At 71.1% G+C, this 461,373-nt stretch carries 391 protein-coding genes and 14 pseudogenes (2 of these 405 only partly in view); 202 read left to right on the top strand and 203 right to left on the bottom strand.

Annotated features, from left to right (window positions below):
- On the top strand, positions 1 to 1,430 hold the 3' portion of the coding sequence (locus OG245_RS32120; RefSeq protein WP_371626842.1) for a CocE/NonD family hydrolase. 166 nt of this gene lie to the left of the window's left edge; only the last 1,430 of its 1,596 coding nucleotides appear in the window; its start codon lies off the left edge, out of view; the stop codon is at positions 1,428 to 1,430.
- A gap of 32 nt (positions 1,431 to 1,462) precedes the next feature.
- Here the strand turns inward: OG245_RS32120 and OG245_RS32115 are convergent, their stop codons facing one another.
- The 5 genes from OG245_RS32115 to OG245_RS32095 all read right to left on the bottom strand — a co-directional run bounded on the left by OG245_RS32115 (position 1,463) and on the right by OG245_RS32095 (position 5,282).
- A complete protein-coding gene (locus OG245_RS32115; RefSeq protein WP_371626841.1) occupies positions 1,463 to 2,350 on the bottom strand; it encodes an amino acid ABC transporter permease in 888 nt (295 codons plus the stop codon).
- Positions 2,347 to 2,991 (bottom strand): amino acid ABC transporter permease, encoded by a 645-nt coding sequence (locus OG245_RS32110; protein ID WP_007454866.1) that lies wholly within the window; start codon positions 2,989 to 2,991, stop codon positions 2,347 to 2,349. The genes OG245_RS32115 and OG245_RS32110 overlap by 4 nt, the downstream gene beginning before the upstream one ends.
- Positions 2,992 to 3,007: 16 nt before the next feature.
- Positions 3,008 to 3,937 (bottom strand): glutamate ABC transporter substrate-binding protein, encoded by a 930-nt coding sequence (locus tag OG245_RS32105; protein WP_371626840.1) that lies wholly within the window; start codon positions 3,935 to 3,937, stop codon positions 3,008 to 3,010.
- A gap of 13 nt (positions 3,938 to 3,950) precedes the next feature.
- Positions 3,951 to 4,694 carry an amino acid ABC transporter ATP-binding protein gene (locus tag OG245_RS32100; protein WP_371626839.1) on the bottom strand — a complete coding sequence of 248 codons (744 nt, stop codon included), beginning with the start codon at positions 4,692 to 4,694 and terminating at the stop codon, positions 3,951 to 3,953.
- A gap of 147 nt (positions 4,695 to 4,841) precedes the next feature.
- Complete coding sequence (locus OG245_RS32095; RefSeq protein ID WP_371626838.1) at positions 4,842 to 5,282, bottom strand: DUF6278 family protein; 441 nt, start codon at positions 5,280 to 5,282, stop codon at positions 4,842 to 4,844.
- Between the two features lie 109 nt (positions 5,283 to 5,391).
- Between OG245_RS32095 and OG245_RS32090 the strand changes: the two genes are divergently transcribed.
- Positions 5,392 to 6,171 (top strand): SDR family NAD(P)-dependent oxidoreductase, encoded by a 780-nt coding sequence (locus tag OG245_RS32090; RefSeq protein ID WP_371626837.1) that lies wholly within the window; start codon positions 5,392 to 5,394, stop codon positions 6,169 to 6,171.
- Between the two features lie 86 nt (positions 6,172 to 6,257).
- Here OG245_RS32090 and OG245_RS32085 read toward each other — a convergent pair whose 3' ends face one another.
- From OG245_RS32085 to OG245_RS32035, 11 genes are all read right to left on the bottom strand, one after another.
- Entirely contained in the window at positions 6,258 to 6,995 is a 738-nt protein-coding gene (locus OG245_RS32085; RefSeq protein ID WP_371626836.1) for a Clp protease N-terminal domain-containing protein, read from the bottom strand.
- A gap of 83 nt (positions 6,996 to 7,078) precedes the next feature.
- Positions 7,079 to 7,858 (bottom strand): exodeoxyribonuclease III, encoded by a 780-nt coding sequence (locus OG245_RS32080; RefSeq protein WP_371626835.1) that lies wholly within the window; start codon positions 7,856 to 7,858, stop codon positions 7,079 to 7,081.
- A gap of 42 nt (positions 7,859 to 7,900) precedes the next feature.
- Positions 7,901 to 8,554 carry an MBL fold metallo-hydrolase gene (locus OG245_RS32075; protein ID WP_371626834.1) on the bottom strand — a complete coding sequence of 218 codons (654 nt, stop codon included), beginning with the start codon at positions 8,552 to 8,554 and terminating at the stop codon, positions 7,901 to 7,903.
- A gap of 12 nt (positions 8,555 to 8,566) precedes the next feature.
- A complete protein-coding gene (locus OG245_RS32070) occupies positions 8,567 to 9,856 on the bottom strand; it encodes an alpha/beta fold hydrolase (RefSeq protein WP_371626833.1) in 1,290 nt (429 codons plus the stop codon).
- A 140-nt stretch (positions 9,857 to 9,996) separates the two neighbouring features.
- Positions 9,997 to 10,536: an SRPBCC domain-containing protein gene (locus OG245_RS32065; protein WP_371626832.1), complete on the bottom strand. Its 540-nt coding sequence runs from the start codon at positions 10,534 to 10,536 to the stop codon at positions 9,997 to 9,999.
- A gap of 211 nt (positions 10,537 to 10,747) precedes the next feature.
- Positions 10,748 to 11,344, bottom strand: a complete 597-nt coding sequence (locus tag OG245_RS32060; protein WP_371626831.1) for a hypothetical protein — start codon at positions 11,342 to 11,344, stop codon at positions 10,748 to 10,750.
- A gap of 71 nt (positions 11,345 to 11,415) precedes the next feature.
- Positions 11,416 to 12,582: an ROK family glucokinase gene (locus OG245_RS32055; protein WP_003965308.1), complete on the bottom strand. Its 1,167-nt coding sequence runs from the start codon at positions 12,580 to 12,582 to the stop codon at positions 11,416 to 11,418.
- A 133-nt stretch (positions 12,583 to 12,715) separates the two neighbouring features.
- The gene (locus OG245_RS32050; protein WP_371626830.1) at positions 12,716 to 13,585 is read right to left on the bottom strand and encodes an ATP-binding cassette domain-containing protein; all 870 of its coding nucleotides are present in this window, start codon (positions 13,583 to 13,585) and stop codon (positions 12,716 to 12,718) included.
- Positions 13,582 to 14,637, bottom strand: coding sequence for an ABC transporter permease (locus tag OG245_RS32045; RefSeq protein ID WP_371626829.1), 1,056 nt, complete (start codon positions 14,635 to 14,637; stop codon positions 13,582 to 13,584). Before OG245_RS32045 ends, OG245_RS32050 begins: the two co-directional genes overlap by 4 nt.
- Positions 14,634 to 15,614: a sugar ABC transporter substrate-binding protein gene (locus OG245_RS32040; protein WP_371626828.1), complete on the bottom strand. Its 981-nt coding sequence runs from the start codon at positions 15,612 to 15,614 to the stop codon at positions 14,634 to 14,636. The genes OG245_RS32045 and OG245_RS32040 overlap by 4 nt, the downstream gene beginning before the upstream one ends.
- Positions 15,615 to 15,852: 238 nt before the next feature.
- A complete protein-coding gene (locus OG245_RS32035) occupies positions 15,853 to 16,611 on the bottom strand; it encodes a GntR family transcriptional regulator (protein ID WP_371626827.1) in 759 nt (252 codons plus the stop codon).
- A 131-nt stretch (positions 16,612 to 16,742) separates the two neighbouring features.
- On the opposite strand from OG245_RS32035, the gene OG245_RS32030 reads away from it, so the two are divergent.
- Positions 16,743 to 17,762, top strand: a complete 1,020-nt coding sequence (locus tag OG245_RS32030) for a Gfo/Idh/MocA family oxidoreductase (RefSeq protein ID WP_371626826.1) — start codon at positions 16,743 to 16,745, stop codon at positions 17,760 to 17,762.
- 23 nt (positions 17,763 to 17,785) lie between these two features.
- On the opposite strand, the gene OG245_RS32025 is transcribed toward OG245_RS32030, so the two are convergent.
- The 4 genes from OG245_RS32025 to OG245_RS32010 form a co-directional block, all read right to left on the bottom strand.
- Complete coding sequence (locus tag OG245_RS32025) at positions 17,786 to 18,982, bottom strand: cytochrome P450 (RefSeq protein WP_371626825.1); 1,197 nt, start codon at positions 18,980 to 18,982, stop codon at positions 17,786 to 17,788.
- Positions 18,983 to 19,114: 132 nt separating this feature from the next.
- A complete protein-coding gene (locus tag OG245_RS32020) occupies positions 19,115 to 20,287 on the bottom strand; it encodes a cytochrome P450 (protein WP_371626824.1) in 1,173 nt (390 codons plus the stop codon).
- A 46-nt stretch (positions 20,288 to 20,333) separates the two neighbouring features.
- Positions 20,334 to 21,074 carry a response regulator gene (locus tag OG245_RS32015; RefSeq protein ID WP_371626823.1) on the bottom strand — a complete coding sequence of 247 codons (741 nt, stop codon included), beginning with the start codon at positions 21,072 to 21,074 and terminating at the stop codon, positions 20,334 to 20,336.
- Positions 21,075 to 21,204: 130 nt separating this feature from the next.
- Positions 21,205 to 22,425 carry a sensor histidine kinase gene (locus OG245_RS32010; protein ID WP_371626822.1) on the bottom strand — a complete coding sequence of 407 codons (1,221 nt, stop codon included), beginning with the start codon at positions 22,423 to 22,425 and terminating at the stop codon, positions 21,205 to 21,207.
- A 145-nt stretch (positions 22,426 to 22,570) separates the two neighbouring features.
- On the opposite strand from OG245_RS32010, the gene OG245_RS32005 reads away from it, so the two are divergent.
- Positions 22,571 to 22,774: a hypothetical protein gene (locus OG245_RS32005; protein ID WP_018961410.1), complete on the top strand. Its 204-nt coding sequence runs from the start codon at positions 22,571 to 22,573 to the stop codon at positions 22,772 to 22,774.
- A gap of 104 nt (positions 22,775 to 22,878) precedes the next feature.
- Here the strand turns inward: OG245_RS32005 and OG245_RS32000 are convergent, their stop codons facing one another.
- Entirely contained in the window at positions 22,879 to 23,796 is a 918-nt protein-coding gene (locus tag OG245_RS32000; RefSeq protein WP_371628041.1) for a DMT family transporter, read from the bottom strand.
- 241 nt (positions 23,797 to 24,037) lie between these two features.
- Between OG245_RS32000 and OG245_RS31995 the strand changes: the two genes are divergently transcribed.
- From OG245_RS31995 to OG245_RS31985, 3 genes are all read left to right on the top strand, one after another.
- A complete protein-coding gene (locus tag OG245_RS31995) occupies positions 24,038 to 24,679 on the top strand; it encodes a TetR/AcrR family transcriptional regulator (RefSeq protein WP_371626821.1) in 642 nt (213 codons plus the stop codon).
- Positions 24,680 to 24,803: 124 nt separating this feature from the next.
- A complete protein-coding gene (locus OG245_RS31990) occupies positions 24,804 to 25,583 on the top strand; it encodes an SDR family NAD(P)-dependent oxidoreductase (protein WP_371626820.1) in 780 nt (259 codons plus the stop codon).
- A 144-nt stretch (positions 25,584 to 25,727) separates the two neighbouring features.
- The gene (locus tag OG245_RS31985; RefSeq protein ID WP_371626819.1) at positions 25,728 to 26,558 is read left to right on the top strand and encodes an aldo/keto reductase; all 831 of its coding nucleotides are present in this window, start codon (positions 25,728 to 25,730) and stop codon (positions 26,556 to 26,558) included.
- Between the two features lie 241 nt (positions 26,559 to 26,799).
- Here the strand turns inward: OG245_RS31985 and OG245_RS31980 are convergent, their stop codons facing one another.
- The 3 genes from OG245_RS31980 to allB form a co-directional block, all read right to left on the bottom strand.
- Positions 26,800 to 27,123, bottom strand: coding sequence for a putative quinol monooxygenase (locus tag OG245_RS31980; RefSeq protein ID WP_371626818.1), 324 nt, complete (start codon positions 27,121 to 27,123; stop codon positions 26,800 to 26,802).
- Positions 27,124 to 27,285: 162 nt separating this feature from the next.
- Complete coding sequence (gene alc / locus OG245_RS31975; RefSeq protein ID WP_371626817.1) at positions 27,286 to 28,407, bottom strand: allantoicase; 1,122 nt, start codon at positions 28,405 to 28,407, stop codon at positions 27,286 to 27,288.
- A gap of 112 nt (positions 28,408 to 28,519) precedes the next feature.
- The gene (allB, locus tag OG245_RS31970; RefSeq protein WP_371626816.1) at positions 28,520 to 29,863 is read right to left on the bottom strand and encodes an allantoinase AllB; all 1,344 of its coding nucleotides are present in this window, start codon (positions 29,861 to 29,863) and stop codon (positions 28,520 to 28,522) included.
- Between the two features lie 352 nt (positions 29,864 to 30,215).
- Between allB and OG245_RS31965 the strand changes: the two genes are divergently transcribed.
- Positions 30,216 to 31,019 carry an IclR family transcriptional regulator gene (locus tag OG245_RS31965; protein WP_371626815.1) on the top strand — a complete coding sequence of 268 codons (804 nt, stop codon included), beginning with the start codon at positions 30,216 to 30,218 and terminating at the stop codon, positions 31,017 to 31,019.
- A 96-nt stretch (positions 31,020 to 31,115) separates the two neighbouring features.
- Here OG245_RS31965 and OG245_RS31960 read toward each other — a convergent pair whose 3' ends face one another.
- Together OG245_RS31960 and OG245_RS31955 are read right to left on the bottom strand one after the other, a co-directional pair.
- Positions 31,116 to 31,796 (bottom strand): ABC transporter ATP-binding protein, encoded by a 681-nt coding sequence (locus OG245_RS31960; RefSeq protein WP_371626814.1) that lies wholly within the window; start codon positions 31,794 to 31,796, stop codon positions 31,116 to 31,118.
- Entirely contained in the window at positions 31,793 to 32,875 is a 1,083-nt protein-coding gene (locus OG245_RS31955; RefSeq protein ID WP_371626813.1) for an ABC transporter permease, read from the bottom strand. Before OG245_RS31955 ends, OG245_RS31960 begins: the two co-directional genes overlap by 4 nt.
- A gap of 110 nt (positions 32,876 to 32,985) precedes the next feature.
- Between OG245_RS31955 and OG245_RS31950 the strand changes: the two genes are divergently transcribed.
- Both OG245_RS31950 and OG245_RS31945 read left to right on the top strand, forming a co-directional pair.
- Positions 32,986 to 34,185, top strand: coding sequence for a sensor histidine kinase (locus OG245_RS31950; protein ID WP_371626812.1), 1,200 nt, complete (start codon positions 32,986 to 32,988; stop codon positions 34,183 to 34,185).
- Positions 34,182 to 34,865, top strand: a complete 684-nt coding sequence (locus tag OG245_RS31945; protein WP_371626811.1) for a response regulator — start codon at positions 34,182 to 34,184, stop codon at positions 34,863 to 34,865. The genes OG245_RS31950 and OG245_RS31945 overlap by 4 nt, the downstream gene beginning before the upstream one ends.
- A gap of 75 nt (positions 34,866 to 34,940) precedes the next feature.
- Here OG245_RS31945 and OG245_RS31940 read toward each other — a convergent pair whose 3' ends face one another.
- Positions 34,941 to 35,243, bottom strand: a complete 303-nt coding sequence (locus OG245_RS31940) for a DUF5955 family protein (protein WP_371626810.1) — start codon at positions 35,241 to 35,243, stop codon at positions 34,941 to 34,943.
- Between the two features lie 249 nt (positions 35,244 to 35,492).
- On the opposite strand from OG245_RS31940, the gene OG245_RS31935 reads away from it, so the two are divergent.
- On the top strand, positions 35,493 to 36,098 hold the full coding sequence (locus OG245_RS31935; RefSeq protein ID WP_371626809.1) for an NTP transferase domain-containing protein: 606 nt from the start codon (positions 35,493 to 35,495) through the stop codon (positions 36,096 to 36,098).
- Between the two features lie 261 nt (positions 36,099 to 36,359).
- Positions 36,360 to 37,979, top strand: a complete 1,620-nt coding sequence (gene aceB / locus OG245_RS31930; protein ID WP_371626808.1) for a malate synthase A — start codon at positions 36,360 to 36,362, stop codon at positions 37,977 to 37,979.
- A 124-nt stretch (positions 37,980 to 38,103) separates the two neighbouring features.
- On the opposite strand, the gene OG245_RS31925 is transcribed toward aceB, so the two are convergent.
- The 3 genes from OG245_RS31925 to OG245_RS31915 all read right to left on the bottom strand — a co-directional run bounded on the left by OG245_RS31925 (position 38,104) and on the right by OG245_RS31915 (position 42,155).
- Positions 38,104 to 39,636, bottom strand: coding sequence for a YfcC family protein (locus tag OG245_RS31925; RefSeq protein ID WP_371626807.1), 1,533 nt, complete (start codon positions 39,634 to 39,636; stop codon positions 38,104 to 38,106).
- Positions 39,633 to 41,066, bottom strand: coding sequence for a M20/M25/M40 family metallo-hydrolase (locus OG245_RS31920; protein WP_371626806.1), 1,434 nt, complete (start codon positions 41,064 to 41,066; stop codon positions 39,633 to 39,635). Before OG245_RS31920 ends, OG245_RS31925 begins: the two co-directional genes overlap by 4 nt.
- Before the next feature lie 96 nt (positions 41,067 to 41,162).
- A complete protein-coding gene (locus OG245_RS31915; RefSeq protein ID WP_371626805.1) occupies positions 41,163 to 42,155 on the bottom strand; it encodes a fibronectin type III domain-containing protein in 993 nt (330 codons plus the stop codon).
- A 206-nt stretch (positions 42,156 to 42,361) separates the two neighbouring features.
- Between OG245_RS31915 and OG245_RS31910 the strand changes: the two genes are divergently transcribed.
- Together OG245_RS31910 and OG245_RS31905 are read left to right on the top strand one after the other, a co-directional pair.
- On the top strand, positions 42,362 to 43,030 hold the full coding sequence (locus tag OG245_RS31910; protein WP_371626804.1) for a TIGR03086 family metal-binding protein: 669 nt from the start codon (positions 42,362 to 42,364) through the stop codon (positions 43,028 to 43,030).
- 163 nt (positions 43,031 to 43,193) lie between these two features.
- A complete protein-coding gene (locus tag OG245_RS31905; protein WP_371626803.1) occupies positions 43,194 to 43,571 on the top strand; it encodes a VOC family protein in 378 nt (125 codons plus the stop codon).
- An 83-nt stretch (positions 43,572 to 43,654) separates the two neighbouring features.
- On the opposite strand, the gene OG245_RS31900 is transcribed toward OG245_RS31905, so the two are convergent.
- The 10 genes from OG245_RS31900 to OG245_RS31855 all read right to left on the bottom strand — a co-directional run bounded on the left by OG245_RS31900 (position 43,655) and on the right by OG245_RS31855 (position 53,186).
- On the bottom strand, positions 43,655 to 44,338 hold the full coding sequence (locus OG245_RS31900; RefSeq protein WP_371626802.1) for an alpha/beta fold hydrolase: 684 nt from the start codon (positions 44,336 to 44,338) through the stop codon (positions 43,655 to 43,657).
- Positions 44,339 to 44,428: 90 nt separating this feature from the next.
- The gene (locus OG245_RS31895) at positions 44,429 to 45,889 is read right to left on the bottom strand and encodes a nucleobase:cation symporter-2 family protein (RefSeq protein WP_371626801.1); all 1,461 of its coding nucleotides are present in this window, start codon (positions 45,887 to 45,889) and stop codon (positions 44,429 to 44,431) included.
- A 338-nt stretch (positions 45,890 to 46,227) separates the two neighbouring features.
- Entirely contained in the window at positions 46,228 to 47,616 is a 1,389-nt protein-coding gene (locus OG245_RS31890) for an 8-oxoguanine deaminase (RefSeq protein WP_371626800.1), read from the bottom strand.
- A gap of 45 nt (positions 47,617 to 47,661) precedes the next feature.
- Positions 47,662 to 49,065, bottom strand: coding sequence for a nucleobase:cation symporter-2 family protein (locus OG245_RS31885; protein ID WP_371626799.1), 1,404 nt, complete (start codon positions 49,063 to 49,065; stop codon positions 47,662 to 47,664).
- Between the two features lie 68 nt (positions 49,066 to 49,133).
- Entirely contained in the window at positions 49,134 to 50,066 is a 933-nt protein-coding gene (gene pucL / locus OG245_RS31880; protein ID WP_371626798.1) for a factor-independent urate hydroxylase, read from the bottom strand.
- Between the two features lie 7 nt (positions 50,067 to 50,073).
- Complete coding sequence (uraH, locus tag OG245_RS31875) at positions 50,074 to 50,463, bottom strand: hydroxyisourate hydrolase (RefSeq protein WP_018961384.1); 390 nt, start codon at positions 50,461 to 50,463, stop codon at positions 50,074 to 50,076.
- Positions 50,464 to 50,483: 20 nt separating this feature from the next.
- Complete coding sequence (uraD, locus tag OG245_RS31870) at positions 50,484 to 51,020, bottom strand: 2-oxo-4-hydroxy-4-carboxy-5-ureidoimidazoline decarboxylase (RefSeq protein ID WP_371626797.1); 537 nt, start codon at positions 51,018 to 51,020, stop codon at positions 50,484 to 50,486.
- 164 nt (positions 51,021 to 51,184) lie between these two features.
- Positions 51,185 to 51,622, bottom strand: a complete 438-nt coding sequence (locus tag OG245_RS31865) for a helix-turn-helix domain-containing protein (protein WP_371626796.1) — start codon at positions 51,620 to 51,622, stop codon at positions 51,185 to 51,187.
- Positions 51,619 to 51,870 carry a hypothetical protein gene (locus OG245_RS31860; RefSeq protein WP_371626795.1) on the bottom strand — a complete coding sequence of 84 codons (252 nt, stop codon included), beginning with the start codon at positions 51,868 to 51,870 and terminating at the stop codon, positions 51,619 to 51,621. Before OG245_RS31860 ends, OG245_RS31865 begins: the two co-directional genes overlap by 4 nt.
- Before the next feature lie 110 nt (positions 51,871 to 51,980).
- The gene (locus OG245_RS31855; RefSeq protein ID WP_371626794.1) at positions 51,981 to 53,186 is read right to left on the bottom strand and encodes a lactonase family protein; all 1,206 of its coding nucleotides are present in this window, start codon (positions 53,184 to 53,186) and stop codon (positions 51,981 to 51,983) included.
- Between the two features lie 260 nt (positions 53,187 to 53,446).
- On the opposite strand from OG245_RS31855, the gene OG245_RS31850 reads away from it, so the two are divergent.
- The 3 genes from OG245_RS31850 (at position 53,447) to OG245_RS31840 (ending at position 56,942) form a co-directional block, all read left to right on the top strand.
- The gene (locus OG245_RS31850; RefSeq protein ID WP_371626793.1) at positions 53,447 to 54,286 is read left to right on the top strand and encodes a TIM barrel protein; all 840 of its coding nucleotides are present in this window, start codon (positions 53,447 to 53,449) and stop codon (positions 54,284 to 54,286) included.
- Between the two features lie 78 nt (positions 54,287 to 54,364).
- A complete protein-coding gene (locus OG245_RS31845) occupies positions 54,365 to 55,258 on the top strand; it encodes a 2-hydroxy-3-oxopropionate reductase (RefSeq protein ID WP_371626792.1) in 894 nt (297 codons plus the stop codon).
- Between the two features lie 226 nt (positions 55,259 to 55,484).
- On the top strand, positions 55,485 to 56,942 hold the full coding sequence (locus OG245_RS31840) for a catalase (RefSeq protein WP_371626791.1): 1,458 nt from the start codon (positions 55,485 to 55,487) through the stop codon (positions 56,940 to 56,942).
- A gap of 296 nt (positions 56,943 to 57,238) precedes the next feature.
- Here the strand turns inward: OG245_RS31840 and OG245_RS31835 are convergent, their stop codons facing one another.
- Positions 57,239 to 58,096, bottom strand: coding sequence for a choice-of-anchor K domain-containing protein (locus OG245_RS31835; RefSeq protein ID WP_371626790.1), 858 nt, complete (start codon positions 58,094 to 58,096; stop codon positions 57,239 to 57,241).
- Positions 58,097 to 58,623: 527 nt separating this feature from the next.
- On the bottom strand, positions 58,624 to 60,408 hold the full coding sequence (gcl, locus tag OG245_RS31830; protein WP_371626789.1) for a glyoxylate carboligase: 1,785 nt from the start codon (positions 60,406 to 60,408) through the stop codon (positions 58,624 to 58,626).
- A gap of 260 nt (positions 60,409 to 60,668) precedes the next feature.
- Between gcl and OG245_RS31825 the strand changes: the two genes are divergently transcribed.
- The 3 genes from OG245_RS31825 (at position 60,669) to OG245_RS31815 (ending at position 62,421) form a co-directional block, all read left to right on the top strand.
- Complete coding sequence (locus OG245_RS31825; protein WP_371626788.1) at positions 60,669 to 61,379, top strand: hypothetical protein; 711 nt, start codon at positions 60,669 to 60,671, stop codon at positions 61,377 to 61,379.
- 205 nt (positions 61,380 to 61,584) lie between these two features.
- Positions 61,585 to 62,214 carry a GNAT family N-acetyltransferase gene (locus tag OG245_RS31820; RefSeq protein ID WP_371626787.1) on the top strand — a complete coding sequence of 210 codons (630 nt, stop codon included), beginning with the start codon at positions 61,585 to 61,587 and terminating at the stop codon, positions 62,212 to 62,214.
- A gap of 9 nt (positions 62,215 to 62,223) precedes the next feature.
- Positions 62,224 to 62,421 carry a hypothetical protein gene (locus OG245_RS31815; RefSeq protein ID WP_371626786.1) on the top strand — a complete coding sequence of 66 codons (198 nt, stop codon included), beginning with the start codon at positions 62,224 to 62,226 and terminating at the stop codon, positions 62,419 to 62,421.
- A gap of 59 nt (positions 62,422 to 62,480) precedes the next feature.
- Here OG245_RS31815 and OG245_RS31810 read toward each other — a convergent pair whose 3' ends face one another.
- Positions 62,481 to 64,088 carry an AMP-binding protein gene (locus OG245_RS31810; protein WP_371626785.1) on the bottom strand — a complete coding sequence of 536 codons (1,608 nt, stop codon included), beginning with the start codon at positions 64,086 to 64,088 and terminating at the stop codon, positions 62,481 to 62,483.
- On the bottom strand, positions 64,085 to 65,761 hold the full coding sequence (locus tag OG245_RS31805; RefSeq protein WP_371626784.1) for an AMP-binding protein: 1,677 nt from the start codon (positions 65,759 to 65,761) through the stop codon (positions 64,085 to 64,087). The genes OG245_RS31810 and OG245_RS31805 overlap by 4 nt, the downstream gene beginning before the upstream one ends.
- A 132-nt stretch (positions 65,762 to 65,893) precedes the next feature.
- Here OG245_RS31805 and OG245_RS31800 point away from each other — a divergent pair, with 132 nt between their 5' ends.
- Positions 65,894 to 66,736 carry a response regulator transcription factor gene (locus OG245_RS31800; RefSeq protein WP_371626783.1) on the top strand — a complete coding sequence of 281 codons (843 nt, stop codon included), beginning with the start codon at positions 65,894 to 65,896 and terminating at the stop codon, positions 66,734 to 66,736.
- A 27-nt stretch (positions 66,737 to 66,763) separates the two neighbouring features.
- Here the strand turns inward: OG245_RS31800 and OG245_RS31795 are convergent, their stop codons facing one another.
- On the bottom strand, positions 66,764 to 67,915 hold the full coding sequence (locus OG245_RS31795) for a winged helix DNA-binding domain-containing protein (RefSeq protein ID WP_371626782.1): 1,152 nt from the start codon (positions 67,913 to 67,915) through the stop codon (positions 66,764 to 66,766).
- Positions 67,916 to 68,034: 119 nt separating this feature from the next.
- Here OG245_RS31795 and OG245_RS31790 point away from each other — a divergent pair.
- Positions 68,035 to 68,933, top strand: a pseudogene (locus tag OG245_RS31790) (DMT family transporter).
- A 9-nt stretch (positions 68,934 to 68,942) separates the two neighbouring features.
- Here OG245_RS31790 and OG245_RS31785 read toward each other — a convergent pair.
- Entirely contained in the window at positions 68,943 to 69,995 is a 1,053-nt protein-coding gene (locus tag OG245_RS31785) for a glutathione S-transferase family protein (RefSeq protein WP_371626781.1), read from the bottom strand.
- Complete coding sequence (locus OG245_RS31780; protein WP_371626780.1) at positions 69,992 to 71,491, bottom strand: MFS transporter; 1,500 nt, start codon at positions 71,489 to 71,491, stop codon at positions 69,992 to 69,994. Before OG245_RS31780 ends, OG245_RS31785 begins: the two co-directional genes overlap by 4 nt.
- Positions 71,492 to 71,619: 128 nt before the next feature.
- On the opposite strand from OG245_RS31780, the gene OG245_RS31775 reads away from it, so the two are divergent.
- Together OG245_RS31775 and OG245_RS31770 are read left to right on the top strand one after the other, a co-directional pair.
- Positions 71,620 to 72,015, top strand: a complete 396-nt coding sequence (locus OG245_RS31775) for a VOC family protein (protein ID WP_371626779.1) — start codon at positions 71,620 to 71,622, stop codon at positions 72,013 to 72,015.
- Between the two features lie 203 nt (positions 72,016 to 72,218).
- The gene (locus tag OG245_RS31770) at positions 72,219 to 73,316 is read left to right on the top strand and encodes a glycoside hydrolase family 5 protein (protein ID WP_371626778.1); all 1,098 of its coding nucleotides are present in this window, start codon (positions 72,219 to 72,221) and stop codon (positions 73,314 to 73,316) included.
- Between the two features lie 22 nt (positions 73,317 to 73,338).
- Here the strand turns inward: OG245_RS31770 and OG245_RS31765 are convergent, their stop codons facing one another.
- The 7 genes from OG245_RS31765 to OG245_RS31735 form a co-directional block, all read right to left on the bottom strand.
- Positions 73,339 to 73,470, bottom strand: a complete 132-nt coding sequence (locus tag OG245_RS31765) for a hypothetical protein (RefSeq protein ID WP_371626777.1) — start codon at positions 73,468 to 73,470, stop codon at positions 73,339 to 73,341.
- A 43-nt stretch (positions 73,471 to 73,513) separates the two neighbouring features.
- Entirely contained in the window at positions 73,514 to 74,890 is a 1,377-nt protein-coding gene (locus tag OG245_RS31760) for an LLM class flavin-dependent oxidoreductase (RefSeq protein WP_371626776.1), read from the bottom strand.
- Between the two features lie 114 nt (positions 74,891 to 75,004).
- Positions 75,005 to 75,760, bottom strand: a complete 756-nt coding sequence (locus OG245_RS31755; RefSeq protein ID WP_371626775.1) for an ABC transporter ATP-binding protein — start codon at positions 75,758 to 75,760, stop codon at positions 75,005 to 75,007.
- Positions 75,736 to 76,620 carry an ABC transporter permease gene (locus OG245_RS31750; RefSeq protein ID WP_371626774.1) on the bottom strand — a complete coding sequence of 295 codons (885 nt, stop codon included), beginning with the start codon at positions 76,618 to 76,620 and terminating at the stop codon, positions 75,736 to 75,738. The genes OG245_RS31755 and OG245_RS31750 overlap by 25 nt, the downstream gene beginning before the upstream one ends.
- Before the next feature lie 112 nt (positions 76,621 to 76,732).
- Complete coding sequence (locus OG245_RS31745; protein ID WP_371626773.1) at positions 76,733 to 77,815, bottom strand: ABC transporter substrate-binding protein; 1,083 nt, start codon at positions 77,813 to 77,815, stop codon at positions 76,733 to 76,735.
- Positions 77,816 to 77,833: 18 nt separating this feature from the next.
- Positions 77,834 to 78,337: a flavin reductase family protein gene (locus tag OG245_RS31740; RefSeq protein ID WP_371626772.1), complete on the bottom strand. Its 504-nt coding sequence runs from the start codon at positions 78,335 to 78,337 to the stop codon at positions 77,834 to 77,836.
- Between the two features lie 417 nt (positions 78,338 to 78,754).
- A complete protein-coding gene (locus tag OG245_RS31735; RefSeq protein ID WP_371626771.1) occupies positions 78,755 to 80,059 on the bottom strand; it encodes an ROK family protein in 1,305 nt (434 codons plus the stop codon).
- A gap of 541 nt (positions 80,060 to 80,600) precedes the next feature.
- Here OG245_RS31735 and OG245_RS31730 point away from each other — a divergent pair.
- Complete coding sequence (locus OG245_RS31730; protein WP_371626770.1) at positions 80,601 to 83,009, top strand: endonuclease/exonuclease/phosphatase family protein; 2,409 nt, start codon at positions 80,601 to 80,603, stop codon at positions 83,007 to 83,009.
- Between the two features lie 80 nt (positions 83,010 to 83,089).
- Here the strand turns inward: OG245_RS31730 and OG245_RS31725 are convergent, their stop codons facing one another.
- From OG245_RS31725 to OG245_RS31715, 3 genes are read right to left on the bottom strand one after another with little or no spacing between them, the layout of a single operon-like run.
- Positions 83,090 to 83,998 carry an alpha/beta fold hydrolase gene (locus tag OG245_RS31725; RefSeq protein WP_371626769.1) on the bottom strand — a complete coding sequence of 303 codons (909 nt, stop codon included), beginning with the start codon at positions 83,996 to 83,998 and terminating at the stop codon, positions 83,090 to 83,092.
- A gap of 22 nt (positions 83,999 to 84,020) precedes the next feature.
- Positions 84,021 to 85,286: a beta-ketoacyl synthase gene (locus OG245_RS31720; RefSeq protein ID WP_371626768.1), complete on the bottom strand. Its 1,266-nt coding sequence runs from the start codon at positions 85,284 to 85,286 to the stop codon at positions 84,021 to 84,023.
- On the bottom strand, positions 85,283 to 85,516 hold the full coding sequence (locus OG245_RS31715; RefSeq protein ID WP_003965385.1) for an acyl carrier protein: 234 nt from the start codon (positions 85,514 to 85,516) through the stop codon (positions 85,283 to 85,285). Before OG245_RS31715 ends, OG245_RS31720 begins: the two co-directional genes overlap by 4 nt.
- Positions 85,517 to 85,762: 246 nt before the next feature.
- Between OG245_RS31715 and OG245_RS31710 the strand changes: the two genes are divergently transcribed.
- The 3 genes from OG245_RS31710 (at position 85,763) to OG245_RS31700 (ending at position 89,193) form a co-directional block, all read left to right on the top strand.
- Positions 85,763 to 86,209: a nitroreductase family deazaflavin-dependent oxidoreductase gene (locus tag OG245_RS31710; protein ID WP_371626767.1), complete on the top strand. Its 447-nt coding sequence runs from the start codon at positions 85,763 to 85,765 to the stop codon at positions 86,207 to 86,209.
- Between the two features lie 458 nt (positions 86,210 to 86,667).
- Positions 86,668 to 87,399 (top strand): nitroreductase family protein, encoded by a 732-nt coding sequence (locus OG245_RS31705; protein ID WP_371626766.1) that lies wholly within the window; start codon positions 86,668 to 86,670, stop codon positions 87,397 to 87,399.
- 240 nt (positions 87,400 to 87,639) lie between these two features.
- Positions 87,640 to 89,193, top strand: a complete 1,554-nt coding sequence (locus tag OG245_RS31700; RefSeq protein WP_371626765.1) for an N-acetylmuramoyl-L-alanine amidase — start codon at positions 87,640 to 87,642, stop codon at positions 89,191 to 89,193.
- Positions 89,194 to 89,264: 71 nt separating this feature from the next.
- Here the strand turns inward: OG245_RS31700 and OG245_RS31695 are convergent, their stop codons facing one another.
- Positions 89,265 to 89,936: a hypothetical protein gene (locus OG245_RS31695; RefSeq protein ID WP_371626764.1), complete on the bottom strand. Its 672-nt coding sequence runs from the start codon at positions 89,934 to 89,936 to the stop codon at positions 89,265 to 89,267.
- Positions 89,937 to 90,009: 73 nt separating this feature from the next.
- Here OG245_RS31695 and OG245_RS31690 point away from each other — a divergent pair, with 73 nt between their 5' ends.
- The gene (locus OG245_RS31690; RefSeq protein WP_371626763.1) at positions 90,010 to 90,321 is read left to right on the top strand and encodes a hypothetical protein; all 312 of its coding nucleotides are present in this window, start codon (positions 90,010 to 90,012) and stop codon (positions 90,319 to 90,321) included.
- A gap of 50 nt (positions 90,322 to 90,371) precedes the next feature.
- On the opposite strand, the gene OG245_RS31685 is transcribed toward OG245_RS31690, so the two are convergent.
- From OG245_RS31685 to OG245_RS31660, 6 genes are all read right to left on the bottom strand, one after another.
- Positions 90,372 to 94,031: a S8 family serine peptidase gene (locus tag OG245_RS31685; RefSeq protein ID WP_371628040.1), complete on the bottom strand. Its 3,660-nt coding sequence runs from the start codon at positions 94,029 to 94,031 to the stop codon at positions 90,372 to 90,374.
- Between the two features lie 204 nt (positions 94,032 to 94,235).
- Complete coding sequence (locus tag OG245_RS31680; protein ID WP_371626762.1) at positions 94,236 to 95,378, bottom strand: XdhC family protein; 1,143 nt, start codon at positions 95,376 to 95,378, stop codon at positions 94,236 to 94,238.
- Between the two features lie 35 nt (positions 95,379 to 95,413).
- Positions 95,414 to 96,871 carry an NCS2 family permease gene (locus OG245_RS31675; protein WP_371626761.1) on the bottom strand — a complete coding sequence of 486 codons (1,458 nt, stop codon included), beginning with the start codon at positions 96,869 to 96,871 and terminating at the stop codon, positions 95,414 to 95,416.
- 371 nt (positions 96,872 to 97,242) lie between these two features.
- On the bottom strand, positions 97,243 to 99,657 hold the full coding sequence (locus tag OG245_RS31670) for a xanthine dehydrogenase family protein molybdopterin-binding subunit (protein WP_371626760.1): 2,415 nt from the start codon (positions 99,655 to 99,657) through the stop codon (positions 97,243 to 97,245).
- A complete protein-coding gene (locus OG245_RS31665; protein WP_371626759.1) occupies positions 99,654 to 100,253 on the bottom strand; it encodes a (2Fe-2S)-binding protein in 600 nt (199 codons plus the stop codon). Before OG245_RS31665 ends, OG245_RS31670 begins: the two co-directional genes overlap by 4 nt.
- Before the next feature lie 2 nt (positions 100,254 to 100,255).
- The gene (locus OG245_RS31660; RefSeq protein WP_371626758.1) at positions 100,256 to 101,146 is read right to left on the bottom strand and encodes a xanthine dehydrogenase family protein subunit M; all 891 of its coding nucleotides are present in this window, start codon (positions 101,144 to 101,146) and stop codon (positions 100,256 to 100,258) included.
- 336 nt (positions 101,147 to 101,482) lie between these two features.
- On the opposite strand from OG245_RS31660, the gene OG245_RS31655 reads away from it, so the two are divergent.
- Positions 101,483 to 103,234 (top strand): PucR family transcriptional regulator, encoded by a 1,752-nt coding sequence (locus OG245_RS31655; RefSeq protein ID WP_371628039.1) that lies wholly within the window; start codon positions 101,483 to 101,485, stop codon positions 103,232 to 103,234.
- Positions 103,235 to 103,407: 173 nt separating this feature from the next.
- The gene (locus OG245_RS31650; protein WP_371626757.1) at positions 103,408 to 104,190 is read left to right on the top strand and encodes a hypothetical protein; all 783 of its coding nucleotides are present in this window, start codon (positions 103,408 to 103,410) and stop codon (positions 104,188 to 104,190) included.
- 45 nt (positions 104,191 to 104,235) lie between these two features.
- On the opposite strand, the gene OG245_RS31645 is transcribed toward OG245_RS31650, so the two are convergent.
- Positions 104,236 to 105,009: a GntR family transcriptional regulator gene (locus tag OG245_RS31645; protein ID WP_371626756.1), complete on the bottom strand. Its 774-nt coding sequence runs from the start codon at positions 105,007 to 105,009 to the stop codon at positions 104,236 to 104,238.
- Between the two features lie 146 nt (positions 105,010 to 105,155).
- Here OG245_RS31645 and OG245_RS31640 point away from each other — a divergent pair, with 146 nt between their 5' ends.
- Both OG245_RS31640 and OG245_RS31635 read left to right on the top strand, forming a co-directional pair.
- On the top strand, positions 105,156 to 106,004 hold the full coding sequence (locus OG245_RS31640) for a (2Fe-2S)-binding protein (RefSeq protein ID WP_371626755.1): 849 nt from the start codon (positions 105,156 to 105,158) through the stop codon (positions 106,002 to 106,004).
- Between the two features lie 192 nt (positions 106,005 to 106,196).
- Positions 106,197 to 107,297 carry a DUF2637 domain-containing protein gene (locus tag OG245_RS31635; RefSeq protein WP_371626754.1) on the top strand — a complete coding sequence of 367 codons (1,101 nt, stop codon included), beginning with the start codon at positions 106,197 to 106,199 and terminating at the stop codon, positions 107,295 to 107,297.
- A gap of 23 nt (positions 107,298 to 107,320) precedes the next feature.
- Here the strand turns inward: OG245_RS31635 and OG245_RS31630 are convergent, their stop codons facing one another.
- Positions 107,321 to 107,686 carry an ATP-binding protein gene (locus tag OG245_RS31630; protein WP_047181084.1) on the bottom strand — a complete coding sequence of 122 codons (366 nt, stop codon included), beginning with the start codon at positions 107,684 to 107,686 and terminating at the stop codon, positions 107,321 to 107,323.
- A gap of 356 nt (positions 107,687 to 108,042) precedes the next feature.
- Between OG245_RS31630 and OG245_RS31625 the strand changes: the two genes are divergently transcribed.
- Complete coding sequence (locus tag OG245_RS31625) at positions 108,043 to 108,477, top strand: ribonuclease domain-containing protein (RefSeq protein ID WP_371626753.1); 435 nt, start codon at positions 108,043 to 108,045, stop codon at positions 108,475 to 108,477.
- Between the two features lie 40 nt (positions 108,478 to 108,517).
- Here OG245_RS31625 and OG245_RS31620 read toward each other — a convergent pair whose 3' ends face one another.
- The 6 genes from OG245_RS31620 to OG245_RS31595 form a co-directional block, all read right to left on the bottom strand.
- On the bottom strand, positions 108,518 to 108,808 hold the full coding sequence (locus tag OG245_RS31620) for a hypothetical protein (RefSeq protein WP_371626752.1): 291 nt from the start codon (positions 108,806 to 108,808) through the stop codon (positions 108,518 to 108,520).
- A 293-nt stretch (positions 108,809 to 109,101) separates the two neighbouring features.
- Positions 109,102 to 109,233, bottom strand: coding sequence for a hypothetical protein (locus tag OG245_RS31615; RefSeq protein WP_371626751.1), 132 nt, complete (start codon positions 109,231 to 109,233; stop codon positions 109,102 to 109,104).
- A 125-nt stretch (positions 109,234 to 109,358) separates the two neighbouring features.
- Positions 109,359 to 109,691 carry an SCO4225 family membrane protein gene (locus OG245_RS31610; protein WP_371626750.1) on the bottom strand — a complete coding sequence of 111 codons (333 nt, stop codon included), beginning with the start codon at positions 109,689 to 109,691 and terminating at the stop codon, positions 109,359 to 109,361.
- A 222-nt stretch (positions 109,692 to 109,913) separates the two neighbouring features.
- A complete protein-coding gene (locus OG245_RS31605) occupies positions 109,914 to 111,656 on the bottom strand; it encodes a pyruvate dehydrogenase (protein WP_371626749.1) in 1,743 nt (580 codons plus the stop codon).
- 112 nt (positions 111,657 to 111,768) lie between these two features.
- Positions 111,769 to 113,517: a protein phosphatase 2C domain-containing protein gene (locus tag OG245_RS31600; protein WP_371626748.1), complete on the bottom strand. Its 1,749-nt coding sequence runs from the start codon at positions 113,515 to 113,517 to the stop codon at positions 111,769 to 111,771.
- 199 nt (positions 113,518 to 113,716) lie between these two features.
- Positions 113,717 to 117,487, bottom strand: a complete 3,771-nt coding sequence (locus tag OG245_RS31595; protein WP_371626747.1) for a S8 family serine peptidase — start codon at positions 117,485 to 117,487, stop codon at positions 113,717 to 113,719.
- 209 nt (positions 117,488 to 117,696) lie between these two features.
- Here OG245_RS31595 and OG245_RS31590 point away from each other — a divergent pair, with 209 nt between their 5' ends.
- Together OG245_RS31590 and OG245_RS31585 are read left to right on the top strand one after the other, a co-directional pair.
- A complete protein-coding gene (locus OG245_RS31590; protein WP_371626746.1) occupies positions 117,697 to 118,686 on the top strand; it encodes a helix-turn-helix domain-containing protein in 990 nt (329 codons plus the stop codon).
- Between the two features lie 81 nt (positions 118,687 to 118,767).
- The gene (locus OG245_RS31585; protein WP_371626745.1) at positions 118,768 to 119,250 is read left to right on the top strand and encodes a DUF456 domain-containing protein; all 483 of its coding nucleotides are present in this window, start codon (positions 118,768 to 118,770) and stop codon (positions 119,248 to 119,250) included.
- Positions 119,251 to 119,271: 21 nt separating this feature from the next.
- On the opposite strand, the gene OG245_RS31580 is transcribed toward OG245_RS31585, so the two are convergent.
- Both OG245_RS31580 and rsgA read right to left on the bottom strand, forming a co-directional pair.
- Positions 119,272 to 120,636, bottom strand: coding sequence for a DNA-3-methyladenine glycosylase 2 family protein (locus tag OG245_RS31580; protein WP_371626744.1), 1,365 nt, complete (start codon positions 120,634 to 120,636; stop codon positions 119,272 to 119,274).
- 72 nt (positions 120,637 to 120,708) lie between these two features.
- Complete coding sequence (rsgA, locus tag OG245_RS31575; RefSeq protein ID WP_371626743.1) at positions 120,709 to 121,860, bottom strand: ribosome small subunit-dependent GTPase A; 1,152 nt, start codon at positions 121,858 to 121,860, stop codon at positions 120,709 to 120,711.
- A gap of 362 nt (positions 121,861 to 122,222) precedes the next feature.
- Between rsgA and OG245_RS31570 the strand changes: the two genes are divergently transcribed.
- Positions 122,223 to 122,723, top strand: a complete 501-nt coding sequence (locus tag OG245_RS31570) for a DUF5949 family protein (protein WP_371626742.1) — start codon at positions 122,223 to 122,225, stop codon at positions 122,721 to 122,723.
- Between the two features lie 183 nt (positions 122,724 to 122,906).
- Here OG245_RS31570 and OG245_RS31565 read toward each other — a convergent pair whose 3' ends face one another.
- The 6 genes from OG245_RS31565 to OG245_RS31540 all read right to left on the bottom strand — a co-directional run bounded on the left by OG245_RS31565 (position 122,907) and on the right by OG245_RS31540 (position 125,807).
- Positions 122,907 to 123,314, bottom strand: a complete 408-nt coding sequence (locus tag OG245_RS31565; RefSeq protein WP_069755954.1) for a rodlin — start codon at positions 123,312 to 123,314, stop codon at positions 122,907 to 122,909.
- Positions 123,315 to 123,432: 118 nt separating this feature from the next.
- Positions 123,433 to 123,666: a hypothetical protein gene (locus OG245_RS31560; RefSeq protein ID WP_371626741.1), complete on the bottom strand. Its 234-nt coding sequence runs from the start codon at positions 123,664 to 123,666 to the stop codon at positions 123,433 to 123,435.
- Positions 123,667 to 123,853: 187 nt separating this feature from the next.
- Positions 123,854 to 124,264 carry a rodlin gene (locus OG245_RS31555; RefSeq protein ID WP_073743244.1) on the bottom strand — a complete coding sequence of 137 codons (411 nt, stop codon included), beginning with the start codon at positions 124,262 to 124,264 and terminating at the stop codon, positions 123,854 to 123,856.
- Positions 124,265 to 124,332: 68 nt separating this feature from the next.
- Positions 124,333 to 124,623 carry a hypothetical protein gene (locus OG245_RS31550; RefSeq protein ID WP_371626740.1) on the bottom strand — a complete coding sequence of 97 codons (291 nt, stop codon included), beginning with the start codon at positions 124,621 to 124,623 and terminating at the stop codon, positions 124,333 to 124,335.
- A gap of 265 nt (positions 124,624 to 124,888) precedes the next feature.
- The gene (locus OG245_RS31545; RefSeq protein WP_371626739.1) at positions 124,889 to 125,122 is read right to left on the bottom strand and encodes a chaplin; all 234 of its coding nucleotides are present in this window, start codon (positions 125,120 to 125,122) and stop codon (positions 124,889 to 124,891) included.
- Positions 125,123 to 125,405: 283 nt separating this feature from the next.
- Entirely contained in the window at positions 125,406 to 125,807 is a 402-nt protein-coding gene (locus OG245_RS31540; protein WP_371626738.1) for a rodlin, read from the bottom strand.
- A gap of 542 nt (positions 125,808 to 126,349) precedes the next feature.
- Between OG245_RS31540 and OG245_RS31535 the strand changes: the two genes are divergently transcribed.
- Together OG245_RS31535 and OG245_RS31530 are read left to right on the top strand one after the other, a co-directional pair.
- Entirely contained in the window at positions 126,350 to 127,030 is a 681-nt protein-coding gene (locus OG245_RS31535) for a chaplin family protein (protein WP_371626737.1), read from the top strand.
- Positions 127,031 to 127,554: 524 nt separating this feature from the next.
- Positions 127,555 to 129,216, top strand: coding sequence for a SpoIIE family protein phosphatase (locus OG245_RS31530; protein ID WP_371626736.1), 1,662 nt, complete (start codon positions 127,555 to 127,557; stop codon positions 129,214 to 129,216).
- 27 nt (positions 129,217 to 129,243) lie between these two features.
- On the opposite strand, the gene OG245_RS31525 is transcribed toward OG245_RS31530, so the two are convergent.
- Together OG245_RS31525 and OG245_RS31520 are read right to left on the bottom strand one after the other, a co-directional pair.
- Complete coding sequence (locus tag OG245_RS31525) at positions 129,244 to 130,458, bottom strand: acetyl-CoA C-acetyltransferase (protein WP_371626735.1); 1,215 nt, start codon at positions 130,456 to 130,458, stop codon at positions 129,244 to 129,246.
- Between the two features lie 150 nt (positions 130,459 to 130,608).
- Positions 130,609 to 131,541, bottom strand: a complete 933-nt coding sequence (locus OG245_RS31520) for a LysR family transcriptional regulator (protein WP_371626734.1) — start codon at positions 131,539 to 131,541, stop codon at positions 130,609 to 130,611.
- 110 nt (positions 131,542 to 131,651) lie between these two features.
- Between OG245_RS31520 and OG245_RS31515 the strand changes: the two genes are divergently transcribed.
- The 4 genes from OG245_RS31515 (at position 131,652) to OG245_RS31500 (ending at position 135,993) form a co-directional block, all read left to right on the top strand.
- Positions 131,652 to 132,605 (top strand): CoA transferase subunit A, encoded by a 954-nt coding sequence (locus OG245_RS31515; protein WP_371626733.1) that lies wholly within the window; start codon positions 131,652 to 131,654, stop codon positions 132,603 to 132,605.
- Complete coding sequence (locus OG245_RS31510) at positions 132,602 to 133,387, top strand: CoA-transferase subunit beta (RefSeq protein WP_371626732.1); 786 nt, start codon at positions 132,602 to 132,604, stop codon at positions 133,385 to 133,387. The genes OG245_RS31515 and OG245_RS31510 overlap by 4 nt, the downstream gene beginning before the upstream one ends.
- Positions 133,388 to 133,505: 118 nt before the next feature.
- Positions 133,506 to 135,056 (top strand): 3-hydroxyacyl-CoA dehydrogenase NAD-binding domain-containing protein, encoded by a 1,551-nt coding sequence (locus OG245_RS31505; protein WP_371626731.1) that lies wholly within the window; start codon positions 133,506 to 133,508, stop codon positions 135,054 to 135,056.
- A 532-nt stretch (positions 135,057 to 135,588) separates the two neighbouring features.
- Entirely contained in the window at positions 135,589 to 135,993 is a 405-nt protein-coding gene (locus OG245_RS31500; protein WP_371626730.1) for a VOC family protein, read from the top strand.
- On the opposite strand, the gene OG245_RS31495 is transcribed toward OG245_RS31500, so the two are convergent.
- Positions 135,921 to 136,691 (bottom strand): DUF6597 domain-containing transcriptional factor, encoded by a 771-nt coding sequence (locus OG245_RS31495; protein ID WP_371626729.1) that lies wholly within the window; start codon positions 136,689 to 136,691, stop codon positions 135,921 to 135,923. The genes OG245_RS31500 and OG245_RS31495 overlap by 73 nt on opposite strands.
- 18 nt (positions 136,692 to 136,709) lie before the next feature.
- Positions 136,710 to 137,954: a YihY/virulence factor BrkB family protein gene (locus OG245_RS31490; protein WP_371626728.1), complete on the bottom strand. Its 1,245-nt coding sequence runs from the start codon at positions 137,952 to 137,954 to the stop codon at positions 136,710 to 136,712.
- Positions 137,955 to 137,971: 17 nt separating this feature from the next.
- On the opposite strand from OG245_RS31490, the gene OG245_RS31485 reads away from it, so the two are divergent.
- From OG245_RS31485 to OG245_RS31410, 16 genes are all read left to right on the top strand, one after another.
- The gene (locus OG245_RS31485; protein ID WP_371626727.1) at positions 137,972 to 139,609 is read left to right on the top strand and encodes an acyl-CoA dehydrogenase family protein; all 1,638 of its coding nucleotides are present in this window, start codon (positions 137,972 to 137,974) and stop codon (positions 139,607 to 139,609) included.
- Between the two features lie 239 nt (positions 139,610 to 139,848).
- A complete protein-coding gene (locus OG245_RS31480; protein ID WP_371626726.1) occupies positions 139,849 to 141,144 on the top strand; it encodes a GAF domain-containing protein in 1,296 nt (431 codons plus the stop codon).
- Between the two features lie 147 nt (positions 141,145 to 141,291).
- Positions 141,292 to 141,888, top strand: a complete 597-nt coding sequence (locus OG245_RS31475; protein WP_371626725.1) for a GNAT family N-acetyltransferase — start codon at positions 141,292 to 141,294, stop codon at positions 141,886 to 141,888.
- Between the two features lie 200 nt (positions 141,889 to 142,088).
- The gene (locus OG245_RS31470; protein ID WP_316944184.1) at positions 142,089 to 142,172 is read left to right on the top strand and encodes a putative leader peptide; all 84 of its coding nucleotides are present in this window, start codon (positions 142,089 to 142,091) and stop codon (positions 142,170 to 142,172) included.
- A 114-nt stretch (positions 142,173 to 142,286) separates the two neighbouring features.
- Positions 142,287 to 143,984, top strand: coding sequence for a nitrite/sulfite reductase (locus OG245_RS31465; protein ID WP_371626724.1), 1,698 nt, complete (start codon positions 142,287 to 142,289; stop codon positions 143,982 to 143,984).
- A complete protein-coding gene (locus OG245_RS31460) occupies positions 143,981 to 144,160 on the top strand; it encodes a hypothetical protein (RefSeq protein ID WP_018514610.1) in 180 nt (59 codons plus the stop codon). The genes OG245_RS31465 and OG245_RS31460 overlap by 4 nt, the downstream gene beginning before the upstream one ends.
- On the top strand, positions 144,157 to 144,873 hold the full coding sequence (locus tag OG245_RS31455; RefSeq protein ID WP_371626723.1) for a phosphoadenylyl-sulfate reductase: 717 nt from the start codon (positions 144,157 to 144,159) through the stop codon (positions 144,871 to 144,873). The genes OG245_RS31460 and OG245_RS31455 overlap by 4 nt, the downstream gene beginning before the upstream one ends.
- 23 nt (positions 144,874 to 144,896) lie before the next feature.
- The gene (cysC, locus tag OG245_RS31450; protein WP_018956815.1) at positions 144,897 to 145,442 is read left to right on the top strand and encodes an adenylyl-sulfate kinase; all 546 of its coding nucleotides are present in this window, start codon (positions 144,897 to 144,899) and stop codon (positions 145,440 to 145,442) included.
- Positions 145,439 to 146,374 carry a sulfate adenylyltransferase subunit CysD gene (gene cysD / locus OG245_RS31445; RefSeq protein ID WP_371626722.1) on the top strand — a complete coding sequence of 312 codons (936 nt, stop codon included), beginning with the start codon at positions 145,439 to 145,441 and terminating at the stop codon, positions 146,372 to 146,374. Before cysC ends, cysD begins: the two co-directional genes overlap by 4 nt.
- Position 146,375: 1 nt before the next feature.
- Positions 146,376 to 147,719 carry a sulfate adenylyltransferase subunit 1 gene (locus tag OG245_RS31440; protein WP_371626721.1) on the top strand — a complete coding sequence of 448 codons (1,344 nt, stop codon included), beginning with the start codon at positions 146,376 to 146,378 and terminating at the stop codon, positions 147,717 to 147,719.
- Positions 147,720 to 147,950: 231 nt separating this feature from the next.
- On the top strand, positions 147,951 to 149,066 hold the full coding sequence (locus tag OG245_RS31435) for an aliphatic sulfonate ABC transporter substrate-binding protein (RefSeq protein ID WP_371626720.1): 1,116 nt from the start codon (positions 147,951 to 147,953) through the stop codon (positions 149,064 to 149,066).
- 48 nt (positions 149,067 to 149,114) lie between these two features.
- On the top strand, positions 149,115 to 149,906 hold the full coding sequence (locus tag OG245_RS31430) for an ABC transporter ATP-binding protein (RefSeq protein ID WP_069756437.1): 792 nt from the start codon (positions 149,115 to 149,117) through the stop codon (positions 149,904 to 149,906).
- A complete protein-coding gene (locus tag OG245_RS31425) occupies positions 149,893 to 150,819 on the top strand; it encodes an ABC transporter permease (protein ID WP_371626719.1) in 927 nt (308 codons plus the stop codon). Before OG245_RS31430 ends, OG245_RS31425 begins: the two co-directional genes overlap by 14 nt.
- 8 nt (positions 150,820 to 150,827) lie before the next feature.
- Positions 150,828 to 151,592, top strand: coding sequence for a sirohydrochlorin chelatase (locus tag OG245_RS31420; protein WP_371626718.1), 765 nt, complete (start codon positions 150,828 to 150,830; stop codon positions 151,590 to 151,592).
- 110 nt (positions 151,593 to 151,702) lie between these two features.
- A complete protein-coding gene (locus tag OG245_RS31415) occupies positions 151,703 to 152,557 on the top strand; it encodes a class I SAM-dependent methyltransferase (RefSeq protein ID WP_371626717.1) in 855 nt (284 codons plus the stop codon).
- A 185-nt stretch (positions 152,558 to 152,742) separates the two neighbouring features.
- Positions 152,743 to 153,222 (top strand): hypothetical protein, encoded by a 480-nt coding sequence (locus OG245_RS31410; RefSeq protein WP_371626716.1) that lies wholly within the window; start codon positions 152,743 to 152,745, stop codon positions 153,220 to 153,222.
- Between the two features lie 48 nt (positions 153,223 to 153,270).
- Here the strand turns inward: OG245_RS31410 and OG245_RS31405 are convergent, their stop codons facing one another.
- From OG245_RS31405 to OG245_RS31380, 6 genes are all read right to left on the bottom strand, one after another.
- Positions 153,271 to 154,110, bottom strand: a complete 840-nt coding sequence (locus OG245_RS31405; protein ID WP_371626715.1) for an ABC transporter ATP-binding protein — start codon at positions 154,108 to 154,110, stop codon at positions 153,271 to 153,273.
- Between the two features lie 3 nt (positions 154,111 to 154,113).
- Entirely contained in the window at positions 154,114 to 155,292 is a 1,179-nt protein-coding gene (locus tag OG245_RS31400) for a FecCD family ABC transporter permease (RefSeq protein ID WP_371628038.1), read from the bottom strand.
- 2 nt (positions 155,293 to 155,294) lie between these two features.
- Positions 155,295 to 156,320, bottom strand: coding sequence for a FecCD family ABC transporter permease (locus OG245_RS31395; protein ID WP_371626714.1), 1,026 nt, complete (start codon positions 156,318 to 156,320; stop codon positions 155,295 to 155,297).
- Positions 156,321 to 156,416: 96 nt separating this feature from the next.
- Entirely contained in the window at positions 156,417 to 157,475 is a 1,059-nt protein-coding gene (locus OG245_RS31390) for an iron-siderophore ABC transporter substrate-binding protein (protein WP_371626713.1), read from the bottom strand.
- Positions 157,476 to 157,534: 59 nt separating this feature from the next.
- A complete protein-coding gene (locus tag OG245_RS31385; protein WP_371626712.1) occupies positions 157,535 to 159,310 on the bottom strand; it encodes an ABC transporter ATP-binding protein in 1,776 nt (591 codons plus the stop codon).
- Positions 159,307 to 160,998 carry an ABC transporter ATP-binding protein gene (locus OG245_RS31380; protein ID WP_371626711.1) on the bottom strand — a complete coding sequence of 564 codons (1,692 nt, stop codon included), beginning with the start codon at positions 160,996 to 160,998 and terminating at the stop codon, positions 159,307 to 159,309. Before OG245_RS31380 ends, OG245_RS31385 begins: the two co-directional genes overlap by 4 nt.
- Before the next feature lie 254 nt (positions 160,999 to 161,252).
- On the opposite strand from OG245_RS31380, the gene OG245_RS31375 reads away from it, so the two are divergent.
- Positions 161,253 to 161,702 (top strand): hypothetical protein, encoded by a 450-nt coding sequence (locus tag OG245_RS31375; protein WP_371626710.1) that lies wholly within the window; start codon positions 161,253 to 161,255, stop codon positions 161,700 to 161,702.
- Positions 161,699 to 163,906 carry a tetratricopeptide repeat protein gene (locus tag OG245_RS31370; protein ID WP_371626709.1) on the top strand — a complete coding sequence of 736 codons (2,208 nt, stop codon included), beginning with the start codon at positions 161,699 to 161,701 and terminating at the stop codon, positions 163,904 to 163,906. The genes OG245_RS31375 and OG245_RS31370 overlap by 4 nt, the downstream gene beginning before the upstream one ends.
- Positions 163,907 to 163,956: 50 nt before the next feature.
- On the opposite strand, the gene OG245_RS31365 is transcribed toward OG245_RS31370, so the two are convergent.
- The 7 genes and pseudogenes from OG245_RS31365 to OG245_RS31335 all read right to left on the bottom strand — a co-directional run bounded on the left by OG245_RS31365 (position 163,957) and on the right by OG245_RS31335 (position 171,313).
- Entirely contained in the window at positions 163,957 to 164,364 is a 408-nt protein-coding gene (locus tag OG245_RS31365) for a DUF4440 domain-containing protein (RefSeq protein WP_371626708.1), read from the bottom strand.
- Complete coding sequence (locus tag OG245_RS31360; protein WP_371626707.1) at positions 164,357 to 164,905, bottom strand: DUF1697 domain-containing protein; 549 nt, start codon at positions 164,903 to 164,905, stop codon at positions 164,357 to 164,359. The genes OG245_RS31365 and OG245_RS31360 overlap by 8 nt, the downstream gene beginning before the upstream one ends.
- A 181-nt stretch (positions 164,906 to 165,086) precedes the next feature.
- On the bottom strand, positions 165,087 to 166,289 hold the full coding sequence (locus OG245_RS31355) for a S8 family peptidase (RefSeq protein ID WP_371626706.1): 1,203 nt from the start codon (positions 166,287 to 166,289) through the stop codon (positions 165,087 to 165,089).
- Between the two features lie 566 nt (positions 166,290 to 166,855).
- A pseudogene (gene mgt, locus OG245_RS31350) lies at positions 166,856 to 168,122 on the bottom strand (macrolide-inactivating glycosyltransferase).
- Positions 168,112 to 169,410 (bottom strand): ABC transporter substrate-binding protein, encoded by a 1,299-nt coding sequence (locus tag OG245_RS31345; protein ID WP_371626705.1) that lies wholly within the window; start codon positions 169,408 to 169,410, stop codon positions 168,112 to 168,114. The pseudogene mgt and the gene OG245_RS31345 overlap by 11 nt, the downstream one beginning before the upstream one ends.
- Positions 169,410 to 170,294: a carbohydrate ABC transporter permease gene (locus OG245_RS31340; RefSeq protein ID WP_371626704.1), complete on the bottom strand. Its 885-nt coding sequence runs from the start codon at positions 170,292 to 170,294 to the stop codon at positions 169,410 to 169,412. The genes OG245_RS31345 and OG245_RS31340 overlap by 1 nt, the downstream gene beginning before the upstream one ends.
- A complete protein-coding gene (locus OG245_RS31335) occupies positions 170,291 to 171,313 on the bottom strand; it encodes a carbohydrate ABC transporter permease (RefSeq protein ID WP_371626703.1) in 1,023 nt (340 codons plus the stop codon). The genes OG245_RS31340 and OG245_RS31335 overlap by 4 nt, the downstream gene beginning before the upstream one ends.
- A gap of 142 nt (positions 171,314 to 171,455) precedes the next feature.
- Between OG245_RS31335 and OG245_RS31330 the strand changes: the two genes are divergently transcribed.
- Entirely contained in the window at positions 171,456 to 172,322 is an 867-nt protein-coding gene (locus OG245_RS31330; RefSeq protein WP_371626702.1) for a phosphotransferase enzyme family protein, read from the top strand.
- Positions 172,323 to 172,346: 24 nt separating this feature from the next.
- A complete protein-coding gene (locus tag OG245_RS31325) occupies positions 172,347 to 172,859 on the top strand; it encodes a hypothetical protein (protein WP_371626701.1) in 513 nt (170 codons plus the stop codon).
- A gap of 205 nt (positions 172,860 to 173,064) precedes the next feature.
- On the opposite strand, the gene OG245_RS31320 is transcribed toward OG245_RS31325, so the two are convergent.
- Complete coding sequence (locus tag OG245_RS31320) at positions 173,065 to 173,775, bottom strand: 3'-5' exonuclease (RefSeq protein ID WP_371626700.1); 711 nt, start codon at positions 173,773 to 173,775, stop codon at positions 173,065 to 173,067.
- Positions 173,776 to 173,973: 198 nt separating this feature from the next.
- Complete coding sequence (locus OG245_RS31315) at positions 173,974 to 175,209, bottom strand: SAV2148 family HEPN domain-containing protein (RefSeq protein ID WP_032790987.1); 1,236 nt, start codon at positions 175,207 to 175,209, stop codon at positions 173,974 to 173,976.
- 406 nt (positions 175,210 to 175,615) lie between these two features.
- On the opposite strand from OG245_RS31315, the gene glgX reads away from it, so the two are divergent.
- Positions 175,616 to 177,745, top strand: a complete 2,130-nt coding sequence (glgX, locus tag OG245_RS31310) for a glycogen debranching protein GlgX (RefSeq protein WP_371626699.1) — start codon at positions 175,616 to 175,618, stop codon at positions 177,743 to 177,745.
- 79 nt (positions 177,746 to 177,824) lie between these two features.
- Entirely contained in the window at positions 177,825 to 180,197 is a 2,373-nt protein-coding gene (gene treY, locus OG245_RS31305; protein WP_371626698.1) for a malto-oligosyltrehalose synthase, read from the top strand.
- Between the two features lie 19 nt (positions 180,198 to 180,216).
- On the opposite strand, the gene OG245_RS31300 is transcribed toward treY, so the two are convergent.
- Together OG245_RS31300 and OG245_RS31295 are read right to left on the bottom strand one after the other, a co-directional pair.
- Positions 180,217 to 181,239, bottom strand: a complete 1,023-nt coding sequence (locus OG245_RS31300; RefSeq protein WP_371626697.1) for a cytochrome P450 — start codon at positions 181,237 to 181,239, stop codon at positions 180,217 to 180,219.
- 46 nt (positions 181,240 to 181,285) lie between these two features.
- A pseudogene (locus OG245_RS31295) lies at positions 181,286 to 181,600 on the bottom strand (LysR family transcriptional regulator); the annotation flags it as partial.
- On the opposite strand from OG245_RS31295, the pseudogene OG245_RS31290 reads away from it, so the two are divergent.
- Positions 181,576 to 181,875 (top strand): annotated as a pseudogene (locus OG245_RS31290) (dihydrolipoyl dehydrogenase); the annotation flags it as partial. The pseudogenes OG245_RS31295 and OG245_RS31290 overlap by 25 nt on opposite strands.
- A 7-nt stretch (positions 181,876 to 181,882) precedes the next feature.
- Here OG245_RS31290 and OG245_RS31285 read toward each other — a convergent pair.
- Positions 181,883 to 182,545: a DUF1707 and FHA domain-containing protein gene (locus OG245_RS31285; protein WP_371626696.1), complete on the bottom strand. Its 663-nt coding sequence runs from the start codon at positions 182,543 to 182,545 to the stop codon at positions 181,883 to 181,885.
- A gap of 130 nt (positions 182,546 to 182,675) precedes the next feature.
- On the opposite strand from OG245_RS31285, the gene OG245_RS31280 reads away from it, so the two are divergent.
- Together OG245_RS31280 and OG245_RS31275 are read left to right on the top strand one after the other, a co-directional pair.
- Entirely contained in the window at positions 182,676 to 183,638 is a 963-nt protein-coding gene (locus OG245_RS31280) for a GNAT family N-acetyltransferase (protein ID WP_371626695.1), read from the top strand.
- A 264-nt stretch (positions 183,639 to 183,902) separates the two neighbouring features.
- The gene (locus OG245_RS31275) at positions 183,903 to 184,814 is read left to right on the top strand and encodes a GNAT family N-acetyltransferase (RefSeq protein ID WP_371626694.1); all 912 of its coding nucleotides are present in this window, start codon (positions 183,903 to 183,905) and stop codon (positions 184,812 to 184,814) included.
- On the opposite strand, the gene OG245_RS31270 is transcribed toward OG245_RS31275, so the two are convergent.
- A complete protein-coding gene (locus tag OG245_RS31270; RefSeq protein WP_371626693.1) occupies positions 184,786 to 185,916 on the bottom strand; it encodes an alpha-L-fucosidase in 1,131 nt (376 codons plus the stop codon). The genes OG245_RS31275 and OG245_RS31270 overlap by 29 nt on opposite strands.
- Positions 185,917 to 186,285: 369 nt before the next feature.
- Here OG245_RS31270 and treZ point away from each other — a divergent pair, with 369 nt between their 5' ends.
- Both treZ and OG245_RS31260 read left to right on the top strand, forming a co-directional pair.
- Positions 186,286 to 188,046 carry a malto-oligosyltrehalose trehalohydrolase gene (gene treZ, locus OG245_RS31265; protein ID WP_371626692.1) on the top strand — a complete coding sequence of 587 codons (1,761 nt, stop codon included), beginning with the start codon at positions 186,286 to 186,288 and terminating at the stop codon, positions 188,044 to 188,046.
- A 91-nt stretch (positions 188,047 to 188,137) separates the two neighbouring features.
- Positions 188,138 to 189,157 (top strand): aldo/keto reductase, encoded by a 1,020-nt coding sequence (locus OG245_RS31260; protein WP_371626691.1) that lies wholly within the window; start codon positions 188,138 to 188,140, stop codon positions 189,155 to 189,157.
- Positions 189,158 to 189,176: 19 nt separating this feature from the next.
- Here the strand turns inward: OG245_RS31260 and OG245_RS31255 are convergent, their stop codons facing one another.
- Both OG245_RS31255 and OG245_RS31250 read right to left on the bottom strand, forming a co-directional pair.
- Positions 189,177 to 190,322 (bottom strand): M24 family metallopeptidase, encoded by a 1,146-nt coding sequence (locus OG245_RS31255; RefSeq protein WP_371626690.1) that lies wholly within the window; start codon positions 190,320 to 190,322, stop codon positions 189,177 to 189,179.
- 265 nt (positions 190,323 to 190,587) lie between these two features.
- Positions 190,588 to 191,229, bottom strand: a complete 642-nt coding sequence (locus OG245_RS31250) for a nucleoside/nucleotide kinase family protein (protein WP_371626689.1) — start codon at positions 191,227 to 191,229, stop codon at positions 190,588 to 190,590.
- Between the two features lie 75 nt (positions 191,230 to 191,304).
- Here OG245_RS31250 and OG245_RS31245 point away from each other — a divergent pair, with 75 nt between their 5' ends.
- A complete protein-coding gene (locus tag OG245_RS31245; protein ID WP_371626688.1) occupies positions 191,305 to 191,697 on the top strand; it encodes a VOC family protein in 393 nt (130 codons plus the stop codon).
- A gap of 37 nt (positions 191,698 to 191,734) precedes the next feature.
- Here OG245_RS31245 and OG245_RS31240 read toward each other — a convergent pair whose 3' ends face one another.
- Positions 191,735 to 192,400, bottom strand: coding sequence for a LuxR C-terminal-related transcriptional regulator (locus tag OG245_RS31240; protein WP_371626687.1), 666 nt, complete (start codon positions 192,398 to 192,400; stop codon positions 191,735 to 191,737).
- Entirely contained in the window at positions 192,388 to 193,620 is a 1,233-nt protein-coding gene (locus tag OG245_RS31235) for a histidine kinase (protein WP_371626686.1), read from the bottom strand. Before OG245_RS31235 ends, OG245_RS31240 begins: the two co-directional genes overlap by 13 nt.
- A gap of 179 nt (positions 193,621 to 193,799) precedes the next feature.
- Between OG245_RS31235 and OG245_RS31230 the strand changes: the two genes are divergently transcribed.
- Positions 193,800 to 194,498 carry an ABC transporter ATP-binding protein gene (locus OG245_RS31230; protein ID WP_371628037.1) on the top strand — a complete coding sequence of 233 codons (699 nt, stop codon included), beginning with the start codon at positions 193,800 to 193,802 and terminating at the stop codon, positions 194,496 to 194,498.
- A gap of 2 nt (positions 194,499 to 194,500) precedes the next feature.
- Positions 194,501 to 197,221 carry an FtsX-like permease family protein gene (locus OG245_RS31225; RefSeq protein WP_371628036.1) on the top strand — a complete coding sequence of 907 codons (2,721 nt, stop codon included), beginning with the start codon at positions 194,501 to 194,503 and terminating at the stop codon, positions 197,219 to 197,221.
- Positions 197,222 to 197,292: 71 nt separating this feature from the next.
- Here the strand turns inward: OG245_RS31225 and OG245_RS31220 are convergent, their stop codons facing one another.
- From OG245_RS31220 to OG245_RS31190, 7 genes are all read right to left on the bottom strand, one after another.
- Entirely contained in the window at positions 197,293 to 198,216 is a 924-nt protein-coding gene (locus OG245_RS31220; protein ID WP_371626685.1) for a LysR family transcriptional regulator, read from the bottom strand.
- Positions 198,217 to 198,262: 46 nt separating this feature from the next.
- Positions 198,263 to 199,462, bottom strand: coding sequence for a glycine C-acetyltransferase (locus OG245_RS31215; protein ID WP_073803874.1), 1,200 nt, complete (start codon positions 199,460 to 199,462; stop codon positions 198,263 to 198,265).
- Positions 199,463 to 199,536: 74 nt separating this feature from the next.
- Positions 199,537 to 200,565, bottom strand: a complete 1,029-nt coding sequence (gene tdh, locus OG245_RS31210; RefSeq protein WP_371626684.1) for an L-threonine 3-dehydrogenase — start codon at positions 200,563 to 200,565, stop codon at positions 199,537 to 199,539.
- A 367-nt stretch (positions 200,566 to 200,932) separates the two neighbouring features.
- Positions 200,933 to 203,173: an ABC transporter substrate-binding protein gene (locus OG245_RS31205; protein WP_371626683.1), complete on the bottom strand. Its 2,241-nt coding sequence runs from the start codon at positions 203,171 to 203,173 to the stop codon at positions 200,933 to 200,935.
- A gap of 1 nt (position 203,174) precedes the next feature.
- Positions 203,175 to 205,355, bottom strand: coding sequence for a bifunctional serine/threonine-protein kinase/ABC transporter substrate-binding protein (locus tag OG245_RS31200; RefSeq protein WP_371626682.1), 2,181 nt, complete (start codon positions 205,353 to 205,355; stop codon positions 203,175 to 203,177).
- Between the two features lie 9 nt (positions 205,356 to 205,364).
- A complete protein-coding gene (locus OG245_RS31195) occupies positions 205,365 to 206,183 on the bottom strand; it encodes a hypothetical protein (protein WP_371626681.1) in 819 nt (272 codons plus the stop codon).
- Between the two features lie 169 nt (positions 206,184 to 206,352).
- The gene (locus OG245_RS31190) at positions 206,353 to 207,192 is read right to left on the bottom strand and encodes an alpha/beta fold hydrolase (RefSeq protein WP_371626680.1); all 840 of its coding nucleotides are present in this window, start codon (positions 207,190 to 207,192) and stop codon (positions 206,353 to 206,355) included.
- 343 nt (positions 207,193 to 207,535) lie between these two features.
- On the opposite strand from OG245_RS31190, the gene OG245_RS31185 reads away from it, so the two are divergent.
- Complete coding sequence (locus tag OG245_RS31185) at positions 207,536 to 210,025, top strand: GTPase-associated protein 1-related protein (protein WP_371626679.1); 2,490 nt, start codon at positions 207,536 to 207,538, stop codon at positions 210,023 to 210,025.
- A gap of 88 nt (positions 210,026 to 210,113) precedes the next feature.
- Here OG245_RS31185 and OG245_RS31180 read toward each other — a convergent pair whose 3' ends face one another.
- Positions 210,114 to 212,246, bottom strand: coding sequence for a tetratricopeptide repeat protein (locus OG245_RS31180; RefSeq protein ID WP_371626678.1), 2,133 nt, complete (start codon positions 212,244 to 212,246; stop codon positions 210,114 to 210,116).
- 177 nt (positions 212,247 to 212,423) lie between these two features.
- Here OG245_RS31180 and OG245_RS31175 point away from each other — a divergent pair, with 177 nt between their 5' ends.
- Positions 212,424 to 212,645 carry a hypothetical protein gene (locus tag OG245_RS31175; RefSeq protein ID WP_371626677.1) on the top strand — a complete coding sequence of 74 codons (222 nt, stop codon included), beginning with the start codon at positions 212,424 to 212,426 and terminating at the stop codon, positions 212,643 to 212,645.
- A gap of 13 nt (positions 212,646 to 212,658) precedes the next feature.
- Here OG245_RS31175 and OG245_RS31170 read toward each other — a convergent pair whose 3' ends face one another.
- A complete protein-coding gene (locus OG245_RS31170) occupies positions 212,659 to 213,120 on the bottom strand; it encodes an ATP-binding protein (protein WP_371626676.1) in 462 nt (153 codons plus the stop codon).
- Positions 213,121 to 213,273: 153 nt separating this feature from the next.
- Here OG245_RS31170 and OG245_RS31165 point away from each other — a divergent pair, with 153 nt between their 5' ends.
- Positions 213,274 to 214,158 carry a Scr1 family TA system antitoxin-like transcriptional regulator gene (locus tag OG245_RS31165; protein ID WP_371626675.1) on the top strand — a complete coding sequence of 295 codons (885 nt, stop codon included), beginning with the start codon at positions 213,274 to 213,276 and terminating at the stop codon, positions 214,156 to 214,158.
- Positions 214,155 to 214,400 (top strand): DUF397 domain-containing protein, encoded by a 246-nt coding sequence (locus OG245_RS31160; protein WP_371626674.1) that lies wholly within the window; start codon positions 214,155 to 214,157, stop codon positions 214,398 to 214,400. Before OG245_RS31165 ends, OG245_RS31160 begins: the two co-directional genes overlap by 4 nt.
- 65 nt (positions 214,401 to 214,465) lie before the next feature.
- On the opposite strand, the gene OG245_RS31155 is transcribed toward OG245_RS31160, so the two are convergent.
- Positions 214,466 to 215,068, bottom strand: a complete 603-nt coding sequence (locus OG245_RS31155) for a polysaccharide deacetylase family protein (RefSeq protein ID WP_371626673.1) — start codon at positions 215,066 to 215,068, stop codon at positions 214,466 to 214,468.
- A gap of 590 nt (positions 215,069 to 215,658) precedes the next feature.
- Between OG245_RS31155 and OG245_RS31150 the strand changes: the two are divergent.
- The 3 genes and pseudogenes from OG245_RS31150 to OG245_RS31140 all read left to right on the top strand — a co-directional run.
- A pseudogene (locus OG245_RS31150) lies at positions 215,659 to 215,976 on the top strand (Scr1 family TA system antitoxin-like transcriptional regulator); the annotation flags it as partial.
- Positions 215,973 to 216,218, top strand: coding sequence for a DUF397 domain-containing protein (locus OG245_RS31145; protein ID WP_371626672.1), 246 nt, complete (start codon positions 215,973 to 215,975; stop codon positions 216,216 to 216,218). The pseudogene OG245_RS31150 and the gene OG245_RS31145, both read left to right, overlap by 4 nt.
- Before the next feature lie 60 nt (positions 216,219 to 216,278).
- Positions 216,279 to 216,710 (top strand): hypothetical protein, encoded by a 432-nt coding sequence (locus OG245_RS31140; RefSeq protein WP_371626671.1) that lies wholly within the window; start codon positions 216,279 to 216,281, stop codon positions 216,708 to 216,710.
- Here the strand turns inward: OG245_RS31140 and OG245_RS31135 are convergent.
- From OG245_RS31135 to OG245_RS31120, 4 genes and pseudogenes are all read right to left on the bottom strand, one after another.
- A pseudogene (locus OG245_RS31135) lies at positions 216,707 to 217,071 on the bottom strand (integrase core domain-containing protein); the annotation flags it as partial. The gene OG245_RS31140 and the pseudogene OG245_RS31135 overlap by 4 nt on opposite strands.
- A 56-nt stretch (positions 217,072 to 217,127) precedes the next feature.
- Complete coding sequence (locus tag OG245_RS31130; protein ID WP_371626670.1) at positions 217,128 to 218,369, bottom strand: MFS transporter; 1,242 nt, start codon at positions 218,367 to 218,369, stop codon at positions 217,128 to 217,130.
- A 93-nt stretch (positions 218,370 to 218,462) separates the two neighbouring features.
- Positions 218,463 to 219,065, bottom strand: a complete 603-nt coding sequence (locus OG245_RS31125) for a TetR/AcrR family transcriptional regulator (RefSeq protein WP_371626669.1) — start codon at positions 219,063 to 219,065, stop codon at positions 218,463 to 218,465.
- A gap of 104 nt (positions 219,066 to 219,169) precedes the next feature.
- Positions 219,170 to 221,008 (bottom strand): alkyl/aryl-sulfatase, encoded by a 1,839-nt coding sequence (locus OG245_RS31120; RefSeq protein WP_371626668.1) that lies wholly within the window; start codon positions 221,006 to 221,008, stop codon positions 219,170 to 219,172.
- Between the two features lie 175 nt (positions 221,009 to 221,183).
- On the opposite strand from OG245_RS31120, the gene OG245_RS31115 reads away from it, so the two are divergent.
- The gene (locus OG245_RS31115; protein ID WP_371626667.1) at positions 221,184 to 221,657 is read left to right on the top strand and encodes a hypothetical protein; all 474 of its coding nucleotides are present in this window, start codon (positions 221,184 to 221,186) and stop codon (positions 221,655 to 221,657) included.
- Positions 221,658 to 221,712: 55 nt separating this feature from the next.
- Positions 221,713 to 222,360, top strand: a complete 648-nt coding sequence (locus tag OG245_RS31110; RefSeq protein ID WP_371628035.1) for an SIMPL domain-containing protein — start codon at positions 221,713 to 221,715, stop codon at positions 222,358 to 222,360.
- Between the two features lie 84 nt (positions 222,361 to 222,444).
- Here OG245_RS31110 and msrB read toward each other — a convergent pair whose 3' ends face one another.
- The 4 genes from msrB to OG245_RS31090 form a co-directional block, all read right to left on the bottom strand.
- Entirely contained in the window at positions 222,445 to 222,852 is a 408-nt protein-coding gene (gene msrB / locus OG245_RS31105) for a peptide-methionine (R)-S-oxide reductase MsrB (protein WP_371626666.1), read from the bottom strand.
- Positions 222,853 to 222,902: 50 nt separating this feature from the next.
- Positions 222,903 to 224,303 (bottom strand): UDP-N-acetylmuramate--L-alanine ligase, encoded by a 1,401-nt coding sequence (gene murC / locus OG245_RS31100; RefSeq protein ID WP_371626665.1) that lies wholly within the window; start codon positions 224,301 to 224,303, stop codon positions 222,903 to 222,905.
- 67 nt (positions 224,304 to 224,370) lie between these two features.
- Complete coding sequence (locus tag OG245_RS31095) at positions 224,371 to 224,823, bottom strand: indole-3-glycerol phosphate synthase (protein ID WP_371626664.1); 453 nt, start codon at positions 224,821 to 224,823, stop codon at positions 224,371 to 224,373.
- 163 nt (positions 224,824 to 224,986) lie between these two features.
- Positions 224,987 to 225,805: a pyrimidine reductase family protein gene (locus tag OG245_RS31090; protein WP_371626663.1), complete on the bottom strand. Its 819-nt coding sequence runs from the start codon at positions 225,803 to 225,805 to the stop codon at positions 224,987 to 224,989.
- A gap of 37 nt (positions 225,806 to 225,842) precedes the next feature.
- On the opposite strand from OG245_RS31090, the gene zapE reads away from it, so the two are divergent.
- The 6 genes from zapE (at position 225,843) to OG245_RS31060 (ending at position 232,942) form a co-directional block, all read left to right on the top strand.
- Entirely contained in the window at positions 225,843 to 226,937 is a 1,095-nt protein-coding gene (gene zapE / locus OG245_RS31085; protein WP_371626662.1) for a cell division protein ZapE, read from the top strand.
- Between the two features lie 92 nt (positions 226,938 to 227,029).
- Positions 227,030 to 227,455 carry an OsmC family protein gene (locus OG245_RS31080; RefSeq protein ID WP_018956892.1) on the top strand — a complete coding sequence of 142 codons (426 nt, stop codon included), beginning with the start codon at positions 227,030 to 227,032 and terminating at the stop codon, positions 227,453 to 227,455.
- Positions 227,456 to 227,594: 139 nt separating this feature from the next.
- Positions 227,595 to 228,968, top strand: coding sequence for an alkaline phosphatase PhoX (locus tag OG245_RS31075; protein WP_371626661.1), 1,374 nt, complete (start codon positions 227,595 to 227,597; stop codon positions 228,966 to 228,968).
- Between the two features lie 85 nt (positions 228,969 to 229,053).
- Complete coding sequence (locus OG245_RS31070; protein WP_371628034.1) at positions 229,054 to 229,929, top strand: polysaccharide deacetylase family protein; 876 nt, start codon at positions 229,054 to 229,056, stop codon at positions 229,927 to 229,929.
- A 152-nt stretch (positions 229,930 to 230,081) separates the two neighbouring features.
- Positions 230,082 to 231,143, top strand: coding sequence for an ATP-binding protein (locus tag OG245_RS31065; RefSeq protein WP_371626660.1), 1,062 nt, complete (start codon positions 230,082 to 230,084; stop codon positions 231,141 to 231,143).
- Positions 231,140 to 232,942, top strand: a complete 1,803-nt coding sequence (locus OG245_RS31060) for a VWA-like domain-containing protein (protein WP_371626659.1) — start codon at positions 231,140 to 231,142, stop codon at positions 232,940 to 232,942. The genes OG245_RS31065 and OG245_RS31060 overlap by 4 nt, the downstream gene beginning before the upstream one ends.
- A 221-nt stretch (positions 232,943 to 233,163) precedes the next feature.
- Here the strand turns inward: OG245_RS31060 and OG245_RS31055 are convergent, their stop codons facing one another.
- Genes OG245_RS31055 through OG245_RS31040 form a run of 4 tightly spaced genes read right to left on the bottom strand, consistent with a single transcriptional unit; the run spans position 233,164 to position 235,728 of the window.
- A complete protein-coding gene (locus OG245_RS31055) occupies positions 233,164 to 233,367 on the bottom strand; it encodes a hypothetical protein (protein WP_371626658.1) in 204 nt (67 codons plus the stop codon).
- A gap of 8 nt (positions 233,368 to 233,375) precedes the next feature.
- On the bottom strand, positions 233,376 to 234,041 hold the full coding sequence (locus tag OG245_RS31050) for an ABC transporter (RefSeq protein ID WP_371626657.1): 666 nt from the start codon (positions 234,039 to 234,041) through the stop codon (positions 233,376 to 233,378).
- Positions 234,038 to 235,051, bottom strand: coding sequence for an ATP-binding cassette domain-containing protein (locus OG245_RS31045; protein WP_371626656.1), 1,014 nt, complete (start codon positions 235,049 to 235,051; stop codon positions 234,038 to 234,040). The genes OG245_RS31050 and OG245_RS31045 overlap by 4 nt, the downstream gene beginning before the upstream one ends.
- A gap of 2 nt (positions 235,052 to 235,053) precedes the next feature.
- Positions 235,054 to 235,728: an AIM24 family protein gene (locus OG245_RS31040; RefSeq protein ID WP_371626655.1), complete on the bottom strand. Its 675-nt coding sequence runs from the start codon at positions 235,726 to 235,728 to the stop codon at positions 235,054 to 235,056.
- A 71-nt stretch (positions 235,729 to 235,799) separates the two neighbouring features.
- On the opposite strand from OG245_RS31040, the gene OG245_RS31035 reads away from it, so the two are divergent.
- Complete coding sequence (locus OG245_RS31035; RefSeq protein ID WP_371626654.1) at positions 235,800 to 236,549, top strand: peptidyl-tRNA hydrolase; 750 nt, start codon at positions 235,800 to 235,802, stop codon at positions 236,547 to 236,549.
- A gap of 242 nt (positions 236,550 to 236,791) precedes the next feature.
- On the opposite strand, the gene OG245_RS31030 is transcribed toward OG245_RS31035, so the two are convergent.
- The 7 genes from OG245_RS31030 to OG245_RS31000 form a co-directional block, all read right to left on the bottom strand.
- Positions 236,792 to 236,917, bottom strand: a complete 126-nt coding sequence (locus OG245_RS31030) for a hypothetical protein (RefSeq protein ID WP_371626653.1) — start codon at positions 236,915 to 236,917, stop codon at positions 236,792 to 236,794.
- Between the two features lie 163 nt (positions 236,918 to 237,080).
- Positions 237,081 to 238,055: a carbohydrate kinase family protein gene (locus OG245_RS31025; RefSeq protein ID WP_371626652.1), complete on the bottom strand. Its 975-nt coding sequence runs from the start codon at positions 238,053 to 238,055 to the stop codon at positions 237,081 to 237,083.
- A 139-nt stretch (positions 238,056 to 238,194) separates the two neighbouring features.
- The gene (gene metK / locus OG245_RS31020; protein ID WP_371626651.1) at positions 238,195 to 239,421 is read right to left on the bottom strand and encodes a methionine adenosyltransferase; all 1,227 of its coding nucleotides are present in this window, start codon (positions 239,419 to 239,421) and stop codon (positions 238,195 to 238,197) included.
- A 47-nt stretch (positions 239,422 to 239,468) separates the two neighbouring features.
- Entirely contained in the window at positions 239,469 to 240,116 is a 648-nt protein-coding gene (locus tag OG245_RS31015; RefSeq protein WP_371626650.1) for a class I SAM-dependent methyltransferase, read from the bottom strand.
- A 32-nt stretch (positions 240,117 to 240,148) separates the two neighbouring features.
- Positions 240,149 to 241,177, bottom strand: coding sequence for a DMT family transporter (locus OG245_RS31010; protein ID WP_371626649.1), 1,029 nt, complete (start codon positions 241,175 to 241,177; stop codon positions 240,149 to 240,151).
- Positions 241,177 to 242,175: a PLP-dependent cysteine synthase family protein gene (locus OG245_RS31005; RefSeq protein WP_371626648.1), complete on the bottom strand. Its 999-nt coding sequence runs from the start codon at positions 242,173 to 242,175 to the stop codon at positions 241,177 to 241,179. The genes OG245_RS31010 and OG245_RS31005 overlap by 1 nt, the downstream gene beginning before the upstream one ends.
- Before the next feature lie 57 nt (positions 242,176 to 242,232).
- Complete coding sequence (locus OG245_RS31000) at positions 242,233 to 243,219, bottom strand: class I SAM-dependent methyltransferase (RefSeq protein WP_371626647.1); 987 nt, start codon at positions 243,217 to 243,219, stop codon at positions 242,233 to 242,235.
- A gap of 556 nt (positions 243,220 to 243,775) precedes the next feature.
- Here OG245_RS31000 and OG245_RS30995 point away from each other — a divergent pair.
- From OG245_RS30995 to OG245_RS30985, 3 genes are all read left to right on the top strand, one after another.
- Positions 243,776 to 244,390: a class II aldolase/adducin family protein gene (locus OG245_RS30995; RefSeq protein WP_371626646.1), complete on the top strand. Its 615-nt coding sequence runs from the start codon at positions 243,776 to 243,778 to the stop codon at positions 244,388 to 244,390.
- Positions 244,387 to 244,965 (top strand): cupin, encoded by a 579-nt coding sequence (locus OG245_RS30990; protein WP_371626645.1) that lies wholly within the window; start codon positions 244,387 to 244,389, stop codon positions 244,963 to 244,965. The genes OG245_RS30995 and OG245_RS30990 overlap by 4 nt, the downstream gene beginning before the upstream one ends.
- A 97-nt stretch (positions 244,966 to 245,062) precedes the next feature.
- A complete protein-coding gene (locus OG245_RS30985) occupies positions 245,063 to 246,427 on the top strand; it encodes a helix-turn-helix domain-containing protein (RefSeq protein WP_371626644.1) in 1,365 nt (454 codons plus the stop codon).
- Positions 246,428 to 246,453: 26 nt separating this feature from the next.
- Here the strand turns inward: OG245_RS30985 and OG245_RS30980 are convergent, their stop codons facing one another.
- Positions 246,454 to 247,071 carry a TetR/AcrR family transcriptional regulator gene (locus tag OG245_RS30980; RefSeq protein WP_371626643.1) on the bottom strand — a complete coding sequence of 206 codons (618 nt, stop codon included), beginning with the start codon at positions 247,069 to 247,071 and terminating at the stop codon, positions 246,454 to 246,456.
- A gap of 244 nt (positions 247,072 to 247,315) precedes the next feature.
- On the opposite strand from OG245_RS30980, the gene OG245_RS30975 reads away from it, so the two are divergent.
- From OG245_RS30975 to OG245_RS30960, 4 genes are all read left to right on the top strand, one after another.
- Positions 247,316 to 248,011, top strand: a complete 696-nt coding sequence (locus OG245_RS30975; protein WP_371626642.1) for a haloacid dehalogenase type II — start codon at positions 247,316 to 247,318, stop codon at positions 248,009 to 248,011.
- 187 nt (positions 248,012 to 248,198) lie between these two features.
- Positions 248,199 to 249,503, top strand: coding sequence for a DUF692 domain-containing protein (locus OG245_RS30970; protein WP_371626641.1), 1,305 nt, complete (start codon positions 248,199 to 248,201; stop codon positions 249,501 to 249,503).
- A 5-nt stretch (positions 249,504 to 249,508) separates the two neighbouring features.
- Positions 249,509 to 250,549 carry a TIGR04222 domain-containing membrane protein gene (locus tag OG245_RS30965; RefSeq protein ID WP_371626640.1) on the top strand — a complete coding sequence of 347 codons (1,041 nt, stop codon included), beginning with the start codon at positions 249,509 to 249,511 and terminating at the stop codon, positions 250,547 to 250,549.
- 129 nt (positions 250,550 to 250,678) lie between these two features.
- Complete coding sequence (locus OG245_RS30960; protein ID WP_371626639.1) at positions 250,679 to 252,241, top strand: alpha/beta hydrolase; 1,563 nt, start codon at positions 250,679 to 250,681, stop codon at positions 252,239 to 252,241.
- 156 nt (positions 252,242 to 252,397) lie between these two features.
- On the opposite strand, the gene hemQ is transcribed toward OG245_RS30960, so the two are convergent.
- Positions 252,398 to 253,126: a hydrogen peroxide-dependent heme synthase gene (gene hemQ / locus OG245_RS30955; RefSeq protein ID WP_371626638.1), complete on the bottom strand. Its 729-nt coding sequence runs from the start codon at positions 253,124 to 253,126 to the stop codon at positions 252,398 to 252,400.
- Between the two features lie 4 nt (positions 253,127 to 253,130).
- The gene (gene hemG, locus OG245_RS30950; protein WP_371626637.1) at positions 253,131 to 254,642 is read right to left on the bottom strand and encodes a protoporphyrinogen oxidase; all 1,512 of its coding nucleotides are present in this window, start codon (positions 254,640 to 254,642) and stop codon (positions 253,131 to 253,133) included.
- Positions 254,643 to 254,768: 126 nt separating this feature from the next.
- On the opposite strand from hemG, the gene OG245_RS30945 reads away from it, so the two are divergent.
- On the top strand, positions 254,769 to 255,749 hold the full coding sequence (locus OG245_RS30945) for a DUF4349 domain-containing protein (protein WP_371626636.1): 981 nt from the start codon (positions 254,769 to 254,771) through the stop codon (positions 255,747 to 255,749).
- A gap of 67 nt (positions 255,750 to 255,816) precedes the next feature.
- The gene (locus OG245_RS30940; protein WP_371626635.1) at positions 255,817 to 257,205 is read left to right on the top strand and encodes an FAD-dependent oxidoreductase; all 1,389 of its coding nucleotides are present in this window, start codon (positions 255,817 to 255,819) and stop codon (positions 257,203 to 257,205) included.
- 49 nt (positions 257,206 to 257,254) lie between these two features.
- Here the strand turns inward: OG245_RS30940 and hemE are convergent, their stop codons facing one another.
- Positions 257,255 to 258,352, bottom strand: a complete 1,098-nt coding sequence (gene hemE / locus OG245_RS30935; protein ID WP_371626634.1) for a uroporphyrinogen decarboxylase — start codon at positions 258,350 to 258,352, stop codon at positions 257,255 to 257,257.
- Between the two features lie 92 nt (positions 258,353 to 258,444).
- On the opposite strand from hemE, the gene OG245_RS30930 reads away from it, so the two are divergent.
- The 9 genes from OG245_RS30930 (at position 258,445) to OG245_RS30890 (ending at position 272,177) form a co-directional block, all read left to right on the top strand.
- Positions 258,445 to 259,101, top strand: a complete 657-nt coding sequence (locus OG245_RS30930) for a DUF3000 domain-containing protein (protein ID WP_371626633.1) — start codon at positions 258,445 to 258,447, stop codon at positions 259,099 to 259,101.
- A 214-nt stretch (positions 259,102 to 259,315) separates the two neighbouring features.
- Positions 259,316 to 259,978: a response regulator transcription factor gene (locus OG245_RS30925; RefSeq protein ID WP_003965521.1), complete on the top strand. Its 663-nt coding sequence runs from the start codon at positions 259,316 to 259,318 to the stop codon at positions 259,976 to 259,978.
- A gap of 114 nt (positions 259,979 to 260,092) precedes the next feature.
- Complete coding sequence (locus tag OG245_RS30920; protein ID WP_371626632.1) at positions 260,093 to 261,364, top strand: HRDC domain-containing protein; 1,272 nt, start codon at positions 260,093 to 260,095, stop codon at positions 261,362 to 261,364.
- Between the two features lie 299 nt (positions 261,365 to 261,663).
- A complete protein-coding gene (locus OG245_RS30915) occupies positions 261,664 to 262,890 on the top strand; it encodes an acetyl-CoA C-acyltransferase (protein ID WP_371626631.1) in 1,227 nt (408 codons plus the stop codon).
- Entirely contained in the window at positions 262,887 to 265,016 is a 2,130-nt protein-coding gene (locus OG245_RS30910; protein WP_371626630.1) for a 3-hydroxyacyl-CoA dehydrogenase NAD-binding domain-containing protein, read from the top strand. Before OG245_RS30915 ends, OG245_RS30910 begins: the two co-directional genes overlap by 4 nt.
- Before the next feature lie 173 nt (positions 265,017 to 265,189).
- Entirely contained in the window at positions 265,190 to 266,233 is a 1,044-nt protein-coding gene (locus tag OG245_RS30905) for a signaling protein (protein WP_371626629.1), read from the top strand.
- 299 nt (positions 266,234 to 266,532) lie between these two features.
- Entirely contained in the window at positions 266,533 to 268,548 is a 2,016-nt protein-coding gene (locus tag OG245_RS30900) for a hypothetical protein (protein WP_371626628.1), read from the top strand.
- Between the two features lie 91 nt (positions 268,549 to 268,639).
- Positions 268,640 to 270,136: an SDR family NAD(P)-dependent oxidoreductase gene (locus OG245_RS30895; protein ID WP_371626627.1), complete on the top strand. Its 1,497-nt coding sequence runs from the start codon at positions 268,640 to 268,642 to the stop codon at positions 270,134 to 270,136.
- Between the two features lie 34 nt (positions 270,137 to 270,170).
- Positions 270,171 to 272,177 carry a glycosyltransferase gene (locus OG245_RS30890; protein WP_371626626.1) on the top strand — a complete coding sequence of 669 codons (2,007 nt, stop codon included), beginning with the start codon at positions 270,171 to 270,173 and terminating at the stop codon, positions 272,175 to 272,177.
- Positions 272,178 to 272,259: 82 nt separating this feature from the next.
- Here OG245_RS30890 and OG245_RS30885 read toward each other — a convergent pair whose 3' ends face one another.
- Positions 272,260 to 273,399: a hypothetical protein gene (locus OG245_RS30885; protein WP_371626625.1), complete on the bottom strand. Its 1,140-nt coding sequence runs from the start codon at positions 273,397 to 273,399 to the stop codon at positions 272,260 to 272,262.
- 338 nt (positions 273,400 to 273,737) lie between these two features.
- On the opposite strand from OG245_RS30885, the gene OG245_RS30880 reads away from it, so the two are divergent.
- From OG245_RS30880 to OG245_RS30840, 9 genes are all read left to right on the top strand, one after another.
- Positions 273,738 to 274,817, top strand: a complete 1,080-nt coding sequence (locus OG245_RS30880; protein ID WP_371626624.1) for an LCP family protein — start codon at positions 273,738 to 273,740, stop codon at positions 274,815 to 274,817.
- A gap of 38 nt (positions 274,818 to 274,855) precedes the next feature.
- The gene (locus OG245_RS30875) at positions 274,856 to 275,251 is read left to right on the top strand and encodes an NTP pyrophosphohydrolase (protein ID WP_371626623.1); all 396 of its coding nucleotides are present in this window, start codon (positions 274,856 to 274,858) and stop codon (positions 275,249 to 275,251) included.
- A 629-nt stretch (positions 275,252 to 275,880) separates the two neighbouring features.
- On the top strand, positions 275,881 to 276,003 hold the full coding sequence (locus tag OG245_RS30870; RefSeq protein ID WP_257132553.1) for a hypothetical protein: 123 nt from the start codon (positions 275,881 to 275,883) through the stop codon (positions 276,001 to 276,003).
- 373 nt (positions 276,004 to 276,376) lie between these two features.
- Positions 276,377 to 277,573 carry a glycosyltransferase gene (locus OG245_RS30865; protein WP_371626622.1) on the top strand — a complete coding sequence of 399 codons (1,197 nt, stop codon included), beginning with the start codon at positions 276,377 to 276,379 and terminating at the stop codon, positions 277,571 to 277,573.
- Positions 277,548 to 278,540 carry a hypothetical protein gene (locus tag OG245_RS30860; RefSeq protein ID WP_371626621.1) on the top strand — a complete coding sequence of 331 codons (993 nt, stop codon included), beginning with the start codon at positions 277,548 to 277,550 and terminating at the stop codon, positions 278,538 to 278,540. Before OG245_RS30865 ends, OG245_RS30860 begins: the two co-directional genes overlap by 26 nt.
- Complete coding sequence (locus tag OG245_RS30855; protein WP_371626620.1) at positions 278,537 to 279,733, top strand: radical SAM protein; 1,197 nt, start codon at positions 278,537 to 278,539, stop codon at positions 279,731 to 279,733. Before OG245_RS30860 ends, OG245_RS30855 begins: the two co-directional genes overlap by 4 nt.
- Positions 279,730 to 280,725 carry a hypothetical protein gene (locus OG245_RS30850; protein WP_371626619.1) on the top strand — a complete coding sequence of 332 codons (996 nt, stop codon included), beginning with the start codon at positions 279,730 to 279,732 and terminating at the stop codon, positions 280,723 to 280,725. Before OG245_RS30855 ends, OG245_RS30850 begins: the two co-directional genes overlap by 4 nt.
- Positions 280,710 to 282,134 (top strand): MFS transporter, encoded by a 1,425-nt coding sequence (locus OG245_RS30845; RefSeq protein ID WP_371626618.1) that lies wholly within the window; start codon positions 280,710 to 280,712, stop codon positions 282,132 to 282,134. The genes OG245_RS30850 and OG245_RS30845 overlap by 16 nt, the downstream gene beginning before the upstream one ends.
- Positions 282,131 to 284,269, top strand: a complete 2,139-nt coding sequence (locus OG245_RS30840; protein WP_371626617.1) for a prolyl oligopeptidase family protein — start codon at positions 282,131 to 282,133, stop codon at positions 284,267 to 284,269. Before OG245_RS30845 ends, OG245_RS30840 begins: the two co-directional genes overlap by 4 nt.
- Positions 284,270 to 284,290: 21 nt before the next feature.
- Here the strand turns inward: OG245_RS30840 and OG245_RS30835 are convergent, their stop codons facing one another.
- From OG245_RS30835 to ngcE, 9 genes are all read right to left on the bottom strand, one after another.
- Positions 284,291 to 285,757 (bottom strand): amino acid permease, encoded by a 1,467-nt coding sequence (locus OG245_RS30835; protein WP_371626616.1) that lies wholly within the window; start codon positions 285,755 to 285,757, stop codon positions 284,291 to 284,293.
- 405 nt (positions 285,758 to 286,162) lie between these two features.
- Positions 286,163 to 288,076: a 1-deoxy-D-xylulose-5-phosphate synthase gene (gene dxs / locus OG245_RS30830; protein WP_371626615.1), complete on the bottom strand. Its 1,914-nt coding sequence runs from the start codon at positions 288,074 to 288,076 to the stop codon at positions 286,163 to 286,165.
- Positions 288,077 to 288,239: 163 nt separating this feature from the next.
- The gene (locus OG245_RS30825; protein WP_371626614.1) at positions 288,240 to 289,541 is read right to left on the bottom strand and encodes a sugar ABC transporter permease; all 1,302 of its coding nucleotides are present in this window, start codon (positions 289,539 to 289,541) and stop codon (positions 288,240 to 288,242) included.
- Entirely contained in the window at positions 289,538 to 290,326 is a 789-nt protein-coding gene (locus tag OG245_RS30820) for an ATP-binding cassette domain-containing protein (protein ID WP_371628033.1), read from the bottom strand. The genes OG245_RS30825 and OG245_RS30820 overlap by 4 nt, the downstream gene beginning before the upstream one ends.
- Positions 290,327 to 290,607: 281 nt before the next feature.
- Positions 290,608 to 291,720: a sugar ABC transporter substrate-binding protein gene (locus tag OG245_RS30815; protein ID WP_371626613.1), complete on the bottom strand. Its 1,113-nt coding sequence runs from the start codon at positions 291,718 to 291,720 to the stop codon at positions 290,608 to 290,610.
- 120 nt (positions 291,721 to 291,840) lie between these two features.
- A complete protein-coding gene (locus OG245_RS30810; protein WP_371626612.1) occupies positions 291,841 to 293,040 on the bottom strand; it encodes an ROK family protein in 1,200 nt (399 codons plus the stop codon).
- Between the two features lie 213 nt (positions 293,041 to 293,253).
- A complete protein-coding gene (locus OG245_RS30805; RefSeq protein WP_371626611.1) occupies positions 293,254 to 294,192 on the bottom strand; it encodes a carbohydrate ABC transporter permease in 939 nt (312 codons plus the stop codon).
- Positions 294,192 to 295,112 (bottom strand): carbohydrate ABC transporter permease, encoded by a 921-nt coding sequence (locus OG245_RS30800; protein ID WP_371626610.1) that lies wholly within the window; start codon positions 295,110 to 295,112, stop codon positions 294,192 to 294,194. The genes OG245_RS30805 and OG245_RS30800 overlap by 1 nt, the downstream gene beginning before the upstream one ends.
- Positions 295,113 to 295,161: 49 nt before the next feature.
- Positions 295,162 to 296,607 (bottom strand): N-acetylglucosamine/diacetylchitobiose ABC transporter substrate-binding protein, encoded by a 1,446-nt coding sequence (gene ngcE / locus OG245_RS30795; protein WP_371626609.1) that lies wholly within the window; start codon positions 296,605 to 296,607, stop codon positions 295,162 to 295,164.
- A gap of 503 nt (positions 296,608 to 297,110) precedes the next feature.
- Here ngcE and OG245_RS30790 point away from each other — a divergent pair.
- Positions 297,111 to 300,995: a GH92 family glycosyl hydrolase gene (locus OG245_RS30790; RefSeq protein WP_371628032.1), complete on the top strand. Its 3,885-nt coding sequence runs from the start codon at positions 297,111 to 297,113 to the stop codon at positions 300,993 to 300,995.
- Positions 300,996 to 301,055: 60 nt separating this feature from the next.
- Here OG245_RS30790 and OG245_RS30785 read toward each other — a convergent pair whose 3' ends face one another.
- A complete protein-coding gene (locus tag OG245_RS30785; RefSeq protein ID WP_371626608.1) occupies positions 301,056 to 301,673 on the bottom strand; it encodes a histidine phosphatase family protein in 618 nt (205 codons plus the stop codon).
- A gap of 97 nt (positions 301,674 to 301,770) precedes the next feature.
- On the opposite strand from OG245_RS30785, the gene OG245_RS30780 reads away from it, so the two are divergent.
- Entirely contained in the window at positions 301,771 to 302,382 is a 612-nt protein-coding gene (locus OG245_RS30780) for an FxLYD domain-containing protein (protein ID WP_371626607.1), read from the top strand.
- Between the two features lie 85 nt (positions 302,383 to 302,467).
- Here OG245_RS30780 and acnA read toward each other — a convergent pair whose 3' ends face one another.
- The 3 genes from acnA to OG245_RS30765 all read right to left on the bottom strand — a co-directional run bounded on the left by acnA (position 302,468) and on the right by OG245_RS30765 (position 306,884).
- A complete protein-coding gene (gene acnA, locus OG245_RS30775) occupies positions 302,468 to 305,182 on the bottom strand; it encodes an aconitate hydratase AcnA (RefSeq protein ID WP_371626606.1) in 2,715 nt (904 codons plus the stop codon).
- 290 nt (positions 305,183 to 305,472) lie between these two features.
- Entirely contained in the window at positions 305,473 to 306,375 is a 903-nt protein-coding gene (locus OG245_RS30770; RefSeq protein WP_371626605.1) for an aminoglycoside phosphotransferase family protein, read from the bottom strand.
- A 74-nt stretch (positions 306,376 to 306,449) separates the two neighbouring features.
- Entirely contained in the window at positions 306,450 to 306,884 is a 435-nt protein-coding gene (locus OG245_RS30765) for a VOC family protein (protein ID WP_371626604.1), read from the bottom strand.
- A 319-nt stretch (positions 306,885 to 307,203) separates the two neighbouring features.
- Here OG245_RS30765 and OG245_RS30760 point away from each other — a divergent pair, with 319 nt between their 5' ends.
- The 3 genes from OG245_RS30760 to OG245_RS30750 all read left to right on the top strand — a co-directional run bounded on the left by OG245_RS30760 (position 307,204) and on the right by OG245_RS30750 (position 311,056).
- Positions 307,204 to 307,659: a RidA family protein gene (locus tag OG245_RS30760; protein ID WP_371626603.1), complete on the top strand. Its 456-nt coding sequence runs from the start codon at positions 307,204 to 307,206 to the stop codon at positions 307,657 to 307,659.
- Between the two features lie 218 nt (positions 307,660 to 307,877).
- The gene (locus OG245_RS30755; protein ID WP_018956948.1) at positions 307,878 to 309,407 is read left to right on the top strand and encodes a UDP-N-acetylglucosamine 1-carboxyvinyltransferase; all 1,530 of its coding nucleotides are present in this window, start codon (positions 307,878 to 307,880) and stop codon (positions 309,405 to 309,407) included.
- A gap of 947 nt (positions 309,408 to 310,354) precedes the next feature.
- Entirely contained in the window at positions 310,355 to 311,056 is a 702-nt protein-coding gene (locus tag OG245_RS30750; RefSeq protein WP_205083766.1) for a 2'-5' RNA ligase family protein, read from the top strand.
- 446 nt (positions 311,057 to 311,502) lie between these two features.
- Here the strand turns inward: OG245_RS30750 and pglX (OG245_RS30745) are convergent, their stop codons facing one another.
- On the bottom strand, positions 311,503 to 315,069 hold the full coding sequence (gene pglX / locus OG245_RS30745; protein ID WP_371626602.1) for a BREX-2 system adenine-specific DNA-methyltransferase PglX: 3,567 nt from the start codon (positions 315,067 to 315,069) through the stop codon (positions 311,503 to 311,505).
- A gap of 296 nt (positions 315,070 to 315,365) precedes the next feature.
- On the opposite strand from pglX (OG245_RS30745), the gene OG245_RS30740 reads away from it, so the two are divergent.
- Both OG245_RS30740 and OG245_RS30735 read left to right on the top strand, forming a co-directional pair.
- Entirely contained in the window at positions 315,366 to 316,781 is a 1,416-nt protein-coding gene (locus tag OG245_RS30740; protein WP_093798495.1) for an AAA family ATPase, read from the top strand.
- Positions 316,778 to 317,416 carry a hypothetical protein gene (locus tag OG245_RS30735; protein WP_093798496.1) on the top strand — a complete coding sequence of 213 codons (639 nt, stop codon included), beginning with the start codon at positions 316,778 to 316,780 and terminating at the stop codon, positions 317,414 to 317,416. Before OG245_RS30740 ends, OG245_RS30735 begins: the two co-directional genes overlap by 4 nt.
- Before the next feature lie 10 nt (positions 317,417 to 317,426).
- On the opposite strand, the gene OG245_RS30730 is transcribed toward OG245_RS30735, so the two are convergent.
- The 4 genes from OG245_RS30730 to OG245_RS30715 all read right to left on the bottom strand — a co-directional run bounded on the left by OG245_RS30730 (position 317,427) and on the right by OG245_RS30715 (position 320,937).
- On the bottom strand, positions 317,427 to 317,909 hold the full coding sequence (locus tag OG245_RS30730; RefSeq protein ID WP_371628031.1) for a hypothetical protein: 483 nt from the start codon (positions 317,907 to 317,909) through the stop codon (positions 317,427 to 317,429).
- A 1,373-nt stretch (positions 317,910 to 319,282) separates the two neighbouring features.
- Positions 319,283 to 319,642, bottom strand: a complete 360-nt coding sequence (locus OG245_RS30725; protein WP_307847895.1) for a tyrosine-type recombinase/integrase — start codon at positions 319,640 to 319,642, stop codon at positions 319,283 to 319,285.
- A 34-nt stretch (positions 319,643 to 319,676) separates the two neighbouring features.
- Entirely contained in the window at positions 319,677 to 320,531 is an 855-nt protein-coding gene (gene xerC, locus OG245_RS30720) for a tyrosine recombinase XerC (RefSeq protein WP_371626601.1), read from the bottom strand.
- A 127-nt stretch (positions 320,532 to 320,658) separates the two neighbouring features.
- Entirely contained in the window at positions 320,659 to 320,937 is a 279-nt protein-coding gene (locus OG245_RS30715) for a helix-turn-helix domain-containing protein (protein WP_205083769.1), read from the bottom strand.
- A 362-nt stretch (positions 320,938 to 321,299) separates the two neighbouring features.
- Between OG245_RS30715 and OG245_RS30710 the strand changes: the two genes are divergently transcribed.
- Both OG245_RS30710 and OG245_RS30705 read left to right on the top strand, forming a co-directional pair.
- Complete coding sequence (locus OG245_RS30710; protein WP_371626600.1) at positions 321,300 to 323,345, top strand: hypothetical protein; 2,046 nt, start codon at positions 321,300 to 321,302, stop codon at positions 323,343 to 323,345.
- A gap of 11 nt (positions 323,346 to 323,356) precedes the next feature.
- The gene (locus OG245_RS30705; RefSeq protein WP_371628106.1) at positions 323,357 to 323,704 is read left to right on the top strand and encodes a hypothetical protein; all 348 of its coding nucleotides are present in this window, start codon (positions 323,357 to 323,359) and stop codon (positions 323,702 to 323,704) included.
- A 56-nt stretch (positions 323,705 to 323,760) separates the two neighbouring features.
- Here the strand turns inward: OG245_RS30705 and OG245_RS30700 are convergent, their stop codons facing one another.
- Positions 323,761 to 323,955, bottom strand: a complete 195-nt coding sequence (locus tag OG245_RS30700; protein WP_205083772.1) for a hypothetical protein — start codon at positions 323,953 to 323,955, stop codon at positions 323,761 to 323,763.
- 198 nt (positions 323,956 to 324,153) lie between these two features.
- Between OG245_RS30700 and OG245_RS30695 the strand changes: the two genes are divergently transcribed.
- The 4 genes from OG245_RS30695 (at position 324,154) to OG245_RS30680 (ending at position 329,998) form a co-directional block, all read left to right on the top strand.
- On the top strand, positions 324,154 to 327,891 hold the full coding sequence (locus OG245_RS30695; RefSeq protein ID WP_371626599.1) for a hypothetical protein: 3,738 nt from the start codon (positions 324,154 to 324,156) through the stop codon (positions 327,889 to 327,891).
- A 216-nt stretch (positions 327,892 to 328,107) separates the two neighbouring features.
- Positions 328,108 to 328,719 carry a hypothetical protein gene (locus OG245_RS30690; RefSeq protein ID WP_371626598.1) on the top strand — a complete coding sequence of 204 codons (612 nt, stop codon included), beginning with the start codon at positions 328,108 to 328,110 and terminating at the stop codon, positions 328,717 to 328,719.
- Between the two features lie 344 nt (positions 328,720 to 329,063).
- Complete coding sequence (locus tag OG245_RS30685; RefSeq protein ID WP_371626597.1) at positions 329,064 to 329,282, top strand: hypothetical protein; 219 nt, start codon at positions 329,064 to 329,066, stop codon at positions 329,280 to 329,282.
- Positions 329,255 to 329,998 (top strand): hypothetical protein, encoded by a 744-nt coding sequence (locus tag OG245_RS30680; protein ID WP_371626596.1) that lies wholly within the window; start codon positions 329,255 to 329,257, stop codon positions 329,996 to 329,998. The genes OG245_RS30685 and OG245_RS30680 overlap by 28 nt, the downstream gene beginning before the upstream one ends.
- A 95-nt stretch (positions 329,999 to 330,093) precedes the next feature.
- Here the strand turns inward: OG245_RS30680 and OG245_RS30675 are convergent, their stop codons facing one another.
- Entirely contained in the window at positions 330,094 to 330,840 is a 747-nt protein-coding gene (locus tag OG245_RS30675; RefSeq protein ID WP_371626595.1) for a site-specific DNA-methyltransferase, read from the bottom strand.
- Positions 330,841 to 331,419: 579 nt separating this feature from the next.
- On the opposite strand from OG245_RS30675, the gene OG245_RS30670 reads away from it, so the two are divergent.
- The 13 genes from OG245_RS30670 to OG245_RS30610 all read left to right on the top strand — a co-directional run bounded on the left by OG245_RS30670 (position 331,420) and on the right by OG245_RS30610 (position 344,136).
- Complete coding sequence (locus OG245_RS30670; RefSeq protein WP_371626594.1) at positions 331,420 to 332,565, top strand: C40 family peptidase; 1,146 nt, start codon at positions 331,420 to 331,422, stop codon at positions 332,563 to 332,565.
- Positions 332,566 to 332,653: 88 nt separating this feature from the next.
- On the top strand, positions 332,654 to 332,962 hold the full coding sequence (locus OG245_RS30665) for a DUF6112 family protein (protein WP_030581509.1): 309 nt from the start codon (positions 332,654 to 332,656) through the stop codon (positions 332,960 to 332,962).
- Positions 332,962 to 333,648: a hypothetical protein gene (locus OG245_RS30660; RefSeq protein ID WP_371626593.1), complete on the top strand. Its 687-nt coding sequence runs from the start codon at positions 332,962 to 332,964 to the stop codon at positions 333,646 to 333,648. The genes OG245_RS30665 and OG245_RS30660 overlap by 1 nt, the downstream gene beginning before the upstream one ends.
- Positions 333,649 to 333,675: 27 nt before the next feature.
- Positions 333,676 to 335,094 (top strand): ATP-binding protein, encoded by a 1,419-nt coding sequence (locus OG245_RS30655; protein WP_371626592.1) that lies wholly within the window; start codon positions 333,676 to 333,678, stop codon positions 335,092 to 335,094.
- 129 nt (positions 335,095 to 335,223) lie between these two features.
- Positions 335,224 to 336,690, top strand: a complete 1,467-nt coding sequence (locus OG245_RS30650; RefSeq protein ID WP_371626591.1) for an SCO6880 family protein — start codon at positions 335,224 to 335,226, stop codon at positions 336,688 to 336,690.
- Positions 336,691 to 336,715: 25 nt separating this feature from the next.
- Positions 336,716 to 337,168: a DUF6238 family protein gene (locus OG245_RS30645; protein WP_371626590.1), complete on the top strand. Its 453-nt coding sequence runs from the start codon at positions 336,716 to 336,718 to the stop codon at positions 337,166 to 337,168.
- A gap of 27 nt (positions 337,169 to 337,195) precedes the next feature.
- Positions 337,196 to 338,821, top strand: a complete 1,626-nt coding sequence (locus tag OG245_RS30640) for an ATP-binding protein (protein ID WP_371626589.1) — start codon at positions 337,196 to 337,198, stop codon at positions 338,819 to 338,821.
- A 40-nt stretch (positions 338,822 to 338,861) separates the two neighbouring features.
- A complete protein-coding gene (locus OG245_RS30635) occupies positions 338,862 to 339,569 on the top strand; it encodes a hypothetical protein (RefSeq protein WP_371626588.1) in 708 nt (235 codons plus the stop codon).
- Positions 339,570 to 339,962: 393 nt separating this feature from the next.
- Positions 339,963 to 340,478 (top strand): hypothetical protein, encoded by a 516-nt coding sequence (locus OG245_RS30630; RefSeq protein ID WP_371626587.1) that lies wholly within the window; start codon positions 339,963 to 339,965, stop codon positions 340,476 to 340,478.
- Positions 340,479 to 340,575: 97 nt separating this feature from the next.
- Complete coding sequence (locus OG245_RS30625) at positions 340,576 to 340,728, top strand: hypothetical protein (RefSeq protein WP_371626586.1); 153 nt, start codon at positions 340,576 to 340,578, stop codon at positions 340,726 to 340,728.
- Between the two features lie 84 nt (positions 340,729 to 340,812).
- The gene (locus OG245_RS30620) at positions 340,813 to 341,343 is read left to right on the top strand and encodes a hypothetical protein (RefSeq protein WP_371626585.1); all 531 of its coding nucleotides are present in this window, start codon (positions 340,813 to 340,815) and stop codon (positions 341,341 to 341,343) included.
- 26 nt (positions 341,344 to 341,369) lie between these two features.
- A complete protein-coding gene (locus OG245_RS30615; RefSeq protein ID WP_371626584.1) occupies positions 341,370 to 341,867 on the top strand; it encodes a hypothetical protein in 498 nt (165 codons plus the stop codon).
- Positions 341,868 to 342,303: 436 nt separating this feature from the next.
- Positions 342,304 to 344,136 carry a DNA cytosine methyltransferase gene (locus OG245_RS30610; RefSeq protein ID WP_371626583.1) on the top strand — a complete coding sequence of 611 codons (1,833 nt, stop codon included), beginning with the start codon at positions 342,304 to 342,306 and terminating at the stop codon, positions 344,134 to 344,136.
- Between the two features lie 8 nt (positions 344,137 to 344,144).
- On the opposite strand, the gene OG245_RS30605 is transcribed toward OG245_RS30610, so the two are convergent.
- From OG245_RS30605 to OG245_RS30580, 6 genes are all read right to left on the bottom strand, one after another.
- Positions 344,145 to 344,774 (bottom strand): hypothetical protein, encoded by a 630-nt coding sequence (locus OG245_RS30605; protein ID WP_371626582.1) that lies wholly within the window; start codon positions 344,772 to 344,774, stop codon positions 344,145 to 344,147.
- A 107-nt stretch (positions 344,775 to 344,881) separates the two neighbouring features.
- Positions 344,882 to 345,349 carry a very short patch repair endonuclease gene (locus OG245_RS30600; RefSeq protein WP_365909981.1) on the bottom strand — a complete coding sequence of 156 codons (468 nt, stop codon included), beginning with the start codon at positions 345,347 to 345,349 and terminating at the stop codon, positions 344,882 to 344,884.
- Between the two features lie 292 nt (positions 345,350 to 345,641).
- Positions 345,642 to 347,651, bottom strand: a complete 2,010-nt coding sequence (locus OG245_RS30595) for an AIPR family protein (RefSeq protein WP_371626581.1) — start codon at positions 347,649 to 347,651, stop codon at positions 345,642 to 345,644.
- A complete protein-coding gene (locus OG245_RS30590) occupies positions 347,644 to 348,663 on the bottom strand; it encodes a PD-(D/E)XK motif protein (protein WP_371626580.1) in 1,020 nt (339 codons plus the stop codon). Before OG245_RS30590 ends, OG245_RS30595 begins: the two co-directional genes overlap by 8 nt.
- Entirely contained in the window at positions 348,660 to 351,428 is a 2,769-nt protein-coding gene (locus tag OG245_RS30585) for a Z1 domain-containing protein (protein WP_371626579.1), read from the bottom strand. Before OG245_RS30585 ends, OG245_RS30590 begins: the two co-directional genes overlap by 4 nt.
- Positions 351,429 to 351,490: 62 nt before the next feature.
- Positions 351,491 to 352,969 carry an ATP-binding protein gene (locus OG245_RS30580; protein WP_371626578.1) on the bottom strand — a complete coding sequence of 493 codons (1,479 nt, stop codon included), beginning with the start codon at positions 352,967 to 352,969 and terminating at the stop codon, positions 351,491 to 351,493.
- A 669-nt stretch (positions 352,970 to 353,638) separates the two neighbouring features.
- On the opposite strand from OG245_RS30580, the pseudogene OG245_RS30575 reads away from it, so the two are divergent.
- The 13 genes and pseudogenes from OG245_RS30575 (at position 353,639) to OG245_RS30515 (ending at position 364,533) form a co-directional block, all read left to right on the top strand.
- Positions 353,639 to 355,427, top strand: a pseudogene (locus OG245_RS30575) (type IV secretory system conjugative DNA transfer family protein).
- Positions 355,424 to 355,654 carry a hypothetical protein gene (locus tag OG245_RS30570; RefSeq protein ID WP_371626577.1) on the top strand — a complete coding sequence of 77 codons (231 nt, stop codon included), beginning with the start codon at positions 355,424 to 355,426 and terminating at the stop codon, positions 355,652 to 355,654. The pseudogene OG245_RS30575 and the gene OG245_RS30570 overlap by 4 nt, the downstream one beginning before the upstream one ends.
- The gene (locus OG245_RS30565; RefSeq protein WP_371626576.1) at positions 355,651 to 356,820 is read left to right on the top strand and encodes a DnaB-like helicase N-terminal domain-containing protein; all 1,170 of its coding nucleotides are present in this window, start codon (positions 355,651 to 355,653) and stop codon (positions 356,818 to 356,820) included. Before OG245_RS30570 ends, OG245_RS30565 begins: the two co-directional genes overlap by 4 nt.
- 614 nt (positions 356,821 to 357,434) lie before the next feature.
- Positions 357,435 to 357,617, top strand: a pseudogene (locus OG245_RS30560) (DNA cytosine methyltransferase); the annotation flags it as partial.
- A gap of 115 nt (positions 357,618 to 357,732) precedes the next feature.
- Positions 357,733 to 358,626 (top strand): DNA cytosine methyltransferase, encoded by an 894-nt coding sequence (locus OG245_RS30555; protein ID WP_371628030.1) that lies wholly within the window; start codon positions 357,733 to 357,735, stop codon positions 358,624 to 358,626.
- Between the two features lie 93 nt (positions 358,627 to 358,719).
- The gene (locus tag OG245_RS30550) at positions 358,720 to 359,328 is read left to right on the top strand and encodes a DUF4913 domain-containing protein (protein WP_371626575.1); all 609 of its coding nucleotides are present in this window, start codon (positions 358,720 to 358,722) and stop codon (positions 359,326 to 359,328) included.
- Complete coding sequence (locus OG245_RS30545) at positions 359,325 to 360,098, top strand: glycosyl hydrolase (RefSeq protein WP_371626574.1); 774 nt, start codon at positions 359,325 to 359,327, stop codon at positions 360,096 to 360,098. The genes OG245_RS30550 and OG245_RS30545 overlap by 4 nt, the downstream gene beginning before the upstream one ends.
- Entirely contained in the window at positions 360,095 to 360,571 is a 477-nt protein-coding gene (locus OG245_RS30540; protein WP_371626573.1) for a hypothetical protein, read from the top strand. Before OG245_RS30545 ends, OG245_RS30540 begins: the two co-directional genes overlap by 4 nt.
- Positions 360,568 to 361,236 (top strand): hypothetical protein, encoded by a 669-nt coding sequence (locus tag OG245_RS30535; protein WP_371626572.1) that lies wholly within the window; start codon positions 360,568 to 360,570, stop codon positions 361,234 to 361,236. Before OG245_RS30540 ends, OG245_RS30535 begins: the two co-directional genes overlap by 4 nt.
- Positions 361,237 to 361,382: 146 nt before the next feature.
- Positions 361,383 to 362,054, top strand: a complete 672-nt coding sequence (locus OG245_RS30530) for a large ATP-binding protein (protein WP_371626571.1) — start codon at positions 361,383 to 361,385, stop codon at positions 362,052 to 362,054.
- 23 nt (positions 362,055 to 362,077) lie between these two features.
- On the top strand, positions 362,078 to 362,914 hold the full coding sequence (locus OG245_RS30525) for a winged helix-turn-helix transcriptional regulator (RefSeq protein WP_319307116.1): 837 nt from the start codon (positions 362,078 to 362,080) through the stop codon (positions 362,912 to 362,914).
- A gap of 118 nt (positions 362,915 to 363,032) precedes the next feature.
- Positions 363,033 to 363,974, top strand: a complete 942-nt coding sequence (locus tag OG245_RS30520) for a DUF317 domain-containing protein (protein ID WP_371626570.1) — start codon at positions 363,033 to 363,035, stop codon at positions 363,972 to 363,974.
- A 70-nt stretch (positions 363,975 to 364,044) separates the two neighbouring features.
- On the top strand, positions 364,045 to 364,533 hold the full coding sequence (locus tag OG245_RS30515) for a hypothetical protein (RefSeq protein WP_161122982.1): 489 nt from the start codon (positions 364,045 to 364,047) through the stop codon (positions 364,531 to 364,533).
- Positions 364,534 to 364,537: 4 nt separating this feature from the next.
- Here OG245_RS30515 and OG245_RS30510 read toward each other — a convergent pair whose 3' ends face one another.
- The gene (locus OG245_RS30510) at positions 364,538 to 364,804 is read right to left on the bottom strand and encodes a hypothetical protein (protein WP_319307114.1); all 267 of its coding nucleotides are present in this window, start codon (positions 364,802 to 364,804) and stop codon (positions 364,538 to 364,540) included.
- Between the two features lie 219 nt (positions 364,805 to 365,023).
- On the opposite strand from OG245_RS30510, the gene OG245_RS30505 reads away from it, so the two are divergent.
- From OG245_RS30505 to OG245_RS30480, 6 genes are all read left to right on the top strand, one after another.
- On the top strand, positions 365,024 to 365,371 hold the full coding sequence (locus tag OG245_RS30505) for a DUF317 domain-containing protein (RefSeq protein ID WP_371626569.1): 348 nt from the start codon (positions 365,024 to 365,026) through the stop codon (positions 365,369 to 365,371).
- Between the two features lie 86 nt (positions 365,372 to 365,457).
- Positions 365,458 to 365,718: a hypothetical protein gene (locus OG245_RS30500; protein ID WP_371626568.1), complete on the top strand. Its 261-nt coding sequence runs from the start codon at positions 365,458 to 365,460 to the stop codon at positions 365,716 to 365,718.
- Between the two features lie 51 nt (positions 365,719 to 365,769).
- A complete protein-coding gene (locus OG245_RS30495) occupies positions 365,770 to 365,982 on the top strand; it encodes a hypothetical protein (RefSeq protein WP_329307099.1) in 213 nt (70 codons plus the stop codon).
- Positions 365,983 to 366,071: 89 nt separating this feature from the next.
- Positions 366,072 to 366,401, top strand: coding sequence for an esterase (locus OG245_RS30490; protein ID WP_329307098.1), 330 nt, complete (start codon positions 366,072 to 366,074; stop codon positions 366,399 to 366,401).
- A 105-nt stretch (positions 366,402 to 366,506) separates the two neighbouring features.
- Entirely contained in the window at positions 366,507 to 366,734 is a 228-nt protein-coding gene (locus tag OG245_RS30485; RefSeq protein ID WP_329307097.1) for a MarR family transcriptional regulator, read from the top strand.
- 36 nt (positions 366,735 to 366,770) lie between these two features.
- Entirely contained in the window at positions 366,771 to 367,004 is a 234-nt protein-coding gene (locus OG245_RS30480) for a hypothetical protein (protein WP_371626567.1), read from the top strand.
- 70 nt (positions 367,005 to 367,074) lie between these two features.
- Here the strand turns inward: OG245_RS30480 and OG245_RS30475 are convergent, their stop codons facing one another.
- The 9 genes from OG245_RS30475 to OG245_RS30435 form a co-directional block, all read right to left on the bottom strand.
- Complete coding sequence (locus tag OG245_RS30475; RefSeq protein ID WP_371626566.1) at positions 367,075 to 367,479, bottom strand: hypothetical protein; 405 nt, start codon at positions 367,477 to 367,479, stop codon at positions 367,075 to 367,077.
- 106 nt (positions 367,480 to 367,585) lie between these two features.
- Positions 367,586 to 369,355 (bottom strand): relaxase/mobilization nuclease domain-containing protein, encoded by a 1,770-nt coding sequence (locus OG245_RS30470; RefSeq protein ID WP_371626565.1) that lies wholly within the window; start codon positions 369,353 to 369,355, stop codon positions 367,586 to 367,588.
- On the bottom strand, positions 369,355 to 370,020 hold the full coding sequence (gene mobC, locus OG245_RS30465) for a plasmid mobilization relaxosome protein MobC (RefSeq protein WP_371626564.1): 666 nt from the start codon (positions 370,018 to 370,020) through the stop codon (positions 369,355 to 369,357). Before mobC ends, OG245_RS30470 begins: the two co-directional genes overlap by 1 nt.
- Entirely contained in the window at positions 370,017 to 370,241 is a 225-nt protein-coding gene (locus OG245_RS30460) for a hypothetical protein (RefSeq protein ID WP_371626563.1), read from the bottom strand. The genes mobC and OG245_RS30460 overlap by 4 nt, the downstream gene beginning before the upstream one ends.
- A 102-nt stretch (positions 370,242 to 370,343) precedes the next feature.
- Positions 370,344 to 371,405, bottom strand: a complete 1,062-nt coding sequence (locus OG245_RS30455; protein ID WP_371626562.1) for a DUF2637 domain-containing protein — start codon at positions 371,403 to 371,405, stop codon at positions 370,344 to 370,346.
- Positions 371,402 to 371,968, bottom strand: a complete 567-nt coding sequence (locus tag OG245_RS30450) for a WhiB family transcriptional regulator (RefSeq protein WP_371626561.1) — start codon at positions 371,966 to 371,968, stop codon at positions 371,402 to 371,404. The genes OG245_RS30455 and OG245_RS30450 overlap by 4 nt, the downstream gene beginning before the upstream one ends.
- A gap of 119 nt (positions 371,969 to 372,087) precedes the next feature.
- Positions 372,088 to 372,792, bottom strand: a complete 705-nt coding sequence (locus OG245_RS30445) for an ATP-binding protein (protein WP_371626560.1) — start codon at positions 372,790 to 372,792, stop codon at positions 372,088 to 372,090.
- On the bottom strand, positions 372,792 to 373,811 hold the full coding sequence (locus OG245_RS30440; protein WP_371626559.1) for a hypothetical protein: 1,020 nt from the start codon (positions 373,809 to 373,811) through the stop codon (positions 372,792 to 372,794). Before OG245_RS30440 ends, OG245_RS30445 begins: the two co-directional genes overlap by 1 nt.
- Before the next feature lies 1 nt (position 373,812).
- On the bottom strand, positions 373,813 to 374,139 hold the full coding sequence (locus OG245_RS30435; RefSeq protein ID WP_371626558.1) for a transcriptional regulator: 327 nt from the start codon (positions 374,137 to 374,139) through the stop codon (positions 373,813 to 373,815).
- A 440-nt stretch (positions 374,140 to 374,579) separates the two neighbouring features.
- Here OG245_RS30435 and OG245_RS30430 point away from each other — a divergent pair, with 440 nt between their 5' ends.
- Entirely contained in the window at positions 374,580 to 375,026 is a 447-nt protein-coding gene (locus OG245_RS30430) for a Secondary metabolite protein (RefSeq protein ID WP_103514949.1), read from the top strand.
- Positions 375,027 to 375,068: 42 nt separating this feature from the next.
- On the opposite strand, the gene OG245_RS30425 is transcribed toward OG245_RS30430, so the two are convergent.
- Complete coding sequence (locus OG245_RS30425) at positions 375,069 to 375,911, bottom strand: helix-turn-helix domain-containing protein (protein WP_371626557.1); 843 nt, start codon at positions 375,909 to 375,911, stop codon at positions 375,069 to 375,071.
- Between the two features lie 440 nt (positions 375,912 to 376,351).
- On the opposite strand from OG245_RS30425, the gene OG245_RS30420 reads away from it, so the two are divergent.
- The 4 genes from OG245_RS30420 (at position 376,352) to OG245_RS30405 (ending at position 379,724) form a co-directional block, all read left to right on the top strand.
- Entirely contained in the window at positions 376,352 to 376,798 is a 447-nt protein-coding gene (locus OG245_RS30420) for a regulator component (RefSeq protein WP_371626556.1), read from the top strand.
- Positions 376,795 to 377,955 (top strand): MAB_1171c family putative transporter, encoded by a 1,161-nt coding sequence (locus OG245_RS30415; protein ID WP_371626555.1) that lies wholly within the window; start codon positions 376,795 to 376,797, stop codon positions 377,953 to 377,955. Before OG245_RS30420 ends, OG245_RS30415 begins: the two co-directional genes overlap by 4 nt.
- 19 nt (positions 377,956 to 377,974) lie before the next feature.
- On the top strand, positions 377,975 to 379,153 hold the full coding sequence (locus OG245_RS30410; protein WP_371626554.1) for a cytochrome P450: 1,179 nt from the start codon (positions 377,975 to 377,977) through the stop codon (positions 379,151 to 379,153).
- Positions 379,154 to 379,220: 67 nt separating this feature from the next.
- Positions 379,221 to 379,724 carry a hypothetical protein gene (locus OG245_RS30405; RefSeq protein ID WP_371626553.1) on the top strand — a complete coding sequence of 168 codons (504 nt, stop codon included), beginning with the start codon at positions 379,221 to 379,223 and terminating at the stop codon, positions 379,722 to 379,724.
- A gap of 83 nt (positions 379,725 to 379,807) precedes the next feature.
- Here OG245_RS30405 and OG245_RS30400 read toward each other — a convergent pair whose 3' ends face one another.
- The 9 genes from OG245_RS30400 to OG245_RS30360 all read right to left on the bottom strand — a co-directional run bounded on the left by OG245_RS30400 (position 379,808) and on the right by OG245_RS30360 (position 390,632).
- Entirely contained in the window at positions 379,808 to 380,317 is a 510-nt protein-coding gene (locus tag OG245_RS30400) for a topology modulation protein (RefSeq protein WP_371626552.1), read from the bottom strand.
- 197 nt (positions 380,318 to 380,514) lie between these two features.
- Positions 380,515 to 381,645, bottom strand: coding sequence for a hypothetical protein (locus OG245_RS30395; RefSeq protein ID WP_371626551.1), 1,131 nt, complete (start codon positions 381,643 to 381,645; stop codon positions 380,515 to 380,517).
- A gap of 90 nt (positions 381,646 to 381,735) precedes the next feature.
- Entirely contained in the window at positions 381,736 to 383,805 is a 2,070-nt protein-coding gene (gene fxlM, locus OG245_RS30390; RefSeq protein ID WP_371626550.1) for a methyltransferase, FxLD system, read from the bottom strand.
- A gap of 21 nt (positions 383,806 to 383,826) precedes the next feature.
- Entirely contained in the window at positions 383,827 to 385,092 is a 1,266-nt protein-coding gene (locus OG245_RS30385) for a lanthionine synthetase C family protein (protein ID WP_371626549.1), read from the bottom strand.
- The gene (locus tag OG245_RS30380; RefSeq protein WP_371626548.1) at positions 385,089 to 388,184 is read right to left on the bottom strand and encodes a lantibiotic dehydratase; all 3,096 of its coding nucleotides are present in this window, start codon (positions 388,182 to 388,184) and stop codon (positions 385,089 to 385,091) included. Before OG245_RS30380 ends, OG245_RS30385 begins: the two co-directional genes overlap by 4 nt.
- Positions 388,185 to 388,294: 110 nt before the next feature.
- Positions 388,295 to 388,474, bottom strand: coding sequence for an FxLD family lanthipeptide (locus tag OG245_RS30375; RefSeq protein ID WP_028444064.1), 180 nt, complete (start codon positions 388,472 to 388,474; stop codon positions 388,295 to 388,297).
- Positions 388,475 to 388,662: 188 nt separating this feature from the next.
- Positions 388,663 to 389,316, bottom strand: a complete 654-nt coding sequence (locus OG245_RS30370; protein WP_097930521.1) for a hypothetical protein — start codon at positions 389,314 to 389,316, stop codon at positions 388,663 to 388,665.
- The gene (locus OG245_RS30365; protein ID WP_037830893.1) at positions 389,313 to 389,516 is read right to left on the bottom strand and encodes a DUF5999 family protein; all 204 of its coding nucleotides are present in this window, start codon (positions 389,514 to 389,516) and stop codon (positions 389,313 to 389,315) included. The genes OG245_RS30370 and OG245_RS30365 overlap by 4 nt, the downstream gene beginning before the upstream one ends.
- A gap of 507 nt (positions 389,517 to 390,023) precedes the next feature.
- Positions 390,024 to 390,632 (bottom strand): hypothetical protein, encoded by a 609-nt coding sequence (locus OG245_RS30360; RefSeq protein WP_371626547.1) that lies wholly within the window; start codon positions 390,630 to 390,632, stop codon positions 390,024 to 390,026.
- A 290-nt stretch (positions 390,633 to 390,922) separates the two neighbouring features.
- On the opposite strand from OG245_RS30360, the gene OG245_RS30355 reads away from it, so the two are divergent.
- From OG245_RS30355 to OG245_RS30345, 3 genes and pseudogenes are all read left to right on the top strand, one after another.
- Complete coding sequence (locus OG245_RS30355; protein ID WP_371626546.1) at positions 390,923 to 392,350, top strand: helix-turn-helix domain-containing protein; 1,428 nt, start codon at positions 390,923 to 390,925, stop codon at positions 392,348 to 392,350.
- A gap of 29 nt (positions 392,351 to 392,379) precedes the next feature.
- Positions 392,380 to 393,566 (top strand): annotated as a pseudogene (locus OG245_RS30350) (dihydrofolate reductase family protein).
- Positions 393,567 to 393,593: 27 nt separating this feature from the next.
- A pseudogene (locus tag OG245_RS30345) lies at positions 393,594 to 393,842 on the top strand (transposase family protein); the annotation flags it as partial.
- 103 nt (positions 393,843 to 393,945) lie between these two features.
- On the opposite strand, the gene OG245_RS30340 reads toward OG245_RS30345, so the two are convergent.
- From OG245_RS30340 to OG245_RS30320, 5 genes are all read right to left on the bottom strand, one after another.
- Entirely contained in the window at positions 393,946 to 394,131 is a 186-nt protein-coding gene (locus OG245_RS30340; RefSeq protein WP_371628105.1) for a hypothetical protein, read from the bottom strand.
- A gap of 249 nt (positions 394,132 to 394,380) precedes the next feature.
- A complete protein-coding gene (locus OG245_RS30335) occupies positions 394,381 to 395,751 on the bottom strand; it encodes a helix-turn-helix domain-containing protein (protein WP_371626545.1) in 1,371 nt (456 codons plus the stop codon).
- 34 nt (positions 395,752 to 395,785) lie between these two features.
- Entirely contained in the window at positions 395,786 to 396,613 is an 828-nt protein-coding gene (locus OG245_RS30330; protein ID WP_371626544.1) for a hypothetical protein, read from the bottom strand.
- Positions 396,614 to 397,651: 1,038 nt separating this feature from the next.
- Positions 397,652 to 398,422: a transposase gene (locus OG245_RS30325; protein ID WP_371626543.1), complete on the bottom strand. Its 771-nt coding sequence runs from the start codon at positions 398,420 to 398,422 to the stop codon at positions 397,652 to 397,654.
- Positions 398,423 to 398,618: 196 nt separating this feature from the next.
- Positions 398,619 to 398,789 (bottom strand): helix-turn-helix domain-containing protein, encoded by a 171-nt coding sequence (locus OG245_RS30320; RefSeq protein ID WP_329923862.1) that lies wholly within the window; start codon positions 398,787 to 398,789, stop codon positions 398,619 to 398,621.
- A gap of 385 nt (positions 398,790 to 399,174) precedes the next feature.
- On the opposite strand from OG245_RS30320, the gene OG245_RS30315 reads away from it, so the two are divergent.
- The 5 genes and pseudogenes from OG245_RS30315 to OG245_RS30295 all read left to right on the top strand — a co-directional run.
- A complete protein-coding gene (locus OG245_RS30315; RefSeq protein WP_371626542.1) occupies positions 399,175 to 400,545 on the top strand; it encodes a tyrosine-type recombinase/integrase in 1,371 nt (456 codons plus the stop codon).
- A gap of 101 nt (positions 400,546 to 400,646) precedes the next feature.
- Entirely contained in the window at positions 400,647 to 400,892 is a 246-nt protein-coding gene (locus tag OG245_RS30310; protein WP_371626541.1) for a hypothetical protein, read from the top strand.
- A 154-nt stretch (positions 400,893 to 401,046) separates the two neighbouring features.
- Positions 401,047 to 402,165 carry a DUF6615 family protein gene (locus OG245_RS30305; RefSeq protein WP_371628029.1) on the top strand — a complete coding sequence of 373 codons (1,119 nt, stop codon included), beginning with the start codon at positions 401,047 to 401,049 and terminating at the stop codon, positions 402,163 to 402,165.
- Positions 402,166 to 402,598: 433 nt separating this feature from the next.
- Positions 402,599 to 403,297 (top strand): IS21-like element helper ATPase IstB, encoded by a 699-nt coding sequence (gene istB, locus OG245_RS30300; protein ID WP_371628028.1) that lies wholly within the window; start codon positions 402,599 to 402,601, stop codon positions 403,295 to 403,297.
- A 277-nt stretch (positions 403,298 to 403,574) separates the two neighbouring features.
- A pseudogene (locus OG245_RS30295) lies at positions 403,575 to 403,699 on the top strand (IS5/IS1182 family transposase); the annotation flags it as partial.
- A 3-nt stretch (positions 403,700 to 403,702) separates the two neighbouring features.
- Here OG245_RS30295 and OG245_RS30290 read toward each other — a convergent pair.
- On the bottom strand, positions 403,703 to 405,292 hold the full coding sequence (locus tag OG245_RS30290) for a pentapeptide repeat-containing protein (protein ID WP_371626540.1): 1,590 nt from the start codon (positions 405,290 to 405,292) through the stop codon (positions 403,703 to 403,705).
- Between the two features lie 426 nt (positions 405,293 to 405,718).
- Positions 405,719 to 405,937, bottom strand: coding sequence for a helix-turn-helix domain-containing protein (locus OG245_RS30285; RefSeq protein ID WP_371626539.1), 219 nt, complete (start codon positions 405,935 to 405,937; stop codon positions 405,719 to 405,721).
- Positions 405,938 to 406,290: 353 nt separating this feature from the next.
- Between OG245_RS30285 and OG245_RS30280 the strand changes: the two genes are divergently transcribed.
- The gene (locus OG245_RS30280) at positions 406,291 to 406,635 is read left to right on the top strand and encodes a hypothetical protein (protein ID WP_371626538.1); all 345 of its coding nucleotides are present in this window, start codon (positions 406,291 to 406,293) and stop codon (positions 406,633 to 406,635) included.
- A 42-nt stretch (positions 406,636 to 406,677) separates the two neighbouring features.
- Complete coding sequence (locus OG245_RS30275) at positions 406,678 to 407,376, top strand: tyrosine-type recombinase/integrase (protein WP_371626537.1); 699 nt, start codon at positions 406,678 to 406,680, stop codon at positions 407,374 to 407,376.
- 244 nt (positions 407,377 to 407,620) lie between these two features.
- On the opposite strand, the gene OG245_RS30270 is transcribed toward OG245_RS30275, so the two are convergent.
- The 3 genes from OG245_RS30270 to OG245_RS30260 all read right to left on the bottom strand — a co-directional run bounded on the left by OG245_RS30270 (position 407,621) and on the right by OG245_RS30260 (position 410,046).
- Positions 407,621 to 408,790 (bottom strand): tyrosine-type recombinase/integrase, encoded by a 1,170-nt coding sequence (locus OG245_RS30270; protein ID WP_371626536.1) that lies wholly within the window; start codon positions 408,788 to 408,790, stop codon positions 407,621 to 407,623.
- A 131-nt stretch (positions 408,791 to 408,921) separates the two neighbouring features.
- On the bottom strand, positions 408,922 to 409,224 hold the full coding sequence (locus tag OG245_RS30265; RefSeq protein ID WP_371626535.1) for a helix-turn-helix transcriptional regulator: 303 nt from the start codon (positions 409,222 to 409,224) through the stop codon (positions 408,922 to 408,924).
- A gap of 123 nt (positions 409,225 to 409,347) precedes the next feature.
- On the bottom strand, positions 409,348 to 410,046 hold the full coding sequence (locus OG245_RS30260; RefSeq protein ID WP_371626534.1) for a hypothetical protein: 699 nt from the start codon (positions 410,044 to 410,046) through the stop codon (positions 409,348 to 409,350).
- Positions 410,047 to 411,315: 1,269 nt separating this feature from the next.
- On the opposite strand from OG245_RS30260, the gene pglW reads away from it, so the two are divergent.
- The 5 genes from pglW (at position 411,316) to pglX (OG245_RS30235) (ending at position 423,193) form a co-directional block, all read left to right on the top strand.
- Entirely contained in the window at positions 411,316 to 415,761 is a 4,446-nt protein-coding gene (pglW, locus tag OG245_RS30255) for a BREX system serine/threonine kinase PglW (RefSeq protein ID WP_371626533.1), read from the top strand.
- Between the two features lie 125 nt (positions 415,762 to 415,886).
- The gene (locus tag OG245_RS30250) at positions 415,887 to 416,384 is read left to right on the top strand and encodes a hypothetical protein (RefSeq protein WP_371626532.1); all 498 of its coding nucleotides are present in this window, start codon (positions 415,887 to 415,889) and stop codon (positions 416,382 to 416,384) included.
- Positions 416,381 to 417,796, top strand: a complete 1,416-nt coding sequence (locus OG245_RS30245) for a KGGVGR-motif variant AAA ATPase (RefSeq protein ID WP_371626531.1) — start codon at positions 416,381 to 416,383, stop codon at positions 417,794 to 417,796. The genes OG245_RS30250 and OG245_RS30245 overlap by 4 nt, the downstream gene beginning before the upstream one ends.
- Positions 417,793 to 419,283 (top strand): hypothetical protein, encoded by a 1,491-nt coding sequence (locus OG245_RS30240; RefSeq protein WP_371626530.1) that lies wholly within the window; start codon positions 417,793 to 417,795, stop codon positions 419,281 to 419,283. Before OG245_RS30245 ends, OG245_RS30240 begins: the two co-directional genes overlap by 4 nt.
- Positions 419,284 to 419,386: 103 nt before the next feature.
- Positions 419,387 to 423,193 carry a BREX-2 system adenine-specific DNA-methyltransferase PglX gene (gene pglX, locus OG245_RS30235; protein WP_371626529.1) on the top strand — a complete coding sequence of 1,269 codons (3,807 nt, stop codon included), beginning with the start codon at positions 419,387 to 419,389 and terminating at the stop codon, positions 423,191 to 423,193.
- A gap of 28 nt (positions 423,194 to 423,221) precedes the next feature.
- On the opposite strand, the gene OG245_RS30230 is transcribed toward pglX (OG245_RS30235), so the two are convergent.
- A complete protein-coding gene (locus tag OG245_RS30230; protein WP_371626528.1) occupies positions 423,222 to 423,419 on the bottom strand; it encodes a DUF397 domain-containing protein in 198 nt (65 codons plus the stop codon).
- Between OG245_RS30230 and OG245_RS30225 the strand changes: the two genes are divergently transcribed.
- Genes OG245_RS30225 through OG245_RS30210 form a run of 4 tightly spaced genes read left to right on the top strand, consistent with a single transcriptional unit; the run spans position 423,412 to position 434,277 of the window.
- Positions 423,412 to 427,878, top strand: a complete 4,467-nt coding sequence (locus OG245_RS30225; protein ID WP_371626527.1) for an ATP-binding protein — start codon at positions 423,412 to 423,414, stop codon at positions 427,876 to 427,878. The genes OG245_RS30230 and OG245_RS30225 overlap by 8 nt on opposite strands.
- On the top strand, positions 427,875 to 430,751 hold the full coding sequence (pglZ, locus tag OG245_RS30220; protein WP_371626526.1) for a BREX-2 system phosphatase PglZ: 2,877 nt from the start codon (positions 427,875 to 427,877) through the stop codon (positions 430,749 to 430,751). The genes OG245_RS30225 and pglZ overlap by 4 nt, the downstream gene beginning before the upstream one ends.
- Positions 430,748 to 432,124, top strand: a complete 1,377-nt coding sequence (brxD, locus tag OG245_RS30215; protein WP_371626525.1) for a BREX system ATP-binding protein BrxD — start codon at positions 430,748 to 430,750, stop codon at positions 432,122 to 432,124. Before pglZ ends, brxD begins: the two co-directional genes overlap by 4 nt.
- Positions 432,121 to 434,277, top strand: a complete 2,157-nt coding sequence (locus tag OG245_RS30210; protein ID WP_371626524.1) for a DEAD/DEAH box helicase — start codon at positions 432,121 to 432,123, stop codon at positions 434,275 to 434,277. The genes brxD and OG245_RS30210 overlap by 4 nt, the downstream gene beginning before the upstream one ends.
- 549 nt (positions 434,278 to 434,826) lie before the next feature.
- On the opposite strand, the gene OG245_RS30205 is transcribed toward OG245_RS30210, so the two are convergent.
- The gene (locus OG245_RS30205; protein WP_371626523.1) at positions 434,827 to 435,969 is read right to left on the bottom strand and encodes a hypothetical protein; all 1,143 of its coding nucleotides are present in this window, start codon (positions 435,967 to 435,969) and stop codon (positions 434,827 to 434,829) included.
- Between the two features lie 978 nt (positions 435,970 to 436,947).
- On the opposite strand from OG245_RS30205, the pseudogene OG245_RS30200 reads away from it, so the two are divergent.
- A pseudogene (locus OG245_RS30200) lies at positions 436,948 to 437,708 on the top strand (PP2C family protein-serine/threonine phosphatase); the annotation flags it as partial.
- A 193-nt stretch (positions 437,709 to 437,901) separates the two neighbouring features.
- Here OG245_RS30200 and OG245_RS30195 read toward each other — a convergent pair.
- The gene (locus OG245_RS30195) at positions 437,902 to 439,188 is read right to left on the bottom strand and encodes a hypothetical protein (protein ID WP_371626522.1); all 1,287 of its coding nucleotides are present in this window, start codon (positions 439,186 to 439,188) and stop codon (positions 437,902 to 437,904) included.
- Between the two features lie 279 nt (positions 439,189 to 439,467).
- Between OG245_RS30195 and OG245_RS30190 the strand changes: the two genes are divergently transcribed.
- The 4 genes from OG245_RS30190 (at position 439,468) to OG245_RS30175 (ending at position 445,206) form a co-directional block, all read left to right on the top strand.
- Complete coding sequence (locus OG245_RS30190; protein WP_371626521.1) at positions 439,468 to 442,374, top strand: N-6 DNA methylase; 2,907 nt, start codon at positions 439,468 to 439,470, stop codon at positions 442,372 to 442,374.
- Positions 442,375 to 442,496: 122 nt separating this feature from the next.
- Positions 442,497 to 443,638, top strand: a protein-coding gene (locus OG245_RS30185) for an IS3 family transposase (protein ID WP_371626520.1) whose coding sequence is annotated in 2 segments (ribosomal slippage) — positions 442,497 to 442,742 and positions 442,745 to 443,638 — 1,140 coding nt in all. Because the reading frame shifts where the segments join, the coding sequence is not laid out codon by codon here.
- 135 nt (positions 443,639 to 443,773) lie between these two features.
- On the top strand, positions 443,774 to 444,280 hold the full coding sequence (locus OG245_RS30180) for a hypothetical protein (RefSeq protein WP_371626519.1): 507 nt from the start codon (positions 443,774 to 443,776) through the stop codon (positions 444,278 to 444,280).
- Positions 444,281 to 444,504: 224 nt separating this feature from the next.
- Positions 444,505 to 445,206 (top strand): hypothetical protein, encoded by a 702-nt coding sequence (locus OG245_RS30175; RefSeq protein WP_371626518.1) that lies wholly within the window; start codon positions 444,505 to 444,507, stop codon positions 445,204 to 445,206.
- A gap of 42 nt (positions 445,207 to 445,248) precedes the next feature.
- On the opposite strand, the gene OG245_RS30170 is transcribed toward OG245_RS30175, so the two are convergent.
- Positions 445,249 to 446,187 carry a hypothetical protein gene (locus tag OG245_RS30170; protein WP_371626517.1) on the bottom strand — a complete coding sequence of 313 codons (939 nt, stop codon included), beginning with the start codon at positions 446,185 to 446,187 and terminating at the stop codon, positions 445,249 to 445,251.
- Positions 446,188 to 446,315: 128 nt separating this feature from the next.
- Between OG245_RS30170 and OG245_RS30165 the strand changes: the two are divergent.
- The 4 genes and pseudogenes from OG245_RS30165 to OG245_RS30150 form a co-directional block, all read left to right on the top strand.
- Positions 446,316 to 446,561 (top strand): annotated as a pseudogene (locus OG245_RS30165) (transposase family protein); the annotation flags it as partial.
- Between the two features lie 287 nt (positions 446,562 to 446,848).
- Positions 446,849 to 447,916, top strand: a complete 1,068-nt coding sequence (locus tag OG245_RS30160) for an IS110 family transposase (RefSeq protein ID WP_371626516.1) — start codon at positions 446,849 to 446,851, stop codon at positions 447,914 to 447,916.
- 16 nt (positions 447,917 to 447,932) lie between these two features.
- A pseudogene (locus OG245_RS30155) lies at positions 447,933 to 448,161 on the top strand (transposase family protein); the annotation flags it as partial.
- Between the two features lie 238 nt (positions 448,162 to 448,399).
- Complete coding sequence (locus OG245_RS30150; protein WP_371626515.1) at positions 448,400 to 449,383, top strand: hypothetical protein; 984 nt, start codon at positions 448,400 to 448,402, stop codon at positions 449,381 to 449,383.
- Positions 449,384 to 449,737: 354 nt separating this feature from the next.
- Here the strand turns inward: OG245_RS30150 and OG245_RS30145 are convergent, their stop codons facing one another.
- Together OG245_RS30145 and OG245_RS30140 are read right to left on the bottom strand one after the other, a co-directional pair.
- On the bottom strand, positions 449,738 to 450,103 hold the full coding sequence (locus OG245_RS30145; protein ID WP_371626514.1) for a hypothetical protein: 366 nt from the start codon (positions 450,101 to 450,103) through the stop codon (positions 449,738 to 449,740).
- Between the two features lie 365 nt (positions 450,104 to 450,468).
- Complete coding sequence (locus OG245_RS30140; protein WP_371626513.1) at positions 450,469 to 451,185, bottom strand: DUF4839 domain-containing protein; 717 nt, start codon at positions 451,183 to 451,185, stop codon at positions 450,469 to 450,471.
- A 1,014-nt stretch (positions 451,186 to 452,199) separates the two neighbouring features.
- On the opposite strand from OG245_RS30140, the gene OG245_RS30135 reads away from it, so the two are divergent.
- The 8 genes from OG245_RS30135 to OG245_RS30100 all read left to right on the top strand — a co-directional run.
- Positions 452,200 to 452,727: a hypothetical protein gene (locus tag OG245_RS30135; RefSeq protein WP_371626512.1), complete on the top strand. Its 528-nt coding sequence runs from the start codon at positions 452,200 to 452,202 to the stop codon at positions 452,725 to 452,727.
- Between the two features lie 486 nt (positions 452,728 to 453,213).
- The gene (locus OG245_RS30130) at positions 453,214 to 455,361 is read left to right on the top strand and encodes a hypothetical protein (RefSeq protein ID WP_371626511.1); all 2,148 of its coding nucleotides are present in this window, start codon (positions 453,214 to 453,216) and stop codon (positions 455,359 to 455,361) included.
- Between the two features lie 100 nt (positions 455,362 to 455,461).
- A complete protein-coding gene (pelF, locus tag OG245_RS30125; RefSeq protein ID WP_371626510.1) occupies positions 455,462 to 456,985 on the top strand; it encodes a GT4 family glycosyltransferase PelF in 1,524 nt (507 codons plus the stop codon).
- Positions 456,982 to 458,388: a hypothetical protein gene (locus tag OG245_RS30120; protein WP_371626509.1), complete on the top strand. Its 1,407-nt coding sequence runs from the start codon at positions 456,982 to 456,984 to the stop codon at positions 458,386 to 458,388. Before pelF ends, OG245_RS30120 begins: the two co-directional genes overlap by 4 nt.
- A 99-nt stretch (positions 458,389 to 458,487) precedes the next feature.
- Positions 458,488 to 459,489: an SDR family NAD(P)-dependent oxidoreductase gene (locus OG245_RS30115; RefSeq protein ID WP_371626508.1), complete on the top strand. Its 1,002-nt coding sequence runs from the start codon at positions 458,488 to 458,490 to the stop codon at positions 459,487 to 459,489.
- A 32-nt stretch (positions 459,490 to 459,521) separates the two neighbouring features.
- Complete coding sequence (locus tag OG245_RS30110) at positions 459,522 to 460,235, top strand: NDP-sugar synthase (protein ID WP_371626507.1); 714 nt, start codon at positions 459,522 to 459,524, stop codon at positions 460,233 to 460,235.
- A gap of 7 nt (positions 460,236 to 460,242) precedes the next feature.
- Positions 460,243 to 461,169, top strand: coding sequence for an NAD-dependent epimerase/dehydratase family protein (locus OG245_RS30105; protein WP_371626506.1), 927 nt, complete (start codon positions 460,243 to 460,245; stop codon positions 461,167 to 461,169).
- Positions 461,166 to 461,373: the beginning of a spherulation-specific family 4 protein gene (locus OG245_RS30100; protein ID WP_371626505.1), read on the top strand. 455 nt of this gene lie beyond the right edge of the window; the window shows 208 of its 663 coding nt (coding positions 1-208); it begins with the start codon at positions 461,166 to 461,168; the stop codon falls past the right edge of the window. The genes OG245_RS30105 and OG245_RS30100 overlap by 4 nt, the downstream gene beginning before the upstream one ends.

The following is a 461,373-nucleotide window of genomic DNA, read 5'->3' as shown; positions in this document are numbered from 1 at the left end:
CCGGGGGCATCACCCTCAAGGGCAACGTCTTCACGCCCGCCGGGGCGGCGGCGGGGACGAGGCATCCGCTGATCGTCTTCCCGACGAGCTGGGCCATGCCGCAGATCGAGTATCTGGCCCAGGCCCAGAAGCTCGCCGACTCCGGTTATGTCGTGGTGAGTTACACCTCGCGCGGCTTCTGGCTCTCGGGCGGGAAGATCGAGGTGGCGGGCCCGCCGGACATCTCGGACGCCTCGGCCGTCATCGACTGGGCGCTGGAGCACACCTCCGCCGATCCGGACCGCGTCGGCATGGGCGGCGTCTCCTACGGGGCGGGCATCAGCCTGCTGGCGGCCGGGCACGATCCGCGGATCAAGGCGGTCGCCGCGCTGAGCGGCTGGGCCGATCTGATCGACTCGATCTACAGCGGGCGCACCCAGCACCTCCAGGCCGCCGCCCTGCTCGGCGGCGCGGGCCTGGTCACCGGCCGCCCCGGCGACGAACTGACGCAAACGCTCAAGGACTTCCTCGGCTCCAACCTGGAGAAGGAACCCGAGATGATCGCCTGGGGGAAGAAGCGCTCCCCCGCGACGTATCTGGACCGGATCAACGCCAACGGCGCGGCGATCATGATGGGCAACGCCTGGGGCGACACCATCTTCCCGCCCAACCAGTACGCCTCGTTCTACGACAAGCTCACCGGCCCCAAGCGGCTGGAGTTCCGCCCGGGCGACCACGCGACCGCCGAGGCCACCGGCCTCCTAGGACTGCCGAACGACACCTGGACGAGCACCCGCCGCTGGTTCGACCGCTATCTCCGGGGCGAACGCAACGGCATCGACACCGAGCTGCCGGTCCAGCTCAGGTCCCGTCCGGAGAAGGGGTACGAGGGCTACCCGGACTGGAAGTCGGTGGGCGCGGTGAAGAACCGGATCCCGCTGGACGGCACCAAGAAGGTGTGGGGAGGCGTCGACTCGGGCGCCAACGGCGGCATCGCGATCCTGTCCAACGCGCTGGACCAGTTCCTGAAGCTGCCGCCGACGGTCTCCGTACCCCTGCTGCCGCGCACCTTCGCGAGCGTGTGGCAGTCGGAGCGGTACGCCACCGAGCAGCGGATCCGGGGCACGTCCGCGCTGCACACCACGGTCACAGCCACGAAGCCGAGCGGCACCCTCGTCGCGTATCTCTACGACGTGGGGCCGCTCGGCATCGGCAGACTGGTCAGCAATGCTCCGTACACCTTCCACGGGCAGACGCCGGGCCGGCCGTTCCCCGTCGACCTGGAGCTGTACTCCACGGCCTACGACGTCCCGGCCGGTCACCGGCTCGCCCTGGTGATCGACACCGTCGATCCGTTGTACATCGAGCACAACCCGACCGGCGCGCAGCTGACCTTCTCCTCGCCCGACACGGACCCGAGTCATCTCTCGGTCCCGCTGCGCGAGAAGTGATCACCGACTGCTGCCGGGCGGGCAGGGCCCGGCTACTGCCCTCCCGGCAGCAGCGTCCCCGGTTCGGCCGGGGCCACCCCCACCGCCCTCGTCCTCGGATTGCGCCGCTGACGACGGGCCACCCACGTGGCGAACCACGAGAGCAGCATGCACATCCCGATGTAGATCGGAGAGATCACCATCACGACGGGGATGAAGGGAAGATCGTAGTCGAGATTCGACGCGATCAGCTTTCCGGCGTGGAGGAATTCCTCGTAGGTGATCAGATAGCCCAGTGAGGTGTCCTTGAGCGCGACCACCAGCTGACTGATGATGGTCGGCAGCATCGCGCGTACGGCCTGGGGAGCCAGGACGAACGTGGTGACCTGTGTCTTGCGCATCCCGAGCGCGTACGCCGCCTCGCGCTGGCCCCGGTCCACGGAGTTGATCCCGGTGCGGAACACCTCCGCGAGGACGGAGCCGTTGTAGAGCGTCAGCCCGGCGACCAGGGCGGGCAGCGGCTGGACCTTCAGCGCCACGAAGATGAAGAAGATCATCACCAGCACCGGCATGGCCCGGAAGAACTCGACGAGCAGTGTGGAGATCCAGCGCAGCACCCGGTGTTCGGAGAGCCGCCCCACCGCGAGGATCGCGCCCAGGACGAGCGAGAGGACCGCGGCGTACGCGAACGCCTTGAGGGTGTTGCCGAGGCCGCGCAGCAGCAGTTCCTGGATGCCCTTGTACGCGAAGGGCGTCCACTTCTCCGCGGTGAACTGGTCGGTGTCGAAGAGCAGGTAGACGATCCAGCCGAACAGCGCCAGGATCACCACCGTCGAGGCGACCCCGTACATCAGGTGCCGCCTGCGGGTCACCGGGCCCGGGATGTCGTAGAGCGCGGTGGCCGCGGGCATGGTGGGCCTGCGGGTGAGGGTCTTGGTCATCGTGCCACTCCCCAGCGCTTCTCCATCACGTTGAACACCGCGCTGATGGTCAGGGTGATGATCAGGTAGCCGACGGCGATCCAGATGAAGGACCAGATGATGCTGTAGCCCAGCTCGTTGAGCGTCTTGTAGGTGCCGAGGAGTTCGGTGACGCTGAACGCCCCGGCGATCGCGGAGTTCTTCGCCAGCGCGATCAGTGTCGAGCCGACAGGCGGGATCACCGACCGGAACGCCTGCGGCAGCACCACGGTGCTCAGGGTCTGGCCGAAGTTCATGCCGAGGCTGCGCGCGGCCTCGCCCTGGCCCTTGGGCACGGTGTTGATGCCGGAGCGCAGCACCTCGCAGATGAAGGCCGAGGTGTAGCAGCCGAGCGCCAGCACGGCGAAGACCTGGAACGGCAGGACGAGCCCGAAGCGGGGCAGGCCGAGCAGGACCGCGAAGAACAGCAGCGTCAGCGGGGTGTTGCGGAGCACGGTGACCCAGACCGTGCCCAGCACCCGGAAGGAGCCGACGGGCGCGACCCGGAAGGACGCCATCAGGAAGCCGAGGACGAGCGCCAGCGCGGAGGCGTAGACGGTCAGCTCGACGGTGCCGAGGAAGCCCTTGCCGTAGAGGGAGAAGTTCTCTGTCAGTACGTCCATGGGTGGGGCCGTCCCCTCAGTTCGCCGGGTAGCGGTCGATGGGAGGCGGGTTCGGCGCGGGCGCTCCGGAGAGGCCCAGCGTCGCTTCGTACGCCTTCTTCCAGTTGCCGTCCTTCTCGTTGGCCTCCAGCGCGTCGTTGAGCGCGTTGCGCAGCGCGTTGTCGTTGCGCGGCACGCCGATGCCGTACGGCTCCTGGGAGAAGGGCTTGCCGACGACCTTCATCTCGTCGGGCGCCTTGGCCGCGAAGCCCAGCAGGATCGCGTCGTCGGTGGTGACGGCGTCGACCTGGAAGGTGAGGAGGTTGTCGACGCAGATCGAGTACGTGTCGTACGCGACGAGCGTCGCCTTGGGGTAGTCGGCGGCGATGCGCTGGTAGGGCGTGGAGCCGGCCGCCGAGCAGACGGTCCTGCCCGCCAGGTCCTGCGGCCCGTCGATGTCGTTCTCGTCGGTGCGCACCAGCAGGCCCTGGCCCGCCATGTAGTACGGGCCGGCGAAGCCCACCAGCTTCTTGCGCATGTCGTTGATGGTGTAGGTGCCGACGTAGTAGTCGATCTGGCCGTTCTGCAGGGCCGTCTCGCGGTTGGCGGAGGCGATCGTGCGGAAGCGGATCGTCTTCGGTTCGAAGCCGAGCGAGGCCGCCATCATCCGGGCGATCTCGATGTCGAACCCGGAGTAGACCCCGCTCGCCGGGTCCTTCTCCCCCAGGTACGGCTGGTCCTCCTTGGCGCCGACCACCAGATAGCCGCGCTTCTTCGCCTTGGTCCAGGTGCGGGAGTCGGGCAGCTCGAAGCCGGTGTCGACCTGGTACACCGGCAGCGCCTCGGCCTTCGGCCCCTTGACCGGCGGGCTTCCCTCCTTGCCGCAGCCCGCGGCGAGTGCGGCGAGCAGGAGACCGGCCGCGAGGGCGACCGCCCTGCCCGTACGCGTGTTCCTCGTACGCAACATGGAATGCCTCCCCTCAGTGCTTGAGGATCTTGGACAGGAAGTCCTTGGCGCGGTCGCTCGAAGGGTTCGTGAAGAAGTCCTCCGGGGTGCGGTCCTCGACGACGCAGCCGTCGGACATGAACACGACGCGGTTGGCCGCGGAGCGGGCGAAACCCATCTCGTGGGTGACCACGACCATGGTCATGCCGTCCCGGGCCAGCTGCTGCATGACCTCCAGGACCTCGTTGATCATCTCCGGGTCGAGCGCCGAGGTGGGCTCGTCAAAGAGGAGCGCCTTGGGGTCCATGGCCAGGGCGCGGGCGATGGCCACGCGCTGCTGCTGGCCGCCGGAGAGCTGGGCGGGGAACTTGTCGGCGTGGGCGACCAGGCCGACGCGCTCCAGGAGTTCGCGGGAGCGCCGGTCCGCCTCGTCCTTCTTGCGCTTGCGGACCTTGAGCTGGGCCAGCGAGACGTTGTCCAGCACGGTCTTGTGGGCGAAGAGGTTGAACGACTGGAAGACCATGCCGACTTCGGCACGGAGCCGGGCCAGGCCCTTGCCCTCCTCGGGGAGGGGTCTGCCGTCGATCGTGATGCTGCCGGACTCGATCGTCTCCAGCCGGTTGATCGCCCGGCACAGGGTGGATTTCCCTGAGCCGGAGGGGCCGATGACCACCACCACCTCCCCGCGGCCGACGGTGAGATTGATGTCCTGAAGTACGTGCAACTCTCCGAAGTGTTTGTTGACGTCCCTCAGTTCGATCAACGGATCGACGGCCATGCGCTGCCCTACCCACTTGTCGCTGTGTCGAGGTCAGCGCAAACTATCCATCGCGAAAAGGGACTTCGCACCCGACACGCGTAAATAGCGCAAAAGGCTTTTTAACTGGATTAGGCGAGGCGAGCGGACTCCCGGCCGGCTCGCGGCTCAGTTCTCGGCGGACTCCGCGTACACCTGGGAGAGCTCGGGGCTGCCCGCCATCGCCCAGTCGAGTCCGGCCGCGACGACGTCGATCTCCCGCCCGGACTCCAGCCGCACCACGGGCTGACCGCTCGGCCAGACGTCCCAGGCGGCGCCCGGGACGGTCCGCACGATCACGGTGCCGAGGTAGAGACCGGCGTCGTTGCCGAGCCAGGGAAGCTCCTCGGGGTCGTCGCGCCAGCGGGGCGGCAGCTGGTCGAGCGCGGCCAACGAGGAGGGTGTGTCGTCGAGTTCGAGTCCGTGCTGCCCCGCCCTGACGCGCAGCAGTTCGCATTCGGCGAGCAGTTCGGCCACGCCGTCGGGGTCGGCCTCGACGGCGGCGGCGAGTGCGCCTGAACGCGTACCACCCTGACGCTTACGCCAGTTGTCCAAGAAAGGGATGTTCATACCACTAGGGTCCCATCCCGGCCGGGTTCCGCACCACAGGGCGCGCGGCGTTCACCGATCCCCCACCCCGCCCCGGCCGGGGATCCGAGCAGATATCTAAAGTACGCACATGAGTGCACACGCTTACGTTTCGGAACTGTTCTCGCTGGAAGGCCGGGTGGCGGTGGTCACCGGCGGCAGTTCCGGCATCGGCCGGGCGATCACCGGCGCCCTGGCCCGGGCCGGCGCGGGCGTCGTCGTGGTGGCCCGCCGGGAGACCGAGCTGAGCGCGACCGTGGACGAGCTGACCGCCGAGGGCTGCCGGGCCGCCTGGGTGAGCGCGGACCTCAGCACCACCGAGGGGGTGCGCGCGGGTGCCGACGAGGCCGCGGCGGCGTTCGGGGAGCCGGACATCCTGGTGAACTGCGCCGGGATCAATCTGCGCCCGCCGATGACCGAGCTGGGCGAGGACGTCTGGGACACCACGATGGCGGTGAACCTGAAGGCGCCGTTCCTGCTGGGACAGCGGTTCGGGCCCGGCATGGCCGGGCGCGGCTACGGGCGGATCATCCACGTCACCTCGCAGCAGGCGCACCGGGCCTTCGTGGACAGCGGCGCGTACGGGGTGTCCAAGGGCGGCCTGGAGTCCCTGGCCCGCTCCCAGGCCGAGGCGTGGTCCCCGCACGGCGTCACCGTGAACACCCTGGTGCCCGGGTTCGTGCTGACGCCGCTGAACGCGCGTCTCCGGTCGGACCCGGAGAAGGTGGCGTCGCTGGCCGCCCGGACCCTGGTCGGCCGCAACGGCCTCGCGGAGGACTTCGCGGGGGCCGCGGTGTTCCTGGCGGGGCGCTCCTCGGCGTACATCACCGGGCAGTCGGTGTTCGTGGACGGCGGGTTCTCGGTGCACTGAGGGCCGGTGCGCCGGGCGGCGGGTACCCGGTGGCCGGCGCACCGGTGCACCGGGCCCGCCGCCCGACGCGAGGGGCCTCGGGGCTTCTACGGCCGGGGGGCCTGGGCCGCCTCGCCCACCGCCCGCTCCACCGCGGCGGACACGGCCTCCTTGTCCAGGCCGAGGCCGGTCAGCACGCCGGAGCCGTCCTCGAACTCCAGAAGGGCCAGCAGGATGTGCTCGGTGCCCACGTAGTTGTGGCCGAGCCGGAGCGCCTCGCGGAAGGTCAGCTCCAGGACCTTCTTGGAGTCCGCGTCGTACGGGATCAGCTCGGGCGCCTCGTCCACGGCGGCGGGCAGCACGGCGGCCGCGGCCGCGCGCACCGTGTCCGCCGTCACGCCCCGACCCGTGAGGACGCGGGCGGCGACGGCCTCGGGCTCGGTGAGCAGGCCGAGGATCAGGTGGGCCGGGACGATCTCGGCGTGCCGGGCGGCCTGGGCCTCGTTGTGCGAGGCGACCACCACGTTGCGGGCGCGCGGGGTGAAGCGGTTGAAGCCCTCGTTCGGGTCCGGGTCCGAGGAGCCACCGCCCTTCTTGGGCACGAACCGCTTCTGGGCGGCCTGGCGGGTGACCCCCATGCTCCGGCCGATGTCGGTCCAGGAGGCGCCGGAGCGTCGGGCCTGGTCCACGAAGTGGCCGATGAGGTGGTCGGCCACGTCTCCGAGGTGGTCGGCGGCGAGCACCGCGCCGGAGAGCTGCTCCAGGGCGTCGTCGTTGGTCTTCTTGATGGCCTCGATCAGATCGTCGAGGCGCACGGAAGGGGTGACAGGAAGAGGCTGCGTCATGTGACAACCTTAGGTTGACACTCGATTCAGTGTCAACCTTGAGTTGTCAGTGCGACGTGGCCTCCCCTGCCGTGGATCCCGGCTCAGAGGTCGAGGTCGACGACCACCGGGGCGTGGTCCGACGCGCCCTTGCCCTTGCGCTCCTCGCGGTCGACGTAACTGTCCTTGACGGCAGCGGTGAACGGGGCGTTGCCGAAGGTGAGGTCGATCCGCATGCCCTTGTTCTTGGGGAACCTCAGCTCGCGGTAGTCCCAGAAGGTGTAGGCGCGGTCGTACTTGAGGGGGCGGGGCAGGACCTCGCTCAGGCCCTCCGCCTCCAGGGCCGCGAGGGCGGCGCGCTCGGCGGGCGTCACATGCGTGGCGCCGACGAACAGCGCCGGGTCCCAGACGTCCTCGTCGGTCGGGGCCACGTTGAAGTCGCCGAGGACCGCGAACGGCAGGGCCTTCGCGGCGTCCGCCGCCACCGCCTTGCGCAGGGCCTCCAGCCAGCGCAGCTTGTACGCGTAGTGCTCGTGCTCGACCTCGCGGCCGTTGGGCACGTACACCGACCAGAGGCGCAGCGGGCCGCACGTCGCCGAGATCGCGCGCGGCTCCTGCACCCCGTCGTAGTCCGGGCCGTCGGGCAGCCCGGTGACGACGTCGGAGAGGCCGACGCGGGAGAGCAGCGCCACCCCGTTCCACCGGCCGGTGGCGTTGACCGCGGATTCGTACCCCGCCTCGCGCAGGGCTTCGGCGGGGAACTGCTCCGCCGTGCACTTGGTCTCCTGGATGCACAGCACATCGGTGCCGCTGCTCTCCAGCCAGGCCAGAAGCCTCGGCAGCCGGGCGGTGATCGAATTGACGTTATAGGTGGCGATGCGCATGGCAGCCAACCTAGCGGCTCCCACTGACAGCCGCCGGAGGGCTCACAGCTCGGTGGTGCCGCCCGGGGCCAGCCGACCGTGGTCCGCGCCGCCCAGGGCCCCGATCTGGTTGTCGTAGATCGGCCGCGCCAGATCGGTCAGCAGGGCGTCGTGGACGTCGATGGCGCGTCGCGGCTTGACCTCGCGCACGTAGTCGATGACCTCGGAGATCTTGTTCCAGGGGGCCATGACCGGCAGCAGGAGGGTGTCGACGGGGCGGTCGGGAACGGTGAGCGCGTCGCCGGGGTGGAAGACCGAGCCGTCGACGAGGAAGCCGACGTTGGTGACCCGCGGGAGGTCCGGGTGGATCACCGCGTGCAGCTCGCCGTGCACCGTGACGTCGAACCCGGCGGCGGCGAACGCGTCCCCGTCGCCGACGGTGTGCACCCGCCCGGGGAACGCGGCCGACAGCTGCCCGGCCACGCTGCGCAGCGTCCAGATCTCGGCCGCCGGATTCGCCTCCAGGCCCGCACGCAGCCGCGCCTCGTTGAAGTGGTCCGGGTGCTCGTGCGTCACCAGGACGACATCGGCGCCGAGCGCCGCGTCGTCCTCGGAGAAGCCGCCGGGATCGATGACGAGGACCCGTCCGTCCTTCTCGATGCGGACGCAGGAGTGGGTCTTCTTGGTGAGGGTGAGAGCCCCGCGCGATGCGTTCATGGCCCCATCCTGCTACGCGGGCGGGGTGGTTTCCTCCTGGATCACCTTCTGCGCGACGGCGAAGGCGGCTCCGGCGGCCGGAAGTCCGCAGTAGACGGCGGTCTGGAGCAGGACTTCCTTGATCTCGGCGGGCGTCAGGCCGTTGCGCAGAGCGGCGCGGGTGTGCGCGGCCAGGCCCTCCAGGTGGCCGGAGGCGACGAGCGCGGTGAGCGTGATGCAGCTGCGGGTGCGGCGGTCGAGGCCGTCCCGGCTCCAGACCTCGCCCCAGGCGTACCGGGTGACCAGCTCCTGGAAGTCCTCGGTGAAGCCGTCGGCCGAGGCGTTCACCGCGTCGACATGGGCGTCCCCCAGCACCTCCCGGCGCACCTTCATGCCCTGCTCGTGCCGGTCGTCCGGGGTCGGAGCGGAGGTCTCGGGCGGCGGGGCGGCCGGGGCGATCTCGGCCACCGGGGCGAACGGGACGGCGGGCTTCGCGGGCCCGGGGACCGTCGGCAGCACGGGGATCGCGGCCGAGGTGTCCTGCTGCCAGGCGGTGGAGAAGTGCATCAGCAGCAGGTCGCTGACGGCGGCGGGCTGCTCGACCGGCGCGAGGTGCGAGGCCCCGGGGACGAGCGCCAGGCGCGCGTCCGGTATTCCGGCGACCAGGGTGCGGGCCTCGGCGGGCCCGGTGACCTGGTCCTCCGCCCCGACCAGCACCAGGGTGGGTACCCCGATCCGGCCCAGTGCGCCGCGGATGTCGAACGCGGCGAGCGCCTCGCAGGCGGCGATGTAGCAGCCGGGATCGGTGGTGCGGACCATCTGTACGGCCCACTCGACGATGGCGGGCTGCGCGGCGGCGAAGCCGGGGGTGAACCAGCGCTCCGGCGCGGTGCGGGCGATCGGCTCCAGGCCGTTGGTGCGGACGATCACGCCGCGCTGGCGGAACTCGTCGGCCGTGCCGAACCGGGGCGAGGAGGCGACGAGCGCCAGCGAGGCCACCCGGTGCGGATGTCTCAGTGCCAGGTCCGCGCCGATCGCCCCGCCGATCGAGCAGCCCGCGTAGCCGAAGCGCTGGACGCCGAGCCCGTCCAGCGTCGCGAGCAGCCGGTCGGCCAGTTCGGCGACGGAGGCGGCGGCGTGGGCGGGCGCGCCGCCGTGGCCGGGCAGGTCGTAGCGGAAGACCCGCCAGTGCTGGGACAGCTCGGGTATCTGGCGGTCCCACATGTGCCAGGTCGTGCCCAGCGAGGGACCTATGACCAGGACCGGAGCGTCCTCCGGCCCGTCGACGCAGTATTTGAGGGTGTTCCGTGGTGTCTCGCTCACCCTCTCGACCCTCTCATCCCGCGACCGTCTCCCCCAACTCAGGGCGTCGACGCGTCGGGCTTCACGCCGTCCCGGCGACGGCGTGAAGCCCGACGAGCGCGCGTCGTGGAGATGGTCGCGGGTCCCGGGAGCGAGGGCGGCTACCGTGCGGTGGAGTCGGTGCCGAGCGGTGTCCCGGTCCGGGGCAGGCCGACGTGGCGGTCGGGGTTCACCACCGTGGACAGGCCGTTGAGCCGCAGGCGGGTGCCGCCGCGGAGATGGGCGATGTCCTGGGTGCCGTCTCCGGTGGGCACGAGCCAGGTGTACTGCTCGGTCCAGGTCAGGCGGGAGCCGGCGGGCTCGTCGTCCAGTTCGACGGTGACGAGGGAGATCCAGCGGACGCTGCCGTCGACCTCTGCTTCGTAGACGTGGACGATCCGGGCGTCCGGCACGATGTCCAGGAACCGGGAGCGGTAGGCGAGCCGCTCCTCGGTGTCGCCGGAGACGAAGACGTTGCGGGCGCTCTCGGCGCCGCCGACCCGGAAGTCCAGCTCGTGCTCGGCGGTGGCGGACCCGCCGGGCAGACGGGACCAGCGACGTTTCAAGGAGGGGTCGGCGAAGCCGCGGAAGACCTCTGCCCGGGCCACCGTGAAGCTCATGTCGAGCGAGAACGAGCCGTGCAGCACGGGGAGTTGGTCCATTCGAGCAACCTAGCACGGGGCGGAATACCGGCAGGGCGCTCGCGCGCCGGGGGCAGAGCCGGCCGTCCAGAGACTTCGGGAAGCCGTCGAGGTCGTCGCGGTGGACGCAGTGGCCGGTGTCCGGCACGTGCACCACCTCGAAGCCACCGCCCGCGGAGCCGTTCGGCCGAAGCGTCCGTCCCTGCCCGTCACGCTACCGCCCGGGCAGGGCTCAGGGGGTCGCCGCCGAGACGACGTACACGACCGGGCTGGCCGGGTCGGTCATGTTGACCGTGATGTTCTGGGTGGGGCGCGGCTTCTTGTTCTTGTGCGTGATGCCGGCCCACTCCTCGCCCGGGCCGAAGGACCAGCCGGTGATCTTGACGTCCCGGGGGCTGATGTCGATCGTGTCCGGCTCCAGCGCGGCGCGTCCGGTACCGACCCCGGTCAGGAAGCGGTCGAGGCCGGCGGAGGTCGTCCGGAACTTCGCGTACATCCGGCTGGCTTTCCAGTTGTTCGTCTCGTAGTACTGGACGCCCTGTCCGTTGCCGGGGATCGGGATCTCGAAGATCCGGCGCTGCATCTTGGAGGGCCAGCCCTCCCGGAGGCCCACGGCGGCCGCCTCGGCCTCCTTGTCCTGGCCCGAGCGGCGGCTCTGGCCGGCCGAGATCAGCAGGTAGCCGGCCGGGATGCCGATCAGCAGCACGATGATCGTCGCGGTGATGAAGCGCCGCTTGAACACGTGCCGCGGGTCCTCGGGCGGCTTGCCCCCGCCGTCGCCCGGAGACTCCGACTGGTGCGGCACCACGGGGTGCCCGGCTGCGATCATGATCAGGTGGTCCTCAAGGTGCTGCGGTGACGGCGTACTGAAGGAGGGACGCCGGAACGGGCGGCTGCGGTTCAGTCAGCGGTACGGGTGGAGCGCGTGTTGCGGATGGTGCTCGCCGCCTGGTCGTAGATCTGGGCGTACCGCTCGTACCGCTCGACGCGCCGCCGGTTGGCCCGGCGGAATCGGCGGGCGACCAGCCGGGCCAGGTCCGCGGCGCCGACCATACCCGCCTCGGGGCCGAGCTGCGCCTTCGCGATCCGGGCCTCGGGGCGGTAGCCGCGGCCCGTGAGGTGACGCTTGAAGGCGTCCCTGGCGGGGTTGATCAGCAGGTCGTCGGCGGCGCTGACGCCGCCTCCGATGACGAAGCAGGACGGGTCGAGCGCCGCGGCCAGATTGGCGATGCCGATGCCGAGCCACTGGCCGATGTCCTGGAGCAGCTCGATGCACATCGCGTCGCCCTCGCGGGCCAGTTCGGTGATGAGGGGCCCGGTGATGTCGGCGACGTTCCCCTTCACCCGGTCCAGCAGGTAGTGCGCCACCGGGGAGTCGGCGGCGGCCAGCTCCCTGGCCTCGCGGACCAGGGCGTTGCCGGAGCTGTACTGCTCCCAGCAGCCCCGGTTGCCGCAGGGGCAGCGGTGGCCCGAGGGCACGACCTGCATGTGGCCGAACTCACCGGCCACGCCGTACTTGCCGCGCTTGACCTGGCCGTCCTCCAGGATCGCGCCGCCGATGCCCGTACCGAGGGTGATCATGACGAGGTGGTCCTCGCCGCGGCCCGCTCCGAAGCGCCATTCCGCCCAGGCGGCGGTGTTGGCGTCGTTGTCGACCATGACGGGGACGACCAGGCGGGACGCGATCGCGTCGCGCAGGGGCTCGTCGCGCCAGGCGAGGTGCGGGGCGAACAGCACCTTGGAGCGGTCGGCGTCCACCCAGCCCGCCGCGCCGATGCCCACGGCGTGGACGTCGTGGCGGTCGGAGAGGTCCAGGACCAGCTCGACGATGGTGTCCTCGACGACCTTGGGGCTCTTGGACTTGTCGGGCGTCTCGGTGCGGAGCTGTTCCAGGATGTTGCCGTCGGCGTCGACGACGCCCGCCATCACCTTGGTGCCGCCGATGTCGATCCCGACCGTGGGGACCCGGGGGGCGGTGAGGTGCGAGCGGCGTTCCTTGGTGCCGACGGTCTTGAGGACGGTGGCGCGGGCGGAGCCGCGGTGTGCGAAGTCGCGGTACGTGCTCATCGTCCCTGCGAGGTCTGGGGGGCCGGGCCGCTGTCGCGGCCGGCGGCGGACGGCGCCCGCCGGCCTCGATTCTGCCACTGCCCGGCCCCGGGAAGCCGGTGGGCGGGGTGGGCCGCGCCGGGGCGGTCGCCGCTCAGGGAGTCCCGTCCTTCGTGCCGTGGGCGCCCGGGAGGGTGGGGGTCGGGGTGCGTTCCAGCTCGTGGCTGAGCTCCTCCAGCTCGCTGCCGCCCGCCATCTGCCGGGTGAGCTCGTCCAGCGTGACGTCGTCCTTGGTGTGGCTGCCGGACATCGCGCCGCGCTTGAGGAGGATGAAGCGGTCTCCGACGAGGTGGGCGTGGTGCGGGTTGTGCGTGATGAGGACCACGCCGAGGCCGGCGTCGCGGGCGGCCGCCACGTACTTGAGGACCACGCCGGACTGCTTGACGCCGAGGGCGGCGGTCGGCTCGTCCAGGACGAGGACCTTCGCGCCGAAGTAGACGGCGCGGGCGATGGCCACGCACTGGCGCTCGCCGCCGGACAGGGTGCCGATGGGCTGGTCGACGTCGCGCAGGTCGATGCCCATGCGGAGCAGTTCGGTACGGGTCGTCTCGCGCATCTTCCGGACGTCGAGGCGCTTGAAGGGACCGAAGCCGACGGTGGGCTCGGAGCCGAGGAAGAAGTTCCGCCAGACCGGCATCAGCGGGACGACGGCGAGGTCCTGGTAGACGGTGGCGATGCCCCGGTCCAGGGCGTCGCGCGGGTTGGCGAGGGCGGTCTCCTCGCCGTCGATCAGGAAGCGTCCGGCGTCGTGCCGGTGCAGCCCCGCGATGATCTTGATGAGGGTGGACTTGCCGGCGCCGTTGTCCCCGAGGACGCAGGTGATCTCGCCCGCGTGGACCTCCAGCGAGACGTGCTCCAGGGCCTTGATGTTGCCGTAGAACTTGGACACGTCGTCCAGCTCGACCAGGGCACCGGCGGTCGCTCCCCCGGTCGCTCCCGAGGCATCTTCAGGGGTGGCCGTCATGCCGTCGCCTCCGCGCGCTTGCGCACCCACGCGTTGAGCAGGGTGGCCAGGAGCAGCATCGCTCCCAGGAAGAATTTGAACCAGTCCGGGTTCCACTCGGCGTACACGATGCCCTTGCTGGTCATGCCGAAGATGAAGGCGCCGACGGCCGAGCCGATCGCGGAGCCGTAGCCGCCGGTGATCAGGCAGCCGCCGATGACGGCGGCGATGATGTACGTCAGCTCGTTGCCGACGCCCTCGCCGGACTGGACGACGTCGTAGCTGAACAGCAGGTGCTGGCCGGAGACCCAGGCGGCGAAGGCGACGCCGAGGTAGAGCCCGATCTTGGTGCGGATGACGGGGACGCCGACCGCGCGGGCCGCGTCGGCCTCGCCGCCGACGGCGAAGATCCAGTTGCCGAAGCGGGTACGCAGGAGGATCCAGGTGGCCACGCCGACGAGCGCCGCCCACCACAGGATCGTCACCTTGAACTCGACGCCGCCGAGGGTCAGCGTCGAGGCGAACAGCGCGCGGGCCGAGTCGAAGCCCTCCATGTCGCCGATGGCCTTGGTGGAGACGGTGCCGCTGATGAGCTTGGTGAAGCCGAGGTTCAGACCGGTCAGCATCAGGAACGTGCCGAGCGTGATGATGAAACTCGGCAGTTTGGTGCGGGTCAGCATGAAGCCGTTGAACGCGCCGATGGCGAGCGTGACCAGCAGCGACACGAGGACGCCGACCCAGACGTTGGCCGTCATCTGGTAGCTGAACATCGAGGAGATCAGCGCGGAGCTGGTCACCATGACCCCGGCGGAGAGGTCGAACTCGCCGCCGATCATCAGCAGCGCGACCGGGGCCGCCATGATGCCGAGGACGGAGGCCGCGTACAGCACGGTGCCGAGGCTGGAGGCCTGGAGGAAGCTGTCGGCGACGATCGCGAAGAACAGGAAGACGGCCGCCGCGCCGACGACCGAGCCGAGCTCGGGGCGGCCGAGCAGCTTGCGCAGCGGCGAGGTGCGCACCAGCCGCTCGTCCACCTCCGTCGGCGTCCGGGGCGCGGCGGTGGAGCCGCTCATCGGGTTCCCCGCTTGGTGTAGTCGGCCAGGGCGTCGGCGTCGTCCTTGGTGATGATCTGCGGGCCGGTGAGGACGGGCAGGCCGCCGCCGAGGACGTTGCGGTTGTAGCGGTAGAGCCAGAGCAGGTCGACGGCCTCGTAGCCCTGGAGGTAGGGCTGCTGGTCGACGGCGAAGCCGAGCTTGTCGCTCTGGAGGCCGGTGGCGACCTTGGCGTTGAGGTCGAAGGTGTCGATCTCGGCCTTGCTGCCCGCCGTCTGCTTGGCCTGGACGGCCGCGTCGGCGAAGGGGGCGCCGAGGGTGACGACCGCGTCGATGCTCTTGTCGGACTGGAGCTTGGCCTCGATGGACGCGGTGACGTCGGGCATGTTGGTGCCGTCGACGTACAGGTTCTGCATCGTGCCGTCGAAGGTCTTCTTCGCCCCGGCGCAGCGCTGCTCGTGGCCCACGTTGCCCTGCTCGTGGAGGACGCAGAGGGCCTTCTTGCGGTCCCGGCTGTTCAGCTCGTCGCCGACGGCCTCACCGGCGATCGACTCGTCCTGGCCGATGTGGGTCAGGGCGCCGAACTCCTTCGACTCCGCGGAGCCCGAGTTCACGGTGACGACCGGGATGCCCGCCTTGACGGCCTTGGCGACCACGGCCTTCATCGCGTCCGGCTTGGCCAGCGAGACGATCAGTCCGTCGACCTTCTTGTCGATCGCGGTCTGGACGAGCTGGGCCTGCTGGTTGGCCTCGTCGTTGTGCGAGTAGAGGAAGTTGATGTTGTCCTTGAGGGCCGCCTGCTCGGCTCCCTTCTGGACGATGTCCCAGAAGGTGTCGCCGTCGCCCGAGTGGGTGACCATGGCGAAGGTCCAGCGCGGTGTGTTCACCGCGGCCCTTCCCTCGGCCGCGGCGGCCGCGCGCTCCTCGGCGCGCTTGCCGCCGGTGCTGCTGCATCCCGCGAGGGAGGCGCCCAGCACCACTGCCAGCACGGCGCCCATCGCGCGTACCCCTGTCCGAACCCTTGCCACGACGCCGTGCCCTTCTACTGCTGCTCGCTGTGCTGCTTCGACGGAGCCGGGGAGTGTACGGTCCCGGCCCGGCCGCCCAAGTATCCCCGAGCGCCCGACGGACACGGAGCCTGGGGCACGGGGGCTGTCGAGCGCAACCCGTGTGCCCGTACCGTCTCGGCCCGTCCTGGAGCGCCGGACGGGCCGGATCAGCGGGTCCGGGCACCGCTCAGGCGCGCACCAGGAGCTGGAACTCGAAGGCGTACCGCTCCGCCCGGTAGACGTGCGAGCCGAACTCGACCACCCGGCCGGTGTCGTCGTACGTCGTGCGTTCCATCGTCAGCAGCGGCGCACCCACGGGCTCCGACAGCACCCGCGCCTGCCGGTCGTCCGCGGCGCGGGCGCCGACGGTCTGGCGGGCGCTGTGCAGGGTGACGCCGGAGGCCCGCATCAGCCGGTAGAGGCCGGTGGCCTCCAGTTCCTCGGTGAGCAGGGGCAGCAGGCCCGGGGGCAGGTGGTTGCGCAGGAGGGCCATCGGTTCGCCGTGGGCGCTGCGGAGCCGCTCCACGAGGTGGACCTCGCTGCCCTCGGCGACGCCGAGCGCGGTGGCGACCTCGGCGGTGGCCGGTTCCGTGGTGTTGCGCAGGACGCCGGTGGCGGGGCGCTGGCCGGCCGCCTCCAGGTCGTCGTAGAGCGAGCTGAGCTCCAGCGGGCGGCGGACCTTGCTGTGGACGACCTGGGTGCCGACTCCCCGGCGGCGGACCATGAGGCCCTTGTCGACGAGCGACTGGATGGCCTGGCGGACGGTCGGCCGGGACAGGCCGAGGCGGGCGGCGAGGTCGATCTCGTTCCCGAGGAGGGCGCCGGGGGCCAGCCGGCCCTGCTCCACGGCGGCCTCCAGCTGCTGTGCCAGCTGGAAGTAGAGCGGCACCGGGCTGGTGCGGTCCACGCTCAGCGGCAGCGGCCGGTCGGATCCATGTGCGGTCACGGGGCGAGCGTAGTTCGCTTGTCCGGACAAAGCCATGGCGTACCGGGGCGGGGAGCGGCCGGTCGATGCGGCGGCCATTTGTCAGGACAAACGCTTGACATGACGACCGGGCGAACGTCACCTTGGGGATCATGCGCATCGGACTGATCGGAACGGGACGGATCGGCACATTCCATGCGGAGGCGCTGAGCCGTCACCCCGCCGTGGACGCCCTGCTGCTGGCGGACGCGGACCTGGAGCGGGCGGCCGGAGCCGCGGCGCGGACCGGGGCGGCGGCCGTCCCGGTGGATGGCCTGTTCACCGGGGAGGGCGCGGCCGGGGGCCCGCCCGACGCCGTGGTGATCTGTTCCGCGACCTCGGCCCACGCCGGCCTCATCGCACGGGCCGCCCGCGCCGGGCTGCCCGTCTTCTGCGAGAAGCCGATCGCCCTGGACCTGCCGGGCACGCTCGCCGCGCTCGCGGAGGTCGAGGCGGCGGGCAGCGTCCTCCAGCTCGGCTTCATGCGGCGCTTCGACACCGGGTACGGCGAGGCCAGGGCCGCCGTGCGGGAGGGCAGGCTCGGCCGGCTGCACACCGTGCGCGCGGTCACCTCCGACCCGGCCCCGCCGCCCGCCGCCTACCTCCCGCTCTCCGGCGGGCTGTACCGCGACTGCCTGGTCCACGACTTCGACATCCTGCGCTGGGTGACGGGCCGCGAGGTGAGCGAGGTGTACGCCACCGGCTCGGACGCCGGACCCGCGATGTTCCGGGAGGCCGGGGACGTGGACACGGCCGCCGCTCTGCTCACCCTCGACGACGGGACGCTCGCCACCGCCACCGCGACCCGGTGCAACGGCTCCGGGTACGACGTACGGATGGAGCTGGCCGGCGAACGGGACCAGATCGCCGTCGGCCTGGACGACCGTACGCCGCTGACCTCGGCCGAGCCCGGTGGCCCCGGCGCTCCGGCGAAGCCCTGGCCGGGGTTCCTGGAACGGTTCGCCCCCGCGTACGAGGCGGAACTGGACGCGTTCCTGCGCGTGGCCCGCGGTGAGCTGGCCAATCCGTGCGACGGGCGGGAGGCCCTGCACGCCCTGCGGATCGCCGAGGCGTGCGAGGTCTCCCGCCGTGAACGCCGGCCGGTGGCGATGACGGAGATCCCCGGCGGCTGAACCTGGCCCGGGCCTCTCGGCCGCTACCAGGCGACCGGGAGGCTCAGCGGCCCCCGCATCAGCATCCCGGTGCGCCAGGCGAGCGTCGCCGGGTCCGCGGTCAGCCGCAGGTCCGGGCAGCGCTCCAGCAGCGACCTGATGGCGATCCTGGCCTCGATGCGGGCCAGCGGCGCGCCCAGGCAGTAGTGGATGCCGTGGCCGAAGGCGATGTGGCCCCGGGCGTCGCGGGTGATGTCGAAGCGGGACCCGTCGGGGTAGCGGGCGGGGTCCCGGTTGGCGTCCGACATCGCGACGAGAACCAGCTCGCCGCCGCCGGGGATCACCGTTCCGCCGACCTCGATCGGATCGGTCGTGAAGCGGTAGGTGGGGGTCTCCACCGGCCCCTCGAAGCGCAGGATCTCCTCGACCGCGTTGTCGATCAGCGTGAAGTCGGCGCGCAGGGCGGCCAGCTGATCGGGGTGGGCGAGGAGGTTGTGCACGCCGTTGGTGATGAGGTTGACGGTGGTCTCGTGTCCGGCGACCAGCAGCAGCCAGGCCATACCGATGAGTTCGTCGCCGGACAGCCGGTCGCCGTCCTCGTCGGAGGTGTGGATCAGCGCGCTCAGCAGGTCCTCGCCCGGTTCCTCGCGCTTGTCGGCGAGCAGGCCCGCGATGTACGCGGTCATCGCCCGCGTGGAGGAGGCGCGCAGGGACGGGTCGACGGAGGAGACCGCCTGGCCGGACCAGGTGCGGAAGGCCTCGCGGTCCAGGGACGGGACGCCGAGCAGCTCGCAGATCACCGACATGGGCAGCGGGAAGGACAGCGCCTCGACCAGGTCCGCCGCACGGTCCGGGGCCGCGAGCATCGCGTCCAGCAGCTCGTCGGTCATCTCCTGCACACGCGGGGCCAGTTGCTCCATGCGGCGCGGGGTGAACTCGCGGGCGACCAGCTTGCGCATCCGGGTGTGGTCGGGGGCGTCGGAACCGAGCATCGAGGAACCGGCGGACACCTTGCTGACGCCGAGCGACGGCGAGGCCCGGCTCCAGTGCTTGGAGAGCCGCTGGTCGGCGAGGAGGGCGCGGCCCGCCTCGTATCCGACGACGAGCCAGGCGTCCGCGCCCTCGGGAATCCGCACCCGGTGGACCGGGCCCTTCGCGCGCAGGGCGGCGTAGGCGGGATAGGGGTCACGGGTGAACTGATCGCCGAGTGCGGCGAGATCGACCAGAGGTTCGGTGGTCAACTCGGTTCCCTTCGTGGACGGGTCACTGTGCGGGAGGCGGGGGCGGGGGGGCTGACGAGGGTGCGGACGGGAGAGGTCGGGGCGGACGGGAGGTCGGGGGCGGACGGGAAGGGGGGCGGTCCGGGCCGGGCCTCACCAGCGCACCGGCAGCCCCCGCGCGCCGCGCATCAGCAGACCGGGCAGCCAGTCCAGCTCGCCGCCGGACGGATCGCGGGCGAGGCCGGGACAGCGTTCCAGCAGGGCGGCTATCGCGATGCGGGCCTCCATCCGGGCGAGCGGAGCGCCCAGGCAGAAGTGCGCGCCGTGGCCGAAGCCCAGGTGCCCCTGGGGCTCGCGGCGGATGTCGAAGGTGTCCGGTTCGGGGAAGCGGCCGGGGTCGCGGTCGGCGGAGGCCAGGGCGACGAGGACCGCCTCGTCGGCCGGGATCACGGTGTCGCCGATCGTCACCGGCTCGCGGGTGAAGCGGAAGGTCGCGGTCTCCACCGGCCCGTCGTAGCGCAGCATCTCCTCGACCGCGTTGTCGAGCAGCCCCGGATCGGCGCGCAGCAGGGCGAGCTGGTCGGGGTGGTCGAGCAGGGCCCGGACCCCGTTGGCGATCAGGTTGACGGTGGTCTCATGGCCGGCGACCAGCAACAGGAAGGCCATGCCGACCAGTTCGGCGGAGGAGAGCGAGTCGCCGCCCTCGTCCCGGGTGCGGATCAGCGCGCTCAGCAGGTCGTCGCCGGGCGAACGCCTCTTGTCCTCGATCAGTTGGACGAGGTAGGCGCTCATCGCACCGACCGGGTCGGCTTCCCGTTGCTCCGGGGTGGGCGCGACGATGCCGCTGGAGAGCGTCCGGAAGGTGTCCCGGTCGATGTCCGGGACACCGAGGAGTTCGCAGATCACGGTCATCGGCAGCGGGAAGGCCAGCGCGTCCACCAGGTCCGCGGAGCCCCGGGGCACCATGGCGTCGAGGAGGTCGTGGGTGATCTCGGTGACACGGGGGCGCAGCGCCTCGATGCGGCGGGCGGTGAACTCACGGATGACCAGCCGGCGCAGCCGGGTGTGGTGCGGGGCGTCCAGCTCCAGCATGTTGGCGCTCAGCATCGCTTCGGACGCCTCCCAGCGTCCGGTGGTCCGCCAGTCCTTGCCGAGCCGCTGGTCGGCGAGAGCGGCGCGGGCCTCCTCGTAACCGACGACCAGCCAGATCCGCTCCATCTCCTCGGTGCGCACGGCGTGCACCGGTCCCTCGGCCCGCAGCTTCGCGTAGTACGGATAGGGATCCGCGGTGAAGTCCGGCAGGTCGCGCAGATCGAGCACAGCCATGATGGTCAGCCCCTCTTCCGTTCCGGCCCGTTCCGGTCCGCTCCGGTCAGCGTAGGCCGCCCCCGTCCTCCCCGTCCGTGTCGAGGAGTCCCGCGTCATGGACCAACAGCGCGATCTGGACGCGGTTGTTGAGTTCGAGTTTGGCGAGAATCCGTGAGACGTGCGTCTTGACGGTCGCGACGCTGAGGTAGAGCGAACCCGCGATCTCGGCATTGGAGCCGCCGCGCCCGACGGCGACGGCGACTTCCCGCTCCCGTTCGGCGAGTTGGTCGAAACGCCTGCGTGCGCGGTCGGCCCGGCCGGCCCGGTCGTCGCCCGGGCCGCCGGCGGCCCGGGCCATCAACTGGCGGGTGACGGCAGGTGAGAGCACCGGGTCCCCCGCGGCGACCCGGCGGACCGAATCGACGATGCGGGCGGGCGGGGTGTCTTTCAGGACGAATCCGGCTGCCCCGGCCCGGATGGCCCGGAGCACCTGTTCGTCCGCGTGGAACGTGGTGAGGACGACGACTTCGGGAGCCCCGGGCCGGCGGCGCAGCCGCTCGGTCGCGGTGAGCCCGTCCATGACCGGCATCCGGATGTCCATCAGGACGACGTCGGGGCGCAGCCGTTCGACCAGTTCCTCGACCTCGTCGCCGTCCGCGCCCTCCCCCACGATGTCGATGCCCTCGTCGCCGCCGAGCATCAGGGTCAGCCCGGCCCGGACCAGCGGGTCGTCGTCGACGATCAGCAGCCGGACGGGCGGGGGCGTGGGTGAGGCCGGAGGTGTCGGGGGCGCCGGGGTGTTCATGACGGCCACCGTAGCCAGCCGGTGAGCGGGCCCCGCACGGCGGGCGTCGCGGCCACGGTCCTCGGGGCGGGCGTCGTCCCGGCCCCGGTCACGGCCCCGGTCCTCGGGCGGGGCTTCCCGCCCCCGGGCGTCACGCGGCGGGCCACGGCAGCCGGGCCCGGACCACGAAGCCGCCGTCCTTCGTCGGACCGTGCTCCAGCCCGCCGCCGGCGAGCGTGGCGCGTTCGGTGAGGCCGATGAGCCCCTGGCCCGAGCCGGGGACGCGCTCGAAGGGTTCGGTGGGGGCGGGGTTCGCCACCTCGATGGTGAGCCCGTCGCCGGGGCCGCCCGCCACGGTGAGGGTGACCTCGGTGCCGGGTGCGTGTTTGCGGGCGTTGGTCAGGCACTCCTGGGCGATCCGGTAGACCGTGCGGCCGGTGGCGGCGGGGGCGTCCTGGGGGTCGGTGACCCGGTCGTCGACGACGACCTTCATGCCCGCGAGCCGGGACTCGGCGATGAGGGCGTCCAGGGTCGCGAGGGTGGGCTGCGGCCGGTGGCCCTCGTCGGTGTCGCCGGGCCCGCGCAGGACGCCGATGATCTCGCGGAGGTCCTGGAGGGCCTCGTGGGCGCTGTCCCGGATGACGCCCGCGGCCCGGCCGACCTCGGCTGCGGGGGCGTCCGGCCGGAATTCGAGGGCCCCTGCGTGCACGCTGAGCAGGGTCAGCCGGTGGGCCAGGACGTCGTGCATCTCGCGCGCGATGGCCTCCCGGGCCAGCCGCTGGGCCTGTTCGGCGCGCAGCTCCGCCTCGGCCTCGGCCCGGCGGGCCCGTTCGCGGAGGCTGAGGACGAGCTGCCGCCGCGAACGTACGACCATGCCCCAGCTGAGCACGAGCAGGACGAGCAGGACCCCGAAGATGACCGAGGCGAGGAAGGTCGTCGCGGGGTCGGGGCGCAGGAGGGGTTGCAGGGGGGCCACGATCAGCGCGCCCGCGCCGACGATCGCCACCGGTTTGAAGGGGCGGTGCACGGCCAGGCTGAACAGGGCCACCATCAGCGCCCCGGCGGCCACGGGTTCGACGATGCAGACGACGGTCAGCACGGCGGCGAGCCCCACCGGCCAGCGCCGCCGGAGCCAGAGCGCGCAGCACGCCGCCGCGCCGATCACCGAGTCGACGAGGACGAAGACGTCCGGTGTGGTGTCGTCGGCGTCGATCGCGGCGAGCGACAGCAGGCCGATGCCCGCGGCGCAGAGGAAGGCCGTGATGTCGACGGCCCAGTCCCGCACGGTGCGGCTCGTCCGGGCCCGGTCGCCGGGCAGCTCGTGGTCGGCCATCGCCGAGGGGAGCAGCCAGCGGTACTCGGTGCGCGTCATATCGACAAAGTTACGCAGCCGGGCGGCCCGGAGAGGCCCCGCGCGGCGAGGGAGCGACCAAAGTCGCGGGACCGGCTACTTTCGGCGCGGCGGACGGGACCGGTGGCCGACGCGGCGGGCGCGGGGCGGGCGGAAGGCTCGGCCCATGAAGAAAATCGTCGAGACGATCGGGTTCCTCGTCTTCGCCCAGGGCGCCGGCGGGCTGCTGTACGAGTGGACGGGCTGGTTCAGGCTGTGGACGGTGGTGCGGCGGATCGACTTCCTCAGCGACCGCGGACTGTTCGTCAACATCGTGCTGATCGTGGCGGGGGCGGCCGTGATGATCGCCGCGGACTCGATCAAGTCCTGACAGCGACGATCACCCCCTGACCGCGGTGATCAAGTCCTGAACACGGTGAACAAGCCCCGGCCGAACACTTCCTGACGGCCCTGAACATGTCCTGGCGGCGGCGATCAGGCCCGGTCCGCGCCGCGTCGGCCCCACGCGGTGCCCGCCAGGACGAGGACCGCACCCGCCGCGCCGAGCAGCCCGAGCCGTTCCCCGCCGAGGCTGATGCCGACGGCGGCGGCCCACAGCGGTTCCGTGCCGAGCAGCAGGCTGACCCGGGACGGTGAGGTGCGGCGTACGGACCACATCTGCACGAAGAACGCGAACAGCGTGCAGAACACCGAGAGGAAGACCAGGCCCGCCCACTCCCGGGCGCCGAAGTCCGCCGCCGCGCTCCACGGCGAGGCGCCGGTGCCGGGGACGGCGGCGAGCACGGCGAAGACGGCGACCGCGGCCCCGAGCTGGACGGTCGTCAGCGAGAGCGGGTCGGCGTCCTGGACCGCCTTGATCCTGGCCATCGCCAGGACGTGGACGGTGCGGGCGAGCGCGGCGAGGAGCATCAGAAGGTCACCGCCCGAGGGGCTGGTGAGCCCGCCGCCCTGGGTCAGCAGGACCACTCCGGCGACGGAGAGCCCGGCCGCCGCGACGAATCCGGCCGACGGGCGCACGCGGGTCACGGCGGCCTCGGCCAGCGGCGTGAAGATCATGGTGAGGCTGATGATCAGCCCCGCGTTGGTGGCGGAGGTGTGCACCACCCCGTACGTCTCCAGCAGGAAGATCCCGCTCAGCACCAGGCCCAGCAGCCCCGCGCCCCGCCACTGCGCGCCGGTCAGCGCCCGCAGCCTGCGCCATCCGGTCGCGACGAGTACCGGCAGCACGATCGCGAAGCGCAGGACGAGGACGGCGATGACGGTGTGGGCGGTGGTGATGCCCTTGGCCGCGAGGTAGCTGGCGCCCCAGACGGCGGCGACCGCCAGCACGGGAAGATCGGTGGCCCAGGCCCGGCGCGGGGGCGCGAGGGCGGGCACGGCGGCAACGGACAACGGGGTCTCCTGGATCTCCACGGAATGCGTTGTGGAGACCTCACCGGCTCGCACGCGGAGCGATCACGCTATCCGCCGGGCCCCTGAAAAAGGAACACCTGTCTCAGCGCTCGGATCGTTTCGGGGCATCGCCCGTGGTCAGCGGCGGTCGGGCCGTTCTGCCGGACGGCCGGGGGTCCGTCGGCCGCGCCGCCGCTCCCTAGACTGACGCCTCGATAACTCTGAGGCACGGAGTGGTCACATGACGTCGTTGAGAGCGGACGGGCGGGTCGAGCGGGGGAACCAGACCCGGCAGTTGATCCTGGGGCGGGCGGTGCAGATCGCCTCGGTCGAAGGGCTGGAGGGCCTGTCGCTGGGGCGGCTGGCCACCGAGCTCGGGCTGAGCAAGAGCGGGGTGTTCGCCCTGTTCGGCTCGAAGGAGGGGCTCCAGCTGGCCACCGTGCGGGGGGCGGTGGCCATATACGTCGACCACGTGCTGCGCCCCACCCGGTCGGTGCCGCCGGGGCTCGGGCGGGTGTGGCGGCTCTGCGAGGCCTGGATCGCGTACTCCCGCGAGCGCGTGTTCCGGGGCGGTTGCTTCTTCTACGCCGCCACCGCCGAGTTCGACGCGCGCGGCGGCAGGGTGCATGACGCCCTGGCGTCCGCGCAGACGGGCTGGGTCACTTTCGTGGAGCAGACGATCGAGGAGGCCAGGTCCTCCGGGGAGCTGGCCGGGGACACCGATGTGTGCCAACTGGCGTTCGAAGTGATCGCCCTGCTGGAGCTGGCCAACGCCGAGTCGGTGCTCCAGAACAACAACCTCGGCTACGACAAGGCGGCCCGCGCCATCCTGGTCCGGCTGCGGGCCGCGGCGACGGATTCCGCGCTGCTGCCTTCGCGGTAGACGGGCGACCGCGCCCGTGGCCCGGCGGCCGTGGGCGTCCGATACCCGCCGGTGCGAGGGCCCCGGCGGGCGTTTGCTGGGGGATGTCGTCGAGCGACGGCGTCCTCCAGCAAAGGAACCGGCCATGTCCAGCACCCTGTCCACGCCTGCCCCCACCACCCTTCCCACCGGCCTCCCGGCCAGGACCGCCCTGGTCACCGGGGGCAGCCGGGGCATCGGCGCCGCGATCGCGCTGCGGCTCGCCCAGGAGGGCGCGGACGTGGCCGTCACCTATGTCCAGGACGAGGCGGCGGCCCGTGCGGTCGTCGCGAGGATCGAGGGCTTCGGCCGCCGTGGCGTCGCCCTGCGCTGCGACGCGGCGGACGCCGACGCGGCCGCCGACGCCGTGCACCGGGCCGCGGACGCGCTCGGCCGGCTCGACGTCCTGGTCAACAACGCGGGCATCGGTGTGCTCGGGCCGATCTCCGGGCTCGCCGGGCCGGAGGTGGACCGGACGCTGGCGGTGAACGTGCGGGCGGTCTTCCTCGCCTGCCGGGCGGCGGCGGAACGGCTGGCCGACGGTGGCCGCGTCATCTCCGTGGGCTCCGCCCTGAGCCGGTACGCGGGCGGGCCCGGCTCCACCCTCTACGGGCTCAGCAAGTCCGCGCTGACCGGGCTGACCAAGCCGCTCGCCAGGGAGTTGGGGCCGCGCGGCATCACGGTGAACGTGATCCAGCCGGGGGCCGTGGACACCGATCTCAACCCGGCCGACGGGCCGTTCGCCGAGGGCCAGCGCGCGGCGAACGCGCTGGGCCGCTTCGGCACGACGGAGGAGATCGCCTCGCTCGTCGCGTACCTCGTGAGCGAGGAGGCAGCCTTCATCACGGGCACGGAGATCGTCGTGGACGGCGGCCACGCGGCCTGAGCGCCCCCGGGCCGTTCTCCCGGGCCGCTCCCCGGGCCGCCATCCGGAGCGCTCCCCCGTCGGCCCCGTCCGGCTGCCCCCTCCCCGGCCGCGCCCCTACGCTGGCCGGGACGGGGGCAGCGACGGGAAGGACGGGACCAGCACATGTCCGGCACACCGGTTCAGACGCTCAACGACGGCACGCGGCTCCCCGCGGTGGGGCTCGGCACCTACCCGCTGGACGACGCGGCGGCCGAGGAGGCCGTCGCCGGGGCCCTGGAGCTCGGCTACCGGCTGGTCGACACGGCCCTCGACTACGGCAACGAGACCGGCACCGGCCGGGGCATCGCCCGCAGCGGCGTCCCCCGCGAGGAGGTCCGCCTCACCACCAAGGTGCCCGGGCGGCACCACGGGTACGAGGAGACGCTCGCCTCGTTCGAGGAGTCGCGGGCCCGCCTGGGCGTCGAGTACGTCGACCTCTATCTGATCCACTGGCCGCTCCCCCGCGTCGACAAGTACGTCGACACCTGGAAGGCGATGATCCGGCTCCGCGAGGACGGCCTCGTCCGCTCGATCGGCGTCTCCAACTTCACCGCCGCGCATCTGGAGCGGCTGGAGCGGGAGACGGGCGTACTGCCCTCGGTGAACCAGATCGAGATGCACCCGCTGCTGCCTCAGGAGGAACTGCGGTCGGTGCACGCGGCGAAGGGCATCGTCACGGAGAGCTGGAGTCCGCTGGCCCGGGGGCGGGAGGTGCTGGAGGACCCCTCGACCGTGGCGATCGCCGAGGACCACGGGGTGAGCCCCGGGCAGGTGGTGCTGCGCTGGCACACCCAGCTGGGCGCGGTACCGATCCCGAAGTCGGCGGACCCGGGCCGGCAGGCCGAGAACCTCGATCTGTTCGGGTTCGAGCTGACGGCGCAGGAGCTGACGACGATCGCGTCCGGGCGGCAGCGGCGGTTCGGCGGCGACCCGGAGTCACACGAGGAGTTCTAGGTCCTGTCGTCAAACTGCCGTCGTCGCCCGAAAGGGCGGCCCTGCGGGGTCAGGTGCGTGCTCCCGGTGTGCCGGGTGCGGGTCCTCGTACGGGACGTACTCGGGCCTGTGCCCGGTGCGGCGAGAGCGCGTGCATGGCACCGCGGGGCAGGCGGCAGTTTGACGACAGGACCTAGCGGGACGTGCCCGTCAACGGTTCGGCGGAGCGGCACGTGCCGGCGGGTCCGGCGGGAGGTGCCGGTCAGCGGTTGCGCGGGGTGACCTCCGCCATCCGGGACCAGCCGGCGCCCTCCACCTCGACGTTGATGATCTCGGGGACCTCGGCCACCAGCTCCGCCATCGTCGCGATCGCCGCCTTGAAGTGGTCGGAGTTCACGTGCGCCTCGCCCGCCGCCGCGTCGGCGAAGGCCTCCAGCAGGACGAACTGGTCGGGGTTCTCCACACTGCGCGACCAGTCGAAGAAGAGGTTGCCGGGCTCGCGGCGGGTGGCGACGGTGAAGTCGTCCAGCCGGGTGAGCCATTCCTCGGGGTCGAGGGCGGTGAACCTGACGGCGATGAAGATCATGGGGGCTCCTGGTCGAGGCTCGGAACGTGCGGCTCGCCCGGCCTTCAGGGCCTGCTCACCGCAGCTCGACCAGGGTGACACACCCTCACGTAACGGGACCGGCCGGGCGCACCGCGATCCCCCTGCGACCGCGGTGCGCCGGGTTTCGGGCGCGTTCGGGAATCAGCCGCCGAGCTCCCGGTGACGGGCCGCCAGGGCGGCGGCGCCCTCGTCGGTGAGCGATCCGTACAGCCGCAGCCGGGAGATGCCGCCGTCCGGGTAGATGTCGACGCGTACGTGCGTGGCCCGGACGGTCCCGTCCAGGACGAAGCGGTGGTTGGTGTCGGGCTGGAGCCGGGTCCGGGGAAGGGCCTCCGTCCAGTCGCCGTCCTCGCCGTCGCGTACCGAGAGGCTCGCCCAGCCCGCGGAGTTGCCCTTGAGGTAGGCGGTGTCGATCTCGACGGCCCGGATGCCGGACTGCGCGGCGAGCCGGTAGCTGATCCAGTCGTTGCCCTGGTCGCGCCGGCGGCGGGTCTCCCAGCCGTCGTCCATCTTCCGCGAGCGGCCCGGCTGGATGGTGTTGGTGGCCGGGGAGTAGAAGCGGTCGGAGGCGTCCTCGACCTGCCCGCCGTTCTCCAGCGCGGCGAGGTCGAACGTACCGAGCGCGCCGAGCCAGGCGGGGTCGGGGGCGACCTCTCCGTACACGCGGAGCCGGGCGATCCCGCCGTCCGGGTGCTGGTTGACCCGCAGGTGGGTGAAGCGCTGCTCGGCGTCGACGGCGAACCCGTTGGCCGCGTGGCCGCCGACCGCCGTACGGGGGACGAGCACCGTCCACTTCACGTCGGGGGCGAGGAGCTCCTCGGGGGACGGGGAGCCGGGCAGGGCGACCGCCTCGACGGAGACCGCCTGCGGGTAGTTGCCGCGGAAGTGGGCGGTGTCCAGGACGATGCCCCGGATGACGCCGGGCGCGCCGAGGCGGACGAGGGCCCAGTCGTGGTCGTCGGCGGTGGGGTGCGGTTCGGCCGCGCTGACACCGCGTCGGCGGCGGGTCTCCCAGCCGTCCATGATCTTGCCCTTGTGCCCGAAGTGCTCCGGGTCGAAGACGGCGGGCCCGGGCTTGAGGAGGTTCTCGCGCTCGGCGAAGAACTCGTCGTTGGCGGCGATGACACCCGCCCCGAGACGGCGGTCGGCCAGGTCGACGAGGTGGGTGAAGGGGAGGTCGGCGGTGCGGTGGTCGGCGTACGGGTCGCCGCCCGCGTAGGGGCTTGCGTCGCCGGTGAAGCGCGGTATCGCGGCGTCCGTCATGGTCAGGGGGTCCTTTCGGTCACGGTTTTCGGTCACAATCAGGGGTCGCGTTCGAGGAGCGGACCGGTCGGCTCGGTCAGCGGTCGCGTTCGGAGGGCGGCCGGCGAGCTCGTCAGCGGTCGCGTTCGAGGAGGCGGCCCGCGGCCTCGGCGAGGACGCCGTCGGAGGCGATGCGGACGCCGCGCAGCCAGCTGGAGCGGACCACGCCGTGCAGGGTCTTCCCGGCGTAGGCGGTGACCTGGTTGCGGTGGAACAGCTCGGCGGGGTCGACGGTGAAGGTCGCGTCGGGGGCGAGGACCGCGAAGTCGGCGTCGCGTCCGGCCTCGATGGCTCCCTTGCGGGTCAGCCCGGCCAGCGCCGCGGGGGCGGCGGACATCCAGCGGGCGACGTCGTCGAGGGAGTGGCCGCGCCTGCGGGCCTCGGTCCAGATGGCGGGCAGGCCGAGCTGGAGGGAGGAGATGCCGCCCCAGGCGGAGGCGAAGTCGGGGGTCTTCAGGTCGGTGGTGCACGGCGAGTGGTCGCTGACGATGCAGTCGATGGTGCCGTCGGCGAGTCCGGCCCAGAGCGCGTCCTGGTTGGCGGCCTCGCGGATCGGCGGGCAGCACTTGAACTCCGTGGCCCCGTCCGGCACCTCCTCGGCGGTGAGGGTGAGGAAGTGCGGACAGGACTCGACGGTGACGCGGACGCCCTCGCGCTTGGCGGCGGCGATCAGCGGCAGGGCGTCGCTGGAGGAGAGGTGCAGGACGTGGACGCGGGCGTTCAGCCGCTTGGCGTGGGCGATGAGCCCCTCGATCGCGGTGTTCTCGGCGTCGCGCGGGCGGGAGGCGAGGAAGTCGGCGTAGGCGGGCCCGGAGCGCTGCGGGGCCTCGGCCAGGTGGTGCGGGTCCTCGGCGTGCACGATGAGCAGCCCGCCGAATCCGGCGATCTCCGCCATGGAGCGGGCCAGCTGCTCCTGGTCCAGCTCCGGGAACTCCTCGACGCCGGAGGGCGACAGGAAGCACTTGAAGCCGAAGACCCCGGCCTCGTACAGCGGGCGCAGGTCCCTGACGTTGGACGGGATCGCCCCGCCCCAGAAGCCGGTGTCGACGTGCGCCTTGGGGGCCGCCACCTGCTGCTTGACCCGCAGGTGTTCGACGGTGGTGGTCGGCGGGAGCGAGTTGAGGGGCATGTCCAGGAGCGTGGTGATCCCGCCCGCGGCGGCCGCGCGGGTGGCGGTGTAGAAGCCTTCCCACTCGGTGCGGCCGGGGTCGTTCACATGGACGTGGGTGTCGACCAGACCGGGCAGCAGGACGTCGTCGCCGAAGTCCTCCAGCCGGGCGCCGGCGGGCGTCTCGGTGTCGTACGGCAGGACCGCGTCGATCGTCCCGCCCGCGACGGCGACCGCCGCCGGGCGGGTGCCCTCGGGGGTGACGACGCGCGTCGAGCGCAGTATCAGGTTCACGTCCGGACCGGACACCTGTGCTCCTTCACTCCAGCAATGATCACAACAGGAATTCAACGAACTGTTGAAGCTTTCGATGGAGTCTTCACTCGGGAATCGCCCTCGTCAAGACCCCACCTTCCGCCACGGGGACCCGCCCGGCCACCCCCACCGCCCGACTGGAGGTTTCCACAAAGTAAAAGTCATATTTCGAACTGCGGAACGTAGCATGGGCCAGGAGGGGCGGCGCCGAGCCGCCCGCACCGACCGTCGGCACCCGGACAAAACAGCCCCTGACCGGCACGGACGCCGACCGGGGAGCAGTGGGCCGATCGGGAACCGCCCGGTAGGCTGCTGCCTTGCCTTCCGCTTCGAAAGGACCGTTGACGTGCCGCCGTCCCACGCCAGCACAGCCGACTCCAAGCCCTCCGGTTCCAGCGGTGGGGTGCAGTCCCTTGAGCGCGCCTTCGATCTGCTGGAGCGGATGGCCGACGCCGGGGGCGAGGTCGGACTGAGCGAGCTGTCCGCGAGCAGCGGTCTGCCCCTGCCGACCATCCACCGGCTGATGCGCACCCTGGTCGTCTGCGGATACGTGCGCCAGCAGCCCAACCGCCGCTACGCGCTGGGCCCCCGGCTGATCCGCCTCGGCGAGTCCGCCTCCCGGCTGCTGGGCACCTGGGCCCGCCCCTACCTCAGCCGACTGGTGGAGGAGACCGGCGAGACGGCGAACATGGCGCTGCTGGACGGGGACGAGATCGTGTACGTCGCCCAGGTGCCGTCCAAGCACTCCATGCGGATGTTCACCGAGGTCGGCCGACGGGTCCTGCCGCACTCCACCGGTGTGGGCAAGGCGCTCCTCGCGCACACCCCCGCCGACGAGGTCCGCGCGCTCCTGGCCCGTACCGGCATGCCCGCCGCCACCGAGAAGACGATCACCACCCCTGAGGGCTTCCTGGACGCCCTGGAGCTGGTGCGCCGCGCCGGGTACGCGGTGGACGACAACGAGCAGGAGATCGGCGTGCGGTGCCTCGCGGTCCCCGTGCCGAACTCCCCCACCTCGGCCGCGATCTCCATCTCGGGCCCGGCAGGGCGGGTGACGGAGGCGGCGACGGAGCGGATCGTGCCGATCCTCCAGCAGGTCGCGGGAGAGCTGTCCGACGCGCTGGCGAGCAACGGCACGAACGGCGGCTGAGCCCGCACGATCCGGCCACCCACCGTCCCGGCCGGCCCGGGGCCGGGCCGGCCGGCGCCGTGGAAGAGCCTCCGGCCCCGGCTCCGGCCCCGGGGCTCAGACCCCGGCCGGTACGGTCAGCCGCCCGTCGTCCATCGTCACCGTGCGGTCCATCCGCTCCAGGTGCGCGAGGTCGTGCGTGACCAGCACCGTGGCGGTGGCGCGCTCCCGGGTCAGGGTGACCAGCAGGTCGAGCACGGCCGCGCCGCGCTCGTGGTCGAGCGCGCTGGTCGGCTCGTCGACGAGCAGGACCTCCGGCTCGTTCATCAGGGCCCGCGCGATGTTGATCCGCTGGCGCTGCCCGCCGGAGAGCTGGTGCGGCCGCCGGCCGGCGCGGTCGGCCAGACCGACCGCGTCCAGCAGCTCCAGGGCCCGGCGGCGGGCGGCCCGGGCGGAACCCCCGGACAGGTGGCGCATCACCTGGAGCTGTTCGGCCGCGGTCAGCGAGGGCAGCAGGTTGGGCTGCTGGAAGACGATGCCGATGTGCTCCCGGCGCAGGGCCGCCCGTCCGGCACCGCCGAGGCCGCCCGTCGGCGTCCCGGCCACCACCACCTCGCCGGAGTCCGGGGTGACCAGGGTGGCGGCGGCCGCGAGGAGGCTCGACTTGCCCGAGCCGGACGGCCCGACGACGGCGGTGAGCGTGCCCGGGGGGACGTCCAGCGAGACCCGGTCCAGAGCGGTGAGCCGCCCCTCGCCGTCCGGGTAGGTGAGGGTGACGTCGGTCAGGGTGAGCGTCATCGGGCACTCCCGAGTGCGGTGAGCGGGTCGACGGCGGTGATCCGCCGGATGGACAGGGCGGCCCCGAGCGCGCCGAGGGCGATCATCACGGCGGCCGGGACGAGGACGGTGGCCGCGTCCAGGACGAACGGCACGGCTCCTCGGCCGATCAGGGCTCCGGCCCCGGCGGCCAGGGCGGTGCCCAGTCCCGTACCGAGGGCGAGCATCACCACGGCCTGCCCCAGCGCGTCGCGCAGGAGGTACGGGGTCGACGCGCCGAGCGCCTTCAGCACGGCGACGTCGCCGCTGCGCTGGATCGTCCAGACGGTGAAGAACGCACCGATGACGAGCGCGGAGATGGCGAAGAGGAAGCCGCGCATCAGTTGCAGCGAACCGTTCTCCGACTGGTAGGAGCCGATGGCCGTGAGGGAGTCGTCGAGCGTGAGCGTGCTGGTGCCCGCCGCCTCGTCCCCCGCCGCGAGGTCGACGCCTCCGGTGGTGGTCAGGGCGATCACGGTCGCCTGTTCGGCGGGCCCGGCGCCGTCGTGGCCGATCTGCTGCCAGTCGTCGAGCGAGGTCCAGACGACGGGTGCGTGGCTGTACGAGGCGTCCGTGGCGACGGCGGCGACCGCGCGCTCGGTCCGGCCGAGCGCGATCCTGTCACCCGCCGAGGCGTCGAGCTCCTCTGCCGCCTTCTCGGAGAGCACGACCTGACCCGGGCCGATCCCCTCCGGCCCGAGGGTGCCGTCCGGTTCGACGCCGAAGGCCGAGACGGCGGCGCTCCGCCCACCCGCGGCGGTGGCGTTCAGCGTCCGGATGCCGACCGGCTGCGCGGCCTCGACCCCGGGCCGCGCGACCCAGGTCCGCCAGTCGTCCTCCCGGACGGTCGAGTTGGTGAACGACTCCGCCTGCCCGTCGGGTGGCGCGGCGAAGGCCAGGTGGTCGGCGTCCAGACCGGTGACGGCCGAGATGTTCTCCCGGGCCAGGCCGGCGGTCAGGCCCGACAGCAGGCCCACGAGCAGCGTGATCAGCACCACGACCGAGCCCATGAGCGCGAACCGGCCCTTGGCGAAGCGGAGGTCTCTCCATGCGACGAACATGGCTCCAGCGTCGTGCGGCGCGGGCGGGAAAACATCGCGCGGCGGACGGGCCAGGGATCAACCTTTCGATTGACCGGGTCCGGGAAGGCCGCGGCTACGCTGGACGGACCATGGATTCGCGTTCGCACACCCACGTCACGGCAGCTCTGCGGCTCTGTCTGCACGCCCTGCTGGTCGGGCTACTGGCCCTGGTGGCGGTCCGCGCGGTGAGCGAGGACGCGTCGCGGGCACCGGCGGTCGTGGTGGTGGCGGTGCTGCTGGCGGCCCTGTACGCGGCGGGTCCGCTCGCCCCCTCCGTACAGCCGGGAAACCGGGCGGGGGCCGTGTGGCTGGCGGGTCTCGGCGCCCTGTGGGCCGGGCTGCTGGTCCTGTCGCCGGACGCCCTGTGGGTGGCCTTCCCGCTCTACTTCCTCCAGCTCCACATCCTGCCGATGCGGTGGGCGCTGCCCGCCGTCGTGGTCACCGCCGGCGCCGCGATCACCGGCTTCGTCGTGCACCGGCAGGAGATCGAGCCCGGCGCCTTCATCGGGCCGCTGATCGGCGCGGCGGTCGCCGTCGCCACCGTCCTCGGGTACGACGCGCTCTTCCGGGAGAGCGAGCGGCGGCGCGAGCTGATCGTGGAGCTGGTCGCCACCCGCGCGGAGCTGGCCGAGGCCGAACGCACGGCCGGGACCCTCGCCGAGCGCGAGCGCCTCGCCCGGGAGATCCACGACACGCTGGCCCAGGGCCTGTCCAGCATCCAGCTGCTGCTGCGCGCCGCCGAGCGCTCACTGCCCGGGGACGCGCCGGCCGCCGGGCATGTGCGGGCCGCCCGCGAGGCCGCGCAGGCCAATCTCGCCGAGGCCCGGTCCTTCGTCCGCGCGCTGACGCCGCCGGACCTGGAGCACGGTTCGCTGGCCGCCGCGCTGGAGCGGCTCTGCGCCCGGACGACCGCACCCGACCTGACCGTACGGTTCGCGGTGAGCGGGACCCCGGTGGAGCTGCCGACGCCGTACGAGGTGGCGCTGCTGCGGACCGCGCAGTCGGCGCTGGCCAACACGGTGCGCCATGCGCGGGCCGGGCGCGCGGAGATCACCCTGAGCTTCATGGACACCTCGGTGGCGCTGGACGTCGTGGACGACGGGCAGGGCTTCGACCCGTCGGGGGCGCCGGTCCACGAGCGCGGCGACGGCGGCTTCGGGCTGCCGGCGATGCGGGCGCGCGCCGGGTCGCTCGGCGGCGCGCTGAGCGTGGAGTCGGCGCCGGGACAGGGCACGGCGGTGGCGGTCACCCTGCCGCTGCCCGTCGCGGAAGCGGAGCGTGCGGCATGAGCGGGATCGGCGGCGGGAGCGGTGACGGGAGTGGGGCCGGTGGCGGGAGCGGTGACACGATCCGGCTGCTGCTGGCGGACGACCATCCGGTCGTCCGGGCGGGGCTGCGCGCGGTCCTGGACACCGAGCGGGACTTCCGGGTCGTCGGTGAGGCCGCCACCGCCGAGGAGGCCGTCGCCCTGGCCGCGGCGGGCCGCTTCGACGTGGTCCTGATGGACCTCCAGTTCGGCGCGGGCATGCACGGCTCGGAGGCGACGGCGACGATCACCGCCGCACCGGAGGGCCCCCGGGTCCTGATCCTGACCACCTACGACTCCGACGCGGACATCCTGGCGGCGGTCGAGGCGGGGGCGAGCGGCTATCTGCTCAAGGACGCGCCGCCGCAGGAGCTGGCGGCGGCGGTGCGCACGGCGGCGGCGGGCCGCTCCGCGCTCGCGCCGTCGGTGGCGCACCGGCTGATGGACCGGATGCGGACGCCGGCCGAGGCGCTGACCCGGCGGGAGCTGGAGGTGCTCCAGCTGGTCGGGGAGGGCCTGTCGAACCTGCAGATCAGCAAGCGGCTGTTCCTGAGCCAGGCGACGGTCAAGTCCCACCTGGTGCACATCTACGCCAAGCTGGGCGTCGACTCCCGTACGTCGGCGGTCGCGGCGGCCACGGCCCGCAGGCTCATCCGCCGCTGAGGCCGGGCTCGCCCGCCCCGCCGAAGCCGGGCCCGGGCCCCGCCGGTCAGCCGCGCGGGGGCTCCGCGCCGCGCTTCACCCGCGTGGGGGCTCCCCGAAGAGGTCGACCGCGTTGCGCACCTCGCGCAGGGCTGCCGCCACCGCGCTCACCGAGCCGATCGCCCCCGCGATCAGCAGCAGGGAGCGGCGCATACGGGGGATCTCCGGCACGCCGCCGACGGCCATCGCGTCCAGGGCCGCCAGCTCGTCCTCGGCGATCGGCCGGTCCGGGAATTCGGCCCGGAGCCCGGCCAGTTCGCGGCGGAGCCGGGAGACGGCCATCCGCAGCTCGGCCACCCTCGGGTCCTCGTCGCTGCCGGTCAGGCGCTTCTGCCCCACGCTTCGCAACACAGCACTCCCCCTCGCACGTCCGTGTGCCGGTGTGACCCCCGGGCCCGGGCTGTGGCCAAGTCACCGGGTGTGCCCGCAAGTTAACGCCATGACAGGCAGTACGCGCCAGCCCACGGAAAGAAATCGGGGTGACCCCTGAGGGTGACATGCGTGTCGCGTGTGCGAAGCGCTCAGTGGTATCCAGACCTCATGGCCACGGACACGACGACAGGCACGGCTACGGAGAGGACCGCGGACATGGCTTCCACCGCGAAGAACCCCGAGGTCGCGGGGGTGCTGCTGGCCGCCGGCGGAGGCCGCCGGCTCGGCGGCCGGCCGAAGGCGCTCCTGGAGCACCGGGGCCGCCCGCTGATCGAGCACGCGGTGCGCTCCCTGCGCGACGGCGGCTGCGGCCCGCTGCACGTGGTGCTGGGCGCGGCGGCGGACGAGGTGCGGGCCCGCGCGGATCTCGCGGGCTGCGCGGTGACGGTGAACCCGGACTGGGAGGAGGGCATGGGCTCCTCCCTCCGGTCGGGCCTGGCCGCCCTGGGCGCGACGGACGCGGACGCGGCGCTCGTCCTTCTGGTCGATCAGCCCGGGATCGGGGCGGAGGCGGTGGCGCGGGTGCGTCTCGCGTACCGCTCGCGGACCAGTCTGGCGGCCGCCTCGTACGGCGGGGAACGGGGCCACCCGGTGCTGTTCGGGGTGGACCGGTGGGCGGACATCGCGGCGGGCGCGGTGGGCGACCGGGGTGCGCGGGCCTATCTGCGGGAGCACCGCGATGCGATCACGCTCGTGGAGTGTTCGGATGTGGCCGAGGCATACGACATCGACACCTCGCAGGATCTGAAGCACCTGGAGTGACCGTGCCGACCCGCACCCGTCCACCGTGCGTGGCCGCGCTGGCACGCTGCGCCGCCATCGGGCCGTTTCTGTCGACCCGGAGAATCTCGACATCAACAAACCATTGAACTTCCACCATGAGGAAACTACTATCCACTGGTCAGAAGCCCTCTGAACCTCAGACGGCGCCCACGGCCGTATCTCGGAGCCATGGCACGCCGTGCCGTCTCAGGCGACCCGGCGGCCATGAGACGCCGCCGCCCGCTGAAGGAGTGACAGCTCATGTCCGCACCAGCGCCGTCCACGCTGGCCATCGTCGATGCCGAGCCCCTGCCCCGGCAGGAAGAGGTCCTGACCGACGCGGCCCTCGTGTTCGTGGCCGAACTGCACCGGCGGTTCACCCCGCGCCGCAATGAGCTGCTCGCCCTGCGCGGTGAGCGCCGCGCCGAGATCGCCCGCACCTCCACGCTGGACTTCCTGCCCGAGACGGCAGCGGTCCGCGCGGACGACTCCTGGAAGGTCGCACCGGCTCCGGCCGCTCTGAACGACCGCCGGGTGGAGATCACCGGTCCGACCGACCGCAAGATGACCATCAACGCCCTGAACTCGGGCGCCAAGGTCTGGCTCGCCGACTTCGAGGACGCGTCCGCCCCCACGTGGGAGAACGTCGTCCTCGGCCAGCTCAACCTCACCGACGCCTACGAGCGCCGCATCGACTTCACCGACCCGAGGTCGGGCAAGTCGTACGCGCTGAAGTCCGCCGACGAACTCGCCACCGTCGTCATGCGCCCGCGCGGCTGGCACCTGGAGGAGCGCCACCTCCAGCTGGACGGCGTCTCCGTGCCCGGCGCGCTGGTCGACTTCGGCCTCTACTTCTTCCACAACGCGCAGCGCCTGATCGACCTCGGCAAGGGCCCGTACTTCTACCTGCCGAAGACGGAGTCGCACCTGGAGGCCCGCCTCTGGAACGACATCTTCGTCTTCGCCCAGGACTACGTCGGCATCCCGCAGGGCACGGTCCGCGCCACCGTCCTGATCGAGACGATCACCGCCGCGTACGAGATGGAGGAGATCCTCTACGAGCTGCGCGACCACGCCTCCGGGCTGAACGCCGGCCGCTGGGACTACCTCTTCTCCATCGTCAAGAACTTCCGCGACGGCGGGGCCAAGTTCGTCCTCCCGGACCGCAACGCGGTGACGATGACCGCCCCGTTCATGCGGGCGTACACCGAACTCCTGGTCCGCACCTGCCACAAGCGCGGCGCGCACGCGATCGGCGGCATGGCCGCCTTCATCCCCTCGCGCCGCGACGCCGAGGTCAACAAGGTCGCCTTCGAGAAGGTCAAGGCCGACAAGGACCGCGAGGCGCACGACGGCTTCGACGGCTCCTGGGTCGCCCACCCCGACCTGGTCCCGATCGCCCTGGCCTCCTTCGACGCGGTCCTCGGCGAGAAGCCCAACCAGAAGGACCGCCTCCGCGAGGACGTCTCGGTGGCCCCGGGCGACCTGATCGCCATCGACACCCTCGACGCCGGCCCGACCTACGACGGCCTGCGCAACGCCGTCGCGGTCGGCATCCGCTACATCGAGGCCTGGCTGCGCGGACTGGGCGCGGTCGCCATCTTCAACCTGATGGAGGACGCCGCCACCGCGGAGATCTCCCGCTCGCAGATCTGGCAGTGGATCAACGCCGACGTGGTCTTCGAGAACGGCGAACACGCCACCGCGGACCTGGCCCGCAAGGTCGCCGCCGAGGAACTGACCGCGATCCGCGAGGAGATCGGCGAGGAGACCTTCTCCGCGGGCAAGTGGCAGCAGGCCCACGACCTCCTGCTCCAGGTCTCCCTGGACCAGGACTACGCGGACTTCCTGACCCTGCCGGCGTACGAGCAGCTGCGCTGACCTCACGACACCAGCACCACCACCCGCACCACCACCGCCCCCGGCACCGCAGAGCGCCGGGGGCGGTGGTGTTCCCGGCGGGGTCACCCGTTGTCGCGCCCCGGGGCGCCCGCCCCCCGGCCCCTCATGTCCACACCGCCCCCAACGCCACGAACCCGCAGATGAGCGCGAACAGGATCGCCAGCAGCGGCCAGACGAACCGCAGGTACTTGTCGTAGCCGATCTTCGCCAGGGCCACCCCGCCGATGGTGACCGCCGTCGTCGGGACCCAGAGGTTCATCCAGCCGCTCGCCGCCTGCCACGCCGTGACGACCACGGCGCGGGAGACACCGGCGAAGTCGGCGAGGGGGGCCAGGATCGGCATCGCCAGGGTGGCGTGACCCGAGGTGGAGGGGATGAGGAAGGCGAGCGGCAGGTTGACGATGAAGACGAAGACCGCGAACAGCGCCGACGAGGTGCCCGAGACCACGCCCTCGATGGAGTGCAGCACCGTGTCGGTGATCTGCGAGTTGTTCATGATGACCGTGACGCCGCGCGCGAGGACGATGACCAGGGCCGGGGAGATGAAGTCCGCCGCGCCCTGGATGATCGTCGCGCTGAGCTTCTGCTCGCCGAACCGGGCGACGACGCCGACCAGGACCGCCGCGACCAGGAACAGGGCGGCCAGCTGGGGGAAGGACCAGCCGAGTTCGAAGCCGTACGGGGTGGCGTCGGCGTCGCCCGTGATCGCGCTGGACCACGGGACGACCGAGAAGATCATGAAGCTGAAGACCAGGGCGACCAGCACGAGAACGGTCCGGTGGAGCCCGGTCAGCTCCGGGGGCTCCCCCGCGTCCGCCGCGTCGTGCTCGCGGTCGCCGGGCAGGAAGCCGGAGAGCGAGCGGTCCGGGTTCCTGCGGACCCGGACCGCGTACCGGATGACGTAGCCGATCGTCACCGCCGTCAGGACCACCCACATGATCGCGCGCAGCACGATGCCGTCGCCGAGCGAGATGTCGGCGGCGGAGGACGCGACTCCGGTGGCGAAGGGGTTCACGGTGGAGCAGAGCACCCCGATGCCCGCGCCGAGGATGATCGTGCCGGTGGCCACCATGCGGTCGTAGCCGAGGGCCAGCATCAGCGGGATGATCAGGCCGTAGAAGCCGAGCGTCTCCTCCGCGAACCCCTCGACGGTGCCGAGGAGGGAGAAGACCAGCATCACTCCGGCGATGAGCAGCGCTCCCCGGTCGCGCAGCCGGTGCGCGAGGCGGCCGATGCCCCGGTCCAGGGCGCCGGTCGCGAACACCACCGTGATGAACGCGCCGATGGCGAGCACGAAGAGGAACACGCCCGCGCTGCCGTACAGCTCGCCGGCCAGGTCCGGGCCGACCTCGCCCGTCTTGGCGTCCTGGACGCCGTAGAGGCCGTTGACCGGGGAGAGGAAGAGGTCGTTCAGGCGGTCCACGAAGCTCTGGTCGGAGTCGACCCGGTGGTACGTGCCCTGGACCGGGGCCCCCTCCTCGTCGCGGTCGTAGGCCCCGGGCGGGATCAGGAAGGCCAGCGCCCAGACGGCCAGCGTGACGACCGCGAGGATCGTGAGGGCGCTGGGGAAGGTGAACTTCTTCTTGGCCGGGGGCTCTTCCTCCGGAGCCGGTTTCGTGTCGGCCGCACTGCTCATGCCGTGCTCCCGCCGGTCGCGGTCCCTCCGGTCGTGCTACCACCGGTCGCGGTCCCGACCGTCGCGGTCCCGTCCGTAGTGCTCCCGTACGTCTTCGCGTACTCGCGCAGGAACGCGGCCTCCGCGATCACCGCCGACCGCAGCTCCGAGAAGAGGACGCGCTCGTTCGGGGCGTGCAGGTTGCACATGCCGTCCTGGGCGCCGAAGAGGAGGACCTCGGCGCCCGGGACCGCCTTGGCCAGGCCGTTGACCAGGGGGATCGATCCACCGCTCGCGACGAGGGCCGGTTCGCTCCCCCAGCCCTCCCGGAGCGCGGTACGGGCGGCGCGGTACGCCGGACCGTCGGTCGCGGGTTCGAATCCGGGGCCTGTGTCACCCGCCGTGACGGTGAGCGGGATACCGAACGGACGCAGGGACTCCAGATGGGTGACGAGGAGGCCCTGGGCCTCCCTCGGGTCCTGCTCGGGGTGGAAGCGCAGATTCAGTTTGGCGCGGGCGTACGGGACGACGGCGGAGGCCGCGTGGTCGACGCCCGGAGCGTCGATGCCGATGACGGTGATCGCCGGGCCGCTCCAGAGGCGCTCGCCGAGACCCCCGGAGCCGATCAGGGGCATGCCCTCCTGGACACCGGCGAGGGAACGGAACTCGTCCTCCGTATAGGTGGCGCCGGTCCATTCCTCGCGGCGCAGGCCCTCCACCGCCACGTCGCCGTGGACGTCGTGGAGGGTGGCGAGGGCCTTGAGGAGGGCGAGCAGGGCGTCCGGGGCCGCGCCGCCGAACTCGCCGCTGTGCCGGGGTTCGGCGAGGGTGCGGACCTCCACGAAGACCTCCGCCGCGCCGCGCAGCCCCGTGGTGAGCGTGGGGCTGCCGGGGCGGAGGTTGCCCATGTCCGCGATGACCATCGCGTCGCAGGCGAACCGGTCCGGGTCGGTGGGCGGGTAGTCGTCGAAGGCGCTTCCGTACTCCTCCTGGCCCTCCAGGACGATCTTCAGCCCGACCGGGGGACGGCCTGCGCAGGCCCGGAGAACGCCCAGGTGGACGATGATGTTGGACTTGTCGTCGGCGATGCCCCGGGCCCGCAGCCCGCCCTCGACGCGGGTGGGCTCGAAGGGCGGCGAGAGCCAGAGAGCCTCGTCGCCGGGCGGCTGGACGTCGTAGTGGCCGTAGAGCAGGACGGTCGGCGCGCCCGGGGCGGGCGGCGGGACCTCCGCGACGATGACCGGCGCGGTGTCGGGAAGGTCCAGCCTCTCCACCCGTTCCACGCCCGCGCCGCGCAACAGGTCCACGAGGAGGTCGTGGGCCTCGCGCACGGGCTCGGGCGGGAAGCCGGGGAAGGCGATGGACGGGATGGCCGTCAGCCGTTCCAGGTCGGCGACGAGACCGTCCATCAGCGCGTCGACCCGCGTGCTCAGGTCGTCTCCCAGGTCCATGGTTCAGCCCCTTCGGTCCACCGGCCTGCCTTCTGGGACCAATGGACCATGGAGGGCTGCGCGCCGCACGCCTGGAGAGCGCCGGCCGCGTGGGCCTCAGTCCGTCAGGAGGACCGTCCGCTGGGCCGAGAAGTCACCCCACTTGCCGTCCGGAAGCTTGGCCCTGAGCTTCACCGAATAGCGGGTGCCCGCCGGGTCGGACATGTCCAGCCGGTAGGTGGCGCGACCCTTGGGAGGCGTACCGCCCCAGACGATCGTGGTGGTCAGCTTGCCGTCCAGATAGAGCTCGTAGGCGGGGATGGCTCCGCCCGTCTCGGGCTGGTCCCAGGACAGGTCGAGGACGAAGTCGCCGCCCTCCTTGCCGACCTCGGTGCGCAGACCGGTGGGGGCGGTGCTCGCGGGGGCGCCGGGGGCGGACTCGGTGGTGAGGTCGAGCGCGTTGCTGTCGGCCGAGGACTTGTCGGAGGCGTCCCGGGCGCGCACGGTGAAGGTGTAGACGGTCCCCGGGCGCAGCCCCGTGAGCTTCGCCGTGGTCTCGGAGGCCGGAACGCTGTGGATCCGGGAGTCCTCCTGGTAGATGTCGTACGAGGTGACGCCGACGTCGTCCTTGGCCGCGCCCCAGGTGAGGGTGGCGGCACGCTTTCCGTCGGCCCTGCCCGTCAGCTTCGCCGGGACGGTGGGGGGTGTGTCGTCCTTGGGCGGGGTGGCCTGGGTGGTGACGGGGACGGCCTTGCTGGGCGCGGAGAGGTTCCCCGCCGTGTCCTTGGTCCGGACGCTGAAGGTGTAGTCCGTCGAGGCCGTCAGCCCGTCGACGTCGATCATGGTCTTCGTCGCCGGGACGCTCTTGACCTTGGCCTTTCCGCGGTAGATCTCGTATCCGGCGACCTTCTTGTTGTCGGAGGCGCCTTCCCACATGACGTGCACCGAGGTGGAGCTGCTGGCCTGGGCGGTCACGCCCTTGGGGGTGCCGGGAGGCTGCGTGTCGGCTTCGGCGGTGCCACCGCAGGCGGAGAGGAGGGGTGCGAGAAGCAGGGCGGAACAGGTCAACGCGGCAGAGATGTGGGGGCGTTGCACGGTGGTGCCTTCCATCCGGACAGCAATGGTCCAGACCTGTATGCCATGGCGCGGGGGTCGCCGACAAGAGGACGGCGAGGAACCATCCGCTATGTGACGGTGTGCGCCGCCCGACCGCGGTCCCGGCAGGCCATGGGGCAGGGTCTCGGCCCCCGGGTCGCGCGTCACGGCTCGCGCTTCGCCGGTCGATGAGTTTTCGGCGGTCGAAGGGTCTTACCTGTATGGACACACAGGAGAACCGCGTGTCGGATGCCGCCGCTCTTCCCGACCTCGAGCCGGCCGCCCGGCGGATCACCGCGCTGCTCGGTCCGGTCGGCGACAGCCGGCTGGCCGGCCCCACCCCCTGCCCCGACTACGCCGTGCGGGAACTGCTCGGCCACCTCACCGGGCTCGCCACCGCCTTCCGCGACGCCGCCCGCAAGGATCTCGGGGCGAGCACCGCCGTCTCCCCGGACGCCGCCCTTCCCGTACTCGACGACGACTGGCGTGAGGTGCTGCCCCGACGGCTGGACGAGCTGGCGACGGCCTGGCGCTCGCCCGACGCCTGGACGGGCATGACCCGGGCGGGCGGGGTGGAGCTGCCCGGCGAGGTGGCCGGGGCCGTCGCGCTCAACGAACTCGTCGTCCACGGCTGGGACCTGGCCCGGTCGACCGGGCAGCCGTACGCGGCGGGCGAGGCCGAACTGCGGTCCTGCGAGGCCCTGCTGGCCCCGGCGGAGGAGGAGGGCCCGGACGGTGCTGCCGCCGCTGAATCCGCTGATACCGCTGACGGCTCCGACGGCTCCGACGGCCTCTTCGGGGTGCCGGTTCCGGTGCCGGACGACGCCCCGCTGCTGGACCGGGTGATCGCTCTCAGCGGCCGCCGTCCGGACTGGCGGCCGGGCGGCTGAAAGGGGGCGGGCTCCACCGGCTCGCGGGCCCGGACGCACCGCCCACGCGGTTTCCTCGAGGTTCCTCACTCACCGGAAAGTGCGCTCTTCCGGTCCGCCACCGGGCTCGCCTACGGTTCTCCGCAGACCGGACGAGCCGGGACGGCTGGGAGCGAGCACCCTCATGACCCTTCTCAAGACGTACGCACGCCTGTGGACCGACGACCTCGACCAGGCGCTGCCCCTGCTGGAGGAGCTGACCGGCGAACAGCCACACCTGCGCCTGGCCTTCCAGGAGATCGCCCTGGCCGCCATCGGTGATTTCCTGGTCGTCGCGGGCCCGGCCGAGGAACGCGCCCGGTACAGCCATGCCTCGGCGACCGTCGTGGTGGACGACCTGGAGGCCCTGCTGGCCACTCTCGAATCCGCCGGGGCCACGATCACCACTCCCGTGACCGGCGGTCCGACGGGGCGGTTCCTCTACGCCCGCCACGCAGGCGGAGCGGAGATCGAGTACGTCGAGTGGACACCGGATCTGGTCCGCAGGATCATTCGCCCCTGATCGTTCGTTCCTGATCGTTCGACGCTGATCGTTCACCCCTGGTCGTTCGGCCCCGCTGAGCAACCTCCCTGCCGACAGCCCGGTCAGCTGGTGAAGAACTCCGTGATGTGCGCGGCCACCTGGTCCGCCCGGGTCTCGTGCATCCGGTGGCCGCCCGGGACCGTGATCAGCCGGCAGTCCGGGATCAGGGAGGCCACGTCGGCCTGACGGTGCTGTTCCATCGTGCTCTCCGGGCCGCCGGTGATGATCAGCGTCGGGGAGACGATGTCGCCGAGGGCCTCGTCGGCGTCCGGGCCGGGGTCGGCGAGCTGGTCGCGTACGGCGGGCACCGCGTTCTCGTCGTAGTCCACCGGCCCCTCGGGCCGGCCCGCCGGGCCCGGGTCGCCGGGGAACGGGGCCGGGGTCTCCACCAGCACGAGGCGCTCCACCCGGTCGGAGTGCTCCTGCGCCACCAGCCGGGCGACGACCCCGCCCATGCCGTGACCGACGAGGCCGACCCGGTCCAGCTCCAGTTCGTCGAGGAAGCCCACGACGTCCTCGGCCATCAGGTCCAGGTCGTAGTCGTCGGGCCAGTCGCTCTCGCCGTGGCCGCGCAGGTCCAGGGCGAAGACCCGCCACTCCTGGCCCAGCAGGGGGCCGGCCGCCTCCCAGTTCGCGGCCGAACCGCCGAGGCCGTGCAGCAGCACGACGGGCGAGCCGAACGCGTCGCCCCAGGTCCGGTACGCGAGGCGCACATCGCCGACATCCACAACAGACTGATCTTCCATGCCCCTGACGCTACAGCCGACGGGCGCCGGACGGCCGCCGGGGCCCCGCGTCGCGCGGGGCCCCGGATGCTCCGGTCGGAATCCGCCGGGTCAGTGGACGCCGACCCCGGCCGCGGCCGGCACCACGTGCTCGCCCGGTGCCTGCTCCTCGTCGTCCGCCGTGTCGGGCTTGCGGCCCAGGTGGTTGAAGGCGAGGTTCAGCACGATCGCCACCACACAGCCGGTGGAGATGCCCGAGTCGAGGACGACCAGCAGGCTCTCCGGGAAGGCGTGGTAGAACTGCGGCGCCGCGATCGGGATCAGGCCGATGCCGAGGGCCGCCGCCACGATCAGCGCGTTCTCGCCCTTCTCCATGGCGGCGGTGGCCAGGGTCTGGATGCCGCTGGCCGCGACGGTGCCGAACAGGACGATCCCCGCGCCACCGAGCACCGGCAGCGGTACGAGGGCGATGACGGAGGCGGCGACGGGGACCAGGCCGAGCACGATGAGGATGCCGCCGCCCGCCGCGACGACGTAGCGGCTGCGGATCTTCGTCATGGCGACCAGGCCCACGTTCTGGGCGAAGGCGCTGCACATGAACCCGTTGAAGAGCGGGCTGATGGCGCTGCCGAGGGTGTCGGCGCGCAGGCCGCCCTCGATGATCTTCTCGTCGGCGGGGCGGCCGACGATCTTGCCGAGGGCCAGCATGTCCGCGGTGGACTCGGTCATGCAGACCAGCATCACGATGCACATCGAGATGATGGCGGCGATCTCGAACTGCGGGGCGCCGAAGGCGAACGGCGTCGGGAAGCCGACCACTTCGGCGTTCTTGATGGCGCCGAAGTCGGTGATGCCGGCCGGGATGGCGATCAGGGTGCCGATGACCAGGCCGAGCAGGATCGCGATCTGCTGGAGGAAGCCGCGCAGGAGTTTGCGCAGGGCCAGCACGATGACCAGGGTCACGGCGGCCATGGTGATGTTGGTCATCGAACCGTAGTCGTCGGCCGTGGCGTTGCCGCCCTGGGACCAGTTGAAGGCCACCGGGAGGAGGGAGACACCGATCAGGGTGATCACGGTGCCGGTGACGACGGGTGGGAAGAAGCGGACCAGTTTGCAGAAGTACGGGGCGAGGACGAAGCCGAGGATGCTCGCGACGATGATCGCCCCGAATATGACGGCTATCCCGTCGTGTCCCCGGTCCTTGCCTATCGCGATCATCGGGGCGACGCCGGCGAACGAGACGCCGTTGACGAAGGGCAGCCGGGCGCCGACCTTCCAGAAGCCGATGGTCTGGAGCAGGGTGGCGATCCCCGCGGTGAACAGGCTCGCCCCCATCAGGAAGGCGGTCTCCTTGGCGGTGAGGCCGACGGCCGGCCCCACGATGAGCGGCGGGGCCACCACGCCCGCGTACATGGCGGCCACGTGCTGGAGGCCGCTGGTGAACATCTTCAGTGGGGGGAGAGTCTCGTCGACCGGGTGTTTCCGGTCGTCTCCCGTTTCCGCGGCGTTGTCGGCCGTGGTGTCGGGGGCGGCTGCATCTGCGTCTTTGCGAAACCTGGGCTTGGCGGCCACGGCGGTTCCTCCGGTCGGTTACACGTCGTCGGCGACGTGGGATTCAGGGAGGTGGTGCGTAATGGTGCGGCGGTGCGGCTCTCTCAGGTGGTGCAGGTCGTGCAGGTGGGGGGTTCGGTTGGGCGCGCACGGGGGTGTGTGCGGGCAGCGTTCATCACCGGTCCGGCGGGCGCGCACCATGCGCGCGTCCGCCGGACCGGCTGCCGTGGACCCCGCTCGGGTCCACGGCGGCCGGTCTCGGGCCGTCCCCCTCGACCGGCCGGTCGGGGATACCGCGCGGAGTCGTGCTCCGCGGGGTTGCCGCCCGGAGTCGGACTCCGGCGGGGTACCGCTCGGAATCAGGCTCCGGCGGCGATCTGCGCGAGGCGGCGGGCCTCGTCGCGGGTGACGCGGGCGATGGCGTCCTCGTCCACCGTGGTGAGGTGGCTGCCCTCGACGACGGGCTTGCCGTCGACGAGGGACAGGGTCACCGGGGCGGCCGCGCCGAAGATGAGCGCGGTCACCGGGTCGGCGATCGAGGAGTGGGCCAGGGTGTCCAGCTTCCACAGGACGAGGTCGGCGAGCTTGCCGGCCTCCAGGGAGCCGATCTGGTCGGCGCGGCCCAGCACCTGGGCTCCGCCGAAGGTCCCGAGGCGCAGGGCCTGACGGGCGTTCAGGGCGGCCTCGCGGTGGGCGCCGAGGCGGTTGATGAGGAGCGCGTTGCGCAGCTCGGTGTGGAGTTCGCCGGACTCGTTGGAGGCGGTGCCGTCCACGCCGAGGCCGACGGGGACGCCGGCGGCGAGCATGTCGGGGACCCGGGCGATGCCGGCGGCCAGGCGCGCGTTGGAGGACGGGCAGTGGGCGACGCCGGTTCCCGTACGGGCGAAGGCGGCGATGTCGGAGTCGTTCATGTGGACGCAGTGGGCCATCCACACGTCGTCGCCGAGCCAGCCGGTCGACTCGAAGTAGTCGGTCGGGCCCATCCCGAACAGCTCCTTGCAGAACTGCTCCTCCTCGACGGTCTCCGAGCCGTGGGTGTGCAGCCGTACGCCCTTGCGGCGGGCCAACTCGGCGCCCTGGCGCATCAGTTCGGTGGAGACCGAGAACGGCGAGCAGGGTGCGACGGCCACCTGGGTCATGGCGTCGAAGGAGGCGTCGTGGTGAGCGTCGACGGTGGCCTCGGTGGCGGCGAGCGCGCCTTCGAGGGTCTCGACGGCGAAGTCCGGGGGCAGGCCGCCGTCCTTCTCGCTGCGGTCCATGGAACCCCGGGCGAGGGTGAACCGTACGCCCATGTCGCGGGCGGCGCCGATGATCGCGCCGGAGAGGTCGCCGGAGCCCTTCGGGAAGACGTAGTGGTGGTCCATGGCGGTGGTGACGCCGCCGCGGGCCATCATGGCGAGCGAGCCCTGCGCGGCGGCGCGGGCCATCGGCTCGTCGATGCGCGCCCAGGTCGGGTAGAGGGCGACCAGCCAGTTGAAGAGGTTGTGGTCGGTGGCCAGGCCCCGGGTGATCCACTGGTAGAAGTGGTGGTGGGTGTTGACCAGGCCGGGTGTCGCGAGGTGCCCGGTGCCGTCGATCCGCCGGACGACTCCGCTCAGGCCCTCCGGAGCCTTGCCGGCGCCGATGGACTCGATGCGGTTGCCCGCCACGACGATGTAGCCGGACGCGTACTCCGTGTCGTGGGCGTCGACGGTGGCGATCGAACAGTTTTCGATGACGATGCGCTGAGGGTCTGCCGAAGCTGCCATGGCGCTTCCTTCTTCTCTCTGTGGCGATGTGGGCACGGCAGGACCCTAGGAGGATTTGAGTGCCACAGCGGTGCGGCTGTGGGTGCCGAGATGATGGAAGAACAGGTTGAGCACGACCGCGACCAGCGCTCCCGCGCTGATCCCGGAGCCGAGGACGGTCTGCGCCCAGGCCGGGAAGCCGGCGTAGAAGGTGGGCGCGGCGAGCGGGATGATGCCCGCGCCGAGCGCGACGGCGACCAGGATGATGTTGGAGCTGTCGTCGAGGCCCGCCTCGGAGAGCGTACGGATGCCGCTGACCGCGATGGAGCCGAAGAGGACGATGCCGGCGCCGCCGAGGACGGGCATCGGGACGAGCGAGACGACCGCGCCGAGGACCGGGAAGGCGCCGAGGACCAGGAGGGCTCCGCCGGCGGCCGCGACGACGTACCGGCTGCGTACGCGGGTCAGGGAGACGACGCCGACGTTCTGGGCGAAGGCGCTGGTGGGAAAGCCGCCGAAGACCGGACCGAGGAGGGTGGCGATGCCGTCCGTGCGCAGGCCCCGGGTGATCGTGCGGCCGTCGGTGCGGCGGTCGCAGATCTCGCCGAGGGCGAGCATCCCGGCGGAGGACTCCGTCATCAGGACGAGCATGACGATGCAGAGCGACAGGATCGCGGCGGGCTGGAACTCCGGCGCGCCGAAGGCGAAGGGGGTCGGCAGGGCGGCGAGCGGTGCGGACTTCAGCGCGGAGAAGTCGGCGAGTCCGAACGGGATCGCTGCCAGCGTGCCGACGAACATGCCCATGAGCAGGGCCACTTGCTTGAGGAAGCCGCGGCCGAAGCGCTGGATGAGCAGGATGACGACGAGGGTGAAGGCGGCCAGCGCCAGGTACTTCATGGCGCCGAAGTCGGCGGCGGTGGCGTCTCCGCCCTGCGCCCAGGCGACGGGCACGGGCATGAGGGTGACGCCGATGAGGGTGATGACCACGCCGGTGACGAGCGGCGGGAAGAAGCGCAGCAGTCGGCCGAAGAAGGGGCCGACGGCCAGGCAGAAGACTCCGGCGACGAGCACCGCCCCGTAGATCGCGGGGAGTTGGTGGCCCGGTGCGCTGGTCTCGGCGATGGCGAGCATCGGCGCGATCCCGGCGGAGGACGCGGCGTTGACGAAGGGGAGCCGGTTGCCGGCGAAGGGGCCGAGACCGATCGTCTGGAGGATGGTGGCGAGTCCGGCGATCAGGAGGCTCGCCGCGATGAGCCGGGTCATGCCGGCGGTGTCCAGGCCGACGGCCTGGCCGATGATCAGCGGAGGGGTGACGACGCCCGCGTACATGGCGGCGATGTGCTGGAGCGCGGCGGGAACGAGCCGCGCGGGAGGAAGCTTCTCGTCGACCGGGTGAACCGCCGTGTCGACGAGGGTTTTCGAGGGGTCGTTGCCTGGGCCTTCGGCCGGCCCCGTTGCAGGCTGTGCCATGGGATTTCCCTCCGGGATGACCGGCCGCCGTCCGGCTGTGGACGGACGGCGGCCGGTTCAGTGCCGCGTCAGAGGTTGGTCATGTCGACCGGGATCTTCGGCTCGACGCCGTCCCGGAGCACGGTGGCCTCGATCAGACCGTAGGGGCGGTCCGCCGCGAAGTAGACAGCACCATCGGCGGTATCGTTCTTCAGTCCGAACGGTTCGAGATCCACCAGGAAGTGGTGGTTGTTCGGCAGCGAGAACCGGATCTCGTCGATCTCGCTGCGGCTGTTGATGATGCGCGAACCCATCTGGTAAAGGGTCTGCTGGAGCGAGAGGGAGTACGTCTCGGCGAAGGCGTGCAGCATGTGCTTGCGCGCCTGCTCGTAGGACTTCTCCCAGTTCGGCATCCGCTGCTCGTCGCTGGTCCAGTTGTAGCGCCAGCGCGCGGAGACGTCCGTCGCCAGGATGCGGTCGTACGCCTCCTTGAGCGTCGTGTACTTGTCCTTGACGTAGCCCCAGAACTCGGAGTTGGTCGAGTTCATCACGGTCAGGTCCTTGAGGCCCGAGATGACCTCCCAGTTCTCACCGTCGTAGGTGATCTGGGAGACGCGGGTCTCCATGCCCTTGCGGGCGAAGGAGTGCCTGACCTCGTCGGCGCCGATGAACCTGGAGTTGCCGTCGGAGGTCGCGATGCGCTCCCAGCTGTACTCCTCGATCCGGATCCGGGCGCGGTGGATCGGCTCCTGGGAGGAGACGAAGTGCCGCGCGAGGTGGATGCCGAACTGCTCGGCGGACTCGATCCCGTGCTCCTTGGCGAACGCGAACACCGTGTTCTTGGTGGTGTCGGTCGGCAGGACGTTGGCGTTGGAGCCGGAGTAGTGGACGTCGTCCATGTCGCCGGAGAGGGCGACCGAGACGTTCAGGTCCTTGATGTGGTGGGTGTCGCCGTCCCGCGTGATCTTTACGACGCGGTTCTCTGCTTTGCCGTACTGGTTCTGGCCGAGAATCGTGGGCATGTCGGTGCTAGCTCCCTCGGTAAACGGAGTAGCCGAACGGGTTGAGCAGCAGCGGTACGTGATAGTGCTCGCCCGGGGCGACCGCGAACGCGATGGTCACCTCCGGGAAGAACGCGCCGCTGTCCCTTACGCGGGGGGCGTCCTGCTGCGCCTCGGCTTGCTTCTTGGAAAAGTACGTCTCGGTGTCGAAGTCGAGACGCACATGGGTCGTCCCCTCCGGCAGTGCCGGGAGGTCCTTGCAGCGCCCGTCCGCATCGGTCGCGGACGCTCCGAGCGTCACGTACGGCGCGTCGCTTCCGCTGCGGGCGGCGAGCGAGACGGCGACGGACGCGGCGGGGCGGCCGATGCTGGTGTCCAGGATGTGGGTGGACACCGATGCGGTCGTGTCGGTACTCAAGACCGTCACTCTCCTAGATCTCAAGAGTCCTGTGCGGGGGTGCCCTCTGCGAGGGTCTCCGTCACGAGACGGGTCAGCCGGATGCGGTTGATCTTGCCCAGTTCGGTGCGCACGATCTCCTGCTCCTGCTCGGGCGAGTTCCCGATCCGGGACTTCACCGCGTCGCGCATCTGCTCACCGGTGGCGCCGGTGGCGCAGATCAGGAAGACATGTCCGAACCGCTCCTGGTAGGCCAGGTTCAGTTCGAGCATCTCGGTCTTGAGCTCCTCGGAGGCGCCGGCCATCCCCCGCTGCTCGCGGGAGGAGGTCGGGTCGCCGGGCTTCGGGCGGCCGATCGGCGGGTGGCCCGCCATCGCTTCGGCCAGGTCCTCCGCGGTGAGCGTCGCCATGGCGGCGTCGCTCGCGGAGAGCAGGGCTTCTTCGGTGGCGTACGGGCGCCCGGCGAGGATGGTGTTTCCCCAGGTCGCACTGGCGCACACCTCGTGCAGTGCGGGAGTGGCCTCGCCGTCCGCCAGGGTGTTGAACCGGGTGAGGCCCGGTGTGGAGCTCGAAGTCACGGGAGCCTCCGTGGCTGTTTTTCGCTGTGCGTTGTTCGGGCTGCGGATAGCTAACGCCCTCCGCAACACGACGTCAACACTTTGTTGAAATCTCGCGAACGAAGAAAGCCGCCGTCCCGACATGCGGACGGCGGCTTTCCTGTGCGTTCGGCGGGTTCGGCCAACTACTCACCCTTGGCCGTATGTTCCCGGTTCAGATAGTTGTACACGGTGAACCTGGAGACGCCCAGGGCGCCGGCCACCGTCTCCACCCCGTGCCGTACGGAGAAGGCACCGCGTGCCTCCAGCGTTCGGACGACGCTCTGCTTGGCCTTGCGGTCCAGGTCGGCGAGCGGCATCCCGTGCCGTCGCTCCAGCGCGGCGAGGATGTGGTCGAGCGAGTCGGAGAGCTGCGGAAGGCGTACGGCTATGACGTCCTGCCCCTCCCAGGCGAGCACGACGTCGTCCGGCTGGGCCTGATCGGGGCCCAGCAGCTCCGCGCCCATAGCGTCGACGAGCGGCTTGACCGCGGAGACCAGCGGATGGTCGAGCGTTGCCGAAGAGTTGTCGGACGCGGCGGAGACGTGGGCAGCGGCCGGGGGGTGATCGACGGATTCGGTCATGACGCGTCCCCCTCGATCACGTTGACCTGGAGCGAGACCCGGGTGGCGCCCGAGGCCAGGGTCCGCCGCAGCAGGGAGTCCACGGCGGTGAGCACCTCGTCGGCGCCCCCTTCCGCGGTGTTGCCGAAGGGGCCGACGTCCACGGCGTCCAGCCCGGCGCCCTGGATCACCTCGCGGGCCACCACCGCGTGGGTGGGCGCCTCGTCGAGATCGAACGGCTCGGTGGTGAATTCCACCCTCAAGCGCACTGTGCCTCCATGGTGTCCTCGCCCCGGGTGCGGGCTCCCGCGGCTCGGCCACGACTGTAACCGCTGGACGGGGCCCCGCTCGGGTGCGCGCGGGGACCCGGACGCGGTGGTCACGGAAGCGGCAGGACGCAGACCGCGACCGGCGCCGGGAACGGGGTGCCCGCACCGGTCAGGGAACCGTCGGGGCCGACGGCGAACGCGGTGACGGTGGAGGAGCGCTGGTTCGCGGCGAAGAGCAGGGAACCGTCCGGCGACAGGGCGAGCTGGCGGGGCCAGTCACCGCCGACGGGCACGGTGTCCAGCAGCCGCAGGGCCGCGCCCCCGCCCTCCACGGCGTAACGGGTGAGGCTGTTGTGGCCCCGGTTGGCGAGGTAGACGTACGCCCCGTCCCCGGTGACCACCGGCTGGGCGGGGTAGCTGGTGCCGGACCCCGTGCCGGTGGACTGCCCGGGCCCCGGGGTGAGGGCGCCGGTGGTCGGGTCGTACGCGCAGACGACCATGGTGTCGTCCAGCTCGCAGGCCAGGTAGGCGAAGCGCCCGCCGGGATGGAAGGCCAGGTGGCGGGGGCCGGAGCCGGGCGCCAGAGCGGCCCGGGAGACCTCGGTGAGCGCCCCGGCCGACGTGTCGAGCCGGTAGGTGTACACGGTGTCGGTGCCCAGGTCGACGGCGAGGACGTGACCGCCGTCGGGCGAGGTGACGACCTGGTGGGCGTGCGGTCCCCCCTGCCCGGGCCCGGGCGGCGGCGAACTGTGGACGACCAGGTCGGTGCGCTCCCCCAGCGAGCCGTCCCCCGCGATCGGGTGCACGGCGATGCTGCCGGAGGTGTAGTTGGCGCTCAGCAGCCAGCGTCCGGACGGGTGGACGGAGAGGTGGGTCGGGCCGGAGCCGCCGGTGGCGCGGCTGCCGAGCACCTCGTACGTCCCGTCCGGCCCGATCGCGACGGCGGTGACCGCGCCCGCCGCCTGCTCGGCGACCGCGTAGACGGTGGCCCCGGAGGGGTGCGCGGCGAGGTAGGAGGGGTTCTCGACACCGGTGATCACCGGTCCGGGGGTGATCGCGCCGGTGCCGGTGTCGTACGCGGCGGTGCCGATGCCCGTGCCGCCTCCGCCTTCGGAGGTGTACGTGCCGAGCAGCAGCGGGCGGGTGGCGCGCGGACCGGCGGGGGCGGCGGGCGAGGGGGACGGGCCGGCCTCCGCGCGGGCGGGAGCGGCGAGGGCGGGGACGGCGGCCAGGGCGGCTCCCGCCAGCAGGCCGCCGAGGAGACCTCGGCGGCCGGGGAGGCCGGAAGCGGGGCGCGGGTGGGGGGCTGCGTTCATGCGAGGCACCTCGTGTGGGGGGAGTCGGCTGCTTCGGATGCGTTCGCCACCCTGGCCCGCCGACGACCGTTCGACAAGAGGTGCAACCGGAGTTGCACCCTGCGCAACGCGATGACGGGTCGCCGAACGACCGCACGCCCGGACGCCCGCCGGCCGGGGCGAATTTTCCGGCACCCCCTTGACAGCCTCACCACCCTCCGGGCAATCTTCCGTTAAGCAGAAACTATCTTCCGCAATACGGAAGGAGCGCCGACATCCTCATGGGATACACGGACCAGCGCTTCGATGTGAACCTTTCGATCCTCTTCACGGAACTCCCGCTCCTGGAGCGCCCCGCGGCAGCCGCCGCGGCGGGCTTCACGGCGGTCGAGCTGTGGTGGCCCTGGATCGAGACCCCCACCCCTCCGCAGGCGGAGCTCGACGCCCTCAAGAAGGCGCTCGACGACGCCGGCACCCAGCTGGTGGGGCTGAACTTCTACGCCGGACAGCTGCCCGGCCCCGACCGCGGCGCGCTCTCCGTGCCCGGCACGGAGTCGGACCGCTTCCGGGCCAACATCGAGGTGGCGGCCGACTTCGCCGCCTCGGTCGGCTGCACGGCGCTCAACGCGCTGTACGGCAACCGCGTCGAGGGCACGGACCCGGCGGCGCAGGACGCGCTCGCCCTGGAGAACCTGGTGCTGGCCGCCCGTGCGGCGGACCGGGTCGGGGCGATCCTCCTCGTCGAGACCCTCAACAAGCCGGAGTCGCCGCTCTATCCGCTGGTCGGCGCACCGGCCGCGATCGAGGTCGTCGACAAGGTCAACGCGGCGACGGGCCTCGGGAACGCCAAGTTCCTGCTGGACCTCTACCACCTCTCGATGAACGGCGAGGACCTGAGCCAGGTCATCAAGGCGTACGCCGCGAAGACCGGCCACGTCCAGATCGCCGACAACCCGGGCCGCGGCGCGCCGGGCACCGGCTCGCTCCCGCTGGAGCAGCTCCTCGACGAGCTGAAGGACGCCGGCTACGCGGGCTGGGTCGGCCTGGAGTACAAGCCGGGCGACCGTCCGAGCGCGGAGTCCTTCGACTGGCTCCCGGCGTCGGCCCGAGCGGCCCGCTGACCGGCTGCGGACGGGCCGGGCCGACCCCCGGTCGAGCCCAACCCCCCTACGTACACACGTTTTCAGGAAGGCACCCTCATGAGCAACAACCTCCCCAAGGTTGCGTGGATCGGCCTCGGCATCATGGGCTCCCCCATGTCCGAGAACCTGATCAAGGCCGGTTACGACGTCACCGGATACACCCTGGAGCAGGACAAGGTCGACCGGCTGGTCGCGGCCGGCGGCACCGGCGCCTCCTCGATCGCGGACGCGGTCGAGGACGCGGATGTCGTCATCACGATGGTGCCCGCCTCCCCGCAGGTCGAGGCCATCTCCTACGGCCCCGACGGCATCCTGGAGAACGCCAAGCGCGGCGCGCTGCTGGTGGACATGTCCTCCATCACCCCGCAGACCTCCGTGGACCTCGCCAAGAACGCCTCCGAGAAGGGCATCCGGGTCCTGGACGCACCGGTCTCCGGCGGCGAGGCCGGCGCCATCGAGGCGGTCCTGTCCATCATGGTCGGCGGCGAGCAGGCGGACTTCGACGCCGCGAAGCCGCTGCTGGAGGCGCTGGGCAAGACCATCGTGCTCTGCGGCCCGCACGGCTCCGGCCAGACGGTGAAGGCGGCCAACCAGCTGATCGTCGCGGTCAACATCCAGGCCTGCGCCGAGGCCGTGGTCTTCCTGGAGAAGTCCGGCGTCGACCTCGCCGCAGCGCTGGACGTCCTGGGCGGCGGCCTCGCCGGCTCGACCGTACTGACCCGCAAGAAGGACAACTTCCTGAAGCGGGACTTCGCCCCCGGCTTCCGGATCGACCTGCACCACAAGGACATGGGCATCGTCACGGACGCCGCCCGCAACGTCGGCGCGGCCCTGCCCGTCGGCGGAGTGGTCGCCCAGCTGGTCGCCTCGCTGCGCGCCCAGGGCGACGGCGGCCTGGACCACTCGGCACTGCTGCGCTCGGTCGAGCGGCTGTCCGGCTCCCAGGTCTGACCCCTCGCTCCGCAAGGAGCCCCCGGCCTCGTACGGGGCCACGGCCCGCACGAACGGGCCCCCTGATCTCCGGGCCGCGGTGGCGCTGACACCTGTCCTGTCGCGCCCAGGCGCTGCCGCGGCCCGGAACCACACACTTCGTTTTCAACAAACTGTTGACGTTGTCTCGCGGCGATTCTACGCTCCTCAAGCCGTCAGCAGCTCGTACGAAAGGTCATCCCGCCACATGGCTAAGCGTGTGCTCACGACCGAGTCAGGCGCCCCGGTCGCCGACAACCAGAACTCCGCCACCGCCGGTGTCGGCGGGCCGATCCTCCTCCAGGACCAGCACCTCCTGGAGAAGCTCGCCCGCTTCAACCGTGAGCGCATCCCGGAGCGCGTGGTGCACGCCCGCGGTTCCGGCGCGTACGGCTACTTCGAGGTCACCGACGACGTCACGGGCTTCACCCGCGCCGACTTCCTCTCCGAGGTGGGCAAGCGCACCGAGACGTTCATCCGCTTCTCGACCGTCGCCGACTCGCTCGGCGGCGCGGACGCGGTGCGCGACCCGCGCGGCTTCGCCCTCAAGTTCTACACGGACGAGGGCAATTACGACCTGGTCGGGAACAACACCCCGGTGTTCTTCATCAAGGACCCGATCAAGTTCCCCGACTTCATCCACTCGCAGAAGCGCGACCCGTTCACGGGCAAGCAGGAGCCGGACAACGTCTGGGATTTCTGGGCGCACGCCCCCGAGGCGACGCACCAGGTCACCTGGCTGATGGGCGACCGCGGCATCCCCGCCTCGTACCGTCACATGAACGGCTACGGCTCGCACACCTACCAGTGGACGAACGCCGCGGGCGAGGCCTTCTTCGTCAAGTACCACTTCAAGACGAACCAGGGCGTGCGGTCCCTCTCCGCCGACCAGGCCGCCGAGCTCGTCGGCAAGGACGCCAACTCGCACCAGACGGACCTGCTCCAGGCCATCGAGCGCGGCGTCAACCCCTCCTGGACGCTGCACGTCCAGGTGATGCCGGCCGCCGACGCCGCCGACTACCGGTTCAACCCGTTCGACCTCACCAAGGTGTGGCCGCACAGCGACTACCCGCTCCAGCGGGTCGGCCGCCTGGTGCTGGACCGCAACCCGGACAACGTCTTCGCCGAGGTCGAGCAGGCCGCGTTCTCGCCGAACAACTTCGTGCCCGGCATCGGTCCGTCCCCGGACAAGATGCTCCAGGGCCGGCTGTTCGCCTACGCGGACGCGCACCGCTACCGCCTGGGCGTCAACCACACCCACCTGCCGGTGAACGCCCCGCGGACCGCCGTCGTCGACAACTACGGCCGCGACGGCGTCCACGCGACCCGCAACGGCTCGCGCCACGACAAGAACTACGAGCCCAACTCGTACGCCGGTCCGGCGCAGACCGACGCGGCGCTCGCCGCGCCGCTGGCGATCCACGGCTGGACGGGCACCCACGAGGCGCCCGCCCACACCAAGGACGACGACTTCTTCCAGGCGGGCGAACTCTTCCGGCTCATGTCGGAGGACGAGAAGGGCCGCCTGGTCGCGAACATCACCGGAGGCCTCTCGCAGGTCACCCGCGACGACGTGATCGAGAAGAACCTCGCCCACTTCCACGCCGCCGACGCCGACTACGGCAAGCGCGTCGAGAAGGCCGTCCGCGCCCTGCGCGAGGACTGACCTTCCCCCTGGACCCTGCCCGTACCGCGCACCCGGATGAGGGGTGCCGCGCGGCACGGGCAGGACGACGAGGCCGCGGCGGTCGAGCGATGCCAGTGCGGTGGTGAAGGACCCGGGGACCGTCTCCTGACCTGAAGGAGACGCCCTCCCCCGGGCCGATCGCCGCCGCCGCGGTCCCTGTCACCCGGCGACACCTCTGTCGCTCCCCAACGAGGGCGCGGAGTACGGATACGGTCCCGTACTCCGCGCCCTTCCGCGTGCGCGGCCCCGGGCCCTGGGCCGGGGAGGACCCGAGGTCAGGGGGTCCCGGCGCCGTAGCTGTAGTCGGAGACGACGGTGTCGTCGGTGTCGCGCAGGCGGGCGGTGTCGCCCTTGTCGTTCCAGAGGGGGCGTCCACTGCCGTAGACGTGGCCGCCCCACTCGGGGTGGACCTCGTTGGTGTAGATACGGATCCGTTGGCCGGGCTGGAGCACGGTGTTCGGCGGGAAGGTGAAGTTCTGGCCGGGGTCGTCGGCGAAGAGGGTCCAGCCGGAGATGTCCCCGGGGGCCGTGCCCCGGTTGACGATCTCGACGTACTCGTCGGCCTGGGTGCGCTTGACCGCGCCCTTGTAGCGGATATCGGCGATGACCACGTCCGGAGCGCCCACGCGGGAGAGCGCGGCGACGATGTGGGCGCTGTTGGCGCCGTTCTCCGGGCTGATGAACTTGTTGACGATCTGGCCGTTCTGCTTGAAGCCGGTGATCACGACGGCGTACTCCTCGCCGTCGATGGTCACGCTCTCCGGGGACACCCTCGTGGGGAGGTCGACCTCGTCGTCGGGGGTGGGGCCGTCGTTGGGCGTCTCGAAGTGGTGGAAACGGAAGGTGAAGTCCCGGTCGGTGTCGTCCTCCTCGAACCGGACGCCCACCGCGAGATCGACGGCGAACCGGTTGTCCGCCCCGCCCTGGATGGGGAAGTTCTGGTGGGTGAAGGTGCCCAGCGTGAACTCCGCGCCGTCGACCTTCGCCTCGACCGTTCCGCCGGCGAACACGTAGCCGCTCTTGCCTCCGCCGACGGGAACGCCCCAGTGGACGTGGTCGGCGCCGAGACCGGCGAGGTTGGGCGGGGCGGGGCTGACGGCGGTCCAGATTCCGGACGTCGTGACTGTGGACATGCTGGGGCTTCTCCTTCTTCGGTGGTGCGTCGCCGTCCGTCGGGCAGACGCGTGCGACTCGTCGGGGGTCGGTGGACGGCATCGGGCCGACTCCGGGAGCCCGCGTCCGACGGGCCGCGTCCGACACCCTCCCCGGCGGTTCGGGCGGGGAATCCGCTTTCCTGATCAGGAGACCGCGTCCTGCCGCACGGACGCCGTATTCCGGTCACGTGCGAGGACGCGGCGGCAGGCCTGAACCGCGTGGTCCGCGGCCCGGCGCCGGCGGGTCCCGTCGGCGGGCGACCGCTGTCCGTCCGCCGGGAGGGGCGGAGCGCTCGCGGGGAGGGGCGGAGCGCCCGCGGGGAGGGGCGGAGCGCCCGCGGGGAGGGGTGTTCGCGGGCCATCTCCGTGCCGCGCAATCATGGCCCGAAGACGCGTCCCCCGTTCGAGTGGTGCGGCTCTCCGCGTCCGAGGGAGGGCACGGCGAGGGCCCCTGGTCCGGAGTGAACCTCCGGGCCAGGGGCCCTCGCCGTGTGCGGGTGAGTCCGTCAGGACGCCGTCAGGGGGCGGATCGCGGTGGGCGCGTGGGACGCGTCCGTGGCGATGTCCTCGAACTCGTTGACCGACGCGATGTCACTGCCGCTCATCGCGATGTTCGTGACCCGCTCCAGGATCGCCTCGACGACCACCGGCACCCGGAACTCCGCGGCGAGCTTCTTCGCCTCCTCGAAGGCCGGCAGCAGCTGGTCCGGCTCGGTGACCCGGATCGCCTTGCAGCCGAGTCCCTCGACGACCTTGACGTGGTCCACGCCGTAGACGCCCAGCTCCGGGGAGTTGAGGTTCTCGAACTCCAGGTTGACCTGGAAGTCGATGTCGAAGTTGCGCTGCGCCTGGCGGATGAGCCCCAGGTAGGAGTTGTTCACCAGGACGTGGACGTACGGGATGCGGTGCTGCGCGCCGACGGCCAGCTCCTCCAGCATGAACTGGAAGTCGTAGTCGCCGGAGAGGGCGACGACCGTGCCCTCCGGGTCCGCGGTGGCGACGCCCAGCGCGGCCGGGATCGTCCAGCCGAGGGGGCCCGCCTGGCCGCAGTTGATCCAGTGGCGCGGCCTGTAGACGTGCAGCATCTGCGCGCCGGCGATCTGGGAGAGGCCGATCGTGGTGACGTAACGGGTCTCGGGGCCGAACGCCCGGTTCATCTCCTCGTACACGCGCTGCGGCTTCAGCGGCACGTTGTCGAAGTGGGTGCGGCGCTGGAGGGTCGCCCTGCGCTCCTGCGTGGACGCGGCCCAGGCCGAACGGTCCTTCAGCTCGCCCTTCGCCTTCAGCTCGCGCGCCACCTCGACGAAGAGCGTCAGCGCGGCCTTGGCGTCGGAGGCGATGCCGAGGTCCGGGGCGAAGATCTTGCCGAGCTGGGTGGGCTCGATGTCGACGTGGACGAAGGTGCGGCCCTGGGTGTAGACGTCCAGCTTGCCGGTGTGGCGGTTGGCCCAGCGGTTGCCGATGCCGAGGACGAAGTCGGACTCCAGGAAGTTCGCGTTGCCGTAGCGGTGCGAGGTCTGGAGGCCCACCATGCCGGCGTTCAGCTCGTGGTCGTCGGGGAGGATGCCCCAGCCCATCAGGGTCGGGACCACCGGGACGCCGGTCAGCTCGGCGAACTCCACCAGGAGTTCGGAGGCGTCGGCGTTGATGATGCCGCCGCCCGCGACGAGCAGCGGGCGCTCCGAGGCGTTCAGCATCTGGACCGCCCGCTCGATCTGCTTGCGGGAGGCCGCGGGCTTGTGCACCGGGAGGGGCTCGTACAGCTCGGGGTCGAACTCGATCTCGGTGAGCTGGACGTCGATCGGCAGGTCGATGAGGACCGGGCCGGGCCGGCCGGTGCGCATCAGGTGGAAGGCCTGCTGGAAGACGCCGGGGACCTGCGCGGCCTCCAGGACGGTGGTCGCCGCCTTGGTGACCGGCTTGGCGATCGAGGCGATGTCGACGGCCTGGAAGTCCTCCTTGTGCAGGACGGCGGTCGGCGCCTGGCCGGTGATGCACAGGATCGGGATGGAGTCGGCGATGGCGGAGTACAGACCGGTGATCATGTCGGTGCCCGCCGGGCCCGACGTGCCGATGCAGACGCCGATGTTGCCGGCCTTGGCCCGGGTGTAGCCCTCGGCCATGTGGGAGGCGCCCTCGACGTGCCGGGCCAGCGTGTGCTGCACCCCGCCGGAGGCCTTGAGGGCCGCGTAGAAGGGGTTGATCGCCGCACCCGGCACACCGAACGCGTTGCTGACGCCTTCGCGCTTGAGGATCTCAACTGCCGCTCGGGCAGCGGTCATACGAGGCATTGAGTGCTCCTGCTCGGGATTGGTGGAGTCGGGCTCTGTCGCGCCACCTGAGAGCACCAATTCCGCATTACGGAAATTCGGTTCTGCTATACGGAAGCAATCTAAAACGTGGAACGACCCCCGTCAAGGGCGCGGACGGCCACCCGCCCCCACGAAGTCCGCCGACCCCCTCCCCAGAGCCCCGCTCCTGGTGGACGATGGCGTGACGAGGGAGGCACGGAGCGCGGTCGGCCGCGCAACCGTGCCGGAGGGAGACGATCGTGGAGTCCGTGCCGGTCCGGTGCCCTGTCTGCAACCGGGACCACGCCTACAGAACACCGGCCTACCCCTGCCCGTGCGGGACGCCCACCGCCCCGCCGCTGCTGCGCGGCGCCCCGGCGGTCCGGGTCGCCCACCGCAGCTGGAACGACGCGTGGGTCACCGTCCGCTGCGCGTCCTGCGCCCGGGAGAACCAGTGGCCCCAGCCCGAGCTGTGCTGCCCGTGCGGGACCGTCCTGCGGATACCGGTACGCCCGGTGGCCGGCGCACCGGACCCGGCCGCGCCGGTCTCCCCCGCCCACATCCCGCTGCCGCGCACCGCCGCGCACCCGCGCCCGGCCTTCCGGCCGATGACGATCCGCACGGGCCACGACGCGGTGAGCGCGGCCGGCCTCTATCTGACCTGGCTGGGCTACCGCGACGTCGGCAGGCCCGGAGCCGGCCCGGCCTCCGGGATCGACCTGCGTGCGGACGGGCTGATCGCGCGGGTCGACTCCAGCACCCGGCCGACGACGCTCCGCGCGGTCGAGACCCTCTGGCTCAACGCGCTCAGCACATCGGCGACCGGGGTGTTCTTCTCCCTCGCGGGATACGCGGCCGACGCCGGGGCCCGCGCGGACGGCGTCGGACTCCCGCTCTTCGTCATGGACCTCACCGGGAGCCCCCAGCCGGTGAACAGCCCCGCGGACGAGCTGGTGAGCACGGGCGCCTGAACGTCGACGGCCACGAGCAGCCCTGGGCCCTGTCGTCGAACTGCCGCCTGACCCCGCAGGGCCGCCCTCCGGGCGACGACGGCAGTTCGACGACAGGACCTAGGAGGCTCCTGGACGTGTGTTCCGGGGCCGTCCGGCGGTCCCGCGGACATCCTGATCCGGCCACTTCGTACCGGTCCGCCGTCCGGCGCGGCACACTGAGTACATGCGTATCCGCTCCGCCAGACGCTCGGATCTCCCGCTGCTCCAGGACATCGAGCGCGCCGCAGGGGAACCGTTCCGGGACTTGGGCATGGCCTTCGTGGCCGACGACGATCCGCCCCCGCTCGACCTGCTGGAGAGCTACCGGCAGGCAGGCCGCTGCTGGGTGGCCACCGACCCCCTCTCCGGCAGCGGCGACCGGCCGCTCGGCTATGTGCTCGCCGACCCCGTCGACGACGCCCTGCACATCGAGCAGGTCTCGGTCGACCCCGCCGCAGCCCGCCGGGGCATCGGCCGGGACCTGATCGCCCATCTCGCCGCCCTGGCCGCGCCCCGGGGCATGGCGGCGCTCACCCTGACCACCTTCACCGATGTGCCGTGGAACGCCCCGTACTACGCCCGCATCGGCTTCCGGATCCTGACCGATCCCGAACTCACCGACGGGCTGCGCGCGATCCGGGCCGAGGAGGCCCAGCACGGCCTGGACCGCTGGCCCCGGGTCTGCATGCGGCGCGAACTGGCGCCCGCAGACCGGCCGTCGGGCGCCGCGGGGGCCGTGAGGATTCCGCGTATGCCGGACGCCTCGGCGGCCCCTGACACGGTGGAGGCCGTCGCTGTCAGTGGCAGCCCGTAAGCTGTGCGCATGGCTTTACTCCCCGACAGCTCCTTTCCCGCAGACCGCCCCGGACCCGCCGCCGAGCAGGCCAACGAGGCGATCCGCGCCCTCGTCGACGCCTCCGGGCAGGACTGGTCCGAGATGGAGTCCGCGACGTACGAAGTGCTGCTGATCGAATGGGCGGCGGCGACCCGGGGCGACCACGACATCGTCGAAGCCGCCTGACCCACCGCCCGTCCGCCCGCCCCGCCGCACGCCTGTCCGCTCGGTCCGCGTGCGCCCGCTCAGTCCGCGTACGTCTCGCGCAGTTCGATCTTGCGGACCTTGCCGCTCACCGTCATCGGGAAGGTCTCCAGGATCCGCAGCCTGCGCGGGATCTTGTAGTGCGCGAGCCGCTCCCGGCAGTACGCGGAGATCTCCTCCAGGGTGGGCGGGTCGGCGGGGTCGCGGGCGATGACGCAGGCCAGGATCTCCTCGCCGTAACGCTCGTCCGGCACCCCGACCACCTGGACGTCGGCGACCTTCGGATGGCCGTACAGGAACTCCTCGATCTCCCGTGGATACACGTTCTCGCCACCCCGGATGATCATGTCCTTGATCCGGCCGACGACCTGGACGTAACCGTCCTCGCGCATCACCGCGAGGTCCCCCGTGTGCATCCACCGCCCGGCGTCGACGACTTCGGCGGTGCGGTCGGGCTGGTCCCAGTAGCCGAGCATCACGCTGTAGCCGCGGGTGCGCAGTTCACCGGCGCTGCCGCGCGGCAGCGTGACACCGGTGACCGGGTCGACGACCTTGACCTCGATGTGCGGCAACGCGCGGCCCACCGTGCCGGTGCGGCGGTCCAGGTCGTCGTCGCGGCGGGTCTGGGTGGAGACCGGGGACGTCTCCGTCATCCCGTAGCAGATGGACACCTCGGCCATGTGCATCTCGGCGACGACCCGCTTCATCACCTCGGCCGGGCAGGGAGAACCGGCCATGATCCCGGTGCGCAGCGAGGAGAGGTCGTACGCGGCGAAGTCCGGCAGGTTCAGCTCGGCGATGAACATGGTGGGCACGCCGTACAGCGAGGTGCAGCGCTCCTGCTGGACGGCGGTCAGCACGGCGGCGGGCTCGAAGGACGGTCCCGGGATCACGACGCAGGCGCCGTGCGAGGTGCTGGCGAGGTTGCCCATCACCATGCCGAAGCAGTGGTAGAAGGGGACCGGGAGGCAGATCCGGTCGGCCTCCGTGTACGCGATCGTCTCCCCCACGAAGTAGCCGTTGTTGAGGATGTTGTGGTGGGAGAGCGTCGCTCCCTTGGGGAAGCCCGTGGTGCCCGAGGTGTACTGGATGTTGATCGGGTCGTCGCAGGACAGCTCCGCCTCGCGGGCGGCCAGTCGCTCCCGGGTGACGGCGGGCGCGGCGGCGGTCAGCTCGTCCCAGGACGGGTCGCCGATGTAGTGGACGGCCCGGAGGCCGGGGCAGTCGGCGCGGACCTGTTCGACGAGGGCCCGGTAGTCGCTGGTGCGGTGGGAGAGGGAGGCGACCAGCAGGCAGACGCCCGCCTGTTTGAGGACGAACTCCACCTCGTGGGCGCGGTAGGCGGGGTTGATGGTGACCATGACGGCACCGATCCGGGCCGTGGCGTACTGGACGAGCACCCACTCGGGGCAGTTGACCGCCCAGATGCCGACCCGGTCACCCTTCGCCACCCCCGACGCCATCAGGGCGCGGGCCACCATGTCGACGTCCGCGACGAGTTCGGTGTACGTCCAGCGTCGGCCCGAGGCCATGTCGACCAGCGCCTCGCGGTCACCGTGCACCGCGGCCGTCCGGTCGAGGTTGCGGCCGATGGTGTCGCCGAGCAGCGCGGTGCCGCCGACGCCGTGCGCGTACGCCTGGGTGCTCATGTGAGGTCCCCCTCGTCGAACTCGGCGCCGGAGCCCAGGGCGGTGCGCTCCCGCAGCTCGATGCGGCGGATCTTGCCGGACACGGTCTTGGGCAGCTCCGCGAACTCCAGCCTGCGGATGCGCTTGTACGGGGCGAGGACCGCCCGGGAGTGCGCGAAGAGGACCTTCGCGGTGTCCGGCCCCGGCTCCCAGCCCTCCGCCAGGACGACGTACGCCTTCGGGACGGCGAGGCGGAGCGGGTCGGGGGCGGGCACGACGGCGGCCTCGGCGACCGCCTCGTGCTCCAGCAGGGCGCTCTCCAGCTCGAAGGGCGAGATCTTGTAGTCGGAGGCCTTGAAGACGTCGTCGGCGCGGCCCACATAGGTGATGTAGCCGTCCGCGTCGCGTGCGCCGATGTCCCCGGTGCGGTAGTAGCCGCCCGCCATCGCCTCGGCGGTGCGGTCCGGGTCGCCGTGGTAGCCGGTCATCAGGCCGATCGGGCGGTCGGCCAGATCGAGGGAGATCTCGCCCTCGGTCGCCCCCGGCTGACCGCTGACCGGGTCGAGCAGTTCGACGGTGAAGCCGGGGCTCGGCCGGCCCATGGAGCCGGTCTTGAGGAGCTGGCCGGGGGTGTTGGCGACCTGGACGGCGGTCTCGGTCTGGCCGAACCCGTCCCGGATGGTGACGCCCCACTCCCGCCGGACCGTCTCGATGACCTCCGGGTTCAGCGGCTCGCCGGCCGCGACGACCTCGCGCGGCGGGGTCGTCAACTGGCTCAGGTCGGCCTGGATGAGCATGCGCCAGACGGTGGGCGGGGCGCAGAAGCTCGTGACGCCCGAGCGGTCCATCTCCGCCATCAGACGGCCCGCGTCGAAGCGGGTGTAGTTGAAGATGAAGACGGTGGCCTCGGCGGTCCACGGGGCGAAGAGGTTCGACCAGGCGTGCTTGGCCCAGCCGGGCGAGGAGATGTTCAGGTGGACGTCGCCCGGCCTGAGCCCGATCCAGTACATCGTCGACAAGTGGCCCACGGGGTAGGACACATGGGTGTGCTCGACCAGCTTGGGGCTGGCGGTGGTGCCGGAGGTGAAGTAGAGCATCAAAGGCTCGTCGGCGTCCGTCTCCCGGCCCGGCGTGAACGTGGCGGACGCCTCGGCCGCTCCCGCGTACGGCAGCCAGCCCGCCACCTCCTCGCCCACCGCGATCCGGGTGTAGTCCCCGGGGACCTCGTCGAACTTCGCGGTGTCCGCGTCCCGCACCAGCACATGGCGCACCCGCCCGCGCTCCACCCGGTCGCGCAGGTCGGCGGGGCCGAGGAGCGGGGTGGCGGGGATGACGACGGCGCGGAGCTTCATCGCGGCGAGGGCGGTCTCCCACAGCTCGGCCTGATTGCCGAGCATGACGAGGACGCGGTCGCCCTCCCGTACGCCCTGGGCCTTCAGCCAGTTGGCGGCCCGGTCGGAGCGCTCCGACATCGCCGCGAAGGACACCTCGGTGCGCCGGCCGTCCTCCTCCACGATGTGCAGGGCGGTGCGGTCGTTGTTCTCGGCGATGACGTCGAACCAGTCCAGGGCCCAGTTGAAGTGGTCCGGCCGGGGCCAGCGGAAGCCCGCGTAGGCCCGCTCGTAGTCCTCGCGGTGCTCCAGCAGGAAGTCCCGGGCGGCCCGGAACGTCTCGGTAGCGCTGGTTGCCGACATGTGCCCTCCTCATTACGGACCGGTCGCCTAACATCATGTAAACAGTGACCCAGGTCTCACCACCCCCGGACGGGGGTGGTCCGCTCCCCCGTGCGGGGGAGAGCGGCACGGGCCGGGCGGGAGGACGTCGGAGTGCCGGAACGGGTCGACGCGGTCGAGATGCAGGCCGCGCTGTTGAGACTGCGCCGCACGAGCGGGCTCCCCGTGGTCTTCGGCGGCCTGCTGTCCGACGCGCGCCATGCGCGGATCGCCGAGCTGAACGGGGCGCAGACCAGCGCGTTGCGCGGGCTGGTCATCTCCGCCGGGAGCGGCCTGGGCGGCAAGGCCATCGCGCTGTCCCGGCCCTGTGCGGTGACGGACTACGCCTCCGCGCGCCACATCAGCCACGAGTACGACGCGGCGGTGGCGGCGGAGGGGCTGCGCTCGGTCGTCGCGGTCCCCGTCGTCGTACGGCGTGCGGTGCGGGGCGTGCTGTACGGGGCGATGCGCACGCCGGTCACGCTGGGCGACCGGACGTTCGACGCGATGGTGGCGGCGGCCCGTGACGTGGAGCAGTCGCTCGCGGTGCGGGACGAGGTGCGGCAGTTGCTGGCGGCGGGCCGGGAGCAGGTGACCGATCCGGACACGGCCCCAGGGGCCTGGGAGGACGTGCGCGAGGCCCACCGCGAACTGCGCGCGCTGGCCCCGAGGGTCGTCGACCCGGCCCTGCGCGACGAACTGCTGGACGTCTGCGGGCGGCTGGCCTCGGCGGCCGGCGCCAAGGCGCCCGCGGCCCGGGAGATCAGCCTCGCGCCGCGCGAGGTGGATGTGGTGGCGTGTGTGGCGGCGGGCGCGACGAACGCGGCGGCCGCCGAGCGGCTGGGGCTGCGGCCGGAGACGGTGAAGGGCTATCTGCGGTCCGCGATGCGGAAGTTGGGGGCGCACACGCGGCTGGAGGCCGTGGTGGCGGCCCGCCGGGCGGGGCTGCTGCCCTGACCTGCGGGCCGCGGGGCCTCGGGGGTCTCAGTCGCCGTGGTCCAGGAACGTGCCGAACCGGATGTCGTGGTCGGTCGCGTCCGTCATCACGGTCAGCATCCGCGCCGCCTCCTCGGTGATCTCCGCGCGCTCGGCGCGGACCAGGCTCCGCAGCGGCTGGACGGTCAGGATCGCGGTGCCCCTCTCGCGTTCGACGCGCCAGACGGCGTCGAAGAACCCGTCGATCAGCACGGACCCGTACGCCTGGTTGCCCACCCCGTTGCGCCCCTTGTTCACCGGGGCGATCACGCGGGTGCGGTCGGCGTGGCCGAGGAGGAGGTTGTCGAACTCGGGCAGGAAGCGCGGCGGGGCCGGGGTGTCGGGGTCGGGGCGCGGGGCGTCCGGGAGGTCGAAGAGCTCGACGCCCCGCTCGTCCCGGAAGGTGAGCAGCCGGGGCCTGAGCCGTTCGAAGACCTCCTTCGTGCGGGTGAGCCCCGCCCACGACTGGAAGTCCATCACCGAGGCGGGGCCGAACGCTCCGAGGTAGCGCAGCACGGTGGCGTCGGGCGCGGGCACCGGTTCGGCGGGCCGGCCCAGCCAGTGCTCCACGGTGGTCAGGGCGACCCCTCCGCTCCGGCCCCACAGCCCGCGCGGGGTGACCTGGACGAGCGGCAGCAGGCAGCGGGCGGCGACGGTGAGCGCGAGGGGGTCGGCGTCCGGCCAGTGGGCGAGCAGTTCCTCCCGCAGCTCCTTCACCGGGCGCGGGCGCTCCACGACCAGCTCCTCGGCCACCGCCGCGAGCCGGTCCAGGTCCACTCCTTCCAGCCGGCGCCGGAAGGTCTTCAGCTCCCGTTCGCGTGCCGCCTGCACCAGGGGGCGCAGGGTGAGCGCGTCGTCAGCCGTGTGGGTGTGGAGGGTGGAGCGGAGGGTGACGATCCGGACCACCTCGCGGGACTCCATCAGAGCGGACAGTTCCTCGGGGTCGAAGTCCGCGAGCCGGGCGTACAGCTGGTAGTACGGCGGCTTGGTGTTCTGGGCCTGGAGCCCGAGGAGGTGGGCGACCGCGTCCTTCGCGGACCTCTCCGACCGGCGCAGCAGGAGCTGACGGTCCAGGGTCGCCCGGTTCAGCGCCCGGGTGGACAGGACGCCGGAATGCGCGGCGGTGGGGTGTGCGGCGGTGCGGTGCGTCTTCGCTGCCATGGTCCGCACGTTACCGGGGCTTGCGGACCGTTACGGTCCGCAAGGGAGGGCGGGGGTGCGTTACGCCCACCGGACGCGTGCGCCGAGCGTCCCGGCCGGGGCCGGTTCCATGATGAACCGTGATCAGTGTCCTGTTCGCCGTCCTCACCGCGCTCAGCAACGGTTCCGCCTCGGTGCTCCAGCGCCGGGCGGCGATGCGGGTGCCCGACAGCGAGGCGATGCGGCTCTCCCTGATCGGTCATCTGCTGCGGCAGAAGGTGTGGCTGGCGGGGATCGGGCTGGTGATCGTGGCGGCCGTCTGCCAGGCGGTCGCCCTGGCCACCGGGCCGATCGCGGTGGTCCAGCCGATCTTCGTGATCGAGCTTCCGGCGACGCTGCTGATCGCCGGGTTCGTGATGCGGGTCCGGGTGGACCGGGCCGTCCGGTACGGCGTCGCGGCCGTCACGGTCGGCCTCGCGATCGGCATGGTGTCGGCAGCGCCGGTCGAGGGCAGCGACACGGTGCGGGACGCGGCGTGGATTCCGGCGCTGGTGGTGACGGGGCTGTGTTCGAGGCGGCGCTGATCGGCGCGGCGCTGCGGACGCGCGGCAACCCGCGGGCCGCCCTGCTGGGGCTGGCCGCCGCGTGCGGCTACGCGCTGACGGCCGCTCTGATGAAGGACGCGATGGCGAACCTCGACGACGGCGGCGCTCCGGCGCTGCTGGCGTCCTGGCAGCTGTACGCGACGGCGGCGGCCGGGGTGGGCGCGCTGTTCCTGCTCCAGAACGCTCTTCAGGCGGGCAGTCTGGTGGCCGTGCAGCCGATGCTGACCCTGGGGGACGCGCTGATCAGCATCCTGTACGGGGTGACGTTGTTCGGCGAGGAACTGCGGACCGGCTGGTGGCTGCTGCCCGAGCTGGCGGCGCTGGCCCTGATCGCCGCGGGGTGCGTGCGGCTCGCCCGTACACCGCTGGCGGCGGGCACGCTCGCGCCACCGCCACCGCCACCGCCACCGCCACCGCCGTCCGCGCCTCGGTGAACGCCCGGGTCAGGGGGCGGTCACGGGGGTGACCCGCTCGCCCGGGGGCACGGGCCCCGGGGGTGTGCCGTCGCCGAACGGGCGCCCGCCGAGCTGTTCGCGGTGGTGCGGAGCGGTCCAGCCGGAGAGGTCGGGGCCGACGGGGACGATGCCGGTGGGGTTGATACCCGTGTGCACCTGGTAGTAGTGCCGCTTGATGTGGTCGAAGTCGACCGTGTCGCCGAATCCGGGCGTCTGGTAGAGGTCGCGCACGTAACCCCACAGGACGGGGTCCTCGGTCAGCTTGTTCCGGTTGCACTTGAAGTGGCCGTGGTAGACGGCGTCGAAGCGGACCAGGGTGGTGAAGAGGCGGATGTCGGCCTCGGTGATGGTGTCGCCGACCAGGTAGCGGCGGTCCGCGAGGCGGGCGGAGACCAGGTCGAGGCGGCGGAACAGGGCTGCGTACGCCTCCTCGTACTCCTCCTGGGAGCTGGCGAACCCCGCGCGGTACACGCCGTTGTTGACGTCCCGGTAGACGCCCTCCATGACCTCGTCGATCTCGTCGCGCAGCGGTTCGGGGTAGAGGTCGGGGGCGCCGGGCCGGTGCAGGGCGGTCCATTCGGTGGCGAGGTCGAGGGTGATCCGCTGGTAGTCGTTGGTGACCAGCTTCCCGCTCGGTACGTCCACGATCGCGGGCACGCTGACACCGCCGGGATAACCGCGCTCCCGGGCGTCGTAGGCCTCGCTCAGATAGCGGATGCCGAGGACCGGGTCCGCGCCGCCCGGGTCGAGGGTGAACCGCCAGCTGCGGTCGTCCTGGATGGGGTCGGCGACGGCGAGCGACAGCGCGTCCTCCAGGCCGAGGAGCCGCCGGGAGACCAGGGCGCGGCTCGCCCAGGGGCACGCGCGGCTCACGACGAGCCGGTAGCGGCCAGGTTCCACGGGCCAGCCGTCGCGTCCGTCGGCGGTGATCCGGTCGGCGAAGTGGCTCCGGGACCGCTTGAACGGCTTGTGGCCGTAGGAGGTGTTGCCGTCGCTCCCGGCGCTGTCCGCTCCGCCGCTGTCCGCTGTCGTGCCGTTCATACCGCGCTCCTCGATGCGTCGCTCGGTTCGTGTGCTGTACGTCGTCTGCCCCGCCGGTCGGCGCCCACCTCGGCCAGCGCCACGATCAGGGCAGCCAGTACGAAGGCGACGGACACGACGAGCCCGTGGTCGTAGGCGTCGGCCCAGCCGTCCGGGCCGACCTGGGCGAAGAACACCGCGCCGACGGCGGCGATCCCGATCGCGGAGCCGACCCGCTGGCCGGTCTGCAGGGTGCCCCCGGCGCTTCCGGCCCGGTCCACCGGCACCTCCGCGAGGGTCAGGGTCTGGTTCGGGGCGATGACCAGGCCGCTGCCGAGACCGGCGAGGAGCAGCGGGGCGGCCATGGCCCAGCCCGCCTCCTTGCCGGGGACCAGGTGGACGGCGAGCGCGGTTCCGGCGAGGCCGAGCGCGACCATGGCCAGGCCCGCCACCACGAGGGGGCGGCCGAAGCGCCCGACGAGCCGGCCGCCGATGGACGCGGCGACGCCGGAGCCGAGGGCGAAGGGGGTGATGGCGAGTCCGGCCAGGAGGGCGGAGTAGCCCAGGCCGGACTGGAGGTAGAGGGTCGTGACGAAGAAGATCGAGGTGAACCCGGCGAAGTAGAGCAGGATCAGCAGGCAGCCCAGCCAGAAGGAGCGCAGCCGGAACAGCGACAGGTCCAGGACCGGGTGGATGCGTCCGCCCGTGCAGCGCGACTCCCAGGCCACGAACGCGGCGAGCAGCGCCCCGGCCAGGACGAGGAGCAGCCACTTCGCGTTTCCGGGCCACTGCTGGGCCTGGACGAACGGCAGCAGCAGCGCCAGCACCCCGGCCCCGAGCAGGACGACGCCCACCGGGTCCAGGTCGCGTGGCCGCACCCGGCCGGCGGACGGGGTGTCCGGGAGCAGCCGGTGGGCGAGCAGGAGGCAGACGGCGCCGAGCGGGAGGTTGACGTAGAAGACCCAGCGCCAGCCGTGGTCGGGTCCGGCGGCCTGGATGAGCAGGCCGCCGAGCAGCGGGCCCACGGCCGTGGAGATGCCGACGACGGTGCCGAACATGCCGAAGGCCCGGCCGCGCTCGCGCCCGGAGAACATCTGCTGGATCAGGGCGGAGATCTGCGGGGAGATCAGACCGCCCGCGATGCCCTGCACCAGACGGGCGATCACCAGCCACATGCTGGACTGGGCGGCCCCGCAGGCCGCGGAGGCCAGGGTGAAGAGGGCGAGCCCCGCCATGAAGACCGCCCGGCGGCCCCGCGCGTCGCCCAGGCGTCCGGCGGGGATGAGGAAGAGCCCGAAGGCGAGGGCGTAGCCGGAGAGCACCCATTGGAGGTCGGACTCGGGGGTGTTCAGTCCCTCCCGGATCGAGGGGAGGGCCACGTTGACGATGGAGACGTCCAGCAGGGTCATGAAGCCCGCCACCAGGCAGACGGCCAGGGCCCGCCAACGCCGGGGGTCGGGTCCGTCCGGGGCGGCTTCGCCCCCGGCCGGCCCGGGATGCGCCGCGCTCCGTGCCATGGTTCGCACCTTAGGTCGCGTGGGGTGTTTCCTCACCCGGGACGCGTCCGCACCGGTGGCCCGGATTCCGGATTTCCGGACGGGCCCGGTACGGCGTGGCCACGCCCGGCGGGGGTAATGGTTCCCGCATGACTGTGGAGAAAACGAGCGTCCTCGTCCTTGACTGTGCCGAACCGATGGAGCTGGCCGAGTTCTACGCCGGTCTGCTCGACGCGGAGATACGGATAGGCTCCGACCCCGATTTCGTCGAGATCGTCGGCAACGACGGCGTCCGGCTGGCGATCCGCCGCGACCACGGCTACGCCCCGCCGAGCTGGCCGCGCCCGGAGGACTCCCAGCAGGCGCATCTGCGGATCCTGGTCGCCTCCGAGAACATCGACGAGGCCGAGCGGGAGGCGATCGGGCTGGGGGCCCGGCCCGTCGACACCGGCGACAGCAACAGCGGCCCCCGGGACGTGCGGGTGTACGGGGACCCGGCGGGCCACTCGTTCTCGCTGGCGGTCTACCCGCTGCGGCAGGGCTGAGCGACCCGGGAGGGCCGGGCGGGACGCCGGTACACCGGCGCACAAGGACGGGCGCGTGGCGGAAGGGCCCCAACGGGCCCTTCCGCCACGCGTGTTAATAGACAGGAAAGTTTCCCAACACTGTTGACGGCAATTGAAAGGAAGCTTTACTTTCAGTTCTGCCGACATGGCGCCTCCCACCCCCCTCCGAAGGGAGCACCACCATGCACCAGCGCACCACGCCCCCCACCGGCACCGCCGCCACGACCGGTCGCCGCAGGATGGCCCGCAAGGCCCTGCTCGCCGCGTCCGCGCTCGGCGTCGTCACCGCACTGATGGCCCCCGTCCGCGCGGGAGCCGCCCCGGCCCCCGCCTCCTCCCCCACAGCCGCCGCACCCACGGCCGCCACCCCGCTCGCCGCCAACGGACAGCTCTCCGTCTGCGGCCGTCAGCTCTGCAACGACTCCGGCCAGGCCGTCGCCCTCAACGGCATGAGCACGCACGGCACCCAGTGGTACGCCCAGTGCGTCACGGACGGATCACTCAACGCCCTGGCCCAGGACTGGCGCGCCGACGTACTGCGCGTCTCCACCTACGTACAGGAGGGCGGGTACGAGACCGACCCGGCCGGATTCACCGCCCGTGCGCAGAAGTTCATCGACGCGGCGCACGCACGCGGCATGTACGCGGTCATCGACTGGCACATGCTCTCCCCGGGCGACCCGAACGCGAACCTGGCGCGGGCGAAGACCTTCTTCACCGCGATGGCGAAGAAGTACAAGAACCACCCGGGTGTGCTCTACGAGATCGCCAACGAGCCCTCGGGGGTGAGCTGGTCGGGCATCAAGTCGTACGCCGAGCAGATCATCCCGGTGATCCGGGCCCAGGACCCCGACGCGGTGGTCCTGGTCGGGACGCGCGCCTGGTCCTCCTTCGGCGTCTCCGAGGGCTCCAACGAGTCGGAGGTCGTGAACAACCCCGTCCGCGCCTCGAACATCATGTACACCTTCCACTTCTACGCGGCCTCGCACCGCGAGGAGTACCTGAGCGCGCTCGACCGGGCCTCCGACAAACTGCCCGTATTCGTGACCGAGTTCGGCACGCAGAACTACGCGGGCGAGGGCGCCAACGACTTCGCCATGTCGCAGCGCTACCTCGATCTGATGAAGCGCAAGAAGATCTCGTGGACCAACTGGAACTACTCCGACGACCACCGTTCCGGAGCCGTCTTCAAGACCGGCACCTGCAACGGGACCACCTGGACGGGGACCGGGGTCCTGAAGGAGGCCGGGGTCTGGATCCGCGACCGCATCCGCCAGTGACCCCGGCCCGCTCCCCGCGCCGTCAGGCCGAACGGCGGCGCAGGGAGGCGTCGGTGAGGACCTCCGGGGTGTAACCGGCTTCGAGCGCCGACAGGTCGGCGCCGGGCGGGACGCTCTCGTCGATCCGGTCGAGAACGTCCCGGCCGGGCCTCACCCTGCCGGAAGCGGTCGGTGGAGAGCCGGCGCGGTCCACCCGGTCATGCGGCACTCTCCTCGACGAGCTGCTCCGGGGCGCCGACGGCGTCGAAGAGGCGGTTGGCGGGGCGCGGCAGGCCGTAGTGCTCGCGGAGGGTCGAGCCGGTGTACTCGGTGCGGAACAGGCCGCGTTCCTGGAGGATCGGGACCACCCGGTCGACGAAGATCTCCAGGCCCGAGGGGAGCACCGCGGGCATGATGTTGAAGCCGTCGGCGGCCCCGCTGTCGTACCAGTGCTCGATGGTGTCGGCGACCTGTTCGGCGGTGCCGGCGAAGGTGCGATGGCCGCGTCCGCCGCCGAGCCGCCCGATGAGCTGCCGTACGGTCAGGTGCTCGCGGCGGGCCAGCTCCACGATGAGCGTGTAGCGGCTCTTGGCGCCCTCGATCTCTTCCTCGGTCGGGATGTCGTCGGGGAGTTCGGCGTCGAGGTCGAGGTCGTCCGGGGCGATCCTCAGGCTCAGGGCGAGCTGCCGCTTCGCGTACTCGGGGACGATGAGGCGGTCCAGCTCGGCGTCCAGCTCGTGCGCCTCGGCCTCGGTGTCGCCGATGACGGGAACGATGCCGGGCAGGATCTTGACGGAGCCGGGGTCCCGGCCGTGGGCCGCCGCCCGCGCCTTGACGTCCCGGTAGAAGGCGATGCCCTCCTCCAGGGTCTGCTGCGCGGTGAACACGGCCTCGGCGTACCGGGCGGCGAAGTCCTTTCCGTCCTCGCTGGACCCGGCCTGCACGAGCAAGGGGTAACCCTGCGGCGGACGCTGGACGTTGAGGGGCCCGTCGACGCGGAAGAACTCGCCCCGGTGGCCGATGGCACGGACCCGTTCGGCGAGTGCGTGGACGCCCTTCGCCTTGTCGGCGACGACGGCGTCGTCCGCCCAGCTGTCCCACAGCTTGGTGGAGACCTCCACGAACTCGGCGGCGCGGCGGTAGCGCTCGCGGTGCGGCGGAGTGTCGTCCAGGCCGAAGTTGCGGGCGGCGTCGGCCCCGGCGGTGGTGACGATGTTCCAGCCGGCCCGGCCGCCGGAGACGTGGTCCAGCGAGGCGAATCTGCGGGCCAGGTTGTAGGGCTCGTTGTAGCTGGTGGAGGCGGTGGCGATGAGCCCGATGTGCTCGGTGGCCCCGGCGAGCGCGGTGAGCAGGACGGTGGGCTCCAGTTTGGCGGCGGGCCGGCGCCCGGGGTCACCCATCAGGACCGGGCTGTCGGCGAGGAACAGCGAGTCGAGACGGCCGCGTTCGGCGATGCGGGCGAGGTTCTTGTAGTGGTCGATGTCGGAGTTGGCCTCGGCGGGACTCTCGGGGAGCCGCCAGGACGCCTCGTGGTGTCCGGTGGACATGAGGAAGGCGTTGAGATGGAGCTGCTTGCGGGGTCGGGCGGAGGACATGCGTGTCTCCAGGGAGGTGCGGGAGGTGATCCCGGACGGGCACGGGGAGTTGGAGCCGTACGTCGGGGCCGCTGGGGTCCGCGCGTACGAGGTCGGGCGGCGCGCGGTCGCGGTTCAGGCCGTCGTCGGCAGCGGGGACCGAGCCACCCCGAGCGCGGTGAGCAGGGTGTCGCGGTACTCCTGGAAGCGGGGGTCCCGGCGGGAGCGCGGGGTCGGCAGGTCGATGGCGAGGTCGACGGAGATCAGCCCGTCCTCCAGGACCAGGACCCGGTCGGCGAGCTCGACGGCCTCGTCCACGTCATGGGTGACCAGGAGGACCGCGGGGCGGTGGCGCTCGTACAGCTCGCGCAGCAGGCCGTGCATCTTGATCCGGGTCAGGGCGTCGAGCGCCCCGAACGGCTCGTCGGCCAGCAGGAGTTCGGGTTCCCGGACCAGCGCGCGGGCTAGTGCCGCGCGCTGCTGCTCGCCGCCGGAGAGCTCGTGCGGCCAGGAGCGGTCCCGGCCGGCCAGCCCCACCTCCTCCAGGGCGGTCAGTCCGCGTTCGCGGGCGGCGGGGCCGCGCAGCCCGAGGGTCACGTTGTCCAGGACGCGGAGCCAGGGCAGCAGCCGGGAGTCCTGGAACGAGAGGGACACCCGTTCGGGGACCACGAGCTCACCGGACCCTTCGACGGTGTGGTCGAGCCGGGCGACGGCCCGCAGCAGGGTCGACTTGCCCGAGCCGCTGCGGCCGAGGAGAGCGGTGAACTCCCCCGGCGCCACCGTCAGGTCCAGCTCCTTCAGAACCGTCCGGTCGCCGAACCTCCGTACCAGCCGGGTCGTGCGGACGGCGGGCGGGGCCTGGGTGATCAGCCCGCCAGGGTGCGTCGCCATGACAGGACCTTCCTTTCGATCGCGCGCACTCCCGCGTCGGAGGCGAAGCCGAAGATCCCGTAGGCGACCAGGCCCACGATGATCACGTCGGACTGGGCGTACTGCTGGGCCTGGAACATCATGTAGCCGATGCCGCTGGTGGAGTTGATCTGCTCGACGACGATCAGGCCGAGCCAGGAGGAGGTGACGCCGAGCCGCAGGCCGACGAAGAAGCCGGGCAGCGAACCGGGGACGACGACCTTGCGCAGGAACTGGGCGCGGCCGAGGTCGAGCCCCTCGGCGAGCTCCACGTACCGGCTGTCGATGGAGGTCAGCGAGGCGTAGGTGTTGATGTACATGTTGACCGCGACGCCGAGCGCGATCACCGTGACCTTCATCTGTTCGCCGATGCCGAGCCAGAGGATCAGCAGCGGCAGCATGGCGAGCGAGGGGATGGCGCGCTTGATCTGGAGGGGCCCGTCGAGCAGGTACTCCCCGCTGCGGCTGAGCCCGGCCGTGACCGCGAGGACCACCCCGGCGGTGACGCCGAAGAGGAGGCCGAGTCCGGCGCGCTGGAGGGAGATGAGGACGTTGTCCTGGAGCCGCCCGGTCGCGACCAGGTCGGCGGCGGTGGAGAGGACGCTGCCCGGTCCGGACAGGATGCGCGGGTCCAGGTGGCCGGAGGCCGAGGCCGCCCACCACAGGGCGACGAGCAGGACGGGGCCGATGAGCCGGCCGAAGGGGACCGGCCGCCCGGGGCCGAGCCGTCTGCGGGTGCCGCGGGCGACCGCGGGCACCGCCCGGTGAGCGGTCTCCTCGGCGGGCGCGCCCTTGATGAGCGGGGCGGGGCCGGAGCGGGCGGTGGGCAGCAGGTCGGTCATGTCGTCCCCCACGCGGCTGATACGGACTGATCGGTGACGACGGCTACCGCGCCGGCCGAAACGGACTGATCGGTCACGACGTCTGCCGTGCCGGCCGATACCGGCTGATCGGTCATGACGTCTCCCGGTACGCGGCGGGTACGGACGCGGCTGCCAGGCCCTCGAAGCGGCGGTCGAAGAGGTCGGAGACGTCCTGCTTCGGCACGAACCCGCCCTCGGCCAGCAGATCGGCGGTCTCCTGCTCCCACGCGACGGCCTTGTCCCAGCTGACGGGGAACTGCGGCTGGTGGAGGGAGGAGACGATGCGCCGGCCGTCGGCCTCGGAGACGCCCTGGTCCTTCACGTAGTACGTGTCGATCCACTCGGCGGGGTTCTCCCACGCCCAGACCAGGCCCTTGGCCCACAGCGGGACGAAGCTGCGGACGGCGGCGGCCCTGGCGGGGTCGTTCAGGACCTCCACCGGGGCCCACAACACGGTGAGCAGGTCCACGACGTCGGTCGTGAGGCCGGTGGCACCGTCCTTGCCGTACTGGTCGAGGTACTTGGTGAGGGTCGGCTCGCCCAGCGGGGCCACGTCCACCTGACCGGACTGCAGGGCGGTGAGGAACTGGGTGCTGGGCAGGGCGACGAGTTCGACGTCGCTGTTCTTCAGCCCGGCCTCCTTCAGTGCGCGCAGCACGACGACGCCCTGGGCCTGGCCCTGCGAGAAGCCGATCTTTCTGCCCCGGAAGTCGGCTGCCGAGGCGATGGAGGAGCCGGGGGCCGTCGCGAAGGTGTAGATGGGCCGCGGCCGGACCTGTATAGCCACGATCCTCGTTTCCACGCCGATGGCCTTGGCCTGGATCGGGGGAATTCCGGCATTGGCGGCGAGGTCGATCGACTGCGCCCGGAATCCCTGGATGATGTCGGGCCCCGCGCTGAGGTTCGGCCATGCGGAAACGGTGAATCCCACATCCTTTTCCAGGCCCGCGGGTCCGAGCTGAAGACGGGTCGTGCGGACGGCGACGGTCAGTTTCGTGCCCGGCGGCGGAGCTCCCGAGGGGAGTTTCCCGGTGGGCTCGGAACTGGCCACGGTCTTGACCCCCGGGGAGCAGCCGGCGAGGCCGAGAACCGTTCCGGTGGCGAGGGCGAGAATGGACCTGCGGCCCACGGTCCGGGCAATGGCGGAAGGGTCGTGGGTCTGGTGACGAGGCATGAGGTGATGTCCTGGGTCTCAGAGGGAGTGGTAGGCGCCGTCGTGGAACAGCAGCGGGGCCCGGTCCTCGTCGAGCCAGGACTCGGTGACCCGGGCGATGACGATCCGGTGGTCGCCGGCGGGCACGATCCGCTCGGTCTCCAGGCGCAGCCAGCCGGCCACTCCGTCGAGCACCGGCTCGCCCTCCGGCAACCGCCGCCAGGCGGTGGGTGCGGCGAACCGGTCGATGCCGCTGGTGGCGAAGGTGCGGGCGAGTGATTCCTGGTCGGCGCCCAGGAAGTTGACGACGGTGGATGCCGCCGCCTCGACATGGGGCCAGGAGGAGGCCGAGGCGCCGATGCCGTACGAGACCAGCGGCGGGTCCAGGGAGAGCGAGGCGAGCGAGGTGGCGGTGAACCCGACCGGTCCGCGGCCGGAGTCGGCGGTGACGACGACCACGCCCGCCGGATAGCGGCGGAACACCTGCTTGAAACGGTCGGGGGCGTAGGCGGGGGCATAGGAAGGCACGGTGATGGTCAACATCTCTCCCGGAGCGGAAGGAGCGGAAAGGGAAAACGGGCACACGGGCACATGGGCACACGCGGCATGGGTGCGCGGATGGGCAGAAAGGTACGGGCGGGCAGAGCCGGCGGCGGACAGCACGGATCACCCGGCAGGAAGGAAAATCCTCCGCGGAAGTGGATCCGCGGCCGGGATCACCGGAAAGGCAGCTGGGTTTATCGGGAACCCGGACAGCGGCGACCACGACAGGGCCGGGAGAAGGACCTCACCGGCGCAGCCGAGCGACAGCGGTGTGCCGCGCTGGGCGCGTTCCGCTGCATTCGCTGTCGGCTGGTCATGAATCCATTCTCCTGTCGGGCCGTCCGGCCGGTCAACAATGCAACGTTCTGAATTAAGTCGGTTTCCGCACCGGACGCGAAGAGGGGTCCGGCGGCGCGTTCACGACACCGCGGGCAGCGCGGGCCAGGGTCCCAGCGGGTCGTCGTACAGGGCGCCGAGCGCCACCGCGCCGCCCGCGGTGGCCAGCACCGATCCGGTGAAGCTGCTCGGCACCACGGCCCGTTCGGGGTCGTCGCAGACCCAGGAGCGCCTCGCCACCTCCGCCCGCAGATCCGCCAGGCACGCCGGTATGCGGCCCGCTCCCGGTTCGACGACCACGAGGACCTCCGGGTCGAACATGTCCAGCAGCAGGGCCGCCGCCCGGCCGACGAGCAGGGCGCGGCGGCGGAAGAGCCCGAGGGCCCGCTCGTCCCCGGCCAGGGCGCCGTCGAGCAGTTCGGCGAACGTGCCGACGAACAGGCCCTGGTCGGCGGCCCGGCGCACCATGGCCCGCTCGGATACCTCCGACTGGAGGCAGCCGGCGCGGCCGCACGAACAGGGCTCGGCCCCACCCGATCCGCCCGATCCCAAGGGCAGATGGGCCACGCTGCCCGTTCCGGAGCGAGGTCCCAGGTGCATGCTCCCCGAGCTGGCGAACGCGGCGTCCACGACGGCCCCGACGAAGAGCAGGACCGTGCTGACCCGGGTCGAGGCCTCGCCGAAGAGCTGCTCGGCGCGGGCCAACGCCCGTGAGTGGCTGTCCACATGGACGGGAAGGCCGGTGGCGGTTTCGAGGATCGCGCGCACCGGTACGTTCCGCCAGCCCAGGTGCGGATGGTCGACGACGACTCCGGCGGCGGGGTCCACCCGGTGCCCCGTGGCGAAGCCGAGGGCGAGCACGGTCCGGCCGGCGGCGTGCGTCCCGACGAGGCGGGACAGCCGGTCGGCGAGGTCGCGCAGCAGGGCCGGCCCGCTGGAGAGGCCGCGCGGGGACCGGCCGGGGACGGTGGCGTAGGGCCCCGTCGCCCCGAGGGCGTGCGGTTGGCGGTCCTCGGCGACGATCCGGCCGCGCAGATCCATCAGCGAGACGGTGGAGTGCGCGACGGCGACATGGGCCCCGGCGACCAGATAGCGGCCGGTGTCGATCTCGACGGGGATGTGGGGGCGGCCGAGCCCCTTGGGCCCGGCGGTCCCCTGGCCCTCCCGGACGAGCCCGCGCGCCAGCAGCTGCCCGACGTGGCCGGTCACCGCGGCCGGGGAGAGGCCGGTGAGCCGGGCGACGTTGGACCGGGCGACGGGCCCGTGGTCGAGGATCGCGCCCAGCACGGAACCGGTGCCGGACACCCGGCGGGCGGGGCCTGCCGCCGGGATGTCCGAGCGGCGCAGCGGGACGGGGCGGCGGACGGGCACGGATGGACGCTTCACAGGTGTCTCCACAGGTCCTCGATGGCAGCGGGCCGTGCGGGAGGACGTCCGGACGGAGCCTCGTACGGGGTCCGTCCGGCGCCGGGCCGGGGGTGGGTTCGGCTTCTCCCGTGGAACGGTCCCCCCGGGTGCGCACGGCGGAGCGGCTCCGGCGGCGGTCACGCCGGGGCAGGGTCGCGTTCAGGCCCGGTGACACGCCGCGGAGCACACACGCTTCAGGTCGACATGACCTCGCGTCGTCAGGTGTGCGGATCGCTGCATGGCGCGCAACGTAGCCGGAACGGCGGAACCCGGTCAAACCGCTGACCGTATGGTGGACTGCCGTCTCATCAGGGCGTGTTGCCCATCATTGCCGCACGTGACAGGCGCGTGGCGGGCACACGGCGGGCGCGCGAAGCGGGGGCCCGCCGAGCCCTGCGGGGCGCGTAGGTCCGCCCTCCATCCGGACGACGCCGGGAATTAACCGATGATGCCTTGTCACGCCCTGTTCTACGCGCATAGCTTTTGCCCCTACTACTCCGTTCAGTTGGGGGCACCTCCCGTGCAGATACACAGATCCGGTTCCGTTCTGCTGACCGGCGCCGTCGCCGCCGCTCTCGCGGTGACCGCCCTGCCCGCCGCCCAGGCGGCACCGTCCGCCACCGCCGTCATCTCCGAGGTGTACGGCGGCGGGGGCAACTCCGGCGCGACGCTGACCCGGGACTTCGTCGAGCTGGCCAACGCCGGCTCCGCGCCCTTCGAGGTCGGCGGCCTCAGCGTCCAGTACCTTCCGGGCAGCCCGTCGGCCGGCTCGCAGTGGCAGGTCTCCGGGCTGTCCGGGTCCATCGCGCCCGGCGGCCGCTACCTGGTCGCGCAGGCCGCGGGCACCGGCGGAACCGTCGCGCTGCCCTCCGCCGACGCCACCGGCACGGTCGCCATGGCGGCGGGGAGCGGCACCGTCGCCCTGGTCTCCGGGACGGCCCCGCTCACCTGCAAGTCGGCGGCGGACTGCGCGGCGGACACCCGGATCGTCGACCTGGTCGGCTACGGCTCCGCGGTCGTCCGGGAGGGAAGCGGCCCGGTCCCCGGCGCGTCGGCCACCGCGTCCGTCGCACGGGCCGCCTCGCTCGCCGACACCGACGACAACGCGGCCGACCTCGCCGCGGGCGCCCCGACGCCGGTCAACGCCAAGGGCGAGGCGTCCGGCGGCGGGCAGGAGCCGGAGGAGCCCGGCCCCACCGAGCCCGGCGACGTACGGATCCACGACATCCAGGGCACCACCCGGGTCTCCCCGCTCGACGGCAAGCAGGTGACCGGCGTCCCGGGCGTCGTCACCGGAGTGCGCTCCAGCGGCTCGCGCGGCTTCTGGATCCAGGACACGGCCCCCGACGGCGACCCGCGCACCGGCGAGGGCCTGTTCGTCTACACCGGCTCCACCGCACCGGCCGTGAAGGCCGGCGACGCGGTCCTGGTCAGCGGCAAGGTCGCGGAGTACTACCCGGGCACCGGCACCCAGTCCCTCACCCAGATCACCGCGCCCCGCACCACCGTCCTGTCCTCCGGCAACGCGCTGCCCGCCCCGGTCGTCCTCGACGCCCGTTCGGTGCCCGCCCGTTACGTGCCCTCGGCGGACGGCGGGACGATCGACGCGCTGCCGCTGGACCCGTCCCGGTACGCCCTGGATCTGTACGAGACGCTGGAGGGCTCCCGCGTCGAGTTCGCCGACACCCGGGTGACCGGGGCGACGACCGCGTACGACGAGATCTGGGTGACCGTGAAGCCGAGGGAGAACCCGACCCGGCGCGGCGGCACGCTCTACGCCTCGTACGAGGACCAGAACACCGGCCGCCTCAAGGTGATGTCGCTGGACCCGGCGCGGCCGGTCCCGACGGCGAACGTCGGGGACGTGCTGAAGGGCCGCACCACCGGCGTGCTCGACTACGCGAGCTTCGGCGGCTACAACGTGCAGGCCACCGAGCTGGGCTCGGTCGTCGACAGGAAGCTGCGGCGCGAGGTGACCCGTAAGCAGAGGAAGAACGAGCTGGCGGTCGCCACGTACAACGTGGAGAACCTCGACGCCCGCGACGACCAGGCCAAGTTCGACACCCTGGCCGAGGGCGTCGCGGTCAACCTGTCCTCCCCCGACATCGTCTCGCTGGAGGAGATCCAGGACGACAACGGTGCGGTGAACGACGGCACGACGGGCTCCGAGGCGACGCTGAAGCGGTTCACCGACGCGGTCGTCGCGAAGGGCGGGCCGCGCTACGCCTGGCGCTACATCGCCCCCGAGAACAACAAGGACGGCGGCGAGCCCGGCGGCAACATCCGCAACGTCCTCCTCTTCAACCCGCAGCGGGTCTCCTTCACCGACCGCGCGGGCGGCGACGCCACCACGCCGGTGCACGCCGTCGACACCCGCAAGGGCGTCGAGCTCTCCGCTTCCCCGGGCCGGATCAACCCGGCGAGCCCGGCGTGGGCGGACAGCCGCAAGCCGCTGGTGGGCGAGTTCGTCTTCCGCGGCAAGCCGGTCTTCGTCATCGGCAACCACTTCGCGTCCAAGGGCGGCGACCAGCCGCTGCACGGCCGCTACCAGGAGCCGACGCGTTCCTCGGAGACGAAGCGGATCCAGCAGGCCGCCGAGGTCAACGCCTTCGTCGCTTCGCTGCTGAAGGCGGACAGGTCCGCCAAGGTCGTCGCGCTCGGCGACTTCAACGACTTCGAGTTCTCCCCGACGATGAAGGCGCTGACCAAGGACAGGGCGCTCAAGCCGCTGATCACGACGCTCCCCTCGTCGGAGCGGTACAGCTACGTCTTCGACGGCAACTCGCAGACGCTGGACCACATCCTGACGAGCCCCGGCATCCGGCGTCCCGACTACGACGTGGTGCACATCAACGCCGAGTTCGCCGACCAGGCGAGCGACCACGACCCGCAGGTGGTGCGGATCAAGGTCGGCGGTTTCTGGCACTGAGGTGCCGGGACCCCGGCGGGGCGGACCGGCTCACCGGTCCGCCCCGCGGCATGCTCAGCTCCGCCCCGCCGGGGCCCCGCTCAGGTCCGCCCGGCCGGCGCGCCCGCCTGGCGCGGCAGGGCGACGGCACCGGCCTCGTCGGCCACCGGCTCCCGCCCGATGAAGAACCGGGAGACCAGCGCGGCCACTTCGTCGGCCCGCTCCAGGACCACCCAGTGGTCGGACTCCCCGATCGTCAGGAACCGGCTGCCCTCGATCGTCGCGGCGAACTCCCGCTGCCGCGCGGGCGGCGTCACCGTGTCGTGCTCCCCGGCGAAGACCAGCGCCGGTACGCCGGTGAGACCGCCGGAGAAGTCGGGCCGGTCGGCCAGCGCCCGGTACAGCGAGTCCGCCGCGTGCGGCGAGTGGGTGAGCGCGTGCAGGAAGGAGCGCCGGACATAGCGGCGCGCCAACTCTCTGCGGTGTACGTGTCGTTCGGGGTCGAGGCACATCAGCGCGTCGGCGGCCGTCGCGGCGAACCCCTCGCGGTCCCCGGCCGCGAGCTGCACCCGGGCCCGCTCCCAGGAGTCGACCTGGACCGCGTCGATGTGGACCGGGACGCCGCCGAGGGCCAGGCGGGCCACCCGCTCCCGATGGCGCCGGGCGAAGCCGAAGGCGATGGCGGTGCCGTAGGAGAAGCCGAAGATGTTCAGCCGGGGCGCGCCGATGTCGTCGGCGATGCCGAGCACGGCCCGGCGCAGCAGGTCGGCGCTGGGGCCGGGCGGGAGCGGGTCGGCGCTGCCCATGCCGGGCAGATCGGCGGTGACCACGTCGGTCGCCGGGCCCAGGTGGTCGTCCATCTGGGGCCAGCCGAACATGCCCTGGAGCGCGCCGCCGAGAATGAGCGTCGGTTCGGTGGCCGGGGGCTCGCCGGGGTGGGCGCCCGGCAGGACACGGTAGCTGTAGCGCACCCCGTCGACCGACAGGGTCCGGATGATCTCCTCGGGCATGTGCTCCTGCGTTCCCTTCCGCTCAGGCCCTGGTGAGGACGAGTGCCGCGTTGTGGCCGCCGAAGCCGAGCGAGGTCTTGACGGCGCAGTCGAAGGAGGCGCGCCGGGCTTCCTTGGCCACCACGTCGATCGGGATCCGCGGGTCGGGGGCGTCCAGATTGACGGTGGGCGGCACCAGTTGCCGCTGGAGGGCGAGCACGGTGAGCGCGGTCTCGATGCCGCCCGCCGCGCCGAGGGTGTGACCGGTCATCGCCTTGGTGGAGGTCACCAGGGCGCTCCCACCGAGGACCCGGCGCAGCATCGTCGCCTCGATCAGGTCGTTGGAGAGCGTCGAGGTGCCGTGCGCGTTGACGTGCCCGACGTCGGCCGGGGAGAGGCCCGCGTCGGCGAGCGCGGTGCGCAGGGCGCGTTCGATGCCGAGGCCCTCGGGGTCGGGGGCGACGGCGGAGTGGGCGTCGCTGGAGGCCCCGTAGCCGCTCACGTGGGCGCGGACACGGGCGCCCCGGGCGCGGGCGTGGTCCGGGTGCTCCAGGACGATCAGCCCGGCGCCCTCGCCGACGACGAAGCCGTCGCGGTGGGTGTCGAAGGGGCGGCAGGCGCTCGCGGGGTCCTCGCGGCGGGTGGAGACGGCCTTGAGGCTGCAGGCGCTGGCGATCAGGAGGCGGGTGCAGGTGGATTCCGCGCCGCCCGCGACGACGATGTCGCAGGCTCCGGAGCGGAGCATCTGGTGGGCGGTGCCGATGGCGACGGTGCCGGAGGAGCAGGCGGTGGAGACGGCCTGGCTGGGGCCGTGCACGCCGAGGTCGAGGCTGACGCTGCTGGCCGCGCCGTTGACGACGCTGAGCGGGGCGAGCTTCGGGGAGACCCGGCGGGGTCCGCGCCCGGCGAGGGCGGCGTGCTGCTCGTCGTAGAAGGGCAGTCCGCCGTGGGCGGAGCCGATGACGACGCCGACGCGGCCGCTGTCCCAGAGCGCCGGGTCGAGTCCGGCGTCGGCGACGGCCTCGCGGGCGGCGATGACGGCGAGCTGGGCGAATCGGTCCATCAGCCGCTGCGCGGCCACCCCGAGGACCTCTCCCGGGTCGCAGTCGGTGACGGAGTAGAAGAAGTCGCAGGGCAGACCGTCCAGTTCGGGCCGGGGCCCGACGGACGGCGCGAGGCCCTCGGTGACGCCGTGCCAGGCGGCGTCCGTTCCCGTACCGGCGGCGGTGACCAGGCCGACGCCGGTGACGGCGGCGGCGAACGGGGCGAGCGAAGCCCGCCGGTAGGACCGGCCGGTGGCCGCGCTCATGCGGAGACCTTCCCGTGGACGGCCTCGACGAGGCGGCCGACGGTGTCGCGCGAGGTGAGCGCGACGTCCTCCAGGTCCACGTCCAGCCGGTCCTCGATGAGCAGCCGCAGCTCCTCCAGCGCGAGGGAGTCCAGCCGCAGCCGGTGCAGGGGAACATCGGGGCGGATGGCCCCGGGGTCGGTTCCGAACTTCGTCACCAGCAGCGTGCTGATCTCTTCCGAAGTGCTCATTCGGCTCTCCTGGGCTCGGTGACGCGGTGACGCCGGCCGCGTGTGAGGGGAGGTGGTGGGAGGGGCCATCGGGGACGCCGGCTGCTCCGGAAGGACCCTTTATACGCCTTCCCGGGCGGGTTCCCGGTCCGCGTTCCCCCGTGAGGTGGGCGGGCTGTCCAGGTGTACGAATACCGGGTGCGGCTCGGGTGGATGCCAGGATGGGGGCGCAGCCCGTACGGGACGGCACGAGAGAAGGAGAAACCGATGACGGCCGAGCAGGACGGCGACGCGGAGGTCGCGTTGAGCCCCGCCGACTGGGTCGCCCGGCAGGCCGAGCTGTACGAGTCCTCCGGCGGCACGAAGGGCACCACCCAGCTGGGTGTGCCGTGCCTGCTGATGGACTACGTCGGCCGGCGCAGCGGGACGGTGCGGCGCACGGTGCTGATGTACGGGCGGGACGGCGAGGACTACCTGATCGTGGCGTCCAACGGCGGGTCGGACCGCCCGCCGCTGTGGTACCTGAACCTCCAGGCGAACCCGGAGGTCGAGCTCCGGGTGAACACCGAGCGGTTCGGGGCCGCCGCGACGACACTGCCGGCCGAGGAGAAGGCGCGGGTCTGGCCGGGGCTGGTGGAGCTGTTCCCGCGCTACGGGGAGTACCAGGCGGGCACCGAGCGGGACATTCCGGTCGTACGGCTGACGCGGCGCTGAGCCGTCGGGCCGGGCCGATATCGGCCCGGGCGGCCCGGGCCGCCCGGAGCCGGCCCGGGCAGGCCCGACGGCCCGGAGCACCGGCCCGGGCCGTACGCCGGCTTCACCGCTCCGGGACCCCGGGGGAAATCGGGGCGGACGGCGACTTCGCACGCGGGACGGGGAGACACCGGCGGAGCAACCTGCCTAAGGGCTTGCAGAGAATCAACTTGCTGTCGAACACCGTGCATGAGCTGCGGTGTCAAGAGCGCGAGTGCGCAACTTATTGTTCTGCAAGCCCTAAGGACTGTCCCGTAATCCCTGGCGGGCGTGCGACGACAGCTACGGCACCTCGCCGCGTTGTCGGAACATCCCCATACATCCAGTATGCGGACGTCCCTCCGCCTTGCGATGCACCGCATCCGACGCCGCACGCTGATCCACCAGGGATTACGGGACAGCCCTTAAACTCCGCGATCATGACCATGGAAACGGTTCAGGCCGACCCGTCCGCCCTCGGCGGCCCCGCACTCTTCGACACCATGTCCACGATGCGCGCCATGCGCCGCCTCAAGCCGGACCCGGTGCCGGACGGGATGATCGAGCAGCTGATACAGGCCGCTGTCTGGGGTCCCAGCGGCGGCAACATGCAGTGTTACGAGTACGTGGTGGTGACCGACCGCCAGGTGATGGCGCGGCTCGCCCCGCTGTGGAAGCGGTGCGTGGACGCGTATCTGGCGACGACCGGGAAGTACGCCCCCGCGGGCATGGACGAGGCGGCGTACGGCCGGATGGTCGCGGCGATCGAGTATCAGCGCGACCACTTCGCCGACACCCCGGTGCTGGTCGTGCCGTGCTACCGGTTCCCGGAGCCGCGTCTGGACGAGGAGGGCCTGGCCGCCTCGGCGCGGGCGCTCGGACCGGCGGGCACCGAGCACATGATGAACACGCAGACGCGTTTCCAGGCGCTGGCCGAGGGCTCCTGCGTCTATCCGGGGGTGCAGAACCTGCTGCTCGCGGCCCGGGGGCTGGGACTGGCGGCGAACATCACCATCTGGCACCTGATACTGGAGCAGGAGTGGAAGCGGGAGCTGGGCATCCCGGAGGACATGGCGACGTTCGCCGCCGTGCCGGTGGGGTGGCCCGCGGGCAACTTCGGCCCTGTCCGGCGGCGTCCGGTGGCGGACGTCATCCACCGCGACCGCTGGTAACCTCCGGCCCCGCGTCAACCAGCGCCGACACCCCTGTCGGGTGACGCCACGCTTCACCCGACAGGGCTAGCGCCGCACTCAACTACCGTGTATTTGCAGGATGTTGCCAGCAGAATCACTTCTTCAACTCTTTGTCATGCCCACTCCATATCGATAGCCTGGCCGTGCTCGGCATCCCTCTGGCCCGCTCCGGGCCCGAGGGCTTTTCTCTTCCGCCCACCCCACTGAGCAGGAGCCCTCATGCCCCTACGCACCGCCGCCCGAACCAGGGCCCGCGCCTGTGCCGTGGCGGCCCTCACCGCCACGGCCCTCCTCGCGACCGGACACCCGGCGACCGCCGCCCCGCACGCGGACACGCCCGACCCGATGAACCGCGCGTTCGCCGAAGCGGCGCACGAGTACGGCGTACCGCGCGACCTGCTGGCCGCCGTCGGCTACGGCGAGAGCCGTCTCGACGGCCACGCGGGCACGCCCAGCCAGGCGAACGGCTACGGCGTGATGCATCTGGCGAGCAATCCGGCCAACCGCTCCCTGGAGAAGGCCTCCGAACTGACCGGCGAGAGCGCGGCCCGGCTGCGCCGGGACACGACGGCCAACATCCTCGGCGGCGCGGCCGTCCTGCGCGACCACGCCGACGCGCTGGGCCTGGACGCCGCCGAGCGCCGGGACGTGAACTCCTGGTATCCGGCGGTGGCCCGCTACAGCGCCGCCGAGGGGCCCGCCGCCGCGCTCTACGCGGACGCGGTCTTCACGTTCCTCGCCGAGGGCGTGTCCGCCACGGCACAGGGCGGCGAGGAAGTGCTCGTGCCCTCCCGGCCGGTCGACCCGGACAAGGCCGCGGTGTCGGCGTCCGACGTCTACGCCCAGAGCCCGGACTACCCCTCGGCGCGCTGGGTGCCCGCCTACTCCGGGAACTTCGTCGTCGGCCGCAAGGCCGCCATCGACAAGGTGGTCATCCACACCACCCAGGGGTCGTACGCCGGTTCCATCAGCTGGTACCAGAACCCGGCTTCGAAGGTCAGCGCGCACTACACGATCCGCTCCTCGGACGGTGAGGTCACCCAGTCGGTCCTGGAGAAGGACACCGCCTGGCACGCCGGCAGCACCAACTCCTCGTCCGTCGGGATCGAGCACGAGGGCTACGTCGACAACCCGGCCTGGTACACGGAGGCGATGTACCGGTCCTCCGCCGCTCTGACCAAGCACCTCGCGGCGCGGTACGGCATCCCGAAGAACCGGTCTCACATCATCGGCCACAGCGAGGCGCCCGGCGCCGACCACACGGACCCCGGCCCCAACTGGGACTGGAACCACTACATGCAGCTGATCGAGGGCGACCCGGGCAGCGGCGGCGACGGGCTGACGTTCCCCACGTACACGACCCAGCGGTCCGGCTCCACCGGCCCGCAGGTCAAGGCCGTACAGACACTGCTCAACGCCCAGGGTTACGAGGCGGGCGCGGCCGACGGCAGCTTCGGGCCCACCACCACCGGAGCGGTGCAGGCGTTCCAGCGGGCCCGCACGCTGGAGGCCGACGGGGTGGTCGGCCCGAAGAGCTGGACGGCCCTGCTGTCCGCGGGCACGACCCCGGCGCTGTCGCGGGGCAGTTCGGGCGACGCGGTGAAGCGGCTCCAGCGGTCCCTGACGGCGGCGCTCGGCACCACCGTCGGCGTGGACGGAACGTTCGGCCCGGCCACGGAGACGGCGGTGCGCGGCTACCAGACCAACCGCAAGCTCTCGGTCGACGGCCAGGTGGGCCCGGCCACGTGGAAGGCGTTGCAGAGCGGCAAGTGAGCGCGGGCCCCGGGCGGGCTTCTCCGGAGCAGGAGAAGCCCGCCCGGGGCCACCGGGCGCCGGGGCGCGGCCTACACCCCCGTGCCGACCGGGTACCCGATCTCCTTGACATCCGCGGCCAGTTCGGCGGCGGTCCGCTCGGGGGCCAGGGCCGCCACCACCTCGTCGGTCAGCGGTCGCAGCGCATAGACGTGGGTGACGGCTTCGAGGTCGACGGGGACCTCGAAATGGTCCTCGGCCCACTCCTGGTAGGACTCGGGGGTGCCGGTGACGAGGAGCTGGAAGAGCCAGTCGGCCCCGTCGGAGTCCTCGCCGTCCTCCGGGAACTCGACGGCCCCGGCCCGCCAGCGGTCGTCGTCGCTCGCGCGCCAGAGACAGGCGGTGACGACGGGCATGCCGGACTCGTCGGTGAACAACGGCTCGTCGACGTAGCGGCGGAACACGGCGGGCACCTCGTCGAGCACCCCGGGCCAGGGACCGTCTTCCACGTAGGGGCTCATCGGCGACTCGTGGTCGAAGCCCCGCGCGTACGCCCCGTCGGCGGAGAAGACCACGGAGTACTCCCCGCCCGACCCGTCCCGCATCGAGGCCATCGCCTCCGTCGGCGACCACCGCGCGTCGAAGCCGTGCCAGCGGTCGGCCCACTCGGGGCACAGGATCGCGTCGAGCATCGCCAGCGAACGGCAGAGATCGGTGAGGGCGGATATGCCCGGCAGCCTGCGGGCCACGTCGTGAACGCTCATGGTCATATCCAACCGCACCGGCGGGGCCAGGTATTCACGTGCTCCCGCGAAGCCGCCCGGTCACACTGTCACGATGAACGTCGATCTCCCGGTCACCTCCTCCCGGACGCGGGCCCTGGAGCATGTCACCTCGCTGTCCTTCGGAGCGCCCCTGGACGCCGGGGTGTGCGTCACCCTGAACTTCCACCCCGACCGGGCGGTGGCGGGACGGCCGATCCTCGAACGGCTGCGCGAGGACGGTCTGTACGTCTCCAAGTTCCTGGACGCCCGGATCATCGGCGGCGCGGTGCGGTCCGGGCGGCACGACCCACAGGACCTGAAGCGGGTCTGGCATCTGCCGGCCCGTTTCGGACGGACATCCGTCGCCGGGCCGGCCGGAGGCTGACGCACGTGGTCCCGCACCCCCCGAGGGGGGTGCGGGACCACGTCAGCGGATCACTTCAGGCCGAAGGCCCGGATGATCTCCTGGTCCACGACGAGTCCGCCGGGGCCCTCCGCGTGCGCCTTGAGCGAGACCGACGTCGCGCCCTTCGACGGGGTGCGGAACGTGGCGGTCCACTCGCCGGTCCTCTTCTTGCGGAGGTCCGCCTTCGACCAGTTCTTGCCGTCGTCGTAACTGACCGACAGCGAGGCCTTGTCCGCCTTCACCGCGCCCGGCAGCCACTCCTGGGTGGTGGAGGAGAGGCCGATCTCCATGGTGCGGCCGGCCCGGACGTCGCCCGCCAGGTCGGTGTCGACGGCGTAGTCCAGCTGGAGCATCGGGATGTCGGCCTGCTGGGGACCGCCCGGCTCCAGGGCGCCGGAGACGAAGCCCCACTCGGAGTGGGTGCGGGTCGACGTCTTCCAGGTGTCCGCGTCCCGCCGCGAGTCGATGACCAGGCGGTACGGGAGCTTCTCCGCGGAGAGGTCCCAGACGAATCCGGCCCTGCCCGCGCCCTTCTTCAGCAGCTTGTCGCCCTGGTGGACGGCGTAGGAGGTGGTGTCGTACTCGTTCTCGGGCATCGAGCCGGAGTGGCCCGCACCGGCGTCCGTCCACGGGGTGATGTTGAACTGGAAGTCGTTGTGGACCGTGCGGAACGGACCCCAGTAGCCGGTGCCGAGACGGGGGCGGACCACCGGGGCGAACCACTCGGCGCGGTACTCCTCGCCCGCCCGGTAGTCCAGGTCGGTGCTGCGCATCTCGTGCGCCGTGGCGGACTGCTCCGCGTCGAGGACCGCGTGGTTCTCGTACCAGAAGGAGTCGCCCGGCAGCGGGTTGACCCATTCGGTGCGGACGTCCGGGAACTGCTCGTACTCGTCGAAGCCGAGGCCGGGCCCGTAGTCGGGGATGTCGAAGCGGTAGCCGCCGCCCAGCGTCTTCTTGTGGCCGTAGAAGGTGTTCTCCACCTTCGCGAGCTGACGGGTGGAGGGGGCGAAGGTCAGCGAGCGGTCCGGGATCGTGCCGTCGTGGCGGTCCACCAGGTCGTACAGGTAGTCCGCGAACTTCTTCTGGTCGACCTGGATCTTCTTGCCGCGCTGCGCCGCCCTGATCAGGCTCTCGCCCGCGGACGTCCGGACGGAGGCGACGGGAATCGTGGTCTGCTCGCCCCACGGGGTGTAGCTCTCCATCGCCACGCCGCGCTCGTCGTTGACGACGAAGAGGGCCTCGGCCCCGGCCGCCAGCGCCGCCGCGAGACGTTCGGCTGGAGCGACGTCGGCACTGCGGGTGATGACGACCGCCCTGCCGCGCGCGTTCACCCCCCGGTAGTCCGCCGGCGTGCCCTTGCCCGCGTACACGGCCTTCAGCTTCTGCCTGCGGTCCTCGGCCACCGCCGCGCCGCCCTGGACGAAGACCGGCACGTCACGGCCGTCGGCCTCGACGTCGATCAGCTCCTCGCCCTGGCGCCAGCGGGTCAGGAAGCTGAAGCTGCCCTGCGTGACCTTCTTGGTGGGGCTCGCCCACAACTGGTCGTACGTCAGCGGTATCTGGAACGCGTCGCGCTGGACGGTGCCGTCCGAGGCGGTGCGCGCCATGTCGTAGCGGAGCTGGCGGGTCTCGGTCTCCTTGGGGGTGCGCACGTCGATCCTGCGCGCCTTGGAGGCGTCGAGGGTGACGGTGGTGGAGCCGGTCAGGATCGTCTCGGGGGCCGCGAGGAACGCGACGGCCCTGGAGTCGGGACGGTCGCCGTCGACGTCCACGGTGGCCCAGGCGGTGTAGTTGCCGGGCGGCAGGCGCAGGGTCGTCGCGCCGCCGCTGACCTGGACGAGACCGAGCTCCGTGTCGCCCAGTTCGGCGAGGACGACGAGGCCGTCCATCGGCTTGCCCGAGCGGTCGCGGAGCTTCACCGTCAGGTCGTGCAGCTCCCGCTCCTTGGTGAACGCGAAGCCGGTGTGCGCGACCGTCGTGCCCGCCGCGTCGGTGGCGACGACCTGGCCGGAGAAGGTGGTGTCGTTGGCGGCCTTCGCCGGGTCCAGGGACAGGACCGCCTCGGCGGTACCGCCGGCCGGGACGGTCAGCGTGTCGGTCGAGAGGGTGTACGCCGCCGCGTCCGTGTCGGTGGCCAGGTCCAGCGTGACGTCCGCGTCACCCGCGTTGCGGTAGGTGATGGTGCGCTCGGCGACCGGGTCGGACGGGCTGTGCGGCCAGTCGTAGGAGGCGACGGGGACCGATCCGGTGGCCTCGATCGTCGTGTCGACGGCCGCCTTCACGTCGAGCCGGCCGGTGCCCTGCTCGTACGGGGTGTAGGCGTCGAGCTTCCTGGACGAGGTCATCAGCGCGTCCTTGATGCGCTGACCGGACCAGTCGGGGTGACGCTGCTTCAGGATCGCCGCCGCGCCCGCGACATGGGGCGTGGCCATGGAGGTGCCGGACAGCGACTGGTACATGCCCTCGACGCCGGGGATCGACTGCGAGGCCGCGGCGTCGATGCCGACGCCGGGGGCCGACAGGTCGGGCTTCAGGCCGTGGGACCGGACGAGCGGCCCCATCGAGGAGAAGGGCGCACGACGGTCCTGCTTGTCGACGGCGGCGATGGTGAGCGCCTTCTCCGCCGAACCGGGCGAGCCGATGGTGCCCGCGCCGTACGCGTTGCCGGCGGCGATCACGAACAGCGGGCCGCCGTCCGCCGAGAGGGAGTCGACCGCCTGGGACATCGGGTCGGTACCGTCGTCGGGCACCGGGGAGCCGAGGCTCATGGAGACGATGTCGGCCCCTTCGGCCTTGGCCCACTCCATGGCCTCGATGATCCCGGAGTCCGCGCCGGAGCCCTCGTCGCCGAGGACCTTGCCGACGAGCAGGCCGGCGGCCGGGGCGACGCCCTTGTTGGCGCCCTCGGACGCGGCGCCGGATCCGGCGATGGTGGAGGCGACGTGCGTACCGTGGCCGTTCTTGTCGTCGACCTCCTCGCCCGGGACGAAGCTGCGGGCGCCGACGAGGCGGTCCTTGACGTCCGGGTGGTCGGCGTCGATGCCGGTGTCCAGGACGGCGACCTTGGTGCCCTTGCCGTCGAAGCCGTCGGCCCAGGCCTGCGGGGCGTTCACCTGCGGCACCGACTCGGCCAGCAGTGCCTCGGAGCGGCCGTCCAGCCAGAGCTTCGCGATGCCGCCGTCGAGCGAGCGGGCCTTGTCCGCGCGGGTGACGGCGCTCCAGAACGTGCGCGCGTCGTCCTTGTCGGCCGTGAGCGCGGCCCCGTTGACGGATGCGAGGGTGCGGACCTTCTTCGCGCCGCGCGGGGCGGCGGGCAGGGCCTTGGCGCGCGCGGCCGGGTAGGTGGCGATGAGCGGGACGGAGCCGGTGCCCGCGTCGTCGTATCCCATCCGCACCAGGGCCGAGACGTTGAACAGCCGCCGGTCCAGGACGCCGGAGGCGATCAGCGTGGTGGCCTCGTCGGGCAGGACGTACACGTCCTCGCCCGCCTGCTGGATGCGGACGCCGCCGTGTGCGCCGTCGGGGCGGTCCACGGTGACGGTGTCCCGGTCGCCGGGGCCGTCCGCGTAGCGCACGACGTCGCCCGTGATCAGGGTGACGGTGTGGCTCTCGGTGCGTACGTCGGAGCGCGGGGTCCCGTCGCGGGGCGCGGGGGCGGCTGCGGCGGTGCCCGTGAAGGGGACCAGCATGCCGCCGAGCAGGGCCGCCGAGGTCGCCAGGAGCAGGGCTCTGCGTCCTGGGCGAGCGGATCTCGCCCGGCCGGGAACGGAGGAGGGGGAAGAAGTCATGCAGCTGATCTACCGGTAAATCCGGGGCGACCGCTGCGTATCCGACGGGCGGGAAACCGCCGTGGCGGTAACCCGCCCGGGGTGGACGGGGCGGTGGCGGTCCTTTCAGGCCACCGAGGCGAGCGGCTGTCCGCTGCTGTCGTGGTGGATGGGGGTGTGGGCCCCGGTGAGCGGTACGCCGGTGCCGCCGCGCCGGACCGCGACGATCTCGGCGGCGATGGACAGGGCCGTCTCCTCCGGCGTACGGGCGCCGAGGTCGAGGCCGATCGGCGAGTGCAGCCGGGCCAGTTCACAGTCGGTGAGGCCGACCGCGCGCAGCCGGTCGTTGCGGTCCAGGTGGGTGCGGCGGGAGCCCATCGCGCCGACGTAGGCGACCGGGAGGCGCAGGGCGGCCTCCAGCAGCGGGATGTCGAACTTGGCGTCGTGGGTGAGGACGCAGAGCACCGTACGCGCGTCGGTCGCGGTTCCGGCGAGATAGCGGTGGGGCCAGTCGACGACGATCTCGTCGGCCTCGGGGAAGCGGGCCGCGGTGGCGAAGACCGGGCGGGCGTCGCAGACGGTGACCCGGTAGCCGAGGAACTTCCCGGCGCGGACCAGCGCGGCGGCGAAGTCGATGGCGCCGAACACGATCATGCGGGGCGGCGGGACGCTGGACTCGACCAGCAGCTCGATGGGCCGGCCGCAGCGGGAGCCCTCCGCGCCGACGGCGAGCGGTCCGGTGCGGCCCGCGTCCAGCAGGGCGCGGGCCTCGGCGGCGGCGGTCCGGTCGAGCGCCGGGTGGCCGCCGAGCCCGCCCTCGTGGCTGCCGTCGGCGCGGACCAGGAGCGGGAGCCCGAGCAGTTCCGCGGGTCCGTCCGTGACCCGCGCCAGCGCGGCCGCCGTCCCCTCCGCGGCGGCCGCGAGCGCGGCGGCGAACACCGGGCGGGCGGGGTCGTCCGTCCGTACCGGTGTCACCAGGATGTCGATGACGCCGCCGCAGGTCAGTCCGACCGCGAAGGCGTCCTCGTCGCTGTAGCCGAAGCGCTCGCGGACGGATTTCCCGTCGTCCAGAGCCTGTTGGCACAGTTCGTACACCGCCCCCTCCACGCAGCCGCCGGACACCGAACCGATGGCCGTGCCGTCGCGGTCGACCGCGAGGGCGGCTCCGGGCTGCCGGGGCGCGCTGCCGCCGACCGCCACGACGGTGGCGACGGCGAACTCGCGTCCCTGCGACACCCACCGGTGCAGCTCTTCGGCGATGTCCAGCATGGCGTGTCTCCTTAGGCGGGAAGGGGGCCCTGGCGTCAGTGGACGCCCAGCCAGCTCTCGATCGGGTTGAGGGCGAAGAAGACGATGAAGATCACCGTCAGCCCCCACATGAAGGCCCCGACCTCGCGGGCCCGGCCCTGGGCGAGCTTGATGGCGCTGTACGCGATGACGCCCGCGGCGACACCGGTGGTGATGGTGTACGTGAAGGGCATCAGGACCACGGTGAGGAAGACCGGGATGGCGACGGAACGGTCGCTCCAGTCCACGTGCCGGGCGTTCTGCATCATCATCGCGCCGATGACGACGAGGGCGGCGGAGGCCACCTCGGTCGGCACGATCGCGGTGAGCGGGGTGAAGAAGAGGCAGGCGGCGAAGAAGAGGCCGGTGACGGCCGAGGCGAGCCCGGTCCGGGCCCCTTCGCCGACGCCGGTCGCCGACTCCACGAAGACCGTCTGGCCGGAGCCCGAGGCGACACCGCCGATGACGCCGCCGGCGCCGTCGATGAACAGCGCCTTGGACAGGCCCGGCATGCGGCCCTTGTCGTCGGCGAGCTTGGCCTCGGTGCCGACGCCGATGATGGTGGCCATCGCGTCGAAGAAGCCGGCCAGCACCAGGGTGAAGACGATCATGCCGACCGTCATCACACCGACGTCTCCCCAGCCGCCGAACTCGACGTTCCCGAAGAGCGAGAAGTCGGGGGCGGAGACCGCGCTGCCCTCCAGCTCCGGCGGGCCGCTGCTCCACGACTTGGGGTCGATGTCGACGATCGTGTTGATGACGATCGCGACCACGGTGCCGACGGCGATGCCGATGAGGATCGCGCCGGGGATGTTGCGCGCCTGGAGCATGAAGATGAGCAGAAGCGTCACGCAGAAGATCAGGACGGGCCAGCCGGCCAGTTCACCGGCCGGGCCGAGGGAGACCGGGGTCGCCGCGCCCTTGTGGACGAATCCGGCCTTGTAGAGGCCGATGAGGGCGATGAAGAGCCCGATGCCCATGGTGATGCCGTGCTTGAGCGCGAGCGGGATCGCGTTCATGATCATCTCACGGAGGCCGGTGACCACCAGGAGGCAGATCACCACACCGTAGATCACACACATGCCCATGGCCTGCGGCCAGGTCATGTTGGGCGCGACCTGCGAGGCGAGCACGCCGGAGACGCTGAGCCCGGCGGCGAGCGCCAGGGGCACCTTTCCGACGAAGCCCATGAGCAGGGTCGTCGCGGCCGCCGCGAAGGCGGTCGCGGTGATCAGGCCGGGCTGGCTGAGGAGGTTGCCGTTGACGTCCTCCCCGCCCAGGATCAGCGGGTTGAGCAGGAGGATGTACGCCATGGCCATGAAGGTCGTGACGCCGCCGCGCAGCTCGCGCGCGACCGTGGATCCTCGTTCGGATATGTGGAAGTACCGGTCGAGCCATGATCTTCCGGCGGGGACGCGCGAGCCGGGGCCCGCGCCTTCCGGACTGGTCTTCGGTTCCACTGACTGCTGGGTCATGATGCCTGACTCCCAAGGTTCACAGGGGCACCCGCTTGGAGATTCCTGAATGCGGGATTTGGGATGACTGCGTCGGCTGCACGACCCGGGGACGGCCGGGACGGACTGTGAGGCAGAACGGATGTGCCGGCGGCACGGATGGCACGTGGGGCGATGCCGTGCCTCGGCACGGCGAAGAACCGCGAGCGGTGCGGTACTTGGGTCCTCCGGGCGGTGCGGGTGCGGAAAAGTGTGACGTTCTCGGCGTTGCGCACCGCCCGGAGAGTTCGGGGGGCCACCAGGACCTGTCGTCGCCCGGCAGGCGGAGACGTGAGGACAGGCCCTGGGCGGGCTGCCGGGCGACGACCGGTGGGAGGTCGCCCGGCGGACTCTCAGGTGCTGGTGAGGTGTTCGGGCCGCACCGGCGTCCTGTTGAGCTCAAGGCCCGTCGCGTTCCGGATCGCCGCGAGGACGGCCGGGGTGGACGACAGGGTGGGGGCCTCGCCGATGCCGCGAAGCCCGTACGGGGCGTTCTCGTCGGCGAGTTCGAGCACGTCGACGGGGATGGTCGGCGTGTCGAGGATGGTGGGCAGGAGGTAGTCCGTGAAGGACGGGTTGCGCACCTTCGCGGTCCTGGGGTCGACGATGATCTCCTCCATCACGGCGACCCCCATGCCCTGGAGGGTGCCGCCCTGGATCTGGCCGAGGACGGAGAGCGGGTTGAGCGCCTTGCCGACGTCCTGGGCGCAGGCCAGTTCGATGACCTTGACCAGGCCCAACTCGGTGTCGACCTCCACGACCGCGCGGTGCGCGGCGAAGGAGTACTGGACGTGGCCGTTGCCCTGTCCGGTACGCAGGTCGAACGCCTCGGTGGGCCGGTGGCGCCACTCCAGCTCGATGTCGATCGCCTCGTCCTCCAGGACGTCGGCGAGATCGGCCAGCACCTCGCCGCCGTCGGTGACGACCTTGCCGCCCTCCAGGAGGAGTTCGGCGGTGGCCCAGGCCGGGTGGTAGGTGCCGAACTTGGTGCGGCCCAGCTCCAGGACCTTCTCCCGTACGGCTTCGCAGGAGTTCTTGACCGCGCCGCCGGTGACGTACGTCTGGCGGGAGGCGGAGGTGGATCCGGCGGAGCCGACGCGGGTGTCGGCGGGGTGGATGGTGACCTGGTTGACGCCGAGTTCGGTGCGGGCGATCTGGGCGTGGACGGTGACGCCGCCCTGGCCGACCTCGGCCATCGCGGTGTGCACGGTCGCGACCGGCTCGCCGTTGATGACCTCCATCCGGACGCGGGCGGTGGAGTAGTCGTCGAAGCCTTCGGAGAAGCCGACGTTCTTCAGGCCGACCGCGTAGCCGACACCTCGCACGACGCCTTCGCCGTGGGTGGTGTTGGAGAGCCCGCCGGGCAGCGCGCGAACGTCCACGGAGGTGCCCTCGCTGCCCGCCGCCAGCCACTGCTGCTCGGGCGGCAGCGGCCGGGACTTGACCCGGCGCAGCAGTTCGGCGACCGGGGCCGGCGAGTCGCAGGGCTGTCCGGTGGGCAGCAGGGTGCCCTGTTCCATGGCGTTGAGCTGCCGGAACTCCACCGGGTCCATGTCCAGCTTCGCGGCGAGCTTGTCCATCTGCGCCTCGTAGGCGAAGCACGCCTGGACGGCGCCGAAGCCGCGCATCGCGCCACAGGGCGGGTTGTTGGTGTAGAGCGCGATCGCCTCGATGTCGACGTCCTCGATGACGTACGGGCCGACGGAGAGCGAGGAGGCGTTGCCGACGACCGCCGGGGAGGCGGAGGCGTAGGCCCCGCCGTCCAGGACGATGCGGCACTTCATGTGTGTGAGCTTGCCGTCCTTGGTGGCGCCGTGCTCGTAGTGGAGCTTCGCCGGGTGCCGGTGGACGTGTCCGAAGAAGGATTCGAACCGGTTGTAGACGATCTTCACGGGCTTGCCGGTGCGGAGCGCCAGCAGGCAGGCGTGGATCTGCATGGAGATGTCCTCGCGGCCGCCGAAGGCCCCGCCGACGCCGGAGAGCGTCATGCGGACCTTCTCCTCGGGCAGGCCGAGGACGGGGGCGATCTGGCCGAGGTCCGAGTGCAGCCACTGGGTGGCGACGTACAGCTCGACGCCGCCGTCCTCGGAGGGCACCGCGAGGCCGGACTCGGGGCCGAGGAAGGCCTGGTCCTGCATGCCGAAGGTGTAGTCGCCGGTGACGATGACGTCGGCCCGCTTCGCGGCCTCGTCGGCGTCGCCGCGGATGATCGGCTGGCGGTGCACGATGTTGGGGTGCGGGACGTGGCCGATGTGGTGGTCGTCGCGGCCCTCGTGCACGAGCACGGCGTCGGGAGCGGTCGCCGAGGCCTCGTCGGTGACGAGGGGCAGCTCGCGGTACTCGATCTTGATCTTGGCGGCGGCGCGGCGCGCGGTCTCCGGGTGGTCGGCGGCCACGATGGCGACCGGCTCACCGTGGTGGCGGACCTTGCCGTTGGCGAGAACCGGGGTGTCCTGGATCTCCAGGCCGTAGTTCTTCATCGCGGCGGGCAGGTCGTCGTAGGTCATCACGGCGTAGACGCCGGACGTCGCGAGCGCCTCTGAGGTGTCGATGGAGACGATCTCGGCGTGCGCGACGGTGGAGCGCAGCGTCTGGCCCCACAGCATGTCCTCGTGCCACATGTCGGAGGAGTAGGCGAACTCTCCGGTGACCTTGAGGGTGCCGTCGGGGCGGAGCGTGGACTCGCCGATGCCGCCCTTGGTGGGCGAACCCTGGGTGATCTTGGTGGGGGTGCCGGCCGGTACGGTCCGGGCCTTGGGTGTCGTCATGACTGGACCGCCTCTTCCTGGCGGGCGGCCGCGAGGCGGACCGCGTCGAGGATCTTCTCGTAGCCGGTGCAGCGGCAGAGGTTGCCGGAGAGCGCCTCGCGGATGTCCTGGTCGGACGGCGAGGGGGTGTTCTCCAGCAGCTCGTCCGCGGCGACCAGCAGGCCGGGGGTGCAGAAGCCGCACTGGACGGCTCCGGCGTCGATGAACGCCTGCTGGATCGGGGCGAGTTCGACGGCCTCGCCGGTCTGGCCGTCGGTGGGCTTGGACTGCCAGCGCTTGGCGGCGTCCAGGGTGGTGCCGCAGGCGCCGGAGGCGCAGCCACCGCCCGGGTGGGCGTCCTCGCGGTGCTTGGCGTAGTCGGCCAGGCCCTCGACGGTGACGACCTCGCGGTCCTGGACCTGGCCGGCGGCGACGAGGCACGCGCAGACCGGGACGCCGTCGAGGCGGACGGTGCAGGAACCGCACTCGCCCTGCTCGCAGGCGTTCTTGGAGCCGGGCAGGCCCATGCGCTCACGCAGGACGTACAGGAGGGACTCGCCCTCCCACACGTCGTCGGCTTCCTGCTGACGGCCGTTGACCGTGAAATTGACTCGCATGGTTACGCAGCTCCTTCCAGCGTGCGGCCCGCGCCGCGGTACTGCTCCCAGGTCCAGCCGAGCGTGCGGCGGGCCATGATGCCGACCGCGTGCCTGCGGTACTTCGCCGTGCCGCGCACGTCGTCGATCGGGTTGCAGGCGCCGGACGCGAGGGCGGCGAACTGCTTGGCGATCGCGGGAGTGATGATCTTGCCGTTCTCCCAGAACCCGCCCTCGTCGAGCGCGGCGTTCAGGAATTCCTCGGCCGCCTTGGCCCGGACGGGCGTCGGGGCGGCGGAGCCGATGCCGGTGCGCACGGTGCGGGTCTCGGGGTGCAGGGCGATACCGAACGCGCAGACGGCGATGACCATGGCGTTGCGGGTGCCGACCTTGGAGTACTGCTGGGGTCCGTCGGCCTTCTTGATGTGCACGGCGCGGATCAGCTCGTCCGGCTCCAGGGCGTTGCGCTTGACCCCTGTGTAGAAGGCGTCGATGGGGATCAGCCGTGTGCCGCGTACGGATTCGGCCTCGACCTCGCAGTCGGCCGCGAGCAGGGCCGGGTGGGCGTCACCGGCCGGGGACGTGGTGCCGAGGTTGCCGCCGACGCCGCCGCGGTTGCGGATCTGCGGGGAGGCGACGGTGTGCGAGGCGAGCGCCAGGCCGGGCAGCTCCGCGCGCAGGTGCTCCATGATGCTGCTGTACGGCACGGAGGCGCCGAGCCGCACGTTCTCCTGGCCCACCTCCCACTCGGACAGCTCACCGATGCGGTTCAGGTCCAGGAGGTACTCGGGCCGCCGGTGGTCGAAGTTGATCTCGACCATCACATCGGTGCCGCCCGCGATGGGCACAGCGGTGGGGTGCTCGGCCTTGGCGGCGAGCGCCTCCTCCCAGCTGGCGGGGCGAAGGAAGTCCATGAGTGGCTCTCTTCTTCTCAATCGGTTCGTTCGCCGGGGCCGGGGACGGCCTGCCTCGACTGGCTCGTTCATATGGTGTTCACGTGGTGTGTGGCCCAGTACACAAGCCCCGCTCCTACCGGTGCAGTCACCGAAACACTGAAGGAGTTGGCTGGTGTCCGCCCTCGTCTTGTAGATTCGAACGAATGGCGGGAATCAGCAACCTCGCCGCAATCAACAGGTACCCGTATCCCCCACTGCTCCCCCACCGGACGACCTCCTTCACCCCCTTCCACCGTGACCTGCTCCTTCACGAACTTCACCTGCTCCCACTACGGAAAGATCGGCGGCGACGAGATGCGGCTGCGCGCACTGCTGGAGACCGACGCGCTGGGCCTGCGGCTGCTCGGCGGCGAGGACGAGCTGGACCGCTCGGTCCGGGGCGTCATGACGACCGACCTGCGCGATCCCAGCCGCTACCTCTCCGGCGGGGAGCTGGTGCTCACGGGCCTCGCCTGGCGCCGGGACGCGGCGGACTCGGAGCCGTTCGTCCGGATCCTGGCGGGCGCCGGGGTGGCCGGTCTCGCGGCGGGCGAGGCGGAGCTCGGTGACATCCCCGGCGATCTGGTCGAGGCGTGCCGGCAACACCGCCTCCCCCTCTTCGCCGTGAATGAGACCGTTGCTTTCGCAACAGTCACCGAGTACGTCGTCCGCCAGGTCTCCGGCGAGCGGGCGGGCGATCTGGCGGCCGTGGTGGACCGGCACCGGCGGCTGATGACGTCCGGCCCGGCGGGCGGCGGGCCCGAGGTCGTCCTGGACCTCCTCACCTCCGACCTGGACCTGCGGGCCTGGGTCCTCTCCCCCACCGGCCGCCAGATCGCCGGGGCGGGCGCCCCGCTGCCCGGACCGCTGGGCGCGGCGCTGGCCGGGCACCACCTGGCGGCGACCCGCACCGGCCGCCGGGGGCCGCACCGGGCGGCGGTCGCCGGTACGACGTATTCGCTCTTCCCGATCCGGAACACCGGCCGGGGTGCGGTGCCGGCCGCCCGCGACGTACGGGAGTCGGTGCTCTCCGACTGGCTGCTGGCGGTCGAGGCCGACGCCTCGGACTGGCCCGCCGCCCGGCTCGATCTGCTCCAGGGCGTCACCCAGCTGATCGCGGTCGAACGCGACCGCCGCGACGCGGCCCGCACGGTACGCCGCAGGCTCGCCCAGGAGGTGCTGGAGCTGGTCCAGGCGAGCGCCGCCCCGGCGGAGATCGCGGCCAGGCTGCGGGTCGCCGCACCGGTCCTGCTGCCCGGCCTCGGCGTGGCCCCGCAGTGGCAGGTCGTGGTGGCCCGGGTCGACTGGAGCGCCGGGGGCCAGCCCGCTGCCGCGGGCGACATCGCGAGCGGCCCGGTGGCCCAGGCGCTGCTGGAGGAGATCCTCGTCGACCCGGCGGTCGGCGGCCCCGACTCGGCCGACCGGATCGCCGTCGCGCACACGGGCGAGGAGGCCATCGCCCTGGTTCCGCTGCCCGCGCCCACCACCGTGGCCGAGGAGCCCGGGGAGGGCGCCTCGGGCGGTGCGGCGCGGGCGGGCGTCGAGGACGCCGAGGCCCTCGACGCGGAGCCGGGACTGCACGCCGACGCGCTGCTCGCCTCCGTGCGCGAGCCGCTCTCCGCGGGGCTCGCCGACGACGGCCGGCTGACACTGGGTGTCAGCGCGGCCGTGCACTCCGCCGAAGGACTGCGCGGCGCCCTGGAGGAGGCCCGGCACGCCCGCCGGGTGGCCGCGGCCCGTCCGGGGCGGGTCTGCGCCGCCGGCCACCACGAGCTGGCCTCGCACGTGCTGCTGCTGCCGTTCGTCCCCGACGACGTCCGGCGCGCCTTCACCGCCCGGCTGCTGGACCCGCTGCGCGACTACGACCGTCGCCACCGGGCGGAGCTGATCGAGACGCTGGAGGCCTTCCTGGACTGCGACGGGTCCTGGACCCGCTGCGCGGCCCGGCTGCACCTGCACGTCAACACGTTGCGCTACCGCGTCGGGCGGATCGAGCAGTTGACGGGGCGTGACCTTTCGCGCCTGGAGGACAAGCTCGACTTCTTCCTCGCCCTGCGCATGAGCTGATCTTCCGGCCGCGCACGGGGCCCGGGAGGGCCCCGTGCCGCTCCGGCCGATTGTGAAATCTTTCACCTGACATTGCCCGGACCTCTTGGCCCGGCGTGCCAATCCGTGCTGAGATGCGCCGTACCCAACAGCACAATGGCGCGCTCGGGGAGGGCAATGTGGCGCATACCGCCATGTCTGGTTCCGGAACGACAGCAGATGACGATCCTCCGCTCCAGACCGCGGTATGGCGGCTGCGCTCACGCGCCTGCTGGACGGACGCGGCCGCGCTGCTGGAGCCCGACGCGAGCACCGATCCGGCCGCCGCCCTCCAGCGCACCGCGCTGCTGACCGAGCGGTGCCTCTACACCGGACAGGGCTGGACCGACGCCGAGGACGCCCTGCGCACGGCGGAGGCCGTCGCCCGCAGCGACGACGAGCGCGGGTCCGCCGCCTCCGAGCGGGGCCATCTGGCGTACGCCTCGACCCTCCTGGCGGTACGGGACCGGGCCGACGAGGCGAGCGTGGCGCTCAGCCGGTCGGCGGCGCTGCTGGCGCCCGCGTCCCCGGCCCGGCCGCTGCTGGACTTCCGGCGCGGGCTGATCGCGCAGAACATCGCGGAGTCGCCGCAGTCGGCGCGGGCCGCGTTCCGCCGGGCGCACGCCGGAGCGGTGGCCCGGGGCGACGAGCTGCTGCTGTCGTCCACCTGGCGGCATCTGGCGGCGCTCGCCCTGCGCGAGGGGGAGCTGGCCGAGGCCCGGCACGGCTTCGCGGAGTCGCTGCGGATCCGGGAGGAGCTGGGGTTCCTGGTCGGTACGGCCCCTGCGCTGATCTCCCTCGCGGAGGCGGAGGAGGAGCCCGAGGCGGGACGGCTGCGCGCCGAGGCAGGCCGGCTGTTCCGGCTCCTGGGCGGCGTCCCCACCTGGCTGGCCCCGTATCTGGGCCCTCCGGCCCCGCGCACGGCCGAGGCGAGCTGAGGCGGCGGCGTCCGCGGCCTCCTGGGGCCGCGGGCACCGTCCGGGTCAGCCGTCGGCGCCGGCGAAGTGTTCGCGGACCAGGGCCTGGACGACGGTGAGGTCCTGGGAGACGAGGGCGTCGAGGAGTGCGGTGTGCTCGGAGGCGTCGGCCAGCAGGTCGGCCCGGCGGGTGGCGGGGCCCGACACCAGCGGCCACTGGGAGCGCCGGTGCAGTTCGTCGGCGACGGTCACGAGCTGCTCGTTGCCGGACAGCATGAGGACCGCGCGGTGGAAGGCCCGGTCCGACTCGGCGTAGGCGGCGAGGTCGCCGACGGCCGCCGCCGTGACCGTGGCCTCCGCCAGCGGGCGCAGGCCGCTCCAGCGGTGCGCCGGGACCGTACGGGCCAGGCTCAGCATCACCGGGACCTCGATCAGGGCCCGCACCTCGGCCAGTTCGGCGAGCTCGCGGGGGCCGCGTTCGCTGACCCGGAACCCCCGGTTCGGCACGACCTCGACGGCTCCCTCGACGGCCAGCCGCTGCATGGCCTCGCGCACCGGCGTCGCGGAGACGCCGAAGCGGGCGCCGAGCGCGGGGGCGGAGTACACCTGGCCGGGCACCAGCTCGCCGTCGACGAGGGCGGCGCGCAGGGCGTCCAGGATCTGGCCGCGTACGGAGTGGCGCTGGACGGCACGCGGCGCGGGAGGCTCGCAGTGGGTGTGCTCGCCCCGGGCCTGTTCCGGCACCCGGCACTCCGGCATCCGGTGTTCCGCCGGAGCACTCGGGAACGCTCCGGGGGCATACGCCGGACGTGCGCCCTCACGCGCGCTGCCCTGCTCCACCCGGACCTCCTCCGCCTGCCGCGGGCCGACTCGCGTGCGCCGGACCTCCTGTGCACGATAGAGGCAGGAGGCTGCGGTTCAAACATCGATGGCATCGGGTAAGGTTAGCCTTACCTGCAAACGATCCCGATTCGGTGGTCCCCTGCATGACCCTCTCCCCGCCGTTCACCGGCACCGCGACGTCCCCCGTGACCGCCGCGTACGCCCGCCTGACCGAGGTATTCCCCGGTCTGCGGGCCGACGTGCTCGACGGCGACGCCGTGGCCCCGTCCGGAGCGGGCTGGGTCGGCGCGGCGGAGCTGGCCGCCGGCGGCCACGCCGTGGACGCCTTCCTCGCCTGGGACAACGCCCAGGTGCTGCGCGACTACGGGCAGCAGGCCCGCCCGGACGTGGTGGCGAGCTTCGGTCTGCACCGGTACGCCTGGCCCGCCTGCCTGCTGGTGACGGTGCCGTGGTTCCTTCAGCGCAGGGTGCCACGCGTCCCGGTCGAGGACGTGGCCTTCCAGCGGGCACTGGGACACCTGACCGTGCGGGTCCGGGAATTCGCCTGCCTGCCGGACGACCCGGCGGCGGCGCTGCCCGGGGCCCGGGTCGTCGCGGACGAGGCGGCGCTGCGGGCCGAGGTCCTGGCCTCCCTGACCGAGCACCTCGGTCCGGTGCTGGAGGGCTTCGGGCCGCGCATGCGGCGCGGGAAGCGGGCCCTGTGGGGGATGGCGACGGACGAGATCGTCGAGGGCCTCTGGTACATCGCGCACCTGCTGGGCGAGGAGCGCCGCGCCATGGCCGAGCTGGAGCTACTGCTCCCCGGCACGACGAAGCCGTACGTCGGCACCGCGGGCTTCCGCGAGCTGACCGGGCCCGACGGCCGGTCGCTGCCGACCCGGGACCGGGCGAGCTGCTGCCTCTTCTACACCCTGCGCCCCGAGGACACCTGTGTGACCTGCCCGCGTACATGCGACGCGGACCGGGTACGGAAGCTCGCGGCAGCTTCCTGATCCACACCGCCCGTCCGGATGACGTGGAATCGAACGCAACTCGGCTTCACCGGGCGGCCGTTCGACAAGATTCCACCCATCGATAGCCTCTCCCACCCCCATGGCGTGCTCTTGTCCCGAAACCACCGGAGCGGGACGGGAATTCCGTCACGATGGCGCACGAAACGCCCTACGTGACGCAAGGGACCGCGCATGAGACTGACCGACATATCGCTTGACTGGCTGCTTCCGGGCGCCGTACTGCTCGTGGGGGTCATGGCGGCGGTGACGGTGGTCGCACGCGGCAAGCGTGCCGCCGGCAAGGCCGCGGCCGACGACTCCTGGGAACGCAGCGAGGAGCGCCGCAGACGCAAGGAAGCGCTGTACGCCACCGCCAGTTACGTCCTGCTGTTCTGCTGCGCGGCGGTCGCCGCCGCGCTCTCCTTCCACGGGCTCGTCGGCTTCGGCCGGCAGAACCTGAGCCTCACCGGAGGCTGGGAGTACCTGGTCCCGTTCGGACTGGACGGCGCCGCGATGTTCTGTTCCGTGCTGGCCGTACGGGAGGCGAGCCACGGAGACGCGGCGCTCGGCTCCCGGCTCCTGGTGTGGACGTTCGCCGGGGCCGCCGCCTGGTTCAACTGGGTGCACGCCCCCCGGGGCATGGACCACGCGGGCGCGCCGCATTTCTTCGCGGGGATGTCCCTCTCGGCCGCGGTGCTCTTCGACCGCGCGCTGAAGCAGACCCGGCGCGCCGCACTGCGCGAACAGGGCCTGGTGCCCCGTCCGTTGCCGCAGATCCGGATCGTCCGCTGGCTGCGGGCGCCCAGGGAGACCTTCGGCGCCTGGTCGCTGATGCTCCTGGAGGGCGTCCGCACCCTGGACGAGGCGGTGGACGAGGTGCGGGAGGACCGCAGGGAGCGCGAGCAGGACCGGCTACGCCGACGCGACCAGGAGAAGCTGGACCGGGCCCGCATCAAGGCCCTGAACCGGCAGAACCGGGTCTGGGGGCGCGGTGGACGGGGCGACCGGCAGGTGGACGTGCCCGCTCTCGCCCCGGCCTCGGGCGGCGCGGCGCCGGCCGTCGCGGAGCCCGCCATAGCGGAGCCGGGTCAGCTGCCTCTGCGACCCCGGCCATCCCTGCAAGCCGTCGGCCCGAAGCAGGCGGACGGTTCGGGTTCGAAGAGCCTGGACGCCCCGGGCCGGGGAAGTGACCCGCGGACCGTCGACCTCACCGCCGAGGACGACACCCAGACGCTCCCCCGCCTCGACTCGCTGGAACAGAAACTGAAGGATCTGGAGCAGCAGTTCGGCTGAGCCCGCCTCGCGGCGGAGGGCCCTCAGGGCCTTCCGCCGTGCAGCTCGAACCAGACGACCTTGCCCAGGGCCTGTGCCTCCACGCCCCAGGCGTCGGCCAGGCTCCGGACCAGGATCAGGCCCCTGCCGTGCGTACCGTCGTCGGCGTTCGGTACGTACGGCGCGGGCAGATCCTCCGACGCGAAGTCCTGGACCTCCACACGCAGCCGGGCGGGCGTCGCCGTGGCGGTGACCACGGCCCCGTGCCGGGTGTGGATGAGGGCGTTGGTCACCAGTTCGCTCACCAGCAGCTCCGCCGCCTCGGTCTGCTCCTCGTCGGAGCGATGCCGGAGGAACTCCCGCAGCTCCCGGCGCACTTCGCCCACCGCCGACCGCTCGGTGTGACCCACCCTCCGGCGCATCCGGGCCGGCGGTGACGCCTCGCCCGGTCTCCGGCCCCGGGGGCCGCGCCCCTCGATGACCGTTGTCCTTTTCTGACGCTTCGCCATTTCCCCCGCCCGCACAGTGAACCGACCTCCTCTGATCCGGCCGCCCGTCGAACAGCCTCACGGGATGCATGCCCTTGTACGCACACGGTCACGCTTGTGGAATCGTCAAGAGGTGAACGATCGGGAGCGGCGAGGGGCGCACGGAACATCCCACCCGCGCACGCCATCACCACAGAGGCGCAGCTTCGGTTAACGTCCGGCGAATACGGCCGAGTTGGAGTTGACGGCCCAGCTTCTACGCGCGTCATCATGATGGCATGCGCATCCCCCCACGCATCACCCGGCTCGGCGGCTCGGCCGCCCTCCTGTCCGTCGCCCTCCTCGCCTCGGGTCCGGTCGCGGCCCAGGCGACCACCCCGACCGCCGCCCCCACCTCCCACTCCGCGACCGCCTTCCGGGCCGCCGCGGTGGGCAGCATCTGCCATTCCGCGCTGCCGTCCCAGGCGCACGACACCCTGGATCTCATCGAGCAGGGCGGGCCGTTCCCGTTCGAGCAGGACGGCACCGTCTTCCAGAACCGCGAGGGTCTGCTGCCCGGCCAGTCCACCGGCTACTACCACGAGTACACGGTCGTGACCCCCGGCTCCGACACGCGCGGCGCGCGCCGGATCGTCACCGGCGAGCAGGTGGAGGAGGACTACTACACCGCCGACCACTACGCCTCCTTCGACCTGGTCGACCACGACTGCTGACCCCCTCCGAGGGGCGTCGGCCGGACCCGGACGAGAGGCGTCAGGTCCTGTCCTCGAACCCTCTCGCGGGGGTTCGTGCGCCACCGAGGAACGCCGCGAGCCCGGTGTCGAAGTCCATGCCGGACGGAACGAACAGGATGGTCCGGTCCGGTGCGACGTACGCCTTGCCGCCGCCACGCCCGGTCTGTACGACACACACCCCCGCACCGTCCGGCAGCTCGACGACGTTCACCCCCGCGCCCGGTGCGAGACCGAGGAACGCCTTCCCGGCCTCGGTCAGTCGTGCCGCACCGGCCCTCGGCGGGGAAGGCGGAGGAGGCAGGTCGCTCACGCCTGCCTTCAGGTCCCGGGCCTTGCAGCCGCACCCGCCAGGAGGCCATGCCTTCGAGCCGGCCGCCCCCCGCTCGGGGAAGCATGCCTCCTCGTTGCTGTGCACATGGATCTGCCCCAGGCAGGGCGGGCCGCCGAACGCCGGCGGCCGGCACATGACCTCACGCCGGCAGTACGCACACCGCATGACTTCTCCTCGTCCCCGGTCACTCTCACGCCCGGCCGCAGCCGCAGGGCGACATGTGGACGAACGCGTGAGGTTCAGCTTAGGCAGATCCGAACTCCCGCTGCCGGTCAGCCGATCGCACGCAGCGCCATCCGGACGACCGCCATGAAGCCCCGCGCGATCCATCCGAGCAGCCCCACCTCTGCGGCCAGCTCGGCGGTGTCCATCGCCGCCTCCCCCTTGTCCGCCCTGTCCACCACCCCGGAACGGCACCGGGAGCAGGAGCGAGGCCAACGGCGCTTCTGGGCACCGCACTTCTTGCACGTCGACATGCCGTCCATTCTTCTCGCGGTCGCGGACCGCCGGCAGGCGGGGTGCAGGGGCTTCAGGCGCTGATGACGCCGTTCCCGGTGCCGTGGGCGCGCCGCTCGGTGACGTGGCGGTACAGGGCACCGAGCGCGAAGGCCTGGACGATGGCACCGACCGGGATCGCGATCAGGCCCACGGGGCCCGTGAAGGGGACCAGCAGGGAGGTCGGGGCGGTCACCAGGAAGGCCCACACTCCGGCGAAACCGGCGTCTCCGGAGGAGGCGGCGAAGTAGGTGTCCGCGGCGACCCACAGGCACACCGCGAGGACAACGCCCAGGTATCCCAGAGCGAGAGGGTTCGCCAGGTAGTGGCGGAGGTTCTGCGGCATCGAGCGCGAGGTCCTGGCCATGTGGGATCTCCCTGGAAGTGCCGGTACGCCCGGTGCGGTGATGGTTCTGCTGACGACCTCGACCCTGCCGTCCGCAGGGAGTCGCCACATGAGCATCCATACTCACGTTCGCATCCGTGCACTCGCTGTGGGCCCCTCGTCGGACCTAGACCCTGTCGTCGAACTGCCGCCTGACCCCGCAGGGCCGCCCTCCGGGCGACGACGGCAGTTCGACGACAGGGTCTAGGGACGCGGCACGTTACGGAGGTTGGAGCGGGCCATCTGGAGCATCCGGCCCACGCCGCCGTCGAGCACGATCTTGCTGGCGGAGAGGGCGAAGCCGGTGACCATGTCGGCGCTGATCTTCGGCGGGATGGAGAGCGCGTTCGGATCGGTGACCACGTCGACGAGCGCGGGGCCCTTGTGCTTGAAGGCGTCCTTGAGCGCGCCCTGCAACTGCTTGGGCTTCTCCACGCGTACGCCGTAGGCGCCGGCGGCGCGGGCGATGGCGGCGAAGTCGGGGTTCATGTTGGTCGTCCCGTACGAGGGGAGGCCAGCGACGAGCATCTCCAACTCGACCATGCCGAGCGAGGAGTTGTTGAACAGGACGACCTTCACCGGCAGGTCGTGCTGGACCAGGGTGAGGAAGTCACCCATCAGCATGGAGAATCCGCCGTCGCCGGACATCGCGACGACCTGCCGGTTCAGGTCGGTGAACTGGGCGCCGATCGCCTGCGGCAGCGCGTTGGCCATCGAGCCGTGGCTGAACGAACCGATCACCCGCCGCTTGCCGTTGGGTGTCAGATAGCGGGCCGCCCAGACGTTGTTCATGCCGGTGTCGACGGTGAACACGGCGTCCTCGTCGGCCATCTCGTCCAGCACGGACGCGACGTACTCGGGATGGATCGGAACGTGCTTGTCGACCTTGCGGGTGTAGGCCTTGACCACGCCCTCCAGGGCGTTCGCGTGCTTCTTCAGCATCCGGTCGAGGAACTTGCGGTCGGACTTGGGCTTCACCCGGGGCGTCAGGCAGCGCAGGGTCTCGCGCACGTCGCCCCAGACCGCGAGGTCGAGCTTGGAGCGGCGGCCGAGATGCTCGGGGCGCACATCGACCTGGACGATCTTCACGTCGTCCGGGAGGAAGGCGTTGTACGGGAAGTCCGTGCCGAGCAGGACGAGGAGGTCGCACTCGTTGGTCGCCTCGTACGCGGCGCCGTAACCGAGCAGCCCGCTCATCCCGACATCGTACGGATTGTCGTACTGGATCCACTCCTTGCCGCGCAGCGCGTGACCGACCGGGGACTTGATCTTCTCGGCGAACTCCATGACCTCGGCGTGCGCCCCGGCCGTGCCGCTGCCGCAGAACAGCGTCACCCGTCCGGCCTCGTCCACCAGGCGGCAGAGCTTGTCGATCTCGTCGTCGCCGGGCCGTACGGTCGGCCGCGCGGTGACGAGGGCGTGCTCGATGCTTTTCTCCGGAGCGGGTTTGGAGGCGATGTCGCCCGGCATCGAGACGACGCTGACGCCGCCGCGCCCGATGGCGTGCTGGATCGCCGTCTGGAGCAGCCTCGGCATCTGCTCCGGGTTGGAGATCATCTCGTTGTAGTGGCTGCACTCCTGGAACAGCAGCTCCGGATGGGTCTCCTGGAAGTAGCCGAGGCCGATCTCGCTGGAGGGGATGTGCGAGGCGAGGGCCAGGACCGGGGCCATCGAGCGGTGCGCGTCGTACAGGCCGTTGATCAGGTGCAGGTTGCCCGGGCCGCAGGAGCCGGCGCAGGCCGCGAGCGCTCCGGTGACCTGCGCTTCCGCACCGGCCGCGAAGGCGGCGGTCTCCTCGTGCCGGACGTGGACCCAGTCGATGGCCGGGTTACGCCGGATGGCGTCCACGACGGGGTTCAGGCTGTCGCCGACAACGCCGTACATGCGTTTGACGCCTGCCCTGGCGAGGATGTCGACGAACTGCTCCGCCACGTTCTGCTTGGCCATGGGTGCGCACCCTTCCTTGCCTCGTGCTCCGTGCACTTCGGCTGTCCGGACTCCGGAGCACGAAACGCCGTTCCGCCCGGCTCCGGAATCCATCAACCCACGGCGCGCGCGGTTACGCCTCCCAGACGGCGGCGCAGGTGCGGTCGTCGGCGTACCCCTTGATCCGGAGCTGGGTGTCGGCGAGGAAGGCGGGCAGTCCGGGCGGTCCGCCGCTCCCCCAGCGCTCGGCGAGCTCGCCGGGGAGCCCGGCCTCGCCGCGCATCGGCTCGGCCAGTCCGTTGCTGCACAGCAGCAGCGTGTCGCCGGGCCGCGCCACGGAGGCCCGGAAGCGGAAGGGCTCTGCGGGCTGCCGGGCGGGGCCCCCGGCGTTCGGGGGCGGCGGCGCGGTGATCTGGAGGTCCATGGTCAGCCGGTCCCCGTCGGGGCCCTCCTCCCGCTCGTCGCCCGCCCGCCGGGTGCCGCCCTCCGGGACGAAGGGCTCCAGGTCCTGCCAGAGTCCGTCGCGGAGGCGGAAGAGGCCGCCGCTGCCGACGCCGAAGAAGACCCGGGTGCGGCAGTCGGGGTCGGCGGACAGCAGGAGGCAGCGGAGGCTCGCGGTGTACGCGTCCGGTGCGACGCCGAGTTCGGCGGCGCGGGCGCGCAGCTTGCCGTACGTACGGTCGGTGAGCCGGTGCAGCCCGGCCTTCAGGTCGCCCCGGCGGCCCGCTCTTATGTCCTCGGAAAGCCGGATGTGGCTACGGGCGACGGCCCCGCCGATCCAGCGGCAGGCGTCGGCCGCGGCGAGGTGGGCCGCTTCGCCGTCCCGTCTGCCGCCGGCCACGGCCACGAGCACGAGGGCGCTCTCGGCGGCCCCGAAGCGGGCGGTGAGCAGCCCGTCGCGCCGGGGTTCTCCGCGGAAGCGGGCGGAGTCGCCGCGTACGGAGGCGGCGCGCAGGGTGTACGTCCCGTACCGCGCGCCGTCCAGGACGGTGTCGGGGCCGAGGCCGTCCAGATTCTCCGACGTGGCGGAGGGCAGGGCCGCGGGCTCGGAGTCGTAGGTGGGCGGCCGGTCCCCGAGGTGCCCGACGGTCGGCCGGCCGCCGTCCGCGGCGGCCTCGGCGAGGTCCGGCGGAGGTGCGTGCGGCGCGCCGGGGTCGGGGGCGGGGTCGGGCGCGGACGCCTCCGGCACGCGCGGTGCGGCGAACGTCCGGGGACCCGGCTGCCCCGCGGGTGCCTCCCAGGGGGCGGGAAAGACGGTGGTGCGGGGTGCGACCGGCTCCGGCCCGGCGGGCGCGGCCGACCTGGACTCCGGCACCGACCGCGTCTCCGGCGCCGGATTCCGCTCCTGCACCGGATTCCGCTCGGGCACGGCATCAGCAGTCCGCTCCGGCTGCCGGTCGCGCTTCGCGTACGGGTCCCAGGCGGACCGGGGGTCGGGCATGCGCTCCGGAGCCGCCTCGGGATCCAGGACAGGGGCCGGGACAGGGGGCGGGGCGGCGGCCGGGACCGGTCCCGGCCACGGCTCCCGCCGCGCCGCCACGGGCCGGCTCTGCCCGGGCGGCCGGTACGCATCCGCGTCCGGCTCCTCGTACCGGTCGGCGTACGGGTCCCCGTAGGCGTCCTCGTAGGGGTCCTCGTACGGGTTCTCGTGCGGATCCCGGACGGTCTCGCGCACGGTGTCCCGGTGGTCGCCCACCGGGCTGCCCACCGGGCTGTCCTCCGGCCTGCCCACCGGGCTGCTCACCGTGTCCGACACGGAGTCGAAGCGGTCGTCGAGGCTGTCGGCGGCACGGCCGGGACCGGTGTCCTGCGCGGTCTCGTCGTACAGCTTGCGCCACCAGTCGTCCTCGTGGGCGGCGGGCTTCTCCCCCTGCTGACTCATGCCCCTATTGTCCACCGCCGGGGCGGCCCGAAAACGGGGCATCGGGAAAATGTGGCCCGTAGAAGGGCCCGCCGGGCGGCCCCACCCCCCACGGGAAGGACGCCCGGCGGACCGGTCGGAGTGAGCGGTGTCCCCGCGTGTCGGCCGTTCGTACGATCGGCCGATCACCGGTTCAGCGGCTCATGGGCTGCCCATCGCTTCAGCGCACGACGTACGCGTCGTTGACGGTCTGGACCACGGAGTTGCCGTTCGCGTCGCTCAGTTCCGTCCGCAGCGTGACGGACTTCCCGGTCGCGTCCGCGTGGTCGACGGTCGCGGTCCAGCGGCCGGCCTGCTGTGCGGTGGTGGCCGTCCGCCAGGTCTCGCCGCCGTCGTAGCTGAAGGAGACCTTCGCGCCGTTCAGTTCGGCGGGGGTGTATCCGGCGTGCCCGGTCGCGTCGAGCCCGATCTTCTGGCCGTTCTTCGCGGGCACGGTCTTCATGCCGTCCGACGGCACGTCGTAGCGCGGGAAGAGCAGGGGAATCCCCTGCGACGCCACGTCCGGCTTCCGCTCGGAACGGAACGCCCAGGTGGTCTCCGTCCGCGTGGACCGCTTCCAGACCGCCGCGGGCGAGCCGATCTTCGTGGTCATCAGGGTGAGTTCGTACGCGGCGTCCTCGGCGGGCACGGTGAAGACACCGAACGGGTAGCCGCTGCTGCCGACGAGCCGGCCCTCGCGTTCGAGCCGCATGCCGCCGATGTCACCGAACGAGCCCTGCTGGCCCACGTGTTCGGAGTCGGTCATGAACGCCGGGGCGACACCGATCAGGTTGTCCTGGCGTTCACCGGCGAGCAGCTCCGCGCCCTCGGCGTCGCGCGGGGCGCCGGGGACCAGCAGACCCCGGTACCACTCCTCCTTCATGGTCCGGCCGGCCTCGTACGTACGGGGGTTGCCGGTCATCTGCTCGCCCCAGGGGAAGCTGGAGGAGAGCGTCTTCTGCCAGACGGTGTCACCCGCCGTGTAGAACTCGGTGCGCTTCCCGGGGGCCGCGACCACGGCGAGCGAGGACGCGCCGAAGGTCGCGCCGTAGGGCCGGGAGACCAGGAGCGTGTCGACGAAGTCGGCGGCCACGCCCATGGATTCATGGGTGGAGACGACAGATCCGAGCTTCCTGTCGCGGACCTTGTAGGTGCGGTCGGAGGTGATCTGTCCCGTCTCCGGGAACGACAGGTTGTACACGAACGGGCTGACGGCCGTGGCCTTCCAGGACACCTCCGTCTTCCCCCTGCCGAGCGCCGTCTTCAGCAGGGCCGCCTCGTCGGCCCGCAGGCCGAGGACCGGAAGGGGCGCCGCCCCGTAGCCGACGGACGGCTTCCAGTCGCCGGCCGAGGGGCGGTGCACCAGCAGCGCGGTCGCTCCGGCGGCCTGCGCGGCCCGCGCCTGGGCCAGGACGCTCGCGGACCTGTCGCCCACCTCCACCAGGGCGATCCGGCCCTTCACTCCGGCGGCCTCCAGCTCGGCGGCGCTGCCCGCACCGGCGTCGACGGCCTCGGCGCGGCCGGTGCCGTCCAGGTTGACCGCTCCCGTCGTGGCGGGCCTGGGGTGCAGGTCCGCTCCGCCGACCAGGGAGAACCTCTGGATCTGCGGGGCGTAGGCGCGCCAGACGGAGGCGAACTCGAAGTCCCCGTCACGTGCCTTGCCCCGGACGTCGACCAGGTAGTCCTTGATCAGCCCGGTGCCGGCGATGGACCCCGAGTGCAGCCAGGTGTCGTCCCACGAGCGCCCGAACGCGAGGGTCGCACCACGTGTCTCGGCGGCCCGGTCCTGGTTACGCACCTTCAGGCGGTGGGCCTCGCGGGCGTCGAGGACGAGCGTGGTGTCCTTGGTGACGTTCAGCTGGGGGCGGGCCAGATAGCCGACGGAGCCGACGAGTTGACCGGTCGCGTCGGCCGGGTCGGGTGTGGCGACGAAGCTGGAGACGAAGTACGCGCCGGGGCGCACCTGGTAGGTCTGGTCGGTGGCGCCCTGGTTGAAGCGGCGTTCGCCGGAGGCGGTGTCGGTGCCGATGAGGTCGACCGATGAGACGCCGTCGGCGGGCTTGCCGGTGCCGTCGACGAGCTTGACGCGCAGCGTGACGGTCTCCGGCGCCACGTACAGGGAGAACGGGGTGGAGACCTTCATTCCCCCGGCGCCCGTGGCGAGGACGCGGCCGGTGACGTCACCGTACTGGGCGGCGGTCAGCCGGGCGTCGGGCGTGAGGGCGAGGGGCACCTCGACGGTCGCCCCGGCGGGCACGGTGACGGACTTCCGGCCGAGCGAGGCGATCGTGGAGCGGACGGCCGAGCCGTCGTTGCCGGTGACGCCCGCGACCTTGAGCGAGAGGGTGACCGGCTTGCCGCTCGTGTTGGTGTAGGGCACGGCGACGGTGGTGCGGTCGCTCCGGTCCTGCGGCCAGTTGAAGGTGCCGCCCTGCACGGCCGGTGCGCCGAGCACGGGCGTGCGGATCGCGCGGTCGACGTCGAGACGGCCGCCTCCGGTCTCGGTGACGTCGCCGGGGACGGCGCTGCGTGCCGAGGAGACGAGGGCCGCCTTGATCTGCTGGGCGGTCCAGTCGGGGTGACGCTGCCTCACCACGGCCGCCGCGCCCGCGACGTGCGGGGTCGCCATCGACGTACCGGACAGGGACCGGTACGCCTGTGAGCCCCGGCCGCCCGCGGCGGCGGCGGAGATGGCGACGCCGGGTGCGGCAATCTCCGGCTTGAGGGTGTGCGAGACGATCGCGGGTCCGCGGCTGGAGAAGTTCGCGGTGGAATCGTCGCGGTCGACCGCTCCGACGGTCAGCACGCCGGGTGCGCAGCCGGGCGAGGAGACGGTGTTCAGGGACGGACCGAGGTTTCCGGCGGCGACCACGAACAGGGTGTCCTTGTTCTTGCCGAGTTCCTCGGCGGCCAGGCTCATCGGGTCGGTGCAGTCGGTGGGTTCGGCGCTGCCGAGGCTCATGGAGACGACGTCGGCCTTGCTGTCGACCGCCCACTGCATGCCCGCGATGATCCAGGAGGCCGCGCCGGAGCCGCTGTCGTTGAGGACCTTGCCGACCATCAGGTCGGCGCCGGGCGCGACGCCCTTGTTCTTTCCTCCGCTCGCCGCGCCGGAGCCGCCGACGGTGGACGCGACATGGGTGCCGTGGCCCTGGCGGTCGTCGGTGGTGTCGGAGTCGGTGAAGTTCTCCGAGGCGGTGATCCGGCGCTGGAGGTCGGGGTGTTCGGCATCCGCCCCGGTGTCCAGGACCGCGATCCTGGCGCCGGTCCCGTCGTAGCCGGCGGCCCACGCGAGGTCGGCGCCGACCTGCTTCGTCGACTTGTCGAGACTGGCCTGAACCTTGCGGTCGAGCCAGAGCTTCTTGAGCCCGGCCCCGGAACGGGAGCGGGGCGCGGTGAGGTCGGCCCAGAACGCGGCGGCCCGCTTCTTGTCGGCCTTCAGCGCGAGCCCGTCGATGACGTCGAGGGCCGCTCCGCGCTCGGCCCCGCGCGGGGTGGTCGGGGCGCGGCGGGCGGTGTCGCCGGTGTAGGTGGCGATCAGCGGGACGGCGTCGGCGCGGCTGTCGTCGTAGCCCTGGCGGATGAGCCCGGTGACGTTGAACAGCTCCTCGTCCACGGTGCCCGCGGCGAGCGCGGACACGGCGGACTCGGGGTAGACGTACAGGTCCGGGCCGGACTGCCGGGTCTGCACGAGGGGCACACTGCCGTCCTCACGGGGCAGGGCGGTGGCGGCGGACGCACCCGAGGCGTCCTTGGTCACCAGCACCGTGTCGCCGGTGACGAGCGTCACGGTGACGGGCTTCGGGTCCGTGGCGGCGGTGGCCGCGCCCCCGGTGATCGGTCTGTTCGGATCCCGCTCGTCCGGTGGCGCGGCCACCGACGGCGCGACCACCGTGACGGCGAGCACGGCGGCGGTCGCCGCTCCGAGTGCCGTACGCGATATCGGGCGCATCGCTCTCCCCAGGTCAATCCGGAACGAAGCAGCCCAAGAGGCCACATCCCGGAGGTTGTTGGTGCTGCGGTGGCGCCACAGTGGCAGAGGGGCCGGGGGTACAGGAGATGATGTGAGCGGCGGGTTTACGCCGTGGCCTCTTCCCGCCACCCGGGACCCGCCGCAGGGGCGCCTCGATGCGCGATCACCACACCCGGGGAGGTCGGAGAATGCTGGGGGCCATAGGTCTCGACGAGAGACAGGAAACCGCGTACCGCGCGCTCGTCGCGGCGGGAGCCGCGGAGCTCGCCGATCTCGCGCACCGGCTGGCGCTTCCCGAGGCGGACACCGAGCGTGTGCTGCGGCGCCTGGAGCAGCAGGGCCTGGCGGCGCAGTCCTCGGCCCGGCCGGGCCGCTGGGTGGCGGCGCCGCCCGGCGTGGCGCTCGGCGCGCTGCTGATCCAGCAGCGGCACGAGCTGGAGCAGGCGGAGCTGGCGTCCGCACTGCTCGCCGAGGAGTACCGGGCCGAGGCGAGCGAACCGGCGGTGCACGACCTGGTGGAGGTGGTGACGGGGGCGAGCGCCGTCGCCCAGCGCTTCCACCAGTTGCAGCTGGGAGCGGTGTCGGAGGTGTGTGCCCTGGTGACGGGCAAGCCGATCGCGGTGACCGGGATGGAGAACGAGTCCGAGGAGCGGGCGACCTCGCGCGGGGTGAGCTACCGGGTGGTGGTCGAGCGCGAGGTGCTGTCGACGCCCTTCGGGATCCTGGAGCTGTCGGCGGCGCTGAGCCGGGACGAGCAGTGCCGGGTGGTGGACCGGGTGCCGACGAAGCTGGTGGTGGCCGACGGGAGCCTCGCGATGGTCCCGCTGACCGGGCGGGGCGCCGAGCCGGCCGCTCTGGTCGTGCACGCCAGCGGTCTGCTGGAGTCGCTGATGGGCCTGTTCGAGGCGGTGTGGCGGGATGCGATGCCGCTGCGGCTGGGCGAGGGCGGCGGGGTGCGCGAGGACGGGGTCGGGCCCGATCCGACGGACCTGGAGATCCTGTCACTGCTGCTGGCGGGGCTGACGGACGCCAGTGTGGCCAAGCAGCTGGATCTGGGGCTGCGGACCGTGCAGCGCCGCGTCAAGGGCCTGATGGAGCTGACCGGGGTCTCGACGCGGCTCCAGCTGGGCTGGCATGCGTACGAGCGTGGCTGGGTGTCCCGTACCGAATCGGCCTGAGGCGGCGTCGGCGCAGGTCGACGCGGGTGGGCGGGGGTGCGCTGACGGGCGGAGCGGGGCACTCTCCGGCAGGCTGGTCAGATGAGTGTGTGGCAGCTCGTCGCCGTGGGCCTGGTCATGCTGCTGGGCCTGGTCGGAGTGCTGCTGCCGGGGGTGCCGGGTCAGGCGATCGTCTGGGCGGCGGTGCTGTGGTGGGCGCTGACGGACATGGCGCCGGCCGCCTGGGGCGTCCTGATCGGCGCGACGGCGCTGATGCTGCTGAACCAGGCCCTCAAACCGCTGCTGCCGGCACGCCGCCCCGGCGAGTCCGGGGCGCCTCGCCGGACTCTGATGATCGGCGGGGTCGCGGGGATCGTGGGCTTCTTCGTCGTCCCCGTGGTCGGCGGAATCCTCGGGTACGTGGGAGCCATCTTCGGCGCGGAGCGGCTGCGGCTGGGGAGCCGGGGCGCGGGCTGGGCGTCGGTGCGCTCGGTGATGCGGGCGACGGGCTACGCGGTCCTGGTGGAGCTGTTCTGCTGCCTGCTGGTGGCGGGCGCCTGGCTGGGCGCGGTGCTCTGGGGCTGACGGGAGCACCAGGGGGCCCGGTCAGCTCGGGACCGCCGCCTCCAGATGACGCACGGCGTACGAGCGCCAGGGCCGCCACCGCTCCGCGCCCGGCGTTCCGTACGGGTCCACGTCGGGGTCGCCGAGCGCCCGCATCCGGATCAGCGCGGCGGTGCGCCGGCCGATCCCGGGCAGCGTCAGCAGCGTCCGTTCCGCCTCGTCGCGGTCGGCCCCGGCGTCCAGCCGCAGCCCGCCGTCGGCGAGCGCGGCGGCCAGGGCCGCGAGCGCCGGGTCCTCGGCGGAGCCGGCGAGCACGTCCGGCTCCGGGAAGACATGGGTGAGCCCGCCGCACGGCACGTCCAGCGCCTTGCCGTACCGCTCGACCAGCTCCCCGGCGGCCTCGCGCCCCACCAGGATCCGCACCGCCGCCTCCTCCGGGTCGGCCGCGCCCGGCGACCGCAGCCCGGGGCGGGCGGCGACCAGTGGGGCGAGCCGGGGGTCGGCGGCCAGCGCCTCGTCCACGGCGTACGGGTCGGCGTCCAGGTCGAACAGGCGGCGCACCCGCTGGACGGCGGTGGTCAGGTCGCGGAGGTCGGTGAGCTGGATCCGGGCCTCCAGCCAGGGGCCGCCGGGCGGGGCCTCGTCGACGGCGACGAGCCCGGCCCCGTACGGCAGCCGCAGCGTGCGCCGGTAGGTGCGGCGGCCGGGCGGGCCCGTCACCTCCTCGGCCCGGGCGACCGCTCCCGCGGCCAGCAGGTCGAACAGGGCGGCGGTGGCGTACGGGCCACGGTGGGCGAGCCGCAGCGGGACCCCGGCCCGGGTTCCCTCGCGGCGTCCGCCGCCGAGCCCCGTGCCGGCCTCGGCGCGCAGGGCGCTGGGCGTGCGGGCGTAGATCCGCCGGATGGTGTCGTTGAACTGCCGGACGCTGGCGAACCCCGCGGCGAAGGCGATCTCGGTGACCGGCAGCCCGGTGGTCTGGAGGAGCACCCGGGCGGTGTGGGAGCGCTGGGCGCGGGCGAGCGCGACGGGTCCCGCCCCCAGCTCGGCGTTGAGCTGGCGCTGGACCTGCCGGGCGCTGTAGCCGAGCCGCCCGGCGAGCCCGGGGACGCCGTCGCGGTCCACGACGCCGTCGCCGATCAGGCGCATGGCCCGGCCGACGACGTCCGCGCGGACGTTCCAGTCGGCGGAGCCGGGGACGGCGTCCGGCCGGCAGCGGCGGCAGGCCCGGAAGCCGCCGGCCTGGGCCGCCGCCGCGGTCGGGTAGAAGCGCACGTTGGCGCGTTTGGGCGTGACGGCGGGGCAGCTCGGCCGGCAGTAGATGCCGGTGGTCACGACGGCGAAGAAGAACGCGCCGTCGAACCGCGCGTCGCGGCTGCTGACCGCCTCGTACCTGGTCCGTTCGTCCATCACACCGTCCAGTGTGCGGCAGCCGGGGCCACCGCACTCGCGGTTTTCGGACGTCGAACCGATCGCCCCGGGCTACCGCACCCGGCCGCGCTTGGCCTGCATGGCCGCGCGCCCCTCCGCGCCCTTGCGCTTCCAGTCCCGCAGGATCTCGGAGCGCACCCGGGCGTCGGTCTTGGCGACGATCCGCTGGTTCTCGCGGAGCAGCTTGCGGTAGCTGTCGAGCCTCCGCTCGGGCAGGACCCCGTCCGCCAGGGCGCCGAGGACGGCGCACCCCGGTTCGGCCTCGTGGGCGCAGTCGTGGAACCGGCACCGGGCGGCCAGCTCCTCGATCTCGGAGAACACCTCGCCGACCCCGGTCCCCGCGTCGTACAGGCCCACTCCGCGGAGGCCGGGGGTGTCGATGAGGACGCCCCCGTGCGGCAGGACGAGCAGGTTGCGGGTCGTCGTGGTGTGCCGGCCCTTGCCGTCGACGTCCCGGGCGGCCTGGACATCCATGACGTCCCTCCCGAGCAGGGTGTTGGCCAGGGTGGACTTGCCCGCGCCGGAGATGCCGAGGAGCACGCTCGTACCTCCGGAGACGACGGCGCCGAAGACGTCGAGCCCCTCGCCGGTGGTGGAGCTGACGGGCAGCACCTGGACACCGGGGGCGATCGCCTCGACGTCCCTGACGAGGTGGGACAGGGTGGCCGCGTCGGGCACCAGGTCCGCCTTGGTGAGCAGCACGACGGGTTCGGGGCTGTGGCCCGCGCCCCGGCCGTCACCGAGCAGGGCGGCGCCGCTGGAGCTGGACAGGGCGAGCGCGAGGAAGCGCTCCAGGCGGCCGAGGTCCAGCTCGACGGCGAGCGAGACGCAGATGGCGATGTGGTCGATGTTGGTGGCGAGCACCTGCCCCTCGGACCGCTGGGAGGAGGTGGAGCGGACGAAAGCCGTGCGGCGGGGCAGCAGGGTACGGACGAAGCGTGGATCGCCCTCCGCGTCGAGCGCCACCCAGTCGCCGGTGCAGACGATCCGCATCGGGTCACGGGGCACGACGAACGCGGTGTCGGCGCGGACGGGGCCGTCGGCGGTGACCACGTCGCACTGACCGCGGTCGACCCGCACGACGCGTCCCGGCACGAGCCCCTGCTCGGCGTACGGGGAGAAGGCGGCCGCCCAGTCCTCGTCCCAGCCGTACGGAGTCAGCGGGTGCGAGGAGGAAGGAGCGGTGAGGAACGAGAAAGACAAGGGAAACCCTTCACAGGGTGGCCCCGGCACGCGCGCTCGGCGCGGGAGTGAGGGAAGTCGGTCAGCCGGTGGCCACGGGGATGAGGACGATGCTCTTCCGGTTGTGGGCAGTGCCCATCGCAACGACAGTCATCAATGTCCTCACCTCCTGGTTCTTTCCGTTTCCGGGCCGCGGGCGTCATGGCGACGCCCGGAACAGGGGCCAGATTAGCCGGGCCCCCGGGAGCGGCGTCAACAGCTTTTCCGCACACCTCCGATAGAGGCGGCCCGACCGGGGCGTTCGCCGGAGTTGGCATCACTTCTCCCCCGATCGGGTGATACGCATGCATAGAGCCTGGTCCGGGGCCGTTAGGGTGCCGAGCATGACCACACCCCAGGCCTCCACCGGCACGTTCACCCAGGCCCAGTTGGGCACGCAGATCCTGATCGGCTGGAGCGGCCGGCAGCCCGACGCCGACCAGGACACCGCCTTCCTCCTCGCCTACTCACTGGGCGACGGGCAGGACGGTCCGGAGGTCGGCCGCGAGGCCATGCGCGCGGCCCTGGAGCGCGCGGGCCTCCACGTCGGTGGCCCGATCCAGGACGCGGGCGAGACCCCGAACATCCAGGCGAAGCTCCTCGTCCAGGCGGGGCGGGCCGTTCTGACACTGCCTCACCTCACGGCGCAGTACCCCGCCCCCGCGGAGTGGCTGGCCGCCGCGCAGGGCCAGGGCCAGGTGTACGGGATGTTCGCCACCAGCCCGTGGCCGGACGCCGTTCCCGGGCAGCCGGTCAGCGAGGACCGGCTGCGGGCGTTCGCCACGGACGTGGAAGTCGTCCGCACCGCCGCCCACTGCCTGCTCCCGGTCCGTTCCCTGGGCTGAGGAGCCGCACCGCCCGCCGCCCGGACCTACGACGAGGCCCACCACCCCCCGTGGAGTGGTGGGCCTCACCCGTGCGGTGTGCGATCCGCGGCGTGCGACGGGGCCGTTGTCGCGGAACGAGGACGGGCGGCCCGGAGTGTGAACTCCGGACCGCCCGCACGCGACACCTCAGGCCGTGCTGCGTCAGTTGTTGCCGACGCCGTTGCCCGAGAGGACCGGGATGTCGTCCAGGATGTGCGACAGCGGCTCGTCGCCCTTGGCCTGGGTGGAGTTGTCGGCGCACTGCTGGTTCTGCGGGTTGGACAGGACGTTGACGTCCTGGACCGCGATCGGCACGATGCCGATGAGCGAACCGACGTTGGCCTTGAGGGGCAGGCCGACGCAGAGCTTGTTCAGGGTGCCCTGGACGAGCTGGTTCTGCGGGCTCCAGTTGCCCTCCGTCTCGGCGTTGCCGATCTCCGACTCGGCACCGTTGCCGTTGACCGTGGTGGTGCCACCGTCGTTGCCGATCGCCATGGCCGTGGGAGCCGCGACTGCGGACAGACCGAGCAGGGACACGGCCACTGCAGCGCCGGCCATCATCTTCTTCATCAACTTCACCTTTCGGAGCGTCCCGTTGTGGAACGTACTGATCAACTGCCACCACCCCCGATCGGTTGCGCACCACCACTCAAATGGGTTCGTTCCGGCGCAAGGTCGACGCCACTCCTCAGTCCTCAGCGCCTCGCCCTCCCGCGGACTCGGGCCCGGAAACCTCGTCCGAGGTACGCGCCGACGGCACGAAGCCGCCGCGCCGGGGAGCCTGGTCCCGGAGCGGCTCCGGGAGGGGGTGGCCGTTCCCGGCCGCCTGCCATTCGGCGACGAGCCGGTCGTAGATCGGTGTGCCGCCCGACGCGGCCCACCGCTCCGCGCCCTGTGGGGTCTGACTGTCGTACGGATCCATGGAGAGGCCCTACCCGGCCCGGCACGGATCGTCAGCCGGGGCTACGGCATCCGGCCCAACCGGACAACCCGCCCGGACGTGGGCCCGCACACGACGAAGGGCCAGTCCGTCCGGTCCGGCGAAGACGATCGCCGTACGGATGGACTGGCCCCACGCGGGTCGGCCGGAGCGGACCGGAGCTGGTCGGTCAGCTGTTGCCGGCGCCGTTGCCGGAGAGGATCGGGATGTCGTTCAGCAGGTGCGACAGAGCCTCGTCACCCTTGGCCTGGGTGGAGTTCTCGGTGCACTGCTGGTTCTGCGGGGAGGACAGGACGTTGATGTCCTGGAGCGAGATCGGCACGACGCCGATGAGCGAGCCGAGGTTCGCCTTGGCCGGGAGGGCGATGCAGGGCTTGTTCAGCGAGCCCTGGATGAGCGCGAACTGCGGGCTCCAGTCGCCGTGGGTCTCGGAGTTGCCGTAGGCCTGCGAGGCGCCGTTGCCGTTGACCGTGGTGGTGCCGCCGTCGTTGGCGATGGCCATGGCGGACGGGGCTGCGGCGGCGGAGATGCCGACGACCGAGGCGGCGACGGCGGCCGAGGCCATGATCTTCTTGAACATGAGAGAGCCCTTCTGGGGAGTGATGCGGATCGGTGAAAGAACCAGGTGGAACGGTCGTGCAGCGACGATCAGCCGCCGAGGGGAACTCCACCGAGCAGCGGAGCGGCACTCTCGGCCACTCCGGCTGCCTGGCCCGCCAGCTTGCCGACCGTGCCGTCCCTGGAGACCGTTTCGGCGGTCTCGGCGACCGTGCCCACCAGCGGGTCCACGACCTGCGGGGCACTGGCCATCACCTGGTTGAGGCCGCTGTCGAGGCTGAAGTTGGGGGCCGTGGGCGTAGTAGCGGCGAAGGCGGGAGCGGCCGCTCCGAGGGCAGCCACGGAACCGGCAACAAGGGCGGCGGTCTTCGCGTACTTCACTTTTCTGGTTCCCTTCTGCGCGGCATCTGTTTCGGTCACGTTCCCGTGCCGCACACAAGCTTTCTTTACCTGTGACTTCTGCCGCTTTCCCACTGATCAACGATCCGGTCGCTTTCGGGAAACTGCGGGGCGGTGATTTTCTCGGCTCCCTCCGCAACTCCTCCCAAGATTCACGCCTTCGGGGTCTGGCCGCGAAAAGGCCCCGGACGGCGTCCGCCGTCCGGGGCCCACCGGTCACGGGCACGCGGCCCGGCCGGTCAGAGGGTCACTTGTTGATGCAGGTGTTGCCGAACGCGGGGTTCAGCAGGCCGATCACGTTGACGGTGTTGCCGCAGACGTTGACCGGAATGTGGATCGGGGCCTGGATGACGTTGCCGGACAGCACGCCCGGGGAGTGCGCGGCAATGGCCTCGGCACCCGCGTCGGCCATGGCCGGCGCCGCGGCACCCAGCGCCATGAGCGTACCGGCGGCGACTGCGGCAACCTTGGTGAACTTCACTTTCGTCCCTTTCCTAGGCGGAGTCCGGTGCGGTCACGCATTTCGTGCCCGCCCGAGCCGGATTCTGACCGCTCGTGACTCCGGCACTGTTCTGCGTAACGATGAACACCCGGGAGGGGAACTGTTCGACGGACGGATTCTCGGATATCCGCCCGAATGCCGCAATGCCTGTCGGGCCGCGGCGGGGAACGCCGTCCCGCGACCGCGTCCCGGGACGGCGACGGGCCCGAGCCGTTCGGTGGAGGAACGCCGACGGCTCGGGCCCGAGTAGAGCGGCTGCGGATCAGTTGTTGCCCGCGCCGTTGCCGGAGAGGATCGGGATGTCCTCCAGGATGTGCGACAGAGCCTCGTCACCCTTGGCCTGGGTGGAGTTCTCGGTGCACTGCTGGTTCTGCGGGGAGGACAGCACGTTGATGTCCTGGACCGCGATCGGCACGACACCGATGAGCGAACCGAGGTTCGCCTTGGCCGGGAGGGCGATGCAGGGCTTGTTCAGCGAGCCCTGGATGAGCGCGAACTGCGGGCTCCAGTCACCGTGGGTCTCGGAGTTGCCGTACGACTGCGAGGCACCGTTGCCGTTGACCGAGGTGGTGCCGCCGTCGTTGGCGATGGCCATGGCCTGCGTCGCGCCGAGACCGAGGATGGAGGCGGCGACAGCGCCCGTAGCCAGAACCTTCTTGATCACGATTAACCCTTCTCGTACTGGTCGCCCCGTAGCGGAGCCCCCTGGTCAACTCGCCGTCAGGCGTTAGGTTCCGCCCATTCACCCGAATGCCGGACACGGAGATCGCTCCCCATCCCTGTTCGTACGAGCGCCCGTTCGTGCGCTCATCAAGCGCGACACTCCGGTTTCCGCCATCCGAACGGGTGGACGAGCACCGAAGACTCCGAGCCCCCTCCCTCTATCGGAGAGTGCGCTTCCCTTCGTCAACATGAGTGTTTTTCAGAGCAGTTGAGGAAGAATCGTTTCTCTTTCTCTGCTCACCGGGATACACGGACGCCGACGACTTTACCCGTTCGGGTGATTACACAATTTCCACGCGCCTCCAAGTTTCCCGCACGGACCTGAGTCGTTATGGCAGTCGTCCAGCGCGCACGTTCTCACCACTTTCACCATGGCTTCGCCGCGGGGCCCGGCTCCGCCGCGCCTCCGCCCGACGGCTGCTCGTCCCCGCGCGCGAAGCACCCACGCGATGTCCTCGCGAGTGTCCTAAGGAAGGGCAAGTAATGCGACAGGTCTTGAACAGAAGCATCATCGTCATGGCGGCCGCATCAGGTCTCCTGGCGGCGGTCGGCGGCACCGCGCACGCCGACGCGTCGGCCGAGGGCGCGGCCGTCGGTTCGCCGGGGGTCGGTTCGGGCAACGCGGTGCAGGTGCCGGTGCACGTCCCGGTCAATGTGTGCGGCAACACCGTCAATGTGATCGCTCTGCTGAACCCGGCCTTCGGCAACAAGTGCGTGAACGCCGACGGCCCGAAGCACGGCCACCCGCCGGTGGACAAGCCCCCGGTGGACAAGCCGCCCGTGGACGAGCCCCCGGTGGATGAGCCGCCGGTGGACGAGCCGCCGGTCGACGAACCCCCCGTGGACGAGCCCCCGGTCGACGAGCCGCCGGTCGACGAGCCGCCCGTGGACGAGCCCCCGGTCGACGAGCCGCCGGTCGACGAGCCGCCCGTGGACGAGCCCCCGGTGGACCAGCCGCCCGTCGACGAGCCGCCGACCGGCACCCCCGGGACCGACACCCCCGGCTCGGGCACGCCCGGGTCCGGTACGCCCGGGTCCGACGTCCCGGGCGCGCACCTGGCCGACACCGGTGCCGCCGACCTGGGTCTGGCCGCCGGCGCGAGCGCCGCGCTGCTGCTCGGCGGTGCGGTGCTGATGCGCCGTACCCGCAACGCGCGGGACTGATAGGCCCCCTGCGGGAGAACGAGGTCCGGCCCGACAGCGGGGACTGTCCGGCCGGACCTTTCGGCATCGCGGGGTGCGCGGCGGCCGTCGCGGACCGGGGCGGACGTCACCGCCCCCCTGCCCCCCTGACCTCGTGCTCCGTGCCCCGGACCCCGTACAACTGGAGCCTGCTGTGGCGGTCGTTGCGCGCGTGTGCCGGACCTGTGCGGGCCGCCCGGGGACAGCCGGTGACCTCCGCCGGGCCGGTTCCGGTCGGGCCGTGATCACCACCGCCCGGGGCGAGGAAGCCGCTGCCGGACGCGAGGGCCGGGGCCGGGCACCTGTGGGCCCGTTGTGATGATCCGTTTCCGGACGGGCGCTGTCGCGACACTCGGGAGTATGGTGCAGTCCTGCCAGACGGATGCGGTACGGGAGGCTCGTTCGTGCGAAGAGGTGATCGCAGGCGGGGCCCGCTGCGGGTACGGAGTGGCGCCGCCCCAGCGCTCTCGCGACACCGTCGACGTGCGGCCTCGGCCGACCGGTTCGTGGTGGACGACCACCTGGCGTGGCTCAACGAGGCGAGTTCGAGGATCGGGACCACGCTCGATCTGGAGCGCACCGCACAGGAGCTGGTCGAGTTCACCGTGCCCCGGCTGGCGGACGGCGCGGCCATCGATCTGCTGGAGTCCGTGCTCCGCGGCGAGGAGGGGGCGCCGGCGAACACCACACAGCCGACCGTCACCCGGGCCATCGCCGTGGCCGCCATCGACGCGCTGGCGAATCTGGAGCCGGACCCGGTCGGGGAGATCTCCGCGTATCAGGAGAGGGCGGTGGACCACTGTCTGACCCAGCGGGAGCCCGTGCTGATCGCCCGGCTGGGGCCCGACGACTACATCCGGGTCGCCGCCACCCCCAGAGCCGCGGCCCTGCTGCGCGACGCGGGGGTGCACAGTTACCTGGCCGTACCGCTGGTCTCCCGGGGAGTCCTGCTGGGGGCGGCCGATTTCATTCGCTCGGGCAGCACGCCTCCCTTCACCGACACGGACGTCGCGCTCGCGATGCAGCTCGCCTCACGGGCCGCGGTCTTCCTGGACAACGCACGCCTCTACGGGCAGGAGCGGGAGCGCCTCGTCGCCCTCCAGCGCAGCATGCTCCCGCGCGCCATGCCGAGCACACCGGGCCTGGACGTCGCCGCCCACTACGCCCCGCCGACGGAGACGAGCGGTGTCGGCGGGGACTGGTACGACGTGGTGGCTCTGCCGGGCGGCCGGAGCGCCCTGATCGTCGGTGACGTCATGAACCACGGCCTGTCGGCCGCGGCGACCATGGGGAGGCTGCGTACCGTGGCGCGCACGCTCATGGCCCTCGACATCGCCCCCGAGCACACCCTCGCCCGGATGGACCTGGCCGCCCGCGACCTGGACGACGACCAGGTCGCCACCTGCCTGTGCGCGGTCTACGACCCCGCCACCGGGGAGTACACCCTTGCCAGTGCGGGACATCCGCCACCTCTGCTGGTCGACGCGGCGGGGCGGGCCACGCACGTCGACGTGCCGCCGGGCGCACCACTCGGCACCGGCGTCATCCCCTACACCTCCGTCCGCCTGCCGGCCCCTGCCGGAAGCCGCCTCGTGCTCTACACCGACGGACTGTTCAAGAACCGCACGGATGACGTGGACACGCAGCTGGAGAGGCTGCGCGACACGGTGTCACGGATGGATCCCACGCTGCTGAGCACGCTGGTGTCGTCCGGGACGGGACCCGGCACCCGCTTCGACGAGGCCGTCCTGCTGATGGCCACCGGTCTTCCCGTCCCCGGCGCGGCCGACATCGTGGTCTGGGAGCTGCCGCCCGGCGCCGGCGCCGCGTCCGTCGCCCGCCGACTGGTCAGGGAGCAGCTCGACCGGTGGGACCTGGGCGGGCTCGTCGACACCACGGAGCTGGTCGTCAGTGAGCTGGTCGGCAACGCCCTGCGGTACGGGGGCGGCCCCGGTCAGCTGCGGCTGCTGCGGCACGACCGGGTGATGGTCGAGGTCACCGATACCGGGGCGGACCTCCCGCACATCCAGCCACCGACGCTCAGCGATGAGGGCGGCCGGGGCCTCCAGCTCATCAACATGCTGTGTCGACGCTGGGGTTCCTGCCGGACGCCCACCGGCAAACTGGTCTGGGCCGAGCAGGACATCACCCTCTCCGCCACCGACTGATCGGGCGGGCGTCCGGCCCGACAGCCCTCAGACGCGTTCGAAGACCGCGGCGAGGCCCTGGCCGCCGCCGATGCACATCGTCTCCAGGCCGTACCGGCCCTCGCGGCGGTGGAGTTCGCGGGTGAGGGTGGCGAGGATGCGGGCTCCGGTGGCGCCGACCGGGTGGCCCAGGGAGATGCCCGAGCCGTTGACGTTGATCCGCTCGTCGTGGTCCTTCTCGCCGAGGCCCAACTCCCTGGTGCAGGCCAGCACCTGGGCGGCGAACGCCTCGTTCAGCTCGATCAGGTCGAGGTCGGCGAGGGTGAGGCCCGCCCGGTCCAGCGCGGTGCGGGTGGCGGCGACGGGGGCGATGCCCATCGTCGCCGCGGGGACTCCGGCGCGGGCGAAGGAGACGAGGCGGACGAGCGGGGTGAGGCCGAGGCGTTCGGCGGTCGCGGCGCTGGTGACCAGGCAGGCGGCGGCCGCGTCGTTCTGGCCGCTGGCGTTGCCCGCGGTGACGGTGGCGTCCGGGTCGGACTTCGCCATCACCGGCCGGAGGGCGGCGAGCTGTTCGGCGGTGGTGTCGGGGCGGGGGTGTTCGTCGGCGGTGACGGTCGTCTCGCCCTTGCGGGTGCGCACGGTGACGGGGACGGTCTCGGCGTCGTAGCGGCCCTCGGCCGCGGCGCGGGCGGCGCGCTGCTGGGACCGCAGGGCCAGGGCGTCCTGGTCGGCCCGGCTGATCCCGTACTCCCGGCGCAGGTTCTCCGCCGTCTCGATCATGCCGCCGGGTACCGGGTGGTTGACGCCTCCGGCGGTGACGCGGCCCCGGGCGAGCGCGTCGTGGAGCTGGAGGCCGGGGCCCTTGATGCCCCAGCGCCCGTCGTGGGTGTAGTAGGGGGCGGCGCTCATCACGTCGACGCCGCCCGCGATCACGACATCGCTGAATCCGGCCCGGATCTGCATCGCCGCGTCCAGCACCGCCTGGAGTCCGGAGCCGCAGCGGCGGTCGGTCTGGGAGCCGGTGACCGTGGTGGGCAGTCCGGCGTCCAGGGCGGCGACCCGGCCGATGGCGGGGGCCTCGCTGGTGGGGTAGGCGTGGCCGAGGATCACCTCGTCGACCCGGGCCGGGTCGACGCCGGTGCGGGCGACGATCTCCGCGATGACGCGTGCGGCCAGCGCCGCCGGGGTCTGCTGGGCGAAGGCCCCGCCGAAACGGCCGATGGGGGTGCGCAGGGGTTCGCAGATGACGACGTCGATCGGCACGGGGGAGCCTTCCTTCAGGGCGACCGGGGCGACGGGCGGGCCGCGGGTGGTGCGGTGACGGGTGGTGAGGTGACGGGTGGCGGGGGCGGGTGGTGGGGTGACCTTCGCATCCGGTGACTGAGCGGGTCCAATACCGGATGTGCCCGCTTTTCAGAGGCTCGGCGTCTCAATGTGCCCTCCGCCCGTTTCGCGTACGGGGGTCGGCAGGGCGTCCCGGGCGACGGCGAGCACGGCGTGCAGGGCGGCGGAGGGGTTGTCGGCACGCCACGCCAGGGCCGCCTGGCGGCGGATGGGCGGTCCGGTGAGGGGCCGGTAGACCAGTCCGCCCTGCTGGATGTGCCGTACGGAGGTGACCGTGAGGGTGACGCCGACCCCGGCGGCGACGAGCGCCATGATCGTGTACGAGTCGGGGGCCTCCTGGACGACGCGCGGGGTGAACCCGGCGCTCTCGCAGGCCTCGGTCATCGCGTCGCGCACGGTGGAGCCGGAGTTGGCGGGGAAGGAGACGAACGGTTCGTCCGCGAGCTCGCCGAGCGGCACCGCCTCGTACCGGGCGAGCGGGTGGTCGAACGGCAGGGCGCACAGCAGCTCCTCCTCGTCGATCACCCGGTGCTCCACCCCGGGCCGGGTCACCGGCAGCCGGACGAAGCCCAGGTCGAGGGAGCCGTCGGCGACCCGGGACAGCGCGACGTTGGCGTACGTCTGGCCGGTCATGACCAGTTCGAGGCCGGGGTGTGCGGCGCGCACGGCGCGGGTGAGGCGGGGCAGCGTCTCGTGGCTGGAGGCTCCGGCGAAGCCGATCGTCACCCGGCCGTACTCGCCCCGGCCCGCCGAGCGCGCGGCCCGCACAGCGGTGTCGAGGTCGTCGAGGACGGTCCGTACGGGGTCGAGGAAGGACTCCCCCGCGCCGGTGAGCCGGACCGAGCGCGTGTTGCGGCGGAACAGCTGGACGCCGAGTTCCTTCTCCAGCTGCCGGATCTGCTGGCTCAGGGGCGGCTGTGCCATCTGGAGACGTCTGGCGGCCCGGCCGAAGTGCAGTTCCTCGGCCACGGCGAGGAAGGCCTTCAGGTGGCGCAGTTCCATGGGGGACGCCCCTCGCGTCATTGATATGTCCGGTGTCTTGATCCGACCTTAATTCGGTATTGGACAGCCATCAATGGGTGCTGACACCGTGGGGTCCGCGGATGCGGACGATGAGGAGAACCGTGGACGGGACGGCCGGCAAGGTCATGTCGATGAGGGAGGCCGTCGCCTCCTTCGTCCACGACGGGGACACCGTGAGCCTCGAAGGGTTCACCCATCTCATCCCGACCGCCGCCGGTCACGAGATCATCCGGCAGGGCCGCCGGAATCTCACGGTCGTCCGGATGACGGCGGACATCGTGGTGGACCAGATGCTGGCGGCCGGGTGTGTGACGCGGCTGGTCTCCTCCTTCGTGGGGAACTCCTCCGCCGGTTCGCTCGGGGAGCTGCGGCGGCGGATCGAGCGCGCCGCCCCGGAGCCGCTGGCGTTCGAGGAGTACAGCCACTACGGGATGGTCTGCCGCTATCTCGCGGGGGCGCAGCGGCTGCCGTTCCACCCGCTGCGCTCGTACGCGGGCAGCGACCTGCCGTCCGTCAACCCCGGTATCCGCAAGGTCACCTCGCCCTACCCGGCCGCCGACGGGGGGACCGAGCAGATCTACGTCGTGCCGCCCGTCAACCCGGACGTGACGATCGTCCACGCGCAGCGCGCCGACCGCCGGGGCAACACCCAGGTCTGGGGGCTGACCGGCGTCCAGGCCGAGGCGGTGTTCGCGGCGGAGAAGGCGGTCGTGGTGGTGGAGGAGCTGGTGGCGGACGAGGTGGTCCGCTCGGACCCGAACCGCACGCTGATCCCGGCCCACGCGGTCGACGCGGTGGTGGTCTGCCCGCGCGGGGCGCACCCCTCGTTCGCGCAGGGCTACTACGACCGGGACAACGCCTTCTACCGCTCCTGGTCCGCGATCAGCAAGGACCCGGCCCGGCTGCGGGAGTGGCTGGCGGAGTGGGTGTACGGCACCGCCGACCACGCGGAGTACGTGGCGAAGCAGGGCGAGGAGTTCTGGGCGGGGCTGGCGGTCGGCGAGGCGCTGAGCGAGCCGGTGGACTACGGGAGGCGGCTGTGAGCGGGCGGGACCCGGGAACCACGCGGCCGGTCACCTCCTCCGAGCTGCTGTCCGTCGTCGCCTCGCGCGAACTGGCCGGACGCCGCACGGTGTTCGCGGGCATCGGGCTGCCGACGCCGGCGACCGAGCTGGCGCGGCTGACCGTCGCGCCGGGCATCGAGGTGGTGTACGAGTCCGGGGTCTGCGGGGCGCACCCCTCCCGTCTGCCGGAGACCATCGCGGACGCCGTCCTGATCACCGGGGCGGAGGCGGTGGTGTCGATGCCCACGCTGTTCGGCTCGGTGCTCCAGGGCGGGCACATCGACGTGGGTTTCCTGGGGGCCGCGCAGATCGACCGGTGGGGCAGCCTCAACACCTCGGTCATCGGCGACTGGGACCGTCCGTCGGTCCGGCTGCCCGGGTCCGGCGGCGCGGTCGAGGTGATGGCGAACGCCCGGGAGGTGTTCGTGGTGATGCGCCGCCACACACCGCGTTCCTTCGCCGGGGCCCTCGACTTCTGCACCACGCCGGGCCCGGACCGGGCGCTGGCGGACGGTATCCGCCCGCTGGGCGTCGGTGTCACCCGGGTCGTCACCGAACTGGGCGTCCTCGCCCGGGAGGGCGTCGGCGACGAGCTGCGGCTGGTCGCCGTCCATCCCGGGGTCACCGTCGAGCAGGTGCGGGCCGCGACCGGCTGGGAGCTGAGGACGGCCGGCACGGTGGCGACGACGGCCGCGCCGACCGCCGCCGAGCTGCGGCTCCTGCGGGACGATGTCGACCCCGACCGTGTCTACCTCCGCTGATGACCGCGTCCGCCCTGGTGGAGGAAACCGCTTCCGTCCCCGCCGAAGAACCGTCCCCGTCTCCGTCGAGAACCCGTTGAGAACCGTCTCCGTCTCCGCTGAAAGGGCTCCCACCGCCATGCGTATCAGGATCGTCGGAGCCGGGGCCATGGGCCGCGGCATCGCCCAGTGGGCGGCGAGCGCCGGTCACACCGTCGAGCTCGCGGACGTACGGCCCGAGGCGGTGTCGGAGGCCCTGGACTTCGTCGCCTCGATGCTGGACCGGGCCGTCGCCAAGGGCCGCATGCCGGCCGCCGGGCGGGACGCGGCCGTGGCCCGGCTGGTGCCGCTCGCCGAGCCGTGGGCGGCGGGACCGGAGGTGGAGCTGGTGATCGAGGCCGTACGGGAGGACCTGGCGACCAAGGCCGAGGTGTTCGGCGAGCTGGAGCGGGCCCTGCCCTCCTCCGCCGTCTTCGCGACCAACACCTCCTCCCTGTCGGTCACCCGGATCGCCGCGACGCTCCAGGACCCCTCGCGCCTGGCCGGGCTGCACTTCTTCAACCCGGTGCCGCTGATGAGGATCGTCGAGGTGGTGCCGGGAGCGGCCACCCGCCCGGAGATCCCGGCCCTGCTGACCGAGCTGGTGGAGGGCTGCGGACACCGTGCGGTGACCGTAGCCGACACGCCCGGCTTCCTGGTCAACCACGCCGGGCGGGGGCTGGTGACCGAGGCGCTCGCGCTGCTGGAGGAGTCGGTGGCGGGCCCGGCGGAGATCGACCGGATCGCCCGGGACGTGCTGGGGCTGCGGATGGGTCCCTTCGAGCTGATGGACCTGACCGGTCTCGACGTGACGGCCGCCGTGATCGACTCGATCTGGGAGGGCTTCCGGTACGAGGACCGGCTGCGCCCGTCGTTCCTGACGCCGAACCGGGTGGTGGCGGGGCTGCACGGCCGTAAGACGGGCCGTGGCTGGTACGCGTACGGCGAGGGGGCGTCCGGCCCCGCGCCGGAGAGCCCGGTCACCGGGGACGCGGAGCGCCCGGTGTTCCTGGCCCCGGGCGGGCGGGCGGAGACCGCCGCGTACGAGGAGGACCTGGCCGGGTCCCTGGAGGCGGCGGGGGTCCGGGTCGAACGGGGCGCGGGGCCGTCCGCGTCGGCCGTGGTGCTGGTGCCCGTCTGGGGGACGCCGGTGTCGGCCGCGGTCGCGGCGGGCGCGGGGCCCCGGGAGCGTACGTTCGGCGTGGAGGTGCTGCCCCCGGCGGGGCGGCGGCGGGTCCTCGCGGTGACGGCGGCGGGCGACCCGGTGGCCGCCCGGGACGCGCGGGCGGTGCTGGCGCGGGCCGCCGGGGGCGAGGAGCCGTACGCGGTGTCGGTGGTGCGGGACACCGCGGGCACGGTCGCGCAGCGGCTGCTGTCCTCCGTCGTCGCGGTCGGCTGCTCGATCGCGGAGCGCTCGCTCGCCGCGCCCGGGGACATCGACCTGGCGGTGACCACGGGGCTCGGCTATCCGTACGGGCCGCTGGCCTGGGGCGAGCGCGTCGGGGCCGCGCGGATGCTGGGGCTCCAGCGGTCGCTGCACGCGACGACGGGCGACCCGCGCCACCGGCCGACGCGGTGGATCACGGAGCGGGCCGCCCTGGGCCTGGCCGTGACCGACCCGGGGACCTCGCCGGCCGACTGCCTGGGGTGAGGCCGGCCGCTCCGAGCGCCCGTCCGGTGGCCCTCGGCGCTCCCGGGCGTACGCCACGCCCCAGGAGACGGTGACGAGAAGTCCCGGAACCCCGATGCCGAGGGTCCCGAGGGTCGCCGAGTTCGTTTCTCCGGCCGGCAGACCGCCCACTCCGCCGACGAGTCCGCCGACGGCCATGAGCACACCGAGGAGGAGGCCACGCGAGCTCTGCGGCCGGAGCAGACGCCACAGGTCCGGGCCGCGGCGGCCGGGTGGCGGCGCACCGGCGCGGCGACGGCCGGACGGCTGTGGGTCTCGGGGGAGCTTCACCGGTACCTCACCATTCCCGGTGCGCCCGGGGCGTTCACATGGCTGTCGCCCGGCTTCTGGTCCGAGGGGGTGTAGGCGTAGTCGACCGTCGTCGCCACGATGGCGACGGGTGCGCCGAAGATCTTGCCAGCAGCGCGACCGGTCTCAGGACGCGGAAGAGATCTCCGGCCGGGCGACCGATTCGTACAAGACCGTCGGGGCGCCGCGTGCGTACGGTCGGGACATGACTCCACGACTTGACGCGATCAGCATCATCACGGCGGACCTGGCGGCCTCGCTCGCCTTCTACCGCAGGCTCGGCCTCGACATCCCCGAAGGGGCGGAGTCCGCACCGCATGTCGAAGTGACCCTGACCGGCGGGCAGCGGCTGCTGTGGGACACGGAGGAGGTCATCGCCTCGTTCGACCCGGGGTGGCAGCGGCCCTCGGGCGGCGAGCGGCTCGGTCTGGCGTTCGTCTGCGACAGCCCGGCGGAGGTGGACGCGGTGTACGCGGACCTCGTCGAAGCCGGGTACACGGGCCATGCGAAGCCCTGGGACGCGGTGTGGGGGCAGCGCTACGCGGTCGTCCTGGACCCGGACGGCTGCGGGGTGTCGCTGTTCGCCTCCGCGTCGCCCGCCGAGAGGTAGGCCCCGAGCGTCGTCCCGGCGAGGGCGCGCATCTCGCGGGCCAGGTGCGCCTGGTCGACGCAGCCCGCCGCGCCGGCCGCCTCCGCGTACGGCACGCCCGCGCGGACGAGGGACAGGGCGCGCTGAAGGCGGAGGATCCGGGCCAGGGTCTTGGGGCCGTAGCCGAAGGCGGCCAGGGAGCGGCGGTGCAGTTGGCGGGCCCCGAGGCCGACCTCGGCGGCCGTCGCCGCGACGGAGCCGCCGCGCCGCAGCCGGTCGGCGACGGCCGCCGTGAGCGGGTCCGGGGGGCCGGTCTCGGCGGCCAGGGCCAGGGCGTAGTCCTCCAGGGCGGCCGCGGGGTCGGCGGCCCGGCCGATCCGGTCGACGAGCCCGCCGACGGCTCCACGGGACCAGAGGTCGGCGAGTTCGACCCGGTGGTCGCGCAGTTCGTGCGCCGGTACGCCGAGGAGTACGGGGGCGGTTCCGGGCGGGAAGCGGATCGCGGCGCAGGAGGCGCGGTTGCGGGGGTCGACCCGGAAGGCGTGGGTGTCGGGTCCGGCCACGACCAGTCGGCCGGCGGACCAGATCAGGTCCATGCAGCCGTCGGGAAGGACGGACCGGGCGGGGCCCGGCGGTCCGGGCGGGACGTCCAGCGTCCAGACGACGGCCCCGGCCAGCCGGGACGGCCGTTCCTGGTACCGCTGGTGTTCCCGGGGCATGGTTCCACGCTAACGCGGTCAGCGGGAGGGTGGTTCCTCCGCCGGCCCGGACGTCCTGGGCTCCGCGATCCCTCCGGGCTCCCTGGACTCCTTGGACTCCTTGGACTCCTTGGGTTCCTTCGGGTCCCTGGGGTCCTTCTCCCAGGTCGCGTGCAGCCGGGACTTCACGTCGTCGGGCGGCAGGAAGCGGGACCAGCGCTCGGGGAACTCGGAGGGCATGTACGCGGGGCCGTCGTCCTCGTCATCGTCGTCGTCCGCTCCGGCGTAGGCGGCCGAGCGGGTACGGGCGACGAACTCGGCGGCCTGCGCGGCCCGGACGCGTTCGGTGGCCTCGCGGGCGGCGGCCGTGGCGAGCGAGGGCCACACCCGGTCGATGGCCGCGTTGACCGCGGCGCCGACCAGGACCGCGAAGGCGGAGATGCCGATCCACAGGAGGACGGCGATCGGCGCCGCCAAGGAGCCGTAGATGGTGGGGCCTTCGACCGTGTTGGTCAGGTAGATCCGGAGCAGGAAGCTGCCGAGGACCCACATGCCGAGCGCCATCAGGGCCCCGGGGACGTCCTCGATCCAGGGTGAGCGCACCGGCACGGACACGTGGTAGAGCGTCGTGAGGAACGCGACGCCCAGCAGTATCACGAGCGGCCAGTACAGGACGGCTATGACCTCGGTGCCCCACGGCACCAGTTCGACGACCCGGTCCGGGCCGACGACCAGCAGCGGCAGCACCACCGCACCGATCAGGAGGGCGACGACGTACAGCAGGAAGGCGAGCAGCCGGGTCTTGACGATGCCGCGGTGGCCGTCGAGTCCGTACATGACGGTGATGGTGTCGATGAAGACGTTCACCGCGCGGGAGCCGGACCACAGGGCGATGGCGAAGCCGATGGAGATGATGTCGGGGCGGGCCCCGGTCGTGACGTCGGCGAGCAGCGGTTTGGCGAAGTCGTTGACCCCGCGCTCGGACAGCACCGTCTGGGCGGCGGAGAGGATGTTGCGCTCGATGGAGGCGACGGTGGTGGTCGTCGTCCACTCGTCGACGTAACCGAGCAGTCCGATCATGCCGAGCAGCAGCGGGGGCAGCGAGAGCAGGGTGAAGAACGCCGCCTCGGCCGCGAGTCCCAGGATGCGGTACTCGATGCACGAGTTGACGGTGTCCTTGAGCAAGTGCCACGCCATGCGTCGTTTGGAGACGTTGCGGTAGAGCACTCGCGCCCGGTGGAGCCGGCCCGGTGGCCGCTCGGGTGTTTCCTTTGCTGCCTGCACCTCCTTACCGTATCGGCATGGCAGCCACCACCCACACAGTGACCAATCAGGTTCCGCCGCTGGTCGGCCATGACGTCTTCGCCGCCGACCGGGTCCTGACCGAGGCCGTCGAGCGGCATGCCGCTCCGGGGGTCCTGCCCGTGGCCCTGGAGGAGCTCGGCGAGCTGGGGCGGGCGGCGGGCTCCGCCCAGGTCCAGGAGTGGGGCGCGCGGGCGAACGCGTGCCCGCCCGTCCTGCGCACCCATGACCGCTACGGGCACCGCGTCGACGAGGTGGAGTTCCATCCGTCCTGGCACCGGCTGCTGGGCCACGCGGTGTCGGCCGGGCTGACGGACGCCTGGGGGCGTCCGGCCGGTCATGTCCGGCGCGCGGCGGGGTTCCTGGTCTGGACGCAGGCCGAGGCGGGGCACGGCTGCCCGCTGTCGATGACGCACGCCGCGGTGCCCGCGCTGCGGACCGATCCGGCGCTGGCCGCCGAGTGGGAGCCGCTGCTGACCTCGCACACGTACGTGGCGGGGCTGCGGCCCCCGCGGGAGAAGGCCGGGGCGCTCCTCGGGATGGGGATGACCGAGAAGCAGGGCGGCACCGACGTCCGGTCCAACACGACGCGGGCGGAGCCGCTGCCCGGTGGGGACGCGTATCTGCTCACCGGTCACAAGTGGTTCTGTTCGGCGCCGATGTCGGACGGCTTCCTGGTGCTGGCGCAGGCCCCGGGCGGGCTGACCTGCTTCCTCCTGCCGCGGGTGCTCCCGGACGGCACGCGCAACGTGTTCGCGATCCAGCGGCTCAAGGACAAGCTGGGCAACCGGTCCGACGCGTCCGCCGAGGTCGAGTTCGACGGCACGTGGGCCCGGCGGGTCGGCGAGGAGGGGCGCGGGGTGCGCACCATCATCGAGATGGTGGCGGCCACCCGGCTGGACTGCGTGGTGGGTTCGGCGGCGCTGATGCGGCAGGCCGTGGCGCAGGCGATCCATCACAGCGCGTACCGCGGTGCGTTCGGCGGGCCGCTGATCGACAAGCCCCTGATGCGCAACGTGCTGGCGGATCTGGCGCTGGAGTCGGAGGCGGCGACGGTGCTGGCGATGCGGTTGGCCGCCGCGTACGACGCGGACACGGCCGAGGAGCGGGCCTTCCTGCGGCTCGCGGTGCCCGCCGCGAAGTACTGGGTCACCAAGCGCTGCTCCGCCGTGGTGGGCGAGGCGCTGGAGTGCCTGGGCGGCAACGGGTACGTAGAGGAGTCGGGGATGCCGCGGCTGCTGCGCGAGGCGCCGCTCAACTCGATCTGGGAGGGCTCGGGCAATGTGCAGGCGCTGGACGTGCTCCGGGCGTTGCAGCGGGAGCCGCGGGCGCTGGACGCGTTCCTGCGCGAGGTCGGCCGTGCGCGCGGGGCGGATCACCGGCTGGACGCGGCGATCAAGGGCCTGCTGACGGAGCTGGCCGACCTGGAGGGCGTCGAGGCGCGGGCACGGCGCCTGGTGGAGCGGATCGCGCTGGTGCTCCAGGGTTCGCTGCTGGTGCGCTGGGCCCCGCCGGAGGTGTCCGACGCGTTCTGCGCCTCGCGCCTCGGCGGGGACTGGGGGTCGGCGTTCGGGACGCTGCCGCACACGCTGGACCTGGCGTCGGTGGTGGCACGGGCCCGGCCGGACGGGGCGTAGCGGCGGGGGGAAGCGACGGAGGGTGGTGCTGCGCCGACACGGCACCACCCTCCATGCTTCTGCACCACCGGGCGACCGGGACAGGCCCGGCGCACAGTGTGTCTGTCAGTCTTGTACGGAGCCGCGGGGCCTCGCCAGAGTTGCAAGGGGTTGCAACGATTGTGTGGACCGATCGGCGGTCCGGCCAGGTGACCGGCAGGATGGGCCGGGCGGGGAAGCGTTCGGGGGGAACGGGGACCATGACGGAGACAGGTTCTGCGGGGGTGGTGCGGGTGACGGGCCAGGGGGCGGGCCGCCAGGCGACCCGGTCGCTCCACCGGGCGCGGGAGGCGCGGCTGTCGGGGGCACGGTCCGAGGTCGCGCCCCGGGCGGAGATCGACGCCTCCTGGGACCGGGTGGTGCGCAGCGGCATGGACCCCGGCCAGTCGCCGGAGAGCGAGCTGCTGCTGGCGGACGAGATCGAGTACCGGCGCCACAGCACGGCGCTCGGCGAGCTGATGCCGTTGCTGCGGAAGGGGCTGGCCTCGATAGCGGACGCCGCGCAGCAGATCATGGTGGTGACCGACGCGGAGGGCCGGGTGCTGTGGCGCCAGGGCCATACGGGGGTGCTGCGCCGGGCCCATGACATCTGCCTGGAGGAAGGGGCGGCCTGGGCCGAGTCGGCGACCGGCACGAACGCGATCGGGACGGCGTTGGCCGCCCGGGTCCCCATCCAGGTCCACTCGGCCGAGCACTTCATCCGGGCCCTGCACGGCTGGACCTGTGCGGCGGCTCCGGTCCGGGACCCGCGCGACGGGCGGCTGATCGGGATCGTGGACATCAGCGGGCCGGCGTCCACGTTCCACCCGGCGACGCTGGCGCTGGTCGACTCGGTGGCGCGGCTCGCCGAGGGTGAGATACGCACCCGTCACCTGGCGGAGATCGAGCGGCTGCGCGCGGTGGCCGCGCCGATCCTGTGCCGGATCGGCGGGCGGGCGCTGGCGGTGGACGTGCACGGGCGGCTGGCGGCGGTGACCGGGATGTCTCCGGTGGACCGGCTGCCGCTGCCGAAGTCGCTGGGGCCGGGTCCGGTGTGGCTGCCCTCGCTCGGCATGTGCCGGGTCGAGCCGCTGCCGGGCGGCTGGCTGGTGCAGGTGGACGACGACGGCGCGGAGGGGGCGCCGCGCCGGGTGGTGCTGGACCTGAGCCGGCCCCGGGCGCTCGCGGTGCGGGTGACCGGGCCGCTGGGGAGCCGCACCCAGCGGCTCTCGCCGCGTCACGCGGAGATGCTGTACGCCCTGGCGGTGCACCGGCAGGGGCGGTCGGCCTCGGAGCTGGCGCGGGACATCTTCGGGGACGGGTCCCGGACGGTGACGGTCCGGGCCGAGGTCTCCCGGCTGCGGCGTCAGTTGGCGGAGGTGCTGGAGCACCGCCCGTACCGCTTCGGGGACGGGGTGGAGGTGGAGGTGGTCCACCCGGAGGACCGCGCGGATCTGCTGCCGCACTCCCGGGCGCCGGTGGTGGCTCAGGCCCGCAGGCCGGCTGCGACCGCCTGAGAGGGGTGGCCGCGCGGGGCACGGTCCTCCCGGGCGGGGACCGCCGTGCGGGACGGGGTCTTCGGGCGGGGGCCGCCGTGCGGAACGTGGACTTCCGGGCGGGGGCCGCCGTGCGGGGGCGGGCGGCGGCATGGTTCTCTGGCCGTCATGAGCGATACCCCGCAGCCCGCAGCCCCGACCACCGAGGTGACCGTCTGGTCGCTGGAACAGACCTCGCCCGACGATCTCCGGCCCGCCGCCGTACCGGAGGGCGATCTGCGCGTCGTCCGGTCCGAGGTGGTGCTGCCGGAGTTCAGCCGGTTCCTCTACTCCGCCGTGGGCGGCGACATCCAGTGGACCGACCGGCTGGGCATGACGTACGCCCAGTGGCAGGAGGCCCTCCAGCGGCCCGGGGCGGAGACCTGGGTGGCGTACGAGAACGGGACGCCGGCCGGGTACGTCGAGCTGGACCCGCAGGACGACGGCGTGGTCGAGATCATGTACTTCGGGCTGATCCCTGCGTTCCGGGGCCGGCGGATCGGCGGCCACCTCCTCAGTTACGGGGTGGCGCGCGCCTGGGACCTGGCGGAGCGCTGGCCGGAGCGCCCGGCGACGAAGCGCGTGTGGCTGCACACCTGCTCGAAGGACGGCCCGCACGCGATGGACAACTACCTGCGTCGCGGCTTCCGGCTCTTCGACACGAAGACCGAGGTGGAGCCGGACGTGGCGACGCCGGGTCCCTGGCCCGGGGCGTACCCCACCTGATCACCCGGACCCACCTGGCAGCGGTGAGGGCGGTGGAGCGGTCGCTCCACCGCCCTCACCGCTTCCGCTTGGGCGTTTTGTCACCAATGCCGACGACGCACTCCGTGACGGGCGCCACACCGTCCCACCCTTCGAGACCAAGCCGTCCACATAGCGGATAGTGGTGGACTGCCCCGAGATGCGCGTGACACGCTTCCGTCATGTCTGGAACTGGAATTGCCTTGGTGAGTCGACGTCACGTCGACCTCTGCCGCATGTCCAGCGCCATCTGTCCGGCGAGCTGAGAGTCCCAGCACCGCCGCCTCCTCTTCCCTCTGAACCGCCCTGCGCACCGCCGCGCCTCAGCGCGAGTGTGCCGCTCAGAGCCGCCCTCCCGCAGTCCCGAAGGACGTATTGTCATGGCCGCTACCCCGGAACAGCCTGCGACCACCACGCCCCGCCGCAAGGCCGGACGCCACCGTGGCGAGGGTCAGTGGGCCGTGGGCCACCACACCCCCCTGAACGGGAACGAGCAGTTCAAGAAGGACGACGACGGTCTCAACGTACGGACACGTATTGAGACGATCTACTCCAAGCGCGGCTTCGACTCCATCGACCCGAACGACCTGCGCGGACGCATGCGCTGGTGGGGGCTGTACACCCAGCGCAAGCCCGGCATCGACGGCGGCAAGACCGCCGTGCTGGAGCCGGAGGAGCTGGACGACGAGTACTTCATGCTGCGCGTCCGCATCGACGGCGGCCGGCTGACCACGCAGCAGCTGCGGGTGATCGGGGAGATCTCCCAGGAGTTCGCGCGGGGCACCGCCGACCTCACCGACCGGCAGAACGTGCAGTACCACTGGATCCGCATCGAGGACGTGCCGGAGATCTGGCGGCGGCTCGAAGAGGTGGGCCTGTCCACCACCGAGGCCTGCGGTGACACGCCCCGCGTGATCCTCGGCTCCCCCGTCGCGGGCATCGCCGAGAACGAGATCATCGACGGCACGCCGGCGATCGACGAGATCCAGCGTCGGTTCATCGGCAACCCCGACTTCTCCAACCTGCCCCGCAAGTTCAAGTCGGCGGTCTCGGGCTCCCCGAACCTGGACGTGGCGCACGAGATCAACGACATCGCCTTCGTCGGCGTGAACCACCCGGAGCACGGACCCGGCTTCGACCTCTGGGTCGGCGGCGGCCTCTCCACCAACCCGAAGCTCGGCGTACGGCTCGGCGCCTGGGTGCCGCTGGACGAGGTGGCCGACGTGTACGGCGGGGTCATCGGGATCTTCCGCGACTACGGCTACCGGCGGCTGCGCACCCGCGCCCGGCTGAAGTTCCTGGTCGCGGACTGGGGCCCGGAGAAGTTCCGGCAGATCCTCCAGGACGAGTACCTGAAGCGCGAGCTGATCGACGGCCCCGCGCCCGAGCAGCCCGCCCAGACCTGGCGCGACCACCTCGGGGTGCACCGGCAGAAGGACGGCCGCTTCTACGTCGGCTTCGCCGCGCGGGTCGGCCGGGTCGACGGCTCCACGCTCACCAAGATCGCCGAGCTGGCCGACGCGCACGGCTCCGGCCGGGTGCGGACCACGGCCGAGCAGAAGATGATCGTGCTCGACGTGGCCGAGGAGCAGGTGGAGTCCCTGGTCTCCGGACTGGAGGCGCTCGACCTCAAGGTCACCCCGTCCCCGTTCCGGCGCGGCACGATGGCCTGCACCGGCATCGAGTTCTGCAAGCTGGCGATCGTCGAGACGAAGGCGCGCGGAGCCTCCCTCATCGACGAACTGGAGCGTCGCATCCCGGAGTTCGACCACCCGATCACCATCAACATCAACGGCTGCCCGAACGCCTGCGCCCGCATCCAGGTCGCGGACATCGGCCTCAAGGGCCAGCTGATGCTGGACGAGAGCGGCAACCAGGTCGAGGGCTACCAGGTCCACCTCGGCGGGGCGCTCGGCCTGGAGGCCGGGTTCGGCCGCAAGGTCCGCGGCCTGAAGGTCACCTCGGCCGAACTGCCCGACTACGTCGAGCGGGTGCTCGGCCGCTTCCAGGAGGAGCGCGAGGACGGCGAGCGCTTCGCGACCTGGGCGGCCCGGGCCAGTGCGGAGTCGCTGTCATGAGCGAGCGAGCCGCCCCGTTCTACTGCCCGTACTGCGGCGACGAGGACCTGCGCCCCAACGAGACCGGTCACGGCGCCTGGGAATGTGCTTCCTGCAACCGTGCGTTCCAGCTGAAGTTCCTGGGTCTGCTGACCCGGGGCGTCCAGCGCAACGACGGCGAGGGAGACGGGATATGACGGACACTCTGCTGATCGGGCAGCTCAGCGACGAGGATCTGCGGGATCTGGCCGAGGAGGCCGGACGGGAGCTGGAGGAGGCCTCCGCCACCGAGATCCTGAAGTGGGCGACCGACACCTTCGGGCCGCGCTTCTGCGTCACCTCCTCGATGGAGGACGCCGTGGTCGCGCATCTGGCGTCGCGGGTGATGCCGGGCGTGGACGTGGTCTTCCTGGACACCGGCTACCACTTCCCGGAGACCATCGGGACGCGGGACGCGGTGGACGCGGTGATGGACGTCAACGTCATCACGATCACCCCCCGCCGGACCGTGGCCGAACAGGACGCCGAGCACGGCGAGAAGCTGCACGACCGCGACCCCGACCTGTGCTGCGCGCTGCGCAAGGTGAAGCCGTTGGAGGACGGCCTGACCGCGTACGCCGCATGGGCGACGGGCCTGCGCCGCGACGAGTCCCCGACCCGGGCGAACACCCCGGTCGTCGGCTGGGACGCCAAGCGCCGCAAGGTGAAGGTCTCCCCCATCGCCCGCTGGACCCAGGACGACGTGGACGCCTACGTCGCCGAGCACGGGGTGCTCACCAACCCGCTGCTGATGGACGGTTACGCCTCCGTCGGCTGCGCGCCCTGCACCCGCCGGGTGCTGGAGGGCGAGGACGCACGGGCCGGCCGCTGGGCCGGACGGGGCAAGACCGAATGCGGGCTGCACGGCTGATGACGACTGATCAGGAGAATTCGATGAGCGTGACGGAGACGGGAGCCACGATCTGGCTGACCGGTCTGCCGAGCGCGGGCAAGACCACCATCGCGTACGAGCTGGCGGGCCGGCTGCGGACCGAGGGACACCGGGTGGAGGTGCTCGACGGCGACGAGATCCGCGAGTTCCTCTCCGCGGGCCTCGGCTTCTCCCGCGAGGACCGGCACACCAACGTGGCCCGGATCGGCTTCGTCGCCGAACTGCTCGCCGCCAACGGCGTGAAGGTGCTGGTCCCCGTCATCGCCCCGTTCGCCGACAGCCGCGAGGCCGTCCGCAAGCGGCACGCCACCGAATCCACCACGTATCTGGAGGTGCACGTCGCGACCCCCGTCGAGGTGTGCTCCGTACGCGATGTGAAGGGGCTGTACGCCAAGCAGGCGGCCGGCGAGATCAGTGGTCTCACCGGGGTCGACGACCCCTACGAGGCGCCCGAATCCCCCGACCTGCGGATCGAGTCGCACCAGCAGACCGTGCAGGAGTCCGCAGCCGCGCTCCACGCGCTGCTCACCGAGAGGGGCCTGGCGTGAGCACCGTCGCCACCGTGCCGGAAGGCACCGTCAACCCGTACGCGCTCAGCCACCTGGACTCCCTGGAGTCGGAGGCGGTCCACATCTTCCGCGAGGTGGCGGGCGAGTTCGAGCGGCCGGTGATCCTGTTCTCCGGCGGCAAGGACTCCATCGTGATGCTGCACCTGGCGCTCAAGGCGTTCGCGCCCGCGCCGGTGCCGTTCACCCTGCTGCACGTGGACACCGGGCACAACTTCCCCGAGGTCCTGGAGTACCGCGACCGCACGGTGAAGAAGCACGGGCTGCGGCTGCACGTCGCCTCCGTGCAGGAGTACATCGACGCCGGGAAGCTCCGTGAGCGCCCCGACGGCACCCGCAACCCGCTCCAGACGGTCCCGCTGACCGAGGCGATCCAGCAGCACCGCTTCGACGCGGTGTTCGGCGGCGGGCGGCGCGACGAGGAGAAGGCACGCGCCAAGGAGCGGGTCTTCTCGCTGCGCGACGAGTTCTCCCAGTGGGACCCGCGTCGCCAGCGGCCCGAGCTGTGGCAGCTCTACAACGGCCGGCACGCCCCGGGCGAGCACGTGCGGGTCTTCCCGATCTCCAACTGGACCGAGCTGGACATCTGGCAGTACATCGAGCGCGAGGGCATCGAACTGCCGGAGATCTACTTCGCCCACGAGCGCGAGGTCTTCGACCGCAACGGCATGTGGCTGACGGCGGGTCACTGGGGCGGCCCCAAGGAGCACGAGGCGGTCGAGACCCGGCTGGTGCGCTACCGCACGGTCGGCGACATGTCCTGCACCGGGGCCGTCGACTCCGACGCCACCACGCTGGACGCCGTGATCACCGAGATCGCCGCCTCCCGGCTCACCGAGCGGGGCGCGACCCGCGCCGACGACAAGATGTCCGAGGCCGCGATGGAAGACCGCAAGCGCGAGGGGTATTTCTAAGATGACCACACACCTCGAATCGGGTGCGCAGTCGAGCACCACCACCCTGCTGCGCTTCGCCACCGCCGGGTCCGTCGACGACGGCAAGTCCACCCTCGTGGGCCGGCTGCTGCACGACTCCAAGTCGGTCCTCACCGACCAGCTGGAGGCCGTCGAGCAGGCGTCCCTCAACCGCGGGCAGGAGGCGCCGGACCTGGCGCTGCTGACCGACGGGCTGCGCGCCGAGCGGGAACAGGGCATCACCATCGATGTCGCCTACCGCTACTTCGCCACCACCCGGAGGCGGTTCATCCTCGCCGACACCCCGGGCCATGTGCAGTACACCCGCAACATGGTCACCGGTGCCTCCACGGCCGAGCTGGCCGTGGTGCTGGTCGACGCCCGCAACGGGGTCGTCGAGCAGACCCGCCGGCACGCCGCCGTCGCCGCGCTGCTGCGCGTCCCGCACGTGGTGCTGGCGGTCAACAAGATGGACCTGGTCGACTACGCGGAGCCCGTGTTCGCCGCGATAGCCGAGGAGTTCACCGCGTACGCCGCGTCGCTCGGCGTCCCGGAGATCACCGCGATCCCGATCTCGGCGCTCGCCGGGGACAACGTGGTGGAGCCCTCCGCGCACATGGACTGGTACGGCGGGCCGACCGTCCTGGAGCACCTGGAGACGGTGCCGGTCAGCCACGACCTCACCGCCTGCCACGCACGCTTCCCCGTGCAGTACGTGATCCGCCCGCAGAGCGCCGAACTCCCCGACTACCGGGGCTACGCCGGTCAGATCGCGGCCGGCGTGTTCCGGGTCGGCGAGTCCGTCGCCGTACTCCCCTCGGGGCGCACCACCACGATCACGGGCATCGACGCCCTCGGGGAGAGCGTCGACATCGCCTGGGCCCCGCAGTCGGTGACGCTCCGGCTGGCCGACGACATCGACATCTCGCGCGGTGACCTGATCGCCCCGGCCGACGACTCCCCCGCCGTCACCCAGGACGTCGAGGCGACCGTCTGCCACGTCGCCGACCAGCCGCTCTCGGTGGGCCAGCGGGTGCTGATCAAGCACACCACCCGGACGGTCAAGGCGATCGTCAAGGACATCCCGTCCCGGCTCACCCTGGACGACCTCTCCCAGCACCCGGCACCCGGGCAGCTGGTCGCCAACGACATCGGCCGGGTCGTCGTGCGCACCGCCGAGCCGCTCGCCCTCGACGCGTACGAGGACTCCCGGCGCACCGGCTCGTTCCTCCTGATCGACCCGGCGGACGGTACGACGCTGAGCGCCGGCATGGCGGGCGCCGCGTTCGCCGCGGCCGCCGAAGCCGTCGTGGCGGCCGACGACGACGCCGAGTGGGACTTCTGATGGCCACCGACTTCTTCTCCTCCTTCGCGAAGGAGGGCGGCCGGGTGGGCAGCGGCGCCCTCGGCAGCGGCCAGGGCGGGGTCGGGCGATGTGCGTGATGACGTACGCGCACCGCTCGCGCGCCCTGAACCCCCCGCACCCGTACCGCCGAAGACCTGCCGACCTCCCGGCCACGCCCGCCTGACCAGACAGCGGGACGTGAGCGCCGGGCCAACGAGAGGAAAGCCTCCCGTGCCTGCCCCCCGTTCCACCGTTCGCCGCTCCATCGCCGCCGTCGCGGCGCTGCCGCTGCTCGCCCTGGCGGCCACCGCCTGCGGCTACGGCTCCGAGGCCAAGGACGACGACGCCAAGAAGGCGAACGTCTCCGCCGGCGGGAAGAAGCTCTCCGCGGACACCGTGAAGATCGGCTACTTCCCGAACCTCACGCACGCCACCGCCCTGGTCGGTATCCAGGAAGGCACCATCCAGAAGGAACTGGGCGGCACCAAGGTCGAGTCCACGACCTTCAACGCGGGCCCCTCCGAGATCGAGGCGCTGAACGCCGGGTCCATCGACATCGGCTTCATCGGCCCCTCCCCCTCCATCAACGGCTTCAGCAAGTCCCAGGGCAAGGGGCTGCGGATCATCTCCGGCTCCGCCTCCGGCGGGGTGAAGCTCGTCGTCAACCCCGACAAGATCAAGACCCTGGACGACCTCAAGGGCAAGAAGATCGCCACCCCGCAGCTCGGCAACACCCAGGACGTGGCGTTCCTCAACTGGATCTCCGAGAAGGGCTGGAAGGTCGACGCCCAGAGCGGCAAGGGCGACGTCTCCGTGGTCCGCTCGGACAACAAGGTGACGCCCGACGCCTACAAGTCCGGTGATCTGGACGGCGCCTGGGTGCCCGAGCCGACCGCCTCCAAGCTGGTGTCCGAGGGCGCGAAGGTGCTCCTCGACGAGAAGGACCTGTGGCCGGACAAGAAGTTCGTGATCACGAACATCATCGTGTCGCAGACGTTCCTCGACGAGCACCCGGACGTGGTCGAGGCGGTGCTGAAGGGTTCGGTCGCCACCAACAAGTGGATCAACGCCAACCCCGAAGAGGCGAAGGCGTCCGCCAACAAGGCGCTGGAGGCCCTGAGCGGCAAGCCGCTGCCCCAGGAGATCCTCGACCCGGCGTGGGAGTCCATCGAGATCACCGACGACCCGCTGGCCGCCACGCTGAAGACGCAGGCCGGGTACTCGGTGAAGTCCGGTCTGCTCAAGGAGCCGAACCTCCAGGGCATCTACGACCTGGGCCCGCTGAACAAGATCCTCAAGGCCGAGGGCCGGCCCGAGGTCGCCGACGCCGGTCTCGGCGTCAAGTAACCCCGCCCATCCGTACCAGGACGTAAGGATCCCCAGGAGGTGACGACCATGGCGACCACCACCCTCACCAAGGCCGAGGACCGTACGACGGTCGAGCACGCCGCCCGTCTCGCGCACGTCTCGAAGTCCTTCGCCGGACCCACCGGTCAGCAGCTCGTCCTGGACGACATCACGCTCGATGTCGCTCCGGGCGAGTTCGTCACCCTCCTGGGAGCCTCCGGGTGCGGAAAGTCGACGCTGCTCAATCTGGTGGCGGGACTCGACCGCCCGTCGAAGGGGTCCATCGAGACCCCCGGCGGGCGGCCGGCCCTGATGTTCCAGGAGCACGCCCTCTTCCCGTGGCTCACCGCGGGCAAGAACATCGAACTGGCCCTGCGGCTGCGCGGGGTGCCCAAGGCCGCGCGCCGCACCGAGGCGGAGCGGCTGCTCGAACTCGTCCGCCTCGGCGGGGCGTACGGCAAGCGGGTGCACGAGCTGTCCGGCGGTATGCGGCAGCGCGTCGCGATGGCCCGCGCTCTCGCCCAGGACAGCCAACTGCTGTTGATGGACGAGCCGTTCGCGGCGCTCGACGCCATCACCCGCGATGTGCTGCACGACGAGCTGACCCGGATCTGGCGGGAGACGAACGCCTCGGTCCTCTTCGTCACGCACAACGTGCGCGAGGCCGTACGGCTCGCGCAGCGCGTCGTGCTGCTCTCGTCCCGGCCCGGCCGGATCGCCCGCGAGTGGACGGTCGACATCGAGCAGCCGCGCCGCATCGAGGACACCGCCGTGGCGGAGCTGTCCGTCGAGATCACCGAAGAACTGCGTGGGGAGATCCGCCGACATGGCCAGCACTGACATCACGTCGAGCCGGAAGCGGCCGGACGGGGCGCCCGGACCGGTCGACGCGAAGCCCGACGACCTGGCGGGCCTGGAGGCCGGGCTCGACGCCCTGGACGCCGTGCAGATCAACCGCACCCCGGTGCGCGAGGTCCTGCTGCGCAAGGTGCTGCCGCCCGTCGTGGCGGTGGCGCTCGTCCTGGTGGTCTGGGAGCTGCTGGTCCGCGCCCAGGTCACGGAGGTCTACAAGCTGCCGCCGCCGTCCGCGGTGTGGAACAGCGCGCAGGAGATGTGGCTCGCGGGCACGCTGCTGGAGGTCGTCTGGACGAGCGTCTCGCGCGGCCTGCTCGGCTTCCTGCTCGCGGTCGCCATCGGTACGCCGCTGGGGCTGCTGGTCGCCCGGGTGAAGCTGATCCGGGCCGCGATCGGCCCGATCCTGTCCGGGCTCCAGTCGCTGCCGTCGGTGGCGTGGGTGGCCCCGGCGGTGATCTGGCTCGGGCTGAACGACCAGATGATGTTCGCGGTGATCCTGCTGGGCGCGGTGCCCTCGATCGCCAACGGACTCGTCTCCGGCGTCGACCAGGTGCCGCCGCTGTTCCTCCGGGCGGGCCGGACGCTGGGCGCGACCGGGCTGCGCGGGACCTGGCACATCGTGCTCCCGGCGGCGCTGCCCGGCTATCTGGCGGGCCTCAAGCAGGGCTGGGCGTTCTCCTGGCGCTCGCTGATGGCCGCCGAGATCATCGCCTCCTCCCCCGAACTGGGTCTGGGGCTCGGGCAGTTGCTGGAGAACGGCCGCAGCAACTTCGACATGCCCGGGATCTTCCTCTCGATCCTGCTCATCCTGTTCGTCGGCATCGCGATCGACCTGCTCATCTTCAGTCCGCTGGAGCGGTGGGTCCTGCGCAGCCGCGGTCTCCTCGTCAAGAACTGAGCCCTCCCATGACGCACCCCACTCTCCTCGTCATCGCCCACGGCAGCCGCGACCCGCGGCACGCCGCGACCGTGCACGCGCTGACCCAGCGGGTCCGGGCCGAGCGGCCGGGGCTGCGTGTGGAGACCGCGTACCTGGAGTTCAACGCCCCCTCCGTGCCCCGGGTGCTGGAGCGCCTGGCCGCGGAGGGGGCGGACGAGGTCGTCGCCCTTCCGCTGCTGCTCACCCGGGCGTTCCACGCCAAGACCGACATCCCCTCGGTCCTGCGCGAGGCCCGCGCCCGGCTGCCCCGGCTGGACATCCGGCAGGCCGAGGTGCTCGGCCCGTCCCCGCTGCTGAACGCCACGCTCGGGCGGCGGCTGCGGGAGGCCGGGATCCGTCCCGGCGACATCCCCCGGACCGGGCTGGTCCTGGCCTCGGCGGGATCCACAGACCCGGAGGCGAACGCAGTGATCGCTGAAATCGCGCGGGAGCTGCGGCACACCGGTTGGTGCGCCGTGCGGCCTGCGTTCGCCTCCGCTGTTCGTCCCGGTGGCATCTCCCGCACCGAGGACGCGGTACGGGAGCTGCGCGCCGAGGGCGTGGAGCGGGTGGCGGTGGCCCCGTACGTCATCGCGCCCGGCCGGCTCCCCGACCGCATCGCGGCCGGCGCCGAGGCGGCCGGCGCGGATGTGCTCGCCGATGTGCTGGGCCCTGCGCCGGAGTTGGCGCGGCTGCTGCTGAACCGGTACGACGAGGCGCGGGTGACCGTGGGGGCTTCGCTGTCGGCGTGAGCGCCGGGGGCGGGGAGTCGCACGGGGCGCCCGGGAAACCAGGGGCGCCGCCGCCCGCGCGTCTCCTATCATCGGCCGGTACCGACCTGTCGCGTATCGCCGAGGACTCCGTGAACCACTCCGATCTTCCCGCCGAGGTCGCCTCGCTGGCGGCCGGAATGGCCGCCGCCGACCACAGCCCGGCCGACCAGCTCGTCCAGACACGCCACCGGGCCGCGCTCGTGGCGGGCTGGGACATCGCGCCCGGCTCGACGGTCCTGGAACTGGGCTGCGGTCAGGGCGACATGACCGCCGTCCTCGCGGAGGCGGTCGGGCCCGAGGGACGTGTGGTGGCCGTCGATGTGGCCGACCCCTCCTACGGGTCACCGGTCACGCTCGGGGAATCGGCCGACCGGCTCGCGGCGGGCCCGCTCGGGGCCCGCATCGCCTTCCGTTTCGGCACCGACGTCCTCGACCCCTCGGTCGACTTCCCCGACGGCGCTTTCGACCATGTGGTGCTCGCGCACTGCTCCTGGTACTTCTCCTCGGTCGGGCACCTGCGGGACACCCTGGCCCGGGTACGGCGGTGGGCGGGGCAGCTGTGGTTCACCGAGTGGGACCTGACGCCCGCCTCCGGCGACCAGCTGGCGCACCTGCTCTCCGTGCTGATCCAGGGGCAGATCGAGGCCGCGGGGTCGCGTGGCCGGGGCAACGTCCGCACGCCCTTCTCCCGTGAGGAGCTGCTGCGGATCCTGCCGGAGACCGGCTGGGCGGCCGAAGGCGGCGGGCCGGTCGACACGGACGGCCTTCAGGACGGGGACTGGGAGGTCGCCGCCTGCCTCGACCTGGTCACCACGGCGGAGCGTCTGGCGTCGCTGTCCGAGCCGGTGCGCCGGCTCGTCCTCAGCCAGGCCGACGTGCTCCGGGCCGTGGCCGTGCCGCGCGGCAACCGTCCGCTCGCCGCGTACGCGGTCACCGCGCGCTGACCCGCGCCCCACCCGGCGGATCAGTCGTGGGACAGCCCTCCGGACCGGGCGCGCGTGAGCTCGAAGATGCCCGCGGGACGGCCGAACAGGCGCCGTTGACGGGCAACGGGCCGCGTGTCAGCGTCGGTGCGCGCGGAGTGACCGTGCGCAGTCCCGTCGACACAGCGGGCCACCGGAAGGGAATCATGATGAGAAGACACAGATCCGCGGCGGTAGCGGCCACGGCGCTGGTGCTGTCCGGAGCGCTCCTCACCGCCGGCGCCGCGACACCGGCCCTGGCCGTCGGCAACGCCCCCGCCGAGGCGCCGGCCGCCGCGGCCCCGCTCCGGACAGCGGCCGACCCGACGCCCGAGGAACAGGAGCACCTGAGGGAGATCGCGGGCGCCATCTGGACGCCCCAACTGGCCGCCGGCTGGAACATGAACGCCGAGGTCGCCGATGTGCTCTCGCAGGCCACCGAGCGCATCCTGCAGTGTTCCGAGGCGTTCGCGCTCGTGCCCCGCCCGCCGGGCTTCGTCCCCGGCCTCGGCTATCTCGTCCAGTACTGGAAGAACCTGCGGGACTACTTCCTCGTGGTGAAGGACAACCGCACCTACCGCGCCTGTGTGGTCTCGACCGCCGCCTACTACCGCTCCATCATCGAGATGGCTTCCGCGGGCATCTGAGTCCGGGCGAGGGCGGGCCGCCGTCCGGCCGGTACGTGCGGCGGCCCGTCAGCCGAGGCTCCTGGCGGGCTTCTCGGGCTCCGGCTCCGGGGTGTGGTGCCGGCCGACCGGGATCACCAGCGGGGTCCGGCTCACCGGGTCCGTGGTCACCTGGCAGCGGAGGCCGAAGACGTCCTCGACCGTCTCGGCGGTGATCACGTCGGCGGGGGCGCCCTCGGCGACGATGCCGCCCTTCTTCATCGCGATGACGTGGTCGGCGTACCGGCATGCCTGGTTGAGGTCGTGCAGGACCATGACGACGGTGCGTCCCTCGCGCCGGTTGAGGTCGACGACGAGGTCCAGGACGTCGACCTGGTGGGCGAGGTCGAGGTAGGTGGTCGGCTCGTCGAGGAGGAGGACGGGGGTGCCCTGGGCCACGGCCATGGCGATCCAGGCGCGCTGGCGCTGGCCGCCGGAGAGTTCGTCGACCGCTCGGTCGGCGAGGTCCGTGGTGCCGGTGGCGGCGAGCGCGTCGTGCACCGCCTGCTCGTCGGCCTTGGTCCACTGCCGCCACCACGTCTGGTGCGGGGAGCGGCCACGGTTGACCAGGTCGATGACGGTGAGTCCCTCGGGGGCGACCGGCGACTGCGGGAGGATGCCGAGCCGCTGGGCCAACTCCCTGGTGGGGATGGTGTGCAGGGCCCGGCCGTCCAGGCTGACCGCGCCCTCGCGGGGGGCCAGCAGCCGGGCCAGGGCGCGCAGCAGGGTCGACTTGCCGCAGGCGTTGGCACCGACGATGGCGGTGATCCGGCCCGGTGGCACGGCCAGGTCGAGGCCGCTGACGACGGCCCGGTCGTCGTAGCCCAGGTGCAGGCCCTCGGCGCGCAGGTCGGGTTCGGCGGTGGACATCGGTCAGCCTCCTGAGCCCGCGCGGTTGACGCGGATGAGCAGCCAGAGCAGCACCGGGGCGCCGAGCACTCCGGTGACGATCCCCACGGGCAGTTCGGTGCCGGGGATCAGTTCGCGTGCGAGGACGTCGGACGCGAGGACGACGAGGGCGCCGGTGAGCCCGGCGGCGAGCGGCGGGGGCCAGGCGGTGCGGCACAGCCGCTGGGCGATCTGCGGGGCGGCGAGCGCCACGAAGGCCACGGGTCCGGCGGCAGCGGTGGCGAAGGCGACCAGGCCGACTCCGGTGAGCAGGACGGTGAGCCGCACGGTCTGGACGCGGGTGCCGAGCCCCTTGGCCACGTCGTCGCCGAGTTGCAGCGTACGCATCAGCCGGCCGATGAGCAGGGCGGCGGGGACCAGGACGACGAGGGCGTGGGCGAGGGGCGCGGCCTGCTGCCAGTCGCGACCGTTGAGGTTGCCGACGAGCCAGCCGAGGGCGGCCTGCGCCTGGAAGCGGCCGCCCCGGGCGAGCAGGAAGTCGGTGGCGCTGAGGCAGACCCAGGAGACGCCGATGCCGACGAGGATGATCCGGTAGCCGGTGGTTCCGCGCCGCCAGGCCAGCCCGTAGACGAGGAGTGCGCTGCTGAGGGCGCCGAGGAGGCCGAGGGCCTGGGTGCCGAGGCCGAAGTCCCAGCCGAGCACGAGGCCGGCGACGACGGCTGTTCCGGCGCCCTGGGTGAGGCCGATCATGTCGGGGCTGGCCAGCGGGTTGCGGGTCATCGTCTGGAACAGCGCGCCGGACATGCCGAACGCGATGCCGGCGAGGAGGCCCGTCATGGCGCGGGGCAGCCGCAGTTCCTGGACGACGAGGAGGGTGCCCGCGTCCCCGGAGCCGGTCAGGGCGCGGGCGACGTCGGCGAGCGGGATCCCGTACTCGCCGATGGAGACGTGCCAGCACAGCGCCACGAACACGGCGACGGCGAGCCCTGCGCAGACGGCGAGCTGACGGGGGCGCAGGGTGCCGGAGACCGGCGGGAGGGTGAGGCGGAAGGGCCGGGCGGCGGCCTTCGTGACCGGGGCAGGAGTGCCGGTGGCCCCGGTGGTCTTCACGGCCTTCGTGGTCGTCACGGCCTTCGTGGTCTTCACGGCCTTCGTGGTCTTCACGGCCTTCGTGGTCTTCGTGGGCGGGGTGTCGGTGGCCACGGTCATACCTCCGCGAGGCGGCGACGGCGGACCAGGGCGATGAAGAACGGTCCGCCGATGAAGGCGACGATGATCCCGGCCTGTACCTCGACGGGCCGGGCGATCACCCGGCCGAGGATGTCCGCGCCGAGCAGCAGGGCCGCGGCCAGCGCGGCCGAGAGCGGCAGCAGCCAGCGGTGGTCGGGACCGGGTCCGGCGTACTGGGCGAGGACCCGGGCGACGTGCGGGACGACGAGGCCGATGAAGACGACGGGGCCGATCACCGCGACGGCCGCGCCGGTGAGCAGGGTGACGGCCACGACGCCCTGGAGGCGCACGAGGCCGAGCCTGCGGCCGAGCGAGGCGGCCACGTCGTCGCCGAGGGCGAGGCTGTTGAGGGCGGGGGCGCTCGCCAGGGCGAGGAGGGCGCCGAGCCCGAGGAAGGGCAGGATCCGCAGCACGGTGGAGGCGTCCTGGTCGGCGAGGGACCCGGCCGACCAGAAGCGGAAGCGGTCCAGGGCCGCCGGGTCGGTGAGGACGACGGCGCTGGTCAGTGAGGACAGCACGGCGGTGACCGCGACTCCGGCGAGGGCCAGCTTCACCGGAGTCGACCCCGAACGGCCCAGCCGGCCCAGCAGATAGACGACGACGCTCGCCGCCATCGCCCCGGCGAACGCGAACCAGATGTAGCCGAGCAGCGAGCCGATGCCGGCGACCCCGGCGGCCAGCACGATGGCGAACGCCGCCCCGGCGCTGACCCCGAGGATGCCGGGGTCGGCCAGCGGGTTGCGGGTCAGCGCCTGCATCACGCAGCCGGAGAGGCCGAGCGCCGCCCCGGCGGCCAGCCCCAGCGCCGTACGCGGAACGCGCACCGACCAGATGACGTCCTCGATCCGGGGCCCGGTCGGACGGCCCAGGAGGGCGTCGATCACCTCGCCGGGCGGGATGTGCAGCGCGCCGAGGCCGATCGAGAGCAGGCAGAGCAGGACCAGCAGGGCGCCGAGCGCGGCCACGAGCAGGGCGGGTCGCCATCGGGCGGGGCGGGTCACGGGGCTGGCTCCACGGTCCGGTTCCTCAGGGGCGGTCGGGCGGGTCGGCAGGGGCGGTCCGTCCCGTCGAGGGCGGGACGGACCGGGGGAAGGGCGTCAGGACGCGGGCTGTTCGACCTTCGTGTCCGTCTTGCCGTCGACGGCGGCCGCCAGCATCGGGACCAGCCGGTCGACGGTGTACGGGAGGCTGAGCGGGCTCACGAAGGAGACGGCGCTGCCGAAGTGGCTGCTCTCCTTCACCATGACCTCGCGGCCCTCCTCGGCCACGCCGAGCTTGCCGTAGAGGGGGTCGGCGTGGAGCTTCTCCGTGTCCTTCGCCGGGTCGGTGACGATCCAGACGACGGCGTCGGTGTCGAGGAGGTCGGTGCGCTCCTTGCTGATGTTCGCGCCGAACGCGTCGCCGACGACCGTGCTCAGGTCGGTGGGGAGCTGGAAGCCGAGGCCGTTGAGCAGCCGGGAGCGGTTGTCCTGCGGGCCGTAGACGTACATGCCCTCGTAGGGGGTGGCCATGACCGCGCTCCTGCCCTGGAACTCGGGGTGCGCGGCGGCGGCGTCGGTGATGTGCTTCTCGGTCTTCGCGATCAGCGCCGTGGCCTCCTCGCTCCTGCCGAGGGCCTTGCCGACCTGCTCGGTCTGGTCCTGCCAGGAGATGGACCAGTCCGGGCCGTCCTCGGGCTGGGCGACGACCGGGGCGATCTTGGAGAGGGTGCGGTACTGGTCCTTGGTGAGGCCCGAGTACAGGGCGAGGATCAGGTCGGGGCGCAGGGAGGCGATCTTCTCGACCTGGGGTCCGGTGCCGTCGTCGTGCAGGACGGTGGGGCGCGGCTTGTCGCCGAGGGCCTTCTCCGCCCAGGGGCCGATCGCGCCCTCGAACTCGCCGAGCCACTCGGTGGTCCCGACCGGGACCTTGCCGAGGGCGAGCACGGCGTCCTGGTCGGAGAGGCCGACGGTGACGATGCGCTTCGGCTCGGACTTCAGGGTGGTGTCGCCGTACTTGTGGTCGAGGGTGACCGGGTAGGCGCCCTTCTGCGCGCCCCCGGCGGGCGCGGCGGCGTCGTCGCCGCTCTCGCCGGACCCGCAGGCGGAGGCTCCGAACAGCAGCAGGACGGACGCGGCCACGGCGGTCAGCCGGGTGCGCTGGGACATGCGGAACATGACGGATTCCTTCGGGAGGGTGGGCGTGCGCCGGGACGGGGACGGAAGAGCCGTGGAGGTCAGGGGTGCGGTGCGGTGCGGCTGCCGGACCAGGCGCGCCAGAGGGCGGCGTACGGGCCGTCCGCGTCGCGCAGCTCGTCGTGGGGGCCGCTCTCGACGACGCGTCCCGCCTCCAGCACGACGACCCGGTCGGCGGCGACGGCCTGGGTGAGGCGGTGGGCGACGACCAGGGCGGTGCGGCCGGCGAGGGCGGCCCCGGCGGAGCGTTCCAGGGCCCGGGCTCCCGCGCTGCCCGCCTCGGCGGTCGCCTCGTCGAGCACGGCGAGTGCGGGGTCGGCCAGGACGAGCCGGGCGAGGGCCAGTTGCTGGGCGCGGGCGGGGTCGAGGCGGTGGCCGCCCTCGCCGACGACGGTGTCGAGCCCGTCCGGGAGCGCTTCGGCCCAGTCCAGGGCGTGCACCGTGCACAGGGCGCCCCGCAGTTCGGCGTCGGTGGCGTCGGCGCGGGCCAGCCGGAGGTCCTCGGCGAGGGTGCCGGTGAAGACGTGGACCTCCTGGGTGACCAGGACGACCGACGGCTCTCCGGCGCCCGCCGGTGCGGTGACCGTGCCCGCGGTGGGCTGCTGGACGCCCGCGACGATCCGGGCGAGGGTCGATTTCCCGGCCCCGCTGGTCCCGACGAGCGCGACGTGTTCGCCGGGCCGCAGGGTGAGGGAGACCTCGTGCAGCACGGGGCGGCCGGGTCCGTAGGCGTGGCTGACGGCGTCCACGGCGACGGCCGCCCCGGACGCGGTCCGCTGGTGCGGTACGGCGGTGGGGTCCGCCGGCCGGGCGAGGTCGGTGACGCCGACGAGCCGGGCCAGTCCGGCCGCCGCCGACTGGGCGTCGTCGAGCAGGACCAGGGCGGCGTTGACGGGGCCGAAGAGGCTGTGGAAGTAGAGGGCGGCGGCCGTCGCCGTACCGATCGACACCGCGCCGTCGCGGACCAGCCAGAATCCGGCGATCAGCACGGCGGCGAGGCCGATGTACTCGGCGATGTGCAGCCGACCGTAGAAGCCCAGCACCAGGTCGACGCTGCGCATGGTCAGTTCGACGGCCGTGCGCGAGCGTCCGGCGCCGCGCTCGGTGTGCTGCCGCTCCAGCCGGTGGCCTCGTACGGTCACGGCCCCGCCGATGGTCTCCAGGAGCTGTTGCTGCTGGGCCCCGTTGGCGACCCGCTGGTCGGCGTAGAGGGTGAGGGCCCGGTTCACGTACCAGCGGGCGGTGAGCAGTTGGACGGGGACGGAGAGGAGCGCGGCGAGCAGGAACCGTACGTCCAGGAGGGCCAGCGCGCCGAGGGTGAGCAGGATCGCGAGGACGGAACGGGCCATCTCGGGCAGCGCGGAGCGGACGGCCTCGGCGACCCGGGCGACGTCGCCGGTGACGCGGGCGGTGAGGTCTCCGGCCCCGGCGCGTTCCAGCCGGTCGGCGGGGAGGTCCAGGGCGCGTTCGACGAACCGCTCGCGCAGCCGGGCCAGCACGGTCTCGCCGAGCCGGGCCACGCGGGTCAGTCCGAGCGTGGTGGTCAGGCCCTGGACGGCGGCGACCGCGACGAGCAGGACGACCGGGAGGGTCAGGTCTCCGGCGGGGCGGCCGTCGGCCACGATGTCGACGATCCGGCCCAGCAGGGGCTGGACGAGGAGGCCGACGGCGGTGGCCGCGACCAGGACGCCGATGCCGGTCAGGGCGAGGGCCCGGTCGGGGCGGATCAGTGCGCGCAGGGCGGCCCGGGTGCGGGCGGGGGTGGCGATGGGGAGCAGTTCGGCGCTGTCGTCGGCCGGGGGCGGGGGCGTGGTCATGTGAGCACCGCCGTGCGGTAGACGGGATGGTCGCGTACGAGGTCCTCGTGCGGGGCCTCGGCGGTGATCGTGCCGCCGTCGATCAGGACGACGCGGTCGGTCGCGGCGAGCAGGGCGGGGCTGCTGGTGACCAGGACGGTGGTGCGGCCGGTGCGGGCGCGCCGGATGCCGGCGGCGATCCGGGCCTCGGTCGCGGCGTCGACGGCGGTGGTCGGGTCGTGGACGACGAGGACGCGGCGGTCGGCGGCGAGTGCGCGGGCCAGGGCGACGCGCTGGCGCTGGCCGCCGGAGAGCGAGCTGCCGCGCTCGCCAATCCGGCCGTCGGTGCCGCCGGACAGGGCGGAGGCCACCTCGTCGACGGCGGCGGCGTCCATCGCGGGGCGCGGGTCGGCCCCGGCGGGGGCGGCGGCGGTGACGTTCTCCAGGAGGGTGCCGTCGAAGAGCTGGGCGTCGTGCTCGGCGACGAGCAGCGCGGAGCGCAGGGCGTCGGGGGCCAGCTCGGTGAGCGGTACGCCGTCGAGTTCGACGCTCCCCCGGTCCGGGTCGCGGCGGCGGGCCAGGCAGTGCATCAGGGCCGCCGCGTCGGCCGGGTCGGTGACGACGATGCCGAGGTGCTCGCCGGGGCGGACGGTCAGGTCGAGGGCTTCGAGTCCGGCGTGGCCGAGTCCGTTCAGGCGCAGTTCGCCGGGGGCGGGGGCGGCCGGTTCGGCGGTGCCGCCGCTGGTCTCGCCCGGGGCGGCCAGCACGTCGGCGATCCGGGCGGCGGAGGCGCGGCCCTTGGCCAGCTCGGCGCCGACCCAGGCCAGCATGCCGATCGGGCCGGGGAGGAAGAGGGCGAGGCCGACGGCGGAGACGAGGGCGCCGAGGCCTATGGAGCCGCTGAGGACGAGCCGGCCGCCGACGAGGGCGACGAGCGCGATGAACGAGCCGGTCAGCGTGAGCATCAGGCCGGTCTGGAGGGCGGCGGCGCGGGCGGCGCGCACATTGGCCTCGCGGGAGGCCTGGCTGGTGGCGCGGTAGCGGTCGACGGCGGCGCGCTCGGCCCGCAGGCCCTTGAGCACCCGGACCCCGGCGACCAGGTCGGCCGCCACCCCGGAGGCGTGGGCGGCCTGTTCCTGTTCGGCTTCGCTGCGGTATTGCAGGGGCCGGGCCAGGAAGTGGCCGAGCGCCATCAGGACGGGGGCGCCGATCAGGACGAGGAGCCCGAGGGGCAGGGAGGCGCGGAGCAGGAGCACCGCGCCCGCGACGACGCCGACGACGGCGGCGATGCCGAGGGTCAGGGCCATGTTGACGGCCCCCACCCGGCGGGCGTCCTCGGTGGCCACGTTCACCAGCGCGCCGGGCGGGCGGCCCGCCTCGGCTCCGCCGTGCGGGGCGAGGACCCGGCGCAGGACGTCGAGGCGCAGGTGGTGGGCGGCCTGTTCGGCGGCGCGTTCACCGGCGCGGGCGCCGAAGCGGAAGCCGTAGGAGAGCAGGGTGTAGACGACGGCGAGGACCAGCAGCCAGATCGCCAGCGCACCGCCGTCGGGGCGGACCACTGCGCGGTCGACGATCAGCCCGATGAGTACGGGGACCAGCGCCTCGCCGGTCTGGTGGCAGGCGCCCAGGAGCGATCCGACGGCGACGTCGCGCCGCTGCCCCGCGACGGCTCGGCGTATGACGCCGCGCCCGGCGGTATCAGCCCCCACGTCATCTGCTCCTCAGCGTGTCATGAACCGCGCAGGTGGCGACTTCCGGCCACTCACCTCCAGCCAAACGAAGGCAAGGCTAACCTGCGTCCGCCGCGTCCGGGACCCCCGGCCCCCGCTCCGCGTGATCCCGGCGCCGGCGTCTCTGCCCCGGGGCCGCTGTCCTCTGCTCCGCGCCGTGCCCCGCGGACCCCGTGGATGGGATGATGGGAAGACGCTTACCGCGCAACCGAGTTGGACTCTCAGGGGGGCTCATGCTGGCGGAGGGACTCGTCGCCGTGGCGGCGACGGCAGGTTCCGGTCTGGTCCAGGCCATGACCACGGACGCATGGCAGCAGTGCAGGGACCGGGCGGCCCGGCTGCTGGGCCGGGGCGACGCCGGGGAGGAGTCCCGGCAGCAGGCGCGCCTGGACCGGACCCGGGCCGAGCTCGCACAGGCGGCCGCGGCAGGGGACGAGCAGGGCCGGAGCATCGTCGTGCGGCAGTCCGCCGCGTGGCAGACCCGGTTCGAGGACCTGCTGGAGACCTCACCGGAGCAGGAGGCCCCGATGCGGGAGCTGCTGGGCTTCCTGCGGGAGCGGCTCCCGCAGGGCACCGCCGCCGGCACGGTCACCGTGCACGCGACCGCCTTCGAGCAGGCGCAGCAGGCCGTCCAGGGACAGGGCACCCAGCACAACTCCTTCGGCTCCGGGCAGCCGCGGTGATACCGGACGGCCACGGGACCGCCGGAGGCGACGAGCCCGCCGGAACCGGCGGCGACGTCCGCGCCTCGGCGCGGGGGCACGCACAGCAGGCCGTGGTCGGCCGGGGCGTGCAGCACAACTACTTCTACGGCGCCTCGGGCTCGGCCCGGCCCGGGGTGGTGCTGAGCACCCTGATCCCACCGCCCTCCATCCTCGTCGGCGCCCAGGACCGTCCGGCCTCGCTCGCGGCCGGGCTGCGGGCGGGGATCGCTCCGGGCAGAGCCGCCCTGGCGCTGCTGCACGGCCCCGGGGGTGCGGGCAAGTCGGCGACGGCGCGGGCCCTCGCGGCGGAGCTGGCTCCGGAGTTCACCGACGCCCGGCTCGAAGTCGATCTGGCGGGATTCACGCCCGGGAGCGCTCCGCGCCCCGCGGGCGAGGTACTGACCGAGCTGCTGCGCCTGGCGGGGTTCGACGGGGCCGACATCCCCGGCGGGACGGCCGGGAAGAGCCAGCTGTGGCGGGCCTGGGCGGCGGACAAGAAGGTGTTGCTGCTGCTGGACAACGCGCGCGACGCCGGGCAGATCGAACCGCTGCTGCCGAGCTCCTCGTTCCACGGCCGGTGCGCGGTCATCGTCACCAGCCGCAACCGCCTGAACGGCCTGGACACCACGCTCGACGTCCCCGTCGAGCTGCTGGAACCCGAGGCCGCCGTCGAGCTGCTGGTGCGTGTGGCCGGACGCGGGAGCGACGATGCGTCCTCCGGCGCCCTGGCCGAGCTGGCCCGCCTGTGCGGTTACCTCCCGCTGGCCCTGCGCCCCGTGGGCGCCCTCCTCGCCGACCTGGACGCCGGGACGCTCGTACGGGTCATGCGCTCGGCGAACCGGCCCCTCGAACAGCTGGCCGAGGCGGACCAGGAGGCCGCGGCCGCCTTCACCGTCTCCTACGAGGCCCTGAGCGCGGACCTCCAGCGCACGCTGCGTACGTGCGTCTGGCATCCCGGGCCGGACTTCGACGCCGGTTCCATCGGCGCGCTCGCCGGCATACCGGCGGAGCTGGCCACCGTGCAGCTCGTCCGGCTCCTCCAGCGCAGCATGCTGACCGCCCTGCCCCACCACAGGTACGTCTTCCACGACCTGTTCCTGTCCTACGCCCGGGAGCAACTGGCCGCCCTGGACCACGAGGACGCGATGCGGATGAGCCGCCGCGGCCTCTACCGCCACCTCGCCCGGGTCGTCGCGACCGTCCACACCCTCCTGTCGGCGGCGGCGGAACCCACGGCGGGCACGGGTCCCTTCGACAACCCCGAACACGCCCGCCGCTGGCTGGAGGCGGCGTCGGGAGAACTGGTCGGAGCGGCGGCCGGCGCCCTGTCCGACGGCTGGGAGCTGGGTGGGGACTTCGCCGTGCGCACCGCGCGACTGCTGTACGTGCGGGGCCGGTACGAACGCGCCGGCGTCCTGTACGAGCAGGTGCGCGCGGCAGCGGCGGAGGCCGGCGACGAGCGGGCCCGGGGGCGGGCGTCCACCGCGCTCGGCGACCTGGCGCGCAGCACCGGGCGGCACGACGAGGCCGACGCCCTGTTCGGGACGGCTCTGGAGACCCTGGGCGGCGTCGCGGACACCGCCGGGGAGGCGGACGCGCTGCGCGGCCTCGGGGAGAGCGCGCGGGCGCGGGGCGATCTGGACGCGGCGTCCGCCCACTTCACGGCGGCGCTGGCGCGCGCCCGGCAGGCCGACGACGACGCCGGGCAGGGGTACGCGCTGACCGGACTGGCGCACATCGCGCGCCGGCGGGGAGAGCTGGACACGGCCGGGAGCCGGTTCACCGAGGCGGCGGAGTTCCAGCGGCGCGCGGACGACGGGGTCGGTCTGGCCTACGCCGTGCGGGGTCTCGGGCACGTCAGACGCGCCCAGCGGGACCTCGAAGCCGCCGAGCGGTGCTTCCGGGACGCGATGGCTCTGCACCAGCGGGCCGGGAACCGTTTCGGCCAGGCGTACGCGCTGACCGCCCTGGGCGGAGTGGCCGGAGGGGCCGGCCGGTTCGAGGAGGCCGCGGCCCATCTGGACGACGCCCTGGCCCTGCACCGCGCGGCCAACGACCGCACGGGACAGGCCCGGGCCCTCGCGGAGCTGGCGGACCTGGCCCGCGTCCGCGGGGACGAGGCCGCGGCCCGTCGCCACGGGACCACCGCCGCTTCACTGCTCGGGCGGGGCGAGGACGCGTAGCGCCGCGGCCGGCCGGACGCACCCGGGTGCGTCCGGCCTCCCCGGAGGGCTCAGGTCTCGGCGAGGGGACCGGCGACCGGGTCGTCGACGGGATCGTCGTCGAACGGGGTTCCCTGGTGGAAGTAGAGCCGCCAGCCCTCCGGCGTCAGCCGCCACAGGGAACTGCGGTGCGAGCGGATTCCCCTGGACTCGGTGTCGAAGGTGAGGTGGACGAGGTCGGCGCAGAGCTGCGTCCCCCGCATCCGGGAGGCGGTGAGCGGGCCGGGGCGCGGGGCGTCGTCCGCCGTGAGCGCGGCGATGATCGTCTCCCGGGTCCAGAGCCGGCCGCTGGTGCCGATCTCCCGGAAGCCGGGGTGCAGCAGCGACGCGAGCAGCCCGGCGGAGGCCCGTACCACCGGGTCCAGCAGGCGCAGTTCGCCCTCGATCGCCGCGGCCACGGCGGGCGACGGCTCAGCCATGGGTCAGCTCCACGAGTTTCGCCACGGTGTTCCAGTTGCGGCTGGTGGCGGTGAGGCCCTTGACGTGTCGGGGGCGCCCCAGCGCGACCGCCAGCCTGGAGCGGCCGAGCCCGTCGGGGGCGTACAGGTACAGGCAGCGGTCGCCGAGCCGGAACTCCTCCGGCAGGAAGTCCTCCGCCGCCAGGTCCGCGAAGCGGTCCGTGCCGACGGGCCGGTCGAAGAAGGTGACGTGGAGCTGCCTGCCCTCCAGCTCGGCCGCGGGGAAGGGGCAGGCCGCGGCGACGGCGGCGAGATAGCCGGCGTCGCGGACGAGGCAGTCGACCGCGAAGCCGAAGTGCCGGTGCAGGGCCTGCTCCAGGGCGGCGGCCAGCGCGTCCTCGTCGTCGCTGTCGCTCCGGAAGACGGCGTTGCCGCTCTGCAGATGGGTGGCGATGCCGGTGTGCCCCAGTCCGGTGAGCACGGCGCGCAGTTCGGGCATCGGGACCCTCTTGCCGCCGCCCACGTTGATCCCCCGCAGCAGCGCCGCGTACGTCGTCGTCATGGCCACTCACCCTAAGGGCTGACGCGCGGATCGGGCCGGATTGCGGGCGGGCGCGACGGGTCTCCCCGGGAAACGGCGCGGCCGCCGCGCCCCGTGGGGGAGAGCGCGGCGGCCGCTGTGCGCGGGGGCCGGGCGGCGGGGGTGGGGCCCCGCCGCCCGGCGTCCGGTCGGAACCGGGGTCCTACTCGACGACCTTGAGGAGCTTGTTGGCCGTGCCCTCGGTGGCGTTGCTGATGGCGTCCGGGGTGGCTCCCTCGGTGAGCGCCGTGGCGACGGCCTCCGGGGTGGCGTCCTGGTTGCCCGCCAGGTAGACGGCTGCCGCGCCGACGACGTGCGGGGTGGCCATGGACGTACCGGAGATGGTGTTGGTGCCGGTGTCGCTGTCGTTCCAGGTGGACGTGATGTCCGAGCCCGGGGCGTAGATGTCGACGACCGGGCCGTAGTTGGAGAAGTCCGACTGCTCGTCGGCCTCCGTGGACGAGGCGACGGTGATCGCCTCGGGGACGCGGGAGGGCGAGCCCTGCCCGGCGTCGCTGGACTCGTTGCCGGCGGCCACACCGAAGGTGATGCCCGCGGCGATGGCCTTCTGGACGGCCTCGTCGAGGGCGGGGTCGGCACCGCCGCCGAGGCTCATGTTGGCGACGGACGGGCCCTTGGCGTTGGCGGTGACCCAGTCGATCCCGGCGATGACCTGCTCGGTGGTGCCCGAGCCGTTGTCGTCCAGGACGCGGACGGCCACGATGTTCGCCTTCTTGGCGACGCCGTGCGCGGCCCCGGCTATGGTGCCCGCCACGTGGGTGCCGTGCCCGTTGCCGTCGTCGGCGTCGTCGTCGTTGTCGATGGCGTCGAAGCCGGAGGTGGCCCGGCCCTCGAAGTCCTCGTGCGTGACGCGGACACCGGTGTCGATGACGTACGCGGTGACGCCCTCGCCGCCGGCGTCCGGGTAGGTGTAGGCGTTGTCGCCCGCGGTCTCGGTCTGGTCGATCCGGTCCAGACCCCACGACGGCGGGTTGTCCTGGGTGGCGTCGATGCTGAACTTCTTGTTCTGCACCACCTTGGCGACGGCCGGGTCGGCGGCGAGGCGCTTCGCCTCGGTCTCCGAAAGGCCGCTGGCCGAGAAGCCGTTGATGCTGGAGGAGTAGTTGCGCTTGAGCTTGCCGCCGTACTCCTTCGCGAGCTCGGACTTGTCGGCCTTCTTCTCGTCCAGCATCACGATGTAGCTGCCGGAGACCGCGGTCGCGGCGTCCGCGCCGTAGACCGTGCCCATGGGAGCCGGTGCGGCTCCGGCGTACGAGGTGCCGAGAAGGGTGACTCCGGCGGCGGCCGCCACGGCGGTGATCGCGGCGGTCAGCTTGATGCGACGGGTGCGCTGGTGCTTGGCCATGAAGAGGGGTCTCCTCGTCAAACTCTGTGGGGGGATTGGCCCTCGGCCGGAAGATCTCCGGGGGCTGGCTCGAAACCCTGACCGATTGACGAGCACAGATCAAGACCCTCATGAGGGTGTGACTTGCTCAACAAGGTTGCGTAATAAGAAATCGGCCGTGGCTGGTCACAACGGCCGCGGAGAGCGGGCGGGCGTCCGGCTCGCCCGGATCGACCGGTCGCGAGCCACCCCACGAAGGTGCTCCGCCGCGCATATCTCCTGCTCAGAGCCGCACATGAAGGATCGGGCGCGCACCGCCCGGCCACCGCGGGGGCGCCGCCGAGGCCCGTGGGGCAGGAGCGACCACTCGTGAAGACACGTGAAGGTCCGTGAAGGTGTGCGCGAGGGGGGTGAACACCCGGCCCACGGTGTGAAATCGCGAGGGCGTGCGTGCAGATGCGCCGACCGGACCCGGCGCGGCAGAGGCTTCACAGCGCCGAAACACGGACGTCCCGACCCGGACAACCGCTGGTCGCGGCGGGCGGGACGGGACGGGACACGTCCGGATAGCGCTCAGGCGGCTCCGCTCAGCGCGACAGCTCGGCCTCGATGAGGTCGGCGGCCCGCGAGGTGCCGCCCTCCCGCGCCATCTGCTCGCTCAGCCGCCCGCACCGGGCGGCCACTTCGGGGTCGTCCACCAGGGCGAGCACGGCCTCGCGCAGGCTGGCGGCATCGGCCTCCTCCATCGGCAGGTGCCGGGCCACGCCCAGCGACTGGAGCATGTCCGCGTTGCCGAACTGGTCGACCGCCTGGGGGACGGCGACCATCGGGGTGCCGGTGGCGAGCCCCTCCTGGCTCCCGCCCGCGCCGGCGTGGGTGATGAAGGCGTCGGCCTGCTTGAGGACGGCCAGTTGCGGCACCCAGGTGCGCACCTCCACGTGGTCCGGTACGTCTCCGAGTTCGGCGGGGTCGACGTGCGACCCGATCTGGAGCACCACGTGCCAGCCGGGCAGACCGCGAGCGGCCTCGACGCACTCCCGGTAGAAGGCGGGCTGCTTGGTGAAGGAGGAGCCCAGTGACACCAGCAGCACCTTCTCCGCCCCGGTCGGCCGGACCCACTTCCCCTGGTCCGCGCGGTCGCCCTGACAGGCCCCGACGAACGTGTACATCTCGCGGTTCACCCGGTCCGCGTTCGGCTGGAGCGCCTCGGGGATCAGCACGATGCCGAAGCGCGGGCGGGCCACGAAGTCGTCGCTGGGGACATGGCCGAGGCCGTTCTCGGCGAGCCAGCCGTCGAAGCGCGCGTAGTACGCCTTGCCGCGCCCGGTCTGCTTCAGCTCGGCGGTCATCGGCTCGCCGACCTCCTGCTCGTACCCCTCCCAGGGGACCAGGTTGGGCCAGAGGGAGACGGCGGGGACGCCCCAGCGATGGGCGAGGACCCGGGCGGGATAGGAGGTGATGTCGTGCAGGACGAGGTCGGGCTCGTCGCCCGCGAAGGCCTCGGCGAGCTGCGGGAGCGCCTGGAGCGCGTCGTCGAGGAAGGGTTCGATGTTGTCGATCAGCTCGGTGCCCCAGGCGTCGGGGTCGTCGTCGGTCGGCAGGGTCGAGGTGTAGATCACCGGCCGGGCTCCGGTGGCGGCGACCTTCTCGGCGAAGGAGGCCGGGATGGCGTAGCTGACACGGTGTCCACGGTCGACGAGTTCGCGGATGACGTCGAGGCTCGGGTTCACATGTCCGTGGGCGGCGATGGAGAACATGGCGATGTGGGCACGCGGGGATTCCGTCATGCCGCACACCGTAAACGAGACGAGACGTCTCGTGCAACCTCTCTTCCGGGCCGGAGTCAGCGCTGATAGCGGGCCAGCACCCGGTTCCCGTCCTCCACCAGCCGTTTCCGCAGCTCGGCGGTGTCGATCGCTCCGCTGTAGTACTCCTGGAGCGCGGGGGTCGCCACCTTGTCCTTCCACTCCGGGTAGCCGCGCACCGACTGGGCGGGCGCCGGCCGCAGCCCCCGCGCGAGCGCGGTGCCGACGGCCCAGCCGTGCTCGGCCGTGCGCAGCGACGGATCGGCCAGGGCCTCCGTACCGGTGGGCAGCATCCAGTCGCCCCGGGCGAGGCGCACCATGTTCGAAGGGCGCAGCAGGAAGTCGATGAACGCGACGGCCTCCTTCCGGTGCGGGCTCTCCTCGGCGACCGACAGCGTCTGCGGGCTCACGCCCTGGACCCCGCCGCCCGCGCCCGCGGGCATCGGCAGCACCGTCCAGCCGAACCCCTCGGGGGCCTGCTGGATGATCTGCTGACGGTAGGAGAAGCCGAGCGGGAGCATCGCGTACTTGCCGCCGAAGAACCCGGGCAGCGCGTCCGACCCGCCCATGCCCAGCGCGCTGCGGGGCGCGCTGCCGTCGGTGTTGACCTGGTCGCGGATGGTGCCGGTCACCACGCCGTCGCCGTCCTCGAAGCGCAGGACCGCCTTGCCGTCCTCGTCGCGGTGGAAGAGCTGCCCGCCGCCGGACAGGCCCAGGTTGAGGGTGACGGAGACCGGCTCCTTCAGCGGCCAGGCGACCCCGTACCGCCCCTGGCCCGTCAGCTCGTCGGTGACCTCGCGGAACTCCTCCCAGCTCCAGGGGTGCTCCGGGGTCGGGACGCGCGCGCCCGAGGCCTTCAGCAGCTTCGTGTTGGCGATCAGGACGCGGGGCTCCTGGAGGAAGGGCACCCCGTGGACGCCCTCGCCGAACGTGGTGGTGCGCCAGGACTGTTCGGGGATGTCGGCCTTGAGCCGCTCGGGGAGGAGGGGGCGCAGGTCGGCGAGGTAGCCCCCGTACGCGAAGTCGGCCAGGTCGTCGGAGGCGTCGTGGATGACGTCGGGGGCCTCGCCGCCCTCGAAGGAGGTGAGCAGCTGGTCGTGGACGCTGTCCCAGCTGCCCTGGACGTAGTCCACCTGGACGTCGGGGTGGGCCGCGTTCCACTCCTTCACCAACTGCTTGTTGGCGTCGACGGACTCCTTCTGCCAGGCGAGTGACTGGAACCGGAGCCGGATCGTGCCGTCCGCGTCCCGCCCGTCGTCGGCGTCGCCCGAGCAGCCGGTGAGCAGCAGGGCCAGTACGGCGACGGCGGCCGCCGCCCGCCGGATCGGCGCGCGCATCAGCTCTTCACCGCCCCGGCCGTCATCCCGCCGGTGATCCGCCGCTGGATGAGGGCGAAGAGGACGAGGGAGGGGAGCGTGGCGAGGAAGGCGGCCGCGGCGAGCGGGCCGAGGTCGGCCACGCCCTCCGCGCCGAGGAAGTGGGTGAGGACGACCGGCAAGGTCTGCTTCTCCGGGGTCTTGAGCAGGACGAGCGCGAAGAAGAACTCGTTCCACGCGGTGATGAACGCGAACAGCGCGGTGGCGACGATCCCGGGGGCGAGCAGCGGGGCAACGACCGAGACGAGCGTCCGCACCCGGCCCGCCCCGTCGACGGCGGCGGCCTCCTCCAGCTCGGTCGGCACGGCCCGTACGTAGCCGGCGAGCATCCACAGCGCGAAGGGCAGCGACCAGACGACGTAGACCATGACCAGCCCCCACAGGGTGTTGATCAGGTGCAGGTTCTTCAGGATCAGGAAGAGCGGGATGATCACCAGGACGAACGGGAACGCCTGGCTGACCACCACCCAGCCGGTCGCGGCGGTGGCGAGGCGGCCCCGGCGGCGCGCCATCACATAGGCCATCGGGGTGGCGATCACGACGGCGATCACGGCCGCGCCGAGGGCGGCGATCAGCGAGTTGGCCGCGGCCTGGAGCAGCGGCTGCTCGTCAAAGGCTTGCCGGAAGTTGTCCAGGGTGGGCTGCTCGGGGATCCAGGTGGGGTGCAGCGAGCCCAGTTCGCGGGCGGGCTTGAAGGCGGTCGAGATCAGCCACACGAACGGGAACGCGAGGAAGACCAGGTACGCCAGGAGGGCCAGGTACTGAGCGGCCCGCGCGGGCCTGCCGGTACGCAGCCCGGTCGACTCCCGCCCCGCCCGTACGGGCCCCGCCGTTCGTCGCCTCATCGGTCCTCGCCTCCCCTGAGCCGGCCGACGAGGTAGAGGGCGAGAAGCACGGAGATCACCGCGACCATCACACAGCCCATCGCCGCGGCGTAGCCGAACTGCCCGTAGCGGAAGGCCTCCTCGTAGGCGAAGAGCATCGGCAGCCTCGTCCGGCCGCCGGGTCCGCCACTGGTCAGGACGTAGACCAGGGCGAAGGAGTTGAAGTTCCAGATCAGGTTGAGCGCGGAGATCGCGAGCGCGATCGGCTTCAGGGCGGGCCAGGTGACGGTACGGAAACGGCGCCACGCGCCCGCTCCGTCCAGGGCGGCCGCCTCGTGGAGTTCGCGCGGGGTGTTCTGGAGTCCGGCGAGCAGGGCCACGGTGGTCTGGGGCATCCCCGCCCAGATGCCGACGAGGATCACGGCGGGCAGCGCGGTGGCGAGGCCGGTCAGCCAGTCCCGGCCGTCGCCGAGTCCGAGGTCGCGGACGGTCTCGTTGAGGATGCCGGCGTCCGGGTTGTAGACGAGCCGCCACATGATGCCGACGACGACCTCGGGCATCGCCCAGGGGATGATCGCCAGCGCCCGGGCCAGCCAGCGCATCCGCAGGTTCTGGTTGAGCAGCAGGGCGAGGCCGAGCGCCAGCAGGAACTGCGGGACGGTGACGCCCACGGCCCAGAGCAGGCCGATCCGGAACGAGTCCCAGAACAGGGTGTCGTGCAGCAGGTCCTGGAAGTTCAGGGCGCCGATCCACTGGGTGGAGCGGGTGCGGCCGGACTGCGCGTCGGTGAAGGCGAGCGCGATGCCGTAGAGCAGCGGTCCGACGCTCAGGATCAGGATCGGGATGAGCGCGGGCAGCACCAGGAACCAGGCGGCCCGGTCCCCGAACGCCTTGCGTTCCGGACGGCCCGACCGCCCAGAGCCCCCCGTACGGCCGCCCCGCCCGCCCTGCCCGTCGCGTCCGCCCTGTCCGTCCGGCCCGTCGCGGCCGCTGTGCGGGCCGTCCGGTCCGGACCGCTTCGCGGCGGTCACCGATGTCACGAAGAAGACCCCTCTGTCCCGTATCTCACTGATGTGCCTGAGAGGGACTTCATCCCGTTCCGGCTGCCCTGGAGGCCTCCGTCATCGTGCTGACGGGTCATCGGTTCGTCAAGGTGGCCTGCGGGGATGCAGAATCGCACCCATGGACGAGATGCGCGCGCGCGAGGTGCTGACGGCCGCCGGTTTCCCCGGCACGGCGGAGCTGCTCGCGCTGGGCGAGAACGCGGTCTTCGCGGCGGGCGACCTGGTGTTCAAGGTCGGCCGGGACGCCACCGGCCACCCCGAGCTGCGCGAGCGGGCGGAGCGCGAGGTGGCCCTCGCCGACTGGCTCGCGGCGTCCGGCGTCCCGGCCGTCCGGGCGGCCGAGCGCGAGCCCCGCCTGGTCGGGGGCCACCCCGTGACGCTGTGGCACCGGCTGCCCGACCCCGTACGCCCCGCCGAGCCGCGCGACCTCGCACCGCTGCTCTCGCTGGTGCACGCGCTGCCCGCCCCGGCCGGCTTCGCCCTGCCGCGCCGCGAGCTGCTGGGCGGCGTGGAGCGCTGGCTGAGCCTGGCGGGAGAGGCGATCGACCCGGCGGACGCCGACTACCTGCGCGAGCGCCGCGACGGCTTCGCGGCCGCGGCCGCCGCGCTCGTCCCGCATCTGCCGCCGGGTCCGATCCACGGCGACGCGCTCCCGCGCAATGTCCACGTCGGGCCCGACGGCCCGGTCCTGGTCGACCTGGAGACGTTCTCCGCCGATCTGCGCGAGCACGACCTGGTCGTCCTCGCGCTCTCCCGCGACCGCTACGGCCTCGACCCCGCGGCCTACGACGCCTTCACGTCCGCGTACGGCTGGGACGTCCGCGAGTGGGAGGGGTGCGCGGTGCTGCGCGGCGCCCGGGAGACGGCCAGTTGCGCCTGGGTCTCCCAGCACGCCCCGGCCAACCCGAAGGCGCTCGCCGAATTCCGCCGCCGGGTGGCCTCGCTGCGCGAGGACGATCCCGAGGTCCGCTGGTACCCCTTCTGAACGGCCTCGGCATAGGTTGACCTCATGGGATTCTTCGACATGCTGACCGGAACCAAGCGCCCCGAGGACGGGACGGCGCCGCGATCGGCCGAAGAGTTGAGGACGGCCCTGCTCGGTCTCAACCGGCCGGACGCCCCGTACGTCATCGGCGACGGCGCGGCGCACGGCGCCGATCTGGTGGCGGAGTGGCGGATCGCCGAGCCCGCCTGGCAGAACTTCTTCGTCCAGTCCCAGCTGACGCACGCCATCCGGATCCGGATGCGGCTGGCCGAGGACGTGCCCGAGGTGCGTGCCGTCGAGGAGAGCTGGGAAGTCACCCGCGTCGGGAATCCGCCGCGGCTCCGGACGTCGGCGACGTACACCCGGGGCGGGGGCAGGACCGTCTCGCGCCGCTACACGCTCCAGCGCGGGGAGAGCGGCCGCCTCGAAACGGCCGAGTCGTTCAGCTTCGACAGCGCGCAGCTGACGGAGCCCTTGCGGGACACCGCCCTCACCTCGGGCTGGACCTGGCGCGGAGTGATCTTCGGCAAGCTCTGAGGGGCCCGCGGGCGGGCCGGCGCCAAGACCCGCTGCACCCTCACGGCGGGCGACGGCAGCACCCTGGGCGTGACGGCGACCGTCACCTCGGTCGACGGCGGTCGGGATCAACTTCGACATCGAGGCCGACGGCACGGCCTCCCCCGCCGCCAACTGACACCGGGGCACCCACCCACAGCCCACCGCGGCTCAGCGGCTCAGCGGCTCAGCGGCTGCGCGGGATCACCGGCCAGGACGCCTCGACCACGGCCGTCGGGTCCGAGCGGCGCAGATAGGCCTGGAGCGAGGCCGACTGCTCGGCTGCCGCCCGGATCTGCAGGGCGTGCAGCTCGGCGGGCGGCAGGGTGCCGACGGGCCGGTGCCGCTCGCCCATCCGGCGCACCACGCGCACGGCGGCCACCGCGTCGGCGCTCGCCTCGTGGGCTCCCTCCAGCGTGACCCCGTAGTGGTCGCAGAGCGCCTGGAGGGCCCGCTTGCCCTTGCGGTACTTGTCGACGTGCTTGTCGATCACCAGCGGGTCGATGACGGGCGAGGGTGCCCCGCCGACCCGCTCGTCGACCGACGGCAGTCCGTGCCTGCGGCACTCGCGGTCCAGCAGCGAGAGGTCGTAGCGCGCGTTCATCACCACCAGCGGAACGCCGGAGCGCAGCACCTCGGCGACCGCGTGGGCGATCTCCTCGACCGCCGGGGCGGCCCGCGCCCCGTGCTCGCGGGCGTGGTCGGTGCCGATGCCGTGGATCGCGGAGGCCTGTTCCGGTATCGCCACCCCCGGGTCGAGCAGCCAGGTCCGCTGCTCGGCGACCGTCCCCTCCGCGTCCAGCCGGACCAGCGCGGCGGTGACGATGCGGTCGTTCTCGACGTCGGTCCCCGTCGTCTCCAGGTCGAAGCCGACCAGTGTTCCCCGGTGCCAGCTCATCCCGATACCTCCTTCGTGGTGCGCTCCCCCATGTGCTGAACACCTTCGCACGGGCCACTGACAGAGCCTCGGGGAGGTCCGCGGCGCACGGCCCGTCAGGAGACGGGCCGGAACCGGGAAGGGGACCGGGCGGAACCGGGAAGGAGACCGGCCGGGACCGGAAGGAGACCGGGCGGGGAAGCGCACGGTCCCGCCGGTTCAGGAGACCGGCCGGGAGTCCGTCCAGACCGATTCGAACTCCTCGCGGTACGTCTCGAAGAGGCCGTGCTCGCTGTCCTGCCCCGCCCGCACCACCGTGCGCCGGCCCCCGCCGCGCAGCACCAGCACCGGCGCCTCCATGCCCCGGGCCCGCCGCAGATAGGGCTGGACGACGCCCACGGCGTCCGGGCCGTCGCCGTCGACCAGGTAGGCGGTGAAGCGCGGGGTCTCGTCGAAGACCTGGATCTCGAACGCGCCCGGGTCGCGGAGCTTGGAGCGCACCCGGCGCATGTGCAGGATGTTCATCTCCACCGAGCGGCTCAGCTCGCCCTTCTTGAGGCCGAGTTCCCGCTCCCGGCGGCGCACCGCGCTGCTGGCCGGGTTGATGAACAGCAGCCGGACCCGGCAGCCCGATTCGGCGAGCCGGACGAGCCGGCGGCCGGAGAAGTTCTGCACGAGCAGGTTGAGCCCTATCCCGATGGCGTCCAGCCGCCGTGCCCCGCCGAACAGGTCCTCGGCGGGCAGCTGGCGCTGGAGCCGGACCCGGTCGGGGTGGACGGAGACCACGTCCGCGTACCGGTCGCCGACCAGCTCCTCCACCGCGTCCACCGGCAGCCGGTCGGCGGAGGGCACCCCCGCCCCGCTGCCGAGGATGTCCAGGAGCCGGGCGGAGGCGCGTTCCGCCTGGGCGAGGACCGCCTCGTTCAGCGCGCGGTTGCGGGAGACGACGTTGCGCGCCACCTCCAGCTCGTCCAGGGCCAGCTCGACATCGCGCCGGTCGTCGAAGTACGGCTCGAAGCAGGGCCAGTGCTGGACCATCAGCTCACGCAGCTGCGGCAGCGTCAGGAAGCTGAGGACGTTGTCGTCGGCCGGGTCCAGCAGATAGCCCTTGCGGCGCGAGACCTCGCGTACGGCGACGGCGCGCTGCACCCACTCCTGCCCGGCCGGTCCGGCCGCGGCCACCACCCACTCCTCGCCGTGCACCGGCTCGTAGATCGGCCGGAGCACCGCGGCGACGACGGCCCGCAGACGTTGTTCGACCAGATTCAGCCAGATATAGGCGCGTCCGGCCCGCTGGGCCCGGGTGCGCACCTCGTTCCATGCCTCGGAGCCCCAGTCCAGCTCGGCGCCGATCTCCATGGGCTGCGCGAGGGACACCGCCCCGGGCGGGGCATCGGTCGATTCCCCCTCGTGACCTGCGTCACCTGGGGGCAGCTCGAACCCTCCCGAGCTCACCCGCGTACCGCCTTCCACTCCCCCACCCAACGATCAAGGAAGGGTACTCCGGGACCACGATCCGACGCAGCCCGATGCGCAGGCGACTTTCTCAACTCCCCTGCGCGTAAGGCTTGTTCCTTGCGGCGAGATCGGGTGGAGTGAGCTGATTCATAGTGATTAGGCCCCTTGTTCCGGGGCGGGAACCGGACGCCCGCCGGGTGACGGGGCCCGGAAGCACGTCCGGAGCGGCACGGGAGTGTCCGAAGTTGACCGGTCCGGCCCCGCGCGGGGCGACGGGACCCGGCCGCACCGGGTGACGTCCTAGGTGAGCGCCTCGTTTTCGGGGAGTATGCGGGAAGTATTCGAGGAGTATCGGGCCGAGGAAGGCCACCGCACCCGGATCAGAAGTGGAAGAGTCTTCATCATGCAGGTCTGGCCGGGACACGCTTACCCCCTCGGCGCCACGTACGACGGCGCCGGCACCAACTTCGCGGTCTTCTCCGAGGCCGCCCACCGGATCGAGTTGTGCCTGTTGCACGACGACGGTTCGGAGACGGCGGTGGAGCTCCGCGAGACCGACGCCTTCGTGCGCCACGCCTATCTGCCCGGGGTGATGCCGGGCCAGCGGTACGGCTTCCGGGTGCACGGCCCCTACGAGCCCCAGCACGGCCGGCGGTGCAACTCCGCGAAGCTGCTGCTGGACCCGTACGCCCGTGCGGTGGCCGGGAAGATCCAGTGGGGCGAGGAGGTGTACGGCTATCCGTTCGGCAGGCCGGACGCCCGCAACGACCTCGACTCGGCCCCGCACACCATGAGCTCGGTGGTGGTCAACCCGTACTTCGACTGGGGCGACGACCGCCGCCCCCGGACGGACTACCACCGGACCGTCATCTACGAGGCCCACGTGAAGGGCCTGACGATGCTGCACCCGGGCCTCCCGCCCGAGCTGCGCGGCACGTACGCGGGCCTCGCGCACCCGGAGGTGATCGCCCACCTGACCGAACTGGGCGTCACCGCGATCGAGCTGATGCCCCTTCACCAGTTCGTGCAGGACCACCGGCTCTCCGACATGGGCCTCGCCAACTACTGGGGCTACAACACCATCGGCTTCTTCGCCCCGCACAACACGTACGCCTCCTGGGGCGACCGCGGCGAACAGGTGCTGGAGTTCAAACAGGCGGTGAAGGCGCTCCACCAGGCGGGGATCGAGGTCATCCTCGATGTCGTCTACAACCACACCGCCGAGGGCAACCACCTCGGTCCCACGCTCTCCTTCCGCGGCCTCGACAACGCCTCGTACTACCGCCTGACCGACGACCAGCGCTACTACATGGACACCACGGGCACCGGGAACTCCCTGCTCATGCGGTCCCCGCACGTCCTTCAGATGATCATGGACTCGCTGCGGTACTGGGTGACCGAGATGCATGTGGACGGCTTCCGCTTCGACCTCGCGGCGACGCTCGCCCGGCAGTTCCACGAGGTGGACCGGCTCTCCTCGTTCTTCGACCTGGTGCAGCAGGACCCGGTGGTCAGCCAGGTGAAGCTGATCGCCGAGCCGTGGGACGTCGGCGAGGGCGGCTACCAGGTGGGCAACTTCCCGCCGCTGTGGACCGAGTGGAACGGCAAGTACCGCGACACGGTCCGTGATCTGTGGCGGGGCGAGCCGCGCACCCTGGCGGAGTTCGCCGGGCGGCTGACCGGCTCCTCCGACCTCTACCAGGACGACGGCCGCCGCCCGCTCGCCTCGATCAACTTCACCACCTGCCACGACGGCTTCACCCTGCACGACCTCGTCTCCTACAACGACAAGCGCAACGACGCCAACGGGGAGGACAACCGGGACGGCGAGAGCCACAACCGGTCCTGGAACTGCGGCGCGGAGGGCGAGACCGACGATCCGGAGATCCTGGAGCTGCGGGCCCGCCAGATGCGGAACTTCATCGCCACGCTGATGCTCTCGCAGGGGGTGCCGATGCTGAGCCACGGCGACGAGTTCGCCCGCACGCAGAACGGCAACAACAACGCCTACTGCCAGGACAACGAGCTGGCCTGGGTGCACTGGCCCGATCCGGACGAGCAGGCCGACGCCCCCGCATCGACGCTGCTGGAGTTCACCCGGGCCATGGTGTGGCTGCGCCGCGACCACCCCGTCTTCCGGCGCCGCCGCTTCTTCCACGGACGGCCGGTGGAGGGCACCCACGACGAGCTCTCCGACATCGCCTGGTTCACCCCCGAGGGCGAGGAGATGACGCAGCAGGACTGGCAGGCGGCCCATGCCAAGGCGATGACCGTGTTCCTGAACGGGCACGCGATCTCGGAGCCGGGGCCGCGCGGCGAGCGGATCTGCGACGACTCGTTCCTGCTGATGTTCAACGCGAGCGCGGAGACGCTGGAGTTCGCCGTCCCGGTCGGCCACGGGGAGCAGTGGCAGGTCGTCGTCGACACCGCGCGGCCGGACGGGGTGGAGCCCGGGGCGGGACCGAAGGTCGCCGAGGGCGAACGGGTCACGCTGATCGGGCGCAGCCTGACCGTGCTGAAGCGGTCCGCCTGAGGCCCGGTGGGCCGGGGGCGGGAGTGAGTGTTCCGTCCGGGGTGACACGGACCGCCCCGGACGGGGTACGTAGGAGTCCATGACGCCCACCGCCACGTACCGGCTTCAGCTCCAGCCCGACTTCCCCTTCGCCGCCGCCGAGAAGGCCGTGCCGTACCTCGCCGCGCTCGGCGTCTCGCACCTCCACCTGTCGCCCGTCCTGGAGGCGGTCCCCGGCTCCCCGCACGGCTACGACGTGGTCGACCACAGCCGGGTCCGGGCGGAGCTGGGCGGCGAGGAGGGGCTGCGCTCGCTCGCCTCGGCCGCCCGGGAGCACGGGCTCGGCCTGGTCCTGGACATCGTGCCCAACCACATGGCGGCCGCGCCCCGGCACAACCGTCCGCTGTGGGACGTGCTGCGCGAGGGCCCGTCCTCCCCGTACGCACGGTGGTTCGACATCGACTGGGCGGCGGGCGGGGACCGGGTGCTGCTGCCGGTGCTCGCCGGGCCGCTCGGCGGGGAGCTGGAGCGCCTCGCGGTGGACGGGGAGGTGCTGCGCTACGGCGAGCTGGAGTTCCCGTTGCGCGCCGGGACGGCGGACCTGCCGCTGCCGGAGCTGCTGGACGCCCAGCACTACCGGCTCGGCTGGTGGCGCCTGGCCCGCACCGAGCTGAACTACCGGCGGTTCTTCACCGTCTCCGAGCTGATCGGGGTCCGCGTCGAGCACCCGGAGGTCTTCGACGCCACGCACGCCAAGGTCCTCGAACTGCTCCGCGACGGGGTGCTGGACGGGCTGCGCGTCGACCATCCCGACGGCCTCGCCGCGCCCGCCGCCTATCTGGAGCGGCTGAACGAGGCCACCGGCGGCCGCTGGACGGTGGTGGAGAAGATCCTCACCGGCGACGAGCGCCTCCCGGCGGACTGGGCGGTCGCGGGCACCACCGGGTACGACGCGCTCCACCGGATCGACGGGCTGTTCACCGACCCGTCCGGCGCGGCGGAGCTGCTCGCCCGCTACCGGGAGTTCGCGGGCCCGCCCGGCGACCGGGGCGGCGACTGGACGGCGACGGTGCGCCGGGCCGCGTACCGGGTGGCGGCGCACGAGCTGGCCGCCGAGACCGCGTGGCTGACCCGGCTCGCGGCCGGGATCTGCGGCCGGGACCCCGTGCTGCGCGACCACGCGCCCTGGGCGCTGCGGACGGCGGTGCGGGAGCTGCTGGTGCGGATCCCGGTCTACCGCCCGTACGTCACGGCGGGCGAACCGCCGTCGCGGATCGCCGAGGAGACGCTGACCGACGGGGCGGTACGGGACGCGAAGGCGGCGTTCTCCGTTCCGCAGGAGGCGACGGCCGTCGACGTCGTACGGGATCTGGCGCTCGGGCGGCTCGGCGACGGGGAGGAACAGGCGGCTTTCTGTGCCCGGTTCGCGCAGACCGCCTCCGCGCTGCACGCCAAGTCGGTGGAGGACACGGCGTTCTACCGGTACGTCCCGCTGATCTCGGCGACCGAGGTGGGCGGGGACCCGGGGCGGCCCGCGGTGTCGCCGGAGGAGTTCCACGCCTTCGCGGCGCGGATCGCGCGCGACTGGCCCGCCACCGGCACGGTCCTGACCACGCACGACACCAAGCGCAGCGCGGACGTGCGGGCCCGGATCGCGGTGCTGTCCCAGTGCCCGGAGCGGTGGGCGGCGCTGGTGGAGGAGCTGTCGGCGGCGACCGGTGTGGCGGCCCCCGATCCACAACTGGCCTGGGCCGCCTGGCAGTCGGCGTACGGCTGCGCGGAGCTGCCGGACGAGGAGCTGTCCGGGCGGCTGGAGCCGGCGCTGCTGAAGGCGGTGCGGGAGGCGGGCCTGTTCACCAGCTGGACGGAGCCGGACCCGGTGTACGAGCGGGCGGTGGCGGACTTCGTCGCCGCCGGTCCGGGCAGCGGGCCGGGCGTGACCCGGACCCGGGTCGCGGAGTTCGCCGACGCGCTCGCCCCGCATGTGCGGGCCCAGGTGCTGGGGGCGGCGCTGGTGCAGCTGACGATGCCGGGGGTGCCGGACCTCTACCAGGGCACGGAGTGCGAGTACCTGGCCCTGGTCGACCCGGACAACCGGCGGCCGTTCCGGCGGCCGGAGGCCGGGGGCGAGAAGCAGGCGCTGACGGCGGCCGCGCTGGGGCTGCGGCGGGAGCTGCCGGAGGTGTTCGGGGAGTCGGGGACGTACGCGCCGCTGACGTCCCGGGGCCCGGCCGCCCCGCACCTGGTGTCCTTCTGCCGGTCCGGCGAGGTGGTCACGGCGGTGACCCGGCTGTCGCTGCGGCTGGCCGAGGGCGGGGGCTGGCGGGACACGGTGCTGGACCTGCCGGACGGGGGCCCCTGGCGGGACCTGTTGTCGGCCTCGCCGGGCCGGGAGTTCACGGGCGGCGCGGTGGCGGCGTCCGAGCTGTTCGCCGAGCGGCCGGTGGCGCTGCTGCGGCGGGTACGGGACTGAGGGGCCAGGACCGGGGCCGTCAGGACGGGCTTATGAGCAGGGTGCGCGGTCCGCGGGTGAGCAGGCCGCCGGCCGCCGGGCGGAAGCCGTCGGCCCAGCGGATGCCGGGCATCGCCGTCAGCAGGGCGCGCAGGCCGTGTTCGGCCTCCAGCCGGCCCAGGAGCGCCGCGGGGCAGCCGGCCGGGCCGATGAGCAGCGGGTCGGCGTCGGCGCGCAGCGGGTCGAAGCGGTCGGGTGCGCCGAACCGGGCCGGGTCGCGGCCCGCCGCGCCGATGAGGCAGGCGACGGGTGCGTCGGCGGGCAGCGTGCCGCCGCTGACGGCCACCTCGGTACGGGTGCGGCGCAGCACGATCTGGACGGGCGGATCGCGGCGCAGCGTCTCGGCCCAGGCCCGCCCGAGCAGCGTGGCGGCCCCTTCGCCTGCCGTCGCGGCGGCCAGCAGGTCGGGGTCGTCGAGCATGTTGGCGAGGAACGAGGCGAGGGCGTGCTCGCGGAGCGCGGTGGGCCCGGCGCAGTCGCCGGCGCCGCCGCCGGTCCGCCGGTGGAGGCCGCCCCGGGGCAGGGTGCTCAGGCCCGGGTAGGAGAGCCCGGCCGCCGCGGCGGCGGCGCCGGCGGGCAGCCAGCGGCAGAAGTCGGCCACCAGGTCCGCCCGGTCGCGCCCGGCGATCCGGCGGGCCAGGACGTACGCGGTCCGCTCGACGGCGGGTTCGGCGGCGCGGTACGGCGCGGCCGACGGGACGCAGACGAGGCTGCCCCGGCAGAGGCCGAGCGGCACGGGGGCCCGGCCGCGCGGGGTCCCGTCGTGCGGGTAGCCGGTGAACCCGGGATCGGTGAGGGCCAGGGCCACATCCGTGTACCGGCTGAGCAGCCAGGCGCCGAGCCCCGGGTCGTAGCCGAGGGGGTATTCGGTGCGCAGCAGGCGGTAGAGACGCAGCCGGTGCGGGTCCGTGGTGGCCCCCGGCGCCAGCAGGCCCGGCTGCCCGCCCGCGAGCCGGTGCGGACGGCGGGCGGCGGGCAGTGCGTCGGGGCGGTCGACCGGCATCCCGCGCCCCCTGGAGTCGGTGCGCCGGCTGTCGGCGCGTACCCCCTCAGCGGACCACCGCCGGGGGCGCACCGCAGTCGGCGTACGGCCGTTCGGGTGAGAGTGCGGCGGGCCGAAGAGGGTGGATCCCGGCGGTGGGCAGGGAGCGGAGCGGTTCCGTGAAGGCCGCCGCCGCCCCGGTCAGCGCCACCCGGGAGAAGACGCCCGTCGGTCGCAGCCAGGGCGGGTCGACGCCGAGCACCGCGCAGTCCTCGCCGATCGCGCTCCGGACGAGGTGGGCGGCGGCCGTGGACACACCGACGCCGGCCGCCGCCATCCGGACGGCCGTGGAGGTGTGCTCGGTCCACGGGGCACGACGTGGTGGTGAACGCCCTGCCGCTGACCGCCGTCGCCAAGGGCATGGTGCACGGCCGGGGCGGGCTGGTGAAGGTGGCGGAGCGGGCGGGCCGGGTCCTGGGCGTGCATCTGGTCGGCCCGCAGGTCTCGGAGATGATCGCGGAGAGCCAGCTCGTGGTCGGCTGGGACGCCGAGCCCGCCGATGTCGCCCGCCACATCCATCCGCATCCGACGCTTTCGGAGGCGGTCGGCGAGGCGTTCCTGACGCTGGCCGGGCGCGGGCCGCACCAGCAGCACTGACCGGACGTCAGGCGGGCGGCAGACCGGGGCCGGGCGGCGCCTGGCCGGGGCCGGGCGGCGGCACCTCGGGCGGGTGCGCGGAGGGGTGGGGCGCGTGCGGCGGACGTTCGGGCGGGCGGAGTGCCGGGGCGGTGAGGCGGAAGCTCATCCGGCCGAAGCTCACCTGGTCCCCGTCCCGCACGGGGATGGAGCCGACGAGCCGCTGGCCGTTGACGCAGGTGCCGTTGGTGGAGCCGAGGTCGCGCAGCACCCAGCGGCCGTTCTGCCCGGAGAGTTCGGCGTGCAGCCGGGAGACCGTCTCGTGGTTGAGGCGCAGCCCGTTGGCCGGGTCGCGGCCGATGAGCAGCGGGTACGGGCCGGGGGCGGGGAGCAGCAGCTTGGGGAGCCGCTCGGTCTGCCAGGCGCGGCGCAGCCGCCCGGGGAAGGCGGATATCCCGCCCACCGCGCGGACCAGCCCCTGGGACCAGCTGCCGCCGGCCTCCAGGTCGGAGGTGAGGGCCGCCAGCTCCTCCGGGCGCCGGGCGACGAGGGCCAGTTCCATGCGCCGCATGAAGGTGTCGTGCGACAGCTTGCCCTGTGCCGCGCCGTCTCTGAGCACACCGAGGACGCGGTCGCGCTGGGCGTCCGACAGCCGCGCGGGACTCGTGTGGAACTCGAAGGAGGACGTCACGTCGACGATTGTCGGGCCGAGGGGCCCGGGGTGTCCAGACGAGGCCGTGTTTCCTCCCGCGCTGACCTGCGCCGCTGCCCGGGGGAGCCTCTTGCTAGGGTCTGCCGATCATCCATCACGAGGAGATTTCGTGCCCCCTGCTCCACCGCGGTTGACGGTCCGTCCGCTGTCCGGACCCGATGAGCTCGACCTGTTCCGCGGCCTTTCGTATGTTCTCGACCACGAGCTGGCCGAGGACCTCGCCACCGGGCGCCGCGTCCCGGGGTGGATGTGGGTCGCCCTGGACGGGGAGCGGGTCGTCGCCAGGGCCGCCTGGTGGACCGACGCGGCGGGCAACAGGCCGCTGGCGCTGGACTTCTTCGACCTGGACGACACGCTTCCGGCACCGGAGCGCGTCGCGATCGGCGTCCGGCTGCTGGAGACGGCGACGGCGGCCGTGCTGCCCGCCGGTGCGGAACGGCCCGAGTACGGGCGGTTCGTACCGCCGGACTGGCACGAGGACCCGGTCGCCTGGGACGTCGTCGGGGCGCGGATCGCGGTGATGGAGGAGACCGGGGCCCGGATGCTGGTGGAGCGGCTGCGGCTGGAGTGGCGGGCCGGCACGCCGGTGCCCGAGGACTCCGGCCGGCTGGTCTTCCGTCCGGTCGCCGGGCGGGAGGACCTCCTCGCGCTGATGGCCCCGGTGATGGAGGGCACCCTCGACGCCCACGGGCAGGCGGACCTGGCGTCCGGGCTCGATGCCCGCGCGGCGGCCGAGAAGCAGTACGACGAGGAGCTGGCGGGGTACTCCACCCCGATGGACTGGTGGCGGATCGCCGAACTGCCCACGGGTGAGCCGGTCGGCTTCGTCATTCCGGCCCGTAACAGCTACAACCCGATCATCGCGTACATCGGGGTGCTGCCCGCCCGGCGGGGCCACGGGTACATCGACGACCTCCTCGCCGAGGGCACCCGGGTGCTGGCGGCCGAGGGCGTGGACCGGATCCGCGCGGCGACCGACCTCGGCAACGTACCGATGGCGCGGTCCTTCGAGCGTCTCGGCTACGTCAACTTCGAGCGGGCGTTCAACATGGTCTGGGACCAGCCCCGTTGAGGACGACCCGTTGAACGCGGCCCGTTGAACGGCCCGTCGGTGCAGCCTGTCGCCCCGGCCGTCAATCCGTTGGACGGCGGGCGCGGGGGCGGCTAGGGTCGGCACCGACATCGGCACCGGTCGTGGAAGGAGGCGAGAAACGTGCGCAGGAACAACGGCACCACCATCCGCAGTACGTCGCTTTCGCGCTCCCGCCCCGTCCGCCGGGCGGTGTCGGACCTCGTCTGACCGGGAGCGCGGCATTCCGTCCCCGGAGGACATTCCATGACCGACCTGGTCATCCGCGCGCTCACACCGAGCGACGCCGCACTCTTCACCACGTTCCAGGACAGCCCGCACGTCGGCCGGGCCGCCTTCGGCCACGCCTACACATCGACGGCCGACGGCGGCGAGTACCGCCCCGACTGGTCCTGGGTCGCCCTGCGCGACAACACCGTGATCGCCAGGGCCGCCTGGTGGGGCGGGCCCGACGACACCGAGCCCGTCGTGCTCAACTGGTTCGACTTCGCGGACGGGGAGGCGGAGGCGGGCGCCGAACTCCTGCGCCGGGCCCCGTTCGACAAGGAGTACGAGCTGATCGCACCCGCCGGGTGGCGGAACGACCCGGCGGTCGCGGCCGCCGTCGAGGCGCGGGTCGCCGCCGCGACGGCCGCCGGCATGGAGCCGCTGGTCGAGCGCTACCGCTACCGGTGGACCCCCGGCCGCCCGCTGCCCGAGCGGACGGGCCGGCTCACCTACCGTCCGGAGCCGGACGACGCCGTCGTCCTCGACGTCCTGCGCCGGGTCCACTCGGCCACGCTGGACGCCCACGCCCGCAAGGCCATCGAGGGCCCCGGAGGTCTGGACGCGGCGGCCCAGGAGGAGTTGGACTTCTTCCACTGGTGCCCCTCGCCGAGGGAGTGGCTGCGGCTCGCGTACACGCCGGACGGCGAGGTGGCGGGCATCCAGGTGCCCGCGCACAACCCGTCCGGGCCCTGCGTCGGCTTCGTCGGCGTCGTCCCCGAGGCGCGCGGGCACGGCTACGGCTACGACCTGCTGGTGGAGTGCACGCACTTCCTCGTCGAGCAGGGTGCCGGGTTCGTCGCGGCCGCGACGGACCGGGGCAACGTGCCGATGGCCGCCGCGTTCGCCCGCGCCGGGTATCCGATCACCCAGGAATGGGTCCATCTGGCGTGAGGGCCCCGGCCTCCTCGGCCAGCCACTCCAGACGGAGCGACTGCTCGGCGGGGATCGTCGCGTCCTCGCCGCGCGGCCCCACGTTGAGCAGGACGTTGCCGCCGTCGGCCGCGGTGTCGCGGACCAGTGAGGTGAGGGCCTCGCGGCCGATGAAGGCGTCGGCCCCCGAGGCCCGGTTGTAGCCGAAGCTGTGGTCGACGCCCCGGGTGATCTCGTACGGGTCGGAGCCCTCGTAGCGGGCGTACTCCGGGGTGCGGAAGTCGAAGACGGGCGGTGTGCGCGGGACGAAGCCCTCGCCCTGCGCCACCGTCCGGCGGTCCCACCAGTTGTACAGCGCCTTCGCTCCCGGCAGGCTCAGGCCCCGCCAGTGCGGGGCGTAGGGCAGCAGGCGGTCGTTGACGACGCCGTGCGGGACGGTGAAGCGGTAGAAGTCGACCAGGGAGCGGATCTCGCCGGCGGAGGCGGGCCAGGCGATGTCGTTCCAGAGGATGTCGGGCCGGTAGCGGCGGATCAGCTCCCGCAGGTGGGCGTCGGCGTAGGCGGGGTAGCTGCCGCGCGGGACGGCGGAGAACATGTCGGCGGCGGTGCCGATGGGGCGGTCGTCGAAGGTCCAGTCGAGCCCGCCGGAGTAGTAGACGCCGAAGCGCAGGCCCTCGGCCCGTACGGCTTCGGCGAACTCGCCCACCACGTCCCGGGCGGTGTGCCAGCCGGAGCGGTGCGGGTTCCTCGTCTCCGAGGGCCAGAGGCAGAACCCGTCGTGGTGCTTGGTGACCAGGACCGCGTATCCGGCCCCCGCCTCGCGGAAGGCGCGGGCCCAGGCGGCCGGGTCCCAGCCGGCGAGCCCGTCCTCGAAATCGCGGCCGAAGTCCGTGTAGGGGCGCTGCCCGTAGGTGGCCCGGTGGTGGGCGGCGACCGGGGAGCCGGGGAAGCGGAGCGCGTTCTCGTACCACTCCGCGTACGAGGTCCAGCCCAGCGGGGCGCGCCGGCCCGCCGCCGGGAGTTCGGCGGCGGGGGCGTAGGGCGGGGCCCAGCCGGGAACGGATGCGGGTGTCCAGTGAACGAAGATCCCCAGTCGGGCCCGGGACCACCACGAAGCGACCATGGCGGGAAGTATCGATCATCCGGGGGGAGCCGCGTAAGCCCCAGGGACCGCCGGATTCCGCTTCCGTGCGTTCTGTTCCCGCGCCTTCTGTGCGTTCTGTTCCCGCGCCTTCTGTGCCGTCTGTTCCCGGCCTTCCGTGCCTCCTGTGCTTTCGGTGCGCGGATCAGGTCGCGGTACCGGGCGCAGGACCGGGCGGACGCGGTGGCCGGTGTCGGTGAGCAGAACCTGTATGAGCGGGAACCCGACCGGGCAATGATCAGGACCAGACCTTAATCGCCGGTGACGGGCGGCAGCAGAGCCTGTCGCGTGGATCGTGGAGCCCGCCCGCGGGCGGCGCCGCGCGCCCCGCCCAGGGACGAGGAGTGGTGGATGCAGTTCGAGGTGTGGGCCCCCGAGGCGGACTCGGTCGTGCTGGAGGCGGCGGACGTCCGGTACGCGATGGAGCGCGACGCGGGGCGCGAGGGGTGGTGGACGGCCGGGGCGGAGGCCTCGGACGGGGTCCGGTACGGATTCCGGCTGGACGACGGGCCTCTGCTGCCCGACCCCCGTTCGCGGCGTCAGCCGGACGGGCCCGACGGCCCGAGCGCTGTCGTCGACCAGGAGGCGTACGCCTGGCGCGAGGCCTGGGCGGGACGGCGGCTGAACCGCGCGGTGCTGTACGAGCTGCACGTGGGGACGTACACCGCCGAGGGCACCTTCGACGCGGCGGCGGCCCGGCTGGGCCATCTGGCCGAACTGGGCGTCACCCATGTGTCGCTGATGCCCGTCTGCCCGTTCCCGGGCGTCAACGGCTGGGGGTACGAGGGCGTCTCGCTGTGGGCGGTCCACGAGCCGTACGGCGGACCCGAGGGGCTGAAGCGCCTGGTCGACACGGCGCACGGGCTGGGGCTTGGGGTGGTCCTGGACGTGGTGCACAACCACCTGGGCCCGTCCGGGAACCACCTGCCCGCCTTCGGCCCGTACTTCACCGACACCCACCACACCCCGTGGGGCGCGGCGGTCAACCTGGACGCGCCGGGCTCCGACGAGGTGCGGGCGTTCCTCCTGGGCAGCGCCCTGGCCTGGCTGCGCGACTACCGGCTCGACGGGCTGCGGCTCGACGCGGTGCACGCGCTGGCCGACACCCGGGCGCTCACCTTCCTGGAGGAGCTGTCGGCGGCGGTCGACGCGCTGGCCGTCGAGGTGGGCAGGCCGCTCGGGCTGATCGCCGAGTCCGACCTCTGCGACCCGCGCACCACGACCCCGCGTCCGGCGGGCGGCCTCGGACTGCACGCCCAGTGGAACGACGACTTCCACCACGCCCTGCACACCGCGCTGACCGGCGAGTCCCAGGGCTACTACGCCGACTTCGCCCGCGCCCCGCTCGCCGCCCTCGCCAAGACGGTGACGTCCGGGTTCTTCCATGACGGGACCTTCTCCAGCTTCCGGGGCCGCACCCACGGCCGCCCGGTCGACGTGACGCGCACCCCGGCACACCGCTTCGTGGGCTACGCGCAGACGCATGACCAGATCGGCAACCGGGCGCTCGGCGACCGGCTCGCCACCTCCCTCACCCCCGGCCTCCAGGCGTGCGCCGCCGCCCTCGTACTGACCGGTCCTTTCACCCCGATGCTCTTCATGGGCGAGGAGTGGGGGGCGCGCACTCCCTGGCAGTTCTTCACCGACCACACGGACCCGGAGCTGGCCGAGGCCGTACGCAACGGCAGGCGGCGGGAGTTCGCCGCGCACGGCTGGGACCTGGAGGAGATCCCCGACCCCCAGGACCCCGCGACCCGGGACCGGTCCTGCCTCGACTGGTCCGAGCCGGCGCGCGAACCGCACGCGCGGCTGCTCGCCTGGTACCGCGAACTGATCGTGCTGCGGCGCACGTTGCCCGATCTGCACGATCCCGACCTGGCCTCGGTGAAGACCGCGTTCGACGAGGACGCGCGCTGGCTGGCGTACCGCAGGGGCGACCTGCGGATCGCGGTGAACCTCGCGGACGGGCCGGCCGCCATCCCCCTGGGCTCGGGCCGCCACCGGCGGGTCGGCGGACGGGTGCTGGCGGCCTGGGAGCCGGTGGCGGCTCCGGGGGCGGACGGGGTCCTGCATCTGCCGCCGGAGTCGTGCGTGGTGCTGGCCGACGACTGAGCCGCACCGATGACCCGTCACTCTCCTTGCCTTCGTGTGCACTTCAACTCGTAGCGTTCGGCGCAGCGCACGACATCACGAGAGGAACACCATGAAGCAGCGATTCCTGGGCCGTTCGGGGCTGCGCGTCAGCGAACTGTGCCTGGGCGCGATGACGTTCGGCCAGGACACCGACGAGGCGGCCGCCCATCGGATCCTGGACACGTTCACGGAGGCGGGCGGCACGTTCGTCGACACCGCCGACGTGTACCACCAGGGGGTCTCCGAGGAGATCGTCGGCCGGTGGCTGAAGGGCCGCAGGCGCGACGATCTCGTCATCGCCACCAAGGTGTTCGGGACGATGGGCGAGTCCCCGAACGCGGGCGGACTGAGCCGCAAGCACATCGTGTCGGCGGTGGAGGCGAGCCTGCGCCGCCTCGGCACGGACCACATCGACCTCTACCAGACGCATGTGTGGGACGCGACGACGCCCGTCGAGGAGACCCTCTCCACCCTGGACACACTGGTGAAGGCGGGCAAGGTCCGCTACCTCGGCGCGAGCAACGTCTCCGCCTCCCAGCTCCAGCGCTCCCAGGACCTCGCGGACCGGAACGGCTGGGAGCGGTACGTCTCCCTCCAGCCGCTGTACAACCTGCTGGCGCGCGAGATCGAGTGGGAGCTGGTCCCCGTCAGCGCGGCGGAGGGCGTCGGCATCATCCCGTGGAGCCCGCTCCAGGGCGGCTGGCTGACCGGCAAGTACCGGCGCGGGATGACCGCCGCCGCACCGGGCACCCGGGAGGCCCGCTACCAGCGGGAGCTGGGCCGGGAGGCATGGCGGGAGCGGGACAACGAGGAGACCTGGCGGGTCGTGGAAGCGGTCGTCGCGGTGGCCGAGGAGGCGGGCCGGACCCCGGCGCAGACCGCGCTGCGCTGGCTGCTCGGCCGGCCCGGCGTCACCGCGCCGATCGTCGGGGCCCGGACTCCGGAGCAGCTGGCCGACAGTCTCGGCGCGGCGGGCTGGGAGCTGACGGCGGAGCAGGCCGAGCGGCTGGACGCGGCGAGCGCCCGGCCGCTGCCCTACCCGTACGACATCCTGCACCGCTTCCGTGACCGGGAGCCGCGCGACGACTGAGCCGGGGAGCCCGGAACTCCTACTCGACGACGGCCAGTTCGCGGGCGGTGGTGTTGAGCCGCCGCCCGCCGTCCTCGGTGACGGCCACGATGTCCTCGATCCGGACGCCGAAGCGGCCCGGGAGGTAGATGCCCGGCTCCACGGAGAAGCACATGCCGGGCACCAGCGGCTGCTCCTCGCCCTCGATCATGTAGGGCGGCTCGTGGGTGGTGACGCCGATGCCGTGGCCGGTGCGGTGGATGAACCGTTCGCCGTAGCCGAATTCGGTGATCACCGCGCGGGCGGCCCGGTCGATCTCCTGGCAGGCGACGCCGGGCCGGACGGCCGCGCAGCCCGCCTGCTGGGCCTCCCGGACGATGTCGTGGACGCGCTGCTCCTCGGCGGTGGGCTCGCCGACGTGGACCGTGCGGGAGGTGTCGGAGCCGTAGCCGTGCTTCAGGCCGCCGAAGTCGAGGACGACCATGTCGCCGCGCTCGATGGTGCGTGCGCCGGCCTCGTGGTGCGGGTTCGCCCCGTTCGGGCCGGAGCCGACGACGGTGAAGTCGACCTGGGAGTGCCCGAACTCACGGAGCAGAGCCGCGAGATCGGTGGCCACGTCGACCTCGCGGCGGCCGGAGAAGCGCACCTTGAGGATCTCCTCGTACGTGGCGTCGGCGGCGGCCCCGGCAGCGGTGAGCCGTTCCAGCTCGGCGGCGTCCTTCACCGCGCGGAGCATCGGGAGCGCTTCGGTGAGCGCGGTGTAGGAGGTGCCGGGCAGCTGCCGCTGGAGGCCGAGCAGATGCATCGCCCAGGCGTTGTCGCTGACGCCGAAGCGGCCCTCGGCGTCCAGCAGCGGGGCGGTCACCTCGTACGGGTCCTTGCCGTCGGTCCAGTCCCGCAGGGTGAGGGCGGGCGCCCCGGTGGCGGCGGCCGCGTCGGGGGCCTCCAGGGTCGGGACGACCAGGACCGGGTCCTGGCCGGCTCGCAGCACGAGGAGCGTGAGGCGTTCGGTGCTCACGGGGCGGTAGCCGGTGAGGTGGACGAGGTCGGGGCCCGGCGCGACGATCACCCCGGCGAGCCCGGCCTCGGCGGCGGACTCGGCGGTGCGTGCCATCCGGGCCCGGTAGTCGTCGGCGGTGAAGGGCGGCGGGGCGGACTGCTGGACGGACGGGCTCGGGCTGGACATCAGGACCTCCTGGCGGTGCGACACGGCACACAGCATCCTGCCCGCCCGACGGGGCGTACGCGACCGGCTTGCCGGAGCGTGTCGGTCCTCGGAGGGCGACGGGTCACCGGACCGGCACCGAGGGCTCACCGGACCGACCTGCGGGCCACCGGACCGGCCCGCGGATCACCGGACCGACCTGCGGATCACCGGACCGGCCCGCGGATCACCGGACCGACCTGCGGATCACCGGACCGACCTGCGGATCACCGGACCGGCCCGCGGGTCACAGCCGCACGATCAGGTCGGCCCGGTCCCGGCCCCGCTCCACCAGCCGCGCGTTCGCCTCGTCGGAGCGGGCCACCCACTCCTCCGCGCGGCGCCGGGGCCTGCCGTGGCGGACATGGCGGTCGACGAGCCGGCGCACCCGCACCCGCGCGTCCGGGTCCAGGAACCACACCTCGTCCAGCAGCCCGCGCACCGGGGCCCAGGGGCCGTCGTCGAGCAGCAGGTAGTTCCCCTCGGTGACGACGAGCGGCACGTCCGGCGCCACGGGCAGCGAACCGGCGACCGGCTCCTCCAGGGACCGGTCGAAGGCCGGGGCGTACACGGCGTGCACCGGGTCCGGTGCGCGCAGCCGCCGCAGCAGGGCCGTGTACCCGGCGGCGTCGAAGGTGTCGGGGGCGCCCTTGCGGTCGGCGCGGCCCAGGCGCTCCAGCTCGGCGGCGGCCAGGTGGAAGCCGTCCATCGGGACGAGGGCGGCGCGTCCGTCCAGGGCCGCGACCAGCCGGTCAGCCAGAGTGGACTTCCCGGCTCCGGGCGGGCCCGCGATCCCCAGCACCCGTCGCCCTCCGGTGTCCGCGAGGGCGCGGGCCCGGTCCGTCAGGGCGGCCCGGCCGCCGGTGGTCGTGCCGTCCACGATGTCCATGCGGGCATGGTGCGGGGGCGGGGGGCTCCGGCGCTAGTGTTACGTATAACCGCATCGCTGGAAGGACTCCCCGCCATGTCCCACATCGCCCTGGTCACCCTGGTCGTCCGCGACTACGACGAGGCGCTCGCGTACTACCGCGACGCGCTCGGCTTCGAGGTGGCGGAGGACACCGACCGGGGCGACGGCACCCGCTGGGTGGTGGTGCGCCCGCGCGGGACCGCGCCCGGCACGGGGCTGCTGCTCGCCCGCGCGAAGGACGAGGTCCAGAGCAGGGCGGTGGGGGCGCAGACGGGCGGCCGGGTCGGCTTCTTCCTGCACACGGAGGACTTCGCGGCCGACCACGCCCGGATGGTGGCCGCCGGGGTGCGGTTCCTGGAGGAGCCCCGGCACGAGACGTACGGCTCGGTGGCGGTCTTCGAGGACCTCTACGGCAACCGCTGGGACCTGCTCCAGCCGGCCGCCTGAGCCGATCGGGCTCGACGCGGGCCCCGGCGGGGCGACCTCAGGGGGCGACCCCGTCCCGGCCCTCCAGGTAGGCCAGCACCGCGAGGACGCGGCGGTGGACGGCTCCGTCGTCCGGTTCCAGGCCGAGCTTGGCGAAGATCGAGCCGATGTGCTTGCTCACCGCCCGTTCGGAGACGGTGAGTTCGGCGGCGATGGTGGCGTTCGCCTTGCCCTGCGCCATGTGTTCCAGGACCTCGCGCTCGCGGGCGGTGAGGCTCTGGAGCGGGCCCGCCGTGGACTTGCGGGTGAGGAGCTGGGTGACGACCTCCGGGTCGAGCGCGGTGCCGCCCGCCGCCACCCGGTCCAGGGCCTCCAGGAACTGCTCGATCCGGCCCACCCGGTCCTTGAGCAGGTAGCCGATGCCCCGGGCGCCCCGGGCGAGCAGCTCGGCGGCGTACGTCTCCTCGACGTACTGCGAGAGGACCAGGATCGGCAGGTCGGGCAGTTCGGCGCGGGCGGCGATCGCGGCCCGCAGCCCCTCGTCGCGGAAGGTGGGCGGCAGCCGTACGTCCAGGACGGCGACGTCCGGGCGGTGTTCGAGCAGGGCGGGCAGGATCTCCGGGCCGGCCGCCGCGTCGGCCACCACCTCGTGTCCGGAGCTGGTGAGCAGGAGGACGAGGCCCTCGCGCAGGAGGGCGTTGTCCTCGGCGATCACGATCCGCACGGCAGCTCCACTTCGATGTCCGTCGGCCCCCCGGCGGGGCTGCTGACGCGGGTGGCGCCGTCCAGCGCGGCGACCCGCCGCCGGATGCCCACCAGCCCGCTGCCGGCGCGTTCGTCCGCGCCGCCGCGACCATCGTCGCCGATGGTCACCCGCAGGAGGCCGGGGGGCCGGTCGATCCGGACCCGGGCGGCGGTGGCGCCGCTGTGCTTGCTGATGTTGGTGAGCGCCTCGGCGACCACGAAGTAGGCGGCGGCCTCGATCGCGGCGGGCAGCCGCCGCCCGTCCTCCACCCCGTCCAGGTCCGCCGTGACGGGCACGGGGACGTCGGCGGCCAACGCCCGTACGGCACCGGCCAGTCCGCGGTCGGTGAGGACCGGTGGGTGGATGCCGCGCACGACGTGCCGCAGCTCGGCGAGCGCGGCTTCGGCCCCGTCCTGCGCCTCGTCCAGGCGGGCCCGCGCGGCGGCCGGATCGCGGTCCAGGAGCTGCTTGGCGAGCCCGATCCGCATCGACAGGGCGACGATCCTGGCCTGGGCGCCGTCGTGCAGGTCCCGCTCGATGCGCCGCAGTTCGGCCCCGTGCGCGGCGACCGCGCCGGCCCGGCTCTCGGTGAGGTGGGCGATCCGCTCGGTGAGTTCGGCGGCGGGCGGCGGGGCGAGCAGGGCCATGGTCCAGCCCGCCGAGAGGTCGGCCAGCACCGGGTGCCAGCGCAGTGCCCAGCCCGGCCGGTCGGGCGGCTCGATGCCGTACTCGTCGGCCCGCCGCCGGTCCACCAGCCCCACGACGGACAGCGCGACGCCGTCCACCAGCAGGGCGACGGGCCACAGGATCATCGTGAGGTAGCCGAGCCCCATGCCGAAGAACGTCTGGACGGGCAGCCAGAGCGCGAGCCGCCAGGTGGTCCGGTCGGTGAGCGTCCGCCGGACCCGTTCGGGCAACTCGACGCCGCCCAGGGGCGGATAGGAGGCGGGGCGGTGTCCCGGCCCGAGCCGGGCCGCCGCTCTGCGGCTCTCCGCCGAGGCGGCCCGGCGCAGCAGGGTGGCGGCCTCCGGCAGTGCGGGCAGCCCGATGATCGCGACCGCGAACAGGAGGGCCGCCACCACCAGGAACGCGCCGACGTAGGTCAGCATCGCGACCCCGATGCCGATGAGGAGGTAGCGCGAGGCGCCCCAGGAACGCCGGACGGCGACCGTGAGGGGACCGGGTGGTGAGCTGCTCATGGCAGCCCACGGTACGGGGGCGGTCCCACCGCCGGAGGGGTGCGGTCCCCCGGGCGGGGGTGGAGCTGGCTGCACCCCCGGTCCGGTAGTGCGCACCCTCGCCCGGCCGTCTCCCGGCTCATAGCGTTCTAGCAGGTCGGACAGTACGGGGACGGTGGAGGCGAACAGTGGGTACGACGATGGTGGAGCAGGGAGCCGCGCTCGGTCTGGAGGGGGTGAGCCGGAGCTACGGACGGCGCGGGAGCAGCCGGAGGACGACGGCGCTCGACGGGGTCAGTTGCCGGGTCCCGGCCGGAAGTTTCACCGCGGTGGTCGGGCCTTCGGGTTCGGGCAAGAGCACCTTCCTCCAGGTCGCCGCGGGCCTGGACCGGCCGACCTCGGGGACGGTCAGGATCGGCGGCACGGACCTCGGGTCGCTCTCGGAGGCGGCGCTGACCCGGCTGCGCCGGGACCGGATCGGCTTCGTCTTCCAGTCGCACGCGCTCAATCTGGTGCCGTCGCTGTCCATCGAGGAGAACGTGGTGCTGCCGCTGGTGCTGGGCGGCGCGGATCCGGGCGGCCCCGATGTGCTGGCGCGGGGGCGGGAGTTGCTGGCCCGGGTTGGTCTCGCGGGGCGTGGCGGCGACGGGCCGTCGACGCTGTCGGGCGGCCAGCAGCAGCGGGTCGCGGTGGCGCGGGCGCTGGTGACGGAGCCCGAGGTGATCTTCGCGGACGAGCCGACCGCCTCCCTCGACCCGGAGTCGGCGGCGCTGGTGCTGGCGCTGCTGCGGGACGCCGTACGGATCGAGGGCCGCACGGTCGTGATGGTCACCCATGACCCGGTGGCGGCGAGCTGGGCGGACACCGTCCTGACGATGGACGGCGGTCGGCTGCGATGAGGATGAAGAGGCGTACGGGCACGGCGGCCCCGGAGTCGGCGGCCGCGCGGAACAGACGTACGGGTACGGCGGCCCGGGAGCCGCTGGGGGTACGGCAGGGGTCGCGGCGGGCGTCGGCGTTCCTGGCCCGGCGGTCGCTGGCCACGCATCGGCGGGCCTGGGCGGCGGTGATCGTGGCGACGGGCGCCGCCGCCGCGCTGATCGGCGCGTTCGCGTTCGTCATCGGCTCGCTGCTGGTGGCGGCGCCTCCGGTGCAGCGGTACGCGGGCGCGGACGCGGTGGTGGCGGCGGACCAGAAGGTGTCGTACACGGCGAAGCCGTGGGGCAGCGAACCGCGGACCACGACGGCGTACCTGCCCGAGCGGGCCCGTCTGGACCGGTCGGTGCTGGCCGCGGTGGCGGGGGCCGACGGCGTGGCGCAGGCCGTCGCGGACGATTCGGTGCCGGTGTCCACGGGCGACGGGCGGCCCGCGGTGGGCCGCTCCTGGCCGTCCGCCGCGCTGACCCGGTACGCGCTGGCCGAGGGGCGTGCCCCGAGGGACGCGACCGAGGTCGTCCTGGACGGCGTGCTCGCGGCGGGCGGCCACGCCCCTGGCGGGCGGGTCGTGCTGCGGGCCGACGGAGCCGCCCGGACGTACACGGTCAGCGGGATCGCCCGCACCGGGCACGGCGGCGACGCTCCCCCGGCCGTGTTCTTCACCGAGTCCCGGCTGACCGCGCTGGCCGGGCACCCGGGCCGGATCGACGCGATCGGCGTGGTCGCGGAGCCGGGCGTCTCGCGGGACGCGCTGCGGGACGCGATCGGCGCGGTGCTGCCCGAGCGTTCGGGCGTCCCCGGGTCGGACCGGGGCGTGCGGGTCCTGACGGGTGCGGAGCGCGGGGAGGCCGAGCACGTGGACGCGCTCGGCGGACGCGGGGACCAGTTGGCCCTGCTCGGTTCGATCGGCGGCACCGTGCTGATGGTGGCGATCCTCGTGATCGCCTCGACGCTGTCGCAGGCGATCCGTCAGCGGTCCGGGGAGCTGGCGCTGCTGCGGGCGGTGGGGGCCTCGCCCCGTCAGCTGCGGTCCGCGATCGGCCGGGAGGCGGGCCGGGTGTCGGCGGCGGCGGCGCTGCTGGGCGGCGTCGGGTCCGTGCCCCTGGGTCTCGCGATGCGTTCGCTGCTGACGACCGGTCCGCTGCCGCTGCCGGTGCCGTGGTGGCTGCCGCCCGCCGCGGTGCTGGCCGGCGGGCTGCTGGTAGCGCTGCTGGCGCGGCCGGTGGCGATGCTCGCCGCCCGGTCCATCACCCGGCTGCGGCCGGCCGCCGCGTTGGGTGCGGCGACGGCGGACGAGCCGAGCGAGCCGGGACGGTTCCGTGACGTGGCGGGGGTGGTGCTGGCGTTCGCCGGGATCAGCTCGGCGGGGGTCGCGACGACGCAGAGCGGTCAGGCGGCGGGCGCCGCCGCCTCGGGCGCGGCGATGTCCCTGGTGATCGCGGTCGCTCTGCTGGGGCCCCGGATCTCCCGGATCGCCCTGGGCGTGCTGGGCCGTCCGATGCGGAAGGCGGGCGGGGTCTCGGGGTTCCTGGCCGAGCGGGCCGCCTCGGCGCACACCCGGCGGCTCGCCACCGCGTTCACCCCGATCGTGCTGGTGGTCGCGTTCGTCTGCGTGCAGCTCGCCTCGGGGCCGACAATGGAGCGGGCCTCCGGCCACCAGGCCTCCGCCGCGCTGCGGGCGAACCTGGTGGCGACGGGCGGCGGGGCGGGGCTGCCCGCCGGAGCGGCCGAGGCGGTGCGGGAGGCGCCGGGGGTCGCGGCGGCGACCGGGGTGCTGCGTTCGACGGTCGTCCTGGCCGACCGGCAGGCGGGCGAGCCGGTGCTGACCCGGCTGCCCGTGCTGGGCGTGGAGGCGCGCGGTCTGTCCGGCACGCTCGACCCGCGCGTCACGGCGGGCGACCTGGACCGGCTCACGGGGGGGGACGCCGTCGCGGTCGGGGCGGACCGGGCGAAGAGCCTGGACGTCGGCCCCGGGGACCGGGTCGCGCTGCGGCTCGGCGACGGTACGCGGGTGGAGCCCCGGGTCGTCGCGGTGTACGGACACGCGCTGGGCCTGGGCGAGTTCCTCTTCCCGCGCGAGGCGCTGGCGGGCCATGTCTCGGCCGCGCGGGACCAGGTCGTGCTGATCCGGACCGGGGCCGGAGCCGAGACCGGGTCCGGGTCCCAGGCCGCGTCCGGGTCCGGGTCCGGTGCGGACCCCGCGGCCGCGGTGCGTCGGGCGCTGGCCCCGTACGGCGGCGGGGTCGTGGTGCGGGCCGCCACGGGCGACGACGTGGCGATCGCTCCGCCGGTGTCGGACGGGGACAACGCCGTGATCGTCATCGGCGTCGGGGTGATCGGCGGCTTCGCGCTGCTGGCCGTGGTGAGCACGCTGGCGCTGATCACGATCGGCCGCCGGGGCGAGTTCCGGCTGCTGCGGATGGTCGGCACCGGGCGGCGGCAGCTCCGGCGGATGCTGGTGCTGGAGACCGGCCTGGTCACCTTCGCCGGGCTGGTGATCGGAACGGCGGTGGCCGCGGTCCCGCTGACCGCGTTCGCCGTCTCGCTGGCGGGCACGGCGCCGTATCTTCCGCCGGTGCACTACGCGGTGATCGCGGGGGCCGTGGCGCTCGCCGCGGCGGCCGGGACGCTGGTCCCGGGCGCGTCGGCCGGGGGACGCTTCGTCCTGGGACGCCGGGCGGGGTGAGAGGCGGCGGAGCGGACCGGGTGGACGGAGGAGCGGGCCGAAGGGCGGCGGGGGCAGGGCGCGTGCCGGATTCAGACCCGCGCCAGGCCCGCTTCCCGCACGGCCACCGCCTCCATCGCGTCCAGCACCGGCCGGATCAGCGGATGGCCCTCGGCCCCCTGCCGTACGGCCGCGAAGACGCGGCGGGTGGGGGCGCTCCCCTCGACGGGGCGCACGACCACCCCGGTCAGCTCCATCCCGCGCAGCGCGGACCGGGGCACCAGGGCCACTCCGGCGCCGGCCCCGGCCAGGGCGACCACGGCGCGGAAGTCGTCCGAGGAGTGTTCGAGGCGGGGGGCGAACCCGGCGAACTCGCAGGCCAGGACCACCACGTCATGGCAGGGGTTGCCCGGGTAGGGCCCGATCCACGGGTCCTTCGCGAGGTCGGCGACCGCCACCTGGTCCTGGTCCGCGAGCCGGTGGTCCACCGGGAGCACCGCGTCGAACGGCTCCGAGTACAGGGGGACGCGGGTCAGGCGGCGGTCGTCCTCGGCGGGCGCGCCCCGGTATTCGACGGCCACCGCCACGTCGACCTGCCGGTCCAGCACCATCGGCACGCTCGCGTCGCCCTCCGCGTCCTGGACCTTGACCCGGATGCCGGGCGCGGTGCGGGCCAGCTCGGTGAGGGTGGGGGCGAGGACGAGGCCGATGCCGGTGGCGAACGCGGCGACCGTGACCGTACCGGCGACGCCCGCGCTGTAGTCGGCCAGCTCCGCCTCGGCCCGCTCCAGCTGGGCCAGGACCACGTTGGTGTGGCTCAGCAGGATCTCCCCCGCGGCGGTGAGCCGGGCGCCGCGCGCACCGCGTTCGACGAGCCGGTGGCCGGTCTCCTGCTCCAGGGCGGCGAGCTGCTGGGAGACGGCGGAGGGCGTCAGGTACAACGCGGCGGCGGCCGCGGTCACCGTGCGGTGGTCGGCCACCGCACGGAGGATTCGCAACCGCCGCGCATCGATCATGTGCCCATTGTCCCAGGTCGCGGCGGCTGCCAGACCCGGTGAGCGGTTACGCCTCCGCGTCCAGGGCGGCCCGGGCGTCGACGAACGCGTCCACGGCGCGGTTCACGTCGTCCGTGGAGTGCGCGGCGGAGAGCTGGACCCGGATCCGGGCCGCGTCCTGCGGGACGACCGGGTAGGAGAAGCCGATCACGTACACCCCGCGCTCCAGGAGCAGTTCCGCCATCCGGCCCGCCCTGCCCGCGTCGCCGATCATGACGGGGGCGATCGCGTGGTCGCCGGGCAGGATGTCGAAGCCCTCCTCGGTCATCCGGGTGCGGAAGAGCGCGGTGTTGGCGTTGAGCTGCTCGCGCAGGTCCCCGGCGGACTCCAGCAGGTCGATGACCTTGAGGGAGGCGGCGGCGATGACCGGGGCGAGGGAGTTGGAGAAGAGGTACGGGCGCGAGCGCTGGCGCAGCAGGGCGACGATCTCCGCGCGGGCCGCGACGTAACCGCCGGAGGCTCCGCCCAGCGCCTTGCCGAGGGTGCCGGTGATGATGTCGACCCGGTCCATGACGCCGTGCAGTTCGGGCGTGCCGCGTCCGCCGGGGCCGACGAAGCCGACGGCGTGCGAGTCGTCGACCATGACCATGGCGTCGTAGCGGTCGGCCAGGTCGCAGATCTCCTGGAGCGGGGCGACGTAACCGTCCATGGAGAAGACGCCGTCGGTGACGATGAGGCGGCGGCGGGCCCCGGACGCCTCCTTGAGCTGCGTCTCCAGCTCGCCCATGTCGCGGTTGGCGTAGCGGTGGCGCTTCGCCTTGGAGAGGCGGATGCCGTCGATGATCGAGGCGTGGTTGAGGGCGTCGGAGATGACGGCGTCCTCGGGGCCGAGCAGCGTCTCGAAGACGCCGCCGTTGGCGTCGAAGCAGGAGGAGTAGAGGATCGTGTCCTCCTGGCCGAGGAAGGCCGAGAGCCGCTGCTCCAGCTCCTTGTGGACCTCCTGGGTGCCGCAGATGAAACGGACCGAGGCCATGCCGTAGCCCCAGCGGTCCAGCGCCTCGTGCGCGGCGGCGATGACCTCGGGGTGGTCGGCGAGGCCCAGGTAGTTGTTGGCGCAGAAGTTGAGGACCTCGCCCGCGCGCCCGCCGGCGGTGACGGCCACGGTCGCGGACTGCGGGGTGCCGATCACGCGCTCGGGCTTGTGCAGGCCGGCGGCGCGGATCTCGTCGAGGGTGGTGCGCAGGTCGTCGCGTACGGAGTCGAACATGCGGATTCCTTAAGGGATCAAGGGCGAGGGACGAGGGGCCAGAGCGAAGGGCGGTCGGGAGGCCGGTCGGTGGGTCAGACGGTCCAGTCGAGGATGACCTTGCCGCCGAGGCCGCTCGCGGCGTCGTCGAAGGCCGCTTCGTAGTCGCGGAAGCCGTACCGGCCGGTGATCACGGGGGCGAGGTCGAGTCCGCCCTCCAGCAGGACGGACATGGCGTACCAGGTCTCGTACATCTCACGGCCGTAGATCCCCTTGATGGTGATCATCGAGGTGACGATGCGGGACCAGTCGACGGCGAACTCCTCGGCGGGCAGGCCGAGCATCGCGATCCGGCCGCCGTGCGTCATGTTCGCGACCATGTCCCGCATCGCCTCGGGGCGGCCGGACATCTCCAGGCCGATGTCGAAGCCCTCGCGCAGGCCGAGTTCCCGCTGCCCGTCCGCGATGGTGCGGTCCGCGACGTTGAGGGCGAGGCTGACGCCGACCTTGCGGGCGAGGGCGAGGCGGGCCTCGCTGACGTCGGTGATGACGACGTTGCGGGCCCCGGCGTGCCGGGCGACGGCGGCGGCCATGATGCCGATCGGTCCGGCGCCGGTGATCAGGACGTCCTCGCCGACGAGCGGGAAGGACAGCGCGGTGTGGACGGCGTTGCCGAACGGGTCGAAGATCGCCGCGATGTCGAGGTCGACGGGGACCCGGTGCACCCACACGTTGGAGGCGGGCAGCACCACGTACTCCGCGAACGCCCCGTCCCGGCCGACGCCGAGGCCGACGGTGGAGCGGCAGAGGTGGCGACGGCCGGCGAGGCAGTTGCGGCACTTGCCGCAGACGAGGTGGCCCTCGCCGCTGACCAGGTCGCCGACCGCGATGTCCGCGACGTCGGAGCCGGTCGCGGCGACCTCTCCGGCGAACTCGTGGCCGAGGATCAGCGGGGTGGTGACCGCCTGCTGGGCCCAGCCGTCATAGGCGCGGATGTGCAGGTCGGTGCCGCAGATGCCGGTGCGCAGGACCTTGATCAGGACGTCGGTGGGGCCGTACTCCGGCTCCGGCACGTCCATCAGCCACAGTCCGGGTTCGGCCTTCTGCTTGACGAGTGCCTTCACGGCTGCGGCTCCCTGACGTCGGTACGCGATCGGTACGCGGGTGGATGACCCCGGGCCTCGGGGCATGTCGGAAGAACCCTGCGGCCCGGGGTGGTTCTCGGGTGGTCGCCCCCGTGGCGGGAGCGCGGCGGGACGGGACACGTCGTACGGCTGCACGACGCCCGGGTGCACGACGCACGGCATACCGCTGTACGACCTACCGCTCTGCACGTCGTACGGCTCCACGCGCCATCCTCGGCCGTCACCGAGCAATCTGCCGTACGACGGGGCCCGGGTCCATCGAGGATTTCTTAAGCGCGGTCGCAGCAGATCTTCACGCCTGGCCCCGGCTTCACCGAACGCTGCCGCCGCCAGGGCTCCGCGGTGGCTACACGTCGGCGAACGGGCCCAGGAAGCGGGGGCGGCCCTTCTCGATCCGGTAGAGGAAGATCCCGTTCTCGAATCGCACGCGGAGGGTCGAGGCGTCGAAGGCGAGGGTGCGCACGATCCCCCGGTGCTCGGTCCGCACGAGCCGACGGGGAATGCCGCTGCGCACCTCCCCCGAGGCGCTGGTGGCCCCGGCGGCGCGGGCGATCAGGCCGACCGCGTCGTACGCCTCTGCGGCCCAGGTGGCCGGGGGCGCGCCGAAGCGTTCGCGGTGCGCGGCGGTGAACGTGCCCGCCGAGGGGAGGGCCGTGGGGTCGGCGTACGCCTCGGCGAAGACCCAGCCGTCGGCGGCGGCCCCCGCGCCCGCGAGGAAGGCGGGCCCGAGGGCGGGTCCGGCGGCGACCCTGCTGCCGGTGAAGCCCTCGTCCGCCAGCGCGGTGGCCAGGCGGGCGGCCCGCGCCGGGTCGCCGCCGCCGAGCACCACGGCGTCGGCCCTGCTGGTCACCGCCTTGCGTGCGACCGCGGCGAAGCCCGCGTTCCCCCGGACGAGGGGGTGCTCGATGAGAGTGGCGCCGGCGGGGGTGGCCTCACGGAACGCGACCCCGGTCTCCGTCGCGAGTACGGGGGTGGTGGCGTCCTCGACGAGCAGGATGCGGGTCGCGGGGCGGGTGCGGGTCAGGTAGCCGATGAGGCCGGGCGGGAGCATACGGTCGAGGGGGCGGATCAGGCAGAGGTGGAGGGCGGTGGCCGAGTCGGCGGTGGTGGAGCCGGCCGCGACGACGACGGTGGCGAGCCGCTCCTCGGCGTACCGCGCGACGACGTCCTCGCGCAGGACGTCTCCGGTGGGGCCGACGACCGCGATGACCTCGGGGTCCGCCGCCAGCCGCCCGGCCGCCCGCAGGGCCGCCGCCGGATCCCCCGCGTCGTCCTCGGTGCGCAGGGCGAGCCGGAACGCCTGGTCCGCACGGGCGTTGTGGTCGGCGACGGCGAGCCGGGCGCCGCGCAGGTGGGCCAGTCCGGTGGCCCGTCCGGGGCCGCCGAGGTCGGCGTGGAGCCCGATCGTGTACGTGGGCGGCTTCCCGGAACCGGTCGGCCCTCCCCCCGCTCCCCCGCCTCTCCCCCGCAGGGCGATCCAGGTCGCGGTGGAACCGCCGGCGAGGAGGACGGCCCCGGCCGCCCCGGCGGTGAGCAGCCGCCGGCGGCCGGGACCGGACGTGTCGCCGTCCCCGGCCGGGGCGAGCGTGGCGGGCAGTGGTTCGGGATCCGGGAGCGCGAGGGCGGTGGCGGACCGCTCGGCGATCAGCGCGGGAAGCCCGGCGGGCATCTCCCAGCGTGCGGGAGCGGGCGCGGTGCGGGGGGCTTCGTGCGGGTCCGGGGCTCCTGGGCGGCCCGGGTACTCCCTCGGGTCCCGTCCCCGGCCCGGGTCCCCGAGGTCACCCGGGGCCCTCGCCGTCAGGGCGTCGCGGACCCGGCCCGCGGCCGGCCGGTCGGCCGGGTCCTTGGCCAGGCAGGCGCTGATCAGGGGCGCCAGGCCGGGCTCCACGCCCGTGAGGTCCGGCTCCTCGTGGATCGTGCGGAACAGGGCGCCGGCCCCGCCGCCCGCACCGAACGGCGGCCGCCCGGTCGCCGCGTACACGAGGACGCAGCCGAGCGAGAACACGTCGCACGGCGGCCCCAGCGGTCCGGCGGACGCCTGCTCGGGGGCCAGGTAGCCGGGCGTCCCGATCACCGCGCCGGTGGTGGTCAGCGCGGTGGCGCCCTCGTGGCGGGCGATCCCGAAGTCGATGAGGCGGGGGCCGTCGAGGGCGAGGAGCACGTTGCCGGGTTTGACGTCGCGGTGGATCAGCCCGGCCTCGTGGACCGCGACGAGGGCCTCGGCGAGCCGGCTCCCGAGGGCCCTGACGGTGGCCGTGGGCAGCGCGCCGCCCGCGCCCACCACCTCGGCCAGCGAGGGCCCGGGGACGAAGGCGGTCGCCAGCCACGGTTCGCGGTCCTCGGTGTCCGCGCCGAGCACCGGAACCACCCACGGGCCGGTGATCCGGGCGGCGGCCCCGGCCTCGCGCCGGAAGCGGGCCCGGAACCCGGGATCGTCGGCGTGCTCGGCCCGGATCACCTTCACGGCGGCGAGCGTGCCGCCCGCCGAGCGCGCCAGGTAGACCACGCCCATGCCGCCCGCGCCGAGCCGGACGAGGGTGCGGTACGGGCCGACGGTGCGGGGGTCCTCGGAGGTGAGGGGCCGCACGTCAGCTCTCCGGTTTCGGGGCGGGGCCGAGATAGCGGTGACGGCCCTTCTCCACCCGGTACAGGTGGGCGTCCTGGCCGATGACCTGCTGACGTTTCTCGTCGAACGCGTAGGTGCGGGAGATCCCCTCGTACCGGGCGGCGGCGATCGCGGCGGTGAGCGCGGACCGGGTGGGGCGGCCGTCGCCGGAGGGTGCGGCGCTCGCCTTCGCCTTCTTGGCCGCGGTCTCGGTCAGGGCGGCCAGTTCGCGGGCGACGAGTCCCGTCACGTCGTACGCCTCGGCCGACCAGGCCGCGGGGGCCGCGCCGAAGCGCTTGCGGTGGGCGGCGGCGAACGTCGCGGCGGCCGGGGCGCTCGCGTCGGTGAACGGTGCGACGAACTCCCAGCCGTCGGCCGCCGCGCCCGCCTGTTCCAGGAACTCCGGCCCCATGACGCTGTGCTGGGCCATGCGCGGTCCGGCGAAGGAGAGGTCGGCCAGGATGCGGGCGACCCGGGAGGCGCCCGCCGCGTCACCGGCGTAGAAGAGGGCGTCGCTCCGGTGGGAGAGGAGGTCGGTGACGACCGGGTCGAAGACGGTCGTCCCGGCGGGCACCACCCGGGGGTGGGTGGTGCCGGTGGTGAGGTCGGGGGTCATCAGGTTGATCGCGTAACCCGCCTGGTAGGCCGTCTGCCCGCCGGCCCGGTCGATCAGGATGCCCAGCCGTTCGACGTCGGGGCGCAGCAGGAGGCGGTTGACGACGGGGACGGAGAGCGAGGCGTAGGAGGGTGCGGCCTGGAAGAAGGAGCCGTTGGCCCGGGCCGGGAAGGTGATCTGGAGGGCCGACACCGTCAGGACCGGCAGCACCGCCTCGTCGTACGCGGCCAGTGCCGCCCCGGCGGCCCCGTCGCCCGTGGGGCCGATGACCGCGACGACCTCCGGATCGCGGGCGAACTCCTCGGCGACCTGGGCGGCGCGGGCGGGGTCCCCCTGGTCGTCGAGGACCTTCACGGCCAGCCGGAAGGGGTGGCCGTCGAGGGCGTTGAAGCGGTCGACGGCGAGCCGGGCGCCGCGTTCCTGGGCGCGTCCGGCGGCGCTCAGGGGGCCGGTCAGGTCGGCGTGCACGCCGATGATCCAGCGGCGTCCGCCGGAAGCGCCGTCCCCGCCGCCGCCGGGTTCGTCGCGGGTGAGGCGTACGGCGGCGAAGGCGCCGGCACCGAGCGCCATCGCTCCGCCGGCCGCGATCAGCAGGAGCCGTCTCCGGCCGGGGGCGGGTTCCGGCGGGCCGGGCCGCTCGGTGACGGTGGCGTCGATGCCGGGCAGGTCCAGGAGGGCGGCGGACCGGTCCGCGATGATCCGGACGACGTCCTCGGGCAGCCAGTCGACGGTGGCCCCGGCGGGGGCGTCCTCGGCTATCGAGGTGTCGAGGTCGGCGGCGGCCGGACGCTCACCGGGGTCCTTGGCGAGGCACCGGTCCAGGAGCGCGCGCAGGTGGGCGTCGTCGACGCCGTCCAGGTCGGGTGCGTCGTGCACGGTGCGGTAGAGGACGGCGTCGACCGCACCGCCGCCGAAGGGCGGCCGGCCGGTGGCCGCGTACGCCAGGAGGCAGCCGAGCGAGAAGACGTCCCCGGCGGGACCGGCGGTGTTCCCGGACGCCTGCTCGGGCGGGAGGAAGCCGGGGGTGCCGACGACGAGGCCGGTGGCGGTCAGGGCGGTGGCGTCGGCGGAGCGGGCGATCCCGAAGTCGATCAACCGCGGCCCGCCGGCCGTCAGCAGGACGTTGCCCGGCTTGACGTCGCGGTGGACGAGCCCGGCGGCGTGCACGGCGGCCAGCGCGCGGGCGAGCAGCCGGCCGAGGACGGTGACGCTGCGCGCGGGCAGCGGTCCGCGCCGGGCGACGATCTCCGAGAGCGTCGGCCCGGGGACGAACTCCGTGGCGAGCCAGGGGCGTTCCGCCTCGGTGTCGGCGCCGGTGACGGGGACGGCCCAGGGGCTGTCGACCCGCCGGGCGGCTTCGGCCTCGCGGCGGAAGCGGGTCCGGAAGTCCTCGTCCCCGGCGTGCTCGGGCAGGATCACCTTGATCGCGGCGAGCGCTCCGGCGTCGGTGCGTCCGAGGTAGACGACGCCCATGCCGCCCGCCCCGAGGCGGCCGAGGAGCCGGTGGCCGCCGATCCGGGCGGGGTCCGTGGGTCGCAGGTCGTCCATCGCCCGGCCTCAGCTCTGCTTCTCGACGGCGGATTCCAGCCGGGCCAGCATGGCGCTCTGCGCCTGGACGACGAGGTCGTCGATCTCCCGCTCGGTGCGCCCCTTCGCTCCCTTGCCGGTCACGGCGACCGTGAACTGCAGGGTCTGCGCCTGCTGCCAGGAGTAGTGGTGCGGCCCGCCGAACTCGGAGCTCCGGTACTGCCCCGTCTCGCTGAGGGAGTCCTCGGAGGCGGTCTGCGTGGACTCGCCGCCGAGGAGCGCGGCGGCGACCATGGAGCCGATCAGCTCGCCCTCGCGCAACTGCTGGGTGGGACAGCGCATGCTCTCCTCGATCGACTCCGCCATCTCCCAGGCCGCGTCCCCGGGGGCGCGGTGCACGGTGACGACCGCGCCGAGGCGCACCGGCCCCTTCCCGGGCTCGGCGGGCAGCTCGAACGACCGGGTGAGGGTGGCCAGGACGCTGTACGCGGGCTTCCGCTGCTGCCAGACGCAGTCCTCGCCGAGCACGGGCCAGGTCGCGGGGTCGCTCTCGTACGGGCTCCGCTTCACCACTCCGGGGCCGAAGCTGTCGGGGCCGGCGATGACGCGGTCGATGAGGTCGCGTGCCTCGGCCCGGGTCTTCGGGAGCCGGGCGGGGTCGGGTACGAGTGCTTCCTCGGGTGACGGCCCGGCTCCGGTGCCGCCGCCGGGGTCCGGGCTCGCGCTCGCACGCGTCGAGGCGTCGCCCTTCTCCGCTTCCCCCCGGTCGTCCGCCGCGCCGGAACAGCCGGCGAGCAGCGCGGTCGCGAGGGCCAGGGACAGTCCGTACCGGGCCCCCCTTAACGGCACGTGACAGGTCACAGCGTTTCCCCGTTCCTCCTCGGCACCGCGTCGATCATAGGTTCGCCCGGCGCGGTCGGTGGGTGCCGATGAGGGACTGTTACCTCGTCGGGACATGCACCGCACCGCCTCCCGGGAGGCCGGGTTCCGCCGCCCGGGGAGCCGGGCTCCGCCGCCCTCAGGCGGTCTCCGCCAGGAAGGCACCGATGTGCTCGACGAGGGCGTCCGGCCGGTCCCGGGGAATCAGCGTGTAACTGTCGGCCACCTCCACCAGCCGCCCCTGCGGCAGGAGTTCGGCGAGGCGCCGCCCGTGGTCGAGCGGCATCACCCGGTCCTCGGTCGCCCGGACCACCAGCGCGGGCCGGTCGAAGGTGCGCAGTCGCTCGGCCCACCGCGCGAGCTCGGCCTTCTCCGGTACGCCCAGCACGTAGGCGCGCAGGTCGCGGCGGATCTCCGGGGAGGTCTGGAGCGGCCGGAACCACCGGTCCATCGTGGTGTGCGGGACGGGCCGCTTGCTCATCCATCCCCAGGTCATGGGCAGCCGCCGTGCGGGCCGCAGCCGGAGCAGGGAGAAGGCCGCCCTGATCCCTCCGGGCAGCCTGGCGGAGGCGACGAGGTTCCGGCCGGGCAGTCCCGGCGGGTAGTTGTCGAACGCCTCGCAGGACGTGATCACGAGCCGGCCGATCCGGTCGGCCCGCCCGTCCGCGACCAGGGCCTGTGCACCGCCCCAATCGTTCATCACCAGGGTCACGTCCTCAAGCCGGAGGGCTTCCAGGAACTCGGCGACCAGCCGGGCGACCCCGAGGACGGAGAGGTCGGCCCCGGCGTCCATGGGCCTGCGGTGCCCGCCGAGCGGCAGGGTCGGCACGATGCACCGCACCCCGTCCCCGAGCCCGGCGACCACCTCGTCCCAGAGCGAACCGTCCATGGCCACGCCGTGCAGGAGGACCACTGCGGGCCCGTCGCCTCCGGTGTCGTGGTACTCGATCACGCCCGCGGAAAGCCTCACGTCGCTCATGGGGTCAACCTAGGCCCTGTCGTCGGACTGCCGTCGTCGCCCGGAGGGCGGCCCTGCGGGGTCAGGTGTGTGCTCCCGGTGTGCCGGGGGCTGGTCCTCGTACGGGATGTACTCGGGCCTGTGCCCGGTGCGGCGGGAGCGCGTGCATGGCGCCGCGGGGCAGGCGGCAGTTCGACGACAGGGCCTGGTGCAGCGGTCCTCGGGCCACCGCCTGACGCAGCGTAGGGATTCCGCCCCCGTCCTTGATAACGTCGCCCCCGCGGCTGCGGACTTCATTCCCCCGACCCCAGCCGTACGGGGTGGGCACGGGGATCGGGCGCGGCAGGACGAAGAGGGCCGACAGATGAGCCTTGCACAGGTGCACTACTCCTCCGCCGCGCCGGGGGACGAGGGAGCGGGGGGCCGGTTCACGGCGGTCGGCCCAGGGGTGTCGGGTGCTCTGCTGGCGGAGATCGAGCCCTTGGTGCGCTACGAGCTTCCCGGGGGCGTTCCCGACCGGCCTTCCGACGGCGAACTGCGGTCGCTGCCGCAGGCGTTCGGGTATTTCCTGCTGTCCGACGGCAGTCGGCTGGTGGCTCGTTCGGCCCCCGTCCGGGACGCGGGCGGGACGGGGGCGGGCGTCCGGTTCCACGCGCACGCGGTGCACGTGCCGCCGGGGGTTCCGCTGCCGGGCGACCGGCTGCCGGTCGAGGCGTGGCGGTCGCCGCACTGGGTGGCGGCGACGCCCGGCGGGGCGATACCGGATCCGCTGGCGTTGCCGCCGGGTCCGGCGGCGGTCTCCGAGGGCCTCGACGACTTCGCCGTCTCGCGCGGCCCGTGGCTCGCGGCCGTACTGGCGGATCTGCGCCGGGCGAGCGACGCGGAGGCGACCGGCGGGCGGCCGGTGGTGCTGGTGGAGCGGCAGTGCGCGGACGTGGCCCGGTGGCTGGGGCTCGCGTCGGTCACCCTGCCGAGGGAGAGCGCGGAGCGGCTGACGTTCACCACGTACACCCGACGGCCGGAAGGTTCGGCGTCGCGGGTGGCGGGGGTGCTGCCCGAGGACGCGGCGGCGGCACGGGCCGCGGGGCTGCGGGTGCACGAGTGCGCGGGGCCGTCGCCAGCGAGCGACGGTACGGGCGACGCGTGGGCGGCGACGGCGGCGCGGGTCTGGCGGAGCCGGTCGCCGGAACTGTTCGGTGAGGCGAGGGAGTTGCCCGGGGAGCCGTTCGCGGCGGGCCCGTTGGCCGTGACGGCCCTGTGTGCGGGGGTCACGCTCGGGCCGGACGAGCGTGCGGCGGCCGCCGGTTGGGCCGCCGACCGCCCGTACGCACTGGACGCCAAGCGCACGGGCCAGTTGGTGGAGGCCCTCACCTCCCCCGGCATCGACGACCGGACGGGCCCCGAGTTCGACGCCGTGGGACGGCTGTTCGGCGCGCTGGAGGGCCGCTGCCCGGCATCGGTGACCGCTCCGCTCGCGGCCATGCTGGTCACGGAGGCGGTACGGGGCGGCAACGGCTCGCTGGAACTGCCGCGCCGGGACGCGTTCGCCGGTCCGGAAGGAGCGGAGGTGGCTGAACGGCTGGGCCCGGAGATCCTCACCGAGCTGGCCGACACGGTCGGCTCGCGCCCGGTGGCACGCACGGTACAACTTCTGCGCGTGGCACGCCTGTTGGGCGTGGACGGTACGGAGTCGCTGCCGGGGGTCGTGGACCGGCTGGCACCCGTGCTGCTGACGGAGACGGCGGCGCACGGAGGCCCCCCGGGCTTCGCACCGGCCCTGCTGGAGCTGCTGGACGAGCAGTTCGAGGTGCGGACGGCGCTGCTCGGCGCGCTGGACCGGGTCGCGCCCGAGGACCCCGGGGCGGTGGCCCGGTTCCTGGAGCGGGTCACGCTGCCGTTCACGGGCACGCAGGCGCTGCCGCATCTGCGGATGTGCGCCGAGGTCCCGGAGGCGATGGCGACCCTGGGCGGGGACCGGGCGGCGATGTGGCACCGGGTGCTGCGGGCGGCCGGCGTCTCCCCCTTCGCCGAACCGCTGGTGCTGCGCACGGCGGCCGGCCTGGTGTGGGAGGACCGGGCCCCGACGGTGGAGGAGGCCCGGCTGCTGCTGGACGCGGCCACCTCGGACGCGCACCGCGCGGCCGGTACGTGGGCGCGCCTGGTGGACGCGGCGCTCGGGGCGTCCGCCGCCGCCGGGACCTCGGCCGCCGCCACGCCCACCGCCGGGGCGTCCGCCGCCGGGACGGACGAGGCCGCCGGGCTCGCCCACGACCTGCTGCGCGGCTTCCCGGAGGAGATCGGCGGCCGGGAGCGGGCCGGCCTCCTCCTCCTGGTCCTCGTCCGCGAACTGCGCACCGGAGCACCGGAGCCCGGCTGGGCGGAGCGCGTCCGCACGCTGTGCGCCCGGGCGGAGCCGGTCGAACCGACGCTCCGCGAGCGGGCGCACACGGCCCTGGTCGAGCGCCTGCTGGCCCCGGACCGCCCGGGGGCCGAGCTGTACGACTTCGTCCACGGCGAGGACGCCGAGCTGATCGCCGCCTACGACCGGGCCGCCCGGACGGAGACCGTACGGGCGAGGCTGCGCACCCAGCCCGCCTACGCGGCGGACTGCTTCACCGTCTGGACGGCCCACCCGCACGCGGGCCGCGCCTGGCCCCCGGTGGCCGCCGCCCTCCTCGACGAGGTCCTGCGCCCCGCCGTCCGCGGGATGTCGGCCGAGGACGTGGCGGAGGTCGAGGCGACGGTGGGCCGCACGGGCAGCAGCGGCCGGGCGGAGGCCTTCCGCGACTGGAACCGGTCGAGCGCCCTGGGGCGGCTGGGCCGCCGGATCGCGGGGCGGGTGCGGCGGGGGTAAGGGGGTCGGGGCCCGCCACGCCTCGGAAGAGGCCGGGGGGTGATGGCGTGACGGGCGGTCGCCGGGGTGCCGCAACGCCATCCGGCCCTCAAGGCATACGTCTGTCGTCCTCCGGGGTCTTCGACGTCTCGGCGGCGTCGGGACCGCCGCGCAGGCTCTCCACCTCCCGCTGGAGGTTCTGCACCATGCGGTGCAGCGCCTGCATCGCGACGATCGCCACGCCGTTCGCGTCGATCATGTGGATCGACCGGTCGTCCGGGCCCAGACCGAAGGCCGCGTACCAGTCCTGCGCCATGGGACCGAGGTGCCGGACGTTCTCCTCGCCCCGGTAGCTCCACGTACTCACGGGCAGCGACGCCACGGCCGCCAGGATGTCGAACCCGTTCTGACGGACCCGGGGCGTACTCCGGTTGTCATCCGGCTCCGCCTCGGCCCGGTCTCCGGGGCCGGTCCGGGTGGGGGTCCATACGACCGGATCGACACCGCACTTGACGGCGCGATCGCTCGACTGGCCGCCTCCGTCGTGGAAACCGGTGTAGTACGACGGACCACCCGAATGACAGGGCCGGCCAGGCTGGACCCGGGGCACGTCCTCGCTCTCCCGGACCTGCTCCTCGACCTCTGCCAGGAGGTCCCTGCTCGTGACGGTTTCGGGGTGGTCGTCGCCCAGCACCTTCCGGAACGCGGAGCAGGTCTTGCGGAAGAGGGGCAGCGCCGCGACGGGGCCACGGCTGTTCAGGACGGCGATGGCGACATTGGCCCGGGTGCGAAGGGTGTTCGGGTGCCCCTCTCCGAGGGCGTCGCCCATGCGCTCGGAGATGTTCTCGAACTCTCCCGGGTCGACGCCAGAACCGTCGGCGGTGGCACGGGCGGCAGCGAGGTTCGATGCCGCCTGGAGCGTCTGGGGATGGTCGGGACCGAGACGCTGCCGCATGCGGGACAGCACGTCCGCAAGGCCGGCGCGGCCCGCCTCCGCATCGGTCTCCAGGAGGCAGAGCGACTCCGCCTCGGCCGCCTGGATGCTGATGGGGTGCGCCGTCCCCAACAGCGAATCGCACGCCTCGCGAGCGGACGCCGCCATCCGCAGGGCCTCGGCCGTCGAGCCGACCGCGTGGGTCCAGTGCGCCGACGCCGTGCGGATGCGCAGGCTGATGGGGTGGTTGGGTCCCAGAGCGGTTTCGGCCCTGGTGGCCAGGTTCTCCAGCAGGGAGCAGGCCTCCGCCGGGCGTCCGGACCGACCGGCGGCCCAAGCATGGGCGGCTTCCGCGCTGAAGGTCGCCGGGTGGTCCGCACCGAAGGTCTCCACGACCGAGGGCAGGAGGTCCGCGAGTTCACCCTCCGCGTGGCGCCAGTTGCCCGTACGGCCTCCGGTGCGCGCCATGCCCCAGCGTGCGAGGAGCCAGATGCGGGGGTCCCGGTCCGGGTGGCCGGCCTCGCCGCTCACCACCGCGATGTAGCGCCGGTTGGCCTCGTGCCAGTGGCCCGCATAGCAGTTCCACAGGGCCTCGCGGAGCGCGGCCAGGCGGGTGAGGATGTGTGCGGAGCCCAGGTGTTCCCGGCAGTCGGACAGCAGACGCTCGGTGAGTTCCAGCGCGCGCGTTGCGTCTCCGGTCTCCCCCGTCCAGAAGGCGAGCGCGTGCCGGGCGGCCAGGGTCTTCGGATCGGCCGCTCCCAACTCCGCCCCTGCGGCGTCGACCAGCCGTTGAGCGGCTGCCTTCGCCAGGTGGGGCTCGTACGCGGAGCTGAGGGCGGCAACCGCGCGGGACAGCAGGTCGAGTCGGCTCCGACCCTGCGGCCAGACCGCGAACTCCGGTGCCGAGGAGTGGGCGAGGACGGCGTCGGCGGCTCCGTCCCAACTGCCGATCCAGCTGTGCGGTTCACCTGGCGACCGCCTCGTGTGCCGCTGGTCCACCAGCCGTTGCCAGTCCCGTTCCCAGGACCGGTGGTCGATGTCGAGGGGCTGCCCATTGGCCTCGGCCAGCGAGGCGACGCATCGCAGGACGTTCTCGATGACATGCCAGTCGCCGTTGCCGACCGGGTCGTCGCTCTCCTTGAGATAGCCGTAGAGAGTGGAACGTTTGATCGCCGCGAAATCCGGGACGGCACCGCGGCGGGACCCGGCCGCGGAGGATTCGGCGGCCTCCAGCATCTGGCGACGGGTGACTCCTCCCGCCGCCAGCAACTCCGCTAGATCGGACCGGAACTGACGCCACGTCTCCATGTGCTCCCCCTGCACCTCCGCTGCCGGCCTCCATGGTCCACGAGGCGGTCCAGGCGTGTCCAGCGACGTCCAGCGGTGTCCGGGAAGCCGCCCCGGACTTCCGGGAATCGGTCATGACCGGACCGTGAGCGGTCCACTCGGATCAGGCCCGTTGCCCATGACGAGGAGAAGAATCCCATGACCGCACGCACCACCGTCTCCACCGCCTCCACCGCCTCCAATCAGCGCCGCGTACGACTTCTCGGCCGGCTCACGGCCCTGACGGGGTTCACCTCCGTCGTCGCGGTGGTCGTCCTCTCCCTGACCGGCCACGAGACCGCAGCGGCCGTGGCCGGTGCCATCGGGGGTGGAGCAAGCACGACCGGCACGGTCCGGGTATCCGTTCGCATCCAGCGCTGAACCCGGGCGGGGGTCAGTACAGCAGGTCCAGCTCCACCCGGACCGTCTTGCCCGGGTTGCGGTCGAGAACGGCCCAGCGGTCGGCCAGGGCGTCCACGATCAGCAGCCCGCGCCCGATGTCGGAGCCGTCCTCCGGCGCGGCGACCTCGCCGGGGCCCGGGGGCCGGCACTCGCCCCGGGTGTCGGACACCTCGATCCGCAGCAGGCCGGGCACCTGCGGGTCCCCGGGGAGATAGGACAGGCGCAGTTCGAAGTCGCGGCCGGGGACGCGGCCGTGGGTCGCCGCGTTGGCCGTCAGCTCACCGATGATCAGGGCCGCCGACTCCGAGGCGTCACTCAGGTAGGGGATGCCCCAGGTGTGCAGCTTGTGGAGCCCGACGCGGCGGGCGAGCCGGGCACCGCGTGGATCCGCGTCGAATTGACGCTTGAACACACGTACGGTTACGGGAGGTTGGGTCGTCGTAGGCGCTTCCATGCCTCCAGATTCCGGGCCGCGACCGCTCCCCACCAGGTCAGCAACCCGTACGCTGAGTCAGCGTACGGGCGCGAAGGGTAGACGGTACGGGTCACGTTCCGTGAGCATGGACGGGTCGCGAACCAGGACAGGCGCACGGGGAGGTGGCCGTACATGACGGACGGCACGGACAGCATCGACAGCCCGACGTACGGGACGTTCGGCAACGGAGGCGGTGGCCGCAGCGGCGGGGAACCCGAGCCGCAGTACATCCTCAGGATGTTCGGAGAGGTGGTCAAGACCTTCCGCAGGCGGGCACGGCTGACACAGGAACAGTTCGCGCCATTCGTCGGGTACTCCCCCGAGACCGTCGCCTCCATCGAGCAGGGCCGCTGGCTCCCGCCTCCGGACGTCGCGGAGCGCGCGGACAGTCTGCTCGACGCGTTCGGCGTGATTCTGGCCGCGGCAAAGCATCTGACGCGGCGGAAGGGGCTGGCGAGCTGGTTCCGGCAGTGGGCGGAGTTGGAGCTGTCGGCGCTGAGTCTGTACACGTACGAGTGCCGGTTGATTCCGGGGCTGTTGCAGACGGCCACGTACGCGCGGACCTTGTTCACCGACCAGTTGCCGCCGCTCGCCGACGAGCAGGTCGAGGCCCAGCTCGCGGCTCGGCTGGATCGTCAGCAACTGCTGCGCGAGCGACCGAACACCGCGTTCAGCTTCATCCTCGAAGAGCATCTACTCCTCCGGGACTTGGGCGGCGAGGAAGTCACCAGGGAACTGCTCGACCACATCCTCGACCTGTCCGAGCTACGCAATGTGGATGTCCAGATCATGCCGCTCGTACGCCATCACCATGCGGGGCTGCATGGGCCGATGCGACTGCTGGAGACCCCTGATCACCAGTGGTACGGCTATCAGGAAGGGCAGGAACACGGGCAGTTCGTCTCCGCCCCCAAAGTGATCAGCGCGCTCCAGATGCGGTGTGCCAGTATGCGTTCACAGGCTCTCTCGTTGGACGACTCCCAGAGCCTGATGCGGCGGATGCGAGGAGCGAGATGAGCACCACACCCCTGGCCTGGTTCAAAAGCAGCTACAGCAGCGGATCCGGTGACGAATGCGTCGAGGTCGCCCTGGAGTGGCACAAGTCGAGCTACAGCAGCGGATCCTCGGGCGACTGCGTCGAGGTCGCTACCTGCCCCTCCACCGTCCACGTCCGCGACTCCAAGCTCGACGCGAGCCCGCAGCTCGCCCTGACACCGACCACCTGGAGCCACTTCCTCGCCTACGCCGCCCGGGGCTGAGCCCCGGACGGCTCGTGGAGCGCACAGCGCCCGCCCCCGGTCGGCGTCTCGTCGGCGCCCGGACGTCAGCGCCAGGGCGCTGCCTTGGCGTGGAAGGTCAGGCCCGGCCACGCCTCGACCGGTGTGGGTGAGTACACGATCCGCCCCGGGCACAAGCCCCGCTCGGCGAGCCCCTGGACGATCTTCGGGATGGCGGCGAGGGTCGTCGGCAGACCGTCGTGCATCAGGATGATGCCGCCCGGCTTCACGGTGAGCGCGTTCGCCACGATCGTCTCGGTGGGGATACCGCTCCAGTCGACGGTGTCGGCCGTCCAGATCACCTCCGTCATCCCCAGGCGGGCCGCGTCCCGCCGGGTCCGTGCGTCGGTGCTCCCGAAGGGCGGCCGGAACAGCGTGGGCGCACGGCCCGTCTGGGTCCGGACGACACGGCTGGTGTCGCGGAGTTCGGCGAACGCGGTGGCCGCGTCGAGCTGTACGAGATCGGGGTGGGTGTAGGAGTGGTTCCCGACCTGATGGCCCTCGGCGACGATCCGCCGCGTCCCGGCCCGCTGCCCGTCGGCCAGTGTGCCGGTCACGAAGAACGTCGCCCTGACCCGTCCGGCGTCCCGCAGCGCCTTCAGGTACGCGGTCGTGCGGTCCGTCGGGCCGTCGTCGAAGGTCAGGGCCACGTAACCCCCGGAACAGCGGCTCCCTGAGTCTGCTGCCTGCGCGGACGCCTGCGGTAACGCGAGCGACGCCATCAGCATCGCAACAGCCGCGCTGAACCCTATGCGCGTTCTGTATCGCCTGCTCATACGGGGATCCTCTCCAGGGATGGACCGGTGAACCAGCGAGGCACCGGAGCCGCGCGAAGCAGCGGCTCACTCACCCATATCCGCCCTGGGTATGGCTGCGGCCGGACGTCACACACATGACGCAGGACAGTCCTGTCCCACGGAAGAACGCGGCAAACGCGGGAAGCCGTGTGCGGGCCCCGGGAGAACCCGGCGGGCGCCGTCAGTCCAGGTTCAGCTCGGCGAGGAACGCCTCGGGGGTCGTCACCGCGTAACCCAGGGGGTTGGTGACGGTGACGGGGCGGCCGTCGAAGACCACGGTGGGCGTGCCGGTGACCCCACTGGTCTCGAAGCCGACGGGACACGGCGGGCCCAGGCAGGTAGAAGCCCTCGGTCACCTTGCGGTCGAAGTCGGGACCGCGCAGTCCGTCGACCTCCTCGGCCAGGCGCAGCAGGACACCGGTGTCGGCGAAGGCGTCGTCGTCCTCGGCGGGTTGGGCGGCGAAGAGGTTACGAGGGAGCTGCTAGGCCACATCCTCCGTCTGTCCGAGCTGCGCAATGTGGAGGTCCAGATCATGCCTTTGGTACGGCACCACCACGTGGCCATCGACGGGCCCATGCAACTGCTGGAGATGCCGGAGCACCAGTGGTTCGGCTACGTGGAAGGGCAGATGTACGGGCAGGTCGTCTCCGCCCCCAAAGTGGTCAGCGTCGTCCAGATGCGGTGTGCCAGGATGCGTTCACAGGCTCTCTCGGTGGACGACTCCCAGAGCCTGATGCGGCGGATGCGAGGAGCGAGATGAGCACCACACCCCTGGCCTGGTTCAAGAGCAGCTACAGCGGCGGCGACGGCGACTCCTGCGTCGAGGTCGGCCTGGAGTGGCACAAGTCGAGCTACAGCAGCGCCGAAGGCGACTCCTGCGTCGAGGTCGCCACCTGCCCCTCCACCGTCCACGTCCGAGACTCCAAGCTCGATGAGAGCCCACAGCTCGCCCTGACACCGACCACCTGGAGCCACTTCCTCGCGTACGCCTCCCAGGACTGAGCCGCCCCCTGAAGGGCCAGGCCGTGTATCGGACGTGAAGCGCGCGGCTAGGGTGCCCGCATGACGCTCAGCCACATAGCCCTCTCATCAGGCCGTTCCATCGAGCTCACCGAGCTGCGGATGTCTTCGACCTACGGAGGCTTCCTGGAGGGCTACCCGTGCAAGCTCCTCAATGACATGAAGGTCAGCAGCCTCCAGCAGCAGGCTGAACACGCGTTTCCGTCCACGCCGGTCCATCTGGTTCCGCCGCCTCGCGAGTACCCGGACGAGGCTCCCGGCGGCTTCGGTCCCGTCGAGGTGCTGCCTTCCGTCGCCTGCATCGGCTTCTTCCGCTCGACACCGGTCGCCCCCGAGCTGGACTCGGGGCTGCAGCGTTCCACTCTCACGGTGGTCTGGTTCCAGACCGGCTTGGACGTCCCGTCGGGCGAGGACGCGGACCTCGCGCTGCGCGGCATTCGCTGGCAGGAGCTGGCCCAGGACGGCGAGGTCTAGGTGTATGAGGGGCGGACGTTGGTGACGTCTTCCCGCAGCCGGATGCTGGTGTATGTCCGCCCGCGCCCGAGTGTGGTCGGTGGGAGTTGCAGTGGATGGTCCAGACCGTGATTGCAGCTGAGCGCCCATCCTCGCTGATGAAGTCGCGGGCGTAGAGCAGTTCTTCGGCCAGGATCCGCAGATGGCGCTCCACCTTGCCGTTGTGTCGAGGTGTGTGGGGCTTGGTCCTCCGATGCCGGGACTGCTTGCCCACGATCCGGGCGAAGTCTCCGGAGCGGTAGCACGCACCGTTGTCGGTGACCACACGGTGGATGTGGGTGATGCCATGGGCGGCGAACCAGACCTTGGCTCGGGCTGGGAACGCCGCGAGCCTGCCGTCCAGGAGAACGAGGTCCGGATCGTGTGCGCGTAGCGTCTTCAGATGTCTGAGGTCAAGGCAGACAGGACGGACCGGTCCGATTCCGCTTCTGACGCGTCATCGGGTGCACCGCGTCGCAAGTACGGGCTGGCCAGGGCGGGCAGGATGGCGGCGATTGCCAGGACTGCCAGGCCGACCCCGAGGACGACCGGTGCTCGCAAGCCGTGCAGCGGAATGAGCGCGGAGCCGACGGCCGACCCGATGATGACGCCGAGGGTGATGAACGAGCCGTGGATCGTGTTCACCAGTGGTGCGGTGCTTCCTGCACGCTGGATGCGGACAGCCATGGCGGGGTTCATGGTGACGCCGACCAGGCCGATGCCGAGCATGAACACCAGCGCCAGTGACGGAATGTCGGTGAAGAGCGCGAAGCCGGTGAGGAAGAGGGCGTTCAGCGCGGTGCCGAACAGGAGCGTGGAGATCGTGTGCTTGTCGGCCAGGCGGCCGACGACGAGATTCCCCACCAGGGTCGCCGCTCCGTAGACGAGCACGAGAACGGGCACGAGGCTGTCCGAGAAGCCGGTGACTTCGGTGAGGATCGGGGTGAGGAAGCTGAATACCGAGAACGTCGCTCCGATGATGAGCGTGCTGGAGGCGAGGGCGAGCAAGAACTGGGGCTTTCGCAGCACAGCCACATCCGAACGGGTCGATGCGGCAGGCTCAACACCGCCGCCGGCCGGTGCGGCGGGGTTCGACACGAAGGCCAGCGTCAGGATGGCGGCGACCAGGGTGATCGCTGAGATCGTCCAGAACGCGGTCTGCCAGCCGAACCGGCCACCGACGAAGATCGCGAGCGGCAGGCCGAGCAGAGTCCCGAGCATCAGCCCGTTCATGACGACAGCGACCGCGCGTCCACGCACCCGCTCGTCGACCAATTGGACGCCCATCGAGACCGCGATACCGAAGAACGCCTGCGCGGCGGCCCCGCTGATGATCCGGGCGAGGACCATCATCGGATACCCGGTCGCGAGCGCTGCGATGACGTTGCCGACGAGGAAGACCGCGAAGATGGCCATGAGCGCGCTCTTCGGCGGAACCTTGAGCAGGGCATAGGTGAGCAGTGGGCCTCCGACGGCCATTGCGACGGCGAAGATCGTCACGAGGTAGCCGATCTGCGGGATCCCGGTACCGAGGCCTTCCGCGAGCTGGGGCATGAGGCCTGCGACGGTGAACTCGCTGGTCACCATCGCGAACACCCCGGCGGCGAGGACGTACACCGCGGGCGGGACGGCCTTCTTCACGGCTGGAGCTGTCGCTGTGTTCACGAGAGAGCCTTTCTGTACTCTGTTATCCAAAATGCGGGCATGAAGAAGCGCCGCCGGGCAGCGGCGCTGTCAGCGCAGAAGGGAGCTCAATCCAGCCAGGGCGATCCGGCGGAGCGTACCGACGTCGACGCCGGTCTGTGCGGTCACGCGCAGGCCCGAGATGACGGTACTGGTGAGCACCGCCCCGTCATCGGGATTTACGCCCCCGGCAATCGACCCGTCGGCCTGGCCGGCCCGGATCGCTCCGGACAGAAGGGAGAGCCTCGCGCGTAGGTCGCGGTCGAGGATCCGGGCCACGCGCTCGTCCCGCTCGCGCAGGTCGGGGTTCATGAGGCTCTGTACGACCATGCAGCCGGCCGCGTGGCCGCGGTTCGCCGCCTGCAGCTCCTCGTCCACTACGACGTCGACGAGGGTGCGCAACCTCTCCGCGCCCGTCAGTTCCTCGTCGGCGAGGATCATCGATTGGCGCGCTCCGGTCGTCGCGACGTAGCGCTGCAGAGCCCGCACAAACAACTCGTCCTTGGAGGTGAACGCGTTGTACAGACTGCTGCGGCGCACGCCCGCCGCCTCGCAGAGCTGCTCGGTCGAGGTCTCGGCGAAGCCGTGCACGCGGAACTCACGCGCCGCGGCGTCAAGCACTGCGCTCTCGTCGAACGTGCGTGGCCTGGCCATGAGGCGAACCTAGCACGTTTTGGATGACAGAATCCATAACGCCTGTTTCAAAGCCCGAGACGCCTCGCCGAGCGTCACCAACCTCCTGCCCCGCAACGGACGGGTCAGGGCGTGACGATGGGGAAGTCGGGGTCGGGGGTGTCGAGCAGGCCCGTCAGCGTCGCGAAGACCCGCGGGTCGCCCTGGACGCCCACGCCGTCGAGTCCGTTGCCCGCGAGGACCCCGAGCAGTTGCGGTTTGGTCAGGGTCAAGGTGAGGTCGGCGGCCGGTACGGGCCCGTCCGCCCCGGGCTCGGCGTCGGTGCTGCGGTGGGTGAGGGCCCCGTTGGACAGCAGGAGGTGCCAGGCGCGGCCCTCGTCGGTGACGTTCCAGGTCATGGTGAGCTTCTCGTCCCACGCCCGGGGGCCGTCGAGGCGGACGGCGAGCGAGTCGATGAGCATGTCGACGGTCAGGGCCATCGCCATCTCGGGGTTGGTCGTCTCCAGCGAGGTGTGCGCGATGCTGCCGCGCAGTTCCTGGGCGCCCATCAGGTAGAAGTTGCGCCAGGTGGCGTTCTCCGCGCCGAAGCCCAGTTTCTCGTACACCGACGCCAGCGCCTGCTTGGCGAGCGAGTCGCCGGGCGCCGCGAAGACCGCGTGTCCCAGCAGCGTCGCGGCGAACCGCAGATCCCCCGAGGCCGCGTACCCCTCGCCCTTGGCGACCAGCGCCGGGACACCGCCGTAGTCGGCGGCGAACCGCTTGGCCTGCTCGACCGGCGGGTGCTCCCACAGGTGGGCCGGGTTGCCGTCGAACCAGCCCATGTAGCGCTGGTAGACGGCCTTGGCGTTGTGGCTGACGGACCCGTAGTAGCCGCGGTTCGCCCACCGGTTCGCGATCGCCGGCGGAAGCTCGATCCGCTCGGCGATCTCCGGTCCGGTCAGCCCCTGGTTGATCATGCGCAGGGTCTGGTCATGGAGGTACGCCCACATGTCGCGCTGGCCCGCCAGGTGGTCGACGATGCGGTCCCGGCCCCAGGTGGGCCAGTGGTGCGAGGCGAACGCGACCTCGGACTCTTCGCCGAACAGGGCGATCGCCTCGTCCAGGTAGTGCGCCCAGATGCGGGTGTCGCGGACCACGGCCCCGCGCAGGGTCAGGATGTTGTGCATGTTGTGCGTCGCGTTCTCCGCCATGCACAGGGCGCGCCGGTCGGGGAAGAAGAAGTTCATCTCCGAGGGCGCCTCGGTGTCCGGCGTCATCTGGAAGACGATCCGCACCCCGTCGACGGTCTCCTCCTGGCCGGTGCGGGTGATGTCCAGCGTCGGCGGGACGAGGGTGATCGTGCCCGTGGACGTCGTCATGCCGAGCCCGGCGCCGATCTGCCCGGTGGGGCCCTTCCTCAGCTCGGCGCCGTACATGTAGACCGCGCGGCGGGTCATCGCGCCGCCCGCGTACACGTTCTCCGCCACGGCGTGTTCCAGGAACCCGGCGGGGGCGATCACCGGTACGGGGGCGTGGCCGTGCGGCAGCACCCCGCGGGAGCCGCCGAAGTGGTCGCCGTGGGAGTGGGTGTAGATCAGTCCCGTGACCGGGCGGTCGCCGCGGTGCTCGCGGTAGAGCGCGAGGGCGGCGGCCGCGGTCTCCGCGGAGATCAGCGGGTCGATGACGATGACACCGGTGTCGCCCTCGACCAGCGTCATGTTCGAAAGGTCGAGGTTGCGGACCTGGTAGATGCCCGCCGTCACCTCGTACAGGCCCTGCTTGGCGCACAGCCGGCTCTGCCGCCACAGGCTCGGGTGCGCGCTGGGCGGGCAGTCCTCGTCCAGGAAGGCGTAGGCCTCCCCGTCCCAGATCACCCGGCCGTCCTCCGTCCGGATCACCGCCGGGGAGAGGGCGGCGAGGAAGCCCCGGTCGGCGTCGTCGAAGTCGGACCTGTCCGCGTAGTCGAGCTCGTTCGTGGAGGGCATGTAGCCCAGAAGACCCCATATCGCCCGCACGCGCATCACCTGTCCCGAGATGTCCGCCCGGGCGAACGGACGCCCGCCCGGTCCGTGCGCCGGTGCCGGGCGGGTAACGTAAAGAGGTACGGACTGATCGACTCATGGGCCTCCTGGCGGGCTGCGTGAACCCAGGAGGAGCAACATGACGACCAACCGTGGACGCAAGGACGTCATCCGCGACCGGATGGCCGCCACCGGCGAGTCGTACAACGTCGCCGCCCGCAACCTCAAGGCCATGAAGGACATGGGCGCGACCCGCGAGGCCGTCCTCGTGCAGCGCTGGAAGCCCGCCGACAGCTTCGACGTCCCGTGCCCGTGCGGCGGGACCTGCGAGCCGGGCGAGACCTGCGACCACTGCCACGCCCGCCACCGGCACGTGAAGCGCTACCCGGGCTCCACCACCGAGGTCGAGACCTGGGCCGACCGCTACGAGTGCACCGGCTGCTCCTCCTCGTACACCCTGACCATCCACCTGGCCGGGCGGCCCTGGGGCGTCGCCGAGACCGTCGTCCGGGGCGGGTCGGCCGAGGAGGTCGTGCTGGCCCGGGTCTTCCCCGGCGTGATCCACCCGCTGCTGCGTTCGGAGGCGTCCGACGGCGGGGACGACGAGCAGTGATCCACTGTCCGTGAAAGCCCGTGCGTGAGGTCCCTCTGCTGCTTGGATGAGCCGCATGAGAATCGACCAGTCCGTAGAGACTCCCTGGGGCATATCCGTCTTCGGCGCGGCGAGCATCGACGCCGCCCCTGATGTGGCGCGACTCCGGGTAGCGATCAAGGAGATCCGGCAGCAGGCCGGCGAGGCGTTCGAGGTCACCCGGCGCGGCGTCAACCAGGTCCGGGAGGTCCTTCGTGGCCACGGCGTGCCGGACCGGCACGTGTCCACGTCCCGGCTGAACCTGGAGTCCTCCTACGTCTACGGCGGCGAGCGCAAGTTCGCCGGCTACGAGTGCACGGCGTCGTTCGTGATCGAGCTGCGTGCTCTGGACACGCTGGAAGCCGTACTGGTCGACGTCGTGGAGGCCGGGGCGAACGAGGTCGGCGGCGTCGAGTTCGACGTGCGGACGAAGAAGGAGCTCCGTGCCGAGGCGCGCCGGGCCGCCGTGGCCGCCGCTCGTGAGAAGGCGGCGCTCTACGCGGAGGCCGCCGGGGTCGGGCTCGGTGCGGTCGTCCACATCAAGGACGTGGACTCCGAGCAGCTGCAGAACAGCTACCGCTCGCACGGCGCGAGCGCGGGGGGCAACGGCGAGGGAGACCTCACGCCCGGCAGGGTCACGGTGACCGCAGGGGTGGTCATCGGCTTCTCGATCATCGAGAGCTGAGACACCCCGGACCGGACGGCGCCGCCCGGAGCTCCCGGCCCCGGACAGCGGGGCTCGGGCTCCGGGCGGCGCCGTCCGGCAGCGTCAGCTCTCGTCCGGCGCCAGGGTCAGCGAGATCGAGTTGATGCAGTAGCGCTGGTCCGTGGGGGTCGGGTAGCCCTCGCCCTCGAAGACGTGGCCCAGGTGCGAGCCGCAGCGTGAGCAGCGCACCTCGGTGCGGACCATGCCGTGGGCGCGGTCCTCGACCAGCTCGACCGCGTCGGTGTCCTTCGGGTCGTAGAAGGACGGCCAGCCGCAGTGCGACGCGAACTTGGTGTCGGAGCGGAACAGCTCCGCCCCGCAGGCCCGGCAGGAGTAGACGCCCGCCGTCTTGGTGTCGGTGTACTCACCCACGAAGGCGGGTTCGGTGCCGGCCTGGCGCAGCACCGCGTACTCGGCGGGGGTCAGCTCTTCCCGCCACTGCTCGTCCGGCTTCTCGACGTCGTACGACACGTCCCGCTCCTCAGCTCGACAGGTGGTCGCTCGATCCGGTGGCCACTCGGCTACCGGCCGCTCGACAGGTGGTCCAGGATGCGCGGGCCGAGGTCGGTGACATCGCCCGCTCCCATGGTGAGAACGAGATCGCCGGGCTTCGCCATTCCCGCGACGGCGGCGGGGACGTCGGCCTGGTCGTGGACGGCGGTGACCTCGGCTCCGGCCGCCTTCGCCGCGTCGATGATCAGGGTGCTGGTGACGCCCGGGATCGGGTCCTCACGGGCCGGGTAGATGTCCAGGACGACGGAGGCGTCGGCCAGGGCGAGGGCCTGGCCCATCTCGGTGCCCAGCTCCTGCGTACGGGAGAACAGGTGCGGCTGGAAGACGACCAGGATGCGGGCGTCGGCGGCCGCGCCGCGCATGGCCTCCAGGTCGGCGGTCATCTCGGTGGGGTGGTGCGCGTACGAGTCGATGACCTGCACGCCCGCCGCCTCGCCCTTGAGCTGGAGACGGCGCTTGACCCCGGTGTAGCTGCCGAGCGCGGAGGCCAGGTTGTGCGCCGGGATGCCGAGGGCGACCCCGGCGGCGAGGGCGGCGACCGCGTTGTGGGCGTAGTGGCTGCCGGGGACCGAGACGGTGAAGGTCAGGAACTTCCCGTTGAGCAGGACCGTGACCTCGCTGGTCAGGCCGCGCGGGGTGACCTTGTGGACGCGTACGTCGGCGTTCTCGGCGGAGCCGTAGGTGACGACCTTGAGGTCGGAGAGGTCGCGGACCCGACGGGTCAGCTCGACGGCGCCGGGCTGGTCGGCGGAGACGACCAGGGTGCCGCCGGGGACGACCTTGCCGACGAACGTCTCGAAGGAGTCGTAGATCTCGTCCATCGAGGCGTAGTTCGCGTGGTGGTCCAGCTCGACGTTGAGGACGATCGCGACCTCGGGGTCGTACTTCTGGAAGCTGCGGTCGCTCTCGTCCGCCTCGGCGACGAAGATGTCCCCCTCGCCGTGCGTGGCGTTGGTGCCGGGGCCCTCCAGGTCGCCGCCGATGGCGTACGAGGGGGCCAGGCTCAGCGAGGAGAGGGCGACGGCCAGCATCGACGTCGTGGTCGTCTTGCCGTGGGTGCCGGCGACCGCGATGGCGCGCAGGCCGTTCATCAGGGAGGCCAGCGCGTCCGAGCGGTGCACCACGGGGACCGACAGCTCGTTGGCGCGGAGCAGCTCCGGGTTGTCGGCGCGGATGGCGCTGGAGACGACCACGCAGGACGCGTCGTCGGCCAGGTGGGCCGCCGCGTGTCCGATGTGCACGGTCGCCCCCAGCGCCCGCAGGGACTCGGCGGTGGCGGACTCCTTCGCGTCGCTGCCCGCCACCTTCGCCCCGCGCTGGGCGAGGATCTTCGCGATGCCCGACATTCCGGCGCCGCCGATGCCGATGAAGTGGGGTCGTTCCATGGCGGCGGGAATGCCGGGTGCCATCTGTGCTCCTGCGTGGTCGCTGCGGTTCGGACGGCGGCCGGGGGCCGACCCGGACCGCGGGGTCAGCCTATTCGCTGTGCGCGAAGAGCTTGAGCACCGGGACACCGACCTTGTGCCGGGCGCGGGAGGCCCAGTCGCGGTGGAAGAACTCCTCGACGTAGTGCGGGGCGGTCAGGACGATGACCTCGTCCGCGCCCGCCTCCTCGACGACGGTCGTCAGTCTGTCCAGGGGGTGATCCTCGATCACCTGTCCGATCGCTTCGGAGCCCGCGTCGCGCAGGGCCCGGAGGGAGTACTCCAGGCCGATCTGCGCGGTCTCGCGGGCCTCGTCGCCCTCCGGCTCCTCGCCCTCGCGGACCGCTTCCTTCAGCTCCCCCATCGCCACGTCGTCGATCGCGCGCAGCAGGACATCGGCCTGGTCGCCGCGCGGCTGCAACAGAACGACGAACGAGATCCGCTCCTCGCCGTGGAGGGTGGTGACGAAGTCCACGTCCTCGGGAGTGAGCGGCTTCTCGATCATCAAAACGCTTGTGAACACGACAGGCGCCCTTCCGCTTCTTCGTCTCGTCGACGGCCGGCTCGGCCGTCGACGGTCGTTTGCTGAAACCATCCTTCCCCGTGCCTCCACGGGGACTGCACGGGTAAGTGTGCCCAGCCGGAGCTAAGCGGAACGGCAAATTCCGCTATCTGTCGGTCCGACGGTACCGAGTGAAGAGGAACCCGGCCTCTTCCAGCAGCGATGCCAGGAAAAAACGTTCCGGCACGGTGACCCCGGGACCCCCCGCGATCCGCTGGGCGTCTCCGGCGGTCAGCATCGGGGACACCGTCAGGCACAGCTCGTCCAGCACGCCGGCCGCCACGAACTGGCCGAGCAGCCGGGGCCCGCCCTCGGTGAGCTGCCGCCTCAGCCCCCGGTCGGCCAGCTCGCGCACGGCACGGGCCGGGTCCACCCGGGCGCCCTCGCCCGCGATCACCACCTCGGCGCCCGCCTTCCGGGCCGCCGCGATCCGGTCGGCACCGGCCCCGGATCCGGTCAGCACGAGGGTCGGGACGAGCGGCTCGGTGAACAGCGGCAGCGAGAAGTCCAGGTCCATCGAGCCGGTCACCACCGCGACGGCGGGAGCGGGGCCCTGACCGGCGGCGGCCCGCCGCGCGGCGAACGCCTCCCGGGCGCGGGCCGGACGGTACCCCTCCAGGCGTACGGTCTCGGCCCCGGCGATCACCACGTCGGCCAGACCCCGCAGGGTGCCGAAGATCCGCATGTCCGCCGCGCAGGAGATGGGCTGCGAGCGGCCGTCGTGCTGGGCGGCCCCGTCGAGGGTGGAGACCATGTTGGCGCGCAGCCAGGGGGCCGCGGGCCCTTCGGCCGGGAGGCCCAAGGGGTAGGCGTAGGCGTCCGCCAGCTCGTCGAGGCTCCACTCGCGGTCGGTGAGCGGCCCGGACGGGTCCTCCGCTCCCGAGGCGCTCTTTGTCAGGTCCGTCACAGGGAACAGGCTTCGCATGGGTTGCAGTCTGGCATGAGCCTTAGGGTGGAGAGTTGTGTCGTCATCCACCGCGTTTCCGGGGCCGAGCCCCCTTGCCGAAACCGCCCCGCTGTCCCTGTGCGCCCGCGAGCCGCACGTTCCCGCAGACCGTCTGGTCGCCGAGATGGTGCCTCCGCCGCGCTTCGACTCGGTGCGCTTCGACACGTACGTCCCGGACCCGAACCAGCCCAGCCAGAGCGAGGCCGTCACGGTCCTGGCGGGCTTCGCCGCCGGGCTCGGCGGGGCGCACGCGACGGGTTCCGGCCGCCGCAAGTGGTTCGGGAGCAGGAAGCCGGCCGCTCCGGCCGGGCCGCGCGGGGTGTATCTCGACGGCGGCTACGGCGTCGGCAAGACCCACCTGCTCGCCTCCCTCTGGCACGCCACGCCCGCCGAGCCGTCGCTGAAGGCGTTCGGCACGTTCGTGGAGCTGACGAACCTCGTGGGCGCACTGGGCTTCCAGCAGACCGTGCGGACCCTCAGCGAGCACCGGCTGCTGTGCATCGACGAGTTCGAGCTCGACGACCCGGGCGACACCGTGCTGGTGTCCTCGCTGCTCAGCCGGCTCGTGGAGGCCGGCGTGGCGCTCGCCGCCACCTCGAACACACTGCCGGGCAAGCTCGGCGAGGGCCGGTTCGCCGCCGCCGACTTCCTGCGCGAGATCCAGGGCCTGTCCGCGCACTTCCGCCCGCTGCGCATCGACGGCGAGGACTACCGCCACCGCGGTCTGCCCGAGGCGCCGCCGCCGTACGACGACGAGCAGGTCACCCGGGCCGCGTACGCCACCGCGGGCGCGTCCCTCGACGACTTCCCCGGGCTGCTTGACCACCTGGCCCGGGTCCACCCGAGCCGGTACGGCGCGCTGACCGACGACATCGCGGCGGTCTGCCTGACCGGGGTGAGCGCGGTGCCCGACCAGTCGACCGCGCTGCGCCTGGTGGTGCTGGCCGACCGGTTGTACGACCGGGAGGTCCCGGTGCTCGCCTCGGGGCTGCCGTTCGACCAGCTGTTCAGCGACGAGATGTTGAACGGCGGGTACCGGAAGAAGTACTTCCGAGCCATCTCCCGGCTGACTGCGCTGGCGCGTGACGCGAAGGGGCTGGTGGCGCAGTAGGTTCGAGGGCGTAACGCAACGGGACACCGCGCTTTCGTGGGGTGCCCCGACTTATCCCGTACCTCCACGCACACCGTTCGAAGGGATCCAGCATGGCTACCACGCGTCAGGCGCACACGAACTGGGAAGGCAACCTGATCGAGGGCAAGGGGGTCGTCACCTTCGACTCCTCCGGCATCGGCGACTACCCCGTCTCCTGGCCCGCCCGCTCGGAGCAGGCGAACGGGAAGACGAGCCCCGAGGAGCTCATCGCCGCCGCCCACTCCAGCTGCTTCTCGATGGCGCTCTCCCACGGCCTCGCCGGGGCGGGCACCCCGTCGACCCGCCTGGAGACCAAGGCCGAGGTGACCTTCCAGCCCGGTACCGGCATCACCGGTATCCACCTCACCGTCGTGGGCGAGGTGCCCGGTCTCGACGAGGACGCCTTCCTGAAGGCCGCCGAGGACGCCAAGGCGAACTGCCCGGTCAGCCAGGCGCTCACGGGCACGACGATCACCCTGACGGCGTCGCTCGCCTGACCTTCCGCGTAAGGCTGCTCCCATCGGGGCCGCCACAGCGGCAACACGGGGCGCGGGGGCACGCATGGTTCCCCCGCGCCTCTGTGCGTGCTACACACGTGCGGGTCACTTCACCTGTCCGCCAACAGGGAGTCACCTCATGTCATCCGCACCCCGCTCCACCGCGACACGACGCCAGGTCCTCGCAGGCAGCGGCGCAGCCGCCGCGATCGCCTTCACGGGAGCCTTCTCCGAACTCTTCGCGGGCACGGCCGCCGCACGCGGCCACGACGGCTACGGCCCTCTCGTCCCCGACCCCGACGGGCTGCTCGACCTGCCGAAGGGATTCCGCTACCGGGTGCTGTCCCGGGAGGGCGAGCCGCTGCGCTCCGGCGAGGGGCCGGTGCCCGGCAACCACGACGGGATGGCCGCCCTGCCCGGCCGCAACGGCCGGGTGCACCTCGTCCGCAACCACGAGAACCGGCACAGCGCCAGGATCGGCGTACCGACGGTCCAGGGGCTGACCTACGACCCGGCGGCCAAGGGCGGCTGCACGTCCCTGGAGCTGGACGGCCGCAACAGGGTGCTCGGCGAGCGCGTCGCCATCGCCGGTACGGCGGTCAACTGCGCGGGCGGGCCCACCCCCTGGCGCACCTGGCTGACCTGCGAGGAGAACGAGGACAAGGCCGGGACCAACGGGTACACCAAGGACCACGGCTTCATCTTCGAGGTGGACGGCGCCGATCCGCGCCGCACCGGGGCGGTCCCGCTGACCGCGATGGGCCGCTTCCAGCACGAGGCGATCGCGGTCGACCCGAAGTCCGGGATCGTGTACGAGACGGAGGACGCGTTCGACAAGCCGTTCGGGCTCTTCTACCGCTTCCTGCCCGAGAAGCCGCTCGGCGGCACCGGTTCGCTCCGGGCGGGCGGGGCGCTGGAGGCGATGCGGGTCCCGGGCGTGCCGGACCTCTCCGCCGTCCGGGAGACCGGTACGAGCTTCGACCGGATCGAGTGGGTCCCCGTACCGGATCCGCTGGCGGCCCGGACCCCGATCCGCTTCCAGGACTTCGGCCCGAAGGGCGTCACGCACGCCCAGAAGCTGGAGGGCTGTTACTGGGGCGGCTCGTCCGTCTACTTCGTCTCCAGCTTCGCCCGCAGCGAGGAGGGTTCGGCGGCCGACCACTACGGCCAGGTCTGGCGCTACGAGCCGAAGAAGCGGCGGCTCACCCTGGTCGTGATCTTCGGCCCGGACACCGACATCCAGCTGCCCGGCGAGTCCCCCGACAACATCTGCCTGGCGGCCGACGGCGGGCTGATGGTCTGTGAGGACGGCGGCGGCGCCCAGCACGTGCTCGGGGTGACCCGGCGCGGCGAGGTGTACACCATGGCGCGCGGGCGGCAGAACATCGGGACGCCCGAGGAGCCGGAGTGGGGGGAGTTCGCGGGGGTCGCCTTCTCCCCGGACGGCTCGACGATGTACGTGAACTGCTACAGGCCGGGGACGACGTTCGCGGTGACGGGGCCATGGTGCTGAGCCAGCCGGAGCGGCGTCGCCCGATATAACCTGATTATCGGACATTTTCCGTTATTTTCCGTGAGTGATCACTGCTGCGCGGAAGATGCGGAAGACGACGACTCTGACGGTCGCGGGCGTACTGACCGGCGCCGCCCTGGCCGGGTGCGGGGGTCCTGCCCCCGCACCCGCTCCCCCGCCCACCCCGGCGGCCTCCGCCGCGCTCTCCGGTGCTCCCTCCGGTGCGTCGGAGAAGCCGCCCACGATGGCCCCGGGCCCGGCGGGCCGCACCCCGGTCTTCGAGCGGCGGCCGACGGGCGGGGGCGCGGCCGGCCGCGCGGCGGAGAAGGTCGTGGCGCTGACGTTCGACGCCGACATGACGGCCGATCAGGGCCCCCGGGCGGACTCCGGCGAACGCTTCGACAACCCGGAGCTGGTCGCGCTGCTGCGCCGGCTGAAGGTGCCCTCCACCGTCTTCATGACCGGGCGCTGGGCCGAGGAGTACCCGGCGCAGGCGAAGGCCATCGGCACGGACCCGCTGTTCGAGATCGCCAACCACTCCTACAGCCACCACGCCTTCAGCTCGCCCTGTTACGGCCTGCCGGTGGTCGCGAAGGACACGATGGCCGGCGAGGTGGAGCGTGCCTTCGCCGCGTTCCGGAAGGCGGGGGCGCGGAACGTGGTGCCGTACTTCCGCTTCCCCGGCGGCTGTTACGACGACACGGCGCTGCGCGCGCTGGCCCCGGCGAACGTGACGGCCGTGCAGTGGGACGTGGTCAGCGGCGACGCCTTCGCCACGGACGCGGACGCGGTGGCCGAGCAGGTGCTGGACGGGGTGCGGCCGGGCTCGCTCGTGGTGATGCACTGCACCCGCAGCGCGGCCCCGGCCACCGGGACGGCCGTACGCCGGATCGTGCCGGAACTGCGCGAGCGCGGCTACCGCTTCGTGAAGGTGTCGGAGTTGATGGAGGACCGCCCCTGAAGTGCCGCACAGGGACAGGCGGCACAGCGGCAGGAAGTGGCAGGAAGCGGCACAGCGGCACAGCGGCACAGGCAGGGAAATCCAGGTGCGTCTGCCCCCACCGGCCCCCTACGTTGGGCGAACAGGACATTCCCTTCCGAGGAGCCGACCGCTTGCAGGCCGCAGTAACCGTCACCCCCACGCAGATCCCGGACCTCCTTCTGGGCCTCGCCACCGTCCGTCCGGTCTTCCTCTGGGGCGCCCCCGGCATCGGGAAGTCCTCCCTGGTACGGAAGTTCGCCGAATCCCTGGGCCTGGAGTGCGTCAGCCTGCTGGGCACGCAGCTCGCCCCCGAGGACCTGATCGGCGTGCCGCAGATCCGCGACGGACGCTCCGTGTTCTGCCCGCCGGAGGCCATCGCCCGCGACGAGCCGTACTGCCTCTTCCTGGACGAGCTGAACGCCGCGACCCCGGACGTGCAGAAGGCCTTCTACTCGCTCATCCTCGACCGCCGGATCGGCAACTACGAGCTTCCGGAAGGCTCGATCGTGATCGGCGCCGGCAACCGCGCCACCGACAACGCCCTGGCCCGCCCCATCGCCTCCGCGCTCGTCAACCGCCTCACCCACGTCCACCTGCGCGCCTCCGCCACCGACTGGCTGGTGTGGGCGGGCGAGAACGGCATCCACCCCTGGGTGGTGGACTACCTCGCCGAGCGGCCCGACCACCTGTGGTCGCAGCCGCCCAAGACCGAGGAGCCGTTCTCCACACCCCGCTCCTGGCACATGCTCTCCGACGCGCTGCACTCCTTCGGGCCGGCGCTGGACGAGGAGACGCTGACGATCGTGGCCCACGGGACGCTGACCCCCGCCCACGCCGTCTCCTTCTGCGGATACGCCAAGATCGTGCGGCACACCTACGGCATCGAGGCGATCATCAAGGGAGACGCCTCCTGGCCCCGCCGCACCGAGGACCGCGACCTGCTCTACTACCTCGCCGAAGCGTTCCGGGGACGGCTCGTCAAGGAGCTCCCGGCCCAGCGCGAGCACGCCTCGGCCGCCGTGCGCGAGACCTCCTACCGTGCCAAGTCGCTGCTGGTCCAGCTCGCCGAGATATCCGTCGAGGTCGCCCAGACCGTCATCGCCGAGGACGCCGACGGCAATCCGGTGCTGCCCGCCTGGTTCCTGGTGGAGGCCGCCCGCGACATGCCCCGGCTGGTCGAGGCCCGGCGTTGAGCCGGTCCCGCAAGCAGGGCGAGGGCCGCCCCGACCCGGCCGCCGAGGCCTTCGCCGCCGGCGCCGAGCTGGTGCGCCGCAACCCCGCCCTCGCGGCCGTCGACGCCGAATTCGTCCGGGCCAAAGCCGACGCGGACGCCCCCGGTCAGGGCCTCGTACGGGCGGACTCCAACGGTCGGGTGCACATCCACCCCACCCGCCGGGCCGAACCGGGCGAGTGGGCCTGGGCGCTCGCCCATGCCCTCCTGCACCTCGGTTTCGGCCACCTGCCCGCCGCCAAGGAGCCCCGCGAGCAGCCCGACCGCTTCGCCCTCGCCGCCCGCTGCACCGTCGTCAACCGGTTCCTCGCCACCTTCCCCATCGGCACCGCCCCCGACCACCTCCCCGAGAGCTACCCCGACGGCGACGAGGACCAGCTCGCCGCCCGCTGGCGCAGGACCGGCGTCCCGGCCGCCTACGAGCAAGGCGGCACCGCGGACGGCGAGCCCGACCAGCTGCTGGTCCAGTGGCCGCGCTGGGACACCGCCCTGCCCGACCGGCAACTCGCCTTCGCCTACGCCCTGACCCGTACGGTCTCGGCCGCGATGGACGTCGCGGGCGGTCGCCGCGACCGGCTCACCGGTGAACGCGTCGCCCAGCGCCCCTGGGACCGCGCACTCAACTGGTTCGTCTCGTCCTACCCGCTGCTCGGCGGCCTCGCGGCCGGGCTGAGCGTCGTCGCCGATGCCGAACTCGCCCGCGCCCACGACATCTCCGTGGCCGCCGTGGACGCCACCGCCGGCGAGATCTACATCAACCCCCTCAAGCGGTTCACGGACGAGGAATGGCGGTTCGTCCTCGCCCACGAGATGCTGCACGCCGCCCTGCGCCACGGCGGGCGCCGCGGCGCCCGCGACCACTATCTCTTCAACGTCGCCGCCGACTACGTCATCAACGGCTGGCTGGTCGAGATGGACGTCGGCACGATGCCCGAAGGGCTGCTGTACGACCCCGGGTTGAAGGGGCTGTCGGCCGAGGAGGTGTACGACCGGATCGCCACCGGGCTGCGGCGCGGCCGACGCCTGGCGACCCTGCGCGGCAAGGGCCTCGGCGACATCCTGGGCGAACCCCTGCCCGGCCGGACCGGCGACCCGGTCGACCTCGACGCGTTCTACCGGCGCGCCCTCGTCCAGGGCCACCAGCTGCACACCGACCGGCAGCGCGGCCTGCTGCCGGCCGGCCTGGTCCAGGAGATCCGCGCGCTCGCCCATCCGCCCGTCCCGTGGGACGCCCGGCTGGCCCGCTGGTTCGACGAGTTCGTGCCACGCCCCGAGCCGGTACGCAGCTACTCCCGGCCCGCCCGGCGCCAGGCCTCGACCCCCGACATCCCGCGCGCGGGCCGCTCCTTCCCGCCCGAGGAGGTCGCCCGCTGCACCTTCGGCGTCGTCCTGGACACCTCGGGCTCGATGTCCGGCCCGCTGCTCGCCAAGGCGCTGGGCGCGATCGCCTCGTACTCCGAGGCCCGCGACGTGCCGGCCGCCCGCGTGGTGTTCTGCGACGCCGCCGCCTACGACGCCGGATACCTGGCGCCGACGGAGATCGCCGGGCGGGTACGGGTCAGAGGGCGCGGCGGCACGGTCCTGCAACCCGGCGTCGATCTGCTGCACCGGGCCGACGACTTCCCGCCGACGGCCCCGGTCCTGGTGATCACCGACGGGTGGTGCGACGTGCTGCGGGTCCGCCGCGAGCACGCCTATCTGATCCCGGAGGGCGCGGGGCTGCCGTTCACCCCGCGCGGACCGGTCTTCCGGGTGCGCTGAGCGGCACGGGCTCTCCGAGGCCCGGTCCTCCCCCGGAACAGCTGCTAGGGCGTGTTTCGAAAGTAGCGCCGTCCGCCCGGAGGGCGGGCTCGGCGGCGTCTGGTGCGTACGATCGCAAGGCGGAGGGTCGCCCCGATACTGGATGTATCGGGGCGATCCCGACAACGCGGCGAGCGTGCGTGCCAGGCGTCGCCGAGCAGGCGGGACTTTCGAAACACGCCCTAGCCGGAGCAGGCCGTGCGGCCCGCCTCCTGCCAGGCGCAGACCGGGCACAGCGTGGCGCCCTTCGTCGACTCCGGGTATTCGGTCGGCTCGCGGCACAGCACGCACTCGGCGTACGGAGGGCCTTCGGCCGCCCCGGCCGGCGGGGCCGGGGCGATCGGCCCCGGCGTCTCGCAGTACGTGTCATCCGTGTCCACACCCACGAGCCTACTCACCCGCGCCGGGCGGCGATCCGGCAGACGAGGAACGCCGCGGCAGCGGCGAGGGCCGCCGCCCCGAGCACCGGCAGGAAGGGCGGTGGGACCGTCCCGGTCCGCGCTCCCGTGACCAGGGCGGTGACGGCCAGGCGCGCCGGGGATCCGGCGGTCACGAGGGCGAGGAGCGACCCGAGCACGGCCGCCGCGACGGACCAGCCCCGGCGGAGCGGCACCGGACGGGTGCTCAGCGCCCCCACCGCCGCGCCCATCAGCACGCAGCACAGGACGGCGAGCAGTCCGGCGAGCGCGGCGGCCGGGCGGGAGACGGCACCCCCGTCGTCGGTGACCGGTTCGCTGATGAGCAGGACGACGACGGTGGTCACCACGGCGAGCGCCGCCGTACAGCCCGCGGCGGTGAGCAGCGCGGCCAGGTGGACCCGCCGCGGTCCCGCGGCGGCCGAGGCGACCGCCCGGGCGGCGGGCGGTTCCTGGGCGACGCAGAGGTGCACGGCCCACGCGGTGACGGGCAGCACGGCGGCGGCCGCGACGCCGAGCGAGCCCAGCACGGGCTGCCCGCTCCGCAGGCCGACGGCCAGGACGGCCGCGTACAGCAGGAGGGGCGCCAGCCAGCGCTGGGAGCGGGCGAGCAGGGCGGCCTGGTAGCGGAGGAGGGCGGTCATGGCGCTTCGGACACCTCGGCTGCCTCGGTGGCCCCGGCCGCCCGCACGGACACCGCGGCCCCGGCCGCCTCTGCCTCCTGGGTCTCCTGGGTCTCCTGGGCCGACGCGTGGCCTTCCGCCGGGGCGACCCGGCGGATGTGCCAGGGCGGACGCGCCGTGAGCAGGGCCGCCAGGAGCGCGTCGGAGTAGGGCGTGGGGACGGTGAGGCGGACGACGCCGGGGGAGCCGGTTGTGCCGTCCGTGTCCGGGCCGGTTCCGACGAGGCCGCCGCCACCCGTGCCGCTCCCCCGCTCCCGGACCGGGTCGCCCGGAAGACCGGCGGGCAGCGGCGCGCCGGGCGGGCCCTCGGCCTCGATCAGGACGCTCGGGCCCGGGTCGGGGCCCGTAGGCGTCGGGGCCGTCACCCGGTGGACCCCGCCGCCCCGGGTCCGCAGGATGAGGTCGGCGGCCCCGGCCAGGCGTCGCGGGTCGTGGTCGACGAAGACCACGGTGGCGCCCGCCGCGACGCGTTCCGCCACCGCGCGGTCCAGTTCGGCACGGGCCGCGGTGTCGAGCCCGGTCCAGGCCTCGTCCAGGACCAGCAGGTCCGGTGCGGCGAGCAGCGCCTGGGCGACCGCGACCTTCTGGCTGGTGCCCTTGGAGAGTTCGGCGAGCGGGGTACGGGCGTGCTCCGCCGCCCCGAACCGGGTCAGCCACTCCCCCGCCCGCCGCTTCGCCTCGGCGCTCCGCAGCCCGTGGATCCGGCCGAGGTGGACGAGATAGCCGGTGGCGGTCAGGGGCAGCGCCGCCGGAAAGCGCTCGGGGACGTACGCCGTGCGGGTCCGGCGGCCGGTGATCCGGCCCTCGGCGGGCGCGTCGATCCCGGCGAGCAGCCGCAGCAGGGTCGACTTGCCGGCGCCGTTGGCCCCTTCGACCCGGACGAGCGTGCGCGCGGGCAGCGTGAGATCGACCCCGCGCAGCACCCAGGCGCCGCGGAGGCCGTACCGGTGGCCCACGCCTCGGAGATCCATGGTCAGTTGGAGGTCTTCTCCGGCCTGGCCTCGCTCGGCCGCACGATGACGAAGCCCTCGCCCTGGAGCATCAGCTGGACGGCCTCGCCGGAGCCGCCGCGCACCATCGAGCCGACGCTCTGCGAGCGGTTCAGGCTGGTCGTGAGCTGCTGGCTCCAGCCGACGACCGCGTCCGTGTCCACGTACACCGGCTGGGCGGCGGTCACGGGGATCACGATCGGGGTGCCCTCGCACATCAGGCCGAGCTTGCCGTAGCCGGTGAAGACGCTGTTGAAGAGGCCGCCGCCGGCCATTCCGGCGCCCTTCACGGTCTTGATCTCGTAGGCGATCGTGGGATCGAAACAGAGGACGTTGCGGCCGTTGATGGTGATGGAGTCGCCCTGGTCCAGCTCGACGATGAAGCAGTTCGCCGCCTCGTGCGCGAACCACGCCTCGCCCTGCCCCCGGACGGCCATGAGGGCCAGGCCCTCGCCCGTGACCGCGCGCTTGAGCATCCCGCCGATGCCCTGACCCTTGCGCTCGAACTGGAGGTTGCCGCGGAAGGCGATCATCGAACCCTGCCGGGCGTGCATCTCCCCGTTGACGGCGTACTTGATCGATTTGGAGTTCTGCAGGGTCATGCCGGGTGCGGTGGCCGGCTGGGCCATGTGCTCGCTGGAAAACAGATCGCTCTTCATGCGGAGCATCCTCACCCGGAGCCGGTCGTTCCGCCAAGCAGGTGACGCTTCCCGCCTGGCAGACTGGGACGGTGACCAGCAACGACACCTCATCCCCCGCCCCCGGGAGCCCGTTCCGGAGCGGCCCGACCGACCGCGACCAGGCGCAGCAGTTCGTGCTGCCGCTGGTGCTCCACCTGGAGAAGACGGACCCGCCGGCCCGCACCGACGCCCTGCGGACCGCCGCCCGTGCGGTGCTGACGATCCTGTCCGACGAGCGGTCTCTCGGGGACGGCGAGTGGGCCGGGGCGATGCGGGACTGGGAGGACGCCCGGATCCGCAAGGTCGTGCGCCGGGCGCGCGGTGCGGAGTGGCGCAGGGCCGCGGCGCTGGACGGCATCACGGTGACGGGCGAGGAAGGCACGGAGGTGCGGGTGTTCCCGCCGATCCCGCTGGACGGCTGGCCCAAGGAGCTGGCCAAGCTCCAGGTGTCGGGGACCGAGCTGGAGGACCCCGAGCCGCCCGCCGCCCCCGACCCGGCGGGTCCGGTGCTGTGGCTCAACCCGGAGCTGGAGATGTCGGCGGGCAAGACGATGGCGCAGGTGGGCCATGGCGCCCAGCTCGCCTGGTGGGAGCTGGGCGACCCCGAGCGCACGGCGTGGCGCGAGGCGGGCTTCCCGCTCTCCGTGGCCACCGCGACCCCGGCAGGCTGGCGGGAGCTGACCGCGAGCGGCTTGCCGGTGGTGCGCGACGCCGGGTTCACCGAGATCGCCCCGGGGCCGACCGTCGTCGCGGAAGGGGGCACGCGCTACTGCCCCACGCCGCGCCTGCGAAGCTCCTGAACGCTCCGCTCCGGCCCCAGCTCGCGGGCGCGCCACGAACGAGCCCTCCCGGGAGCGATGACGACCGGCATCGCACTCCTCCGCACAACGCGCGGTGCCTGAGGAGCCTGGCGGAGGGCGACACGACCTCGCGCGAGCTGAAGGCCGTGATCGAGGAAGTACTGGCTCCCGAGTACAGGGACCGGGCGCTCGTCGAGCTCCTGCGCTCCTTCGACGGGGAACCGCCCGCAGGGCGCGTTCCCTCAGGTCTGCGTTCCGCAGCTCCTGCCTGCCGGAGCCTTCAGCCCCAGCCTGATGGCGTGCCCCGCGTTGACGCCGTACGCGATGTCGCGCAGGAGGTTCCAGGCCTGTCGAAGCAGCATGCTCATCGGGCATCTCCACACGGTGTTGGCCCGGGACCGGGCGACGGAAGGGCCCCCCGAATCAACTATACCCACCTGTATAGCAACTGACGGCGCGTCGAACGGCTCCGCCCTTCCCCGGGTCGCGAAACCCGGGAAAGGGCGGAGCCGTTCGGCCGACGGGCCGCGGTCAGGACACGCGGGCGAGCCGCGGCTCGGCGGCGCGTGCCGCGTCGGCGCCGTACGCCCGTTCGATGCGGGCGACCAGATCCGCCGAGGTCAGCTTGTACTCCTGGGTGCCGACCGATTCGAGCACGGTGGTGGCCATGGCACAGCCCAGCCGCGCCGCCTGCGTCTGCGTCCACCCCCACGCCGTACCGGCGAGGAAGCCGGACCGGAAGGCGTCCCCCGCCCCTGTGGGGTCGGCGATCCGGTCGGTGGGCACGGCCGGGATCCCCAGTTCGGGGGCGTCGCGGCCGGCCAGGCGCACTCCATTCTCGCCCAGGGTGGTGATCCAGGTCCCGACCCGGCCGAGCAGTTCGTCCTTCGCCCATCCGGTGCGCTCGACTAGCAGGGCCTCCTCGTACTCGTTGGTGAACAGCCACCGTGCTCCGTCGACCAGCAGGCGGGCCTGGTCGCGGTCGAGCCGGGCCAGTTGCTGGGAGGGGTCGGCGGCGACGGGGATACCGAGGCGGTGGGCGGTGGCGGTGTGCCGGAGCATCGCTTCGGGGTCGTCGGCGCCGACGAGCACCAGTTCGGGCCGGGCCGCGACCCGCGCCAGGTCGATCCGCGGGGCCTCGGCCATGGCGCCGGCGTAGAAGGTGGCGATCTGGTTCTGGTCCTGGTCGGTGGTGCAGACGAACCGGGCGGTGTGCAGGGAGGTGCTGACCCGGACGGCGGACGTGTCGACGCCGTGCGTCCGCAGCCAGGCGTCGTACTCGGCGAAGTCCAGGCCCGCCGCGCCGACGAGGGCCGGCTCCAGGCCCAGTCGGCCGAGCCCGAACGAGATGTTGGCGGCGACGCCCCCTCTGCGCACCTCCAGCCCGTCGGCGAGGAACGACAGGGAGATCCGCTCCAGCCGCTCCTTGATCAGCTGCTCGGCGAAGCGGCCGGGAAACACCATCAGGTGATCGGTCGCGATGGATCCGGTCACGACGATACGCATGGACGACACTCCTTGGTCCGGTGGACGGGAGGGAGGCGCGGCACCGGGTGGCGGGTGCCGCGGCGGTCGGCGGTGCGCGGCCCGGGGAGAGCCGCGCACCGCCGGCCGGTGTGCCGGGGTCGGTCCCGGCGTTGCGCCGTCAGAGCGCCGCGACCGCCCTGCGCAGCGCGTCGGCGCGGTCGGTGCGCTCCCAGGTGAAGTCGGGCAGCTCGCGGCCGAAATGCCCGTATGCGGCGGTCCGGGCGTAGATCGGGCGGAGCAGGTCGAGATCGCGGATGATCGCGGCCGGACGGAGGTCGAAGACCTGCCGGACGGCGTCCACGATCCTGGCCACGGCGACCGTGTTCGTACCGAAGGTCTCCACCAGCAGGCCCACCGGCTCGGCCTTGCCGATGGCGTAGGCGACCTGGACCTCGCAGCGGGCGGCGAGGCCCGCCGCGACGACGTTCTTGGCGACCCACCGGGTGGCGTAGGCGGCCGAACGGTCCACCTTGGAGGGGTCCTTGCCGGAGAACGCGCCGCCGCCGTGACGGGCCATGCCCCCGTACGTATCGATGATGATCTTGCGACCGGTGAGGCCCGCGTCGCCCATCGGGCCGCCGATCTCGAAACGGCCGGTCGGGTTGACCAGGAGCCGGTACTCGTCCGTCTCCAGCTTGATGCCCTCGTCCGCCAGCTGGGCGAGGACGTGCTCGACGACATGCTCGCGGATGTCGGGGGCGAGGAGGCCGCGCAGGTCGACATCGCTCGCGTGCTGCGAGGAGACCACGACCGTGTCCAGGCGGACCGGTCGGCTGCCGACGTACTCGATGGTGACCTGGGTCTTTCCGTCCGGCCGCAGATACGGGACCGTGCCGTTCTTCCGGACCTCGGTCAGCCTGCGGGCGAGGCGGTGGGCCAGCTCGATCGGAAGCGGCATGAGGCTGGGTGTCTCGACGGTCGCGTAACCGAACATCAGACCCTGGTCACCGGCGCCCTGCCGGTCCAGTTCGTCGGGCTCCGCGGCGGTCCCGGAGTCGGCCTGCCGGGACTCCTGGGCCGTGTCGACGCCTTGCGCGATGTCCGGGGACTGCGCGCCGATGGACACGGACACGCCGCAGGAGGCTCCGTCGAAGCCCTTGGCCGACGCGTCGTAACCGATGTCGAGGATCTTCTTCCGCACCAGGGACGCGATGTCGACGTAGGCGGAGGTCGACACCTCGCCCGCGATGTGGACCTGGCCGGTGGTGATCAGCGTCTCGACCGCGACGCGTGATGCGGGGTCACGGCTCAGCAGCGCGTCGAGAATGGTGTCGCTTATCTGGTCGGCGATCTTGTCGGGGTGTCCCTCGGTCACGGACTCCGAGGTGAACAGGGAGCGGGACATGGCACTCCAAGGAGGTGGCGGACGGGGTCGGTGGCGCCTTGTCTCCGCTACGCCGTGGAGGCGGCCTTGCGGAAGACCCAGTAGTCGGCGCCCTCCTCCGCGATGTAGCAGGCGTCCGGCAGCTTGAACTGCAGCGTGGCCAGGGCGGCGACCTCGGGTGACAGGGCGAACTCCTCGAAGCCCGTCGCGGTGGCGTAGCTGCCGCGGGTGGAGACCAGGATCAGCCCGCCGGGCAGGGCGTACTCGATCAGGGTGAGCAGCGCCTCCGGGCGCACGTGGCCGAGGGTGAAGACCCCGCTGCAGACGACGATGCCGTACCGGCCCAGCCGCTCGTCGCGCTTCGGTACGGAGAGGTCCACACCGCCGAAGACCTTCCGGTAGGCGTCGGTCTTGCGCGCCTCGGCGGCCATGTTCTCGGAGAGGTCGACGCCGTCGATCTCGTACGCGCCCAGGGTGGCGAGGACGCTGCCGACGAGGCCGGTGCCGCAGCCGGCGTCGAATATCTCCGTCTCGGGCGTTCCGTAGGCGGAGGCGAGCAGATGCACGAAGTTGGCCGCGACCCTCGGCGCCACCCACTTCTGGTCCGCCAGGTCCACGTCGTAGCCCGATGCCCAGTCCTCGTAGTACTTCTTCAGCCCGGGGGCGTCCCCGAAGAAGACGTGGGACTGCTTGATGTTCGTGAAGGAGGTGCTCATGGAATTACCTCTCTGTCAGGCCGAACCGACGATCATGACCGTTCCTTTTCCCGTCCCGCCAGGGCGGCGGGCACATCCGGTGCTTCCGCGTTCCTCTCCTCGTCCTTCCCTCCCCCGCCGCCGCTGCCGCGCAATCGGGAGTTCCTCACGTCGAAGACCATGTAGACGCCGATTCCGGCGAGCACGAACAGGGCGCCGATGATCTCCGACCAGGTGGGCAGCCGGTTCTCCACCGGCAGGCTCAGAACCGCGCCGAAGATCGTCTCCGTGGCGAGCAACGGCCCCACCAGGGGAACCGGAATGCCCTGCGCCGCCTTCACCCAGATGAGAGTCCCCCACCAGGAGGCGATGACGCCCAGGAAGACGCACCACGCGATGATCTTGAACAGCGGATACGGCTCGAACGTCTCGGGGGGCGTGGAGGCGATGGCGAAGGGCAGCAGCACCATCGAGGCTCCGCCGGCCCCCATCGCCACCAGACCGGCCCAGAGCGTGGGGTCGGGCTTGGTCTCCCAGGTGCGTTGCGACTGGGCGTTGCGGACCACGAAGTAGGACCAGGTCAGCATGGCCCCGATCGCCAGCAGAATCGCGACGATCGAGTCGTTCGCGCTCTCCAGGTCCTCTCCCTGGATGAGGTCGGAGACGCTGAGGAGTCCCAGCCCGATGATGATCAGCACGACGGGCGCGATCAGTTCGCGCCAGGCCAGCCGTTTCTCCGCGAAGTTGCCCGCCACCGCGATGGTGATCGGCGACGATCCCACGACGACCGCGGTGATGAACCCGCTGTCCATGGTCGCCGAGTACGAGACGCAGACGTAGAAGACGAAGTAGCCCACGAAGCCGATGTAGAGGCCGAAGAGGATTCTCCGGGTCGGCATCAGCCGGAGCTGCTTCCGGCCCCTCCACAGGACATAGAGGCCGCACAGGCCGAACAGGGAATACCGGCCGGTGACCAGGAGGAGTTCACTCGCGGGCCGCACGGCCGCCGGTGCGACGAAGGCGAAGGCCCAGAGCAGGGCGGCGGTGAGCGCGGCGAGGACGTTCTTCGGCGTACTTCCCATTACAGGCTGTGTTCCCGTTCACGAGTTTCCCCGGTACCGAAGCCGTTCTGCTTCAGCCAGTCAGGGTTGTAGATCTTGGAGATGTACTTGTTTCCGCTGTCCGGCAGGACCGTGACGACGGTGGCCGGGCCCTTCAGCGACCGGGCCACCCGCACCGCGCCCCACACGTTCGCGCCCGCCGTTCCGCCGCAGACGAGGCCCTCGCGCTGCGCCAGGTGGTGACAGGTGGCGAAGGCGTCGGCGTCGCGGAAGCGCATCACGTCGTCGATCAGCGAGAAGTCCATGCACCGGGCCAGGTGGTCCTCGCCGACGCCTTCCACGAAGTACGGGGCGATCTGCCCGGGGTCGACGACCCCGTCGTGGAAGTAGCGGTAGTAGATGGAGCCGACCGGGTCCAGCAGGACGGAGGTGACGGCCGGGTTCTTCGCCTTGAGGAACCGGGAGACCCCGGAGATCGTCCCGCCCGTGCTGCCCGACGCGACGAACGCCGTCACCGAGTCCCCGAGCGCTTCCCATATCTCCGGGCCCGTGGAGCGGAAGTGGGCCTCGGAGTTGAGGGGGTTGTCGTACTGGTTCAGCATGAACGAGCCGGGGGTCTCGGCGTGTATGCGCCGCGCGCAGGTCACGTAGTGCTTCGCCGAACCGGGAGCGGCCGAGGTCGGACAGACGATGACCTCGGCGCCCATGGCCCGAAGGGCGTCCCGCTTCTCCTTGCTGACCTTGTCGGGCATGGTCAGGATCGCCCGGTAGCCGCGCGTGGCCGCCATCATCGCGATCGCCGCACCCGTGTTTCCGGAGGTGTTCTCCACGATCGTCCCGCCCGGTTCGAGCAGGCCCCGGCGTTCGGCGTCGGCGAGGATGTGCTGGACGATCCGGTCCTTGATGCTGCCGCCCGGATTCATGAACTCGACCTTGGCGAAAAGGCGAATACCGGCAGGAACGTCGAAGGTCGTCAGTTCAACAAGGGGCGTTCCGCCGATGATCGACTGAATGTTCATTCCGAGTCCTTACTCAGTGGCACCGCGGGGAGAATGATCCGGGCACGCGAGGAGACGTCAGAGAGCGGAGTCCGGGACCTTGACGGAGTCGAGTACCGCGACGGTGTGACCGACCTTCTGGCCCTTTTCCACCAAAGCGAGGGCGTCCACCGCCGATATCTCGTGCGGCGCCAGGTCCCTCTCCATCTGCAGGGCCTGTGCGCCGGCCGCCGCGACCGTGAGGCCGTCGAAAGCCTGACGCAACACGTCCACCGGGTAGAAGTGGAACGGCCCGAGCCCTTCCCTCTCCCACCGGGCGTAGCCGCCGACGACGTCGTGCGGTTCGGACTGGACCTTCCACGTGTAGGTCAGAATGCTGCCGTTGTATCCGGCGGCGCTGGAGAGGGACAGGATCTCCGACAGCGGCACCCTCGCCCCGATCGACGAGAGCACCCGGCCGCCGACCCGGAGGAGCGGGTGCGCCTGCTGGAGTGCCAGGTAGTGCAGGGTGACGAGGTTCTTCTCGGCGAAGCCGGGCACCTCCTCCCCGCGGTCCGCGATGAACGTCGAGCTCGTCTGGCCGTCGTCGAGGTCGCCCGTTCCCCCCATGGGGATGTTGGGGAGGTTCTCGTAGACGACGTCGACCTGCGCGATCCGTCCGGCGAGCGGCGCGAGGATGTCCCCCGCCCCTCCGATCAGTTCGACGTCCCGGCCGACGAGGTTGTTCTCGACGTTCTGCCGCGCGAAGTCGAGGACGTCGTCGTGCAGGTCCGTGAAGCCCACCGTGTGTGCCCGGAGGATCTCCACGGCCGCCAGGACGTCCAGGCCCGCGCCGGTGCCGATGGTGCAGAACTTCGGGGCGAGGACGCCCATCTGGGCGAGGGTGCGGAACGCGGGAACGGCGACGCTGGCGACCCAGTCCGCGCGCGGATCGTCCGCTTTCGGAAGGTACGAATGGTCGGAGAGCCTGAGTCCCACGGATGACTTGATCCGCTCCGTGTCCCCGATCCGGAAGAACTCGCCCGGCGACACGACCAGTTCTACATAGTCGGCTTGCGTACCCATTTCAGCCTCCTGTGACGTGGCGACAACTCTGCTTCTGCGAAACCTTCCGGCCCGCCCCGGACCGACTCTCGGTCGGCAGGGGCACGAAGCGGCCTGCACCGAAGGAATGCGGAAGTGGGTGACCGCCCCTGTTGAGGAACGGCATCCCTGCGGTGGAAGTGATTTCACTATCACCACCCCCAGAAGCCCTGTACAGGGCCGCCCTGTTGCCTCTCGACAGGCAACAGCAACACCACCGGACCGCTTGATCGGAGACAGTCGGCACGGTCACGGAAAACGGTCCGCCGGAAGGGTCCGGGCACGCGTTCCGCCGCACGGACGCGGCGGCCGCCCTCCCGGACCGCACCCGCGGTGAACCTTTCCGGCCATGCCGACGGGTGCCGTTGACACAGTGAGAATCGGCTCCCTAACCTGTAGCTATACCGGTTGGTATACATCGATGCCCCTCCCCCCACACCGAAGGAGAAGCACGCGTGTCGTTCCGCGTGTCCGGCCGGGCACCCGACCGGCCCCCGACTCCCCCCACCTCGGCAGAATCGGCAGAAGAAGAGAGCCCGTGAAGCCCGTACACGTCCACGAGGACGCCGAACTCCACCGTGAACTGCTGTCCCTCGCCTGCCGGTCGCTGGACCGGCGGGGCCGGCCGGACAGAGCCTCCGGCAGCGTCTCGGTCCGATCCGGTGAAGCCGTCATCATCACGACGGGCGACCTGAACGAGGAGTCGCTCCAGCAGGACGCCGTGATGGTCGACCCCTCGCAGGGGCTGCCCCTGCTCGGAGAGACCGATTGGCCCCCTCCCGAGACTCCGGCACACCTCGCGCTCCACCGGCGGCTCCCCGGCCGCGGAGCCGTGGTCCACGTCCACGAACCGCGCTCCCTGGCCCTCGCCGCCGCCGTCGGCGGGGCGCCCGGGGCCATCGGCGCACTGGTGGCGGTGGTCTCCCCGGAGCCGCGGGGCCCCTCCCCGCTCGCCGGCCTCCCCGGCCACCCGGAGCTCCCGGAGCTCCCTGACGAGGCGGTGGCCCTCCTCGTCGAGGGAAGCGGCGTCTTCACCTGGGGGCGTGACACCGACGAGGCCCTCAACAGGCTGGAGCGGATCGAGGAGCTCGGCCGTCCGCTCCTGCCGGAGCACCCCGCCCGCGCCGGCGCGGCCAGGGTGACGGTCTGGTGACGCTCCTGCAGATCATGGCGGCCACCGACCCCGGGGCGGTGCGCGTGCGGACGGAGGACCCGGACGTCATCCGCGGGGAACTGCTGAAGATCGGCGCGCGGTACGCGCGGTGGCACGCCGCCCGCCGGATTCCGGCCGGCGCCGACGACGCCACCATCATGAACGCCTACCGCAGCCACATCGACCACGTCAGCGCCGAGATCGGCTACCACGTCGTCGACATAGCGCGCCTGACTCCCGCGTCGTCCGACCCGGGCCATCGGGAACGCAACCGGGCGAACCGCGAGAAGTACCGCCGGGAGCACTTCCACGACGAGGACGTGGTGCGCTTCGTCGTGGCGGGGGCCGGCTGCCTCTACCTCCACGCCGCGGGCCAGGTGCACGCGATGCTCTGTACGGCCGGCGACCTGCTGTCGGTGCCCAGCCGTACGGCGCACTGGTTCGACGCGGGCGCGGACCCCCACTACACGGCGGTCCGCTTCCTCCGGGAGAGCGACCGGCACGGCGCCCGGTTCGTGCCGGACAGCATCGCCGCCCGCTTCCCGACGCTCGACGAACTGCTGGCGCCGTCCTGAGCGGTACGGCCCCACCCGGCAGACCTGCGCCGCCCGTGAGATCCGAGGCGCAGACAACGTGTGCGACTTTAGGGGATTCGCAGTGCTACGGAATTCATTGCACAGCACAGCAGTGACCCGGCCCGCCCACAGCGACTCGGGCTCCCCGCCCGACACCGGCGGCGGCCCGGGGACGTTCGGCGAACTGCTCCGCGCCCACCGCGAGCGGCACGGGTTCTCGCTCGCCCAGCTCGCCACCCAGGTGCACTTCAACCGGGGGCACATCAGCAAGGTCGAGACCCACAAGCGGACGCCTTCGGTGGCCTTCGCGGAGGCCTGCGACCGGGCGCTGAACGCCGGAAGTACCTTCACCTCCATCGCCACGGCCCTGGAAGCGACCGCCCGTCAGCGGCCGGGCCGGGTGCACCCGGCCCAACTCCCCTCGGCCAAGCGCTGCTTCACCGGCCGCCGGGAGTGCCTGAACCAGCTGACCCGCCGATTGCAGGACGCCGGCCAGTCCCTCGCCGTGCCGGTCGCGGTGATCAACGGGCCGCCGGGGGTGGGGAAGACCGCCCTGGCGGTGCAGTGGGCCCACCAGGCGGTCAGCGACGGCCGCTTCGCCGACGGGCAGCTGTTCGTCGACCTCGAAGGCCCCGAGCCGGGGACGGCGGCCGACCCGTTCGACGTCCTGGAGCACCTGCTCCGCGCGGTGGGCGTGCCGGGCGACAACATGCCGGCGGACCTGGACCAGCGCGCGGCCACCTTCCGCTCCTACCTGCACGGCCGCGAGATGCTCCTGGTGCTGGACAACGCCGCCGACGCGCAGCAGGTCCACCACCTGCTGCCCGGTTCCGCGGGCTGCGCCGTCGTGGTGACCAGCCGCTCGCGCCTGCCCGGGCTGCTGTCCCGGGTGGACGCCGTCACCGTACCCCTGGCGGAGCTGGGCCGGCCGGAGGCCGCGATGCTGCTCCGCGCGATGATCGGCGACGCCCGTGCGGACGCCGACCCCGCGGCGGTGGCGGTCCTGGCCGAACGGTGCGGCCGGCTTCCCCTGGCCCTGGTGCTGGCGGCCGAGCACATCGTGAGCTGCCAGCACCGCAGCGCGGACCAGCTCGCCACGGAACTGGAGTTGGACAATGCCCGGCTGAACCTCGCCGAGGGGGACGTGGTGCTCCGCAACTCGTTCGACACGTCCTACCGGGCCCTCGACGAGCAGAGCGCCCGGATGTTCCGGCTGCTCGGGGTGCTCCCCGGCCAGGTGATCGACGCCGCCGCCTCCGCGGCGACGGCGGGCGTCAGTCAGGACGAGGCGGTACGGCTGCTGCGCGGCCTAGCGAGCGCGCACCTGATCCGGCGGCAGGACGAGCGCCACTACCTCATGCACGACCTGTTGCGCGCGTATGCGGCGGACCTGTCACGACAGCTGGACGGCGACTCCGCGAAGCCGGGCCGGCAGGCGGCGGACACAGCCCTCGTCGCCTGAGGCCTCTCCGCTCCCCCGCCCGCGCGTCACGCGGTGAGCGACCTCTCGACGAGGATCGCGGCCACCTGCTCGGCGCGCTGCACGGCCCGGTCCACCGACTCCATGGAGCCGGCGATGGAAGCTCCCTCGTGGAGGATCAGCACCTGGGCGGCCAGCTCGGCGGGCGCCTGGGCGTTGCCCTCCTTCGCGAGGTCCTCCAGATAGGCGAGGAACCAGGTCTTCTGATCCCGGGCGACCTCCCGGCCCGGGTGGTCGTCCGGGAGCTCCACGGACGCGTTGATGAAGGCGCAGCCCCGCCGGTTCCGCTCGTTCATCCAGTCGCGCAGGGCGGTGAAGGTGGCCAGGATCCGCTCCCCCGCGGGCCCCTCCTGACCGTTGACGTGCTTCACCAGCGTGGAACGCCACAGTCCGTCACGGGCCCGCAGGTAGGCGACGATGAGGTCTTCCTTGGAACCGAAGCAGTCGTAGAGCGTCTTCTTCGTGACGCCCGCCTGCTCCGCGATCGCTTCCACGCCGACAGCCCGTATGCCCAGATCGTAGAAGAGCCGTGAGGCGGTCTCGAGGACCTTCACGCCGGCCGGCGTCAGATGCTGGTTGCCGCGGCGCTTTGTCCTTCTGCCGGTGGTTTCGCTGCTGATGGTCACTCATCGAACGGTACACCCAGCGGTATACAGAGGATAGCTTCCGGAGGGCCCCGGCCCCGGTCGGCGCGATCGCGTCCGAGGGTACCCCGGCCCGCGCCGCGACCGCCTCCGCCGGCCGGGCAGGCGCCCCGGGGACATGCCGCCGATCGGCCCAATCGGGACCCCGCACCGGCCCGGGGGCCAGCCTGTGCCGGGTGATGGCGCTCGCGTGGTGCGGCGCCCGGACACGGGAAGGGGAGAGCGGATGCCCCGGACACACGGGATCGAGGTCGCCGTCTTCGACGTCCTCGGCACGATGGTCGACCAGCCCGGCGGGCTGCGGGCCGCGATCCGCGCCGCGGTACCCGCCTCCGACGCGACGTCGGCCGACCGGCTGCTCGCCGTGTGGGAGGAGCACGTCGAGCGCGAGCAGCGGCGCATCGAGGACGGCGAACGGCCCTACGCGGACTCCGCCGCCCTCGACCGCGAGGCCGCGGCACGGGTGGCCGAACGCGCCGGACTCACCGACCCCGCCGCCGTCCGGCGCCTGGCGACGGCCAGTCAGCGCCTCGACCCCTGGGAGGACTCCCGCGCCGGACTCGCCGGTCTGGCGCGGCTGTTCCCCGTCATGGGTCTCAGCCATGCCAGCCGCGCGACCCTGCTCCGCCTCAACGCCCATACCGGCCTGCGGTGGCACCAGGCGCTCTCCGCCGAGGACGCCCGGGCCTTCAAGCCCGCGAAGGAGGTCTACCAGCTCGCCCTCGACGCCGCGGGCTGCCCTCCGGAGCGCGTGGTGATGATCGCCGCCCATGCCTGGGACCTCCGGGGAGCCCAGGCGGTGGGCATGCGCACGGCCTACGTCCACCGCCCGGGCGGCGACCCCCCGAAGGAGACCGACGCCTTCGACTGGCGGGCGGACGGCCTGGAGGAACTGGCCGCAGCGCTGGCCCCGGCCGCGTAGACGGGGGCGAGCGGGAGGACGCCCCTGTCCTGCGGACCGCCCACGATGAGGCCGGTGCCCGACGGGCGCGGCGGTCCGGGAACCTCAAATCCAGCTCTGAACGTCCCCCCGGTCGGGTTCATCGCCGCCTGACGGGGCCATGACCCCTGCACAGAACGAGGTGAGCCGGGGGGACGGGGGAGACACCATGGAACTGGGCATCGGTATCGGCTGGCGGCCGGAGATCGCGGACGAGGTGGAGGCGCTGGCGGGGATCGACTGGGTCGAGGCCGTCGCGGAGAACCTCTGCGACGGCCATCTCCCGGACTCCCTGCTCCGGCTCCGCGAGCGCGGCGTGCGGGTGGTGCCGCACGGGGTGGCGCTCGGGCTCGGCGGCGCCGACCGCCCGGACCCGGTACGCCTGGCCTCGCTCGCGGCGCGCGCCGAGCTGCTGGGGACGCCGCTGGTGACCGAGCACATCGCGTTCGTACGGGCCGGTGGGCCGCTGACCGCGTCGCCGAGGCTGGAGGCGGGCCATCTGCTGCCGGTGCCGCGCACCTGGGACGCCCTGGACGTGCTGTGCGAGAACGTGCGGATCGCACAGGACTCGCTGCCCGTGCCGCTCGCCCTGGAGAACATCGCGGCGCTGATCACCTGGCCGGACGAGGAGCTGACCGAGGGGCAGTTCCTGGCGGAGCTGGTCGAGCGGACCGGGGTGCGGCTGCTGATCGACGTGGCCAACCTGCACACCAACCACGTCAATCTCGGCCAGGACCCGGCGAAGGCGCTGGACGAGCTGCCCGTGGAGGCCATCGCGTACGTCCATGTGGCGGGCGGCGTCGAGCGGAACGGCGTCTGGCACGACACGCACGCCCACCCGGTGACCGCTCCGGTCCTTGAGGTGCTGACCGAGCTGCGCTCCCGGGTCGACCCGCCGGGCGTGCTGCTGGAGCGCGACGACGCCTTCCCGCCGGCCGCGGAGCTGGCGGGCGAACTGGAGGCGATCCGGGCGACGCTGCGGCGGGCGGCTCCCCCGGCTCCGGCCGAGGGCCCGCGCCCCGCTGTACGGGGCGAGGGCCCTCCGCCCGCCGCCCCCGTGCCGGCCGGAACCCGCGACCGTACCGCCGTCGCGCAGACCGCGCTGCTCTCCGCGCTGGTGGCGGGAACGCCGGCCCCCGAGGGCTTCGACCACCGGCGGTTGCGGGTGCAGGGCCGGGCGCTGGCCGCCAAGCGCGCGGACGTCGTCGCCAAGGTGGCGCCGGAGCTGCCGGAGATCCTCGGCGACGGCTACCGCGCCGCGTTCCTCGCGTACGCCGGGGGCCGCCCGATGTCCGGCGGGTACCGGCGCGACGCCCTGGACTTCGCGGAGCACGTGCTCGTCACGGGCGGTCCCGCCGATCCGGTGGAGCGGCGCCGGCTGACGTACTGGTGGCAGGACCGGTCGGGCGCCCGTCCTCCGCGTCGTACCACCCGTCTGGTCCGGGCGGCCCGTGCCGCCCTCGTGGGGAAGTGACCGCCGTGAACACTCTCGCTCTGCTGGCGACCCTCGGGGTCGTCGTCTCCTCCGTGCTGCTCGTCGCCAGGGCGGTGGCCGAGCGCTCCCGCCGCCCCTCCGCGGGCCCCGGCGTCGCCCTTCACGACCTGTACGAGGTGGCGTTCCTGAACGGCGGTCCGGCCAGGGTCGTGGACACCGCCCTGACGGCCCTGCACGCGGATGGCCGGCTGGTCGTCGGCGGGCCCGGCATCGTCGCCGCCCGGCGGGTGCAGGCGGACGACCCGGTGGAACGCGCGGTGTTCCAGGAGCTGGCCGCCGCCCCGAACGGCGCCCTGCACGGCCTGCGGGAAGCGGTGATGCGGCACCCCGCGGTCCAGGAGACCGGCGACGGGCTCGCGGCTCGCGGCCTGCTGGTGCCGCCCCACCGGATCCGGCCGCTGCGGCGGTGGGGGCTGGTCCAAGGGGTGGCGTGCCTCGTCGCGCTGCCGTTGAGCCTGGTGCTCACGTTCGTGCAGTACGCCGTGGACGACTCACTGGACTTCGCCGTCCCGTTCATCGTGAAGATGCTGCCCGCGATCCTGATCGGCGCGTTCAGCGGGCTGATCGTCGCGGCCTCCTCCGCGAGCCGCATCACGAAGTCGGGCCGGCATGCCGCCCTGGCGTTCCGCACCGCCTACGCCCATGTGGCGACGCCCGCCCATCTGGTCGCCACGCTGGGGCTCCGCGCCCTGCCGGACCCGGTGTTCCAGGCGCAGCTGATGGCAGCGGCACGGCTGAGCGCTCCGCGCGGGCGGTCCTCCGCGTACGTCGCCGACGGCACGACGGCGGGCGTCACCGCCGTCGGCGTGACGACGGTCTGGTGTGCCGCCTCCGGTCCCGGCGGATCCAGCTGCGGGGAGTCCAGCGGAGGCGGCTCCGGACCGAGCGGCGGAGGCGGCTCCGGATGTTCCTCGGGATCCGGCTGCGGGGGGAGCAGCGGATCGAGCTGCGGCAGCTCCGGCTCGGGAGGTTCCGGTTGCGGTGGCGGTTCGGGCGGATCGAGCTGCGGCGGGGGCGGCTCCTGAACCGGGCCCCGTGCCGCGGAAGCCGACCGCCCATCGGAGTCACGGAACCGGACATGGCCGGGCGGTGCTGGACATCGCGTCCCCGCCCGCCCGACCATCCCTCTCCGCATCCGCAGAGAGGGCCCGCGCGTGAGAACTGCTGCGCTGTACACATCGATCGGCTCCCTGGTCCTGTCCGCCCTGGCCGCCGCTCCCGCCGGGGCCTGGGAGGGCCGGGGCCCCGCCGAGGCCCGGGGCACCGCGATCGCCGCCGCCCGCGCCACGGCCGCCGGGATCGATTTCGGCTCCTGCCCGGAGAAGGAGATGCTCCCGGACTCCCTGAAGTGCGGCACGGTGAAGGTGCCCCTCGACTACGCCGACCCGGACGGGAAACAGCTCGAACTGACCGTCAGCCGCACCGGGGCCACCGGCCCGGCGGAGAGCCGGCAGGGCGCGCTCGTCTACAACCCGGGCGGTCCCGGCGCCTCCAGCATCACCTTCCCGATGGCCGGGGAGCTGCCGGAGTGGAAGGAGATCGCCGAGGCGTACGACCTGGTCGGCTACGCCCCGCGCGGGGTGAACGGCTCCTCCGCCCCGCTGACATGCCAGGACCCGGCGGCGTACACGAAGGGCCCGACCGACGCGCCGACGCACCCGACGCGGGAGGACAAGGAGCGGCGCGTCGCCCGCGCGAAGGCGTACGCACAGGGCTGCGCCGAGCACGCGGGCGAGACGCTGCGGCACTACACGTCGCTGAACAACGCCCGTGACCTGGACGTCCTGCGGGCCGCGCTCGGCGAGGAGCGGCTGACGTTCATGGGGGCGTCCTACGGGACGTACTTCGGCGCGCTGTACGCGACGCTGTTCCCCTCCCACGTACGGCGGATGGTCTTCGACTCGGTGGTCGACCCGGACCCGGAGCAGATCTGGTACCGCTCCAACATGGGCCAGTCGCTGGCCTTCGAGGCGCGTTGGGAGGACTTCCGCCGCTGGGTGGCCAAGCACGACGACGTGTACCACCTGGGGACCACCCCGGAGGCGGTGCGGAAGCACTACGACGAGGTGCGCGCCGAGCTGGCCAGGAAGCCCGCGGGCGGGAAGGTCGGGCCGGGGCAGCTGCACTCGGCGTTCCTGGCGGCCGGCTACTACGACGACTACTGGGCGATGCGGGCGACGGCGCTCTCCGAGTACGTCCGGGGCAACCCGGAGCCGCTGGTCTCGCAGGCCTCCCCGCGTGCGGTGGCGGCGCCGGACAACGAGAACGCCCAGGCGGTGTACACGGCCGTCGAGTGCAACGACGCGCCCTGGCCCGAGGACTTCGAGGTGTGGGACCGCGACCACACGGACCTGGCGCGCGTCGCACCGTTCGAGACGTGGGACAACGCCTTCGCGAACCTGCCGTGCGCCTTCTGGCCCGCGCCGAGGCAGCGGCCGCTGGAGGTCGGGACGCGGTGGGGCGAACTGCCGCCCGTGCTGATCCTGGCGGCGGAGCGGGACGCGGCGACCCCGTACCAGGGGGCGCTGGAGCTGCGGAGGCGGCTGCCCGGGTCGTCGCTGGTGACCGAGCGGGACGCCGGGACGCACGGCATCGGCGGGGCCGGGAACACCTGTGTCGACGATCATCTGCGCCGGTATCTGCTGACCGGTGAGGTGCCGGGGCGGGGTGCGGACTGCGCCGCGCACCCGGAGCCGAACCCGGTGTCGCTGGACTGACCCTCCGGCGGGCGGCACGGAGCGGGGGCCGCCGCACCGGACGGTGCGACGGCCCCCGAAGCCGAACCCGGTGTCGCTGGAAGGCCGGGCGGCACGATCGGTGCCTGGTGCCCGCCCTTCTGATCTTCCGGGTTGGGGTGGTGCGGGACTCGCTGGTTATGCGAGCCCGGCCACCAGGTCTGCGACGCTCTTCCTGCGGCCCGTGTAGAACGGGACCTCCTCGCGCACGTGGAGACGTGCCTCGGAGGCGCGCAGGTGACGCATCAGGTCGACGATGCGGTACAGCTCGTCCGCCTCGAAGGCGAGGACCCACTCGTAGTCGCCCAGCGAGAACGAGGCGACGGTGTTGGCGCGGACGTCCGGGTAGCCCCGGGCCATCTTGCCGTGGTCCGCGAGCATGCGGCGGCGGTCCTCGTCGGGCAGCAGGTACCAGTCGTAGGACCGGACGAAGGGGTAGACGCTGATGTAGTCGCGCGGCGTCTCGTCGGCGAGGAACGCCGGGACGTGGGACTTGTTGAACTCGGCCGGTCGGTGCAGCGCCATGTTCGACCAGACCGGGTCGAGGGCGCGGCCGAGCCTGGTGCGCCTGAAGAGGTTGTACGCCTCCTGGAGCTCGTCCGAGGTCTCGGCGTGCCACCAGATCATGAGGTCGGCGTCGGCCCGCAGCCCGGACACGTCGTAGGTGCCGCGGACGGTGATGTCCTTGGCCGCGAGCTGGTCGAACAGCTCCTGGACCTCGTCGGCGTATCCCGCGCGGTCCAGCGGGAGCACGTCGCGCAGTTTGAAGACCGACCACAGGGTGTAGCGGATGACCTCGTTGAGGTCCTTGGCCTTCTTGCCGGCGTTCGGACTCTTGCTTGATGTCACAGTCTCAGGAGCACTCATACGGCTATTGTCCCGCCTCGCTCCCCGTGCCCCGAACCAGGGTCGACGTGGCGATGATCTCTCCCGTGATCTCTTCCCCGATCTCCCCCGCGGCCTGCCCCGTGATCTCCCGGACGATCTCGTCGGCCGCCCGGCGCGCGCTCGCGACGCAGGCCGGGATGCCGACCCCGTCGTAGACCGCGCCGCAGACCCGCAGCGCGGGCAGCTTGGCGACCTCGTCGCGGATGCGGGCGACCCGGGCGAGGTGGCCCACCGGGTACTGCGGCAGGCCGCCGATCCAGCGGGTGACCTCGGAGTCCACGGGCCGGGCGGTGAGCCCGGTGGCCGCGGCGAGATCGCGCAGGGAGACGGCGACGAGCTCCTCGTCCTCGCGGTGCAGATGGTCCTCCTCGCCGTACCTGCCGACGGAGGTGCGGAGCACGAAGAGGTCGGGGGCGCTGTCCGCGACCCACTGCCATTTGTTGCTGGAGAAGGTGGACGCCTTGATCGTGTGCCCGTCGACCGGCGGTACGAGGAAGCCGGAGCGGCCGCGCAGGGCCTCGTACCGCTCGATGTCGGCCCGTCGGAAGGCGAGGGTGACCAGGGCCATCGAGGCGTACTCGACGCCGGACAGCTCGGCGGAGGCGGCCGGGGACTCGGCGGCCAGCAGGGTGCCGGCGGACCAGGCGGGGGTGGCCAGGACGATGCCGTCGGCGGCGATCGTCCGGGTGTCGGTGCGGACGGCCCAGCCCGTTTCCCTCCGGGTCAGGCCCAGGACGGGGGTCTCGGTGAGGATCTCGCCGCCACCGGCCCGTACGGCGTCCGCGACGGCGGCCGGGAGGGTGCCGATGCCGCCCTCGATGCCCTGGAAGACGGGTCCGGTCGGCTGCCGGGCGGCGGCCCGCTCCTGGATGCGGCGTACGCCCTCCAGCAGCGGCCCGCCCTCCTTCACCGCCTCGAAGAGCTGGGGGACGGCGGCGCGCATCGAGATCCGGTAGGCGTCGCCCGCGTAGACCCCGCCGAGGAGGGGCTCCACCAGCCGGTCCACGACCTCGCGGCCGAGCCGGTCGGCGACGTACGCGCCGACCGCGACGTCGTCTCCGACGGGGGTCGGGGTGAGGTCGCGCTCCTCGGAGATCCGGGCCAGGCCCTCGGGTGACAGCACCTCGCCGAGCGCCGCCGGGTCGCCGGGGACGCCCATGACGTGCCCCTGGGGCATGGGGCGCAGCGCGTCGCGCGTCCACAGCGAGGCGGTGGCGGTGGCGGGCGGCTGGAGGCGGTCGGCGAGGCCCACCTCGCGGGCCAGGGCGACGGCCTCGGGGCGCCGGGCGAGCATCGACTCGGCCCCCAGGTCGACCTGGACGCCCGCGACCTCGCCGGTCATGAGCTTCCCGCCGAGCCGGTCCGTCGCCTCCAGGAGGGTGACCCGCAGTCCGGTGGCGACCAGGCGGTGGGCGGCCGCCAGGCCGGCGATGCCGCCGCCGATGACGACGACGTGGCCCGGGGGCGTTTCCGCACGCTGTTGAGAACGCTGCATGGGTCCACTCTCTCAAACCCGTTCCGCGTCCTGACCGTGACCACTTCGAAACCGCCCACCGGCAACCGGTCCCGGAGCGGGCGCGTCGAACCGGCATCATCAACCACCGTCCTGGGGGGACCCGTTATGGAATGGGACAGCAGAACCGATCGATCCTTCGCCCGCGGGCGAGCCGCGCTCGTCGCCGGGGTGCTCGGCCTCCTGCTCGCCGTCGGCGGCTGCGGGGCGCCGTCCGACGCGTCGGACGGCGCGAAGGCGGCGGACAGCAAGTACGCGCCGCCCGGGGAGCAGGAGGGCGCCGCCGCGGACGCGGACGGGGCCGCGTCGTCGGCCGAGAAGCGGGCGGACGGGAAACCGTCCGGGGCGAAGGCGGCGCCGAAGCCGGGCGCGGCGGCCACCCACGTCATCCGCACGGCCACGCTCTCCGTCGAGGTGAGGAGCGTGCCGAAGGCGGTCGCCGCCGCGCGCGGTGTCGCGGAGGGCGCGGGCGGCCTGGTGGCGACGGAGAACACCGAGCGGCTCGACGACACCTACGAGACCTCGCACCTGGTACTGCGGGTGCCGCAGGACCGGTTCCAGGAGGTGCTGCGGGAGCTGTCCGGCTCCGGGAAGCTGCTGTCGCGCACCTCGAACGCGAAGGACGTCACCGACCAGGTGGTCGACGTGGACAGCCGGATCGCGACGCAGCGCGCGAGTGTGGCGCGGGTGCGGGAGCTGATGGACCGGGCCGAGAGGATCAGCGACGTGGTCGCCCTGGAGGGCGAGCTGAGCAGCCGTCAGGCGGACCTGGAGTCACTGCTCGCCCAGCAGTCGAGCCTGAAGGACCGCACCTCGCTGGCGACGATCACCCTGGACCTGACGCCGCCGGACGCCCCGGACGACGACGGGCGGGAGGAGGACACCGGGTTCCTGGACGCGTTGGGCGGCGGCTGGGACGCGTTCGTGACGATGCTGCGGTGGATCGCGGTGGCGTTCGGGGCCGCGTTCCCGTTCCTGGTCACCGGGGCGCTGGCGCTGTCCGTGTGGCGGGTGCTGCGGGCCCGGCGGGCGGCCCGCGGGGCCCCGGCGGCTCCCCGGCCGGAGGCGGAGGGCACGTCGACTCCCTGACCGCCGTAGCGTGGGGCTCCGACTTGGTGATGCGCCCGACCGGCGCGTCGGCGAAAGGGGACCCGGCATGGCAGCGGAGCGACTGGTGGTCATCGGCGGTGACGCGGCGGGCATGTCCGCCGCGTCACAGGCCCGCAGGCTGAAGGCGGCGGACGCGCTGGAGATCGTCGCCTTCGAGCGCGGCCACTTCACGTCGTACTCCGCGTGCGGCATCCCGTACTGGGTGAGCGGCGACGTCGAGGCGCGCGACGACCTGATCGCCCGCACCCCCGAGGAGCACCGGGAGCGGGACATCGATCTGCGGATGCGGACCGAGGTGACGGAACTCGACGTGCCCGGCCGGCGGGTGAAGGCGCTGGACCGGGAGAGCGGGAAGACGTACTGGACGGGCTACGACAAGCTGGTGATCGCCACCGGGGCCCGTCCGGTGCGCCCGGCGCTGCCCGGGATGGACGCGCCCGGGGTGCACGGGGTGCAGACCCTGGACGACGGGCAGGCGCTCCTGGACTCGCTGGACGCCCTGGGCGCGACGGAGAGCCGCCGGGCGGTCGTGGTGGGCGCGGGGTACATCGGCGTCGAGATGGCCGAGGCGATGCTCAAGCGGGGCTTCGAGGTGACCGTCCTCAACCGGGGCGAGCAGCCGATGGCGACGCTCGACCCGGACATGGGGCGGCTCGTCCACGACGCGATGGACGGGCTGGGCATCACCACGGTCAACGGGGCGGCCGTCACCAGGATCCTGACCGGTCCGGACGGCCGGGTGAGCGAGGTGGCGACGGACGCCGGGACGTATCCGGCGGACGTGGTGGTCCTCGGCATCGGCGTGGAGCCGGAGACGGAGCTGGCGCGCGCGGCGGGACTGCCGGTGGGCCCGCACGGCGGGCTGCTGACGGATCTGTCGATGCGGGTGGCGGGCCACGACGCCATCTGGGCGGGCGGCGACTGCGTGGAGGTCCTGGACCTGGTGGCGGGCCGCACCCGGCACATCGCGCTGGGCACGCACGCCAACAAGCACGGCCAGGTGATCGGTTCCAACGTCGGGGGCGGCTACGGCACGTTCCCCGGCGTGGTCGGTACGGCGGTGAGCAAGGTCTGCGACCTGGAGATCGCCCGGACCGGGCTGCGGGAGAAGGACGCCCGGGCGGTCGGGCTGCGCTACGTGACGGCGACCATCGAGTCGACGGGGCGGGCGGGCTACTACCCGGGGGCGAAGCCGATGACGGTGAAGATGATCGCGGAGCTGCGCACGGGCCGGCTGCTCGGGGTGCAGATCGTCGGCCGGGACGGGGCGGCGAAGCGGGTGGACGTGGCGGCGGTGGCGCTGACGGCCGGGATGACGGTGGAGCAGATGACGGCGCTCGACCTGGGGTACGCCCCGCCGTTCTCGCCGGTCTGGGACCCGGTGCTGGTGGCCGCCCGCAAGACGGTGACGGCGGTGCGGGGCGCGGGGAGCTGAGAGCCGCCGGGGGCCGGTTCTTTCGTCCGGCCCCCGTACGACCGTCTCCTCAGCGCGCGGTCTGCTCGTGGACGTAGCCCACGAGGCGGGTGAGCGCGTCCGGGTCCATGTTCGGCATGACGCCGTGGCCCAGGTTGAAGATGTGGCCCTCCAGTCCGGCGGCGGCGTCCAGCACCTCGCGGGTCTTCTCCTCGACGGCCGGGGCCGGCGCGAACAGCACCGCCGGGTCGAGGTTGCCCTGGAGCGCCTTGCCGGGGCCGACGCGGCGGGCCGCCTCGTCCAGCGGGACCCGCCAGTCGACGCCGACGACGTCCGCGCCGGCCTCGCCCATCAGGCCCAGCAGCTCGCCGGTGCCGACGCCGAAGTGGATGCGGGGGACGCCGTAGGGGGCGACGGCGTCGAAGACCTTCGCGGAGGCGGGCAGCACCGCGCGGCGGTAGTCGGCGGGGGCCAGCGCGCCGACCCAGGAGTCGAAGAGCTGGACGGCGGAGGCGCCGGCCTCGATCTGCACCTTGAGGAAGGCGCCGGTGATCTCCGCGAGCCGGTCGACGAGGTCGGCCCAGAGCTGCGGGTCGCCGTACATCATGGCCTTGGTGCGCTCGTGGTTGCGCGAGGGGCCGCCCTCGACGAGGTAGCTGGCCAGCGTGAAGGGGGCCCCGGCGAAGCCGATGAGCGGGGTGGCGCCCAGCTCGGCGGTGAGCATACCGATGGCCTCGGTGACGTACGGGACGTCCTCGGGGGTGAGGTCGCGCAGCCGGGCCAGGTCGGCGCGGGTGCGGATCGGCTCGGCGATGACGGGGCCGACGCCGGGCTTGATGTCGAGGTCGATGCCGATGGCCTTCAGGGGCACGACGATGTCGCTGAAGTAGATCGCGGCGTCGACCTTGTGGCGGCGTACGGGCTGCAGGGTGATCTCGGCGACCAGCTCCGGCATCATGCAGGAGTCGAGCATCGCGATGCCCTCGCGGACCTTCAGGTACTCGGGCAGCGAGCGCCCCGCCTGCCGCATGAACCAGACCGGCGTGTGGGAGACGGGTTCGCGGCGGCAGGCCCGCAGGAACGCCGAGTCGTGGGTGGCGTGGCGGACCGCGTCGAGGCTGGCGGAGGTCGTCTTCTGCTGGCCCGAAGGGCTGTCGTTGGCACTCACGCACAGAATCTTCGCACGCGTGCCGAAGGAGCCCGGCCCCGCACGGGTGTCTCTCCCTGCGCGGGGCCCGGCTTCCGCCTACTCTTCCCCGCATGGCTCCGGCTCAGGGACAATTTTCCGATCATTCCGACGGCGTTGAAAGCAAGGACCGCGCGGAGGGACCTTCCGTGCCGCCCGCGTTCGCGGCGGCGGTCGAGGCGCTGCGCTCCGCGCGCCTGCGCCCGGAGCTGGAGGTGGAGGTGACCAGGCCGCCCCAGCGGCTCGCTCCGCACGCGTACGCCATGGAGGCGGCGGTGGTGGACGGCGAGGACGATCTCGCGGACGGCAGACTGGTCCTGCTGCACGATCCGGCGGGGCACGACGCCTGGAAGGGCGCGTTCCGGCTGGTGACGCTGGTCCGGGCGGAGCTGGAGCCGGAGATGGCGGTGGACCCGCTGCTCCCGGAGGTGTGCTGGTCGTGGCTGACGGGTGCGCTGGACGCGCGGGGCCTGTCCTACGGAGAGGCCGGCGGGACGGTGACGCGCGCCGGATCGCACTACTTCGGTGCGCTGTCCACGCGCCGCCCGGCGACGCAGATCGAGATCCGGGCCTCCTGGACGCCGAAGGAGTCGCGCGGCGGTGTGCCGGACACGGCGGCACACCTGATGGCCTGGGGCGATCTGCTGTGCCAGATCGCGGGACTGCCACCGTCGGATCCGGCGGACGCGGCGGTGGTGACGCTGCCGCAACGGCGCGGGCCGCAGGTTTAGTAACACTCCGTCACCCGTTTCGCACAAGCACCGGCTCTCTTTTCGTACAATCGATCGCGCGTCCTATTTGCCCGAATTGTTACTCATCAAATCGCGATCTTCCCCTAAAGGAGGACGGGTCCGCTGCCGAAGAGGTCAATGACCCTTCAAGCACGGTTCGCCCCCGGTTCCATCCCCCGAGCCGGCCCGTCCCGCCACTCCCCCAGGAGGCCTGGTGTCCGTTCTCCTTGAGCAGCCCGCAAGCCTGGTCGCCTACCGCCCGAACAAGCCGACGGCCATGGTCGTCGTGGCCGACCCGCGCGTCCGTTCCACCGTCACCCGCCATCTGTGGGCCCTCGGAGTACGTGACGTCATCGAGGCGTCGTCCATCGCGGAGGCACGCCCCCGCGTCGGCAACCCGCGCGACATCTGCATTGCCGACGTCCACCTGCCCGACGGTTCCGGGCTGACCCTGCTGTCCGAGACCCGTGCCGCAGGCTGGCCCAACGGTCTCGCCCTCTCCGCCGCCGACGACATCGGCGCCGTTCGCAACGCCCTCGCGGGCGGCGTGAAGGGCTACGTCGTCACCGGCACCCGAACCAACATCGGCCACCCCACCCGCCCCGGCGTCGCCCCCATCGGCGCCAACGCGGCCCGTATGCACCGCAGGCCTCCCGGCTCCCCGAGCCACCCGGGCGGCTACCGCGAACTGTCCGGACGTGAGGTGGAGGTGCTCCGCCTGGTCGCCGAAGGCCAGTCCAACAAGGCCATCGGCGTCTCGATGGGCCTCTCCGCCCTGACCGTCAAGTCCCACCTCGCCCGCATCGCCCGCAAGCTCGGCACCGGAGACCGTGCCGGCATGGTCGCGGTCGCCCTGCGGACGGGCATCATCCACTGACCGCACCCCGCCGGGACGTGCACCGATGTGCCTCCGGCTGGAATACGCGCATGGCCGCCCGTCGACGGAACGTTCCGTCGACGGGCTCCGTGCATACACAGATACCCTTGACACGTGACCGACGCCCAAGAGACCGCAGCAGACACTTCACTGCGAACCACCGGGGGCGCTCCCCCGGACGACGTCGCCCCGGCGCCGATCCCCTTGCTCGAACCGCGCGAGGGCATTCCCCCGGTGGTGACGTCCGACGACGCCCTCGCCGGGGTGATCGCGGCCTTCGCCGCGGGCACCGGCCCGGTGGCCGTCGACGCCGAGCGCGCCTCGGGGTACCGCTACGGCCAGCGCGCCTATCTCGTCCAGCTGCGGCGCGAGGGTGCCGGCAGCGCCCTGATCGACCCGGTCGGCTGCCCCGACCTCGCCGGACTCGGCTCCGCGCTGTCGGGCACGGAGTGGATCCTGCACGCGGCGACCCAGGACCTGCCCTGCCTGCGGGACATAGGCATGACCCCCACCTCGCTGTTCGACACCGAGCTGGCCGGACGGCTCGCGGGCTTCCCGCGCGTCGGCCTCGGCGCGATGGTGGAGAACGTCCTCGGATACGCCCTGGAGAAGGGCCACTCCGCGGTCGACTGGTCCACCCGCCCGCTGCCCGAGCCCTGGCTGCGCTACGCCGCGCTCGACGTGGAGCTCCTGATCGACCTGCGCGACGAGCTGGAGGAGGAGCTGGAGCGGCAGGGCAAGCTGGAGTGGGCCCGGGAGGAGTTCGACGCCATCGCCTCCGCGCCGCCCGCGCCGCCCCGCAAGGACCCCTGGCGCCGCACGTCGGGCATGCACAAGGTGCGCCGCCGCCGTCAGATGGCCGTCGTCCGGGAGCTGTGGACCGCCCGCGACCAGGTCGCCCAGCGCCGCGACGTCTCCCCGGGCAAGGTGCTCGGCGACGCCGCGATCATCGAGGCCGCGCTCGCGCTGCCGGTCGACGTACAGGCCCTGACCGCGCTGCCGGGATTCGGCCACCGCATGGGACGCCGTCAGCTGGAGCAGTGGCAGGCGGCCGTGGAGCGGGCCAAGGCGCTGCCCGAGACGGCGCTGCCGCAGCCCGGTCAGCAGCCGGCCGGACCGCCTCCCCCACGCTCCTGGGCCGACAAGGACCCGGCCGCCGCCGCCCGGCTCTCGGCCGCCCGCACCGCCGTCACCGAGCTGGCCGAGCGCCTCCACATGCCCCAGGAGAACCTGATCACCCCGGACACCGTGCGCCGGGTCTGCTGGGAGCCGCCGAAGAACCCGACCCCGGGCGCCGTCGAGGACACCCTCGCCGGGTACGGGGCGCGGAACTGGCAGATCCAGCAGGTCGCCCCGCTCCTGGTGCGGGCGCTGGACGCCTCCTGACACACCCCCGTTCCCGTGACGCAACGAACACCCCCGGTCACCGACCGGGGGTTTTCCGCTTCCCGGACCCTGCCCGCGGACCGAACCGATGGTCGAAATCGCGCCAGGTTCACGGGCTCTTTCCTCCATCGCGCGGCGGCTTCGGCGGGCCCTGCCGGGCGCCGGGGCGGTGTGACCTTCGACGCTCCGGCCGTGGGGGGTGGGCAGTCTGGTTACCCGCAAGTAGCATGAAGGCAGGCGGTGCGCCCCCGTGGCGCGCCCCGCAGCAGTGCCATCCCGCACCCTGGAGGAGAGCCACCGTGCCTCGTACCATCCGGGACGTCGTCTTCGTCGACGGCGTCCGCACCCCGTTCGGCAAAGCGGGCCCCAAGGGCATCTACCACGAGACCCGCGCCGACGACCTCGTCGTGAAGGCCATCCGGGAGCTGCTGCGCCGCAACCCGGACCTGGACCCCAAGAAGATCGACGAGGTCGCCATCGCCGCGACCACGCAGATCGGGGACCAGGGCCTCACGCTGGGCCGTACCGCCGGAATCCTGGCCGGTCTGCCGCAGTCCGTCCCGGGCTACTCGATCGACCGCATGTGCGCGGGCGCGCTGACCGCCGTCACCTCGACGGCCGGTTCCATCGCCTTCGGCGCGTACGACGTCGTCGTGGCCGGTGGCGTCGAGCACATGGGCCGCCACCCGATGGGCGAGGGCGTCGACCCGAACCCGCGCTTCGTGTCGGAGAAGCTGGTCGACGAGTCCGCCCTGTTCATGGGCATGACCGCGGAGAACCTGCACGACCGCTACCCCACGATCACCAAGGACCGCGCCGACGCCTACGCGGTGCGTTCGCAGGAGAAGGCCGCCAAGGCGTACGCCAACGGCAAGATCCAGCAGGACCTGGTGCCGGTCTCGGTGCGCCGCACCAACGCCGAGGCGGGCGAGACGGGCTGGGGCCTGGTCACCGCCGACGAGCCGATGCGCCCGGGCACCACCATGGAGTCGCTGGCCGGTCTGAAGACCCCGTTCCGAGCCCACGGCCGCGTGACGGCCGGTAACGCCGCGGGTCTCAACGACGGCGCCACCGCCTCCCTGCTCGCCGCCGAGGACGTCGCCAACGAGCTGGGCCTCCCGGTGAAGATGCGCCTCGTCTCCTACGCCTTCGCGGGCGTCGAGCCGGAGGTCATGGGCTACGGCCCGATCCCGGCGACCGAGAAGGCGCTCGCCCAGGCCGGTCTCTCCATCGAGGACATCGGTCTCTTCGAGATCAACGAGGCGTTCGCCGTGCAGGTGCTCGCCTTCCTGGAGCACTACGGCATCGCCGACGACGACGCCCGCGTCAACCAGTACGGCGGCGCGATCGCCTACGGCCACCCGCTGGCCTCCTCCGGTGTCCGGCTCATGACGCAGCTGGCCCGGCAGTTCGAGGAGCAGCCCGAGGTCCGCTACGGCCTGACGACCATGTGCGTCGGCTTCGGCATGGGCGCGACCGTCGTCTGGGAGAACCCGCACTTCAACGCTGACGGAGGCAACAAGTGAGCTCCACCACTGAGCTTCTGAAGGGTGCGGCAGAGCTGTTCCCCGGCGAGGTCGTGACCCAGGCGCACGTACGCCACCTGGACCTGCCGTCCGGCGCCGGGCGGTTCGCGCTCATCACGCTGGACAACGGCCTGGACCACACCAAGCCGACCACCTTCGGACCGCAGTCGCTGGCGAACCTGAACGCCGCGATCGACCAGGTCGAGAAGGAGGCGTCCGAGGGAACCATCACGGGCGTCGGCATCACCGGCAAGCCGTTCATCTTCGCCGTCGGCGCCGACCTCAAGGGCGTCGAGCTGCTCGGCCGCCACGAGGACGCGCTGGCCATCGGCAAGGGCGGCCACGACGTCTTCCGCCGCCTCTCCGGCCTCGCGGTCCCCACCTTCGCGTACTACAACGGCGCGGCCATGGGCGGCGGTGTCGAGGTCGGTCTGCACTGCACCTACCGCACCGTCTCCACCGCCATCCCCGCGTTCTCGCTGCCCGAGGTCTTCCTCGGCCTGGTCCCCGGCTGGGGCGGCTGCGCGCTGCTCCCGAACCTGATCGGCGCGGACCGCGCGGTCTCGGTGATCATCGAGAACTCGCTCAACCAGAACCGCCAGCTCAAGGGCAAGCAGGTCTTCGAGCTCGGGATCGCCGACGCGATCTTCGAGGGCGCGGACTTCCTGGAGCAGTCGCTGATCTGGACCGCGGCCGTCCTCAAGGGCGAGCTCGCCGTCGAGCGGCCCGAGATCGACCGCGGCGAGGGCTGGGACGCGGCTGTCGCCCGCGGCCGGGCCATCGCCGACTCCAAGGTGCACGGTGCGGCCCCGGCCGCGTACCGCGCGCTGGACATCATCGCGGCGGCGAAGGACGGCGACCTGTCCGCCGGCTTCGACGCCGAGGACCAGGCGCTGGCGGACCTGATCATGGGCGGCGAGCTGCGCAGCGGCATCTACGCCTTCAACCTGGTCCAGAAGCGCGCCAAGCGCCCGGCCGGCGCCCCGGACAAGAACCTGGCCCGCCCGGTCACCAAGGTCGGCGTCGTGGGCGCGGGTCTGATGGCCTCGCAGCTGGCGCTGCTGTTCCTGCGCCGCCTGGAGGTCCCGGTCGTCCTCACGGACATCGACCAGGCGCGCGTCGACAAGGGTGTGGGCTACGTCCACGCCGAGATCGAGAAGCTGCTCGGCAAGGGCCGTATCAACCAGGACAAGGCCAACCGCCTCAAGGGCCTGGTCTCCGGTGTCCTCGACAAGGCCGAGGGCTTCGCGGACGCGGACTTCATCATCGAGGCCGTCTTCGAGGAGATCGGCGTCAAGCAGCAGGTGTTCGCGGAGGTCGAGGCGGTCGCCCCGGCGCACGCGATCCTCGCCACCAACACCTCCTCGCTGTCGGTGACCGAGATGGCGTCGAAGCTGAAGAACCCGGAGCGGGTCGTCGGCTTCCACTTCTTCAACCCGGTCGCGATCCTCCCGCTGCTGGAGATCGTGCGCGGCGAGCGGACGGACGACGCCTCGCTGGCCACCGCGTTCGGTGTGGCCCGCAAGCTGAAGAAGACCGCGGTCCTGGTGAAGGACGCCCCGGCGTTCGTCGTCAACCGCATCCTCACCCGCTTCATGGGCGAGATCCAGAACGTCATCGACGAGGGCACCCCGGTCGAGGTCGCGGAGAAGGCCGTCGAGCCGCTCGGCCTGCCGATGTCCCCGCTGGTGCTCCTGGAGCTGGTCGGTCCGGCCATCGGCCTGCACGTCTCCGAGACCCTGAACCGCTCCTTCCCGGAGCGCTTCACGGTCTCCGAGAACCTCGCGGCGGTCGTCAAGGCCGGCAAGCGCGGCTTCTACGTCTACGACTCCGGCGCCCCGGTCCTCGACCCCGAGGTCGCGGCCCTCCTCAAGCAGGGCGACACCGTCCTGACCGAGGAGCAGACCCGTGACCGTGTGCTCGACGCGGTGGCGCAGGAGATCGGCCTGATGCTGGACGAGGGCGTCGTCGCCGAGGCCCAGGACATCGACCTCTGCCTGATCACCGGTGCGGGCTGGCCCTTCCACCTGGGCGGCATCACGCCGTACCTGGACCGTGAGGGCGTCTCCCAGCGGGTGAACGGCAAGCCGTTCCTGGAGCGGGGCGTGGCGAGCGTGCCGGCGTAACGCTCACGACGGACGGAACACGGAGGGTACGGCCCGGCGACGGGTCGTACCCTCCGTGCCTGCCCGGACCGGTCCCGGTGGAGTGATGACAGAATGACCTGATCTCTTCCCCCAGCAGCCCCGGAAGTGGACGGTCGCCGCCGTCCATGGGCAGGACGGCGTTCACGCACCGCATGACGGACACCAGGAATCACCTCGGCCGCAGGGCGGTCCTCCTCGCGGGCGGTGGCGCGGCGATCGCCGCGGCGGGCGGCGTGCTGAGCTGGGTGAGCGGGCGCGAGGACCGTGTGCGGCCCCCGGCGACGGCCGGGCTGTTCGCCGTGGAGGAGGCGGTCGGACTGCTTCCGCCGAGTCCGTTGCGCACCGTCAGCGGGCCCCAGTCGTTCGCCTTCGACGCCGCGGGCGACCGGGTGTACACGCTGCAGGTGATGGCGGACGGGCTCCGGCTCCCCGACGAGGAGGAGCCCGTGTCCGGTCACGACCGGAAGATGGCGGGCGACCTGTGCGTCTCGGTGCTGTCCCTCGCGGGGAGTGCCGTCGGGCACATGTATCTACGGGGGTTCGGCCACGGGGTCTCGATGGGCGTGGAGTCCTCCGGCGAGGACGTGGCTCTGTGGGTGGAGTCCGACGTGGACGAGCGGACCGGTTACGGACGTGCCGTCGCCCGGGTGCCCTTCCGTGACGGGTCCGTCCTGGACAGCTCGTCGCCGGCCGTGCGGCATCACCGGCCGCTGCCGGGCAGCCGCCAGCTCCATCCCGCGTTCGATCCGGTGGACGGCCGGGTCCTGGTGAGTCACTGGGTCGGCGAGGCGCACCATTACGCGGTCTACCGGGCGGACGACTTCCTCGACGGACGGTACGAACCGCTGCACACCGTCGCCGACGGCGCCCTGCGGGAGGGCGAGTGGGTCCAGGGGTGCGCGCTGCACGGGAACCACATCTACCAGCTGACCGGCAAGGGCTACACGGACGAGGACGGCGCCAACCCTCCGTCGGGCGGGGGCGACACCTTCGTGTCGGCGTTCGATGTGCGCACCGGCGAGGTCGCGGGCCGCCGCAAGGTCACCGTGGCGCCCGAGCTGGAGTACCGCGAGCCCGAGGGGTTGGCGGTGCGGGCCGCACCGGAGCTCCAGCTCTGCGTGGGCTTCTCCGTCAAGACACCGGAGCGTCGGCTCCTGGCCGTCTACGCGTGCCCGGCTCCGGGCACCGCGAACTGAGCCGACGCCACCGCAGTTACATGTGACGCATATCCCGCAATTCGATCACGTGACAGCCAAGCGTTCATAACTGTTCGGCATCCAGACGACAATTGTTCTACTTTTAACCCTTGAAAGTTCTCGGTTGAGTCCGACCAGTGTCTAAAGTTTGATCGGATGCTTCACAAGTTCCTTACACACCGTCCGCGTCGGAGTCTCATCGCGGCACGGCCCCCACTGTGACGTGCGGCAGTCCCTGTTACTGGCCGGCACCGTAGCCAGCGCCGCACAAGATCATTTGAGGGAGGGGTCGGCAGCCCATGGGCAAGCAAAAACGTCAGGCCGTGCTGGGGGTCCTGATCACAGCTGCTCTGGTGCTGAGCTTCGTGACCATGATGGCCGCGGTCGTGATGGTGTCGCTGCCCGTCTTCGCCGCGGCGGCCGCCGTCAGCTATCTGGCCGACCTGCTCCTGCACACCGCCGAGTCCTCCACCCTGGACCGGCTGCGGGACTCGCGGTTCGGGCTCACCATCCGCTTCCTGATCCGCCAGTTCCTGCTGCTCGCGCTCTGCGGCGCCATCATCGACCTCGACTCGTTCGTCATCCAGATGACGGCGGTGGGCCTGCTGCTGCTCTTCACCCTGCAGCTCGTCTACGGGGCGATGGTCAAGCGGGTCAAGTCCGAACGCGCGGCACTGCCCTTCACCACGCGCGGGCTGGACCTCGAAGCCCTGGGCATCCGCCGCCTGCCGCATCCGTTCCTGACGAGCAAGCACGTCCGCAAGACGCTGCACCTGGACGTCCCGCTGGTGGCCGGTGCGATCGGCACCGTCGCCACGGACGACTGGAAGTACGTGACCTTCGGCGGGATCGCCACGGTCTGGCTCGCCTTCCTGGCCGTGCTCGTCCTGCTGCCCGGCGCCCGGAACGCGCTGATCCTGCCCACCCCCGACGAGGCCCTCGACGAGCTGAACTGGCAGCTCGGGCAGTACCGGCCGCAGGTCGCCCTGTACTTCACCTTCGCCGCCGTCTCCCGGGACTTCATGTACCAGGTGAACATGTGGCTGGAGTCGCTGGAGGAGCTGGACCTGCGCCCCATCATCGTGCTGCGCGAGCGGGCCACCCTGCGCTTCCTGGACGCCACCTCCGTGCCGGTCATCTGCGTCCCCAAGGCCGAGTACCTGGCCCGCGTCGAGATGCCCGAGCTCCGCGTCACGCTCTACCCCGGCAACGCCGGAAAGAACGTGCACATGCTCCAGCGGCACGAGGTCAAGCACGTCTTCATCGGTCACGGCGACAGCGACAAGCTGGCCAGCAGCAACCGGGTCAGCAAGGTCTTCGACGAGATCTGGGTGGCCGGACGCGCCGGACGCGACCGCTACGAGCGCATCAAGCACGCGGTGACCGCCCACCAGATCGTGGAGGTCGGCCGGCCGCAGCTGATGCCCCTGCGCCGCTGGACGGGTTCGGTCGACAACGAGATACCCACCGTCATCTACGCCCCCACCTGGGAAGGCTGGACGGACGACGCCTGCTACACCTCCGTCATCCCGGCGGGCGAGCACCTCATACGCACCCTGCTCTCGTACAAGGAGCAGCTGCGGATCATCTACAAGCCGCACCCGCTGACCGGCACCCGCTCCCCCGCGGCCGCGGCCGCGCACCGGCGCATCATCGCGCTCCTCCAGGAGGACAACACCCGCCGGTTCGGGCGCAAGATCCTCGACTCGAAGACCGCGGGCCGCCGGCTGGCCCGGATCGACAAGCGCCTCGCCGCGCTCCAGGAGCGGGGGGTCCGCTCGAAGTACCCGGACCTGACCGAGGCGGAGCGGACCACCCGTATCCGTAAGTTCCGCCACCAGGCCGGCGCGCTGTACTGGGACTCGCTGCCCGTCGACGCGCACCATGTCGTGACCGACAAGGTGCCCACGCTGTACGACTGCTTCAACCACTCCGACCTGCTCATCGGGGACATGTCGAGCGTGGTCTCGGACTTCGTGGCGACCCGTAAGCCGTACGCCATCTTCAATCTCGAAGGACTCCCCGACGCGGAGTTCCGCAACGAGCAGCGCACCGCGTACGCCTCGTACCTCCTGGACGCCGAGTGCAACGGTCTGGAGACGGCGCTCACCGCCATGCTCTCCGTGGACCAGGACGTGATGGCCCCGTACCGCGAACAGCTCAAGGAATACCTGCTGGGTCCGGACAACCCGCCGTCGACCATCCGCTTCGCCGAGGCCGCGAACACGCTGTACCGGTCCGGGATCCGGGACTTCCCCGTCGAGCACCCGGACCAGCCCGGCTTCCCCGGCCAGCAGCCGCGCCAGCCGGCCTGAGCGCGTACGGCCGCCGCGCACCCCGCTTCGCCCGGACGCTCCGCGTCCGGGCCTCTCGTCCACCCTCACCCCGACAGGAAGCAGGCTCCACTTGACCACGCTCGCCCCCCGTCGCCGCACCGTCGCCGTCGTCCTCGCCGGTGGCACCGGCCAGCGCATCGGGCTCGCCATCCCGAAGCAGCTCCTGAAGATCGCGGGGAGGCCCATCCTGGAGCACACCCTGCGGGTCTTCGAGAACGCGCCGGACATCGACGACGTCATCGTGCTGATGACGCCGAGCCATGTGGCCGAGGCCGAGAAGATCGTCGCCGGGGCGGGGCTGCGCAAGGTGTCGGCGGTACTGGCCGGGGGCGCCACCCGCAGCGAGACGACGAACATCGCGATCGCCGCGGTGTCCGGGCGGTCCGGCGCCGACGAGGACTGCAACCTGCTGTTCCACGACGCCGTGCGCCCGATGCTGTCCCAGCGCGTGGTCACGGAGTGCGTGGCCGCGCTGGAGCGCTACAGCGCCGTCGACGTGGCCATCCCGTCGGCCGACACCGTCATCGTCACCCGGACGCACGGGGACGACGGGGAGTTCATCACCGAGGTGCCCGACCGCGCCCGGCTCCGGCGGGGGCAGACCCCGCAGGGCTTCCGGCTCTCCACCATCCGCACCGCGTACGAACACGCCGCCGCGGACCCGTTCTTCCAGGCGACCGACGACTGCTCGGTCGTCGTGAAGTACCTGCCCGACGTCCCCGTCCACGTGGTGACCGGCGACGAGTACAACATGAAGGTGACCCAGCCCGTCGACGTCTTCATCGCCGACAAGCTGTTCCAGCTCGCCTCCACGACGGCCCCGGCGCACAGCGGCGAGGAGTTCTACCGGGACCGGCTGGCGGGCCGGACCATGCTCGTCTTCGGCGGCTCGTACGGGATCGGCGGCGACATCGCCCGGATAGCGCGGGAGTACGGGGCGAACGTCTACGCCCTCGGGCGCTCCACGACCGGCACCCACGTCGAGAACCCCGACCACGTGGACGAGGCGTTCGCCACGGCGTACGCCGAGACCGGCCGGATCGACTTCGTCGTCAACACGGCGGGCGTACTGCGCATCGGCCGGCTCGACCAGGCCGACAACGCCACGGTCCGCGAGGCGATGGAGGTCAACTACCTCGCGCCCGTGAACATCGCCCGCACCTCGTACAAGTACCTGGCCGAGAGCCGCGGGCAGCTGCTGCTCTTCACCTCCAGCAGCTATACGCGCGGCCGCGCCGAGTACAGCCTCTACTCCTCCACCAAGGCCGCCATGGTCAACCTGACCCAGGCGCTGTCGGACGAATGGGCCGAGGACGGCATCCGGGTCAACTGCGTGAACCCGGAGCGCACCGCGACCCCGATGCGGACCAAGGCGTTCGGGCAGGAGCCGGAGGGTTCCCTGCTCTCGTCCGAGGAGGTCGCGCGCAGCTCGCTCGACGTGCTCCTCTCCGCGATGACGGGGCACGTGATCGACGTACGGCGGCAGGACCCGACGTCGGCGCCCGACTCCGCCTTCGAATCCGCGCTCTCGCAGGTCCTGAACCACTCCGAGAGCCAGACCGACTGAGCCGCGCCGCACGGCCATTGATCCAGGGGGACCTGTGAAGATCGCATTCCTGATGTACAGCGCGTACGGGCAGGCCGGTACGTCCGTCGCCACACAGACCCTCGCCAACTCCCTCGCCGCCCGGCAGCACGAGGTCGAGCTGGTGAGCACGTTCCAGTACCACGACACTCCGCCGCTGCGGTTCGATCCGGGCGTCACGCTGCGCACCCTCATCGACACCCGTGACGGGTCGCCGGATCTCACCCATCCGCTGCACCAGGTCGCCACCGAGCTCTGCCCCGGGGCCGGTTGGAAGCCCGACGACAAGAACCGCTACAGCCGCCTCATGGACGAGCGCGCCGCCGAGTACCTGAAGAGCGCCGACGCCGACGTCGTCATCGCCACCGCGCCCAGCGCCATCGCACTCGTGGCCGCCCTGGGCACCGGCAGATACGTCACGCTCGGCCAGGCGCACACGCACTACCACCACCAGAGCCGCGCCTCGCGGCAGATGCTGGACCTCGCCATCCCGCAGCTGGACGGCTTCGTCACGGTGACGTCGAAGGACGCGCAGACGCACCGGGACGCCTACGGCGCGGTCGGCACCGACTTCCACGCCGTTCCCAACGCGGTCACGAGCACGTTCATGCGGTCCGACGTACGTGAGTCGCGCATCGTCACCGCGTCGGGCCGGATGGTCGACTGGAAGCGGTTCGACCTCCTCATCGACGCGTTCGGGCGGCTCGGCGCGAAGTACCCCGACTGGACCCTGCGCATCTACGGAAGCGGTGCGGAGAAGGCGAAGCTCCGCAAGCAGATCGACGACATGGGCGCGACCGAGCGCATCCTCCTCATGGGGCACACGAAGCACCTTCGCGAGGAGCTGGCCAAGTCGGCGCTGCACACCTCGACCTCGACGGACGAGACCTTCGGACTGACGATCGTGGAAGCCATGACCTGTGGCGTCCCGGTGCTCAGCACCGCCGGCCCGCACGGCCCTTCCGAGATCATCTCCGACGGTGTGGACGGCGCGCTGTCCCCCGTGGGCGACGCGGAGACGTTCGCCAAGAACCTCGACTGGCTCATGGGCGACGCCGAGACACGGGCACAGATGGGCGCCAACGCCGTCGAGAAGGCCCGCAGCTACAGCAACGAGTCGCAGGCCATCACGTACGAGTCGTACCTCGCCAGGCTGCTCACGGCCCGCGACTACCGTCCCGAGGCACTCTGCCGGGCCACCTCCTCGGGAGACCTCGAACTCGTCGTCGACCCGATCCGGGCCACCGGCCACCGGTTCACCGTCCTGTGCGTGAACGCGACGGACGGCCGGCAGGCCCTGATGACGGGTCCCGCGGAGCAGACGGCCAACGGGCACTACGCGGCCATCCCCGGGCAGCTCCGGCTGGCCACCGGAACCTGGAACGTCCTGCTGCGCCGCGAGGACGACGGAGTGATGCGCCGGATCAAGGTCAAGGAACTCCAGCAGTCCGCGAACTCGCTCATCTCCGGCGCGAGTTCCTCCCCGGTGCGCTTCCGGTCGTTCACGCGCTCGCCCGACGGCGGGTACCTCCAGATCGTCTCGCGCGAGCTTCCCGCGCACGCGGAGGTCCTCGGGATCGAGTCGGCGGGTTCCCATCTCAGCGTGCAGATGTTCGCCCTGGGGGTCGCCGCCGCGCAGGGCGGTCCGCAGGTCGACGCCGACGGGCACGGCGCGCACATCATCGCGCAGAGCCGGAAGAACAAGGAGTCGTTCTTCACGATTCCCTGCGCGTTCTCGAACGGTGGCGCCAGCTTCACCATCGATCTCCTGCAGTACGGCGACCGGATGATCGAGCTCGACACCATCTGGGACCTCTCTCTGAGCGTCCCGGCGAATCTGACGGTCTCGGGGACGGCGCACCGGCTGCGGATCGGCCGCTTCGCCGACGACATCGTGCAGCGCAAGCCCGTGAACGTCTTCCCCCAGCGGGTCGTCGCCACGCCGCAGGGCCGCTCGGTGCGATTCCACCCGTACTACACGGACAGCAACTACCTGTCGATCGGGCTGAAGCTGCTCACCTGAGCCCGTGGGGCGGAGGTCCGGGCCCGGGCCCGGGAACACGAACGGCGGGAGCGCCCCGAGGGGTGCTCCCGCCGTCGCCGTCTCACACCCGTACGGAGGGCTCCAGGGCCAGACCGGGCTCGCGCCGCTGGCGGGCTACGCGCAGGGCCCCGTCCTCGCCGATCAGGGCCAGCACCACCCGCCCGTACACGTCGTGCGCGAGCGCGGGACCCCCCGCGCAGCTCTCCCCGGTGGGCGACCACCACACGCCGCCGCCCTCGTTCTCCGTACCGCAGGCGGCCAGCATGACCTGCCCGTCGTGACCGCGGTGCGCGAGCACCGTGCAGTCGTAGCCGTCCAGCACGGCGCGCAGGGCGGCCACCGGGTCGTTCGAGGCCGAGCCGCCCAGGGAGATGGCCCAGGTGCCCGGGCGGTACGCCACGACGCCTCCGGTGCCCTCGTCCGCCCAGTAGAACGTCATCCGTTCCGGCGCGGTCTCCAGGGCGACGGCGCTTCCGGCGGCATGGCCGAACGGGATGTCCTGTTCGCGCCGGAAGGCGCCGCCGGGCTCGCTCTGGGTCCAGCGCATCGTCAGACCGTCCCCGGGGGCGACCAGCTCGACGCGGCCGGTCGAGGTGGCGCCCACGGCCACTCCGTCCCGGACCCCTCCGACCTTCAGGTCCTGCCACCCCTGCCAGCCGCCGGCTGCGGTCTCGCGCCGCATGACCAGGCTGCCGTTCGCGTTCCGTACGAAGGCGTGGAGCGCACCGGACTGTCCCACCGCGGCGGCCGGGACGCCGATCCGCGCGGCCTTCTCGGGTTCCTTGTGCTGGTTCCCGAACGACCGCCACTCGGTGAGGGGGCGGCCGGACTGGAACTGGGTGGCGCTCACCAGGTCGACGGCCTGGCCGCGGTCCCCCTCTACGGCGCGGCGGCCGACGAAGTGCACGAAGCCGTCCGTGCCCTGGGCCACGGACAACTCCGTGAGATGAGGAGCCGGAATGAGCACCGGGCCGGTCCACCGGGGTCCGCCGGGGGACTCCTCCGTCCAGCGCAGGAGTCCCCGCGCGGCCGGGGCGTAGGCGGTGAGCCTGCCGTCCTTGCCCAGGACGAGCCACCGGCCGCCGGCGGTGGACCGGGCCCGGAGGGATGCGGGAGCGTCGTGCTGTACGCGGGCGTCGCGGTCCTCGGCACCCGGGTGCGGGGCCCCTCTCCGGGCAGCGCGCTTGGATCTGACCGGCATGACGTGAGGTCGTCCTTCCCAGAAGTTCCTCGGCCCCGCCCCGGACAACGCGTTGGCGTCCCGACAGGCGGCAGACCGATACGCACCCATCATAGAATCTCTGTTCGGCCCGTGGTGCAGCGCTCCCCCGGCACGACGGCCCGGCGGGGCGTCCACGGCGACATCGCGCCACGGGTGGCGGTCGTGTACGGGACCCGAAGAGCGCGTGAAGAATTACACAACATTCGAAAATCTGTCTATAGTGCACGCTCAGCCCCCCACGCGCGTGGACCGGCCCCACCCGAGTCCCCCACTCCACACCGCCCTTCCGGGCCAAGAGAACAAGGGACTCCTGCAGGATGAGCAACGACGTCATGCCTCCGGGCCCACGCGCCTCCCGACGCTCGGCCAAGCCCCCCAAGCGCCGCCGCGGACTCAAGATCACGCTCGCTGTCCTGCTCGTCCTCCTGCTCGCCGCCGGGGGCACCGCGTACTGGCTCTACAGCCAGCTCGACGGGAACATCAAGGGCGTCGACATCGACAAGGCGCTCGGTGCGGACCGCCCGGAGAAGCTGCCCACCAGCGGGCAGAACCTGCTGGTCCTCGGCTCGGACTCGCGGGCCGGGGCGGAGAACAAGGAGCTGGGCGGCGGCGGGGGCGTCAGCGGCGCGCGCTCCGACACCGCGATGGTGGTGCACATACCCGAGGGCCGGTCCAAGGCCGTCGCCGTCTCCATCCCGCGCGACACCCTGGTGACCCGGCCCGAGTGCGTCGGGGACAACGGCTCCACGGTGTCCGCCAAGGAACGCGTCATGTTCAACTCCGTCTACGCGCAGGTCGGTCCGGCCTGTGTGGTGAAGACGGTGGAGAAGATGTCCGGCGTCCGCATCGACCACTACCTGGAGATCAACTTCGCCGGGTTCAAGGACCTGGTCGACGCCATCGGCGGGGTCACCGTCGACGTACCGCAGGACATCGAGGACAAGGCCTCCGGACTGAGCCTGGCCGCGGGCCCCCAGAAGCTGAACGGCACCGAGTCCCTGGCCTACGTCCGGACCCGGCACGGCATCGGCGACGGCAGCGACCTCGGCCGCATCGGGCTCCAGCAGCAGTTCATGATGGCCCTGCTGAGCGAGGTCAAGTCGCAGGACCTGCTGGGCAGTCCGGCGAACTCGTACAAGATCGCCAAGTCGGCCACCAAGTCGCTCACCACCGACTCGGGGCTCGCCTCCCTCACCTCGCTGGCGGAGTTCGCCCGCTCGATGAACGGCGTCGACCCGGCCTCGATGGAGACGATCATGCTGCCGGTGGCGTACGACAAGATCGACAAGAACCGGGTGATCGCGGCCGAGCCGCGGGCGGGCCGGCTGTGGAAGGCGATCCGCGAGGACACCGCGATCCCCGATGAAGCGAAGAAGTCCCCCGCCACCGGGGGCTGACGGACCGTCGCACCGCGTCCTCGTGACACCCTGCCGGGATGAGCGAGGACGATGCGGTGCTGGTGATCGTGGACGCCGCCAACGTGGTCGGTTCCGTGCCCGACGGATGGTGGCGGGACCGGCGCGGGGCGGCGACCCGGCTGCGCGACTCGCTCGTCCCGTACGCGGCGGCCGGGTTGCCGGGGCTGCCCGGCCCCGTCGAGCTGGTGCTCGTCGTGGAAGGGGCGGCCCGGGGCGTCGCCTCCGTGCCCGGGGTCCGGGTCGAGCCGGCCCCCGGCAGCGGCGACGACCTGATCGCCGAGCTGGCGGCCGGGGCCGCGCCGGACCGGGACTGCGTCGTCGTCACCGCCGACCGGGGGCTGCGGCAGCGGGTCGAGGCGTACGGGGCACGGTGCGTGGGACCCCGTACGGTACGGCCGTCGCCGGACGCCTAGGGCGTGTTTCGAAAGTCCCGCCTGCTCGGCGACGCCTGGCACGCACGCTCGCCGCGTTGTCGGGTTCACCCCGATACATCCAGTATCGGGGCGACCCTCCGCCTTGCGATCGCACGCACCAGACGCCGCCGAGCCCGCCCTCCGGGCGGACGGCGCTACTTTCGAAGCACGCCCTAGCGCTCCCCCGGCCGGTACCTCCTCGGGCCACTGCCCCGGCCCCGGGCCCCCGGGGTCGCTCCCCTCGACCCGTGCCCCTGAGGCGGCGCGCAGGCTTTCGCCCACCGGGGCCGCCCTCCCGGCCCGCATCCGCCGAGGCCGCGCCTCCGGTCCCCGTCCGTCGGGGCCACCGCCTCCGGCCCGGGATGCGATGGCCCTCGTCCCGCGCCGCCGTCCGAACGCACCGCTTCGAGCCGCCCTCCGCCGTCTCCTCGCCCTGCGCCGACGCGCGACGGGCCGTCACGTCTCCACCGCCCGGGGCCCGCCTCGCCGCACCGGATACCGATGGTGTCCCGTGCCCGTGTCATGGGCCGCATACCGGCCTCGGGCCGAAGATCAGGCGTTCCCATACCGCGCGTTCGTACGTTCTTCTCAGCCGGTGCAACCGACACCGTCGACAAGAGGAGAAGAACATGCCCGAGAACCAGAGCCAGGAGCCGACCGAGTCCGAGGACTTCGAGGTCGTCGCCCACAGCGAGGACGGCGAGGACGAGGCGGGCAACTGCCTCACCAACAACAGCGACATGCTTCAGTAACTCGCCCCGTCGAGTCCTGTGCACCGCACGGGCCTCCGGAGCTCGGACACATCGTTCCGAGCGACGGAGGCCCGGCCGCCGTCCGGCACCTAGCACCGGGAGCCGTCTGCCGACGCCACACCCGGCCGCCGTCAGCCCCGGCCGTAGGGGGACCCTCCCCTGCCGGCCGCTCTCCCACCCGGTCCGGCTCGCCGCCCGTCCCCGCCCGCCACGCCCCGAGGGAGCACCGAGTGACCCCCGACGCCCTGCCGGCACAGCGCCAGCGCCCGGACCGGGCCCCCCGGTCCGCGGTACGGGGCCTCCGGGCGCCGGCCGCTCTGCTCCGGCCTGCCCCGACCGGCATACGGCCGGCCCGTTCCGGCCGGGAGTCGTCGTGAGAATCCTGCTGTGTCCGCTCAGCGACGGCGGCTACCTCTACCCGGCGATCGCGGCCGGTCGTGAGCTCCGGCGCCGCGGCCATCACGTCAGCCTGCTGGGCAGGTCCGGCGTAGCGCCCGTCGCGGCCGACGCCGGACTGCCGTTCGCGGCGACGGAGGACTTCGGCGAACGGCGCGCGTTCTCCGTCGCATGGTGGGGCACCTCAGCCATGGCGCAGTACCGGGCGACCGTGCGCGCCGCCCGCGCGGACCGGACCGACCTGCTCATCACCTCCGTGCTGTGCCACGGCACCCTGCTCGCCGCCGAGGTGCTCGGCCTTCCCGTGGTGGTGGTCGGACTCTCGGTCCACCTGTGGGACTACCGGTCGGGCGGGGACGGCGAACCGCCCCTGGGCAGGCCCCGGCGGAACCGGACCCGCGAGATGCGTCAGCAGTACGCCGAGGTGCGGGAACAGGCCGGGCTGCCGGCGCGCGGCTCCCGGTGGGGGGGCGACCCGCTGCCGGGAGACGCGCTGCTGCTGCGCGGCGACCCGGAGCTGGAGTACCCGGGCGCCGAACTGCCCGGCCGGGTGCGGCACGTGGGACCGCTGCGCTGGGAGCCGACGCCCGGGCCGGGCGAGGTCGAGGCGGTCAGGGAGCATGTGGAGCGGTCCGGGAAGCCGCTGGTGTACGTCCACCTCGGGCGCGTGTTCGAGGGCGGCAGCCGGTGGCCCCACCTCAACGAGACCTTTACCGGCGGCCGGTTCCAGGCCGTGGTCGAGCAGGGCCGCTCCCCGGTCCCCGAACCCGCGCCGGGCGCCGACATCCTGACGGTGCGCAAGCCGTGGATGGGACCCCTGGTCGACCTGGCCGACCTGGTGCTGACCAGCGGCACCTCCGCCCCCGTGCTGGCCGCCCTGCTGCGCGGCCGGCCCCTCGCGGCGTCACCCAACGGCTCCGAGCAACCGCTGCTCACCGGTGCCTGCATGCGGGCCGGAGTGGCCGTACACCTGCCGAAATCCGCGCTGTCGGACTGGCCGGCGCTGCTGGACTCGGCCTGGCACGACGAGGCGCTGCGAGGCCGCGCCGGTGACCTCGGCCGGAGACTGGCCGCGGCGGACGGCGCAGCCCGTGCGGCCGACATCGTCGAACGCGTGCCGCAGCACTCCACGATCCCTGAGGAGGACCATGACTACGCGAACGTCGGCCCCTGACACGGGCGGCGGGACGACCGCCGCCGAGGAGACCCTCGCGATCCTCTCCTCGGGTGCGCGACGGTGGCTGGGGCTCCACGCGGGCCGCCTGGACTCCCCGTCCGGCCGCGCCGAACTGCCCGTGACCCCGCGGGTGAAGGCCCTCCTGCAACTCGCGCTGCTCTGCCGCTGCTGGCGGAGGGCAGCACCGGACGATCTCGCGCTGAAGCCTGTGCTGGCGGTGGTGGAGAACGCCTGGCGGCAGCCGGAGTTCCCGCGCCTGCTCGCCCATTCCGCCGGCAGCGCGCGGCCGTTCGGTCTGGTGTGGGCCGCTCTCGCACCGGTCGGTACCGCCACCGACGCCCGACGCGAGGTGCTCGAACGGCTCTCCGCCGACGGCTATCTGACGCCCCGCCGCAAGTCGCCCTACCTCCACCTGGGAACCAGGTTCTACGCCGAACTCGCGGGCGTCGGGCACGAGCTGGCCTCGTACGAGGAGCTGTACGCGTGCAGCACGCTGGCGGGCGCGGACGGTGTGCCGGTGGCCGAACTGGACGTCTGCCAGGTGACGGACACCGTGTTCTACCTCTCCGACTACGGCTTCCGCGACACCGGTCTGGACGCGGAGGCCCGGGAGCGGGCGCTGCGCGTGGTGGAGCGGCTCACCGACCACTGCGTACGCGAGGAGGCGTGGGAGTACGCGGCCAAGCTGATGCTCGCCCAGCACTGTCTGGGCTCGGACCCGCTGCGGACGCCTTCGGGGGCCGCGGCCCTCGGGATGCTCGCGGGGGCCGGGGCGCCGGACGGCTCGATACCCGGCAAGACCGCGCGGGGACGGGCCCCGGCCTCCGCCGCTCCCCAGCAGTACTTCCGGTGGGCCTATCAGCCGACGCTGGTCACGGCGCTGACGACGCTGCTGCTCACCGCCGACCGCCGCCCCCAACCCGTTCCGACCACGGATTCACCCACAGCTCGGAGGACGCGATGAGCCTGCAACAGGTCCAACTCCCGGACGGCGCACGCCTCCTTGAAGGCAAGCGCAACTGGTGGTTCCTCGGCCGGGGCGGTGTCGTCCGCCTCGGCGGCCGACACGTCACCCCCGAAGGGGATCTGCGGCCCGACACGGAGCGCCGGCTGCGCGAGGGCGGGATGTTCGCCGCCCCGCCGGTCCGCTCGTACGCGCTGACCGTCCTCACCAGCACGAACTGCAACCTCGGCTGCGGATACTGCTTCCAGAACACCGCCCAGGACACCACGAGCGGCAGCCGTCCGCCCAGGATCGCCCGGACCCGCCTCACCTCGGAGACCATCACCTCGATCCTCGGGTTCACCGAGCGGCAGATGGCCATGGCCGAACTGGACCGGCTGCGGATCCTCCTGTTCGGCGGGGAGCCCCTGCTCAACCCGCGCGGCTGCCTGGAGCTGCTGGAGCGGGCCTCGGGGATCGGGATGGCGTCGGCCTGGATGATCTCCAACACCACGCTGCTCACCCCGCGGCTGGCCCGGCAGCTCTCCGACCTCGGGCTCGACTCCGTCCAGGTCACCTTCGACGGCGACCGCGCCGACCACGACCGCATCCGGGTGAACAGGGCCGACAACGGCGGGACTTTCGACAAGATCGTCCGCAACATCGTCGCGGCGAGCGAGATCACGCCGATCCGGTGGACCCTGCGGGTCAACGTCTCCCAGGAGACCTTCGACGGCGTCGACGGGCTCATCGACCGGCTGGCGGCGGAGCTGGACCCCTCCCGGTGCGCCCTGTACTTCGCGCGGGTCGGCGACGTGGGCATCGGCTACGCCAACGACCTGCTGCACACGGGCGAGCTCTCGGCCCACTTCACCCGGTGGCAGCGTCGGGCGCTCGACCTCGGCTTCAGGGTGAGCCGTCCCGGCGCCCGCCGGCCCTGCCTCACCTGCGGCCACACCGAAGGCCGCTACGGCGCGGTGATCAGCGCGGACGGGACCCTGGCCAGCTGCTGGGAGACCGCGGGCAAGCCCGACTGGGAGGTCGGCACGGTGGGCGACGGGTACCGGCCCGCCGAGGCGACCCGCGACCGCTGGATCTCCTGCGAGGACCTCTACCGCTACGACGAGGACACCTCCAACCTCACACGGTTCCGCGACGACGTGGACGCCACCCTGCTCGACTACCTGGACGAGACGGAGCGGCTCCAGCCATGACGTCATCTCTCGACCGGCTCTCCGTCGGCGCGCTCGACTGGTTGGGAGCGAACCTGGACCACTTCGACCCGTACGCGGCCGACGCGGGGACGGCGACGCACCGGCAGGCGAAGGCCGTGCTGGAACTGGCGCTGCTGTGCCACTGCGCGAACCGGCCCGGCGGCCCCCGCGACGAGCGGCTGAACGGGGCGACCGCCCTGCTGCGCAAGCTCTGGCAACGACCGGAGTTCCCGCGGCTCTTCGACACCCACCCCCCTTCCGCCCCCACCTACGGACTGGCCTTCGCCGCGCTGGCTCCCGACGGAGTCGACGACACGGTGCGTCGGGCCGCGCTCGCACGGCTGGCTCCCGACTTCCTCTCGTCGGCCGGGAAGTCGCCGCTCAAGCGCATGGAGATCCGTTTCTACGCGGACAAGGCGGGCGCGGACCACACCATCGAGCCGTACGCCGAGCTCCTCGGACAGAGCCCGCTCGCCACCCTGACCGCCGCCGCGCCGGGAAGCGCGGCGGCGGAGGACGTGGCCAGGGGGGACGCGGCGGCCAGGGGGGACGCGGCGGCCAGGGGGGACGTTCCACCGCTCACCGAATCCGAGGGATACTCCCTCACCCACGCCGCGTTCTTCCTCGGCGACTACGGGCGGACCCCGACCGGTCTGTACGGGGACGCCCTGGCACACGCGCGGGAGCTGGTCCGGCGAATGCTGGACCACTGCGTCGGGCAGGACCGGTGGGACCTGGGCGCCGAACTTGTCATCACCCAGTTCATCCTGGGCCTGGATCCGCTGCGCACTCCCTCGGGAGCGGCGGCCGTGGAGTGCCTGGCGCGGGCCCAGCGGTCCGACGGGGCGATTCCCGGGCGGTCCGCCGCGCTCATGGCGTCCGGGTCGGCCCGGGCCGGGGAATTCTTCCGTAAGGCGTACCACACGACGCTGGTGACCGCTCTCATGACCCTGGTCCTCTCCTCGGGGAGGCCGTCATGGCACCGCGACTGACCCTCATCAGCCCCGACTTCACACGGCTCTGGTTCGGACAGGCCGTCTCGTCCATCGGGGACATGGTCTTCAGCACCACCCTGATGCTCTGGGTGGCCACCGTACTGGCGAAGGACGAGAGCTGGGCCCCCGCGGCGGTCAGCGGTGTCCTGGTGGCGGGCGGCACCGCCGTCCTCGTCGTCGGGCCGATCGCCGGCGTCTTCGTCGACCGCTGGGACAAACGCCGCACGATGCTCGGCACCGAAGTGCTGCGCGGCGGTCTGGTGGCCCTGCTGGCCGTCATCTCCTTCCTGCCGGCCGACGCGCTGCCGGCCGGGGTGTGGCTCACTCTCGTCTACGGCACCGTGCTGCTCCTGCACGCGGCCGCCCGGTTCTTCGCACCCGCGCGCTTCACGATCATCGCGGACCTGGTGACCGGGGACGCCGACCGCGCCAGGGCGGCCGGCATCACCCAGGCGACCAGTCAGACGGCCCTGATCGTCGGCCCGCCGCTCGCCGCGCCGCTGTTCTTCACGCTCGGAGTGCAGTGGGCCATGCTCTTCAACGCGCTCTCCTACCTGGTGTCGTACGTCGCCATCGCCTCGGTCCGGGCGGCCCCCGCCGCGGAGGCTCCGGTGGACGGGAGCGGCCCGCCGAAGGCCTCCGGTCACCGGTCCGGCGTGCTGCGGGAGTTCGTGGCGGGCCTCCGCTTCTTCGGGCGCAGCAAGTTCCTGGTCGCGCTGCTGGTCTTCGCCGTGATCGGCCAGTTCGGGGTCGGCGCGCTCAACACGCTCAACATCTTCTTCACGACCGAGAACCTGGGCATGTCGGCCAAGCTGTTCGGTTACGTCGGCATGGCCATCGGGGTGGGCGGCATTGTCGGCGCGCTGTGCGCCGGCCGGGTGGTCCAGTGGATCGGGGCGCGGCGGACTACGTGGGTCAGCCTGCTGGTGAGCGGCGCCCTGCTGGTCGCCTACTCCCGGCAGACCGGATTCGTCGGCGGCATCGTCCTCCTCGTCCTGTTCACCGTTCCCCTCACCGTGCTGAACACCGCGATGGCCCCGCTGCTGCTCTCGGCGGCGTCCGCCGAGTACCGCGGGCGGGTGGTCGCCGTGTTCCAGCCGATGACGCAACTGGCGGCGATGGTCGCGGCGGCGCTGTCCGGCTGGCTCGCCGGCACCGTGCTGCGGGACTTCGACGGCTCGGTGGCGGGCATCCGGTTCGGTCCCATCGACACGATCATCGCCGTGGCCGGGCTGTGCATCCTGCTGTCCGGCTTCTACGCCCGCGGCGCCCTGCCCGCGACGGAGGCCGAGGACGGCGGGCCCGCCGGAGGACCGGTCGGGGAGAAAGCGGCCGACGAGAAGGCGGCACCGCCGGCCTCCGCCGTCAGAACCCCCGCCCCACCACGACGAGGGAGCACCGAGTGACCGCCGCCGCCCGACCGGCACAGCACGAGTACCCCCGCGCGGCCCGGCAGGACGTCGTGGACGAGCTGCACGGGGTACGCGTCCCCGACCCGTACCGCTGGCTGGAGGACGCGAAGGCGGACGAGGTGATCCGCTGGGACGCCGAGCAGGAGGCCCTCTACGCGGCGGAGCGGGCGGCCTGGCCCGGCCGGGGGCGGTGGGAGGCGGAGGTGGCGGCGCTCACCGCCGTCGACCGCGCGACACCGCCCAGGGTCCGCGGCGGCCGGGTCTTCTGGCTGCGGCAGGACGCGGGCCAGGAGCATCCGGTGCTCATGGTGGCGGAGCCCGGGGCGGACACCGGGCGGGTGCTGCTGGACACCGAGGTCCTCGATCCTTCCGGCCGCACCGTCCTCGACGCCTGGCAGCCCTCCCTGGAGGGCGATCTGCTGGCCTTCCAGGTCTCCCGGGACGGCACCGAGGACTCGCGGCTCCGGGTGATCGACGTGGCGACCGGGAAGGTCGTCGACGGGCCGGTGGACCGGGTGCGGAGGTCGTCGGTCGCCTGGCTGCCCGGCGGCGGGGCGTTCTACTACGTCCGGCGGCTGGACCCGCGGCTGAACCCCGGCGAGGAGCAGTACCACCGACGGGTCTGGCTGCACCGGGTCGGGACCGCTCCCGGCGCCGACGTCCTGGTCTTCGGCGAGGGCCGGGACAGGACCCAGTTCTACAGCGTGTCCGTGTCCGCCGACGGCCGCTGGCTCGGGGTCAGGGCCACGCTCGGCACCGGCCGGCGCACCGACCTCTACCTGGCCGACCTGACCGCGGGACCGCTGGAGAGGCCGGCGCTGGTGCCGGTCCAGGAAAACATTCCGGCCGCCACCCATCTGCACGTGGCGCCCGGCACCGGTCCGCGGGACCCGGTGTGGCTGCGCACCGACCACGGCGCCGCTCGCGGCCATGTCGTCGCGTGCCCGCCGGACGCGCTCCACCGGGGCCCCGAGGCGTGGCGGGAGGTGGTGGCGGGACGTCCCGACGCGGTCCTCACCGACTTCGCTGTGGTCGCGGGGCCCGAACTCGACCACCCGCTCGGCCTGGCCGCCTGGACCCGCCACACGGTGGCGGAGGTGACCGTGCACGACCTGACGGACGGCAGGCAGGTGGCCTCGGTGCCGCTGCCGGGCAGCGGCTCCGTCGGTGGCTTCGCCGCCGGGCCGCCCGGCAGCCACGAGGCCTGGTTCACCTACACCGACTTCGTGACGCCGACGCGCGTCCTCCGCTTCGACGGGCGGACCCGCCGCGTGACGCGCTGGGAGCACGGTGCCCGGAGCGCACCCGAAGCCGAAGGGGCGGTCACCCGACAGGTCGCCTTCCCCTCCCGGGACGGGACGACCGTACGGATGTTCGTGATCTCCCCCACCGGTCGCCCGGACATGCCGCGCCCGGCCCTGCTCACCGGATACGGCGGCTTCGGCCAGATCATGTCGCCGCGGTACCGGCCCCAGATTCTCGCCTGGGTCAGGGCGGGCGGCGTCTTCGCCTGGGCGGGGCTGCGCGGCGGCGGTGAGGAGGGCGAGGAGTGGCACCTCGCGGGCAGCGGGGCCGAGAAGCAGAACACGTTCGACGACTTCGCCGCCGCCTCCGACCACCTGCTGGCGGCCGGCTGGGCGGCGCCCGGCAGGGTCGCGGTCATGGGCTCCTCCAACGGCGGGCTCCTGGTCGGAGCGGCCCTGACCCAGGAGCCCGGGAAGTACGCCGCCGCGGTGTGCCGGGTCCCGCTCCTGGACATGGTCCGCTTCGAGAGGTCGGGGCTGGGGCCCAGCTGGGTGCCCGAGTACGGCAGTGTGCGCGACCCCGCACAGGCGCGGACGCTGCTGGGCTACTCCCCGTACCACCGTGTCACGCCCGGCGTCAGCTACCCGGCGGTGCTGCTGGCCGCCTCGGACGGCGACACCCGGACCGATCCGCTCCACGCCCGCAAGATGTGCGCTGCTCTGCAACACGCCACGTCCGGGGCAGGGCCGGTCCTGCTGCGGCTGGAACGCGGCGTCGGGCACGGCGCCCGAGCCGTCTCGCGTGTGGTGGCGCTGGAGGCCGAGTGCCTCGCGTTCCTGGCCGGGCAGGTCGGGCTGCGGGCGCCGGGCGGGGACGCTCCGTGAGGAGCCGGACCGGCCCGGACGTCAGCGGCCCTCCTCGGCCATACGGCTGTGGGAGCGCCCGTACACGAAGTAGATGATCACCCCGAGGACCATCCAGGCGCCGAAACGGACCCAGGTCTCCACCGGGAGGTTGAGCATCAGCCAGACCGACGCGGCCACCGAGGCGATCGGGAGCACCGGCACCCACGGGGTACGGAACGCGCGGGGCAGGTTCGGCTGGGTGCGGCGCAGGACCAGGACGCCGAGGGCGACGACGACGAACGCGAAGAGCGTGCCGATGTTCACCAGGGTGGCCAGTTCCTCGATGCTCGTGAACCCGGCGACGATCGCGATCACCACGCCGAGCAGGATCGTCGGGCGGTAGGGCGTGCGGAAGCGCGGGTGCGTCTTGGAGAAGAAGCGCGGGAGCAGGCCGTCGCGGCTCATCGCGAAGAAGACCCGGGTCTGGCCGAGCAGCAGGATCATGCAGACCGTGGTGAGTCCGACGGCCGCGCCGAAGCTGATCAGCCCGGCGTAGAAGGGGTGCCCGGTGGCCTTGAAGGCGTCGGCGAGCGGGGCGCTGACGGAGAGTTCGCGGTAGTTCTGCATGCCGGTGACCACGATGGAGACCGCCACGTAGAGCACCGTGCAGATGATCAGCGAGCCGAGGATGCCGCGCGGCATGTCGCGCTGGGGCAGCTTGGTCTCCTCGGCGGCGGTGGCCACCACGTCGAAGCCGATGAAGGCGAAGAAGACGATGGAGGCGGCCGTGAAGATGCCCATCACGCCGAAGTTCGTGGGTTCGTAGCCGAACATGAGCTGTACGAGCGGCGCGTCCCAGCCGGAGCCGGCGGGCTGCTTCTCGGCCGGCGGGATGAAGGGCTTGTAGTTCTCGGCCTTGATGAAGAACAGGCCCGCGATGATCACCATGAGGACCACCGCGACCTTGATCGCCACCACGACCGAGGTGACCCGGGCGGACAGCTTCATGCCGACGACGAGGATCGCGGTCAGCACCAGTACCAGGGCGAAGGCAAGGATATCGAAGCCGAAACCTTCCGCCACGTCCGTGCCCGAGAGCACCTCGGGCATCGTCCAGTCGACGTTGTCCATCAGCGAGCGGACGTAGCCGGACCAGCCGACCGCGACCACCGCGGTACCCAGCGCGAACTCCAGCACCAGGTCCCAGCCGATGATCCAGGCGACCAGTTCGCCGAGGGCCGCGTACGCGAAGGTGTAGGCGGAGCCGGCGACCGGGACGGTGGAGGCGAACTCGGCGTAGCAGAGCGCGGCCAGCGCGCACACGACGCCGGCCACGGCGAACGCGATGGCGGTGGCGGGGCCCGCCGTCTCCTTGGCGACCTGTCCGGTGAGGACGAAGATGCCGGTGCCGATGACAACGCCGACGCCGAAGACCGTCAGGTCCAGGGCGGAGAGGGACTTCTTGAGCGCGTGTTCCGGCTCCTCGGTGTCACGGATCGACTGTTCGACGGACTTGGTGCGGAACATGCCGTTTCCGCGGGGTGGTGTGACCTGCGCGCTCACCTGCGATACCTCCACGCATTCGTTGTGAACGCCATGATGGGGACGCTGCCGCAGGTGAACGCGCCATCTGGCCCGTTTCATGCGAATGGGCCGGGAGAACCACCCGTACAGGGGTGGTTCTCCCGGCCCATCGGCCGTACGGGGCCAGGGCGTGTTTCGAAAGTAGCGCCGTCCGCCCGGAGGGCGGGCTCGGCGGCGTCTGGTGCGTGCGATCGCAAGGCGGAGGGTCGCCCCGATACTGGATGTATCGGGGCGATCCCGACAACGCGGCGAGGGATGGGGCCTCCCCTGCTCGAGCGAAGCCGAGAGCTTGGGGAAGTGCCAGGCGTCGCCGAGCAGGCGGGACTTTCGAAACACGCCCTAACTGCCTCAGTCGCGGGCGGGCTCCACCGCGCGGCTCTCGAAGCGGCCGTCGAGCTTGGCGACCAGGCCGGTGACCTGCCGGGCGATGTCCGGCGCGGTCAGTCCGATCTCGGCCATGACCTCGCCGCGCGAGGCGTGGTCGAGGAAGACCGGCGGGATGCCGAAGTCGCGCAGCGGGACGTCGACCCCGGCGTCGCGCAGGGCCTGGGCGACGGCGGAGCCGACGCCTCCGGCGCGGCTGTTGTCCTCGACCGTGACGACGACGTGGTGGCGCTCGGCGAGCGGGGCGAGCGCCTCGTCGACGGGCTTGACCCAGCGGGGGTCGACGACGGTGCTGGAAATGCCCTGGGCGTCCAGCAGGTCGGCGATCTCCAGGCACATCGGGGCGAGCGCGCCGACGGAGACGATCAGGACGTCCGGGCGGGCGGCCTTCGGCTCGCGCAGGACGTCCATGCCGCCGACCCTGCCGACCGCCTTGACGGCGGGGCCGACCGCGCCCTTGGAGAAGCGGACCACGGTGGGCGCGTCGTCGACGGCGACGGCCTCGCGCAGCTGGGCGCGGACCTGGTCGGCGTCGCGCGGGGCGGCGATCCGGAGCGTGGGCACGCACTGGAGGATCGACATGTCCCACATGCCGTTGTGCGAGGCGCCGTCCGTGCCGGTGATACCGGCCCGGTCCAGGACGAAGGTCACGCCGCACTTGTGCAGGGCGACGTCCATCAGGACCTGGTCGAAGGCGCGGTTGAGGAAGGTGGCGTAGACCGCGAAGACCGGGTGGAGCCCGCCGGTGGCGAGGCCGGCCGCGGAGGCGGCGCCGTGCTGCTCGGCGATGCCGACGTCGTAGATCCGGTCCGGGAAGGCGGCCTCGAACTTGCCGAGGCCGACCGGCTGGAGCATGGCCGCGGTGATGGCGACGATGTCCTCGCGCTCGTGGCCGAGCTTGACCATCTCCTCGCCGAAGACGGAGGTCCAGTCGAGGCCGGAGGTGGAGATCGGCAGGCCGGTGTCCGGGTGGATCTTGCCCACCGCGTGGAAGCGGTCGGCCTCGTCCTGGAGGGCGGGGGTGTAGCCGCGGCCCTTCTCGGTGAGGCAGTGCACGATGACCGGGCCGCCGAAGCGCTTGGCGCGCTGGAGCGCGGATTCCAGGGCCTCGATGTCGTGGCCGTCGATCGGGCCGACGTACTTCAGGCCGAGGTCCTCGAACATGCCCTGAGGGGCGATGAAGTCCTTGAGGCCCTTCTTGGCGCCGTGCAGGGTCTCGTACAGCGGGCGGCCGACGACGGGCGTGCGCTCCAGGATGTCCTTGCCGCGGGCCAGGAACCGTTCGTAACCGTCGGTCGTACGGAGCGTGGCGAGGTGGTTGGCCAGGCCGCCGATGGTCGGGGCGTAGGAGCGCTCGTTGTCGTTGACGACGATGACGAGGGGGCGGTCCTTGGCGGCGGCGATGTTGTTCAGCGCCTCCCAGGCCATACCGCCGGTGAGCGCGCCGTCGCCGATGACCGCGACGACGTGGTCGTCCTTCTTCAGGACCTCGTTGGCCTTGGCCATGCCGTCGGCCCAGCCGAGGACCCCGGAGGCGTGGCTGTTCTCGATGACGTCGTGGTCGGACTCGGCGCGCGAGGGGTAGCCGGAGAGACCGCCCTTGCTCTTGAGCCGGGAGAAGTCCTGGCGGCCGGTGAGCAGCTTGTGCACGTAGCTCTGGTGGCCGGTGTCCCAGAGCACCTTGTCCCGGGGCGATTCGAAGACCCGGTGCAGGGCGATGGTCAGCTCGACGACGCCGAGGTTGGGGCCGAGGTGTCCGCCGGTCTTGGAGACCGCGTCCACGAGGAAGGTGCGGATCTCCTCCGCGAGCTGGTCCAGCTCACCGAGGCTGAGCCGGTCCAGGTCGCGCGGTCCCTTGATGCGGGTCAGCAGATCCACCCGTGCCTCCTTGCGTTTGAGCTGATCGAGCGTGCCGATCCGATGAGTCTAATGTTCCGCTCGCGACGGCGGGCATCGGGCGGCCCTGTTCGCCCACGGAATGCCGGACACACGCGGGTGCCCGGCACCCCTGGGGGCGCCGGGCACCTGCGCGGTTGTCCGGTCAGGCGCGGCCCGCGGTCTTCTGGGTCCTACGGGTGACGGAGTCGATGACGACCGTGGCGAGAAGCACGGCGCCGGTGACCATGTACTGGATCGGGGTGGCGATGCCCTCCAGTGACAGTCCGTACTGGATGGAGACGATCACCATGACGCCGAGCAGCGCGTTCCAGGTGCGGCCCCGGCCGCCGAAGAGGCTGGTGCCGCCGATGACGGCCGCCGCGATGACGTTCATCAGGAGGTCGCCGGTGCCGGAGCCCTGGTTGGCCGCCGCGATCTTGGAGGCCCAGAACAGGCCGCCGATCGCCGCGAAGGTCCCCGCGATGGAGAAGACGGAGACGCGGATCGCGGTGACGTTGATGCCGGCCCGCCGGGAGGCCTCGACGCTGCCGCCGAGCGCGAAGATCTTCCGCCCGTAGGCCGTACGGCGGAGCACGAAGTCCGTGCCGACCAGGACGATGAGGAAGAGGACCAGGGCGAGCGGCAGGCCGCGGTACTGGTTGAACATGTACGCGGCGGCGAAGCCGAACACGGCGATGACCGCGGTGCGCACGAGGATGTCGGCGAGCGGGCGGGCCGGGATGCCGGCCGCCTCGCGGCGGCGGGTGTCCAGGAAGGCCGCGGCGAAGTAGCCGACGACCGCGATGGCGGCGAGCCCGTAGGCGGCGGCGACGTCGGTGAAGTAGTACGTGGTCAGCTTGCCGACCACGCCGTCGCCGTCCAGGTTGATCGTGCCGGAGTCGCCGAGCAGCTGGAGCATGAAGCCGAGCCAGAACAGCAGGCCCGCCAGGGTGACGGCGAAGGCGGGCGCCCCGACCCGGGCGAAGAAGAAGCCGTGGATCGCGCCCATCACCGCGCCGCTGACGACGGCGACGAGGATCGCCAGCCATTCGTTCATGCCCTGGGTGACGCTGAGCACCGCGACGAGGGCGCCGGAGACACCGGAGACGGAACCGACCGAGAGGTCGATCTCGCCGAGCAGCAGGACGAAGATGATGCCCACGGCCATCATGCCGGTGGCGACCATCGTGGTGGCGATGTCGCTGATGTTCTTCGCGGAGAGGAACTCGGAGTTCATGCTCTGGAAGACGATGGCGATGATCGCGAGGCCGACGATCACCGGGATCGAGCCCAGGTCGCCGCCGCTGATCTTGCGCTTGAACTCGGTGACGTAGCCGCCGAGGCCCTGCTCGCGGATGAGCAGGCGGGGGTCGATCACCGTGGCGGCGCCCTCGGCCGCGTCCGGGTTGCCGACCGGCGGGGCGTCGGCCTTGTCCAGCGAGGTGGCGGACTTGTCGGTGGTCACTTGGAAACCTCCGCGTTGCGCGCCGCACGTCGGGTCACGGCGTTGTCCGTGGCGCCCGTGATGGCGGAGATGATCTCTTCCTGGGAGGTGGTCCTCACGTCGAAGACACCGTTGTTCCGGCCCAGCCGGAGCACGGCGACCTTGTCGGCGACGGCCTTCACATCGGCCATGTTGTGGCTGATGAGGATGACGGCGTGGCCGCGCTCGCGCAGCCGCTCGACGAGGTCGAGGACCTGGGCGGTCTGCTCGACGCCGAGGGCCGCGGTCGGCTCGTCGAGGATGACGAGGCGGGGCTCGCCGAGCATCGAACGGGCGATCGCGACCGTCTGGCGCTGGCCGCCGGAGAGCGAGGCGATCGGGATGCGGACGCTCGGGATGCGGATGGAGAGCGTGGACAGCAGCTCGCGGGAGCGGCGCTCCATCTCCACCTCGTCCAGGATGCCGAACCTGCGCAGTTCGCGGCCGAGGTAGAGGTTGCCGACGACGTCGATGTTGTCGCACAGCGCGAGGTCTTGGTAGACGGTCGCGACGCCGAGGTTCTGGGCGTCGTGCGGCTTGGTGATCTGCACGGTCCTGCCCTCCCACTCGATGACGCCGTCATCGATGGGGTGCACTCCGGCGATCGTCTTGACCAGCGTTGATTTACCGGCGCCGTTGTCGCCCACCAGGGCGACCACCTCGCCGGCGTGGACCTCAAGCTCTACATCGGTGAGTACCTGGACGGCACCGAAGCGCTTGGAGACCCCTCGCAACGCCAACACGGGCGTAGCGGACACATGAACCATCTCCTTCGCCGCCTGACCGGCGGGGATGCCGCGCCCGGGGGAAGGCGCGGCGGTGTCGAGCACAGAGGGAAAGCGGAGGTGAAGCGTTCCGTCCGACGCCCCGCCCGGTAGCGGGACGGTTGGTGTGCGGGGCGCCGGACAGGCTTCGTGGCGCGCGTGCGGGCCGGGGTGCGACGGGCACGTGCGCGGGCGGTGGGGCCGCCGGCGCCCTCGCGGGGATCGCGGCGGGCGGGGCGGCGGGCGGGACCCGGCGGCTCGGGGGCGGGCCGGGTCCCGGGGGGCTACTTCAGACCGATCTTGTCGCAGGCGGCCTTGTACTTGGCCGAGCAGATCTCGTCCAGCGTCCAGATGCCGTCCTTGATGACGGTGTCCTTGATGTTGTCCTTGGTCAGCGAGACGACCGGGACGAGGACCGTCGGGATGCCCTTCTGGCTGGCGTTGTCGACCTTGGAGGTGGCGATGGAGTCGAGCTTCTCGCCCTTGGCGAGGGCGACGGCCATCTCCGCGGCGACGATGCCCTCGGCGGGGTAGGACTTGTAGACGCTCATGAACTGCTCACCGGTGACGATGCGCTGCACGCCCGCCAGCTCGGCGTCCTGGCCGGTGACCGGCGGGAGCGGCGAGAGGCCGGCACCCTTGAGGGCGGTGATGATGCCGCCCGCCATGCCGTCGTTGGCGGAGTAGACGCCGTCGATCTTGTCCTTGCCGAGCGCGGTGATCGCCGCTTCCATGTTGGCGTTGGCGTTCTCCGGCTTCCACTCCTTGGTGTCGTACTCCTTGCCGTACTTCACCTTGCCGTCGAGGACGGACTTGGCGCCCTTCTTGAAGAGGGCGGCGTTCGGGTCGGTGATCGCGCCGTTCATCATCACGATCGTGCCGCCGTCGGCCTTGTCGCCCAGGGCCTCCAGCAGGGCGGTGCCCTGCGCGCGGCCGACCTCTTCGTTGTCGAAGGAGGTGTAGGCGTCGATGGGGCCCTCGGCGAGGCGGTCGAAGGCCACGACCGGGATGCCCGCGTCCTTGGCCTTCTTGACGCTGTTCTCGATCGCCTTGGCGTCCACCGCGCCGATGATGAGCGCGTCGACCTTGTTGGTGATCATCGTGTCGATCTGCTGCGACTGGGTGGTCGCGTCCTGCTTGGCGTTGTTGTAGGTGACCTCGGCCTTGCCGTTGGTCAACTCGCTGATCTTCTTCTCGATGATCGGCCGGTCGAACTTCTCGTAACGGGCCGTCTGGTTCTCGGGAAGGAGCAGACCTATCTTCAGGTCGTCGCCCTTCTTCTCCGAGCCTCCTTCGGCCTTGTCACCGGACTCCTTGGCACTCCCGCAAGCGGCCAGCGAGACCGCCATCGTGGTGGCGGCAACGGCAACGGCGGCACGACGCATACGCGTGTTCATTCTCGAACCTCCCTGACGAGGCCGCGACGTTGCGGCCGAGGTGGCTGGAAGTCAACTCGGCCCCAGCGTCAGCGTCAAGGAGTAAATCCTTAACGAGATGACAACGGTGCCATTCGTTATCTAAGTGAAGGCAGGAGTCGCCGCAGACAGGTTGCTCTCCAAAAGGGTTGAATCCCCCATCTCGCTGAGGACCAGGGCGAGAGCGCCCAGGACCTCGGCACGCCCGCCGAGCGCGCCGGGCAGCACCGAGAGCTGCCGGGCGGCGCTGGGGATGGCGTAACGCGACACGGAGTCCCGTATGGGTCCGAGGACCAGCTCCCCGGCCTCCGCGAGGGAGCCGCCGAGCACGACGCGGCTGGGGTTGAGCAGATTGCACAGGTTGGCCACGCCGCTGCCGATGTGGCGGCCCACGTCGCCGATCACGCGGCGGCAGCCCGGATCGCCCTCCCGCGCCAGCTGGACCACCCGCTCCATGGTGAGCCCGGGGCCGTGGCTGGGCTGGAGCAGCGGCAGGACGTAGCGGGCGGCGGTGAAGGTCTCCAGGCAGCCGCGGTTGCCGCAGCGGCACACCGGGCCCGACTCGTCGAGCGTGATGTGCCCGATCTCGCCGGCCGTGCCGCCGGGGCCCCGGTAGATGGTCCCGTCGATCACCAGACCGGCGCCGACGCCGCTGGCGACCTTGATGTACGCGAGGTCCTTGACGCCCCTGCCGCTCCCCCAGACCAGCTCGCCCAGCGCCCCGAGATTGGCGTCGTTGTCGACGTACACGGGCACGCCGAGGCGGCCGGAGAGCTCCTCGCTGGGGTTGATGCCCGTCCAGCCCGGCAGGATCGAGGTGGAGCCCAGAGTGCCGGACTCGACGTCGATGGGGCCCGGCACGCCGAGGCCGATGCCGATCACCTTGTCCGGGCCGATCCCGGTGGCCTCGATCAGCCGCTTGACCAGCACTTCCGCCCGGTCGAAGCCCTCGGCGGACGAGGCGTCCACGTCCAGCGGCTCGGACTCCTCGGCGAGCACCTGGTGGGCGAGGTTGCCGACGGCGACGCGCAGGTGCGTGTGGCCGAAGTCGACGCCGATGACGATGCCCGCGTCGCCGCTGAGCGAGACGCTGCGGGCCCGCCGGCCGCCCGCCGAGGTGGGAGTGACCTCGACCGTTCCGCCGTCCTTCAGCTCCCGGACGATATTGGAGACGGTGGCCGCGGAGAGCCCGGTGCTCCGGGCGATCTCCGCCTGGGTGAGCGATCCCGCCATCCGTACGGCGCGGACGACCCGCTCCAGATTGGCCCTGTGCAGCGATGTCTGCGACCCGGGAGTCTCCATCGACTCATCCACTCCTGCCCTTGGCGGGCGGTCCCTGAGGACCGCCCCGGCCGGGGCCGCAGCGATGAGACCCCGGCTTCCTCCAACATGTGAACTCTAAGCTGACCGTTCGGGGGTGCCTCCCGTCAAGACCTGAGCACGCGCACACCACGACGGCCCGGTGCCCCGGCGGAGGGACTCCGCCGGGGCACCGGGCCGTAGGTGGGACGCGGGCTACTTCAGGGCGCCCGCCGTCAGGCCGGAGACGACCTGGCGCTGGAAGATGATGTACGCCGCCAGCACGGGCAGCATCGCGATCACCAAACCGGCGAAGAGACCGGAGTAGTCGCCCTTGTAGCCCTGGCTGGAGGCCAGCTCCACCAGGCCCTGGGCCAGCACCCGCTTCTCCGGGTCGGTGTTCAGCACCGTGGGCAGCATGTACTGGTTCCACTGCCCCAGGAAGTTGAAGATGCCGACGCTGATCAGGCCGGGCTTGGCCATCGGCAGCATGACCTGGAAGAACGTGCGGGTGTGCGAGGCCCCGTCGATGATCGACGCCTCCGCCACCGAGGTCGGCAGCGTACGGAAGAACGAGGTCAGGAAGAACACGGTGAACGGCAGCGAGTACGCGATGTACACGAGGATCAGGCCGTGGATCGTGTTCAGCAGGCCCATGTTGTCCATGACGTAGAACAGCGGGACCAGCGCCAGCATGATCGGGAAGCTCATGCCACCGACGAACAAGAAGTAAATGAAGCGGTTGCCCGGGAACTCGAAGCGGGCGAGCACATAGGCGGCCATGGACCCGAGCACCAGGGTGCCCGTGAGCGACCCGCCCACCACCAGGATGGTGTTCAGGAAGTACTCGCTCATGTGGGCCTGGCTCCAGGCCCGGCCCCAGCTGTCGAAGTTCAGCGAATCGGGCAGCGACCACGGGGTGTTGAAGATGTCCGCGTCCGTCTTGAACGAGGACATCACCGCCCAGAACAGCGGCAGGACGACCATGATCGCCCACAGGATCAGCATCCCGTGCGAGAAGACGTTGAGGACCTGGCCCTCGCTCTTCTTCGCGGGGGCCGAGGGCGTCTTGCCCACCGGCCCGGTGCGCTGGGCGGGCACCTTCGTCGCTTCGGCGCCGGAGGGGTCGGAGGGAGGGGTGTCAGTGGTCTTCATCAGAACTCCAGCCGCTCGCGCCGGCCCACCCGCATGACGATGGCGGCGAACGCCAGCGTCACGAGGAGCAGGGCGACACCGATCGTGGTCGCGTAGCCCGCCTGTCCGTCACGGAACGCCGACTGGTAGACGTACAGCGGCAGGACGGTGGTCGAGTAGTCGGGCCCGCCGGGACCGACGCTCATGATGTGGACGATCGCGAAGCCCTCGGCGCCGAGCGCCAGGATGCCCATGTAGACCCAGCCGGACTGGACCGTGTCCCACAGCAGGGGCAGCGTGATCCGGAAGAAGGTCGTGAAGCGGCTCGCCCCGTCCAGCAGGGCGGCTTCGTAGAAGTCCTTGGGGATGGAGGCCATGCCCGCGGAGAACAGCACCACGAAGAAGCCGGTCGTGCACCAGACGAGGACCGCCATGATGACCCACAGGGCCAGCTGCGGATCGCCCAGCCAGGTCGGCACGTCGTCGAAGCCGACGGCCTTGAGCGTGCCGTTGATCATGCCCTGGGCCGGGTCGAAGGCGAACTGGAACAGGATGGCCACGATCGCGATCGACAGCACCTGCGGGAAGAAGTAGGCGATCTTGTAGAAGCCGGAGCCCCGTACGCCGGCGATCGCGGCGCCCTTGCGGCGCCGCCCGCCCACGTTGAGCATGAAGGCGAAGAAGAGCGCGAGCCCCAGCGTCACCAGCGGCAGCAGCACGGCCAGCAGCACGCTGTGCTGCAGCGATTTCCAGAAGATGTCGTCATCGAGCATCTTGGTGTAGTTGTCGAACCCGACCATCTTGAAGTCGGGACTCAACCCCGTCCAGTCCGTGAACGAGTAGTAGATGGACTGGATGAAGGGCCAGATGACGAAGATGACGTACAACGCCATCGGGACCACCAAGAACCCGATTATGAACCGGTATTTACCGTGTTGCATCGTTACCGACTCCGACCTTCCCCTGCTGCCCGCCGCTGGTGACGCGTGGTCACTGGTGCCTGAAGTGCTTGATGGACTGGTCCTTGGCGGTCGCGTCGGCGAAGGCCTGGATCTTCTTGATGGTCTCGGCCGGCTTGGCGCGGCCGGCCATCATCTCGCCGAGCGCGGCGACGCCGATCTGCTCCTTCTGGAGCTTCACGTACCAGTCCTGCAGGCGCGGGTTGACCACGTTGGTGCCGGCCTTCTCCAGCGCGGCGACACCGGACTTCAGGCCGTCGGACAGCTCGATGCCGTCCGTGCCGCCGTTGAAGGCGGAGAGCGACTTGGTGCTGCTGGTGAAGGACTTGGAGGAGGCCTCGCTGAGCATGATGCGCAGCTGCTCCATGCCGCCCGCGGCGTTCTTCGCCTTGCTCGGGACGATGAACGGCTCGCCGCCGGACGCCCAGAGGGTGCCGAAGGGCAGCTTGTCGGAGGAGTCGAGGCTGGAGGGAGCGCCCACGGACAGCTTGAAGTCCTTGGGGATGATCGCCGCTTCCTCGTTCTCGACCCAGGAGCCGTTCGGGATGAACAGCGCCTTGCCGCGGGCCCACGCGCCCTGGGAACCGCGGTGGTCCAGGCCCGGGGTGCCATCGAGGATGTAGCCCTTGGCGACGAGCTCGTAGTACGCCTCGAAGGCCGCCTTGACCGCGGGGTGCTCCCAGGCCTTCGGCTCCAGGTTGTCGATGGCGTCGAGGACCTCGACGCCGCCGATCTTGCCGATGAAGGGGTACAGCGAGAAGGGGATGTAGTAAGGGTGCTTGCCGGGGTAGGTCCAGCCGGCGATGCCCTCCTTCTTCGCCTTCGCGCAGAGCGCGAGCATGTCGTCCCAGGTCTCCGGGTACGCGGAGTCGAGCTTCTCCAGCGCGGTCTGCGAGTACCAGACGCCGTAGACCGTGTACGCGTAGTACATGATCCAGACCGGGTCGCCGTCGAACTGGCCCATCTCGATGATGCCCGGCCGCAGGGTGTCGCGGACCTTCTTGGCGGGGTCGTCGATGGAGGGGGCGTCGAGCAGCGGGGTCAGGTCGGTGAGCTGCTTCTTGCCGACCAGGACGCCCATGTCCATCTGCTGGGCACCGGAGTTGTCGATCAGGTCCGGCGGGGTACCACCGTTGAACCGCGGCTGAAGAACCGACTGGATCTTCTGCGTCGCGGAGAACTTGACCTTCGCATCGGGATAGGTCTTCTCGTAGACGGCCTTGGCGTCCTCGGCGTACTTCGTGCCGAAGCCACCGTCGAAGATGACGATCTCCAGCGGTGCGCTGCCGTTGACGGCCAGCGGGTTCTTCTCGGTCTTTTCGCCCTTTTCGACCTTGTCGTCGCTGCTGCTGTCGCCGCTCGCGCAGGCGGACAGGAAGCTCATCGTCGGAACAGCGATCAGGCCGAGTGCGGCAGAACGCTTGATCAGATCGCGACGGCCAAGGCCCTCATTGTTGTGGGCGGAGGTGGATCCCATGCTCAAGTCCTCGCCTTCTCCAGGACTCAGGCGGTGTACCGGTCACCCGTCGAAAATTCGCCTCAGGCGAAGGGCCCCGCCACCGCGGTCAGTTGCGCTTGGGTTGTGCGGATATGCAGATGTACCGGACATGCCGGTGCAGTGGGGTGCCGGGAGACCGTACAGCGAGGACACCTCCGGCGTCCTCGCAACCGTCCCTGTTTCCCCCGCGCGCACGTCCGCGTGAAGCGGCCGTGCGGTGCCGACAGGTATAGTCCACTTGTCGCCAACTGAGCAAGATCGAAAGCAGGTTTGGGCGGCAGTCTTTCCCGAGTTGAGACCTCACGGACACCTCGGCACCCCGCGCCCTCCTCCCGCGGCGACTATTTCCCCATACCGGCCGATTCGCCGAGGGACCTCGCGGCAACACCCTTGACACGTCCCGCCACTTGGATCCCTACTGGACCTTGCATCCCAATATGACAACGTTGTCCATGCATTTTCCCGGGGAGGAACGGCTCGGCATGCAGCCACCACGCGGTATCGATCACGGATCCGACCAGACCCCTCACGCGGCCCCCCGCCCGGCTCACCGCCGGAGACGGACCCCCACGGCGGCCGCCCTGGCCGCCTCCCTCGCCCTGGTGGTGATCGCCCCAGCGGTCGCCACCGCCCAGCCCTCGTCGCCGGACCGGAAGCCGTCCGGCGACCGCGCCTTCTCCACCTCGTTCGAGGCGGACGAGAGGCAGCCCGACTGGCGCAGCACCGTCGAGGAGGGCCCCGACGGCGAGAAGCGTGCCTCGGGCGTCGACGGGGGCTTCTCCTCCGGCATACCGGGCAATGTCACCGACCGGGTGACGGAGCTGCGCGCGAGTGCCGAGAACACCGCGGGCGGCGAGGTCAAGGAGAACCTCGTCGACGTCGAGCCGGGCTCCAAGTGGCTGACGTTCAAGCCCACCGGCTGGGTCGAGTTCGATCTGGACGAACCCGTCAAGGTCGTGACGTACGCCCTCACTTCGGCCAACGACCACGCCGAGCGCGACCCGAAGAACTGGACGCTCAAGGGCTCGGCGGACGGCAAGGAGTGGACCGACCTCGACACCCGCACCGGCGAGACCTTCACCAAGCGGCACGAGACGAAGCGTTACGACTTCGCGGGCGACACCGCCTACCGGCACTTCCGCCTGGAGATCACGAAGAACAACGGCGCGCCGGACGCCCTCCAGCTCGCCGACGTTCAGTTCTCGAACGGTGACACCTCCGCGCCGGTGCCCGACGAGATGCGCAGCCAGGCCGACCGCGGCCCCTCCGGGTCTCCCACCGCCAAGTCCGGCGCGGGATTCACCGGAAAGAAGGCACTGCGTTACGCGGGCACCCACACGCCCGACGGACGCGCCTACTCGTACAACAAGATCTTCGACGTGAACACGGCCGTCACCAAGGACACCGAGCTGTCCTACCTGGTCTACCCGCAGATGGGCGAGACCGACCTGAACTATCCGGCCACGCACGTCGCGGTGGACCTGGCCTTCACCGACGGCACGTACCTGAGCGAGCTGAAGGCCACCGACAGCCACGGCGGGCTGCTCACGCCGCGGGGCCAGGCGGACGCCAAGCGCCTCTACGTCAACCAGTGGAACAAGGTCGCCGCCCGCCTCGGCACGGTCGCCGCGGGCAAGACCGTCGACCGGATCCTGGTGGCGTACGACTCACCCAAGGGGAAGGCGAAGTTCCAGGGCTGGATCGACGACATCACGATCGCCCCGAGGAAGCCCGAGAAGCGCAAGGCGCACCTGTCGGACTACGCGCTGACGACCCGGGGCACCAACTCCAGCGGCGGCTTCTCGCGCGGCAACAACATTCCGGCCACCGCCGTCCCGCACGGCTTCAACTTCTGGACGCCGGTCACCAACGCGGGCACCACCAGCTGGCTGTACGACTACCACCGGGGCAACAACGCGGACAACCTCCCGACGCTCCAGGCCTTCGCCGCCAGCCATGAGCCGAGCCCCTGGATGGGCGACCGGCAGACCTTCCAGCTGATGCCGTCGGCCGCGAGCGGCACCCCGGACGCGTCCCGGACGGCCCGCGCGCTGCCCTTCCGGCACGAGAACGAGACGGCGAAGCCGCACTACTACGGCGTCACGTTCGAGAACGGCCTCAAGGCCGAGATGACGCCGACCGACCACGCGGCCCGGATGCGGTTCACGTATCCCGGCAAGGACGCCGCCCTGATCTTCGACAACGTCACGAACGACGGCGGTATCACGCTGGACCCGAAGACCGGATCCTTCTCCGGCTACACGGACGTCAGGAGCGGCCTGTCCACGGGCGCGACCCGGATGTTCGTGTACGGCGTCTTCGACGCGCCGGTCACCGACAGCGGCAAGCTGAAGGGCGGCGGGGGCGACGACGTCACCGGGTTCTTCCGCTTCGACGCGGGCAAGGACCGCACGGTCGACCTGCGGCTGGCCACCTCGCTGATCGGCGTCGACCAGGCGAAGCAGAACCTGGCCATGGAGATCCCGGAGTCCACCTCCTTCGACCGGGTGCAGCGCAAGGCGCAGGGCGCCTGGGACGACATCCTGCGGACCGTCGAGGTCGAGGGCGCGAACGCGGACCAGCTGACCACCCTCTACTCCAGCCTGTACCGCCTCTACCTCTACCCGAACTCCGGCCACGAGAAGGTGGAGGGGAAGACCAAGTACGCCAGCCCCTTCTCCAAGGCGGTCGGTGAGAACACCCCGACGCGGACCGGCGCGAAGATCGTCGACGGCGAGGTGTACGTCAACAACGGGTTCTGGGACACCTACCGCACGACGTGGCCCGCCTACTCCTTCTTCTCCCCGAAGAAGGCCGGCGAGCTGGTGGACGGTTTCGTCCAGCACTACAAGGACGGCGGCTGGACCTCGCGCTGGTCCTCCCCCGGCTACGCCGACCTGATGACCGGCACCAGCTCGGACGTGGCGTTCGCCGACGCGTACGTCAAGGGCGTGAAGTTCGACGCCGAGGCGGCGTACGACGCGGCCCTCAAGAACGCCACCGTGGCCCCGCCGTCCTCGGGCGTCGGCCGCAAGGGCCTTCAGACCTCGGTCTTCACCGGCTACGCGGACACCGAGACCCACGAGGGCCTGTCCTGGTCCCTGGAGGGCTACGTCAACGACTACGGCATCGCCCGGATGGGCCAGGAGCTGTACGAGAAGACGAAGAAGGCGCGGTACAAGGAAGAGTCCGCGTACTTCATGAACCGGGCGCAGAAGTACGTCAAGCTCTTCGACGACAAGGCCGGGTTCTTCCAGGGCAAGAAGCCCAACGGCGACTGGCGCCTGCCCTCCGGGGAGTACGACCCCCGCGTCTGGGGCTACGACTACACCGAGACCAACGGCTGGGGCTACGCCTTCACCGCCCCGCAGGACAGCCGGGGCCTGGCCAACCTGTACGGCGGCCGCGCGGGTCTGGGCGAGAAGCTGGACACGTACTTCTCGACGCCGGAGACGGCGGGCCCGGAGTTCGTCGGCAGCTACGGCGGCGTCATCCACGAGATGACCGAGGCGCGTGACGTGCGGATGGGCCAGTACGGGCACAGCAACCAGGTCGCCCACCACGCCACGTACATGTACAACGCGGCCTCGCAGCCGTACAAGACGCAGGAGAAGGTCCGCGAGGTGCTGGGCCGGCTGTACGTCGGCAGCGAGATCGGGCAGGGCATCCACGGCGACGAGGACAACGGCGAGCAGTCGGCCTGGTTCCTCTTCTCCTCGCTCGGCTTCTACCCGCTGGTGATGGGCAGCGGGGAGTACGCCATCGGCTCGCCGCTCTTCAAGAAGGTAACCGTCCGCATGGACAACGGCCGCAAGCTGGTCGTGAAGGCCCCGAAGAACAGCGAGAAGAACATCTACGTGCAGGGCGTGAAGGTCAACGGCAAGAAGTGGGCCTCCACGGCGCTCCCGCACGACGTCCTGGCCAAGGGCGGCACGCTGGAGTTCGCCATGGGCCCGAAGCCGTCGGCCTGGGGCACGGGCAAGGACGCGGCCCCGGTCTCCGTCCAGAAGGACGACAAGGTCCCGACGCCCAAGGGCGACGCGCTGAAGGGCGAAGGCGCGCTCTTCGACGACACCTCCGCCACCTCGGCGACGGTGGAGCGGGTGGAGCTGCCGGTGTCCTCGGCCACGAAGGGCGTCCAGTACACGCTGACGTCGGCGGCGGCCGACAAGGCGCCGGAGGGCTGGACGCTCCAGGGGTCGACGGACGGCGAGAGGTGGACCGACCTCGACCGCCGCTCCGGCCAGTCGTTCGCCTGGGACAGGCAGACCCGGGTGTTCTCGGTGGCGAAGCCCGGCTCGTACGCGAAGTACCGGCTGGTGCTGACGGGTTCGGCGACGCTCGCGGAGGTGGAGCTGCTCTCCTGACCCGTACGCGACGGGCGTCGGCGGCCGGTACCCCGAGGGCGGGGTGCCGGCCGTCGGCGTTCACGTCCGCTGGAGGTTCTCGGGCAGGGCGACGTTCAGGGCGGCGACGACCGGGCGGCCGTGTTCCGTGCCGAGCCGGGAGAGGGCGCCGGTGGCCAGCTGGAAGAGCCGCCCCTCGGCCGGGGTCAAGCCGAGGTAGCGGGCGGTGAGGACGCGCAGGAAGTGCGAGTGCGCGACGAGCACGGTGTCCGCGCTCCCGATTCCGTCGGCGGCGGACCGGACGCCCGCGAGGACCTGGTCGGCCCGCTGCCCGATCTGGCCGGGGCTCTCGCCCGGGTGCTCGTCGGAGCCGGGGTCGACGCCGTCGGTCCACAGGTTCCAGAAGGGCCGGGTGCGGCGGATCGCCGGGGTGGTGATGCCCTCGTAGCCGCCGTAGTCCCACTCCCGCAGTTCGGGGGTGACCCGGGGGTCGGGGAGTCCGGCCAGCTCGGCGGTGCGGCGGGCCCGGATCATCGGGCTGACGAGGGTGAGCCCGATGTTCCGGTCGGCCAGCAGCGGGACGAGCGCGCGGGCCTGGCGCTCCCCGACGTCGGTGAGCGGGAGGTCGGTGTAGCTCGTGTGCTGTCCGGAACGGGACCACTCGGTCTCGCCGTGCCGGATGAGGATCAGCTCGCCCATGGGGTCCGTTCGCTTTCTGTACAGGTGGCGCCGGTCGTGCGGGTGCGGCCACGTACCGTAAGTCCCTCACCTGATCCTTTTCCCGTGGGGGGACCGCATGTCCGACTACTTCCCGCCTCCGCCGCCCGAACAGCCGCAGCCGGAACACCGGCCTCCGGTCGGTGCGGCGGCGCCTTCGCCGTGGGCTTGCCCCGCGCCGCCGCCGGGCAAGCGGCGCACGGGGCTGATCGTGACGCTCGCCGTGGGCGGCGGGCTGGTCGTGGCGGGGGCGACGGTGGCGCTCGTCCACGCGTTGATGGAGTCGGTCCCGGACTCCATCGCGCTGCCGCCCGAGCGGTCGGACGCGCCCTACTCCCAACCGTACGGGGAGGAGCCGTACGCCGAGGAGCCCTTGCACGAGGAGACGGTGGAGCCCGTCGCGCCCGGGCCGCCCGCCGAGGGGGACGTCACGGTCACGACGTGCACGCGCGACTCCCTGATCGGCTGGCCGCACGCGGACCTGAAGATCGTGAACAACTCCGGCGCTCCGGCGGCGTACATCGTGTCCATCACGTTCGTGGACGGGGACGGCTCCGTGGTGTCCGACGGCATCGCGACCACCGAGGAGGTGGCCCCCGGCGCGTCGGTCAAGGTGCGGGCCCAGGGGTCCGGCGAGGTGGCCGCGGGCACGAAGTGCCGGATCGCCGAGGTCGACCGGCACGCGCTGTGACGATCCGTCAGCGCGACCGCACGCGGGAGGGGCCGCACTCCGGGTCATCCCCGGGGTGCGGCCCTTCCCGCTCGGTCCGGCCCGCCTACTTGCGGATCAGGCTGCGGAGCACGTACTGGAGGATGCCGCCGTTGCGGTAGTAGTCCGCCTCGCCGGGGGTGTCGATGCGCACGACACCGTCGAACTCCACACCGGTGTCGGTGGTGACCTTGACCGTGCGCGGGGTGGTGCCGTTGTTCAGCTCGGTGACGCCGGTGAAGGAGAAGGTCTCCTCGCCGGTGAGGCCGAGGGTCTCGGCGGTCTGGCCCTCGGGGAACTGGAGCGGGAGGACGCCCATGCCGATGAGGTTCGAGCGGTGGATGCGCTCGTAGGACTCTGCGATGACGGCCTTGACGCCGAGGAGCGCGGTGCCCTTGGCGGCCCAGTCGCGGGACGAACCGGAGCCGTACTCCTTGCCCGCGAGGATCGCGAGGGGGGTGCCGGCGGCCTGGTAGTTCTGCGAGGCGTCGTAGATGAACGACACCGGGCCGTCACCCTGGGTGAAGTCGCGGGTGTAGCCGCCCTCGGTGCCCGGCGCGATCTGGTTGCGCAGGCGGATGTTGGCGAACGTGCCGCGGATCATGACCTCGTGGTTGCCACGGCGCGAGCCGTAGGAGTTGAAGTCACGGCGCTCGATGCCGTGCTCGGTGAGGTACTTGCCGGCCGGGGTGTCGGCCTTGATGGCGCCGGCCGGGGAGATGTGGTCGGTGGTGACCGAGTCGCCGAGCTTGGCGAGCACCCGGGCGCCGGTGATGTCCTCGACCGGGGTCGTCTCCATCGTCATGCCCTCGAAGTACGGGGGCTTGCGCACGTAGGTGGACTCGGAGTCCCACTCGAAGGTGTTGCCGGTCGGGATCGGCAGCGCCTGCCACTGGGCGTCGCCCGCGAAGACGTCCTGGTAGGACTTGTTGAACATGTCCTCGCCGATGGCGTTCGCCACGACGTCGTTGACCTCGGCCTCGGAGGGCCAGATGTCGGTCAGGTAGACCGGCTTGCCGTCCTGGTCGACGCCGAGGGCGTCCTTGGTGATGTCGACCTTCATCGAACCGGCGATGGCGTACGCGACGACCAGCGGCGGGGACGCCAGGTAGTTCATCTTGACGTCGGGGTTGATCCGGCCCTCGAAGTTGCGGTTGCCGGAGAGCACCGAGGTGACCGCGAGGTCGTTCTCGTTGACCGCCTTGGAGACCTCCTCCGGCAGCGGGCCGGAGTTGCCGATGCAGGTGGTGCAGCCGTAGCCGACGAGGTTGAAACCGACCTTGTCGAGGTACGGGGTCAGGCCCGCCTTGTCGAAGTAGTCGGTGACGACCTTCGAGCCCGGGGCGAGGGTGGTCTTGACCCACGGCTTGCGGGTCAGGCCCTTCTCGACCGCCTTCTTCGCCACGAGCGCGGCGGCGACCATGACGTAGGGGTTCGAGGTGTTGGTGCAGGAGGTGATCGCGGCGACGGTGACGGCGCCGTGGTCGATCTCGTACGTCGAGCCGTCGGGGGCCGTGACCGTGGTCGGCTTCGACGGGACGCCGTTGGAGGAGGCCGGGGAGTCGGAGGCCGGGAAGGACTCCTTGCCCGCCTCCTCGTCGTCGGCGACGTAGTTGCGGACGTCCTGGGCGAACTGCGCCTTGGCGTTGGCCAGGACGATGCGGTCCTGCGGGCGCTTCGGGCCGGCGATGGAGGGGACGACCGTGGAGAGGTCGAGCTCCAGCTTCTCGGAGAAGTCCGGCTCGGCGGCCGGGTCCAGCCAGAGGCCCTGCTCCTTGGCGTACGCCTCGACGAGGGCGACCTGCTGGGCGTCGCGGCCGGTCAGACGCAGGTAGTTCAGCGTCTCGTCGTCGATCGGGAAGATCGCGGCGGTGGAGCCGAACTCCGGCGACATGTTGCCGATGGTGGCGCGGTTGGCGAGCGAGGTGGCGGCGACGCCCTCACCGTAGAACTCGACGAACTTGCCGACGACGCCGTGCTTGCGGAGCATCTCGGTGATGGTCAGCACGAGGTCGGTGGCCGTGGTGCCGGCCGGGAGCTCGCCGGTCAGCTTGAAGCCGACGACGCGCGGGATGAGCATGGAGACCGGCTGGCCGAGCATCGCGGCCTCGGCCTCGATGCCGCCGACGCCCCAGCCCAGCACACCGAGGCCGTTGACCATGGTGGTGTGCGAGTCGGTGCCGACGAGGGTGTCGGGGTACGCCTGGCCGCCCCGGACCATGACCGTACGCGCCAGGTGCTCGATGTTCACCTGGTGGACGATGCCGGTGCCCGGGGGGACGACCTTGAACTCGTCGAAGGCGGTCTGGCCCCAGCGCAGGAACTGGTAGCGCTCCTTGTTGCGGCCGTACTCCAGCTCGACGTTCTGGCCGAAGGCTTCCTTGGTGCCGAACTTGTCGGCGATGACGGAGTGGTCGATGACCAGCTCGGCCGGGGCCAGCGGGTTGATCTTCGCCGGGTCCCCGCCGAGCTCCTTGACGGCCTCACGCATGGTGGCGAGGTCCACGACACACGGCACGCCGGTGAAGTCCTGCATGATCACGCGGGCCGGCGTGAACTGGATCTCCTGGCTGGGCTGCGCCTGGGAGTCCCAGCCGCCGATGGCCCGGATGTGGTCGGCGGTGATGTTCGCGCCGTCCTCGGTACGGAGCAGGTTCTCCAGCAGGACCTTCAGGCTGTACGGGAGGCGCGCGGAGCCCTCTACCTTGTCCAGCTTGAAGATCTCGTACGACTCGTCGCCCACGCGCAGCGTGCTGCGGGCGTCGAAGCTGTTCGCCGACACGACAGTCTCCTTCTTCAATGTGCGCGTATCTCCGCGCCGCGCCTCATTGGCAGTCGGCGCCGCGTTTTGCCGTCTACTGCTCCGACCATCCGCTAAGGTAAGGATTAGTTAGGTAACCCTTACCGGGCGGCGGCTGCGGTGCGCCCCGGCAGATATCTCGATGTCGAGATAACTCTAGTACATAGCCGCCGCCCGGTCATGCCCAGGTGCCCCACCCCACAGCGCCGGGCGCACCGGTACGCCCCGATCACGGGCCCCCTTCCCCGAAGGCCGTACGCGGCGCGGGGCGCTCAGGCCACGCCCGTAAGCAGAACGCGGTCGAGTGCCGCCCGGCCCGCGGGCCCCCAGGTCGGCTTGCCGCCGGGAAGCCCCCGGTCGCCGTTTCGGCCCATGAGCATGAGGACCAGGCTCTTCATGGCGGCCAGCCCGCGAGCACGTCGGACCATCGCCTCGTCCGCACGCCCGTACGCCTCGAAGAACCGTGGGGCGGCGCCCTCCGGGAGGATGACCCAGGCGGCCGCGAGGTCCCACGCCGGATCGCCGGCGAACAGGTCACCGAAGTCGATCACGCCCGAGAGCGTCCCGTCCGACACGACGACATTCGCGGGGTGGAGGTCACCGTGCACCCACACCGGCGGCCCCTCCCACCCCGGAGCAGCGACGGCGTCGTCCCAGACGGCCCGGACGCCGTCGGCGAGGCCGTCGGGGACGACGGCGTGGAAGAGGTGGTCGAAGCCCTCCGTGTGCAGGCCGGGACGACCGCCTCGGTCCGAACCGGCCGGCGCATCGGCGGGCGCCTCCACGTGGAGTGCCCGGAGGAAGTCAGCCAGAGCCCCGGCCGCATGGTCGCCGCGGCTGATCGAGGTGCGGTCCAGGGGCTCACCCGGGACCCACGTCATGATCGTCCAGGGCTTCGGGAAGCGCGCGGACGGTTCGCCGGCCCGCACGGGGTTCGGGACGGGGAGCGGCAGGCGAGGAGCGAGGACCGGCAGCCACCGGCGCTCCTTGAGCTGGAGCTCCGGGGCGCGTTCCGTCCGCGGCATACGGACGGCCAGCTCGTCCCCGAGGCGCCACTGCTGGTTGTCCCATCCGCCCGCGACCTCCCGGACGGCCAGCCCCGCGAGGTCCGGATGCTGCTCCTGGAGCAGGCCGCGGACCAGGTCCGCCGTGATCTCGATCTCGAAGTCGGTCATGCGGGACCACGGTAGTGCGGTGGACCCGCCGGACGGACTTGGGGACCCGCCCCCGCGGGGGCGGGTCCGGGGCGTCAGTCGAGACAGAACTCGTTGCCCTCGACGTCCTGCATCACGAGGCAGGACTCGTTCTCCTCGTCGGCGAGCAGCAGTTCCCCGCGCACCGCGCCGAGCGGGATCAGCCGCGCGCATTCGGCCTCCAGCGCGGCGAGGCGCTCCTCGCCCACGAGCCCGGTTCCGACGCGCACATCGAGATGCACCCGGTTCTTGACGACCTTGCCTTCGGGAACGCGCTGGAAGTACAGCCGAGGACCCACACCCGAGGGGTCCTGGCAGGCGAATCCCGCGTCCCGCTTCTCGGGCGGCAACGAGAGGTCGTACGCGTCCCACGTGGCGAACCCCTCCGGCGGCGGCGGTACGACATACCCCAACACCTCGCACCAGAAGTACGCGACGCGCGAGGGTGACGCGCAGTCGAAGGTGACCTGTACCTGCCTGATGGGAGCCATCGGGCCACCCTAGCGGCGCACCCGTTCACCGGCCTCCGAATTTCGCGTCGCAGGATGCGTACGGGAACAGGAGTCGAGCGAGTCGTACCGCGGCCGGAAAAAAGGGGAAGCGGCGGGTGAAGTGCGCTGAAAGGATGACGAACTCCAGGGCCGACCGCGACAAAGCGCGGCACACCTGGCCCGACTACGCCCAACCGGCCCGGCCCACGTGGCCGTCCGGCACACCCAGCACACCCAGTACGACCGGCCCGGCGCGACGACGGGACCGGCACGCCCACCACGCATCTCAGCCCGCATCCCAGCACCAGGAGACACCCCCATGGTGACCCGCACCAGCGCCGTTTCACTGATCCGTTCCCGCTCCCTCTCCGACGTGGCCGAGTACGCCTATGCGGCCACCGCGCCCGCCGAGTCCCGGCTGATCTTCCTCGCCGGTTCGTGTCCGCTCGACGAGCACGGCGACACGGTGGCCGTCGGGGACTACGCGGGCCAGGCGGCGAAGTCCGTGGAGAACCTGCGGACGGCGCTCGCCGACGCGGGCGCCTCGATCGAGGACGTCATCAGCACACGGGTCCTCGTGGCGTCGGCCCGGCAGGAGGATCTCGTGGCCGCCTGGGAGGTGGTCCGGGACTCCTTCGGCGACCACGACGTGCCCAGCACCCTGATGGGCGTCACCGTGCTCGGCTACGCGGACCAGCTCGTCGAGATCGAAGCCGTGGCCGCCGTCCTCGACGCCCCGACGCCCGACGGCCCGGACGGCCCTCCGTCGGCGTAACGCCGGTACGAACCCGACAGCGCCCCCTCACACCGAAGCGTGCGAGGGGGCGCTGTCGGCGTGGCGGCTCACCCCCGTACGGACGCGCGGACCGCGCCCTTCGGTCCGGCGCGGGCCACGATGGGGAGAGGCGGTGTGCGCGGAGCCGGTACACACCCGTCACTCGAACGGCACACCCCCACAGCGGCCTCATCTCATATCTGAGATAACCTGCCGTCATGTCAGACGACTATCTCGTACGCATCGGCAAGCTCATCCGTGACGCCCGTCAGCATCGTGGCTGGACACAGACGCAGCTGGCCGAGGCGCTCGCCACCAGTCAGAGCGCCGTCAACCGCATCGAGCGCGGCAACCAGAACATCAGCCTTGAGATGATCGCCCGCATCGGCGAAGCCCTCGACAGCGAGATCGTGTCTCTCGGTTACGCCGGCCCCATGCATCTGCGGGTCGTCGGCGGCCGCCGGCTCTCCGGCGCCATCGACGTCAAGACCAGCAAGAACGCCTGTGTCGCGCTGCTGTGCGCCTCGCTCCTGAACAAGGGGCGCACGGTCCTGCGCCGGGTGGCCAGGATCGAGGAGGTGTTCCGACTCCTGGAGGTGCTGAACTCCATCGGGGTGCGCACCCGCTGGGTCAACGACGGCGTGGACCTGGAGATCGTGCCGCCCGCGCAGCTGGACCTGGAGGCGATCGACGCCGACGCCGCACGCCGGACCCGCTCGATCATCATGTTCCTGGGTCCGCTGCTGCACCGGACGGAGCAGTTCACCCTGCCGTACGCGGGCGGCTGCGACCTCGGCACCCGCACGATCGAGCCGCACATGATCGCGCTGCGCCGGTTCGGCCTGGAGATCGCCGCCACGGAGGGCCTCTACCACGCCCAGGTCGACCGCTCCGTCTCCCCGGACCGGCCCATCGTGCTGACCGAGCGCGGCGACACCGTGACCGAGAACGCCCTGCTGGCCGCCGCCCGCCACGACGGTACGACGGTCATCCGCAACGCCTCGTCCAACTACATGGTCCAGGACCTGTGCTTCTTCCTGGAGGCGCTGGGCGTACGGGTCGACGGCGTCGGCACGACGACGCTCACCGTGCACGGGGTCCCGCAGATCGACGTCGATGTGGACTACTCCCCCTCCGAGGACCCGGTCGAGGCGATGAGCCTGCTGGCCGCCGCGGTGGTGACCGAGTCCGAACTCACCATCCGCCGGGTGCCGATCGAGTTCCTGGAGATCGAGCTCGCGGTCCTGGAGGAGATGGGCGTCGACTGCGACCGCACCCCGGAGTACGCCGCCGACAACGCGCGCACCCGTCTGGTGGACCTGACCGTGCGGCCCTCCAAGCTGGAGGCGCCGATCGACAAGATCCACCCGATGCCGTTCCCCGGCCTCAACATCGACAACGTCCCGTTCTTCGCGGCGATCGCCGCCGCCGCGCACGGCCAGACCCTGATCCACGACTGGGTCTACGACAACCGCGCGATCTACCTCACCGACCTCAACCGCCTCGGCGGCCGCCTCCAACTCCTCGACCCCCACCGGGTCCTGGTCGAGGGCCCGACCCGCTGGCGCGCAGCCGAGATGATGTGCCCGCCCGCCCTGCGGCCCGCGGTGGTGGTGCTGCTGGCGATGATGGCCGCGGAAGGCACCTCCGTGCTCCGCAACGTCTATGTGATCAACCGGGGTTACGAGGAGCTGGCCGAGCGGCTCAACTCGGTGGGCGCGCAGATCGAGATCTTCCGGGACATCTGATTGGCGGAGTGTCGTGCCCCTAGGAGATGAGGGGCGCGACACTCCTAAATGCCTGCTCACCTGCTGTTACGCACTTGCGGGACCCTTCATTGATCATCGCTGTTTTTCATCACCTTGTGCAACGCACGTGCAAGATGATCTTAAATTGGTGACGATGCATCAGAGATATCTGAATATCCGTCAGCCTTCACGGAGAGTGCTCGCCAAAGGGGCCTCGCAATGTCCGCACCGACGGTGCCACTGGCGTTCCTGAGATTCAGAGTTCAGTCCTCGCCGCGCACGCGCATCAAGCGCACTACACCGCTACGGCCAGTTCCAGCCCGGACCTCCACGCGCACCGGCGCTCCTTCGATCATCCGGCTGACCCCCACGTCCGGGTCGGCGACCTGCTGACCGAGGCGCCCGCCGACAGCGTCCGCGACGACCCTGCCCGGGAGCGCGTCGAGACGAGCTACCACCGGCTCCCGGGCGGGCTGACACCGTGCATCTCTTTCGCCCCGTACAGCATCGCCCGCACACTGGCGAACGCCGCTACCGCCCATGTCGCCCTCGGCAACACACGGGACGTCATCGAGTACGCGGAGCAGGTCGACGAACTAATAGAGCAGTCCGACTCCGACTGGAGCAGCAGTCCGACTCCGACTGGAGCCGGGCCTTGGTCCGCCTGGACGTGGCCACTGCTCTGCTCGCAAGGCCTCAGCCGGATGTGGAGCAGGCCATGGTGCTCGGCAGGCAGGTTCTCGAAGCCGGGGGTGGCCCGCCGATCCGATCGGTCATCCAGCGAGCCGGTGAACTCCACGCCCGTGCAGCATCGTGGCACCAGCTACCTGTCGTCAGGGATTACGCCGAGGCGCTACGCACTTGGCACACCACCCCGTTAACCCGTGCGGTGACCAGTTTTGCCAAGATGGCACGCTTGAGCGATAGCCGTACGAGAAGGGCACCGAGTGCTGCTGACTGAGGATCCCAGCGCGTTTCCCACCGCCCCGCCGCCGAGCGTCGATGACCCCGAGGTCATCACGGCACACGACTGGGCGGCCTTCGACCGGGTGCAGGAGATGAGTAACCACTGGGACCGGGCTGGGTGGACTCCATCGACGCGGGCCTACTACTGGATGCTCAGCTTCCCCGCCGACTCGGCGCTCGCCGAGCACGCTCGACATTGCCAAGACAAGATCCGAAACCTGAACTTCGACTCCATCGACGCGGACGGGCTGCACCTGACCCTCGGCCGGATCGGCACCACCGACGACGTCTCGCTGGAACAGTTGGACACACTGCTCGCCACGACAGCCGCGATACCTACAGGCAGGTTCCGGCTCCAGGCCATACCGATGACCGCATCCCGCGGCGCGGTCCGCTACAGCATCGCCCCGTGGACTCCCGTGCTCGACCTCCACTCCAAGCTGTCCGCCACCACCGCGCAATGCCAGCTGCCTTTGCGGAAGCCGACCGCGGTGCTGCGGCCGCACATCGGCATCGCGTACTGCAACCGCCCCACGGATGCCTGCGTTGTCCGGGAAGCGATCCGCCCGCTCCGCGACATGGACAGCGTCGGCGTCCCGGTCGATCACCTGGAACTGGTCGAACTACGTCGCGAAGACCGCGCCTATCGCTGGCGCACCATCGATCAATTGGCTCTGAACTGATCGCATCCCCGGCACCCTTCGCAGACGTACCAGCTCAGAGGCGTCCCCCGCCTCTCCGCTCCTGGGACTTTTCAGGGACTTTCAGCTCTGTCTGAGGGACTTCCGAGGGAGTTTTGGCCGCCTAACGCGGCAAGCTCGTGAAAGACCGGAAAGGGCTTCCGATGCAGGTCAGAGGCCCTTTCCAAGACAAAGCCGCAGGTGGCGGCAGACGAGTCGGGCTGTACGCCGGGGAGATCACCGCAACGCTATGACCTGCACAAACGTTTAGAGAGGGCGCTTCCGTGGCTACCTCGATGGCTACGTAAGGAGGCGCCCCCGCGCCGGAGCGGTCCGGGACTCGTCGCCGACCTTCGAGGGTGCTCCTACAGGCTGTCCCTGTTCGTGTGACGCGGGACCCAGAGCTCGTCGACCGCAGGCCGCGAGTTCTGTGTGAGAGCAGTCGCGCGCTATCGCTCAATTTCCCTTGAGGCGGCCTTCCGCGGCCGCCAAGAGGCCAAGTCGTGGGCGCTGAGCCCATATGCGGTACGCAGGTCGTCGAGCTCACGCTGGTATGTCTCGGCACGGTCGACGTCCGGCTCTGACTCGGTCGAAGCCTCCCATTGGCGAACCCAAGGGATCAGTTCTTGGATGCCCGCAAGCAAGGGAGCGATCTCGTGGACACGCGGGTGAGCCTGCTCCTGGAGCATGCCGACCAGATCCAGCAACACACGAACGCGGTCCGTATCACTCCAGCCAGACCAGCCGATCAGCAGACCGTCCCCCTCGGCAATCGCGCCGGGATAGGAGACGAAGCGTTCCCGGGGGATGTCCAGGCTGCCTCGAAGCGACCAGTAGGAGGCATGCCTGAAGTCGGCGGCGCTGAACTTCGGCGGCACGGGGATACCCAGCGCCTCTCCCGTTGTGTCCTCGCTGCGCTGGAGCTGCCACACCTGCTCCCACTGGGCGCGTTTCCGCAGCCCCGACTCCTTGTACCTCAGCGCCGACACGTAGGGCGCATGCTCGTCGGCCAGGATCGCCGCCAGCACGTCACGGAATGTCGCGTCCCACCTTCCCAGGATGCGGATCGCGTACAGCTCGGCCACGGAACACACCGCGGCATCGGCACTGAGATCCCCTGCGAGCTGGTCGATGGTTCGGGGACGCGGGTGCCTGCCCCCGTTCCTGTGCTCGAACCAGAGGCGTTCGTCCTCACAGCGGTCGAGCAGCCAGGTACGCAACGCTTGAGTCTCCCGCCGTCCCCATGGCTCCGACAGCCACCGCCGCTTGTACTCCGGGCGCTCGACGACGGCGATCGGGTGACGGGACTCGATGGCCTCAATTCTGGCCCGCACGACCTTCTTGTAGGCAGCTGGCCAGTGCTTCGGGATCTCGGTGATCGGTGTTGCCGCGTGCCTCACGAACCACGAGTCCGAATCCTCGCCGACGTCGATTCCGCGGGCCAGCACGATTTCGAAGGCACGCTCACCCGGCCGCAGCGGAGGCGGTGGAACATCAGCGGGGGTGGTCAGGCGAGCCCGCTCATCGTCGGACAGCAGTCCGTAGGAGCCGTAGACCTCCCAGTCCAGTTCCTCCTGAAGGGCGACCATCCGACGACGCGTCTCTTGTTGTGCGGCCCAGGCCGCGTCCAAGGCGCTTCGGGAGGGCGGATGTTCCTGCGCGCAGACGGTGCTCGGCTCATGGACATCAAGCAGCCGGGCCAAGGCATGCAGTTCCCGCGCGCGGGCGATCGGAGCGTCGGCCGGCAACGGAAGCTGTGTCAGAGGACCCGTGTTGAAACGGTAGGCGCGTGCCCATTCCTCACCGGGCGAGGAGATGCCCGGTCCGTCGAACGCGGTCGCGGCGCCGGTCTGCTTGAGCCAGAAGCAAACCGTGGACGAGTTGAGCACCCCCAGCAGCGCGATGTACTCGCCCTCATCCGCGGCAGGCGACAGTCGCACCATGGGCGCGGTCCGGCTGAACACCCTTTCACCGTGTTCCAGGGCGAAGCGATTGTGCGTGGCCACAGACGCGAACGTGATCGCCGGCCCCCGATGGGCACCGGGAGACCAGTACCTCCAGGTCCACCACGCCTCACGCCCTGCTCCGGCCGATTCTCGTGCCCGGGGAGCCGACCGGAGAAACTGCCGCATCGTCCAGAGGTGGCGTGCCCATGAGGTTCCGAGGTCCAGGTGGAGCGGTGAGCCGTCCCCGTCATAGGGGGCCAGCACTTCCGTCGACGATTCCGCACGCCAGTCCCGTACGGTCTCACTCGTGACCATGCCCAGGCCGAGCCCGGCCGAGTCCGGATGCCGGGCGAACCACGGCCGGCCGAGAGCGAACACTTCCCGCTGCCCAGGATCTGCGGCAACTCCGACCGAGCCGGAGAGGACGTCGGCCAATCGTCGCGGAAACCGCGAGAGCACGTCCACGAGGTCCCCGGCCCCGCCACCCGTCAGCGTCCACGGGAAGCGGGAGAAACGCTGCCTGGGTTCGTCCTGCACGCTCACCCATTCCGAAGTGCTGCCAGGACGGTCGATCTGGTCGAGGATCGACTTCCACACGATCCCCTCGGCCGGATCCGTGGGCTGCTTCGGCTCACCCCGCACACCAAGGACCGACCGAACAGGGGAATCACGCATGGTCGGGTCGTTCCGGCCGACCAGGATCAGAGTCGGGGTCCCATGGCCCGGTGCGTAGACGCCGGAGGTGTCGATGACATGTGTCAGCGCAACGCGCGGAAAGAACTCATCGATCAGCTTCGCGCCGAAGTTACGCCTCGTGAAGGAACTGGAGGTGTACTGACCGACGTAACCGCCGGAAGTCCTGCTGGTTTTCCGCACTGCCAGCTGGAACATGCGCTCCGCGAAGAGGACGTGGAGCGGGAACATTCCGGAGGCCACGTCATAGGCCGCCCGGTATGCCGCGTTTTTCACCTTGTCGCGCACGGAAGCGGAGGGAGGCTCTGAAATCACGGCGTTGTAGGAATTCCGGCCCAGGAGATCACACGACGCGGAGAACTCGTCGATGTCCTCCATCGTTCCGTCGCCGCCCTCCCCCTCCTCAGGAAGCACCAGCGACGATCCGCCGGGCGCACCACGCCCGGCGAGCAGGGCGTCGCCCACCGCCACGTAGATCACATGTTCCGGCAGCTCGCTCAGCGGCCTACGGCCGCTGGCCCTCGCGGCGGCCATCAGCAGCCGGAACCGCGTGATGCTCACGGCGAACGGGTTGACGTCACAGCCGTGGACGGAGTCCAGGCTCCGCCGGATCAGCTCGTGATCCTGGGTTCCGGGCTCCGCCGCCCGCCAGGCGGCCAGAAGGCGCTCGAACAGGCCCAGGGGAAACGTCCCCGATCCACAGGCCGGGTCGATCCCACGGAAACCGTGGGGCCCGAATTCCGCGATGGCCGGATCGGCGGTGAGATCCAGGACGAAGTCCACGATGAAATCCGGAGTTCGGACCAGCGCGTAGGCCTTTCGCGACGGCTCGCTGATGTCCTGGTACAGGTCACCGAGGAAGTCGGTGTCGAGTCCGGGGTGAGTGAAGTCGACGAGAAGAGACCCGTCTTCGCCTCGCCGCCTCCAGAACTCAATCAATTCGGCGGCGGCTCGGGGAGACGGTGACAGCTCCCACAACGGATTGCGCGCCCTGTCGAAGATGCGCGCGAGCGCTACGTGGGACCGCGCCAGGTGCGTGAACGCCTCCACCAGCCAGTCCTGGTCATTGGTCCCGTGATCCTCGACCCAACGGGCGTACTGCCGTTCCTCGGCCTCCGCCGAACGCAACCCCGGCCCTGCGATGAAGACCCGGTCGATGAGTCCGTTGTCCTCGCAGAAGCGCACGAAAACCGTGCCCAGCACCCATGCCACCGCGGTCTGCGTGAGGCGCTCGTCCCGCCAAGCACCGTACGTGGCAGTCGTACCACCGGCTGCCCACACCTCTTCGTACGTGCTTCGTAGGCGGTCGCGGTAGCGGTCGATGTCGTCGCTGCGCTCGCGGAGGTCCGCCTCCAGTGCTCGAACCTGTTTGCGCACACCCGTGACGAGCGCGGCCCTGTCCAGGGAGGACGTCCCCGTATCAGCTCCGTCAGTCGGAGACACAGCGGCGACCTCTCCTCCGTACGTCGTCGACGACCACGATCCACTGTCTCGTCGGATACATCCTGCCAGCTCGCCGGCCGCCGCCCCCGTTCCGTGGCCGGTCACCTCCGGACGCGCGCGGCCCGTCTCGGTCTGACGCCCTATCATTCCTGTGCGCACCGGCGGCCCTGAACGCCGCCGGACACCACGTGTTCCGAGGGCGCGCCAGGGTTGGACCGACGAGGGGGCACATGCTGACACGGCTCGAAGTCAGTGGATTCAAGAACCTTCTGGATCTGAGGGTCGAGTTCGGCCCGTTCACCTGCATCGCGGGCGAGAACGGCACGGGAAAGTCGAATGTCTTCGACGCGATCCAGTTCCTGAGCCTGCTCACCGACCATTCCATGATCGAGGCGGCTCAGGCCGTCCGCGGGACCCATGGCACGTTGCACGGTGACGCGCGCGACCTGTTCTGGAACGGTTATGCGGACGGCGAGCACTTGATGAAGTTCGCCGCGGAGATGATCGTCCCGGGTGAGGCCGAGGACGACTTCGGCAGGCTGGCCGAGCCGACGTCCACGTTCCTCCGCTACGAGGTCCACCTCGGATACCAACCGCCGCAGGGCGGGGAGCGGGGCGGCAGGCTGACACTGCGGTACGAGGATCTCAGCCGGATCAGACCAAGTGAGGCTCTGTCACATCTGCGCTTCCCGCACCGCGCCGCGGACTTCCGCAACGCCGTGGTCCGCGGTCGCCGCTCGAACTCCCCCTACATTTCCACGTCCCTCGAAACGGGCGACGCCGTCGTCAGCATCCATACCGACGGCAGCCGCCGAGGCCAGCCCCGTCCGGCACCCGCGAGCCGCGCACCTCAGACCATGCTCTCCACGATCAACCGCAACGACGACCCGACCATCCTGACTGCCAGGCGGGAAATGCAGTCCTGGCGACGGCTGGCCCTCGAACCTTCCGCACTGCGCACGCCCGATCGCTTTTCGGACCCCAGTGAGATGCAGCCCGACGGCCTGCACCTGCCGCGGAGCCTGGACCGGATCGCGTGGAAGAAGTCTCCGGACGACCCGGAGCGGATCTACTCGCGGGTCGCAGGGCGCCTCTCGGACCTGTCGGGGCTGCACGTCAGGACGCTGCACGTGGAGGCCGACGACACCCGTGAGCTGCTGACGATTAAGCTCCACGAGATCGACGGCTTGGTGTTGCCGGCCCGCAGCCTGTCGGAGGGGACCCTGCGCTTCCTAGCCCTGTGCGTTCTGCTGGAGGACCCGCAGGTGCATGGTCTGCTCTGCATGGAAGAGCCGGAGAACGGCATCCATCCGGCCAACCTCTCCGCGATGGTGGACCTGGTGCGCGATCTGGCCGTGGATCCCTCCCTGCCGGTGGACGAGGACAACCCCTTCCGGCAGGTCCTGATCAATACGCATTCACCAGGCGTCGTACAACTCGTCGATCCGGCGGACCTGCTGATCGCCGACACGACCACCGTCCCGGGGGCCGACGGCAAGGCCGCGCGCGGTCTACGGCTACGTCCTCTGGCCGATACATGGCGCGCCGGCGGCGCCGGAAAAGGCTACGGCACCAAGGCCGACATCCTCGCGTACCTCACCGCCCCGCCCGAGGCCCGCCTGACTCTCCAGGAGAGCGCGTCGTGACCATTCGCGCCCTCTACCTGTGTGAGGGATCCAGCGACACGGGCCTGCGCTTCCACATCGAGGGGATCGCAGGGGACGTGGGCAGGCAGATCCTGGTGACGGTCCCCGACCTGAACCGCCTGGCGAACAAGCCCGGTCCCGGGGTCGAAGGCAAACTGCGAGCCGCCCAGCAGCTCAGCGACAGCGGGCAGACATACGACCTCGTCGTCATCCACCGTGATTCGGATCGCGAGCCCCCGGACCACCGCCGCAGCGAGATCGCGGAAGCGGTGGCTGCGGTGAGCCCCGGCCTGGCGCATGTCCCGGCGATACCCGTTCGGATGCTGGAGGCATGGCTGCTGCTCGACCAGTCAGCGATCCGCGAAGTGGCGGGCAACCCCAACGGCAGGATGGCACTCGACCTTCCGAAACCGGCACGGGCGGAATCGGTGGCGGACCCCAAGGCACTGCTCAAACAGGCGATCGCCACTGCGAGCGGGGAAAAGGGGCGCGGTCTGCAGAAGCTCCAGACCCGCTTCTCGGCGAATCGCGCGCGGCTCCTGCAGATGCTGGATCGCGACGGTCCGGTCAGGCAACTCACGTCCTGGCAGTCGTTCACGGACGATCTGCGCGCGGCGCTGGTGAGCAGTCACTGACCTCTCGGCGTCAGGGGCGATCAGCGTCCCCGGTCAGGCAGCAGACAACGTACATCATGTGCTGGACGTTGCCGACCTGGTTCCACGTCCCGGCGTTGCCCGTGCCCTTGGAACCCGTGGTCCGGGCGCACTGCTGATACCAGTGGTCGCCCGTACTCGCCCCCTCACCCCGGAAGTCCGACAACTCGGTGATCCAGCGGGCCGCCTCCCGTGTGACACCGGTTTCGCCCCGCTTCTCGGCCCAGAACCGGGCGAGCAGAAAGGAACGTTCAGTCGTGTATCGAAGCAGTCCGAACGGCGACCGGTCGCTGTCATCCGCCGCTCTGCCGAGGTTGCGGGCGGGGAGCGTGCCGTAGTCGCCGTAACGAACGAACTCCGCATACGACCGCCCACTCGCGCGTATCTCGTGCCAAGTGTCCCAGTCCGCGCGGTCGGCCTCGCCCCGCTCCCGGTCGAGCAACCCGTCGACTTCGTCCGGGAAGCCACCGGCCAGAGTGGCGATCGTGCGCCAGGAGGCGAGCGGGACCAGCGCGTCGAGTGCGCGCAGTGCTTCTTACCCGCGTCGGGACGGCTGGGGAGCACCGTCTGGAGGTCGAGAAGAAGGTCCACCCGCACCTCGGGCCCCGTCTTGGTGAGCAGAGCCGCGGTGCGTTCGGCGAGTTCGTCGTTCCAGGCGCCGGGCAGCCGTATGCGTATGCCGAGGCCGTTGCCGCCGTCGCGTGCGCTGGCTGCGGCCACTGCCTGGTGGGCTGCGGGAAGGTCCGGGTCGGTGACCGGGCGGAGCCCCGTGTGGGACCAGTACGAGGGGAGCAGATCCGCGTAGGCGCGCTCGTCGAGGTCTGCGTGCGGGGCGTCCAGCCATGCTGGCGTGTATTTCTGTACGGCCGCGACCCGCCGGAGTTCCTTGTCCACCGCCTGTTGAAGTTCCTCGGCGCCCTAGGCGGTCATGGCTGGGAGCGTCCGCAGGGGCGCCGTCCGGTCTCGGATCCCTGGGGCGAGGTCCTTGACCGCGGCCACGGTGTGGGGGCGTGCGGGCAGGACGGGAACGTACAGCGGTCCGGACATGGTGGCCCCTCCACATTGCCCCGCGGCAGTCTGGGACCAGGGTGAGCTGGGGCGATGGGCGCCGAAAGGGCGCAATCCGGTCAGCGGGGCCAATATGTGCGTCCCGGCGCTGTTCTCAGGCCTGTTCGGTCTCCCAGCGCACCTGTCGGGACAACGCGGCACGGGCCCCGTCCGTATCCGCGAGTGGATCGGCGAGGACACGGGTGGCGAGATCATCGGGGAGAGCGGCGGAGACTTGAGCCCGCGTACCGCAGCCGCGGAAACCTGCGGCAGCTCCTCCTCCCGAGGCAGCCGCCATGTCTGCGCCCACTCCTCCCCCGTGACGTCGTGGCGGAGACGTACGTAGGCGTCTGCGGGCCTCTGAAGTGGATCGACCACGTCGGTCAGCCAGGCGGTGAGGGTGGTGTCGGCTCGAAAGCCGGCCCAGGTCCACCAGCACACGTCTCGTCCGTGACGGGTGATCAGGGCCTCGTCGTGATGGGTGAACCGGCCTTGGCAGAGACCGTTTGTGCCAGGTCCGGCCGCGCCGTCGTCCAGCTCTGGCTCCAGTTCTCATGGCTACCTACGTGGCTACGTACGTAGCCGTCCGGTCCGGTTCGAACCGGACCAGGGTCTGGCTAAACCCCCGGATCTACGAAAACGGACCCCTGACCAGCAATTTCCTGGTCAGCGGTCCTTGGCGGCAGACGAGTCGGGCTGTACGCCGGGTTCTGTCCTGCTCACGGAGCGATCGCGCTCTGACCTGCATATATACCGGCACCCGGCTGGCTTCTTTCGCCCTCTGGGACTTCTCAGGGACTTTCAGCCAAGATCCGTGAACCACGCTTCGATCGCGGACAGCCCACGAGCGCCGACCTGCGGCATGAAGTGAGTGTAGGTCCGGAGTGTGAACGCCGGATCGGAGTGCCCCAGCCACTTCGCGAGCGACACGATCGACTCTCCGGCTTCGAGCATCACCGAAGCATATGTATGACGAAGGACGTGAAAGCCGTGCTCGCGGCTGGGTTCCCAGACTCGCGACGGCTTCTCGCCGGGCTGCTGCTTGGGCAGCGGCGGGATGACTCCGGCGCCGGCGAGCGCGGGCTTCCACGCCTTGGTGTTCCAGGTGGTGCGGTTGATCGCACCGCAACGCCCGGTGTAGACCAGCAGCGGGACGGTCACCTTGCGCCGGTCCCCGCGTGCGAGGTCGGGCTCCTCAGGATCCAGCCAGTGTCACGTCGATCGACTCGAAGCGCTCCTGGTGCGTGAGGAGCCGCTTCGCGAGAACCTTCGGCAGGGGCGCGTCGCGCTCTTTGCCGCCCTTGGGCGGACCGAAGTAGAGCTGCGACTTATGCATGAGAATCTGCCGCTCTATGTGCACCGAGTCACCACGAACGTCGCCTGGGCTGAACCCGAACGCCTCACCCTGTCGGAGCCCACACCCGACCCCGAGGTCAAGTGCGATCTGGTACCGGTCGGCCAGCGCCTCGCGTACGGCATCAACGCGATCCTGCTGCCAGGCGCGAGCCTTGCGTTCCGGCTTCTTCGGCGGCTTGATCGAGCTGCTGCCCTTGCACGGGTTAGGGAACAGACGCTTGTCCTCGACCGCAGCCTGCATGATCGCCTTGAGGTACACCCATGCGACGTACGCCGTGCTTGATGCCAGCGACCGCTGTACATCGGCCGACCACCTACGCAGCTCCGCGACGCCGATGTCCTTGAGCGCCAGCTCTCCGAGCTGCGGCAGCACGTGCCCCCAAATCCGGTGCCGCATGCTTTCCAGCGTCTGAGCGGGATGCACCTGGGACGGCCACCAGCACTTCTCGACATATTCACGAAGGCTGATCGCACCGTCGCGCGCGTCGACGAAATCCCCTCGTCGTGCGTCGGTCTGCGTCTCGGCCAGCCAGGACTTGGCATCCGTGACCGTGTCAAACGAACGGTCCCGGACGCCCGGTATCCCCTTGACGCGGTACCGCGTGCACTTGCCCCACAGTCCTGTGCGTTCGCGCTTGCCCGTCTCCTTGTTCGGCCGCTTCTTGAGCCACCGATCCTCGATGTAGCCCGCCATGCACACCTTCTCCTTGGCCTGGTCACGGTTCGCGCGGCGCGAGTCGCGTCGCGATCAGACACACAGACGATCTCCGCGTGCATGAAATTCCGGATACTGCTGATCTCCTCGGAACCGTTTCTCCAGGTCAAGCAGCACGGCGCCGCTCGCGCTGCTGCGGCGCTGCGTTCAGGGGGTTGAGAGCCGGATTCGACCGCGAGTCCGCCTGCTGCTGGTCGTTGAGCCACGCATCGAGCAGGTCTCGGCGGTACATCACCCGCCCTCCGGGCCCCATCCGGAAGCTGGGCGGCCCCTGCCGGCGATGGCGCCAGACGTAGAGAGTGTTCACCGAGATGCCCATGTACTTCGCGGCGCCCTGGACGTTCAGGAAGGCAGCCTCGACGGCAGGCTTGGACTGGTTACACATCGCGTGCCTCCTGGGTGATCACCGCTGAAGTAGCGGATTTTCCGTTCTTTCGCCTACCACGCGGCGAAGCCGCACGGCCAAAATGCTGGCGCGCGGGATCAGAATCCGGAGAATCAGCGATTTGGTGCAGCTGCCTTGTCGTGGTAGCGGGGGGTAGACGGCTATTCCCTGCTCAGCGAGGCATCACCTGATAGCCGATCCGTCCCGTGGCGGCCTGCGTCGCACCAAGTCCTCGCCCCTCGCACACAGACCTGCCGATTACAGAGGGAAGTCACCACGCCCGCACTGTCAGCGTCCGCAGGCACGGGTGAATACGGTGAGACGACGGGCTTCGGGCAGGCCACTGGTGCCATCCTGTGGTGATGGACGTATCCCTGCCCGACCAACTGGGCGCAGTCGGCCGAGAGTCCAGTGCCGCGGCGCCAGCGGTGGTCCGAAAGCTGAATCTCTCCGCGCCTCCTGAGAAGATCACAGGCCAGCAGGACGTCGCCTTCGTGCCAGTGACCCGCGCTCAGTGGAAGTCCGTGTTGAGGGACGCCGACCTACCCGGGCTTCAGCAGGAGACCGACGAGATCGCCGCGGAGATCCTGCGCTTACGGACCGCTTCTGGCCGGGCCGTCGGGAAACAGCTCCCGGAGCTGTTGCGGTGTCTTCGCGCGTCGGTTGTCGCCATGAGTGCCGCCGCGGAGGAAGTGTCCTGGTTCCGTCCGTCCCGGACCAGCGCTGCCGAGCGACGTTTGGCGACTGATCTGGCACGAGCGAATCGGAGCGAGGTCCACGCGCTGTTCGCCTGTTTGGAACAGGGCTGGGCGGAGTCCGCTTGGTCTGCAGTACGGAGGTACGCTCTCGCGGCCCAGGCAGCCGGGCGAGCTCTGGAGGCTGCCGCCTGGTCTGATCACGCCGGCCATACCGACGAGGACATCTACCGTCGAACGCTCGGGGTATCAGCCGAACAGCTGCGTCCCGGCTCGGGGGTGGCGTCACGGGCCCGTCTTCTTGCCGCGTGGGCGGAAGCCCCCGATGCGCTCGATCGTCGGCTGCGTCGAAGCATGAGACATCTGATTGATGACTCGCTGCCACTAACGGCGACACTCCTCCATCACCTTGCCGTTCTCGCGTTGTCCGATCGGCCCTTGGTGACTCACCGGGCTGCCCTCCAGGCACGCGACCTGGTGGCGTCCCTTCTGAAGTCCGAACCGGAGCTGGCGTGCTCAGTGATCGCACGACACGTCGCCCGAGAACCGGAGCTGCTGTCCTCCCATCGCGGACAGGTCGCCTACCTTGACGCTTACAACCGTGCGGAATACCAGGAGGAAAGGGCGCGTGCAGTCATGGACCTGCACCGGGCCGTGCTGGAAGCAGACGTCAAGCGCACCGCTGTTGTGGTCATGCAACTGCTGGGCAAGCCGATTCCGCAGGGGCCCTCGCTCGCCACCATCCGGGATCTGCTTGCAGCCGAAGTCAGTCACCCCCTGTGCAAGATCCTTGCTTCAACCATCCGCTCTGAGTGGCGTAACGCGAACGCACACGAGGACTTCCGCTGGGATCCTGTCAACAGCACACTCCTCTTGGGCGGACAGTCGGCCGATCTGGAGGAGGTACTGGACGCAGCAATCCGCGCTCGCGCCATTTGTCGTGGATTCGAGCACGGAGTCGCCGTGGCCTACGCGCAGAACGCATCGCTGGTCGTCTCGGACGCGGAGGACTCGAACTACGTCGGCCGAGACCTCTCGATAGTTCAGGCAGCCGGAGAAGCCAGATTCCCGGTGCTGGACATCAGACGCCAGGGCAGTCTCGTGCGGCTGGACGTGCCCGACATCACCGTTGAGAGCCTGAGAGAGGCGTTTCGGGCAATCCTGAGAGCCGCCATCGCGGACCCCAGCGTCGAGCGCTGGGAACTGCGTCAGACTTCTCCTGACCGGCCGCCGCTGCGCGTGGACCGTACGGGAGTAAATGCCGGGCTCCAAGTCGCGGAGCCTCTCTGGGAGATCGCCGACCCCCTCCCCTTCGCTTCTCTCCCCTTGCTGGCAAACGCCATGACCAATGCGGGCGAACTCGCCGCGACAGCAGCATCAACGGTTCTCGTCCTGGCAGCTGCTCACGCAGTCGGTGAACGAGACCGCTTGTCGCCTGCCCTTGCACACGGTGATCCAGCCGCCAAGGACGAGTTGGTTAAGACCGCGCGGCTGGTCAGCGAAGGCGCCAGGGCTGCAGCACGCCTGCTGAAGAGCCCGGCCGACCGCAGATTGCTGGCCTTCGCTGCAGTTCTTGCCGGAGACTGCCACCGGCTGAGGGACTCTCCCCCCTACGAACTCGTCCACGAGTTCGTGCCGGCGGAGCGGACCCTACGGCGGCACATGCCAGTTCGCCTACCTTGGGTTACAGGGCTCGAGAACTCTGCCGTCTGAGGCCACCACAGGTGGACATCATTCCGTCTGGCGCTGGTGGCGTCCTCGTCTCCGCCGCCCCGCTGTCGTCGGTGTTCGGCGAGAGCGCGGGCTGGCGGTCGGTGTTCCTGGTGAACGTGCCGGTGGTCGGTTCGGCATCGCGGGCACGGCTCGGGTCCCAGGACGGTAAGGCGGCTCGCGCCTGGACAGCCCTGATCAGTGGCAGCGCTTCAGATCACCGGGGAGGCGGACAGACCGCGGACTCCTCGCGCGAGCTGACCTGGCTCGACGGGCAGGGCATCGAGTCGTCGGAACTTCAGGGCCTCTTCGATGGGGTTTCACGCGGAGACCTGCCTCGCGCAGACATGGGTAACCCGTGACGATCTTTGCCCTCTTCCGGCGGCCATGGCGGTCAGTCCTGCTCTCTGGATCCGATTCAGCGGAGCACGGAGGCTAGGGCTGCGGTTGTGGCACAGGCGAGGGTGATGGTTGCGGCGAACACGGTGGCGGCGGCCTTGAGAGCGATGGGAAAGGTGGCTCCGTCGACGCGGGCGAGAACGGCGGCTGCGGTTGCGGCCAGCACTGCCAGGGCGACGATGAGCGCGATGGAGAGTGCGAGGGTAATGGTCATAGCGGCCTCCGGCGAGTGATGCGATGTTGTCGTTGCCGGCTCGTCTGCCGGACAGGACGACAGTGCCGGGCTCGGGAGGCAGGTGTCCGAAAGAGCGGGTACAGCGGGAAAACTGGCTCTACGCTGCTGGTCATGGGCGTGCCCGCCGGGCCCGGTGCGGGCAGCCCGACGCGGCGGGCAGATGGGGATGGAGCGAGGATGGGGAAGACGTCCAAGGCTGCCCGTGAGCTGTACGACGCCCTGCGGGCACTGGAAGGAAGGGCGAAAACAGCCTATGACGCCCAGGGTGGACAGAAGTATTCGCGTCGCATAGCAGCCAAGGCGGCCGAGGGGCACGGCTCGTCGCTTGACCGGCGTCTCAGGGATTGGCTGCACGACGACTTCAGCAAAGCAAAGGTCCCTTATGAAGGTAGCGACGAGCGGTTGATCGCCGTCGTGCAGGTGTGGAGCGGGTGGGCCAGAGAGCCATGCGATGAGCGTTGGTGGCGGACCAAGCTGGAGCAGGCTCAACCTGCCCGGCCGCGGCGCCAGACAGCAACGGTGCTGGAGCCGGTCAAGGCCTCCGGGTACGGCGCTTGGATTGAGCAGAGGATTCTGCCTGCTCGCCTATTGGACAGGGACAGTGAGCTTCGGGAGTTGGCCGCGTTCTGCGGCGGCGAGGATTTGCCGGGTGCTACCGGGTACATGTGGTGGCAGGCGGGCCCCTGGGCGGGCAAATCGGCGCTGCTGTCAGAGTTCGTCCTAAGGCACCGACCAGACGATGTGGACTTGGTGGCGTACTTCATCGCCGACTACTTGGGGCGCAACGATCAAAAGGGTTTCCTGGAATCGGTAATGCGGCAGCTGGCGTCCCTTGGGGAGCAGGATCCCTCAGCCGCCGGTGCGCGCCCGGAAGACTTCCCTAGTCTGTGTCAGGCGGCCGCGCAGGCCTGCCGGGACCGCGGTCGGCGCCTAGTGCTCGTAGTGGATGGCCTGGACGAGGACGCCGCAGGAGCTGGCCAACCGAGCATTGCCGCGCTGCTGCCGCGGAACCCTCCGGCAGGCATGCGCGTGGTGGTCACCGGTCGGCCCTGTCCGCTAATCCCTGACGACGTGCCCGGCGACCACCCGCTGCGCCTTCGGCATATCGTCCGCTCCCTCGCCCCCTCGCCACATGCGGCTGACATCAGCCGCATGGCCGGGCGTGAGGTCGACCAGTTGTTGCAGAATGAGCAGGTTGGGGTCCCTCTCCTTGGACTTCTGGTAGCGGCGCGAGGCAGTCTGACGGCAGCAGACCTGACCCAGCTTGTCGGAGTGCGGCCCTTCAACGTCGAGCGGCAGTTGCGTGGGGTCACCGGCCGCAGTCTCGTCCCCGGCGCCCATGGCGAGATGCGCCTTCCGGATACGCCGGTGGGCGTTCATCCCCTCGCGCTGGGACATACCGAACTACGCAATCGCGCCCTTAACCGCCTCGGGGACGTGAGCGAGTTCGAGGACCGGCTATATGCCTGGGCGGATGAGTACCAGGCTCGGGGCTGGCCGGCCGACACCCCCACTTACCTGCTGTACGACTATCCACACATGCTGGCGGGCAACAAGAATGGGGAGCGGCTGACCGCCATAGCCCTCGACCCGCAACGCCAACAAGCCCTGCTTGGGCGTGCGTCGCCTGATGTGGCGCTGTCCGACATCGAGTTAAGCGCCCACATGATCCGCCAACGCCGTCCGGTCGACGTGGTGGCCCTGGCCGGGCTCGCTGCTTCTCGGACCCTGCTGACTGAGCAGGCCAGGTCCCTGCCGGCAAGTTTCGCTGTGGCGTTCGCCTGGCTGGGACATTCGCAGCGAGCACGGCAGTTCGCCCTGCTGGCACCGCATGCTGCTGAAAAGGCGGTTCGTCTGGCAAGCGTGGCGCGGGCCTTGGCCGGTGCCGGTGACCAGTACGCCAGTCAGGCGGCCGATGTGGCGAAGAACGCGGTGTGGTGGGCCGACCGCGCTCGTGCGGAATCATCTCCGCCGAGCGGGGACGAGTATGAGGCTGAAGCGGCGGTCGCAGAGGCCGCCGTCGCGCTGTTCACCATCGGCCAATGCGGGCAAGGGCGCGCACTTCTTGAGTCGCTGCGCTCAGTGTCGTCGTACGACGATGTCGCACTGCTCGCCGAGACGACGGCGCGAGCAGCCGCCGCAGCTCGTCCTCACAGTGCCATGCTGGCAGAGGAACTGTTGGCGGAGGCCGAACAGCACGCTCACGACGTGGCATCCAGAGACCCGGCCGACCCCGGCGCGCCCGTAAGGGCATGGGCCTTCGTCGCCTCCGTGGCCGACCCACCGCGCGCGACCCGGCTGTATGAACGCATCACTGACTACGCACGAAGCTTTCCCCCCGGGCTCACCACCTGCGTCGTCGACGCCGCGGCAGCTTCGGCCCTGTTTACACAATGGCCCGAACAAGCACATGCTCTGGCCCAGCAAGCGGCACAACATCTCAAGGCTGCCCTGACCCATCCTGAAGCATTGCCGGAGAGAGACGCCGGCGATCTGACGATGCTCCTGGGCCCCATGCTCACTCAAGTCACACGCGCGTTGGTAGACGTCGGCTGCGCGGACGAAGCTCGCGACCTTGAGACCAGTGTGCCTGAGGACAGACACACCGCCTTCGGCTGGGACGTCCGAGCCGAGGCCCGTGCCGTACTCACTCACGCGCACGAGCCCGCGAAGGAGGAACAGTCCGCCGAGGTGCTGGCCAGGCAGGCATGCCACCTAGCCGAGCAGAACCACCCCGATGAGGCGCACCGACGGCTGCACCAGGCCCTGCAAGCGGTCGGATCATCCCAGGGTGCCGCCGCGCTTCGCGAAGGGTGGCTGATCACCCTCTGCACGGCACTGGCGGTCATGGGGCGGCATCCGGATGGTGCGCTGCTGGCCCGCAGCCTCCGAGATCCGGCCGATCGGATTCAAGCCCTTGCAGCAACCGCTGTTGAAGCTGCCGCAGCAGGACATCTCCCCGACGCACGACGGCTGGCGCACGAGGCCGCCGATGCCACCAGCAGCTTTGAAGGAGCCCTTGACTTCTCCCTCTTCGCCGGCGCTCCCGGCATCATCGTGAGCAATGCCAAAGGTGCCGCAGCCCAAGCCTTGGCCTTCGCCGGCGAGCGCGAGCGAGCCGTGATGCTCGCGAAGGAGACGGACGACGAGAACAGTGACAGAAGGCGCCGCGCACTCGTAGCGGTCGCGGCGGGCCTACGCGCCCATGACCCTGCCGAAGCCGCAAGCATCATCGACCGTCAGCTTGAGCACCTGAGGACCGCGGACACTTCACCCCTACAGCTGAGAGAACACATTGCCGATCTTGCTGAACTTCTAGCGGCCATTGGGGACGCAGACCAGCAGTGCGCCGAGCGGGTTCGCGAGGCCGTAGAGCAGGCGTGGAAGACACTCAAAGCATCAGAAAGGCAGTGGAGAGTTGAAGACCTCTTAGTCCTGCTCCTCCTTAGAGCCCCTGGACGACAGGCGGACGCTGAGAGGGTATTACTGGCACGGGAGAGCAGCTGGCAGGGCATCCCGCCCTGGGAACTGCCCACCGCAGCCATCGCCATCGCCCACGCGGCGTTCGGAGCTCTGGCCGCAGCCCGGGCGTCAGCGGACGGCTTCAGTGCCCCGTACGACCGAGCAGAGGCGTTCGCGGCCGTGGCCGGTTACCTGACCGGCACGCCGCCCAGCCTGCGCATGGTGAACGAATCCGCCAGCACCGCCTTCATCCAGACGTTCCACACCCTGGCCTTGGCGCAACTGCCCCCCGACGCCGCACAAACAACAGAGGCAGCCATGCGTCTCAGCACGGACGTGCTCGCAGGCGACGGCTGGCATTACGCCCTACCTGTCCTGTCACTAATCGCCCCGACAGCCGTGTTGCGGGTACGAGACATTGTCTTCGCCCACCGTCAGCTCAAGGCGGGCTGAGACCACGCGGCCGTGAGAAAGCCTGGTGGACGACCACATCGTCCGCCTATGGGTAGCCGACCAGCCTCACCGTTTCGGTTGAGGCAATGAGGCGTCGCTGATGGGCTCCTGTCGGGTGGTCGACGCGATGTCTGCGCTCGGGCATGGCGGGGCCCCGACACGCCTCCTTCGGGAGTAGCAACTACGCGATACTGCCGTCTCATGAATGAAATTTGGGTGGGGTTGGTGACCTTGGTGGGCGGCTACTACGCGCACGTCCTCCAGGAGACGTACACCCGCAAGAAGCAACGACAAGATGACGACAGAGCACTCATGAAGGACTTGCATATGAGGCTCGTCGAGCTTAGAGATTCGGAGCTAGAGGGTCGCGAAGTTGCAAGGGCCGCCACCGCACTGGAGAGCGAGGCGGCCTTCCTGCAGCACGCCAAGCTTCGGATGCGCGTAACGGAAGACCTGCACGACCTGGGCACTATCTGGTTCCTCCCATTAGGAGGCGGCTCGGCGCGCGACAGGCAAAACGTGTGGATACAGGATGCCCTCGACGCTCTGGCGGCTATCGCACGAGGCGGGCGGCTGCCCCAGCGGAGCGACGACTTCAACGACCAGCTCTTCCTCACTCAGCGTGCGTCGAAGGGCGTGTCGGCCAGCTTGGACTCCCTGCTTGAGGCACTTAGAAGCGATCCGGAAGTCGACACGTTGCTCACAGAACGAACGGAGTGGGAGGCCAGGCGACGCGCCCAGCGCGGGTGGCGCCGCTTTGTCCCCCGACGCAAGCCGCCGAGGTCAGAAGTAACCGCCGGTCAGGAAGTGGGGCACCAGCCAGGCTAAATCTCGGTACCGGCACGCACTCGGAAGAAGCTGTAGCCGGACTCACATCGCCGATGCCCTCACAGCCACGTTGCACCGTGGGTCAGAGACAGGAGACTGGGGCCGATTCACGGAGGATGCCCCTCCGCGCTGCCTGCCGAGTCTCACCACGACAGTTCCGTGCCAAGGCCAGGACCGCAGCCGTGGGTCCGGCGTTCACGAGGATTCATGGCACACGTCGATCCGCTATCCGGGGTAATGTTCCGGGGCCTTCACACTGGCCACGGCTCCCTGCTATCCCCAGAAGGAATATCCAGCGCGTCCGTTCGATTGGTCTCCTTGCATAGATCGTGGGTGGGGGCGCTGTGGCTGAGCTGATGTTGTTCCGGCGGGATGCGGACGGGCGGGACGTAGAGCTGCCGGGTTCAACGGTGGCGCTGGAGGTGGAGCTGCAGCGGCGGGTCGAGGCCGGGCTGGAGCAGATGCTGGGCATCCGGTTCGTGGCGTCGGAGTACGCGACCGGCCCGTGGCACCGGGGGCGGATCGACACGCTGGGTTGGACGAGAACGGCAGCCCGGTGGTGATCGAGTTCAAGAAGGGCTCCGACAGCGGGGTGCTGTCGCAGGCCGTTGCGTATCTGACCTGGCTGCGCTCGGCGCAGCACGAGTTCGAGGCTCTCGTGCGGAAGGTGCTGGGCGCGGAAGTGGCCGGCTCGATCGACTGGCGGCGTCCGCGGATGATCTGCATCGCGGCCGGCTTCTCCCACCACGACCGGGTGGCCGTGCAGCGGCTGCCCGAGCGGATCGACCTGGTGCGCTACCGGATCTTCGAGGGCGGCCTGCTGAGTCTGCTGCTCGTCGACTCCTCGCCCGGCTCACCGAGCGCCGCTTCGTCCCGGCCGAGTCGGGGGCGGGACGCCTTGGTCGACCGTGCGCCGGCGGCACCAGCGGTTCCTTCGCCGACGGGTGCCGACCTCGTACCAGAGTGCTTGCGGGACCTGTACGGGGAGCTGGACGAGGCGCTCACGGCGTGGGACGAGGTCGAGGTCGCGGCCCTGCTGCACTACATCGCCTACCGGCGACTGGTGAACGTGGCGTCGGTGATCTTCCGCCCGAAGCACGAGGCGATCCTGGTCTATCTCAGACTCGACCCGGACTCGGTCGAGCTGGAGGAGGGCTTCACCCGGGACATGCGCGGCATCGGTCACCTCGGGACCGGTGACCTGGAGGTTCGCGTTGTTTCGGCGGCCAGCCTGGAGAAGGCGGCACCGCTCATCCGGCGGGCCTTCGAGGCAGCTTGACCCAATGAGAAGGGCGGCTGGTGTATCGACTACTCGATGCGCCAGCCGCCCTTCGGCGCCCTGGACGGTCGGTTCCGGGCTCTCCGTTCTCATGCTCATGCCTCCGGCCCGGCCAGCTCGAAGTCGTCCTTTGTCAGCTCGGCGCGCAGCCGCTGCTCGGCGACGTCGGCGTAGTGCGAGGACAGTTCGACTCCCACGAAGCGGCGTCCTTCGCGCAGGGCCGCGACCCCGGTGGAGCCGCTGCCGGTGAACGGGTCGAGGACGGTGCCGTCCTCGGGGCAGACCTGCACGAGCTGCTGCATGATCTCGACGGGCTTCTGGGTGATGTGGACCCGACCCTTGCGGGGCTGGGAGGCGATGTAATGGCCTGGGAGGTAGAGGTCGCGGGTGTTGTCGAGGGAGCCCTTGACGCCCCACAGGATGAACTCGGAGTCCTGCTTCGGCCCGCCCTTTCGAGGCCGGCTGGCGGGTTTGATCCACGGGATGGTGCCGCTCCAGGTCCAACCCGCCATCTGCAGAGCGTCGGAGGTGGTCGGCTCCTGGCGCCAGTCAGTGAAGACCATGGCGACCGCGTGCTCGGTCGAGGCCCGGTACGACTCGGTGAGCAGTTCGGTCAGCCAGGAGCGGTATGAGCGCTGGTCGCGGTTCTCGCCGGGGAAGTTCTGCAGGTCGTGTGCGCTGTTGCTGGTGACGTACTTGGCTCGGGCGGTGCGACCGGTGCGGTCCGCGCTAGTGCGTCCGCCGGAGTTGTACGGGGGGTCGGTAATGACCGCGTTGACGCTCTCGTCCGGGAGGGACTTCAGGACGGTCAGGGCGTCGCCTCGGTACAGCGTATAGCTCATGGGAAGGGCCTCTTTCAGGGCACGGCGGATCTGGACCTGCTCTGGACAGTGCTCAACGGCGTTCGTCTCGGGCTCGGTTGCGCCGGAGGTTAACGGCGTTTTCCGGCCGCGCCTAACGAGGTGACGCCCGCTGGGGTCCCGGGGCAGGAGTCGTTTGGTGCGGCCGGAATCCCGGTCTACTGTCTCGCCGTGTCACCGGGCAGGAGCCTCACTCCACCCCCGCTGACCTGTGCTTATCCGTGCTGTCTCGTCCAGGCGAGCGGTACGGGAGGCATGTCGCCCACAACGATTTTCCGGACATCCGGAGGCCCCGTGCACTGCCTGAGATTACGAGCGCGGCCGGCTGCCGCGCATGTCCTGAAACCGGCGTCCGGGAGCTACCAACTCCCCTGACCCGGGCCCGCCCGAGGGCGGATGCACATCGGCGCGGTGCCGACGGCTTTGCACGAGAGGTCGGCACCGCGTCTCCTACGAACACCGAGGAGCCGCTGCGATGCAGCATGCCCTGAAACGCCCACGCCCTGATCCTCCGTCGCCGTCGTCCGGCCGGCACCGCCGCCTCGGTGAACGGCGACGGCGATGAAGAAGACCACTGGAGCCCTTGTCGGTCTGTGCGCGACCGGACCGCTGCTGCTGGCCGTTCCGATCCTCGCCATCGGCGCCGGGACCGCCTCGGCTTCCTGCTCGACCGACGGTGCACAGGGTGTGGACAGCGCCGCCGTCGCCAAGCAGGTGAAGGCCATCCTGGACGGCGGCGACAAGGGCTCGGTCTCCGTGCCGGGCCTGGACGACCCGGCCGATCAGGTGCCCAACGCCAAGACGGTCCAGGCCACCGGCGTCGCGATGAACATCCCGGCCCGAGGGCAGGTCGTGGCCCTGGCGACCGCCATGCAGGAGAGCGGTCTGCGCAACCTGACCTACGGCGACCGCGACTCGCTGGGGTTGTTCCAGCAGCGGCCTTCACAGGGCTGGGGCACGGCGAACCAGATCCTCGACCCCGTGCATGCTTCGACCAAGTTTTACGAGGGGCTCAAGAAGGTCTCGGGCTGGCAGTCCCTGTCCGTCACCCAGGCCGCTCAGGCAGTGCAGCGGTCGGGCTTCCCGGACGCCTACGCCAAGTGGGAGCCGCTGGCCACCGCTCTGCAGGAGGCCATCGAGCCCCTGCTGCAGAAGGCCGGCGACGAGTCGCCGAGTCCCTCGCCGTCCGGCTCTGCTGACACTGGCCGTCCCTCCCCCGATTCCGCGGGCGGTTGCTCGGCGGACGGGGACGGGACCGACTTCGGCACCATCCCGGCCGGCGCGGTGCCGGACGAGTACAAGATCCCCGCCACTGCTCCACGAGAGGTGCAGACGGCGATCCGGTGGGCACTCGGCCAGCTCGGTACGCCGTACCAGTGGGGCGGAAGCTGCACCGACTCCCACGGCAAGAACCCCATGGGCCGCTGCGACTGCTCGTCCTTGATGCAGCAGGCGTACAAGGCCGCCGGGATCTCTCTGACGCGGACCACGTACACGCAGGTCAAGGACGGCAAAGCGGTATCGGTGCACGCCCTGCGGCCGGGCGACCTTCTCTTCACGGAGGGGACGGCCGCCGTGCCCGAGCACGTCGGGATGGCCCTCGGGCAGGGTCTGATCGTCCACGCCCCGCACACCGGCGACGTGGTCCGCATCACGACCCTCGCCTCCTGGAAGCCGCAGATTCTCGCGGCCCGCCGAGTCGTCTGACCGGCGCCCTTCTCTCCCCGTTCCTCTCGCTCCGCCGCTTCGCCTCCTACGGGCTTTGACGTGCGCTTAACCGAACTGGAGTTCGTGAATGTATCTCGCCGACCAGGTCATCCAGCTCGCCTACGATCCCGGGATCAAGCCCAACGAGGGCGGACTGCCGGGCCTCTCCGTTCTCAAGCAGGTGATGGGCTCCATCAACCTGTTCGGACTCGTCGCCGTGGTCGGCGCCCTCGCCGTCAGCGCGGGCGTGTGGGCCTGGGGCCACCACTCCGGCGGTCACCAGGCCGAGGCGAACGGCAAGAAGGGCGTACTGGTCAGCGCCGGCGCGGCCCTCCTGCTCGGCGCGGCGAACGGCGTGGTGGCGTTCTTCAGCACGCTGGGGACGCAGGTCCACTGATGGCTCAGCACTCCACCCACCCCGGCGGCGCATCTCGCGTGCGCCGCCAGGCGCTGCTCGGCACCGTCGTCCTGGTGGTCCTCGTCGCCCTCGCCGGCCTGGCCGCCTACCTCACCCGTGACAGCAGGAGCCCCTCCGAGGCCCCTGCTCCACCATCGAGTTCACCCACGGCTTCCTCCTCCGCGGTACCCGCTGGTCCGCCCACGTCGGGCACCCGTTCCGGCGCTCTCCCGGTCCCGCCAAAGACCAGCGACCCGATCGAGTTCGGGAAGGCAGCCGCAGTAGCGCTGTGGTCCTACGACACCCGTGCGTACTCGCAGACCGAGCTGCGGACAGCCCTGCGCGGGTGGCTGACCAGGGAGGCGAAGTACGCCGATCCGGCCTCGGTCGACAAGGTCGTTCCCTCGCCCGTGCTGTGGAAGGAGATGGCCGCCAACGGCCAGTTCGCCACCGCCACGGTGAACGAGGGGCACTTCCCGAACGCGTTCACCCGGGCCCTTCAGGAAGACCCCGGTGCGATCACCCAGGCGTACGTGTACGCCGTCACGGTCTCCGGGAAGCAGTCGATCGCCTGGAAGGGCTCGCCCGCCGGCGGTGCGGAGAGCCGTTCCACCACCCTGGCCGTGCAGTGCCGGCCCGACCATCCCTGCGCCTTGGTCGGTGTCCTGCCGGCCGTCGCGCCCTGACCCCCGCACAAGGAAGGAGGTACCGCCATGGGAGTTTGTGACTTCCCGCTGATGGACAAGGTGTGCGGCACCGTCGAATTCGCCACCAACCCTGCCGGAGCTGTCACCAACGGCATCGGCGCGTGGATCGCGAAGTCAGCGGGCGAACTCGCAGCGAGCGCGGCGGATCTCGCCGCCAAGGCCGTCAACGCGACCACCGCCATCGACCTCGATGCCGGGTGGTTCCGGGACAACTACGAACTGCTGCTGCCCATCGGGCTCATCCTGACCGTCGGTACGTTCTGCATCCAGTTGATGTTCGCAGCCTGGCGGCGGGACGAACGCGCCCTAGCCCAAGCAGTGATCGGCACCATGACCGGTGTCCTGTTCAGCTTCTGTGCCATCGCCTTCACCTCTGTTGCCATCACCGTGGTCGACGCGTTGTCCAACGGTCTGTTCCACGCGGCCAACACCTCGGTCGACGACGCGATCCGCCGTGTGGTGAAGGTCAACCAGATCGGGGCGATGTACGGCCTGGGCTGGGGTGTTCCGGCTCTGGTCGCCTTCGGGTGCGCGATCGGCGCGTTCCTCTACTGGGGTGTGATGGTCGCGCGCAAGGTCGGCGTCCTGGTCATGGTCGCCCTCGCGGTCTTCGCCGGGGCCGGCGGCGGCTGGGAGGTCGCCAAGCGGTGGCGGCGCGGGTGGATCGAGGCCACCGCGACTCTGATCGTCTCCAAGCTCCTGATGACCGTCGTGTTCCTGATCGGCGTCTCGGCGATGGGCAAGTCAGACGCCTCGGACGGCATGTCGGCCCTGTCCGACGCGATGGCGGGCATCGTCGTGATGGTGCTGGTCCTGCTGTGCCCGTACGCGACGTACAAGTTCGTGCACTGGGCCAGTGACGGCGGTGGCCACGACGACCTGCACCGCACCAGCGTCGCCGGCATGGCGGTCGCCGCCGGGGCGGCGAAGACCGCGGGCAGCATGGCGATGCGCGTCGGCACCGGCAGCCCCGCCCCGCAGGGGCCGGGCCAGGTCCCCGGGGCGGATGCCGACGGGGTCGCCTCCGGCATCAACCCCACCGGCGGCACCCTCAGCAAGGAGGGCATCGACGCCGGTCCGCCCAAGCCGCAGACCAGCTTCCGCTACGGCGAAGACCCCAACGCCGCCGGCGACAAGGGCCGGGCCCTGATCCAGCGCCCGGGGGTCCCGCCGCTGATCACCCGCCCCGGCGAGGACGAACCGGAAGGGGCCGGGGGGACTGCCCAGGGTGTCATGGGCGGATCCGATCATCTCGCCGGCGCATCGGCTCCTGGCGGCACCCTGTCCTCCGTGCCGCTTGTCGGTCCGGCGCCCTCGGCCTCCGGCCCCCCGGCCGCGCCGCCGTCCCCCGCCGGACCGTCGGCTGTCGGTTCTCCGACGCCGACCGACTGGATGTTCCCCACCCAGCCTCCACCGGGTTCCTGACCCGCCACCAAGGGGGCGAGCTGCACTTTTCAGCCCGCCCCCGCCCCGCCAGCAGAGAGGTTCCGGCGTGACCTCCAGAAGAGCGCAGTACGCCCCGTCCTCCGCCCGCTCCCACCGTCTGGAACCACCATGTCCAGCAAGCACCAAGCCCCTACAGCCACCGTGAAGTTTCCCCACCGCAGCAGGCGCGGCGTTCTGCTCGGTCTGACCGTCCCGCAGTTGACCGTCGTCGGCCTCACCGGCTTGCTCCTTCTCGCCGTGATTCTGACCCGCGGTGTGGTCGGCGCTCTCGAACTCATTCCGCTGTGGGCCGTCGTCGCCCTGCTCGTCTTCGTTCGCCACCGGGGCCGTGCCCTGGCGGACTGGGCTCCGATCGTCAGCCGGTACGTGCTGCGCCGGATGGGGGGCCAGCTCGTCTGGCTCACCCGACCTTCTCGCCGGCCGACCCGCGAAGGGCTGCTTCACCTTCCCGGTACTGCTGCCAGTCTGCGCGTGGTCACTGCTCCCGACGGCGGGTACGGTGCGGTTCACGATCCGCACAGCGGCACGCTGACCGCGGTGGTCAAGGTCTCCTCCCGTGCTTACGCGTTGCTCGACCCGGGCACCCAGCAGGCCAACGTGGGCGGGTGGGGGCGCGCGCTGGCCGCGCTCGCCCACACCGGGCAGATCGCCCGCATCCAGGTGATCGAGCGCACCGTCCCCGACTCCGGCGACGCGCTGCGCCGCTATTGGGAAGAGCACGGCCGGCCGGGTGCCCCCATGGCCGGAGCGGTCTACAACGAACTGATTCAGAGCGCCGGCCCCGCAGCCGCCCCGCACGAGGCGTACGTCGCTGTGTCCCTGGACGCCAAGGCGGCGCGACGGCTGATCAACCAGGCCGGCGGCGGCCTGACCGGGGCCTTCAGTGCCCTGGCGCAGCTCACCTCTACCTTCGACCAGGCCGCACGGACCGCCGGACTCACCCCGACCGGCTGGCTCACCGCCCGCGAAATCGCTGCCGCCGTGCGCACCGCCTACGACCCCAAGGCCCTTCCGACGCTGGACCGGTGGTCCACCACCGGCCGCCCCGAAGTCGAGCCCGCCGCCGCCGGCCCCGTCGTGGTCGTCGAGAAGGCGGACCACATCGCGACCGACTCCGCCGTCCACGCCACGTACTGGGTGGAGAACTGGCCCCGCACCGAAACGTCGGCCGGCTTCCTGCACCAGCTCCTGTTCACCGGTGGGGTGAGGCGCACGCTGTCGCTGTCCTACGAGCCGAAGGGCCTGGACGCCGCCCTGCGCGACGTCCAGCGCAAGAAGTCCAGCGTGATCGCCGACGCGGCCGAACGGGCCCGGCGCGGCCAGGTCGACTCCGAGGCCGACTCGATCGAGTACCAGGACATCAAGTCCCGTGAGCGTCAGCTCATCGCCGGGCACGCCGATGTCGCCCTGACCGGTCTGCTGACCGTCTCGGCCGACACCGAGGACGAGCTGCGCACCGCCTGCGCGGTGGTGGAGACCGCGGCCGTCGGTGCCCAGCTCGACCTCCGGCCGCTGACCTGGCAGCAGGCCGAGGCGTTCACCGCCGCCGCCCTGCCGCTCGCCCTCGCAGCCTGACCTCCCACTTCGGAAGAGCACCCTCATGCCCCGCACCGCCAGCCCGCCCGCGCAAGACTTCGTGCCCTTCGCCACCGCGGCGCTCGACTTCCACCGCGAACTCAACATCCCCGGCGGCCCGCTGGTCACCAACCGCACCGAGCTGGACGCCCTGCACGCGCACCTCGTCTCGCTGTACGGGCTGCTCGACGCCCATGCCGCCCGTACCGGTCAGCTCGTCGCGGCCGAGGGTGACCAGCTCCGCACCGCCCGGACCCGCGTCTGGCAGGCCGCCGAGCACCTCCACGCCGCCTACCACGCGGCACCCCGGCCGGACTCGGGCGAGGTGCCCGAACCCGAGGCGTGCCGGGCCGGCCTGCCCGAAGGGGCACCGGAGCTGTCCATCTGCCAGCGTCACCAGCGCACCGCGCACCTGGTACGGCGCCGCACCACCCCGGCCGACCTGCACACGCCGTTCACCGGCCTCGTCCGCCGCTGACCTGTCCCCCTGTCTGGAGAAACGTTCATGCCTCGCACCCGCGCCAGCGCCTCTCCCCTGTTCGTGCCCCGCAAGACCTCGCGCGCCGAGCAGCGGGCCGCCCGAGCCGGTTTCGCCGAAGCCCGCCACAAGGCCCGCCTCGCCGGAACCCCGCCCAAGCACCGCGCCGAGCAGACCCTCGACCCGGAACTGCGGCCCGCCTACCCGCCGGCCGGTCGCCCCGGCCCGGCTTCGGCCCGGGGCGGCAAGCTCCGCCTGCCCGCCCACCGGATGACCACCGCCACAGCCAGCGGCGCCTACCCCTTCGTGGCCGAGGGCGGCCTGGGCGCGGAGGGAGTGTTCATCGGCCGTGATGTCCACGCCGAGGCCGCCTTCTGCTTCGACCCGTTCTCGCTGTACAACAGCGGCCGGATCGAGGGCTTCACGAACCCGAACGCCGTACTGGCCGGGATCATCGGCATGGGCAAGTCCGCGCTGGCGAAATCCATCGCCACCCGGTCGATCGCCCACGGCTACCGCATCTACATCCCGTGCGACCCCAAGGGAGAGTGGACCGGCGTCGCGCAGGCCCTCGGCGGCTACAGCATCGCGCTGGGCCCGGGGCTGCCGGGCAGGTTGAACCCGCTGGACGCCCCGGCCCGGCCCGCCTCCGTCAGCAAGAACGACTGGTCGACCGAGGTCCGCAAGCGCCGCCTGCTCCTCCTGGCCGGCCTGGCCCGCACCGTGCTGAAGCGCGACCTGCTGCCGATGGAGCACACCGCCCTGGATCTCGCCCTCGACCTGGTCGTCGCTGACGCTGCCGCCCGTGACACGGTGCCCCTGCTCGGCGAGATCGCCCACACCCTCGGCTCTCCGGAACACCTCGACCGGGCCCTCGGCCACCAGGCCGGACGCCTCGGCTCTGCCGCTCAGGACCTCGCGCACGCCCTGCGCCGCCTGGTGCACGGCGACCTCAGCGGCATGTTCGACGCCCCCTCGACGGTGGCCTTCGACCCCTCCACGCCGATGCTGTCCATCGATCTCTCCCGGCTCGGAGGGAGCGGCGACGACACCGCACTGGTTCTCGCCATGACCTGCGCTTCAGCGTGGATGGAGTCCGCCCTCGCCGACCCCGACGGCGGCAGGCGCTGGGTGATCTACGACGAAGCCTGGCGGCTGATGAGGCACGTCGGCCTGCTGGAACGCATGCAGAGCCAGTGGAAGCTCTCCCGAGGACTCGGCATCGCGAACCTCATGGTCATCCACCGCCTCAGCGACCTGCTCAGCGCGGGCGACGCCGGCTCACGCGGGCGGGTGCTGGCCGAGGGCCTCCTGGCCGACTGCTCCACCCGCATCATCTACCGCCAGGAACCCGACCAGCTCGCCGCCGCCGCTTCCCTGCTCGGCCTGACCGGCGTGGAAACCCAGGCCGTGTCCGCCCTGACCAAGGGCCGGGGCCTGTGGAAGGTCGCCGGCCACTCCTTCATCACCCAGCACATCCTGCACCCGGCCGAACGCGAACTGTTCGACACCGACGCCCGCATGGCGGCCAAGGCCCGTGAGTTCACGAATACCGACGCCCCAATCCCCGTGAACCGAAGGGTGGTAGCCCCCGCCGACCTGCACCTGCGGGTCACACCAGCGTGCCCGCGGGGATCGAACCCGCGGGAGTAGAGACCCAGCTCAACGACCGGCACAGGAACAAGGATCGATCATGTCTGCTTCCTCCACTTCTCCCGCCTCCGGCGAGAACCAGCCGCCCACGACCACCGACCCCCTGGCGTGGCAGCGGCACCTCGCCGCGCTGGCCTCGGCCGCCGCTGGCATCAATGAAGCGTGCGACGCCTGGGACGCGGTCTCGGACTCCCTCTGCGACGCGGACGGCTGGCCGCTGGACGACAAGGTGTACGCGGACGGCAAGGTCAAGCGAGACGCCAAGGCGTGGAAGCACGCCGAGGTGTTCCTCGACCACGGGCCCGAGGTGCTGGCCGGGGTCCGCGCCGCCGCCGACGACCCCGACTACGTCGAGGGGCCGATCAGCGACGACCTGCGCCGACTGCGCGGGATCGACACCACCCTGGCCCGAGCGCATCAGCTTCGGCACGAGTGGGACCAGGTCATGGCGCTCATGGCCGGCTCGCAACCAGGCTCGCTCCAGCTCTACCAGGAGCACGCGGAGGAGCACCGCAACTCCGAGGGCTGGCACTACGCGCACGAGCTGTTCTACCAGGGCCCGGCACTCGTACGGGCCGGCGAGTACCTGGTCAGCCGGGCGGAGGCGGAGCAGCCCGCGCAGACCGAACGGGCGCGCGTGGCCCTGACCCGGTCCACACCCGGCGCCCGCGCTATTCCGCCTGCTTCGCCTCCCGCTCCCCCGGTGGCCAATCCGGCGGCCCCCGCTCGCCACCGCGGACGCTCCTAGCACCGAGTTACGGCAGCGACAAACCGGCCCATCGCCGGAACCTCATGGACCACCGCCCTTTTCCAGCCCCGGGCCTGCGGCTCACGCCACGGCCCGGGGCATCCGGCCACGGAGAAATCCCATGCATTCCGACAACGTCCTCGTCACCTTCGAGCAGGAGGGCTCGCACGTCCGCGCGTGGATCAGCGCATCGTCCTCCCCGCCTGCGGCTTCCTAACAGGACCACCGGTACGCCACCCTCACCTCTGCCCTACGGCAGCGCGGCCTGGAGTGCACCGTCGAGTACGGGCTCAGCGACTACATCGTCCACGCCGAACTCCCCGGCGGCAGTTCACTGATCATCTCGCCACCCCAGGAACCGCCCTCCGAGAACCCCGAGACCCCGAGAGCTGGATGGCGACCCGTCACCGGTCCGCCGAGCCCGCGGTGTACGAAGTGATCTACGACTCCGAGCCCGACGGCCCCGACGCCCGGTACGGCGGCAGCGTCCCCCATCTCCTCTCCGCCGTCGACGCCCGCCTGGACCGGCTCGGCGTGCCGCCGCGCCAGGAGCGGGGACCATCCGCCGAGGAGCACGCCGCCGGCGCCGTGCTCCACCGCGCCGGCTTCGTCCCCGCGGTGGCGTTCGGCGGTGGGCACTGTTACCGGCTGCCCTCTGCCATGACCGACCCGGCCGAACAGCGACTGGCGGTGACCCGGGCCTTCGACATGCTGCAGGCCGAGGGCTTCCGGGCCCAGACACAGACGGGCAGGACCTTCCCTCCGACCTCTGCCTCGTCACGAGTGAGCGCCGCGCTCGCCCCCTCGCCGTCGGCCGGACAGCACGCACTCCCGGCCGGTCCGCCGGCGGATCCGTCCGCACGCGCCCCGCCGCCACCCACACGTCCCTCGTCCACCCCCGGCCGCTGACCATCCACCGCCTCGGAGACCTTCGTGCATCGCACCGGCAGAAGCGAACCATCCCCCGCCCACCACTGCACCCGAGCCCACCCCGGATGGACCCGTCATGCCCAGCCACTACGACGTGTTACCCGATCTCGCCTTCGGCCACCACCCCGTCTACGGCATCGTCGCCGCGAACCCGAAAAACCTCCCGGCCAGCACGTGGATGTTGAAAGGGTTCGATTTCCACCCCGTTCCGGACCAGCCGACGCTGTAAGCGCTGGCCCATCAGGAACGTGACGGGCAGGGCCGTACGAGCCGAGCAGTCGAGCTGCTGCGCAAGGCCGGCTACCGAGTCGACGTGGACGCCGCGCTCGATCCCTCGCTGGCATCCGACGCAGCGCCTGCCCGCGGTCGGGGCCCGATCGGCGAGCCCGATGTCGCCTTCGCCGAACATCCGCAGCTCGGCATCGTCGCGGCGATCGACGACCGTGCCTCCGGCCTCACCGGACTTGCCCTGGTGGAGCACGGCTGGCGGCACAACCCGATCCTGGACATCTACACGTTGCCCGTCACCACCGGCCGTGATGAGGCGCTGGGGAAAGTCGCCGGCGCCACACTGGCCCTGCACCGGTCCGGCGTTCAGGTCGCAGTGCACCCGCGCCTCGCTCAGGACGTAGCAGCACGCCCCCGGCCTGCCGCCGCAACGACCGCTTCCCCTGTACGCGGCCAGGACGCCCGCCGTGCGTCTCTGGTCAGCGCCGCCGCGCTCGCCGCCAGCCCGGCCCGCGCCAGCCTCCCCCTGGGCAGGCCACCGGCCCCCGCCCCCGTCACCCCGCCTGCGACGGCCCGGCCGGTCGACCCTCGCATCGCGTTCTCCCGCCCTCGCTGATCCAACTCCCGCAAGGAGACAAATCCATGGCCGTGAAGACCATCTGGTCGATCACCTTCGCTTGCGGTCACCAGGCCGACCGCGATCTGTCCGACCGGGCCGCCGACCGCCGGGCGGGCTTCGCCGAGTGGCTCGCCAAACAGTCGTGCACCGATTGCTGGCGTGCCTCCAAAGAGGACGACGAGCAGGACAAGGCCGCCTGGCTCAAGGCCAAGCGGGCCGAGGAGCAGGCCGGGTCCGAAGCCTGGTCCGAGCAATACCTGATGCCGCCTCTTGAGGGAACCGAGCGGGCCCGCGCCTGGGGTGTGCGCTGTCGCCACCAAGTCCTGGCCGCTGCGTATACCGCCCTGGTCACCGAAGGCGAAACCAGCGAGGCGGAGTGGGAGAGCATCGAGGAGAGCGCTCGTGCCGTCACCTGCGCCGGGTGGTGGATCGAGCAACGCTCTTCCCAGCCGGACGACCTCCCCGAGCTGCTCCAAGCCGCCACCGAGGCCGACCGGCCCAGCGAGAATCCTTATTTCTGACCGTCCGGTGTCCCGCTACGGCGAGGCACTGGTTCGAACGGCGTTTCCAGGCTACTAAGCTCTTCGTCAGGGTGCCGGGCGGGACCTGGCGCATTGCACTCGCCCGAGACGCACGCGATGGCAGTGGATTCCACTATGATCGATCGTCTTGGGACACAGAACAGCGGTTCGAAGGCGCAGGTCGGAGAACCTACCAGGCTGTGACTCACGCTGGGGAGACGCTGGCGGTCAGCTCTGCTGAACTGGTTGGGCGATCTACCGAAAACCTTGCTTCCACCAGCGCGTCTGTGTTCTCCTGGTGCTCGTTCATGTCATGCATTACGGAGGTTGCGCTGTGAGTCAGGGGCACTATGGCGTACCTCTCGAACGCAGTGACCGCCTTGAGCTGCCGTCTCACCCTCACAGCTGCACCACGGAGTCCTTCGAGGACTGGCTGGTGGGCTTTGGTAAGGGGAAACGTCTTGCGGTCGACCTCTTCTCCGGTGCCGGCGGGCTGAGCGCCGGAGTCGAGCGGGCCGGGTGGACCACGGCTGCCGCCGTGGACGCCGACGAGCGTGCACTCGAGACCCACAGAGCGAACTTCCCGGGCCTGAGCCTGCGCATAGATCTTGGTGACCCCGAGGAGCGGGACAGGCTGGAGGCGATCCTGGCGCCTGCAGACATCGACCTCGTAGCGGGAGGCCCCCCGTGTCAGCCCTTCAGCAGAGCTGGGCGCAACAAGATCCGTGACCTCGTGAAGAACCACGGCCGGGACCCGGAGGACCGCCGGAAGGAGCTGTGGAGCGCCTATCTGGACATGGTCAAGCGGATCAGGCCGCGGGTGGTTCTCATGGAGAACGTTCCCGACATGGGGCTTCACGACGACTTCTTCGTGATCCGCACGATCGAGGAGGAGCTCGAGGAGCTCGGTTACGCGACCCAGGTGCGGCTCGTCGACGCGTGGAACTACGGAGTCCCGCAGCACCGGAAGCGCCTCATTCTCCTGGCCAGACGGGATGTCGACGACTTCACCTGGCGCGAGCCAGACCCGCAGCGCACCACGCTGCGTGACGCGATCGGGGACCTCCCGGAGCTGGAGGTCGTCGCCACCGAGCGAGTCGGGCAGCGCAAGCTCACGTACCGCAAGCCCCGCGGGATCTCGGAGTTCGCGGAGGAGATGCGGAAGGGAGCGACACGCGGTGTCATCTGGGACCACATGACCCGACGGGTCCGTTCGGACGACCACCGGATCTTCCAGGTAATGGACTCCTCCACAAAGTACTCCGACCTGCAGGAAAAGCTGGGCGACGACGAGAAGCAGTACCAGCGGTACAGCCCGGACAAGTACACCGACAAGTACAAGAAGCTGGCCTGGAACGAACTCAGCCGAACCATCACGGCGCACATCGCCAAGGACGGCTACTGGTACATCCATCCGGAGCAGTTGCGGACCCTGACCGTGCGCGAGGCCGCGCGCGTACAGACCTTCCCGGACCGTTTCCGGTTCGCAGGTACACGGAGTGACGCGTTTCGGCAGATCGGTAACGCCGTACCGCCGCTGCTGGGCGAGGCTGCCGCAGAGGTACTGAAGCCCGTGGAGGGTTCTGACGACACCCCCGGACTCCAGCCCAGATGGCGAGAGGTCCGGCAGGAGCTCACCGACTGGGCGGAGCGGCGACGCGCCGGCGGGAACTGGTTCCAGCTCCCGAGCGAGGAGCCCGTGCCACTCCACGCCGCAGTCGTGGCCATACTGTCCGGCACCAAGGTGAGGCCGGAGGCCATGGCGGAGATCATGGAGACGGTCAGGAAGTCCAGAACGCTGTCTTCGACACTGTTCGAGAAGCTGATCGACGCGGCACCCACGAAGCCCGCCCGCGCGCGAGTGGACCGTCTGCTGCCACTGGTCGACAAGCCGAACGCCTGGCGGGCGGACCAGAAGCTCAAGGTGCCCGCCAAGCTGTCCATGAAGCCGTCCGAAGAGGCCCTGTACCTGCTGCTGATCGGGGAGGACCTCATGCTCGTCGGCACGGGAAACCTGCGGGTCGCGGCAAGGGTGAACGGAGCCGACGACAGTCACGTGAACCGTCTCAGTGAGGGGCGTGTCAACCTGGTGAAACTGGTGGGTGCCGGAAAGGACGCACCGCTGCGTATGGCAGCGATCCGTCTCATCGGTAGCGACCTGTGCCGGGACACTCAACCCGTCTGCTCGGACTGCCCGCTCGTCGCCCACTGTGCCCGTCGCGGAGAGCTGTCCGACGACCTGCTGACGCTGGCCGTCGCAGGGGAGTGACTCCTCGGTCAGGAGTCGTTGAGCCTCTTGAGTTCCTCGTCGAGGCCGCCGACCCACGCTGGGTCCGGCATGGCGTCGAAGGCACTTCGGTGTTTCACGATCGCCTGTCCCAAGGCGTGGAGAGCAGTCACTGAGCGGCCGTACAGATACCAGCGACCCCGCTGTTGGTCAATGCCACAGTGGGCGAGTTTCACAAGTTCGGTGATCAGCGCGCCGCGCAGTGCGTCGGGAACCACACCCACCATCGGATAGCTGGCGTGGTGGTTGTTGTCGTCTCCCCCGGAACACGAGTAGAAGGTAGCTGTCCGCGCTGCGCTCAGGGCAAGGCTCAGGCCGGCGACTCCGACATCGTTTCCTTGCAGTACGCACATGAGGTCGAAGTACCCCAGGTCGTCACTCTCGAGGATCGCGTCCAGGAACACCTCTACACCGTCAGGTGCGTCCGACGAGGTCGCCTTCTCAAGGACCGCGGCTTCCCTGGCAAGGCACTCCTCTACTTCCGCCCAACTCGGCAGGCCGAGGCAGTGGTAGTCGTGGTGCTCTGTGAATCCGCCGGCCACGTCTGCAGCCGTCAGACCGCTGAGCAGGTCGCTCAGTTCGTGACGGTGGCGGATCTCCACGTCGAATTCGGGAACCATGGAGCAATGATGTCGGACGGGGCTCTCGCGCGGGCGTCGTCGGCGAATTCGGCGGCCGGCGAGGTCCGGAACCCCGGCGTTCCAGAACACGCTGTCGAGGCACACTGTCAAGGGAGTAACTTGAGGGAGCCGTGGTGTTCGTGAGCCGCGGCCATCACTCGTCGAGCGGCGGCGACGGGGTCACGACGGATCTCGCACTCCCAGACACGCACCACGGTCCAACCGGCTGCGGCGGCTTCTGCAGTGTTACGCCTGTCCCGCTCTCTGTTCGCCGCGATCTTCTGCTGCCACAGCGCGGCGTTGGGACCCCGGAACTCGTCGGGACAGTGCTCCGGACAGCCGTGCCAGAAGCAGCCGTCGACGAAGACGGCGACTCGGTACCGAGGGAGCACGAAGTCGGCGGTGCAACGTGGCGCGACCCGGCGCTGAAGACGGAATCGCAGGCCCAGCCGGTGCACGGCCTTCCTGAGAGTTACTTCGGGCCCGGTGTCCCTTGTCCGTCGACCGCGAAGGTGTTCGCTCTTCGTGGTCGAGACCCAATGGCCCGTCGACCGTCTTCCAGCCTCTCTGGCCATGCTCCGATCCCCAGCCTGTTGGCGTCCTTCGGTGGCGAGAGTGCCACACTCTCCCCATGCTCCGTGAACCAGTCGAAGTCGGTGTTGATGACCAGGGACGTGTCGAGCTGCCGCTGGGGCTGCTGGCAGAGGCCGACTCTCGCCGGGGACCGGGCTGGTCGCCTTCAGCGACGGTGACGGGCGCATCGTGCTGAGGCGGGCCGAGGACGCGATCCGGGACCTGGTCGAGAAGGGGACGCTCTGAACCCGTGATATGTCGGGTTCGGGGCGGCGTCGCACCCGAACCCGACGTCTACGGGACGGGATTGAAGCCCAGGCGCAGCGCCTCGTTACGGGTGTGCATCGCTTGGGCCGCATGAGCCTCGGGGATCTCCTGTTCCAGTTCGAGTCGCCTGCCTACGAACTGTGCCAGCTGGCGCTGCCACGGTTCGAGTGCGCGTGTCTCCTTGGCCCAGCGTTCGATCGCGTACCACTCGTCGGCCGGAACCAGCGCCGCCTCCTCGGCTGCTCCCGTTTCGGTTCCGGTACCCCCGGAGAGTGCGGCTTCGTCCAGAGGGCTGTCGAGCAGCTCCGCCGACAGAGCACGTGGCACCGTCCAGCGGACTGTGGAGACCGCGTCCCAGCAGACCGCTTTCTTGGCCCATTCCCCGACGTGGTTCCCCTCCCGGGGGGTCGTGACCGCCCGTATGACCCGAGGGCACAGGTCGTGGATGGCGGCCTCCAGGACAGGAGTGATCGCTTGGTCGCGCCAGATCCGGTCCAGATCGATCCGGCGGTCCGTAGCCAGGGAGAGGCGCGCCGCGGTGTAAGTGGTGATCATGCTCTTGTGGCTGCCGGCCCCCTGGATCGCGGCGATGCGGTCAACGGCCTTGAACAGGATCGCCATGGCGATCACCCTCTGGCAGTACTGGAGGTCCACGCGGGGTGGAGCCTCCTCGATGCGCAGCATGAACTCCACGAAGTTCTTCTGGGCGCCACGGCTGACCAGGTACGGGAGCCGGTGCCAGGAGTGGACGAACTTGGCGAGGTCTGCCTTGGTGAACTTCTGTCTCGTCGGGTTGAGCTTCTTGAACTGGCGCTGGCGCGCGGGAGTCCGGGCCTTGGCCAGCTCGTCCGTGTACTGGCCACGTGCGCGTTCGTAGAACCAGTGGGTCTCCTGACCACTGCCGTCCGCCACCGGGGCCCACAGCGATCGGGTGATCCGCTGAACCTCCACGTGGTAGTCGTGATTGGAGCTGAAGTCGACCTGGGTCACCCGGTTCTGTGTGTTGGAGTACTCCGAGATCTTCGGAACGATCTCGGCGAGGCGGTCAGGGGCCACCTCCGTCAGCTTCATCTGCACCCGCACGTCGGACAGATCGACCTTGTCGCGGGTGAGCGCGTAGTGGAGCGAAGCGGTCGTCTGGCCCCCGTTGACGATCTGCAGACCGTGGATCCCTGAGATGTGGGTGGGCACACCGTTCGGGCCGGTCACGAAGTCGACCTGTGACGCCGTCGCGGTTATCCCGTTGTTGTAAGCCAGGAACCGGCCAGGGGCGTGCAGGAGGGTCTCCCGGATTCCTCTGTTGACCGAGCCGCGGGTCTGGAGGAACGAACGGACGTTCAGCTCCAGGAGCCGTGTGCCGTGCTCTGCGTACAGCTCCGCGAGCATCTGCCCGGGTACCACGGCCAGAGCAACGGAGTGGTCCTCCTCCGAGGAGGGCGCGGAGACGCAGGGAAGAGGCGGGAGGAAGGGAACCACGATGGGCTCACCGAGCGAGCCCGACGTCGCGTGGCGGTGCAGGCGGGCCAGATCCCACACCTCGTGGGTCACCGGAAGGCCGTCAAGCTCCGACGCCGGTACCTCGGTGAAGGTGCCGACACGGTTGCTGAGCAGGAAAAGCCTGATCCGCTGTACCTCGGTGAGCGACTTCTCCACCGCCACGCACATGTCGTACACGTCGAACGACTCGTCGATGTGCTGCTGCAGCCCGTCACCGCACCGGACCGCGAAGGTCAGCAGTCGTCTGAAGAACGCCTCGGTCTGCGCTTTGGTGAGCTTGCTCTCCAGCGGTGCCAGATGGAAGTCCGTGACGAACAGGTCCAGGGACGCGACCGACTCCCCGGTTCCGTAGCCGTGGACCTCATGTCCGTGCGCCTTGTGATAGGCGGTGAAGGTGTTGGACACGACACCGGCTTGCTCGAGGTCTTCGAAGACCTGCCGAGTGAACGCCTCGGGGGTCGTCGTCCCCTCGGCGTCCGCCGTCGCCTGGACGTCGGCGACCAGGCTGCGGGAGAACCCCTCCAGGTCCAGCTCAGGCATCGGTCCCACCGATCAGCTCACGGACCTCGTCGATCTGGGCACGGAAGGCGTCCAGTCCCGAGGTACTCACGTGGTACGAGCAGTCACCGACTCCCTCGGGAAGGTCGGACTCGGTCAGTCTGGGGAAACCCTCCCGCACGTGCCAGAAGCGCAGGTCCCGCACGGTGTACCGGGGCTCGTCGTAGTGGTCCCGGTGCGCCGGCAGGTATCCGGCCTGGATGAGCAGGCCGTCGAACCGGACACGAGCTGCGGAGTTGGTGAGCTGTTGCCGGATGTGCTCGACGCGTCGGTTCAGACTCTCGCCAGAACCTCCCCGCCGCTCGTCCAGCTGTGCGAAGGCGAGAAGCAGGGCCGGGGTGCCGGTGTCATCCAGCTGTCGCTCACTCGCGATCGCGATGTTCCGGGGCCGCTTGGCTGTGCTGGCCTTGGTCTCGATGGCCACGCCCGACAGCTGGAAGTCCTGGTTCGCCCCTGCGGGGCCGGTCCAGGCGTCGACCGCCTCGGACTGGGAGAGCTCCGCGATCAGGGTGTCCCCAAGCAGAAGGAGTTCACCGTACAACCCGCGCCGTGCCTCGACACCGAGGCCGTCCGTCCCAACGGCACGCAACAGGTCCTGCCACCTGCCGAAGCGTGCCACGGCGGCGCCCAGAGCGTCAGCGGCTCCTGACGCCGCCTGGGCGGTGGCGGCCACGTCGGCCACCAGCGGGTTGAACACCTCCCGCAGGGCCTTCTCGGTCAGGATCACCTGCAGCTCGTACTCCAGGCGGGACACCGCGCTCAGGCTCATCTCGATCCCGGCGGCCCGGGGCAGGCGGCCGACCGACCGCACCACGGGATCCGCGGAACGCGCGTCCGTACGGAGTACCAGCATGCGCTGTCGACCTGGGTGGGCGACCGAGAGGAAGATATCGAGGGGGGAGTCCGGGTACATGCGGATACTGGAGCGACCCGGGGTGTCCTGCGGACTCTCCAGCTTCCGCCATTCGTCCTCGGTGACCCCGGTGATCGTCACGCGTCGTCCTCCTCGTCCTTGGTGTAGATGTCCTCCTGCAGCCAGACAGAGTTGGCCTCGTACTCGGTCTTGGACTGGTACTCGGAGTGCGGAAAGCTCAGCTGGAATCCCACGAGCGGCGTCGGCTGGCCGGCCTCGGAGGCGTCCGGCACCGCGATGGGGTAGACGAGCAGCAGCCCCTGGTCGGTGCGCCGCTGTCGTCGGATGTACGGCCCGGCCGGCGTCTTGGGCGTCTCTTTCTCCTTCGCCGCCCGCTCAGCGGCTTTGCGGGCCGCATCCTTCTGGTCGGGGTCGAGGCCGATCATCTCGTCCGGCGGGCTGAGTACCCTGCGGATCGTGTAACGGCCCTCGGCCCTGTACTTGGGGTTGAGCGACCCACGCCTAACGAGGCCGACCGTGTGCCCGGCGATTTCGTGAGGTGGCAGCTCTGACCTCGTGCTGCCGACCAGACAGACCGTCCAACTGCCAAGCTCTCCGACCTTCGTGCACTGATCCACGTACTTGGCGATCAGCCTCGGCCGGACGCGCTGGGCCATACGGTCGGTCTCGTAGGTGCTCAGGAACTCGGAGATGATCTCTGCCGGCACACCGTTCCACCTGACCTTGCCGTTCGGCGTCTCGGCCGGAATTGGCTCGGCAATCGCGTCCATGCGGTGAATGAGCGTTTCCAGGGCCTGGAAGTTGTGCTCGACGGTGCCCTTGGCGAGCTTGAAGATCACGGTTTCCGGCCCCTCACCGGAGTAACTCAGTGTGACCTTCGTGCTGTTCCGCATCTTGTTGCGTGCGGTCACGGTAAGTTTGAGAGAGGAGGACCGCACCTTCAGGCCGAACTGCGTCGGAGTGAGTCCGAGCGTCGCCATCTCCTCGACCTCCCTGCGTAGTTCGTCCGTGGCGGCCGTGACCTCCACGTAGGCGTCCTCGAGGGCCGGCATGGTGTAGAGGCGGCACAGGTCCTCGTAGCCGGGGCGGTACCCGAACCACCGGCCCATCTGCAACAGCGTGTCGTACGTCTTCGACGGCCGCAGGTAGTAGCTGACCGTCAGGCCCTCCAGAGTGAGACCTCGGGAGAGTTTCTGCCCTCCGATGGCGATCACCGAAAGGCCGCTCCTGCGGTTGTCGTAGTAGTCGAGTGCGTCTTTGGAGGAACCGTTCACGGTCTTGACCTGGATCTTCCGAAGAGCCGGAAGGATCTGGTCGGAAACCTGCTCCCAGGTCAGGCGCTCGGCCTGCTCGGGTTCGAAGCAGCCCGTGGTGGGGATGAAGTCCCGCTCCCAGAGGGCGCGGAACTCCTCACGGATCTGCGGCCCCTTTCCGTAGCGATCTCGCATCATGTCCTCGATGAGGTGCCGGTAGTCCAGCACCTGCTCCTGCACCAAGTGCTGGACGGCGGTGAAACGGGTTACGTGCACCAGCATCGAGTTGTGGACCTTCGTCTGCGCCCGGGCCCGGCGAGCGGCGCAGGTGAGCACGAACGAGAGGATCGCTTCACGTAGGGAGTCAGGGAGGTCTCCGGTGGGAGCGTCGCCCGACTTGTGACTGGAGGGGAGCCAGGCGTCACTGTCGTCCACGTGCCGAACGAGCGGGAGGGCCTGAACGTCGGCCTCGTCCTCGTCCTCCACCTGGAGTCCGAAAACCCGCTCGGGACCGAGGTAGTTCGACGGGGACGGCAGGCTGCGGATGAAGCTGGCGGGGAAGAGGTCCTCGCCAGCCTCCGAGTTGTCTGCCTCGGGGTCGATGTAGATGTTGGCGAACGGCGTGGCCGTGTAGCCAACGTAGGCCGACTTGTCGAAGCTCTTCATGAGCTTCCGGATGGCCGCGTTGGTCTTGGTCGGGTCAGCCTCCGGGTCACGCACGGTGTTGATGGAGGCGTTGTCGGCTTCGTCGTCGATGACGAACAGAGGCAGGTCGCTGATGACCTTGGCGCCGTTCTCGTCCTCGACGCCGTGCACGTCCAGCACCCACTGGCGTACGTATTCGAGGATCTTGTAGTGCTTCTTGACGACGAGAACTACGGGGAAGTCCCCAAGGGGAAAGTTGATCGCCTTCGCCGTCGCCAGACCGAAGTCTCCCTTCTCACCGCTGTTGGTGGGTGAGGCGATTTTGAGTTTCTTCACCAACGGCATCCTGCCCACGCCTATGGCGCGAGACCGCCCGTTCTCGTCCGATCGGCTCTGGTTCTGGGTGTCGAAGCCCAAGAGCCCCTCGTCGATCCGTAGCTGTGTCTGGCTTCGGAGGTCGTTGTGGATACCCGCGAGCACCACGATGAAACGGTATCCGGCGTCCACCGCCTTCGCCGTGAGCCCGATGTACTGCCCGGTCTTTCCGGACTGCACCTGGCCGATGACCAGGCCTCTGCGACGCCACGGTCCGGTACGGCGTGGATCCTCCAGCTGGCTCAGTACGTCGTCCGAGCTCTGGTCCAGCCGACGTACGACCCCGGGTGGAAGGCTGACGACGTCCTCGAGGTACCTGCGGTAGCGCTCCCAGAAGTCCCAGTCTCGATCGTTCTTCGCTTCGGGCAGCCAGGGTTCGTGCCCCTCGTGCTCGGTGAGGGCGAGGGAACGCTCCTGGAACACCACTGTCAGGGCCTCGATCTCCTTGACCAGCTGATCCCGGTCAACGGGCGCACCCTGCGCAGCCAGCATGCCGTAGATGCTGTTGACCGCATTGTGGATCTCCTCGGACTTGGGCTGCCGATCCTGGGGCAGGAAACTGAGAACCAGGCGCCTGGCCTTGGCCATCGGGTCGTCGGGAAAGTCGCTCATGTGGAACCTCCGGTCGGGCGAAGTCGGTGACTGAGAGCTTATGGGCGGTCACTGACAACCTGTCACCTACTCCAGAAGCCTTGCAGTTGATCGAAGGGCGGCATGGTCCGAAGACGTTCCTTGGCCGCGGCCGGCGAACGGCCGCCCGTGACCAGGGACTCGTAGATGCGCTGCGCGACCTCGACCGCCGAGTCGTCGGCCGGGCCCGGACCTCCGAACGGTTCCGGATCGTCGCTGCTGTCGGTCTCGTGCATCACCCGCAGCGCGGTGACGGGGATCGTCTCCTCGAGGAGACGGATCAAGGCGCGCACGTCCGTACTGCTGTTTCCACCCGGCCGTATGGCGGCCTGAACCAGCGGGTGGCTACGGTTGATCTTGCAGGTGACCTTGTCCTCGGAGCGGCGTACGAGCCACGCGTACGAGAGAGGGTCGCCGTGAGTACGCGCGGCAACCTGCCCCCGGTACCGGAGCACGTCCGCCGCGGTCGCCCGGGCCTTACGCGCGATGCGGTTGAGATGCGTCCGGAGCGCGACGGGCGGGACGACGCTCGACTTCCTCACGTCGACGCTCCACTCGGCGTCCGTCTCGGCCGGGATGTCGACGGCGATACGTGCAAGGTTGTACTTCTCCTCACGGCGCATCCCACGTTGCCCCAGCCAGTCACCGGCCAGGATCAGTCGGTTACGTCGATACACGTAGAAGCCCTGCTGATCAAGCCACCCTTCAGGGCCGGCAGCCTGGTCGTACTCCTCCGAAGTGAGGCGGTGGGCACCTGGGAGGATGAACGCCTCGACCCTCACCAGACCGCCGCTCAGTGGGAGTTCCTCCGGCTGGAGAGGTTGCACCGACGGGTGGTGACGCAGGAAGGGGTCCCACGGTCTCACCGCGTTGCCTCGGATCCTCAGGTCACGACGCCGGGCACCGGTGAGGAACCGGGCGAAGACCATACCGAGGTGCGACTCGGTGCGCGCCGCCTCGGCGTAGAACTGTCTCTGGGTTCGCTCGTCACCGGTGCTGACGTCGGCGGCGTGGTATCCGTTGAGCCTCCGCCAGAGGACGATCGTGCCGTGGTCGGCATCCCTGCGGAGCCGGTCCAGCACGACAGCGGTGTCGGTGTCCGCGCCGTGGAGCAGCCGCCACTGTCCGGACTGTTCGACGACGTCCAGGTCCCAGGTTCGCGTGTGCCACTGTCCGCCGGCTTTGGACGAACTCACGGTGAGCTGTCTGGCCTGGGAGAACGAGGCGGACTTGAGGCCGACGCCGAACCGACCCAGATCGGTGGCTGACCGTGGAGTCGCGGGACCGCGGGCGGCCACCGTCATGGCGGTGACAAGTTCCTTGACGGTCATGCCCCAGCCATCGTCGACCACCGCCATCCACGAGTCGGCTCCGGCCCAGGTGAACTCCACGTCGATGGTCCGGGCCTCGACCGCGATGCTGTTGTCCACAAGGTCGGCTACGGCGGCCGGCAACGAGTAACCCAGAGAGCTGAGCGAGGCCACCATTCCGGCAGGTTCGGGGGCGGCGATGTCGTACTTCATGTGTGCCCGGCTCTGCTTCCCCAAGACGACGTTCCTCCGGAACGTGACCGTCCCGACGCCTCGGTGAAACCGGGCGGACGCGCTCCCCGACTCAGAGGGACCACTACGTGCGCTCACCCGCTCCGGACAGCACGCCCCACCTGGGACGAATGCTACGGGAGTAACAACACATGTTGACAGGGTTTCACCGGACTCGCGGCGGTGACGGTGGGATGTCCTCAAGCCAGATGGGCGGGGATAAACCGATCCGTCCCAGATGCCGCAAACAGCTCTCTCTGCCGGTTCTTCCTTGGGCTTATGGCCTGCTGCCACCCCTTGGAAGTTCTCGACCACTGCCACGACAGCCGCTCACGAAGCTGACGCAACGGTGTTGCCCCGGGCTCTTACCAGCGGATTCCGGCCAGGCCAAATCGCGGATCCTGTGGATCGTCTTTCTGCCAGCCCGAGCACCGGGTTGCCGTTCGCTACTCCCCCTTCAAGGCAGAGGCCGTGATCGACCACCACCGGCACGCCAGATCCGTAGAGGCATCAACGAGCCCAGCCGCCCCAAGCTCCCCGATAGCGCGGCCGCCAACTCCCTTCCCGAACAGGAAGCGTCTCGATGACCAGCAGAAGAGCCGCACACGCCCCGCCCTCTTTCCCTCACCTGCGCTCACTCCCAGGATTCCCATGCTTGCACCCCGCACCAGCGCACCCTCGACCACCACCGGTTCGGACGCTCTTCTCTACCTCCTCTTCGGTCTGCTCGGCATCGCGCTTGCCTTCGGCTCGCTGACTTGGCTGACCGGCAACATCAGTAATTCCTTCTTCGGCGCCGGGCCCTGGGCCCCGTTCCACGCCACCGACGCGCTGCTGCACCCCGAGGTGCTGTGGCCGGCCCTGAGCAGCGTCGCGCTGCTGGTCGGCGCCCGCGTCGTGCCCGGCCTGCTCACCCTGGCCCTGATCACCACCGGCCTGGTGCTGTGGATGCGCTGGCGGTCCGGCTCCAAGTCGGGCCTCGTCCGCAAGGCCGACCTGGCGCCGCTGCTGGAGAAGGAAATCACCACGAAGGCCCGGAGCCTGCGGCCGTCCCTGGGCGACCGGGAGGGTAAAAGAGGTCGCTCCGGCTGACCGCGGCATCCTGCTCGGCACCCTCGACCCCGGCCGAGCTGAGGTCCGCGCGTCATGGGAGGACGTGATCGTCGCGATCATGGCTCCCCGAAGCGGGAAGACCTCCGGGCTCGCGATCCCTGCGATCCTCTCGGCCCCTGGTCCGGTCCTGCTGACCAGTAACAAGGCCGCGAGCGACGCCTTCACCGCGACAGTGGACGCTCGCGCCGAGGTCGGCACCATCTGGACCCTCGACCCCCAGCAGATCGCCCACCACCCGCGCGAGATGTGGTGGGACATCCTGGCCGACGCCCGCGACCTGGCCGGTGCGAAACGTCTGGCTGGGCACTTCGTCACCGCGAGCGTGGACGAGTCCAGCGGCTCCGACTTCTGGTCCACCGCCGCGAGCAACACCCTCGGCGCCCTGTTCCTTGCCGCCGCCAGCCACCGACGGCCCATCACCGACGTCCTGGCCTGGCTCGCCATGCCGGCCGACCGCACCCCGGTGGACCTGCTCACCGATGCCGGCCACGACGCGGTCGCCGCCCAGCTCCAGGGCACCGTCTCCGGTGCGACCGAGACCCGCGACGGCATCTACGAGACTGCGCGGCAGTACGCGAGCTGCCTGCTCGACCCCGATGTCGCCGCCTGGGTCACCCCGAACGAGGGCCTCCCCGAGTTCCAGCCGTTCGCCTTCGCCACCTCCCGCGACACCCTGTATCTGCTGAGCAAGGACGGCGGCGGCAGCGCAAGCGCGATCATCGCAGCGGCGGCCGACGCCGTGATGCGCGCGGCCGTGATCGTCGCCGAGCGCTCCGGCGGGCGGCTCGACCCGCCCGCCCTGTGCGTCCTCGACGAGGCCGCGAACGTGTGCCGCATCTCGGATCTCCCGGACCTGTACAGCCACCTGGGCAGCCGGGGCGTCATCCCCATGACGATCCTGCAGTCCTACCGACAGGGCCAGCGGTGCTGGGGCGAGGCCGGCATGGACGCCCTGTACTCCGCCGCCACCGTCAAGATCATCGGATCGGGCATCGACGACGCGGACTTCGCCGACCGTCTCAGCAGGCAGGTCGGCGACCACGACGTCCAGACCACCTCCGTCTCCACCAGCGAGAGCGGCAAGTCCACCTCGGTGAGCATGCGCACCGAACGCATCCTGCCGCCCGACGCGATCCGCGCCCTGCCCAAGGGCAAGGTGCTGCTGCTGGCCACCGGCATCCGGGTCGCCATGCTCAACCTCAAGCCCTGGTACAAGGAGCCCTCCGCCAAGGTGGTCGGGCCGGCCTCCGCCCGCGCCACGAAGGCGATCACCGAACGGGCCCTCGCCAAGACCATCGGCCACGACGACTTCGGGCTGTCGGCATGAGCGCGCCCACCCCGCGTCCCGGGCGGCTGCCGCGCTCGCCGGTCGTACTGCGGGACGGCCAGTGGTGGCTGGTCAGCGGGGCCGGGTCGATACTCGCCACCGATCCCGCATTCACCAGCACGCTGGACGGCTTCGCCACGGCGGTAGCCGCTGCCGACCAAGCGGTCGCCGACCTCCATGCCCGGCAGCACACCCCCTCCGGCTCCGGCGCAGGGGGTGCGCGATGAACCCGCTGCTGGGTGCGGAACAGGCGGTCCTCGGCGCCGTGCTTCTCGACCCGGACCAGCTCGCGCACCTGGACTGGCTCGCGCCGGATCACTTCGACCGGCCCGTTCATCGGTCGCTGTTCGCCGCGCTGCGCAAGCTCCGAAGCGACGACCACCCCGCGCTCTCAGCCGATGGGCCGGTGCCGCTGTCGTGGGTGACCGAAGCGGTCGACGAGGCCGGCCGCCATGTCCGAGGGCTGACTGCGGTATACGCCCACACCCTGATCTCGGCCTGCCCGCGTTCCGCGCACGCTCCGGTGTACGGCCGCATGGTGCTGGAGGGGGCGATCCATCGCACCGTCGCCCAGCACGCGATCCGTCTCCACCAGGTGGCTCGGGCCGACGCCCTACGGGGTGAGGTCAAGGGAGCGCTGCGCTCCGCAGACGTCCTAGCCGGGGTGCTCAGGGATCTTGCACGGCGCTGGGGGACCGAACCGCGTCCGGTCGCGCCCACCACTGCGCCGGTTGCTGCCCCGGCCATGCCGCCAGTCCGGGCCGACCAGGTCGCCGAGGACGAGCGGTTCCTGCTGGCCGTCCTCGCCGAGCAGCCGAGGGCCATGGAGGAGGTGGTGGACTGGCTGCGGCCGGGGGATTTCGCCGATCCGGCCCACGGGCAGCTCTACCGGTGCCTCAGTGCGCTGCACCACCGGGGCGAACCCATCGACCGGATCACCCTGCTCTGGGAAACCCAGCGGCGCGGCCTGCTGGCCGACGGCACCCTGTCGGGCGAGCATCTGACCGCCCTCTGCAACGGCGTGGGTGCCGGCAGCGCCGAATGGCTCGGGGAACGGGTGATGCGCGCCTCCCTCACTCGTACCGCAGCCGCTTCCGCGCGTGCGGTGCGTGCTCTGGCCGAGGACGAAGCCCTGGTTCCTGGCCGGTTGATCAACTACGCGCTGCACGCCCTCGGCCCGCTCGACGAGGTGCGCGCCCGCTGGGAGACCGCGAACGGCACCCCAGCCCCGAACCCGCCGCCTCAGACGCCCGTGCCGGACGGGCCGCCTCCGGCCCGGGTGCACGTAGCCCTCGCCCGAAGCACGCCGCGCCCCGTCCCACCGGCCTCGGTCCGTCCCGGCTCCGCGCCCGCCCCCTCCGCCTCCAGGCCGCCCTCGCGCGGCCACATCTGACCCCTCCCCGGCCCCCGTTGCTCTCCTCCTGGACATCACATGAACAGCACCCCCAGCTCTGACATCCGCGCCATGCGCGCCACGGCGTCGGCCCTCGACGCTCAGCGTCGCAAGCTCCCCGTTCTCGGAGATCCTCATCGCTCGCCCAACGTGGCCGACGTCGCCAGGCATATCTCGGCACTCGGTGAGCTGATCCGACCTGGGCAACGAGGTGCGCTTCAGCGCCTCCCATGAGCACGAATCCCACACCCCACGGGTTATCGCCGGGTTCGCCGCCTCAGTGCGGCCCACCGGTCAGGCGGCATCCGCCCTCGGCGAGGTCGCCCGCCAGCCCTCCTTCCTGGAACGGACCGAGCACCTGTGCGATGAGCCCGGCGCCGACGATGCGCGGGAGGCCGCGGTGCAGATGATCGACGACTCGCTCAGCACGGCGGATATGGCGCTGCGTGAAGCCACCGACTCGCTTCGTACCGCGTCGGCGACCGTTTCACCTCCGTCCGTGCGGCTCCGGGCTGCTCTCAGCCGGTCTGCGGCTGCCCCTTCTGCCGCGGCACCGCCTCCCGCTGCTCAGACGGCAGCAGTTCCTGCGGGCGTGGTCCGACGGAGCCGGTGACATGCCCACCCACGTCATGCGCCCTCCGCTGATCGGCTCGCTCTGTTCCGGGTACGGCGGGCTCGACCTGGGGGTGCAGTCCATCTTCGGCGGCACGCTGGCCTGGCACGCCGAGGTCGACCCGAACGCTTCGCGCATCCTGGCCCGCCACTGGCCCGGCGTCCCCAACCTGGGCGACATCACCACCGTCGACTGGTCCGCTGTCCCCCGGGTGTGCGTCTTGACGGCGGGCTTCCCCTGTCAAAGACGTCTCGGTCGCCGGCCGCCGGGCCGGACTCAACGCCCAGCCCCGCTCCGGGCTGTGGCTGCACGTCGCCCGTGCGGTCGAAGCCCTCCGACCCTGCCTGGTAGTGATCGAAAATGTTCGCGGCCTCCTCACCTCCCCCGCCGGTTCCCCTGGCGACGTGGAACCCTGCCCGTGGTGTCTGGGAGACACCCCAGGCGAGCCTCCTCTGCGGGCACTCGGTGCCGTACTCGGATCCCTGGCCGACCTCGGGTACGACGCGAAGTGGCTCGTGCTTCGCGCCTCCGACATCGGGGCCCCGCACCGTCGCGAGCGCACCTTCCTCACAGCCTGGCCCACCGGACACCCTGCTCAAGACCCCGACCAGCAACATCGGCAAGAACGGCGGCTCGCAACACCCTTCCAAGAGGAAGAGCGGGGGCCACGGCCCGAATCTGGCCGACGAGGTCGAGTGGCTCCTGCCGACCCCGAAGGCGTCGGACGGGACCAAGGGCTCGCCGAATCAACGGCATGGCAACGGCGACATGACCCTGCCCAGTGCGGCGGCGTCGCTGTTGCCCGCGCCCAGGGCCAGCGACACGGGCACCCCGGGCCGCCGCCCGGGGAAGGAGTGGCGGCCTCCCTTGTCGGTAGTGGTCCTGCCGCTCTGGACGGAGGAATCGTCGGAGGCCGAGGAGCGGACCGGCGATGGGGGCCGTACGCAGCCGCCATCACCCGATGGGAGAGGCTCACCCGTCCCGAGCCCACCGACGCAGCCGGGCGGCTCCGTCCCGCTTTCGTCGAGTGGATGCAGGGCCTCGCCCCGGGCTGGGTCACCGCCACCCCGGGGCTCGGGCGGCCGGCGCAGCTCACCGCGCTCGGCAACGGCGTCGTTCCCCAACAGGCTTCTCGAGTTCTGCAGTTGCTGGCACCGCCTTTCCCGCGTTGCCCTCGCTGCGCAGGCAGGTAGCGCTCCACTACCGGGTTTTCCCGGCCGGGCCAAACCGCTGTTTCTCCGGATCCTCTCGGGCATGTCGCCGTCTCACAGATGGAGCACACCCCCATGTCCGACACCAGCCCGACCACCACCCCCGGCCCCGAGCCGTACCGCGTCACCGACGAAGACCTCGACGACCTCGCCAGCACCCTCGCCAAGACCATGGCCGAGGTCAAGCAGCACGGCGTCATCCTGGACCGCCTCGGCTCCGAGCCCGTTCCCCTACCCGCTGCCGACCAGCAGGCGAACGGTGCTCCGGCGGCCGGGGCGTCCGGCCCCGAGCAGGCCAACGACCCCGCCTCGGTCTTCATCGTCGCCTTGGGCGGCGAGACGTACGCCACCGAACTCGCCGCCCTCAGCGACTGGGTGAACTACCTCTTCCTCCCGATCTACGGCCGGGAGATCAGCACGAGCCGTCCCTGGTGCGCGCACTGGCACGAACACCCCGAGGCCGTCGCCCGGCTCCACGCACTCTGGCTCGCCTGGCAGCAGTTCACCGACACGGAGGCCGGCCTGGCCGGCCCGTCGACCTGGCACCGCGACCACCTAGACCAGACATTGGCGCACCTGCGCGCCCCCGACGGGCCCTTCGCGGCGTGCACGACGAACCCGAACCGCCCCAACCATCGCGTGCTGTCCACCCCCGCGCCCGAGCAGACGGGAGCGGCCTCGTGAGCGACATACTCGACTTTCGTCTTGACGATCTCGCCCCATCCGACCCAGATTCCGAGCACGCGGAGCGACAGTTCTGGGCCGGTGACGTTACGGTCCTGGCTGAACACCACTCCCTTCCCGACGGCTCCCACAGTTACGTCGTCGCTCACGACGGATCAGTCACGTGGGGTGCACCGGGCGAACCACAGGTAGCAGCGATCAAGGTCGCGCGAGACCTCAGTCTGAAGACGTTCACTTTCGAACTGGCCTATCACCCCACCGTGTCCTTCGCCCAGAACTGGTTGATCGAGCGCGGGTGCCCGCCCGAGCGGATCACCCAGTCTGGCGGGGACCTCATGAAGCCCGCCGACGACCTCACCCTTCAGATCGAACAGCAGATCCATGAGTCGGGAACTCGGTACGAGGTCCTCGACAGCCAGACCTCTGACTTCGACCCGTGCGAGGCATGGACGCTGACCCGGGACTCCAGCGCCTGCCAGACACCGATCCGTGTCTTCCTCGAAGAGGGAAACTTCAGCACCCACACATACACACTGCGCGAGGGCGCCTTCGCCGACGTGGACACCGCCCGTTCCTGGCTGGACGACCGCGGCGGCCCATTGCCCGAACCGCCTGAGTACAGCGCTCACGACAGCGCCGACGTCCGGGCCCGCGTCGCCCTTGCCCGGTCAGCCGGTGTCGCCGCAGTACCGAAGGGCGGCCTCGACGCCCATTGCACGCCGCCGCCGGGACCGGTCCAGCGCCCGGCACAGCAGGGGCGGCTGCTGTGAGCCGCGCCCGCTTCGCCTTCGCCGCACATCCAGACGCCATCGCCGACCTGCGAGAGCTTCCCGACAGCATCCGTGACCTGGCGCTGCTGGAACTGCAGAACCTGGTGCACGGCAGCGACGACTGCCTGCCGTTGAAGGGCCGCCTCGCCGGCTTCCACAAGGTCTACGTCGACCCTTCCGTCGCCTACCGGATGGTCATCCAGTTCCGCCCGGCCCCGCCGACCTCGACCCACAAGCGCGAGGTCTACCTCGTCGCCGCCGGAAGCCGGAAGGACTACGCGGTCTACCACGTGGCCCACCTGCGCACCGGCCCCCAGCAGGACGCCGAGACCGACTCCGCAGCCCAAGCACGCGTGCGGGCCGCCCGGTCCCGGTCGACGCTCAGCGCCGACCGGCCAACAGCAGGCCCGGCAAATGCTCCAACAACAGCCCCACCCCCGGCCGCCGCTCCCCGAAAGGTTCCCCAGCGATGACCGCTGACCGCGCCCCCCTGACCCGTACCGAGCTGGCGGATCTCCTCACCGACGCCGCGCAGATCGTCTCCGGCATCCTCACCGCCGAGTACCCGACAACCGCCGGCCGCTCCTACCTGCACCCCGTATTGGGCCCACTGTCCGCCGGGCCCCGGGTGCTCGGCGAACTGAACGACCGGCTCGAAGGGTTCGTGGCCGCCGAGCCACGCCCCGCCACACCGGCGGGCCTGTTCGCCCTGGCCTCCTACGCCTCCGCACTGGGGTGGCTCGCCGAGTCCTTCGCCGAGCTGACCGCCTCGGTCGACCAGATCTGCACCCGGGTGGGCATCCCCACCGAGCCCTCCGAACCGGTCGTCGCCGCCTCCCATGGCGCCGAGCAGGACGACACGTTCGACTTCGCGTTCAGCGCGCGGGAGCTGGCGGCGATCCGCACCGCGGCCCAGGCCGCCGGCCTCGCCCCGGACGGCTACGTCGAGGTCCTCTCCCAGTCGCTGCTCGCCGCCTCCCGGATCACCGACGCCTGCATGGAGATCTCCAGCGGCCTGCTCGAAGACGCCGCGTACGTCCTCGACGAGGCAACCGACCATGCCTGGATCGGCGACGGACCGGACAGCCTGCCCACCCTGGTCCGCTCCCTGCTTGCCCGGATGGAGGCGGCGCGGTGAACCCGTACGACGCAGACACACACCCTGGGCCTCATCTCGTCGTCGAAGTACTCGGTATCGGGGATGCAAGCGTGCCCGCCCTCGCGCATGGTCCGGGGGAGCCGCTGCACCAGGCCGCTACGCGCGTCATGGGAGCCGCAGCGGCGTTGGACGAGCGACACGAGAGCGTGCTCGACGCGGTCCAGCGGGCTCAGCGGCTACTCGAAGGCATCGGTCGCGGTGAAGTCGGCCGCGCCCAGGTGTCGTACGCGCTGCTGCGGACCGCACTCCCCGAACTCGGAGACGTTCTGGCGCAGCAAGACCGGGCGTACAGCCAGCTCGTCGAGTCGCTGTCCGCCTACCGGCGGCTTCTGTCCTCGCCCGAGCCTGCTCAACGCGCGACCAATATGAGCTACGGGCAGAAGACGAGGCCCGACCGGGACGACGACTGGGCCGTCGCCGGGGAGCGCGGGTTGGTAGCCCTCGAAGCCGTTGCGGCCGGAGGCGTTCGCTTTCGTCGCAACGCGATCGGCGACGACCCGTTCATCTCACGGGAGAAGGCCGAGCGGCAGGACCCGACGGTCTTCCCACAGACCGTGCAGCGGCTGGTCGCCGACGGACTACTGCGCCAGGACACCAGCGAGAACCCGTACCGGCCCGGACAGCTCCTCTCGCTCACGCCGCAGGGCGAAGCCGCCCTCCGCGACGCGCGTACGGCGACGCCGCGCGTGTCCGCCGCCCTCCGCCGCAGCAACGCCCCCGCGGGCCCCGGCCCTCTCACCGACCCGGCCGCCGTCCCCGTCACCACGGCGGTCGGCAAGCCTTCCCGCTCCCGCTGACCCCTTCCAGAAAGAACACTCCCATGCCTGCCCCCGTACAGCCTCCCGTCTTCTCCATCGGCTCGATCGATGCTCAGCTGGTCGAAGACGCGCTTTCCCTGATCGGGCCGAAGTGGACCGCCTGGTCGGCGATGACCCTGGCCCAGGAGAACCGCCCCATGCGGGTACGCGACGTCGCCGCCCGGCTCCCGTTCATCAGCGAGCAGTTCGTCAGCAAGCGACTGGCCACGATGCACGCTGACGGGCTGGTCATCCGGCCCGACGACCGTCGCGGAGCCCCGTACCAGCTCAGCGCCCTCGGCACGTCACTGGCTCCTGTCCACCGCACCATGTCGGACTGGTCCCATGCCCACCTGTCGCTCGGACAAATGGCCGAAGCCGAACGCGTCGAGGACGCCCTGCGCCGCCTGCATCTTCGGCACTCGACCGCCGTGATCCAGGTCCTTGACGCGGGCGGTCCGATGCGGTTCGTCCACATCGCCGAGGAGGCCGGCCTGGACAACAGCTACGCCCGGCAGCGGCTCCTGCGGCTTCAGGCCGACGGCCTGGTCACCCGCGCAGGCCCGCGCCACGGCGACCCCTACGTGCTGACCGACGCCGGCCAGGCGCTGGGAGCCGTCTACGCGAGCGTCGAGCACTGGAGCAGCCCCATCACCGAGCGGAGGACCTCATCGTCTCCGCGCCCCGTCGCGGCGGCCACGCGCACCCACCCCAACGTCTCACTGTCGGCGGACGGTGCCCGGACCGCGGCGGCCCTGCGCCGCAGCGCTGCCGCGCCGAACGCCCTGTTCAGTCACGCGCCGCAACCTCGGGTGCCGGCGGCCGTAACCATCCAGTCGGCACCGGGCCGGGGACGGTGACCGGGGTGGTGAGAGCCAGAACCGTTTCACTGCTGCCACGACGTCCGCGTGCGCTCCGACCGCTCGTCCTCCTGCGCACGCGGGCGCCTTCCCCTCCCTCACTCCCGGAGCCTCGACCATGCACGCCCCTGATGCCCCGTATCTCTACCAGGAGGTACTGGTCAGTCCCATGTACCTGGCTGGGACCGGCGGGGCCGGAGACGCCGGCTTCGCACCGGTTGCTCACTGGCCGCACCACGCTCTCGGCGACACTCCTTGCCAACTTCTCGTCACCAGCCCGGACCACCGCATCCGGATCGGCTGGTTCGGCGACGACTTCGAACTGTGGAAGATCAACGCATCCGAAGACGCCCTCTCCGCACCCCGCTGGACGGCCACCTTCAACCACGTCACCCCGCCCGAGATCGTCGCCGGCCTCACCACCGCTCTGGCCCGCGACTACGCCGAAGCCGACGCCTACGACGCCAACGCCCCCTTCCTGGCCGCCCCGTCGCTCTACTGGGCCGACGCCGTCCGGCCGCTGACCGACGCCGGCTGGACACGCGACGGCGGCGCCGAGCGTGGCACCGTCGAGATCGTCGCCCCTGACGGGCAGGCGGGTGTCCTGATCGACAACCGTCTCTCCGGCTGGGACGAGAAGACCGTCACCCTGTGGGCCGGTCCACCGGGCTGGGGCACTCGGGCAGAGGCGGTCTTCACAGCTCGCACCCCGTCCCACCTGATCGCCGCGACAGCGGCCGTCATGGCGGATTCGGCCCCGGTGATCCGGGAACGCCAGCAGCTCGACCGCAGGTTGCAGCACCTGGTCACGCTGGCCCCGGTCGGCCCGACCGCCGGTCCCCAGGTATCCCCCGCTCCGACCCCTCTCGACGTGCGGCGCACGGCGGTCACGCAGGCCGTCCACCGCGCCACGCGCGCCCCGCGCACCGCAGCCGACCTTCGGGTCATGGCCGCGCGCAGCCGCACCGTGTCTTCGGTACAGAGCGGGTCGAGCAGCCTCGCGCCCGCAGCCGTCGCCCGGCCCCCGGCCAGCTCGCCGGCGCTGCGACACGGCCGCTGACTCCGCTGCCCCGGGCCTCTCCGGGATACGACACCATTCGAAAGCGTCCTTGCGCAAAGGGAGTTCCGTCATGCCCACCGCCACCATGCTCGACCAGGCCACAACCATGATCGAGAAAGCCTGGGGCCAGCCCATCGAAGTCCTGGAAGTCCTCGCGGTCCGCCGTCCTTGCGAGGACTCGCTCCTGCGCGCGGCCGTGCACACCCGTACAGCCCTGGCCGTCACCGACAACACGGTGGCCGTTCACCAGGACCGTCTGCACGCCCTGACCCGGCGCGGGTACGTGCCGGCCTTCTACGAACTGGACCGGATCACCGAATCGGCGGTCAAACTCCGCGTCGCCCACTCGGAAAGCCATACCTACCTCCAGGCGATCAGGCGTGTGGTCGAAGCCCGTGAGGCTGCCGCGCCTGCGGACCGGGCGCCGGCGGACCGCCTGACCCAGGCCGCTGTCGCCCGCTCCGGGCACGCGCCCAACACCCCGGGCCAGATACCCGACCCGCCCGCACCTGTGGCCGTCGTCGGGCCGCCGACGCCCGCTGCGGGGCCGCGTCGCTGAACGGTCAGGCGAGGTCCTCGTCGCGGTGGGCGTCCTCGGTACGGGGGCCCACCGCGCGGGCCAGCTCCTCCAGCGTCAGCTCGACGCGCCGGCCGTCCGTTGCCCGGTGCTCCACGACCGTCTCCTCCTCCGGCCACCGGTCAGGCTGTGCGCCGACGCCCCACTGGCCGTCGGCGACCATCGCGATGTCGCCCACGGTCCACGGCCGCCCGGCAACGCGGATCTTGCGCTCCAGCCCGGCTCCGTCCCAGTGTCTGCTCGCCTCGGCCATCCCTGCTCCCCCTTCGGCCCTGTGCGGCCCGTCGCCGCAACCCAGGTACGACAACAGCGTTCACCGATGCATTCCCCTGGCCTGCGGCCACCCGCTGGCGATCTCCAGTTCGCCCACGGCAGACGTCTCCCCCGGGGAAACGACTACGTACTTCGGCATGGCGCATGTCAACGTACGGGTGTCGGGAAAACCGCAGGTCAACGAAGGGATCGTCCAACCGTGAACACCTCCGCCACCCTCCTGCCCGCCGTCGTCCGCCCCGCCGCGGAAGACCTCCGCTGGCTCTCCTCCGACCACTGCGCCGCCCGGGTGCTCGACCTCCTCGACGGCCTCGGCTGGGTGATCGTCGATACCCCGGAGGCCAACGTCCACGCGACCAGCCCGGACGGCCGCGTCTACGTCGGCTGGCTCCCGGAGGACATCACCGCCTGGAAGCGCGGCATCGTCTGGCACGTCCGGGTACAGCCCGCCCACGGTGACGCGTGGGTCCAGGAGTTCGGCATCCACACCCCCTCCGAGGCCGTCGCCGGATTCCTCGCCGTCCTCGTCACCCACTCCTCGCGCTGACCGCCGAACCACTGGGCGGGCCGGTGATGGCCCGCCCCGTTCACCCGCGGCCGTCCGTCCACCCCACCCACGAGGAGCTGCCCACCATGTCTTTCCGCGCCCCGCTCACCAACCACCACGCCGACGACACGCTCTGCCCAGCGGACCACAAGCACACCAGCTCCGGCAAGCCGCTCCACCCCGACTGCCCCGGCCGTGCGTACACGAAGGCCGTCTGCTCATGCGGCGACTGGGAGAAGAAGGACTGTGGCAAGGGATACGTCAACGAGTGCCGCAGGCGGCATCTCGCCGACCGCGCCCGAGAGCCGAAGGTCCTCCGCGATCCGCCCCGCCTCGGTCCCTGCTGACACACCGCCACCAGCCCAAGCCCGTCTTCCCGTACCGCTCTCGGAGGTCCCATGCCCCAGTCCCTGACCGTCGGCCACGTGCTCCGCCAGCTCCAAGGACTCGACCCCGACCTGCCAGTCCGCCTCGCCATCAACCCTGACTTCCCCTTCGCCCACTACGTCAGGGCCGACGTCGTCGTCCGGGAGGGCACGGCGTTCATCGCCGAGGACGGCCAGGAGGGCTACCTCCCGCCGGAGGCGCGCGCCGCCCTCGCCTGGGCCTGACCAATTCCCTCAACACCACGGAGGCTTCCATCTCGTCGCGATCCCACCCCTCGCCCGTCCTTCCGCTGCGCAGCCTCGCCGTGCGCCCCATGCCGGACGGCGTGCGCGGCGCGCTGGTCCAGCGTGTAACCGCCCGGCCCGACGGCCCGCTCGACGTCACGTGGCTCGCCACCAGGGAGTCCAGACTCCCCCTCGGCCGCATCCGCCTGCACTGGGAGCCCGGCTCCCTCACCGGGTGGAACGTCACAGCCCACCTGGGCCTGGCCACTGCCGAGGTGCACCTCGCCTCCTGGCCCGCCGCCCCGGACAACTGGCCGCGCCTGGTCCGTCCGACCCTCCATGAGGTGACCGGTCTGTGCTCCGCCCTCGCGTTCGCCACCAACGCCCTCGACCTCTCGAACCGCCTCGCCGGAGTCTGACCCAGGACCACAGAAGGCCGCCCTACGCCGATCAGGCAGGGGCGGCCTTGCCATGGGCCCGCCCGCGCGTTGCGTACGCTCATCCCGACGAACGAGGAGGACGCCATGGCCGACGACCAGCAGCTCTGGGGCTACACCGAGGTCGCCGCTCACCTGGGTATCAGCGTCGGCGCCGCTCGCAGCCGGAAGAGCCGGGGCAATCTGCCTGTACCCGACGACGACAGCGTGCCGGACCGGCCCCGCTGGAAGCCGGCCACCTTCCAGGGCTGGAAGCCGGTCGGCCGGGGATTTCGCAGCGACCTGCACGGCTCCTCTGGAGACCACTCCGTCTGACTGACCAACACCCTTAGTCGCCCGTAGGGTTCGGCCATGACGACCGACTCGCCGATGCCCTCCCCGCCGTTCCCCTCAACCGACAACGCCGTGCTCCGGTTGATCGTCAGCAACGCCATCAAGGCGGTCCACAGCGGTGAGGTCTCCGTCGAGGACGCCATCCTGCACGCGGCGGTCCACAGCTGGTACGAGGGTCACATCCACGGTGAGGACGAGTGCCCCGGATGCGACTTCCGGGGCGAGCTGCCAAAGGGCATCAAGCGCGGCTGACCATTTCAGAACGTCGAGGGGTGCCACCGATACATCGGTGGCACCCCTCGGCGTTTGGTCTGTTGCTCACCTACTCCAGGTAGGTGCCGGCGAAGACGCCGTCGAAGCCGAGGGCAGCCAGGCCCTCCTCCACGCTCGGATAGGTCGTCCCATTCGGGCCGCCGATCAGGGCGTCGAAGTCGGCGCGGCTGATCTCGGGCTCGAGCCACTGGTTGCCGCACCGGCAGCGGATCCAGACGTTGCGGCCATGGTTGATGAGCAGCCAGTCGCGCCGGGCCCGGCAGGCCGAGCACATCGCGGGTATGCCGCCGAGGGACAGCTCGTGTGGGTGGCCGACGCAGCGGGTCGCGCCGGGCCCGTCGGCCGACTCCATCTCGTACTGGAGCTGCAGCAGGGGGTCGGCGCCGGTGGGAAGGACGGGCAGCGTGGGTGCCGGCTCCGTGGTGCGGTCGGTGGTTCTGGGCACGAGCGTCATCTCCCGGTCGAGGGTCCCGCTTTCATCCCTAACAGCAGGTGGAACCGGCTGTCCAGGAGGTTTCATGGAGTCCGAGCAGCCAGTGATCGGCCTCCGGATGAACTGATCAGCGGCGCGGTGCGCGGCTGCGCGGGTCGGGGACGGCAGGGCGGACCGTCACCCCGGGGGCGTTGCGTTCACTGGTGCGGTTGGCCGGGGTCTTGGTCGGGCGGGTGCCGGCCTGCGGGCGGCGCGTAGCTTCGCCCGGGCGGGCGGGGAGCTGGGCGAGGCGGCGAAGACGCCACACCAGGACGTCGTTCACGTCCTCGGCTGTGTCGAGTTCGCGCATGGCGGCGGCCTGCCGCAGGAGCGCCTCGGCGTCGTGGCCCTTCTGCTCGGCCTGGGCGAGGGTGGCAACCAAGGCGTCGGTCCTCGTCGGCGTGCCGTCTGCTCGTACGCCCTGCTTCGGCAGAACCGCATGGAGGGTGGCCTCGTGTGTCCGGCGTTGGGCCTCGGGGAGCGCACGGCCCTGGTCATGCAGCACGCGCATCGGCGTGGCGGCGGCCTGTTGGTAGGCGGTACGCAGGTGCGCGGCGGCCTGGCGGGAGGCGTGGGCCTGCTGGGCGTGGCCGCGGGCGGAGTGCCAGTGGGCGGCGGCGAGGGTGACCAGGACCAGGGTGGAGAGGAGCATGGCGGTGGTGCCGCCGTCTTCACCCCGGCCGAGCGCGCCGCCGGCCTGGACGATGCCCCGGGCGGCCGAGCGCAGTGCCCGGGTGTCGGCGCGTTCTGCACGGACGTGGCTGCGGGTTGCCCGCTCGAAGGCTCGGGCTGCGGCAGCCAGCTCGGCGCGGGTGGCGGCCGGGGAGGTCTGGGCGACCGCGTCCAGGAGTTCTCCGACTCCCACGAGCTGGGTGGCGGCATTGTCGTCGCCGTCGTCGAGGAGGTCGGCGGCACGCTCGGCGATGCCGGTGACGCTGCGTCGCTCGCGGGCGGGCGGGGACCAGTCCGACCGCCCGTCGGCCGCCGAAGGCGCGGCCTGCTCGGCAGTGCCGTTGGCCAGCCGGAGGCGGATCTTCGGGAGGGAGAGGTCGGGGGCCAGTTTGGAACCCGGGTACCAGACCGGTTCGCCGTGGCGGTTGCGGTCGCCGGGCAGGGCCACGTTGTAGCCGAGGGCGTCTCCGGACGGGGCGTGGCGCACCTTGACCCGCAGGCCCGCCTCGCGTAGCCGGGTGAAGAACTCCTCTTCGGTGGCGGTGCCAGCGAGGGCTTGGCGTACGGCTTCGCGGAGCGTCTCGCGGGGGGCTTCGGGTCGGCCAGTGCGTTCGGCCTTGAAGCGTTCGGCGCTGGTGGGGGTCTTGGCTCCGGTGCCGTCGCCAGGCTTGAGCCGGCGCAAGTCCATCTCCTTCTCGATGCGTCGGCATTCGGCCTGGGCCTTTTTGAAGTCGTAGTTCATCCGGGGGCGGCGCAGGTCGCCTCGGACCATGGTGGCCAGGATGTGGATGTGGTCGTCGGCGTGGCGTACGGCGACCCAGCGGCAGCCGTCCGAGTCGCCTTCGGGGGCGAGGTTGACGGCGTGGACCAGGCGGCGGGCAACCGTGTTCCATTCGGCGTCGGTGAGGGTCCGGTCGCCGGGGTCGGTGCGGACTGAGCAGTGCCAGACGTGCTCGGCCGGGGCCTTGGTGCCGGCCTGCTTAACGCGCAGGTCCAGCGCGGCAGCCAGCCGGGCGAGGGTGACCTTCGGGTCGGGGTCGGGGCTGGTGTCGCGGCCGGGGTCGGAAGCGAAGCCGTCCCAGCTACCGACGAGGTGGGGGTCGACGTGCTCGTCACGCCTGCCGGGGCCGTACAGGTAGACGAGCAGGCCGTGGGTTCGCGAGCCGCGCCGGATCTTGGGAACCATCAGCTTCGCCTCCTCACCAGGTCGTCGGCTGCGTCGTCGACACGGGCCATGAGCCGGGTCAGGACGGTGAGCGCGTGGTCGAGTTCGCCGGGGCGGGGCTGTCCGCCGGCGTTGTGGATGTAGGCAATCTGGTTGATGTTGTTGCCGATGCGGGCCAGCGCGGTGCGCAGGGCGGCGAGTTCGTCGATGGCGGTGTCGAGTCGTTCGTCGGTGTGCAGGATGGTCGAACCGCGGGCGGCGGCGAGGCTGGCGGTGGCGAGGAAGCGGGCGACGGTGATGCCGCGCTGCGTGGCGGCATCGGTGATCTCGGCTTTCTCGTCGTCGGAGAGGCGGGTGGTCGTCTTGCGGGTGCGCTGGCTCGGGTTGCGGCTGCGGCGGCGCGGTGTGCGATTAGGGAAGGCGGGTGTGTTCGGGCTCGGCGGCGCATGGTGGTCGTCGCGGTCGTCTTCTCCCCCAGTGACCGGCGCCCCCTGGTGCCGGTTGCCCGGCTGGCCCCCGAGAGCCCTCGCTCGGGGACCAGCCGGACTTCCCCCGCCCTCCTGGGCGGGGGCAAGTGCGTACGACGGGCCGTAGGACCGTCGTACGCGACAACTTGCTCCGCCACGAGCCGTGGTGGGGTCACGCTGCTGTCCGGCGGTGGTGACCACCGGGTCGTCGGTGGTCATCGGCTCGTCTCCGGGTCCTGCTGCTGGATTGCGCGGACGAGTTCCTCGATCCAGTCCATGGCCAGGACCGGGTGGTGAAGGGTCCAGGGCCGGTCGTGCTGCTCGCGTTGCACGATCCAGGTGGTGTCGGGGCCGGACTGCGCCCGGTGGAGGTGGCCGTGCTGGTGCAGGACGGTCAGCCAGGAGTCGACTTCGGCGGGCGTGGCCGGGTGGGTACGCATCAGGTGTTCTCCACTTCTGCTGTGGCGGGGCGTCGGGCGGGCGTAGGGAGCGGGCGACCGGCTGGGGTGACCGGCTCGGTCACCCGCTCTGTGGAGGTTCGGTCAGGTCCGGGAGGAGGTGACCGGCTGGCGGTACTGCTCGCGGAGCTGGGCCATCAGCGCGGTCAGGGTGTCGCTGGACAGCGGGATCTGCTGACCTCGGATCGCCTGGGCGACAACCTTGCGGGTCAGCTTGTCCTCCGCCCTGACCGCCGACCGGGCGATCTTTAGCAGTTCCTCGGTGCCCGGGTCAGACCGCCGGTCACCGGCTGTCCGGGTGTCCCGGTCAGCGACCGGCGACGGGGTGACCTGCGGGGCGGTGACCGCTGCCGGGCTGTCCTGGTCACCAGCGACCGAGGCTGCGTCGTCGGGGCGGTCAGTGACCGGCCGCGCCCTGTCCGTCTGTCCCCGCAGGTCAGGGGTTCCGTGAGCCCGAACGCGGTCACCGGTGACCGGCAGGCCGCTGCCCGTCGGGTTCGTATCCCCGGTCAGGGACCGGGTGGCGGTGCCCTGCTTGGTCAGCGACAGCCTGCCGGTCGGGGCGGTGACCGGCTGACCGGGCTTGACCTGACCGGCGGCCGGCCGCTGCTGGCCGGCTCGGTCAGTCCGGGTGACCTCGGTGGCGTCGCCCCGATCCGTCTGACCGAGGTGACCAGCCTGACCGAGGTTCTCCCGGTCACTGACCTTGGCCGGCCCCCGGGCGATGAGGATGTAGAGGTGGACCGCTCCGGCCAGGGCGAGCGGGGCGATGGTGGAGAGCACCGCGACCACCGCGTCACCGAGCCGGAGGCCGGTGCCGGCGACCGCGTCCTGGTTGATCCGCACCGCGTGGAGCGCGTTGGCCCAGATGCTGGCGGCGGTGGCCGTGCCGAAGAGCGTCCAGACGTAGAGCCGGGCGCGCAGTGGTGCGTTGCGCAGGACCATGAGGGCTCGGATGCCGTAGGCAATGAACCCGTCGATCACCAGGGGGAACAGGTAGGTAAGGAAGCCTCGGATGTGGATGGCCACGGCCATCTGCTGCAGGGCGTCGTACGACAGCGCGCACCCCGCGCCCCCGAGCGCCACGACAGCCGCGCGGTCCCACCCGGATATGTGCGCCGTCTTCGACGCGCTTGCGATGTTCATGCCGCCGTCCCGAAGTCGTCGCGGATCAGGCGCTCGCCGCTGGTCTCGCGGGGTCGGGTGTTCGTGGTGAGCTGGTTCAGGGTTCGGTTGCGCTCGGCCCGGCGGATCTCGCGGTACCGCTTCTTGGCGTGCTCCTCGGTGACCTTCAGAAGCCAGGCCAGGCGCTGCTCGCTCACCCCGTGGCGGTAGGCCGCGTACTCGACCGCGCGGCGCTCCGCATGGGTGAGGTGCACGTCGCGCCCGGCGATGGTGGCATTGACGCGGCTGTAGTCGAGGCGGCTGGCAAGCTTGTCGTGCAGCGGCCCACGCTCCTCTTCCGTCAGGCCGCCACGGATCCCGTCGGTGTCACCCCCTTCCAGAGCGGCGTCCAGGCAGGTGCGCCGGACCGGGCACTGGCCGCACAGGGCCTTGGCCGTTGCGATCTTGGCGGTCTCGTCGGGTTCGGGGAAGAAGACGTCGGGGTCCACCGGGTTGTACTCGGTGCTCTGGCAGACGGCGTCGGCCTGCCAGGTCTGGTCGCCCAGCTGACGGTGCTGGGCGGGGCCGTTCATCGTGCTGGTCATGCGGGGTGCTCCGATCGCTCTCCGCGCGCAGGGGCGTCGGCGGAGAGGTGCGCTGGCGGTAGGTGCCCGGGGGGGACGGCGGTACGAGGGCGCGGTCCGGCGGGGTGGCCTGTGGAGGGTCAGGCGGCGGCGCTGTGGCGTCTGCGGTCGACGGCCTCAAACTCGACTCGGGTGGTCATCTGCGCGAGCCTGCTGGCGACTCGGTCCCCGAGGTAGGAACGCAGGTCCTTGATCGCCAGGTTGGTCGTGATCAGCGTGGGGAGTTCGTAGTTGTACCGCCGGTTGATCAGCCGGTACGTCACTTCCTCGACCCACTCGCTGGCCTTGGCCGCGCCGAGGTCGTCAATGATCAGCAGCGGGCACCGGCTGACGGCCGCCAGCTCCCGCTCACTGTCGACCCCGGGCCGGGGACGGAGATCGGCGTAGAGGTCGGCAGCGGTGGTCGCGCGCCAGCGAACACCGACCCCGCTCTGCACCAGCCCTCGCACCGCGCCGTACGCCTGGTGCGTCTTACCCGCGCCGACGACCCCGGCCATCAGCAGGCTAGGTCCGGTGGTGATCTGTCGTCGGGCTCCTCGGCTGGGTGCGACGGCCGCGTCGGTGACCTTCCGGACCCACTCCAGGATCGTGGGGTGGTCGGCGACAGCCGCTTGATAGCGCGGGGGCATCCCGGCCAGCAGGGCATCCAGCGGCGAGAAGGGCTCGGCGTCGTCGGTCAGCGCGGCGTCGGCCGGGTCGATGTTGCGGGCGGCCAGAATCCGGGCCATGCGCTCCAGCGTGGCTTCGTTGCCGAGGAGCTGCGGTTCGCGGTGACGGGTGTGCATCACAGCTCCTCGGCGTAGGCGGCAGACGCATTGGCCGGGTTGGTCCAGGCCTGGTGGGCGGGCACGTTAGGCCGGATTCCCAGCCGCGCCAAACCGTCGGGGCGAGCGTTCATCGCCTCGTTGACCATGCTGGTCAGCACGCTCGGGTGCTTCGGGTTGGCCGTGAAATTCGCCAGCCCGGCTCGGATGTGCGCCGGTGCGATGCCCTCGTCCAGGAGCTTCTTGATGATCCGTCCGAGGTGCCCGATCACGTCGCTCGGGGGGCGCTGGTCGCACCCGGCGACGTACTCGCCGACGAGGTCCTTGGCGGAGATACCGGCTGCGGGCGCTGTGCGCCCCGTAGGGACAAGAGATCCAGGATCCAAGATCCTAGATCCAGGCGCCGAGCCTTCGGGCAGGCTTCGGGGAAGGTTCGAGGAGTCCTCTGGGAATGCCTCCTGACCTGTGGTTTCCGATCGTGAGCCGCCAGGAACGTCGACCAGGTGATCGGTGGCTGCCTGCCGGTCGGCCAGGGACACAATCGCGTGCCCGGAAGACGTCGAGGTGGCCTGGGCGGGCAGATCGAGGGGTCGGGGAGCGTTCGGCGAGGTCTCGGTGAGTCCTCCGGGAGTGGTGGGTGAGCCCTCGGTCTGCTTTGTGCAGTTGCCCTTGCAGGGGCCGCACCGGCCGACAGCCTGGTGCTGCGGGCACGATGGCAGGCGGGACTGGCTCGGTTTGTCGATCTTCTGGTGCTCGGACCAGGTCACGATGTGGAGGTAGCGGCGGCCATCGCAGCCGGTGTACCGGCAGATCAGGCCGGCGCTCGCGAGCTGGTGGAGATCGTCCTCGACATGGACCGAGGTGTGCTCGGCGCGCAGGGGCCACAGGAGCCCAGCGATGATCGCGGCGTTGTCGCGGTGCCGTCCGTGGTCGTCAGCCTGCGTGAGGAGGCCGAAGAAGGTCCGCTCGGCCTCGACGCTCACTTCGGCGAGCGACTCGGAGAAGAACGCCTCCGGCTTGATGGTGCGTATCCGGGCCATGTCAGCGGCTCCGACCGGCGGCGGCCAGGTCGCTGCAGGTGAGGGCGGCGCGTTGGATGTCGAAGGTGTACGGCCGGGTCCAGTCCGCCTCCGGCCAGACCCGCAGGATCCAGCGCGCAGCGACCGTCGCCGTCGTCCGGCTCACCTCCAGGACTTTCCCGCCCTCGTCCCGGATAGCGGCACGCGGGTGGGGCCATGCCCGGCTCGGGTCGGTGAGGCTGACTCGGATCGTGACCGCGCCCGGGATCATCTCTGCGAGCTGAGCAGCGAGACGGTGCTGTCGTTCGGTATCCGGGCAGGCCGGGTTGACGCTCGGCGTGGCGAGCATGTGATACTCCGTTGTTCGTAGGAACGCGGTGCGGCGGTTCTCGTGCAAAAGCCCCGCCGCCCGCGAGATGTGGATCGGTACCCCTCGGGGTGTCGGCCCGGTGCTCGGGAGTTGGTAGCTCCCGGGCGCCGGTCTCATCCACCCCTGCGCACCCTGCGGTCGTCATGACCCGCGCGTGCTCGTCTCCTTCCCCTCCCGGCTGTTCCGTCAGCCAGTGATCTCCGCCTGTGGGCACCAGGACCATATGGCGACCCTCGGCCCAAGTCCAGCTTCCATAGACCTGCCCCCACCAGCAGCGGAACACTGCAATGGATGTTTCCGATGAACAACGTACATTGCAGTTACGTTATATCGTCAACTGCAATGGCGAGACACTGGACCTGGCCAACCATGATCACCACTGAGGTGGATATGATGGCCTCCATGACGGAGATCTGGAGATGACCGAATCGCGCGAGCGCACCTTCTCGGAGTTGCTCGACTACCTGTTCCGAGAGGTACACCCGAAGGGCCGCGGCTCTTACACCTACGCGGAGGTCTCGCAGGGCATCCGTGACACCTCCGGCGTCACCATCTCCGCAAGCGCCATCCAGCAGCTCCGCACCGGCACCAACTCGAACCCGAAGATGCAGACCATCCGAGCATTGGCCGGCTTCTTCGGCGTGAACCCGGGCTATTTCTTCGACGAGGAGGAGGCGGAGCGCCAGCGTGCCGAGATCCAGCTGGTCGCCGCCATGCGCGACCAGGAGGTGCGCCGGGTCGCCCTGCGCGCGAACGGTCTCAGCGCTTCGAGCCTGAGCATGGTGAACACCGTGATCGACCAGGCCCGACGACTGGAAGGAATGCCCGACGAGGCGGAAGCGTCGGGACTGCTCGACGACAAGTAAGGACTTGGCCGCACACAGAGCAGCGCGCACCGCTCCCGTCGATCACGTCTCGGCAGGTTCAGAGTCGGCTTCCATCAGCACGATCACCCGGAGACGGTCGCTACGCATGGGCCGCAGGGCCATGATCCGCACGCCGACTTCTCGGCCTCGATGGTGGGGAAGTCGAAGCCTGCGCAGGGCTCCGTCGGCGTGTTCGACCACCTCGCGGCGGTCCCACATCTGCCGTGCGGCCGGGGAACTCGTGAGGATGTCGCGCTCCAGCTGCTGCAGCGCTTCGTGGCCCGGATGGCGGGCGCGCTCGTAGCGAATCTGGCCGAGGTAGGAGCGAGCCCAGTCCTGCTCCCAGTTCACGAGCTGCTCGTGGGCCTCCGGACTCAGAAACGCCCACCGCATCTGATTGGCCTGGTGAGCCGCCCACGGAAACCAGTCCAGCAGCGGTTCGTTGTAGCCGATCACGTTCCAGGCGAGGTCCGTCACGAAGGCGGGATCGGGGGCCTGGCCGTCCAGAAACCGCTGCAGCACCTCGTCCATTTCCGCCGCCGCACCGGCCTCCGGAACCGCGGCGACCACCGGCGGATGGCCCACCGCCATCAGGTACAGGGCATCGCGCTCAGCGCGACTCAGCCCCAGCACCGACGAGAGTCGATCGAGAAAGTCAGCGGAGTACTTGGCCTCCATGCCCCGCTCCAGCGCCCCGTACCAGCGTTCACTCACCCCGGTCAATCGAGCCACGTCACGCTGCGTCAGGCCCTTTGCCCTACGGCCCGCAGAGGTCAGCCCGGGGATCTCATCGGGATTCACCCGCCGCCGCCACGATTGCAGCAGCTCAGGCAGCGACTCGCCGCCACCTTCGCCACCCGCGACCCGCCCGCCCCGCACGTCCATAAGGGCGGGCCTAGGATGCGCTCACTGGGTGACATGCGCCACAGGGCGCCCAAACTCCCATCCGGTCGATCATGGTTCAGCCATTCAGCGTAGTCAGACATAACGGATAATCAAGTAATCAACTACTCAGAGTGCGAACCGCCTCGCGCCCGAATCACCGGCCTCCTACGTTTCCGCCCAACGGCGAGGAGTTGGCGACCGGGAAGGTTCGCCCCCTCCGTCAGTGACCAACCGTAATCGGAACTGCCACTTCCAGGAAGCGTGAGTTCCTGCCTTCTCTTGGCATCCTCGGGGCTTCCGTCCACCCACAAGTTGACGCACCGCCGAGGCCGAAGGGGAGCACCGTGTCCTTGCCAGAAGTCGACACGCGTCGACTACGCGCATCGTGCGAAGAGCAGATCAACCTCCTACGTCTGCCGCACCGATTCACCACCCGCCAATTGAGCGAGGCCATAGCCGAGCTTCGCGGGAAGCCCATCGTCCTGCAGCCGCTGAGCACGCTCGGCGCGGTCGATGCGCCGTGCGGAATGAGAATCGAGACCCCGGACGCCGATCTCCTCTTCTACGAGGAGGGCACGTCCGCCCACCACCAGCGGCACATCCTCACGCACGAGCTGTGCCATGTGTACTGCGATCATCCGGGAAGCCTGGAGGTCAACGCGGACACGGCCCGCTCCCTGGGGGTCAACCCGACGCTGGTGATGCGTATGTCCGGGCGGACGAGTTACTCGACTGCTGACGAGCGCGAGGCGGAGATGATGGCGACGGTCGTCCGCCAACGCATCTACCGCGAACGCGAGGCCCCTTCGCACCGCCCCGAGAGGGGCCCGGACAGCTGGGAAGCTCTCTTCGCCCAACCCATCAGGAGAGGCCGCTTCCGCGCATGACGAATGCTGTCTTCCTCGGGATGGCGTTGCTGCTCGCGTCGATAGCTGGCTACTGGGTGCTCGGACGCGGAACGCCCCGTCCGACCGGTACCTGGGCCATGGGCGCGCTTCTCGGCTCCTTCGCCATGGCCTTCGCCTCCTATGCGCCGCTGTTCAGAAACGTCGCGGAGTCGATCGTGCCGCACGTCGGCCGGCTGCTGAGCAACTGCGCTTCTCTGGGTGCCGCCACAGCGGTTCTGGCCGTTTCCTTCCAGCTCAACCTCGAACCCTACGAGGCGCGGCGGCGCATCAGGGTCCGTCTCGCCCTGCTCACCGCGTCGGTCGTCACCATGACCGCGCTGTTCGCCTACGAGCAGCTGACAGCTCGTTCTCCGCAGGTCTACGCGCTCTATCTACTCCCCTACATTTCGTTCCTCGGGTTCTCCGTGGTCGACTTCCTGATGCAGGCCGTACGCCAGTCGAAGGCGACTCGGCGCGACAGCATCCGGGGCGGGCTGCGGGTGGCCGCGGCAGGCTGCGTGTTCGCTCTCGTCTACGTCGTCTACAAGCTGACACGCATCGTCGGCCTCGGTCTGGGACTGGGCGACGAAACGCACGCGCAGTGCTCATCGCTCGTGACCTCGACGTGCGCCTTCAGCGTCACCTCCCCGGCACTCGCCGTCCTGCTGATCTGCCTCGGCCTCACGTGGCCCGCTGTCCTCTACCCGATCAACCAAGCCCGCCGTCGCCGCTGGGAAACCCGGTCCTTCGAGTCGCTCCGCCCCCTCTGGCAGGACCTGTCAGCCGCGATGCCGCAGATCGTCCTATCGTCGGCCGAGGACGTCGACGGCATCTCCGACGACTCCGACTTCCGGCTGCAGCGGCGCGTCGTCGAGATCAGCGACGGCATCCTCGCCCTCCGGCCGTATCGGTCGCGCAGGGTGCAGGAGAGCGCGGCGTCGAACTTCCACACCGCTACCGAGCAGGGCGCCGCCGCCGTGGAGGCGGCTGTCGTACGAGCTGCACTGGCAGACTCGAAGGCTGGCCGGTACGCAGACGAAGTCGCACCTCCGTCGGTAGACGCCGCCGCCCGCGAGGATCTACGCGCCGACACACAGTGGCTCCTCCTGGTGGCCGACGCCTACGTCGAGCGTGTCGGCGACGACGGCCGGCCATGAGTGATTGGAACCTGAAGAAATGACCGACCCAACTCAGGACCCCGGCTTCCTCCAGAACCCCTACCCCACTTACGCGGCCATGCGCTCGGCATGCCCCGTACAAGCCGTAGCCAGCGGATCCGGCGGTCGCCTCAGCTACCTGGTCACCGGATACTCCGAAGCCAGGGAAGCGCTCGCCGACGCCCGGCTCTCGAAGGACACCTCCGCGTTCTTCGCGGGCAAGGAATCAAAGCGGCGCCTCCACCCCGCAGTGGCGCACAACATGCTGTCGAGCGACCCGCCTGAGCACACCCGGCTGCGCAAGCTGGTCACCAAGGCGTTCACGACCGGGGCGGTCGCGGAACTGCGCCCGTTCATCGCCACGGTCACCGACGACCTGCTGGACCAGTGGCCTGTCGGTGAGCCCTTCGACTTCGTGACCGGCTTGGCCGTCCCGCTACCCGTCATCGTGATCTGCGAACTGCTCGGAGTACCGGAGGAAGACCGGCCCGACATCCAGCGCTGGTCCGGCGAACTGTTCGCGGCCGGACAGCCACAGGTCATCGACGCGTCCTCGCACTCCCTGGCCGACTACATGACAGACCTCATCGCCGCCAAGCGCCGACACCCCGGCAACTCGCTCCTCGACCGCCTCATCTCGGCCCGCGACGGCCACGACCGGCTCAGTGAGGAGGAACTGGTCTCCCTCGCGGTGCTCCTACTCGTGGCCGGTCACGAGACCACCACCAACTTCCTCGGCAACGCGACCTTCTCCCTGCTCCAGCACCCGGCCGAACTCGACCGCCTCCACCAGAACCCAAACGACATCCCTGCGGTGCTGGACGAACTACTTCGATTCGACTCCCCCGTCAGCACGGCCACCTTCCGGTACACCACGGAGGCCATCACGCTCGGCGGCACCGACATCCCGGCAGGCGCACCGGTGCTGGTCTCCCTCGGAGCCGCCAACCGCGACCCGGAACGGTTCCCGTCACCGGACCAGCTCGATGCGAACCGGGACGCTGCCGGCCACCTCGCCTTCGGGCACGGTATCCACCGCTGCGTCGGCGCTCCCCTGGCCAAGGCCGAGGCGGAAATCGCGCTGCGCGCGGTACTGACACGGTTCCCTGGCCTCCGGCTCGCCGTACCGCCCGACCAGCTTCAGTGGCGGCACGCCCGTCTTGTACGCGGTCTGACCTCGCTTCCCGTCCTGAACTAGCTAGGACGTTTCTCTGGATCACTTCCGCAGGGGCTGGGTGTCAGTGCGGCGTGTGAGAGTGCTGGGCATGACGATGCCGGAGGGCCCTGCGCGAGTGCTGCCTGAGATTGGACGAGACTTGTTCGACGTTCTCGTCATCAGGACCGACTTCAGCGACGACGAGTCGTGGAATGCGGTGGTTGGGGAGTTGCGCCGCCCGTGGGGGCCAGGCGGTGAGATTGCCGCACCAGTGCAGTTGGTCGAAGCGCCCGCTTGGTCAGGGGCAACGCCCGACGAGGTTCTTGCCGCCGTGGTGGATGGGGACCTGATGGTCGTCTTCCTCGCTGACCACGGCACGATGAAGTCGCCGGCGCGGGCGTTGCTGGCTCTGTCGACAGTCTGGGAGGACGTAAGTGGCCTCGACCCCGTCTATTACATGGAACTCATCGAGTCGCCGGAGCCCCGTGAATTTCGAGCCGTGCCCGCCGCGGTACACGGCGTCCAGGCGGACCTGGCGCTCGGAAACGTGGACTTCGCAGAGTACGCTGCGGCTGCTTCCGCAGAGCCTGATCAGGTACTGCGGCCCATCTGACCGCAACAGCGGTCAGCCGTTTCCTCGGCAGAGGACGGGTTGGGCTCGTGCATCCAGCACCCCCTGACCGGGGCGCGAGCCGGTCAGGACTGCTCGGCGGCCACCTTCCGCAGCCAACGGAGCGTCTGACGCCGGTTGGCCAGCAGCACCATGTCGGCACCGGAGCCGAACTCCTCGATCTTCGCCATCACGCGGGGTCGCATCTTGCGCCGATACGTGGCGACGTACTTGATCACGCCCCAGTGGATGCGGTTGTGCACTCCGTTGCCCTTGTGCCCGGCCCCGTGCCGGAGCTGGCGGGAGAAAATCCCGTACAGGGCCGCCACGGTCGACACGTCCATCAGGACCACCGTGTCGCAGGCTTCGAGCCGTACCTGCAGCGTCGAGTTGTAGTTGCCGTCGATCACCCACCGCGGCTGCGAGACCAGCTCGCGCTGCACGTCGGTGAACTTGTCCCTGGGCAAAACGTTCCACTCGTCGTCGTAGAACGCGGCGTCCAGGTGCGTCACCGGGGCGTCGAGGATCCTGCCCAGCTCGCGGGCCACGTGGGACTTGCCACTGCCTCCGCAGCCGACGATGGCGACCTTCCTCATGGTGCTCCAGCGTAGAGAGGTTGAGGTGATGGGCGAGCCAACTCGCGGGACGTGCTGTGTCTGGCCTCTCTCCTGCCTGTTCAGTTCGGCGCTCAGAGAGCCCTCTATCGACGATGAGCGTTGCCACGCGCCCCTGGGCTCCCCTGGTGCTCGACGCCGTGCAGGATGGGCTGCTCTGGCTGCCCAAGCGCTACACCTCAAACCTGTGCACCAGTCCCTTCCTGCTGAGAGTGGGATCGCCCGACGCTGGCACGGATCACCTCGTCGCTGCCCCGCAGCGCCTCTGTCATCCTTGCGAGCCAGGGCGCGGGGAGGTTGCCGCTGCCCAGCGCGCATGCACGGACGAGCTGTCGGGCCGCCTCGACCTGGCGCGGCTCGGCGAGGCTGGTGAACCGGTGGTCAGCCAGGCACTCGCGGGCGGCATAGCCGTCGGTCGCCACGACGGCCCGGCGGTGGAGCTCTGCAACCATCCGGTGCGCTTCGTCTTCCTGGTGCGGCTCCAGCAGGTCCAGAATCGTCAGGCCGAGGCGCGTGTCGAAGACGGTCATGCCTTGGTCGGGTTGGTGCTCGACGTAGTCCTCGACCAGCGTGTCGAGGAGGGGTACGGCCGGGCCGCGAAGGGCCTTTTTGCACATCACGTCGAGGCAGCCGGTGACGGCGTTCTCCCAGCGTTCTCCGGGTGTGGTCATGGTGATGAGCGCGGCGGCGTCGGTGGGGGTGTGGCTGAGTGCGGCCAGGAAGGCGACCTGGCGGCCGTCCAGCATGCGCTGCCCGATGCCCCGGTGTTCCTCGATGTGGGCCAGCGCCTCCGCCCAGCGGCCGGCCGTGGTCAGGGTGCGCGTGCCGTCGGCCAGGACTACCTTCCAAAGCCAGGTGCGCACCTCGTGGCGGTCGGTGTCGGTGAGGGTGAGGTCGGCCGGGACGTGGACTCCCTCGAACTGAGCGCTGGTGCCGTTGGTGACGGCGTCGAAGAGGTGCAGCAGACGGTGACGCCCGTCGTCGGCGGCGCCCGCGCGGATCTGGAGGCGGGCGAGGTTCACCACGGGTTCGAGGGCGCGGATCGCGGTCATGCCGGGCAAGGGGGTGGCGTGGAGGTAGGCGGCGGCGTGCTGGTGGCACATCTTCCGCGCGAGGTCGGGCAGCCCGAGGTCGGAGGCGATGAGGGCGGCCTGGTTGTAGACGGCCGAGGCGAGGCCCTGGTCAGCCTTTGCGGCTGCGGCGTCGGCGAGTTCGGCCAAGCCGTGCACGCGCCGGGGCAGGGGCAGGCACGCGGGTCGGAATCGGTAGATGAGCGGGAAGCGCTGCGCTATAGGTCCGTTCGGGTCCATGTGATCCCCCGGGGGTGAAGACGACGAGGAGCGGGGAAGGGCCGCGTGGTGCCCGCCGGCCGGTCGGCGGGCACCACGCAGGCGGATCAGCTACTGCCAGGTGACGCGGACGCGGTTCAGCGGGGTGTCGAGGACGAAGACACCGGGCTGCTCGTCCGCGGGCGCGTCGAGCGGCAGAATCTCGAAGGCGGCGTCCCGGCCGCGGTACCCGCGGTCCCAGGTGCGGACCGCGTCGGCGACCTTGGCGGCCAGCTCATCGCTCCCGGGGCCGTGGCCGATGACGCCGAACTCCCAGAGCTTGTCGCCCTCGGGGGTCTTCTGCTCCGAGGGACGCCGCGCGAGGTAGGTGAGGGCGCCCTTCTCGACGGCGGCCGTGGCCGAGGGGTAGGGGTCCTCGGTAAGCACCGTGCCCTTGGCGGTCTGGGGGAAGAGCATCCGGATGAGCCCGGACGGCATGACGCAGGAGACGAACAGCTCCATCCATTCCGGGGACTCCCCCGCGCGGACCGTCATCCCGGTCCACTCCTCGACGCGCGGCTCATCAAGGACACTGGCAAGGGCGTCGGCGTCGAGCGCCAGGCCGGCCGGGGCCTGGAGGCGCACGGCGCCGTCCGTGCTGAGCGGCACGGCGCGGCGGTCGTCGTCGGCGATGCCCCGGCGCAGCGGCATGAAGGTGTTCATCTCCGAGCCGACCGAATGCCACCGGCCTTCGCGCGCCACGTAGATGATGGAGCGCGAGACGCTGCCCGTGAGTCGCTGCGGGGTGACGAGTCGGCCGCCCTCGGCGAGCTGGTCGAGCCAGGCGTGGGGGATGCCGTGCGCGCCGACGGTGGCGATGATCCGGTCGTACGGGGCACCTTCGGCGTGGCCGAGGGCGCCGTCGCGCGTCAGGGCCTCGACGTTGGTGGCTCCAGCGGCGGCGAGGTGGGCTCGGGCGCCTTCGACCAGGTCGTCATCGACGTCGATGGTGGTGACGTGTCCGCTCGGGCCGACGAGGTGGCCGATCAGGGCGGCGTTGTAGCCGGTGCCGGCGCCAAGTTCGAGGATGTGCTCGCCCGGCTGGGCTTCGAGCTGGTCCAGCATGAGGGCGACGACGGCTGGCTGGGAGGCGCAGGAGATCGAGGTGCCCTCGGGGTCGTACTTCACGTTGACCGGGCTGTTGTCGTAGGCGTCTGCCAGCGAGGTGTCAGGGACGAACAGGTGCCGGGGCACGGTGCGCAGGGCGGCTTCGACCGCGGGGGTGCGGGCGTGGCCGTCGGCCTTGATCTGGTCGACCAGGGCGTTGCGGAGCTGTTCGGCGTTGGCCCCGGGGGCGGCGAGTGTGTCGGTGTTCACCGTGCTGACGCTATGGGCCGCAAAGCCTGATTCTGTTGCTGACGCGGTGTTTTCACTCGAACCCATGATTGCCTCTCGTGCGATGTTGAACAGGGTGTGCTGGTCGGCGGACGGCAGACCGGCACGGTTGGCGTGGAAGATGGCGTGGTGCGCGATGACGGCGCGCAGTCCGCGGGTCAGGTCGCCCTGGGCGGCAAGGTAGGCGAGCGTGGTGCCGACACGCTCGAAGGCGGCGACCCAGTCGCCGTGGCCGTCCAGCGGCCCGCGCTCGCGGCACAGGCTGCGGGCTTCGGTGGTCATCAGGGTCCGCATTGCCGAGGTAAGGCGCGGGGACCCGGGCGTGCCGGTACCGGGGCGCAGTGCGGAGACCTTCGCCCACACGTCGCCCTGCTCGAACCAGTCGAGACCCGAGGCACGCATCAGGCTGCTCATCAGCAGGATGGCGGTCTCGCGCCGCCCCAGGTGCCCGTCCTTGACGGGATAGTTGAGCAGGTGGCGGCTGTCCTCGTGGAAGAGGGCGTGCGCGGCTGCCATGGCGTCCGCACCGCCGAACGCCTCGGTCTCCGGCTCGTAGTTCCCGGCCGTGCAGGACTGCGCGGTGCCGTCGGCCCCCCACTCGTCCAGCAGAGTCAGCACGGTCGGTGACGGCTGGTCGGCAACGTACCGAAGGCGCCAGGGCTGCTTGTTCATGAACCACCAGCCGCTGAACTGCCCGTCGGCCTCGGCGGCGAGCAGAACGGGGGCGAGGCGTTCCGTGACAGCCCGTCGCCCGGTGTCCCGGTCGGGGAAGGTGATGTTGTGCTGCTGCCAGCGAGCGGGACACATCGAGAAGTCCTTCGGTCGGGTTCAGGCGGTGAGCAGGCAGGCGTCCCAGGCGGTGCGGGGCGGCTCCGCGCTGTCTGCGGTGATCAGTCCCAGCGCGGTTCCGGCGGCACCGTCGAGGAGCCCAGGGCCCGCCGCGTCCTTCAGCAGCAGGGCGGCGGCGTCGTACGGGTCGGTGCCGGGCGGGACCAGCATGGTGAGAAGGGCGGGGATGATGGCGCGGAGCTGGCCGACGGTGGCCCGGTCGGCGTCGGCGGCGGCACGCGCCGCGATGTGGATCAGACCGGCGAAGCCGTGGCACAGGCCGCTGTCCGTGGTGACGCGAAGCTGCACGCGGTCGCTCAGCGCGTCCAGCAGGGCGGCCTCGGCCTCGACCTGGAGGTCGCTGTCGCCGAGAGCGAGCGCGGCGAGCTGCTGGGCACGGGCCAAGCCCGCGGTGCCATAGCACCAGCTCGGCCGCCGCGGTGCCGAGGCCGCGGGCCGGCCGCTGCGCAGTTCCTCGCGGGTGGTCCAGTACGGCCAGGCCGTGCCGCGCCCGGTGGGCGCCTTCCACTGCTCCAGCCAGGCCAGGATGGTGCGCATCGCCTGATGGTGGCCGGTGACGGTGGTGCCGCGGCGGGCGGCAAGCGCCAGCAGCGCGAGGACCGCGCCGACGCCGTGCGCCATGCCGTGGTTGGCGTGCCCACCGGGGAAGCGGTCGTCCGGCCTGCCGGACGGCCCGGTCGGTACCCACCAGCCCGGCAGGCGTTCGCCGCTGTCGGTGACCGGGTCGGTCAGACGCACGCAGTAGTCGAGAACGGCCCGGGTCACCGGGCCCGCCGGGTCGCGGCGCAGCAGGTAGGCGCCGTACCCGGTCAGGCCCCGGATGGCGTCGAACTCGGCGAGCACCGGAAGCTGCCCGGCCTCGACCCGGCGGTGCGCGGCGTCCAGCCGCCGCCGGGCGTCTGCCGTCACCTGCCGGTCCAGCACATCGAGGCCACGCCGGTAGGAGTCCGGAAGCTGGTCGGCGGCGCACGCCACGGCATGGGCGAGCGCCGGGGCGCCGTAGAAGGGGTGGCTGTCCGGGCCGCTGGTGAAGGGCTCGCGGGTCGAGGCGGCCAGCCAGTCGTGGGCGCGCTGCCAGGGGGCAAGCCCGGCCGCGGCGCGTTCGATGTGCAACAGGGCGATGCCTGTCGGGCCGTAGGCGAGGTGCTGCCGGTTGGCGTCGTCAGTGGCCGCCGTCGGCGCCTGGTCGGGGTGGGCGAGCCGGTCGGCGATGGCGGCGGCCACCGCGGCTGCTGTGTGGGTCACGGTCGCCTCCCGGCGCGGGCGGTGAAGGCCAGGGCGGCGGCGCGGGCCAGGTACAGGCAGACCTCTTCCTCAGGGAAGTCCACCGCGACATGCCGCACGAAGTGGACGTGCAGTAGGGAGGTCAGCACGCTGTCCACGGCGATGCCGTCGGCGTGCGGGCCGGACAGGTGCGGCCCGTACGCGGCGAGCGCAGCGGTGCGCTCGGCCCAGGCGTCCACGATCGCGGCGCCGCCGGGCGCTGACCGAAGGGCCGCCCAGTCACCGCGCGGGTCTGCCAGCCGCACGGCGTCGGTGAACTGCGAGCGGGGTACCGGGTTCGGCGAGGTCGGCTCGATGTGGTCGATCAGCCAGCGCGCGCCGGCGTCCGGGCCGCCGAGAAGGGCGGAGGCGATGGCGAAGAAGTGCGCGGCCACGAGCGTGCGCTGCGCCGGCCGGACAGGCTGGGCGAGCTGCACCAGCGTGGCCAGTGAGTCCGCGCGGAACACGGCCTCGGCCGCGTCCCACGCCGGTCCGGAGCCCCACCGGCCCGTCTCGCGGTAGGAGGTGGGGTAGCGCAGGTCCGCCAGCAGCCCGGCGGTCCGCAGTTCGTCGGCCCAGGCGCTGACCGTGTGGGTGGTGTCGGCGAAGTCGTCCGGGTCGGGCAGCGCGATCCGCAGGCGAAGGTGCTGCTGGGGGTCGCGGAAGCGGACGTACCACCAGCGGGGAGAGCCGAGGCGCCGCATCAGGTCGGGCACGTGCCGGGTCAGCAGGGCGTCTTGACGCCGCGAGTCGCCGTACAAGGCTACGAGGATCACCGGGGAGGTGGCGGGGGTCTGGATCTGAGCTGGGGAGAGCGTGCGGGCGGTGGTCGGAGTGGGCAGCGCAGGCCAGGCCGGAGGCCGGACCGCTTTGAGGGGGACCGCGATCTCGTGGGCCCGGCCCCCGCTCCAGCCGTCCGCCCCAGGAGGAGCGGCTTCCGTCAGCAGCGCCGTACCGGCGCGGTCGAGGTGTTGGCGCAGCAGGCTCCGGTGGCCGGGCTCATCGAGGTCGAGCGGCAGTCGCCGGTCGTCCTGGACGAGGAGCACGTGCTGCGGCAGGCGGCGGCGCTCCCGCCAGCCGGACAGTGCGGCGTCCCAGTCCGCGCCGGGCCGGTGGCGGTCGGGGAGGTCGTCGGCCTCCAGCCTCCAGCGGGCTGCTACCAGCACGATGCGGCCGTACCGCAGGCGGGGGAGGAACGGCATCGCTGCGGCGGCGCCCCAGTCGAACCTGGTGACCTGGGCGTTCTGCGCCCGGGACACCTCGGTGATCAGCCGCGCCAGGGGCGGGGTGTGCTCGGCAAGGTTGAGCGCATGCATGCCGACGGCCTCGACGCGCAGCCCGCGGTCCGGAGCAGCCAGGTACATCCGGCGCCCGTCGCACGCCACCGCCAGATCCGCCGGCGTGAGCACCGCGGCGTCGGGGGCGCGGTGCTCCTGCAGGCTGATCACCAGCGGCAGCACACGCGGGGCTCGGGTGACGTGGGCGGTGTCGGGCAACAGCGCGGGGAAGGAGAGCTGCGCGGCCACCGTGCCGGCGTCGGCCGTGGGCAGGTCAGCCAGCTCCGCTTGTAGGCGCTCGCGTTGCGCAGTGGGGAGGACGCCGAGGAAGCGTCCGACGGTCACCCCCGCTCCGCGGGCCACGCTGGTCATTTCCACGGTGAACCGACCGCGGCGGGCATCGGCAAGGCTGGCCGCGTGCAGTCGCACGCCCACCTCCAAGTGGGGCGGTACCCGTGGCTCTTGTGGTCCCCGCTCCAGGGCGGTCACGGTCTCGTCGGTCAGCACGACTTCGTCGCGGCCGTCGAGCGCGGCGGCCTGGGCGAGGCCGAGCAGCACGTCGTCCCGCGGCGACAGGCGCCGGCGGCTCGCTCCGGTCGGCCCGCCCGGGTATCCGTCGGGGTAGCCGATGCCGCTGTCCGCGACGACCTCCAGCAGCGGCACCATCGTGCCGACGCCGAACCGTTCGTAGAACCGCTGGTGGTACTCGTTCCACGGCTCGGTGCCGTACGGGCGGGCGCAGATCCTGGTGAGGATCGTGGCGGCGCGCTCGACCTCGCGGGCGACCAGATCAGGGAGCACCACGGTGGCGTCCAGGCACAGGTCCAGGGCGAGCGGGTGACGCCGGAGGCCCGGCACCAGATCACGCATCCGGGTCGCTACGGCGTCCCGGCCCTCTGTGGTGCCGCACTGCTCCAGCCCGGCGTGGACGGCGCGCAGCTCCCGGACGACGGGTGCCAGGAGACGAATGTCCTCGGCACGGACCCCGTCGAGCTGGGTGACCAGGTGACCGAGCGCGTCGGTCTCGGTCGCCGGCGCGTGGAGGTTGGTGATCAGCACGCGCCGCCGCACCAGGCCCGCGAGGAGCCGCTTGACGCGCTCCGGGGCCACCGCCGGGAACTCGGCCATCAGCTTCTCGGCGAGTTCCCCGATCCGGATCGGCGCGTCAGCCGCGCGGAGGATAAGCCGGACCGGCGCCGACAGCTCGACGGACACCTCGACCGCTCGCCGCTGACCGGTCGGCCCGTCGTCCTGGTAGGGAACGACGAGACTGCCGTCGCGCTCGAAGGTGGTGTTGTTGACGACGACCGACAGGAGCGGCAGCAGCTCTCCGCTTCTTTCTAACTGCTCGGTCAGCCTCCCCACCCACTCCGCACCGGCGCGGGCCACGACCAGGTGGTTCCGGCCCCAGCGGGAGTGGGGCTCGGCGTCGAAGGTGGCCGTGGTGACTCCGGCGAACAGTCCGAACGGTGTGGGCCGGTGCAGCGCGCGCAGGAGGTAGCGCGCCACCGACACTCCAACGCGGCGGACTTCGCGGGTAGAAGGGGAGTTAGCACCCTCCAGGACCTCGACTTCGGCGGCGAGAACCGGGCTGGCATGGCGGAGGGCCTGTGCGATGCCCGGGTCGTGCCAGATGCTGCGAATCCAGGCGAGGCGTCCGGTGGTGACCTCCTCCAACTCCTCGGCTCGGAAGGACCGGTCGTCGAAGTCCGGTAGGGGAAGCTGGGTCACCGACGGTCGAGCGGCTGCGCGCACCAGGGCGGTCGTGCCCGCCTTGAACGCTGGGGGTATAGCCACGTGACGTGTCCCTTCGTGCGTCTGGAGGGGCGGTCGGAGCCGACGCGCCGAGTAGCGCGACAGCACCGACCGCGGTTCATGACCTGATGGCCGGGTTCAGACGGTCAGGGTCAGTCAGTGAAGGTGACGCAGGCACCGCAGGAGCTGCCGCACCCGTCGTCGGTCAGGACGGTCAGCCCGGCCGCATCGGACACCTCCAGGAGGGAGACGTTCAGGTCGAACCCGTCCGACTGGCCGCCGGCCGTCGGCTCCTGGACCTGGGTGGTGCTCTTGGTGACGATTCGCGTCATAACAACTCCAGGTGATTCGTTGGTGTGTAGGACAGGTGGTGCTTGCCAGCGCACTGAGGACCGTGGCGTAGCGACGGGGCTACGCCATGGGGTCAGGTTCTGGCCATCCCGGTCCGATGGTCGGGCCGGGAAGCTCTGGGGTGCTGCTCGACGGTCCGGTCCTTTGCCCAGGACCGTCGAGCAGCCGTCTATGCGGCGGGCACAAGATCGTCCAGGCTGACGACCTCGTAGTCCCGCAGTTCGCGTACGAGCTGAGAGGCGAGGAACCAGTCGATCTGGGGGTGGTTGTAGGGCAGTGGAGCGTCCGAGGCGGCGAGGGGCTGGATGCCGTCGGCGGTGTACTGGTACGGGGTGCCGATGACGCCGTAGAGCGGGAACCGCGTGGCCAGCAGGGCGACGTGGCCCTGGCTCCTGAGCCGGGGGCACCGCCGGGCCGCCATCCGGGCGTGCTCCAGACACACCGGCGGCTGCGCGGTCTTCACCGGCCCGGTGTAGTCGTCGCCGTCGTCGGCCGTCTCCACGAAGAGGATGCCGTCGCTACGCTTCAGCGGGACCGTGCACACCTGGCAGCGCAGGAGCGCCATCGTGATGCGCTGGCGGAGCGGGTGCACCAGCCGCCACCTCGGGTTCCCGGTGGGCTGTCCCGCGAAGCCGAGTGACATGGAGTACCGGGCCCACAGCACGCCGCGGAGATCTCGGTCGGGCCCTGCCTCGTCCTTGTACCCGAGCCGCGGGCGCCGGTCAGGACCGATGCGTACGTTCAGGTTGAGGAGGGAGTCCGCCTCTTCGCCTTCACGGGCGGTGATGTACGGAACGACCAGGTCGGCTGCGGTGATCGTCATGCCGCGCTTCCGACCGTGAGCGCGAGCGGCCGGTGGGGGGCGACGATACGGCCGTCGGGGAGGAGTTCTCCGGTGTCCTCGAAGACAAGCACTCCGTTGCACAGCAGGCTCCAGCCCTGCTCAGGGCGGTGCGCGACGGGTCGCGCGGCCTCCCTGTCGGGAGCCATGGCCGTGGGGCACGGCGGGTTGTGCGCACACATGGTGCTCGTCCTCTCGGGTGGGAAGTTGGGACCTCTTCGGCCAGCTACGGTGCCGTGGGGGAACACGGTTCGGTCACGGCCGAAGAGGGGGACTTGTGGCACCGCCCCATGAGGGCCGCTATGGCTGCTTCGCTGTAGCCGTACAAGCGCCCCAGGGTGGTGGCAGTGCGGTCGCCCTCGAGCGTGAGTGGTCTCCCTCCCCCCACTCGACAACGAAGCAGGGATCCGGGTGAGACGACCACTGCACGCGCAGGTCTCTTTAATCGCGGTCATGCCGCGCCCTGCGGGTCACCTGCAGGCACGATGCAAAGCTCGAGTCCCACCTCACGGAGCGGCAGGAAATGTGTTGCCTGGTTGGTGTATCCCTCGAACGTCAAAACGGCCCTCCGGTCAGGCGGATTGGTAGACGGTGACGAGCACTGCGAACACGGTGACGACGAGGAGAACCTGAGCGATGGCCTGTCTCCAGCCCCAGCCCTTCGCATCCATCCACCGCAACGGTCGCCTTCAAGTCGGACCGGACAGCTCCTCGGGGATCACGAGGTGGATGAATGCCTGGTACCGCTCACCCAGCTCCTTGATCACAGCGCGATACTCGTCGTCATCGGAGCTGATGTTGTGCCGGTCGAGGACGATCACGCCGTCCGCGAAGCCGCCTCGGATCAGTCGCTCGACCTCCCCCCAACCAGGGCGCTTCCAGGGCGGCGTGTAGACGCCACAGCCGGCACCCGAGCCGGGGAGGCACGTCGTGGTCACGGGAACGGCTACGTCGTGAAACCTCGCTCCCATTGCGTAGCCACGCTGCTCAGCCTCGGTCTGGTGGGTGTTCCAGTCCTCATCCGGCCTGGCACGCCTGCTAAGCACCAAGCTGTACGCCAACACACGGAGACGGCGATCACCGGAGCGGCGGTCGCACCTTTCGGTCGCCTCGCGACGGAACTGCTGACGGAGCCGGACGAGCTCGCCCCTGCGCGCCGGACGCTCCAGCGGGGCGGGTTTGCGGTGCCACTCCTGGGTTCGAGCAGTGTCGGTGTCCGTTCGGTCCCGGGATCCCATCAGGCTGATCCGTGGACTGGAGACGGCGATCATGTCGCCCAGGCTTCTACGTGTCTTCATGGTCGCCTTCCCCTAGATCGCGCTCAGCCCGCGCAGGGCTCATCCGACGGTTGCGCAATGCGTTCGGTCCGACCGACCACTACGTTCGCCACTGACGTGAATCAGGTCCGTGCCAGGCGCCGTTCGGATACCGTGTGATCAGCTCGTACCGACGATGAAAGCGGTACGGAGCCCCGGTGGGCAGGCCCTAGATGGAGCCTCACACGCTGGCTCCGCAGGCCCCATGGAGAGCCGCCCCTGTCGCTGACATCGACCGCGGGTGAACGAAAGTCCACGGTGGAGGAGGAAGCGTGGGGCAGCAGCCGAACGAGCTGACTCCGGACGCCGGCCCATGGCACCGCTGGGGTTACGAGCTACGCCAGTTCCGCGAGGCCCGTCTGCTGTCGCAGCAGGCTCTGGCTCGCAGGGCGTTGATCGACCGTTCACATCTCGGGCGCTTCGAGCGCGCTGAACGTCCCGTCCCGAAACATGCGGCCATCACTCTCGACGACATCCTCGATGCCGCCGGTGCATTGGTTCGTGGCTGGGACAGCGCGGAGCGCGAGGCCCCCCAGGATTGCTCTGTCCCGGTGTCCAGAGCCGGGACAGCGACTCATGGGGCCAGTACCCGGGGCCATGGGGCCAGCGCCCCAGAGACCCTGGCCATGAACGCGGTCGTGCGGGCAGGCTCGCTTGGAGACGACACGGACACGGTCGTCGTCCCCGCCCGCATCCACGGAAGGATCCTCTTCGTGCCCGTGCCCCGCCGCGTTGTTCTCGCATCAGGGATCGCCGGCCTGGCTGCGACAGCCATGCCGGCCGCGACGCCGGCGGCTGCCACCGAACTCGCCGACATGGGGTCTCCCTTCGAGCACTTCGCGCAACTCCGCCGGGTCATGATCCAGACCGACAACCTCATCGGCCCCCGGCACGTGTTGCCCGCCCTGGAACAACACCTCGTCTCCCTTGCCACAAGACGTCGATCCGCTCGTGGCACCGACGCCGTCGAGCTTCTCGCCTTGGAGACGCGATACGAAGAGCTGGCAGGCTGGTTCGCCCAGGACATCGGCGACGAGCGCACCGCCCACGGCCACACCGCGAAGGCACTGGACGCTTCCCACATCACCGGCGACACCGATCTCACCGCGTACATCCTCGGCCGTAAGGCACAGTTGGCTGTCGACACCGGTCATCCTGCCGACGCTCTCGGCCTCGCCGCAGCCGCCCGACGCACCGCCCGACCCGGGAGCCGCCTCGAAGTCATCGCCGTTCTGCACGAGGCCCACGCGCGTGCCGTACTCGGTGAAGGCAGCGAAGCCCACAGGGCTTACGACACCGCGCTTGCTCTTCTCGGGCGCGCGGGCTCCGACGGTGTCTGGGGTTCCTGGCTCGATGCGGCGTACATCAGCACCGCCCGAGCTCGCTCCCTCGCCGCACTCGGCGAGTATGAGCAGGCCGCGGCAGGCTTCGACAGCGCCCTCGCAGTGCTTCCGTCCGCATATCGCCGGGACCGCGGTGTCTACCTCGCTCGCGCTGCACGTGCCCATGCGGGCACAGGCAACGTGACCCTCGCTGCCCGAATCGGTGGGCAGGCCGTCGGGATCGCCGCCGAGACCGGATCTGCCCGCATTTTCGGACAGCTCGACCGGCTCGACCAGGCACTGGCCCCCGCAACCGGTGAGGACGGCGTCGCCGAGTTCCGCGCCTCACTCGACCGCATCGTTCTGCATCCCGCCTGACTCACCCGCGTACACCGCCTGGAGATACCGTGCCCCGCCCGTACGTCCTGCTGTCCGCAGCTGTATCGATCGACGGCCACCTCGACACCCGCCCGGGCGAGGACCGGCTCCTGCTCTCCAACAAGGAGGACTTCGAGCGCGTCGACTCCGTACGAGCCAGTGTCGACGCGATCCTTGTTGGCGCCGGCACACTCCGCGCCGACAACCCCCGACTCCTCGTCAACTCGACGGAACGCAGGGCGTCCCGGGTCGCCGCCGGTGAGCCGGAGTACCCGCTGAAGGTCACCATCACAGGAACGGGCAATCTCGACCCCGGCTGGAAGTTCTGGCACCACGGCGGAGACAAGCTCGTCCTGGCCGTGGGCCACGAGGCCACCGCGAAGGCTCGCGCCAACCTCGGTGACCTGGCTACCGTTCAGAGCGTCCCCGCCGAGGCCGTATGGCCGGCCGCGCTCGACATCCTCGGTGACGAGTACGCCGTCAAGCGGCTCATGGTCGAAGGGGGTGGCACCGTTCACACACAGCTCCTCGAAGCCGCTCTTGCCGACGAACTCCAACTCGTCATCGCCCCGCTCCTGGTCGGCCAGTCCGATGCGGTAAGGATGCTCGGCCCCGCGAGCTACCCCGGCGGCCCGGCCGCCCGCCTCCGGCTCCTGGAGACCCGCCAGATCGGTGACGTGGTACTCCTGAGGTACGCCCCCAAGGACACCTCGACGGAGCCCCGATGAGCATCACCTCTTCAGCCGGCGCCCCCGGCACCGGCCGCGAGCCCAACAGCGCAGACCGGAACTGGCTCACCCTCGCCTGTGAGCTGGCCGCCCTCTGCCCACCTTCGGAGACCGCCTTCAGCGTGGGGGCGGTCATCGTCGCGGCCGACGGGACCGAGCTCGCCCGCGGCTACTCCCGTGAGAGCGACCCCCACGACCACGCAGAGGAAGGGGCCCTCGCCAAGCTCCCCGCCGAGGACGCCCGGCTCGCCACCGCCACGATCTACAGCTCTTTGGAGCCATGCGCCAGACGGGCATCCCGACCTCGCCCCTGCGCCCAGCTCATCCGCGACGTGGGCCTCCGCCGCGTCGTCACCGCTTGGAGCGAACCGGATACGTTCGTCGTCGGCGCCGATGGCACCGAGACCCTCGAAGACGCCGGCGTCACAGTTCTTGCACTGCCTGAGTACGCAAACGCTGCACAGGCGCCGAACCGGCACCTCCTCTGATCCTCGGATTCAGGGAACCTCCAGGGTCTGGGCTTGATCCGCTTTGACGGTCATTCGAGATCAGGGTTAATTAAGGCCCTCATCGTCGCCCGCGAGGGTGATCGCCGCTGCAAGCTCCCGCCGCGCCAACGCGCGCTCGTCGCTCTGGTGCACCTGCATAAGCACGACACCATGGCTCAGGTAGCCGCTGGCTTCGAGATCTCGGTCGGCACGGCACACGCCTACACCACCGCGGTGATCGGCCTCCTGGCCGCGCAGGCCTTCGGCCTGCTCAAGATCCGTCCTGGCGCGTCTCCCGCAGCTCCCGAATTAGGCCCAGCCACATGACGTCAACCGCCAAGGCGGTCCTCACCCTGGAGAGGCGCCGCTGGAAATGCACCTAGTCTCCGCCGGGCTGCCGGCGCTCCAGACCAAGCAGCTTCAACAGGTCAGCCGTCACCACCCGGTAGGCGTTGCCGAGGCGCAGCACCTTGACCGGGTACTCGCCCTGTTTGGCGAGTCCCGTCGACATCAAGGTCGTCTCGGAGACTCTCGGCCACTCCGAGACCCGGATCACGCGAGCCATCTACCAGTCCGTCCTCGACGACCTCGCTCGCAACGTCGCCGAGAAGGTCGTGCAGCTCGTACCGCACGCCCGTAATCCCCTGGCGGCTGTCCGTGATGTTAGCGCCGAAGGCAGACACGCCTCCTCTGCTGCCGAGGATGGCGCCGCCGCACAGAAACGACCCATCACAGCAGCATCGTTCCGCCTGACGGTGAACGGAAAAAGAGCCCCGGTCAGAGCGAAGCTGACTGGGGCTCCAACTTTTGTTGGTCACAGCAAACCGCGCTGCTGTGCCCATTCGGTGACGGCCCCTGAGGTGCGCTCTGAGAAGCCGGTGGGGTTGAGCTCCCCTGCGCGGGTAATGAGCCCGGTCTCGGGATAGCCATAGGTCTGCAAAAGTTCGTCGGCGAGGACGGCGGTGGCTTGCAGGAGACCGCGCTCGCAGTCAGCTAGGTCGTCAAGGAGGACGCCGGCTTCTGCCGTAGCGTGCGGGTAGTACTCAGCCGTCAGTGGCCGCGGCCGCCCTGTCGCCGGATCGACCCGGTCAACACGGAAAGGCACGATGTCTGGCCGGTCGAGATCGATTACCCGGGCCTGCGTCGGATGTGCGGCCATGTCAGCCACCAGAGTGACGTTGGCTTGTGCGAGACCGCTGGCGGCTGCCCGGTCGCGTGCGTGGGCTGCCAAGAAAGGCAGGGCGCACAGCAACGGATACACGACGTCTCCGGGCTCCGCGGTGTGGAGTTGGGCTTCCTCGTAGTCGCCCACATGGATCCGCCCATTCAAGGGCAGCGCAATGGTGGCGCTGCCGTCGCGGTGCAGCTCGGCGCGCGCGGAGTACCTGCCGCCCCCATCTGTCACGATCAGCCGCCGCGGACCGACGTTCACCCGACCGAAGTTGCTGGCTGGCTGCCCGAGGTAGAGCTGAGTGCCAAGGAGCTCTCGCTGGTAGCGGGTGAATCGCGCGGAATCGATCACCATGTCGCCGGGCTGCTCGGGAACCACAGTGACAATCACATGCGGTGTGGTGCGAGCCGCCAGGGCGTCGACCAGGTCCTCTTCGATGTCGGCGAGGCGCTGTCCGCGCTCGGCCGCTGCGGTGAAACGTGCGCGGTAGGCGGTGGCGACGTCGGTTTCAGTCAGCCACTCGGTTCTGCTGCCACCGCGCCGGGGGTAGCGCAGAACGTCTCTGGACGACTTGCTCGCGGGGGCTGTCACGGCGTGCGGGCCAGCGGGACTGCGTGGCACGGCCAGCAGCAGGAAGCCGTTGCCCGGTGCGTCGGGGTTGTGGACAGGGATGGGCTCGTAGGGAACAGGCGGCGCCGTATTGGCCACGATGACCTGTCGGATATGGCGTAGTCGAGCATCGTCCAAGTCAACGTCGAACACCCGACTGGGCACGCCTCTGCTCTCCGCCATCCCGATGACGAGGAGCCCGCCTGTGTGATTGGCGAAAGCAGCGATGTCCTTGGCCAGCTCCTCGCGACCCCGCTCGTCCTGGCTGTAGTGCGCCTGCTTGTAGTCGAGGTCTTCGCCCTCGGCTGCTTCAGGAGTGCCCACAAGCTCAGCGATGCTTTGGTAGTCCAGTTCATCGAGCCGCTGGCCCAGCAGGGCTTCGATCCTGCCCAGTCGCGTCACCATGTACAGACTCTACTGTCACCCCGAGTCCAACGACTCAGACGGGCTTGTCCACCACTGTCAGCAGCGCGGCGGCAATGGCGATCAGCGCCTTGGCCTCGTCCCGGCTGTACGTGAACGTCTTCGTGACCTCGTCCTCATGCACCGATCCACTGGTCTGGTCCTCCACGGCCACGCGGATCGCCGCCCACCGCTCGTCCTTGCCGCGCTGGCGGGGATCTTTATTGAGAGGCCAGGTCCATCCGCTGTGAAGCCGGATCCACTCCAGGGCCCTGCGGGCTTCCAGAATCGCGCCGTCGATGTCGTCCTCCAGGAGCCGACGCTGCGCGGCACGCAGACGCTGGGCCGGCTCCGCGCGGGGGTCGTCCTGAAGAGGGAACGGGACCTGCATCTCGAAGGCGACGGAAGGACCGAGTGCGTTGATCTGATCGATCCAGCGGCTCTTGGCAACGCTGAAATGCAATACCTCCGTCGTGCTCCCGGGGTAGCCGGCAGCCTGAGGAAGCGTGCCGGTGATTTCCAGCTCCATCCGTAGATCTCCACCAAGGCGAGCCTCGTTGACGGCGTGGAGTTGGGCCGGGGTGAGGAGGAACTTCAGGACCGTGCTCGCGGCGCCGATCTTGGGGCTGAACGGGAGCATCTCCGTCACCCGCCCGATGAGCGTTCGCTGGTACGGCTGTCCGGTGCCGTAGAGATCGACCTGCAACGCCAAGAGCCTGCGGCCCTCCGTGGTGGGATCCGGCGCCTTCACCTTCAGGCCCATCTGGAGGCAGATCGTGCCCATGCCCCGGAGAAGCTGCACGCTCTCCTCTTGGATGCTGAGGGCGAAGTCCCCGGCGCCAGTGTCGAAGCGCATCACGTTCACGACTGGTTCCTCCGTAGCGGTGTCTCTGCCGCCGATTCTTCATCAGAAGCCGCCGAAGATCTTCTTCTTTCCGAAACCGGGCTCACGCCGTCTTCTCCAGACGTCACACCGCCCCGTGCGCCCAGACGAATTCGTGCACGCGCCCTTGACCGACAGAGAATGCGCTGGGCCTGGGGCTGCAGGCGAACAGCCGTGGACCGGAGGAACGGCCCGTTGAAGGCATCGTCTCGGAGGTGCTCAGTGCGCCAACCGCGCTCAGTTCATCGGCGAGCACAAGCCAGTCATCGGCGAGCACAAGCCAGGCGCTGGGCCCGGGGAGGGTGTACGCGGTCTCACGGTTCGAGTCGCGGTCGGATCGGCGTGACGTTTTCAGTCGGCCGGTGAGCTCGCCCGCCCGACCTTCCCTCCCTGGGTCGTGCCCTCCGGCGCTGAAAGAGTGCTTGCCTGCACCGGCCGGCGCAACGCTCGTCCCGTCCTCACCGTCGTCCCAGTGGAGCGAACCTGCTGGCACGAGCATCACCTGCATGCTCGTTCCCTCTGCCGCCACGTACGGACCCGCTGCTCGTATCTGGCTTCGAACGCGACTCGCTTGATCGGTGTTTCGCATTTCAGTGAAAGCGCAGGCGGCTTCCGTCTGATTCCGCCCTCCGTCGCAGAGGTACGGGAACAGCGCGGTTGGTTGTCACCGGTTCTGCTGCTGTGCGTCGAGTACCGCGTCGTGTAGTTCGCCCATCACCGACCGTGGGACCTCGTCTCCGGTCTGCTGGTACCAGAAGGTGCCCAGGGGGACTGGTCGGCACCATGCCCAGACCACAGTCACTCCGCCGCAGGCCATCCCCCACCTCACGGCAGTGACAGACTGAGGGAGGGAGCGACAGCGTGATTTCACATCACCCCCGACCAGCTCAGAGGCGTCATCCGCCCCTCCGCTCCAGGGATTTTTCAGGGACTTTCAGCCCTGTCCGAGGGACTTTTCGCTGCCTAAGCGTTGTCCCGTAAATGATCTACGGCGTGCTCGCTGACCTGCTTGTTCCTTCGTCACCCGGCGAGGGTGAGGTTGTGCAGGCGGGCGATGCCGAGCATCGCGTGGTGGACGCCGTCACCTTTGAGGCGGCAGTCGCGGAGGATCTTCCAGGTCTTCATCCGGGCGAAGGCGTGCTCGACGCGGGCGCGGACCTTGCGGTGCGAGGCGTTGTGCTCCTCTTTCCATGGCTCCAGTTCGCTCTGGCCGGGTTCGCGGCGGTGCGGGATGACCAGGCCGGTGCCCCGGTAGCCGCCGTCGGCGATGACCGTGGTCCTGCCGACGGCGGCCTTCGCGCCGGACAGCTCCCACGCCTTGCAGTCGTTTCGGTTGCCGGGCAACGGGCGGCCGACCGCGACGACCAGCCGGGTGTCCGCGTCGATGACGACCTGGTGGTTGGTGGAGTACCGGTAGTTCTTGGACTGTTCGGCGATGCTGTGGTCGCGGGTGGGGACCAGGGTGCCGTCGACGATCAGCACGGTGTCCTTGCGGAACCGCTTGCGCTGTTGGAGGGCGAGCGATGGCCCGAGGTGGTCGATGATGCGGTCGGCCGCGGACTTCGACACCCCAAAGAGCGGCGCCAGCTGCCGCAGGGTCAGGTTCGTCCGCCAGTAGGCGGCGACCAACAGGACGCGGTCCTCCAGCGGCAGGCTCCACGGCCGGCCCTTACGCACCGGATCCGCACCTTCCCGCCGGAGCGCAGTGATCAGCTTGCCGAACTGACGCGGGCTCAGCCCGCTGAACGGGCCTATCCAGGAGGGCTGCGACGCCGTGATCACACCAGACACAGCAAGATCATCTCACCCCTGACCAGCAGTTACGGGACGGGTCTTAGCGCAGCACCCCTGAAAGACCGGAAAGGGCCTCCGACGCAGGTCAGAGGCCCTTTCCGAGGCAAAGGCCCAGGTGGGGGCAGACGAGTCGGGCTGTACGCCGGGTTCTGTCGCCCGACCAAGGACAAGGGCGCCAGCCAATCTTGGCCGATCAGGTCGCGCGATTCACCGCTTGAGCTTGCAGCCATGCCTCTACCTCCGGCCAGCGGTAGCGCAAATAGCGTCCGACCTTGTGGGCTCGCGGCCCCTGGCGTCGGTGATTCCATATATAGACCGTGTTCAGCGGTACGCCCAGAAAGTCAGCCAACTCCTCCGCGCTCATCAAGGGACAACGGTCCCCCGCGCCGCCAGCGGCTTCTTCCGCGCGGGCAGTGGTTCGACGCATGGGCACTCCAGAACGGTTCGAAGCAGGCAGGAAAGAACCACGTGAGCGGTATTCCGCCGTGGTGGTGCACGGAACGTTTGCATTAAATTCCGGCCGGACCAAACAGAGGGCCTTTCGACGAAATACCTACGACTCTTGCGAACTCTCAAAGGACACCGGCGAATCTTCGCTGAGGGTTCGGCGAGGGCTCGCCGAACCCTCAGCGAGCATTCACCTAGGTGAAATCTTCTCTACCACTCTGCACCCTTTGTCGCGAAGACCCCAAGAATGCATTTGACATCTTCAGCTCGCCTGGATCAACATCCAATTCACTCAGGGCGCGATGAACGGGCAGACAATCTCGCCGGCGACGATGGCCCTGATTAGAAAGAGTCCACAAATAGACTCAAAGGGCCGTTGGAAACTAGGAGTTGAGTCGATGCCGTACGACCGCTGGCACAAGTCGCGCCCGAAAGACGGGGAGTCGACCTGCAAGGAACACGGCAAAGTCCCGACGCGGGATCACGGGACGGGGAAGCGGTGGCAGGCCCGATGGCGCAACCGGGAAGATGTCCAGCAGACGGAACTGTTCCGCACCGAGGTCGAAGCCCGCAAGCACGAGACCAAGATGCGGTCCGGAGTGGACGACGGCTCGTACATCAACCCTCGTGCCGGTGAGGTCAGGGTCGGTGAACTCGCCCTTACGTGGCTCAAGGGGCACGAACACAAGAATCCACGGACTTACCGACGCCACAAGGAGCGGGTTCTCCTGCACGTCGTTCCTACCGCAGTTGGGAAGATGCGCGTAAAGGACGTGAACGCCTCATCTTTGCTGGACTGGCTGCACGACCGTCGCAGGCTGCTCGAAAGTTCCACGCTGCGCCTGGTCTTCGACAATCTTCGGGCTGTCTTTGACCTGGCCGTGGACGACAGCCTGATACACAAAAATCCGTGCCTCGCCAAATCGGTGCAGGACGCCAAGCCGAAGCGAGGAGGTGGCGGCCGGGCAGAGCTGACCCTGACATGGGAGGACACCGAGAAGATCCGTGCCGAACTTCCAGACCGCTATAAAGCTCTCGTCGACTGTGGTCGCGGCCTGGGTCTTCGGCAAGGAGAGATATTCGGCCTGTCACCAGAAGATATCGACTGGGCACATCCGGACGGCGCCATGGTGCACGTGCAACGGCAAGTAGTCCACGACGGCTCGTTCCTCGTATACGCCCTCCCCAAGGGCGGAGACGACGAGGACCCGAAGGACCGGTGGGTCGAACTGACCGACGACGTGGCCATCCCCCTCCGCGAGCACATGGAGAAGTACCCGCCGGTCGAGGTGACCCGACCGTGGGGCAGCAAAGGCGGCGACCCGGTCACGGTGCGGCTGATCTTCTACACTCGGGAGAAGACCGCCATTCAGTCGAATTGGTTCAACTCCTACTGCTGGAAGCCGGCCCTGGCGTCGGCCGGCCTCATCAAGCCCCTTGAGCCCGACGCGAAGGGACGACGCTGGGAGAAGTCCCGCGACGTGATGATGCACGCGCTCCGACACTTGTACGCGTCGATGATGATCAACGGCGGGGTAGACGTGTACACGCTCGCGGACCGCCTCGGACACGCCGATCCCGCGTTTACCCTGCGTAAATACGTGCACCGGGTCGTGGGAGCCGGTTCTAAGGTCCGCATCGCGGTCCGGAGCGCCTACACCAGGGCCGCGTGAGTCCTGCTCCGTTCGGCTTGCGCGACAACCGTGCAAGATGATCTTCGAGAGGGGTCATTTGCGCAGGTCAGAAGTCTGTCTACGAGTTCCGGGACTACGCCATGGGAATCGGGCACCTGCAGCAGCCGCGCGTGCCGCGCAAGGACCGAAAGCCGGACGACGCCTTGTCCGAGCAGTTCAACCGCGGGCTTAACTGGAAGGTCGACGACGACGAACGCAGACCCCTCTTCGCCGTAGGCCCGTTCGAAATTGACCTTGTGTCGGCCGAGGACGCCGCCTTCCGGCTCGTGACCGACGCGTACGAAGCCCTGCGCCTCGACGAAGGTAACCCCGTTCCTCGTAGGTAGACATACAAAGTTCAGCGGGGGTAGCGCGGACGGCGGGGCTCTGGCCGCCGTGACCCCGTTCTCCCTGTTCGAGAGACATGGACACGGCGAGCCCGCTTGCTGTGACCGGCCTCGTGCCACGCTGTCGGTGCCGTCTGGTTGGCTTGGCAACGTGATGACGCTCGACGCCGCCGCTCCCTCCAGGCCGCTGCCAGGTAACCGATCGTCCTTGTGCAGCGTGCTGCTGTGGATGGCCAGTGACACCTTCCGCTGGCTGGAGAGCGGATACAGAAGCCCTCCCGCCCCCAACGAGGAGAGTTTCACAGACATGAACATGCGCCATTTCCGCGAGTTCCTTGACCGTCGAGTCAAGGTAATCCAGTTCGACAAGTCCGCGGAACGCGTTAACGGCGCCGACTGGGAGATGTGGATACACAACCGATCCCACGGCATCGGACTGCGGATTCAAGCCAAGAAAGCAGACCGGTACGGCCGTTATCTCTTCGAGCACGCAGTGAAGAAGCAGCGGGCCTACCAGTGCGACCAGTTGATCCAGCACGCGGCTGCCGTGCAGTGCATGCCGCTCTATCTGCTCTACAACCACTGGGCCTGGGACGGCGGCGAGCAGGACAAAGCCGCAAATGCCGGCCTTCTCTGCGGCCATGTAGCCCAGGACGGCTCGCACCATGGCTGCAGCCTCGTGTCCGCGCACGACGTACAGGCTGAGCTGTACCGACGGCAGCAGTACCAGAACATCCGCCATAAACGGCTGTGGCAGAGTTCCCTTCCTTGGAATCGTGTTCTGTGCGACGAACGGCTGCCGCATACACGGCGCGGCGGCGAAGAGGTACTGCGAAGCATCTTCACAGCCGTGCAGCATCTGGATGGCTCCGGGCGCGCGGCGGTGGCTGGCGCACTTCCCAGCCAACGGCGCGTCCGAGCCAATGGCCGAACATTCTCCTCGGCCAGGGATGCAGCCACGTCTCAGAAGTCTGTTGGTGATGAATCCAGGGGTGAGCGCTCCGACCCCTCTCGACGAGTGACGCCCAGTCACATGAGGTGGGGGGAAGAAGCCTTCGCTCAGGTGCCGTACGAGGATACGTCCGAGGCTGCTGACGCGGTCCTGCATGAGGGCCCGCAGGTGCTGCCCGGACATGTCCGGGCACTGCTGGACGCCCATGAGCTTGAGCCCCCACCGCCTCCCGTCCCTACCCGCTGCACGATTCTGTACGACGTCAGCGACGACGACAGGAACGAACCGCCTTCGGACTTCCTCGGGTGCGTCCGACCCTAGCGGGGAGCCAACTCTGTGAGCAGGCACCTGCCGCCTTTCTTGGGAGAACGCGGCAGAGGCCTGCTCGTTCACGCGGTGGCTTACATCGAGGCCTTCCCAATGTCCCAACTCCCCTGCGCCCACTACCTCGTGTGCTCACGACGCGGCTGCTGCCGCGGCCTCCCGCAAGGCGGCAGCCGGCACGGAACCGGCGCCGACGGATGCGACGGAGGTCGAGGAGCGGTCGCTGGACACCTACGACCGGATCTTCGGCGTCATCGACGGCGGACTGAGCACGGGCGAAGGGGCAGCGTGATGAGCACGAAGAACAGCACCAACCAGGCCAGGACCAGCCGCGACGTCGGCTCCGAACTGATCTATCTGACCTAGGCGTTGAAGGCCCGGCCCTGCGGGATGCTGCCGCTCGGCTCGCCGAGCGGGCCCGTGATGAGGGCTGGAGCCACGAGGAGTATCTGGCTGCCTGCAAAGGAGGTCGCCGCCCGCGACTCCCACGGCGCCGAAGGGCGCGTCCGGGCGGCTCGTTTCCCCCACCCGCAAGTCGCTGGAGGACTTCGACTTCGATCACCAGCGGTCCGTGAAACGCGAGGCCATCGCCCATCTGGGGACGCTGGACTTCGTCGCCGGAAAGGAAAATGTGATCTTTCTGGGGCCGCCCGGCACCGGCAAGACCCACCTCGCCACCGGGCTCGGCATCCGGGCCTGCCAGGCCGGCCACCGGGTCGCGTTCGGCACCGCCGCCCAGTGGGTCACCCGCCTTGCCGAGGCCCACCAGGCAGGGCGTCTGAGCGATGAGCTGACCCGGCTGGGACGGATCCCGCTGATCGTGGTCGACGAGGTCGGTTACATCCCCTTCGAGCCCGAGGCTGCGAACCTGTTCTTTCAGTTCATCTCAGGCCGCTACGAACGCGCCTCGGTGATCGTGACCAGCAACAAGCCCTTCGGACGCTGGGGCGAGGTCTTCGGCGACGACACCATCGCCGCCGCGATGATCGACCGCCTCGTCCACCATGCCGAGGTCATCTCGCTGAAGAGCGACGGCTACCGCATGCGCGCGTTGTGCTCTCAAGCCATTCACGCGCGAAGTAGACACCCTCGCGCCCCTTCTCTTGTTGACGCTCGCCAGCTGCCATGAGATCAAGCTAAGGGTGGCGGCCCGCGGCTTTCACTAGGACGGTCACTTTGAGTGCTTTCCGTTACGCACAGGCATGAACCTGACCAAGCTGACACGCGTCCACTGGAGCAGGGGCGACCCTCGAACTGCCAACCCAGCTAGCGCCTTTGCCATACGCGGGGGCTCATCAAGGGGCCGACCGTGCGCGGGCAACAGGTCCGCTATGCCATAGAACCCTCTGGAGCTCACTGCTCAGTTGGGTAGCGCGGCCTTGAGCCAAAGTGTCCCGTAACGGACGTGCTGGCGCCGACTGCGGGAGTGGAACGAAGCTGGCGTGTGGCAGCGGCTCCACAAGGTCCTACTCGCCGAACTCAACGCGGCGGCGAGGCTGGACTGGTCCGTTGCTTGGTCGACGGGCCGCGGTCACTATCGTTTAAGGCGTCCCCGGACCGCCAGGACCGCGAGGCCGAGCAGGGCCGGTTCAGCAAGGCGGGAACCCATCTCGATGTAGGTTCCCCCGGTGGTCAGGTCCTGCCCAGAGGATCGGAACACCACGGAGTTGATGACCACCTGCAGCGACTTCTCGAATCGATCGGTGGACAGACGCTTCAGGAGCGGGCCGTCGGGGTTGACTGGGTCAGGCGTATCGGTCGTGATCGTGATTCTCGGGCCGTTGAGAGTGCCTGTGCTTTCGGGTTTAGGATCGTCTTTCGGTAGGCCCCACAGCATCATCACCAGCACGGTGGTGGTCATGGACACCAGTAGCAAGCCCATAGCTCGCGAGGCCCGGAGCCCGTAACCGGAAGCCGCCCAGTACGCGGCCAGCAACGCCCGTTCGGCTCGGGGTGTATCGCGGTTAAGCCGCCGCATTTCCATCTCGCCGTAGTAGAAGTCGGCGGCACCGGGCTCGTCCTTGGAGTCCTCAAAGGCCTTGCGTAGTTGCCGGTATATCGGTGCCAGTGCGGCCGGCTCCGGTGGCTCCCCCGACTGACTGGGAGTCCAGCCAGCTGCGCTGGTGGTGTGGGTACGCCAGTGCTGCTCTTCCGCCAGGATGCGACGTGGCGTCCAACGAACCGGCCAGAGTCCTCGCCGATGGATCCCGGAGGGAACTGCAGCAAAGGGGCACCGTCCCTCCATCCGCAACTGATCAAGGTGGATGGCTCCGGCGAACCGACACCGGGACAGGTCGACGTCGGCGAGTACCAGGTGCGCGGCATCCACGCCCCGCAGCGATGTGACCCGAACGAGAGGGCCAGGCACTTCAGGTTCAGCCATCTCCCCTCCGCCGCGGGCGAAAGGCCGAGGATGAGCGGAGACACTCACCGGGTACTCCATGAACGCGTTGCTCAGGTCCACCTTGGCGAACCGCAGGCGCAGTGTGGCGGTGGAGGCCCACCGAGTCCGTCGGCATATCACGGCGCGAGCCGACGCCTCTATCGTCACGCCGGACTCGAAGGTCGCCTCTGAGAGGTCCACTGCGTCCTTGCACACCAGCGTCCCGACCTCAGTGGCGCTTCTGAAAACGGCGCCTCTGAACGTGGCGCCCCAGCCGATCGCCGTGTAGCGGAACAATACGTTCCCCCCGATCTCAGCGCCGTTGAACTGGAGTTCGCCGCCGATCTTCGCCCTGACAAATACCACATCCCCACTGATCTCGGCGTGGGCGAACCCGACGACCGAGCGGATCTCAGCACCGTTGAACGAGACGCTTCGTCGGTTCACGGAGCCGGGCATACCGCTCAAGACGCTGCCAATCTTTGTGTGGCCGAAGAACGCGCTCCCCTCGATCCTCGCGTCGTTGAACTCGGCGCTCCCACCGATCTCCGCTCTCACGAAGCGGACGTTCCCTCGGACCTTGGTGTGGCGGAATGAGACCTTCCCGCGCACCGTCACGCGGTCGAAACCGGCATCCCCGAGAATCTCCGCATGGTCGAACCGGAGGTGCCCCAAAACGGGCTTCCTTGTCTCCGAATCGATGGTCGGGGCGAGCAACGCCCTCAGCAGGCTCTCACTCATAATGGTGCCGCGATGGTCGAGGCTATCCCCAGGGCGCAGGCGAGCCAGGTACGCGGAACGGTCGGCGTCGCTGAGATGCGCCAGGCATTCGGCATGCGGCGCCACTCGTCGCCCACGACAGCCGACCGGATCCGTGGCCGGGTCGGCACTACGCCCGCAGTGTGGCCAGTTGGGGGCGGAAGCGGACGACGTTGTTGGGGTGGTAGCTGTCACGTCAGCGAGGACGTTGGTGTCCCGATCACGGTTGCCGAGTTCGACAAGGTAGTCGCTGAACGCCACGGCTGGTGCTCAGCCCGGTGCACCGTGGCCGGGGGAAACGCCAAACAGCGGCGAGAGCTACCGCATGGTCAGGCTCGCGCAGTAGTACTCGGCGACCAGCGTGCTACCGAATGACGGCCGCGCAGACATGCCGTACGGCATGCGACGTCATGCCGTCTGCTGCGCCCTCTTCTCAGCCCACCACGCCTCGATGTCCTCCCAGTCATAGCGGAGGTACTTCACGGTGCGAACGCCCTGCGGGCCCGTTCTCGCGTACCGCCACTTATAGAGAGTCTCTACGCCAACTCGTAGATACGCTGCGACTTCCTCCGCCGCCGCCTTGGCGCGCAGGGGCTCGCTGCCTGCTCCTGGACGCTTCGAGGCCATGGGGCTCTCCGTCTCCTGCTGATCGTTACCTACTCCAGCCGACGGTAGAGAGCGGCAATTTTTCCCACAAGGGATCAATTTTTCATTCGCTCACATGGCGGCCGTATCACCACATCTCTCGCCAATAGCATCAAAGGCCGCCCGATGTTGAGGAGTTGCCTGCATGCCGTACGACCCTTGGCGCAAGTCGCGCCCGAGGGCCGGAGACCCGGTCTGCAAGGAACACGGCAAGTCTCCGACGAGGGATCACGGGGTCGGGAAGCGGTGGCAGGCGCGGTGGCGGGACCCGGGAGGGCGTCCAGCAGACCGAGCTGTTCGCGAAGGAAGTCGACGCCAAGAAGCACGAGACGAAAATGCGGGCCGGCGTCGATGACGGGACCTACGTCAACCCCAAGGCCGGGGCTATCCGGGTGAGCGAGCTGGTCACGCTGTGGCTCGACGGACAGACCTTCGACAATCGGCGCACGTACCAGCGTCACGAACAGCGGATACGGCTTCACGTCGTCCCCACGCCCCTAGGGAAGATGCGGGTCAAGGACGTGTCAGCCTCGGCGCTGCGGGACTGGCTCAGGGGGCAACGCGAGTTGCTGGAGGACTCAACCTTGCGGTTGGTCTTCAACAACCTTCAGTCCGCCTTTGACCTGGCGGTGGACGACGAACTGATCCGGAAGAACCCGTGCCATCTGCGAGCGGTGTAGGCCGTCAAGCCGAAGCGCGGCGGATCAGGCCCCAAGGAACTGGTGCTGAAATGGGACGACACCGACAAGATCCGTGTCGAGCTGCCGGAGCGGTACAAGGCGCTCGTCGACTGCGGGCGAGGACTCGGGATGCGCCAAGGGGAGATCTTCGGTCTCAGCCCCGATGGCATCGACTGGGAGCACCCCGACGGGCCTATGGTCCACATTCAGAGCCAGGTGGCACACGCCGGGCCTGTATTGGTCTTCGACAGGCCCAAGGGTGGGGATGACGACGACCCCAAGGACCGCTGGGTTGAGCTGGACGACGCCGTAGCCCAGGCCCTCAAGGAGCACATGGAGAAGTTCCCGCCGGTCGAAGTGACACGGCCTCACCGCACCAGGCACAGCCGGCCGGTGACGGTGCGGTTGATCTTCTACACCCGGGAGAAGACCGCCATCCAATCGAACTGGTTCAACAGCGACGTATGGAAGCCCGCACTCGCCGCGGTCGGGCTCATCGCCCCGCTGGACCCCACGGCTAGGGGTCGCCGGTGGGAGAAGTCGCACGACAAGATGATGCATGCTCTCCGGCACCTGTACGCGTCCATGATGATCAACGGCGGGGTGGACGTGTACACGCTCGCGGACAGGCTCGGACACTCCGATCCGGCGTGTACTCTCCGTAAGTATGTCCACCGCGTCGCGGGCGCCGGGTCGAAGGTCCGCCAGGCGGTCAAGGGCATGTATTCGAAGGCTGCTTGACCTTGATCAACCCACCTTGTGCAACATTTGTGCAAGATGATCTTCAGGCGGTGCCGTCCATGCAGGTCAAGGTCATAGTGGTGGAGTTCCGGGACATCTGATACGCCGATGCCGCCGCACCCCGTCTGACCTGCCATTCAGCAGGTCAGGAAGGGGGGCGGCGGCATGTCTGGGACTCCTCTGGGACTTTGGGCCTGCGGCGGGCTACGAGCCACACTCCACGGGCCCAGCGGACCGATCGCGGCTACGCGAAGATCACGTCGATGGCGGCGCTACCTCGTGCGCCGGCGCGGGGCAGGAAGTGGGAGTACTTCCGCAGCGTGAACCCGGGGTCCGAGTGCCCCAGCCAGCGTGCCAGGGAGACGACCGATTCGCCAGACTCCAGTTCCTCGGAGGCGAAGAAGTGGCGCAGGGCGTGAAAGCCGTGCTCCCGGGACGGCTCCCACACGCGAGCACCATCGGTGCCCTCGTCCAGCGCGGCGATCACACCCGCCGTGGCCAGAGCGGGCTTCCACACATAGGAGTTGAAGTAGTTCCGGTTGATGGCCTTCCGCTCACGTCCCGTCACCAGGAGGCTGTAGGTCCTCGGCCGCCGGTGCTTGGCCTCCACCGGCGTCTCGGCCGGAGTCGGGTCGTCCCAGGGCAGCGTGACCGGGATCGGTGCGAACTGCTCCATGTGCTGCCGGATTGCCCGGGCCACGCTGGCCGGCAGCGGCACGTCCCGGACCTTGCGGCCCTTCGGAAGCGCGAAGCACAGTTTCGCTCGCACCATCTTGATCTGCCGCCGGACGTGGACGACTTCCTTCTCGAAGTCGATATCGTCCGCTGAGAGTCCGAGCGCTTCCCCTTGGCGGAGCCCGAGACCTGCTCCGATCACGAGGAGTATCCGGTAGCGGTCCGGCAGAGCCTCCCGTACCGCCAGCACCCGTTCGGGCGGCCACGCCTCAACCCTGCCAGGGGCCGCGGGCGGAGGCCCGACCGTGCTGGACCGGCATGGGTTGCGTCCGAGGCGACGGTCCTCGACCGCAGCCTGGAGGACGCTGGAGAGCGTCGCCCAGACCAGACGGATCGAGGTCGGACCGAGGTCCTTCTCCAGCCGCTTCTTCCAGTGCCGCAGGACTTCCGTGCCGATGGCGTTGAGCGGCTGAGCACCCAGGTGGGGAACGATGTGGCGGCGTACCCTCTGCTCGATCCGCTCGATCGTGGACGGGTCACCGCTCTGAGTGGGCCACCAGTGGGTCGCAATGTAGTCCTTGACGGAGATGGCCCCGTCCCGGGGATCGACGAACTCGCCTCGGCGTGCATCGGTCTGGGCCTGGGCGAGCCAGGTCTTGGCGTCCTGAAGTGCGTCGAAGGAACGGTCCTTGACGCCGGGGATGCCCTTGACTCGGTAGCGGGTGCACTTGCCGTACATGGCGGTGCGGTCGCGTTTGCCGGTTTTCGGGTTCGGGCGCTTCTTCAGCCATCGGTCTTCTATGTAGCCGGCCAGGTGGAACTCCTTTGTGATGAGGGTGACGGCGACGTTCTACGGCGCAGGAGGCTGTGTCAGGCGGTGGTAAAGCTGGCGGAACGCTCCTGCGGGCGGACGCTGAGTGGGTTGAGGGCGGGGTTGGAGCGGGAGTCGGCCTGCTCCTGTTCGCGGACCCAGGCGTCGAGGGCTTCCACTCGGTACATGACGCGACCGCGAGGGCCCATGCGAAAGCTCGGCGGTCCCTGCCGGCGGTGGCGCCAGACGTAGAGGGTGTGGGGTGAGAGGCCGAGGTAATCGGCGGCGTCCTTCACGGTCAGGAATGCCGCGCGTACCGCCGTGGAGGAAGCAGTGGGGGCAGGCAAGGGTCGTGCAGGCATCTGGGGGTTCTCTGTGAGGGCCGGGAGAGGCGAACCTGACTGGGCGGAAACCATTGGTCCGCGCAGCCGGTGCCTGTCGTGAGGCAGGCACGAATCGCGGACAAGCCGCGACCCGGTGTGCCGCTACGGACGCCGTGCGGTCGAAGTCGGCTGGCTCGGCTCAGGAAGGGCCAAGGCGGCTTCGAGTCGATCCCAAGGGATTTCGTCCCGGGTCGGCTTGCGAAGGCAGTTCGCGAAGCGTTCGGCGAGGCGAGGAGCGTCCATTCCGGCGCATTCGGCCACCGCAAGGATGTGGCCCGCCGTCTGGTCGCCGTTCTTCAGCCACGCCGCAATTCGCGCGTCACGGAGAGCCGAGACATGCCTACCGAGCGGCGAGTTCAGTTCATGTGCTTGCAGGGCTACTGCTCGCGCCTGCTGCCAAGTCTTTCGGTAGACCTGGGCGGTCAGCGGTCGTCCGTTGTCGAGGACAAATATCGAGTCATCAGGGCGGAGATCACGCCGGGTGGTCTCCTCCTTCAAAATCGCCGCCAACTCACGGCAGACGGGAACACGCCGTACGGTACCGGCGCTGTCCGAAACCTCCTCGCGGCGCTCTTGTGCCTGAGGGCGGACCATGAGCCAACCGGTGCCGTCGTCCCCGAACTCCACGTCTCGCACGCGCAGCACCCGGGCCTCCTCCGGGCGCAGAGCCGCGAGAGCGATGGAAGCCAGGAAGGCTCGCAGGGCGAGGCCATTCTGCGGATCTTCGCTGGCCCGGTCCAGGATCGCGAAGCACTGCCGATCGGACAAATAAGACGTTTGTTCATTGACGACTGCGGTCATGGAAGAGCTCCTTGAGGGTGAGGCATGGATAGACACGGCAGTTCGGCCATCCCAGGCGAATCGCACGGCGACCGAACACCATCAATACTCCGAAGAATCGCCGGTTTGGGTAACCGGCGATCCCGTGCTACCTTGCGCCGCTCTCGCGCACTCTTCCGCAGCTGATCTAGGTTCGCTTGCTTCACCGCACGATTCCAGTCCTTTCCCGGGTCAATGTGTCTGCCATCGGCGAACCACCATGCTGGCGCCGGAATCACAGAGGTCAGCCTGTCGAATAGTCAGCCCTGAACGAGTGGAAGCACCAGAACAGAGCAGGTGTCTTCTAAGCACCTGCTCTACCGGCTCCTCACCAACACGGCCGGAACTCCCTCTGAAGCAGCCCCAGACCATCTGCACGGCGATCCGCCGCTTTTTTAGCAGCACGGATTCCTTCGGCAGGCGAGACGCTGAATTACCGCCTATCACACGCCCTTCGCATGCTCACAGGGTGACCCGGAATCATGCCCGCGGATCACGGAGCTGAAGTTCGAGGGCAGCAAGAGCAAATCCAGATTCGCCGCACCCTGCGCGACTTCATCCCCAGCTCCCACGACACCGCACGACGCAGCCGAACAGTGCAGCATCGGCAAGCTGGAGAACCTGGGCGCACGCCGCCCCGAGGAATTCGACCTGCGGGAACTCCACGACCGGCTGGATACCCCGGAATGGGTCAGCGACACGGAGTGCGAGGCGTACGGTCTGGACGCCGCCCGGATTTCCTCACTCCGGCAATGAGCACAGCAATGGCTGGACGACCTCGCCCAGCGCCTGGCCGAGCCGTGCACCGAGGACGACGCCCCCGACGGCGTGAGAGCTGAGGTCGAACACGGCCCCGTCACCGCCCGCTACAACAAAGGCCCGGCGCACCTCTCCCTCGAAGTGTGCAGCCCTTTCGCACACCCGTCAGCCGCGCCCCGCCAGGCGCAGGGACGCGGCCATCGCCCGGGCCCGTCGGCGACGGCGGGGACCGCCGACTCCTGCCACCTACCGCGGCCGGCCACCGTGGCGAACTCTCCGGGCCCTTGAGTGACTTGGGCCGCCTCGTCATACGCCCCCGTGCCCGGAAGAGAGCCGGAGAGGGAGGGTGATCGCGAACAGGACCAGCCGGTCAGCCCGCTGCGACTACGATTCCGTACAGGTCTGGGGCATGCGCCGGACCCGGCCCGCACCCCGGCGCCCTCCACCGTTCGTAAAGCCCGTCCCCGCCTGTCCCGTACCGGAGGTCCCCAGGTGTCGTCGACTCCCCGGCCGTCCGCTCCTCGCCCCGGTCCGCCGCCGGCCCGTGAGCACTGGTTCCAGCCGCGTCGTTCCGGTTTCCGCTGGGAGCAGGAGGGTCTGGACCACATCCGTCGGCTGATGCCGGCGACCGAGCCGTACCGGGCCTGGGCCACCTTCCAATTCACCGGCGTCACCGGCCGGGTCAACGAGTGCGATCTGCTGATCGCGGTGCCCGGTGGCGTGTACCTCCTGGAGCTCAAGGGACATCCGGGCCGGGTGGTGAACCACGGTGACACCTGGCAGTTCCACAGCGACCGGGTGCGCACGCTCCGTAATCCGCTGCACCTGACCGATCTCAAGGCCAAGGAACTCAAGGCTCAGCTGGAGCAGGCAGCCCGCGCCTCCGGTATCGATCCGCGCAAGGTGCCCTTCATCAAGCCGGCCGTTTTCCTGCACGACGCCGCCCTGGTGAGCGAGCTGGACGAGTTCCAGCGCACCGCCGTCTACGGGCTGAACGACTCCGGAAGCGGGCTGCCCGGCATCTGGGACGGGCTGCTCGGACTCCCTCCGGAGCGGGAGAGCTGGCGGGTCACCCCGCAGGACAGCGCCCGCCTCGAACAGCTGATGAAACGCGTCGGGATCAGCCATTCCACCGCTCATCTGCGGTACGGGGACGACTGGCGCCTCGAGCCGCGGGCTCTGGACGCGGGCCCTGGGTGGGAGGACCGCCTCGCGGTCCGCGACGACAGCCTGGCCAAGGAGAGCGGCCGGGTCCGGATCTATCTGTCGGGGCAGGACTCGTCCGCCGAGCAGCGCAGCCGCCTCGACCGTGCGGCCCGTCGCGAGTATCAGGTCCTGCAGGGGATCAACCACCGCGGCATCGTCCAGGCCGTGCAGATCCGCGAGCACCAGGGCGGCCCGGCGATCCTCTTCCGGCACCGCGAGGCCGATCTGCGGCTGGACGCCTACCTGAACGCCTATGGGGGCCTCCTCTCCCCCACGATACGTCTGGATCTGGTGCGCCAGCTCGCCGAGGCCGTGCGGTACGCGCACAATCGCTCGCTCTACCACCGGGCGCTGGCCGCCCGCTCGGTGTACGTCAGCGCCCGCGAGGACGGCACGGACCCGACCTTGCGGATCGCGGACTGGCAGACGGCCGCCCGGGACTTCGAATCCAGCTCCCATCTGTCGCTGGCCGACACTCCGCTGGACTCCGGTCTGGTGGCCGACACGGCCCAGGTGTATCTCGCCCCGGAGACGTCCCGGGAGTTCGCCGACCCGGTCGACCTGGACATCTTCGGCCTCGGTAGCCTCTCCTACCTCCTGCTGACCGGGAAGCCTCCCGCCGAGGTACGCAGCTCCCTGGTGGACCGGCTGGCCGCCGAGGGTGGCCTGCATCCGTACGCGGTCTCCGACAGCGTCTCGGCCACCCTGGACGACCTGGTCTTCCGGGCCACCGCCTCCGATGTGCAGCACCGGCTCACCTCGGCCGACGAGTTCCTGCAGCTGCTCGACGCCGCGGAGGCCGAGTTCGCGCAGACCGGACGGTCGGCGGCGGTGACGGTCGACCCGCTGACCGCCAAGGCCGGGCAGTATCTGGACCAGGAGTGGGAGGTCGTACGGGTCCTCGGCACCGGCGCCACTGCCCGCGCGATCCTGGTCGCCCACCGCACCGAAGAGGGCGCCTACGACGAAGCCTCCCTGCGGGTGTTCAAGGTGGCCCTCGACCGTGAGAAGGACGCCCGTCTCTACGCCGAGGCGAAGGCGCTGCGCGAGGTCGGCGGCAGCCGCATCGTCAAGCTGCTCGCCGACCCGCGTGAGGTGGGCGGCCGCACCGTCCTGGAGATCGAGTACGCGGGCGGGTTCCGTTCCCCCCAGGACCGGGAGCCGGTCAGCCTGGGCTCGCGGCTGCGAGGTGAGGGGCGGCTCGGCTACGGGCAGCTGGAGCGGTTCGGCACCGACCTCTTCGACGCTCTGGACACTCTCGCCGCCCGTGGGGTGCGGCACCGTGACATCAAGCCGGACAACCTCGGCCTGTTCAAACGCAACGACGGCTCCTGGCAGTTGATGCTGTTCGACTTCTCGCTGGCCAACGCATCCGACCAGGATCTGCGGGCCGGCACCCGCGGCTATCTCGACCCGTTCCTGGGCAGTAGCCGTCGTTCCCGTTACGACGATTACGCCGAGTGGTACGCGGCGGCGGTGACCCTGTACGAGATGGCCACGGGCGAACGCCCGTTGTGGGGCGATGGCCAGGTGGATCCGCTGACCGTCGCGGACGCCGAGCTCCATGTCGCTGACGAGCTGTTCGAGTCCGCCCTGCGGGAGGGACTGACCAGTTTCTTCCACCGGGCACTGCATCGAGATCTCGATCAGCGCTACGGCAGTCTGCGTCTGCTGCAGGATGCCTGGCGGGACGTCTTCCGCCGGGCGGACTCGGCTCGGCCGCCGACCACCCCGGCCACGGTGGACCGGCAGGCCGAGGACGTGGAGGACGCCCGGGAACAGGCGGCCGCGGCTGCCGGGCCGAAGACCTCGCTGGACGCGGCGGGGCTGTCGCCGCGGGCCGTCTCGGTGGCGGCCGGTCTCGGGGCCTCCACCGTGGAGGCGCTCCTGGACGTCCCGGCGTACTCGATCTCCCGTGCCCGGGGCGCCGGGAACGTGATCCGCAAGGAGCTGAACCGGCGGCGCAAGCAGTGGCTCCAGGAGCTGCGGCAGCGCCCTGCGGGGAGAAAGCCCGTCTCGCTGCCCGCCGACGCCCCCGAGGAGGCGCTGGAGTCGGTGGAGACCCTGGCCGCCCGGCTCACCCCGGCGGCGACGACGGGCCGGCGCACCCGGCCGCGGCCGGACGTCGTCCTGGCCACCCTGGGTCTGCCCGGTGCCGCCCTGGCCGAGAGCTGGCCCTCCCAGCCGGCCATCGCCAAGGCCCTGGGCATCAGCCAGCCGACCGTTTCGCAGCACCAGAGCGCCGCGATAGGGCAGTGGGCCGCACTGCCCTGGCTCGGCCGGGTCCGCGACGAGCTGGTGACCGTACTGTCCGAGCAGGGCCGGGTGATGACGGCCGCCGAGCTCGCGGCCGAGCTCCGGGTCAGGCACGCCCCGCAGGACGTGGACGACGACACGGACCGCGCGAACCTGCAGGCGCTGGCGCTGGCCGTGGTACGAGCCGCGGTCGAGGCCGAGTCGCGCCGGCTGGACGAGGCCCACGGGATCGAGCACGGGGTCGGAGACGGGGAGGGGTCCGCTCCTCCGCCCCGGATCGCCGTGCTGCGGCGCGGCGGCACGGTCCTGCTGGCTCTGGAGGACCTTCCCGGAAGCGACGACCCGACCCCGGTGGAGCTGGCCGATCACGCGACCGAGCTCGGCCACGCCGCCCAGGCCCTGGCGGCCCGCGATCCGCTGCCGGGCAAGGAGGCCGTCCTGCGCGAACTGCGCGCGGTGCCCGCACCGGAGGGGATGGCCCCCCCGGCCGACACCCGTCTCGTGGCGCTGGCCGCGTCGATGGCCGGCGGTGTCGGCGTCTCTCCGCGGTTCGAGCTGTTCCCCCTGGACCTCGGTCTGGACCGGGCACTGCGCGTCTCCCAGGCGGCGGCCGGGGTGCGGCGCGCCATCGGCATCGGGGCCGATGACCTGCTGGCCCGGCTCCGCTCCCGCTTCCCGGGCCTGGCGGTACTGGCCGACATCACGTACGTGGAGCTGGAGGAGGCCCTGGAGAAGGCCGGCTTCCCGCTGGAGTACGACCGGGACCGCTCGCTGTTCTTCCCGCCCGCGCACGATCCCGACCGGAGCCGGCCCGCGTACACCATGACGTCCGTGCCCGGCACCGGCACTCTCTACGGCGACGCACAGGCGGAGCTGGCCGAGGGGCGCGATCCGCGCCGGATCCTCGCCCTGCGCCTCGACGACGCGCTGCGCCGGGGCGGGTTCCTGGCGCTGACCGTCAGGGGCGCCTACCTTCCGGGCCTCGCCGAGCGGCTGGCCGAGCGCTGCGGTGTTCTCCCGATCGCCCTGGACGACCTGTTCCTCACCGCGCTGCGCGAACTGGCCGAGGAGCAGGGGGTGCCCTGGCGGGCCCTGCTGAAGGCGGACGCCGGGTTCACCGCCACCGGCCTCCTGGGCACTGCCCTGGGCTCCTACACCCGGTTCGCCGCCGAGCGCGTAGCACAGCGGTGCGCGGACCTGGCCGAGCAGGCGGGCCCGCGCACCGTCCCGCTGCTGCACCGGGCCGGTCTGGTGGCCCGCTACTGGGAGGCCGGCGGCCGCGAACTCCTGGTCTCCCTGCAGCAGTCGGCCCGCCGCCCCGCCGACACCCCGCACGGCCTGTGGCTGCTCGTCCCGATGGACGACCCCCAGGCCACCCCGGCTCTGGAGGGACGCACGGTGGACGTGGTGGACCGGGTGAGCGAGTGGGTGGTCCTCGAAGGGCTACCGTTGAGGGAACTTCGCGGGGAGGAGTGAGGGGAGCGGCGGCGTCACGGCGCAGGGGCCCCTTCCTTCGCCGGCCATCCCTGACGCAAGCTCAACCGCCCACGACCTGCGCGAATTCACCCCTTCGGAGCAGCCTCGCCGCTTATGATCAGCGCGTGCCGGATGAAGACGTGAGAGCCCAGGACGCGGTGATGGAGCAGCAGTACGCCCTCGCCGGAGCGCGGCACTACCATGATGCCGTCTATCTCTGTGGCGACCAGCGGTGGCCGACCGCCGACCACCTCTTCGGGTTCGCCGCCGAGTGCGCGCTGAAGAGCCTGTTGCTGCGGTTCGCGGTGCACGACGTGTCCACGTACCGCAACGGGACTGCGGCGAACCGGGCACGGTGGGTGAATCCCCTGACCGGGAAAGAGGACTGGCTGGGCCACATCAACCAGGTCCTGGGGGCGGCCCCTCTGCTGGCGTACGGCCGCGGAGGCCCCGCCTTCGTGGAGGCCGTCGACCGGCTGAACGTCTTCGCGTCCTGGGACCTGGCGGACCGCTACCGGGACGGCAGACAGGTCTCCGACTCGGTCGTGGCCGGCCGCCAGGAGGCCGCGCGCCTCGCCCTCTCCTTGTACGAGCTGTACGAGCTCACCGGAAGGACCTCATGACCGCGGACGACTTCCCGGTCCGCTTCGACAGTTCCCGCCCGATCGCGTTCGGGATCGCACGGGACGTGGCGGAGGAGGGGTACGACGTCGTACTGGTACGGGACGTGCTCGGCCGGTTCACTCTCATCGTTGATGACGACGGCAAAGGCGTGGATGCCGGACAGCACGACCGCTGGTCGGCGACCCTGCACGACCGGCTCGGTCCGTACTGCGGCAAGCGGCGGGTCCTGCTGAAGTCCCGGATGTTCTCGGCCGACGCCTTGCTCAGGTCCCCTCGTGCGATCAACGCCCCCGACGGGTCCACCTCCGTCGGCTCTGTGCGGTTCCTGGACAACACCGTGGTCGGCGAGGGCTGGACCCAGGTCTCCACGCCGTCCGCACCGAAGCTCGGGCCCCGCACCCATCGCACCGCTCTGTACGGTTTCAAGGGCGGCGTAGGCCGCACCACGGCGACCTCGGTCCTCGCCCGCTCCCTCGCCGACACCGGCAAGATCGTGCTGGTGATCGACCTGGACCTGGAGTCGCCGGGTATCGGCCCGCTGCTTCTCGGGACGGGGCGGTTGTGCCGCCACGGTGTCGTCGACCACCTTGTGGAGGCGGCTCTCGGCAACGAGGAGGGCCTGGAGATCGTGACCAGGTCGGGGTACGAGCCGCGCAACCGGGGTGAGTTGTGGATCGCCCCGGCTCGGGGGGCGGGCGACGGCACGCCCAACGCCTACGTGGACAAGCTCAACCGTGTCTACGCCGATTCCCCGGGCGCGAGTTTCGCGGACCGCCTGGAGGCGACCGTCCGTGCCTGCGAGGAGGCGGTGGAGAAGGGCGACAGCGGGCGCCGCCCCGATGTGGTGCTGCTCGACAGCCGGGCCGGCATCCACGACGTCGCCGCCGTGACCATCTCCCGGCTGTGCGACCTCGCGCTGCTCTTCGGCGCGGACAATGCGCAGACCTGGTCAGGATACCGGGACCTCTTCGACGCGTGGGCGGCGTCCGGGCAGGGCCCGGACATCCGACACAAGCTCCGCATGGTGGCCTCGATGGTGCCGGACTCGGTCCACCACCCGATGGAAATCTACCTGAGATCCTTCCGGCTGAACTCCTACGACTGCTTCTCCACGCTCTACGACGAGGTCATGGCCGAGGGCACGGCCGAGGATCCGCAGCGGTCGGATTCCGGTGAGGGAACCACAGGCGGTATCCCGTTCGCCCCGTCCCCGGAGGACGACTCCGCTCCTCATCACCCGGTCCCGATCCTCTTCGAGCCGGGCCTGGTCGGCATGAACGTCCCGGACTCCCCGCAGTGGCAGGAGCGTGTCTTCGTACGGGCCGCGTACCTTGAGTTCCTCGCGACGGTCGTTCCGCTGGTCCTGGCCGACCCGGTCGACGGGAACGACGACGAGGAAGAGACGGGATGACCGAGCCGCTGAGCGCCGACGCCTACCGCGATCTGCTGTCGAGGGCGCTGGAGGGCACGGTCGACGCGGACACCCGGCGGCCCGACTCGCACTCGCTGTACATGCCGGATCTCCACCGGTCCGCCCTGTACGTGGACTCCACGGTGGTCGAGGGCGGCCGAGGTGACGGGAAGACCTTCTGGGCGCGGTCCCTCCTCGACCCGGTCCTGCGGGCGGCGGCGGCGGCCGAGTACCGCATCAACCGGCTCAATAAGCTGCAGGTCTCCCCCGGTTACGGCCAGGACATACGGTCGGACTCCTATCCCGGCCCGATGGCGCTGCCACGCCTCGTGGACGGTGGTGCTCTGCCGGAGGAAATCTGGTACGCCGTGCTGCTCACCGCGCTCGGGCAACCGGAGCTGTGTGCGCTCACCGAGTGGGGCGACAAGCTCTCCTGGCTCCGTGCGAATCCCGGTCCGGCCGACCGGACCATCGAGGAGGCGGACGCGCGGGCCTTCGCCGAGGACGTGGTGCATCTCCTGGTCTTCGACGGCCTGGAGCATCTGCACCCCGATCAGCGCGTCGTGGACCGGCTGATCGCGGGACTGCTCAGGGTCGCCCAGCGGATGCGCTTCGGCACGCGCAACATCCGCTTCAAGGTGTTCCTGCGCCCCGACATGTTCGAGGCCGCTAAGCAGCTCTTCCCCGACGCGTCGAAACTGTCGGGGAACGCGGCGGAACTGACCTGGTCCCGTACCGATCTGTACGGGCTTCTCTTTCATCATCTGGGCAACGAGGGCGGCGCGGACGCTGAGAGGTTCCGCCGGATCACCGGCGGCTGGGAGAGCACCCAGGGGCCGGACGGGGCGTCCGCCCGGCATGTCCCGCCGATCGCCCTGCGCAACGACGCCAAGGCTCAAACGGAGCTGTTCGAGCAGATCGCCGACCCGTACATGGGCAGCAACGTCCGCCAGGGACGCCCTTACACCTGGCTGCCCAACCACCTCATGGACAGCAAGGACCGGATCAGCCCGCGCAGCTTCCTCAAGGCCCTGTCCGAGGCCGCCGAGGTCACCCGGCCCGGGCACGACCGTGCGCTGCACCACTCCGCCATCCACAGCGGGGTGCGCGCGGCGTCCAGGGTGCGGGTGGACCAGGTCGGCGAGGACACCCCGTGGGTCAGGACGGCGATAGAGCCGCTGTCCGGCTGCCAGGTACCGATCACCCAGGGGAAGATCATCGAGATCTGGCAGGAACACGATCTGCCGAGTGAGCTGCGCCGGGACTCCGCCCGCTACACCCAGCACGACCGGCCCGAGCTGGTCATCACCGGCCCCCGCCACCCGGACGACCTGCCCCGACTGATCGAGGAGCTGGTCGACCTGGGCGTGATGCGCCGGCGCGACAAGGAGCGGGACGAGCACGCGCTGCTCGACCTGCCCGACATCTACCGCCTCGCTTTCGGCCTCGGACGCAAGGGCGGCATCCCGCTGACCGGCCGCAGGTAGCGGCCGGTACCGGACACCGACCTGGCAGGATGGACGGACCCGCGAGGACGAGCGACCTGGCGGGACCAACGCTCCGAAGAACCAGGAAGACGAGGTGCCGCCCGTGCCCCCCGAGGACGCACGCACGCCCGAGACTACGGAGGCGGCCACCGCCTCGCTGGACCGTGACGTGCTGCTGAAGGATCTGCAGAAGCAGGTCGCCCTCCTGGTGGAGGACCTGCGGGAGCGCGAGGCGGAGGGCGGCGAGGCGAAAGCCGCCCTGACCGCCGAGTACGAGCGTGCCCTGGGTGCGGAACGCACCTCCCTGCGGTACGAGGGCTGGCTGGACGAGCGTCTGGTCCAGATCGCCTCGGCCTGGGTGCTCGCCTGCGTCTTCGTCCGGTTCTGCGAGGACAACCGCCTCGTACGGGAGGCCCGGCTGGCCGGTCCCGGCGAGCGGCTGGCCGAGGCCCAGGACAACCACGACGCGTTCTTCCGCCGCCACCCCGAGAAGAACGACCGCGACTGGCTGCAGGAGTCCTTCCGGGCGCTGGGCCGCGAGCACGAGATCACCGGGGGCCTCTTCGACCCCGCCCACAACCCGCTGTGGGAGCTGAATCCGTCCTACACGGCGGGGGCCCGGTTGCTCGCCTTCTGGCGCGAGCGGGGCGCCGACGGCACCCTGCGCCACGACTTCACCGACCCCGCGCTCGACACCCGCTTCCTCGGCGACCTCTACCAGGACCTGTCCGAGCACGCCCGCAAGACCTACGCCCTGCTCCAGACCCCGGACTTCGTCGAGGAGTTCATCCTCGACCTGACCCTGGAGCCGGCGGTGGAGGAGTTCACCCTGGAGCCGGTGTGGAAGCACCGTCCAGTGAACTGGGACGGCGAGATGTACGACACCGACGACCCGGAGAATCCGGAGGTACGGGGTCTGCGCTGCATCGACCCGGCCTGCGGTTCCGGTCACTTCCTACTCGGGCTCTTCCGCCGGATCCTCGCCAAGTGGCGCGAGGCGGCTCCCGGCGAGGAGGACTGGCTGCTGATCCGCCGCTCGCTGGAGGCGGTGCACGGGGCAGACAAGAATCCCTTCGCCGTCGCCATCGCCCGCTTCCGGATGCTGGTCGCCGTGGTCCAGGAGTGCGGGGTCAGGACGATCTCCGCCGCCCCCGGAGTGCCGATCAACATCGCGGTCGCCGACTCCCTGCTGCACGGGCGCGAGGCCGGCCGGAAGACGGACGCCACGCTGGACGACGCCGAGCGGAACGACGAGGTCTTCACGTACCGGACGGAGGACGTCCAGGACTACGTCAAGCGGGTGGACCTGCTCGGGCGCGGCTCGTACCACGTGGTGGTGGCGAACCCGCCGTACATCACGGTGAAGGACCCTCTGGAGAACGCGAACTACCGCAAGGCATACTGGACTTGTTCCGGGAAGTACGCGCTGTCCGTGCCCTTCGCCCAGCGGATCTTCGAGCTGGCGGTCCGGGCGGGCGGATCGGGTCGTGACGGCGGGTTCACCGGGCAGATCACGGCGAACTCCTTCATGAAGCGGGAGTTTGGGTCGACGCTGATCCAGTCCTTCTTCCAGGGCGGCCCCTACAAGGACCCCGGCACCCGGCGCACCGACAACTACGCGGGCGTCGACCTCACCCACGTCATCGACACCTCCGGCGCGTTCATCCCCGGCCACGGCACGCCGACCGTCATCCTGGCGGGCCGCCACCAGGTCGCCCGGCAGAGCCGGCCGATCCGGGCTGTGCTGGGCGTCCGGGGGGAGCCGGACGAGCCGAAGTACGCGGCCCAGGGCAAGGTCTGGCAGGCGATCACCGAACAGTGGCGCAAGCCAGGGAGCGAGTCGGAGTGGGTCAGTGTGGAGGACACGGAGCGGGCGCGGTTCGCGGAGCACCCGTGGTCGCTGAGTGGGGGTGGGGCGGGGGACCTGCTGGAGCGGATCGAAGATGCTTCGGCAGCCCGCTTGAGCAGCGTCGCCGAGTCGTTGGGGATTACTTCGTTCACGCTTGAGGACGATCTTTACCTGCTGCCGCAGCGCGCCGTGAAGACCTCCGGAATTCCGGAGGAATGGACACGCCCCATGGTCACCGGAGACCTCCTCCGGGACTGGAACGGCGGAGATTTCGAAGCCGCCCTGTTCCCGTACTCACCGGAGTTCGAACCAATTGACGTGGAGGACATCGAACCTCTCCATCACTTCATGTGGCCGAGCCGGACCAGCATTGCGAACAACATCCTCTTCGGCAGGAAGACCAAGGTCGAGGGCGGTCTGAAGTGGTCGGAGTACGGACGGCTGACCACGAGTAAGCTGCGAACGCCGCTGTCGATCGCGTACGGCGAAGTCTCCACTCACAATCACTTCGTGCTGGACCGGGGCGGGAAGGTGTTCAAGCAGACCGCTCCGGTGATCAAACTGCCTGAGGGGGCAAGCGAGGAGCAGCATCTTGAGCTGCTCGGGTTCCTTAATTCTTCGGCCGCTTGCTTCTGGCTAAAGCAAGTGAGTCAAGGAAAAGGGAACCGTGGAGGAGAGCGCTCCACCGGACGTTGGGCCTGGGAAGAGTTTTACCAGTTCAGCTCAACAAAACTTAACCAGTTCCCGCTCCCGTCGAATTCCCCTTTGCCCTTGGCCCGCGAGCTAGACACTCTCGCTCAGCAACTCGCCGACCACGAGCCGTCCGCTCTCATCGTGGCCGCCCTCCCCACCCGGGCCTGCCTCGACGAAGCCCGCGCCACCCAGGACCGCATTCGCGCCCTCATGATCCTCCTCCAGGAGGAGCTGGACTGGACCGTGTACGGGCTCTACGGCCTCCTCACCCCCGAGGAGGTCGAACGGACCACCCTGTCCGGCAGCCCCGACACGCTGACCGACGCAGACGCGCCCCAACTCGCCCTAGGACAGCGCGCATTCGAGATCGCGCTCGCCCGCAGCGACGCGGAGACCGCCTGGTTCACCCGGCACCACTCCACCCCCACCACGGAGATCCCCGCCGACTGGCCCGAGGCCTACCGCCGCGTCGTCGAGGCCCGCCTGGACCTCATCGCGCACGACAAGGACATCCGCCTCCTGGAGCGCCCCGAGTTCAAGCGCCGCTGGTCCACCGAGCCGTGGGGGAAGCGTGAGGCCGCCGCCCTGCGGACCTGGCTGCTGGACGCCGCCGAGCGCAAGGACCTCTGGTACACCGACCGGGACGGCTTCGACTCCGCCTGCCCGATGACCATCTACCAGCTCGCCGACCGGCTCCGCAACGACGAGGACGTGCAGACCGTCGCCGCGCTCTACGCCGCCGACCATCTCGGCCAGCGCGAGGCCCGGCTGTCCACGGTCCTCGCCGCCGTCATCGAGACCGAGCACGTGCCGCACCTGGCCGTCCTGCGCTACAAGGAGTCCGGGCTGCGCAAGCGCGCACAGTGGGAGGAGGTCTGGGAGCGCCAGCGGGAAGAGGACGAGTCCGGCGAGCGCCTCGACATCAAGGTCCCGCCCAAGTACACCTCCGCGGACTTCCTCAGGCACAGCTACTGGTCGAACCGCGGCAAGCTCGACGTACCCAAGGAACGGTTCATCTCCTACCCGGGCTCCGCCCCCGACGGCGACCCCTCACTCCTGATCGGCTGGGCCGGCTGGGACCACCGTGAACAGGCCGAAGCCCTGTCCGGTCTCATCACCGACCGCCTGGAGCAGAACGGCTGGCCCCGCGAGGACCCCCGATACGTGCCGCTCCTGGCCGGTCTCGCCGAGGTCCTGCCCTGGGTCGAGCAGTGGTACGACGCGTACGACGAGGACTGGGGCAGCAACGCGAAGGAGGAGTTCCGCACCGCTCTCAAGATCGCTCTGGAGGCTCGCGACCTCTCCCCCTCCGACCTGCGGGACTGGCGTCCCGAGCCGAAGCGGGGCGGGCGCCGGGCGGCGAAGTAGCACGAATAGCCTTAAGGGGCCACGTACTTCAGCCGTGCCCCGCGATGCGCAGGAACGCGGCCCACTCCTCGGCCCCGACGGCGAAGGTCGGCCCTTCGGCCCGCTTGGAGTCCCGCACGTGGACGGCATCGACGGTAGCGGCGACCTCGACGCAGTCCCCAGCGCTGCCCGCGCTGTAACTGCTCTTGACCCAGACCAGTTCACCTGCGGAAACCCGCGTGTTCATTGCTCTCCCACCAGGGGCCCGCCTCGCCCGCCGCCTGGCCACCCACCGGCTGCACGTCTGGGCACACCGCTACGGCTCGGAGACGAACGACGCCGTCGCCCTGGTGGTCGCCGAGCTGGCGGCGAACTCCGTCACGCACGGGGCGGTGCGCGGGCGGGGCGCGCTGTTGCGTCTGAGCCGCGAGCGGGACGGCCTGATCCGGGTGGAGGTCAGCGACACCCGGGGCGAGCGCCTGCCCGCCCCGGCCGCCCCCGACGCCACCGCCGTGGCCGGCCGGGGTCTCATGATCGTCGCGGCGCTCGCCGAGGACTGGCGGTGCGGCCCCGCGAGGGCGCGCCCGGCAAGACTGTATGGGCCTGTCTCCGCCCTTCCAGAGCCCCTGGCTGATGCGCTCCGCCGTCCCGATCCGGGCTCCTCCACCCGGGTGAGCTGGCAGGATAGAAGTCACGCCCGGCCGTGGTGGTGCGGCAGCGCGGGGCGAGGACGCTGTGGGGAGCTGGAACTGCTGATGGCCATGGGCAACGGGACCGTACTGAGGGACGTTCTCGACATCAAGGAGGACGCCCACGCCGGCGACTTCAAGATCGAGCTGTCGCAGGGCTTCTCCGGGAAGTCGGCCGGCTCCATCGCCGAGTACGTGGTCACCCCGCAGCTGGCGAAGGAGTTCGACAAGGCGTTGCGGCTGGTCCGCGACGCCCTGCGGAAGAACACCTCGTACGCCGCCTACCTGCACGGATCCTTCGGCGCCGGTAAGAGTCACTTCCTCACGGTGCTGCACGCCGTGCTCAACGGAGACCCGGCCGCCCAGACCAAGGAGCGCCTCGGCGATGTGGTGACCGGGCACCAGGACTGGCTGCGGGACAAGAAATTCCTGATGGTGCCCTTCCACCTGGTCGGCTACCCCAGCCTGGAGGGGGCGCTGCTCGGCGGCTATGCCGACGCCGTGCGCAAGCTGCACCCCGACGAGGCCACCCCCCTGGTCTTCCGGGCCGACTCGCTGCTCGCCGACGCCCGTAACCTGCGCGCCTCCATCGGGGACGAGGCGTTCCTCCGGCTGCTCCCCGCGCCCAGGTCGCAGAAGGCCCCCGTGCCGCCCGCCGCCCCGGCCGACGGGGACGACACCCCCGAGCTGCGGCCGATCGGCGCCGCCCCCGCCCAGGGCTGGACGGCCGCCGCACTCGACGCCGCACTCGACGCCCCCGCCGGCGACCCGGGCCGTGACCAGCTGGTCACCGCACTGTTCGACGGCCCGATGAAGTCGTACGCGGGCAGCACCGGCGGCGAGGAGGGGGCGTACATCCCGCTGGACGACGGGCTGAGCGAGATCAGCAAGCACGCCAAGGGCCTCGGCTACCAGGGGGTGGTGCTGTTCCTGGACGAGCTGGTGCTGTGGCTGCAGGCCAAGATGTCCGACCGCACCTTCATCAACGAGCAGATCCAGAAGACCGTCAAGCTGATCGAGACCACCAACCCCGACCGGCCGGTGCCGATCATCTCCTTCGTCTCCCGGCAGCGTGACCTCTCCCAGCTCGTCGGCAAGGACGTTCTCGGCTCCGACGTGGAGAACCTCAACCAGGCCCTGAAGTACCTCGAAGAACGCTTCGAGGTGATCAATCTGGAGGACCGCAACCTCCCGGAGATCATCAAGGAGCGGGTCCTGAAGCCGCGCGCCGGCCAGGAGGCGGTCCTCGACGCCGCGTTCGCCGGTATCGACCGGACCAGCCAGATCGTGAAGGACGTGCTTCTCGACGGGGACGGCGCCACCGGCTCGCGCTGGGAGGACTTTCGGTCGGTGTACCCGCTCTCCCCGGCCCTGCTCAACGTGCTGGTCGCCCTGTCCGGGGCGCTCCAGCGCGAGCGCTCAGGGCTGAAGCTGGTGCAGCAGCTCATGGAACTCAATGCCGACACCGAGCTCGGCAGCCTGATCCCGCTCGGCGACCTGTGGGACGTGCTGATCCACGGCACCGGCACCGCCTTCACCGACAAGCTGAACCAGGAGTCGGAGTCCGCGATGCGGTTCCACGCCAAGGCCCGGGCGCACCTGCTGGAGAAGTACGGCTCTCCGGACAGCACCGATTTCCGGGCCGACGAACGCTTCGTCAAGACCCTGCTGCTCGCCGCGCTCGCCCCCGAGGTACCCGCTCTGCGCCAGCTCACCGGCACCCGGCTCGCCGCGCTCAACCACGGCTCGGTCCGCTCCCGGACCGTCCCGGTCGGCGAGCGGGTGCGGGAGCGGATGAAGGCCCTGCAGCTGGAGTTCCCCGCCGAGCTGCGCGCCGAGGGCGGGGACGACCCGGTCTTCTCCATCCACCTGTCCGACCTCGACGTCGAGCCGATCCTGGACGCCGTGGCCGGCGAGGACAAAACCGGAGTCCGCCAGACCTGGGCACGGGAGCGGATGCGGCAGGAACTGGGACTCGGCAAGGGCCCGGAGCAGTTCCTCGACACCAAGAAGATCGTCTGGCGTGGTTCCGAGCGCACCGTGGAATTCTTCTTCGGATCGGTCCACTCCCCCGTCAGCATCACCGATGAACAGTTCACCGCCTCCGAACAGGGCCGCATCAGGATCGTCTTCGACTACCCCTTCGACGAGAGCCTCCGCCGCTCGCCCGACGACGCCTACCACCGGGTCCAGGGCCTGATCAACAGCGGCCACGAGGCTCCCGTCCTGGTCTGGCTGAGCGATTACCTCTCCGAGCAGCGCAAGGCTCAGCTGGGGCGGCTGATGCGGATCAACTTCCTGCTCGAGCGCGACCGGCTCTCCGAGTACACCCGCAACTTCCTGCCCGAGGAGCGGACCAAGGCCCGCAACCAGCTGGAGCGGGCCCGGGAGACGCTCACCGAGACCCTGGCCGGCGCACTGAGCGAGGTCTACGGCCTCACTCAGGCCAAGGAGGGAACCGTCGGCGCGGAGGTGACCGACGGCCGGCACCTCCTGTCCCTGCAGCCCGAGCACCCGCGCCCGCAGCCCCCGGCGAGCAGGCAGTTCCCGCAGGCGGTCGCCCAGCTCGCCGACGGACTGTTCTCGGCGATGTACGACAAGCACCCGGACTTCGGTCCCGGCACCGGCTCCGTACCCAAGGCGGTCAGTCAGAGCGAGCTGACCACCGCCCTGAAGTGGATCACCCTGGCGCTCGGCGAGAGCGACACTCGCATCGAGGTCGACTCCAAGGACCTGCGGGCCGTCAAGCGGGTCGTGGAGCCCCTGGACCTCGGCACCGTCCACGAGGGGCCGTTGCTCCTGAAGCGGGAGTGGTGGACCCGCATCAACCAGGTCGCCTCCCTCAACGGCCAGAAGGACGCCACCGAGCTGACCGCCGAGGACATCCGCCGCTGGATCACCCGTCCCGCCGAGGACAAGGGACTGGGGTACCGCGGCCTCGACAAGCAGATCACCAATCTGCTGATCGCCGTCTACGCCCTGCTCGACAACCGCACCTGGGAGAAGTACGGAGCCGTCGAGGCGGCCCCCGCACTGGACGAAATCGGGCCCGGGTGGGCGCTGCGTGCCAAGGAGATGCCCGGCGAGGAGGAGTACGCGGCGGCCCGGACCCGGGCCGGACGGCTGTTCGGCGTCCCCGCCAAGCCCGCCCTGTTCGCCCGCAACGTCCACGAGCTGGCCGCCGACGTCCACGCCAAGGCCTCCGCATACGAGAAGAGCGTGGGAGACGTCCGGTCCGTCCTCAAGCGCCACGCCTCACTCCTCGGCCTCGACACAACGGAGCAGGCCCCGCGCACCGAGGACTTGCACACCGCCGCCGCGCTCCTGGCCCGGCTCGTCCGGCACGGCGACGACCCCACCGCCCTCGTCCGCGAACTGGCCGCCCTGTCGTACGAGACACCGGACCGCGATCTCTCACACACTATGGACAGCGCCGCGGAGCTCGCCGCGGCCCTGGACAGCACCGACTGGGCGCTCCTCGAACGTGTGCGCAAGCTCAGCGCACGGGACGACACCGTGGGCGACCGGGCCCAGCGGTTCCTGGACCGCATCACGGAGGCCGCCCGGGCCACGGAGCTGGAGCGGTCCCTGATTCCCGTGCTCAAGGAGGTCCGCGAGAGCGCCCACGCACTGATGGACGCGGCCCTCCAGCTGGAACCGCCTGCCTCCGCACCCGGCCCGCAGCCGCCGGTGGACGCCGAGCAGGTCACCCTGTCCCAGCACGGCATCCCGCCGGTGCCCTCGAAGCTGCCCGACCCCGGCCCCTCCCAGCAGCTCCGCATCCCGCCGGCCGACGAGCGCTCCGGTGACGACAGCAGGCCGGAAGACCGTCTTCCGGCCGCCCCGCACGTCGTGGACGCCGGCCCCTCCGGAGCCGCTGAGCTCCCCCGGAAGCTGACCGCCGTACGGGAGGAGATCGAGGCCTACCGTGCCGCGCACCCGGACGCGGCGGTGCGGATCGTCTGGCAGGTTGTCGGCGACGGCACCGTACAGACGGGGGAGGGCGAACAGGGATGAGCACCACCCGTCCCGTCGCCGGCCGCCGGGCCGTCGAGGTACTCCTGGAGACCGAGCTCGCCCGCGCTCCCGGCTGCCGGCTCGTCCTGGTCGACGCCGTCTGGGACAGCGCGGACAAGGACACGGAGTTCACCGTGCGGGTCGGGACCGGGCACCGCCGGGTCCTCGTCACCGACCAGGACTCCCCGCTCGGCATCGCCGACGCCTGGAACCGCCACCTCGCACAGGCTGAGGACGGTACCGGTGACGACAGTGTCCTCGTCGTCACCGGTACCGTCCCGCCCGACCAGCTCGGCTGGGACCTGCGCGCCCACGCGCCGCACCGGCGGCCGCTGCCTGTGAACCGGACCGAGATCGTCGCCCAGATCTTCGGGGCGGCCGACCTCGACCCCCGGATGCTCGGCGAGCACTGGCTGCTCGACGCCCTCCTGGCGGCCGAACCCCTCGACGGCTGGCCCCGCACCAGTGGCGTCCTCACCCGCGACCGGGCCGTACGCGCCCTGCTCGCGGCCCGGCTCGGCCTCGGCGACACCGAGGCCGACACCCTGGACCTGGACGCCGACACCCTCTTCTCCTGGACCCGCGGCGCCTCGGGCCCCGCACGATTCGCCGCGCTGTCCGAGGACGAGCGGCGCGGTCTCGGCGAATGGCTCGGCCGGGCTGCCGGAGAAGCGGCCCCCATCCTCCTCACCCTGGCCGCCGAAGGACGGGGCGCCGACGCCCTGCCGCTCGGCGCACTGGCCTCCGCCGCCCTCGCCTCGTCCCGGTCCGAAGCTGCTGTCTTCGCCCTCGGCTCGCTCTTCGGCAGCGCGCTCACCGCCTTCGACCGGCTGAAGCCCTTCGCGGAAGCAGCCACCGGGGTCCTCACCCGCTGGACCGCGCAAGCGGAAGGCGGCGGGGCCCAGGCCGACCAGGCCCGGCACCGGCTCCTCGGCGTCCTCGAACGCGCCGACCGACTGGCCGCCGGAGCCCGGCTCGACACCCTGATCACCTCGGACCGCCTGCTGCCCTCCGGCTACCGCGGCCGGCTGCGCTCCCTGGCCACCGCCCTCACCGAGGGTGCGCACGCCGGAAGCGGCGATGCGGCCGGAGACGCCGAATCAGCACTGAACGACCTCGCCGCGCACCAACTGGCCGCCGTGTACGGCCACTCGACCGAGACCGCACACACCGCGGTCCGCCTGCTGCGCCGACTCGCCGTGCCAATGCCCGCCCTCTCCCACGTCGGCCAGGCCGTACAGGAACATCTCGCCGACACCGGCTGGGTCGACCTGGCCGTCGGCATCCTCGCCGAGGGCGACGAATCACCCGACCCGGTCATCGGCGAGGCCTACCGGCGGCTCATAAGAGCCGTACGGGAGCGCCGGTCCGCCATCGACGAGGCGTTCGCCGCGCTGCTCGCCCGCTGGACCGAGAACGCAGCCCAGCAGGCCGACGGGGGCGCCCTGCTCATCGAGGACGTGCTAGCCCGGGCCGCGGCCCCGTTGGCCCGCGACGGCGGCCGGCCGCTGATCGTCGTACTCGACGGAATGAGCGCGGACGTCGCCGTCCGGCTCGCCGGCGAGCTGGACCGGCGGGTATGGACCGAAATCGTCCCCTCCCCCGGCAGGGGTGCCCTCCCCGCCCGGCAGGCGGCGGTCTCGATGCTGCCCTCCATCACCCGGGTCAGCCGGGCCTCCCTGCTGTGCGGGCGGGCCTCCGAAGGCGGGCAGGACGCGGAGCGCTCGGGGTTCGCCGCCTTCTGGCGCAAGCGCCACCGGGAGGGCCGGCTCTTCCATAAGGGCAGCTTCGAAGGCGCGGCCGGGCACCGCCTCGCCCCCGAGTTCATCGAGGCGCTCGCCTCGGACGAGGTGGTCGCGGTCGTGGTCAACACCATCGACGACGCACTGTCCAGAGGCCGGGAGGGCACCAGTGGACGCTGGGGACTGCGTGACATCGGCAAACTGCCCGACCTGCTGAACGCGGCCCGCGACCACGGTCGCCCCGTCCTCCTGGTCTCCGACCACGGACATGTCATCGACCGTACCGACCGCGGGAACCTGCCCCTCCAGGTCACCGGCGTCAAGGGAACCCGCTGGCGTACCGGCACCCCCCAGGACGGGGAGGTGTCGCTGAGCGGGCCACGCGTCCGGACCGACAGCGGCCGCGCGACCCTGGCCTGGCGCGACGACATCCGCTACACCGCACGGCAGGCGGGCTACCACGGCGGCGCCTCACTCGCCGAGGTCACCGTCCCCGTCACCACCCTGATCCCGGCCGAAGGAGCCGTGCCGTCGGGATGGGTCCTGCTGCCCTCCGAGGCGACCGAACCCGGATGGTGGAACTCCTCCTCGGGGGCGGGTACCGCGCCGTGGCACACCCGGACCACGGATGCCGCGGCCTTGGCTAGGACCCCGGACCCAGGACCGGAGAAGACCGACAGCCCAGCGAATGCCGCCGGACGACAGAAAGCCGAGCGGATTCCTGCCACGGCTGCCTCCGGCTCCCCTGTTCCGGTCGCACTCCGGGCCGTCGACGTGGACGCCGCTCCCCGCCCGCTCCCCCGGACAAGCCTGGGCGAGCACGTCGTGCGCAGCCTCCCGTACAAGGCGCAGAAGGAGTTCGTACGTCTGGCTCCCGGTGAGAAAGCCGTCGCGGCCGTCCTCGACGCGCTGCTCGCGGCCGGCGGGAAGCTCTCGCCGGGTGCAGTCGCCGCGGCCGCCCAGGCCGCCACCGGCAAGTCCCAGCGCAACCCAGAGCGCTTCGCCACCGTCCTGGAGCGGCTGCTCAACATCGACGGCTACCCCGTGCTCCGGCTCATCGAGTCCGGCCGCACCGTCCAGCTCGACAAGGCCCTGCTCCAGGAGCAGTTCCTGGAAGGCGGCCCCGCATGACCCGGCCGACACCCGACATCAGCACCGCGCGGCGCCAGGACGTCCTCGACGCACTGCGGCGCGGCACCGTGCCCCAGGCGGGACTCGGCCTGTTCGCCGTCGGCCTGACCCGCTTCGAGGCGGCGCTCGACGACAACCTGAACACGGTCACCCGCGGCGGCTCCGCCTTCCACGCCCTGCGCGGCGAGTACGGCTCGGGCAAGACCTTCTTCGCCCGCTGGCTCGCCGAGAACGCCAAGCGGCGCGGGCTCGCCGTCAGCGAGGTGCAGATCTCCGAGACCGAGACCCCTCTGCACCGTCTGGAGACCGTCTACCGCAAGCTCACCGAACGCCTCACCACGGCCACCCACCAACCCTCCGCGCTGCGGGCGGTGATCGACTCATGGCTGTACGCCCTGGAGGAGGAGGCCCTCGCGTCCGGTGAGATCGAGGACGACGACGAGGGCGGCCTCGCGGCCGCGGTGGACGAGCTCCTGGAACTCCGGCTCGCCGCCGTCGCCCGCACCACCCCGGCCTTCTCCGCCGCACTGCGCGGCTACCACCGGGCCGTGGCCTCGGGGGACGGGCCGCAGGCCGAAGCGCTCATCGCCTGGCTCGGCGGACAGAAATCCGTGGCCGCCGCCGCCAAACGCGCCGCCGGAATCCGCGGCGACCTCGACCACTTCGGCGCCCTGGGATTCCTCCAGGGGCTGTTGACCGTCCTGCGCGACTGCGGGCATCCGGGCCTGCTGCTCGTCCTCGACGAAGTGGAGACCCTGCAGCGGGTGCGGGGCGACGTACGGGAGAAATCCCTCAACGCACTGCGCCAACTCCTCGACGAGATCGACAGCGGCCGGTTCCCCGGGCTGTTCCTCGTCATCACCGGTACCCCCGCCTTCTATGACGGGCCGCAGGGCGTCCAGCGCCTCCCCCCACTGGCCCAGCGCCTGGCCACCGACTTCACCACCGACCCCCGCTTCGACTCCCCGCGGGCCGTGCAGCTTCGCCTGCCCGGATTCGACCTGGCCTCGCTCGGCGAACTGGGCCGCAAGGTCCGCGAGATCTACGCGGCCGACGCCCGCCGGCCCGACCGTCTCGCCACCCACGCCGACGACACCTACCTGGAAGAGCTGGCCCGCTCGCTCACCGGATCGCTCGGTGGCAAGGTCGGCATCGCACCACGTCTGTACCTGCGCAAACTCGTCGCCGACGTGCTGGACCGGATCGACGAGTTCGACGACTTCGACCCACGCAAGCACTACGCCCTCACCCTGGACAGCGCCGAACTCACTCCCACGGAACGCAACGCGGCCGGCGCCGACGACATCGAGCTGGAACTGGAACCGTTCGTGGACACCGCTCCCGAGCCGAGTACGGAATCGAAGTCGTCATGACGGTCCCCCCGGCCCCAGCCGACGTCTTCGACCTGCTCGACCCGATCCTCGGACACCACATCGTCAACACCCTCGGCTGGCGCGGGCTCCGCCCGCTGCAGGCGGAAGCCGTCACACCGCTGCTCGCCGGTGAGGACGCCCTCCTGCTCGCCCCCACCGCCGGAGGCAAGACCGAGGCCGCGGTGTTCCCCCTGCTGACGCGGATGAACCAGCAGGGCTGGATGGGCACCGGCGTGCTGTACCTCTGCCCGCTCAAGGCACTCCTGAACAACCTGGCGCCCCGGATCGACGGCTACGCCCAGTGGGTGGGACGCCGAGCCGCCCTCTGGCACGGGGACACCCCCGAGTCCGTACGCCGCCGTATCCGGACCGATTCCCCGGACTTCATACTCACCACACCCGAGTCCCTCGAAGCGATGCTCATCAGCGTCAAGACCGACCACACGCACACGCTGGGCCGGGTGCGCGCCGTCGTCGTCGACGAGGTGCACGCCTTCGCCGGGGACGACCGCGGCTGGCACCTGCTCGCCGTACTCGAACGCCTGGAACGGCTGACCGGCCACCGCATCCAGCGCATCGGTCTTTCCGCCACCGTCGGTAACCCCGACGCCCTGCTCACCTGGCTCCAGGGCGCGAGCCCCACCGGCCGGTCGGGCCAGGTCATCGCCCCGGGTGTCACCCTGCCCGCCGGTGACAACACCTCTGGTTCCGGTGGTCCCCCCCGCCCCGGCGGAGACGTCGAACTCGACTACGTCGGCTCGCTCGCCAATGCCGCCAAGGTGATCTCCGCCCTGCACCGCGGCGAGAAGCGGCTGGTCTTCTGCGACTCCCGCAAACAGGTGGAGGAGCTCGGCGCGGCTCTGCGCGCCCACGAGGTCACCGTCTTCCTCTCCCACGCCTCCCTCTCCACCGACGAACGCGCACGCTCCGAGCAGGCGTTCGCCGAGGCGCGTGACTGCGTCATCGTGTCCACCTCCACCCTGGAACTCGGCATCGACGTCGGCGACCTCGACCGAGTCGTCCAGATCGACTCCCCCGGCACCGTTGCCTCGTTCCTGCAGCGCATCGGCCGCACCGGACGCCGCAGCGGCACCACTCGCAACTGTCTCTTCCTCGCCACCCGGCCCAGCAGCCTGCTCCAAGCCGCCGGCCTGCTCACCCTGTGGTCCCGCGGCTGGGTGGAGGCCGTCACTCCGCCGCCCTCTCCCCGCCACCTCGTCGCCCAGCAACTCCTCGCCATCACCCTGCAGGAGCACCGCATCGGTGACCGGCTGTGGCCCAGGCAGTGGAACGGCCTAGCCCCCTTCGACCGGTCCGCCGCGCCACTCCTCTCGCACCTTGTCTCCGAAGGTTTTCTCGACAACGACGGCGGCATGCTGTTCATCGGCCTCGAAGCCGAGAAGCACTTTGGGCGTCGGCACTTCATGGAACTGACCGCCTCCTTCACCGCGCCTCCCGAGTTCACCGTGCTCGCCGGACGTACCGAGATCGGCACCATCGACCCCGCTGTCCTCACCGAGGAACGACAGGGCTCGCGCAGGCTGCTCCTGGCCGGCCGCAGCTGGCAGGTCACCTTCATCGACTGGGCCCGGCGCCGCGCCTTCGTCGAACCCGTCGAGGACGGCGGCGTCGCCAAATGGCAAGGCAACGAAACCCGGGGTCTGTCGTACGCGCTCACCCGCTCCATGCGTGACGTCCTTCTCGGTACTGATCCCGACGTCCGCCTCACCCGCCGCGCCACTGTGACCCTCGCTGAACTCCGAAGGGACCGCGCACCCCGCGAAGTTCACCCTGCGGGCTCCCTCCTGGTCCGCGACGCGGACGCCGCCCGGTGGTGGACCTGGGCCGGCTACCGCGCCAACGCCACCCTCACCGCCTCCCTCGGCAACCTCGCCGACCCCGTGCAGCGCCCCACCGACACCCACGTCCGGCTCCGCCAGGACCTCTCCCCCGCCGACTGGAAAGCCGCCCGCGCCGAACTCCCCGACTCCCTCACACTGCCCACAGTCGACCCACGGGCCGTCCGCGGCCTGAAGTTCTCGGCAGCCCTCCCACCCCGTATCGCCACCACGACCCTCGCCGAACGCCTCGCCGACCTCGACGGTGCCCTTGCCGCGGCCCGTGAGCCCGTACGACTGGAATGGCACGCCTGACCCGTCACGGACGCCACCGGCCACGGCGATGCCTAGGTCCAGCCGGGACGGGGCGGCGGGGCCCTGAGGATGCGCCGCACGCAGCCAGGTGCGCGGGACAACCGCCGGGCAGGCTACTCTGCTCGGATAAGTCTTCTTGATGATGCCGCCGAGCGCGACGGCTGGCGCTGCTGGGTCGGTGACTAAGCGGTCGACCCCGACGAGTCGGTGAACGACCCTCGCGGGCCCAGCATCGACAGCCGTACCGCCGACCGGGGTCCCTGAACGGCTCACACACCGCGGATGCAACACCCGCAAGGGTGCGCAACCACACGCCAAGTCCGGTCCGAAAGGCGGCCAAGCACTCCTGATGAGCCAGCCGGAATATATGACACCTCATCAGGAAAATCGCCCTGCGAGCGTCAAGATGCCGCCCGTAACGCACATAGCGCACACAATACACATCGGCAAACCCGCAGCTCAGACGCCCTTCGCCGCCAGCTCCAAAATAGCCACGCACTCCACATGATGCGTCATCGGCAGCAGGTCGACGAACTGCTCACGCGCGCGTCACCGACCGCCCCGCCGTTCCGGCCCGTAAGGGCTCCATCCCTTGAGATATGGCTTGAGTTCCTCCGGCGTGGGTTCGCGTGCCTCCGGCATCTTCGGAAGCTCACTCAAGGGGTCGATCGACCTCATGTACGCCCTTGCCCACTCCAACCAGCGCCGGGTCTGGCTCAGAGTCGGCTCGTCCACAACGCCGTGAAGCTCGCCAATACGACGTTCCAAGGCCGTGCAGTACGCGCTGAGGGCTGCAGACTCCTGCCAGCGCCCGGCCTCTTCGCGTAGCGCCTGGGCAAGTTGTTCGCGAACAGCCTGTTCTTTCGCCACCTCCACGGCCGCTCGCCATCGAACTTCGCGTTCCACAATGACCTGCTGCTCGTCCTGCCTGCGCCGAGCGTCTTCTGCCGCTCGTACCTCGATCTCTCCAAGGACCGCGTTCAGGGCCTCTTCGAGCGTCCGGGTCTTCCGATCTCGCCAGCGGCCGGGCCGGTCGGTCAGGCCGTGAGCGAGCTCCACGACGAGACGAGAGGAGCGGTCGGGATCCAAGGACTGCGGGAACTCCTGCCTGACACTGACGGTGTAAGGGAGGCCGTCGATAGCAATCTCCACTCCACCCTCGCGCGGGTGGAAAGACGAGTGGGCCTTCCGTACCTCGTACCCCCGCCGGACCGCCTCAGCCGACAGTCCCTGCAGCAGAAGAAGCGACCTTCGGCGGAGCACAGAAGGCATGACGAGTCGGCGCTCGTCGTCTTTGAGCGCGGTCACGATCGGATGGAGGTTCCCCAACCGCGAGGGAACGGGAACCGGATCCCCGCCTTCCTTCGGCCGTTGACTCCGCGCATTGGGATGCGGGCCATCCGCAAGGAACAGCTCCATCCCCGGTCCACCGTACGGAACCTTCTCAATGCGCTTGCCCGCTGGTTCCAGGCCGTGCCGTTTCGCGTAGTTGACGACGCGCCGCCACTCCGCGACCTCGTCGTCATCAGGGTCGATGATCCGAACGCGGCCCTCGGCGACGAGCCGCTCGATCAGCTCATGAGCTTTCGCCCGCCGCGCCCGCGCGACGGGCCTCTCACTGTAGGGCGTCCGAGGGCTGGCGGGCGCCGCCGGCTCACTGCCATCAGCGACCACAGAGTCGTCGTCGATCATCAGGACCCCACCATCCCGCAAGGTACCGGCCGAGCGCCAGCCACTCGGCATCTAGGCTCCACCGGCAGCGCTAGAAACGAGGCCGTTCGACGAACCCGTACCGCCGTATAGCGCCGAAAGACGCCCGTCAGCAGTGGCAGCCCCCTGGGACTTTTCTGGGACTTCCGGTCCCATCAATCGGCACGAGCGTGAAATAACCGAAAGGTCATTCGCGCAGGTCAGCGACCCTCGGCCATTCATCGCAGCAGGTCACCGTGGCCCCTGGTCTCTTCCGGGACATCTGAAAGCCCGCAAAAATGACCCCGTCGCACCCCTTCTGACCTGCACAAATGCAAGTTGAGGCGGGGTGTGGCGGAGTCCCTGGGACTTTTCTGGGACTTTGGGCCAGGAGCGACGACGTGCACCACGTTCTTCACGTGATGAGTCATCGAAAAGATGCCGGCTTGAGCAGGTCATGGAAAGAGCCAGGTCAGAGGCCATTTCTCGGCTCGTTATCCCGTCTACAGGAGCCCAGAGCGTCAAACGAGCGTCATGACGCACGGCACATCCCCCCTCTCCGGAACGGAACAGGTTCCTACGGCCAAGTGCCCGAGCAGGGCCCATTGGCTCGGCAGGCGCGCTTGTGGGCTATCGGACTGACCGGCTGGCGCACCCGATGAAGTCGGGCCCTCTGCAATCCATCGAGAACGCTAGGGCCTCGGTCTAGTCACTGGAGTCCCGCTGACCTGCGCCGACCCGGATAGGTCGGCAAGAAGTTGCCGGATGTGCTTACGAGTTGGTGCAGACCGCACGCTGCAACACCGCAGTATCTGCAGGTTGAAACGCTGCTTGGTGTGCGTCGAGCTGGAGGAGGAACTTCACGCCGTCCCGACGATCACGTGTGTCATGCGCTGGGCCCCGGCGGAGCTAGCGGCCGGTCTCTCCGACCCGGAGATCATCGAAGCTGCCAAGAGTGACGAACGCTTTTCCATTGTCTTGAACAGCGCCCGCCGCTACACCCGCGAACACAACCCGCCCTCGCCCTGCAGCGCAGCCTGCTGCCCCGAGGCCGCCCCGACCAGAGCGCGGTCGAGATCGCGTACCGCTACCTGTCCGCGCAGGCGGGGGTAGGCGGCGACTGGTTCGACGTGATCCCGCTCTCCGGCGCCCGCGTCGCAATGGTCGTCGGGGACGTCGTCGGCCACGGTCTGCACGCCGCCGCGACCATGGGCCGGCTGTGCACCGCCGTCGACAAATTCTGCTCCCTGGACCTGCCCCCGGACGACCTCCCCACCCACCTCGACAACCTGGTCGCACGTCTCGACCGGGGCGAGGACTGGGCGGTGGAAAACACCCACCAGGACTCCAGCATCATCGGCGCGGCCTGCCTGTACTCCGTCTACGACCCGGCGTCCCGGCACTGCGCCCTCACCCGCGCCGGTCACCCCATGCCCGCGATCGTCGGTCCCGACGGTGACGTGGACTTCGTCGACCTGCCCTCGGGATCGCCGCCCGGCCTCGGCGGCATGCCCTTCGACACGGTCGAGCTGCAACTGGCCGAGGGCAGCCAGCTGGTCCTCTACACCGACGGCCTCGTCGAGGACCGGCACCAGGACATCGACACCGGCCTGGACCAGCTCCGTAGCGTCCTGGCCTGCGCCGGCCGGGCCCTGGAGGACACCTGCGAGGCGGTCCTCGACGCCCTGCTACCCACCCACCTGAGCGAAGACGTGGTTCTCCTCGTCGCCCAGCTCACCGCACGCTGGGGACCCGCTACCTCCAACGGCAAGATCATCTGGACCGAACAGCCACTGCCCTGACGACAGCCGCCCCACCTTGGCGTCCATGACCCAGCCGTGATCCACGGCCCCTGGCCCCGCCTCCAAGGCCCCGCCACCCACGTCGACTCCCCTCCCGCGCGGCAGGCCCGGCGACCGTATGCAGCGGGACCCCCTACGGCCTTGGTTTGCCTTCCCCGCCACGTAGTGACGACACGACCAGGCGCCCGTACCGGGTGGTGAGTACTGCCGCTGTGACGGCGATCGAGAGGGCGAGCGCGATGTACAGGTGTGCCACGGAATGGTCGTCGAGGACCTGCAGGATACCGAGCGCCGTACCGAGAGGCAGGCCGAGAATGGTCAGGACGCCCAGCGCTCCGCTGATTTGCTGGCTCTCCTGCGTCTGCACGAGCCTGCTGTAGTCGGCTGCTTCGGCGAGGATCTCGTTGAATCTCACGGGGAGCCGGTGCTGGTTCTGGAAGGCGAGCAGCAGATCGTTCGCCGTGCCGTGGGCGGTGAGGTGCTGCCGCCAGTAGGTGCTGCGGAAGACCGCAATGCTCCGCTCCAATGCCGAGAGGCGACGTGCCGGCCGGAGTGAGACGAATACCTCGGAGAGCTCGTCGGTAAGCTCGTCGATGTGATCGCGTTGCAAAGCCCCTAGGAGCAGAGCGTCGAGATAGACGGTACGGGAGTGCAGCGCACCGTAGGTGAAGAAGTCACCCTCCCCTGTGTCTGTCCGGTGGCCGAGGAAAGCTGTCCCTTGACGCAGTACCAAGGCGCTCCAGTCCGCCGAGATCCTGACGGTGTCCTTGAGCTGCTCACCAGCGGTCTCCGGCGGCAGAGGGAAGTCCTCTGGAGTGGAGCGTGACGCCAACTGCCACAGCCAACGGTCCGCGGTGGCGGGCAGTTCACCTTCGAGGCTGGCGCGAAGGGCCGGGGTGTGCTGCCCCGCAGGGCTCAGGAAGGCGATGGTGTAGGGCCGAGCGTCGAAGGACGGCGCGTCGGCCGCGCGAAGGTCGGCGACCCCGTCGAGCAGCCGGGCCGGGTCGAACGGTCCGGAAAGCGGTGCGTCGGCTTCACGCGGCAGCCGCCCGGCCAGGGCCCGCACCACGGGCAGCAGGGGCCTTTCCACCGTGAAGTGCAGAACGGCGAGCGCCTGTTGGGGCTTGCGGGCCGTGGCCGCGCGCAGCAGTTCCATTCCGAGCAGACGCATGCCGTCGTGCTTGACGTCGAGCGGCAGGTGCCAGCGGCAGGTTCTTCCCGGCGCCCCGTACAGCGCACGGGCAGAAGCGGGAGTGAAGTACGTCGACCGGATCCGGGCATCGGTTCGGCGGTTGCCCATTTCGAAGGGGAAGGGCCCTTCGGGCCACTCGGGGACGCACGACAGCCGTACAGGCAGCACGACGGTCAGCTCCTGGCGCGCTCCTGTGACGTCGTCGAGCGGCGGAACGGCGGCGGTCATCGGCGGTGCTCGGCAGCGCCGGCGTCCTGGACGATGAAGACAGGACGGGTCATCATCCCGCCCTCGTCGCACTGGGCCGTTGGCTCCTCGCAGCGCTCTCGCGCATCGCCGTGCTCCACGATTCTCCTCGTATGTCCCTCGGTCGTCCCCAGCTGACGCCGGTCCCGCCGCACAGCTACGGCGCAACAGCCGAAACGCAGGGTATCGCGGACCCCTGCGAAGCGGCGGCGAACGGCGTCCCGCCACCGTCGGACGGCATACTCGGATAGCCTCTGCACCGTGCTTTCACGTGAACTCCAGAGCAAGATCGACCGGTTGTGGGACGCTTTCTGGTCGGGCGGTTTGTCGAATCCGCTGGAGATCCTGGAACAGATCACGTACCTGCTGTTCATACGGATGCTCGACGTCCGGCGCACTTCTCAGGAACGGGACGCCGCTGCGGCCGGCGCACCGGTCGACTCCGTGAGTACGCCGCTGCTGAACGAACGGCTACGCTGGTCAAGCCTGTTGGACGAGGCGCCGCAACACATGTTCGCCACGGTCCGCGACGAGATTTTCCCCTTGCTCCGCACCTACGGCAACGAAAACCCGGAGTTCCTCGGGCCCTTCGCTGACGCGCGCTTCAGCATCCCCACACCTGGATTGCTCGCAAAGGTTGTCGACACGCTTGAGGGCGTACCCCTCGACGCGGTGGGCGTCGGCGGCGACGTGTACGAGTACATGCTGGGCAAAGTCGCGAAAGCGGGCCACAACGGGCAATTCTGGACGCCGCGGCACATTGTCCAGCTCATGGTGGAAATGACAGCTCCCCAGCCCGGAGAGGTCATCTGCGACCCCGCATGCGGGGGTGCCGGATTCCTCGTCGCGGCAGCGGAGTACGTCAACCGGAACCGGCCCGAGACGCCGGAGGGGCCAGCCCGGCACGAGCAGGCCGGCGAAACCACGTTCCAGGGATTCGACTTCGACAACACGATGCTGCGAATCGGCTCGATGAACATGTGGCTCCACGGGGTACAGAGCCCAGACATCCGCTATCGCGATTCGCTCGCGCAGAACACGGTCGAGGACAGCGGGCGGTACTCGCTGGTCCTCACCAACCCACCCTTCGCGGGCAGCCTCGACTACGACGCCGCTGCTGACGATCTCCAGAAAGTCATCCAGACGAAGAAGACCGAGTTGCTGTTCGTGGCCCTGGTGCTGCAACTGCTCAAACCCGGCGGGCGGGCGGCGGTCATCGTCCCGGACGGTGTTCTCTTCGGCTCCACCAAGGCCCACAAGGAACTACGAAAAATCCTTGTCGAGAATCACCAAATCGATGCCTTGGTGAAACTTCCCAGTGGTGTGTTCAGGCCCTACGCAGGTGTGTCCACATCGATCCTCTTCCTGACGAAGACCAGCGGCAGGGGCACGGACAGCGTCTGGTTCTACGACGTCACGGCGGACGGGCGGAGTCTTGACGACCGGCGCACACCGCTCCTCTCCCCGAAAAAGCTCGGCCCGACCCCGAGCGAAAGGCTTGATCGGTCCGAGCACGCCAAAAACAACCTCCCTGACGTAGTGAGCCGCTGGCTGCTGCGCCACACGAGCGAACGGGGCCGTAGGCCGAGCGACCAGAGCTTTCTGGTTTCGAAGAAGGAGATCGCCAAGAGTGGCTACAACCTTTCCCTGAACTACTACAGGCAGGCCCACGAGACGAAGGAGCTGGCTCGAGAAAGTGTTCGGCTAGGGGACTTCTCCGAAATCTACGGCGGTTCGGTCGCAGCTAGGGAGACGGGTCCAGCAGCGCCCTCGGGCGACCCGGACGTGCGGAGAAGAGTGTTGCAACCTTCTCTGCTGGCCTCCCAGCTCTGCCCCGTCGATACCCTTCCGGTACGCAAGGACCGGCGCGAGCCCCGGTGGAGGCTACGAGAAGGCGACATAGTCGGCCGCGACCTTGCGAACGTACGGCACTGGACGATTCTCCCCGCGGAATATCAGGGCGTGCAGCCCGGCCAGGGCCTGATCGTCATCAGGCCCCTGGAGAATCCAGTCCCTTCCGAGTATCTCGTCACCTATCTTTCGAGCCCTCAAGCAGAGCAGCAGATTAAGCTTTACAGCGTCATACCTCGCATCAGGCGCGCTGACCTCGCTGATATCCGTGTCCCGATATGTGAAGGAGACTTCGAGGAAGTTCGTACATCCATCGCCCGACTCGCAGAGGGGCAGGTGGAGTCGGAAAAGATCCGGGACCAGCTTCGCGACGCCCGGCTGCGTATCTTCGAGAAGGGGTCGAGCAGTGAGCGTCGCGCGAGACTCGACGAAGCGGCGGAACTGAGTTCGCTGATCGCCCAGAATCTCCGAAAGCAGAGCGAGCCATACAGGATTTTCCAGGAGACGTATCCTTATGGAATTGCTCGGGCGGTGCGGAAGTTCCGGCACAGCACGTCGCCCGCAGAGAAGCATGAGGCTGCCCTCCAATGTGTGGAGTCGCTCATCCTTTCCCTCGGCATCGTCGCCCATGCCATTGCCGCGAACCGGGGGCGACAGGATCTGCCCGAGATCGTTCAGTGGAAGCAGGCCGTGGGAGGCGGTGGTGTGGCACTGGGGCACTGGGTAGCAGTCATTCGAGCCGTAGGAGCAGACGCCAAGGAAATCGGCGATCCCGCGTCCGGGCTGGCTGAGGCCACGACCCAGAAGAAAGGGAAAAAGGGATTGATGGCGGATCTCTCTGCTCTCGTGATCCTGAGGAACAAGATCAGGCACGGTGCGGGGCCGCGGACGCGGGCAGAATTCGACAGGAGCTCGGAAAAACTGGAGCGAATGATGTTCAGCAGTTTGTCCTGGTGTACATTCTTGGCGCGAGCCCGGTGGGTGCACATGGACAGGCTGCGTTGGCTTCCCGAAGTGGGAAAGTTCGAAGTCTCGGGCCTCGTACTCATGGGCGATCACCCTGATTTCGAGCCCATCACTTTCCAAACCGACGTCCCCTTGGCCGATGGCAGTCTCTACATGCTGACGCCCCAGAACGAGCCTATACAGCTCTCACCCTTCTGCCTGCTCGAGGACTGTCCCACCTGCCTGGCGCCCGAACTCTATTACCCGGACCGACTCACCGCCTCCACGGCGCTGCTAAAAAGCCTTGACCGGGGACATGAGCTGGAAAGCGACACCGTATATGCCTCGCTGCGGCCATGGACACAAGCATGAACAAGGTGAAATGGACGGGACTGCTGCGCCCATAGGTGACACCTGACCTGGCTTGCTGAGAGTCGGCCTGGAAGGATGTCTCAGGGCCCAAGCCGTATCCCAAGGAGTTCCGCGAGGACGTCGTGCGGGTCGCGCGTAACCGCGAGCCCGGCGTCACGCTGGAACAGATCGCCGCTGACTTCGGCGTCCACCCGATCACGTTGTCGAAGTGGCTGCGCCGCTCCGAGACCGACGAGGGCGCCAGGCCCGCAATGCCGTCAGGTGAGTCGGCCGAGCTGCGCGTGGCCCGCAAGCGCATCCGTTTGCTGGAGCAGGAGAACGAGGTGCTGCGGAAAGCTGCGGCGTATCTGTCGCAGGCGAACCTGCCGCCAAAATGATGTACCCGCTCGTCCGCGAGCTGGCCGCTGTCCCTGCCCCTCGCCGGGTGCCGGTGGCGGTGACGTGCCGGGTACTCGGGCTGGCCCGCCAGCCCTACTACCGGTGGCTGACCTCTCCGGTCACCAACGCCGAGCTGACCGAGGCATATCGGGCAGGCGCCCTGTTCGACGCTCACCGCGACGATCCTGAGTTCGGTCACCGCTTCCTGGCCGACGAGGCCCGCGCGGGCGGTGAGGCGATGGCCGAGCGGACCGCCTGGCGGATCTGCCGCGACAACCGCTGGTGGAGCGTCTTCGGCAAACGCAAGGGCCGCAGCAGGAATGCCAAGGCCGGACCGCCGGTCCACGACGACCGCGTGCGCCGCAACTTCACCGCCGACGGCCCGAACCGGACGTGGCTCACGGACGTCACCGAGCACGCCACCGGCGAGGGCAAGCTATATCTGTGTGCCGTCAAGGACGTCTACTCCGGCCGCATCGTGGGCTACGCCATCGACGCCCGGATGAAGTCCCGCCTCGCAGTGACCGCCCTGGAGTCCGCCGTCGCCCGTCGCGGGCAGGTCGGCGGATGCATCGTTCATTCCGATCGCGGGTCGCAATTTCGCTCACGGAAATTTGTCGCCGTTCTCGCACGTCACAGCATGATCGGATCGATGGGCAGGGTCGGCGCCGCAGGCGACAACGCGGCCATGGAGAGCTTCTTCGCGCTGCTGCAGAAGAACGTCCTCGACCGCCGCACCTGGGCCACCCGCCAGGAACTACGGATCGCGATCGTCACCTGGATCGAACGCACCTACCACCGCCGCCGGCGCCAGAAACGCCTGGCCCGATTGACCCCCATCGAGTACGAAGCCATGATGACCCCACCCGGAGCCCTTGCTGCATAACCCCGCTGTCACCAACTCATGCAGCAGTCCCGCTCACAGAGTCGTGGCGAGCAGCCCGAGGACGAGGAAGAGCGGCTTGTCGGTGGGGAGCGCTACTATCCAGGATCCTCACGGGACGACGAACGGAGTCAGGGAATGGGCTACGTGAACGAAGCGGCGGTCAAGCGGAAGTTGGGTATCCCGAACTGGCGGAACCTGTCCAAGGACAAGGTGCTCAAGCTCGCAGCAGCCATGCCCGAGATGGCCACCGAGGTGCGGCTCAAGCTCATCGAGCAGTTCCCTGCCTTCAAGGACCTGGGCAAGGCCGACATCGATGCGGTCAAAGAGGCCCACAAGTCCACTATCGCAGCCAATGAGAACAGTCAGAACCACTTCTATAAGGCTTCACAGGACCAGCGGGACGCTGTGCAGGCCGACCTCGGCCGGGACGGCCTCAGCTGGGCGCAACGGGAGGCCCTCCACGACCGCCTCGACCAAAACGTACAGCGGGTAGGCGAGAAGGACAGCGAGAACAAGCAGTTCCTGGGGGCGGGGATGAAGTTGGTGGCAACCGCCGGTGCAGCCGCCCTCGCGCTGAGCGTGGTATACGTCGGCGGCAAGATCGCTGAAGCGAGCGAAAACGGTTCCGAGGAATCCCAGTAGGACAGAGGCTGGTCCCTGGAGTGGACCCCCCGCGGGTCAAGGCTCGCGGGGTGCGATCTGTCTTCTTGGAGAAAATCAGCACCCGGGTCAAAGTGCGGCGGAGTTCGTCAAGGCGACGGGTTTTGCCAACACCATCAGGAGGGCCCCCCGCGCACCAGCGGGTGCTCTTCACCGTCCTGAGGCGGTGATGGTCCGCTCGCAGGATGCTCGTAGGCTTGCATGCCATGACGACGCGGATAGTGGGGGATCAGGTGCTCAATCCGTGGACCCGCACGACCAGGAACGCACCGTACGCGGTCCCCGAAGACCTGCCGCACTTGCAAGCCCTCGCCGATGCCCAAGTCCACCCTTCGCACGCGCCCTACCAGCTCAACCTGACCCTCCCGCCGGAGCCGTTCATCGGCCTCCACGACGCGCCCCTGGTCATGCTGCTGGCCAACCCAGGCGTGAGCGATGCAGACCCGGCTGCCTACGCCCGGCCCGGCGTGACCGAGCGAACGCTGCAACACATCGCGAACGCCGGCGGGACCCCCAACCACTTCCTGACGCACCCTGACAAGGACCATCCTGGACTCCGGTGGTGGTCCCGGGCCCTGAACGGCCTGACGAAGCAGGGGCACAGTCACGACGAACTCGCCCGGCGGATCCTTGCCGTGCAGTTCCATGGCTACCATTCGCAATCGTGGCGGCCGATCCCCTACACACTGCCCTCCCAGTCCTTCGCCTTCCACCTGGTGCGCCGTGCCATGTCCCGTGACGCGGTGATCATCCTCGGGCGCATCGCGGCCATCTGGAAGATCGCCGTGCCAGAGCTGGCGTCGTATCCGAATGTGGCAACGCTGAAGCAAAGCCGGAGGGTGCAGATCAGCCGGGGCAACTTCAGCCCTAACGACTTCGAGCGGATCGAGCAAGCCCTCAAGAGCTGAGCACGCATCGCGATGCGGTGCGCGCCCAGCGGGGAAGAGCAGTCAGAGGCCGGTACGCGCTTCGGCCAGCTTCACGTCCGCCGCCCGCATCTCTCCGCATGCCTGCGGATGCTTCTGATCCATCTCCTCAAGCCGTACCGGCGACTTGCACAGAGCCGTAGTCGCCTTCAGGTCCAGTTCGGCGTCGAACTCGTACGGCTTTTGCGAACCGATAGGCGCCGGTCGCGGTGACGACTTCACATGCGCCATCGCTGCGATCTTTCCTTCGGCCCCGCCGAAGTAGATCCACAACCGGTCGCCGGCCCTCATCCGCTTCAGCGACTTCCCGAGCCACCACTCGGTCGGACCGGCGTCGTCGCGGGCCAGCCTTGCGACCCGCGCTGGGGTGGAGGGGCCGTTCTCGATCGTGTCGCGCTCCGGGTCGAGGCAGTACAGCCAGTCCCGAGGGCCGACGATCTGGTAGACGGCGCGCCCGCCTCGGTTCGGAATCTTTTCCAGCACCTCCTGCTCGGTCAGCGCCCGCAGCAGTGCACGGGCCCGCTTATCGTCGATCTCCCAGCCGTAGCTGTTCATGGTGGCTACGACGCGGACCGCGTCCCACTCTCCGTTTTCGCTGGTCACCCGGTTCTCCAGCACCTCCACCTGAGTCAGCCGAGTCTGATTGCGTGGCCGGCCGTGCCGTTCCAGCAGGTCGTACAGCTTCGCCGCGCCCATGCTCGCAGCGATACCGAGGGCGTACCGGTCCACGGTGCCGCTTTCATCGACCGCCACGATGGCCCTCTCCCGCCAATCCTCCAAGCCCCCCACCAGCCTGGTCACGGCTTCGATGTCCCGCCACAGGTCATGAGGTGCGGCCTGCTCCGACAGCAGCACCTTGTCTTGCAGTGCGGCGCGCACCACTCGGGCGAGCTGGTCGGAGGAGATCACGACGCTCTCCTGGCTTCCGTCATCACCGAAATTAAAGTCAACCCGCGTCGCCATAGCGACTCCTCTTCTCTGAATTGGAGAGGAGGTTACATCCTGCTTCCGTCAGCGCGCCACCGCTGTGACGGCATTGGCCAGTTGGGCATCCCGAAGCGACCGGTCAGGTCGCGGGCGCGGCCCGGACTGAGGCCCTCGATGTCCTGGCCGCCCGCGCTCCGACCCTGGTCGAGGCCATGAAGACCGCCACAGCCAAGGCGTGCGTCATCCTGGACGGCACAGTGCTGCCCATGGACAGGATCACCGTCGAAACCTCGTACTACTCGGGCAAACGCAAACGGCACGGCATGAACGTTCAGGTCCTCACATTCGGCCGACTGCTGTGGGCTTCCCCGGCCCTGCCCGGCTCCACCCACGACTTGACCGCTGCCCGCTAGCGCGGGATCGTCGACGCACTCGCCGCCGCGTGACTGAAGTGCTGGGCGGACAGTGATGATGGGTAATGGCGTCGCCGACAGGTCTGTCCCTTGGGCTGACTGACCGGAATTCCGTGTCCTTGCCTTGATCCGTCGATCTGCCGGTGACGCCATCGCACGTGGCCGGCCAGGGGCATCGTGACTTCATAGGAGCTTGTGCGAGAAGGCCCGTCACTGTCGTGTCCGCTTGTCTCGACCGGCATGCGTGTTGCCCTGTCAGCACGACGAGGAGGCAGCACTCCAACATGATCGATCAGCAGGCCGAGAACACAGTCTTCGCCGGAGTCGACACCCACACCGACACCCACCACGCCGCCGTCGTGGATCCGTTGGGACGCCCTGTCGCCGACCAAGAATTTCCCACGACCACCCAGGGGTACCGTGCCCTGTTGACGTGGCTCATCACGTTCGGGCACGTACAAGCGGTGGGGGTGGAGTGCACCGGCTCGTACGGCGCCGGCTTGACGACGGTGCTGAGCGCGGCCGACCTGATGGTGGTCGAGGTCAACGCCCCTGACCGAGGCACCCGACATGCCCGCGGAAAGTCCGACCCGATCGACGCCTACGCCGCCGCCCGCGCAGCGGCCTCAGGACGCGCTACGGCGATTCCCAAGTCCCACACCGGCACGGTGGAAGCCCTTCGCCAACTGCGTGTAGCCCGCGCCTCCGCGATCAAGGCCAGAACCCAGGCGATCAACCAACTCATCGGCCTGCGGGTAACCGCACCCGAGCCTCTGCGCGCGTCGCTCACGGGTCTCACCCGGAAGGCTCTGGTCAAGTGCTGCCTTCGGCTGCGGCCGGGAGCTGATCTCCGCTGTCCTGCTGACGCCGCTCGCTATGCGCTGCGGCAACTGGCACGTCGCATCCGCATACTCACCGAGGAGATCGACGACGTCACCGAACGTATGACCATGCTCACCACGTCCGCCGGGCCCGAGCTCGTCGCGTTGCTCGGCGTGGGAACCGAGACCGCAGGACAGCTCCTGGTCACAGCTGGCGACAACCCCGAACGCCTGCGCTCGGAGGCCGCGTTCGCCGCACTGTGCGGCGCCGCCCCAGTGCCGGCTTCCTCAGGGCGCACCGACCGGCATCGACTCAGCCGAGGCGGGGACCGCCAGGCCAACCGCGCTCTCCACATGATCGCGGTGGTGCGGATGCGCTACTGCCCGCGCACTCGCGCCTACGTTGCACGTCGTACCCAGCAGGGGCTGACCAAGAAGGACATCATCCGTTGCCTCAAGCGCTTCATCGCCCGAGAGGTCTACCGCGCCCTCACTCGTACTCACACCAGCGGCACCATCTCAACAACTTGACTTCTATAGGAGCATCAAGGCATGCCAAGACGCCGGACAGCACATCCGAGTCCCCTTCCGGGGCCGTCGGCTCAAGCGCTGGAAGCGAGGGCGCAACAACAGCCACGCCAACTATCCGGGGCGTCGGCGAGCAGGCGATGGCCGTCGTGAAGGGCTGGCGCCTCCTGCGGAAGCTCCGCTGCAGCACCAACCGGAGCACGGACTTCGTGAAGGCCGTCATCGTCCTTCACCGCGTCTCAACGTGAGGTTGGAAAAGGCTCACTGGCGTTCCCAGCCACTTCTGTGGCAGGCTTCTGCATGCCAGCAACGGGGTCTCGCTCGTAGCCAGATCACCAGCTGCGCTTCAGCCAAGGAGTCTGCGGACGCACCCGGACCACCGGCTTGTCTCTCACATCATCTTTCACGTAGTAGGCACGAGCCTGCGGCGGTGTTCCCTGCCGTGCCCGCGCTCGATGCCCGCGCGCACCACTCGGAGGCTCAGTCATGCCGGCACGTTCCGCACCGTCGCATCTCTTCTTCCTGACCCAGCCCAAGGGCAACGGCGCCATCCTGTTCAGCATGCGGGGGACACCCCGCGGACCGGAGCTCTCGAAGATCGGGACGTTCGAGGATCGCGACGAATCCCAGCTGCTCACCCTCACGCTCAATGCGGCTCTCCAGGGAGGAACAGGCGCCCTCACGAAGGTTCACCGGTGTTCGGCTTCCCTGCCTGGCCCCCTAAGGAGGGCAATCACTGACATCGCGGGGGAGATCAAGGACGCAAATGGTGACGCCCCACGGGCCCAGGCTGCGCGCAGAACCGCGCGGGCGGTTACGGAGAGTCTGGGACAGCGCAACGCGGCCGCATTCTCGCTTTTCAGCGCTACCGACTGCGGGAGCTGCCCGAACTGCGGCTGCACTGTGGACGAGGACTGCGCAAAGTGCGCTGTCTGCGACTCGTCCCCCCGAGGGCGCGGCTGCGAGGACTGCAGCGGCGTTGGTGTAACGCCCAGGACCGCATTCGTTCTCCATCGGCAGCTGAAAGACCTTGCGGACAAGACGTACCTCGCCGCTTATGACCCCGACTTTTGGGAGTACAGCGTTCCGGTCAGCGCGGGGGCCCAGTCGAACTGGTTCCTGCTTCACTGCGCTCGCGCCTACGACGACCTCGCGGCCGATCTGCTCGCCGGTGGCATCCCGGAACCACACTGCCTGGCCGAGAGCGTGCTGTTCGGCCATGCCGTGAACAGCATCGGCGGGTTCAGTATCGAATCCGTCTGCGCGGACGAGGTCTACCAAACTCTTCCGGCCTCTCGGTTCGACTATGACTGGGAGTTCCTCGCTAATGAGAGCGGGCTGCTCGACGTCAGCGACAGGGCGCACGACTTCCTGGAAGCAGACGTGGCCGAAGAAGACCTGTGGGACGAGTGGTTCAAGCCTTACACCGACGTCGAGCCCCGGGACACGACCCACGGGTTCCGCTGCTGACGTTCGCCCGGACCCAAGCCACGGCCGGGACGGGCGTCCAGTCCGCTCGACTGAACGCCCGTCCACGGGGTCCGGCTCGCCTGCTCCGTGGTGCCCTTGGCCGCCGGGACCGGGCAGGTCTCGCGACTCCAGCCACATAACGAATCGAACAGGTGACCCGACGCACGGGATCACGGTATTTGCCCAGGCCGCAAGACGGTTCCATCTGGCCTCGATGGTGCCGCCGCAGGATCTTCGCTAGCTAGCGGGACGAGAGGACCGGAGACATGGTCCGCGAACTCGGCCGCGCATCGTCCACGAGCGATCAGCCTCCTGTACCCCCCCCCACCTACAACGGCCAGGCCCGCTGGGTGGCTACATGGCCTTCGACCTATGCCGCCAAACGGCATGCTCCAGCCCGCCTTTGTCGTGCCCGAGAAGCGCTGCGGCTTCCTCATACACGGCGCGCAACTGGTCGTATGGGAGGTCCGGAACACCAGCATCCACGGCGAAGGCACGCAGATGTACGTCAACGGCGACGTGCGAACGGCCGACGAGATTGCCTACGTAGTCGATGCTCTTCGGCCCCACTCCCTTCACCGCGCGCAGAGCGGCGCGATTGGCCTGATGATCGAGCCAGGCATAAAGGCCCTCGCGGGTATCGACCCCGTCGGCAGCGAGGAGGTCGGTGATGGCGTGAGCCGTCGCGACCTTCTGTGCGTGGTTGAACTTCATTGCCACAGCCAGGTCTTCCGTGACGAGCCGGCGCTGGAATCCGCGGACTGTTCTTGCATCAGCCCAGCTCAGTTGCAAGTGGAGGAGCCGCGGTCGGAGAGTCCTCTCGTAGGTGCACCGTGGCTGGAAGCTGACGTCGCAGATGACAGCACCCATGTGGGTCCATCCGCCGGGCTGGAGAAACGGTCCGCTACCAAGGAAGTGTCGAATGTGGTCGGCGAGCCGTTGGGCAGGGCTGGATGCGGGCATGGGTCAAGGATGGCGCTGCCGTCTGGCAAGCTGGTGGGAAAATGCAAAACTTTCGAATGGATGGAGCAGGGGGCCGTTCCCTCGGACAGCTTCCTCCATGTTGGGAAAGCTGGCCATCTCGGCTACCGGGTCTCCGTCGAGACCGGGGCGAGGCGAAACAGGCACTGAACCGTGTTGAACTCGATGACCTCGGCGGTGAAGCGGAACTTGTCGCCAACTGCAATGGTGGCAGAGACCTCTTTGCCGGTCAGGTGGAGGTTTCCGGTGTTGACGTCCTCGTACTTGAAGTTCGGGCCGTCCGTCGTCTGCGGCCCCTTGTCGCCCGGGCCGAGAAGGAAGTCGTAGCGGGTCCGGGCATCCGCGTGGGCCGCCATGTGCCTGATTGACCCGTCGAAGGCGACCGTCTGCCCCTCGTGCTTGGTTGCGAAGTTCACGTTCGCTTCGCCACACGGATCCGCCTTCAACAACGTGGCGAACTCGGGACTGTTCTGCGCCGTGATCACCTCAGCGGTGGTCGGCTCGTCTACGGGCGGCGTAGCGGAAGGCTTCTCACTGGCGGCCGGCGAACTGGCTGACGCGCCCTTCTCCTCGTCGCCGTCGCCGAGCGCAACGCCCGTGCCGATGATGGCGGCCAAGACCACGAGGGCGGCAACCCCCACCCCGATCAGACGCCAAGGCAGTGGCCTCTTCGGCCGACGGAAGTTGAGGGTGGTGCGAAGTCTTCCTGGGAGCTGTTCTACGAGCTCCCATCCGTCCTTCTGCATCTTCGAGATCACCAAACCGTCGGTGCCCCGAACCGTCTGCACGGCCTTGTACTCGTACTTGATCTCATCGGCCACGCGGCTCTCCGCCCCCCTGCAGCGAACTGGTCACACCAACTGGAGGCGAGCATAGATGACTTCGCGAGAGACGAACGTCACCTTCGGCCCCTGCTCTCCCGCTTGACCGGGTCGCTCGCTGCCGCGCTTAAGCAGCGCGTCTCGGCTGCGGATGCAGAGCATAAAGACGACGTCGATGCCTACGCCTGTCCGTGGCCGTTCGACGCGGCAGCCGCAGGGTGGTGCTCCCCCACGAAGAGCCGCCCGACTCGAACTCGCGATCGTCACCATGTTCCGCTCGCAACCGGCTTCGCTCCTGGCGTCTTGCATAGCCCGCATGACCTGGAAAGAACGCCTGGTCTCCTTGGGAGCCCTCTGGGACTTTCCTGGGACTTTCGGCCGCATCAAGAGGCACGGGCGTGAAACAACCGAAAGGCCGTTTCCCCAGGTCAGAGGCTGATGAACGAGCGTTCCCGCAGGTCAGCTGAGCGACTGGTCTCTTCCGGGACATCTGACGGGCGGGGTGTCGTGCCCCATGGAGATGAGGGGCACGACACCGCAGCATGTCATCCGACCTGCGAATACCTACCTGCACGGCCCTGCACTGATCACTGTTGCCTTTCAGTACCTTGTGCACCCCACGAGCAAGGTCAGGACGACCTTGATGCCATCGCGGCGAAACTCAACCGCCCCGCACGTGCTTGGGCATGCGGGCGTCGCACAAGCGACCCGAGGAGGCCTGCCGACAGGGTGCCCGGAATCGGGGTGGGTGCCGGAGCACACCTCGGCGCGGGTTACGAGCCGCCGGAATCCGCCATTGACCTCGCCACCCGCATCGTCCGGCAGGGCGACGCGCGACAACTCTCCGTACCCGCACCGCATCATGGCGCTGTCGTGCGGGAACGGCCCTCCACACCACCGCGTGAAGGCGACTGCACAAGACCTTCACCATCCAATCACTTTCAGCCGCGCTGCGAGCACGGGGCGACTCCGGGTGCAGACGGTGCGCGGGGGCCGCGCCTACGCTCCCCGGCCATGAGATCCACTCGCACGAGACGTCTCGGTCTCGCCACGATCATCGCCCTCGCCCTCGCGCTCTTCGGCCTGGCGCCCTCCGCGAACGCCGCCGCCCCGGCCCCGGCCGAGCTGTCCTTCGCCACCGACGCCGCCACCACCACGCCCGGTGGTGCGGTGAACCTGTCGATGACGATCAAGAACAACCAGACGTACGACATCTGGTTCATCTACCAGTCCATCGATCCGACCTGGCTGACCACCCAGCGTCCCGACCTCAAGTACAGCTTCACCGGCTGCAGCCTGGCGACGAACACCGGCGCCGTCCCGTGTTCCGGCACCGGGCCGGCGAACCTCGGCGGCAACTACGGCACCACCATCCCGCCCGGCCAGAGCCGGACCGTCACCCTGACCCTGCAGGTCGCCGCAGACTCCGGCTGCAACGGCAACATCGGCTTCTACTCGTACTTCTACGCGGAGTTCAGTGACAGCAGCAGCCTCAGCGGCGGCCCGGTCTACACACCCGAGACCCGCGTGCTGTGCGCGTGACCGCGCCCCCGCGCACCCCCAGGGGCGCACATCCGTGTTGAGCGGGCACCCCATGGACGAAGACGGCGGCCGACCCCAGCTCCACGTTGGCCGCCGTCGGCATGTCATCCAGGAATGACTTGATGCAGCCCCACGCCGACCGGGATTCGGGTCCAGCCCCTTGGGGTTCCTCGCCCTCGGGTTCCAGCAGCCCGCATTCCGCCGTTCGCCTTCCGCAGCAGCACACCGGCCTGCGGGCGACTCCTCACCTCCGGGCCCGGGAGCGACGCAACCGGAGACGACGACCACCTTGTCAGATTGATCGCCACATATGCTTTTCCGTCAAGTTTCCCGGCAGTCACACAAAAACTCCACACGGACCTCACCATGTGTCTCGACGGAAGCGTCGACGACCGTTGCCTCAGAGGGGCGGCGGCGTGGCCATGGGGTGGGGCAGGCTCCGACAGGAGCCCAACCTCCCCTGCCCTGGGGAGGGATTTCCACCGCATGAAGCGGACTATTCGCACCACCGCGCTCGTAGTCGGCGCGCTGATGGCAACGATCGGGTTACCGGCTGCCGCCGCCCAGGCGGACGATCCGGCACCGCGCGTCGATCTGCGCGTGCTCGTCGTGAGCGACGGAGGGCCGTCCACCGACGCCATCGCCGCCGAACTGGAGAACGCCGGAACGCCGTACACCGAGGTCGAGCTGGAGGACGCCGGCCGGCCCGTGATCGACGCGGGCTTCCTCGCCGACACCGTCGACGGCCGACCGCGCGCGAAGTACCAGGCCGTCGTCCTGCCCAACGACAACCCGTTCCCGACGGGCTCCGCCGAAATGGCGGCCATCGTGGCCTACGAACAGGCGTATTCGATCCCGCAGGTCGACGCCTACACCTACGCGCGTCCTCAGGTGGGACTCAACGCGGCGGTCGGCACGGGCTACGCCGGCTCCGTCGACGGGATACGGGCCGAGGTGACACAGGCCGGCAAGGCCGGGCCCTTCGGCTACCTGGAGGGCGCTGTCCCCTTCGAGGACAACTCCCCCACCGTGGGCGAGTCCTACGCCTACCTCTCGACGCCGGTGGCGGGCGCCGACTTCACCCCGTACGTCCAGGCCGCCATCCCGGGAAGGCCGACGAAGGGCTCCCTGGTGGGCGAGTACCGGCACGACGGGCGGCGTGAGCTCGTCGTCACCTTCGTCTACAACCGGTACCAGCAGCAGTACCGACTGCTGGCCAGAGGCATCGTGGAGTGGATGACCGGTGGCGTGCACCTCGGCGCCGACCGCAACTACTTCGCGGTCCACGTCGACGACGTCTTCGCCGCTGACGACCGCTGGGACACCGTGCTCAACTGCACGCCCGGCGACGTGGACTGTCAGCCGGGCGAGGGCACCCCGAACCCGATCCGCATGGTCCCGGCCGACGTGGATCACGCCACCGCCTGGCAGAACCGCCGGGACTTCACACTCGACTTCGCCTACAACGCCTCCGGCACCCTCGACCACCGCGAGGACAACGGCGGCCAGGATGCCCTCGCCGACAGGCTCATAGCCGGCCGGGACCAGTTCCGCTGGATCAACCACACCTACACCCACGCCTTCCTGGGCTGCGTGCAGAACACGAGCGTGGTGCCGTGGACGTGCGCGAAGAACCCGGACGGATCCACCCGGTGGGTCGGCCGGAACGAGATCGCCGACGAGATCGCGACCAACGAGGCGTGGGGCGTGGCAGCCGGACTCCCGCTCAGGAGCGAAGAGTTGGTCACCGGCGAACACTCCGGCCTGAAGGTGACCCCTCAGCAGCCCGTGGACAACCCCAACCTGGGGCCCGCCCTCACCGACACGGGCATCGAGTGGCTGGGTTCGGACAACTCCCGCGACCCCGTGCAGCGCCGGGTCGGCACCGCCACGACCGTCTCCCGCTACCCGATGAACGTCTTCTACAACGCCGGGCGGGAAGCCGAGCAGGTCGACGAGTACAACTGGATCTACACCGGGCGCGCCCAGGGCGGCAGCGGGATCTGTGAGGACAACCCCGCCACCTCCACCTGCCTGGCGGCGCCGCTGGACATCGCCACCGGCTACACCGACCACATCGTCCCGCTGGAGACCCGGATCGCGCTGGGGCACGTCCTCTCCAACGACCCCAAGCCCCACTTCATCCACCAGTCGAACCTCGCCGAGGACCGCATCGCCTATCCGGTGCTCGACGGTGTGCTCGGCGCCTACGACGACCTGTTCACCGGCGGCACCCCCGTGGTGAATCTCCGCATGAAGGACATCGGCGTCGAGATGCAGCGCAGGGCAGCCTGGCGGGCCGCCCTCGACGCGGGCCAGGTCACCGCCTACCGGATCGGCGACAGCGTGACCGTGCGGGCTCCCGGGGGCGTGGCGATCGCGGCCACCATGCCGGCCGGTACCCAGCACGGCGGCACCGGCTTCGGAGCTCCCTACGCCGGCAAGGTCTCCGGCTGGGCCTCGACCGACGGCCTGCCCTACAGCCTGGACCTGCCCGTGTCCGCGGGCCCGCCGGCCGTGGCGGACGGGCCGTACGGGAGGCCCGCCGTGACCGGCGCACCGACGGACGCCGCACCGCGGACCGAAGTGCCTTCCGGCGTCGCGGAGCAGGTCCGCTACGGCGCGGAGCGCTGACAGGCGTACGCCCTCCTGTCCCGGTCGCCGGTGCGGCGGCCGGGACGGGCCCGCGACCCCCGGGCCCGACAACCTCACTTCCCGGCCGTGGAGCAGATCGATGTACTTTCCCCACGGCGCGCCACACTCCGGCGTGTCGCGCGTCACCCTGCTCACCGAAGGCACCTACCCGCACAGTCACGGTGGTGTGAGCGTCTGGTGCGACCAACTCGTCACCGGCATGCCGGACATCGCGTTCGACGTGATCGCCGTCACCGGCACCGGCCGCGAGCCGGTCGTCTGGGACGCCCCCGCCCACATCGGCCGCATCGTCTCCGTCCCCATGTGGGGTCCCACCCCTGAGGGGCGGGCGCCGCGCGGAGACCACCGCAGACGGCTCGCCGAGTCCTACGAGCGGTTCGTGACCGCACTGCTCGACCCGCGCGCGGAAGGCGGTTTCGGCCCGGCTCTGTACGCGCTGGCGCGGGCCGCCCAGGACGCCAGGCTCAGTCCTTTCCTGCGCGGAGACCATGCCATCGGCATCCTGACGGCCCTCTGGAACCGGCCCGGGCTCGCGGCGCGCGAGGCCCGGCCGACCCTGCAGGACGCGGTGACCGCGACCGCACTGCTGGAGCACGCCCTGCGTCCGCTGGCCGCACCGTACCCGGAGGTGGGAGTGGCGCACGCGGTCAGCGGAGGCGTGGCGGCCCTGCCGGGCCTCGCCGCGCTGGAACGGCACGGTGTGCCGCTGCTGCTCACCGAGCACGGCGTGTATTTGCGCGAGCGCTACCTCGGATACCGCACCGCTCCCTACCGGTGGCCGGTGAAGGCGCTCGTGCTGGGCTTCTTCCGGCTGCTGGCGGAGGAGACCTACCGGCGGGCCGCCCTGATCACCCCGGGCAACCGCTACAACCGGCTCTGGGAGGAGCACGGAGGCGCCGCGCCCGATGCGATCAGGACGGTCTACAACGGTGTGGACCCCGCCGCGTTTCCGCCCGCCGGCCCGGAACCTGCCGACCCCGTCCTCAGCTGGGCCGGCCGCGTCGACCCGATCAAGGACCTGGAGACCCTGATCCGCGCCTTCGCCCTCGTACGGGAGCGGATGCCGGCCGCGCGGCTGCGCCTGTTCGGCGGCACGCCGCGCGGCGGGGAGGCCTACCGGGACAGGTGCGAGGCGCTGGCCGCGGAGCTGGGCCAGGCCGCCGCGGTCACTTTCGAGGGCCGGGTCGAGGACATCAGGGACGCCTACGCGGCGGGAAACGTCGTGATGCTCTCCAGCATCAGCGAGGGCTTCCCCTTCACCCTGATCGAAGCCATGTCATGCGGGCGGGCGACCGTCTCCACGGACGTGGGCGGCGTCCGGGAGGCAGTCGGCGACACCGGTCTCGTCGTGCCGCCCCGCGATCCGGCCGCGATGGCCCACGCGGCCCTGGAGTTGCTGGCCGACGCCGAGCGGCGCCGGACGATGGGCGAGGGGGCCCGGCTCAGAGTGATCGAGCAGTTCACCCTCCGGCAGACCATCGACACCTTCCGTTCCATCTACCAGGAGCTGTCCGAGTCCGGCGGCCGGAGAGCATTCTCGGCCGTAGAGGAACACGCGCCGACGACGGTGGGCAGTTCACCGGTGAGGAGCGCGGTCGGATGAGTGGGCCCATGCCGCTGGAACCGGGCGGCGCGGAGCAGCACACGCTGGCCCTGCGCCTCGCCGACGACCGCACCCTCGCGCTGCGCCTCGCCGGCCCGCACCCGCCGGCCCCGGTCCTGCCCGGCCACGGGGCGCGAGCCGACGCGGTCGACGAGCTGGCCGCCGCACTGGCCGACCGTATAGCACCCGCGGTCCACCCCTACGAGGTCGCCGCCCTGCTGGAGTCCGAGGGCCTCACCGGCGACCTGATCCGGGAGAAGTACGGGCACACCGACCTGTTCTCGCTCGCGACGGCGTTGTACCGGCGTGTACCGCGGTCGTTCCCCGAGCCGCCCCGTCCCGCCGATACCTGGCGGCCCGACCATGTGCGCTGCGCCTTGCGAGGGCTGCTGTTCGCGCTCCCCGGCCTCGCGTACGCGCTCGCCGGGCGGCTGCTGCCTCCTGACGGCGCGGTGCGGGCGCTGGTGGTGGCCGGGCTCATCTCGTGGGCGTGGAACCAGGCACTGGGCCACCGGGCGTACGTGCGCCTGGCGACCGGGCGGCTGGAGGCGGGCCGCACCCTCGCGAAGGGGGCGCCGCTGGGCGCTGCCGCGGCCGCCGCCGCCGGCGCCGCCCTCTCGGGGTCGGCCGTGACGGCCCTGGCCGTCACGGCCCAGTCCGCTTACCTCGCGGCGGCCGGTGTGCTGCTCGTACTGGGCCGCGAACGGCTGCTGCTGGCGGCCCTCGTGCCGGTCACCGTCGGCGGGGCGTCGCTGCTGTGGTGGGAACCCGGGAACGCACTCCGCGCCGGGTTGCCGCTGCTGTCGCTCCTCGGCACGGTCGCCGCGGCCGGCTGGGCGCTGCGCGCCACCCGCTCGGCCCCGGCCGCGCCCGGTACCGCGCGTTTGGGGCTGTGGCCGTCCCTGCCGTACGGCCTGTTCGGACTGGCCGCCGGATCACTCGTGTTCCTGGCCGGCCGGGACCATCCCTGGGCCGTGATCGTGCTGACCTTGAGCATGGGGCCGGCCGAGTGGCTGCTGTACCGCTACCGCGGCCTGTCGGTGGCGGCACTGCGGTCCACGAGAACGCTCGGCGGGTTCCGGGCCCGCTCCGCCGCCGTTCTCGCCGGCTGCCTGCTGGTGTACCTCGGCCCCCTGACGCCGGCGGCACTGCTCGTGAACGCCGAACCCGCCACCCTGCTGCTGCTCGCCGCAACGCTGTGGGTCTCCCTGCTGCTTCAGGCGTTCGGCACCGCCTGGCCGCCGGCCGCCGTATGTCTCACCGCGGCGGCGTTCTCCGGCGCGGGGGCGCTGACCGGCGCGCCACCGGGCACCGCGGCGCTGCCGCTGAGCTGCGGTGCTGCCGTGCTCTGTCTCACCGCGCTGACCGTACGGCGGCTGGGCCGACCCGCCGCCCACAGCTGACCGGGCTCCACCGACCGCGCACCCGCCACAGGCGTCCGCTTCCCGGGCCCCTCGAACCGCCACCGACCACCGACCACCAACCACCGGAAGGAAACCATCTTGAACGCCCCATCGCTCGCCGCCGTCACCGGAGCCGAGGGCTTCATCGGTTCCCACCTCACCGAGGCGCTCGTCGCCGCCGGGCACCGGGTGAGGGCCATGGCGCAGTACAACTCCTTCTCCTCGTACGGCTGGCTCGAGACCCTCTCCCCCGCCGTCCTGGACCAGGTCGAGATCGTCCTCGGAGACGTCCGGGACCCGGGTTCGGTCCGCCATTTCGTCGAAGGGGCCGACAGCGTCTACCACTTGGCCGCGCTCATCGCGATCCCCTACTCCTACCGGGCGCCCCACAGCTACGTGGACACCAACATCACCGGCACCCTGAACGTGCTGGAGGCGGTACGGGCCGCGGGCACACCGCGGCTGGTGCACACCTCCACCAGCGAGACCTACGGCACCGCGCAGACCGTGCCGATCACCGAGGACCACCCCATCAACACCCAGTCCCCCTATGCGGCTTCGAAGGCGGGCGGGGACCGCCTGGCCGACAGCTATCACGCCAGCTTCGACACCCCGGTGGTGACGCTGCGGCCGTTCAACACCTTCGGGCCGCGGCAGTCCATGCGGGCCGTGATCCCTACCGTCATCGGCCAGGTCGCGGCGGGGGAGCGGACCATCACCCTCGGCGACCTGCGTCCCACCCGGGACTTCACCTTCGTCCGGGACACCGCGCAGGCGTTCCTGGCGGTCGGCTCCGCGCCCGCCGAGCGGGTCGTGGGCCGAACTTTCAACGCCGGTACGGGCGGCGAGATCTCCGTCGGCGACCTGGTCGCCCTCATCGGCAAGCTGATGGACACCACGCTCGACGTCCGCGAGGACACGCAGCGGCTGCGGCCCGCGAACTCGGAGGTCATGCGACTGGTCGCGGATGCTGGGCGACTGCACGCGGCGACCGGCTGGAGCCCGGCGCACAGCCTGGAGGAGGGCCTCGCGCGGACGGTGGAGTTCTTCCGCGAGCCGGGGAATCTCGCCCGCTACAAGACCGGCACGTACAACATCTGACCACATCCGGCACTTCGAGCAAGGGGAAGACCATGTACGCAGTGATCATGGCCGGTGGCAAGGGTGTCCGGCTGCGGCCCTACACCACGGCTCTGCCCAAGCCGCTGGTGCCCATCGGCGACCAGCACGCCATCCTCGAGATCGTCCTGCGCCAGCTCGCCTCGGCCGGCTTCACCGGCTGCACCATCGCCATCGGCCATCTCGGCGAGATCATCCGGGCCTACGTCGGCGACGGCTCCCAGTGGGGCCTGAGAGTCGACTACTCCACCGAGGAATCCCCGCTGGGGACCATGGGACCACTCCTGACGATGCGTGAACGGCTGCCGGAGAACTTCCTGGTGATGAACGGGGACATTCTCACCGACCTCGACTACGCCGACGTCCTCCACCGACACCGGGACTCCGGAGCACCTCTGACCATCGCCACGTACGCGCGCCAGGTGCGCATCGACTTCGGCGTACTGACCACCGACGCGAGCAAGGTCGTCGGCTTCACCGAGAAGCCGAGCTTGGACTACCGCGTTTCCATGGGGGTGTACGGATTGACCCGGGCCACACTCGACGGCTACACCGCCGGACTGCCGCTGGGCTTCGACGAGTTGGTGCTGGACCTCCTGGGTTCCGGTAACCCCCCGCACGCCTACGATTTCGACGGCTACTGGCTGGACATCGGCCGTCCCGACGACTACGACCGGGCCAACGCGGAGTTCACCAGCCGCAAGTCCCTGCTGCTCAAGGGGGCCTGAGCAGCGTATGCGCATTCTCGTCCTCGGTTCCACCGGTTATCTGGGGGCCCACGTCGCCGAGCGGCTCGGTGCTCTCAAGGGCGCGCGGGTCCTCGGCGGCGGGCGGTCCCCCGCCGCCGACGTTCCCGTCGACCTCGCCACCGACTCCGTCGAACGGCTCGCGAAGACCCTGGCGTCGGCGGCGCCGGACTCCGTGGTCAACTGTGCCGGCGCGACCGGCGGGGACCCGGTGGCGCTGGCGGAGGCCAACGCCCGGGGGCCCGCCGTCCTGTGCGAGGCAATGGTTCTGGCCTGTCCCTCGGCCAGGCTGGTCCATCTCGGTTCGGCCGCCGAGTACGGCCCGGGGACCGGCAGGATTCCGACGGCGGAGTCGGCGGCCACCGGCCCACTCAGCGCCTACGGGGCCACGAAGCTGGCCGGCACGGTCACCGTCACGACCTCGGCCCTGGACGCACTCGTCCTCAGGGTCGGCAACCCGGTGGGGCCCGGGGCACCTCCCGGCGGACTGCCCGGCCGGGTCACCCGGCTCCTGCGCGAGGCGGGTTCGGACACGGACGCGGTGCTCCGCCTCGGGGACCTGTCGGCGTACCGCGACTTCGTCGACGCACGTGACGTGGCACGGGCGGTGGAGCAGGCGGTGACGGCGCCCGGGCCGTTGCCGCGCGTGCTCAACATCGGCGGCGGCGACGCCGTACCGGTGCGTGAACTGGTGCATACCCTGGCAGAGATCGCGGGCTTCGGCGGACGCATCGAGGAACAGGGCGTCGGCTCCGCCCGCTCGGAGCAGGTGTCCTGGCAGCGCTCCGACATCTCTGCCGCCGGGGCAGCCCTCGGCTGGCGTCCCTCGTATGCGCTCCGGGAGTCTCTGACAGCACTGTGGTCCGCCGGCGCCAGCCCTCCGGCCCCGCACGAGGAAGGCGAACCGTCATCGTGAGCCTCCTGATCCCGCTCTACGTCCACCCGGCCGTGGACCCGGCCGCCTGGCACCGGCTCATTGAGGCGGCCGACCGTACCTACGCGGTCGTGCTCAATCCCGCGGACGGGCCGGGCGGCGCCCCCGATCCCGCTTTCGTCTCCGCGGCGGGGGCGCTGCGGGGAGCGGGCGCCCGCGTACTCGGCTATGTGGACACCGACTACG

This window comes from Streptomyces sp. NBC_01116 (assembly GCF_041435495.1).
GTDB lineage: Bacteria > Actinomycetota > Actinomycetes > Streptomycetales > Streptomycetaceae > Streptomyces.
The sequence above is the reverse complement of the archived record's forward strand: the minus strand, read 5'-3'. Positions and strand labels throughout refer to the sequence as shown.

Coding starts and splice junctions, on each gene's coding strand:
- OG245_RS30520 (WP_371626570.1), top strand. CDS start 363,033: ATGCACGCCCCTGATGCCCCGTATCTCTACCAGGAGGTACTGGTCAGT.
- OG245_RS31960 (WP_371626814.1), bottom strand. CDS start 31,796: ATGACGCTCACCCTGACCGACGTCACCCTCACCTACCCGGACGGCGAG.
- OG245_RS30655 (WP_371626592.1), top strand. CDS start 333,676: ATGGGAGTTTGTGACTTCCCGCTGATGGACAAGGTGTGCGGCACCGTC.
- OG245_RS30760 (WP_371626603.1), top strand. CDS start 307,204: ATGGTGACCCGCACCAGCGCCGTTTCACTGATCCGTTCCCGCTCCCTC.
- OG245_RS30525 (WP_319307116.1), top strand. CDS start 362,078: ATGCCTGCCCCCGTACAGCCTCCCGTCTTCTCCATCGGCTCGATCGAT.
- OG245_RS31495 (WP_371626729.1), bottom strand. CDS start 136,691: ATGCCCCGGGAACACCAGCGGTACCAGGAACGGCCGTCCCGGCTGGCC.
- OG245_RS31780 (WP_371626780.1), bottom strand. CDS start 71,491: ATGGCACGGAGCGCGGCGCATCCCGGGCCGGCCGGGGGCGAAGCCGCC.
- OG245_RS30320 (WP_329923862.1), bottom strand. CDS start 398,789: ATGAGCGCGGAGGAGTTGGCTGACTTTCTGGGCGTACCGCTGAACACG.
- OG245_RS31410 (WP_371626716.1), top strand. CDS start 152,743: ATGATGAGAAGACACAGATCCGCGGCGGTAGCGGCCACGGCGCTGGTG.
- OG245_RS30930 (WP_371626633.1), top strand. CDS start 258,445: ATGGCTCCGGCTCAGGGACAATTTTCCGATCATTCCGACGGCGTTGAA.
- brxD (WP_371626525.1), top strand. CDS start 430,748: ATGACCCGGCCGACACCCGACATCAGCACCGCGCGGCGCCAGGACGTC.
- OG245_RS31535 (WP_371626737.1), top strand. CDS start 126,350: ATGCGACAGGTCTTGAACAGAAGCATCATCGTCATGGCGGCCGCATCA.
- OG245_RS31520 (WP_371626734.1), bottom strand. CDS start 131,541: ATGGAACTGCGCCACCTGAAGGCCTTCCTCGCCGTGGCCGAGGAACTG.
- OG245_RS30570 (WP_371626577.1), top strand. CDS start 355,424: ATGAGCGCGCCCACCCCGCGTCCCGGGCGGCTGCCGCGCTCGCCGGTC.
- OG245_RS31845 (WP_371626792.1), top strand. CDS start 54,365: ATGAGCAACAACCTCCCCAAGGTTGCGTGGATCGGCCTCGGCATCATG.
- OG245_RS31045 (WP_371626656.1), bottom strand. CDS start 235,051: ATGGATCTCCGAGGCGTGGGCCACCGGTACGGCCTCCGCGGCGCCTGG.
- OG245_RS31770 (WP_371626778.1), top strand. CDS start 72,219: ATGCACCAGCGCACCACGCCCCCCACCGGCACCGCCGCCACGACCGGT.
- OG245_RS31515 (WP_371626733.1), top strand. CDS start 131,652: ATGAGGAGAACCGTGGACGGGACGGCCGGCAAGGTCATGTCGATGAGG.
- OG245_RS30510 (WP_319307114.1), bottom strand. CDS start 364,804: ATGGCCGAGGCGAGCAGACACTGGGACGGAGCCGGGCTGGAGCGCAAG.
- OG245_RS31420 (WP_371626718.1), top strand. CDS start 150,828: ATGACGCACCCCACTCTCCTCGTCATCGCCCACGGCAGCCGCGACCCG.
- OG245_RS30265 (WP_371626535.1), bottom strand. CDS start 409,224: ATGCCTGCACGACCCTTGCCTGCCCCCACTGCTTCCTCCACGGCGGTA.
- OG245_RS30770 (WP_371626605.1), bottom strand. CDS start 306,375: ATGACCGACTTCGAGATCGAGATCACGGCGGACCTGGTCCGCGGCCTG.
- alc (WP_371626817.1), bottom strand. CDS start 28,407: ATGACGGACGCCGCGATACCGCGCTTCACCGGCGACGCAAGCCCCTAC.
- OG245_RS31555 (WP_073743244.1), bottom strand. CDS start 124,264: ATGTTCAAGAAGATCATGGCCTCGGCCGCCGTCGCCGCCTCGGTCGTC.
- OG245_RS31900 (WP_371626802.1), bottom strand. CDS start 44,338: ATGGAAGATCAGTCTGTTGTGGATGTCGGCGATGTGCGCCTCGCGTAC.
- OG245_RS30595 (WP_371626581.1), bottom strand. CDS start 347,651: ATGCCTGAGCTGGACCTGGAGGGGTTCTCCCGCAGCCTGGTCGCCGAC.
- OG245_RS30500 (WP_371626568.1), top strand. CDS start 365,458: ATGTCTTTCCGCGCCCCGCTCACCAACCACCACGCCGACGACACGCTC.
- OG245_RS31190 (WP_371626680.1), bottom strand. CDS start 207,192: ATGAGCGACGTGAGGCTTTCCGCGGGCGTGATCGAGTACCACGACACC.
- OG245_RS30335 (WP_371626545.1), bottom strand. CDS start 395,751: ATGGTGACGCGACTGGGCAGGATCGAAGCCCTGCTGGGCCAGCGGCTC.
- OG245_RS30470 (WP_371626565.1), bottom strand. CDS start 369,355: ATGGTTCCCAAGATCCGGCGCGGCTCGCGAACCCACGGCCTGCTCGTC.
- OG245_RS30845 (WP_371626618.1), top strand. CDS start 280,710: ATGGCACCGCGACTGACCCTCATCAGCCCCGACTTCACACGGCTCTGG.
- OG245_RS30425 (WP_371626557.1), bottom strand. CDS start 375,911: ATGGACGTGCGGGGCGGGCGGGTCGCGGGTGGCGAAGGTGGCGGCGAG.
- OG245_RS31980 (WP_371626818.1), bottom strand. CDS start 27,123: ATGATCTTCATCGCCGTCAGGTTCACCGCCCTCGACCCCGAGGAATGG.
- OG245_RS31625 (WP_371626753.1), top strand. CDS start 108,043: ATGCGCATCCCCCCACGCATCACCCGGCTCGGCGGCTCGGCCGCCCTC.
- OG245_RS31050 (WP_371626657.1), bottom strand. CDS start 234,041: ATGACCGCCCTCCTCCGCTACCAGGCCGCCCTGCTCGCCCGCTCCCAG.
- OG245_RS32115 (WP_371626841.1), bottom strand. CDS start 2,350: ATGACCAAGACCCTCACCCGCAGGCCCACCATGCCCGCGGCCACCGCG.
- OG245_RS31465 (WP_371626724.1), top strand. CDS start 142,287: ATGGCCGCTACCCCGGAACAGCCTGCGACCACCACGCCCCGCCGCAAG.
- murC (WP_371626665.1), bottom strand. CDS start 224,303: ATGGCACCCGGCATTCCCGCCGCCATGGAACGACCCCACTTCATCGGC.
- OG245_RS30665 (WP_030581509.1), top strand. CDS start 332,654: ATGTATCTCGCCGACCAGGTCATCCAGCTCGCCTACGATCCCGGGATC.
- OG245_RS30515 (WP_161122982.1), top strand. CDS start 364,045: ATGCCCACCGCCACCATGCTCGACCAGGCCACAACCATGATCGAGAAA.
- OG245_RS31270 (WP_371626693.1), bottom strand. CDS start 185,916: ATGGTCGCTTCGTGGTGGTCCCGGGCCCGACTGGGGATCTTCGTTCAC.
- OG245_RS30550 (WP_371626575.1), top strand. CDS start 358,720: ATGTCCGACACCAGCCCGACCACCACCCCCGGCCCCGAGCCGTACCGC.
- OG245_RS31690 (WP_371626763.1), top strand. CDS start 90,010: ATGAACGTCGATCTCCCGGTCACCTCCTCCCGGACGCGGGCCCTGGAG.
- OG245_RS31500 (WP_371626730.1), top strand. CDS start 135,589: ATGACTCCACGACTTGACGCGATCAGCATCATCACGGCGGACCTGGCG.
- OG245_RS30445 (WP_371626560.1), bottom strand. CDS start 372,792: ATGCACACCCGTCACCGCGAACCGCAGCTCCTCGGCAACGAAGCCACG.
- metK (WP_371626651.1), bottom strand. CDS start 239,421: ATGTCCCGCTCCCTGTTCACCTCGGAGTCCGTGACCGAGGGACACCCC.
- cysC (WP_018956815.1), top strand. CDS start 144,897: ATGAGCGTGACGGAGACGGGAGCCACGATCTGGCTGACCGGTCTGCCG.
- OG245_RS30170 (WP_371626517.1), bottom strand. CDS start 446,187: ATGGCGACGCGGGTTGACTTTAATTTCGGTGATGACGGAAGCCAGGAG.
- OG245_RS31715 (WP_003965385.1), bottom strand. CDS start 85,516: ATGAGCACTTCGGAAGAGATCAGCACGCTGCTGGTGACGAAGTTCGGA.
- OG245_RS31905 (WP_371626803.1), top strand. CDS start 43,194: ATGACCCTTCTCAAGACGTACGCACGCCTGTGGACCGACGACCTCGAC.
- OG245_RS31935 (WP_371626809.1), top strand. CDS start 35,493: ATGGCTTCCACCGCGAAGAACCCCGAGGTCGCGGGGGTGCTGCTGGCC.
- OG245_RS31990 (WP_371626820.1), top strand. CDS start 24,804: ATGTCCAGCACCCTGTCCACGCCTGCCCCCACCACCCTTCCCACCGGC.
- OG245_RS30245 (WP_371626531.1), top strand. CDS start 416,381: ATGACCGCGGACGACTTCCCGGTCCGCTTCGACAGTTCCCGCCCGATC.
- OG245_RS30940 (WP_371626635.1), top strand. CDS start 255,817: ATGGCAGCGGAGCGACTGGTGGTCATCGGCGGTGACGCGGCGGGCATG.
- OG245_RS30260 (WP_371626534.1), bottom strand. CDS start 410,046: ATGACCGCAGTCGTCAATGAACAAACGTCTTATTTGTCCGATCGGCAG.
- OG245_RS30375 (WP_028444064.1), bottom strand. CDS start 388,474: ATGACGCGAATCGTCACCAAGAGCACCACCCAGGTCCAGGAGCCGACG.
- OG245_RS30175 (WP_371626518.1), top strand. CDS start 444,505: ATGACGACGCGGATAGTGGGGGATCAGGTGCTCAATCCGTGGACCCGC.
- OG245_RS31850 (WP_371626793.1), top strand. CDS start 53,447: ATGGGATACACGGACCAGCGCTTCGATGTGAACCTTTCGATCCTCTTC.
- OG245_RS31090 (WP_371626663.1), bottom strand. CDS start 225,805: ATGCGAAGCCTGTTCCCTGTGACGGACCTGACAAAGAGCGCCTCGGGA.
- OG245_RS31220 (WP_371626685.1), bottom strand. CDS start 198,216: ATGATCGATGCGCGGCGGTTGCGAATCCTCCGTGCGGTGGCCGACCAC.
- hemG (WP_371626637.1), bottom strand. CDS start 254,642: ATGCAGCGTTCTCAACAGCGTGCGGAAACGCCCCCGGGCCACGTCGTC.
- OG245_RS31725 (WP_371626769.1), bottom strand. CDS start 83,998: ATGCCCGAGGAGATCATCCGGACCCTGTCGGTCGACGGGGTGCGCTAC.
- OG245_RS31145 (WP_371626672.1), top strand. CDS start 215,973: ATGAGCACCACACCCCTGGCCTGGTTCAAGAGCAGCTACAGCGGCGGC.
- OG245_RS31330 (WP_371626702.1), top strand. CDS start 171,456: ATGGACGAGATGCGCGCGCGCGAGGTGCTGACGGCCGCCGGTTTCCCC.
- OG245_RS32085 (WP_371626836.1), bottom strand. CDS start 6,995: ATGACGCAGCCTCTTCCTGTCACCCCTTCCGTGCGCCTCGACGATCTG.
- OG245_RS31815 (WP_371626786.1), top strand. CDS start 62,224: ATGGCTTTACTCCCCGACAGCTCCTTTCCCGCAGACCGCCCCGGACCC.
- OG245_RS31605 (WP_371626749.1), bottom strand. CDS start 111,656: ATGGCCAAGCAGAACGTGGCGGAGCAGTTCGTCGACATCCTCGCCAGG.
- OG245_RS30905 (WP_371626629.1), top strand. CDS start 265,190: ATGACGGACACCAGGAATCACCTCGGCCGCAGGGCGGTCCTCCTCGCG.
- OG245_RS30765 (WP_371626604.1), bottom strand. CDS start 306,884: ATGGCTCCCATCAGGCAGGTACAGGTCACCTTCGACTGCGCGTCACCC.
- OG245_RS30675 (WP_371626595.1), bottom strand. CDS start 330,840: ATGAGCTATACGCTGTACCGAGGCGACGCCCTGACCGTCCTGAAGTCC.
- OG245_RS31580 (WP_371626744.1), bottom strand. CDS start 120,636: ATGGACGAACGGACCAGGTACGAGGCGGTCAGCAGCCGCGACGCGCGG.
- OG245_RS30785 (WP_371626608.1), bottom strand. CDS start 301,673: ATGGGCGAGCTGATCCTCATCCGGCACGGCGAGACCGAGTGGTCCCGT.
- OG245_RS31985 (WP_371626819.1), top strand. CDS start 25,728: ATGTCCGGCACACCGGTTCAGACGCTCAACGACGGCACGCGGCTCCCC.
- OG245_RS30370 (WP_097930521.1), bottom strand. CDS start 389,316: ATGACGATCACCGCAGCCGACCTGGTCGTTCCGTACATCACCGCCCGT.
- OG245_RS31425 (WP_371626719.1), top strand. CDS start 149,893: ATGGCCAGCACTGACATCACGTCGAGCCGGAAGCGGCCGGACGGGGCG.
- OG245_RS32010 (WP_371626822.1), bottom strand. CDS start 22,425: ATGACGCGCACCGAGTACCGCTGGCTGCTCCCCTCGGCGATGGCCGAC.
- OG245_RS30700 (WP_205083772.1), bottom strand. CDS start 323,955: ATGACCATTACCCTCGCACTCTCCATCGCGCTCATCGTCGCCCTGGCA.
- OG245_RS31200 (WP_371626682.1), bottom strand. CDS start 205,355: ATGGACGACCTGCGACCCACGGACCCCGCCCGGATCGGCGGCCACCGG.
- OG245_RS30280 (WP_371626538.1), top strand. CDS start 406,291: ATGCGGGCCGGCGTCGATGACGGGACCTACGTCAACCCCAAGGCCGGG.
- OG245_RS31740 (WP_371626772.1), bottom strand. CDS start 78,337: ATGTTGACCATCACCGTGCCTTCCTATGCCCCCGCCTACGCCCCCGAC.
- OG245_RS30640 (WP_371626589.1), top strand. CDS start 337,196: ATGCCTCGCACCCGCGCCAGCGCCTCTCCCCTGTTCGTGCCCCGCAAG.
- OG245_RS31915 (WP_371626805.1), bottom strand. CDS start 42,155: ATGGAAGGCACCACCGTGCAACGCCCCCACATCTCTGCCGCGTTGACC.
- OG245_RS31640 (WP_371626755.1), top strand. CDS start 105,156: ATGACCCTCTCCCCGCCGTTCACCGGCACCGCGACGTCCCCCGTGACC.
- OG245_RS30460 (WP_371626563.1), bottom strand. CDS start 370,241: ATGCGTACCCACCCGGCCACGCCCGCCGAAGTCGACTCCTGGCTGACC.
- OG245_RS31390 (WP_371626713.1), bottom strand. CDS start 157,475: ATGTTCCGCATGTCCCAGCGCACCCGGCTGACCGCCGTGGCCGCGTCC.
- OG245_RS31475 (WP_371626725.1), top strand. CDS start 141,292: ATGAGCGATACCCCGCAGCCCGCAGCCCCGACCACCGAGGTGACCGTC.
- OG245_RS31000 (WP_371626647.1), bottom strand. CDS start 243,219: ATGGGTACGCAAGCCGACTATGTAGAACTGGTCGTGTCGCCGGGCGAG.
- OG245_RS30440 (WP_371626559.1), bottom strand. CDS start 373,811: ATGGCCCGGATACGCACCATCAAGCCGGAGGCGTTCTTCTCCGAGTCG.
- OG245_RS31095 (WP_371626664.1), bottom strand. CDS start 224,823: ATGATCGAGAAGCCGCTCACTCCCGAGGACGTGGACTTCGTCACCACC.
- OG245_RS31015 (WP_371626650.1), bottom strand. CDS start 240,116: ATGAGCACCTCCTTCACGAACATCAAGCAGTCCCACGTCTTCTTCGGG.
- OG245_RS30195 (WP_371626522.1), bottom strand. CDS start 439,188: ATGACCGCCGCCGTTCCGCCGCTCGACGACGTCACAGGAGCGCGCCAG.
- OG245_RS30120 (WP_371626509.1), top strand. CDS start 456,982: ATGAGTGGGCCCATGCCGCTGGAACCGGGCGGCGCGGAGCAGCACACG.
- OG245_RS31855 (WP_371626794.1), bottom strand. CDS start 53,186: ATGAACGCAGCCCCCCACCCGCGCCCCGCTTCCGGCCTCCCCGGCCGC.
- OG245_RS32005 (WP_018961410.1), top strand. CDS start 22,571: ATGAAGAAAATCGTCGAGACGATCGGGTTCCTCGTCTTCGCCCAGGGC.
- OG245_RS32100 (WP_371626839.1), bottom strand. CDS start 4,694: ATGGCCGTCGATCCGTTGATCGAACTGAGGGACGTCAACAAACACTTC.
- OG245_RS31245 (WP_371626688.1), top strand. CDS start 191,305: ATGTCCCACATCGCCCTGGTCACCCTGGTCGTCCGCGACTACGACGAG.
- gcl (WP_371626789.1), bottom strand. CDS start 60,408: ATGCCTCGTATGACCGCTGCCCGAGCGGCAGTTGAGATCCTCAAGCGC.
- OG245_RS31750 (WP_371626774.1), bottom strand. CDS start 76,620: ATGACCGACCTGCTGCCCACCGCCCGCTCCGGCCCCGCCCCGCTCATC.
- OG245_RS30305 (WP_371628029.1), top strand. CDS start 401,047: ATGACGCTCGACGCCGCCGCTCCCTCCAGGCCGCTGCCAGGTAACCGA.
- OG245_RS31945 (WP_371626811.1), top strand. CDS start 34,182: ATGAGCGGGATCGGCGGCGGGAGCGGTGACGGGAGTGGGGCCGGTGGC.
- OG245_RS30615 (WP_371626584.1), top strand. CDS start 341,370: ATGGCCGTGAAGACCATCTGGTCGATCACCTTCGCTTGCGGTCACCAG.
- OG245_RS31655 (WP_371628039.1), top strand. CDS start 101,483: ATGCGGCTGCGCGCACTGCTGGAGACCGACGCGCTGGGCCTGCGGCTG.
- OG245_RS31460 (WP_018514610.1), top strand. CDS start 143,981: ATGAGCGAGCGAGCCGCCCCGTTCTACTGCCCGTACTGCGGCGACGAG.
- OG245_RS30695 (WP_371626599.1), top strand. CDS start 324,154: ATGGGGAAGACGTCCAAGGCTGCCCGTGAGCTGTACGACGCCCTGCGG.
- OG245_RS30400 (WP_371626552.1), bottom strand. CDS start 380,317: ATGAGGAAGGTCGCCATCGTCGGCTGCGGAGGCAGTGGCAAGTCCCAC.
- OG245_RS31325 (WP_371626701.1), top strand. CDS start 172,347: ATGGGATTCTTCGACATGCTGACCGGAACCAAGCGCCCCGAGGACGGG.
- OG245_RS31010 (WP_371626649.1), bottom strand. CDS start 241,177: ATGGGAAGTACGCCGAAGAACGTCCTCGCCGCGCTCACCGCCGCCCTG.
- OG245_RS30210 (WP_371626524.1), top strand. CDS start 432,121: ATGACGGTCCCCCCGGCCCCAGCCGACGTCTTCGACCTGCTCGACCCG.
- OG245_RS31360 (WP_371626707.1), bottom strand. CDS start 164,905: ATGACGACGACGTACGCGGCGCTGCTGCGGGGGATCAACGTGGGCGGC.
- OG245_RS31890 (WP_371626800.1), bottom strand. CDS start 47,616: ATGGCAGCTTCGGCAGACCCTCAGCGCATCGTCATCGAAAACTGTTCG.
- OG245_RS31320 (WP_371626700.1), bottom strand. CDS start 173,775: ATGAGCTGGCACCGGGGAACACTGGTCGGCTTCGACCTGGAGACGACG.
- OG245_RS32065 (WP_371626832.1), bottom strand. CDS start 10,536: ATGGACCAACTCCCCGTGCTGCACGGCTCGTTCTCGCTCGACATGAGC.
- OG245_RS31180 (WP_371626678.1), bottom strand. CDS start 212,246: ATGGAGACGTGGCGTCAGTTCCGGTCCGATCTAGCGGAGTTGCTGGCG.
- OG245_RS32045 (WP_371626829.1), bottom strand. CDS start 14,637: ATGAGCGGCTCCACCGCCGCGCCCCGGACGCCGACGGAGGTGGACGAG.
- OG245_RS31385 (WP_371626712.1), bottom strand. CDS start 159,310: ATGACCACGCCCCCGCCCCCGGCCGACGACAGCGCCGAACTGCTCCCC.
- OG245_RS31025 (WP_371626652.1), bottom strand. CDS start 238,055: ATGCGTATCGTCGTGACCGGATCCATCGCGACCGATCACCTGATGGTG.
- OG245_RS30860 (WP_371626621.1), top strand. CDS start 277,548: ATGACTACGCGAACGTCGGCCCCTGACACGGGCGGCGGGACGACCGCC.
- aceB (WP_371626808.1), top strand. CDS start 36,360: ATGTCCGCACCAGCGCCGTCCACGCTGGCCATCGTCGATGCCGAGCCC.
- OG245_RS30975 (WP_371626642.1), top strand. CDS start 247,316: ATGCCCCGGACACACGGGATCGAGGTCGCCGTCTTCGACGTCCTCGGC.
- OG245_RS31925 (WP_371626807.1), bottom strand. CDS start 39,636: ATGAGCAGTGCGGCCGACACGAAACCGGCTCCGGAGGAAGAGCCCCCG.
- OG245_RS31175 (WP_371626677.1), top strand. CDS start 212,424: ATGACCGCACGCACCACCGTCTCCACCGCCTCCACCGCCTCCAATCAG.
- OG245_RS30535 (WP_371626572.1), top strand. CDS start 360,568: ATGACCGCTGACCGCGCCCCCCTGACCCGTACCGAGCTGGCGGATCTC.
- OG245_RS31115 (WP_371626667.1), top strand. CDS start 221,184: ATGACGACCAACCGTGGACGCAAGGACGTCATCCGCGACCGGATGGCC.
- OG245_RS31775 (WP_371626779.1), top strand. CDS start 71,620: ATGACTGTGGAGAAAACGAGCGTCCTCGTCCTTGACTGTGCCGAACCG.
- OG245_RS31040 (WP_371626655.1), bottom strand. CDS start 235,728: ATGAAGAGCGATCTGTTTTCCAGCGAGCACATGGCCCAGCCGGCCACC.
- OG245_RS31570 (WP_371626742.1), top strand. CDS start 122,223: ATGACCACACCCCAGGCCTCCACCGGCACGTTCACCCAGGCCCAGTTG.
- OG245_RS31260 (WP_371626691.1), top strand. CDS start 188,138: ATGAAGCAGCGATTCCTGGGCCGTTCGGGGCTGCGCGTCAGCGAACTG.
- OG245_RS30780 (WP_371626607.1), top strand. CDS start 301,771: ATGTCCGACTACTTCCCGCCTCCGCCGCCCGAACAGCCGCAGCCGGAA.
- OG245_RS31755 (WP_371626775.1), bottom strand. CDS start 75,760: ATGGCGACGCACCCTGGCGGGCTGATCACCCAGGCCCCGCCCGCCGTC.
- OG245_RS32040 (WP_371626828.1), bottom strand. CDS start 15,614: ATGGGCGCCGTGCTGGCAGTGGTGCTGGGCGCCTCCCTCGCGGGATGC.
- glgX (WP_371626699.1), top strand. CDS start 175,616: ATGCAGGTCTGGCCGGGACACGCTTACCCCCTCGGCGCCACGTACGAC.
- OG245_RS30875 (WP_371626623.1), top strand. CDS start 274,856: ATGAGCGAGGACGATGCGGTGCTGGTGATCGTGGACGCCGCCAACGTG.
- OG245_RS30105 (WP_371626506.1), top strand. CDS start 460,243: ATGCGCATTCTCGTCCTCGGTTCCACCGGTTATCTGGGGGCCCACGTC.
- treY (WP_371626698.1), top strand. CDS start 177,825: ATGACGCCCACCGCCACGTACCGGCTTCAGCTCCAGCCCGACTTCCCC.
- OG245_RS30565 (WP_371626576.1), top strand. CDS start 355,651: ATGAACCCGCTGCTGGGTGCGGAACAGGCGGTCCTCGGCGCCGTGCTT.
- OG245_RS30805 (WP_371626611.1), bottom strand. CDS start 294,192: ATGAAGACCACTGACACCCCTCCCTCCGACCCCTCCGGCGCCGAAGCG.
- OG245_RS31365 (WP_371626708.1), bottom strand. CDS start 164,364: ATGGCTGAGCCGTCGCCCGCCGTGGCCGCGGCGATCGAGGGCGAACTG.
- OG245_RS30880 (WP_371626624.1), top strand. CDS start 273,738: ATGAGCAACGACGTCATGCCTCCGGGCCCACGCGCCTCCCGACGCTCG.
- OG245_RS30110 (WP_371626507.1), top strand. CDS start 459,522: ATGTACGCAGTGATCATGGCCGGTGGCAAGGGTGTCCGGCTGCGGCCC.
- OG245_RS30485 (WP_329307097.1), top strand. CDS start 366,507: ATGGCCGACGACCAGCAGCTCTGGGGCTACACCGAGGTCGCCGCTCAC.
- OG245_RS31255 (WP_371626690.1), bottom strand. CDS start 190,322: ATGTCCAGCCCGAGCCCGTCCGTCCAGCAGTCCGCCCCGCCGCCCTTC.
- OG245_RS30585 (WP_371626579.1), bottom strand. CDS start 351,428: ATGAGCGACTTTCCCGACGACCCGATGGCCAAGGCCAGGCGCCTGGTT.
- OG245_RS31835 (WP_371626790.1), bottom strand. CDS start 58,096: ATGTCCACAGTCACGACGTCCGGAATCTGGACCGCCGTCAGCCCCGCC.
- OG245_RS31470 (WP_316944184.1), top strand. CDS start 142,089: ATGTCTGGAACTGGAATTGCCTTGGTGAGTCGACGTCACGTCGACCTC.
- OG245_RS31375 (WP_371626710.1), top strand. CDS start 161,253: ATGCTGGCGGAGGGACTCGTCGCCGTGGCGGCGACGGCAGGTTCCGGT.
- OG245_RS31710 (WP_371626767.1), top strand. CDS start 85,763: ATGACGGCCGAGCAGGACGGCGACGCGGAGGTCGCGTTGAGCCCCGCC.
- OG245_RS30405 (WP_371626553.1), top strand. CDS start 379,221: ATGACGATGCCGGAGGGCCCTGCGCGAGTGCTGCCTGAGATTGGACGA.
- OG245_RS31885 (WP_371626799.1), bottom strand. CDS start 49,065: ATGGCACAGCCTGCAACGGGGCCGGCCGAAGGCCCAGGCAACGACCCC.
- OG245_RS30600 (WP_365909981.1), bottom strand. CDS start 345,349: ATGGCCAGAGAGGCTGGAAGACGGTCGACGGGCCATTGGGTCTCGACC.
- OG245_RS31685 (WP_371628040.1), bottom strand. CDS start 94,031: ATGCTGGTCCCCTTCACGGGCACCGCCGCAGCCGCCCCCGCGCCCCGC.
- OG245_RS30415 (WP_371626555.1), top strand. CDS start 376,795: ATGACGAATGCTGTCTTCCTCGGGATGGCGTTGCTGCTCGCGTCGATA.
- OG245_RS30290 (WP_371626540.1), bottom strand. CDS start 405,292: ATGAGTGAGAGCCTGCTGAGGGCGTTGCTCGCCCCGACCATCGATTCG.
- OG245_RS30800 (WP_371626610.1), bottom strand. CDS start 295,112: ATGCAACACGGTAAATACCGGTTCATAATCGGGTTCTTGGTGGTCCCG.
- OG245_RS30475 (WP_371626566.1), bottom strand. CDS start 367,479: ATGACGCTCGTGCCCAGAACCACCGACCGCACCACGGAGCCGGCACCC.
- OG245_RS31165 (WP_371626675.1), top strand. CDS start 213,274: ATGACGGACGGCACGGACAGCATCGACAGCCCGACGTACGGGACGTTC.
- mobC (WP_371626564.1), bottom strand. CDS start 370,020: ATGACCACCGACGACCCGGTGGTCACCACCGCCGGACAGCAGCGTGAC.
- OG245_RS31505 (WP_371626731.1), top strand. CDS start 133,506: ATGCGTATCAGGATCGTCGGAGCCGGGGCCATGGGCCGCGGCATCGCC.
- OG245_RS30360 (WP_371626547.1), bottom strand. CDS start 390,632: ATGAAGACACGTAGAAGCCTGGGCGACATGATCGCCGTCTCCAGTCCA.
- OG245_RS32030 (WP_371626826.1), top strand. CDS start 16,743: ATGCGCATCGGACTGATCGGAACGGGACGGATCGGCACATTCCATGCG.
- OG245_RS32110 (WP_007454866.1), bottom strand. CDS start 2,991: ATGGACGTACTGACAGAGAACTTCTCCCTCTACGGCAAGGGCTTCCTC.
- OG245_RS31080 (WP_018956892.1), top strand. CDS start 227,030: ATGGCTACCACGCGTCAGGCGCACACGAACTGGGAAGGCAACCTGATC.
- OG245_RS30430 (WP_103514949.1), top strand. CDS start 374,580: ATGACCGAATCGCGCGAGCGCACCTTCTCGGAGTTGCTCGACTACCTG.
- OG245_RS30150 (WP_371626515.1), top strand. CDS start 448,400: ATGCCGGCACGTTCCGCACCGTCGCATCTCTTCTTCCTGACCCAGCCC.
- OG245_RS31695 (WP_371626764.1), bottom strand. CDS start 89,936: ATGAGCGTTCACGACGTGGCCCGCAGGCTGCCGGGCATATCCGCCCTC.
- OG245_RS32060 (WP_371626831.1), bottom strand. CDS start 11,344: ATGATCGCAGCCGGGCACCCCGTGGTGCCGCACCAGTCGGAGTCTCCG.
- OG245_RS30455 (WP_371626562.1), bottom strand. CDS start 371,405: ATGAACATCGCAAGCGCGTCGAAGACGGCGCACATATCCGGGTGGGAC.
- OG245_RS32020 (WP_371626824.1), bottom strand. CDS start 20,287: ATGGCTGTGCTCGATCTGCGCGACCTGCCGGACTTCACCGCGGATCCC.
- OG245_RS31405 (WP_371626715.1), bottom strand. CDS start 154,110: ATGTCCACCGCCGAACCCGACCTGCGCGCCGAGGGCCTGCACCTGGGC.
- OG245_RS30270 (WP_371626536.1), bottom strand. CDS start 408,790: ATGTACGGCAAGTGCACCCGCTACCGAGTCAAGGGCATCCCCGGCGTC.
- OG245_RS31075 (WP_371626661.1), top strand. CDS start 227,595: ATGTCATCCGCACCCCGCTCCACCGCGACACGACGCCAGGTCCTCGCA.
- OG245_RS31635 (WP_371626754.1), top strand. CDS start 106,197: ATGAGACTGACCGACATATCGCTTGACTGGCTGCTTCCGGGCGCCGTA.
- OG245_RS30820 (WP_371628033.1), bottom strand. CDS start 290,326: ATGGTTCATGTGTCCGCTACGCCCGTGTTGGCGTTGCGAGGGGTCTCC.
- OG245_RS31675 (WP_371626761.1), bottom strand. CDS start 96,871: ATGACCCAGCAGTCAGTGGAACCGAAGACCAGTCCGGAAGGCGCGGGC.
- OG245_RS30605 (WP_371626582.1), bottom strand. CDS start 344,774: ATGGTTCCCGAATTCGACGTGGAGATCCGCCACCGTCACGAACTGAGC.
- OG245_RS31910 (WP_371626804.1), top strand. CDS start 42,362: ATGGACACACAGGAGAACCGCGTGTCGGATGCCGCCGCTCTTCCCGAC.
- OG245_RS31840 (WP_371626791.1), top strand. CDS start 55,485: ATGGCTAAGCGTGTGCTCACGACCGAGTCAGGCGCCCCGGTCGCCGAC.
- OG245_RS30410 (WP_371626554.1), top strand. CDS start 377,975: ATGACCGACCCAACTCAGGACCCCGGCTTCCTCCAGAACCCCTACCCC.
- OG245_RS31110 (WP_371628035.1), top strand. CDS start 221,713: ATGAGAATCGACCAGTCCGTAGAGACTCCCTGGGGCATATCCGTCTTC.
- OG245_RS31585 (WP_371626745.1), top strand. CDS start 118,768: ATGAGTGTGTGGCAGCTCGTCGCCGTGGGCCTGGTCATGCTGCTGGGC.
- OG245_RS31600 (WP_371626748.1), bottom strand. CDS start 113,517: ATGAGTCAGCAGGGGGAGAAGCCCGCCGCCCACGAGGACGACTGGTGG.
- OG245_RS30365 (WP_037830893.1), bottom strand. CDS start 389,516: ATGTGTGCGCACAACCCGCCGTGCCCCACGGCCATGGCTCCCGACAGG.
- pelF (WP_371626510.1), top strand. CDS start 455,462: ATGTACTTTCCCCACGGCGCGCCACACTCCGGCGTGTCGCGCGTCACC.
- OG245_RS30315 (WP_371626542.1), top strand. CDS start 399,175: ATGAACGGGCAGACAATCTCGCCGGCGACGATGGCCCTGATTAGAAAG.
- OG245_RS32055 (WP_003965308.1), bottom strand. CDS start 12,582: ATGAGCACGTACCGCGACTTCGCACACCGCGGCTCCGCCCGCGCCACC.
- OG245_RS31455 (WP_371626723.1), top strand. CDS start 144,157: ATGACGGACACTCTGCTGATCGGGCAGCTCAGCGACGAGGATCTGCGG.
- OG245_RS30855 (WP_371626620.1), top strand. CDS start 278,537: ATGAGCCTGCAACAGGTCCAACTCCCGGACGGCGCACGCCTCCTTGAA.
- OG245_RS30740 (WP_093798495.1), top strand. CDS start 315,366: ATGCTGACACGGCTCGAAGTCAGTGGATTCAAGAACCTTCTGGATCTG.
- OG245_RS31485 (WP_371626727.1), top strand. CDS start 137,972: ATGGCAGCCACCACCCACACAGTGACCAATCAGGTTCCGCCGCTGGTC.
- OG245_RS31430 (WP_069756437.1), top strand. CDS start 149,115: ATGGCGACCACCACCCTCACCAAGGCCGAGGACCGTACGACGGTCGAG.
- OG245_RS31865 (WP_371626796.1), bottom strand. CDS start 51,622: ATGACCGAATCCGTCGATCACCCCCCGGCCGCTGCCCACGTCTCCGCC.
- OG245_RS30580 (WP_371626578.1), bottom strand. CDS start 352,969: ATGAAGTACGACATCGCCGCCCCCGAACCTGCCGGAATGGTGGCCTCG.
- OG245_RS30970 (WP_371626641.1), top strand. CDS start 248,199: ATGGAACTGGGCATCGGTATCGGCTGGCGGCCGGAGATCGCGGACGAG.
- OG245_RS31700 (WP_371626765.1), top strand. CDS start 87,640: ATGCCCCTACGCACCGCCGCCCGAACCAGGGCCCGCGCCTGTGCCGTG.
- OG245_RS30205 (WP_371626523.1), bottom strand. CDS start 435,969: ATGATCGACGACGACTCTGTGGTCGCTGATGGCAGTGAGCCGGCGGCG.
- OG245_RS31480 (WP_371626726.1), top strand. CDS start 139,849: ATGACGGAGACAGGTTCTGCGGGGGTGGTGCGGGTGACGGGCCAGGGG.
- OG245_RS30135 (WP_371626512.1), top strand. CDS start 452,200: ATGAGATCCACTCGCACGAGACGTCTCGGTCTCGCCACGATCATCGCC.
- OG245_RS31005 (WP_371626648.1), bottom strand. CDS start 242,175: ATGAACATTCAGTCGATCATCGGCGGAACGCCCCTTGTTGAACTGACG.
- OG245_RS31215 (WP_073803874.1), bottom strand. CDS start 199,462: ATGTTCGACTCCGTACGCGACGACCTGCGCACCACCCTCGACGAGATC.
- OG245_RS32050 (WP_371626830.1), bottom strand. CDS start 13,585: ATGACGGCCACCCCTGAAGATGCCTCGGGAGCGACCGGGGGAGCGACC.
- OG245_RS30310 (WP_371626541.1), top strand. CDS start 400,647: ATGGGAATCGGGCACCTGCAGCAGCCGCGCGTGCCGCGCAAGGACCGA.
- OG245_RS31030 (WP_371626653.1), bottom strand. CDS start 236,917: ATGAGCATGCTGCTTCGACAGGCCTGGAACCTCCTGCGCGACATCGCG.
- OG245_RS30660 (WP_371626593.1), top strand. CDS start 332,962: ATGGCTCAGCACTCCACCCACCCCGGCGGCGCATCTCGCGTGCGCCGC.
- OG245_RS30230 (WP_371626528.1), bottom strand. CDS start 423,419: ATGAACACGCGGGTTTCCGCAGGTGAACTGGTCTGGGTCAAGAGCAGT.
- OG245_RS31995 (WP_371626821.1), top strand. CDS start 24,038: ATGACGTCGTTGAGAGCGGACGGGCGGGTCGAGCGGGGGAACCAGACC.
- OG245_RS30715 (WP_205083769.1), bottom strand. CDS start 320,937: ATGTGTAACCAGTCCAAGCCTGCCGTCGAGGCTGCCTTCCTGAACGTC.
- OG245_RS30810 (WP_371626612.1), bottom strand. CDS start 293,040: ATGGAGACTCCCGGGTCGCAGACATCGCTGCACAGGGCCAATCTGGAG.
- OG245_RS30130 (WP_371626511.1), top strand. CDS start 453,214: ATGAAGCGGACTATTCGCACCACCGCGCTCGTAGTCGGCGCGCTGATG.
- OG245_RS30900 (WP_371626628.1), top strand. CDS start 266,533: ATGGGCAAGCAAAAACGTCAGGCCGTGCTGGGGGTCCTGATCACAGCT.
- OG245_RS31680 (WP_371626762.1), bottom strand. CDS start 95,378: ATGCTGGACATCGCCGAAGAGCTGCACCGGTGGGTGTCGCAGGGACGC.
- OG245_RS32095 (WP_371626838.1), bottom strand. CDS start 5,282: ATGAACATCCCTTTCTTGGACAACTGGCGTAAGCGTCAGGGTGGTACG.
- OG245_RS31275 (WP_371626694.1), top strand. CDS start 183,903: ATGACCGACCTGGTCATCCGCGCGCTCACACCGAGCGACGCCGCACTC.
- OG245_RS31920 (WP_371626806.1), bottom strand. CDS start 41,066: ATGGACCTGGGAGACGACCTGAGCACGCGGGTCGACGCGCTGATGGAC.
- OG245_RS31440 (WP_371626721.1), top strand. CDS start 146,376: ATGACCACACACCTCGAATCGGGTGCGCAGTCGAGCACCACCACCCTG.
- OG245_RS31170 (WP_371626676.1), bottom strand. CDS start 213,120: ATGGAAGCGCCTACGACGACCCAACCTCCCGTAACCGTACGTGTGTTC.
- OG245_RS30395 (WP_371626551.1), bottom strand. CDS start 381,645: ATGGACCCGAACGGACCTATAGCGCAGCGCTTCCCGCTCATCTACCGA.
- OG245_RS30495 (WP_329307099.1), top strand. CDS start 365,770: ATGCCCCAGTCCCTGACCGTCGGCCACGTGCTCCGCCAGCTCCAAGGA.
- OG245_RS30340 (WP_371628105.1), bottom strand. CDS start 394,131: ATGGCTCGCGTGATCCGGGTCTCGGAGTGGCCGAGAGTCTCCGAGACG.
- OG245_RS31610 (WP_371626750.1), bottom strand. CDS start 109,691: ATGGCCAGGACCTCGCGCTCGATGCCGCAGAACCTCCGCCACTACCTG.
- OG245_RS30650 (WP_371626591.1), top strand. CDS start 335,224: ATGTCCAGCAAGCACCAAGCCCCTACAGCCACCGTGAAGTTTCCCCAC.
- OG245_RS32105 (WP_371626840.1), bottom strand. CDS start 3,937: ATGTTGCGTACGAGGAACACGCGTACGGGCAGGGCGGTCGCCCTCGCG.
- OG245_RS31590 (WP_371626746.1), top strand. CDS start 117,697: ATGCTGGGGGCCATAGGTCTCGACGAGAGACAGGAAACCGCGTACCGC.
- OG245_RS31785 (WP_371626781.1), bottom strand. CDS start 69,995: ATGAACGGCACGACAGCGGACAGCGGCGGAGCGGACAGCGCCGGGAGC.
- OG245_RS31705 (WP_371626766.1), top strand. CDS start 86,668: ATGACCATGGAAACGGTTCAGGCCGACCCGTCCGCCCTCGGCGGCCCC.
- OG245_RS30835 (WP_371626616.1), bottom strand. CDS start 285,757: ATGTTCCGCACCAAGTCCGTCGAACAGTCGATCCGTGACACCGAGGAG.
- OG245_RS31805 (WP_371626784.1), bottom strand. CDS start 65,761: ATGTCGGCAACCAGCGCTACCGAGACGTTCCGGGCCGCCCGGGACTTC.
- OG245_RS31670 (WP_371626760.1), bottom strand. CDS start 99,657: ATGACGACACCCAAGGCCCGGACCGTACCGGCCGGCACCCCCACCAAG.
- OG245_RS31820 (WP_371626787.1), top strand. CDS start 61,585: ATGCGTATCCGCTCCGCCAGACGCTCGGATCTCCCGCTGCTCCAGGAC.
- OG245_RS30240 (WP_371626530.1), top strand. CDS start 417,793: ATGACCGAGCCGCTGAGCGCCGACGCCTACCGCGATCTGCTGTCGAGG.
- OG245_RS31355 (WP_371626706.1), bottom strand. CDS start 166,289: ATGGCCAAGCACCAGCGCACCCGTCGCATCAAGCTGACCGCCGCGATC.
- OG245_RS31230 (WP_371628037.1), top strand. CDS start 193,800: ATGGTGGAGCAGGGAGCCGCGCTCGGTCTGGAGGGGGTGAGCCGGAGC.
- OG245_RS31720 (WP_371626768.1), bottom strand. CDS start 85,286: ATGAGCGCGGCCACCGGCCGGTCCTACCGGCGGGCTTCGCTCGCCCCG.
- OG245_RS31660 (WP_371626758.1), bottom strand. CDS start 101,146: ATGGACTTCCTTCGCCCCGCCAGCTGGGAGGAGGCGCTCGCCGCCAAG.
- OG245_RS31950 (WP_371626812.1), top strand. CDS start 32,986: ATGGATTCGCGTTCGCACACCCACGTCACGGCAGCTCTGCGGCTCTGT.
- OG245_RS31595 (WP_371626747.1), bottom strand. CDS start 117,487: ATGCGCCCGATATCGCGTACGGCACTCGGAGCGGCGACCGCCGCCGTG.
- OG245_RS30870 (WP_257132553.1), top strand. CDS start 275,881: ATGCCCGAGAACCAGAGCCAGGAGCCGACCGAGTCCGAGGACTTCGAG.
- OG245_RS31250 (WP_371626689.1), bottom strand. CDS start 191,229: ATGGACATCGTGGACGGCACGACCACCGGCGGCCGGGCCGCCCTGACG.
- OG245_RS31345 (WP_371626705.1), bottom strand. CDS start 169,410: ATGCGCGCGCCGATCCGGCGGGCGGCGGCCGCCGTCGCCGTACTGGCC.
- OG245_RS31225 (WP_371628036.1), top strand. CDS start 194,501: ATGAAGAGGCGTACGGGCACGGCGGCCCCGGAGTCGGCGGCCGCGCGG.
- OG245_RS31795 (WP_371626782.1), bottom strand. CDS start 67,915: ATGGCAGCGAAGACGCACCGCACCGCCGCACACCCCACCGCCGCGCAT.
- OG245_RS30755 (WP_018956948.1), top strand. CDS start 307,878: ATGTCAGACGACTATCTCGTACGCATCGGCAAGCTCATCCGTGACGCC.
- pucL (WP_371626798.1), bottom strand. CDS start 50,066: ATGCCCACGATTCTCGGCCAGAACCAGTACGGCAAAGCAGAGAACCGC.
- OG245_RS30180 (WP_371626519.1), top strand. CDS start 443,774: ATGGGCTACGTGAACGAAGCGGCGGTCAAGCGGAAGTTGGGTATCCCG.
- OG245_RS32075 (WP_371626834.1), bottom strand. CDS start 8,554: ATGAACGCATCGCGCGGGGCTCTCACCCTCACCAAGAAGACCCACTCC.
- OG245_RS31185 (WP_371626679.1), top strand. CDS start 207,536: ATGAGCCTTGCACAGGTGCACTACTCCTCCGCCGCGCCGGGGGACGAG.
- OG245_RS30285 (WP_371626539.1), bottom strand. CDS start 405,937: ATGGCCTCGAAGCGTCCAGGAGCAGGCAGCGAGCCCCTGCGCGCCAAG.
- pglZ (WP_371626526.1), top strand. CDS start 427,875: ATGAGCACCACCCGTCCCGTCGCCGGCCGCCGGGCCGTCGAGGTACTC.
- OG245_RS30635 (WP_371626588.1), top strand. CDS start 338,862: ATGTCTGCTTCCTCCACTTCTCCCGCCTCCGGCGAGAACCAGCCGCCC.
- OG245_RS31760 (WP_371626776.1), bottom strand. CDS start 74,890: ATGTCCTCCGCCCGACCCCGCAAGCAGCTCCATCTCAACGCCTTCCTC.
- OG245_RS32090 (WP_371626837.1), top strand. CDS start 5,392: ATGAGTGCACACGCTTACGTTTCGGAACTGTTCTCGCTGGAAGGCCGG.
- OG245_RS30645 (WP_371626590.1), top strand. CDS start 336,716: ATGCCCCGCACCGCCAGCCCGCCCGCGCAAGACTTCGTGCCCTTCGCC.
- OG245_RS30490 (WP_329307098.1), top strand. CDS start 366,072: ATGCCGGACGGCGTGCGCGGCGCGCTGGTCCAGCGTGTAACCGCCCGG.
- OG245_RS31745 (WP_371626773.1), bottom strand. CDS start 77,815: ATGCCTCGTCACCAGACCCACGACCCTTCCGCCATTGCCCGGACCGTG.
- OG245_RS31140 (WP_371626671.1), top strand. CDS start 216,279: ATGACGCTCAGCCACATAGCCCTCTCATCAGGCCGTTCCATCGAGCTC.
- OG245_RS31070 (WP_371628034.1), top strand. CDS start 229,054: ATGCGGAAGACGACGACTCTGACGGTCGCGGGCGTACTGACCGGCGCC.
- OG245_RS30480 (WP_371626567.1), top strand. CDS start 366,771: ATGACGACCGACTCGCCGATGCCCTCCCCGCCGTTCCCCTCAACCGAC.
- OG245_RS30710 (WP_371626600.1), top strand. CDS start 321,300: ATGGACGTATCCCTGCCCGACCAACTGGGCGCAGTCGGCCGAGAGTCC.
- OG245_RS30670 (WP_371626594.1), top strand. CDS start 331,420: ATGAAGAAGACCACTGGAGCCCTTGTCGGTCTGTGCGCGACCGGACCG.
- OG245_RS31560 (WP_371626741.1), bottom strand. CDS start 123,666: ATGGATCCGTACGACAGTCAGACCCCACAGGGCGCGGAGCGGTGGGCC.
- fxlM (WP_371626550.1), bottom strand. CDS start 383,805: ATGTGTCCCGCTCGCTGGCAGCAGCACAACATCACCTTCCCCGACCGG.
- OG245_RS32015 (WP_371626823.1), bottom strand. CDS start 21,074: ATGAACACCCCGGCGCCCCCGACACCTCCGGCCTCACCCACGCCCCCG.
- OG245_RS31340 (WP_371626704.1), bottom strand. CDS start 170,294: ATGAGGCGACGAACGGCGGGGCCCGTACGGGCGGGGCGGGAGTCGACC.
- OG245_RS30850 (WP_371626619.1), top strand. CDS start 279,730: ATGACGTCATCTCTCGACCGGCTCTCCGTCGGCGCGCTCGACTGGTTG.
- OG245_RS31125 (WP_371626669.1), bottom strand. CDS start 219,065: ATGGCCAGGCCACGCACGTTCGACGAGAGCGCAGTGCTTGACGCCGCG.
- OG245_RS30885 (WP_371626625.1), bottom strand. CDS start 273,399: ATGCCGGTCAGATCCAAGCGCGCTGCCCGGAGAGGGGCCCCGCACCCG.
- OG245_RS31235 (WP_371626686.1), bottom strand. CDS start 193,620: ATGAGCAGCTCACCACCCGGTCCCCTCACGGTCGCCGTCCGGCGTTCC.
- OG245_RS31810 (WP_371626785.1), bottom strand. CDS start 64,088: ATGAGCACCCAGGCGTACGCGCACGGCGTCGGCGGCACCGCGCTGCTC.
- OG245_RS31665 (WP_371626759.1), bottom strand. CDS start 100,253: ATGCGAGTCAATTTCACGGTCAACGGCCGTCAGCAGGAAGCCGACGAC.
- ngcE (WP_371626609.1), bottom strand. CDS start 296,607: ATGGGATCCACCTCCGCCCACAACAATGAGGGCCTTGGCCGTCGCGAT.
- OG245_RS32080 (WP_371626835.1), bottom strand. CDS start 7,858: ATGCGCATCGCCACCTATAACGTCAATTCGATCACCGCCCGGCTGCCG.
- OG245_RS31120 (WP_371626668.1), bottom strand. CDS start 221,008: ATGCCCTCCACGAACGAGCTCGACTACGCGGACAGGTCCGACTTCGAC.
- OG245_RS31160 (WP_371626674.1), top strand. CDS start 214,155: ATGAGCACCACACCCCTGGCCTGGTTCAAAAGCAGCTACAGCAGCGGA.
- OG245_RS30815 (WP_371626613.1), bottom strand. CDS start 291,720: ATGAACACGCGTATGCGTCGTGCCGCCGTTGCCGTTGCCGCCACCACG.
- OG245_RS31955 (WP_371626813.1), bottom strand. CDS start 32,875: ATGTTCGTCGCATGGAGAGACCTCCGCTTCGCCAAGGGCCGGTTCGCG.
- OG245_RS30630 (WP_371626587.1), top strand. CDS start 339,963: ATGGCGACCCGTCACCGGTCCGCCGAGCCCGCGGTGTACGAAGTGATC.
- xerC (WP_371626601.1), bottom strand. CDS start 320,531: ATGGCGGGCTACATCGAGGATCGGTGGCTCAAGAAGCGGCCGAACAAG.
- OG245_RS30450 (WP_371626561.1), bottom strand. CDS start 371,968: ATGACCAGCACGATGAACGGCCCCGCCCAGCACCGTCAGCTGGGCGAC.
- OG245_RS31300 (WP_371626697.1), bottom strand. CDS start 181,239: ATGCCGGTCGACCGCCCCGACGCACTGCCCGCCGCCCGCCGTCCGCAC.
- OG245_RS30945 (WP_371626636.1), top strand. CDS start 254,769: ATGGAATGGGACAGCAGAACCGATCGATCCTTCGCCCGCGGGCGAGCC.
- OG245_RS30160 (WP_371626516.1), top strand. CDS start 446,849: ATGATCGATCAGCAGGCCGAGAACACAGTCTTCGCCGGAGTCGACACC.
- OG245_RS30790 (WP_371628032.1), top strand. CDS start 297,111: ATGCAGCCACCACGCGGTATCGATCACGGATCCGACCAGACCCCTCAC.
- hemQ (WP_371626638.1), bottom strand. CDS start 253,126: ATGAGTGCTCCTGAGACTGTGACATCAAGCAAGAGTCCGAACGCCGGC.
- OG245_RS31565 (WP_069755954.1), bottom strand. CDS start 123,314: ATGAAGAAGATGATGGCCGGCGCTGCAGTGGCCGTGTCCCTGCTCGGT.
- OG245_RS30435 (WP_371626558.1), bottom strand. CDS start 374,139: ATGCTCGCCACGCCGAGCGTCAACCCGGCCTGCCCGGATACCGAACGA.
- OG245_RS30625 (WP_371626586.1), top strand. CDS start 340,576: ATGCCCAGCCACTACGACGTGTTACCCGATCTCGCCTTCGGCCACCAC.
- OG245_RS31650 (WP_371626757.1), top strand. CDS start 103,408: ATGTCTGGTTCCGGAACGACAGCAGATGACGATCCTCCGCTCCAGACC.
- treZ (WP_371626692.1), top strand. CDS start 186,286: ATGCAGTTCGAGGTGTGGGCCCCCGAGGCGGACTCGGTCGTGCTGGAG.